This window comes from Nitrospirota bacterium (assembly GCA_026387665.1).
GTDB lineage: Bacteria > Nitrospirota > Nitrospiria > Nitrospirales > Nitrospiraceae > Palsa-1315.
The window spans coordinates 56,409-441,141 of record JAPLLG010000013.1 but is presented as its reverse complement, the minus strand read 5'-3'; the positions used below and the strand labels follow the sequence as shown (position 1 = coordinate 441,141).

The window sequence follows — 384,733 nt, the reverse complement described above, 5'->3', positions numbered from 1 at the left end:
TATGGCCACATGAGCACATTCTAGGCCACGCATGAAAACGAGCGATTCCGCGTTGTTAGGCTGTGAGGTGGGTTGCGAAAGAGGCTGTTCCAGACTCTTAATCAGCGGGCCGTAGGTTCAACCCCTACACGGCCCACCAAAACTCCTCTCTACATCCCCTATTCCCCCTCATCCTTCCTTGTGCAGTCCTGGACGGGCTACGACACAAGTCTATTTAGCCTGGCTAGAATCGGTATTGAACGCCAAGTGACGTGTTCGTATTAAAAAAGTCACGTGCTCCGACATTCGATGAGCGCTGACTCCGCTGAAATCCCAGGGTCATCGCCGCTGCCTGATTCACCTCATAGCGCAGCTCCGCAGACCCCTGATGCGTCGTATCAACCACCCCACGATTCGAATCCCCGGCAATCTCACTGGTGAACATTTTCCGCCTATAGGCATAACCAACGGTCAACGACAGGGACGGATTCATCCAGGCCGTGGCCCCCAGTGACGCAAAATGCTGGCGGTAGGAGACATCGTCCTTGAATTGGACCTCCTGCCGCCCGTCCGCTAATCCCCGCTCATAAAGATAGGCCGTCGTCAACCTGAGCCAGGAGTTAAGGGCCCATTCCAGCTGCGGCCCCGACGTCCAGAACGTCGTATCCCGCTCGGCAAACGATTCGTTGAACTGACGGAGGCCGTAGCGGCCCACCAGGGTGGCGGTGAAAAACTCGGTCAGATGGCGCTCCAGTTGCAGCCGCCAGATATGGGACGTCACCCGCTCTTCCTCTTCCAACCGTCGGCCGGTGCGCCGTTCATTGTTCGGACCCAAAAAGAGATTCGGCACATAGCGATAACGGAGCAACAGGGACGTCTCGGAATCAAGCGCCTGCTTCAATTGAATCCGGTAGTTTCCGTGATTGAAAATGGGATTGTCGGTGAAGATAAAACCGTGCGCTTTGAATGAGACTTCGGTCTGACCGAGATTTGTGGGGGTGGAGGTATGGCGAACATCAAGGGAAGGCTCCCAGACGACGTCACTGGGCTTCGTCACCGGCACGATAGCCGGCTGACTGGGGTCTTCACTCAGGCTCAACCGCCTGGCCGACGAATGCTCGAACACGTTGTCAGTGTAGAGGACCTTGGTCTCCACTGTGGCAGACCAGTCCGCCATCGCCTCGCAGGGCGAGAAGAGCTGCGCACTGAATAATAGAAAGAAAAAGCCTCGGAGGATCAACCTGGCGTGAGCCCCTGCCATGGTTCACAGACGACCAAAAGACCTAACGTACAGCAGGACCTGCCAGGCTTCTTCTTCTGTCAGCACAAGCGGAATAAAAGAAGCCATGGCCGTGCCCTTGCTGCCATTCTTCAAAATCCAAAACAATTCCCCGTCGGTTCGAGTGGCTTGCCAGGCCTTATCCGTGAAATTTCTCGGCAGGGGCCCCTTCAAACTCCCCGGTGCAATATCACCTCCCAGCCCTTTCCCATCGGCTCCATGACATGCCTTGCAGAAGGCTTTCCCTTCAAACAACGCTTTCCCCTTCGCAATCATCTCGTCGCTGGGAGGGAACGGATTGGTCACGGCACGGGCCGCTTCGATCTGATCGCGCGGCACACGCGGGCGGAGGATTTCCTGACTTGCGCCCCACGAGAGGGGCACAACTTGGAGGAGCAGCGCGCCAGCCACCACAATAGTCCGAAACAAACTATTCACGCGTCATACCTCCCATAATAGGAGTCCAGAGAAGAGCAGGGAGGATTCCCTCCCTGCTCAGAATGTTCCTCTCCGAAAACTCGCTACTTGTCCGTCTTCTCCGCCTTCCGGTGCTTGTGGCCGACAGACTGCGGATGGCCGACCGTTCCGTTTGGCGCCTTGGCTCCATCCGGCCAGAGGTGGAAGATGATCCCGTCCGTCTGAGCCGCAATCGCGGCCACTTCCTTGGCCTGCGCCTCCGGCATATCGAGAATCTGGACGCGGCCCGTGGCGATCTCGATCTCGTGGTCATGGTAATACTTGTTCCAGGTCTTCAACGGCACATGGGCGCGCGAGACTGATTTAGACACGAAATACTCGACATCCGTGAGCCGCGCATTGGGCTCGGTCGATTCAAATAGCAGACACTGAAAAACCTCTGGTGAGATTCCCTTACAGTAATGGTGATAGGGGCCATGCACCGTGCCGTCTTCAAATTTGTGCGGAGCCATCACATGGATATTGAAACCATCGGCCGGGCCAGGCTTCTTCTCTGCTGCAGGAGCAGCAGCGCTGCCCTGGGCGAAGGCCGTTCCCATTGCGAAGACGAAAACACTTAGCACAGATGCGATACTCAGAGCTCGGATCATGACGACCTCCTAGATTGGGAATGGGACATGCGACTGACTATGGGAGACACAGGATTTCCAAAAGGATTCACCTAATCTTTAGGAATTTTGGGGAGCTGAAACGGAATCGGCTCCCCGGTCAGGGCCTTCAGAAAGGCTAGGAGGTCGGCCTTCTCATCAGCAGTCAGATTGAGCGGCTTGACGAGCGGACTCAGATTCTGATTGGCTCCGCCCCCACCATTGTAAAAGCCCACCACGTCTTCGGGAGTCTTCAATGCCCCGTCGTGCATATAGGGAGCCGTCTCACTCATGCTCCGCAGCGTCGGCGTCTTGAAGGCGCCCTTGTCCTTCTCCGCCTTGGTAACATAGTAACGGCCCAGGTCTTCCTTCAGCGGCCCCACTTGCGGCACGCCAAGATTATGGAACTGATTGTCGGTGAAGTTCGGTCCGTTGTGGCAAAGAATGCAGCGGGCCTTGCCCTTGAACAGAGCCATCCCTCGCACCGCGCGTTCATCCATGGCGCTGGCATCACCGGCCACGTACTTATCGAAGGAAGAATTCGTTGAAATGACGGTACGCTCATAGGCGGCAATCGCCTCGGCAATCCCTTGCAGATTCACCTCAGTCCCGAAGACGGCCCGGAACTGCTGCTGATAGCCCTTGATCTTGCTGAGCTTCCTCACGACGTGCTCGTGCGTCTCTCCCATCTCAATCGGATTCTGGATCGGCCCGATGGCCTGCTCTTCCAGTGAGCGCGCGCGGCCATCCCAGAATTGCACGTGATTGAAGGCCGCGTTGTAGACCGTAGGAGCCTGACGCCCGCCCACGCCACCGTCGATCCCGATGGATGTTTGGCGCGGGTCGGCAAATCCAGTCGCAGGGTTATGACAAAAGGCACAGGAGATCGCGCCACTCTTCGACAAACGGCCGTCAAAGTAGAGCTGCTTGCCGAGCTCGATTTTCGCTTTGTAGCTCAGATTGGTGGAAGGGATCGGAACCGAAGTCGGCAGTGGGCCGATATCCGGAACCGTGACCCCATCGATCGTCACCGTTCCGTGAGGCGCATGGCTGGAGGATGACGCCTGCGCCGACTTCAGATTGTCGAAAATCGACAGGCCTGATGCAGAGACCATCAGCCCGATCAGGCTAGCGAACAACAGACGATTATGTGTCATGACCATTCCTCCAGGACTCACATCAAGCACAATTTCCCTGACTGCGCCGTGCCGAGGATAACATGAGCTGATTCGTTTGGACAGCGAATGACCGGGCCACAGTTGATTGCATCAATCTGTTCACATGACTCGTGAATGGTCACACCAGCACTCGTTATTCCCCTAGCTGTTCTTGGCCCCCGCAAGCTTCAACACCACAGCCCATTCCTCCTCCGTCACAGGCTGAACCGAGAGGCGGGAACCCTTTCGCAACAAAACCATATCTTTCAGTCGCGGCTCCTGCCTCAGCCGATCGAGCGGCAAACTGGCCTTGAAGGTCTGACGATACCGGATATCCACCATGTCCCAGCGTGGAGCGGAGCGTGGACTGGCCGGATCATAGTGATGGTGAGTCTTGTCGAACTGGGTCTCGTCAGGATAGGCAGTCCGCACGACCTCTGCCATGCCCACCACCGCCGGTGGCTCGGCATTACTATGGTAAAACAGCACCTGGTCTCCGACGGCCATCGCACGCATGAAATTGCGGGCCTGATAGTTCCGCACCCCATCCCAACACGTCGTCTGTCCTGAAGCCTGCGCAAGATCCTCGATCGAAAATACGCGCGGCTCCGATTTCATCAGCCAATAATGGCGTCCTTGTGCCATCACGTCACCTCTTCCTGCTTGGTCATTCGGCTCGTTCCCTGTATGCTGCGAGCGATAATTCGTTTCTAACTGAGGTCTGCCAATGGAACTCACTCCATTCTTCTTCGGTCTCTATAAGTTCGTCAAGTATGGACTCTACCCCCTGACCTGGGTCCTGCTGCTCCTCAGCGCAGCCACGGTCCTAGCCCTCCGCCCCTTCTCGCCAACAAACCTGAAGTGGCTGCGCCGACTCGTCATCTCCTCCCTTCTGCTCCTCGTAATGTTGTCCAGTCCATTGGTCGCGACCCTGCTGATCGGCTCGCTTGAATCCTGGCACCGACCGCCACAGCTGACGCCATCCGACCGCTTCGATGCCATCGTGGTCTTGGGGGGAGGCGTCCATGAGAAGGGGGCGCTTCGACCGACCACTGAACTATCTTCCCATTCCAGGGAGCGAGTCACATGTGCCATGGATCTCTACCAACAGGGCTATGCCTCGATATTGGTGCTGACGGGTGGAGATGCGCGCATCTTCGGAAAAGGCCCGGAGGAAGCAGTAGAAATGAAACGATGGGCGCTCCGCCTCGGTCTTCCCGAGTCTGCCGCGATGATCGACTCGGGTTCGAGAAACACCTATGAGAATGCGACTGGGACCAAACGGCTGATCGGACCAGCCTCGATTCTCCTCGTGAGCTCCGCCAGCCATCTGCCACGTGCCGTCCCAGTATTTGCCAAGCAAGGCTTCCAGGTCACGCCGGCCCCCTGCGATTATGTCTCACAGAACCTGCCACGAGAAATCTTGGACGACATCGATCTATTCGACTTCCTGCCGGACGATGATGCGCTGAAACATTCAACCGAAGCGGTCTCAGAAATGGCAGGCCTCGTGATCTATTGGCTGGCAGGGAAACTCTAGCCGGTTGTGCGGTTGACCAGCCAATCAACGCTTCTCTATGATGCCGACAAGAAAACGGCACGAGGCGAAGGGATTGCATGGTCGAACGATTTGAAGTCGCGCTCAACACTCCAGCCGGACGGCTGACCACGGCCATTGATGTGCCGACGGGACTCATCCCCATCACGGCAATTGTCCCGGTCGCTCGCCGCCTGGGTGAGGAAGCCGCACAGCTGGAAGCTCATCAGGCCATCGAGGCAGGCCAGACCATCTCCTGCCGGATGGGTTGCGCCGCCTGCTGCCGCATGCTGGTTCCCCTCTCTCCCCCGGAAGCCTTCTCGCTGCGTGAGTATGTGGAGCAGTTGCCGACCGATCGACGCAGCCTCCTCCTAAACCGCCTCAGCGACACGAAGAACCGGCTGACACAAGCGGGCCTCTGGGATCAGCTCAACGCCGTGGCAGAGGCCTCCAATCCGATACCGGACGAAGCACTCGACCCGATCAACCGGTCGTACTATGCATTGAGAATCCCTTGTCCCTATTTGGAGGACGAGATGTGCTCGATTTACGAGGCGCGCCCCGCCGCCTGCCGTGAGCTCCTCGTCACATCCCCGGCGGAACTCTGCCAGGATCTGGTGCAGAATCCGGTCACGCCCCTGCCGGTCTCGATGAGAATCGGTTCCATCCTGGGACTGGTCTGGGGAACCTTGGCCAACTCTCCCCCTCGACTCATCCCGCTCCCAATGGCCTTAGAATGGGCCGAGCGGCATAAAGAGGAATCCAGACAGACCTGGCCAGGCTCATCCCTCTTGGACCAGGTCCTCGACAATATGTGGCGGTTTCTCAGCCAGGAGTTTACGAACAGGCGCAACACCAGCAGCAAGGGGCGATAGACTCGTCCCTCGTTAATTGTCTACTTGAGAAGGAGAAGCGACGACATGAAGAGCCCCGTCATCGTCTGTTTAGATTTAGAAGGAGTCTTGGTGCCGGAGATCTGGATCAACGTCGCGCTCAAGACCGGCATTGAGGAATTGAAGATCACCACCCGCGAGATGCCGGATTACAATGCCCTGATGAAACGGCGCCTGGCTATTCTGGATGAGCACAAGCTCACCATTCACGATATCCAACAGGTCATCGACAAAATGGGCCCGCTGGAAGGAGCCATCGACTTTGTCTCCTGGATTCGCGAGCGCTGCCAGGTCATCATCCTATCCGACACCTTCTATCAGTTCGCCTATCCCTTGATGCGCCAACTGGGATTCCCGGCGCTCTTCTGCAATCAACTCGAGATCGATCCAGCAGGCCGCATCGTCAACTTCCACATGCGGATGCAGAACCAGAAGAAACATTCAGTGGCGGCCTTCAAGTCTCTCAACTTTCACGTCCTGGCAGCAGGCGATGCCTACAACGACACGGCCATGTTAGGAGAGGCCCACGCGGGGTTCTTCTTCTGTCCGCCGGATCACCTGCCCAAGGAGTTCCCGCAGTTTCCTGTGACAAAGACGTACGGGGAGCTGCAAGCGCGATTCGCAGAGGCGGGGAATCTACCGTAACGGAGAGCTATCTCTCCCCATTCACCACTGCCAGCACCCGCCTGCCATACCGTTCCGCCTTCAGCTCACCGATCCCTGGAACTTCCAACAGGGCAGCAGGCGTCGCAGGCATGTGGCTGGCGATGGCCTTCAAGGTCTTGTCGTGAAAAATCACAAACGGCGCGACATCCTCTTCCTCTGCCAGCTCCGTACGAAGTTTCCGGAGCCGGTCAAACAGTTGTTGGTCCACCGGCGATGCTGGAAGAGCCGCCGTGGCCGCAGCCTTCTCGCGGGATAGCTTCTTCACCGGCGCCTCTCTCTGGCGCTCCTCCACAACGTTCAGCGTGACGGCACCGGCCCCCTGCAAGACCTCCTGCCCTTTGCTTGTCACATCGATCGTGGGATACTCCGCCCCTTCGACCTGAAGATAGCCTGACTCGATCAGCCCCTTCACTAGGCTGGTCACGGATGGCTTCGACAGCGCACGACACATTCCGTACGTAGGACAGCTTTCCCCGCCAAAGGCCAACAACGCTTTCGAGCGGCTGCCCCGGAGAACCTCGACGATACGGCTCACACCGAACCGCCCCCCGCACCAGGACACGGTCGCCAAGACCGCCTTCGCGGAAGCCGCGTCATCGCAGGAAGCCTCCCGCCTCACCTGTTGCACCGGAGCCACACAGCGATCGCAAAGACCGCAGGGGCCCAAGGCCTTCTCTGCTTCATCGCTGAAATAATCGAGAATCGCCAGTTGCCGGCAGGTCGATATGGACACATACCCCAGCATCTCTTGGAGTAGCGTCCTCATCCGCACTGCTCGGTCTGAGCCTTCCGGGTCCTTTGCCGCCAGTTGAATGAAATATTCCTGCGTGGCCAGATCCCGCTCATGGAACAACAAGACGCAGGCCGCCGGCTGTCCATCGCGGCCGGCCCGCCCGACCTCTTGATAATAGGCCTCCACACTTCCAGGAATATCGAAATGGACGACCAGCCGGACATCCGACTTATCGATCCCCATGCCGAAGGCATTGGTCGCAGCTAAAATCCTCACAGTCCCACGGCGGAAGTCGTGATGCACGAGCTGCCGTTCCTCATCCGAGAGACCTGCATGGTAGTAGCCGACCGATTGATGAGACTGTCCCAGCCAATCCGCGACCTCTTCGGTCGCCCGACGCGTGGCGCAATAGACCAGGATCGTGCCCTTCTCCCTCTCGCGAACCAACCGCTCCAACGTCGCCAGCTTCTCCTGGCGGGACTGACAGAGACGGACGGACAGGGCAAGATTGGGCCGGCGGAAGCCTGTGACCAACCGGAGCGGATCGCGGAGGGACAGACGCTTGCAAAGATCGATTTGCACGCGGGTCGTGGCAGTGGCGGTCAGGGCAAGACAGGGAGGATTGGTCAATTCCTGGCGGAGGCGGCCGATCTTGAGATAATCAGGCCTGAAATCGTGCCCCCATTGGGAGATGCAATGGGCTTCATCGACCACCAGCAAGGAGACCCAGAGACTGCGCAGGAGCTGGAGAAATTCATCATGCTGCATCCGTTCAGGCGCCAGATAGAGCAACTGAAGCCGCTTCTGATGGAGATCCTGAATTACCCGGTGCTTCTCAGAGCCTGTGAGGCCAGAGTGAAACGCCGCCGCTTTGATCCCTCGCTGTTTTAGGCTAGCCACCTGATCTTGCATCAGGGCAATGAGGGGAGAAATCACCAGGGTCAACCCCGGCAAGATGGTCGCAGGCAGCTGATAACACAGGGATTTCCCCTGTCCTGTGGGCATGACCGTCATGGCGTCACGCCCGGCCAGCACGGCGCGAATGACCTCTTCTTGGCCAGGCCGAAACGTCGCAAAGCCGAACCGTTCGCTAAGTTGTTTAGTTAAATCGTCCACTGGAAGTTGATTGGAAAAGCGATGGTGATGGATCGTAGGACCGGTTTGAGTATAGACGACTAACGGAGCATCGGCAACCAACGACAAGGCAAAAAGAAGCCCCGCCGGGGGTCTCCCGGCGGGGCTTTCTTTTTTGAGCAGGGCCGGGAGATCCTCCCGGCCCTGCTTATACTGTTCGAGTTCTTCTTAGAAATTCACCCAGAGCTGCGCATAGGCCCAATCCTGGCCTCTGCTCGTGCCCAGGTTCTCCGCGATATAGCCGCCAGCAAAGAGGTGGCCATAGGCAGCCTGGAAGGCCAGCTTGCCATCCATGAACATGTGCGTGTAGGCCACGTCCAATTCGTCACCGATGTGCGTCTTGGTGTTCCCCACCTTCGAATAGACATAGGCGCCCTGGCTGCCACGGTACCAGTTGTCTTCCTTGTTGGCCAGGTTCAGGCTGGTCGCCCAAATCTCGATATGGTCATCCTTGGTCGGCCTTGCTTGGAAGTTGATCGAAGGGCTCATCATGTTCTTCCAGGCTTGGACGTCCATGTAACCCATGTGGATGTGGTTCGTCGGGAACAAGTTCTCAAACGTATTTGCACTCTTACAAGTCCCTTGTAAGCCGGCGCCGCACTGCGCACGTCCATCGCCCGAGGCATAGTCGAAGTTGAAAGCCAACCGTGGCTTCCAGGATGACTGGTAATGGGTATAGCCGATCCAGTTTCTGGTGGCCCAGGCGTTAATATGCAGGTTCCGCTTACCGTCGGTGTTCTGGTCGGCAACTGCATTCATCTGATCACCCATTGAACCAAACTGGTAGACCAATTCGTTGGTCGCATCGAAATTGCCCTTGCGCATTTCGATCCTGTTACCAACCGTATGGCGGATCTGATTGGAATGCTTCGCCGTTCCAATGCCCGCCCCAGCATTGACCTGGGTTCCTGCATTATTGTTGAAGACTGCACTATTAGCATACAAAATGTAATAGGGCTCGATCAGGAATCCGGGGACAGACTTGATCTGATTGTAGAAAATGAACATATTGGCATCGCCACTCGAACCGCCGCCATTGGCGGCGCCAACCGTGTTCGTCTGGACCGAACCAGTCGGTGCCCCCTGATTCATGTCCCCTTCCGAGGTACGGAACCAGCCGAGGTAGGTGTCAAAGGACTTGGTGCTGTAATTCAACATGATACCGTCATGGGAGAATCCCGTATTGGCCCAATCGAAGTGGCCAAACAGGGAGTGGTTGCCGAACACGATGTATTGGCGACCAGCCTTCACGCTCAAACCCTGCACGCCCGCAAAATTGCGGACCAGCATGTAGGCTGCCCGCACGCCCACGGTGCCGTGGTTCAAGGAGGGATCAGCCGCGCCCCCGTTTGCTCCGGCAGCGGTGCCGTTGCCGGTAGCACTGTTGGTGCCCCAGGTGGACGAATTGATGAGCTCCATGTAGAAGTTCACATCCGGCGACACATCGTAGCCGATACCCAACCGGGTCATCTGCTGCGTGAACTGATCGTTTTGCTGTCCTTTGGTTCCATTCGCAGTCGTGTTCGTGTTTCTGGCGTTACAGGCACCGGCTGTACCGCTCATGTTGCTGCCGAAGCAGGTGTTGTTCCGCATTTCCGGCCTCACGCGCAGATCGGCGCGGAGCCAGAAGTTCTTGAGGTCGAAATTCTTGCCGATCTTGGGATCGTAGAGTTCGTAGGCTTCCTTCTGCGGGATCGCGCGAGGAATGGCCGGCACGTTGGTGATCTTCTCACCTTCCGGCAATTCAAACGCGGCTTGGGCCGGGGCCGTCACGAATGACATGCCCGTGGCCATGACGGCCGCACTGAAGAAGGTGGCCATACCGGCCCACCCCATCCGTCCCTGGATACTTCTCATAGCGTTCCTCCTGTTGATTGGATAACAGCCGCCACCGGTGCACGTTCCGGCGCTGCGCTGCCGACTTGACATCCAACTGCCTGCACGGTCATTGACTCACTCTCTTTCATCACTGCTCTGGCCTGAAAAACCGTTGTGCCCACGGCTCCCCATCCTTCCTCAACCTGCATTAACCTACTCTAACTTTGCCTAATCTGCCCTAACCCGATGATTATGACAAGTATTTTTTTAATTTTGACTCAGTCTCTTAGCCGTCCACCCATCACTGATCACTTCTCACTCATCACTTCTTCTAAGATTGGCCCGACTGGTTCGTCAGCCCCGTGCCCTGTTCGGCTTTTTGTCCGGCAGAATTGATCTGCTCCTCTGCGTCTTTAATCGAGGATTGAAAGTCCTGCTCGACCATCTTCACTTCCTGCTGGATCATGTTCAGTTCCGGCTCCACCGACTTACGCAGGTCTTCCGCCGTTTCCTTGAAGCCCTTCACCGCTTTCCCGACCTGGCGACCGACTTCAGGCAGCTGCTTGGGGCCGAACAGCAAGAATGCAATCACCAGAATAATGAGAATTTCGCCGGCGCCCAATCCGAACATGTTGCAATCCCGTGATGGGTAAGAGGTGAGGGGTGATCAGTGGCCGCTGTTGAGATTCTACCCTCACACGCATCACGGTTCACTGCGGCTCTAGCCCTGCTTGATCTGCTGCGCTGCTTCAACCGGGGCCGCCGTCTGCTGGGCCGCTTGTGCGATCTGAGTCGGCTGCGCCTCCGGCGCATCGGACGGAGGAGGCGTCACGTCGATGGCATCAGCCTCGTGGATGCTCTTCTTGAATCCTTTAATCGCCTTCCCGAGCCCTTCACCCAACTGCGGAATCTTGCCGGCGCCAAAAATGATCAACACAATGACCAGAATCAGCACTAATTCCATCCATCCGAATGATCCAAACATCAGTGCCTCGTAATACGTGTTGCGTGATTAGGTAATGCGCGAGACCGACGGACAGCGCTCGCTGCTCGCCCTTCCAGACCGTCTCGCTGCATTGAGATTACTTCCACTCGTTTTTCCGGCCAAAGAGAGGAGCCACTCCCCGAACGGGGGGAAGGCTATAGAAGAACAAATGATTAGTCAAGTAGAAACTCAGAGAGAACGCAGTCTTCCACACAAGGATCAGCGAGGGCTGACGAAAGCGTGAAAGTAATCGACCGGACTCGGCGGCGCGGTGAGGGCAATCATGAACGACTGGGGATCGTAGCCGATGTCTTCGAGATCCTTCGAGGCCAGCGTCAACTCTTCTTCTGTCAGATAGGCGACGGTGTCAGGAATACCGGTCGGCTTTAGCGCCGACACGAGCGCCTGAAGCACGTCGCGCTCCTCCGGCGGCATCTCCAGCGGAATCGGAAAATCCAGACGGCGCGCATAGGGACTGCTGTAGGTCTCGGTCAAGGCACGGAGCGTCTTGAGCATCAGACGGTCCTGCTCCCAGGGCGCCATTCTCGTGCCGGCGGAGGGATGGGTGGCGATGAGATCCATGAGGGTCAAGACATTGGTCCCTAAACTGCGCCCCACGAACTCCCGCTGGCTTTCGATGGTCATCGGGCCTGCTTCCAATTGTTTGGCCACCGCTTCCGCCAACGCGAAGTTGACCATGAAACTCTGCTGGCCGCCGAATTGGCCGTAGCAGGGCTTCTCCGGATCGTTCAGCACGTCCATGTCCGCCGTGCCCGCGTCGAAACTGCTGAAGCCGATCGCATCACGCGCCAACAGGCGCTTGGCTTCCTTGATCGTGGCATAGGCCCCCATATTCACGGGAACCACCACTTGCTCATCGATACGCTTGAGAAACTCCGTGATCGTCTTCCGGTAGGGGACCTCTTTCCATTCGACCGTCCGATATTCCCGCTCCCACACCAAATCGTCGAGAAACGGAGGGAACCCCTTGAGCGTCTCTACATCCATGGAGTCGAACGCGCGAACAAAGGTCGCCCAATCGGAAATTTTCGCGTGCAGGGCTTCGCTCAAATTCGGCCGCAGAAACTCTTCTTCAATCTCGTTCGCCTGGCGCGACATGAGCTTCGTCGGGAGATCGTTCCACAGTTCGTTGCAGATGATACGATCCACGCTCCCATCCGCCACACCTTCGAGCCGATCCACGGTCCCTCGATGGGTCGAGACCTGGCCCCGGTGGGGCGCGAGCAATGGATGGGCCAATGCTGCATCGAGCACCGACTGCTCCCAATCGACCAACACATAGCGGACGCGGGGATAGATCGTTCCGTCTGTATCGAGAACTTTCAGATGGCTCAAAAAACAAGCGGCAAGGTTGCCGTTGCCGGGGCCCCATTCCATAACCGTCAGAGATGGAAGCGAACTCCCCTCGCCTGACGTTTGACGTTTGACGTTTGACGCTTTGTCGCGCTTCACAACTTTTTCGAAGTAGTCTGCCGCAAGGGCATGGGCGAGCCGATAGTCGGCCGAGGCAAAGGTTTGGTAGAAACTACGGATCTGATCGCCCCGGAAGCGATAGAAGAGCGTATTGATATGGACTTGCCATTGATCGACCGGCTTATAGTCGCCGATGAGCTGCGGTAAGGCGTCTGCGTCTTGCAACATAATAGAATCCTGGTTGGAGCCCATGAGCTGGGCGAGAAGCGCGGATTCTAGCAGATGGCGGGAAACAGCCGCAACGGGCGCTCCTTGACCACAACGGCCTCCCCTTCTCCTTGACAGCTCCCATCGACCGGTGTACGAAAACAACCATGCCTGTCTTTTTCATCGCGCTCTGTATAGTCTTCTGTAACCTAGCGGGAACCGCCGCCCAGGCGGCGGAGCTGCCGATCACCAAGAATCCTCCCATTCCTGATTTCCAGAACCGCCCCCAAGACGCCATTCCCTACGACTTCGATGCCCCTCCGCAGGGTCTCTTCCTCTCCATTACAATGGCGGAAGGATTCGACGAGGAGCTCGGCTTTCGCCGTACGCACGAAATCGTGCCGGTCAAACCGACTGACCGGTTCCGCCCCGACACTCCAACCATCTTCATCGTCTTTCACCTCCACCAGCATTATCAGGGGTTCCAGGTGTTCGGACGGCTCTTCCCGGAAACGGTGGCAGGCCTCGACCCGGCCTTGATGATCGGACAAGATGCCATGCACATCGCGCTGGAAGACGAAAGCGGCTACCTCACCCTCTCCCCTCCGCAAACCAGATGGCAGCCCGGCCGATACAGAGTGGAAATTCACGTGGGAGAAGAGATCAACGAGATGAGCTTGATGGGCACGATGCGGTTTACGATTCTGGCGGAACAACCGTAGGGCGCCACAGCGTTTGACGCTCCCTCCATCATTCTGTAGAATGCCCGCGTGATTCTGTGGCTCCCCTTCTGCGTCAGGAATATCGACCCCTCATGACCGTGCCATCCCATCCATGGGCTTCCGTCATCGTCCCCATCAAGGATGAGCGAGACAATCTCGCTCCCTTGACGGAGCAATTGCTCAAGGCCCTGGAGGCCTGCGATGAATCACGCTCGGCGCCCTTTGAAATCCTTTTCATCGACGACGGCAGCACAGACGGCAGTTCGGACCTGCTCGATCGGCTCGCCGCGGACCATCCATCGGTACGGGTCTTTCATTTCGATCGCAATTATGGACAATCGTCGGCCTTCGACGCGGGATTCAAACGCTCGACCGGCGATCTGGTTATCACGATCGACGGCGACCTCCAGAACGACCCGGCCGACATCGGCACCTTGCTGCCCTACACAAAGACCTTCGACCTCGTGTGCGGGTGGCGAACCAACCGGCATGACAGCCTCGTCAGAACTCTGTCGTCGAAAATTGCCAACGCGGTGCGTAGCGCGGTCACGGGCGACCAGGTTCACGACACCGGCTGCTCGCTGAAGATCTTCCGCCGTGCCGTCGTGGACAGGCTCCAGCTCTTCAACGGCATGCATCGCTTTTTCCCGGCCCTGGCGCTGATGCATGGGTTTACGGTCACCGAAGTGCCGGTGCGCCATTACGCTCGCAAGCACGGCCAGTCGAAATACGGTCTCGGCAACCGCCTCTTCAAAAGCCTCTACGACCTCATCGCCGTGCGCTGGATGCAGGGACGGGTCCTGAAGTACCGCATCGCAACAGGCAAGGGATCTGATCGCCCATGAGCATCGAACATATCTGGCTCGCCATCGGGTTCCTCGGACAAGGGCTCTTCTTCGGCCGCTGGGTCATCCAATGGATTGCCTCCGAACGAAAAGCGGAGAGCCAGGTCCCGATCGCCTTTTGGTATATGAGCTTGATCGGAGGACTCATCACCCTGGCCTATGCGATCTATCGAAAAGATCCGGTCTTCATTGCAGGCCAGAGCGTCGGAGCCGTGGTCTATATTCGCAACCTGGTTCTCATCGCTCGTGCCAGCCAGGCGAAACCTCCCGCAGGCCAGTCCTCTCCACAATCATGACCGCCCGAGACTAACGACCCTATGACCACGACCAGCCGCTCTCACCATGCCCTGCTGCTCCTCGCACTCCTGGCCCTGTCGGGGCTGCTGTTCTTCCTGGGACTCGGCGCCATGGGCTTGACCGACCGTGACGAAGGCCGGAACGCTGAGGCAGGACGGGAAATGTTCGAGTCGGGGGATCGCCTGACACCGACCTTCAACGGCGATCTGCGCGTGGCGAAACCGGTCTTTCTCTATTGGTTAATGGATCGGTCCTATCACCTGTTCGGCGTCAACGAGTTCGCTGCACGATTCCCCTCCGCCCTCTTCGGTGTCGGCTTGATCCTCCTCCACTACCTGTTTCTTGCGCACCAGCGCGATCGAACCGTCGCGCTCTTCGGCGCCCTGATGCTCTTGCTCAACCTGGAAATCCTCGGACTCGGGCGCATGGCGCTGACCGACAGTGTCCTGATTTTTTTCATCACAGCCGCTCTGTATGGATTCTGGCTCGGCCTGCATGGTGAAGGAGCCGTCCGCCGATGGATCTGGGCCTTCTATGTCGGCATGGCCCTCGCCACCCTGACGAAGGGACCGGTCGGGTTCGCCGTGCCCCTCATCGTGGCGGCGCTCTACCTGACCTGGACGCGCCGGTGGCGAGACTATTGGCAACAGGGCATTCCCCTGGCCGGCATAGCGCTGTTCATCCTGCTAGCCGCGCCCTGGTATGCCGCCATGTTTTACATCCATGGCGACGCCTATGCCTCTGGCGCCAAGGCCAATACGATCGGGCGATTCCTCAGCCCGATGGAAGGGCACCACGGGACTGTCTTCTTCTATCTCCCGGTCCTGCTCATCGGCTTCTTCCCCTGGAGCGCGCTCCTTCCCGTCCCGCTCTATCGCACGCTCAAAGACTGGTATCAGCTCCGTCGCGCCGGCACGCAGTCAGACTCCACGAGAGCGTCAGAGCTTGAACTCTTTGCAGCCCTCTGGGTCGTAGGCGTCTTTGTCTTTTTCACCGCCTCTTCGACCCGCCTGCCCCACTATATCGGGCCCTTGTTTCCTGCCGCGGCTCTCTTGACCGCCTCCTACTGGTCGCGCTGCCTGCAAGATCCGACCACGAAAGGGATTCGCGGTTCCATTCACCTTATGATGGGACTGGGTTATCTCCTGGCCATCGGCTTTGCCTGCCTCCCCACGCTTTACGCCAACTACGCCACCAAAATGGTGCGTGAATTTCCCTTGGCAGGACAGGTGGGGCTCGGCAGTGGTCCCTATCTGGCGACAGCCATTCTGTTACTCGGAATCACGTTAGTGGGCTATCTTGGATTGAACGAGGAGAGGCGCGGAGGAACGTTCTGGGCCGCGGGGGCGACCTTGGCCGGACTGGTCCTGATCGTCATCGTAATTACAACGCCTCACATCAACCGCTTTGTGATCGCGCCCCCACAAGAACTCGCCTACGCAGCAGGACTGAACCTGGAACCCCAGGATCAATTCATCGCCTATGGAGTGACAAGACCCTCGTCCGTCTTTTACGCGAAGCGCAAGACGCTCTTCGTGCCATTCGGGGAAGAGGACAAGATCAGGGCGGCGCTGAAGGAGCCGAGGCGAGTGATGATCCTACTACCGGAAAGCGCACAGGCGAAGTTGCCGGAAGAAGCAACCGGACTGGTTCCTCTGCTCAAACGCTACGGCTATGTATTGCTGGCCAACCAACCGATGGTGACGATTCCTGAAAATGCCCCGCAGCCGCCAACCATTTTCGGCCATTGAGCGGCCTGCTAGACCGTCACGAGACCCTTCAAAAGATAGCTCGCCACCAACACTAGCAGCACCGCCGCGACGAACAGACTCTCCCCCATGGCAGCCCGCAACCCCACTGGACTATCCTCCATAGGCTCGGCCTGAACATGGAGCCCCTCCAACCAATGGGCAGCACAGACAAACAGCGCCACGGTTGCAACAAACAGAGAACCGGTCGTCATCCCTAATCCCAAGCCCACAAGCGCGCGGGCCAGAGACCCGGACAGCCAAGCTGGACGCCATGACGATCGCACCCTCCACGCAACATGGCCTGCGAGTCCCGCCAGGGTAAGCACCCCGCCACCGCACACAAGCGATTGCGTGATCCAGCCCTTCGACGGAAGCTGCGTGACCGTCCAGACGAACGCGAACGTCACCACGAAAAATGGCGCGATCCGACACACAGCGGTTCTGACCGCTGTTCGCCATTCACGCCAGGGATGCACGGCGATCATCCCCATCACACAACCGAGAGCTGCCCCTCCTGCCACATCGGTCGGATAGTGAGACCCGCGGACGACCCGGCTCGCGGCAATAGCCACTGCCACAGCGAACAGGGGCCATCTCACCCGCGGAAACTTTGCGGCGAGCACGGTCGCGACCGCGAATGCTGCCGACGCATGGCCTGACGGAAACGAGTCCCACCCGCTCCCGCCAGCGGGAGAAAACTCAAAGTGGCCTGTATCGATGAACTTGGGCCTGGGTCGGCCAATGGTATGTTTTAACATCGTAGCAACCACCGCCACGAAACCATGCGCGATGAGACTCTGCCTGCCCGCGTCTTTCCACTGCTGGTGTTTGAATCCGTACCCGACCGCCAACAACACAAGACTCAGGAGCACCAGCGACTCCCCTTTGCCGAGGCGGTCGCCGAGATCGCTGAACAGAACCAGCCAGGGGTTAGGAACAGAAACGACTGGTGGATAGAACGAGTGGACGAACCGGGCGAGAGGCACATCCCTCTCAAACAGCCCCACAAACACGAGGAAGAGTGAACAGACGGAGAGAAACACGGCTGCAGCAGACGTAAATCGTGAGTCGTGAGTCGTCAATCGCGGGAGATCCATAAGAATTGGTCTGCACGTTGAACGATAATCGGCGTCAACAGGATGATCAAAAAGGCCGTCCAGCAAGGCCGCAGCCGACGAAAGCACCGGAGGCGTAGTCTCTGGGCTACGTTGAGGATGCTTTCGAGGCGAGAACGATGCTGGCGGACTTTTTCAGCATCCTGTTACGGCACCCAGTCGGCGAGGAAAACATTGAACTCACCAGGCGTCTTGGCCCCGCGATCCGACACCCAAACCAGGCTGGCGCCATTCGGCGAGAACATGGGGAAACTGTTGAACTGTCCGTCGAACGTGAGTCGCTCAAGAGTCTGGCCGTCCTCACCGATCGCGTAGAGATGCACACTTGCCTTGCTTCCTTCGGCTTTCGTTTCAATATTCGAGGAGAAGATGATCCTCTTGCCATCGTGGAAATAGGAGGGCGAGAAGTTCGAAGCCCCGTTCTTCGTGACCTGCCTTTTCCCGCTTCCATCCGCATTCATCACGAAAAGCTCTAGCTGCAGAGGCTCCACCATATTTTGCTTAAGCAGAGCCTGGTACATCTCAATCTCCGCCTGCTCGGTCGGATGCGACGCCCGGTAGACGATGCGTTTACTGTCCGGCGAAAAAAAGGCGCCGCCGTCGTAGCCGACCTCGTTCGTCAGCCTCCGAGCCCTCGACCCGTCGAGATTCATGGCATAGATATCCAGATCCCCGTCCTTGACGGAGGTCCAGACGATCGTCTTGCCGTCCGGCGAGACCGTTGCTTCCGCATCGTAGCCTGACGAAGAGGTCAGCCGCTGCATCTCCTGGCCGTCGAGGCGCACGGCATAGAGATCATAGTCGTCCAGGGCCCAGCGGTAGGCCCCCTTCGGCTTCAGCGGACAGTTCGGCCCGGTGGCATAGGTCGACGAATAGAGCACGCGGCGATCGCCAGGGAAGAAGAATCCGTCGGTCGTGGCGCCCGTGCCGGTGCTCACCAAGCGCACGGTGTCGCTTTCCAGGTCCATCACATACATTTGATAACAACTCAGCCCGGCATCGGCCGGCTTGAGCATGGCCGCATAGGTATCTTTCATCCAATTGTTCGTGGATTGAAAAATCAATTTGTTCCCGCTGAAAGAAAAGTAGGCTTCGGCATTCTGCCGGCCCACCGTCAACTGGCGAACGTTCTTCAGATGTCGCTCGGCCTGGTGAGCAGGAACCGGCCGCGCCTTTTGCGCAAGGCCCTCCGCTTGCCCCTGCTGCTCACAGAGCAGCAGACCGATCAGTCCGATCATGCACCACTTACCGAATGGGATTACTGACATCGAGACGCACCTCCGTACGATCGCTTGCGAGCGGCCACTCTCCACGAGTCGCGGCCGCTCCATCGTGAAACACAAGAACACTATTCCATCCGTAAAAAAAGAGCATCCGCGCCACTTTCGTCACGGCCTGTGGCGTGGCGCCATACAACACCGTCACGACGCTGCCGGGACGGTCGACCCGATGGCAACTGACCAGCAGGGCCAGCCCGGGCCCTTCGTGCGCCGCGCCCATCACGGTCACGCCCTTCTCATCCAGGGTCACGCGCGCGCCGCAATGTTTGACCAGGATCGGTTGAATCTTCGAACGGAACTCGGGGCCGCCCAATACTAACACCGAACCTTCCAGAGGCAACAGCCCATCGTGAGCCAGCGAAGCAATCGTGGTTCTCTCACCGAGCGGTTTCTGCTCTTCCTGAGCCTCGATGCGCAAGACTAGGTCTCCTAGCGGCGAGGGATGGCCCGGCTCATCCATGAAGGCCATCAACACCGATCGCCGCCGGTCTGTGACATAGTGATTGAGCACCGGCGGCAACGATTGCCGAGCAATCCGTCTGAAGGCCATGAAGTCAGGATCGAGCTCCAGCGAGACCGGTCGCGCTGGCACGGTCAGGGAAATCCTCTCGCTCAGCTCACGGAGCGGCACAATCATGACCTGCTCCCGGTCTCCCTCCAAGCGAATCAACAACGGAAGGGAAAGGCGAAAGGGCTTGCCCGATTGAACAATCGTGACCTCAAGCTGAAAGATCTGGCCTGGTGCCCCAGCCACAGGACGGGCGACGGCCTCCGACAACGATAATGCCGGCGCCCCTGCCTGCTCCACCCATTGCGTGAAAAACCACCGGAGATCCTGACGGCTCTCTTCTGCAAAGACCCGTTCGAGATCGCGCCACTCCGCATGGATGCCGCGATACTGCGCCACCAGAGTCTTCAGGGCCCGCCAGAATGGCTCTTCTCCCACCTCCTGACGCAGCGCATGAAACAGCATGGCAGATTTTTGATAGCCGATGGCATTGTCCTGCTCATCCTGTTTCTGCATAAACTGCCCGACCGGATAGTCCCGCTCAGGCGGCACATGGAGATTGTAGCCCTGCACCATGAGCCGGCGTTGCTCCCGCGCCTGCGCCCGATCTCCCGTCAGTTCGTGCCAGTAATAATTGGCCAGGTAGGTCGTCAGGCCCTCCACCCAATTCCCGCGATCGATGCGATTAAACACGCCGTTGCCGATCCAGGAATGCACGATCTCGTGGCCGAGTGCATAGGGCTGCACATAATGGCGCTTGATGACGCCGCTCCCCAGCAGGGTGAACGACGGCATGCCGAGTCCGCTCGCAAAAAAATTCTCCACCACGGCGAACTTCTCGAAGGGATAGGGACCCAATAGCGGAATGTAGGCCTCCAGATAGCGAGCGGTCGCATCGAGATATTCCTCTGCCAGATCCGCATCGTCGGGAAAGAGATAGGTCACAAGCTGAACCTTCTGACCGGTCAGGGCTGTCCAGTCTCGAACCGTGGCGACAAATCTATTCGCGACCAGCGTGACTGCCTCGCTCGGCTGTGCCACGGTCCATTCCGTCAGCACCATCTGATCGTTGAGACAGAGTCCGCTGGGGCAGGCGCGCGACTCGCCGGCCTTCCCCTGCGTCACAACGGTCCAGCCGGATGGCACGGCCACCAACAGGGTGTAGGTGCTGAGCGATTCCGGGACATCCGGATACCAACGGCTCTCGCTGCTCACATAGACGCCTTCCGGCCCGATATGTCCGGCCGTCTCGCTGGGCGTCACAAAGCGCAGATGGCGTGGATCGCGCGGTGGATCGTTGATGAGGCCATGGTACTGCACCTCCAGCGTCACCAGTCCGGCAGGCAGGACCCCAGCGGGAATGGCGATCTGCTGCGCCGACTCAGACGTGGAACCATGCTCGAGTTCAAACGGCAGATCGTATAGTGGAGCTTCCGTCACGACCGATTCCTCCACGAGTGTCATGTGGTCGATCTGAAGCGTAGAGGCGAGAGAGAAACGAATCGGAAACTGCGGCGATGGCACCTCAAGGGTCAAGCGGTCCTTGGCAATGAGCAGATGTTGCTCAGGGACGATCTGGACGAACAGATCATGATGTTTGATCACAACGTGCGGGGTGACCTGAGCTGCAGCGCTGGCTAGACCGAGAGCACTGTGACTGAAGAGTACGAGAAGAAAAAAGCAGGAAAAAGAGATAGACCTACTTCTAGTTGGCATTGAAAGGGTTTTAGCATTCGCGGCAGACGAGCACAAGCTGGATGGATATCTGGAGTAAAAACAGGAGACTCCCGCGGGATGCTCAAAAAGGCCGTCCAGCAAGGCCGCAGCGAGTGAAGGCCTGAGGCGTACCTGGAAGGTACGTTGAGGGTCTGAACGATGCGAGAACGATGCTGGCGGACTTTTTGAGCATCCCGCTAGACGGAGGAAGAGACCGCCGAGGTTCCGATCAGCGCATCCACAAAAGTTTCGCTCTGGAAATCCTGAAGATCCTCGACGGACTCCCCGACTCCGATCAGCCGCACCGGCAACTTGAGCTCCTCGGCGATCGCGACGACAATCCCTCCGCGAGCGGTGCCGTCGAGCTTCGTCAGGACTAAGCCGGTGACGCCGACCGTCTGATGGAATTGACGGGCTTGCGCCAACGCGTTCTGCCCGACTGTTGCGTCCAACACGAGGAGCACTTCGTGCGGCGCGCCGGGACATTCCTGCGCGATGACGCGCGTGATCTTGCGGAGTTCTTCCATGAGGTTCGATTTCGTATGGAGCCGGCCAGCCGTATCGATGAGGACCACGTCCACCTGCCTGGCCTTTGCGGCAGCGATTCCGTCGAACGCAACCGCAGCTGGGTCAGAGCCATGGCGGTGGCGAATCACGTCGACGCCGACCCGGTCGGCCCAGACTTGCAGTTGATCAATAGCAGCCGCGCGAAAGGTATCAGCTGCCACCAGCAAGGGCACCTTCCCTGCCTGCACGAGCCGTTGCGCAATCTTGGCAATCGTCGTGGTCTTGCCCACCCCGTTCACCCCCACAGCCAGGATGACGAAGGGTTTGGGCCCCTTCGCGAGCAGAGCCTCCAACGACAAGCCCTGCACCGGCGTCAGCACATCCAGCAACGTGTCGCGCAACGTGTGCTGGACCAGGCCTGTTTGCGAGGCATCGGTCCCTTGCAACTGTTTCTTAAGACGCTCCATCACGCGCTCCACAACGCGGGCGCCGAGATCGGAGGCGATGAGGGCTTCTTCGAACTCTTCCAGGAGGGCAGGATCTGCCGCACGGCCCAGCAGACGATCCAAGGACCCGCGCACGACATCGCGCGTTTTGGTCAGTCCCTCGCTCAATCGCTGCAGCCATCCCATAGATCTACTCGTGCTGCTTTCGATTTACTCGTTTCGGCATCGACCCGATCGACCGGAGAACCATCCGTTCACGACGCTGCATCCGGCGCGCTTCCTGCTCGCTCCGCTCATGGTCGTAACCACAGAGATGCAGAATGCCATGGACCAATAACACGGTGAGTTCTTCATCCAGCGATCGCCCTCCCTCTTTTGCTTGGCGAACTGCCGTCGGCACGGCAATCACCACGTCGCCCAGCAGTCCGGCTGAAGCATGGGGCGCCTCCCTCATCGCAAAGGCCAGCACGTCGGTCGTGCGAGCTTTCCCCCGATACCGATGATTGAGGCTCTTCATCCGCCGATCGCCCACGAACAGGATGCCCAATTCAGCCGACGACTCCCCGACAGATGAAAGAATCGCCCGCGCCTGTCGATCCAGGCGAGCCTGGTCGAACGTCACACGTCGAATCTGAATCTGCATATGGACTGGCATTAATGAGACTGGCCCCAGGAGTCCGTGAGCGGTGAAGAAGGAGTGGCAGGCTTCGGCGGTTTGCCGTGAGACGACATACGCCGTCCCGACGCGTTGGAAGACTGAGCGGAACCCTGATGCTGATCGTAGGCCTTGATGATGTCCTGTACCAATTTATGGCGGACGACGTCGCGCTCGTCGAAATAGACGAATTCGATCCCCTCGACGTCGCGCAAAATCTCCCGCACCTCGATCAGGCCGGAAACCCGCTCGGGCGGCAGATCCACCTGAGTGATATCGCCGGTAACGACAACCTTGGAATGGAACCCGAGCCTCGTGAGGAACATCTTCATTTGTTCTGCGGTCGCATTTTGCGCTTCGTCGAGGATAACGAACGAATCGTTCAACGTACGGCCTCGCATAAACCCGAGCGGCGCAATCTCGATGTCGCCCCGCTCGATTGCGCGCGTCGCCCGCTCCATGTCCATCATATCGAACAGCGCGTCGTACAGAGGGCGGAGATAGGGATTCACCTTGGCATACATATCTCCAGGCAAAAATCCGAGCTTCTCGCCCGCTTCAACCGCCGGTCGCGCCAGAATAATGCGACTCACTTCTTTCTTCATCAAGGCGCTCACCGCCATCGCCATCGCCAGATAGGTCTTGCCTGTGCCGGCCGGACCGATGCCGATCACGATGTCGTGCGTCTCGATCGCTTCAATATAGGCTTTTTGCGTCGGCGTTTTCGGCGCGACGAATCGTTTCTTGGTGACAATCGCGGCGGAACTGGACAGGAGTTCTTTGATCGGGGTCTCGGGACTATGCCGGAGCGCGCTCAAGGCGTGGGTAATGTCCTCAGGCTGAAGCACCATGCCCTCGTTGGCCAGAGAGGCCAATTCTGTGAGGATACGTTCGGCATGGCGGGTCGCGTCTGGCGTACCGTCGAGGGTGAGTTCTTCGCCGCGCGCCGAGAGGCGCACGCCAAGGTCATCCTCGATCAGCTTGAGGTGCCGGTCGTGGTGACCGAAAAGGACGGCGGTGTTGGTGCCTTCTCGTAGTTTAAGTTTGCGCACGCGTAATGAGCGGGGCCTCTCCTTAATAAGAATGTGCCCATTCTAACAAACCGGGAAAAGCCGTGACAAGGGAAAGGAATAAGGCAGGCAAGCAAGGGAATCTTAGCCCCCCTGATTTCGACGAAATCTATCTCGCAAGCGTCACGTCAAACTCTTGGAAGGCCGTCCCTCCCTGACTATCTTCGGCCACCACCCGAACTTTGTAGGTGCCGGTGAGTTCTGGCGCGACGAGCCACACAATACGGCCCGTATCCGCCTCGATCGTCATCCCGGGAGGAGCCGTCTCAAGCCGATAGCGAATACGGTCCCCTTCCGGATCGATGGCTTTGACGGCATACTCATAACGCTCCCTGCCGACCGGAGCGGAAGGAGTCGACAGGATCGCCGGGGGACTGTTGCCCAGCACGAGCGGTTTCGATTTTATCGGTTTCCCAACGGCCGCCCGGTCTCGCGGCGTCACCTCAACCGTCACAATATCCATTCGAGCGAAACCCGTGGTATCGAGAACGGCTCCTTCCCCCTCCTGGGCAACCGTGGCGTTGCGCCACCAACGAAAGGACAGTTCAATGTTATCGCGGTCCGGATCCGCTACCTCTACGAACGCTTCGAGCCTGTCCCCTGGCTTAGCCGGCTGAGGCCGCACTGAGAGAGATGAGATGATCGGAGGGGTGTTGATGACCGCGACCTCGGCGGTGCGATAGATCGCGCCGCGCTCCTTACCATCATCTGGAACAAGCTCCACACTGACCCGGTCTCCTTTTTTGAGAAGATCGGGCGGCAGGGTCGAATCAGTCTGCCCTTGCAAAGGATTGCCATTCACCACCCACTGATGGTGAAAGGTCAATGCATCACGGTCCTGATCCTCAGCATGGATCTGTACGAAAATCGGCGCAGCCAGCACGAGGGGGGACGGAGCAACGGTGGCCTCATGAATCACCGGAAGGTGATTCCCTGACAGGCCTGAACCGCTGCCTCCCTCGGAGGATGATTCAGCGGTGCAGGCGGCGGTTATCACGCCCAGGGCAAAAAGGAACAGATATGCAGATTGACGCCTCTTCACATTATTCTCGCTGGTTAATCCAGGCGATATAGCGGCTGCGCACTGAGTTCGCCAAGTTTGTGCAGGGCTGGACGATCGTGCTGGAACTCGTATTAATAAAGCCCATCGCCCCGCCTTGGCAGCCGCTGCCGTTGCCGCTACCGCCGCTGCCGCTGCCCTGGCCGCCAAGCTGGATGGCCATCTGGGCGGCCAATCCACTGCCGAGACTCATGGATCGATTGACGGTCTGGTTACTGCCAGATGCCGTCGTGCCGATAATCGACTCCGTATAGGCGCTCCCCGTCAAATAGAACAGCGCGTACAGATTACTCGTCCCCGAAGAGCTACAGATATCGTCGTTCGGAATAAACGTGGGGAAGAAGACGATTCCTCCCACGAGCGTAGGATTCACCAAAACACGCTCACGGGCCGCAGGGAGCATGGTATACCACCCGTCCTTACTCTGCACTAACCCGATCAACGAGGTGGTCCCCGTGCCGGTAAAAGTGGTCACACCGGTCACACCAGTCACCTGGCTGGTTGCCCCGCCACACGTTCCGACGCTCAGGACGCAGACCTGCGCGCTTGAGACGTTCACCAGATCATTGTCGAGACAATTCGTGGTGGTACTCTGGGTGCAGGTTGCACCGGCCACAGAGTCCTTCACTCCGAAAAAGGACTGGGTGTCTGAGTTGGTCTTGTCGACTGTACTGTAGTAGCGGCCCGTGCCGAAGAAGACCCAGACCTTCCCTGTATCATCGAGCGTCGACGTCGGCGAGGACACGATCGGACCCATATTGCGGATCGTGCCGCTGGGCGGGAAGGTATCGAGCACTTCCGTCGGGACGCGGTTGGCGCCAGACGCAATTCCCCATGTGGCAGTCGAACAAGGCGCCGCAGCACAGGCCCCCATCGTCAGCCGGTACATCTTGCCCGACCAGGATCCACGACCGCTGTCGGTCGGATCGATCGTGCGCCCCACATAGACCGTATCGGATCGATAGTCTAAATTCTTATCCACGGTAATGAGATCCGCCATAAACGAATTCCATGTGCCGGCCGCCATCGTCGTCACCAGACTGTTGCCAGCCCCCGGCCCTGCCACAAGATCGACCGAGTAGAGCTTGGCGCCTTGCCCGGCCTCTCCTCCGTAGCCTGTGGCGCCGGAGCCGAACACGACAGACCATTTGGCGTTGGTATTGTCCGTCTTCGTATCGGCGGCGGGACTGGTCCGCACAATCGAAGGATAACTGGTAGAGAGCCCGAGGGCTGATGAACTGAAGGACCACAGCAGTTTTGGCGCAACTTCCGGGTCTGTGATGTCCAGCACGAAATAGGCCGTATAGAAGTTACGATTCGTCCCGCTGATGTTCACGGTCATCGTCGGTGCGCCGGTCGAGGCCGCGCAGGCTCCGCAACTTCCGCCCATGCGAAATCCACCGATCAGGATCGTGCCCCAGCCATTGGGATGGGACGACGACTGCCCGTTGATACAGCCTGTCGTAACCCCGGTCGTGGAGTCGCAGAAGATCTTCACGTCGGTCACCTTCGGCTTGAGGTCGACGTAATAGACATGGGTATAGTCGGCCTGAGTCAGCCACTTCAGCTGGGGAAGCAACTGATAGGGAATGAAACCCCAGAGCTCGTCACCCAATGTTTGGCCGCTTGTATTGTCCGTCGGGTTTTTGGTGAACCAGCCATGCTCGACGGCTGAGCCAGTGGAGGGGTCGTCCCCTCGATGATAGAACCCGCCGTTGAAGGCATGCATCATCCCGTCGTTCGAACCCAGGTAGGCCACCAGGCGGCGGTTCTTGTACTGTTGAAAGAACGCCGTGTAGGTGGAATCGCCGTACAATAAGTCAAACCGTTCTTTCGGCGGCCCGATCACCGTCGGCGTGGAATGGATCGGATCTCCGTATTTCCACACGGCAAGCGTGGCTCCCACAGTCAATTGCCGGTCGCGCAGACCGCTGACCTGGGTGCCGCGAATGAAGTTGATGATATTGTCGGCCGTATAGGGAGCTGCGCCGGCCCTGAGGTAAGGACTCAAGGTGGCGGAATTAGCTGTGGTGAACGGGAGCTGCTCCCCCGCATCGACCAAGCCGTTATTATTGAGATCCACCCAGGTGAGTACCGTTCGATTCGCCGGATCGGTCAAGGCCAGACGTTTGCCTGCCTCCCAGACCGGCTTCATATCGCGCAACCCGATCGATTCATAAGCGGTTGCGCTGTCGGCCTTCCCGTCGCCGTTGTTGTCGTGATAGCGATCGACGAACACGGTATTGGTCGCCACGTCGAATCTGGTCCGCACGATCTTATCGTCGGTGTAGACCAGCCGCCCGTCGGCGTTGGTGTCCTCACGAAGATTCCCGTAGGTGTCCAGGAAGAGGCCCTGGGTATAGCCAGTCCATTTAACATCCCTGATCCCTTCGTAGGTGAGGGGATAGAAAAACGATTGGTACAGCGACCCGTCGCCGGTCGATGAAGTCGCGAGCACCGAGACGGCTGTTCCGGAGGCGCTGCGCTGGAGAATGCTGGTGATGGCGGAAAGGAGTTTGTCCCGGAGGTCGTCGGCATCGGCCGATTCGAAATAAGTGTCAGGAAGGCCGTCTGCGCCCTGCGCGCCGGTATAATTGTTCACCTTGTCATATTCTTCGACTAAGTCCGGCTGATTGTTCCCGTTTCGGTCTTCAAATCCCCCGGTCTTGGCCGTTGTTTGTAAGATCTCCCGCCCGATCGCCTCACCGAACGCATAAAACGTATAGACCGTCACATTCTGGAACCCGGCCAAATCCTTTCCTGCCTCATTGAGCACCGGCAAAGTCGTCTGGCGAAGATCCGTCGTATGGGCGTAATAGGCCACGTCATCCAGATAATGTTTGCCGCTGGAGGCATAATCGGTCTTATGCCCAGCGCAGGTGGTCGTCGTCGTGCTGGTACAGTGCGCGGCGTGATAGGAATGGGCATAGTCCTGCAAGCTCGCAGGAACGTTCGTGTCCTGCGTCGGCTCACCATCGGTAAAGATCATGACGAAGCTTTTACAGCAAGTCACATAGTTGCCTGGCGGAGTAGAGCTCCAATCGGGAGACTTGAAATAATAGGGATCGCGGCTGGTGACATTGTAGGAATAGTCCGAGTTGGTATAGGCCGGAGCAAGCTGCGCGAAATAACGCGTAGCCTCATAGAGTGATTCAGCCAGGGGCGTGTAGGTTGAAGCAGTGGTAGATTCGATGGCATTGACCAGGGAAGTAATATTGCCGCCGATATCCGCTAAAACCTTTCCACCGTCACCGGCGCCCTTGAACTCCATCAGGCCAAACCGGGCCTTACTTCCCACCGCCTGAATGATCCCATCAGGCTCCGCCGCAATCTCAGCCTTGAGTGTGTAAGAGGTAGACGAGCCCCCGCAACCGGAAGCTCGCACAAGCAGGTTACTGCCAGACCGGCTGTAACACTTGTTCCCCGTATAGGGACTGACGCCAGTCGAGGAAACAGTGTCGATGGAATTTGACGGGCTTGACTCGAGAACCAACGTCCCCCCCGGATAACAGGTACCGTTCACCGCTCGAGGTGCGCATTTGCCACCCATCATGACCCACTTCGTGATCTCGATCCTGGTCATCGTCAGATAGTTCAAGAAACTACCCAGCCAGGGAGCCCCGGCGCTGCAAGGGTCTCCACTTGCAGCCTTATCGGCTCCAGGAGTGAATTTATTGGATCCGTAGCTGTAGCACTTCGTGGGTGCGAAATAACCGTTGTAGTCTTTGCTCGAATTGTACGCTTCGGCGTTGTCATGATAGGCTGAGCTGTCCATACTGCCGGAGTTGTCCATCAGTAATAAAACGTTCGGAGGCACCGCGTCGGCGATGAACGGTGGAGTGGACGTGTAATCCGCCATCGCCTGCGCCTTGACTTCCAATGGGAAACAAAGCGGCATCATCCCCAGCACACAGAGTCCTGGCCAAATAATTGTCGCACCAAAATTGGTGTATCGTGTTTTCATAATTGTACTTTCACCTCCTATCGGTCATGCACCCAACCGGCTCTTCCACCTAGTTGAGGCTGACAGGCACGGCTCACGTAGCTTTCTTACCTCGGTATGATCACGATGATCTTATAAAGGGCCCCTTCTTTGAGCTGGTACTGAACAATCAGCCCCGGCCTGAGCTGGCTCCATTCCATCGGCTTACCTTCATCATCCAAAAGGGTCATTTTCTGGTGCAGACGATAGGTCGTGCCCTGCACATCGAGAGTGGCCTGACCGACTCCTGTGATTTCACCTTCCTCTAAAGAACCACGGGACTCGGCATTCGACGATTCAGCCCAAGCAATCGGCGCGAAAAGTTTCGGCGCCGCTCCTTCCTGCAGAGCCAGCATGATGGCGAGCGCACAGATTGCGCTCCTCAGCCGGACCGCGGATGGCTCAATTTCAGTTGAATCCATCGTGTCATGACCTTCCATGTCTTGCCTCATTTCTGACAGGTCTCTCCGGTAAGCGTACAGGCATAGACCGCTGTGACTCGCGCGGAGGTTCCCGTCGCCGTATTCTCCGCAATACAATCGACCCGGTAATACACATCGGATGACCCGACGGCGGAGTTTCCCGTGCCCTCATAGCCTGCGAACTGCTGCATGCCGGACCCTGCCTTGCCTTTCAGATAGAGCCGATCGATGTCGCCTCTCACCCGATAGGCCCCGACCGTCTGATCTAAATTGGGTGCTGCGCCTGTACCGACCGGTACATCGAGGTTGTTGTCGAGCTGGCCCATGATTTCCTGACCCAACACCGTTGCATTCGCTTGGGGGACAGGCCCGGCAGGAGTGGCATTGCTCAAAAAAGCTGCCGGCACGGTCCCGCCACCCACATAGGGATCAATCGTCTGCTGGAGCACATTGACGGCAGTCCCGGTACAGGCCTCTGCCGCAGTCGTGGCGGATTCCGTCGAGGTCACGAAGCCGGCCATCCGGCTTTCGAATCCGGTCACCGTGAGAGCGGCGACACCCAGCACCGTCATCATCAGCATGATGAGCAGAACGGTCAGCATGGCAACGCCTTGCTCATTCACCGCCCGGTTTCCGCTATTACACAACAAACTCCTGCCCCTCATGTCGTGACTCCTTCACATCCGCTGATTGCGCGTTTCAACCGTTCGGGTCAGCACGCGCCGACGATAGTCCGAATAGGGAGGATTCAGCCCGGCGAAATCGCCCGCAGCAAAGAGGCCCTGCGCATGGTTATGGTCGCTCACCTGCAAGCCGGTCGGCGAAAGGGAGGCGGCGCCTCGTCCTTCGCCCAATCCTTGGTCTGAGTCCGTTTGCCGCGCGACGATACTCACCTGCACCAAGCGGATCTTGTCCGGTGTCATGGGCGCAACGTTCCACGTATTATCGGTGATGAAGTCCGCCTGATCGAAACCGGCGGCGCCCCCTTGGTTGTCGATGATTCGGTCAGCAGCCCCCCCGTTGACCGCGTTATTACACCCGTCGCAGGCATAGGCGAATTGAATGTCCTCGACTCCGTCGGCGACGGACACGCCATTTCTAAGCAGGCAGGGCGCATCCCCGCTGCAGATTGCGACCGTGGTCCCGATCGAGTAGGTCACGCATTGCAGCAGATACACCGGCATGCCGGCAGGAAAGGCTGTCGGCGCAGGGATCGACGCAAAGTTCAGGCTGTTGCCGGTAACGGAGGTGACGGAAACCGTAGCGACGCCTCCGATCGTCACAACCGCGCCGGTCAAACTTCCGCCTGCCTCCGTCGCCATATCTGCCACGGCGCCGGTCGGAAGCGTAACCTGGTTGAAGCTGGCTGTGCCCCCGATCCCGCTCATAAGGCTCCAGGCGGGAGTACTCGACTTTCCGATCGGCACTAACAGACGAATAGAGTCGGGCCCCCGATCAACGCCAGCAGGCGTCTGGTCCATCGGAACGATGGCCGTCGCACAAGCTCCGACCGGCCCCGTCATGCCGAATCCTGCCAGTTTGATATCGCGGGACAGCAGGTCCATCGCAATGCGCACATTTTGCTGCGTCTCAACCACTTGATCGTTGGCTTTCGTGGCCTTTTGAGTCGTAATCAGCATTGTGAAGGCCGCGGCGGTCACCACCATGGCCACCACCAGCCCTACCATCAATTCGATCAGCGTCATCCCCTGTTCCAGCGCCAGGGGTGAGTCCGCAGCCCGTCCGTTTTTGCTTTCCATCATCACATTCATCATATCCCTACATTCAGAGTCATTCAGGAGCGACTACGGTCGTGGTCACGACCTGCCGTTGCCGGGCGATCTTGCCGACCCCGGCAGCTCCGCTCCATGTCACGGTCACGATGACGCTACTCATATTCAATGAAGGATTCGTCGGCCCTGTCGGCGTCACCGCAACCTGGCCGCGGAGCCCTCCCACCCCTGAGGCAAAGCTCCCGGTGAGCAGAGCGCTCCATTGATCACAATCTCCCCGCGCCGTCGGCTGCGCCACAGAATCGATCGCACAGGCCACGGACGTATCAATCCCGTTATAGGCTGTAACATTGCGCCGATTGGATTGGATCCGCTCCATCATGTCGGCGGCGAAATTCGTCACGCGTGTCATTTCATTCGCATCAACGTTACGACCCAGCGAGAACATCTGCATAGTCGATAAAGCCAGCACGCCGATGGCCAGAATCACGCTTGCCACCATGCCCTCGATCAGGGAAAACCCGCCCTCGTTCTGTTCCCTCGTTGTCTGTGCGTCCTGAACCATACAGCCTCAATCGTAAAATTTATGGACAAGTTGAATCGGGGCACCAGGTGACTTTCCCTCGCGGAGTGATCCGAACCGCATAGGAGAGCCCGCGGTTATTCGAGAGGACAATCTGCTGATTGCCAACTCCGCCTCCCGATCTGATTCCAAGCGGAGAAAACGCCACGGCCGCCGGGGCGGGATTCAGCCCCGTCACGCTCCCCATCATTTTGGTCGAACCAATGACCGAGCCCGAGCCATCGCTTGCTGAAAGTTCGACGAGCCCGCCGCTCAACGTCAGATTCACATTGACCACGGCATTTCGATTCATCGCAGCGATGCGAGACATGTTCAACTGACTTTGAATTTCCGTTACCGCCTGCTTCAATTGATACTGCGCGTGCCAGACTGAAAAGTTCGTCACCGCTAGCGCCGAACTAATGCCGATGATCGCGCTCACGATCATCATTTCGATAAGCGTAAAGCCTGCCTCGGGGCTTGCTTTGGATCGCGCGATCGTCTCTGAAATTGAAAAATTACACATGGCGAGTCTGTAATGGTGAGCAAGGGGCATGCCGTCTAAAACACAGCATCCCTCGCCCTAACCGTTTGATTTAGCAGGCCGCTCTATCGATGGGCGGAAAGAGATTCGGCCATTTTTCTGTCCACCGCCGGACGGTTTCTGTCCACCGCGAACGATCGCCGTCCAACGGGATGGGCGGTTGCTCGCGGTTCTAGCGTGATCCGCATGGTTATTGAGTAGTGGCGCTCGACACAGGCCGTTCGTGCGCCCGCCTGCGAACGGTGGAGAGAGACAGCTGATAGGCTGGCGATCTGGAATGAGTTGAGCTGGAATGACGCGTAAGTGGGACTGCTTATTTCATAGCGGTAGCACGGACCTGCCGATAGGTCGTCAGGCCCTGGAGCGCCTTCCGAATACCATCCTGAACCAAAGTGGTCATGCCTTCCTGCATCGCCAGGCTCAGTATTTCGGCGGAACGGGCCTTGGACTGAATACGGCTCCTCATCTCGTCCGAGCCGATCAAGAGTTCGTGGATCGGCACACGGCCCTTGAAACCGGTTCGGTTGCAGGATTCGCAACCTCGGCCACGGTACAGACTCCAGTCAGATCGATACTCGATGTCGAGCATGGGCCAGGCCGACGCTCCATACCCCTGCGCCAGATCGTCATACTCCTGCCGACTCGGATGATAGGCCTCCTTGCACTGGCTGCAAATCCTTTTGCAGAGGCGCTGGGCGAGCACTCCCAACATCACGTCGGCAAAGTTGAACGGGTCGCAGCCGAGATCCAGCAACCGGATCACCGTCTCAACGGCGCTGTTCGTATGGAGCGTGCTCAGCACCAAGTGGCCCGTGAGGGAAGCCTCGATGGCGATATCAGCCGTTTCTTTATCACGCATCTCGCCGATCATGATGACGTCGGGATCAGCGCGCAGAAACGCGCGCATCGCGGTCGCGAACGTCAGATCGATCTTCGGGTGGACCTGAACCTGGCGAAGCCCGTCCTGGGTGATCTCGATGGGATCTTCAGCCGTCCAAATTTTCCGTTCGTCGGTATTGATATGTTTGAGGATGGCATGCAGGGTCGTCGTCTTGCCGGATCCGGTCGGCCCGACGCAGAGGATGATCCCGTGCGGCTTCTCCGCTAAGGTTCGAAGGGCCTGCATGGCGGCTGGAGCGAACTCCATCATCTCAAGCGACATCGGCTGCCTGGCTGTGAGGAGGCGCAACACGACATCTTCGTCTTGTCCAGACGTAGGCAGGGTGGCGACGCGGAGCTCAATCTCTCGATCCTTCGGCAGCCGATACCGGATCTTGCCGTCTTGGGGTTTGCGCCGCTCCGCAATGTCGAGATGGGCCATGACCTTGATGCGCGACACAACCGCCCTCCGGTAGGCTGCGGGAATCCTCATATAGGTGAAGCAGGTGCCATCGACGCGCAAACGCACCGCCACGTCTTTCCGATCCGCGTAGGGTTCGATGTGAATGTCCGATGCGCCGAGACGGTCAGCTTCGACGATCACTTGATTCGTCAACCTCACAATGGCTGAGTCGTTCTCGTCGATCCCGCCAGAGAGGGGCTCGACGGCGGACTCATGAGGGATCTCATGGGTCAACTCACCGAGGATGGCGCCGATGGACCCACTCATCCCCTGCCCTGTCGCCAGCAGAAGAAACTGTTCGATGTCCCGGCGCAACCCCACAACATAACGAATGGTCATGCCGGGAAAGGTACGCCGCACATCCCAGCCCTTGTCGAGATCGTGCGGATCGCTGGTCAGCACATCAATGAGCGAGCCTCGGCGCGCAATCGGCAGCCAGAGATTATTTTTGAGATAGTCGAGGTTGAGTGTTTTCAGCAGGTCGGCATCGATGACCGTTCGTTCGTCATAGGGCAAATAGGGACATTGGTAGAAATCACTCAGCGCCGCGCCCAATGCCTCCTTCGGCACGCGATATCGGTCGAGCAGCAGCGTTTCGAGATCGAGACTGCCGTCTTTCGCATCATCGAGCGCCGCCAGCACATCGTCTTGGCTGATGATCCCGCGATAGACCAGCGAGTCCAGGACATTCTGCTCGATCGTGCGAGAGGGTTTTATCCCGCGGCTCCCCTCCGCCTTGCTACCCCTTCTGCCGCTCAGAATATCGGTTTCGCCGATCATGTCCAATCCCTCATACTCCCTCCCAGCATGTAGCAGGCTATGGGGCAACTATGTTGAACCACTAGCCACCCGAAGAGTGGTCCCGCAGGATGCTCAAAAAGTCCGTCCAGCAAGGCCACAGCGAGTGAAGGACCTCAACGTGCCCTTTAGGCACGTTGAGGACCTGAACGATGTGAGAACGAAGCTGGCGGGCTTTTTCAGCATCCTGCTAGTATTTTGCCAGCCAAGTTCCCGGCGCTCGGTACACGACCGGAAGTCCTTTGAAAAGCCCCTGCGCAAGATCGGCGTTGTACCAGACCTCCGCCACCGCTCCAGCTGCCGTCACCGTCTCTCCTGCGATCAGTGCGCCATACAGGCGGGTGGACCGTTCGAGCATGATAGTGCCGGCGGCACAGAGCACTCCGTTCACGTGAATGCCTGACAGTTGCACCGGCACTCGCGCGCCCAGCGAGTTCGTCCCTTCCGGTGCTGGACTCAAAGCCGGGACAGATTTCCCCGTCCCGCGGGGTCTGAGCACCACATGACCCTGCACGACGAGAAGCCCTTCGAAATAGTCCGTATCCAACACCAGCGTACCCAGATTATCTGGGCGTGGCGCTTCCCCGTCGAGGGTATCGATGAACACCAGCCCCTGATGGCTGCCGACCGATAGAGACTCGAGTACCTCCGCCGAGGCCATTCCTTGATCCGACTCCAGCGCCCCGAGCGGATGGAGTCGCCCGAAATAGTCGAGTCGATAGTAGCGGCCGATCTGACGCGCAAGCTTCTTCAGTGGCTCATAGTCCCATTGATCGAGCCGGACACCGGGCGTTGGGTCTTGATGCGTATGAACATTCGACGGGAGAGGAGCGCTCACTTCCTGACCGGGCGGTGGAGATGTGACGAAGACCGTACCGCCGATCCAATAGTCGCTCCATCGATCCTGCACAGACCGCATCTCGCCATAGGATTGGCCAGTGACCGGAGCCGCACTGCTCTTCACCACCAGGTCCTCAACTCGCTTCACCGAAAGATCCCCCATGACTCTCAGGTCTCCCCAATGCAGCAGGACCGGAGATTCAGCACCGGCCTGCATGGCTCCAAGGGCCCGTCCAACCTGCAGCGCCGCACGAACTGCGGAAATCGTCACAGCCCCGAACTGAAGCTGGACCGTTCGCGCAACCGGTCTACGATCAGCCGTCGTAGCCGTCACCTCGACCGTACTCAACAGGCCAGGCTGCAAAGGACCATACATTTTCATCTTCAGAATACGGCCGAGTCCTCTCATGGCATGGGAGAAGCCGCCGGGTGAATCGTTGAGCGCCTGATTGTCCGCTTGATTCACCGCATCGAAGAGGATATCGGGGCGGTCAATCGTCCCGGCAAACTGAGAGCGCCCGGCTCCATCGAAGAACGACGGCCCGCTAGCGAGGTCTCCCTGGCGCTTCACAAGCAATCCGGCAACCGATGCCGGCGCGGCAACCGGATCGTGGAACCAGCTCATCACAAAATCCGCTCCCGCATCGGCCATCTGCTGCGCGACCTTGTCTTCTTTCATGGCGCTGACGCCAGCCCCATCCTGACTCGCCAAATACAAAGCCGTCATGCCCGCGATACCCAGCAAGACGATCAACATGAGTGATGCGAGAAGCACGTGACCTTTCTCACACCGGCTCATACATGCTCCCCCACCCCACAGCCACCCCATTGATGGAAATGCCTCCGTTACGTCCGGAGGCTCATGGCTCGAATCGCACGAGGCCCTTGCCCGGACAGACTCACTTCGACGACGACCAGCTTGACGAGCGCTGGCTCCGTTGCAGCTTGCCCCTGCTCATCCCAATAGGAGAACCGCGCCTCCGTGATATCTCCCACCAGCACGCTCGCGCCACCATCCAGCTGCCGCATCAGCCTCAGAATACCGTGGTCGTCGCGGCGGCTGTAATAGCGGATACGATTCTGAAGGGAGACAAAGGCACCGGATGGAATCGCCAGGGCCAGGGGCTGCGTCACCGTGAGCAAGCGCCGTTGACCATCGCGAGCCAGGGTGAGCCTCTCACAACGGTCCATCCAGCAGACAGCCACAGTTTTCCTGTTATCCCACCCTCGCCCATCTTCGACCGGCAACACTGTTTGGCCAATCCCGACCGCTGCTGTGACCGTCGTCGAGAGACCTTGCAGGTTCGCAAAAAACTCTACTGAGTCCGGAGCCGTCGTGATAACAGAACTGGGGCCTGCAAGCCTCAATTCCTGCTCAAGCACTTCCAGCCCGAGGCGAAGATCTTGCTGCTGTGCAACCCCACGCTGTTGCATCACAAACTGTTGCTGGAAATAGGACAAACTTTGAAGCGTGACGCCGAGGATGACCAGCCCTGCCGCCATGGCAAACATCAATTCGTTCAGGCTCGCCCCTGCTTCTGGCCCCACTCGATACCAACCTCTTACCTGCCGTCCTGGCCACATCCTATCTGCTCCGAGTGACAACCTATTATTGACGTCCGACGAACGACGGATTGGCCCGCAGAGTGCCGATACGCACTTCACGCTGACCTACACCCTCTGGATAAACCGCGCGAGCTTCAAGAAAAACATGGCCTGAATCCAACAACGAACCGGAACGGCTCGGCGTTACGGTCCAGACCAGATGGATACTATCCTGGTCCCAACTACCGGAATACACTCCATCACCAGCCAGCACATCACCCTCTGCCCCATCGTCACGCATGACAAGATCCGTAACGCCATCGTGATTCAAATCGTCCAGCAAGAGGCGATCCCATCGCACCGATCGCTTGGCCTCGATCCGTGCTTCCGCCATTGCCAGGGCCCGTGTCGCCCATGTCCCGTTTCGAAGGCTCCGTTCTGCTGCCTGGAACGATCCCATCGCCCCGACCAACCCGATCAACGTCAGCGTCATGGCCACAAGCACTTCGGCAAAACTGGCCCCGCCCTCTGCCTGAATACACCAACCCCTCGTCATGAGACAGACACTCTTCCTGTGATGCTGACAGTGAATATCGTTTCACGCCCCTGACTGTCTCGCACGCGAATGGTGGTGGGGGTCGCAGCCCGACCGCTGGGATGAAACAAGAGCTCAGGCCCGGCGGTCGGCTCCTCCACGGCAACTCCCTTGTTGCCATACTGATAGAGATGCAGGAAGCCATCGGTGTCCGCACGTCGAAGCGTAATGGTGCGGCTCTCACAATCGAACACGACCCGCATACGTTCTCTCCTGGCTATCGCCAGTTGTCTGGCCAGCCTGAGCTCCGAAGCAATTTCGACTGTGACATTCCGCGCCTGAACCCTTGCCGTCATGGCCCGATAACTCGGCCCAGCCAGGGCAGCCATCATGCCCGTGATCGCCAGTACGATGAGGAGCTCCGTCAAACTCCAACCCTGCGCCCCGATCTGTAATTCCCTCGGCATGGTCCCTCGCACAGAAAAATTCCACTCAAGAGAATGGCCAGGACTCCAAAACCCATGCCACGCCGACCGACATCCAAACGCGCTACTGCTCGTCCGGAATGAACGCGGAACGTGCCGCAAGTCCACACGATTTCTCGCAGTCGCGAAAAATCGTGCGGAAATGGGACAGCGGACCCATGAAAAAGGACTCTGCTGTTTAGATACAGGGATTCCCCTGAAGGGATACGGGGAGCAGTATTAGTTAATAACCGGACCGAGGAGGAGTTGATACCAATCGAAGAGCGGCTGGGCAAAAAACATGGAGAGGAGGGCCCCCAATACGAGAAATGGGCCGAAGGGGATATAGTCGTCACGCTTCATGATGCGTAGCGCTATCAAACTGATACCGATAACGGATCCGACGAACGAACCGATCATGATCGTCAGCAAGGCGGGCTTCCAGCCGAGAAACGCACCGATCATAGCCAGGAGCTTAATGTCGCCACCTCCCATTCCCTCCTTACCGAAGAAATAGGGGCTCACCCAGGCCAGGAGCCAGAGGATCCCGCCTCCGATCGCCAGGCCCAGCACCCCATTGATCAAACCCACCGGCAAAACCGTGGCTGCCCCAAGAAGTCCGATCACCATTCCAGGCACAGTAATGACATTGGGAATAATTTTATGGGAGAGGTCGGTCCCCGTCACCACGACCAGCGATGAAAACAACAGAGCATAGAAAGCAGCCGTCCAGCCGGGGCCGAAGAACCAGACGATGGTGAGATAGCCCAGCACATTGGCCGCCTCGACGAGAGGATACCGCGCTGAAATTGGCGCGCGGCAAGATCGACAGCAGCCCCCAAGCCACAGGTAGCTAACCAGAGGGATATTATCGTAGAACTCAATGGCATGAGCGCAGGAAGGACAATGGGAGCCGGGCCAGGCGATCGATTCGCCTCGCGGCAGCCTGAAGATACAGACATTCAAGAAGCTGCCGATTAGCGCACCCAAGATCCCAACCACAAGATAGAGAATCCATTCATGCATAATCGGCTCGACTACCAGCAGCAACTTCAAATGACCAGTTTGCTTCGCATCACGGACAAACACTACTAGGTAGTAGCACTAGGGCCAATATCCTGCGATTTACTTCCAGCGCAAACGTCCCTTATAATCTTTATGTGTTCAGCAAGGGTTTGTCCTTGCGAGTTATTCCGGCACGTTTATTATACGGCAACATTTCGCGCGTCAAAGGAGAATACGATAATGGCACGGACCGCACCGACGACAAAAGCAAAGACGAAAGCAAAGACGAAAGCCAGCCCTTCCTGGACCAATGTCGCCCCGCCACCCCGCAAAAAGCGGCCCGAGTCGCTGACGAGCCGGGAGCAGGAGATCCTTGAACTGATCTGGGCCGGGTTTAAGAATAAGGAAGTCGGGCAGCGGCTCAAGATCAGCGTCAAGACCGTCGAAGCACATCGGGCCAACATGATGAAAAAGATGCGGGTGTCGAATACCGCTCAGCTGCTGAAGACGGCGATCCAGGACGGAACGATCAAGATTCGGTAGGCTTCACCGCTGGCGCCGCGTTTCTGCGGCGCTGGCGGACCGCTTCGAACAGGGTGACGGCTGCGGCAGCCGAGACATTGAGCGACTGCACCTTCCCCAGCATCGGAATTCTGATCCGGTCGTCACAGGCCCCCAGCACACCGGGACGAATCCCTTCTCCCTCTCCTCCCAACACCAGCGCAATCGGCCCGGTCATGTCGATGTCGGTGTGGAGTTTCTCCGCCTGCGGATCGACGCCATAAACCCAGAGGCCTTCCTCTTTCAGATCCTGAATCAAACGAATCAGATTGGCCACGCAGCCGACGGGAATGTGATCGATCGCCCCGGCTGAGACCTTCGCCACCACCGGCGTCAGACCGACGGCGCGACGTTCCGGAATAAAGACCCCATGAACACCGGCCGCTTCAGCTGTCCGCAAGACCGCGCCTAAATTATGAGGATCTTCGACCCCGTCGAGAAGCACCAGGAAAGGCTTCTCGCCTCGCGTCTTTGCCCGGCCGAGAATCGCTTCCGTCGTGCTGAATGATTTGGCCGCGATATACGCGATGACGCCTTGATGATTCCCGGTCGGCACCAATCGCGCAAAAGCCGGAGGGGGTTCGATATGAACGGGGACTCGCTTGACCTTCGCCAGCTGCACGAGATCGGCAAATTGCCGATCGGTTCGCATCAAAATCAGCCGCTGCAACGGACGCGTGCCGGCACGCAAGGCCTCGCGCACCGCATGCAGCCCGTAGATCAGATCCGGAGGACTATCGCTTCCAGCGACTGGTGCCGTCGGGCTTATCTTCGATGACGATACCGCGGGAGGCGAGGAACTGACGAATCTCGTCGGCCTTCTTGAAATCTTTCTGTTTCCTGGCTTCATTGCGTTCAACCAACTTACTTTCTATCTCATGGTCCGCCAGAACGGTCTGCGAACCCTCCCTCTCTGATGGAGCACCTGCTGTAAGTTTAAACTGCCATGCCTCCAATTGAAACAGGCCGAGCACAGCTCCCAACGATCGGAAAGCCGCATCGGCCAACCTCCGCCCCTCGGCCGAAAGGCCCTGCTCCAGAAATTTATTTACGTCGCTGCGGAGCTTCTGGAGCGACGCCATCGCCATTGGCGTATTGAAATCGTCGTCCATCGCCTGCCGAAAGGCCTCCTGCGCCCGATCGATCGCAGGAACCAGCTCCGGCTCGCCCGTGGCGCGACCTCCCGCCTCGTGCAGGCGCTGAAAGAGATCGTAGAATCCGTCCAAGGCCTGCTTGGCTTCCTTGATCGCGTGATCGGAAAAATCGAGCGGGCCTCGATATTGGGTCGCAAGTAGAAAATACCGCAACATCTCTCCGGTAATATCTTCCGGCCACTCAGACTTTTCAAAAATCTCACGGATCGTGAAGAAATTCCCCAGAGACTTGGACATCTTCTCCTGATTGATCTGCACGAACCCGTTGTGGATCCAGTAGCGCGCAAATTCTTTCCCGGTCGCGCCACAGGACTGGGCGATTTCATTCTCGTGATGGGGAAAAATGAGATCCATCCCCCCGCCGTGAATGTCGAAGGTCTCACCCAGATGCCGCATCGCCATAGCGGAACATTCGATATGCCAACCGGGACGCCCTGGCCCCCAGGGACTCTCCCATGACGGCTCGCCCGGCTTGCTGCCTTTCCACAACGCGAAGTCCATCGGATGACGCTTCCGCTCATCCACATCCACTCGTGCGCCGGCCTGCAAATCTTCAAGCTTACGCTTCGAAAGGCGCCCATAGTCCCGATACTTCTCGACTTGGAAATAGACATCGCCTGCTACTGGATAGGCCAGACCCTTCTGAATCAGCGTATCGACCAGCTGAATGATCTCGGCCATATGTTCGGTGGCTTTCGGCTCATTCGTCGCTCGCCGAACCCCGAGCTTTCCCATGTCCTGATAATAGGCTTCGATGAACTCTGCCGTGATCTTGTCGCAGGAGACGCCCCGTTCATTCGCCCGCTTGATGATCTTGTCATCCACGTCGGTGAAGTTCTTGACGAATTCGACCTGGTAACCGCTGAACTCGAGATACCGCCGGATCATATCGAACACGAGCGCGCTCCGCGCATGGCCGATATGGCAATAGTCGTAGACGGTCACGCCGCAGACATACATCTTGACGTGCTTCGGCTGGAGCGAGTGGAACGGCTCTTTTTTTCCGGTCAGCGTGTTGTAGAGCGAGAGCATGGGCGGTTACAGCTCCGGATTCACGCGGCGCTTCGGCCAATGGGACCAGAGAAAATAGCCCAAGCCAAGCGCCAAGCTCAAGCCGATCACGACGTCGAACTGATGGAAATAGTCGCGCAGGTGCTCCCACTCTTCTCCCATTTTCACGCCGATATAGGCCAGGAGATAACACCAGGGCAAAGCGCCGAGGAAGGTGAAGAGGATGAACCGATAGATATTCATGCCGGCAATGCCCGCCGGCAACGAAATGAAGGTCCGGACAACAGGAAGCATTCGGCCGAAAAATACCGCCGCCTCTCCATACTTGGCAAACCAGCGATCCGCCGTCGCGATATCCGTTCGCGACACCAGCATGTAGGGACCGTATCGCTCGACGAAAGGCCGACCACCCCAGACACCGGCATAATAGGCCACAATCGAACCAGCGACGTTTCCAATTGCGCCGGCCAAGGTCACGCCCAGCATCGTGAACTGGCCCGATGATACGAGATAGCCGGCGAAGGGCATGATGATCTCGCTAGGCAAGGGAATGCAGGCGCTTTCAATGGCCATGGTCACGAAAATGCCGGTGTAGCCGAACGTCGAAATCATCGACACGATAAACCGGCTCAGTTCCGTAATGATCGCTTCGATCAGATTCCCCACAGACCCTAGCTCCTCTTCTTACCTTTTGGCTTCGGCGCCGCAGCAGGACGGCGCCCCATTTCCCATTTACGGAATCGCTCCAACGCCCGGTGGTTCGTCGTATCGAGATGCACAGGCGTAAGCGAGACGGCCCCCTGCTCCAACGCCTCGTGGTCCGCATCCTTGCTCCGGCTCCAGGACACTCTGGTTCCGGCAATCCAATAGTAGGTCCTGCCTCGTGGATCGACCTTCTCGATAATCGGATTATCGAACCGCCTGCGGCTGAGACAGGTCACGCGCACGCCCGTAATGGCCGAGAAGGGCCGATCAGGAATATTCAAATTGACCAATGTTTCGTCCGGCAAACCATCTTTGAGAATCAATCGAGCGATGCGAACGGCATAGCGAGCTCCCGCAGTGAAATGAAACCGCTCCTGCCCCTCCTGCGAGACAGCCATGGAGGGAATACCGAGGATCGTCCCTTCCATCGCGGCCGACACAGTGCCGGAATATAAGACGTCGTCGCCAAGGTTCACGCCTTTGTTGATACCGGACACAAGGAGATCGGGCGGTGCAGGGAGAAGCTTCAGCACGGCCAAATTCACACAATCGACCGGCGTGCCGCTGACGGCATAGATCCGCTTCCCCAACTCCTGCACGCGCAGCGGTTTATGGAGCGTCACCGCATGGGCCGCGGCGGTCCGCTCACGATCCGGCGCCACGACCCAGACCTCGCCGACTTTGGCTAAGGCCTTGGCCAGCGCCGTCAAACCTGGCGAAAGAACCCCGTCATCGTTGGTCACTAAAATTCGCATCGGTCTTTCAGAAACAAAAAGAGCTGCCGGCGGCAGCTCTCTGTTTCAGTGCTGAGTGCTGGGAACCGAGTCCGCGGCTATCCTGTTCGTCTCAGTCCTCAGCACTCTTTATTTTGGTCGGGGCGAGCCGATTTGAACGGCCGACCACTCGCACCCCAAGCGAGTACGCTACCGGGCTGCGCCACGCCCCGACACGCTCTATTCAATTTCACCGTCTCCTGCATTGTCTCTCTGGAGGCGCCCAGAATGCAACCGGCCAGGGGACAACGAATCAGGACCGTCGTGGGGCTTAATACGATTCCAGGATTTTGAGAATCGCCTGGAGATTCCCCCGCAGTTTCTGCGCCAGTTCTTTGGGGCGGATCCGTTGACTTGCTACCCGACCTCGCCTGGCCCAATAACGCTTGACGCCTGCGAGGGTATGGCCCTCTTCGTACAGCATCCGTTTGATTTCCAACACCGTTTCGATTTCACGCCTGACATAGAGCCGCTGATTCCCACGACTTTTCTTGGGCTTGAGAAACGGGAATTCCGATTCCCAGAATCGCAGCACATAGGCTGGCAACTTGGCGATCTGGCTGACTTCGCCGATCTTATAAAAAACCTTGCTGCCCAGCCTGGGCTCGTTCCCCATGACCGGTCCTCGTGGTGGGATGAGTTAAGGTGAGTGAACGTCTTATGAATTGACGTATTTTTTAAATACTTGACTGGGGCGAAAGGTCACGACTCGACGGGGCGTGATCCCGATTTCTTCGCCAGTCCTGGGATTCCGGCCCTTCCGTGCCCCTTTACTCCGCACCACAAAATTTCCAAATCCGGCAATCTTGACCGACTCGCCCTTATGCAGCACTTCTTTCAGCATGTTCAGCACAAGTTCGACGATATCTGCGGCTTCGTTCTTCGAAATACCAACCTGCTTGTAGATTTCGTTCGCGATATCCGCCTTCCTCATGCTTCCCCCTCCGATGCCGCTGCAAACCTTTCGAACGGTCGTCTCTCAAGCCGACTCGCCCAATGGGCAGTTTCGCCATAAGTTACGTGAGGTTAGAGGGACTGTCAAGGGCAAATATGCAAGATTCGCTCACGCTCAGTGGTCTTTGGCGAGCAATTTGTACTCGATGCTGTCTGCCAGCGCTTGCCAGCTCGCCTCCATGATGTTCTCGGAGACGCCGACGGTGCCCCATTTATCCTTGTGATCGCCCGATTCAATCAAGACCCGAACCTTCGATTCAGTTCCGCGATCGGCCGACAAGACCCGCACTTTATAATCGAGCAGTTTGACTTCTTTGAGCTGGGGATAGAACTTTTCCAGGGCTTTCCGCAAGGCATGGTCGAGCGCATTGACCGGGCCAGCTCCTGCCGCTGCCGCATGCTCCACCACATCACCGACCTTCACCATGACCGTGGCCTCCGACAACATGGCGCCCTGGTCCTGTTTTTTCTCGACGATCACCCGGAACCCCAGAAGTTGAAAGGAAGGCTTATGGGTCCCCATGGCTTTCCGCATGAGCAACTCGAAGGAGCCTTCCGCCGCCTCAAATTGGTAGCCCTGGCTTTCACGCTCCTTCAGTACATCGATCAACTCTTGTAACTTGGCGTGATCCTTGTCTAATTTGATCCCGTAAGCCTCGACCTTTTCCATCAACCCGCTCCGGCCTGCCGCATCCGAGAGTAACATCCGCTGGCGGTTCCCGACTAACGACGGAATCACATGTTCATAGGTCGCGGGGTTCTTCAGCACCGCATGGATATGGACCCCGCCCTTATGGGCGAAGGCCGAATCTCCCACGTAGGGCTGATGCGTGTTGGGCATGAGGTTCGCGATTTCGGTCACGAATCCGGACACCCGCTTGAGATGGCTCAAGCGATCTCCCAGCACCGGACGTTTCATCTTCAGTTCAAGATTGGGAATGATGGAACAGAGATTGGCGTTGCCGCACCGCTCGCCGATCCCGTTGATCGTCCCCTGTACTTGCAGGATGCCGGTTTCGATCGCCATCAACGAGTTCGCGACGGCCATTTCACAATCGTTGTGGGCATGAATCCCCAGGGGCACCGCGCATTCACGCCGTACGACCTCGCAAATCTCTTTGATTTCCCACGGCATCGTCCCGCCATTGGTGTCGCAAAGAATTACCCGTTCGGCGCCGGCTGCCACCGCCTGGCGAATGGTTTCCAGCGCATAGTCCGGATTCGTCTTATAGCCGTCGAAAAAATGTTCCGCATCGTAGAACAGTCTCCGGCCCTTCGAGCGGAGATGGGCCACAGAATCGCTGATGAGTTCGAGATTCTTCGCGAGAGAAATATTGAGCGCGTCAGTGACGTGCAGCGACCAGCTCTTCCCGAAGAGCGTGATCACTGAGGTCTCGGCATCCAGCAGCGATTTAATATTCTGATCGTTCTGTACCGCGTTGCTGGCTTTTCTCGTCGAGCCGAAGGCCACGACCGTCGCCGTCTGCAACGGGACCGTCTTGATCATCCGGAAGAACTCGATATCTTTGGGATTTGCGCCGGGCCACCCGCCCTCGATGAACTGCACGCCCAGCCCGTCTAGCTGTTGCGCAACCCGCACCTTGTCTTCCACCGAGAAACTGACGTCCTCGGCCTGGGCACCATCGCGCAGCGTCGTGTCGTAGATTTCCAATGCCGGCTTCACGGCAGGAGCAGTCGTGCCAGGCGCTGACGCCGTGGCCTGCTTGCCTTTCGAAGATCCTGATTGAGGTGTTTTTCGAGCCATAGAAAACTCTACCGTGAGTAGACAATGTTGCCGAAACTCACATCGTCAATAGTCGTTACTTTGCTGGTCGGCTCCCGGCCGGCGCTTGATCCAGTCCGAACGCGGTATGGAGCGAACGCATCGCGAGCTCCACATACTTTTCATCGATGACGCAGGAGATCTTGATCTCCGACGTGCTGATCATGAGGATGTTTACGCCTTCCCGCGCCAGAACCTCGAACATTTTGGCCGCAACCCCAGAATGGGAACGCATCCCGACGCCGACCAACGAGACCTTAGCGATCGCCTCGGTCACGGCCACCGATTTCGCCTCGATCCCCTTCGCCACATCCTGGATGATCGGCATGGCCTTCGAGATGTCCACCCGTGGAATCGTAAAGGACATATCCGTCAGGCCGGACTGGCTCATATTCTGAATGATCATATCAACATTGATATTGGCTTTGGCCACCGGCCCGAAAATTTTCGATGCAATGCCCGGCTTGTCCGGCACGCCCACGATCGTGATTTTGGCCTGATTCCGATCCCCGGTGACTCCCGACACCGCGACCGCCTCCATATCCTCATCTTCACGCGTCACGAGCGTCCCCTTTCCTTCTTTGAAACTGGAGTTCACCTCCACCGGCACATTGAACTTCGCCGCAAATTCAACCGAGCGGCTCTGCAGCACTTTGGCGCCCAGACTGGCCATCTCCAGCATTTCCTCATAGGAAATCTTGTCGATGCGGCGCGCCGCCGGCACAATGTTCGGGTCTGAGGTATAGACCCCATCGACGTCGGTAAAGATGATGCAGCGATCGGCCTTCAAGGCCGCCGCCAGCGCCACCGCCGTCAGATCGGAGCCTCCGCGCCCCAGCGTCGTGACATCCGACTGTTCGTTGATCCCTTGAAACCCGGCCACCACCGGGATCACCCCTTTGGACAGGGCTTCACGGATGCGCTCAGCCGCCACCTTGGTAATCCGCGCTTTCGTATGGGCGCTGTCGGTCATGATCCCAACTTGACGGCCCGTGAACGATTTGGCATCGAGCCCGCGGGCCCGCAAGGCCATCGCCAGCAAGGCAATGGTCACCCGCTCTCCCGTCGACAGGAGCATGTCCAGCTCGCGATCGTCCGGCAGCGATGTCACCTCGTGGGCCAGCTTGAGCAACCGATCCGTTTCGCCGCTCATCGCAGACAGAACAACGACGACCCGATGACCCTCCTTGTGAGCCTTCTCGACTCGTTCGGCCACGCAACGGATCCGCTCGATCGTGCCGACGGATGTCCCCCCGTATTTCTGAACAATCAGCGCCACGACCGTCAGGATCCTTTTGCGAACAATCGCACGACGAACTTCGTCGCATCACGCGGAGGCACAGTCGACGCCTGGGCATCGGCTTCGGTGAATTTTCGTCCGCTTCCGGCTGAGGGATCGACGGCACTGTCACGATAGGCGAAGAAGCCCGGCCCCTCCGCCGCCTGACCCTGATGCACGTTGCCCGCATCACAGAAAGCCGCAAGGCGGTAGGGACCGGATTTGGCCAGCCCTTCAAGCAACGGCCCGACCAGTTCGCGATCGACCGCTTCAATCGCCTTCACCTTGGCCGCGACGTCCGATCCATAGGCAACCTCGTCCGGCAACTCCACATGCACATAGGCAAAATCTTTTTTCTTGAGGTCCTCCAGCGCCACCGCCGCTTGGGTGCGCAGATCCCCGCCGGCCAACCTCGCACCATCCACCGCTTCGAGCCCTGCCATCATGCCGAGCCCCCGATGGACATCGCTCTGCGACACCACCGTACCGGTCATCTTAAAACGCTCCGCCAGGCTGGGCCAGAACACGGCCCGGCCCTGGCCCCAGAGCCAGAGACCATTGGCCGGCTTCTGCCCCGCCTTACTGCGCTCCTCATTAAGGGGATGATCGCGCAAGATCTGAAATGACGCGTCCATGAGCTTCCACAAATGGTCCGCCCCCTCGCCCGTCGGCAAGGCCTCGGCGATCGGCCGACCGACCAGCGACTGCGGATCCTGACAGACCGCGCGCGACTTCCCGTTGACCCACACCATGAGATGGCGGTGACCTAAGCCTGGATAGAACTGAATCATCTCCGACCCGAGCTGTTCATTGATCGCCTCGATCAATTCACGAGCCTCTTCCGTCGAAATCAGGCCAGCCGTCGCATCGTCCATGACCACATGCGGCCCCAGCTTCTTAATCTCATCCAATCCACCTTTGCCCGCGGTCGCGTCTGCCCGCAACGTAACCATCGTGCAACGATAGACCACGTCATGCTCGCCGACGGCGACGCCCAGGCTAGCTGCTTCGAATGGACCGGGACCCTGATATTGTTTCTTCGGGTCGTATCCGAGGAGGGCCGTCCCCATCAACCCGCTCCCCCGCCGCACGCCCTCGGGCGCCGCAGCCAAGAGTCCCAGCTCTCCCTCTTTCGCGAGACGATCGAGATGAGGAGTCGAGGCCGCCTGAAGAGGAGTCTGTCCGCCCAATTCCTGCCGGGGAAGGTCTGCCATCCCGTCGGCATGGAGAATCACATATTTCATCGAAGCCCTGCGCTCATTGTATCTACACCCTTAAAAGACGAGCGACATCCTCCCGCGTCGCTCTAACGGTTTTCGGTTGAGCCGATACACTAATCGCCGTATCGGCATCTTTCAACCCATGGCCTGTCAAGGTACAGACCACCGTCTCGCCTTCGCGAAGCCCGCCCTGCTTGCTCAACTTCATCACGCCGGCCACCGATGCAGCGGAGGCTGGTTCGCAGAAAACGCCTTCCGTCGCCGCCACCATCCGATAGGCCTGCAAAATTTCCTCATCTGTGACCGAATCGATCGCCCCGGATGATTCCTTCACGACATTCAACGCGGCTTGCCAACTGGCCGGATTGCCGATCCTAATCGCCGTGGCCACGGTCTGCGGATTCTCCACGATGTGGCCCAGCACGATCGGCGCCGCGCCGGAGGCCTGAAACCCGATCATGCGCGGGAGTTTCGTGGATTGATTGGCCGCACGATATTCCTGATAGCCCTTCCAATAGGCCGTAATGTTGCCGGCATTCCCGACCGGCAGGACATGGATGGTCGGCGCATCGCCGAGCTGATCACAGACTTCCATCGCGGCGGTCTTCTGTCCCTCGATCCGATAGGGATTCAGTGAGTTGACCAGCTCGATGTGATGGCTCACCGACAATTCCTTCACGATGGTCAGGGCCTGATCGAAGTTGCCTTCGATCTGAATGACCGTGGCCTGGTGCATCATGGCCTGGGACAGTTTGCCCATTGCAATTTTCCCGGCAGGGATCAACACATAGACCGCCAGCCCGGCCCGCGCCCCATAGGCTGCGGCAGAGGCAGAGGTATTCCCCGTGGACGCGCAGATGACCGCTTTGGCGCCGGCCTCGACAGCCTTCGAGATCGCCATCGTCATGCCACGGTCCTTGAACGATCCCGTGGGATTCGCGCCTTCGATTTTGAGATAGAGATCGATGCCCGGCGCGATCTGCTGAGCCAGCCTCGTCGCCCTGATGAGCGGCGTATTGCCTTCCCCCAACGTCACCACGGGGGTACGGTCGGTCACAGGGAGAAACTTGCGATATTCTTCGATCAGGCCACGCCAACGAATCATGACATCACTCGTCCTTGCCCTCGACGCGAATCAGCGTCGTCGGCTCGGAAATAAAGGCCATCTGGTTGATCGCGCGCAATGCCGCCTGGACATCGCGCTCCATGGCCGTATGGGTCTTGATCACGACCGGCACCGTCTGCCCGTCACGTCGCCCCTGTTGGAGGACGGACGAAATACTGATGCCGCACCGGCCCAGCTCCCCTGCGATCTGCGACAAAACACCGGGGCGGTCTAACACCATGAAGCGCAGGTAATAGAGCGAGCTGATCTCTTCCATCGGCCTCATACGAAGCGGACGACGCTGATCCTGCTGGAACGAAGCGGGCGGCACTCGCCCCACCGCGCCCTTCAGCAGATTGCGCGAAATGGCAATGAGGTCGCTGACCACCGCGCTGCCGGTCGGCATGGACCCGGCGCCCCTGCCATAGAGCACCACATCGCCCACGGCATCGCCGACAAATTGAATTGCGTTGTAGACCCCTTCGACCTGAGCGAGCGGAGACGAGGCCGGCAGCATCGTGGGATGCACGCGGGCTTCGACTTCGTTGCCCACCAGCTTGGCAATGCCCAGCAGCTTGATCGTACAGCCGAACTCTTTGGCATAGGCGATATCGAGCGGCGTAATGTGGGTGATCCCCTCGGTATACACCTCTTTAAAATTGACCGGCGTGCCATAGGCCAGCGCCACCAGGATCGCCAGTTTGTGCGCCGAATCGATCCCGGCCACATCGAAGGTCGGGTCCGCTTCGGCATACCCTGCCTGCTTCGCGTCGCCGAGCACCGAGTCAAAACTCTGGCCTTCACTGGTCATGCGCGAGAGGATGTAATTGGCCGTCCCGTTGATGATCCCGTAAATGGATTGGATGGTGTTGGCCGCCAGTCCTTCCCGCAGCGCCTGGATGACGGGAATTCCTCCTCCCACGCTCGCTTCGAAACCGATGTCGACGCCCTTGCGGGAGGCCGCGGCAAAGATTTCTTCTCCATGTAATGCGAGCAGGGCCTTATTCGCGGTGACGACCTGTTTGCCTGCCGCAATGGCTTCCAGAATGATGCGTTTGGCGAAATCGCAGCCCCCGACCAACTCGACCACGATGTCGATCGACGGATCGTTGAGAATCTGCTTCGCATCGGTCGTGAGGACACCGGGCGGCAAGGCCAGACCCCGATCCTTCGTCACATCCAGGTCCGCAATTCGGACGATCTCGATCGGCACACCGACACGGCGGCTGATCACGGCCGCATTCTCCAAGAGAATCTTCGCGACCCCCGTTCCGACCGTGCCGAGCCCGATGATGCCGACGCCCACGCGCGAGATCATTCTTCAGACCCCTCCAGCTTCAGGGCCTTGCGAATGCCGCGTACGGCTTGCCTCGTGCGATGTTCGTTTTCAACCAGGCCGAACCGCACATACTCGTCCCCGCCTTCACCGAATCCGATCCCGGGAGACACAGCGACTTTGGCCTCGCGGAGCAGGAGCTTGGAAAACTCCAACGAGCCCATCGACCGGTAGGGCAAGGGAATCCTGGCCCAGACGAACATGGTCGCCACAGGCTTCGTCACCTGCCACCCGATACGATTCAGACCGCCCACCAACACGTCGCGCCGCTTCTGATAACGCAGCACTGTCTCCTTGACGCATTCTTGCGGCCCATTGAGGGCAATGACACTCGCGATCTGCAAGGGCTGAAAAATTCCGTAGTCGAGATAACTCTTGATCTTGGCCAAGGCGCCGACAACTTCGCGATTGCCGCAACAGAAGCCCACGCGCCAGCCCGGCATATTGTAGGCCTTGGACAGCGTATAGAACTCCACGCCAACATCCTTGGCGCCGGGAGCCTGCAAGAAGCTCGGCGCCTTGTAGCCATCGAACACCAAGTCCGCATAGGCCAGGTCGTGAATGACGATCACGTTGTGCTCTTTGGCAAAGGCAACGATCTTCTTGAAAAATTCGAGGTCCACCACGGCGGTGGTGGGATTGTGCGGAAAATTGATCACCAAGATCTTCGGTCGTGGGAAAGTCTGGCGATAGACCTTCTGTAGCTCTTCGAAGAAGTCGCTGTCCGGGCGCAACTCGATTCCGCGAACTTCGCCTCCCGCAATAATAAAACTGTACATATGGATGGGATAGGTCGGCGTCGGCGTCAAGACGACGTCGCCTGGGCCAATCAAGGCCAAGGCCAGATGCGCCAACCCTTCCTTGGAGCCGATTGTGACGATCGTCTCGGTCTCAGGATCCAGATCGACGTCGTAATTTCGTTTATACCAGCCGGCGATCGCATGCCGCAGCTTGGTAATGCCGCGCGAGGCCGAGTAGCGATGATTTTTTCCCTTCCGCGCCGCCTCGATCATCTTCTCGACGATATGGCTCGGCGTCGGCTGGTCAGGATTGCCCATTCCGAAATCGATAATGTCTTCACCCTGTTGGCGAGCCTCAAGCTTGAGACTCTGCACCTGGGCAAAGACATAAGGTGGTAGCCGTTTGATGCGATAAAATCCGTCGCCTAATCCCATGTATCCCCTGTCGACAGTTCCCCTGCGTAGGAGGCGTGGAGAAACCACCCGCCTCCCTATCAGGGGGCCTATTCTAATGGCGTGGAGCTCGTCGAGTCAAATTATCCCGTGATTCTGTGGGGTTCGACATTCAGCCCTCCAGAGAGACTGAGCCAGCCAGCCAGCGCCGCCCCCTCCCAGTCCTTGCCCATCCCGGCCAATTTCTGTTACAATTAAAACGCCTTTCGACTCATCACGCAACTCAGCTTCTCCTTGCTTCACATAGCCAGAACGGAGGATCCGTGCCACGACTTGGGGTGAATATCGACCATGTGGCCACGTTGCGGCAAGCCCGCGGTGGAACCGACCCGGACCCTCTGACTGCCTCCGTACTGGTGGAACTGGCCGGCGCCGACGGCATTGTCGTCCACCTCAGGGAAGATCGCCGGCACATTCAAGACCGCGATCTCCGCCTCTTACGGGAACTCATCCGCACCAAACTCGATCTGGAGATGGCCGCCGATGAGACCATGGCCAAAATTGCCCTGACCATCAAACCGGACATGGTCACCCTTGTCCCGGAACATCGTCAGGAACTCACGACTGAAGGCGGTTTGGACGTGGCAGGCCACAGAGACCGTATCCAGCAGATCGTGGCCATGCTCCACGATGGCGGCATTCCCGTCAGTCTCTTCATCGAACCGGATTTGGCGCAGGTCAAAGCGGCACACAGAGTGTCCGCCGATTTCGTCGAACTCCATACGGGCCGCTATGCAAATGCCAAACGCTCGAAAGAAGCCGATGCGGAAGTCGAAGCCATTACGCAGGCCGCCAAGCTCTCATACAAGCTGGGCATGGGCGTCAACGCCGGACATGGATTGGACTATCGCAACATCGCACGGTTGCTGAACATTCCTGAAATCGTCGAATACAACATCGGCCACAGCATCATTGCCCGAGCAGTCCTGGTGGGCCTCGACCAAGCTGTCAGGGAAATGAAAGCGTTGCTAGGTAACCGTCTCCTCTAAGGACAACGTGACTCCCCCTTGCCATGACATTGCGACCTAGGCCACAGATTTTCTTCCTTCCCCCACTCACCAGATTCTTCATGGGGGACCGATCCCATATACTACAAGGCCATCGATGAACATCGTGACCGGAGCCGAGATGCAGCTGCTCGATCGCCGCACGATCACTGAGGCGAAGATCCCTAGCGCCACCTTGATGGAGCGGGCTGGCGAGGGAATCGTCAGGCAACTGGAAGAACAATACGGACCAATGCGCGGCAAGACCGTAACCATCCTCTGCGGAAAAGGGAACAACGGAGGAGATGGATTGGTGGTGGCCCGCCTGCTGCACCGCCAACGAGCCAAGGTCCAAGTGCTACTCCTGACGCCGGTTGCCGATCTGAGCCGTGATGCCGCAGCCATGTATCGTCGGTTCGCAAAGGTCGCAGGGAGTGCCAAGATCCTTCGATTCCGGCCTGCCGAGCAGGTTCGTCCCCTGCTCGCCTCCAGTGATATCCTCGTCGATGCCCTCCTGGGCACAGGCTTATCCGCTGAAGTCACCGGAACCTATCGCGAGGCCATCGAACTCATCAATGGTGCAGGAAAGCCGGTCATCGCAGTCGATCTGCCATCCGGCATTCATGCTGATACAGGCGCCATTCTAGGGCAAGCGGTCCGCGCCTCGCTCACCGTCACGCTCGGCCTCCCGAAACTCGGCCTCTACGTCGGAGCAGGAATCGACCAGGCAGGAATCATCCGCATCGTCGATATCGGCATTCCCCCGGCCTATGTGGACAAGCTCGAAAGCAGAACGCGGCTCCTGACCAGCGATGACATCGTCAACATGCTGCCGGAACGGCGGCCCTCCTCCCATAAAGGCACGTTCGGCCATGCGGGGATTATTGCCGGGTCCGTGGGGAAAACCGGCGCAGCAGCGTTAGCGGCTCAGGCTGCGCTGCGGATCGGAGCCGGCCTCGTCACCGTGGCCACCCCCAGCAGCGTCAACGATGTGCTGGAGTCCAAACTACTGGAAGCGATGACGATGCCGTTCCCGGAAACCAAGGCGCGAACCTTGGCCCGCTCGGGACTCGATCGCATCCTCGCCTTTGTCCAGGCTCGCACGGCCATTGCCATCGGCCCAGGCCTCTCGACCCATCACGAAACCGTCGAACTGGTGCAGGCGCTCATGAAGCACCTGGATCGGCCCTCCGTCCTCGATGCCGATGCGCTCAATGCCTTAGCAGGACGAGCCTCGCTGCTGACCGAATGTCCCACTCCACCCATCCTGACCCCTCATCCCGGTGAGATGGCCCGGCTGGAAGTCGATGCCACAGCGCAGAGCATCAACGCAGACCGCATCGGCACGGCCAGACGGTTTGCCAGAGAACGAGGCGTGTTCGTTGTCCTAAAAGGCGCACGCACCGTCATCGCCCGCCCCGACGGACTGGTCGCCATCTGCCCGACCGGGAATCCCGGCATGGCCACGGCTGGAACCGGCGATGTCTTAACCGGCATGATCGTCGGCCTACTGGCGCAAGGGGTCCCGTCATGGGAGGCTGTTTGCGCCGCAACCTATCTTCACGGATTAGCCGGCGACTTGGCAGCCCGGCAGCTCGGACAGGCCGGAATGATCGCCAGCGACCTAATCGCTCAGATTCCTTATGCGCTCCAACAAATCGCCACAACCTAACGGCACGAAGCCAGCCAAGGCACAACCGCCTGTTGCCAGGCGCAGCGCCGCAGCGATCCTGCCGTGGAAACTCCTGTCTTCATCGAGCCAACAGACCGACCGGTTAGGCCAAGCGCTCGGCCGGACGCTACGCGGAGGAGAAACGATCGCGCTCTACGGGCCGCTCGGCGCCGGCAAGACCGCGCTCGTGCGCGGCATCGCGCAGGGGCTGGGCGCAGCGCCTGAAGCCGTGACCAGTCCGACCTTCGTCGTCATTCATGAATACCAGGGACGCCTACCTCTGGCCCACATGGATTGGTATCGCATCACCTCACTCCGCGAGCTTGAATCGACCGGCGTAATCGAGTATTTCTCTGGCCAGACGGTCACGGCTATCGAATGGGCCGACAAGGGCCTGGCCCTGTTGCCGCAGGACCGGATCGAAATTACCCTGAGCCATCGGGCCGAGCAGAGCCGGACGATTCAATTAAGGGCGACGGGGCCGGCGTCCGGCAAAGTCCTCGCACTCACGCGCCAAGCCCATCGAACGGCGCCGAACCGAGTTTCGAACAAGAAGGGGACAACGAAGTCATGATTCGATTGATTTTAGTCGGAGTCCTGCTGCTCCTCTCTCTGGCATTCTTTCTTCAAAACCAGGAACAGGAAGTCACGCTCCGCTACTTCTTCGGTCTGCTCGAATCCTCGACGCCAATCTATAAGCCCATCCTGGCAGGATTTGCCGTGGGACTGCTGGTCTCAGGCATTCTGCTATTCCCCCCCTGGGTGCGGGGCCGGATCGAACTCCGCCGAAAGACCAAAGCCCTGCAGGATGCCGAAGTGGACTTGGAGCGATTGCGCCACTCACTTGAAAAGGTCACAGGCCGGATTTCCCATACCGTCACCGACGAGCCCCATCGAGACCGCCACGATGAGTGACGCAGACGCCTCACCCTTAATGCGGCAATACCGCGAGGTCAAGCGCGGCTACCCCGACGCCGTGCTCTTGTTCCGCGTCGGCGACTTCTATGAGATGTTTTACGAGGATGCGCAGATCGCAGCCAAGCTGCTCTCTATCGCCCTGACCTCTCGCGACAAATCCAGCGCCAACCCTATTCCCTTATGTGGCGTGCCCTACCATGCAGCCCAGGGCTATATCGCCAAGTTGCTCAAAGCCGGTCGGACCGTGGCCCTCTGCGAACAGGTGGAAGACCCGAAACTTGCAAAGGGTCTGGTGCGCCGGGAAGTCGTCCGTCTCTATACGCCCGGCACATTGGTCGACACAGAATTTCTCTCGCCAGGCGAATCGCATTTCCTAGTCGCCGTGGCCTTTTCCGATGCTACAGCCCCCTCTGCCAAGGGCCAATCAATCATTGGGCTGGCCTGCCTAGATGTCTCCACCGGAGATTTCTGGATTACGGAATTCCAGGGAGCACAGGCCAACACCCAGCTCATGGATGAATTGGCCAGGCTGGAGCCGCGGGAAGTCCTGCACCAGGATGCCAATGCGAAGGCCTTGTCCTGCCTGGCGGACCTGCGAGGGCCCCGTCTCTGCGCCCAACCATCTGCCTCCTTCGATCCCAAAGATGCGGCGCAATTGCTCCAGACACAGTTTGCCGTACATTCCCTCGACGGATTCGGTTGCCGCGGCCTGACCGCCGGAATCGGAGCAGCCGGAGCGGTCCTGCGATATGTTCGCGAAACCCAACCGACCGCCTCCCTGGCACACCTCCGCCGCCTGCACACACGCTGGAGCGGCGACTCCATGCATCTGGATAGCGCGACGATTCGCAATCTCGAACTCGTGCGGCCATTTGGCGCAGGCGATCGATCGGGGCAGGACCAGCCGACAGTCTTGTCTGTGCTGGACCGGACTGCAACCGCGATGGGTAGCCGCCTGTTGCGCGATTGGCTCGTCAGACCGCTGCTCAATCGTGACGCCATTCACGCCAGACTCGAATCGGTCGGCGAATTAAAAGACTTGATTCAACAACGGGTCTCGCTCAGAGCCACGCTCCGCGATATCCAGGACATCGCCCGGTTGAGCAGCCGCGTGACGCTCGGTGTCGCAGGACCGCGCGAACTGCTTGCATTGAAACAATCCGTGAGCGCTCTGCCTGAACTCCGGTCCCATCTCCAGCCATTCACCGCCTCGTTGCTGGCCGATCTCCGCGCATCGTGGGACGACTGCCGCGACGTGCATGACGCCATCGAGCAGGCCATCAAGCAGGATGCGCCGATGGCTCTCCGTGACGGAGGCGTCATTCGGGAAGGGTACCAGGCGGGAGTCGATGAACTACGCAAGGCGAGCACGGAGGGCAAGGGCTGGATCGCCTCGCTGGAAGCCAAGGAGCGGGAGCGAACGGGAATCGAATCGCTCAAAGTACGCTACAACCAGATCTTCGGCTACTACATCGAAATCACCAAAACCAATCTGTCACGCGTCCCGCCCGATTACATTCGCAAACAGACCTTGGTCAATGCCGAACGATTCATGACGGCGGAGTTGAAAGAACTGGAAGAGAGGGTCACGGGAGCGGAAGCGAAGCTGCTGGCCCTGGAGCAGGAACTGTTCGATCAATTGCGCAGTCGTTTAGCCAACGAGGTGCCGCGCCTTCAGACGATGGCCAGGACCGTTGCGTTGCTCGACGTCCTCGCCGGTCTGGCAGAAACCGCGGCATTGCAGCGCTACGTCAAACCCCTCGTCGACGAGAGCAGGACGATCCTCATTCGGGACGGCCGGCACCCCGTGGTCGAGCAACTCAGCAGTGATCTCACCTTCGTGCCCAACGACACATCTCTCGACTGTGAAGGCCAGCGGCTGGTGATCCTCACGGGCCCCAACATGGCGGGCAAAAGCACCTATCTCCGCCAGGTCGCGCTAATCGTGCTGCTGGCACAGATCGGGAGCTTCGTGCCTGCAGCCGAAGCCCACATCGGACTGGTCGATCGGATTTTCACCCGCGTCGGCGCCTCGGACAACCTGGCAGCAGGCCAGAGCACCTTCATGGTGGAGATGATCGAGTCCGCTCATATCTTGAACAGTGCGACATCTCGGAGCCTGATTCTCCTGGATGAGATCGGCCGTGGCACCAGCACCTACGATGGACTGAGCATCGCCTGGGCCATCGCTGAACATATCCAGGACCGCCAGCACGTCGGAGCCAGAACCCTGTTCGCGACACACTATCACGAGATGACACAGCTGGAAGGATTACGGGAGGGGATTAAAAACTATTGCGTGGCGGTCCAGGAGCGGGATGGAGATGTGGTCTTCTTACGCAAGATCATTCCTGGCGGCGCAGACCGCAGCTACGGGATCCATGTGGCCAAACTGGCAGGGCTGCCCCCAACAGTCATCGAGCGAGCGAAACAAGTCTTGGCCCAGTTGGAACAGCCGGATCACACCATCGAGGGCACGCCCGTATCTTTGGAGCAAGAGGCCCCCAAGACGTCGCTCCCCAAGCCCCATCCGCTCATCGATGAAGTCAGACAGATCGACCTCTTCTCCATGACCCCGCTCGATGCGCTCAATCGGCTGGCCGAGCTCCAGCGTCGAATCGGCCCAGCTGGCCAAACTGATCGCGACACATAAGAAAGGCGGCATCCCCTTTCGGAGATGCCGCCTTTACACAGAGAGACCGACTCAGTTCAATGAGCAGCAGTGCCCAAGTTGTACTTCGCGGTCCAGGGGATGAGCCCTGCAACGGGCTGACCACCAGGGATCAACACATCATACTGCATCGGGATAAGGGCTCCATCAGGAGACTTCGGCGAAGTGTTGAGCTGTTGCTTCGCTGCTGCGCAACCTGCTTCAACTTCGCTCTTTCCCGCACATTCCTTCAAACGCAAACCGGAGATACTGAGCGGCTTCCCCATGGAGCCGGCCACTTCCGGAAGCTTCTTAACCGAGGAGATGACCCGGTGATTCTGCTCCGGCTCCGTCACGGTAAACTCGATCAGATCGGTCGTGCTGGAGGGCGGCACTTCCTTCGCGGCAGCCGGTCCTGCATGGGGACGGCCCATTTTCTTTAGATCATCCCAAGCGCCTCTGTCCGCGTAGAACTTCAAGGTCTTGCCCGGGTGAATCTTCTGCCAGAAGAAACCGCTCTCAGCGGCTCCACCGAAGACAGACACGTTGATCCAGACCGCTTCATCGTAGTGATCGAGCACAATCACGCGACCCTGCAGGGTCGTGGGCTTGCTCAAATCTCCCCACTCGAAACGCTCCTGAAATGACTCGATAGCCAACGCGGTGGAGGCAATGGAAACCCCCAGCGCGACAGCGGCCACCACGGCCCAACCTTTCCCATGAAACTTCATAATCGCGTCCTCCTTGCTGAACGTAAAAGAATTAAAGCTGGTCGAGGTCGATTACTTAATAACCTTAAACCCGGTGATCGTCCGACCGTCCAGGCTCACTTCCATGGCCACGAGCTCCTGGGAGGCCTTGATGATCTGGTCCATCAACGCTTTGTCCTTCACTGCCAGGCGAACGGTCGTGGCAGCATGGTACCAACCGGAATAGGGGTTGTTCTTATCGGTCCCGCCCACAAAGCCCCAGCCGCAGCAGCTGAACAATGGGTCCGGCGGCTTCACATCGAGATCGGAAGACGAACGGCCGTTCGGGGTGCCTGAGGCCGGCTCGCCGGTGTTCCAATATTGAATTCCGAACAGCAACTCGCCATCTGGATTGTCGGCCCACTGCGACCAAACGCGACCCTTGAGGGTCTTGGTGACTTCACCCTTCATCGGCTTGCCGCCGACGATGTTGTCAACCGGACCTGCCCCAGGCGCATCGGCCGCCACGGCAAATTCCGCCGTCAACATACCGAACACGGACAACATGGCCACGGAGGCTAAAACTGCGACCCTTTTCATACCTAGTCCCTCCTTACATAAAAAGTAACAACCACAATAACCGATGAACACTAGTTAAGAACGATGACACCGTAAAAACTATTTCAGAGATTCTTTAATCAACCACGAGTAATGGGCTCTGCTATCTCGTTGAATCTCTCGACTGAGAATCGTTGTCAAAAAGCTCGGTCATGGTACTGAAATCACGAAAACCTGTCAAGGAAATGTTTTCCCTGTTGATAACTTTGAATTTTTAGCTTAATTCATTTTCGAATCAATTAGTTGTGATTATTATACGGCTCTAACTTTTCCGTAATTTTCAGCGCCGCACACTCGTCTATTAGAAAATTCTCATCTGTAGGACTGAAGTGTGCGGGGCGCGAGAGGCCCTAATCCGGTGATTGCGAGCGAGTCCAGTTTGAAAAATTGACGACCGACATTGAACATCTGCTCTTCGCTCACGCGATCGATATGGGCCAGCATGTCGTCCAGCGATGTATGCTTCCCATAGATGAGTTCGTCCTTCGCTAATTTGCTCATGCGGCTATGCGAACTCTCCAAACTCAACATCAGGCTCCCCTTCATCTGAGTCTTCGCCTGCTCAAGTTCTTTTCCGCCGATGCCCTTGCTCCCGATCCGTCTAATTTCACGGCAGACGAGATCCACCACACGATCTACCTCTTTGGGTCTGGTCGCCGCATAGACGGTGATCATGCCGCCGTCCGAATAGCCGGCCAGATAGGAATAGATCGAATAGACGAGTCCCCGCTTTTCTCGGACTTCCTGGAATAATCGCGAACTCACACTGCCGCCCAGCACGCTGTTGAGCGCGTAGAGGGCATACCGATCCTTATGTCCGGCCGGCACGCCCTTGAGCCCGAGGCAGAGATGAACCTGCTCCAACTTCTTCTTCTTCAGCACGACACCGCCATGCACTTCAGGAGGACGACGGCCATTGGCGTGGATTGCCTTTGCGGCTCGGCCCTTGCCGAAATACTTCGCGACCATGCCATCCAGCTCGGTCTGCTTAAAGTTTCCGGCAATCGACAGCACGGTCTGGCCTGGCTCGTAGTAAGTCTCTCGATAGTCCAGCAGATCCTGGCGGCGCAGCCCCCGGATCGTCTTCTCGCGACCGAGAATCGACCGGCCGAGCGGATGACGCCCCAGCACTTGGCCCATATGGAGCTCTTGCACGAGATCTTCGGGATCGTCCTGGACCATGCGGATCTCTTCCAGAACGACCTGCTTTTCTTTTTCGATATCTTTGGGGGCGAAACGGGAATGGTGGAACAGATCGGAGAGGAGTTCGAGCGCACGGTGCAGTTGCTGGTCCAGCACCTTCACGTAATAGGTCGTCGTCTCCCGCGACGTGAAGGCATTCATCTCTCCGCCGAGCGCGTCGATTTCACGCGAGATCTCGGCGGAGGAACGTGTGCGCGTTCCCTTAAAGAGCATGTGCTCGATAAAGTGGGAATAGCCTGCTTGGGAAGGCTGCTCGTCCCGCGACCCGGTGTTGACCCATACACCGACGGTGACCGACTTCAATGTCGGCATCCGTTCAGTGACGACCCGCACCCCGTTGTCCAGGACGAGCTTGCGATACAAGACGGTTACCCGGCAGACGGACCAGAGGTTGCGCCCTCGGCCGGAGCCGGCATGGCTTCCTTGCGGCTGAGGCGGATCTTCCCTTGACGGTCCACTTCCATGACCTTCACCAGGATTTGATCCCCTTCCTTCACCTCGTCGGATACCGCTTGGACCCGATGATGCGCCAGCTGCGAGATATGCACTAATCCGTCGGTCCCGGGAAGGACCTCGACAAAGGCGCCGAAGTCCATGATCTTCCGGACCGTGCCCATGTAGATCTTCCCGATCTCGACTTCTTCGGTAATCCGGTTGATCATGCCCTTGGCCTTTTCGGCCGAAGCGCCGTCGACCGACGCGATCGTCACGGTGCCGCTGTCATCGACGTTAATTTTGACTCCGCAATCGGCAATGATGCCGCGAATCGTTTTGCCGCCCGGCCCGATGATCTCGCGGATCTTGTCCTGCTTCACCTTCATCGTGAAAATCCGTGGCGCATAGGCCGATAGAGTCGTCCTCGGCGCTTGAAGCGCTTTCTCCATACAACCCAGAATATGCAAACGACCGGCCCTCGCCTGTTCCAAAGCCTTCTGCATCAAGGCCGACGTAATGCCGCCGATTTTGATATCCATCTGCAAGGCTGTCACGCCCTGCCTGGTGCCGCAGACCTTGAAGTCCATGTCGCCCAGGTGGTCTTCCAGTCCGAGAATATCGGAGAGGATCATGACCCGGTCGCCTTCCTTGATCAATCCCATCGCGATCCCGGCCACGGCTTTGCTGACCGGCACGCCGGCATCCATCAACGCGAGACTCCCGCCACAGACGGTCGCCATCGACGAGGACCCGTTGGATTCGAGAATGTCGGACACGATGCGAAGCGTATAGGGGAAGGCTTCCTTGCTCGGAATCACCGGGGCCAATGCCCGTTCCGCCAAGGCTCCATGGCCCACTTCCCGGCGTCCCGGTGAGCGAAGCGGCCGCGCCTCGCCGACGCTGAACGGCGGGAAGTTGTAATGGAGCATGAACGTCCTCATGTACTCCCCTTCCAACGCATCGATCCGCTGCTCGTCGTCCGCAGTTCCCAATGTGACCACGGCCAAACTCTGAGTCTCGCCTCTGGTGAAGATCGCAGAGCCATGCGTCCGCGGCAACGCGCTGACTTCGCAGGTGATCTGGCGAATATCAGCCGGGCCCCGTCCATCCGCTCGCGAACCCTTCTCCAGGATCATGTTCCGGACTTCCGTATATTCCAGTTCATGGAACACCAGCTTGACATGCCGTTCCCGATTGGGATCTTCCGCATTCTTCAGTTTCTGAACGGCGTTGCCCTTGACCTCGTCCAACTTCTCCTGCCGGGCCGCTTTGTTCGGAATCATGATGGCATCGCGGATCCCCTGCGCGACCAAGGCCTTCACTTGAGCGGCCAACGCCTCGTCGATCTGCTCCTTCGCCACCTTCCGCTTAGGCTTGCCGGCGAGGGCTTGCAGCTCGCGAATCTTGGCCACAATCTTCTTGATCTCGGCATGGGCGAGTTCGATCGCCGCTAGCATGATGGCTTCGGACAATTCGTTCGCCCCTGCTTCAACCATCATGACCGCATCGGCCGTTCCCGCCACGACGAGGTGCAACTCGCTCTTCGCGACCGTCTCAAGATCTGGATTGACCACGAACTTGCCATCCAACCGACCAATCCTCACGCCAGCGATCGGATTATCGAAGGGGATGTTCGAAACGGTCAGGGCCGCAGAAGACGCGATGATGGCGAGGATGTCGGACGAGCCGGTCTGATCGGCTGAAAGGACTGACGCGATGACTTGGGTCTCGAAGTAATAGCCTTCAGGGAATAGCGGACGGAGCCCCCGATCGATCTGCCGGCTGGTCAGCACGGCCTTTTCAGAGGGGCGCGCTTCCCGCTTGAAATATCCGCCGGGGATCTTTCCTGCTGCGAAGGATTTTTCCTGATAATCGACCGTGAGGGGCAGGAAGTCGATGCCGGGCTTGGCGACCTGTGAGGCAACGGCTGTCGCCAACACAACGGTATCGCCGTACGTGGCCCAAATCGAACCGTCTGCCTGTCGTGCGACACGACCGGTCTCAAGTCGCAGGATGCGACCGGCAACCTCTATTTCAACTGTGTGTACCATCTGTCTCTCCTCTGGTTAGGCCCCACAGATGCCCACAGAGATGGGCTTACGCCAAGTTCAAATTCAAAATGTAAAATTAAAAATGAATGAAAACTCACCCTTTCACCTTTAACTTTGCACTTGGCGTAAGCCTATATCCGTGTTCACCTGTGCGACTGACAACTACTGCCCGCTGTGGCGCCCCCTGGCGCGACAGCGAGACGGGATACTACTTTCTGATGCCCAATCGCTCGATCACAGCACGGTACCGGGCATCGCTGACACCACGAAGATAATCGAGCAAACGACGACGGCGGCCGACCAAAAGCAGGAGGCCACGTCGCGAATGGTGATCTTTCTTGTGGAGCTTGAAATGCTCCGTCAAATACGTGATCCGGGTGGTGAGCACCGCGATCTGGACTTCCGGAGAACCGGAATCCGTCTCATGCTGCCGATACTGCTTGATCAACTCGGTCTTTGCTTCTTTAAGTAATGCCATGGGTTCCTTCCTTCCTATTCCTTTCCTTCATCCGTAACGGAGGATCGTACTATTGATCGCTGAACACCTTCTCAACCTTGAGTGCATCTCCCGAAACTTCCGGACATTTCCCGATTGCGACCAACCGGCCGGCGCTATCGTGGATACGGACCGGCTCGTGCGAGCGACGCTCGCCAGCGGCCGCCCCTTCCCACCGAAGGATCTTCGCAAGAGGCACCGGAGCGCCATGCCCGACGCGATCGGCGGTCTGCTCGTCCACCACCGCAACCGGCAACTGGCTCAACGCCAGATCCATCGACAACAAATCGTCTCCCAACCGGCCGAGGGCATGACGCGTGACCACCTCATCCACCGTCAGGGCCCGCTCGATCGTCAAGGGGCCGACTCGCCTTCGCTCCAGCGCCAGCATGTGGCCGCCGACACCTAACACGGCGCCGATGTCCGCACAGAGCGTCCGGATATAGGTTCCTTTGGAGCAGACGACACGCAACGTCACATCCCGCCCCTCGATCGCCAACACCTCAAGGGTATGGATGACGATGGTTCGCGCGTCCCGTGCAATCGTTTTGCCCGCGCGAGCGGACTTGTATAGAGGAACCCCGGCGATTTTCACCGCGGAATACATCGGAGGCATTTGCTCGATCGGCCCACGGAACCGGCCGACCGCCTCATGGATCGCCGCCTCCGTCACCTGATCGGTCGCCTGACTCGCCAGAACCGTTCCCGTCGCATCCTGCGTGTCGGTGGTGTCACCGAGGCGCAGCACGGCGCGATATTCTTTGTCCCACTCCACCAGATATTCAGCAATACGGGTTCCCTTGCCGATGAGCACGGGCAACACGCCCGTTGCGGCAGGATCGAGCGTCCCGGCATGACCGACCTTCACACCACCGAGAAGATGCCGCACCTTTGCCACGACATCGTGGGAGGTCCAGCCCGCTTCCTTCTTGATGATCAGCACGCCATCGGCAACGGCGCAGCTCTGTGCGAGATCCATCATCACGTCCCCGACGCTACGAACTCGGCTGCTCGTCGGACGAGCCGCCCTCGGCCTCCGTATTCACGTGGAGTTCGTCCAACAGTTTCAACACGCGATCGCCCCTTGGCCCGCTGACATCCATTGCAAACACGATTTCCGGAAGATACCGGAGCGAAAGCCGCCGACCGAGCTCGCCGCGAATAAACCCGCTGGCCTGCTCCAGCCCGACGAGGACCTGCTTCTCTTCCTCTTTCGTGCCCATGGTCGTCACATACACGCGGGCGATCCGCAGATCGCTGGTCAACGTGACGTCGGTCACGGTCACAGCCTGCACGCGCGGATCCTTGATCTTCCGCATGAGGATGTCGGCCACTTCCATGCGAACTTGATCCGCGACACGATCGGCCCGATTATATCCCGTCTTGGCCACCGTGCACTCCACCGGGCATGCCGCCGTCACAACAGTTCCACTCTCGACTGGACGATTTTCACCGTCGGGACGCTCCGAATCAGATTCAGCGCCTGATCACAAACCTGGTTGACGTATCGGCCGTCGTTGGCCACGCAGGCCAGCCCTAACACAGCCTTCTGCCACAGGTCCTGCCCATCCACCTCGGCAACGGACAGGTTGAACTTCTCCCGCAAGCGATCTTTCAAACTCAACAGCACCTGCCGCTTGTCCTTCAGCGACTGACTTTCTGGAAAGAACAATTCGACCGTACAGAGCCCGACGATCATACCCACAGGGCAGACTCACGCCTTACAGCTTTGCGGCGATCTTATCGACCGCGTAAGCTTCGATGATGTCCCCGGTCTTGATATCGTTGAAATTCTCGACGCTGATTCCGCATTCGTAGCCCTGCTGCACTTCGCGGACATCGTCCTTGAAGCGGCGCAACGACCCGAGCTTGCCTTCGTAGACCACCACATTGTCGCGAAGCACCCGGACCCCGACCGCCGCGCGGCTGATCGTGCCGTCCACCACATAGGCTCCGGCAATGACGCCGGCCTTGGACACCGTGAAGACCTGCCGCACCTCGGCCCGTCCCAGAATCCGCTCCTTGAGCGTCGGCTCAAGCAGCCCTTCCATCGCGGCCTTAATCTCGGTCATCGCGTCGTAAATAATGGTGTACTGGCGGATGTCGACGCCTTGCTGTTCGGCCAGGGCGGACGCCTTCGGCTCCGGCCTGACATTGAACCCGATCACGATGGCGTTCGACGCGGAAGCCAGCAACACGTCGGATTCCGTGATCCCGCCCACACCGCTGTGAATGACGCGCAGCTTGACTGCGGGGGTCGCCAGCTTTTCGACGCTGGCGGTCAAGGCTTCAGCCGACCCCTGAACGTCGGACTTGATCACCAATGCCAGCTCCTTCACGGAGCCTTCTTTGATCTTGGCAAACAAATCGTCGAGGGTGACTTTCGCCGACCCGGACAAATCAGTCGTTCGCTGTTTATGGGCGCGATCTTCCGCGATCTCTCGCGCAACCCGCTCATCCTTCACAACTTGGAAGACATCGCCCGCAGAAGGCACACCGGGAAGCCCGGCCACTTCGACGGGGATGGAAGGACCAGCCGCCATCACCTTGGCTCCCGTATGCGTAATGAGCGCGCGCACTTTCCCGCTAAATACTCCAACGACGAACACATCGCCGACGCGCAAGGTCCCGCTCTGAACCAGCACCGTCGCTACCGGACCACGGCCTCGCTCCAGCTTGGCTTCCACCACAACGCCCTTGGCCATCCGGTGCGGGTCCGCCTTGAGTTCCAACACTTCGGACTGCAAAAGAATCATTTCCAGCAACGTATCCAGGCCGGTCTTTTCCTTGGCCGACACTTCAACCATGATCGTGTCGCCGCCCCAGGACTCGGAAATGAGTCCATGTTCGGACAGGGCGTTCTTGACACGATCGACGTTCGCGCCGGGCTTATCGATCTTATTGATGGCCACAATAATCGGAACGGATGCGGCCTTGGCATGATTGATCGCCTCAATCGTTTGCGGCATCACGCCATCGTCCGCTGCCACGACCAGGATGACGATATCGGTAATCTTGGCGCCGCGACCGCGCATGGCGGTAAAGGCTTCGTGACCCGGCGTGTCCAGGAACGTGACCTGCTTTCCGCGGACCGTCACCGTGTACGCGCCGATATGCTGCGTAATTCCGCCGGCCTCGCCTTCCGCCACCTTCGTTTGCCTGATGGCATCGAGCAGCGAGGTCTTGCCGTGGTCGACGTGGCCCATGATCGTCACGACCGGCGGCCGCGACTCAAGCTGGGCATCTTCCTCCGTCTGCACGACGGACTCCAACAACTCTTCCCCGACCTTCTCCGTCGAGAGATCGAGCTTGATCCCGTTCTCTTCTGCAATCATCACGGCCGCGTCCACATTCATCGTCTGATTGAACGTGAGCATCTGGCCCATATCCATCAACTTGCGCATAATGTCGGCCGGACGTTGGCCGATCAGCTCGGCAAACTCCTTCACCGTCATGCCGGGTGCAAACTTGAAGCCCTTCCGGCGCGGCTTCGTGACTTCCCCTGGCATGGCGTGATGCACGTGCTTGCTGCGATCGTCACGTCGTTGCTGTAATGGAATCGCGCGAAGGTCCTGCCAGCGAGCGGCATCCTCGCGAAGACGAAGCTCTTCCTCTTCCCGCGTACGGCCTGGCTTGCGAGCCTTCTTCGCCTTCTCCTTCAAACCCTCGGCTTGAATCTCTTCAAGGGAGAGCGCTTTCTTTTTTCCGGCGGTCAGATCGATGCTGGGCGCGATGGCGGGCTTGGCGGCAGTCAGTGGGGGCGGAACGGTCGCAGTCCCGACGAAAGGCACCGGCTCCGACATAACCGTCAGTTCAGGATGCGGCGCGCGCTGGGCCTCAACTTCCGGATGCGCGGAAGGCGGGCTGACGTGAAGGGCATCGACAACCGCTCCACTCGTCTCGGCCGTTTCCGCTGCGGGCAGGGATGCAGGCTCTTCGGCTGGAGCCTCATCGTCACGCTTGCGCTTGATCAGAATGCGGCGCTTATCGGCCTTGGCATCCTCAACCACCGGAGCGGCATGGGTCGCCCCAGCCTTGCCTCCCGCCGTGGCCTTACCCGTCGCTTTCGCGGGAGCCTTCGCTTTCGAGCTGAGCTTCGCCAGCGCCTTTTGCACCACGTCGTCATCCAACGCACTGCTGTGCGATGTGACGGCGACACCCATCCGCTTCAATTCCGGAATGAGTTCGCGATTTTCCATCCCGAGCTGCTTAGCCAATTCGTAAACGCGCATGAGGATTTGACACCTGTTCTTCTTTACCCGGCATCCGACTCCGACTCTGCCCGGGCCTGTAATTCCTGTTCCCGGGCTTCTTGTTGCTGGTGCAGCGCCTCGGCTTCCTCTGCAAACGCCGCCTTGATATCTTTATCCCGCTCGGCTTTTTCTTTTTCGTATTCCGTCGCGCTGATGATGTCGATCTTCCAACCGGTCAGACGGGCTGCCAACCGCACGTTCTGGCCGTTCTTCCCGATCGCGAGCGACAGCTGGGAATCCGCCACCACGACCAACGCCGATTTCTTCTCTTCATCGACGCCGACCTTCTCAATACTCGCAGGGTTCAAAGCTTCCGCGATGAAGACGCGCGGGTCGGAGGTCCAGGTAATGATGTCGATTTTCTCTCCGCGCAGCTCACGAACGACCGCCTGAACCCGTGACCCCTTGATTCCCACGCAGGCCCCGACCGGATCGACCGCTTTCTCGCGCGACGTCACGGCAATCTTCGTCCGATCGCCAGGCTCCCGCACAATGGACTTGATCTCGACGATCTTTTCGAGCACTTCCGGCACTTCCAGCTCAAACAGCTTCGCGACAAATTGCGGATGGCTCCGCGTCAAAATAACCTGCACATCCTTCGGGGTCCGGCGTACTTCCAGGAGCATGGCCTTGACCCGGTCGCCGCGACGATAGGTTTCCCGCGGGATCTGCTCCTGAACCGGCAGGACCGCCTCAGTCTTACCCAGATCCACCAGGTAGTTCCGGCGCTCCATTCCGAGAATGATGCCGTTGACCAGATCGCCCTGCCTCGTCGAATATTCTTTTTGAACCGCTTCCCACTCGGCCTCACGGACCTTCTGGAAAATCACCTGCTTGGCAGTTTGGGCGGCAATCCGACCCAAGTCGTTCATCTCGATCAGCGACCCGATTTCATCCCCGACCTCCGCCTCGCTGTCGAACTGGCGCGCTTCCTGAAGGGACACCTCGGTTTTGGGATTAGTGACCGTATCGACGATGGTCTTCTTCGAGACGACAGAAATCTCACCGGTCTTGGAGTCAATCTCGACCTGAATATTCTCAGCCTGCCCGAAACGCTTCTTGGCAGCCATGAGAAGGGCGGCTTCGATCGCGCCGATCACGCGGCTTTTCTCGATGCCCTTTGACCGGCCAAGTTCGTCGATGACGGAAATTAATTCACGATTCATAGTTCACTCTCCGGCGACTGCCCCTGCAGCCACCCTCCAATGCGGCGGTAGGCTGCTACCGCGGTGATCGACTTCGGTACGGCCTAAAACGTGACGACGCGACGCGCTTCAGCGATCGAGTCGAACCCCAGGATAACCGTCCGCTCAGGGCGCGGATCGCTCACCACGACCGTCACTCCCTGCTCATTCACTTCCGTCAACAGCCCGACCACACGCCACTGCCCGTCAATCGGCTGCCGGAGCTTCACGCTCACTTGCTTCCCCACGGCCCGGCGATAATCCTGAATTCGTCTGAAGGCCCGATCCAGACCAGGCGAAGAGACTTCCAGCGTATAGGCATGGGGAAAGGGATCAGCCACATCCAAGGCCGGACTGATCGCGAGATGGGCACGCCCGCAATCTTCTACCGTCACGCCGTCCGGCTTATCGATATACACGCGCACGACTGACCGTGGACCTTGCCCCACACAGACAACGTCGACCAATTCCAAGCCCAAGGCCCACAGGATAGGCGATACTACCTCGCTGATGCGGTCGACGACCGGTCGGGACTCCTTCACCGGCACTCCTAGCCCTGCTTCTTTGGATAACACATTCAAGTGATCAAACAAAAAAGTGGGCCTGAGCCCACTTCCAATAGCGGAACCATAGCATGCCCCCTATGCCAAAGCAAGGGGAGGGCTAGCCAACCAAGCCCGTAAAGCCTGCGGCAAGTCGTTGGGTAATCGGTCCGGGACGCCCATCCTTAATGACCTTTCCGTCCACCCGAACGACGGCTAACACCTCGACGGTAGTCCCGGTGAGGAACACCTCGTCCGCGCTATAGAGGTCCGCCTGAGCGATGCAACGTTCCTGAACCGGTAGCCCTGCCTTCCGGGCCAGCCCTAACACGACGGCCCTCGTGACCCCGGACAAAATCCGCGGCCCCTCAGGAGCGGTCATCACCGTGCCTCCACGGACCACCATCACGTTGCTGACGGCCCCCTCAGTGACCGAGCCCTCTTTGAGTAAAATAGCTTCGAAGACCTGGGCCCGCTTGGCCTGCTGACGCGCGAGCACATTGCCCAACAGATTCACGCTCTTAATGTCGCAACGGCCCCACCGGATGTCCTCGATCGTCATCGCCTCGACGCCGGCCTCCTGCACCGATCGACTGAGCGGATGAAGCTCGCGAACCGTCATGACGACCGTGGGCGCCATGTCAGCCGAGTAGGCATGGTCACGGGGCGCGACCCCCCTGGTGACTTGAAGATAAATTTTGGCCTCAGGATAGGCCGCCCGCCTGATCCCTTCCAGGATATGATTGGTCCACTCGGTGCGGGAATAGGGCTGAATCAGATCGAGCGCCGCAGCGCTACGGTCAAGACGAGCCAGGTGGGCTTCGAGTTCGAAGGGCTGCCCCCCATACGTGCGGATCACTTCATAGATACCGTCGCCGAACTGAAAGCCTCGATCGTCGATCGAAACCTTGGCGTCGGCCGGCGGCACAAACGCTCCATTGACGAACGCCACATCCGGCACGGTTACGCACTCCCGCAGGACGAGGAATCGGAAACCGTCACCTCGAAGACGCGCCGATCTTCGGCGGTGAATTTCCACCCCATGCGTTTTTCAAACAACACCCGATAGGTTCCCGGCTTGATCGCCTGAAACTCAAAGGTTCGCCGTCCATTGTCCACGGCATTATTCCCGGCAATGCGCAGGTAATCGTCTGCCAACATCGACAGCCCCGCCGGATCGTAGGTTGGAACCCAGAGCTCCCCTCTCGTCCGATCTTCCCAGAGGTGAATCTGGATGGGCTGCTCAAGAGTCGCCTGAATCACCTTGACCCCGTCTGATAACTTGAGGCCGTCATGGTCGTGGCTGGACGTCATGCTCATCGTGAATTACGCGGCAATCCGCTCCCTCTCTGCCTTATCATCTTCTATGTTTTCTTCCGGGGCCCGACGAAAATCTCCGCGCCCTCCACCCGCACATCATAACTGCCCACACAATACCCGCCCCCGTCCGTTCCTTGCCCGTTTCGAATATCGAAGGCCAGATCGTGCCAGGGACAGGCCACGACAAACCCCTTCACGCGCCCTTCGCTCAAAGGACCGCCCTCGTGGGGGCAGAGGTTATGAATCGCAAAATAGGTCCCCTGGATATTAAACAGGGCGAGCTCGCGATTCTGTACCGTCACGACTTTTGATTGCCCGGGCTGTAGCTCTTCAACGCGGGCGACGGATTGAAATCCCTCTAACATGCTGCACCGACTCCTCTTTCCTGACCTTCTCCAAGCCGCAGACCTTACATCCGCAGCGTATATTTCAACTCCAGCCCGACCGTGATCCCTTCCCGCTCGATGAAGCCGGCTTCCGTTTGAATCGCGTAACGGACCGCATCCGGAGCGGAACTATATTGAGGACAAACATCTTCCACGCAGGGCGCGACATGCTCTTTCAGCCCCACGATATGATGACTTTCATCGATCCATATCATGTCCACCGGGAACCGATATCCCCTCGTCCAGACATGGTTCTGGCCGGTCGACTCAAAGATATAAAGCATTCCACTGTTCGCCGGCAACGTCTCTCGAAAGGCGAGACCGAAGAGCAGCTTCTCCGGCGTATCCGCCACCTCCGTCTCGAGCGTACGGCCGTTTGGAAAGGACACGACGATGATGGTCTCGTCTTTGCGATCGATCAGAAAAAACGAGGCGCTCATCAGAAAAATCGCCATAAGGACGAGCGTAATAATGCGCTTCTTCTTCTGCTCCCGATCGCTGACCGATGGAATGGCCATAGATATTCTCTCTCACGACTCGTAATGGTTCACTGGGCCCAAAGGCCCATAAAACGGCCCATAATACAGGTCGTCTAGGCCTTCTGAGCAAGGGCCGTTCTGTTGACTTAGAAAAGAGCGACGGACTAGAATGGGCCTCACGTCGCGTCACGCACTATGTCGTGGCAAGACGGGCTTGTCAACCATCTGTGTCTCATTGTGGTGAGAAGGAGGCGAGGGTCATGGCGCTGCTGATTACCGATGAATGTATCTCTTGTGGAGCTTGCCTGCCCGAATGTCCGAACGAGGCGATTTTTGAAACTCGCAGCGACGCGGAAGCGAAGGGCAACCATGTCGGCGACGGCCAGGGAGTCGGCGATAGTATTTATATCATTACGCACGACCGCTGCACCGAGTGCGTCGGACACTTCGACGAACCGCAGTGCGCCGCCGTGTGCCCGGTCGATAATTGCTGCATTGCCGATCCGCTCTATCCGGAAACGACGGAAGTCCTGCTGGAGAAGGTGAAGGCACTGAATCCTGACAAGACGATCGATCCGACGAAAATCTGGAGCGGCGTGCGCAACTAATCATCGCTCATCGTTCAATCGCAAGGGCCCTGCTTTTCTCCTGAGAAGCAGGGCCCTTCTATTGTGATAGATCCCGCCCGAAACCGCCGTGAGCCAGCCTCGCAAAACAGAATCCACCGTAAACCATTTCTTGCTATTGATCGTGGCAGGAGAAATCAGGGGAATTCAGAATATTCCACTCGAACCGGGCGCCGGCTGCCGCGCTGAAGAAGACGTCTAAGTGCCGCAAAAAGCCATCGCCCGCTCCGCGTTGTCGCGGAGCGGGCGATGCTCATGAATCAGCTACCAGAAACTACTACTTAAGCATGAGAAGCTTGCCGCCGACATGCCCTGCATGCAGGTGACAGCGATAGATCAGGGTATTCCCTTGCGTGGCATAGAACATGTCGCTCGTCGGAATACCGATGTACTTCGTTTCGCCAGGTTTGAGCACCACTTCGGCCTTCATCACAAACGGCGAACCGGCGTTCGGGGCATCGGTCATCTGAAATCCATGGTCAGCGGTGGAATTGTTCGTCACCTTGAGCAGGACCGGACGACCAGGCCGAACTTTGAAATCGATAATCGTGACGGGCGGGTACCACGTCTTCAAGTTTCCGATCTCGATTGCGAACAGCTGGGCATCGACGTCCAGCTCCTTGAACGACTGACCGACAACGGAGCCAGTCTCCAGATCCCCGACCTCGACTCCACCCGCCTGGAGCGCAAACGCTGTGGATGCCCCAGCCGCAACCATCACGAGGCCGAAGAAGACCCCTAACATCGTCTTGCCCATGACCTACCTCCTTAAGAAAGAAGAAGAGAGTGATTAGGCTTGGTAAATACCTACCGCCAAGCCCACGTAGCCTTGACCTTGCTGACAACGACTTATCTGCATTTACGAATCATTCTCGTACCCGCTTCTGCGCTCGTCGAGAGGCAACCTTATAGCACAGCGACGAAAACGGAAGCAAGAAGGTTAATCTGGCTATTTCTGAAAGGCCTCTCCTCAACAGAAACGCTCGAATAAGTAAATATTTTGCGCCATTTCAACAGCTTAGTTCACAGCCCCTACTTCAGGAAGCGCTTCTTGAACTGCGGACCCCATCAAGAGATCGTACGGCGCATAGTTGTCAGTGAGCACGATGCCCGCCCCCCAGGGCTGCGCGCGATGACCACTCAACAAAGCAAGAGCCTCGAACGGAAGCCGCTGCTGCTCAACCAATCGGTTCACCTGATCCGCAATGGTGGTGAGGTTGTGCGGTTCGAGTGCTGCACCGGCAAAAAAAATCAGATTCTCGGATTTCGTCTGAGCAGACTTCCAGGGCCCCTTGACGGCAAAAGACTCGATATGGGGAAACGACCGTCTCATCGTCTGCACGACTGCATTGGCCCGCAAGAGATCTCCCCCCTCACCGGATGACGCCAGATTCACCGCCAGAATTCCGTTCGGCGTCAGATGGGCGCGCAGCTCAGCGAAGAACTCCACGGTGGTCAGATGGAAGGGAATCATGTGGCGCGCGAAGGCATCGACCCAAATAAAATCGTAGGTCCTCGCCGTGGAATTCAGGAAGACCCTGGCGTCCCGGACATGCACGTGGTGCTGTGGAGGGGGCTGATAGGAAAAATACTCTTCGGCCATGCGGACGACCACGGGGTCGAATTCGACCACATCCATTTCCAGTTCAGGCCACCGTTGGGCAAGCCACTTGGCCAACGATCCGCCTCCATGGCCCAGGATCAAGCCCTGCTTCGGCTCCGGCACCAAGGCCAGCGACGCGACCATCAACTGGCTGTAGGGGAGAAACAACGTGACCGAATCCGCCTTCCACATGACCGCATGGAACGTCCGATCCAGGACGAGATAGCGGAACAGATCGTCCTCGCGGATTCTGACTTGCTGATAGGGACTGTCTTCCTGATAGACCGGCTGCTTCAACTTCTGAATCGGCGACAGGGCCCCGGCTCCCAAGCCTCCGACACAGAGGACGAGCAGACCGATCACGATAGGCCGGGTAGTCGTCCCCCGGATCAACCACCAGAGACCGAGCCCCACTTGAATGGCCCCGAGCCATGCAACCAGCGCCTGGCTGCCGATCCAGGACAGAAAGAAAAATGCCGTTCCCCAGGTTCCCAGCAAACTCCCCATCGTCGAGAGCGCGATCATCCGGCCTGTATGCCGGCCAAAATATTCAAGGTCCGACACGGCCAATCGCAACATGGCCGGCAGCACACCGCTCAGGCCGAAGGCCGGCGGCCCCAGCAGCAGAGCCGCAGCCACACAGGGACCCCAACGAGGATCCTCAATGGCCGCCGCCACAGCAAAGAGTACCGGCTGACCGAGCCAGGCGATCAGAAAGGTCCAGGCTCCGGAGAACAACAACAGGGCTGCCAGCACTTGCGCTCCGTGATAGCGATCGGACACCCAGCCGCCAAAGGCATAGCCGCCGCTCATCGCGGCAAGAATCACTCCGATCAAGGCCCCCCAGACGAACAGTGAATTTCCGAAGACCGGTGCCAAAAGTCGGCTGCCTAAGATTTCGAGCGCCATGACGACGGCGCCGGTCACCAATGCCGTGGTCAGCAGAAGCCAACGAGGAATGTGCGTGGATCGATTCATAGGCCTCACATAGAACGAACAGATGAGAAAAGAACATACTCCGGCGCGGTCACAGACCGCCCCAGTTCTTAAAATACCGCAACAGATCGCGGATCGAGATGATCCCGACGATCTGCCCCTCGTCGGAAACTGCCAGATGCCGAATCCCCTGCTCCGCCATGATTTCACTCGCCTCATGGGCCGAACTGGCACTATCGATCGACAGCAGCGGGCGGCTCATCACGGCACGAACCAGCGTCTGCTCTGCCGACTGTGCCTCGGCCATCCCCTTGCGAACCAAGTCAGACTCACTGACCAGACCACTGTACCGGCCTGCCTCGTACACCAACAAGGCGCCAACCTTCGCCTCACGCATCGCCCGAGCCGCCTCCAGCAGGGTCGCATCAGGACCGATCGTGCGCAATGTCCTGCACATCATCACGGCAAGAGGTCGCTGCAACGGTCCGTTCTGATTCGCCATACGATTGGTCCATCCGGTTGAGGGGGCAAATAGTACTCAGCCCCCGAACAGCTGTCAACGAACGGTTCCTCCCGATGGGCGGAACTGGCAATAACGTCGTTGCTCGGCCCCGATCCCATTGCTATACTCGCCCCGACCGTTCGTGGTTACAGGAGGACCGCACCCCATGCATATCAGTGTCATTGGAACCGGCTATGTCGGGCTGGTCACAGGAGCCTGTTTTTCGGAGTTCGGCGTCACCGTAACCTGCATGGACACAGATGCCAAACGGATCGCCCGGCTGGAGAAGGGCGATGTGCCCTTCTATGAACCGGGGATCTCGGAACTCGTCGCCAAAGGCATCAGAGAGAACCGGATCAGCTTCACCACCGACGTCGCCAAGGCCGTCGACAAGGCCCTCGTCATCTTCATTGCGGTCGGCACCCCGCCGCGAACAGACGGATCAGCCGATCTCTCCTACGTCGAAGAAGTGGGCCGCGGCATCGCCCGAACCATGACCGGCTACAAAGTCATCGTCACGAAGTCGACCGTCCCGGTGGGAACAGGGGAAAAGCTGCGCGAGGTGATCAACGCCAACCAATCGGGCAAGTTCCGCTTCGACATCGTCTCCAACCCGGAGTTCCTTCGCGAAGGGTCCGCCATCGAAGACTTCATGAGGCCGAACCGGGTCGTCATCGGCGCAGACAGCGAACAGGCCATTGCGATCATGAAAGATCTCTATCGTCCGCTCTACCTCATCGAAACGCCCTTCGTCGTGACCGATATCCCGACGGCCGAAATGATCAAGTACGCCTCCAACGCCTTCCTCGCCACCAAAATTTCCTTCATCAACGAAATCGCCACCGTCTGTGAACGGGTGGGCGCCGACGTGCAGATGGTGGCGAAGGGGATGGGACTCGACAACCGGATCGGGTCGAAGTTTCTCCATGCGGGACCGGGATTCGGTGGATCCTGTTTTCCAAAAGATCTAGCCGCGCTCGTCCAGACGGGCGAGCGAGTCGGCTATCCTATGCAGATCGCAGGAGCCGCAGCCCTCGTCAACGAGCAACAGCGGACCCGGATGATTGAAAAGATTACGAAGGAAGCGGGGGGACTCAAGGGCAAAACCTTCGCGATGTTGGGCCTCTCCTTCAAGCCCAACACCAACGATCTACGGGATGCGCCGGCCTTGGCCATTGCGCAGGAACTCATCAAGCAGGGCGCCACGGTTCGCGCCTACGATCCTGCCGCGCTGGAGGAAGCCTGTCAGATCGTGCCAGGACTCGTTCCTTGCAAAGACGCCTACGAGACAGCAGAGGGAGCGGATGCCCTGATTCTCATGACCGAATGGAATCAGTTCCGAACCCTCGATTTCGACAGACTAAAGACCCTCTTGCGGCAGCCTCTCTTCTTCGACCTGCGCAATGTCTACGATCCCGACCGAATCGCAGGCTTCGGCTTCCGGCATATTTCGGTCGGGAGACCCAGCAAGGCGCCTTCGCAGGCCAAGTAACAATTGCGTTAGGTCAGTCGCGGCGCTTCGGCTGCCCTGGCTTCCTCTTTCGTTTTCGGCTTGTAGCCCATCCGGTCCAAGACCTTCATCACCCGCGTCTTCAAGCGATCGTCTGCATCGGCCAGCGCGGTGGCCAGCGGCTCGACGGCAGGCTTGCCGATCTTCCGGATGATTTCCGTCACGGATTGCCGAAGCTCATCTTCCTCCGACACCAGCAGGGGCACGAGCGAGGATACAGCCGGCCCGCCGATCTTGATCAACGAATCATAGGCGCGCTGCCGGACATCGCCGACTTCATCCGCCAAGGCATCGACCAAGGGCCGCACGGCGCGCACCTCTTTCAGTTCACCCAACACTTCCGCCGCATACTTCCGATTGAGCCAATGGCTGTCTTTCAGGTCCAGGAGCATCGCGTCAGCACGCGCCGCATTGGGGTCCTTCGCGCGAATCCGGAAACTCTTGGCGACCCGCTTCCCGCCTTCTTCGACGACGCGGATCGTGGCGCCATCCCCGACCTTGAGCTTCTTCAGCTCTTCAAGCGCCTCGTCGTCCACATCCAGCACAACCGTCTTGCCGTCGTAGGCCAACAGTTCAACTTCGATCTGTTTCGTCTCAGGGTTCACCGCGACGACCCGTTCCGTCACGAGGTTAAACCCGTCCTTCTTTGCGCCGCCCTTCGGACCGATCTGAATCAACTTTGGAGGAGCTTCATCCGCCATGATGTATATCCTTTACCTCGAAATAAAAATTACGGCTTTGCTTTCCACCCGAAACTCGCCAAGACCCCCTCGACCGTTTCCTGCACCATTGTGTTCTCATCTTCGAGCAGCGGGAGCAACGGATCGATCGCTTCCTTCGCCCCGAGCCGCGCAAGCGACTCCGCCGCATTCCGCCGCACGAGCCAATCTTCATCCTTGAGCGATTCGATCAAGGGGCCGACTCCGCGCGCATCGCCGATCTTGCCCAGGGCTTCGGCCGCATGGCGCCGCACCATCCAATTATTGCCCAAGAGTCCCTCGATCAAGGCATCCACGGCCCGCGCATCGCCGATCTTTTTCAGCACCCGCGCCACGTCCTCGCGCACCGTGTTGTCGGTCAGCGCTTCGACCAGCCCCGGCACCGCACGCGGATCGCCGATGCGCTCCAACGCCCACACGGCGGCAGTCCGTACCGCGCCATCTTTGTCCTTGAGCGCCTTCACAAGGGGATCGATGCCCCGCTGGTCCTTGAGCTTCCCCAACCCAGCCGCCGCCTGTTCGCGAATCGCCCATTCATCGTCCGTCAGCGCCTCGATCAAGGGATCGACGACGGTGGGACCGATCCGCACAATGGCGCTGGTCGCCGCTTCCCTGATCAACACATCTTCGTCCGCCATGAGCGCGATCAGCGGCCCCACCGCATCCTCGCCCACCTGACTCAAACTGGCAATCGCATGGTCGCGGAGCGCTTCATTGTCGTCCCGCAGAGCTCCGATCAGTTGCTCGATCCGTTCCGCCTGCACATTGTCACTCATCGTCGTCCTGCCCTCCCTGACTCCCGACAGGCGTCCCGTCGAGCGCTTCCAGTTTATCGGCAATCAAGCCTGAATTGTACGCGACAAGGCCATCCCGGTCTGTCCTCAACCGGTCGAACAATTCTTTGTACGGACGCAACACTTCCACATCCTTCACTTTGGCCAAGGCTTCCATGGCAAAGACCCGCAGGGGGCGAATGGGAATGGCTTCGATATAGAGCTGCGCTGGCCTGGCATCGCCGATCAACCCCAGCGACTTCATCGCCAGTTCCTTCACGCCCGTATCCTTATCGATCCGTAGCCGCTCCATCAAGGGCTCCACCGCGCGCACATCGCCGATCTTGCCCAGCAAGTCGGCCGCAGCTTCACGGATGACCCAATCATCGTCCTCAAGATACTCGATTAAGATCTCCACGCTCGGACGGCCGATAGCCAGCAGATTGATCACGGTGCTCATGCGAGCCTCTTCCCGTTCGCTCAATTCTTCAATCTCGCGAAGATTGTCGAACACTTCGTTGATCCGCTCACGAATGGCGGTCAACTTCTTGAGCGTCCGCACGGCAATGTCGCGAATAGCCGGCTGCCCCATGGCCGTGATAAAGGCATCCGACGACCGGGGGTCGAGCAAACGCTCCAACATCGTCGCGGCCATAATCTGCGCTTCCGGGTCGGGGTGGATCAACATCTCGCTCAACGGGGCGATGGCGTTGGGGATGACCCCCAACAACTGCGAGGCCACCAGGCGAGTCTCTTCGTCTTTCGATTCATAGAGCAGCGAGGTCAACGCCGCGGCGGTCGTCTCGTCCAGCACCCCGGCCATATGTTCCAAGGCTGACGCACCGGCCTTGCGGACCGCTGCATCCTCATCGCGGAGCAAACCGACCAGGGGCACACCGGCTTGCGGATCGTTCACGCGAGCCAACATGGCAGCCGCCTCGGCTTTCAGCGCCGGAGCACCGGTCGCCAGCACCTCGACCAATGCCTGCACTGCGCGGGGCCCGCCGGAGAGGCAGGCCGCCGTCGCTCTCATCCGTCGCCAATCCTCTTCATGGACGAGCTCGGATACCAGCGTTTCAATCGTTTCTTTCGCCATAATGTTTCTGCGGCCCGCTACACCCGCCCGGCCCGCCAGCCTACTCTGGCCAGGGTATCTTTGACATGGTACAGAATATTGTCATCCGACTCGCGCGCCAGCACCGCCAACAACGGCGCAATCACGGCGCCTCCAAATCGGGTCAGCGCCTCAGCTGCTTCCGCCCGCGTCACCGTATAGCGAAGCGCCTTCATGAGCGACGGGATGGCCGCTTCGTCCTGGATCGCGCCCAAAGCCCTGACTGCCGCGCCCATCGTCAGTATCTCTTCATCCCACTGATCGCCACAGCCATCGATCGGGCGCGCGGCCTCCGGTTGGTCCACTCGCTCGATGACCGCAATCAACATGGGCACCGCAGAACGATCACCGATCTTGCCCAACGCCTCAACCGCCAGAGGCCGCAGCCCAGTTGTTTTCATCGCCGTCACGAGGAACTCGATAGCTCGCACATCCCCGATCTGACCCAATGCGCGGACTGCATCCTCGCGAACTGCCCGGTCCCGATCGTTGAAGAGCACCGATAGCAGAGGGTCCACCGCCTCCGGCGACCTGGTTTTCCCCAAAGCCTCGACCGCATGCAGCCGCACCAGCCATTCCGTATGAGTCAGCGCGTCGAGCAACGACGAGAGGGCCGCCTCCCCGATCGCCGCAAGGGCCGTCGAGGTTTCCTCGCGCACGGCCTTCACCTTGTCCTGTAACAACGGCACCAGCGGCGCCACCGATCCAGGATCTTGAATCCGACCCAACGCCTTGGCCGCATGCATCCGCACGATCCAGTCGGGACTCTTCAGCGCCTTGATGAGTGGCGCGAGCACCCGCACATCGGCAATGGCGGCCAACACCGACGAGGCCAACTCCTGAACCGTGAGCACCGGATCGGAGAGGCAAGCCCCCAACGTCGTCACGGCCGGCTCTCCGATAGCCAAGAGGGCGCCGGTCGCCGCATCGCGCACCGCGCGATCACCGTCACGCAACACAGAGACCAGCGGCGCCACCGCCCTCGGATCCCGAAGCGTGCCCAGGATCGTGGCGGCCTCTTCACGAATCGCCCAATCTTCGTCCTTGAGCGCCGCGATCTGTTCGGCTACTGCGTCTGCCATGCCCGACCTCAATTCAACGGATGCTGAAAAAGTCCGCCAGCTTCGTTCTCAGCTCATCGAAATCCTCAACGTACCCCAGAGGGTACGCCTCCTGTTTCGACTCGCCTGCGGCCTTGCTGAACGGCCTTTTTTGAGCATCCTGCGTGGCACGCCATAGCTTCCCAGAAGCCTACTAACCTCTTTGGGCAAAATCACCAGAGGGGCCGAATCGGCCCGTATCGCCGAGGGGCATGTCCACCCGGGCATTGTCGACCACGCTCGAATTGACAGTGATGTCTTCCGGCGCCGGCATCCAGCCCAATTTCTCAAGCGTCTCCAGCGTCAATTGCCGCAGGGCATCTTTCGCCGTGAGTCGGACCGACGCGTAAGAGAGCACCCGCTCTCCTTCTTTAATCACTTCAGAAGCTTTCGGGTCATACAAAAAGGCAATCAGCGGCTCGATGGCCGTATCGCCGATGGTCGCCAAAGCGGCGCTGGCCTTTTCACGCAAGACGCCGTCCTTCAGCAGCATGATCAAATCGGGAATGACGCGCGGATCGCGGAACTGGCCCAGCGCCGTCGCCGCCGCTTCCTTGATGAAGGCGTCTTCGCTGACGATGCAACCGGGAGTCGGGGTTCCGTCCTGGCGAATGCCCTTCCCCTTCAACGCATCCAGCACCGGAGGCAGGGCGCGAGGATCGCCGATCATGCCGAGCGACGCAATGGCATGCCGCTTCACGACCCCGTCCTTCATCGCTTCAATCAACGCATCGATGGCCCGTGGATCGCCGATCTGGCCCAGGGCGATCGTGGCATCTTCGCGAACGGCCCGGTCCGGATCTTTCAACGTGGCAATCAGAATGTCGACAACCTTGGAGTCCCGCACCCAGGTCCGGCCGATTTGATAGTCGGTGGTCATCCCGCCGAGTGCGCGGGCTGCGTGGCACCGGACGATAAAATCTTTATCCGTGAGACATTCCATCAGCGGATCGACGGAAGGCTGGCCGATCGAGATGAGAGCAGTCCCGGCCGTTTCTCGCACGGTTTTCGAGGGGTCGCGGAATAGTTTGGTCAGGGCCGGGATTGCTTTGGGATCGCGGATCTTGCCCAGCGCCTCTGCTGCCGCGCTCTTCACGGCGCCATCGCGATCGCGACAGACGAGCATGAGAGCCTCGACCGCTTTCGGGTCTTTGATTTCGCCACAGGTTTTCGCGGCATGTTCGCGAACGCGCCACCGCTCGTCCTTCAATGCAGCGATCAGGCGATCGACCGTCACGGCTCCCATCGAGGCCATAGCCTCGACGGCATCGTTCCGCACATCCATGGTGGAGTCGTTGAACAGAACGATGAGCGCTTCCACGGCTTTCGGCCCGCCGATCTTGGCCACGCCACGGCCCGCATGGGCTCGCACGGTCCAATACTCGTCCCCGCAGGCGCCAACCAGCGCGTCCAAGGTGGTGGGATCGGCGAGTTCGGCGAGGGCCTTGGCCGCATCTTCGCGGGTGGCATCGTCGGCATCCTCGAGTGCTTCTAAGAGATCATCAAGCGCATGGGCCATGGGTGCCGCTCCTCTACGGATAGTAGTTATCGCGCTGGCCGCCGTGCGGATAGGTCCGGCTGCAACGGATGGTTAAGGTCTGAGTCCCTCGCCCCTCCACACATTGGTCGAGGGACTGGGCAATTTCCAACTTTCCCTCCAGATTTACCGTGAAGGGAAAATCGAAGGTGAAGCTGATGAACTTATACTTGCCCGGCTTCAGTTTGAGCGCGCGGGACTCGGTCGTCCTATAGGCATCCATGGACTCAGGGTCCGAGGCCTGGATGGGCGGAGTGACGCCTGGCACGTACCACCAGGTCTGAGGATTAATCTTCGTGGCGTCGACGGTGATGATATGTTCCTGCGTATAGGCAGCAGGAGGACCGGCCGCGATTGCCGACAGGACCGTCGCGGAGCCCAGCAACCCTCCCACCAGACAACCCATCATGTACCGTTTCACATTCTGCATTCTGTGACCTATTCCAGGGATACTTTTGGGGCGGCGACAAAGTCAGCCTGGAAGATTTCTTCCACGGCATGGCTTTCCCATTCTGTATGGGTCTGCAACCCCAGCGTCCGCATCACAGTTGCGCCCGTATCTAAAATTGAGACAGGCTGGTGGATCACATAACCATGTTTGATCCCCACCCCCGAGGCAATCCAAGGCACCATCGGCACCGCTGCGTCAGCCTGGTCCTGGCCCGGATCTCGGCCTTCAGCGCTGAGCGAGGTCACGAACAGGGTCGTCCCTTTGATCAGCCCCTTTTCTTTATAGAGATCCAATACGGAGTTGATCGCCTTATCCACCGAGCGCAGGGCGTCGCGATACTCCTTCGAGGTCCAGCCATGAGCCGCACCGGCGCGACCAGCCTCAGGAAGATGCACGACCAGGAAATGCGGCAAGGCAGGGATGGCATGGCCGTAACCATGCCCGCTGGTCGCTTTCTTGAAATATTGACGGATGTAGGACACGATGCGGTCCGTGCTGCATTCAGGCTTCAGAGGCCCGCACATCTGATAGTCGGTGTAGGGCTCCGGTCTCGCCAGCTGATAGAGAGATTCGTCCATGAGGAAAATCGCGCTGTCGCGTCCCCCGCTCAAGTCGAGATAGTCGAACACGCTCGGGGCGCGTGGATAGCCACGGCTGAATTCAAAGACGTTCCAGGTAATGCCGTGCTTTTCGACCGGCATCCCCGTAATCAACGACGCCATCGTCGGGAGCCGCAAGGCCGGCTTCACCGCCGTGGCAGACCAGGTGACAGACCCGTCCTTCACCAACCGGCTGAGGGTCGGCATCGTGCCGCCCTTCAGGGAGCCCTGGCTAAACCCTTCCAGGACGAAAAGAATCACATGCTCAGTCTGAACCGTTGAAGCAGGAGCGGCCGCCACCGATGGAGCAGCCACCGCCGCGCCATGCTGAAGCAACAAACCAAGAGAAAAACACGATGTGGCAAGTATTCGAAACGACCATCCGCGATTGAGGCGACGTAACATATCCACAGACCAGTCCTTTCTATTCCAAGGGGACGCTTAAGCTATCATGGCGTTTTCCGCCAAGGCAAGGGAGGCAGGGGCCCCGCAGGCATGATTCACCAGGGTTCATGCGGCCGGGGATGCCTCCCGGCAGAATGGTCAAGAGTCGATGTCGGTGCTATGCTTATAATGGCCTCGCGGCTGGCAAAGAGCCGGCCCCTGAGGCCTCAGTCCCAATCTAGGAAGGTGAGGGAAATGCCGGATATCTGTGCTCCGCAGGCGCCAGCTCGCTGGGCGCTGCCTCACATTGCACCACCCTCCCTGAGCCTCTTCGCCCTCTTACTCATCCTGTTCCTCTGGCCGCCCGTAACGAGGGCGGAGATCCGGGTTGTGACTGCGCAGGGTGAGCACCGGATGGGAGACCGCGACACCAGAGAAGACGCCATCCGCCTGGCTACCGAAGCGGCCAAACAGCAGGCCCTGGAAGAAGTCGCCGTCTATCTCGAAAGCGTCACCGTCGTGAACAACATGGATGTGACGAAAGACGAAATTCGCACCTATACAGCCGGCTTGGTCCTGGTCCTGGAGCAAAACACGGATCTACAGCTCGATGGCGACGCCATCGTGGTTAAAACCTATCTGGTCGCCCAAATCGATACGGACGAAGTGAGCCATGCCATCAAGGCCTTGCGGGAGAACGAGGACGCCAAACACCAACTCCTCGCCCTGCGGCAGGAAAACGATCAACTCCAGCAAAACCTCGACGCGGCGAATCAGGCCCTGGCCAAGGCCTCGACCGCAGAGCAGACACAACAAGCAGCCCAGCAACGCCAGGACATCTTGAATCAGACTCAGTCGAACGCCATGGTCTCGCAGGCCTGGACCGATTGGGCCCTCGCTGCGCCGCCCGTTTCTCCCGGAACAGGGCTGGCCCAGACCCAGGCGCTCCTGAACCTGGCGCGGAGTCTCTATCCCGCGAGCCGGCATGTCCAGGCAGCCCAGCAAGTCATGACCGCGAAACAGCCATCGTCGCCGCCACAACCGCCCGCTCCCCCGGCGCCGGGCATGAGGCCATCGACCATGCCAAGCTACCAGCTCGTGCCCCATCAGGCTGGATCGCAACGGGGCCTGTTACGGTTGAACGAAATTACCTATAAAGCTGCGCCGGCACATCAGCAATCGATGCAACGCCAGTCGCAAGCAGGACAGCCTCCAATCACCAGGCGGCTTCCCCCGACTGGCAACCACGCCTATCCGCCGGCGCTGCACCAGATCCCGCGGGCCCCGCATCAGATGGCGCCTCGCACGAGGGACAGCAGCGGGCAGAACAGTGGCAGAGGGAGCGGTCCTAGAAATGGCAGAGGAAGGGAACGATAGCGCATGAATAATCGAGTGGCTTTCAAATCCGTCTGTTGTGGCCTGGTTGCCCTAATCTGTTCCTGGACAGGACTGGCCACATCGGCTGAGCCGGGCCTTGCGCCTCCGGTCAGCCAACAGGCTGAGCGGTCATTCCAACAGCTGCAGCAGATTGAGCAAGGCGGCAAGACACACGAGCAGGCAGGCGCCAGGGCTACTGTCACAGAAAGCGCTGGCCGCTATGACGCGGACCAGTACCTCATCGGGAAAGGCCAGGGAGATCTGAATAAAGGCAGAATGGTTTGCCAGCGGGTCTCGGAACTCTCAGCCAGAACAGATCTCGCGAAACAAATCCGTGTGATGGTCAAGGAACATATGATCGACCGGATTCGCGAGAGGACCGGCCGAGAAGCGGAACAGGACATCGAACTCACCAGGGAAGAAATCGTCCAGGAATATCTTCAAGGTGTGAAAATCGTGGACCGCCAGATGGACGAAGAGAAAAAAATCTGCACGGCCACCGCCGTCATGCTCAAGAGCCAGATCCAGCCCAAACCAGCCGCAGACCATCAGGAATCCACCCCGACAGCCGTTCGATAAACAAGCTCTCCTCTAACGGCGCAACTCGCACGAACGCTGCAGCAACAATGCGGTAAACCGTTTAGCGCCTACGCACTCTGCAACCGAGACCATCACCGTCACCCGTCGCACCTTCCACGCAAAGCCCAGCGCGCGAACATTTTCGTCTTGAAAAAAGCGACAAATCAAGCGACAGTCGCCCTACCGTAATCAGTCCAGGAGGTCGTTCCGATGACTCGATTTATCCTAATCACTCTGTGTGTATTATTGATGACTAGCGACGCATGGGCAGAATGGACGCAGAGCGGGGGAAATGCGGACGGCATCCTCACCCACTATGTGGACCGTGGCACAATACGACGCGCAGGACATGTGGCAAAGATGTGGGTATTACAGAACTTTGCGGCTTCACAGGCTTCGGCAAACAATGGAAGGCCGTTTCGATCAAAGAAGGTGCGACTTGAGTTTGACTGTCGTGATGAGAAGCACCGACTAGTAGCATCCTTTTGGTACGCAGGACTGATGGGTAAGGGCGACATCGTCGTCTCAAGCACAGACCCCGGCAAGTGGGCACCTATTATCCCTGACAGCGTGCAGGAAACCTGGTGGAGGATTGCGTGCAAGAAGAAATGATCGACGCAGGTACTTGTTGCTCGCCTTAAATGGCAGGAGACACAAGAACCGAAGCCTGCCCAGCCCCACTGCCGGTCAATAAGCAATCTCCTCTCATAAGCCGTCCCTCGCAGGATGCTCAAAAAACCCGTCAGCAAGGCCGCAGCGAGCGAAGAGGCGAGGCGTACCCTTGCGGTACGTTGAGCCTCTGAGCGAAGCGAGAACGATGCTGGCGGGCTTTTTCAGCATCCTGCTTATCTTACGTTGCAGTCCACGACCAACATCGGGTATGTAACTCTCCATGCCGATCGAAAATAATTTCCAACATGACGAGATGTCCCGGAAAAATCCCGGCGAACGACTCACCATTCGTGAGGCTACCCTGGCAACCCTGCAAGAATCGCCGTCCGGACAGGAGGCCATGGCCGCAGCCGGCAAGCGCCTGTCGCAAGCGGGCGTCCGCCTAATCCTCCTGCTGCATGGCTCCATCATGGGAACCGACCTCTTCGGGGCTCAGCGACTGGATGACCTGGGAGGGCTCAAACGAGGCTACTCACGCGGCGTGGCGGGACTCGATGCCCTCCTGGCTCTGCTGCGCGACGGCAGCAATGGCATCTCCTCTCTGCCGGGAGGCCTAAAGCCACCGCTCCCGAACGATGACGCCACGAAGCGGCTACTCGATGAGCAGATCGGGGATGCAGGCAATTTCACCAATGCTTACGTGGAGCAGATGAAACAGTCCCTCAACAAGGGCCTGGACCGTCCGATCCATTGCCTCCGCGAACTCTGGTCCTGCGAACACCATCATCTGGGCCGTGCTCTTGCTGCCATCTCACTGCTCGGACGGCTACGCGACTGGACCGAAACCCACAAGTTGGGCCAGGGAGACCGAATCCTCGTACAGGCCCATGGACAAGCAGGCCTCGTCCTCGCCCTCGTCTCGAACCTCTTATGTGCATCCGCATCCAGCAGCAGGGCGAGACTGTTCGATCTCCTTTCGGCTTTCACTGCTCAAACCAATCGACCGGACATCGCCGCGACCATCCAACGGATCGCTCCCTTCCTGTCGGAGGGCACCCTCCTGAATGGAGCGACGCTGGACGTCGTCACCTTCGGCATGCCAGTCCGTTACGGGTGGGACCTGTCAGGATTGGGCAAGCTGCTGCATATCGTCAACCATCGAAATCTTAGGACCGATGGCAAGACCTGGCTCGCGAAGATGGAATTGCCACAGATCACGATGGAAATGCCGATTGCCTGGGGCGGAGACTATGTCCAGGAGATGGCCGTGGCAGGCAGCGATGCCGTGCCGGAGACCGAAGCGGCGAAAACCGCCAATAAAGCCGTGTGGGAAATCGTCGAACCCTTCGACGGATTCGAACGCTGGCTCGAATGTGCCCGCCGCGCCGTCCGCATCCCGAGCGAGGGGCTGGGCATGCTCGTAGACTACAAAGACTCCACCGGGTCAACCAACGTGCGCGACCACTACTTCGGCCACGCAGCCTATACCCGCCTCAACACCATGCTCTTCAACACGACAGAAATCACGCGGGCGTTCTACCCAGCTCCGTAACATTCGCGCCCCCACACTCCCCGTCATTCTTCACGCAATTGCACTAAAACTGCACAACAATTCAAACAATGCGGGAGACGCTAAATCAGCCAGATCCCTCTACACCTGCCTGAATGCCAACCGATTGATACAGTAGAGGCTGAGAATAAGCAGCTCTAACGTAAAGAGGCATCAAGCACAACAGACTTTACTCTGATTGAATCCTGTGAAAGGTCCGCGGCGGAAGCGGTTAACTTATGTCTTGTGTCATCAATATTAGGGCAGAGCCTAAAAGCCTGATTTTTCCGCCCATCCTGACCAGACCACTTCGCACAATTAAACCAGCCCACTAAGTAGAGACCATGTTGGCAACGGTTATCTTTAAGATATCTGCCGACCAACTGATCTCGCATCGCATCGTGCACTCCAGGGTTCCAACAGCCTTTGCATTCAATAATTACAGTGATCGAATCATACGACTCTGTTGAGGCGGCATGAATGATAGCATTCACATGGATATCAGTTCGTTCTCCCCGATGAATGCGGACTTCTCTGTTCAGCACAATACCTTTTTGGTTTAAATCCTTCTCCAGATAGATCTTTACATAATCAGAGAAAGTGTCCTCATCTTTGGGCCTGGCGTCAGACCTTGAAACATTGTCCCAGAGAAATTGAGCCTCTGGTGTCTCTCCCTGCAACTGAGCTTGAAGCCGTCCTAATGACTCAACCAGCACCTGAATCAAGTGATCCCCGCTCTGGACTAAACGCGACTCACGGTTAGTGGCGAGCTTCACAATGTCCAGTGGTCGAGCTGGAACCCACGTAGCCCTACGAGTCTGTGCTTGCGCATCCACAAGCACCCACTTGAGCCAGTCTAGCTCTGGAAGTTCTCGCTGAAGTCGTTTAATTGCCTCACATGCGCGAATGCTTCCTCGATGTGTCAATAGTTGAATGATAGCGTTTCGCCACAGGTCTACATATTCAAGAGGCCCAACCCAATGAGCTTTCCCATCTGAGTGCTTAGGAGATTCAAAATGACGTGTGAGCCACACGTAAAGATCCGCAAGTTGATCTTCGTTCAATCTAAGCCCAATAGATCCATAATCATCTACGCAAACTCCGAGAATGACTTGCTCGCCAAAGTCTTCATCCGCCTGCATTGCGGGCCACACTATCGACCAGCCGACATCTTTGGTGTCGAGCATTAAGGTTTGCGCAGCGGCAACTGCCCTCGCTCTCTCTGGATCGCCCGAAGGTGGTGGCGTCGGAATCAAAGCAGAAGCAAATGACTGTGCCTCCAAGTCGTCATGAGCAAATAATACACTGAGCAAAGAGCTCATGGATTTCGGGGTAGTCGCGCTGGCCTTGGCATAGCCCAAGAGCAACTTGGCGATTTCCTCATTCCAGATTCCATTCAGTTCTGTTGCAGTGCTTATCCTCTCTCCCTTTTCAATTTCCTTTTCTATCAAGACCTTTGCTGTATCAAGCACGGCGAGTGGAGATTTGCGGTAGGCGAGCTTGAGCAATTCTTTCTTAACGGATCGATCGCTGTCGTTATTCAGAAATGGGAAGGCAAGAATAATTGGGCACCATCTTCCAATCTGATCGGCCGACAAGCTTTGCATGACCATGGGCCTAACCTTTTGGAGTAAAGCTACGGCGCTCCACTGCGACATTACCGACCGACTCCATTGCCCCGTCCCAAGCCAATTGGATGCAGCGGGAATATCAGATTGAACATACTTCTCTGCCACGCGAACGATTCTTTCTCGGGTTGCTTCATCGGCCGACAGCCAGCCCGGCAGTTTCATCACGTCCCATTCAAAACCCGAATCGTAGCCAGTGCTGGTTGGTTCTAGAGTCAGCTCGCGAGTAACGCTCCACCACGCCGTGGGATTACGATCCTCACACTCCTGAAGGGCTCTAGCCAGTCTTTCATCGGGAGACGGGTTGAGTGGAGGCTTATTTATTCGTCGTTTCCATGACTCTTCTTCCTCATATCGGGTCTTGAGTTGTTGAGCTTGCGCGGAATCTAAACTTATCGGTTCCCAAACCCATTTGAACCTGTCCGCAACCAGTGGATGTCTCTTGCAAGCCTCATGAATTGCATCCAAGTATTCTGGAGATCTGTGTTCAGGAAAACTATTGAACAGTCTCACAAGGAGATCGACCACAACGTTCTGAATGTCTTGCTTCTGATTTTGGTCAAGGTATGAAATGAGCCAAGCGAAATCCCCTGACCGCACGATTAGTGTGTGAGTGAATAAGAGCCATGAGCCTTCACTATCAGGACCCTCCGCAACGGCTGAAAGGACTGCCTTAAGCAACCGACGCCTTTTATCTTCATCTTGCAAAAAGGTGAGATGGTCGGTTTTGTCGAGTCCGCCTTTTATTAATTCATCGTGATGCCTCAACCGCGACGCCACAAATTTGGCGAGTGCATCAGTCACTCCTGGCACATCCATGTTTTCCCATGCCTTCATTACAACCCCATCCATGAGAGATTCCATAGATAAGCCCATCTTGTGGCGTGGTTGTGGCAAACTGGTCACGAATTCGAGAGCTGGGATTAAGTCCTGTGGGGCCAGATCTTTAACGAGCTCCGATGAAAGGAAAATCCGGTAAACACCAATGAATCCATCACTTTTTGGCTGCTTTAGAAGAGGGAATAATTCTATTGCCGTGATATGAGAAGGCCACAAGGCCCTGAGAACACTGCCCTTGAGTTCATCGCGGAGGTCATCGGCATCATCTGAAAAAGCTAGAGGTTTGAGCCTTTTCTTTGTTTGATCGTCGCCTATTCTCCAGATTGCAGAAGCAGCTTGTATTCGTGACGCCAGGTTGTCTGACGTATCAAGAGCCACTTTCACTAAGACATCGTTCAGATCTTGGATGTTGCAAGATTCTGTTATGTCGATCGCCACACGCCGTACTATTACCCCCTTTGTCTTATCAGTAATATAAGGACGAAGTTGGTCTCCTAGACCAGGGTGTGCCAGATTCTTGTAGTGCTGACGGTCGCGATCATAGGCGTGTTCATCCTCGTAGAGCTGCAACAACGCCTCGACCAAGGCAGCCCGCCGTGGAGAATCTCCTGTAGCTACCTCACTTCTCAACAGCAGATCCGGCTCAGCCCGTACAATAGACTGAAATATCTCTGGAATCATTCCAGCCAGCCATGCAGCAGTCTCACCCAATTGTGGAATGATCTTCTTGTTTGGATCATCTGGATGAGTGATTAGGCTCTTGATTTTAGAAATCGAAACATCATGCTTCTTCAGATACCATGCAGCCAGAAATTCAGCATAGGTCTGATGCCCCCAACCGATCCGATTCGGACCGCGAGTTGAAAAAAGACCGGTGCCAAGAGCTTCCCCAATCTCTTTTTCTCCTACGTTAAACCGATCTTTGTTGTCTGACTCGGTCCCCCCTGATAATTCACGAATTGTGACGTCTTCATCGGAAGCCTCAGATGGATTTGTGCCTGAATAGACAGCATTTCGATTCCCAAATATCATGCTAGCTGCAATTCGAGCTGCCACCGCCAGCCGTTGCTCTGCGGTAAGCTCTCCTCTGTATCCAGCTGTACCCCGACTTTCGCTTGTCTCGGCAGCAAGCAATTGACATCCTTCCAGATAGAGGGCTGACTGGGAACTGGGCAGACCTCCCTGCTTCCGATACACCGATAGCAGAAATTTCAAGGTGATGGGCTTGATGGCAAATGGGACGACGGCTGAAGATTCGACTTGTCCAAGAAAAAGCTTTGCATCCAAACCGGAAACGCGGGCCGCTTCTTCGACATCTTTTTTTCTCAGAGGTGCGAGCACATAATGTTGGACGACTTCTTTGCCAAACCAATCTGCGAGGCCCTTCTCAAGAAGATCCGGCCACTCTACCGTTCTACAAGCAATTCTGAGGTAAAGGCGTTCAAACGGTAGTTTCTTGAACTCATCTACCAGGCAAGCGGCTAGAACTCTGATCGATAACAAGCCTTCGTCCAAGCTGTCCAAGAAAAGATGCAAAGCATGCGTGCCCGCTAACCACTCCTTAAAAATAGGGCTTTCAAAAAGATGAGCCGCTAGTCGGCTCTCTGATTGATAGGAGCGGAGATTTACAAAGAGAGACTTCCCACTTGAATCATGTTGCCTTTCTCCCCAAACAGACTCCTGCTCCGACAGAATTGTGGATTTCCCCATGCCAGGATCGCCGAGCAAAACAAGTGCTCTCACACCGGATATTTCTTCGAAAGATACGACGTCCTTGTTCCAGAATTGGCTTGATTGGGAATCAGGATCAGGAAGGTACCCAGCATCTGCCAGGTTGAGACTAGAGCCTCTTGGATACCAAAAACGTTTCCACTGAAAATGAGCATCGCTCATGTGATTAGCCTGCTACAGGGTATATCGATAATGGGCATGCCCATTTCCCTCAGGATGGCCTTGACCTGGGAGCCAGACCGCTTGGAGTTTCATCCCTAAAGGGTGGCCCGTTTAGCCTCCAACTGCGCGCGTCCAACGAGGTCCTTCTGAGGGCGCGCGTTGCGCGAGCAAGGGAGACTAACGGGCCACCCCCTCTTCTCCTACACCGGGCGGGGTGCGAGGACGGTCGGGCTGGTTGACGACAGGACCCGCTCTTCGCTCATGGATGCGCCACTCGCCAGTTATGGCCCGTACCCATATCCACTTTCAGCGGCACCGACAGCCCCAGCTTCTTCCCCGTCCCTTCCATCTCCTGCTTCACGAGCTGCTTCACCTCTTCCAAGTCTTTTTCCGGCACCTCGAAGATCAACTCGTCATGGACCTGGAGGATCATCTTGGTATGGGGCAGCTCATGATGCAGCAACCGGCTCACGTTGATCATCGCCACCTTGATGAGGTCTGCCGCTGAGCCCTGAATCGGACTGTTCACCGCCATCCGTTCGCCGAAGCCACGCTGCGCGGGATCGCCGCTTTGCAACTCGGGAATCGGACGCCGCCTCCCGAGGATCGTGGTCGTGTAACCCTTCGTTTTGCCTTCTTCGATATTCCGGTCCATCAAGGCGCGCACGGCCGAAAACTTCTCGAAGAAGGTCTCGATGTACTTCTTCGCCTCTGCCTGCGTCACGCCAATGTTTGAAGCCAGGCCGAAGGGACTGATCCCATACACAATCCCGAAGACGACCGTCTTGGCCACGCGCCGCATGTCTCGCGTGATCTGGCTAGAGGGCAAGCCGAAAATCTCCATGGCCGTCGCCATGTGGATGTCCTCCCCCTTCGCAAAGACGGCGAGCAAGCGAGGATCTTGCGACAGGTGCGCGAGGATGCGAGGCTCGATCTGGCTATAGTCGGCGCAGAGCAGGGTATGGCCGGGAGGCGCAATGAAGGCTTCTCTGATTCGTAGTCCGTACTCGCCCTTCACCGGAATATTTTGCAAGTTCGGCTCGGTGGAGGAAAGCCGTCCGGTGGCCGCGACGGTCTGATTAAGCGAGGTATGGAGCCGCTTGGTCTCAGGATTCACCATTTCAGGCAAGGCGTCCACATAGGTGGACTTGAGCTTACTGAGGCTCCGGTAGTTCACGATCTGCGCGGGCAATTCATGTTGTGCGGCAAGCTGCGCCAGCGTGTCTTCATCGGTCGAGTAGCCGGTCTTGGTTTTCCGGATCGGTTTGAGCCCAAGCTTCTCGAAGAGCACTGTGGCGAGCTGCTTGGGCGAATTGATGTTGAACTCGCCGCCTGCCATGCCCTGGATCGTTTCGATCATCTTATCGAGATCATGCTCCAGTTCTTTGCTGAGCTTGTGCAGACCTTCGACATCCAATAAGAATCCGTTCCGCTCGATCTCGGCCAATACTGGGATGAGCGGCATCTCCACATCGTTGAAGAGCGTAAGGCTGCCCTGCTCCGCCAGCCGTTCCGTCAAGGGCTGGGCGAGCCTGGCCAGCACAGATGCAGCCTCCGTCGCTTCCTCTCGTGACCCTGTATCCTCCTCATCGAAGAGGGATTTCGGCGCGGCCTTCTCCTTCTTCCCTGTCCCCAGCCGATGGTCCAGCAGTTCCAGCGCAATCGTCTCAAGCTGGTGATCGCGGCGGTTGGGATTGAGGAGATAGTCCGCCACCATCGTGTCCAGATAGGGACCTGCGAGGGTCACGCCGATCCGGTGAAAGACCAATAGGGTCGCTTTCAGATCATGAACCACCTTGGTTCTCGTGGAGTCATGCAGCAGCGCGATGATCGGCCGCATGTAGGCATGGACGTCGAGCGGAATGAACGCAGTCCTCTCTCCCGTGGAGAGCGCGATCCCCTGCACATCTGACGCGGCGCCGGTTCCAGAGGACAGCAGACATTGCAGGCCAAGCACGCCTCCCTGCGGCAAGCCCTCCACAAATCGCTGCGCGGTGGATTCATCCTGCACGAACTCCGTCTCCACCACTTCTTTCTCAGCTTGTGTGAACGAGGACTGAAAGGATTTGAGCAATGAGGTAAATCCCAGCTCTCGCAACAAATCGGTGAGCTGGTCCTGATGCGGCGGCTTGATGTGATAGGTCTCTGGCTCGAAGGGGATGGGGCTATCCAGCTGGATGGTCACCAGCCTCCGGCTGAGACGAGCGTTCTCGGCCTGGTCGATCAGGAGGGCCTTGATCCTGGGCGGCGTGACTTCTTCGACGCGGCGCAAGAGTTCTTCGATCGTGCCGAACTGAGCGATCAGCTTCATCGCCGTCTTCTCACCGATGCCCTTCACACCGGGAATATTGTCCGACGCATCGCCCATGAGCCCCATGATCTCCACGACGCGCGCCGGCTCCACGCCGAAACGCTCAACACATTCCGCTTCACCAAGCCATTTGTCTTTTACCGGATCGTAGATGCGCACGTGGGGAGTCAGGAGCTGGAACATATCCTTGTCGCCAGTGACGATGACGACATCGTACCCATGCTGCTCCGCCTGGTGCGCGAGGGTACCGATCAAATCGTCCGCCTCATGACCGGACTGCCGGACTGCGGGAATGTTGAGGGCATCCACGATGCGATGGATATAGGGAATCTGGGCGCTCATCCCGTCCGGCATCGGCGGCCGCTGCGCTTTATAGTCCTTGAACTCCGCGTGGCGCAGGGTCGGCCCCTTTTCGTCGAACGCCACGACGATCCCATCCGGCTTCTTCTCGCGAATAATCTTCAGCAACATCGTCGTGAAGCCGAGGATGGCGTTGGTCTGAAGACCTTTGGAATTATTCATCGCCGGCAGGGCGAAGAAGGCACGATAGATGTAGGCGCTCCCATCGATCAGATAGAGCGTCTTGCGGCTGGAATCGGTGCTTGGCATGGGGTTTAGGGGTCTGGAGCCAGGGTCAGCGGTGGTTTATGAAACTTCTGGCGCATCGTATTGATGACGCCCAACAGGGTCGGCTGGCCGACCATTTTGGCCTCCAGCTCGCGCTTTCTGGGGAAGTCCATGAGCGACACCCCGATCAACATCGTCAGCAGGCCCTGCCCCGGCAAAAAGAGCATGGCAAACCCGGCCAAAAAAAACACCGCGCCCACGATATTCTTCACGACCAGCCCCAGCAGGCGCAGCAAAGGATGATGGTCTTTCATCCAATGGCGGGGCGTGCGCGTATCGAAATAGTCGGCAGGCAGACGGACCAGAATCAGCGGGATGGCAATCAGCGATCCGATAAAACCAATGACCGAGGCCACGGTGAGACCGATGAGCACATCGACCGGAATCCATTGCTGAATTGTTGCGAGTAGGCTATCCATGGGACGCGCATCCTAGCATGCGACCTGGGAGCACTCAAGCCAACAACCAAGCGGCCGCGAGGGTTTGCGGCAGGTTTCTGAGCGGGCTATAATCGCGATATTATGTCGAGCCGGTCTCTCTGCATAGGTCGAATCAGCGTCTGGATCTTGATTGCGGTCCTGGGCCTGGGTCTTTTGACGATGCCCTCCTCCGTCGGCGCATCCGAGGATCTTCATATCGAGATTACGAAAAAAGGCCTGGGCAAAGAGGTCGTCATCACGCAGGGGGTGCGCGAATGGTTCATGCTGATCGAGGTGACACCGGAGAATTCGGTGGTCCTGCGGCAGGAAAAAGACCAGGACAAGTACCTTGTCGACGAGAGTGAAACGCATGACCGCCCCATGACCACGGGCGAAGTCGATGCGGCCATCACTGATTACATCAATAGCGTCAAAGCACGCGCCACCAAGAAGTAGCCGCCGCCTATGCCGCCTCAACCCAAGTTCGTCATCTTCGCCCACCACGCCACCTACGATACCCTGCACCAGGTTGCGACCCTGGGCCTCACGGCTGCCGCGATGGGGAAAGACGTGATCGTGATCCTCTTATTCTGGACGATCAAGAAGCTGGCCGAGGGAAAGATCGACGTGATCGACTTTCCACCGGAATATGCTTCATCGGCGGAGGAAGTGACTCGACTGCTGAAAGAAAAGAAAGTCCCGAAGATTTCAGAAATGTTTCAGGATGCGAAGCTGGTCGGCCGATTCCGGCTCATTGCCTGTAGCGCGGGACTGGAATACATGGGCGTTGACCCTGCTGTCGTAACAAAGAACGTGGACGAAGTCATGGGACTCCCCGCCATTATTGCGCTCACCTCGGACGCAGAAACCAAACTCTTCATCTAGCGAAACGCTAGCGCAAGACTCGCGTGAAAAGCGAGACAAGCGCGACGAGCAAACCCTGATTCTGCTTGTCCCGCTTTTCGCACCCGTCCTGCGCGTCTCGCTCGCGCTCGCTCAGCGCGAGCGCGTTACTCCAACTCGATCGCAATATTCAGTAAGTTTGCACTGGCTACAAAAGGGCGAGACCGGCTGGCAGAGATGTTGGCCGTAGGGGACGAGCAGATCGTTGAACGTGATCCAGTGAGGCTTCGGCAACTTCCGTCGTAGGGCTTCTTCCGTTTCCTCCGGCGTCTTCGTCTTTACATAGCCCCAGCGATTGCTGATGCGATGCACGTGGATATCCACGCAGATACCGGGCTTGCCGAATGCGACCGTCACCACCAAATTCGCCGTTTTCCTGCCGACCCCGGACAGCGTAACCAATTCCTCGATGGAATCGGGCACTGCGCCGCCATAGTCGCTCAGCAGGCGGCGGCAAATCGCATGGATCGATTTGGCTTTGGTCCGGTAGAAACAGACGGGATAGATGGCTTGTTCGATCTTCTGAAGCGGAAGAGCCAGCATCGAGGCAGGCTGATGCGCCAGGGCGAAGAGTCTGCCACTGGCTTCACCGGTTGTTTTATCTTTAGTCCTGAGGCTGAGGAGACAGGCAATGAGGATGCGGAAGGGGTCGCGGTTCGACTCGCGTGACACCACGCCGAGGACCGGTTCCTCCCACTGCCGAATCTCGCGCTTCACGACTCGAAGCGCAGCCGTGATCTGATCCTGGCGCATGGACTAGAAGTGAGTACGGAGGCCTTGGGAGGAATGCGATCAACCGAACGGGCAAGCCCGCGAACAGACGCTTACTCTGGCTTACGCTTCGCCAACCACTTTTGACGACGACGCTGCGCTTCGCGTTCCTTGGCTTTCTTCCTGACGCTCGGCTTCTCATAAAACCGCCGACGCTTCAGTTCTCGGAAGAGGCCTTCCCCCGCGAGTTTCTTTTTGGCAACTTTGAGGGCTTTTTCAACGTTATTATTGAAGACTTTGATTTCCATTCTTCCCGTCTATTTACTTTCCCAGGCGATGCCTGTACAGGTTTTTTCCTCGTGCGAACCCGTCCCTGACTAAGAGGCGCAGTGTAGCATAGCCCCCTCAGTTCCTCAAGACGCTTTGTCATTTCTTGCATTCGGCCAAGAAGAGACAGTTTAAGCCGTTGATTGTGTTGTATTTTTATGTTTCCTGCGACTGTGTGGCGCCCCGCATCCGCTGCGGCAATCGCAAGCAGTAATCCAACCGTCAGGTCAGACTGGACGCGGGGCTTCACCCCTGCCGAACAGGCATGGAGCAGAGCCCCCGCCTCCGTCGCCTGTTCAGCGATTTCGAGCGGGATCTCCGTCGCAAGATGGAGCGCCGCAGACAAGGTGGAAGGACGAGTCTTGTCTGTCTTCGCAAGCTTCGTGGCCTGGACAAATCGCTGATAGGCCTCGCCATCCGCTTGCATCAGCTCGCGCAGCCGCAGGCTAATCTCACTCAGCCGACGTTCGACTGTCCGTTGCTTGCTGAGCCTCGCCCCCATGACTCCCAGCGAAGCCGCGAGGGCTCCTACCAAAGCCGCAACCGTGCCGCCGGCCGGAATCGGAGTCGCCGCTGCCACAGACTCCAGGAAATCCGCGAGCGATTGCTCCGGCACATCGACCGGCTCCTGTTTGCGCAACGAGGCCTGCTCTGCCGGCTTACCAAACAGCCGAGCCTCTACCCTTGCCTCCAACACCTGCGTGGCATCAAACTGTTCGAGCGCCACACTATGAGCGGCGACCTGAACCAGCGCCGCTTGCGGCACCAGTCCGATCACTTCGCTTCCCGCGACCGCCACGCCTTGCTCGGCTGCGCGGGACCGGACCGCTTCGAATGCGACATGGATCGGCGTGATGACGTGATCGGTGAGATTCATCGCCACCTGCACCATGCGACGGCTGGCCAACTCCACCCCGATCGCCTTGAGATGGGGCAAACCGCCGTTCGATTGGCGAATGTCCTTCGCGATGGAGCGGGCCAAAGCCAGATCCGTTGAGCGGAGATTGACATTGAAGGCAATCAAGGGAGGTCGCGCGCCGATCACCATGGCTCCGGCCGTCTTGTGGAGGTGCGGAGGCCCAAAATCCGGTGTCCAGTCCGGATCGGAAGCCATACGGAAGGCCAGACCCTGCAACCCTCCGCGGCGGACCGATTCCAGCGGAGCATGATCGCGGTGCGTGGCTGCTTGCTCGTACAGGAACACCGGAATCTCCAGCTCAGTCCCCACCCGTTTCCCCAACCGCTTCGCCAGACGGATACAGTCCTGCATCGCCACACCATGCACCGGCACGAAGGGCACGACATCCGTCGCCCCCACCCGTGGATGAACGCCCTCATGCTTTCGAAGATCGATAAGATCGGTCGCGACGCGAATGGCGCGAAAGGCCGCTTCCGCGACGGCATCCGGCTCGCCGGCAAAGCTCAAGACGGAGCGATGGTGATCCCGATCCATCGTCTGGTCCAACAGCCAGACCCCCGGCACGGATTCCACCGCGTCCACCAGCGCGCGGACTGTCGTCCGGCTTCGCCCCTCACTGAAGTTCGGCACACATTCGACGATGCGATCCACGCCCGACCCCACCCGGCATTGAAACAACAAAGCCGGAGGTCTGATCATCATCCCTCCGGCTTCTCTCTCACTCAGTCCCCGCCTATGCGATTACTTCGTCTTTTTCACAAAGGCTTTATAGATCATGCCCGAGTTCGCCTGTTCTTCTTCGAGCCCGACCATCTGATGACCGGTCGTGTCGCACCAGGCCGGCATATCTTTCTTGATGCCTTCGTCGTCTGACACGACTTCCAGGACCTGACCCACCGTCAGCTCCTTGATCTTCTTCAAGGTCATGATAATCGGCATCGGGCAAAAGTACCCCAGCGTATCGAGTTTCACATCGGCTTGAATCATGCGTTCCTCTCCATGTCAGCACTCGCGTCTAGCAGGATGCTGAAAAAGTCCGCCAGCGGCGTTCTCGCGTCGCTCAGAGGCTCAACGTACCGAAGAGTACGCCTCGCCTCTTCGCTTGCTGCGGCCTTGCTGGACAGCCGTTTTGAGCATCCTGAGGTTATTCTGGCCCCAACACCGTATGGAATATTTTGGCTATACTTTCCGTATCAACCGAGTTTTTCCGCAGCCTGCTAGATAAACAAATTCACGCTGCCCTGCTTGGCTTCCGCGAGATAGGTCGTCACCCCCGCGAACTGATCGATGCCCTCGATGAGGGTATCTTTCGTAATGCCCATCAACCCCATGGTCGTCGTGCAGGCAATGAAGCGAACCCCCAGCTCCAACGCCGTCTCCATGAGCTCAGGCACACCGGGCATCCGGTTCTGCTTCATAACTTTTTTCATCATCGTCGTGCCCAGCCCTCCAAAATGGAACCGCGAGAGGGGCAGGCTATCCGCGCCCCCTTTGTTCAGCAGGCCGAACATCCGACGGAGCCAATCCTTCGCAGAGCTGGCCGCGCCTTTCCGGCGAATGGCATTGAGACCCCAGAAGGTGAAAAAGACCGTGACCTGCATCCCCATGGCTGCGGCCCCTGTAGCGATGATGAACGCCGCCATCGCTCGATCCATGTCGCCGCTCAGCAGCACGATCGTCACCCTCTCAGGCTTGGAAGCTTGTAGATCTGCCAAGGCCACGGATGGATCCATCTGCGCAATTGTCATAACGCCCTCTTTTTCAGTCAGACTCGCGTGAATACAGCGGTTTCAATGATGTTTTGACTATAGTCTCCGCTTCTTTTTCTTGTCAAGGAAGGGAAGGGAGCGGGGTAGCCTGCTGGTCTCCTGTGCTCGCGCAACGCGCGGCCTCAGAAGGCCCTCGTTGGACGCGCGCAATGGGAGACCAGCAGGCCACCCCGCCAAAAGACGCAAAGGATCGCGCAAGATGGAAAGCAAAAATGCAGTCCTGCGAGGCGCACAGTTGAGACCACCCAGGCAACCTGGCCTAAAAAATGGAGTGGAGGATGGGGTTGGGACGCGCGTAATGGAAGACTGGGCAGACGACCGCTCGCCAGCTGGCTTGACGTTCTATGACCTGCTCGCTATATTCACAGCCAGGCTGGTCCTCTCACGTGCGTCCCTCCTTTTTCCATGAATAGCGATCTCATTACAGAAATTAAGCACTCCAAGAACGCGCCACTATTCGGCTTCTGGTATCCCGCTTGCCTCAGCAGCGACCTCGCTCCCGACAGTCTGAAAGGGACCGTCCTGCTGGGCCTCCCGATCCTTGTCTGCAAAACCTCAAAGGGGGCCGTCGCAGCCATGCGAGATATTTGCCCCCATCGCGCGATGCCGTTATCGTTTGGCAAAATGAAAGGCGACTGCGTCGAATGCGCCTACCATGGGTGGCGGTTCGATCAGGCCGGCCGTTGCCAGGGAATTCCTGCGCTGGTCGCAGACTCCCCCATTCAAGCCGGCAAAATCGGCATCACGACCTACGCCTGCCACGAGCGAGACGGCTACGTGTGGGTGTTCATTCCCGACCCTCAACAACCGAACCAGGTCGTGCCGGAGGTGCCGCCGCTGCCGCTCCCCTCGGCTCCCTATCGGATGATTCATATCTCGACGCTCTTGGATTGCACCATCGACGACGGCATCGTCGGCTTGATGGACCCGGCCCATGGCCCCTTCGTCCATCAAAGCTCCTGGTGGCGCACCCAAGCAAGCATGCACGAAAAGGCCAAGGCCTTCGAACCGATTCCCAACGGCTTCCGCATGTCGCCGCACGCCCCGTCCAAAAACAGCGGACCCTATAAGCTCTTTAATATGCTGTACGGCGCGCCGCTCACGACGACCATCGACTTTGTGTTGCCCAACCAGCGGTTCGAGTTCGTCCAATGTGGATCGCTCTTCGTCTCCACCCGCGCCACGGTCACGCCGATCACGGACCAGCAATGCCGCATCGACTTCACCGCAGCCTGGAACTGCCTCGGCTGGCTGCCGTTTTCCAAAACCATCTTTCGCTATTTCGCCAACGTGTTCATGAGGCAGGATCGGGAGGCGATGGAGCGCCAAACGGTGGGCTTACGCTACAAGCCGTCCTTGATGCTCATCGACGATGCCGATAAGCCGGCCAAGTGGTACTACAAGTTGAAAGCGGCGCATCTCGCGTCGGTGCAGACAGGACAGCCCCTCGACCATCCGCTCAAGGAGCGGGTCACGCTTCGCTGGAAGAGTTAACCGGCGGCGGCTTACTCCGCGCCCATCCGCACGAGCAGCCCCATCGCCTGCCTGATCTGCGCGCGCGACCCGAGCAACACCACGATATCCCCCGCCAGCAACCGGGTCTTCTCCGACGGATTCGACTGCGTCACACCGGCTCGCGTCCAGGCTATCACCGACGCGCCCGTGCGTGGACGGAGAGAAATCTCGGTCAGCGTCTTTCCCTGCGCGGGCGAATCGTCGTCGATGCGACAGGTTTCGACTTCCGTATCGGTCAAGGTCCCGCCACGAAGATGATGCGCCAGTTCCGGCAATTCACTCCGTCGAAGCAAGGCATAGCCCTCACGGCGAACCTGCTCGGCCTTTTGCGTCACAAATTCCTGCGGCAATTTGTAGGTGCGGAGCACCAGGGCGAAAATCTCGATGGAGGTTTCGAATTCTTCCGGCACCACATCATCCGCGCCGAGCTGGTGCAGCTCCTCCAATTCGCGCAGATAGCGGGTCCGCACGACGACGTGCAGCTTTGGATTAAGCCCCTTGGCCACCTGCACGGCCCGCCTGGTGATGAACGGATCGGAAATGGCGACCACCATCACTTTCGCATCCTCGATCTTCATGTGCCGCAACACGTTCGGATTCGTAGCATCGCCATAGTAGACCGGCACTCCGTGACTCGCTTCACGGCTGACAATATCGCCGTCGAGATCCAGGGCCAGGTACGGGATCTCCGTATCGCCGAGGACACGGGCAAGATTTCTCCCGTTCAATCCGTACCCCACGATAATGACGTGGTCCTTCATCCGGATCTGCTTGCCCTCGGCATGCAGAACGTGGGCGGTGGTGCGACTGGGCAGCCAATGACGAAGCCGCTGCCAGGCCTCCGCGCGGCGGGCCAAGTTCGGCGACCACTGCATGAGAAAGGGGGTGGCGATCATCGAGAGCACCGAGACCGCAAGAAAGATCTGATAGGGATCACGCTGCAAAAAGCCGCTCTCTTGCCCCTGCTGCGCCAGCAGGAAACTGAACTCGCCGACCTGGGCCAGGGCGATGCCCACCATGATCGCCGAACGGGGAGGAACCTCCGCCAACAAAACTGCGCCGGCCCCTGCGACAAACTTCACCAACAACACCGTCATCAGCAAACCCGCCACCGGCAACGGATGCTCGAATAGCACCCGCCAATCCATGAGGATGCCGACCGACACGAAGAAGAGACTGTTGAAACTGTCGCGGAACGGCAACACTTCGGCCATGGCCTGGTGGCTGTATTCGGACTCGGAAATGACCAGCCCGGCGATGAACGCGCCCAAGGCCAACGACAGGCCTCCGAGCGACGTAAGCCAGGCGATGCCGAGACAGAGAACGATGATCGTCAACAGAAACAATTCGCGGCTACGGCTACGCACGATATGTTCCAACAGCTTGGGGACCAGATACCAGGCAGCGGCGATGACCAGCACGATGACAAGGATCGACTTCCCCAAGGTGAGCAGAATCGCCAGCCCTCCTCCATCCGATTGGCTGGCAAGAATCGGCGTCAACAGCATCATGGGGACAACGGCCAAATCCTGAAACACGAGAATGCCGATCGTGGCCCGGCCATGGATCGAGTCGCTGTCTCCCCGTTCGGCCAAGGTCTTGAGGACAATCGCCGTGCTGCTCAAGGAGAACAGAAAGCCCCAGAACAGCCCCTGCCGCCAGGACAGTCCGACGAGCGTCGCCCCCAGCCAGGCGATCAACAGCACGCCGCCGACTTGGAGCGGTGCGGCCAGAAACATGAGGCGGCGCATGGAAGCCAATTGCGCCAGCGAAAACTCGATACCGATGGTGAAGAGGAGCAGGACGACCCCGATCTCCGCCAGCACTTGGACCGTGCCCATGTCCGAGATGAGGTTCAACCCGTGGGGACCAATGAGCGCGCCGGCGACCAGGAAGCCCGCGATTGAAGGAAGCCGGAATTTGTGAAACACGAAAACGACGGCAATCGACACCGTAAAAATCACGAGCAGATTTGCCAGCACGCCGTAGTCAGTCATACGAAAAATGTTCCGGATATCAGAAGTGGGGGAACCGGGGGAGGCTCTTCGAACGTTTCACGTTTCCCGCTCACGTTTCACCAACTCAAAAGGGAGAATACCTTAGTAGTGGGCAGGGAACAAGGCAAAGCTGCTTGTCCCACGCAAGCCATTTCGCTACAGTGGCGCCACGAGACGACCCAGCGAGGCCCAACGATGATTCGCGCCATCATTTTCGATTTCAACGGTGTCATTGCCGACGACGAAACGCCCCACCTCCATTGCTTCCAGCAAGCATTGACCGAGCGTGGCCTCTCGCTGACGAAGGAAGACTACTACGACACCTACCTGGGCATGGATGAGCGCACCTGCGCCGCAGCGCTCCTCACTGCGCGACATGGCGCCTGTGACCGGGATCTGCTACGGACCATCATGGATCGGAAAGCGACGCTCTTCCGGAACCACACAGCCCTCCACAAGCCATCCCTCTTCCCCGGCGTCGTCGAGTTTGTGCAACGCGCCACATCTCAGTATCGATTGGCCATTGCCACGGGAGGCAGCCGGGAACAAATCGACCAGGCACTGCGCGAGACGGCCATCGAGCGGGACTTCTTAGTCATTGTGTCGGCGGACGACGTGGCCACTGGCAAGCCGGACCCGGCGATCTACCAGGCGGCCCTGAAACGGCTGAATGCAGCAGAGCCCCGCCCCCCGCTGATCACCGCCGCCCAATGTCTCGTGATCGAAGATTCCCTGGCCGGCATCCGCTCCGCCAAGGCCGCCGGCATGAAGGTCCTCGCCCTCGCCACCACCTATCCTCCAGGACAACTGACCGAAGCCGATCTCGTCCTACCGAACCTCGAAGGACTCCTGCCCGAATCGCTTGCATCGCGACTCCCGGAAAATCGGCCATCTGAGCCGTCTCGCCCCCTCCCCCATCGGTAGCAGACTCCCCCTCGAAAGGTGAATAGACGGCCTTGCGTCCGCTGGAATAGCCTGTGAACACTCTTGGTGTGTACAGAAAGAAAGGCGAACGACCATGCAAACTCCGGCAGCCCAACCACTTCACGCAACCGGCGCGCAACGACTCATCCCTCAGCTCGCCATCGCGGCGACGCTCCTGCTCCTCTCTGCGACCGCGGCATTCTCCGACACCACGATTGCCTCGGATCCCTCGCAGATGCGCGAATGCCCTCCAACGGACGGGGTCCCGTTGTACACCAATAAGAAGCTGCCAGGCTGTACCCTGATGACCCTCAAGCCTCTGTCGGTTGTGCCGTCGCTGAGCGGCATGCCGATCTATCGCCCCAGCATGATGACGGCGCCGCGCTACGACGCTCCTTCATCCTCTGATCGTCATCAACGGGGCATGGCAAGCAGGGGGCAGGCCGTGCCCCATTGAGCAGGAGCGGCATCCTATCATCAGGATTTTTTCACGCTGAGGTCGCTCTGGCAGGAGGTGAAAGAGACTTGGCGCCTCTTATACCTTATAGAACTCCCGATACCACTGCACGAAACGGGGAATCCCCACCTCGATAGGTGTGGCTGGCTTGAATCCGACATCCCGCGACAAGTCTTCGATATCGGCGTACGTCGCGGGCACATCACCGGGCTGAATCGGCAACAGTTTCTTCTTCGCCTTTTTCCCGATCGTCTGCTCCAACACCTCGATAAAGCGCAGCAGCTCAACCGGCTGGTGATTGCCGATATTGTAGATCCTAGCCGGCGCTGAACTGGTTCCCGGATCGGGCTTATCGCCGGACCAGGCAGGGTTCGGCTTGGCCGGATGGTCGAGGGTCCTGATCACCCCCTCGACAATGTCATCGACATAGGTAAAGTCGCGGCGCATCTTTCCGTGGTTGTAGACCTCGATTGTCTTCCCTTCCAGAATCGCCTTCGTGAAAATGAAGAGAGCCATATCGGGCCGACCCCAGGGTCCATAGACCGTAAAGAACCGCAAGCCCGTGCAGGGGATCCGATAGAGATGCGCGTAGCAATGGGCCATGAGTTCATTGGCCTTCTTGCTGGCCGCATAGAGCGAGACCGGATGATCCACATTGTCATGAATGGAAAAGGGCATCTGGGTATTGCCGCCGTAGACGGAACTCGACGAGGCATAGACAAGGTGCTGCACCTTCGCGTGACGGCAGCCTTCCAGAACATTCAAAAACCCTTCGATGTTGCTGTCCGTATAGGCATGGGGGTTCACCAACGAATAACGCACGCCGGCTTGCGCCGCCAGATGGACCACCTTCGCAATCGGCTGTTCGGCAAAGAGCTTCCGCATCTTCACCCGGTTCGCCAGATCCGTCTTGGTGAAGGTGAACTGTTTGAAGGGCTTCAGCTTCGTCAGCCGCGCCTTCTTCAGTCTCACGTCATAGTAGTCATTGACGTTGTCGAGCCCGATCACCTTCTCGCCTCGCTCCAACAATCTGATCGCCGTATGAAAACCGATAAATCCTGCAACGCCGGTCACGAGGATCGGAGCTTGTTCTGTCTTGCGTATGGCCATAATCAATCCTTATCGATCTAACAGGATGCTGAAAAAGTCCGCCAGCGTCGTTCTCGCCTCGAAAGCATCCTCAACGTAGCCAGGGGCTACGCCTCCGGTGCTTTCATCGACTGCGGCCTTGCTGGACGGCCATTTTGAGCATCCTGTGGTTATTCTGGCTTCAACGCCAAATGAAATATTTCTACCCAGCCTTTTGCGTATACCGAGTCTCCCTCAGCCTGCTAGCGATATGGGCTGCCGGCCTTCATGAAGGGAGGGTCGCCATGGTCGAGCCGGTAGAGGGACAGAGGCGTCAAAGCCTCCCCGGTCTTCATCGGCATCACCAGCCCGTCGGCCGTGCCGCGAAACAGATCCAGAGCCTGACCGCAATGATACCCGCATCCCTTGGGAGCAAGAAGATCCTTGAGCGCTTCCGGCCGTTCCCAGTGGGCCGTCAACAAGGCCGTGCGGGCGGGATTTCGTTTACTGAACATGAACGAGAGATGATCTGGATACCAGTCTGCGCCGCCTGTGGCATAGGACACGAAGAGTGTGGCCTTCGCCGCAGCACAGACCTCGGCCAGGTACGAGTTCGTGAGATAGCCGTTTTCTCCCACGTCGAGCCATTTGCCTGGATGGGACAGAGGCGCGTGAGCCGCATGGCCACGGACTTCGAGCAACTGTTGTTGCGAGGCAAGCACCAGAGAAATCGGCCCATGTTTCTGCACGAGCGCCTGGATCACTCCGTCCTTGAGCGCGGACTTGCCGCTGTTCGTTGGGCCGCTGTCCGCATGCACGAGCACGTTGTAGCCCCGGTCGGCAATGAGATAACAGTTGCGCGGCATTTCCAGGTCGCAGGGGTCTTCGCCGTAGAAGGGCACGGAGTAGACCGCCCCTCCCTCGAAGGCCCAACTCTCCCCATGCGCCAATTCAATCACATTGCCGAATCCCAACTCTCGCAAGAGCGACAGATAATCATAGGACAGAATGCGGCGATTCCTTCGGCTCGGCACGATGATGGGCGTCTCTTTAGGCAGGTGTAAGAGCGTGCGAGGGTCCACGTGGTCGTCGTGATCATGGGTCAAAAATACGGCAGCTGGCTTGGGCAGCAGCGATCCCCAGAGCGAGGGGATGGAAGACTCTGCAAACCAGGGAAGCAGCCAGGGATCGAACAGCAAGGCTTGGTCCCGTTGCCGATACAGCAATGCGGCATGCCCAAGATGGAGCATATCTTTATCTTGCAGGGTCTCGAACCAGCGGGACCGGACGGAAGAGGTGTCCGCGCTGACCAAACATTCATGCTGGTGCAGCGCTTCCATCAGTCGCGTGAGGACTCGTTCTCCATCCCGCCCCGAAGTCGCCACCACTGTTCGAATTTCGTCGGTCTGATGCGTGCCGTCCAGCAACCCCAACACCTTTCCCACCAACGGCCCCAACTGGCGCTGATCGAACCCGATCGGAATGGCCTGCCGCTTGACGGAATGGAAAATCCTGAGCCCGCCGTTGGTGACCGTGGCGGATTTGGTGGGGTCGGTCGGAAACTCCCATTGAAAGGTACCGTCAGGCTTTCGCCCGCAGCGAATATGCTGTTGCAGATAGGGGCGAGTGCTGATCACTTCCGCATAGGCATCTTCCAATCGTCTCTGGCGATCCGGATCGTCCACCGGAGCCCGTTTGGAAAAGACATCGCTAATGGCCGTATCAATCGAGCTGGAGAGAAGGCTGTGGGCTTCCTGGAGACTGGCAACGACTTCCGGCGCCACCCCTGCGACAAAGGGAAAGGGCCCAGGAGCCTCGGCGCTCTCCAATTGCACCCAGGACCAGGGCGCCAGACTGAGATACTGATGTTTCGGCAGGCTGTCCCAGATTTTCATGATCGCGAAATGTGAAGCGTGAGACGTGAAAGGTGTGCGGCTGAATTACATTTCACGTTTTACCCTTTACCCATTCCAGCTTGCTGATGTTCGGTTCATACAGGGCCTGGATAACGTTCCCGTCCGGGTCGGAAAAATAAAACGAATAGCTGCCGTCTCGATGCTGCTTCGGCTGCTTCACGACCAGTCCGCCCAGCTGCGGCAGGCGCGGTTCAATCTCCCGATACATCCGATCGACTGCCTCGGGACTTTCAAGAATGACGCCAACATGATCCAGCAATTGCCCCTTCAGCGGTTGATAGGCCGCCAGCTCTGATGGTGGAATCTGGTGTAAGGCGAAATTGTCCGAGCCGGAGCTGAAATAGACATTGTCCTGGTCCGGCTCCCACACCACCTGCATCTCCAACAACTGTTCGTAGAACGTGCGGGAACGAGCAAGATTCGTGACGCGTAGCGCCACATGTCGTAATCCTCGATGAAGCGGAACAGCCATGGCTAACCCCTATTGTAATCGTGCCCGTATAGTAGGGAGCCACCTCGGCTCCGTCAATTAAAAACCCAAGGGGGACGAGGAGGACCATTGGACTCTCTGCACCGTCTAGCAGGCTGCGGAAAAACTCGGTGTGCGCGGGGAATATAGCGAAAATATTTCGCGCAGTGCTGGAACCGCAATCGCCACAGGATGCTCAAAAAGGCCGTCCAGCAAGGCCGCAGCGAGCGAAGGGCCGAATCGTACCCGGAGGGTACGTTGAGGGTCTGAGCGAAGCGAGAACGAAGCTGGCGGTCTTTTTCAGCATCCTGCTAGGCTGCTGCGCTTCCGCTTCCCGCTATGGTACGATGAGGCCGCTTTCGATCTTGAACAAGGAGTTCACCGCCATGTCTTTTCGATTGATTCTTGTTGCGACCCTGCTCTGCCTCTCGATGAACCAATCCCCGCTCTTCGCCGCCGACCAACCGACCAAGACCCCGACGGGTAAAGACGGCGCGCCGATGGTCGAGGTCCAGGCCGGCTCCTTTCCCATGGGGGTCCCGCATGGGGACCGGGATGGCGGGCGCGATGAGTATCCGCGCCATGACGTGTTTGTGGACACCTTCTTTATCGATAAATTCGAAGTGACCAACGGCCGCTATCTGGGGTTCGTCAAAGCCACAGGCCATCGCGGCCCGCAGAACCCTAAAAATCCGACGAGAAATCTCTGGCAGGGCGAGGCCATCACCGACACGATGACCGACCGGCCCGTCATCAATGTGGATTGGTTCGACGCGGAAGCCTACTGCAAGTGGGCGGGCAAACGCCTCCCGACCGAAGCGGAATGGGAAAAGGCGGCCAAGGGCATAGCCGACCGGCGATTCCCCTGGGGCAATGTCGAGCCCACGAACAAACATCTGAACTTCAATCAGCAATGGACCGGCGAAAAAACCTTGATGCCGGTCGGCAGCTATGAATTGGGCAAGAGCCCCTTCGGCGCCTACGACATGGCCGGCAACGTCTGGGAATGGGTCAACGACTGGTACGACGCCCGATACTACGAGAAGAGCCCGGCAAAGAACCCCCAAGGGCCGGACAGCGGAATCAAGAAAGTCATTCGGGGAGCAGGCTGGCAGAACGAGACCCCGACAGTCCGCATCTTCACCCGCGTGGACAGCGATCCGACGATCCGCAACGAGTCCACGGGATTCCGCTGCGCGCTGGATGCCACAATGCAAAAGTAACAATGCAAAATGAAAAAGTAGGGGGCCGAGCGGACATCGTCGAACGCACGTTCTCGTTCGCCCTACAAATCGTCAAACTGTGCAGAGGCCTCGAGCGAACTTCTGGCGCATCAAGGAGTCTGTCTCTCCAACTCCTGCGATCCGGAACCTCGATCGGGGCTAACGTTGAAGAAGCTCAAGCCGGTCAGAGTAAAGCCGACTTCGTGAGTAAAATGGCCATCGCGCTCAAGAAAGCGCGCGAAACGGGCTACTGGCTTAGATTGATTCGCGAATCCGGCATTGCGACAACCGATTCATTAGAGCTTCTGGAGCAAGAAGCTTCGGAACTCGCCAAGATCCTTGGAGCGATCATCTCAAAAGTAAAGAAGACATCCAGAGCCTAGTTCTTTTCACTTTTTGCATTTTTAATTTTGCATTTCTAATTCGCAGCTATGACCAAAGAAACAGGCTTTGCTGGAATTAGCGTCGCATCATTCGAAAGCCGTATGGCCAAGGAGATGGCCCGGCTGATCGAACATTGTGGCGGACGGCCTCTCGTGGCTCCTGCCCTCCAGGAAATTCCGATTCAGGATAATCCCGCCGCCTTGCGCTTGGGCGACGAATTGATCGGCGGACAGATCGATCTCCTGATCCTCATGACGGGAGTCGGCGCCACCGCCCTCCTCGACATTCTCCAATCGCGCCATCCCCTGCCGTCGATCCTGGATGGGCTCAAGCGGACGATAACCGTCGCTCGCGGCCCCAAGCCTGCTGCGGCACTCAAGGCCCATGGCATCACCCCGACACTCACCGTGCCGGAACCGAATACCTGGGTGGAAGTGCTCGCTACGCTGGACTCCTACCGGCCCCTCAAGGGCCTGCGCGTCGCGGTGCAAGAATATGGCATATCCAACCCTGAGCTCGTGGAATCCCTGAAGCAGCGTGGAGCAGACGTCTTTCCCGTGCCCATTTACCGTTGGACGCTCCCGGAAGACAGGGGCCCGTTAAGGCAGGTGCTCGGCGAGATTCTTGCGGGACAGGTTCACGTGATGTTGATCACCAACGCCGCGCAGATCGATCATGTGATGCAGTTACTCGAACAGGACGGCGCCATCGCACAGTTCACAGAAGCCTGCAGAAAAATGGTCGTGGCGTCCATTGGCCCCACCGCCAGCGAACGCCTCCGCCATTACCATCTCCCCGTCGACTTCGAACCCTCCCACTCGAAAATGGGCATCCTGGTCAAAGAAGCCAGCGAGCAGGCCCAGGCTCTTCTTCAGCAAAAGCAATCAGCCTAGACCTGCGCGTCGCTATTCCTTTACGTCTTTCGCGCAGCGAAAACCCATCCAGTTCATTTTGGTATTGGGTTCCGTTCCGTTCCGTTGCGCGCCCCGCACGCTGGGCGTGCTGTCGATCCAGCCTCCGCCACGGAAGCTCTTCTGGGTGCCCTTCTCAGGCCCCTTGGGATTTCGATCCGGCGCGGTCTTGTAATATTCCTTGTCGTACCAGTCCGCCACCCACTCGGCCACGTTCCCCGCCATCTGGAACGTGCCATAGGGACCGACGGCATTGTCGTATTTGTCCACGGAAATGATCGGCGGATAGAGCAGCAGCCGCTCAGGACGATCGCGCACCGGACCGGACAAACCGGTTCGACCGAAGTTCGCACGGGATAAGCCGGCCGGCTGATTGCCCCAAGGGTAAATGCGCCCGTCTTCGCCGCGCGCCGCCTTTTCCCATTCCGCCTCCGTCGGGAGGCGTTTGCCCGCCCACTTGCAGTAAGTATCGGCATCGGCCCAGGACACATGCATCACAGGATGGCTGGCCATCGTCTCCTGGAAATTGCCACCGTCGTACTGCCAATCGATAAGCGGAGGCAGATCCTTGGCCAGGATGTACTTCAAATATTGCAACGTGGTCACTTCAAACTTGTCGATCTCGTATGCGTCGAGATGGATTGTCCGCTGAGGGAGCTCTGCCGAGTAGGCATTGCGGTCTACCTTCCTGTCGCTCCCCATCAGAAAGGGCCCGGCGGGAATCCGGACCATCTCGTCATGAGCCGGCAACTTCGCCCGCTCGATCGCGAGCTTCTTGCCCTCGGGAGTCCATTCCCGAACGACATCGGACACATCCAACGCATGGGCCGATCCGCTGATTCCGATTACTCCTGCAATCACAACACTGACGATGATTCCTAATGCTCGCACGATCCAGCCTCCTTGCTACGTTACATGCCGGGCCCGACAGGCTCCGGCGTTTCTTGCTTCTTAAAATCTTCCAACGGATGAAAATTGAGCGGAAGGTTGAAAAGATAGTCCGACACGGACCGCAGCTTCACATGCTGATACTCCACGATCCAGCTCCCGTCTTTCCTTGCCAGCTTCATCGGGAAATGAATGTCCGTGGCCACCCACTGATAGTACGCCTCGACCAACTCCCCCTGCTTCGTCGTCACTTCATACAGAATCGTCGGATGCCCCTCGCGCACTTCCGTGCCGATCTCCTGCCGCGAGACTTCTCCCTCCAGCTGTTCACTGACTCTGAGGTCCTGCTCAGGACTATAGGGCAGCGTCTTGAAATGTTTCATCCGCGAGAGCAGCAGCCAGACGACCTGCTTGTCCTTCCGCACGATACTGACGTTCACCGGCCCCATCGTATGGTGCTCGATCCGCCACATCTGATCGCGGTAATAGATGATAGCCTTATGCGTTCGGCCATCGATCTTGGTGACCTGATCGGCAGTAAACTCCAACGCCCAGGCCGGCAGGCCGGCGAGCAACAGGCTACAGGCAATTAAGAAAGTGAGACAGGTCTGACGCATGGCGGGAAATCCTATCATAGACCTCTTCTTACTTTCTGCTGGATTGGTTACGAGAGGATGAGCACGCCGGCTCCCGAATAACGTCCGGCCTTCAACTCTTGCAAGGCGCGGTTGGCCTCGGCGAGGGGAAAGGACAGGGTCCTGGGTTTGATCGGAATCGCCGCAGCCTCACGCAGGAGATCGAGCCCGTCCTGCCTCGTATTGGCCGTGACGCTTCGAATAACCTTCTCTCCAAAGACCTCGCGGTCGTAATCCAACGAGGGAATCGGCGTCATGTGAATGCCAGCGAGGGCGAGCGTACCGCCTCGTTCCAGTGATCGCAACGCAGGCGGAACCAATTCGCCGGCTGGCGCAAAGATGATCGAACCGTGGAGCTTGTCCGGCGGCCTGTCGGTCACCCCGCCTACCCAGGCGGCACCCAGCTCACGGGCGAGCCGTTGATGCTCCGGCTTCACCGAGCTGACATAGACCTGACAGTCCCAATGACGAGCAATCTGAATGGCAATGTGAGCGGAGGCTCCAAACCCATAGAGGCCGAGCCGTTGTCCCGGCTGAATGCCGCTCAGGCGCAAGGCACGGTAGCCAATGATCCCGGCACAGAGGAGCGGAGCCGCCTCTTCATCACTGAAGACCGGTGGAATCGGGTAGACAAATGCCGCCGGGGCGAGCGCATACTCTGCGTAGCCTCCATCGACCTGATAGCCGGTAAACCTGGCGCGTTCGCAGAGGTTCTCACGCCCGCTCGTGCAAAATTCACAGGTGCCGCATGTCTGCTGGAGCCAGGCGATGCCGACCCGCTCCCCGACCCTCCGTTCACTCACGCCGGCGCCAACCTGGCTCACGATCCCGACTGCTTGATGGCCGGGAACGAGCGGAAGCCTGGGGTTGGCCAACTCGCCTTCGATGACGTGAAGATCCGTCCGGCAGACCCCGCAAACAGTGAGACGAACCAAAACCTCCCCAGGGCCAGGCTCAGGCATGGGAAGCTCGCGAAGCTGCAGCGGGGCAGTTTCCACCTCCGCTGTGCGCGCCAAGACCATCGCCTTCATGATTGATCGCCCTCGGAAAGATGAACCACCGACCAACAACAACGTGCGAGCAGGCCAAAGCCCTGCAGGACGCTCAAAAAGGCCGTCCAGCAAGGCCGCAGCCGACGGAAGCACCGGAGGCGTAGCCCCTGGCTACGTTGAGGATGCTTTCGAGGCGAGAACGACGCTGGCGGACTTTTTCAGCGTCCTGCTATGGCTTCGCCTTGATACATTCTATATCGAGCCGGACCTGGACCTCGTCGCCGACGACGAGCCCGCCGCTATCTAACGTCTTATTCCAGACCATGCCGAAGTCTTTGCGATTGAGCTTTCCCTCTGCGCTGAACCCGGCCCTGGTATTGCCCCAAGGATCTTTAGTCGCCCCATTATAATGGCCGGCAAGTGTAATCTCTTTCGTCACCCCATGCAGCGTGAGGTCTCCCTGCGCCGTGTAACCCTCTTCAGTTTTCTTGTAACTCTTCATCTTGAAGGTCATCGTCGGATACCGTTCCACATCGAAAAAGTCGGCATTCCGCAAATGCGCATCCCGCTTTTCATGATTCGTGTTCACCGACGACGTCTTGATCGTGGCTTCGATCGCTTTCACGGTCCCGGCTTCGGCATCCATATCAATAAACCCGGCATAATCCATGAACCGGCCGGTCGTCTTGGAGACGACCATATGGGCCACACGAAACTCCACCGTCGAATGGTCAGGATCTACGTTCCAACGGGCGGGCTCTGCCTGAACTGTGAGTGGAAAACAGACCATCGCTCCGAACCACAGGAACAGGAACCAACTCTCTTTTCTCTTCTGCCGCATGGATCTCCTCCTTGGGAAAATATATGGCTACGAGCCTGAACTGGTTATGGTTTATTTCTTCAACGGCTGTCCCGGCCCATCGGACTTGCCCTGCAACGGGCTCCCGACCGACTCCACTTCAAGGGGCCCGACCCGACGGCCGGTTCGCATCCGGACATGCACATCGACTGGCCCATCCCCCAGCTCGGCAGAAAATGAGGGAAACGGTTGAGCATGGACCACCGCATGAATTCCGGCTTCATCGATCTCACGCGCGCCGGAACCCTTCTCAACCTCGATCAACTGCGCCCGACCGTTGGGATACAATTTGAAACGGACCTTTACCGTTTCGCCGCTAGGGGCATGCCGGACTCCCCGGACATGGCGGGCCCAACTCCGGTTGATGAGTTGACTTACCTGCTGCCAATAAGCCTTCTTCTCTCCCGATAAGGCGCGCGAGCCTAGATCTTCCTCGAACAAGGCGTGGGCCACAACCGGCGTCACAGCCTGCTGCACTTCCTCCACAATGACACCCTCGCCCGGCAATGCCTCGCCCTGAACAGGAAGCGACTCACGCTTCTCACTCATCGGCTCCGTCTGATCCAGCGTGACATAGACCACCCGCCGGAGAAATCGTTCCGCTTTGTCTGAACGGGATCGCGAGAAGGTCACTTGGACTCGCGCCGCCTTGGGTGACACGGAAGTCCGGCTCATCGGAATCGGCTCAAGCGTGACCGCCCCCTTCCACACCAGCGACGCGGCATCCGGCTCAAGCGTGACCGTTTGCGTATAAAACACCTTCGATTCACAGGTCGCGACCACCGGAGCCCTCCCAATGGCCAACCCACGAAGAAATATCGTCAGCGTGACTGGCTTGCCGGCCTGTTGGTCCCCCATCGACTCCGGTTGGTTCAACTCGAACTGCACCCACCGTTTCATAGAGCTGGACGAAGAAACAGGCTGCGGCAAGGAGGCTGAAAAAACTGGTGAGAGGAGGAGGGAGCTGGCCACACAACACAGCCCTGCCAACAACACAAGGATTCGGTGGTGCAGCGCCTTCATAGGTCGCATCCTACCGATCTCGCGAACCCTGGCGCAACCTCGTCGTCCCTCCAACCCTGGCAGACGACGAAAACGTATTGCAACATGGCAGAACTTCAAAGACCTACGCGTCTTGGAGAGAAATTGCTCACCTCCGCAGTATGCTCAAAAAGGCCGTCAGCAAGGCCGCAGCCGATGGAAGCACCGGAGGCGTACCCCTGAGGGTACGTTGAGGATTTCGATGAGCCGAGAACGAAGCTGGCGGACTTTTTCAGCATCCTGGCGGGGTAGGCGGAATCGAGCAGCTAGTATACAATGGGGGCATGCGTGCGCTCGTCAAGACATCCGCACAACCGGGATTGACCGCCACTGACAGGCCGGACCCGAAACCGGGCCGCACCGATGCCATTATCCGCGTCAAAGCTACCTCCCTCTGCGGGACCGATGCCCACATTTACAATTGGGACCCCTGGGCCCATAGCCGCATCCACCCGCCCAGGATCATCGGTCACGAAATGTGCGGCGAAGTGGTGGAGGTCGGGTCCGAGGTCACCTTAGTCAAAGTGGGGGACTATGTCGCGGCCGAATCGCACTTAACCTGTGGCCACTGTTTCCAATGCCGCACCGGACAGGCGCATGTCTGCAAAAATTACCGCATCCTGGGAGTCGATTTGGACGGGTCCTTCGCGGAATACGTGGTCTTGCCGGAAGCCGTGCTCTGGAAAACTTCTCTCTCTATTCCACCGGAACTGGCCTGTGCCCAAGAGCCGCTCGGGAACGCCGTCGATGCCGCCCTCGTGGAAGATCTCACGGGGCAGACCGTCCTGATCACCGGCTGTGGCCCGACCGGATTGTTTGCTGCCGCTGTCGCACGAACAGCCGGCGCCTCCCTGATCATCGCCACGGATGTCAGCGCCTACCGTCTCAACCTGGCCACGCAAGTCGGGGTTGATCACGTGCTCAATGCCAAGACCGAAACCCCGGAACAAATCGCCGCCGCCATTCGCGAGATCACAGCCGGCGAAGGGGTCGATGCCTCCCTCGAAATGTCCGGCAACCCGACCGCGTTGCACCAAGCCTTCAGCGCCGTGAAGAACGGAGGCCGCGTGACGCTCTTCGGCATTCCCACCGGGTCCGTGTCCTTCGATCTGCCGAATGAAATTATCTTCAAGGGCATCCGCGTATACGGCGTGACAGGCCGCCGACTCTTTAAAACCTGGTATCGCCTGGCCGGTCTCTTCCAGGCCGGACTCAACATCAAACCGATCATCACCCATACCTTTCCCATGAAAGACTTCGCGCAGGGGTTTGAGTTGATCAACTCAGGACAGTGCGGCAAGGTGGTCCTCTTTCCGTAGCCTTCAGCTGTCAGCCATCAGTGATCAGCTTGAGGCCCAACGGAATGGAACGTTTTCGTTTTTCGACTAACGCTGACAGCTGATCGCTGATGGCTGTATGCTCTAAGAAAATGGCCTACGACTCACTCAAAAAAACTCTTGCGGAACGGCTCGTGGACATCCGTTCAGCCGGCCTCTACAAGTCCGAGCGGCAGATCCTCGGTCCGCAGGGAGCCGAGATCCGTGTCGCGCAAGGCGAGGTCCTCAATCTCTGCGCCAACAATTATCTAGGCCTCGCCAACCACCCGGATATCCGGGAGGCCGCCATCGAAGGACTGCACGAGCATGGCTACGGCATGGCCTCCGTCCGGTTCATCTGCGGCACGCAGGACCTCCATAAGCAACTCGAACAGACGATCAGTTCCTTCCTCGGCACCGAGGACACCATCCTCTATAGTTCCTGCTTTGACGCGAACGGCGGACTGTTCGAAGTGCTGCTCGGCGAGCAAGACACCGTCATCAGCGACGCCTTGAACCACGCCAGCCTGATCGACGGCATCCGGCTCTGCAAGGCAACCAGGCTCCGCTACGCCCATTCCGACATGGCAGACCTGGAATCCAAACTGCGCGAGGCGGCCACCAGCCGGCTTCGCCTCATCGCGACGGACGGGGTATTTTCCATGGATGGGGATCTCGCAAAACTCGATCGCATCGTCGAACTGGCGGAGCGATACGATGCAGCGGTGATCGTGGACGACAGCCACGCGACCGGGGTGCTCGGACGCAACGGGCGAGGCACACCAGACCATTTCGGCGTCGCGGACAAGATCGAGATGGTCACCAGCACGCTGGGGAAAACATTGGGCGGCGCGACGGGCGGGTTTACGTCAGGACGAAAAGAAATCGTCGAGCTCTTGCGGCAACGATCACGGCCCTACCTCTTTTCCAATTCACTCCCTCCGGTGATCGCCGCGGCGGCGCAACGGGCCGTGACTCTCGTGGCCAAAGGAGACCAGTTACGGGCCAGGCTGTGCGAAAACGCAACCTTCTTCCGCGCGCAACTCGCCGCGCTCGGATTCCGGCTCATTCCCGGCGAGCATCCCATTATCCCGGTCATGTTCGGTGACGCGTCGCTTGCCAACAAGATGGCAGAACGGCTGCTAGAAGAAGGGATCTATGTCGTGGGGTTCAGTTACCCGGTGGTACCGGAAGGACAAGCCAGGATTCGTGTGCAGATGTCAGCAGCCCATACGAGAGAACAGCTCGAGCGAGCCATCACCGCCTTCAAGAAGGTCGGCAAAGAACTCGGCGTGATCCGATAAAAACGTCTATCTGGTCTGTCCGGTCTATTCAGTCTATCTCGTTGCTCCAGATAGACCGGATAGACCAAACAGACCTCCTTTGCGCTATTCCCGGATCGCCTTCGCCCGCTTCTGCAAATAGGCGTTGCGGACGGCGGTATAAAGATCGAGCGTGGCTTCCTCGACTCCCTGAAATTTCTCAAGGTTCATCGAGCGCTCGTTCACCATTTCCTCGATTCGGACACCGAGTTGGAGCGACGTGGATGTCATCCGATTCTTGTGGGCAATGATTGAAGGAACGTGTTTGACCTCGACGATCGGAGCGACCAGCCAGTTGATCGGGTTCAAGGCAATGTCGCCAAGAAAGCCGACGAAGTCCCTGACGGTAAAGGGAGGAAGCAGCGGCAATACCAGATAGGGACCAGGCTTGACGCCGTACCGTCCGAGCGTCTGGCCCACATCTTCTTCCGGCGTCTCCAGCCCCATGTCCTTGGCCACGTCGACGATCCCCGCTCCGCCTAACGTGCTGTTCACGAGGAACCGACCCACCTCGATACTGGCTCCCTTGAACTTCCCTTGAAATACATTGTTCAAAAGGCGGGGCGGAAACCGCAGGTTATAATAGATATTCTTGATGCTGACCTGCACCCAGTCCGGCATAAGGAAGTCATATCCCTTCGCGACCGGCTTGAGCACAAATCGATCGAGCTGACGGTTGAATTCGAAGATGTGGGTGTTTACCGGCTCCCAGGGATCATAGTCCTCACCGGCTTCCTCATCGGCCCTGGCAAAAGGATCAAGCGCTTCGTCTGGAGTCGCATCTTGCGGCACCGAGGAGGTCGACGCAGGAATCACCACAGAAGTCGACGCAAAGGTCAGCATGGAAGCCGATAGAGGAATCTGCTCTTCCGCTTCCAGAGGATAGTATTCATTCGCCCTGGCGAAAGGATCGACGGCCCTGACGAAAGGATCAAGCCGGGGATCGTTATCATCGGATCTCACGAAACTGTAAGGTAGTTTGTCCGAAGCAATATCTTCTTGTGGCGCCGAGGGGGTTGGTGCAAGGGCCTGCTCCACGACCGGACTCGCGTCGCTCCGCTCCTGTGACTGCACTATGGCGGCTCTCCCCGCACAGCCTGGCGCAAGCAACATCACGAAACCCAGCAGACTGAACGTCAGCAGACGAGAAGAAATCACCACCCCGGCCTCCTTAGCCATTATTCACACCCAACCGCCATCAGGCCGCTCTGAGCAACCACTCGATCTTACCGAAGCGGACTGTATCAAATATCGAAGCGATCTCCAATCAATTTCACTCATTCTGAAATTATGGAGTGGCGGGCGCCATACGCAAGAGTCCGAAGTTCGAGGTTTTCCAGACTTCACACTTCTAATCGCGCTTCGCTCGCCCGTCGCGCCCATCTCACTTGAGCGTAGGCTAAGACCGGATGACGGTGTGGACGAACTCGATCCATCGCTGGAAATAGGCGGCGCCGCCAATCTGGTACGTGTTGTTATGATCGGCGCCCTCAATGAGGTAGAAGGACTTTGGCGGTTTCGCCGCCTCAAAAATCTGCCGGCCTAGTTCAAGCGGAATGATGTCGTCTTTGTCTCCGTGAATAATCAGTTTTGGCAGAGAGAGCTGCGGCAGGCGATCGATCAATGAAAAGTCCGCCCCGAGCAGCCGATGGACCGGCAGCCCGCCGTAATGAAACTTGGCCACCGCTTCGATCGACGGGAATGCCGATTCGAGGATCAAACCTGCGGCAGGCTTCTGAGAGGCAAGCTCTCCCGCCACAGCCGCTCCGAGCGAACGCCCGAACAGCACAAGCCGTTCAGGGCGAATCATTCTGGTTCGCGTGAGGTAATCGTAGGCGCCCAGCGCATCCTGGTAAAGTCCCTCTTCCGACGGCTTTCCCTGACTCCGCCCATAGCCGCGATAGTCGAACAGGAACACCGATAGGCCTAGCTGGGAGAGGAGCTTCAAATTCTCCAGCCGGTTGATGATGTTGCCCGCGTTCCCATGGCACCACAGGATCACACCGTTCGTCGCGAGGTTCTCCACATACCAGCCGAACAGCTTCGTCCCATCCCCCGATGTAAACCAAACCTCTTCCAGAGGCAAACCGCTCAGGGCTTTCCAATCCCGATCCTTCCAGGGGTCTGGATGGAACACGAAAATTTGATCGAGGATGCTCACGTGATCTCCCGCTGCACCTAGAAGAACGCCTGAACCGACAGCACCACATCGTTGTCGTGATCGCGGTGATTGTACTCCAGCCTCATAGCCCAATTCTGGGTCAGGGTATAGCGCGATCCGACAAACCACCGGATATCGTCGGACTTCTCCCCCAACGCATATTTCAGATAGGTGCCGGTGGCCATCATTTTCCAACGGTCGGTGAGATCGGCCAACAACCCGGCCGTGCCGCCGCCGCCGATGCGATGCCGCTCCTCATAGGCGCGACTATAATTCGCCTCCCCTTCTGCAAAGGCAAAATAGACCTCGCGCTTCAGCCAATGGCTTTCGACCGCCGCGCCGACCCCCCCATTGATCGCCCCATTGCTACACAAGCGGCAGGCATTGTGACGAATCGTCTGCATGCCGACATTGATCTTCCAGGAGGGGGCATGAGAGAGAGCGTCCATCGGCGACAACGACAGGACATTGGCAAGCGTCGCGCGTTCCAACCGGAACTGATCGGCCCGGTTGTAATGCCGCAGCGCCACGGATGCCAGCTCCAGTTGCGAGTTCGGGGTATAACCGATCTCCGGATCCAGGAGATCATGGTGCCCCGCACGGACGGTGACTTCCTCGAAGGTATCATTGTTGCGCCATCCACCACCTACACTCGCCCTCGACGTGCTGTGCCCCGCATCCGGATGATCCGCAAAGGGCAGAATCTTCATGTCATCAGACGGTATTCTGAGCGCGCTTCGTTCAACCAACACCTTCCGGTGACGCTCCTTGTAATCAGCAGCGTGCTTTCTATCCGTCTCACTCTGATATCGAAGATAGTCCGATGCCGCATCCAGAAGAAACGTCTGTTGTTTAGGCGAAAGAGCTTTGGACTCCGCCATGGTACTGAGCGGATGACCGCTTGCGAGCTCCATCATCATCCATCGTTCACCCGTTGAAAGCCGTTCCCATTTTCGTCGGACCGTCGTCCGTCTTGAAGGGCGAAAAACCGTCTCGCTTACCAGCTGTGGGCCTGTCGCGATCAAACGCACCGTGTCAGACGGAACAGTCCACACATGGAATTGGTTCGTCAAATGAAGAGTCGGATCCGCATATTCAAGAAGTGAGAGAATGTGGTACGAGCAATTCTCCTTGAAGAAAAAATAGTCGAAATACGTGGTGCCTAATTCCCAGACGTGTTCAAGCAACCGCCGCACTTGATGCTCCGAGAAATTCAAGCGATATTCCCAAATGTCCCGATTCTCAATGTCCCGATACTCCTGCACCTTGAGGTAATAGGGCGGCGTCATGAAGTAGCCCCTGAAGCCTCCAAAGATTCCTTTGATGGGATACAGGGCGCCTTCATCGGGAGGGACCTCTGCCGCATAGTTGATGGTGTACGCCAGCAACCGCGTCTGTTCGGTCTGTCCTTTTTGATCGACCCGAAGAAACGTGTGACCGAACATCGAGGCCGGGTTATCGAGGAAGGCTGAAGCAAAAATCAGCGTGACCGACTCAGCATTGAGTTCATGGACCCATAGGTCAAATCGTTCACAACGAGTCACTGGCAGCTTAGCCTCATTGATCGCAAGACGGTCTTTCAGCCAATGATAGCGGGCAATAAACGAGCACTGAGCCGGCTCTTTCGAGCTTCCGACTGGTTCTCCAGAAAATAGTGAACGAATCGTGCCTTCCAGCTCAGCCTGCGGGTCGGTTCTGCCGATGGGGGAGAGAAAGAATTGCGGATCGTCCGCTTCGCTCGTATAGCCGCCAAGGAGATTCTCCCGATAATGCAGCAGGAGATGCCACTCCCGCTCATCTGCGAGGCGGAATTTCATGGCCGACCCAAGAAGCTCGACGAGATAGGGAGGATCGGAGAGCCCGGCGGCACTAACAAGAGACGTGTGTGGGAAAAAGAGCAGCGTGAGATGGAGAACGAGAAGCCAAAAAGGGCTCCGACTATGAAGCCGGAGCCCTCGTGAGGTTTTAGCGGACAACAACCTGGGAAAGAACGGGATGAGTCGCGATCGCATCATTAAGCGCCGCCACCAATGTCACAGGGGAATCCTCGCCAGCCTTCACAAGGTTAGCATGGCGCTCCTGAGTCAGGGCGAAAAAATCACCCTGATGTTCAACCGGCACACCCATGAGAGTCGCCAGCGAGGCTAGATGCTCACCTTGGCCCTGCGCCATCTCTTGCGCCAGACTCTCAAAGTTCACCTTCGCGAACATCGTGGCCTTTTGCTCCGTCCATAGCTTCCCGTTGTTCTTGCACCCCCATGTACCTGAGGTGATGCCACCCGCCTGCAAAGGAATTATTGGGTTATTGGTCGTGGAGATGAACAACTGTTTCCCGATGGTGTCCGTGTTCGACTCATTCTTCCATATCTCTTTTCCTAATCCGCATCCTGGGCCAGTGTCGCCAATCCCTGTAGCCAGCGCCACGCCGGCCTGTGATCCAATGAGTGCCACGACAACCGATGCAGCAAAAAGTCCCTTGCGCATATAAATCCCCCTTTACACGTGGATATGAGAAAGGCCCCATCATCCAAACATTTATTGCGTTATATACAATAAAAAAACAGGCAAGACCAGGAGAAGTAGGTTCCGCACACTACCCGACAATGCAAAACACGGCCTAATTGGCTGAGTAGCGCGGACTAGCGACTACTTACTCTCTGCGAGGACAGGACGAACCACTATCGCCTCTCGCAGCGCCTGCTGGACCATAATTGGATCGTCTTCTCCCGGCAGAGCCAACGAAGCATAACGTTCTTGGGCCATCGCGAAAAACTCAGGTTGCTCTTCCAATGGCACGTGCATGAGAGTGGCCAGCGACGCGAGGTGCTCGCCACCCCCACGAGCCATATCCTCTGAAAGGCTCGCGTAATTGATTCCAATGAATAGACTCGCCCTCTCGCTATCCCAGATTCTGCCGTCATTACTGCAGCCCGATGTACCAGAAGCAACGGCAAACGAATGACTACCGGTCACATTAGTGGTAGCCATGAACATCTGTGGTGCGATTTGCTTTTGCCCCTTCCAATCCTCCCACAACTTCTTGCCAAGCCCACAGCCAGGGCCAGTATCCGGATTGGATGCAGCCAATGTGAAGTTCACGGGTAAGCAGATGAAAAACACAACGAACAATACGAAAATCTGTTTCTTCATTGCTGAACCTTCCGTTATCTCCCTTGTTTCCGAGAAGTTCCCCGGAATCCAAAACATGCTCGAAGTATAACATGCCCCATCGCAACTGTTGAGGCCGTCTAATTTAAATAAAAAGAAGCGGGCCGTGGCTAACGACAGCCACGGCCCGCTGAAAAACAACTCGCGCGTGCGCTTAGTGTCGATAGGAAGCAGTTTGAGCAATCGTGCCGGTTATCTCCATGCATTGCTGCCCAAAAATATAGGGAATCACCCAGCCCTTAGCTGTTAGCACGACGTCAACCATCACATCCCCCTTCCCTCGCTCCAAGGCCTGATCCATTGCATTTTTCCAGTTTACTTCGCCCATTGGGATCATGCCAAAAAGCATATTGACGCAATCCTCTCCTGACTGACGATCGCCCAGCTTTACGCCAGAAACATCCACATTCTTAGTGCTTAAAATCGTAAAGTCTCCCAGGCGGGTGGTGCACCCAGTCATTATGAACATGCCTGCACAAAGTACCGCCGCTAACATTGTGCGGCTTCTCAACATTTCCATGGCTCCCCCTTTTGCATGCGAATAGGCTTCAGGTTGTGGATTAATTCGACGTGCTCGCATCATTATTTCTTCCCAAGCTCAGCCCGAGCAACTCTCCCCTCAACCTTAAAACAATGTTGGTTGAAGATCATGGTAACGATATCGCTTTGCCACAAAACTACGTCTGCCAGCACGTCACCCTTAGCTCGCTCTAGCGCCTTGTCGACGGCGGTCTTAAAACTAGGCACCGTAGGACCAGAAATCGGAAACATGAAAAAACTGGTAGAGCAATCTTCCCCTTCAACCTTCTCTCCCTTCTGAGAGAACTGGCCAATGTTCTTTGAGCTACCCACCGTAAAGTCGCCAAGCCTCATCGAGCAGCCCCCCAGCAAACACCCTATAAACAAAACCACAACAGAGCGCTTCACCCCTCTACCTAGCTGCATAGCTCCTCCTTACGTTGAAAATGGTGCACGGTCCTGCTCGACCGAACTACCGCCCGACTACCGTCACATGGATTTTCCCCCTCTTGCCAATTTGCTCAAGCGAAGGCTGCAGGAGGGGAGTTTGATCTCGATTGAGTTCTTCTGATGCGACCGACGCGACCCCGTTCCGCACATATTGAAATAATTCATCGACTTCCACCGTGCCATTTTTATCGCTATCCGCCTCCCCCCGTAGCCCCTTTAGCAGATAATACGTAAAGAGGCCATGCTGCTCCTTGTCGTAATCGGAACTGACCTGCGTACCTGTTGCAGCGGAGAGAATGGCAAGCTTGCCAGATACCAGCACTGGGTTTTCAATCGCAATCACCATCGGTCGTGTGCCTGCAGGAAGCACGGATCTGCCCGAAGCCCCGGAGAAACAGGAGTCAAGCATCACAACCACTTCCTTGGCGGACAACCGTTCGAGATGCTCATAAAGCCTGTCGAGAGGATAAAGTTTGCTTTGAAAGTCAGGGTGGCCATCATAGGGAAGAAGGAACGCTTTGCCCGTAGCCGGATTGGGAGTTCCATGCCCTGCGTAATAGACAAACACGGTTGTGTCTTTTGATACTTGACGAGGCAGCCATTCCTCAATATATGCCGAAAGATCACTACTTGTCGCGCCCTCATCTGTGAGGACCTTTATTTTCGACCGTGAAATACCGCCGACTGCCGCCAGATACGCAGCCACGATTTCGGCGTCATGTTTCGCATATCGCACTTGCGGGATTGCCTCGTCCCGATACTTTGAGATCCCGATAACAAGCGCAACGGCATCTCGCCCCTTGTCCAACTTCCTCAATTCCGGAATCCCATCTACCTCGCTAATCTTCCTAGAGGGCTCCCGCGCCCCTTGCTTCGCTTCACCGCGGCGTGAAGTAACAATCGTTTCTTTTTCTTCTGGAAGCTGCGCGAGGGTATAAAAATACACGGGGTCCAATCGATACGTCATTCGCATAGAATCCCACTGCCGTGGAATAACCCTGATCACCGGTTCATACCCTTCCCGCCTTAGTTCAATGGTAAAGGTCTTTTGCTCACCGGAAGGATCATGAAAGGTGACAGGGCTGAGCCCTAATTCACGGCCATCCAAAAGAACCTTCGCGCCTGACGGTTCGGTCTTCACCACGACTTGTACGGAGGGATCGCCATGGAACAACGACATTGGTCTCTGCCCTACCCCTGATCCACAGCCACCAATCGAGAAAGCCATGATACCGATAAGCAACCAGCCCGCCGTCAGGCTCCGTATGGTTAGGCCTAAGCACATATTAATATTCCCCTCAATATCGAACAGCTTGCAATCCATCCAGAGGATGGAAGTTGCGGCTGAAGTGCGGCAAGAAGCCGATAAATTAAAAACAATCGCGCGGGATCCTTCTAGATAGACTCATCACTTAGGGCGCAATCTTACAATTCCCACTAACTAGCGGGCGATGCTGCGTTAAGACATCATTTTTGTCAAGGCTGATAAGGTCTCGTCTAATTTGCAACACATGCCCTCCCAACAGGACTCTCGCCCCTCAGCTATATTAACGGTGGGAAAGGTGAACAGCTTCGGCCCTAATAATCCTAGATTGAAGCGCAGCATCTTCCCAAGCCATTCCTCTTAGACGATACGTCGACCAACGATGCAGATAACGGAGATGGATGGCTCGCCGCTCATTCACGGAGCAACGACCGGCTGGGAGCCGAGCGACGCCTGCACCTGTTTCCAATCGAAGGTAAAGGGCTCCGGGGACTTTTTCGGCAGAGCGGCCAGCTCCGCTTTCAATCGTTCGGCCCTGGCCGTGCTCATCGGATGGGTCGAGAGCCATTCCATCCGGCCCTCGTCTTTCTCCGAGAGCCGCTCGAAGAACTTGATCATGCCGGAGGGATCGATCTTCGCCCGCTGAAGCAGTTGTAATCCCGTCACGTCGGCCTCGGTCTCCTGCTCCCGCCCGAACTTCAACGTGAGCAATTCGACGCTGAGCTGCTTCATCATCCCCACGAGGCCCTGTTGATCGCCCAGCACAATAGTCACCACCGTCAGCACCCCGAGGCTTTTCACGATCCGCTCAAGCCCATGCCGCCGCAGCACATGATTGAGCTCGTGGCTCATCACGCCCGCCACCTCTTCGCCGCTGTCCGCTTTTTTCATGAGCCCGGTGAACACCACCACATGCCCGCCTGGCAGCGCGAAAGCATTGATGACATCGCTCTTCACCACCGTCACTTCAAACTTGTAGGGATTGTTCGGAATCTGCTCGGTCAGCCGTTGCGTCATCTCACCCAACGCGGCCACCGCCGGCCCCTCTTTGATCACTTCCTGCTGAGCCAGAAAGTCCCGATAGGCCGACTCCCCCAGTTTTTGTTCCCACTCCACCGGAATCCGACTCACGGCAATCTCAACCAGCAAATCTGAGCCGAACCAGAGACCCAGCACCGTCGAGAGGAGCATCCCCAGGGCCAGGCCCCACACGAGCCGGCGACGCTGACGCACCTGCCGCACCAACTCGGCAGCCTGAGCAAAAGGAAGACTCAGATGGTCGGGAGCCGCTTGGCGAAAGGCTCGAATCGCGTCCGGATCTTTGAGATACAAAGTCCGCTCCCCCTGCGCACCAATCCACTTCACCGCCAGATGGTCATGATCGAGTCCGCCTGCCGACACGTTGAGCGCAGCAAACGGCACGGCCTCTCGTGCTCCATCGCCCCCTTCGGATTCGAACGCGATCGCCAACCCTGTCTCATCAACCTGTACGAAACAAGGCGCCCCGCTGGCGGGATAATCGTGACCGAAACAGAGGGCATTGGGAGTCATAGCGGGGCAACCGGGGTATAGTGATAACGGGGTAACGCTGTCTGTACTTTCTCACTCATGCATCCATTCCTTTATCCCCATGCCCCACTATCCCGCTATCCTCGTTCATTTCCAAATTACGGCTGCTCAAAATGGCCGCGAACGAGGCCGCAGACGAGCAGAAACCGGAGGCGCACCCTTGCGGTACGTTGAGGATTTCCTGCGAGATGAGAACGAAGTTGGCGGCCATTTTCAGCAGCCGTTACTCGCTGACGGGGATGAATTGCCTGATCCACGCCCCAAAACTTCCCGGGTTTCTGCTTTGGATGTACACGAGACCAGGCCCGCGGAACCGGCAGACAAATCCTTCGCCAGAAGTCACGCTGGCAATCCAGCCGGAGGTGGCCTTTTCGATGTTGTACGAAGTCGTGGAGGACCAGGCCACCAGGTGGCTATTGTCCACGATGTATTCCTGATCCGGCTTCAACTCGATTTTATGAATGGCCCCGAAGCTGTTCAGGACGAGCGTCCCCTTGCCGCTGATCTTCAGGATGAAGAACCCCTCGCCACCCAGTAATCCACGGCTCAGGCTCTGCATTTTGCTTTCGATGACGATCCCGTCAGCACCAGCGAGGAAACCATCTTTTTGAACCATGTACTCGTTCACCCCATCGAGTTCCAGGATGACGATTTCGCCCGGCACCGTCGGGGCCAGTAACGCTTCGCCAGGTCCCCGGCTGGCGCGCAGGGTCTGAAAGAAAAATTTCTCGCCCGTCAGGAACTTTCGCGACAGGGCTCCGAGAAAGCCGCCTTCCATCTTGCTCTCGATGTCGATGGTCGGGGAACAGGCCACCATCGCGCCGGACTCGGCCTTGATATGCTCGCCCGCCGTCAATTCCACTCGCACCATCGGAAAGGCCCCTGGATATAAAATCTCGCTTTTCATCTTTTCAGCTCTCCCTAACTTGTAAAGTCTTTGGATTGGTGTCCGTTCACGGCGCAGAGGATTCTGTGGAATAGTACCGGCCCTGTCAAGCAGCCGCCAGAGCGGACTTGGCAGAACAGTGGCGTTGCGCTCGGCACCCGGATAGAAACAATCAAGTCCTGACAGCCGCGCCCTCACAACAACACATTATGGGCATGAGGTCTCCAGCACCCGCGAGCCTCCGAAATGATGTCACTTCCGCAGACGAAACTTGCCTTGCAACTTCTCAGAATCGGGAGTCAAGCTGGGGGTCTGCGCCACATTCAGAAGCTTGGCTTCGTCCTCGACCAGCGGCTTAATTACGCTATAAATTTCAGAAAGATCTTTCTTCCCGTCCTTGATAGCCTTCAAAAAATAGTAGGTCAGCACGCCATGCCTCTTCTCTGAGGACGACGTGCTGATCTGCGCTCCCTGCGTAGCGGCCAACACTGCCATGTTGGGCGCAAGAGCTGGGCCTTCTTTCATAAAGACCAAAGGTCTTGCACCCTTGGCCAGCACGCTCCGCCCGCCCGCGCCGGAAAAGCAGGAATCCAACACCACCACGACTTCTGCTGCCTGCAACGTACCCAGCTTCTCGTACATGCCCTTGAGCGGATAGCCTGTGGTCGGCAGATAATTCGCATCGCCGTCATACGGCACGAGATACGCCTCGCCGCTGCCGGGATCGGGCGCGCCATGACCGGAATAATAGACGAATACCTTACTGTCCTTCTTCACTCGATTGGGGAGCCACGATTCGAGCGATTTCCTGATACTTGACTGCGTCGCCCGCTCGTTCAGCAACAGCTCGATATTCCGCTCTCGAATGCCCAGCGACACCAGATACTCTTTGACCAGCTTAGCATCGAGAGAAGAGAAATCCGATGCTGGCAGATCCTGATATTTCTCGACACCAATCACCACCGCAACATCATTCTCGCCCATAAGCTTTGTCGTCGCCTCAAAGAATGGAGCATCAATGTCGGAAGGAATCACCCGCGCGGTCGGCGCAATGCCAGTCGGCAGTGTTTGCGGTTTAACGGCGACAGCCGTGCCTGAATCATGACTCTGTTTACTGAACTCAACTAATTTCGCCGAACCGTTGATCGCCGACTCTAGCTTCCTGATAACGTCACGGGATGCTTTCTCGACCGTGATCGCTGGAGTAGAGAATGGAGAAACAACACCGGCGGCACTGCCCTCAGCGCGGATCATGTCAATTTGCTTGTTATCTGTCGTCAGGAAAAGCACGCTGACATCAATTTTGGCATCTTCGAAGTTGGAATTGGGAAGCTGCGTGTACACATCCAAAATTGCTACCACATCGGCGTTGATTCTTTGGGCATCCGCCGCCGTTTCAATCTTGATAAAGGTCTTAAAGTTCCTCCTGAACAGCGCGGCAATATTCTCAAATACTTTCTGGCCCGCAGATCCTTCGCCAAATCCAGGATTCAAAGTACTTCTCATGCGATCAAGCTGCTGTGCATATCGAGAGGCGCTTTTCGTGTTCTGTGACAAGACCAGGCCTAACGTTAAATCTTTATAGGGTGACGTCGCTGAGGTTAAATCTGCAAAAGGGTCGACTCGTTCAGGAGGCGTCATACACCCTGACAGCAGCAGTAACACCATGACCACCGGAAAAAAAGAAAAGCGATTCATCGCAGCTCCATCAACCGACCGCCACCATTTTCGAGCATCACGGGACTGCCCATCAACTGTGGCGGCTGCTCGTTGTTGCATTGCTTGCAGTCCTCTGCACGTTCGATCTCACTTAACTCGGTGCCGTTGAAACCGGCAGCAGCCCACCCACCCTCCTTATCGCTCATTATGATGACGCGCGTCGCACCTGAAATATCCGTACGCTAACTCTCTATGCTGCAGACATGTCAAAAACAGAAAAGTCCGCATCAGGCTCATAGCCCGAGTTTAGCGCTGATGTATCGTAAAGGCCTGTGCATCCTCGATCCATTCGATGTCGCTGCGGTGCAACTTGTGCAACAGATTCAGAAACGAGCCGGTGCCTTCTATTTCCGTCACAGCACGGTCCGTAGCTCGCTCGCGCTGCTGCATCTGCGGATCGTAGAGATCGCGAGGAAGCGGAACCTTGGAAACAATAACCCGTATCATTTCGGCTGAGACCTTGGCGCCGGACGGCAGGCGGGCCAAGACCTTTTGCCCCTTCCTCCTGAGTTCTTCCGAGGGAAAGGTCAAGGTCTCACCGGCCTTGAGGTGGTTATCGCCCGCATAGTCGTTAGGGAACAGCAAGCCGGCGTTCCAATCCAGCTCCACGCTGTAGATATAAACATACGCGTCTTTGGTGACGGTCACCTGCATTACACCTTCGTCCCCGTCCACAAAAGTCGCACGATTGAGGGTCAGATTGGTCTGAAAGTTTTTATCGCCGGTATCCGACAGAGGCACGATACAGGTCTGAATGTGGGCGGTGAACTGACAACCGGCACAGTCCCCCACGTCCTGAGGGCCGGACCGCAATACTTTCTCCTTGAGGATCCGTCCCAGTTGGGTTACGCGGAGCAGGCTCTCCGTCAGCTGAACTTGTCCCTTGAGGGAGCTTTCCTGCTGGAAATTCATAAAACGATCCTGCACCTTGACGCCAAGAAACCCCTCGATCGCTTTAGCCCTGGCATCCGAAACGGCTTGGGCCTTGGCCTGATGCCTAGTATCGTTCTGTCCGAAAGATGCGGTCCCGACCGCTTCGACCCAGGTACAGCCGGCGGGATCACGCTGGAGCACCTTGATGCCCTCCTGGCTGGATGAGCTTCCGATTGATCCGGCGGAGGCCGCACGTTGCGGTGAACGCTCTGGAGCTTTCTGCCAAGACATTGGCGGTTGCAGCAGTGGAGCCACAGGCCCCGGGCTTGGCGGCGGCCCCTCAAGCGATGCGGTCCCTGTCGTCCCGCGCAACTCAGCGTTCAGCTCACGCTGCGCCACAGCCATCCCCTCTTTTGGCGAGGAACTGGGCTCATCGTTCTTCGCCTGAGGCCCAGGCACTGCCTGGCAGGCGCTTACGATGAGGAGACACGCCCATAAGAGGGACGACAACCCACCCCGACTACCTCCGTTTCGTCTCCACGCCCGCATACCTTCACCACCTTCTTCGAGAACAAATTATGACGACAGCACGATCTTCAATGACCGAATGCCTGCCTTCGTGCGCCGCGTGGAGACAGGGCTCTCTTACTGGGCCGACGACTGGCCCTTCTTGCCGAGTTCCGCGTTCAGTTCGTCATGCGCCTTCTCCGCGTTCTTCCGAACGTACTCACGCACCTTAGCATCCAACTCTTTGCCATTGCCCACCGCGGATTGATAGCTCTTCATCACATCAAGAAACTGCTCCAAATCCAGCCGCGCCAGGGCATAGGATTCGTTGCGTAGCGGATTCTCCCAGTACTCGACGATCTGCGACCCCACGAGCGTGGCTTCCGTCACCTGCTTCATGGTGTCGGTGATATGCTGTTCGACGCTCTGCTTGCTCATGTCGCCTGCGGTAGTTTCAGCCAAGTACTGTTTCTGTAACGCTGCCACATATGTTTGCATGGTCTGCGCGATGTCACGCCGCGCTTGCCCTTCCGCCGACTTGCGCCGCAAGCTCGGATTCTGTAGGCCTGACGCGTTGCCAGCGCCGTAGAACACGCGCTTTTCGCCGCTGAAGGCCGCGCCCCTTTGGGCAACCCATTTAGGCAAGGTCTTCACATCCTGAATCGGCGTGTCAGTCCGGGCCAGCCCGCCGGCCTCTTGCCCCATTGGCTTTTGTTCGGTACAGCCAGCACTAACGGCCAGCAAGACCAGCACGCTAAGGATAATGACCTGTCGTTGCTTTCGCATAAAGACCTCCTTGGGTAAGTGAACCACTCGTTTTCCTGTTGCTCATTTTTTCTGCAACCCATTATTCTCAACCCGTTTCCGACATCCGAGAAACGCCTCTACGCATGAGGAGGAGAGCCTGCGCCCCTGGCGCACCAACATGTCCACCGAGGAACAGACCTGGCTGGCTTCAGCGTATGTTGATCGGTTCAAGCTGCCCAATGCGCCCAGCTAGTCTATTGATGGATTCGTCGAGGACACTCGCCTGCGTGGCGCTATCCGACGCGGACGGCTTCTTGCGTCCCACCAACTCGTCCAATTCACTGGAAGACTCCTTGGCGCGATTGCGCGTGGCCTCATAGAGCTTACTCTCGACTTCTTGCGCCTCTTTATAAATCCCCTCCATCTGGGTTAGGCGCTGCCCATACTCGCTTTTGGTAACGAGTCCGGCGTTATACCGTTCGCACAGTTCGACGTAGCGCACGATGAACGATTGCACGGTGCGGTCCCAGGCCACACCTTGCTGGGCGCTATAGCTGACCTCCGGGCCGGCTTTAAATAAAAATCCGCCAACCATGAAGCCCAGCCCAACCTTGCTGATTTTCTTGTCGTAGACGCGGCAGTCGAGTTTCTCGGCTGGCGCGTCACCGGCGCTCGCCCAGGCCGGAAGGAGACCGACGCACAGGCTCACCGCCAAAAATGCTATGAGCATTCGGTTTATAGTGTGTCGCCTCGATCTCGTTCTTCCTGGTGACTTGCTGGTAGACATGGTTTTCTCCTATCGCCGTTTCTTAATTTCTGCTTCCATTTGTTCCATTTGCTGCTCTAAATCTTGTTCGACGTGCGCCAGCCCCTTCACTAGCTGATCCATATTGAAGGGACGAGGGGGCGGCAGGGACTCCACTTTTGCCTTCGGCGTCGGAACCGCCGGAGGCGCCGCCGGAGCTACGACTGTTTCCGCCTGCTTAGCCACGGACGGCGCTGGTCGCGCCATCGGTGCCGCGACGGCCACCTGCACGCCCTGCTGCGCCAGCCATGCTCGCGCGACGCCAGATTTCACGGAAAAATTTACGCTGGTGATCGCCAGCCCGTCTTTGGCCTTGCGCGCGATGGCCGTGTTGATGCCCACTTGCTGCCCATCAGCGTTCACCAGAGGCCCGCCGGAATTGCCGCGATTGAGACTCGCCTCAGTCTGAAACATGTGCTTGCCGGCGACATTATTGTAATCGTCGAAGGACGCGCTGATCACGCCGGTGGTGAGACTCCACAGTCCACCCTGTTCCGGATGCCCGATCGCCGCCACACGATCGCCGATTTGCACGCGGTCGGAATCGCCAAACGGCATGACCGACATCGGCTGGGGAAGTTGCTCTAATTTCAAAACCGCCAGATCCAGCTCCCGGTCGGCGGCCACGAGCTGCGCCTTCACGCGACGTGTCAGATCTTTCTGATTATTACCGGTCAGGCGCTCCGGCTTGAGAAACACCCAGAGCCGCTCGTACGGCTCACCGGTTTCTTTGTTGATCACCACATGGGCATTAGTCAGCACGAGCCCATCACGATGAATGATAGAACCCGTTCCGGACATAGCCATCTCGCCCGAGGCCCCCATCACAAGCACCACCGATTGGGACGAATTGGCGTAAATAACTTGCGGGTCGAACTCGGTCGCCCCACTCTCCTGCGCCGCGCTGCCCCATTCGCGTCCGACCAACAGGCCGAACAACAAGAGGGTCACGCTCAACCATCGGGTCCGTCGTGTCGTTGTCATGTATCTCTCCCCTCCTGTCTTAGGTCTCAAATCCCGCGGCTCCGTTGATGCCCCGCTCATAACACTTCCAGCCATAATTCTTTAATGCTAACTCCCCCCGCCTTATCCGAGACGGTAATCCGCACCCGGTGTTTGCCGGAGGGAATGTTGGCCTCTTTGAGCTGAATGCCCTCGGCCGTCGCATAGGGCCTGATCCGATCCGTGATATCGATCGTAATAAACTTCACAATACTGACCTTCAAACTGGCTAGATCCACCGCACCTAATCGGGGGATGAATCGAACAGCGACTTCCACCGGACTCGGCACGCGCCCTCCATCGGCCGGCTTGAGGATCTCGATCTCCGGGCCAGCGTTGATGTCCTCACGCCCGATATCAGTAAGACCGCCCCCTGAGATTCCATTGGCGTCAACAGCCGGCGCCATCGCCGCTTCTTCCGGCGTAATGAGCCAGGTCTCTGACGACTTGGCGCTCCCTGCGAGCGGGCACAGAGGCACGCTCAGCGCCAACATCCACGCACACCACAGATTTTTGTGCCACTTGGAGACAGACATCGACCGATCTCCTTTCGTGCGCCCGTGACCATCCTGCCCTGACTTATCGCACCAGCGGCATGCAGACCAGGGTATAGATCGTCCCTCGAGACCCATACCGGGGATCGCCCCCAGAATGGACCCATTGCTCTCGAATCTGGGCCTGCTTGAGCACCACCTCGCTCGCAAACCCGGCAACCTCCTGCATGACCGTCTCGGACCCTCGACTGTCGCCCTGGGATCGCATCGTCATGTCCGCGGTCACTTTCACTTCGAGCGTGCGAGCCAGCTCCGTCATAGCCAAGGTTTTACTGTTGGCCCTAGCGTCCTCGTTGTAATACGTCGGTCCGCTGACTCCCACGGCACAGAGCTCATCCTTCGTGCCAGGCATCCGATGAACCCATTCCGGAGGATTCACAGCGCCCTCGCCTGGTCCCGCTCCGCTCGCACAGCCAAGAACAAATATGCCCCCGAACAATCCGATCAGAGCTATACCTTCCATACCCTTGAAGACCATGAACCTGCTCCATCCATCATCCCGCTGAACGCTGCTGACTGCTGCGCATGACAGTGGTCCTGCTCTTTCGTCATCGATCACAGGCTGTCAGATTATCCCCTCACAGCACCAGCACCACATCCGCTGCACCGGTGGAGCCGCCTCGGCCCCCCGCGACCTAAGTCCTCTTTTAAGTTTTTCAGATACTCGCCCACGCTCTTTTTCGCTTTATCCACCCATACGTAACTGGAGGCTCCCCCACTCTTAGCCGATGCCGAGGCCCCTCCGCTCTTCAGCGAAGAACCCTTCGCGACATCTATGACCACACTGCCAGCCTGTAAGGTCTCCGCGTTGGCTAACCCCACTAAGTCCTCATAGGCGATCTCCACCAGGTCCCGAGCGCCAATCTCTACCGATTCGCCGGCCAGTTGGGCCAGATCCTGCCCGCCCGCGATCGCCACCAGATCCTCATAGGCAATCTCCACCAGGGCCCCAGCTTCGAGCGCTCCTGCCTCGACTACGCTACTAGCCTGAATTTCTCCATTGGCGATGGGCATCAACTCCCCCGCCTGCAAATAGGCCCGCCCGCGTGGCTTCTGGCTGGCTGATTGCTGCATGGAAGGTTGCGTCAACCCACTCCCCTGGCCCTTCTTAACCAACTCCTGATTCAGCTCATCATAGGCCTTTTCCGCGTTCTTCCGAACATACTCGCGCACCTTGGCATCCAACTCTTTGGCATTGCCCACGGCGGATTGATAACTCTTCATCACATCCAAAAACTGCTCCAGATCCAGCCGCGCCAAGGCATAGGCTTCGTTGCGCAACGGATGCTCCCAATACTCCACGATCTGCGACCCTACAAGCGTGGCTTCCGTCACCTGCTTCATGGTGTCGGTGATATGCTGCTCGACGCTCTGCTTGCTCATGTCGCCTGCCGTCGTCTCCGCCAGGAACTGTTTCTGTAACGCCGCCACATAGGTCTGCATGGTCTGGGCAATATCGCGCCGCGCCTGCCCTTCCGCCGCCCGCCGCCGCAGACTTGGATTTTGCAGTCCTGCCGCGTTGCCGACACCGTAGAACACGCGCTTCTCGCCACTGAAGGCCGCGCCTCGTTGCGTGACCCACTTCGGCAGATTCTTCACGTCCTGAATCGGCGTATCGGTCCTGGCCATCCCGTTGGCCTCCTGGCCCATCGGCTTTTGATCGGCACAGCCTGCAACTAACAAACTCAGGGTCGTAAGCAGCAAGCCGAGAACTCGATAGGGTGATTGTCTTTTCATCTAGGTTCCTCCTTGGTGTAAGAATCGCTATGAAACTAGGAATATCTACTCATGTTCGTCTGACGGCCACCAGAGTCGGCCTTCGTTGCCTGATAACCTAAGCAAGCGTCGTTCCATGCGCATTGTCCGTGCGAGAGTTACGTCAGATCAACACCTTAGGCCTGCACAGGGCCCGCTCCAATTCCAAGAAGCTCATATCTCTCCCTGCAGGGCGTGAGGAAACAAATGGGAATCCCACAGTCGTCCTGCACCACGAGCTAACAGGACAGGAAATGTGCACCAGCATGCACCTGCATATATGAATAATAATGTGACGATAAGGGAAGCACGGTGCGGCTAGCGAGAAACCACAACCTGAAAAGGTACCGGACAACGGAATTGTAACCTGCTTGAGGCGTCTTCTTGCGGATTCAGGTGAGCGACTATGCAAGTCGTTCACCGTGGCGTGGTACATGCGACCTCCCTGCCCCTGAGGACCCTGCGCAACCAGGGCGCACTATAGCAAAACGATTTCATCACGCCTAGGGGACAGGATCATTCCGGCCGGGGAACCCAAGACTCAACAAGCAATAAAACGACAAGGCCGGTTAGGGGAACAGGGCGCGGGGGCTTTCGGACATGGAGGACTGACTGCCAGGAATCGTCGCCACGATATCGCGCTTGGAATCGCCGTCTTGATCTTGGCCGTCTGGCCCGACGCTATACAGCACGCCCCTCTGCTGATTCACCAACATGGGAAGACCGGTAAAGGGATCGTAATAGTCCTGCCCTGCTTGGGCAAGCCGCGTGAGCACGTTGCCCTCTTGCGTGCCCCGTCTGATCCAGGCTTGCAAGCTGGCCAAGCGAAGCCTCACATCGGTCTCGACCATACGACCGACATAGGGATCCCATGAGGGAAGCGGCTCGATGCCGATGAGATGCTCGACCGGATTCGCTAGGTAGTCCAACATCCCGGCAGCAGGAGTCCTGACGAAGCCGGATAATTTCGGCAGATTGGTATAACGATGTTCCGCGACGGCCTTGCCCGCCGTCTCGTAATAGTCCGCATAGGCATTGGATCGCCTCTGCACAGGAAGAGGCATCGTTGCAGCCAGGGACACATACAGAGGACGCTCGTTCGTCTTGTCGTGCTTCAGACTGCTCGTCGCGTCCGTCGTCGCCCAGAGGAAATGGCTCTGCATCGGCCATCGGATAGACAGTTCGGCCTGATCGAGAGGACGCACGATCTTGCCGAGCCGACCGATGGAGGTCCAGTCGAGGTCCTGCCGGAGCAAGAGGCCGGACGCAACCGCCACGTCCTCCTGTATCGCCGTGGCAGCCAACATCTTCACCATCAAAGTCTTCGACTGTCCCAACGCCATGCGCCAGGCCCCCATGTCTGTCTCCAGGCGGTCGAGCCCGACGCTCAGATCCTGCGTGAACCCTTCGGCCAGATATAACCGATGGACTAAGAGAATATGCCCACAGTTCGGACTCGCAAGTTGCCCGTATCCCCCATCCTCGAACGGCATCGAGAGCCATCGTTGATAGCGTTTAAGGGCCAGCGATTCTTGGGTCGCCCATGATCGTACCGTTTCGGCCTTCCCCTTCAATTGCGCCACAGGATCGGCGACGACGAACCAGCCCCGGACCACAGTGGCGGAAGCCCCGACCGCCGTGCCCCTGAGTCTCTCATCGCCGGCCATGCAGGACTGCGCCGCCTGACGATCAGGCTCTTCCATCTTACGTTCCTGCCCGACTTGCATGGGATCCCGTTCCGGGGAAGCTTCGAACCCCAACAATAAAAAATATCCGTTCCTCGCTGGATCTATATGGACCTGAGGCGCGCTCGCCATCAGACTTTGATAGCCCTGCGTCGGCGGTTCTTCCATAACCAGCCAGACTAACCCCACCAGTCCGATACCGATCGCCACCAGTGCGGCGCAGGAAACTACGAACCCTGCGCACAACAGGGCCATGGCTTGCGTCCTTGAGGCGCAATGGCCGAGAAGCGACGGGAGACCGATATGGCGCGTCACAACCAGAGGGAGCAGGCTTGGCTGGACCATTAAATCCTGCGCGCGAACCTGGCTGTTTGCTGCCGTTGAATCGACGAGAGCCTCCACCGCCGGTGCTGCGGTCAAGGAGGCCGGCTCCGGATTCGTGTGGAACGATTTGATCACGGAAACTGGCTCCGCCACCTGGGACGGCTGGCTCACCGTTGCAAACGTGATCGAGTCACTCGCCTGAGCCCACTCAGGCCTCGGATCGACCAAAGGCACAACCTCTTCTACGACGGGGGCCACCACCTCAGCGACGGGAGCGACCGTCTCTGAAGGGGCCGATTCCCATCCGCCGCTACGAGACCGCTCGGTGACCGATTCAGAAGATTCTTCCACCAGCGGCAACGGGGTCGGCGGAATGACTGCCCCCTCTCCCTTTTCCTTATCCCAGTTCTGCTTCTTGATAGAGGGACGGTGTGTCTGCACCGCAACTTCGCCGGTGCTCCACTGCGAGGGCGCGTCGGGCGCGGGCTGGAGAGAAAAGGAGGAACTGTCGAATTGCTCTGTGCAAACCGGTTCAGGCTCGGATGGCGCTTCCGGCGCAATCGCGAAAATGGGACGCTCCGCTGCGGTGGTGGCCGAACTTATTTCCTCCGGCTGCTGCATCGCAAAGGAGGGAGGAGAAACTGATTCCACTTCACCGGCCAGCTCAACCGGCTCCGACACAAGCGGCGCTGGAGAGGCTGCTGCGTCAACCCTGATAGCGAAATCCTCTGTCGGTTCCTGCAGCAGGGAAGCAGGCGCTTCAAGCGATTCAGCGGCAGATGGGATGGCGATCCCTGCATCAGCAATGTCTGTCTCGGTGATCGCGAGTGTTTCGCCAGGAGGCGGCAGCATCGTGCCTTCTACAGACGATGCGGAAGAAGGCGCAATCGGATGAGGCGCAAGCAACTCGCCTGTTTGGATGTCGAACAGAGAAGCGAACTGAAGGGCCACAGGACTGGCCGACTCCAACGCGCGAACCTTGGCATAGAGCTCCGCTGGCTTCTGAGGATTCTCAGGAATCGGATCCTCAATGAGAATACCGATCGCCTTGCCCAACTCTGCCACCGCCCCCATGGTATCGCCCTTTCCCTCATACACATGGGCTAAAAGCTCAAGGAAGGGAACGCAGCGAGGCCCGGCGGCCAAATATTCGCGCAACAGCGATTCAGCCAGCCAGAAATCTTGCCGTCCGATCGCTTCAGTGGCGAGAGACTCGAAGGCTTGCCGCGCCGTAACCAGACTGCCAAGTCGTAGATGCAGCGTGGCAAAGAGCCGGCGGGCTTCCGTGTTGTGCGAATCGAGCGCGAGCAGCTCCTTCACCGCAACAACCGCCTTGCCATACTTGCCGGCGTTCATCTGAGCGATGGCATCCTCAAGCAACGCGCTTTTCGCACCATAGCCGACACAATCCCCTTTCACCACCCGTGAAGGAGTCTTTTTGTCAGCTTGTTGAGAGGCTTTTTTGTCTATCTGCACAATACAACCTTAGCAGACCACTATAGGCCGTCAGATGGCTCTCCTCGCCACTTTTCACCAAACTTCACATCCCTGTGATTTTTCATGATCTTCGAGGGGTGAACCAGGCATAGAAATGCAATCCTAGTGCCACCAGAGCTTTCACGCGTGGTTTGAGCCGCCCTATGTTATTAAGGAGTTAGTCGAAGCCCTTCCCTGCTTTTCCTGCCCATTCGTCAAAAATGAACAAGATGGCCAAAAGCTCGCACGGGATTCGTTGAGCATGCAGGAGCAGCGGATCGACCAGCCAACAGAAGGATTTGATTCCTGGTCAGGTTCGATAGCAGGCGCGGCGCGGGCGTTTCATGAGGTCGCTACGATGCAAGGTTGTCTTGACTCGAATCGTATGATGATATTATGATCGATCATGAATTGGTAGGGAGGTGCATTATGGCTGTGACGACGATTTCACCAAAGTTCCAAATCGTGATCCCCAAGGAAGTGCGGGAAAAACTCCATCTAGCTCCAAGCCAGCGTTTGCAGATTGTAGAGAAGGGCGGAGTCATCACCCTGGTGCCAGAAGTCCCTCTGAAATCGTTGAAGGGTGCGCTCAAGGGCATGTCTAAGACGGATCTTCGGGAGAAGAAGGACCGATTGTGAAGGTCTTGCTGGATTCTAGCGGCTGGATCGATTTTTTCACGGGCGGACCACTCGCCGAGCAGTATGCGCCCTATCTCACTTCTCGGTATCAGCTCATCACGCCGGCCATCGTGTTGTATGAGGTCTACAAGAAGATCAAACGGGAGCGAGGGGAGGAAACGGCGATATTGTTCGCAGGACGGCTCAGCGCAACCCAGGTCGTTCAACTAACAGAATCGATCGCCCTGCTAGCCGCGGATGTGAGCTTGTTGCACGGCTTGGCCATGGCCGATGCGATCGTGTACGCGACAGCCCAAGACCAGGGGGCCGAACTAGTCACGGGTGACGCAGATCTGAAGGATTTGCCGGGAGTGGTGTATATCAAGTAGGTGTCCGAGGCAGTCCTCTGTTCCTGAGTCAACTGAGACTCACGGTCCGTTTAGACTCTTCCTGTTCTATCTCGGCTTTAGTGGGAGACCAGACCTTTGCTCATCAACTTACGCGGAGAAGGTATGGGGTGAGTGCACGGCCGAATTCAGAACGTTTTTAGAAGCGAGGCCTGACTTTACTTTCAATCAATGAAGTATTCGCGGCATTCGCCCCACAATAAATACCGCTGGGAACGTAGCGACCCCATGTCTTCGCTGGACGCTCTTGGCCTACTGCGGGTTCAATTAACACAACGCAACGATAGCAGAGGCAGGTTACTGGAGATGAAAGCTAGAGAGGGAGGCGAGTCCGATTTACCTCCCTCTCGGGCTATGACGTCTCCCCGGAAAACGATGCTAGGACAAAACTGGAATATACTGAACTGTGAGTCACGCATTATATTCGAGCTGGACTACCATGGGATGATCCGTTCGAGATACAGGCCGGATTCACGCACGCTGGTGTCAACCAAACCGGCAGCAGCCCAGGATGTCGCCTTCGTCCATCAATCATCTGGTTTATGGACACCGGAGGGCTAGTTTTGATGTTGGAATTTCGAGGGTTTGAGGGCCGGAGTTCTTACATGTTTTGGGGACACAGCCTATTGGCAACTTCCCATCTATCGCTATCGGCTATTTGCGCTTCCGTCACTCCACGGAGGCACCGGCAGGAGATCAGCCCACAAGCCTTTCTTCGTTTCCCGTGTATCCCTCTCTAACCCTTCCAGCGCCGTATCCCTCGGCGCATACTTCCTCTACCACCAGCACCAGCCCTCTTTGACCAGTGCATGATTGACGTTGGTCCCATCGGGGAGGATCACATCGCCAATGGTGCGCTGGTACTTGTCGTGACCGTAAGTCGGATGGTGACTTCCTTCCCGAAGGCAAGGTCAGAGGCGGCTTGCTTCGCTCGCCGGCCGCAAATTTGACCCTTCTCATGGCAGTCGATGCCGTTACCCGACCTCGCTTATGGGGGGGGCAGATCACGGCTAAGCCTCCTTGGTCGTGCTGGACTTAATCGTCCTCAAATGACGCGTGCCGGCAGCTTCGGATTCAGTACCTTGCGGGCACTTTCAACACCACTGACTGGCAACCGTGTTGGATTGAGCAACCCCACCTGCATTAGGACACCGGCCTGATCCCAATAAATGTGCTCGTGAGAAATCTTTCCATTCTTGAACCCCACAATCACAGCTACGGCCATCTCCACTTTCTTGCCCGTTGGCGGCACACCTGGCAGCAACCAGTCTATAGCCGTGGTGTGCGTAAAGCCGATGACCAATTCTTCCACGATCTGGTCGATCCCAACGGTACGGGAGACGTTGACCATCGTGACATCTGGAGGGAAAAACTTGCCAACAAGGTGGTCGCGGTAAAACTCGCGAACTCCTGTACTGCCCACTCCCCCGGTCATTACCGGCACATGGTTAAGATGGGGATTATCGGTCATGGTGGCCATCGTGGTTTCGAGGTCACCTGCCATCTCTGCCTGCACATGGCGCTCGAACAGTTCGACCATCGCCTTTTGAGCTCCAGATAAATGAACGCTCATGGTGCACATCCTTTCTAGTACGGGGGACTATAGGAATAGTCTCTAGTCGCATGGTTGCCGTCAAGGAAATCCTTCTTTTCCATATTTTTCTTCCAAAAACAAAACTGTTCATGCTTAAGTGACTTTAATCTTTAAAGATGGGAGAAAAACTGGCATGAAAGCGTTCATTACTCAGGATACGCCTGTAACAGATGAGGTGTTGAATACTATTGCCCACCTTCCAACCAAAAGCTTGCCGCAGATAGTCGAGGAAGGTTTTCTCACGAAGCTGACAGACAAGGACTTCATGCGTGTCGCGGTTCTGTTGGCGCAGAAGGGATATGATGAAGGCGGCTGTCCGATTGGTGGCGTGGTTATCAGCAATCAAACCCGTCAGATTTTAGGCAAAGGGCATAACACGCTTGTACAGGAGAACCACCCTTACAATCATGGCGAAACATCCGCGATACGAGATGCAGGGCGCCGCGATTTCAGTCTGACGACAATTTTTACGACATTAAGCCCGTGTGATGTGTGTGCAACATTGATTTATATGCGCCAGTTCAACAGGGTCGTCGTGGGTGATGTGACAAGTGCTTCAGGCAACGAAGAAATGCTCCGCCAAAATGGTGTTCAAGTTGATATTCTAGAAGATCCCGAAGGTATTGCGCTCTATGCGAAATATCGGGCAGAAAAACCGGATCAAGACATGGAAGACTGGAAAGGTCTGGCTGCTGTCCGACAAACGGCTGCGCCTAAATCGTTATAATAAATTCAGACAATAGTTTACTGTTTGGCTGCAAAGCCAATCATTCCAGATCCCTTCGGGGTTCAGCATTCTCTCCGTGGTCAGTATTACCGGATGGTTTTACTCCCGGCAAAATCAGAGACAACCCCGTAGATCAAACAGTTATCGTGAGAAGGTATGGGGTGAGTGACGGGTTTCGAACCCGCGACCTCCGGATCCACAATCCGGCGCTCTAACCAACTGAGCTACACCCACCATACGAAGGAAACAGAGGAGCCGATCTCGATGGCAGAAGGGGGATTCTAGCAAAGGGAGCAGGAGACCCGCAACTCGCTGTCTGGCCCTTCAGCCCCGCGCGTCAAAGGCCGCCTGCATTTCTGCAAGAATGGCGGCAGCGGCGGCGGCAGGATCCGAGGCGTCTCTGATGGGCCGGCCGATCACCAAATAGTCGGCCCCCGCCGAAATCGCCTGGGTCGGCGTGGTCGCCCGGGCATGGTCATCGACCCCCTTGCCGGCCGGGCGCACGCCTGGCGTCACGATGAGAAAACGAGGACCGACCTTGGGACGGAGGACCCCCGGTTCTTCGCCTGAGGCCACGACCCCGTCGCAGCCCACTTCTGATGCCAAGAGGGCTCGAGCCGCAACCAAGTCCTGCACGCTCCGCTGGATGCCCATCTCACGGAGGTCGTGGCTGTCGAAATTAGTCAAGACCGTGACCGCCAACAGTTTCAGCGAGGACGTGCCACGGCCTTGAACGGCTGCGGCCAGCGCTTTCCGATTCGCATGAATCGTCAAAAACTCCACGCCCATCGACGCAACCAGCGCCGTAGCCCGGCGAACCGTTTCTTCAATATCGAGGAACTTCAGATCCAGGAACACCCGCTTCCCTCGCGCAATCAACCGTTGGACCATCTCCGGCCCGGCGGCGGTATAGAGTTCGAGTCCGACCTTCACAAACACAATCTGATCCCCTGCCCGATCGAGCAGCCGGTCGGCTTCGTCGCTGGTGGGCACGTCCAAGGCCAGGATTAGACGGTCACGGGCAATGATGGTTGACACAGGCTTGTCCTTTTCAAGAATGGCGGCACAATGGCTTACCTTGACGCTTCATGGAGCCGCATGGTACAAATGCGCTTCTTTTCTACCAGAGGAGTTTACTATGCCGGTTGTACATAAATCGACGATTCGCCGAGCCCGCCAGTCCGTGAAGCGGCACGACCGTAACCGTGCGACGCTGGGCGCCCTCAAGACCCTCGTCAAGAAAGTCCAGGCGGCCGTGGCCGAGAAGAAGGTCGAGGATGCGACGGTGTCCTTGCGTCTCGCCACATCGGCCCTCAGCAAAGCAGTGACGAAGGGTGTGATGAAACCCAACACGGCCTCGCGCCGGGTGGCTCGCCTCACGCTCCACGTCAATTCCTTGTCTGCCTCCCGCTAATCGTTCGCACGTTCGAAATGGTTCTCGCTCTCACCGGTTGCGGCGCCTCGGCGCCTCGACTTGGTGAGAGTGGACGCGCCTTAGCCTGTGCGCGATCGCACAACCGCAGCAACAGCCCCTCAAGAATACGCGCGGGGCGTCCACCGCTTCCACCCTTCAGTTTGGCATCAGCGTCCAAGAGCAACCCCAGCGCCTCCTGCAGATGGGCATCGGGAAACTGATCGAGGAACGAACGCACCTTGGCCGGGTCCATCCGCAACGTCCTGGCTGCTTCCCCCTCGCGGCCTCCCTGCCTGGCGATTTCCTTGACCTTCCACAGTCTCCGATATTGCCAGGCCAGTGAGCCGAGAATTCGTAACGGAGCCTCCCCCGCTTCCAGATTCCTGGCCAGGATCGCCAGCACCCGTCCTCGGTTTTTTGCCCCGATCGCCAAGGTCAAATCAAACACCGAGGCGCCAGGCTCTGTTCCGCGCAACGTCGCCACATCGGCGGCGGTCACAGCCAAACCAGGCGAGACATAGGCCGCCAACTTTTCCAATTCACGCCGGACCGAATAGAGCGAGCCTCCGCAAGCCTCTTTAAGCAACTCAATGGCTTCGTCATTGAGCCGGATCCCGACCCGCTCCGCATCCTGCTTGAGCCAAGGAAGCCATTGCACCTCTCTGAGGGGCGCACAATCGACCGTCACCGAGGACTTCGCGAGCGCCTGGGTGAACTTCAGCCGCCCATCGAGTTTCGATGCGATAAAGATCACGGTCGTGGAATCACTCGGCTCTTTCAAATAGGGAAGAATCGCCTCACATTCCTTGGCCGGCAGCTTATCTGCCGCTTTCACCACCACCACTCGTCTGGGCGCGAACACGGCCACTTCCGAGGCGCAAGTGACAATCTCAGACCCGCTCACGTCATCGCCATAAAACAAATCGCAATTGAAGTCGCTCTCGCCCTCGCCCAATAACGAAGTTTTTAGCGCAGCCAAAACCATGTCGCGCAGCAAATCTTCCTCGCCGGCAACCAGGTACAGAGGCGCGACCGTGCCTTGCGCGAGTTGTGCGGTGAGTTGTGCGGGAGAGATGGCTGAAGCCATGGTAGAGATCCGATTTATTTGACGGTTGTGTCCGCATTGCTCGACGCCGGCTTGGCGACCGGCTTTTCCAACTGCCCCGACTCTAGCTGGAGCAGAAAACGGGAGGCCAGATCTTCCGCAATGAACCGGCCTGCTTGCTCCACGGCCCGGTTCTGCAGGACGCGGTTGAACTGCAAATCCGGCGTGACATAGAACTCCGAGGAGCCCTTGGCCGTTTGCATCCACACGACACGTTTCGTCCTGGTCTCCTCCACCTTGACCGACACCGTCACCTCGGCGCGGCTTTCGAGGGTGGTGGTCATGCTGAAACTGAGCGTCGGAATGCCGACCGAAATAATTTGCCCGGTCAACACAAGATCGGCCGCCTCAGTATCCGGCACGACCTGCGCCCCACTGCCGGAGGAAAACTCGTGGCGCAGATAGTTAGTGAAACGAGCCTCCAGGTTGGGCTCGAAACTCTTATTCTCCAAAGTCCTCACCACCAGCCTCGGCGGCGGAACCGTGGAAGCGGATGCCGCCGCTGCGCTCCCGATGGTGGGCCCGGCTCCCTCCACACGAAACTGATAGCCGCACCCGGCGAGCGCCGCGAGCAATGCAAGACTGGCAGGGAAAGCGAAACAGGCACGCGCGCCTCTAGTTTTCAGTGTGTCTCGCATATCTCGCCTTTCTCGCCAACCACGGCGACATTCATACGACGAAGTTCATCAACTTTTTTTCGACATACACAATCTTCTTCGGCTCCTGCCCCTGCAGCCACTCGGCGACCTGCACACGAGCCAGCCCCTCGACCTGCTCGCGAGTGGCGTCGGTTCCCACCTCAAGCTTGGCGCGCAACTTTCCGTTCACCTGGATCGGAATGGTCAACCGGTCGCTCACGGTCATGGCCGGATCGAAGATCGGCCAGGGCTGCTGAGACACGCTCGGCTTGTGGCCCAGCACGACCCACAATTCTTCAGCCAGATGAGGCGCGAAGGGAGCCAGCAGCAGCACAAATGGTTCGAGCAAAGCCCGTGAACGAAGCTCCGTCTTCGTCATCTCGTTCGTAAAGACCATCATCTGGGCGATCGCGGTATTGAACCGCAACCCTTCGATATCCTCCGTCACTTTCTTGATCGTCTGGTGGAGCAACCGCTGCTGTTCGAGAGTCGGGACAATCCCCGCCACGGCATTCGACAGATGGCCTTCGTCGTTCGCCATGAGCCGCCAGGACCGTTCGAGAAACCGCGTGACCCCTTCCACGCCCCTCGTGCTCCAAGGCTTCACGGCCTCCAGCGGGCCCATGAACATCTCATAGAGCCGCACCGCATCGGCCCCGAACTGGTCCATGATCTCGTCGGGATTGACGACATTGCCGCGGGACTTCGACATCTTCTGATTGTCTTCCCCCAGCACAATCCCCTGATGCACCAGCTTCTTGAACGGCTCCGGCGTACTGACCACTCCGATATCGTACAGAACCTTGTGCCAAAACCGCGCATAGAGCAAATGCAGCACGGCATGTTCGCTGCCGCCGATGTAGAGATCCACCGGCATCCAGTAACGCTCCAATTCCGGATCGACGAGCTGCTGCTGATTCTTCGGATCGATAAACCGCAGATAATACCAGCAGGAACCGGCCCACTGAGGCATCGTGTTGGTTTCACGGCGCGCCGGCGCGCCGCTGACCGGATCGGTGGTCGTCAGCCAGTCCGTGAGATTCGCGAGCGGACTTTCGCCGCTCCCGGACGGCTTGAAATTATCGGTCTCCGGCAACAACAGCGGCAGCTGCTCTTCCGGAATCGGAAGGGCCTGGCCATCCACCCAGACAATCGGAAAGGGCTCACCCCAATAGCGCTGACGGGCAAACAACCAGTCCCGCAATTTATAGTTCACCGCCTTGCGGCCCTTGCCCTGCGATTCTAAATGGGCCGTGATTTTCGGGATCGCATCGCCCGGCGTCAGCCCATCGATCGAAAAACTTTTATCCGGCGTGGTGGAATTGACGACGGTCCCCTTGTCGGACGACACGAAAGCCTCCTGCTCAACCTGGCCTCCTGCGATCACTTCGCGGATCGGCAAATCGTAGGTCTTGGCAAAGGCCCAATCGCGCTCGTCATGCGCCGGCACAGCCATGATGGCCCCGGTCCCATAACCCATCAAGACGTAGTCGGCAATCCAAATGGGCAGCCGCTCACCGTTCACCGGATTCACCGCATAGCCCCCGGTGAAGCCCCCGGTCTTGTCCTTATCCAGCTCCTGCCGTTGAAGGTCGCTTTTTCTGGCAGCAGCATCGCGATAGGCCGTAACATCTGCGCGGCGGTCGGCAGTTGTGACGACGTCCACGAGCGGATGCTCCGGAGACAGCACCATGTAAGTCGCGCCAAACAGGGTATCGGGCCTCGTCGTAAAGATCCGAACTGCGCCGGGGCAGCCGGCCAAATCGAATTCGACTTCCGCTCCGACCGATCGGCCGATCCAATTCTTCTGCATCTCCAAGGTGCTGGGGGGCCATTCGACCAGCTTCAAATCTTCGAGGAGCCGATCGGCATAGGCCGTAATCTTCAAGACCCATTGGCGCATCGGCTTACGCACCACATCGAAGCCGCCGACCTCGCTCTTCCCATCGATAATTTCCTCGTTGGCCAGCACCGTCCCCAGCGCAGGGCACCAATTCACCGGCACCTCCGCCACGTAGGCCAACCCCCGCTCGAACAGTTTCAAGAAGATCCACTGCGTCCAGCGATAATAGCCGGGATCGATCGTGCTGACCTCGCGTTCCCAGTCGTAGGACAGACCGACGCGTTTCATTTGGCGCTTGAAGGTGGCAATGTTCTGGGCCGTCGTGACGACCGGATGAATGCCGGTCTTCACCGCATATTGCTCAGCCGGAAGCCCGAATGCGTCCCACCCCATCGGGTGCAATACATTGAAGCCCCTCATCCGCTTGTAGCGGGACACAATATCCGTCGCGGTATAGCCTTCGAGGTGGCCGACGTGGAGGCCCGATCCGGAGGGATAGGGAAACATGTCGAGGCAGTAGAATTTTGGCTTGGTCCGGTCGTCAGCCACCCGGAAGGTCCGGTGCTCCTCCCAATAGGCCTGCCACTTCACTTCAAGGGCGTGATGATCGTAGGTTTTGCTCATACCGTAGTAAACCGCAGCTGTGTGGAAAAAGAGGAAGGACTCTAACATAGACTTGCGGGAGCAACAAGAATCGACGCAGGGCCGAGCGGACAGAATACGAGCGATCACCCCATGCCGATGACGTTGTCATTTAGTAGTACAATGGCGCTGAATCCGTACCGCCATGCTACGGCGAACAGCCGACGAAAAAACTATGGGACTCTACGTTACACAGATTTTCCCCCGTCTGATGGACTGGGTCATGGGCGGCGACGAGTTCCAGCAACTCCGGCGGCTGCTGTTGCAGGACGCTCACGGTGAAGTCTTGGAAATCGGTCTTGGCACAGGGCTCAACCTGCCCCACTACCCAGGGACATTGTCGCGGTTGCATGCCGTGGACCCGGCCCCGCTCCTGCCAGACCGGGTGGCACAACGATGTACATCCGTTGCCTTTCCCGTTCAGATCACGCAGGTCAGCGCGGAAACGCTCCCTTTCGATAATCAAACCTTCGACTGCGTCGTGAGCACCTGGACCCTCTGCACCATTCCCGATCCGGTGACGGCGCTCCGGGAAGTCCGTCGAGTCCTGAAGCCAAATGGAGTGTTTCTCTTTCTGGAGCATGGCAGGAGCGAGGAGGCAAGGATTGCGGCCTGGCAGGATCGCCTGAACCCGCTCCAGCGAGTAATCGGCTGTGGCTGCAATCTGAACCGGAAGATCGACCAGCTCATCGAACAGGCGGGACTCACGATCAGGCAGCTGGATCGGTTCCAGATGCAGGGCGTCCCGCGATTGGGCGGAGAAATGTATCGGGGGTCGGCTGTGCCGACTCCTGCATCATCCTTGCGACAGCGGCCTCTTCATGAGGGTCGATAAATTCTCGACCGAGGCAAAGGATGCGGAGGGGACCGGCGGCAGCTGAGAGCTGGACTTCGCGCTATGGACCAAATGCGCGATACCGAACTGCTTGGCGGCAGCCAGACAACCTTCATCGTCGTCGATAAACAACGCTCGCTCAGGATTGAAACCCACCAACCGCTGGCAGGCAGGCCAATAGGCCGGCCGCATTTTCAAGTAGCCCACCTCGGAGGCCGTCACGATGCGGTCCACATGCCGGTCGAGGCCGGTCTTGGCGATCTTCACGTCCACGCCCGCTTGATGGGCGTTCGTCAGGATCGTGACCCGCCGCCCCAGAATCTTGAGATCACGGAGAAACGTTTCCGTGCTCGGCAGAAACCCCACCAGATGGTCCAGCTCCTTATGCAAGGCCACCACATCGATCCCCACCCGCTCGGTCCAATAGTCTAGATCGGTCCAAGCCAGCTCCCCTTCAACCGACCGATACATGGCCATCAATCGATCGCGTGACCCCTCGTGGGTCAGCCCATGCAGCAAGGCATAGCGCCGCGGCAGCTCCTCTTCGAAAAAGAAGTTGTCGAAATGGCGGTCCAGCAAGGTGCCATCCATGTCGAGCAGGACATCGTCGATGTCGTCCCAATTCAAGTGAAATGGCGTCATTTCAGGTGAGTGTACCTGACGATGGTTGTGTTTGCCAAAAATCTTATGTTACGGTCGGACTATACTTTTCTATGCCACGCACGAAAAAACCTAAAAACATCCCCATAGAAGAGGCCGTACCGGAAGAAACGGTACCGGCACCGACACTGCTGCACACGACGACGGCTCACCCGCCTATTGTGGCCATTATCGGTCGCCCCAACGTCGGCAAGTCGACGCTCTTCAATCGCATGCTCGGCAAACGCACGGCCATCGTGGACGACGTCCCCGGTGTCACGCGGGATCGCAACTACGCCGACGCCACCTATCGGAATCGTCCCTACCGCCTGGTCGATACGGGGGGCCTGGACCCGACCGCCTCGGAAAGCATGTTGATCCTCATCAAGCGTCAGTCGGAGCTCGCCATTGCCGAAGCGGACATTTTGATCCTGCTGATGGACGGCCGGACTGGGCTCACGACCCCGGACCATGCCGTCGTCCGTCTCTTGCGCGGCACGACGAAGCCCTTGTTCGTGGTGATCAATAAGATCGACACGCCCAAGGTTGAACCGCTCGTGGCGGATTTCTATCAATTGGGCACAGAGACGCTCTATCCGATCTCTGCAGAACATGGGATCGGCGTCTCCGACCTCCTGGATGCAATCTATCCGCTCCTCCCGGTCCCGGATGAGAACCCTGAAAAATCGACGATCCCCCGCATCGCCGTTGTGGGACGACCGAATGTCGGCAAGTCCACGCTGGTCAATGCCGTGCTCGGAGAAGACCGGGTGGTGGTCAGCGATGTGCCTGGCACCACCAGGGATTCCATCGATTCGATCGCCATCCATAAGGGGCGGACCTATCTCTTCACGGATACAGCCGGCATCAGGCGGCGCGGAAAGATCGACCGGGGAATTGAAGGCTATAGCGTCGTCCGATCGCACCTGGCCATCGGCCGGTCCGATCTTGGAATCTTATTGCTCGACGCCACGGAAGGCGTGACCGAGCAGGACACCAAAATCGCCGGCGTCATCATCAAGCAAGGCCGGGCCTGCTTCCTCATCGTCAATAAATGGGACCTCCGTGAAGGCGATCACGAGGCTCGCCAGGAAGTCGAACTGGAACTCAAACGGCGCTTTCCCTTCCTGACCTGGGCGCCGGTCCTCTTCGCATCAGCCGCGCACCCCGATTCGCTGGGCCAGCTCTTTCCGACTATCGATCGGGTCTACGCGGCCTTTTCCAAACGAATCCCGACCGGTGCGTTGAACAAGTTCCTGCAGGAAATTCTCACCACCCATCCCCTCCCGGTGCGGAAGGGCAAACCGACGAAGATTACCAAATCCGCCTTCATGACCCAGGTCGCGATACAACCACCGGTCTTTGCGTTGTTTGTCGGTCACCCGGACAATATCACCCCCAGTTACCTCCGCTTTCTCGAAAATCAGATCCGCGAGGAATATGGGTTCGAGGGCACCCCGATTCGCTTACTCGTTCGCAAGAAATAACTGGCCAATTTCCGCCACCATCACACCCTCTTTGTGCGCCATCTAGTTTAAGACGGCACGTTGTGATCGGTCCTCGCAGGATGGTCGCGCTTCCTGTCCCCCGCCAGGGGTGTAACTCTTGCACCGTGTAGAAGCATTTCCAGAAAGGATGCGCGTGCCACGATCATCTTCGCAGAGCCACGACGACTCCCCGCAAAATGGCGCCTCAGGGCCGGAAGAGACGGCTCCCCACGGAGTCTCTGCGTCCCAACCAGTTCTGCCATTACCTGACTCGGGCATGATCGTATTCTCCTCCTCCGCGCGCATGCTGCATATGAATGGACCAGCGCGGAAATTGATCGCGCTGTTCGGTGAGTACCATGGGCTCGCATCCGAACCCATCCCGCCCATCCTCACAGAGTTTTGCCACGACGTGCTGGCGCAGCTTCAACCTCGCGTCGAAACCCAGAGCTGGGAAGAATTCGAGATGCGCCGCACCTGCCATATGGTGACGCCACCTCTTCTGCTCAGAGGATTCGGTGTGATGAACTCCACCAACCAGGAGTTTCGAGTCATCCTGACCCTCGCCCCCCTGCGCCCTTCGCCCCTCGCAGCCGGCAGCCCCGCACCGCCAGAATCGCCGGATCAACCGCCCGCCGACATCACGCAAGCCAATTCATAAACGCCGCACGATCCGGCATCTACGGTCAGGGCTTTCACCTTGACTCCCCTGAGACATCATGTTATTCGCACAAGGTGATTATTCGCGCTACAGTCCTCGCGTTCCTCCTCGTGAGCCCCGTTTCGGCGGCGGAGTTGCCGTTCACGGCCAAGGTGCCAGCCCCCCCGGTCATCGAAAGCCCTGCGGCCCTCGACCAGGATCAGGCTGCCCCCTCCATCCGATTACGGGGATCGGTCTGGCGAACCAAAACCGGGATCGTCTTCCTCAGGACCCCGATCGGACTATTGTCCCTCAGCTCCAAAACGACATTGAAAGATATCAAAGCCTCGCACGAGGTGCGCCTGTGGGTACATGGACGTCATACGATCGTCGAGATCCGCAAGAGGACCGACGGATCGCTGGTCCATCGCTACCTCAGCGGGCCCCTGACGTCCGGGACCGATGAACCCAATACGTTACTGTGGTGGGGGCCCGATGGCGACCAGACCGTCCATATCGGCACAGCGGAAGAGCGCCTCACGGACTACGAGGAAGGGGATCCGCTGACCGTCGAAGTCGATGACACGAATACCATCCGCGGGGTGCACGATCTGCAATTCGACCTGCAAGTCAGCCAGATCCCGCCGGCCGGCGCCGACGTGCAGCTCTTCCTGTCGGGAACCGTCACCAAGCTCAAATCCAATTTCGTCCTGCTCCGCACCCCCATCGGCCTGGTGATGCTCAATTCAAAGATTGGAATTCCTCCGGTGAAGGTGGGCCAGCCGTTGACTGTACGCATCGACCATGAGCAGGTCACCATCACGCTCCCAGCAACGAAAGCGCCGATTTCACGAGCCGGCGCCTCGCCAGTCCGCTGACCCTCAGCCTTTACGCAGAGCGGCCCTGCCGATCCTGAGTCACCGCTTTGCAGGGTGGCTAAGCGAGGCAGGCGAAGGTTCGAGGTCCGAAGTTCGAGATTTTCGAAACTTCGAACCACGAACTTTGAACTTCGGATCGCGCCTTTCGCGCATCTCTCGCGCGTCGCACGCATGCTGGCGGCCTTTTTCAGCATCCTGCCAAGTTGGCTTGACAGGCCTCAATCAAGCCCCTAGACTTCGCGCCACCCATGGCCACGGCTCTCAAAAATCGCTCTCAACCCCTCCCTGCGCAAGGGCCTGACGAATTTGATACGCTGTATCGAGACCACGTCGATCTGATTTACCGTTACGCCCATCGCCTGTGCGGAGAAACGGAGGCGGCAAAAGATCTCGTACAGGAGACCTTTCTCAATGCCTACCGGGGACTCAAAAATTTTCGCGGGGAAGCGCGGATCTCGACCTGGCTCTACACCATTGCGTCACGCGCCTGCATGCGGATGCGGCGCAAACGAAAAGGAGAGCCCGAACACGAACTCTCGCTCGATGAATTTGTGCCCACATCGGAAGGAGAGTTTCGCCTCCAGATCCCGACGGAAGGACTCAGTCCCGAAGAGGCGCTGCAGAACAAGGAGCTCCGGCAGGCCCTCGACCAGGCGATCGACAAACTGCCGAAAAAATATCGCATGGTCCTGATCCTCCGCGACATGGAAGGGGTAAGCGCCAAGGAAGTCGGCACGATCATGGGCCTCAACGAGCGCGCGGTGAAATCACGACTGCATCGCGCGCGCCTCTTTGTCCGGCGGGAACTCAGCGCCCGCGGCATCATCGATGAGAATGACCACAAGTCGGGAGGCTTGCGCTCATGACCAAGAAAAAGGCCGCGACGCCAAAAAAGAAACAGGCCACGCCATCCTCTCCCCGCCATAAGCCAGGGCAAGGCCATTGCCTGAAGCTTCTCCGGCAACTCTCTGCCTATATCGACAACGAACTCCCCTCCGACATTTGCCGGGAAATACGCAGCCATCTCGGCGCCTGTCCGAATTGCGAGGTCTTCATCCTCTCCCTCCGGCAAACCGTCATCCTCTGCCGACACCGCCCGGTCCCCCCCTTGAAGTCGACCGACCGGATTGCCCTGCGCCGCGCCATCCTCAAGAAGGCCACCGCCAAGTGAGAGGAATAGTCTGGCTCATAGGCCTGGCCTGGCTGCTGGCTGTTCCTACCTCTGCGCTTTCCGGCGACCTCGACGTGGAATCGATCACCGTCGAGATTCATGGACGGACGTTCATCCCGGACCGCGTTGTCCTCCATGCCGGACGCAAGACAGCGCTGCGATTCCGCAATCACGATACGGAGCTGCATGCCGTGGTGGCCAAGGAACTCTTCCTCGGCATCAACCTGAACGTGGGCGGCAACGGAGCCCCGGAATTCGGCCCCGACGGGCTCATCCGGGTCATCATCCCGCCTGACGGACTGGCGGAGATTCAGTTCACGCCAGCCGGCGTAGGAACGTTCCCCTACCGATGCGACATGCCAGGCCATGACATGCGCGCGGTAATTGTCGTCGAATAACCGGGAAATCGGTGCCCTGCTCGATCCGCCCTTCGCGGCCCGCCTCCGCCTGCCTCTTTCAGATCCTCAAAGCAGCATGGTACAGTACCGACCTCTTCTCGTCCTTCATAGTTAGGAGCCTGTACGATATGAGACGCCTGCAGATTCTCCACCGAGGCTGGTTCACCACCCTGTTTCTTTCCGGAACCCTGTCGATGGTCGCCGCGATGACCCTGATCGAAGCTTCGCCGACATTCGCCGCTCAGAAAAAATCCAAACATGTTGTCACCTCCGCCGAAACGATGGCTCAACGATATGCCGAAGCGATGGGAGCAGGAGATAAAGCAGGCGTCGGCCGGCTCGACTTCGCCTGCCAATATCCCCTCGTGGCCGCCAGCGGCAGCAAGAGTAACAGTGCCGACCTTGATAGCCACTACGACTCTTGCTGGCAGCGTGTGCAAGAGGCTCATGCCTCCACCCTCGTCAGGAGCGATGTGGGGATGGAGGTCTTGTGGCCTAGTAACGGCGCCCTGGTCTTTTTCAGTGAAGAGCTGAACCGCTACCCCGCCTCGGCCTTCGTGGCCGACTCACTGGGTCAGACGCCTCCGGGAACCGGATTCCATATTCACATGGCCGGAAGCACGCCACTTCCCTCCGCCTCGTTTCGTCTCAAACCGAACGGCCCGATCGTGGCGGTGCCGACCACCCTGGTCAAATTGACCGTCCGCTACCAGGATCCCCTGACCGCGCCCTTGACCTACGCAGCCGGCTCCGTCAAGTGGACCAATACGATTAAGCGGACCAGACGGGCGCTCAAAGAAGTCACCCTCCAGTGGGTCGTCCTCTCCGGGCTGAAGAAACAGGGCTTCGCCAACGATACGGCAGTCGTAAACCTTCCCGTCACCAGCGGAGCCATCGCCGGTAGCGGCATCAGGGAGAAGATTCCCTTCGTCACGGAAGCGAGCCGCGTCCTCCCCGACTCGCTGGTCTGGTGGGGACCGACGGATGTCCCGGGTCTCCTGACCGCCGCAGCAGCCCGCGCCGCTACCTTTCCGGAGCTGCGTGACCGCGTCGCCATGTTGAATCGCGTGCTCATCATCGACCCCAATCAGACCGAAGCCCTCATGGTGTTGAGCCGGCACCTCTATGCCGTCGTCCTGCGCGAAGCCATCCCCTTCCACAAACTCATCGTGAAGGATCCGGCGCTGGCCCTGGTGGTGAACGAGCATTTCTGGAACATCTACGCCCAATCGACGCGCATCGATCTGTCGCTGGGGATGGAGATGGGCGGATTCGACAAACCGACGACCGCCGACTACCTCTACCGCATGATCTCGGCTATGCGAGCCTTGGCTGCGATCCATCCGGAGCAACTGGATAACCAATTCCGGTTAGGCGTGGCCTTGCGCTGGAACAACGATCAAGAAGCTTCGATCGAAACGGGCCAGGCCCTGGTCAAAGCTATCTCGCCTGATCGCAGAGCAGGCAGAGCCGAAGCCCTGCTCCAACTGGCCTGGTCCCGCATCAACAAAGTCGCCTGGAACCGGATCTTCGACGATGCAGACATTCGGATCGCCTATCAGGATGCCGACGAAGCCCTCGCGGTGGCCGACCTGCCGCTCGACAAATTCATGGCCGAATACACCAAAGCCTACAGTTTGCTCTTCACCCCGAACCGGAACAATCGGGAGCTCTTGGAACGGCTGACGGAAGCCAAGAAATGGTTCGCCGAAATTCCTGGTCAGAATCCTGACATCTGGAATTTCTTCATCGGAGCGGAATCGTTGAAAGCAGTCCTGGATGCGGATCCGATATTTCAGCCGTTGCTCGCCGCCACGGAGCCAACGAAAGGCTAGCGAGCCGGTTCCCTCGCCTGTGGCCTTTTCTCCCGGCTTGGCCTACTCTTTAGATGTATGTTCAGGCTGAGCCGCAACCCCCGCGAATTATGCTTTCCTCCAGTTGAGCAGGCCTCGCCGGAAGGCCTGCTCGCCGTCGGAGGCGACCTGCGACCGGAACGGCTGCTCGAAGCCTACCCCCACGGCATCTTTCCCTGGTACGAAGAAGATCAGCCTATCCTCTGGTGGTCGCCCGACCCGCGAGCCGTGCTCTTCCCGGACAAACTCCACGTCCCGCGCAGCTTAGACAAGACGATTCGCCGCGGTCATTTCACCGTCACCCTCGATACCTGCTTCCGCGACGTGATGATGGAGTGTGCCGGGCCGCGCACGCAATATCCGGAAGGAGGGACTTGGATCACGCCAGCAATGATCGAGGCCTACACGAAGCTGCATGAGCTCGGCCATGCCCATTCAATTGAAACCTGGCAGGAAGAAAAGCTGGTCGGCGGGCTCTACGGAGTGGCAATCGGCGGAGCCTTCTTCGGCGAGTCGATGTTCTCCAGAGCGACCGACGCCTCGAAAGTGGCGCTCGTCTCTCTCATCCGCCAACTCCGCGCCTGGAGATTCCAAATCTTCGACTGCCAGCAAGCCTCGCCCCATGTCATGCGCTTAGGAGCAGTAGAAATTCCCCGGCCCGTTTTCCTCGATCACCTCAATGCAGCGCTGAGACTTCCAGATCGACGCGGGCGCTGGCAGTTTGACGTTCCGTGAGTCAAGTCCGTCGCAGTCCCGTCTTTCCCACAACCCCCGCGCCACGTTGGCAGAAGCCATGCCGCAGACTCTTCGCAATCATCCGTAGCGACCAGTCCAGCCCCACAAGGTGCCGCGAAACCGCTCCAAGTTTTATTTGAACTCCCCCATAAACAGGAGCAAACTGCCGAAGCTTCACTAGAAAGTAGCTTGGTCAAAAGTCTCTTTTCGTTCCAGGGAAGGAATCACTCAATGGCTGTTCCAGATTTTCAAAGCTTCTTCAAGCCTTTGCTTGATCTTGCCGCAGACGGGAAGGAACACTCAATCCAGGAAGCTCGTGAGGTGATCGCCAAAGTTATGGCGTTGCCAGAAGCAGACTTGAAAGAACTTCTTCCAAGCGGGCTTCAGACGAAGTTTGAAAATCGAGTCGCCTGGGCGAAGAGTTTTTTGATCCAAGCAAAAGTCTTGGAGTCTCCACGGCGCAGTATGTTTCGCGTTACTCAACGAGGCATGGACCTTCACAAGGTAGGTCACAAGCGAATAGACGTTAGAATCCTCAATCAGTACCCTGAGTTTCTTGAGTTCCATAAAGCAAAATCAACCAAGGGTGAAGAGCCAGATCCAGAGCCCGCGAAGGAGACGCCAGAGGAAACGCTTCAGAAATCTTATGACAGCATTAGAGGCGATCTTGCTGGTCAGATCGTTCAGCGCATTGCGAGCAATACGCCCCAGTTCTTTGAACGGCTTGTCGTGGATCTGATGGTTGCAATGGGGTATGGAGGGTCGCGCGCTGATGCAGGGAGATCTATTGGTGGCTCAGGGGATGAAGGAATCGACGGCATTATCAAAGAAGATCGCCTCGGGCTCGATCTGGTGTATCTTCAAGCGAAGCGTTGGGAAGGGACTGTTGGACGACCTGAAGTCCAAAAATTTGTCGGGGCACTTCATGGCAAACGAGCAAAGAAAGGTGTGTTCATAACCACGAGCAGGTTCTCCGATGACGCCAAAAATTATGTTGAGACCATCGACCCCAAGGTCATTCTGATTGATGGACGGATGCTTGCTGAATTGATGATCGATTACGGATTGGGGACGACCACGACAGCAACTTTCGATGTAAAGCGGATCGACTCAGATTATTTCACTGAAGATTAAGTCGGAATGATTCTTTGTTCCTGTGCCAAGTAGTGATCGCACAGTCAACTCTGCACGTCTGCCAGTCTAATTCTCAAGGCCATGACTATTGTGAACGTTGTTCAGCGCGGAGGAGTTACGGATCTGCCTACGTAACGACGAAGGGTCGGGTTGTCATTCCAGCTCAGCTTCGATCCCTACCGCGCGCATCCACCTCCTGACTCGCTTCATGAGGAGTGGCCGGGCCGGCCTTCACTCCGCGCATTGAGGGGCACATTCCTGAACCCTTTCCCCCTGTTGATCGTGTCTCTCTTCACAGGGTAGCCTGATTGATCCTCGAGTGCGCGCATCGAGCGAAATAAATGCTCCCTCCAAGCTCGCTCGTTATCTCTCAGGGATGGGGGCTGATTGATCTTCCACTGCGCGCGTCCAACGAGGGGAGTCCGCGACCGCGCGTTGCGCGAGCACAGAAGATCATCAGGCTCCATCCCCTCCTCTGTTCCGCGAGCAGGAGGACGACCAGGCTGCTCTACCCCTTCCCCATCTTCGCCAATTCCTCAAAGTAATGCGCGAAGGCCTTCATCCCGCTGGAGGCCTGGCCCCAGTCGAAGTATTCGTTGGGAGCATGGTACCCATGCTCCGGCAGACTCAAGCCCATAAACAGGATCGGCACCTTCCAGGCCTTCTGCATCGTGACCACTGCGCCGATCGAACCTCCCTCGCGGATGAAAGCCGGTTCTTTTCCAAAGCCCGCCTTTGCCGCCCGCTTCACACAATCGACATAGGGCCCGTCGAAACTGCCCTTGAAGGGGTGCAACATGCCCTCCTTCTCCACCTTTACATCCGGATTGATCTTGGCCACATATTTCTTGAGCAAGGCAAAGGCCTTCTCAGGAGTTTGATTCGGCACCAATCGCATACTGACTTTGAGTTCACCATGGCCCGGCACGACTGTCTTCACGCCAGGCCCGTGATAGCCGCCGGTCAAACCATGCACCTCGAATGTCGGTGCGGCCCAGATCCGGCGCATGATCTCGGCGGGATCGTTGGTGCGCAACGTCTGAAATCCATAGGCCTGCTTGAAGCTCTTCACTTGAAAACCTGACGCGAGGAAACTCTTAATCTCCGCTTTGGTCGGCTCAATCACATCGTGATAGAAACCGGGGATCTTTACCTTGCCACTCTTGGCATCGACACAGGCATGCGCCATTTCCATCAGCTCCGCCAGTGGATTCCGCGCGGCGCCTCCGGTCACGCCGGAATGGGCGTCTTTTGTTCCCGTGCGTAGCGTGAGCCTCGCGCCTAGCAGACCCCGCAGTCCATAGGGCATGGCTGGCTTGCCTTTGGCGAGCCAGATCGTGTCCGACACCACGACTGAGTCCGGTCGAGGAATCGCCGCCCGGCTCTTCAATCCGGCCGCAAAATTCGGACTGCCGATTTCCTCTTCTAACTCCCAGAGAAACCGGATGTTGATCGGCACTCCCTGCTCAAGCGCGTACCGAGCGCCGAACAGAGCCGACAGCGCCGGCCCCTTGTCGTCCGTCGCGCCACGGCCGTGGTAGAGCCCGTTCTCGTTCTTGAAGGCAAAGGGCGCCTGCTTCCATTCAGGCTCCTGCGCCGGCTGCACGTCCATGTGGTTATAGATGGTGACCGTCGGATGCTGGGCTCCAGTCATCCAGCCACCGGACACGATCGGCGCGCCGCCGGTCTCCACGATCTGGGCTTCGGCCCCCAAGTCCGTGAGGACCTGCCGCGCGACATCCGCCATGCTCCTCATATCCGGAGCCTTGGCCGGATCCATGCTAATTGAAGGAATCTCCACCATCTGACCCAGCAGATCTTCATACCGCCGACGAATCTCTGTTACGTAAGTACCGAGTCTTCGTTCGTTCACGCTCATAGTCAGTCCTCCTGGCAGGATGCTGAAAAAGTCCGTCAGCTTCGTTCTCGCATCGTTCAGACCCTCAACGTACCGCTACGGGTACGACTCGGGCCTTCACTCGCTGCGGCCTTGCTGAACGAACTTTTTGATCATCCTGCGCAATAAGTTCCCGTTGTCCAAGATCTGCCGACCCTTGAATCATCCGTGTACAATAAATTTTTCACAACTCCCTGAAAGTAGCCGCAGATTATACTGGCTGTGCCGCCGAGGCGAAAGAGACCGTCTTCCGCTTCGCACATTGCTCACGAAAGCAGGAATGGTAGAATGCCAGCCTATGACCATCGAAAGGTTCGCCAGATACAGAAAACCAGTTTCCCTCTTCATCGCGCTCTGCCTTGGCTGGGCCGTTTCGCCTGTCCTTGCCTTGGCAGCCGATCCTATTCCTATTCGCGAGATCCTGGACGAACCAAGCCGCTTCCACCTCCGGCAGGTGACGCTGCAAGGAACCGTGCGGGACGTACAGCCCCTTGATCCCTATACCTTGCCGGCCGGCTCCACCTGTTACGGCGCCTACCTGTTTTACCTGGAAGATGAGACCGCCTCGATCAATGTCGCCTCGTTTGGCCGCTGCGGCATCCCGACGGTCAAAGATCCAGACGTGGAAGAAGGCACGCGTATCGAACTCCAGGCGACCATCCAAGCGCCAAGCCACGGCGGCTACTACTTGAGTTTCCGAGGGCTTAAAGTGGCAGGGGAACGAGAGGGTGTGGTGCAGGCTGTGGCAGACAAAATCACGCCCCTCCTCGATGAAGTAAAGCCCTAGCAGGATGCTGAAAAAGTCCGCCAGCGTCGTTCTCGCATCGTTCAGACCCTCAACGTACCGCTACGGGTACGCCTCGGGCCTTCACTCGCTGCGGCCTTGCTGGAACGGCCTTTTTGAGCATCCTGAGGTGATTCTGGCCCCAGCACCGTGCGGAATATTTTGACCATATTCCGTATCAACCGAGTTTTCTCACAGCCTGCTAGCAGAACCATTACGCTGAGGCCTTCACGCAAAGGGCTCTGCAAAATCTACGGAAGGATGTTACCGACATGAGGCTCCACCCCTATATTTTGCTCGCGCTGTTTATCCTCCCAACCGGTTGCGCAAGCAATCGGACGCAGCCCATTGATTCGCTCCAGCAGATACTGAAGGACGAAGAGGCTCAGCTTGTCGGTGCTCCACTATCAGAACAGACGGCGGCCCCCTCCCTCAGGCAAGGACCGCCGAAGTTGGGGCTCTATGTCATGCCGACCGGATTCCTTCACCATAAATTCGAATGGACTGATGCCGATCGGGAATCCCTCCTGTCCTGGACCAACGGATTGCAACGAGAGGGCCTCATCAGCGGCACATCCTTCCTCCATCTCTCTTCAATCAAGGGAAACCAATGGGCGCAGCTACGGGAATCAGCCCTGCGGTACGGTGTCGATCTCCTGCTCATCGTGAACGGCGCCGCAGCCGTCGATCGCTACAACAACTACAAGGGGACATTGCTCTATTGGACGATGCTCGGGTCCTACTACGCAGACGGCACCCACAGCGACGCGCTCTGTCTCGTGCGAAGTACTGTATGGGATGTCCGGCGAGGAACCAAACTGGCGGAGGAAGAGGCGCAGGGAACATCGAAGGTCGTCGGTCCCAGCGCACGGATCGAAGATCAAGACCAGGTCACCGAAGCGCGACGACAGGCGCTAACCCAACTGATGAAGAAGCTGCGCGACGATGTCGCAAGAATCGGCAGAGAACGCTGACCGTCTCGTTACTCGCCCGACGAACCCAGGAGGCACCAAAGACGCCTGGTTCCGGATTTCTGGTCTGTCACAGGCTCGCCGCTAAAAAAACTAATCTGCCAGGCCACCATATCGTCGGTCGGGTGGGGCGTCGCCGTCCAATAGATCTCCGACTTGATGTTGGAGAAGGGATGGCCTGCCGGCAAAGCCGGATCATGTTGGGATCCATCGATCAAGGTCTTGAGTTCATCCACCGAGGGTGCGCGCCAGCCCTTCTTCCCTCCCACCTCTTTTGTCGCACAACGGGCCACGGATGAACCCCACACATCGTGCTCCCGATCCGGCTCCTGTTCCCAGATCAAACCGGTGCTGTTGTCTTTGACTGCTGCTCCGTTCAGCAGCAGGGTAAATCGAGAGGAGGCGCTGGAGTCGGCTGCAAGGGCCTGGCTAGTCACGGCCATGCCGACCATGATGAGACAAATACGAATTACCAATAGGCTTCGCATGAGGAGCCTCCTGAGCCAGTGAAAGTCTATCGTAAGAGAGTTTCTAGGGTCGCGCAAGCAGGTTACGGCGAGAGCCGGCAATATTGCTTCCAGAGCAACAGTCCACCCCAGGCGAACGAAGCCAGCATCAGGACAATACCAATATTGTAGGTGAGGTGGGCCAGGCGATGGTCATACTCCAGCCATCCCATCATGGTCAGAATATTGTTCCAATCGTGCCCGTCCGTTTCTTTTCCTGTCACTCCGCCCAGCAGCATCAAATCCAGCGCCCTCGCATCGTTGATATAGGGGGCGAGATCCATGAGACTTTCCGCCGTCCACCAGAGGGCCACAGACGCGCCGAAGGGATCGCGTGTCTTCACGAGAAAGGTCGCCAGACAGACGAGCGGCATCAGGACCTGACTAAGGCTCCCGCCCAGAATCATCATGAATCGTCCCAACGGCATAAAGAGAAGATGGCCCGCCTCGTGAAACGGCAGATTGATCAGGTGAAAAAATGATTCCCCCGTGTAATTGATTTCAAGCGGCGTGAAGATGAACGTTTTGCCCCACCAGAGCAGCAGTAAAAACAGGACAGCCCGGACGGCGAAGGTCATCGAATCGGCAGACTGATCCGCATCCACCAACCACTCTTTGGCAAAGGCCATCCAACGAGAACGATCCCGATGCATCGGCTGCAGCGGAGCAAGCGGCCGATACTTCGCAAAGATGATCCCGCACCTCAGGCACTCGGTCGCACTGTCCAACCGCTCGGCCTGACACTTGGGGCAAAGGATCGTGGGAATGGTGGTGGATGCCATGACACATGGTAGGACCATGCGCGCAATCGGACAAGAAATTATCCGGATTGCTCAACGCTATTGAATGCCATCTGTGTGAAGGCTGCTCAAACAGACCGTCAGCAAGGCCGCAGCGAGTGAGGACCCGAGGCGTACCCGTAGCGGTACGTTGAGGGTCTGAACGATGCGAGAACGAAGCTGGCGCGTCTGTTTCAGCAGCCGCTAGTGGAAGGAGAAGGGGACAGGCGCAAACGTAAGAACAAACACCGCCAGCGCAATCCATCCAACCAAAACCCGCCCCCGGCCCAGCGGCACATGGGGGTCGCACACAGGCGGATGTCCGAAGCCCCAGAGTCCCGCCATGAAGGCCCAGAGGAGCCAGCCATGCCAGCCCGCGAGTCCCAGCACAATCAACAGCGGCACCATGGCAAAGGCCAACGTCCGTTGGCGTGAGCCCCACAGGGCATAGGCCACATGGCCTCCGTCGAGTTGGCCGATGGGAATGAGATTCAGCGACGTCACAAACAGGCCGAACCAGGCGGCGAACCCAATAGGATGTAAGACGATGTCTGCTTGAAGCGGAAGGGAACCGACGACCAGCCAGGAGATGAACTGTAACAGCAGAGGTTCGCCCAACTGCAATCCAACAGTCGCGGTCCGATCGACGACCGTCGAGAGATTCAGCCCTATGACCAGCGCCACCACCGCCACGACAAACCCTGCCAGCGGACCGGCCACGCCGATATCGAAGAGGGCGCGCCGGTTCAAGATTGGTCCTCGCAGCCGAATGATCGCGCCGAACGTGCCGATGAAATAGGGAGGACCTGGGATGAACAGGGGGAGAGAGGCCGGCACGCGATGGATGCGGGAGAGCACATAATGCCCGCACTCATGGGTCATTAAAATCAGCAGCAGCGTGGCGGCGAAGGGAATCCCGCGACCGAGCAGCTCGGGATGCTCCAGCAAAAAGTCCACCGGTCCGCTGATCGGTCCGTTGTAGGCCTGATAGGCCCCGGCCCACAGGGTGGTGAAGACCGTCGCCACAAAGAGGCAGATAGGGAGGGTCCATTTCGAAAAGGGCGTCTCCTCGAACTCGTCCTCTTCCGGAAAATCGCCCAGCTCCTCGGGCGGTCCCTCCACAATAATCGGCAGTTCTCCGTTGCGGATTGGCTGCTCGTCGTGGCGTTGATCGAAACTCATACCGCTTGTCTCAGTGATCTAAGGCGAAAGGATTATGGTCGAGCTCTTCGCGCACCGTCGTGGCCGGCCCATGACCTGGCAAAAGGATACAATCGTGCGGCAGTTTCAACAGGCGCTGTCTCACGGAATCCAGATGGGTCGGGAAAAGGCTATGCGGGACAGATTTTCCGATCGATCCGGCAAAGAGGGTGTCGCCGACAAAACAGACAGGCCGTGGCCCGCAATCCATCCGATAACAGATGCCGCCCTGCGTATGGCCTGGCGTAGTAAGACAATGGACCGTGAGACGTCCGACCGGAATGGCGCGGCCATCCTGTGGCGCAACGAGGCCCTCTGAGGGCTTCCAGCGCAGGAGATCGACATCCTCAGCCCCCAGATAGACCGACACAGGCCATCGCGCCAGAAGCTGCTGAATCCCTTCCGCATGGTCCGCATGGCCGTGCGTCAGACAGATGCCGGTCAGCCTGACTCGATGGGATTCAAGCCAAGCGATCATGACAGACGCGTTGTAGGCCGTATCGACGAGGAGCGCCTCGCCTGAATCATGCACAATATAGCCGTTGACCCCATAGCCGTTGATGTCGCCCCGGATGGTTTCGATCTCCGGGATCGAGGGAGTCAGTTGGGGAACCCACTGCGCAAAAACGATCTGTTCCAAGGGAGCAAGACGAAGCTTTAACGTAGCAGCGAGGGCGCGCACTTCTGCCTTGTCACGAGGCTGATCGCCCCGTTCAAGCGCAGTGACAGAGGCCCCCGAAAGGCCGGTGAAGCGAGCCACCTTCTCCACGGACCAAGCCTGCCCAATGCGGGCTTTCTTAATGATGTCGCAGAAATCGTCTTCAAGGGGCATAGGTTAGCTTTCAGCAGTCAGCTCTCAGCCATCAGCTCCGAAGGCTTTCATTCCCTAGGGAGGGTGGTCCGCTGATCTCCCACTGCGCGCGTCCAACGAGGGCCTTCTCAGGCCGCGCGTTGCGCGAGCAAAGGAGACTAATGGGCTACCCCTCCCCTCCTACACCGGGCGGGGTGCGAGGACGGTCAGGCTGATCGCACCACTCGTCCCCTCTTATTAGCGCTACGGAGCCACCTTCACTTCTTGGACCTCCCCGAATCCCCCCAGCAACTTCGGCAAGGCCTCCCCCGCCCCGACTGCCACGATGGTCAATCGCTCAGGATTGAAATGCTTCTTCGCCGCCGCCAGAATTTCTTCCTTCGTCAAAGCCACGACCCGCGTCCGCAATTGCTGGAGAAAGTCATGGGGAAGCCCGTCATATTCCAGCTCAACCAGCCGCCCCACGATCGCCGACGAACTGGCAAAGGAGAAGACAAACGAATTCACATAGGCCTCTTTCGCTTCTGCCAACTCGCTGTCCGTCACCAGCTCGGTTCTCATCCGTTCCATGTTCGCAATGAACCGGGCAATGACCTCTTGCGTCGAGGGGAGCTTCGTCTCTGCCCTCATCAGCCAGACCCCTTGATCATGCACCCCGGTATTCAAACGGCTGCCGACCGAATAGGCCAGGCCCCGCTTGGTCCGCACATCGTTGAAGAGGCGGCTGCGAAAGGAGCTGCCCCCCAGGATATCGTTTGCAATCGCAAGGGACACATAGTCCGGATCGCTTTCCTTGATCGACAGATGCCCGACGCGGAGATGCGTTTGCGAGGTATCCTTGTTCACGAACCGGACAACTGGCTTCCCCGTCTGATTCTGGGGCGCATCGGCAATCGTCAAGGCCAGAACCTCGCCCGGCTTCCAATCGCCGAATGTTTCGCGCAAGAGGGCCACCATCGCGGACTTGTCGAAGTCTCCCGTCACTCCCAACATCATACCGTTCGGATGGATGGTCTTCCGATGGAAGGCGATCAGATCCTCTCTGGTAATGCGGGTGATGGACTCGACGCTGCTTTCACGCGCCGTCGGGTGCTCCGCTCCATAGAGGAGCTTCACGAACTCACGGCTGACGATTGAACTGGGATTATCCTGCCTGCGGCGAATTCCTTCGATGGACTGAAGCTTGGCCAATTCAACCCGCGCTGACTCAAACGCCGGCGTCCGGATCAGTCCCGCAAAAATCTGAAGCCCCCGCTTCAGATCTTTACTAAGGACATCGAGCGAGGCGGAACCAGATTGGCGGCCGATCGAAATGCCGACATCCCCGGCGAACTGTTCGAGTTCTTCATCCACTCGCTCCGCCGACAAACCGCCTCCTCCGCCGGTCCTCATGAGGGAACCGGTCAACGACGCCAGGCCGACCTTATCGGCAGGATCGAGCCAGCCTCCCGTTTTCATGGTCGCGGTAATGCTGATCAAAGGCAGCTCATGGTCCTCCAGAAGATAGACAACCATCCCGTTCTCAAGCACCACACGATCCGGTTCAGGCGGAGTAAACTCAACCGGCTTGAAGGTCATTTGTCTGGGATCGCCCAACGCCAGGTTTCCGGCACAAGCACTCAGCACCGGAACCGTGAGGGCCATGACCATCGCGACCAGAATCAAGCATCTCCGTTTCACGTTGAACGTTTCACCTTTCACGTTTGTCATCGCGCCACCTCATGCTTCGGCGCCGTCGCAACTTTCTTTTCGCCAACCTTCTTCACCAATGTCGCCACCGTTCGGTTCGTCTTCGTGAAATATTCAGCCGCCACCCGCTGAATATCCCCCGGCGTCACCGCGGCAATTTTGTCCCGGGCCTTCAGCGCATAGCGCCAATCTTCCGCCACCGTCTGATAGAGGGCCAACTGAGAGGCGAGACCCCCATTGGACCGGAGCGCTCGTACCAAATCCGCGTCGAGATTGTTCAGCACCTTTTCTAATTCCTTGGCGGAGACCGGTTCCGTCTTGAGCCGTTCGAGCTCGGCATAGATGGCCGCTTCAACTTCCGCCGTCGTATGGGGTGCGAGCGGCGTGGCGCTAAACACGAACAGATTCGGGGAGCGGACCCCGGGATAGTTCGAATCGGAATTGATCGAGGCGGCGATCCGCTGGTCGCGGACCAGATTCGCATAGAGCCGGGAGGTAAGGCCCTCCGTCAGCACCGCGTCGATCACGTCAAACACATAGTCGTCTGGATGGCCCAAGGCCGGCTTGTGGAACCCGATGGCCACTGAGGGTTCAGCATCGAATTCCACTTCCACGCGGCGCTCTCCCCGTTGCGGCGGCTCGACCGTCACAATCTGAGGCTGCGGGGGCGCAGCCGGGATCTTGCCGAACGTCTGCTCGATCAGGGCCATGACCTCCTTCGGATTGATATCGCCCACGATGGCGATCGTCGCATTGTCGGGACCGTAATGGGCTTTGAAGAAGGCTTCTGTGTCGGCCGGCGTGAGCGACAAAATATCCGACTCCCAGCCGATCGTCGGGATGCCATATTGATGGGCGCGGAAGGCGGCTGAGGTGAAGGTTTCGAACAACAGGCCGTTCGCGCTGTCGTCGTTCCGCAACCGCCGCTCCTCCATCACCACACCTCGCTCTTTATAGAATTCGCGAAGGACCGGATGCGCCATGCGATCGGCTTCCAGCGAAGCCCACAGGGGCAGGCGATTCGCCGGGAGACTGATCATGTAGCGAGTCAGGTCCTTGCCGGTCGAAGCATTGAGTCCGACTCCCCCGTGCCGTTGGTAGAGCAAGGCCATCTCATTGCCCGCCACGAACTGTCCCGCTTGTTCTTGTAACTCCGTGAATCGTTTCTGGAGGCGCTCGACGGCGGCGCGCGCTTCGGAGCTGGCCGGTTTCTCCTGATTCCTCTTGGCCAGGTCCCGTTGCCGCTGCTCCAACTCAGTTCCCACGCGAAACAACTCTTCGAGGATCGGCCGTTCTTTCTCGTAACTCTTCGTCCCCACCGTCCTCGTGCCCTTGAAGGCCATATGTTCATAGAGGTGCGCCAGACCTGTCTGGCCGATCTGCTCGTTCACTCCTCCGACCCGGAAGGTCATGTTGAGGGAGACCACCGGCGTCTGATGCCGCTCGACCATAAGCACGGTCAGGCCGTTCGCCAGCTTCTGTTCCACCACACGATCCGCCAGGCTGGGCGACCCGGCATGGAGCAAATCGAGGTTGAAACTCAGACTGAGCACGACGAGCAACACTATGAAGCGTGGGATGTGAATCCTCATATAAAGAGCTCCATTAATTCTTCCGGCCGTTCGATAAACCAGTCCGGTTGACAGGCCGCCATCTTGGTGCGATTCCCCATGCCATAGCCGACCGCACAGACACGAATCCCGGCGTTATGCCCGCCGTTGATGTCGTTGGTGCTGTCCCCAATGAGCACGGTGCGTTCGGGCGAGACATTCAATTCTTTCATCACATGCAACAGCATGCCAGGCTCCGGCTTTAATCCGAATCCATGATCGCCTCCGACGACATACTCAAAATGATCTGCCCCCAACCCTTGGAGAATCACATTCGTGTACTCGATCGCCTTATTGGTGGCCACGGCCTTCCGTTTGGCGGCAAAATGCGTCAGCATTTCTCCGATACCTGGGTAGAACGTGGTGCGATCGAGGCAATGGGCCAGGTATTGGCCCCGGAATACCCGCAAGACCTCGTCGTAGGTGACCCGAGTGCTCTCGCCGACTGACAGGCGCAACAGTTGCTTCACTCCGTCGCCCACAAACCCGAAGATTTCTTCAAGTGGCCGCTCCGGCAGTCCCAGCTCAGCTAACGTGAGGTTCACCGACGCGGCAATATCCCACTTGGACTCGATCAGCGTCCCGTCCAGATCGAAAATCAACAGCTCGACTGACGTCTTTCCCATCATTTGGCCTTTCGTAACTCATCCCGCAACGAATCGAGCAGGTCTCGCTTCGCCTGGTCGGTTTCCTTCATCCACGCTTCACGCACGACATTCACCATCCGCTTCTGCCCCACGTGAGGCGGCAGCATCGGCTCAATAATTCTCCATCGATTGTTGACGGCTTTCACGCGAACCCGCACCTCTTCCATCCGCACCTCCTGGGTGAAGCTGGCGGTTTCCAGATTCACCGAACCGAGAATCTGAAAGGTGACCGGGATGATCAGTTCGAATCGATCGATCACCTCCCATTGACGGTAATGCTCCGCCACCGTAAAGCTCCGAATCACGACGACCTGCCCCCACGTCGGCTCGTCATGCCAATTCCTGTAGGTCGCAACCGTATCGACCGACATGGCATCGAGCCGGGCTCCCTTGTAGTCGAGCGTCAGATACCGTTTCACCACCTCGGCTGGAGAATGGTCGATGGAACCGCTCTGCGCCGAGACGATACTCGCGGCGGAGAGCCAGCCGATCAGAGCCAGGAACGCGGCCAACCGACCGAACATGCGGCGGCTCATGACACAATCCTATGGAGCTTCATGGCATTCGTGCCTCCCAATTGTCCCGTCACAGTCCCGGATAACAGAACGACGCAATCACCCGTTTTTGCCAACGTTTCCTCCAGTAATCGTTGCTCGACCGCGCGGACGCGATCGTCTGGATCCTGGACTCTGGCCATCAGCCTGGGCAGCACGCCCCAGTAGAGCGCCATCCGCCGACGCACGGGCTCGTGCGGCGTGAAGGCTACAATGGGGGCGGCAGGCCGTTGTTTCGAGAGCAGCCGGGCCGTTGTGCCGGACTCGCTGAACGTGGCGATCACAGCCGCCTCTGTCGCGGCTGCCGCCGATGCGGCTGCTTCGCACATCGCCTCAGGAATCGCGCGATGCTCATGGCCGGACGGCCGTTTGCCCGGGCCGAGGTTCAGAAACAGGGTCTCGCCTTCCGCCACACGCACAATCCGGTCCATCACCTGCACCGATTCGACCGGATATTGCCCGCGGGCTGTTTCCGCCGAGAGCATGACCGCATCGGTGCCATCGAAAATTGCGTTGGCCACATCGGAAGCTTCCGCCCTGGTCGGGCTGGGATGCTGCGTCATCGACTCGAGCATTTGCGTCGCCGTAATGACCAACCGGCGATGCTGATTCGCCTTTATAATAATCCGCTTCTGGAGGATCGGCACGACTTCCGGCCCCATCTCCACGCCCAGATCGCCCCGCGCAATCATGACCCCGTCCGCTTCCTCCAACAAGGAATCGAGCGACGCAATGGCTTCAGCTCGCTCGATCTTGGCGATAATCGGCTGGTCGCCGCCGCACTCCGCCACCAGACGCCGCGCCGCCTGCACATCTTCCGACCCCCGCACGAACGAGAGGGCCATATAGTCCACGCCTTCCGCGACGCCAAAACGAATATCCTTCCGGTCCTTCTCCGTCAGCGTGGGCGCGCTGATCGTGGTGCCTGGCAAGTTGATTCCCTTGTGGGACCTGATCCGCCCGCCGGTCTTGACCTGACACTCGACTGCCCCGCCAGTCACCGATGTCACGAGCAATTCGATCAGTCCGTCGTCGATCAAGATTCTGGCCCCAGTCCGCACGTCGCGCGCCAGCTGCGGATAGACGACCAGGATCTCCGTGAGATTCGAAGGAGCCACGATCTGGCTGCCGATCTGGCCGCCCGACCGCAACATGCCTCCGACGAGCCTGATCCTCTGTGCTGCCAGCACGTCGACTCCATCTCCGTCGAGCGCGCCCACCCTGATTCGAGGCCCCTGCAAATCCTGCAAGATCGCAACCGGCAGCTGCAGGCGCTCCGCAACAGCGCGGATCGATGCAATCGCCGTTCGGTGCGACTCGTGCGTGCCATGGGAGAAGTTGAGCCGGGCCACATTCATCCCGCTCGTAATCAGCTGTTCGAGGATGGAGGGCTCGGCGCTGGCCGGACCAATCGTGCATACAATTTTTGCTTTTCGCATGGAAGAAGAGATCACCAATGGACAGGCTGCGGACTGCACATGCTCTCATGGAACTCACGGTTCGTGCGCCTGATAACGATCGCGTGCCTCATTCTAGCAAACGGGTTCCGGCGCCGCAAAGCCTCTCTGCCTGTCTGCTCGTCGCACGTTGACCCACTTCAAAACCCCGTGCTACGGTCGTTCACTCTAATTCGACTCGGATGTTGCCCGGTAAAGGATCGCACCATGAATCGACGGTGGATCGTCAGCCTCCTGATCCTCTGGAGCCTGCTGGCCTCGCCCACCTGGCTCATCGAACGGGCGGAGGCAGCGGAGTCGGCAGCTCCCACGACAACCGCGCCTCAGAAGGCGCAGGACCTCCTGGCGCAACTCCAGGCCAGGCATGGCGACCCCCTGCCAGGCTATATTGGAGGGCGTGAGTTTCACAATCGCGAGCATCGCCTTCCACCGGGCCACTATCACGAGTACGATGTGAATCCGAAAATACGAGGCCGCTCGCGGGATGCGGAACGGATCGTCGTCGAACAAGATACGGGCAGGGCCTACTACAGCGGCGATCACTATCGAACATTCACTCCGTTGGATACAACACCATGACCCCCAAACTCACCTTGCCTGCTTATCTACAGTCAACTAAAGCGCCTTGGTCTTCGCTGCTGATCGTGAAGGCCGGACAGCGGGCTGAGTCGCTCATACATGTGCCGGACGGTTATAAGTTGAAAATTATCAAGGGAGCCAAGTGTCAAACCACCGCCGGCCTCTTGACCGAATTTGCCCGCGCCTTGGATTTCCCTGACTACTTCGGCCACAACTGGGATGCCCTGGAAGAATGCCTGGCCGACCTGGAGTGGCTACCGGCCAAGGGCTACATCTTGCTCCTCACCGATGCAGCGCAGGTGTTGCCGGACGACGAAGACGAGTATGAAACCTTTCTGGAGGTCTTGAGCGACGCGGGAGAGGCCTGGGGAAGCGGGCAGGCGGGCATGGGTGCGCGACGTGCGACACCCTTCCACGTACTGTTCGCCATATCGGAGCGGGAAAAATCCAAACGCGCCCGCTGGGAGCTGAGCGAGATCAGCACAGAGCCTAGCGCACCACGTAAAGCCTCCTCAAGGCGAGCTTAGCAAGATGCTCAAAAAATCCACCAGCAAGGCCGCAGCCGATGAATACACCGGAGGCGTAGCCCCTGGCTACGTTGAGGATGCGTTCGAGGCGAGAACGACAGTGGTGGATTTTTTGAGCAGCCTGCCGCTATGGTTTCTTGACCGACAACCCTCTGCATGGTACTGTGCGCCCCCATTATGAAAACGACTCGTTCCGCTAAATTATTCGCCGACGCGCAGCAGCTGATCCCTGGTGGCGTAAATAGTCCGGTCCGCGCCTTCCGGTCCGTCGGAGGCCAGCCCCGGTTTATCAAACGAGCCAAAGGCGCCCGCCTCTACGACGTCGACGGAAACAGCTACATCGACTATATCCTGTCATGGGGCCCGATGATTTTGGGCCATGCAGCCCCGGCCATCATCCGCGCCATCAAGAAGGCCGCAGCGAACGGCACGAGTTACGGCGCGCCGACCGAACTGGAAGTCACGCTCGCCCGCATGATCAACCAGGCCTTCCCCTCGATGGAAAAGGTCCGGCTGGTCAGTTCCGGCACCGAAGCGGTCATGAGCGCGATTCGCGTGGCCCGCGGTTTTACGAAGCGCGACAACATCCTCAAATTCGACGGGTGCTACCACGGTCACAGCGATTACTTGCTGGCGAAAGCCGGCTCCGGCCTGGCCACTTTGGGAATCCCCGATTCGCTGGGAGTCCCGGCCGACTTTGCGAAGCACACCTTGACCGTCCCCTACAACGACATCCGGGCGGTCCAGCAGATCATCAAAGAACAGCGAAACACGTTGGCCTGCATCATTATCGAGCCGATCGCAGGAAACATGGGCGTCGTGCCGCCGGCTCAGGACTTTCTCCGGACACTCCGGAGGCTCACGGCGGAAAACGGCATCCTCCTCATTTTCGACGAAGTGATCTCCGGCTTCCGCGTCACCTACGGCGGCGCGCAAACGCTCTACGGCATTACGCCGGACCTGACAGTGCTGGGGAAAATCATCGGCGGAGGTTTGCCGGTCGGCGCCTACGGAGGACGGAAAGAGATCATGGACCTGATCGCGCCTTCCGGGCCGGTCTACCAGGCGGGAACTCTGTCGGGCAATCCGCTGGCCGTCTCCGCCGGCATTGAAACCCTCAAGCAGCTCAAGGTCCGCGGGGTCTACAAGAAGCTGGAAGAAAAGTCGGCAGCCCTGGCCGAAGGGATCGGGGAAGCGGCCAAGAAAGCCGGCATCCCGCTCACGCAAACCAGAGTCGGCTCGATGCTGGGCGCCTTCTTTACCTCAGGCGCAGTGGTGGATTGGAATACCGCGAAACTCTCCGACACGAAGCGCTACGGGCAGTTCTTCCACAAGATGCTGGAACAGGGAATCTACCTGGCCCCCTCACAATTCGAAGCAGCCTTCCTCTCGACCGCTCACTCAACCAGCGACATCGAAAAAACGATCAAAGCCGCGCACACCGCATTCAAGAGCCTCTAACATAGAGCCGGCGCCAAAGAGCTAATGGCTAATAGCATATGGCATATAGCCAGATGACTTGCAGGCTCACTCTCTCCTCAACTCCTGCTATAAGCCATGCGCTATACGCTCTGTCCTGCTATGTCGAGGAAGATACTCGGCGGATCGGTCTCGATACAGATGCTGAGCCCCGCAGGATGCTCGAAATGGGTTCCCTGCGAGGCGCAACCCAGGAAGTTGTTCAAAACGACCGTCCAGCAAGGCCGCAGCCGATGAACGCACCGGAGGCGTAGCCCCTGGCTACGTTGAGGATGCTTTCAAGGCGAGAACGAAGCTGGCGGGCGTTTTCAACAGCTTCCCTATTCGTCGTCCTCGTCCTCCATATCCAGCACTTCCTGCCGCTTCTGCTCTTCCATCGCGTTATGCAAAAGCATGCGGACGAACATCGAATAGAGCGAACCCTTTTCCAGCGTCCCGCCCGGAGGAATGGCAATCTTGCCTTCCTTAATCATCCGATCCATCCAGACCTTTTGATCCGGCGCGATCAAAATCGGCACCTCGATCAGCCCCACACGTCCCATCATATCCATAGAAGCCTCCGTAAATCGTAAACCATTGAAGAGCAAATAGCTTATGGCTAATAGCAAGAGATCCGAAACCTCTTCCTGACCACATCGCTCCCGCTATACGCCATAGGCCATATGCTCTTGTTGTCTATAACAGCATGCGAATTTCTTCATTGTCAATAAATCTGGCACGAACCCTGCTGCTCGGTCCATTGTATGGAATGCTTACGACAAATATCCAGCATCCTTGGCGGAATCTCGAAAAGATATCTGCTCGTCACCCTCTGGACCCTGTCGTGCGTATTGGCGCTGCCTTCTGAAGGGCTGACTCAGTCAACCACAGCACAGCCCTCCTCCCTACCCACTGCTCCGTTATCGCCCGATGCCCTTCCTGCCCGCTCCTCCTGCGGTCTCTGCTGGAAGCCAGCCCCGCAAGAAGGAAGCGCCATCCGTCCCCACCGGCCTCACCGCGAAAAAGGACTCCACCCTCACAAGAGGCGCAACGGATTGCGCCGATCCAACAGCCGAAGCTTCCAATCGCTGCTCCGGCGGCAAACCTTCGCGCGACTCGGCGGAACAGAGCGCACGGTCGACGGGCGACAAATCTACGTGGTTGATGGCGACACCTTTCACTATGGGGCCGAGCGAATCAGGCTCAAGGGCATCGACACACCCGAAATGAGCGAGCCGGGCGGACCGGCCGCCAAGCTGCGACTGCAAGAGTTGCTGCGCAACGGGCTGGTTCACATCGTCCCGCAAGGCCGAGATGTCTACAATCGCCTCGTGGCCGAGGTCTTTGTGGATGGGCAGAATGTCGCGGAGAGACTCCGGATGGATGGCTTCGCGAAGCCCCATTCTTAATCGTCTCACCAGCACCAAAACACCTTGGACTTCGATGGCCAATCCTGGCAGGATACCGCAAGAATATTATCCCGCGTCTTACGACTCGTAACATCGTATTCGCGACCCACTAGCAAAGGAGCGCCTTATGGCTACATTCATTCCCGGCCAGCCTATTAGCACCCAAGCCCCTACAGTTGAAGTCACGGTCACCCCAACCGCCCCCTTACCTCCTGGGCGCCACAGATTTCAGCTCATCGTCGTCGACGACGCCGGCAACCAGTCTGTGCCCAACGTTGCGGAGGTCATCGTGATCGACGATCAGCGACCAACGGCAGTGCTTGACGCCCCTCGAACCGTACCCGTTGGCAGTTCATTCACGCTGTCCGGCACGCGATCCTTCGACCTTCCTCCGGGAAAGATCGTCACCTACAATTGGGTGCGCCTCCCTTAGCAGGATGCTGAAAAAGTCCGCCAGCGACGTTCTCGCTTCACGAAGAGGCTCAACGTACCAACCCGTACGCCTCGCCTCTTCGCTCGCTGCGGCCTTGCTGAACGGCCTTTTTGAGCATCCTGTGGTTGTTCAGGCCACGGTGCCACTCGGAGTATTTTAGCCATGCTGTTCGCATACACCGAGTTTTTCCGCAGCCTGCTAGAGGCTTTGCAGTAGCGTGACGCCTAACCGCTTGTTCTTGTCAGGCACTCCAAAATGGATTCAGACATGAGTATTGATGACCAAGGGTTGACGATGACGGTCTACACGGTCACGCTGGACGCTTTGGCCGACGATGTGGCCACCCTCATGGTAACGCAAGGGGTGGGCGATGTGATCGTGGTGGAAGAGGGGAAACCGGTCGGGATCTTGACGGACCGTGATCTTGTCGCCCGGATCATGGCGGCAGGATTGGATGGCAAGACCGTGCTGGTACGGGACATCATGTCGGCCCCGCCTGTGACGGTGTCTCAAAACGAGGAAGTCGGCATTGCCATCGCGCTCATGAGCCATCATGGCATCCGTCGTTTGCCGATCGTCGACGAAGCGGGCAAGCTGGTGTCGATCCTGACGCTGGATGACCTCCTCATGCTCGGTCTTGATGGGCAACCGGAACTCAGCAACATCGTCCGACGACAATTGCGGCTCGGGAAGGAACCGTTACCGTCACCCACGGGGCTGCAACGTGCTGAAACGGAGGGCTCATCCAGACCGGCGACGCTGCCATTGTCCAGTACGGTCGAGCGCATCGCTCGTTCGTCGGTGGTGGTCCCGATCAAGCGAGGCCAGTACCGGCACATTCACCATACTCCGAGAACCTGGTTCTCCCGCAATCGATTTTGGCTGATATTCATCCTAGCACTCTCACTCATAAGTACAGCGGCTCTACTATTACTCCCATACCTATGGAAAATTATTCTAGTGCTCTGGTTTGCTCCCATACGCGTACCCTAACAAACAGATTGCCACGAATCTAAAGACGACGGCGGCAGGGGCACTGCTGGAGGAAGAAATCAGGGAATAAGACGAGAGGAGCGGAAACACGAGCCAGTGAGCTCAATTCCGTGGAGGCAGGACGGACCGCGTGCAGATAAATTAGGGCCTTTTCTTGTTCTTGTCAGACGGGTTGTCTGAAAACAGCAGCCAGCCGAGGACCATGAAGCCGATCGCGACGCCGGTGATGGCGAGCCAAGTTCCGAGCTTATCCATTTAGTGACTCCTTGTGGGCCCAGACTGTAGCGCGGCGACCATCTCCTTGTCGAGGCGCTTTACCTTGCCATTGCCATCCGTTGTCGCCAGCCTTGCCGCCCCTTCGACAACCACCCGCTGACTTTCCCGCTCTCTAATCACATGCGAAAACGTGAACGAAGCTGCCGTCACATCGGAAACGACCGTCTCGATCACCAACGTCTCGCCGTAGCGGGCGGGAGATCGGTAATCGACTTCCGCATGCACCACCACGAACACCGTGCCATCCTTTATAAGCCCGGCTACCGACAACCCCCGCTCTTCAAGATACTGCGTCCGCGCGCGCTCAAAATATTTGAGGTAGTTGGCGTAATACACCACCCCGCCGCAGTCGGTGTCTTCGTAGTAGATCCTAATTTCCATAAGAGCTGATGGCCGAATAAAAGCTTATGGCGTATGGCTAATGGTACGGACAAGAATCAAAGCCAAAACAAGAAGCCGGGCGTCAAGATATCGACAGCGTATTCCTGAATGCATTAATGCTTTTCGCAAGTCGCTGACCATCCTCATATAAGGCACTGCGCTCAACCTCTGAGATGTACGCTCGATCCTTAGCAAGAAACGCCCCAGCCACCACTTCGAAGGTCGATCCCAACGCAATCTCCAGGTGGTAGTCGAACGCTTTATTGCTGTTCTTGGCTGTGCCCTCCGCGATATTGAGTGCGATCGAGTTTACTGCCCGATTCAGCTGGGACTTCAATCCATAGTCTTCATGTCTCGGAAACTTCGCGGTAGCGGCATAGACCCTTGTTGCATACTCCTTGGCCATCTGCCAAATCTCCAACGTTTCAAATCGGAACGCCATCTTAGTTTGTCTTTGCTCCTGCTATACGCTATCGGCCATACGCCATAAGCTCTTCAGAGGTTCAGCACCGGAAACTTTGGCAACGAGGTTTCACTCACCCCGGCTAGCCTGACAACAACATCGTACAACTGCTGCACTCGCTCGGATTTGACCGGCTCGAAGCCATGACCGAGGATGGCCTGGTTGGCTGCGTCGAGCAACGGTTTCATCGTTGGCCACTCTCGGAGAAAGGCTTGGCCCATCTGATCGCCTAGCCCGGCCAGCGTGCGGAACTGCGCCTGCATAGGCAGCTTGTACTTGCCGTCGAGGTCTTCCAACCAACAGGACCGACAGGTTTCTTGCAGCGCCTGCGGCAATTGCTCCGGCTGCACGTCCCAGGTTTTGATTGTGTATTGTTTGAACAGTTGCCGTTGGGCGAAGGCTTCGAGCGCGCGAATCAACGAAACCATGGCGGCCTCCGAATCGTGCGTGCCATGCAGTCGCCGACCAGCATAGGCCAGCAGATCCAGCGCCTGCAGATCTTTCACGGGAGCAGGATCGAGGACGAGTCTTTCCAAAAATCCCGCATTCGCTTTAACCAACGGCAGAACCGCTTTAAGCCCTTGCGGTCCACCCCAGACCAACGCCATGTCAAACGCCTTCACGGCAGTCTTCAGCTTCTCCCAAGCCTGACGGTAGTGAAACCGCTCCCACAGATCGTAGCCATCAGCCAGGTCAGCAAAGGCCCGGTAGAGGGGCTTCTGCCCGCCGCTCACCCTGGCTTCGACCTCGCGGAACAGTTTCGCCGCAGCGGCAAATAGTCCCCGATTGAACAGGTCGCAACCCTCGCGGCGCGAGACAGAGGCCGCTTTGTCCCAGGGATTCCCCTGCGTCCAGAGGAACGGCTTCCCCGCGATATCGATCCGATCATCTTCCTGCCCCTCTCGTGCCGGCACGAGCGAGACGATCCGCGAACTATGAGACAGAGTGGCCAAGGTCAGAGCGCCGGCCATGGCAGGAGTGGCCCCGGTTATATCGACGACCAACTCGCCCGGCTGCACGTCCCAGGTCCGCAACATCTCCGGAAGCGCTTGCGCCAGCGCCCGATAACAGCCGACGAACTCGCCCGTCTCCTCCAGCACGATCCAATCCCATCGCCTGGGCATCTGTGCGATCTTCGGCTGGACGTCAGACTCCACCAGCGCTTTCGCCCAGGCCGGCAATACGAAGCAGAGGGAATCGGGCTGCAGACGATTAATCGAATAAATCGCCGCCGCCGCATCGTCGGTGAGCGCGATCACGAGAGCTTTGACTGGTTGGTCTTGCGCCATTTCGCGCGGACTATACCATAGGGCGGCGCAAAAGCCTTCGGCAGCCAGGTTTGACAGGTGACGGCTGGTTGCCTAGAATCGCCTCATGAAAGATATTGTCCTCAGCGCCTTTGCCGAAAGCGCCACCGTCAAGCAACAGTTCGCGCGCGACCATGCCGATCGCATCGTGCAGGTCGCAACACTGATGGTCACGGCCTTTCGTGAGGGACGCAAAGTGTTATTGTTCGGCAACGGAGGCAGCGCCACGGATGCGGCCCATCTCGCCGCCGAATTCGTCGGGCGCTATAAGCGCGAGCGGGCGCCGCTCCCAGCCATCGCCCTGGCCACCGACATTGCCGCCATCACCTGCATCGCCAACGATTACGGGTACGACGAACTTTTTGCCCGGCAGGTCCGCGCCCATGGCCAGAAGGGCGACGTCGCCATCGCCATCAGCACCAGCGGCAACTCCCCCAACATCTTGAAAGGCGTGGAAGCGGCGAAGGCTTGCGGCCTCATCACTGTCGGCTGGACCGGCGGGACCGGCGGAAAGCTGGCCGGCATGGTGGACCATCCCTTTGTCGTGCCCTCGGCGGTCACAGCCCGCATTCAGGAAAGTCACATCACGCTCGGCCACGTTCTCTGTGAACTCATCGAGGAGCAACTCCTTGGCAAAGTCTCCTGACCGGCAGCGGCCCCCTGTCACAGCCCCTCGCCTGATCGCCCCGATCAACGTGACGGACCTCACGACCTATCCGCTTAGAAAACGGCATAGCAAAGTCCGCATCTCCGATTTTGCCAAACCCTGGAAGCGAGAGGGCAGCTTCAGCCAATTCTATCGCTCGCTGCCGGATATCCTCGGCGTCAAAACCTTGCGCGCCGTCGCCAAAGCCGTCGCGAAGGCCCATCGCAGAGGCAAGCCGGTCATCGTCGGCATCGGCGCCCACGTCATCAAAGTCGGATTGAGTCCGATCCTCGTGGACCTCATGCAGCAAGGCATCGTCTCGGCTGTAGCCATGAACGGCGCCGGGATCATTCATGATTTCGAACTGGCGCTCATGGGCCATACGTCCGAAGAAGTCGATGCGGAAATCGACGAGGGCCGTTTCGGGATGGCGGAAGAAACCGGCCGCATGCTGAACGAGGCGATCGTCCGCGGGGCTCACGATCGCGAGGGACTCGGCGAATCCGTCGGCCACTACATCAATCGGCGCCAGGGGCAATTCCCCCATCGCGAGACGAGCATCCTGGCGACCGGCGCGAAACTCGGCATTCCCGTGACTGTGCATGTCGCCATCGGCACCGACATCATCCATATGCATCCTGCCGCGGACGGAGCCTCCATCGGCGCAACGTCGTTACTGGACTTTCGGCGGCTGGCGGCTGTCGTGTCCGGGATGGAGGGAGGCGTCTATCTCAACCTCGGCTCCGCCGTCATTTTACCGGAGGTCTTTCTCAAGGCCGTGTCGCTGGGACGGAACCTCGGGCATGAGCTGACCAACATTACGACCGTGAACATGGACTTCATGGCCCACTACCGCCCCCTCACCAACGTGGTGCGGCGGCCGACCCAGAAGGGCGGAAAGGGCTATTCCCTGATCGGCCACCACGAAATCATGGTGCCCTTGCTAGCCGCGGCCATCCACGAAGAATTGGGGTAACCCCCTCCTATGGCTCCACGCCAAGCCCCTCCCGTCACCACTCAGCATCTCACTCAAATGTGGAACGAGCTGAATGGCCGCTACTTCGCAGACCTGCTGCCTCCGATCGATCTCGTTTGGAGCCGCCGCCTGACCTCCTCCGTCGGCATGTTCATCAGCCGTCGAGGACCAAGACCCCGGCTGGATCAGGAGGGTCTTCGCCCGCCGACCACACGCGAGATTCGCCTCTCCCTCCCCTTGCTCCACCAAGCCACCCACGCGAGCGAATATGGCGAACAGGAAATCGTAAATACCCTGGCGCATGAAATGATTCATCAGTGGCAATACGACAGTCTGAAACGGCGGCCGAATCACGGGCCTGATTTTCTCCGCAAGATGACCGAGATGAATCGGGATGGAACCCTGGCGATCACCATCTACCATTCGTTGCAGAAGGAAGTGCTCGCGCTCACGCGATTTGCCTGGCGCTGCCGGCAATGCGGCCAACTGTACCGGCGTCAACGACGGACGATTCAGCCGCGCCGGCACCATTGCGGCATCTGTCGGGGCTCCCTGCAGGAATTGGAGTCAGTAGGCCAGCTCCAGCACGAACCGTCTCCGACATCCTTGCCACCCGGCCAATTATCCTTTCCGGTATAAGCGCTGACTGGAGGAGCCATCGATGCGCTGGTCTCGCCAGATCCTGTTCGGAGACATCGATGCCATGTTCGCCTCCGCGGCGGTCCTGGCAGATCCCAGCCTTGCGGACAAACCGGTGGCAGTCGGAGGATCCTCCCCGCGAGGCATTATCGCGGCGGCGAGTTACGAAGCCCGTTCGTTCGGCATCCGCTCCGCCATGCCGACCGGCGAAGCCAAACGGCTCTGCCCCCAGCTCATCCTCGTTCCTCCGGACCGACCTCTCTATCAACGACTTCATGAACAGATGCAGGCCGTCATCGACCGTCTACTCCCTGTCGTCGAATGGACCAGCATCGACGAGTTCTACGCAGAGACCACGGACATGCAATCTCTCTATCCCGACCCCTCACGTCTGGGCCGATGCGTGAAGGACGCGATCTTCGACGCCACGGGACTCCATTGCACGGTCGCGCTCGCCAGCGGAAAAACTGTGGCGAAGGTCGCAGCGGATGTCCACAAGCCGGACGGGCTGGCGGTGATCGAGCCGGGCACCGAAGCAGCCTTTCTGGCGATTCGTCCGGTGCGCGACTTGCCTGGTATCGGACCGAAATCCGCGGCCATGTTGCAGGGGCTCGGTATCCATTGCGTTGGCGACCTGCTCGATCCGCAGCATGAGCCATTTCTTCGGCAGCAATGGGGCAACCGTCTGATCGCCTGGCAGGAGGTGGCGCGGGGCATCGATCACGATCCGGTCGTGGTCGATCGGGAATCCAAAAGTCTCGGTCGTGAAACGACGTTCGAGCGGGACAGCCGCGACTTGGCAGTCCTGGAGCAGACGATCAAAAGTTTTCTTGGCACCTTGACGCATGATCTGCGCGTGCAGGGTCTGGCGGCTGGGTCCTTCACCGTCAAACTTAAAGATACAACGTTCCGGGTCACCACTCGACAGCAGCAGTTCCAGCAACCGCTCAATTACGATCCTGCGATGTGGCCAGCCATCCGAGCGGCGCTCCACCGCCTGGCCATTCCTCACACAGACTACCGGCTGGTGGGCCTGTCACTGTCAGGCCTCCTACCTGCGACCGAATCCCTCTTTGCACAGCGCCAGACTCAGGCTGTCGCAGCCTTGGATGGATTGATCGAACGATATGGCAGTCGAATGGTCCGGCTCGGGGGGATTCCGGAAGAGTAGACAGGCTCAGCTAGGGCCTGAACTGTCGGGCGGGCGAACCGAATTCAAAAACGCCTCCACTTCCTGGATGACGACGCCCTGCTCCTCAGCAGATAACTTCTCCCAATGTTGCCGGAGCGGTTCGAAATAGCGCCTGATGGACGTATAGAGACTGTAGGCTCTCCCGTTTCGCTCATCCGGACTGTCGGCCATGGTTCAACCCTCTGAGTAGGCCAGCAGTCTAGTCAATTCTCCATCGGCAGACAAGGGCTCAACTGGCCATTTTCCTGGCCAATGACGGATGGGCCGCCTGCTGTGGTGCAGGTTCAATATTTTTAAGCAGTCGCGTGAGTATGCTGGCGAGATCCTGGGATTTGACCGGTTTCGAAATATACTCATCCATTCCGGCTTCCAGGCACCGCTCCCGATCGCCCTTCATCGAGTTGGCGGTCATGGCGATAATCGGCACATGCTGCGTGGGCTGTTGTCCGTTGATCGGCTCGTCACTCTTCGCGAGTGCCGCCTCCCGTTGGCGGATCACACTCGTCGCGTCAAAGCCATCCATCTCAGGCATCTGACAGTCCATCAACACTGCTGAATAGGCGATACGGTTTGTCGCTTCGATCGCCTCCGCACCATTGGCGACCACGTCCACATGGTAGCCCATCTTTTCCAGCATGTGGACAGCCACTTTCTGGTTGATGATGTTGTCTTCGGCCAACAGCAACCGAATGCCGGTTTTCCTTTTCGCTTCGGCCAAGCTGTGGCGCGTCACCAACCCATGGCCTAGTGGCGCGGCTGATCGTTCGCCGTCGGCTCCCTGCTGGCGCCGAGGCCTCCCCGTGACGGCGGTTAAACAATCATAGAGGTGAGCCTCCCGCACCGGCTTCGTTAAATACCCCGCCACGCCGGCCGCCACCGCCGCCTTCGCGTCGCCTCGCCGCCCGGTGGCACTTAACAACACCGTATGAGTGCCTTTCAGGATCCGGTCTTTATTGATCGCCTGGGCGAGGTGAAGTCCGTCCATCGCCACCATGTCCAAATCTAAAATCACCACGTCATAGGGCTTGCCGCGCGCGACACTCTTGCGCAACAGCTGTAACGCGAACTCCCCACTCTCGGCGAACGTGCCCTGAAGCTCCCATTTCTTGAGATACAGTTCGAGCACACGCCGGTTAATCTCCTTATCATTCACTACCAACGCATGGAGGCCTCGCAGATCGGTGCGCTCAACCTGTGGCGCCCGATGTGCCATGGGCTGTTGCTCCAGAGAGACCGCAAACCAGAAGCGGCTCCCCTCGCCCGGCTTGCTCTCCACCCCGATCGTGCCCTCCATCATCTCGACGAGGCGCCTCGAAATAGCTAAACCCAGCCCGGTGCCTCCATACTTGCGTGCCATGGATGCATCCGCTTGGCTGAACGACTGGAACAGATTCGCGCAGGTGTCAGGCGCGATGCCGATACCCGAATCGGCAACCTCGAATCGAACCTGGACCTGCTCACCCCGCTCCTCGACCAGGCTCACATGCAGCACGACATCGCCTTGCTTGGTGAACTTGATCGCGTTGCCGATCAGATTCGTGACGATCTGGCGGATCCGGCCAGGATCTCCGCGCAAGGCCGTCGGCACCTCGGCGTGAAACAAACAGACCAGGTTGATCCCCTTGGCTGAAGCCTGTTCGCTGAACAGGTCGAGGCATTCCTCCATGGCGTGGCGGAGATCGAAGTCGATGATCTCCAAGGTGAGTTTGCCAGCTTCGATTTTCGAGAAATCGAGAATGTCGTTAATGATCGTCAGGAGATGTTCCCCGCTGGTGCGGACTGTTTCCGCGTACCCCTGCTGCTCCTGGGTGAGGCCGGTCTCGAGCAACAAGCCGGTCATGCCGATCACGCCGTTCATCGGCGTCCTGATTTCATGGCTCATGGTCGCAAGAAACGTAGACTTGGCTTCCGTGGCAGCCTTGGCCTGCGCAAGTGCGATATCGAGATCCTGATTGGTCTTCTCGAGCTCCTGCGCATAAGCCGTCAGGGATTTCTCGGCTTGTTTGCGCGCGGAGATGTCGCGGAGAAACGCGCTGAAGGTGAGTCCTCCTTCGAGCCGGAGGGGAGCGATCGCAACTTCCACTGGAAACACGCGACCGTCACGATGCACTGCGGTCACCTCCAGTAGTTTATTCAAGACGGCGTCCTGACCCATCTCGACATACTGTTTGAGTCCTTCCTCGTGCGCGGCTCGATAGGCTTCAGGAATGATCGTGGTCGCCAGGTTTCGACCCACGGCCTCCTGGCGAGACCAGCCGAACAGCACCTCCGCCTGCCTATTCCATTCCACGATCAGCCCTTCGGCATTCATCGTAATAACCGCGTCCAGCGCCGTGTCGATCATCTGCCTAGTCCGCGCCTCATTCTCGCGGAGCGCCGATTCTGCCTCAATCCGCTCGATAAAGAGCCCGATCTGACTACCCACCTCGGCTAGCATGGGGAAGAGATCCGATTCCTGCGGCTGCGACTCACGGCTGAAGAACTCCAGCACGCCGTAGACACTTCCTCGGAGCCTGATCGGAAACGCGTAGGAACCGCACAGTCCATCTTGCTCCGCTGCGGCATGGCGCCGGAACGTCGTTTCCGTGGAGATATCGGAAATCCACCACACTTCCCCGGTCGCCCAGACACGCCCAGGAAGTTCGACCTCGGACGCAAAGGTCGCTCGTTGGCTGGCCGACACGATATTGGGGAACAGATTTTGAGACTTCCTCCAGAGATGGCTAAACTGCAGCACCTCTCGCTGGCAATCAACCTTCCACAAAATGCCCAGGTCCCAATTTAAACTGCCGCAAATCACCTGCATCACGCCCAGCATGGCCTGCTCGACCGTCAAGGCACCGGCCAACGCCCGCGTTACGGCATACTGAGTCGCCCTCCGCTGCTGTGCCCGGCACTGCTCCGTAATATCCAACACGATGGCCACAAAGGTCGGACGGCCGTGAAACAAGCTACATTGCAAGTGCACTCGAATCGGGTATGTCGACGCGTCCTTACGCCGGTGCACGGTATTGAACTGGAGGGATTGCCGTTCGCCGCGGTGTAAAAATTGGATGAGGGTGGCGAAGGATTGGCTGGTGAACTCCGGCATGAGATCCAACGGTGTGAGCCTGAGCAACTCGTCCGCGCTATACCCGAGGTTGGCCTGCGCCCCCCGATTCACATGCAGAAAACAGAGGGTCCCGGCGTCAAACAGATAAATCTCGTTCAGCATGTCGTCGAGGATATGCCCGAAGCCCGCCTCCTGCTCCTGGGTCCGCTTGCGACGCACGAACGCGCCAATCTGGATGCCGAACGCGCCCATCGCACTCAGCGTGCCGTTGTCAGAATGCCGGACCGTGGAGCTGAAGAACTCCATCACACCCAGAATCTCGCCATCGAGCAGAATCGGGAACGCCACTGCCGCACACAGACTATTGCGAACCGCCAGGGCCGACCGAGGGAAATTTACGTCGTCCCTCACATCTGCAATCCACAGAACCTCGCCGCTTGTCCAGACCCGCCCGGGAAGACCGACGCCTGGTGCCAAACTCACCTCGCGGCTTTTATCGAGAAAATCCGACAGGGTCTCAGACGTGCATTGCCACGTTTCCGTACATCGGAGCGCGCCGACCTTGGGATCCATCTCCCACAGCGCACCGACCGACCAATCGAGACCGGTCCCGATCGCACGAAGGAGTCCGGGCGCCGCCTCGCACAGTGAGTCGGATTCGGCAAGGACAAGCGTCACCTCATGCTGGCCCAAAATCCGCCATTCGGCTCGCTTGTGCTCGGTGATATCACGCAGAACATACAAGGCCTCCTGCACAGCTCCTCGACCGTCGCGAAGACAGGAGGCTGTGACCTCCACCCAGCGTTGCACGTTCGGCAGCGGAGACACCTGACATTGCAGGACCCCTGGCTCGCCGTTCCAGACACTCTGATGCATCACCTGGAACGCGGGACGGTCCTCGCGATAGATGAACGGGGAAATCGGCTTGCCGATCAGCTCAGTCCTGTCCCGCACATCAAATAAGACGCACGCCGCGTGATTCGCGTCGCGCACCACTCCTTCCCGGCTCACCAGCAGCACACACTCAGGAATCGTCGTGACAATGGCTTGCAGATGCTGTTCATGCGCGAGGGCCTGTTCCTTCTCCTGTTGCGCATGGCCCCACTCCCGCTGTACGCGCCGGGCCGTCCAGAGGAGCATCGCGACGAGCGGCAAGACGACGAGTCCTCCCGTCAGCCCGACTTTCCAGAGCAGGCCATGGATCGGATCGACGACTTCGCTCCGGTCGACACGAATCAGAACGGTCCAGCCAAGCCCGGCAAACTCGCCATGTCCCTTCGTCCGCGCATACCCCGTCAGCACCGGCACATGCCGCCGCCGATGGTCTTCCTCGATATAACCTGATTGCCCTGCGACGCCCAGCTCCGCGGACGGCAGCCCCATCTGCTTGAGATTGACATCGCCCTTATGCGAGAGATCTGAATCGATGAATGCGTGGCCGTCGTTCCGCAACACTTGATATTCCACCGTCCGCCAAACCTTCCGCCCTTCTTCAAAGGTCTGGATCGTTCTCGTCGTAATTTCCTCCAACGCCGGAATCCCAATCCGCGTCGTGACGACGCCGAGGAACGCACCCGGTTGGCCATGAACGGACCGTGCGAATAACGGCTTGCTGAACGAAATCGCGTCATTTCCCCCGGTGAGGAGGTCTCGACGCACGTCGCCAACGTAAATCGATCCAGTCCTTTTGGCTTCCTGAAACCAGCCCTCGCCTCTCATCTCCATGTTCACGGTCGACGGATCTGACGCGTCAACAATCCGCCCTTCCGCATTGGCCACGCCGACCCAGAGGTAGAGGGGATAGGCGCGCTTGAACATCGTAAAGAGCCCGGCATCTCCGTCCTCCCTTTTGGCCTTAGAAGGCACGATGTCCGCGAGAACCTGAATATCGCCGTACCGTTCCAGCAAGAGCAGATCGATGCTATCGGCGATGTCGGCGGCAACCACCGCGACGGCTTCTCCGGTCGTCGAGATGAACCGCTGTTCGAGAAACGCTAATCCAAATCCGCCCACGAATAGCGGGACCACCGTGACGAGCACGATCAGTAAGAATTGTCCTCGATAGGGCCTCCGGCCCATCAGGAACCTCTTTGACTTGTCAAATGGGAAGGGAAGAAACACAAGTATCCACTATCCCTGCATAGGTTCCGTACATCGACGTCAACTATGCTGTTGGCAGGCCGGCGAGACGGTCTTCCCCCGAATGGTTTCCACTCGGACAGATCCCGTACCTCCTAGAACCTCATATCTCAATCGGCTTGTTTTTGAAGGAACTTTAGCCCACGTGGCTCCTGAGAATGACGTAGGTCTCCGCCCTCAGGATACGTCGTCAGGTCGCGGAGGCAGCATCGTCTCGCATTCGTGGGTGCTGCGGTCAGGCCCCTGACCGGGGAGGGCCAGATACACAGCCGGAAACGAGGGAGGGGCCTGGAGAGAGGCGGTCGGGCATTGATTCAGCCGCTGCATCCCCCTATGATGCCTCTCTCAAATGAGGAGAGGCATCTGATGCTTTCCAAGGTTAAACAACGACAGGAACTCGCCTCGCTGCTGCAGTCTCACCGGCAGGCCGGCAACCGCATTGTGTTCACGAACGGCTGCTTCGATCTCATGCATGTGGGCCATACACGCTACCTCCAAGCCGCGAAAGACCTGGGCGACCTGCTGGTCGTGGCCGTCAACAGCGACGAATCTGTCAAAAGTTTGAATAAGGCGCCGGATAGGCCGATCGTCCCGGACACTCAGCGGGCTGAAGTCGTCGCGGCGCTCGGCTCAGTCGATTATGTTATCCTGTTCAATGAACCGGACCCCCAGGACCTGATCGCCGCCCTGCAGCCGGATATTCTTGTCAAAGGCGGAGATTGGGCGGTGGAACAGATCGTCGGGCGCGAGATCGTCGAAGCGCGCGGCGGAGTCGTCCGTACTATTCCCTTGGTCCCCGGCATGTCCACTACATCATTAATCCAACGTATTCGCGCAACCACCACATAAGCCGTATCAGTGTCCGACATTATCCATCCTCCTACAGCATCCCAGTGGTTCGTGCCTGTCGCTGCATCATTGGCAGACAAGGCGGGCCGTCCCTCTGTCACCGGCTTGCACGGCTCCACTTCCGGCCTCGCCCTCACCACACTCATGCAGCCTCAGTCAGGCAAACTGGGCAACCGGTCCTGGCTCATTGTCACAGGATCGGATGAGGCAGCCGAACGGCTCTTCGACGATCTGCATTTTTCCCATGACCTCGTCGGCCTGTCGACGGCGCCCCTCGCCCTCTTCCCGAGATGGGAAACCCTGCCTTACGAAGGCAGCGCCCCCCATGTCAGTCTGATCGCGCGCCGGATGAATACCCTGCATCACATCCGCACCGCTCCCCAGACCTGCCTGGTCACCTCCATCGCGGCCCTGATGCAACGGCTGTTGCCCGTCGCGGCTTTCACCGGCACCACCCTGCAATTTAAACGAGGCGGCACGATCGAGCGGGAGGTCCTCACCAGCAGGCTCTTGCGCCTCGGCTACCGCCGGGTCTCGGTGGTGGAAATCCCCGGCGAGTTCAGCATTCGAGGCGGCATTGTGGATATTTTCTCAACCGCCTATGCCGAGCCGATGCGTGTCGAATTTCTCGGTGAAACGATCGACTCGCTCCGCCTCTTCGATCCCGCCACACAAAAATCTACCGCGAAACTGGATCGCGCGGTGGTCCTGCCAGCCCGGGAATATCTGCGGGCAGAGGATTCGCCGGATGCCCTCGCCCCCATTCCGGCTGATGCAGAATGGCGCGCGCCGAATCTCTACCCTGCCATGGAGACCCTCTTCGATTATTTTACCGAACAACCAGTATTGGTCCTGGATCAGCCTGCTGCCTTGAGCGGGGCCTGCGCAGACCTCTGGAGCAAAATCGACGACGGCTACCTCCGCCATGCCGATCGGGAGACCGTCGTCCCCTACCCGTCACCGGAACGGCTGTTTCTCGCCTGGCCGGAACTGATGGAGCACACGCAGGGCTGGCCCACCCTCGCGCTGGAACCGCTCACCGAAAGCGATGCCTCCTGGAATCCGGTGCAGGCCTTTCCGGCCCAGGCCCCGGCCAGCGCCGGCCTCGGCGCCCGCGGGATGCCCTTCAGCCAGACCCTCGCCATCATGGATCGCCTGCGTGAGAACTGCCGCGTGGTCCTCGTCGCGAGAAGTCAGGGCCAAGTGGCTCGCTTGCTGGCGCTCTTGCGCGAACACGATGTCCCGGCGATGGAATGGGCCACGGGAACCTGGACCGCCTCGAGTAAAACGAAAGCCCCGTTTTACGTCTTACATGGCGATCTGTCTGCGGGATTCCTTGCCCCGGACTTACGCCTGGCGGTGCTGACGGAAGAAGAGCTCTTCGCCAAAGGCGCGCGCCACAAGCCACAGGCCAAGAGCAAAGCCGCCACGTTCCTTTCCTCCCTGGAAGATCTCAACGTGGGCGACTATGTCGTCCATGTCCAACATGGCATCGCCCGCTATCAAGGGCTGAAACGCCTCTCCGTGCAGGATTTCGACAGCGATTACTTGATCCTGGAATTCGCCGGCGGCGATAAGCTCTACGTCCCGCTGGAGAAGCTCAGCCATGTGCAGCGCTATAGCGGAGCGGAGGGCCATGGGCCTCGCCTGGAACGGCTGGGCGGCACCAATTGGGCCAAAACGACCGCGCGGGTGAAGAAAGACATTGAGGAGATGGCCCACGAGCTGGTCGATCTCTACGCCAACCGAGAACTCGTGACGCGCAATGCCTACGGGTTCGACAGCACCATGTACCACGAGTTCGAGGCCGCCTTTGAATACGAAGAAACGGCGGATCAACTCAAGGCGATCGAAGACATTACCCGCGACATGGAGTCCAACAAACCGATGGACCGCCTCGTCTGCGGCGACGTGGGATATGGCAAAACGGAAGTGGCCATGCGGGCCGCTTTCAAGGCGGTGGAAGCCAATCGCCAGGTGGCCGTGCTCGTCCCCACGACTCTCTTGGCTCACCAACATTACGACAACTTCTCAGAACGGTTCGCGCCCTTCCCGGCTCGCGTGGCCCTCCTCTCCCGCTTCCAATCGCCGAAAGAGGCCAAAGCCATTCTCAAAGATGTGGCCAGCGGCGACGTGGATGTAGTGATCGGCACCCACCGGCTCATCCAGAAGGATGTGGTCTTCCGGGACCTGGGGCTCGTGATCATCGATGAGGAACAGTGGTTCGGCGTCAAACATAAGGAACGATTAAAACAACTCCGCACCCACATCGATGTCTTGACCCTCACCGCCACTCCCATTCCGCGCACCTTGCAGATGGCCATGGCCAGCGTGCGCGACCTCTCGATCATCGAGACGCCTCCGGCCGGCCGCCTGGCCATTCGCACCCAGGTCGTCCGATCCAGCGACAAACTCGTCAGGGAAGCGATCTTGCGTGAGCTCGGGCGGGGCGGGCAGATCTACTTCGTCCATAACCGGGTCGAAACCATGGAGAAGACGGGCGCCTGGCTCCACCAACTGGTGCCGGATGCGCGCATCGTGATGGCCCATGGGCAGATGAACGCCAAACCGCTCGAAGCGGTCATGCTGAAATTCTTTCGCCGGGAGGCGGATATTCTGATCGCCTCGGCCATTATCCAATCGGGCATCGATGTCCCCACAGCCAACACGATCATCATCAATCGCGCCGACATGTTCGGCCTCGCGCAGTTGTACCAGCTGCGCGGGCGCGTGGGCCGGAGCGGCGATCAAGCCTACGCCTACTTCCTGGTGCCGGACGAGGGACAACTGAGCGAAGATGCCCAGAAGCGCCTCACCGCCATTCAGCAATTTACCGAACTGGGGGCCGGCTTCCGCATCGCCGCGGCGGACATGGAAATCCGCGGCGCCGGCAACCTCCTGGGGAAACAACAATCGGGACATATCGCCGCGATCGGACTCGATCTCTACATGCAGATGGTGGAGCAGGCCGTCCAGCGCCTCAAGGGCCAGGTGGTGGAAGAAGAACCGGAACCGGTGCTCCGGCTCAATATCTCCGCCTTCATCCCGGATGAATATATTGCCGATCCCCACCAGCGCCTCTCGTTTTATAAACGCCTCTCCTCCTGCGCCCAGGTCGGAGACCTCGCCTTGCTGCATGGCGAAATGCAAGACCGGTACGGGATGGCCCCGGACTCCGTCGAACGGCTGTTCGAAGTCATGCAGGTGCGGCTCCAGGCCAAGGCCTTGCGCCTGGCTGCCATCGAACTCAAAACTCACTCCGTCGTCGTCACGCTCGACGCCAAGAGCCGGGTCGCCAGCCAGGCGATTCACAAGCTGATGGACCGGTACAAGAAACGGATTTGCTTCCTCTCGCCCCTCGCATTTGAACTCCAAATGCCGCATCAGGACTGGCCTTCCATCTTTCAAGAACTCACCGCAACCTTGCAAAGCCTGGGAGTCTGTGATACCAACACAACGATGTCTCCGCAATCATCTCGCTAACAAGGTTTCATAGACTTATGACTCGACCATCCAACGTTTCCAGAAACTTCGCCACCCTCCGTTTTCTCGCTGTGCTGTCTTGCGCCATCGGAGGGAGCCTCCTATCGCTTACCGGCTGCACACCGCCGCCGGAAGAAGGCGTGGTCGCCCTCGTCAACGGCCGGCAGATCACGCAGAACGAATTCGAAGCCCGCTGGGAAGAACTGTCCGACGCCACCAGGTCCCGGTATGAGAAAGAAGGGGGAAAGCGCCGTTTTCTCGACGAGCTCATCACCCGCGAACTGCTGATGCAGGAAGCGCGCAAGCAAGGGATTGATCAAAACGACGTCGTCCGGGATCGGACCCAGCGCTATCGGGAACAACTGATTCTCGACGAGCTCCTCAGAAGCCTGGTCAAAACCAAGATCGAACTCTCGGACGAAGAATTGGACGCCTTTTACGCGAAGCATGCCCACGAACTCCTGACCGCCTTGAAGGTGCAAGTGTCCCAAATGCTGCTCCCCAGCCTCCCCGCCGCGAAGGATGTCGAAGCGCAGATCAACCGGGGCGGAGACTTTGCCAAATTTGCGCAGCGCTATTCCCTCGACAACAAAACGAAATCCAAAGGAGGCGATCTCGGCCCCTACCACAAGAATTTAGTCCTCCCAGAGGTCGACGCGGTCTTGCAAACCCTCAAGCCAGGAACGGTCAGTGCGCCGATCAAGGCGGAGGCCGGCTATTACCTCGTCATGGTCACGGCCCTCGACAAAGAAATGATCCAGGCGGACTTAGCCATTCGGGAACGCCTCCGGCAGGAACTGCTCAACGAAAAACGCCGAAAACGGTTTGACGACGCGCTCGTGGACATCCGTGCGAAAGCGATCGTCCGCCTGGCCGATGCCTCACGCTATGTCGCCGACGACGTCGGCACCCGCTGATCCGGCAGCGGACACTCCCCTGACTCACACTCCTCAAGCCATCCACAATTCGTGTACAATCCCTCGAACCCTCATCGGCAGCCTGGCGCAAAACTCAGAGCCATGATCATGCACCGTCCCTTCATCACGATGCCCCCGTCCCGACTACACTGCGCGGTCCTCTGCGCGCTGTCGCTGCTCGCACCAATCTCCCTGCTTTCAGCCGCGCAGGTACAAGACCGGATCGTCGCGATCGTCAACTCGGACCTCATCATGCAGTCCGATATGAAGCGTGAACTGGCCCCGGAACGGGAACGGATTCAGAAGGAATATCGCGGCGAAGCCCTCGCACACCGGCTCAGGACGGTGGAATATATGGCGCTGACCTCGATGATCGAGCGCAAACTCCAGCTCCAGGAAGCCAAGGCCAAAGGGGTCGAGGTCTCCGACCAGGAGGTCCGGCAGGCGCTTCAGCAGATGAAGCAGCAGGGGGAAACGATCGACGAGACGAATCCGGCCAACCTGAAAAATGTCCGGGAACAGCTGATCCTGCTCAAGGTCGTCGACCGGGAAGTGCGGAGCGGGGTGATGGTCGCGGACTCCGACATGAAACGCTACTTCCAGGAACACCATGACCGGTTCGCGCTCCCGGAGGAGTACACCCTCAGCCAGATTCTCCTCAAGCCCCGGTCGCCTGACGATACGGCCGACGCCAAAGCCAAAGCGGCCGAGATCACGGCCCTGCTCAAACGGGGGGAGCCCTTCGAAGATCTGGCGTTGCGTTTTTCAGACGGGCCGAACGCCTCGCGCGGAGGGCGCCTGGGCTTGGTGCGGCAGGGAGAACTCTTGCCGGGCATCGAACGAGCCATCGCGAAGCTCGTGCCAGGCGGCATCTCGGATACGATCGAAACCTCCGAGGGGCTCCATATCGTTCGCCTGGAAGACAAACAACCCAAACAGTTTCGGCCGTACGAGGAAGTCCGCGTTGAAATCCAGGGACTCGTTTTTCAGCAGAAAAGCGAAGACGTCTTTCAATCGTGGCTGGCAGAGCTCAAGAACAAAGCCTATATCGAGATCAAGTTCGAATCCGCTCCTTCAGGGCCGCCCACAACCGGTCCCGCCCCTCGCCCGTCGTCGACGAGTAAGGAATAGCCTCCTCGGTCAATCCCAGCCCTTCGTGCAGTCGGCGCAGCGCCTTAACTCGCTCGCTCATTTTCAGCTTATCGACTTTCGTCGCCACCACGATGGGCGGACGTCCGACGGACAACAACCAGGCAATCGTCTCCCGATCCTGCTCGCTCACCACCCGGCTTTCCACCAGGACCACCACCGCGCACAACTGTTCGCTGCCGTCGAGATACTGTTCAATCAGCGGCGCCCATTCCGCCCGCAGCGATTTCGAGACCCTCGCATAGCCATAACCCGGCAAATCCACCAACACGAATCGCGCCAATCCTGGATCGTCACTGGTAATGCGAAAAAGATTAACCAGGCGGGTCTTGCCCGGCGTGCGGCTCACCTTGGCCAGCCCCCTGCGCTGCAAGAGCGAATTGATGAGCGAGGACTTGCCGACGTTCGACCGCCCGATGAAGGCGACTTCCGGAAGATCGCCCTGCAGAAACTGTTCTGGCCCCGCACAACTTCTGATAAACTCTGCCGTGAGAATTTTCATGCCCTACCCATTCACCGATCAGACACCATGTTATTGACACAGCCACACATCATCTCTGTGATACGCAGCCTCTAATGCGGAAGTCAACCACCCACTCCCGCTCCCGCGTGAAGGCCTTCCTGATCATCGGCCTCGGCCTCCCGATCGGCACGCTCCTCTTCGTGTGGCTGCTCACCATGCCCGATGTCTCGTCCTTGCGCGCGACGAATCCGCCCGTGACGGCCCTGATGACCGCGCGCCAGGCCCAGGCCGAGGCGCAAGGTCTCACGATCGGACGCCATTGGGTCTGGGTGCCCCTCGCGCAGATCTCCCCGCACCTCCGGCAGGCGGTCGTGGCGGCGGAAGATGCCTCGTTCTTCACGCATGAAGGATTCGACTGGGAGGGCATCAAGGAGGCCGCCAAGTACAACCTCGAAGCGGGCGAACTGAAGCGGGGCGGAAGCACCATTACCCAACAGCTGGCCAAAAATCTCTATCTCTCGTCCGAACGGTCCCTGTTTCGAAAAGCGCGGGAAGCCCTCATCACACGTTCACTCGAACATCAACTCACGAAGGCGCGGATCCTCGAGCTCTATCTCAACGTCGCCGAATGGGGACAGGGCGTCTACGGCGCTGAAGCGGCAGCCCGCCATCACTTCCAGAAGTCCTCGCAGGACCTGACGGCCGATGAGGCAGCCTGGCTGGCCGCTATCCTGCCCTCGCCGCGCCGATACGATCCGATCAGAAAAACCATGGCCCTGACTCGCAGGCACGATCGCATCCTGAGCCTGATCACTCGGAAGCACGCCCATCCAGTTCCGTAACGGCCACGACGGTCTACCTGCTGCAACCGCACAGGAGCAGCTCGGTTGGCGCGAATATTTTATGGAAATTGTCCTCGAACTTTCGGCGAGCCAATCCCGTTCCACCAGCCTGCTGCCATATGGGGCGTCACATGCCTGATGGCAAATCGCCCGTCCGGCGAGAGGACTAAAGCTCCGGCAGACCCCTTGATCCGAGACGCCAACAGGCGCAGCACCTGTCGGACAGCAACCGTTGGGCTGGCCCCCGTCGCCAAACGATCGCAGATGGTTTTGGCGAGCACAAGGCGGATGATGCCTTCGCCGATGCCGGTCATCGACACAGCGCCGCTCTGATTGTCGGCATAGACGCCGCAGCCAATGAGCGGACTGTCACCGACCCGCCCTGGCAACATCGAATCGACGCCCCCGGTCGAGGCTCCTGCCGCCACCGTCCCGGCCCGATCCAACGCAACCGCGCCCACGGTTCCATGCTGGTCCTTCTCTGTCCGCTGCGATTTCACCATTGCGCGATAGAGTTCCATCGTCTGCGCGGCAGCCGGTGAAGCAGGGGCCCGACCGGCACTCCGGCGAAGCGAGCGCCCCTTCGACAGGGGTTCAAGTTTACAATGATGTGCGAACGCCGTGGCCGGTGGGCCTACGAGCAAGACATGGTTCGTGTCTTCCATGACCAGGCGGGCTGCCGTAATCGGATGCAGGATCCCTTCGATCGACGCGACGGCTCCGGCTTTGAGGCGGGCGCCCTCCATGATCGAGGCGTCCATCCGTTGCACTCCGTCCAGCTGGCGATGCGCGCCCTGCCCCGCATTGAATAGACCAGATTGTTCCAGGAGACCGATCGTGCATTCGACGGCAATGGCGGCAGGACCTCCCTGCTCAAGAATGGCATAGCCGATGACGAGGGCATCGGCCAAACAGCTGGCCTGCGCCGGCGTCATCCGTTTGCGGCCGGCGCCTCCGTGGGCAAGAATGAGAGGAGAGGGCTTGGTCAATTGAGGAGAATATCCCGAACCTGACGGTACGCCGGATCTCTCATCCGGTCCAGATCGGACCGCACGAACCCCAGCCCGGTGACGCAGAGCTCGAAGTTATCGGAGAGTGTCCGGAACAGAGGCGTTTCTTCCCCTGACGGGCTGTCCGCCATTTGCGCGACAATCCCGTAGGAGCGCTTGCCCGTCTTCATGTAGTCCACGAGAAAATCCTTATGGTAGATCAGCCCGCTCGTCTTGAGGCGGCGCAGATATTCCGGGAACAGCCCCGCCATGAAGAGCGTGAAATCGCCGATATGCTGATGCACGTCCCGCTCACGCTCCATCGACTGGGCCCCTAGCAAGACTTCCGATTCAAACAAGAGGTCCACCACCGTATCGACCGGTCGGTCTTCCTGGTTTCTGATTTTATAAAGCTGGTCAGTATGGGTAAAATCGACGAGCAGGTTGGAGACGTAGCTGGTGACGTTGGGGTCGGGCCACCCGAGATGCTCCGTAAAGCTCTTCTCGGTCAGGGCGCCGAACAACTGACGAAGCGGATGCCGTGGCGAAACTTGCGTTCCCATTTCCACCTCTCGCATCTTCGAAAACGTTTCACCTCAATATAGCAGATGTTGGTCTATCTGACGATATCTGCCCTCTGATCCTTCTATCGGTCTTCGCGAGACAGACTTGAGCGTCGATCAGTTTTTGCCGGTCTCAGCTGCGCCAGGGTTCCTTCGAGGGTGAGCAATTTTCGTTTCGTGGACAAGCCTCCCGAGAATCCTCCGAGCGACTGATCCTGCGCCACGATTCGATGGCAAGGAACCAGGATCGGCATCGGATTCGCCCCCACGGCATTGCCGACGGCGCGGGCATACTGTCTGCCCCCTACGCGAAGGGCCACCCATTGATAGGACCGCAGCTGGCCGCAAGAGATACGCTGGAGAACTCGCCAGACCTTCCGTTGAAAAGTCGTCCCTCGTGAAAGGTCCAGCGGCAGATCGAACGATGTTCGTGTTCCCGCCAGATAATCGGTCAGTTGCGTCCGCGCCTCACGCAATCGCGGCGAGGCCTGGCCGGCCGGCAGTTCGATCGAGCCAGACTGCAACTCGGACAGCGCGGCCAGGCGCGAGGCCTTCGGCAACACCAGGGAATCGATCCCCTTTGCCGTTTCGGACAAAGCCATCCAACCCCATCGTGATTTAAAGATGATCGCCCGGCTCATATGCAACCTCAGCGGCCGATGACTCGACCCATTTTTTTTCGCACCATGCCCCAGACCAAACCAAGTTCTTCAGACCGCAGCAAGGCATGGACGACCAGATAGCCGCTCACGCTCAATCCGATGGCAACAAAGAGCATCGCCGACTTCGCCGACCATTCACCTGGCTGCGTCCAGATCTGCGCCGCTGCCACCCAGGCACAGATCAGGACCAAGGGCACGGATGCGAAGAGTACGCGCAATGACGATCGTCCCACGGAGCCCCACTCGATGCCGCCCAACCGGCGGTGCAACACCGCGACCAGGATGCCTCCATTCACCATCGCCGCCAAGGCTGTGGCCAGGGCCAGGCCTGCCGCGCCAAGAGAGGACATCAGCAGCAACGAGAAGATGAGGTTGGAGACCACGGCGATCGCCGCGGAGATGGCCGGCGTGCGCGTATCTTGTAGGGAGTAGAAGGCCGAAACGATGATGCGAACGCTGCCGAAGGCCCAGAGGCCGACTGCATAACAAAGCACCGCCAAGGATGTCTCGGCCGTATCGTGCGAGGTAAAGGTCCCATGCTCGAAGAACAGATGGACGATCGGCTGACGCAGGAGGATCAGGCCCAACATCGCCGGCAGGATGATAAAGAGGATCATACGCAGGCCAAAGCCCACCGTCGTCCGCAATTCATCCAGGGCCCCGCGCGCCGCCTGCGCCGAGAGGGTCGGCAAAATCGCCGTGGCCAATGCCACGCCAAAAATTCCGAGCGGAAACTGAATCAACCGCATGCCGTAAAACAGATAGGTCGGCCCGCCGGCAAAGAAGGAGGCGAGGATCGTGCTCACGGTAATATTAATCTGCGTCACGGAAAGACCGAGGAGCGACGGCACCATCAGCCGGCCGATCCGTCGCACGCCCGGATGGCCTGGCGCGAACCGGAATCCGAACAACATGCCGCGCCGCCTCAAGCCAGGCAGCTGCATGGCAAACTGCGCCATTCCTCCCGCCACGACCCCGATGGCCACGCCAAGGATCGGCTCCGACATCACTGGCGACAGAAAAAATGCGCAGCCGATGATCACAATGTTGAAAAACACCGGCGAGAAAGCCGGCGCCGCGAAGGCGCGCATGGAATTCAAAATACCCATCGCCAGCGCTGCCAGACTGATAAAGATCAGATAGGGGAACATGATCTGCGTGAGCAACGTCGTCATGCCCAGCTTCGCCGGATCGCCGTGAAATCCCGGCGCTAGGAGCCAGACAATTCCGGACGCAGCGACAATGCCCACAATCGTGATGCCGGTCACGATCGTGAGCAATGTGGTAAAGACGGCACTCGCCAGTTCCCAGGCGTCTCGTTTCGATTTGAGCGTTTGATATTCCGTGAAGACCGGAATGAAGGCGGAGGACATCGACCCTTCCGCAAATAACTCGCGCAGCAAGTTGGGAACGCGATAGGCGACAAAGAAGGCATCGGCCGCGGGCGTCGCGCCGAACAGCCCTGCCAGCACCATGTCGCGGATGAACCCGAGGATGCGGCTGGAAAACGTGGCCAGGCCGATCAAGCCAGCCGCCTTAACCACCGAGCGAGTCTCGTCCTGCACGTTCGCGGAAGCTGGAGCAACAACAGTAGGATCGGCCATGGGTCGGGATTCTAGCGGAACCACGTCAGGCAGTCTATCGAACCGAACATTATGGCTCCTGAATCAAGGAGTCGGACAGTTCGTTGGGATTGTCGCCGGAGCCGGCAGGACTGACCTGCGCAAGGAGCACTCCGCACTTGGCAATCGCCACACAGATGGCGTCGGTCGCTTGTCCGGTTTTGATGCCCTCGGTGATGCCGCTAACCAGGCCATCCCATGTGCCGGCAGGAACGTGATCGTTGATGCCCTTGTCCGCCAAGACCTGCACCCGTCGTTCCAACAACGACACGAAAATCAACACGCCCGTCCGGCCTTGCGTGTGATGCAGCCCATGTTTGTAGAAAGCCTGCTCGGCACGCAGAGCCACTTTATGTGCCAATCGCTCGCGTGACGTGACAAGACGGATGACCCTCGGAACTCTGCCAAGCCATTGCCCGAGTCCATAGGATGCAACGACCGCCAGCAACAGCCAGCCAGCATTGCCTGCAGGCCAACCCCAAGGCAGCCAGTAGACCTCAATCGTCAGGAGCAGGGCCAGAGAGAGCAGGGCAAGCATGAGCCCCGTCCGATAGCCTGCTTCGCGATATCGGGCCGAGGCCGGGACGATCATCGGCACAATCTCGCCCTTCGTGACCAACTCGGCCTGTCGAACTGCTTGCCTGATCCGTTCCTGCTCTGCGTCTGTAAAAATTTTCATCACCAATCTCCCGAGGCGCCGCCGCCACCGAAGCCCCCGCCCCCTCCACTGAATCCGCCGCCACCGAATGAGTCGCCGAACCCACCGCCCGGTCCCATCATGATCCCCTCTCCCCATCCTCCGCCCTGACCGCGGCCCGCTTGCAGGATGAGCCACAGTAAGAAGGCCGTCACTCCAGCTGCCGCGAGCCCCAACCCCACGCTCGCAGCCTGGGCAATGAGGAAGGCGAGCAGGCCTCCGAGCAGCGCGCGTGACCGTGGCAGTCCATGACTCAATACGAGGCCGGCCAAGGTCCCGACCACGACCCCGATGAGCATATACTCGAACGAGGTCGACTCCTGGCCAGGCGCGTGACCCGGCAGCACCTCTTCCGCCTTATAGGTGCCCTCAATCGTGCCGAGGATGGCCTGGACTCCGGCAACAATGCCGCCCGGCAGATCGCCTGCGCGAAAATGGGGCACGATCTCCTGGCGAATGATGTGTGCAGAACGAAGGTCCGTCAAGGTGCCTTCGAGGCCATAACCCACTTCGATACGGACCTTGCGCTCGCGCAGGGCAATGAGCAGTAGCACGCCGTTATCGGTCCCCTTCTGCCCGAGCTTCCAGGTAGTGCTGACGAGATGAGAAAATGATTCGATCGGTTCCCCTTCAAGGGAAGGCAGAATCAGAACGACAACTTGATTGCTGGTCTTCGTTTCGTGGGCTTCAAGATCATTGGTAAGCGAGGCTGCGACTTCAGCCGGCAATACCTGCGCAAGATCCACAACGCGGCCCGTGAGCGTCGGCACATCGAGCGCGAAGGACGGAGAGGTGAGGGCCGAGACTAGAGATAAAACACCGACGAGAATAAAACGAACCATCAGCTGTCGAAGATTGTCCCTCACATTAAACCTCAGCTCAGCGGATGCGAAAAGCTCTGCGCAGGATGCTCAAAAAGCCTGTCCAGCAAGGCCGCAGGCGAGTCGAAACCGGAGGCGTACCCTCAGGGGTACGTTGAGGATTTCGATGAGCCGAGAACGACGCTGGCAGGATTTTTCAGCATCCTGCTAAAATTTCACCTCTGGCGGCTTCGCCACCGCCTTCTCATCCGCCACGGTGAAATTCGGCTTCTCTTCCAGGTGGAGCAAGAACTTGGCCGTCAGGTTTGTGGGGAAATAACGAACGCCCTTGTTGTACTCCGCCACTTTCTCGATATAACGCTTGCGCGCGACGGCGATACGATTCTCCGTCCCTTCGAGTTGGCTCTGGAGATCGCGGAAGTTCTGGTCTGCTTTCAAATTCGGATAATTCTCTGCGATAGCAATCAGACGGCCTAACGACGAGGTAAGATTGGCTTGCGCCTTCTGGAATTGCTCGAAGGCGGCCGGATCTTTCAACGTGTCAGGCGTCACTTGAATCCCGGTCGCCTGCGCGCGCGCCTGCACCACTCCCTCGAGTGTATCCTTTTCATGTTCTGCATAGCCTTTGACGGTGGCCACCAGGTTCGGGATCAGATCGGCCCGCCGCTGGTACTGATTGACCACTTCGCTCCAGGCGGCCTTCGTGTCTTCGTCTAATCCCTGAAGGTCGTTGTAGCCGCAGCCCGTGAGGCCTGTGAACAGAACTGCAATGGCGATGGTGGCGAATACCGAGGTGCGACGGCTCATAGTGGTCCTCCTTCGACGTGCCTGCGCGGTCTTTAGCGCAGGATGATGCTCATGCTATCATGAGAATCACCATTATGATACGAAGGTAGAACGTCCAATGTCGCTTGAGCCTTCTTCACATTTGCCCGGCGGATTTCAGATCCGGCACCGCACCCTCGGCATCTACCAGGGGAGCGCGATTGAGCTGGCCTTTTGGCACCCCTCATCCGGAATGCCGGAGTATGGACTCTGCCGGTTCGCCACGAAGGAAAAGGCTGAATCCTACTGTGCCTATCTCTGCTCCCCCACCTGCCCGGAACCGCTCGATGAGCAGGACCTCGTCATTGAACCCTATGACCTCGCCGCACACGAGGAGCTGATCAACGAGCATCCGCTCCACTCTGCCTGGGAAACTCCGCTCTAACAGGCTGCTGAAAACGCAGGACGGCCGAGCGCCCTTCCTCGGAAGCCTTTCACGTTTCACGATTTACGAGTCACTGGCCGGCCTGTTCAGGCTGCGACACCGGCGTTGAGCGAGGATTTCTCAGGAGAACCCGGCGCCTGGGCCTGAACGAAGGCCAGCAGACGCTTGTCCTCTTGAGCGGCTCGAAGGAACTTGAATGCGATGCCGCGGGCGCTCACTGAACGGACCATCGCGGCCACTTCAAGCGGTGCTTCACGTTCGCCAAGCGACAATTGCAAATAAAAGATATCGTCCGTATGGACATGGGTTTCACTCTTGATGATACAGCCGCCCATCGAAAGATCGAGTACCGTTCCCTCCGCGCGGACCTTGCCCCCGGAGAACGAGAGATAGAGTCGTACCGGAATCCGGAGGTGTTCGCGGCGATCGATCGGATGCGTGGGATGGTCTAGCCAAAGACGGGACGCCAGAAAGCGGTGACTACACGATGGACAGCGAAATGGCGCCACGAAGAGAAGGGAGGCCAGGTGCTCCCGTAGCGATTGCGGCTGCGATCGCAAGATGCTGTCATTCTTGCACCGCGGACAGCTCAGGATGCGGCCCATATCATCTGCTCCTTCCGGTTCCCCTGCTCGGACATGCCGCCACCTTGTCCACGGATAGATGATCGCCTCCTCTCTGTCAAGAAAACACCGATTCTGCGCCTACACCTCGTCGGGAGACATGGGCTGTTCATCGGCGAGTCTTGCCATCAATGTCTGCACTTACGGAAACAGCCTTGCCCGCGAGCCATCCCGTGGCCCAGGCCCATTGAAAATTGAACCCCCCGATCCGACCGTCGCAATCGAGGATTTCGCCCACCAGATAGAGGCCCGGCACGAGTTTCGATTCCATCGTGCGGAAACTGATTTCTTCGAGGGGCACTCCGCCCGCCGTGACTTCCGCATAGTTCCACCCCCGATCCTGCTGCACGGGAAGCCGGAACTTTGTGAGCGCCGCCAGCAGACGATCCCGATCCTTCCGCGGCAGTTGGGCAATGGCCGTCTGTCCGCTGATCCCCAGATATCGGCAGAGGGATTCGGCGAATCGTTCCGTAACCAGATGCGCCAGGGTCTTGGTCAACGAACGACGAGGCGACCCCGCTGCTTGCTCCATGAACCACTGACGGGCTGCCTCCTGGGTCAGGGCCGGCAGGAAGTTCACGCACAGCTCAACTGCCTCGCCCTTTTCATGAGCGCCCGTCCAGAAACGGCTGGCATCCATGACGACCGGGCCGCTGACCCCGAAGTGGGTCCAGAGCAAACTGCCGGTCCGTCGATCCACGATCTGGCCCTTCACCGTCGTCGTCAGCTCCACCTCCTGTGAGATGCCTGAGAGATCCTTGTGAAACAAAGCTTCGTCCAACACTAACGGGGTGAGGGCCGGAGCGGTGGCGTGCACTTGATGTCCCAGGCGACGCGCTAACTCATAGCCGAACCCGTCACTCCCCGTTTTCGGAAGCGAGCGGCCGCCGGTGGCCAAAATGACCTTCTTCGCGTACAGGGTTCCATGGGTATGGTGAATGAGGAAGCCGCCCTCTGAGCCGGCGAGACAGGCAACCTCTGTCACTCGATGGTCCGGACGAATGACCACACCCAGCTCATGACAGCGATTGATCAATGCGGTCAAAACCGTCCGCGCCTTGTCGGTCACAGGAAAAAGCTTGCCGGTCTCTTCGCACTTGAGGTCCACGCCCAACGAGGCGAACCAGTCGATCGTGGCCTGAACCGGAAAAGCAGCCAAGACATTTTTGATAATATGGCGATTGCCGAAGAAGTCGGTGGCGGTCACGACATCATGCGTGACATTACAGCGTCCGCCGCCGGAGACGAGGATCTTGGCACCGAGGGTCTTGGCCCCATCGAGCAGCAGGATCCTCAGCGAAAGACCATCCTTCGCGGCGGCCTCTGCTGTAAAAATCGAGGCAGCGAGCCCTGCGGCACCTGCACCGATCACCGCAATATCGTGTCTGTCGTCACCCATGGACATTAGAGAGTTTTAACTGCCAGTTAACACCCTATTAATCTTGGAATGCTACTGTGCCCTCGTACAAAGACAACCTCTCGACGCGGCAATACATGACAGCAGGAGGAACGCAGCGTGACCTGTCAAAAATGCAACGGGCTGATGGTGAAGGAGTCGCGACCGGATTTCTCGCAGGACGTGGCCGTGCTCCGCTGTATTAACTGCGGCCTGGTCCTCGATCCCTTGATCGCACAGAATCGCGTGACCCCATTGCGCGCGAAACAGCCGACGCTGAACGCAGCTTGATGATTCGTGTGAGATCATGAACCAGTTCGGTCGGGGCGGGCAGCTTGCCGAACCGATCGAACGGGGGCAGGTGTGGACGTTGCGCTCGTGGTTAGATCGAAAACTCCGCCCATAAGAATGTATGATCCGAGGGGTCTTTCGCTCGCCGCGGCTCGACGTCCACCTCTACCCTGACACAACGCTCGACTAGCGGGGCCGTCGCCAGAATATGGTCGATGCGCCAGCCTCGATTCGCTTCCAGCGAACCGGGCGCCCGGTAATCCCAAAACGTATATTGCTGCCGGTCCGGATAGAGCTTCACGAACACATCCTGAAATCCCCAGGCCAACGTCTTTTCATAGGCCTGCCGCGCATCCTCGTGATAACAGACATGTTTGAGATGCTTCTCGGGACTATGCACGTCCATCGGCCGCGGCGCCACGTTCATATCACCGCACCAGATGGCCGGCTTGTCCGGCGACAAATGTTTTTCGAAATACTTGCGGAGCCGATCGTACCAGCCAAGCTTGTATTGATACTTGGGTGAATCGATCTCGAAACCCTGCGGCACATAGGTATTGACGATGGGAATCCCCTTGATCACCACGCGCAAGAGCCGCGCATCCTCCGAATCGCCTCCGTCATCGAATCCGTATGCCACTGCCTCCGGCTTCTCCCGACTCAAGATCGCCACGCCGTTGTACGACTTCATTCCCCGGTAGGTGATTTCGTACCCTGACTCAGCCAAGGCCAGCAGCGGAAACTCGCTGTCCTGGACTTTGGTTTCCTGAAGACAGAGCACATCAGGCTTCTGCTGAGCCAGCCAGTCAAGCACAATGGGCAAACGTTTGCGGAGCGAATTGACGTTAAACGTCGCGATTTTCATACAGCGTCCTACAGACATTCAGGCCGCGCATCCTAGCAAAAGGCCTGCGGGGGAACAAGGCGGAGAGGGAGCAGCTCAACATAAAACGGCCCTCGGAAGGAACAACCTCCCGAGGGCCATGCGCACAACTGCTCGAACTTAGTGTCCTGCTGCAGGAGCCGGAGCTGCGGCCGGGGCAACGGCAGGAGCCGGAACCGATGAGGTGGCGGCCGGCGCTTCCTCTTTCTGCGCCTTCGTCTTGCTCTTCGCCGCGTGGCGCTTGGCCTTCATCTGCTTTTTATGGCCCTTCTTCTTGCCCTTCGAATCGGATTTCCCCGGCTCTTTTTCGGCTGCGACATCGGATTTCATCGTACCCGCTTCGCCTTTGATGGCCTCATCAGCCATGGCCAACGAGCCAGCTCCGAACATGCACAATGCGGTAAAGGCGGCAACGATCAACTTCTGCATGGGATACCTCCTGGGAAATAATAATGGGTGCAGTTTGTTTCCTGCAAAAGAAGCAAACAGCCTGCACTCCTTTTTCAACCCTGTCAAGAACCGGTTCGGAACACCAACACGCAACACCGCCCTGATTGGGCCTAATCCAAAGATCGGCCACCCCTGCTCAGCTTTCCCCTCAACCAACCGATAACGGACGTCAGGGCATAGAAGGACCTGTGAGGAAGGCAGAATGACGCAAGCCGGTACGTCGACCATCAACTCTGACGTCATTAACGAGATCCACGAGCAACTCCGCCCGCTCTTCGGTCCACAGGCCAATTCGATCCCCGTATTACGGGCGACCTGTCAGAAAGTCCTCAATATCAGCGGAGACACCTCGAGCCCCGATGCCCTCGCCGAGGTCATCCGCCGCGACCCTGGATTGACCTGCAAGGTGCTGCAGATCGCCAACGGGATCGCCTATAGTCCGCAACATACTATTGCATCCGTGACCCACGCAGTGGCCTGGCTTGGCCTGGACACCGTCCGCACGCTCGTCGCCACCGTCCAATTGATGGAGCAGCTGGAGAATCAGCCGGATCGTCGGCCGCTCTTAGGCCGCTTGATCGCCAAAGCACTCTTTGCCGCAGCCCACGCCTCCGAACTCGGCGTGGCGATGAACTATCCTCAACCGGGACAGCTGTTCAGCGCCGCCCTCCTGTACTCGTTCGCCGACCTGGTGATCGCGTACCAAACGCCCGATCTGTTCCAGGAACTCGCCGCTGCAAAGACACAAGACGACGAAGTGAGAATTCTCGGTGTGTCGAGGGTTCGTTTTGCCACAGCCCTGGCCAAGACCTGGGTCCTGCCAGCCGGCCTGATGGATCTCATCGGCAGCCCGGCACCCACAGCGAAAACCAAGTGGCAGACCGATCAGCAGCTGTTCATGGGACTGGTGACCGGCTCCAACCATCTCGTCGCCGCCATGGCTGACTCACCGAATCCCGGCGCCGCTGACCCCATTCGTCGCACCGTCCAACGGGGCACCGCCCTGCCGGAACGCACCCTGCAGGACGCCTTAACCCGCGCCTTCGACAAGGGCCAGCAACTGTCCCGTTCCGTCGGTATCACAGAGACCGTGATCTCCCAAGCGTCAGCCCCAGCACCCATCGCCATGACGTTACCCTCAACGGTCAACCTAGAATTGCCCAAGGCTCGACCGGATGAACCCGCAACAACTCCTCCGATCCAAACCCACCCGCTAGAAACCCTCCAGCAATTCCAGACTGCCTTGCTGGCGGCGAAAGACCTCAACAATCTTCTCTCCGTCCTGGTCAATACGCTGCATGACGGCGGCGGCTTCACGCGGGTGGCCCTGGCACTGTTGAATCCAGGCGATACCGACCAACTGCTCGGCCGAGTGGTGGTGGGCGTCGACGTGCCGGAGCAGTACCTGGCCAGTTTCACGGGATCGCTCAGCGCGGAACACCCGCTGTTCTTGCATGCATTGAAACAACAGGATCCCTTCTTGCTGTCGCAGGCCTCGACCGACGGACCTCGCGCCCTCGGCTCAAGGTTCCTCACGACCTGGCAAACCTCATCCGCCATCCTCGCCCCCATCCGCATCGGCATCCGGCCGATCGGACTCCTGTACAGCGACCATGGACCCCTTCCAGGTCAGGTAACCTCCCAAGATCTGCAATCGTTCCAGCTGTTCTTTGGTCAAGCGATTCTCAGCCTCAACCGTCTCGCCGGCGTGCTCTAACCGATCTGATGCGTGAAACGTTAGGCGTAAAACGTGAGACGAGGGTCAGCCGAGAGGATGCGGCCCCGCTTGCGAAACGGCATATCTTAAAAAGGAAGAACACGCTCCCGCAGGCTGCTCAAACGGCCCGGCAGCAAGGCCGCAGCCGCTGAACGCACCGGAGGCGTAGCCCCTGGCTACGTTGAGGATGCGTTCGAGGCGAGAACGAAGCTGGCGAGCCGTTTCAGCAGCCTGCTAATTGGATGCGGTGAGATAGCGGCGCAAAATGGCCTGTTCGATCCGCGAGCGGCCACGGTCCGGCGCCGGGAATCGCAGCACCAACTGGATCTGCCCTGCTTCGGATAGTTGGATGGTCACGCGCGGCTCCGGCGACGGAGCTTCGAGGAGATTCGTCTGTTCCAGCAACTTCATGTGCCGGCCGGCCTCTTCCATAAACGAAGAACATTCCGCTTTCGCAGCGTCCAGCAGATGCCCCTCTGCCTTCCGCCAGTCATGCTTGTCCCCGAGCGGAACCACGAGGAGATAGAGCCCATATTCCTGGCCGGGATTCTCTTTGATCAAGGTATTCGTGAACAACAGGCTGTTCGGAAAAACCGCAATGCGGCCGGTATAGAGGTGCGAGGCTTGGCCCGGCCCAATCTCAAGGAGCTTGGTCGCAAAGATGTCGTGATCCAAAACGACGCCACGGTACCCGGCGATTTGAATGCGATCCCCCACCTCGTAGACTTTTCCGCCCACGCGCAGCGCCGCCCCGCTCCAGCAAAGGAGGAGTTCCTTCGTCGCCAACACAAGCGCCGCCGCGAGCGCCACGAGAGACACGGCGAAGGCCTGGAGCTCGTGCGCCCAGATAACAACCAGTCCCACCAGCAACGCAAACAAGATGGTATTGCGGACCGAGACGACCCCTCGCCGCTTCGCTTCCATCGAGAGGGCGGGATTCTTCGCGATCGCACGAACGATCAAGGTCCGCAAAATCAGGAGGGAGAGCAATAGGAGGAGAGACTTGAGACTGTCGAGGACGACGGAACTATCGATATGCGGCAACCAAGCAGGCATATGGGGCAAGACCTCGCTGGCTAGTTTGCATTCAGCGTGTCGCGGGTTCCCGGCACACACTCTTCCCGTTTCCACTGCTTCAGAATCTTCTGTTCATTGAAGGTCAAGATATAACGATAGCAATACAACATGGCCTTGGGCCCTTCGGCGCCACTCTTTCCGATCAATGAGGCCGCTTGCTGCACCGCTTCGCCCAAGTGGAACAGTTGCACCGTGGCCAACTCCTTGTCGCCGATCGGCACGCGATAGGTCCAGACGGAATCTCCTCCGAGCGCCGGTGTCTTCGCCGTATGGGGCGGCCCGAACCGCGCCAACACCTCGTCCTGCGTGAGCCGATCCACACCCTTTTTGAAATAGCCGTCGCGCCAGGGGCCGCCGCAGGCCAACATCGTCCCAGCAAGGAGAAGCAGGCAAACCGCAAACAGGTGTTGAGACGCTCGTTTCATCGCCTGGGCTGATCCTTGATCTCTTGCATACGCTTCACGGAACAATAGAGGGCGTAACCTTGCGCCAACATGCCGGTGGCCAGCAAGCCCAACGCCGTCTGCAGCCACCGCGCTCCTGTCTCTTCCAAACCATAGATCCCGACGACGAACCCCAGCGCAATCGCCACGATCCCCACGAATCGCGCAACCATTCCGTTCATACGCCAATTGATAGAAACCGGATCGCGCTGCCTCGCCATGAGGGTACGCTACACTGGATCACGCAACCGGTTCAACTCCGCGTCGCGCGAATGTGTTTGGCGCGCAGCTCCAGCGACGCCGCCTCGTCCACTCGCCCGACTTTTCGCAGGACATTGGCCAGGTCCTCCAGCGTCTTCGCCACCTCCGGATGGGATGATCCCAGCACCCGCTCCCGAATCGCCAAGGCTCGGCGATAAAGCGGCTCCGCTTTCTCCGGCTGCCCTTGCACCACATGCAACTGGGCCAGATTCACGAGGCTCAACGCCACGTCCGGATGGTCGAGGCCCAGGAGTTTTTCTTTGATGGCGAGGGCCCGCGTCAACAGAGGCTCGGCCTGGGCATACTGGCCGTACATGCGATGGAGGACGCCGAGGTTGTTGAGCGTGGCTGCGACATCGGCGTGCAACTCCCCATGCACGGCCTGGTAAATTTTCAGCGCCTGCAGATAGACCGGTTCCGCCTCCACATACTTCCCTTGGCCTGCATAGACCTGCGCCAGCTGTGACAGGCTGACCGCCACACGCCGGTCTTCCAGTCCGAACTCCTCCGCTTTGCGCGTCGCCACAAGGAACAGCCGTTCCGCATCGGCGTAATTGCCTTGCTGCACGGCCTGCTGTCCCGCCGTCATCGCCGACTCCCAGGTCTGTTGCTGGCACGCAGGCTCTACGAGAAGGAGGAGGCTGAGCGCGAACATAGAGAATCTGTTCATCATGTCCCCAACTGTTCGACGATGGACTCCGCCGGATAGGTCACGATTTCCGCCAGCGTGGGATGGTAGTGCGGCATACGCACAAGGTCCGCCGCAGTCCCATGGTAATACATGACCGCGATCAGTTCATGGATCAGTTCACCCGCCTCCGGGCCGACAATCTGCGCGCCCAGAAGTTCGCCCGTCTGTGGCGCACAGAGCAGTTTTACAAAGCCGTGGGTGGCACCGAGACAGAGGGACTTCCCGTGGTCGGCAAAGGGATAGGAGGCCGTCAGGTACGGAATGCCTTGGGCGCGACATGCGGATTCGTTCAGTCCCACGACGGCGACTTGAGGGTCCGTAAAAACCACCTCGGCATCGAGACGATGGTCGAGTTCTTTTGCCGGCCCGTTCGGATGCATCGCGTTATAGGCCGCAGTCTCGCCCTGCTGAATGGCGAGATGCACGATGGGCGAGATCTCGTTCGCGTCACCCACGGCATAGATATGGGCTTGCGACGTGCGCAGGGTCTCATCGACCACAATCCGCCCGCCTTCGACTGCCACCTCCGCCAGGTCGAGCTGCAGCCCTTCGATGTTGGGCCGGCGGCCCAGGGCCTGGAGAATCTCTTCGCCGACGAAGGATCGCTCGCCACCGTCTTTCGTCACCCGCACAGTCTTCCCTGTTGCATCGTGGGTCACCCGCAGCAACTGCGCATCCGTAACGACGTCGATCCCCTCGTCGAGCAAGGCCGCTTCTAGCGCGCGGCCGACAGCTTCATCCATTCCAGAAAGGAGCGTCCGGCTCCGTTGAAGAATCGTCACCCTCGTCCCGAGCCGAGCGAAGAACTGCCCAAGCTCGAGCGCAACCGCCCCGCCGCCCAAGACGATCAGCGAATCCGGTTGGGTGCGAAGATCCAGAATCGTATCGCTGGTGAAATAACCTGCTTGGGCCAAACCGGGAATCGAAACGTCGCTAGGCCGCGACCCCGTCGCAATGATGAACGAGCTGGCCGACAAGACGGTATCTCCGGCGGTGATTTCGCTGGGTGAGCGAAAGGCTGCCCGCGATGGATAGAGCGTAAATTTCGGATCATGAAGCTGCTGAATACGGTAATCCGCAAATTCGCGGACCAGCCGATCCTTCCGATCCACGATCGCCGACAGGTCGGCCTGGACCGACACCGGGGAGAGCCCGAACTCCTTCGCCCGCCTCAAGAGGGCCGCCACTTCTGCGGAGCGCAAGATGGCCTTCGTCGGCATACAGCCGCGCAGAATACAGAGGCCCCCCAGCGGCCCCTGATCCACAATGGCTACGTCGGCGCCGGCATCACGAGCGGTCCGTGCCGCGGCATAGCCAGCCGAGCCTCCCCCGATGACGATCATGTCATGTCTCTTTTTCATCGAATCCTGACCCTGTAATGGCACCCTTCATTCCCCTGACAACACAAGAACGGGCAGGATACACGATGGGGCCGCCTGGCTGCTATCGGCCGCAAAAGGCCTCCAGCCTGGACCCTTCCGGCCCTGCCTCTCTCCCAATCCTGGCCTCTTGTCCAGAATAATCGCGTAATAAACCCTTCGAGCTTAAGTATTTACCGTAACCTCCGATACAGACGTTACGAGGTCAGCTATGTCCCTGATACGTGCCGTCAATGCCATCGTCGAAACGCAGCCTGCGCGACCTGTGTCGCAGCGGGCACCTGCGTCACAAACCAACGCAGACCATCGACGGGATCACTCGAAAGAACAGGAACAACAGGAGGCCAACCCGGCCGCGCTCCTCGCTCAACAGGCCTACCAGCAACAGGTGCACCAAGACCCCGCGCCGAAACAGGGCCTCCTGGCGCAGGACCTCATGACCGCACCCGTCACCTGGCTGCCGTCAGACAGTACGCTGCAGGAAGCCTGGACGGTGATGAAATGCAAAGGAATCCACCACCTCCCCGTCACGTCACTGCACGGAGCCCTGGTCGGACTGATATCGGACCGCGATCTGTTGCCCTACACGCAGGAATTGGAATCCTCCAGCCAGCCCGGGCCCTCCGCCAAGCATACGCTCGCCCAGGTGATGAGCCTTCGGGTTTTGTCCGCCAGCCCCACCACAGAGCTCCGCGAGATCGCCCGCGCCATGCTCGATGAATATGTAAGCGCCATTCCCATCGTCGACAACGCCCGTCACCCGATCGGCATTCTGACGACCAGCGATATTCTCCATGCCATTGTCCATCGAGGCCCCCTCGAGCTCTGGACGTAACCAACGTTTCACGCCCTGATTCCCGCACATTGGCTCTTGAGTCTCCGCACCCCCACAGTTACAGGCCCGACAAATAGGGCGCCCGTCCGCTTCACGGCCCATTCCGGCCAACGAATTCAGCGAAACGGCCAGACCCTGCTGCCCTGTAATTCCATCGTCTGTTCTCGTATAGTACGGAATAGAAACGGAGACGGGATGGTCCAGCCTGGTCGCTATCGACATTACAAGAAGGGCCACGAGTACGAAGTGCTCGGGGTGGCGCGGCATTCGGAAACGGAAGAAGAGCTGGTCGTCTATCGCGCCCTCTACGGAGAGCGGGGACTGTGGGTCCGGCCTCTGGCGATGTTTCTGGAAACCGTGACAATCGAAGGTCTTCCGCGCCCACGATTCGAACGGCTCCCGGACGAATCAGCGAACTAAGCACCCTCTCCCTCAAAGCACAACGCAAGATGCGCGTTTACGTTATTTCATGATGGACCGGAGAGGCCCCCGCTGCGCGCGTCCAACGAGGGCCTTCTGAGGCCGCGCGTTGCGCGAGCACAAGGGACTCACCGGTCCATCCCCCCTGCTGGCGGACTTTTTCAGCATCTTGCAGGCTGATCAGTTCAGCCAGGTCCATTGTGAAAAACTCGCCGCCTGTCCCACCCTCTGCCCCTGTGCGTCCACGACATTCCAGATCCTGGCGTTATCGACGAGAAAGCGGCGACCCGTTGAGGTAATTCTCACCCCTCGATAAGTGTCGAGGTAGCCACGGACTTTGGCCTGCTCCAACATCCATTCCCGTTCGGCTCGATTGATCGGTTCGGCGGTGAGCCGGGAGGGCGTTTGCACGAATTGATCCCAAGGCAACTCCCACAGGTCCAAGGCCATCTGGTTCCCGTAGTTGAGCAGGGGATCCTCTTCCGCCCCATGCGACACAACGACGAATGGGGAGAGAAAGAGGGCATGGGCCTGGTACGCGGGGTCGCCCACTCGTTCGAGCAGTTCACGCCCGGTCCAGCGACGAAAACTGTTGAGGAGCAGTTGCGACCACTCAATGACGGGGGGGTCGGTCCAGGCCTGAGATGTCACAGGGAATCCTCTGGTGTAGCCGAGGGGACAGGACCCCTTACCAGCTGACCAGGCGGTGGTACCATGTCCATCTGCTCAACGCAAGAATTATAGCAAGCGCTCTTGTACAGACCGGGGGAGGACTCTGTATAATATGGATCCTCCCGGAGGTGCCATCCGAGAGAGACCGATCATTGAGGAGTCACCATGGCCGCTCAGACCCTATTTGACAAAATCTGGGAATCTCACGTCGTCCGCGCAGAGCCGGACGGGACTACCCTGCTCTATATCGATCGCCAGCTGGTCCACGAAGTCACGTCGCCGCAGGCGTTCGAAGGACTCAGACTCTCAGGCCGCAAGCCGCGCCGTCCCGGCGCCACCTTGGCGGTGCCGGACCACAACGTTCCGACCACCGACCGGTCCGTGGGCATCGCCGACCCCCTCAGTGCGATACAGATCCGGACGCTGGAGGAAAATTGCCGCGACTTCGGCATCACCCTCTTCGGCATGAACGATATCCGCCAAGGCGTGGTGCATGTGATCGGGCCGGAACAGGGCTTTACCCTGCCGGGGACGACCATTGTGTGCGGCGACTCCCATACCTCGACGCATGGCGCGTTCGGCGCCTTGGCCTTCGGCATCGGCACCAGCGAAGTGGAACATGTGCTGGCCACCCAATGCCTGGTCCAGAAACGACCCAAAACCATGGAGGTTCGCGTCGACGGAGTCCTGTCGAACCTTTGTTCGGCGAAGGACGTCACGCTCGCGATCATCGGAAAGATCGGCACAGCCGGCGGAACCGGCTATGTCATCGAATACACTGGCTCGGCGATCCGCGCCCTCAGCATGGAAGGGCGCATGACGCTCTGCAATATGTCGATCGAGGCAGGCGCGCGAGCCGGCATGGTCGCGCCGGACGAAAAGACCATCGCCTATGTGAAGGACCGTCCCCTGGCTCCGAAAGGGAAACTGTTCGAACAGGCCGTGCAAGCCTGGCAACATCTGAAGACCGATACGAACGCCTCCTACGATATGACCGTCACGATGAAGGCCGAGGACATCGCGCCGCAAGTCAGCTGGGGCACCAGTCCCGGCATGGTGACCGGCATCGATCAACGAGTGCCGGACCCCCGAACGATCACCGACGTGAATCAACGCCAAGCTACGGAGCGGGCATTGGAATATATGGGCCTCATCCCGAATATGCCCATCACCGATATCAAGATCGATACGGTGTTCATCGGATCCTGCACCAACTCACGCATCGAAGACCTCCGCCTGGCGGCCAACTTGGCCAGGGGCAAGAGCGTCGCCACTGGTGTGCGGGCGATGGTGGTGCCAGGCTCCGGTCTGGTGAAGCAACAGGCCGAACAGGAAGGGCTCGACCGCCTCTTCAAGGACGCGGGATTCGAGTGGCGGGAAGCCGGCTGCAGTATGTGCCTGGCCATGAATGCCGACGTACTTCAACCAGGCGAGCGCTGCGCCTCGACCAGCAATCGAAATTTCGAAGGACGCCAGGGGGCTGGCGGCCGCACCCATCTCGTCTCTCCGGCCATGGCTGTCGCAGCCGCCGTCGAGGGGCACTTCGTCGATATCCGAACCTGGAAATAGAGGACCTATGCAAGCATTTACCATCCTGACAGGTCTGGTCGCGCCGCTGGACCGCGTCAATGTCGATACCGATCAGATCATCCCGAAGCAGTTTTTGAAAACGATCAAACGGACCGGACTCCGCGAAGGGCTGTTCTACGATTGGCGCAAACAGAAGGACGGGTCGCAGGACCCGATGTTCTTTTTGAATCAACCCCGCTTCCAGAGCGCGACGATTCTCCTCACGCGCGATAACTTCGGGTGCGGCTCGTCGCGCGAACATGCCCCCTGGGCGCTCCTCGATCAGGGCTTCCGCTGCGTCATCGCCTCGAGCTTTGCCGATATCTTCTACAACAACTGCTTCCAGAACGGCATTCTGCCCATCGTCCTGAAGGCCGACGAGGTGCTGGCGACGATGAAAGACGTGCTCGCGACGCCCGGCTACCAGCTGACAGTGGACCTGGAAAAGCAGACGGTGACGACCCCGAGCGGCGCCAGCTATCGCTTCGAGATCGATCCCTTCCGGAAAGATTGCCTCTATCGGGGCCTCGATTCCATCGGCTTGACGTTGCAGCACGAGGCCAGCATCGTGTCCTACGAAACCCGACGGAAGACCGAGGCGCCCTGGCTCTTCACGGACCTTCGCCCGCAACCGGGACGCGCATGATGACGTGGCTCTGGCGCCCGAAGCTGTTTCTGTTGCTCCTATTCTTGGGCGCGGCCTATCTGCTCATCGCCTTCAACTACAGCTACTCCGACGGCAGTCGAGCTGGCTATATTCAGAAATTTTCCCACAAGGGGTGGGTCTGCAAGACCCACGAGGGCGAATTGGCGATGACTACCGTGCCAGGACTCGCGCCAGTGCTCTGGGAGTTCACCGTCTGGGATGACAAAGTCGCATCACAACTCTCGCAGGTGATGGGGAAACGGCTGGTGCTGCACTATAAAGAGCACCGGTACCTACCGACGAGCTGCTTCGGAGAGACCGCCTACTTCGTCGACCGTGTCGAGGTCCAGGAGTAACGTTTCTCCCGCCCCTCACAACCATCGTTTTTTTCTGAAGACAAGCAACATTCCCGCTCCTACCAAGGCCATCACGCCCAAGACGGCGGGATAGCCCCACTCCCATTGTAATTCCGGCATATGCTCGAAATTCATCCCGTAGATACCGACGATGAAGGTCAGCGGCATGAAAATTGTCGTAATGATCGTCAACACCTTCATTACGGCGTTCAGCCGATAACTGATGCTCGACAGATAGATGTCGAGACTGGCTGAGACCATTTCGCGAAGCGTCTCGATGGTATCCACAATCTGCACCACATGATCGTACACATCGCGGAAGAATACCTTGGTCGACTCCTGCAAGAAGGGGGACTCCGATCGGGAGAGATTGTTTGTCGCTTCACGAAGTGGCCACACCGCCCTCCGCAGAAAGAGCAACTGCCGTTTGAGGGCGTGAATCTGGCGCAGCGTCTCTGGCTTAGGATCGCTGACCACCAGATCTTGCAGCGCTTCGATCTTCTCGCCTAGAGCCTCCAGCACGGCAAAGTATTGATCCACGATCGCGTCGACCAATGCATACAGCAGATAATCGGCCCTGGATTGCCGCAAGCGTCCCTTGCCCCCACGAAGACGATCCCGCACCGGCTTAAAGACATCGGTGCCGTTCTCCTGGAAGGACAGCACAAAATTCCGTCCGAGGACCAGACTCACCTGTTCGACGATGATCTCCTGTCGATCGGTGACGGAAAGCATCTTCATCACAAGGAACAAGCAGGTCTCATACTCGTCGAGTTTCGGCCGCTGATCGGTGTTGGCAATGTCTTCGAGGAGAAGAGGATGGAGCTGGAACTGCTTCCCGAACGATTCCAGAATCTCCATCTTATGGACGCCCCCGACATTCACCCAGGCGACGGACTCATCGGTCGGGGGCGCAAGCGCAGCAAGCGATACATCTTGACGTTCGTCGCAGCGGGTGCCGACGTAGTTGAAGACCGTGATCGCGACCTTGTCCGTTTTTTTCTCGCCGATATGGACCAGGGTGCCAGGAGGGAGCCCCGTTTTTTCAGAGCGTTTCTGAACCAATTTCATCGGTAGAGACCTCGCAAGATCCTCTGCTTGTACGATGGTTCGCTCCGATGGTCAAGGGGCATCCCAGCACCGTCTTTCCGCTTTGCTGATCCGGTAAGACCTGCTACTCTTCCCGGTCAACTTTGCGAGGCGCATAACATGGAACAAGAATTAGCCGTGCTGGTCAAAGCCGTTAGGTCGGCCGGCGCGAAGGTGCGTGAATTGGTCAGGGATGGATTCGAGGTGCGGACGAAGCCTGACCATTCGCCCGTCACCACCGTAGACCTCGAGGTCAACCGCATCCTGCATGAGATGCAGTGCCGGGATTTTCCCTTAGATGGATGGCTCTCGGAGGAGTCCCCCGATGATCCGGCTCGACTCGACAACGAGCGAGTCTGGATTGTGGACCCTATCGACGGCACCAAGGCTTTGGTCAACCGGATGCCGGAGTTCTGCATCTCTGCCGCATTAATTGAACGCGGCGCGCCCGTCGTCGCCGCGATCCTCAACCCCTCCACCGATGAACTCTTCACGGCGGTGCGCGGCGAAGGGCTCTTCTTGAACGGCTCGCGCGTCACTCTCTCGGCTCGTCACGACCTTGATCCCGTCATCATGGTCGGCGCCAGGGAATTCCGGATCGACCGCTGGTCGACGCTCGCTGAAACCAGTCGGTGCCGCCCCATGTATTCCATCGCCCATGCCCTGGCCCTGGTCGCAGCAGGCCGCGTCCAGGCCGCCTTTACCATCGATCCGGAACATGAATGGGATGTGGCGGCTGGAGTCCTGCTCATTGAAGAAAGTGGCGGCACGATCAGCGACGGAGCAGGGAAACCCTTCGTCTTCAATCAGCCCCTCCCGAAATTTTCAGGCGTCATCTCCGTGGCTGCCACGGCTGACAAGGACCTGCGCGCCAAACTTCAAATTCATGCCGAACAGGCCCGCTTGCAACCAGAAAGAAAGTGAGAGACTCCATGACCATCGCTTTGTTGGGAACCGGTCTCTTGGGTCGAGCGATCGCCGAACGGCTCCAGTCGGTCGGCCACTGCGTCACGGTCTACAATCGAACCACGGCCAAGGCGCTTCCTCTCCAGGCCTGCGGCATTACCGTCGTCACGAGGCCGGAGCAGGCCATGGCTCAAGCAGACTGTGTCGTCCTGATGCTGGCCGACGCGGCGGCCATCCGTGCCGTCCTGCTGACGCCAGCCTCGCTGGAGGTCCTGCGCGGTAAAACCGTGATCCAGATGGGCACCATCGCGCAGGAAGAAAGCCAGGCCATCCAAGCCGAGGTCGAGCGAGCCGGCGGATCCTATTGCGAAGCGCCGGTGCTGGGCAGCATTGCAGAAGCAAAAGCCGGAACCCTCTTGGTGATGGTCGGAGGAACAGAAGAGCAATTCACCCAATGGGGCCCGCTGTTCCGTTCTCTGGGTCGGGAGCCGCGCCTGATCGGTCCTGTCGGGAAGGCCGCATCCCTGAAGCTCGCGCTCAATCAATTGATCGCGGCGGAAATATCGGCCTTTGCCCTGAGCCTTGGCCTGGTGCAACGGGCCGGCGTTCCCGTGGAAACCTTCATGGCCATCTTGCGGGAGAGCGCCCTGTTCGCCCCGGCCTTCGACAAGAAACTGCCGAGACTCCTGACGAGGGACTATCACCATCCGAACTTTTCCACCCGCCATCTCTTGAAGGACGTGGAGCTCTTCCTGAAAGAAGCCTCCGGCTATGAACTAACGACGAGCAGTCTGGAGGGAATCAAGCCAGTGCTGGAGCGGACCATTGCGAAGGGATTAGGCGAGGACGATTACGCCGCGCTCTATGAAACGGTCAATCCGAAAGTCTAGCAGGATGCTGAAAAAATCCGTCAGCCGAGCTGTGCCAGTCGCCTGCAGGCATCATCCACATCGGCATCGACTTTCGCATAACTGAATCGGACGAACCGCGACCCTTCCGGTCCGGAGAAGAAGGCCTCGCCTGGCACGGAGGCCAAGCCGATCCGTTCGAGCAAAAACATCGCCCGCTCTTTTCCCGTTGTGCCGGGCAGGCGCGACGTATCCGCTAACACATAGTAGGCGCCCCGTGGAATCGACGGAGTCAACCCGGCCTTCGTGAGGGCAGCGCAGAACCGGTCGCGTTTCCGCTGAAAATCTCGGGCCATGTCCCGGTAGAACGAGCTTGGGAGTTCCTGGATGCCCACTGCCACCCCGGCCTGCAACGGCGTCGGGGCACAGACATAGAGCAAATCATTCATGGCGCCGATCGCCTGCGCCCATTTCGCCGACGCGACGCTGTAGCCGATGCGCCAGCCGGTAATGCTGAACGTTTTTGAGTAACCGCCAATGGTGATCGTCCGCTCCGCCATACCAGGCAGAGTGGCTATACTCACATGGGTCCGGCCGTCATAGAGGAAATATTCGTAGATTTCGTCGGTGAAGACGAATAGATCATGCTGCTGCGCGAGCGTGGCAATCGTTTCCAACTCCTGCCGACTGAACACTTTCCCGGAGGGATTGCCTGGGGAGTTCACGATGATCGCCTTAGTGCGGGGCGTGATCGCGCGCGCGAGTTCGGCTGCGGAAAAACTCCAGTCGGGAGCCTGCATCTTCACCCTGACCGGAACAGCTTCCACCGCCTGCAGCGCGTTGATGTGGTACTGGTAATAAGGCTCGAAGAGGATTACCTCGTCACCGGGATTGAGCAAGGCCATACAGGCACAATGGAAGGAACCGGTGGCGCCGGCGCTGACCGTAATGTCGGTCTCCGGATCCGCGGTGATCCCATTGTCCCGTAACAACTTGGCGGCAAGGGCCTGCCTGAGCTCCAGTAATCCGTCGAATCGCGAGTAGACGTTCTTCCCCTGCTCCATCGCCTGTTCCGCAGCTCGCAGCACCACAGGAGGAACCGGTGTATCGCAGACTCCCTGCGCCATGTTGAGGCCCTTCGCATTCACACAAGCCTGAGTCATGGCTCGAATTTCCGAATGGGCCAAGTCCGCCATTCGCTGGTTAATGTGCCGCGTCATCGTTGTCTTCCTCCCAGATCGAAGAGTCTCTCTTTTCGCAGAGCGATTCCCGACAGGTCAAGCCCTCTTTCCACACAGAGCAGAAAAATAATTGTGACGCGAAAGTCTTGAAGACAACAAGGCGGTGATGGAACAAGAGGGGAACGTCCCGGCAGGATGCTCAAAAAGTCCGTCAGCAAGGCCGCAGCCGATGGAAGCACCGGAGGCGTAGCCCCCGGCTACGTTGAGGATGCTTTCGAGGCGAGAACGACGCTGACGGGCTTTTTCAGCATCCTGCTAGAGCAGATCGCCGATCAATTTCACCGCTTCTTCCGGCGAGGCGGCGGCATGGACGAGCTGCGGTGCGAGTTTTGTGAACAACCTCACTCCTGCCTTATCGGCGCCCAGCAGAATCACGATCTTCTTGGCCTTCAGCGCCAGGGCCACTTCTGAGACGGTCCCGGTGCCACCGAGCCCGCAGGCGACGATGATGTCGCTGGACATGACATTCACATTGTTGCGCGCCTGGCCCAGGTCCGTGAGGATCGCCACGTCCACATACCGGGACACGGAGGCCTTACTATCCGGCAAAACCCCGATCGTCAAACTGCCCGGCACAGACTTCGCCCCCTCGCTGGCCGCATCCATCACGCCGCTCGCCCGCCCGCCCGTCAACAGCACCCAGCCCTGACGGGCGATGAGCTCTCCCAGAGTTTTGGCGTCGGCCAGTTCTTTGGCTCCCGCCTTGGCAGGACCCATGACGCCTATTACCGGTTTTCTGGTCGATCGTCTGGTCGGACGTTTCACGGGCAGACCTCACTGAAAAACAGACTGATGCAATTGTCGCTCTCTGAAATATACACCGGGGGCGAGGGCTTGTCCCGCGATTCTTGTGAAGGGACACAGTTCCGGTTATGGTTTCCCCCATAACTCTTCCAACCGCTGAGCCCTGCCGCAATTATATTTATAGAATTTGTACCGGACGGGATTCTTCTTGTAGAAGTCCTGGTGGTACTCCTCGGCCGGATAAAACTGAGCGGACGGCACGATCTGCGTGACGATCGGACCGTTCAATCGTTTCGATTGCTCAATCGCCTGCTTGGAACTGTCCGCGACGCGTTTTTCTTCGTCGGTCTGAAAGAAAATCGCAGAGCGATATTGGCTGCCATGGTCGCAGAACTGGGCATTCGGCGTGACCGGATCAACATTGCGCCAGAAGGCCTCTAATAGCGTCTGATAGCTCACCTTGGCCTGGTCATAGACCACTTCGACCGACTCCGCATGGCCTGTCCGGCCCGCCGAGACCTCTTCGTATCTCGGATTGGCGGCCGTGCCCCCCATATAGCCGGAGGTCACGGACAGGACGCCCTCGACCTTCTCGAAAACTTCTTCCATGCACCAGAAACAGCCTCCCGCAAAGTAGGCCTTGCCGGAAGTCGCGGCAGTCGCCGGGCCGGTCGAGTAAAGAATCCAGGCTCCGAAGACCAGCACGATCCAGACAATGAAAAAAATCGGCGTGTGTCTTTTCCTCAAAGCAGCCTCCTCGCCGGTTCGCTAAAATCTGGTGACGCTGGAAAAGTTGAAATCGCGCAGCCTCATCGCCGGCACCAGAAGCTTGCCGGTCTCCGATGTGATCGCTTCAGCCGGGCCAGTGAAGGCCTCGATCCGGTTGAAGGCCTGCAGCGGGCTCTCGTGAAACCGGAAATTCTTCACCGCCGATACGATCGCGCCCTTCTCCACGAGAAACGTGCCGTCTCTCGTCATACCGGTCAGGGTGAGATCAGTCGGGGTAACCGTCCTGATATACCAGAAGTTCGTCACGAGGATGGCGCGCTCCGTCTGCTTGATCAATTCTTGTAAGTTCGGCAAAGACGCTCCTGCCCCTGACAGGCAGGGAGCGTCGAGCGTGGGGATTTTGTCGATCCCCCGTTCTTTCGCCGTGAAGCGATCGTACGACAATTGGGTGAGCGCTCCCTCCGTAATCCAGCTTGACTCCACGGTCGGTAATCCCTCGGTAGTGAATCCGACGCCCAGGAGATCCTCGTGCGCAGGCAGATTGCGGAGCGTCAGCCGTGGATCGACAATCGGCTTGCCCAATTTGCCGGACAAGGCGCTCGTGCCTTTCTCATAGGACTTCGCATCGAGCGCCCAGAGCAGCTGGGACCAGAGCCCCGCGACGGCAGCCGGCTCAAGGATCACGGTGTAGCGTCCGGGCGGCAGCTCCCGCGCCTCCCCGCCGCGCTTCGCTTTCGTAATCGCGGTGATGGTCCGCTCATGGATCTTCAGATGGTCAATGGACCGATGGGCCGACGCGCCCCAGCCGGTGGTCTCGCCTGCCTGAACTGTGAGGCTGAATCGCGCATCGGTCCGCTCTTCGTGGGCGAAGAGCCCGGTGCTGGCAGCCACACCGACCGTGACCATCGACGACGATACGATTCCGGCCGCGGCAAGATTTTCCATCCGGCATTGCCCGATCGCTTCATTCGCATATTCCAGCCGGCGGGCCGGCCCCGCCGCAGCCGTTTCGGTCCGCATGGTCGGAGGCGTTATATAGCTCTGCGGCGCCACCGGAGCGAGATATTCCGGATCCTCCGGCGAAAGGCGCGCGAGCTGCGCGGCTCTGGTCACAGCCTCCTGCACCGACCCAGCGGTAAAGTCCGTCGTGTCAGCTGTACCCTGCCGCTTCCCGAAGGCCACCGTCACGCTCAGCGAGCCCCGCCTCGTATCGACGTTCTGGACGATTTGATTGTTGGCAAAGCGCGTCGTCCCTCCATGCCGATCCTCCAGCGAAACTAGCGTGTGATCGCCGGTCGACCGTTTCATGACCAGCTCCGCGAGAAACCGGAATTCCTCCCGGCTCGTCAGCTTCGGCCAAGTCTTGTGGCTGGTCATGCTCATGATCCGGCCTGCCCTCCGATGACATTCACGTTGCGGAACCGCGCATGGGAAGCCGGGTGGGTCATCCAGCCTGATTGGCCAGGCTGGCCCTTACCGCACGTAATGAATCCGTACCGGCGGCGATGTGACCGGTCCGCAACTCCATCGCAACTGCTCCAGAACTCCGGTGTGATCCCGTGATAGACGACGTCGCGGATCATGTGCGTCCGCTTCCCGTTCTCGATCAGCCAGAAGGCGTCGCCGCCGAACTGAAAGTTGTAGCGGCGTTGATCGATGCTGTAGGACCCGTGGCCTTCGATATAAATGCCCCGCTTCACATCGGTCAGCAACTCGTCGAACGTGGCCTTGCCAGGCTCAAGACCGATGTTGGCGATGCGCACGATCGGCACGCTGCCCCAGCTGTCCGCCCTGTTGGAGCCGCGCGAACGGGTCTCGCCGATATTCGGCGCCACCTCGCGGCTCGTGCAATAGCCGACGAAGATCCCTTCGCGCACAATGTCCCATTTCTGGCAGGCCACACCATCGTCATCGTAGCCGGTCGCGGCGAGGGTTTCCGGCTCGCAGTTGTCGGCCACGAGATTCACATGTGGAGAACCATAGCGAAAGGTTCCCCGTTTGTCGGTCGTAAGAAAACTGGTGCCGGCATAGTTGGCCTCGTACCCGAGCGCCCGGTCCAGCTCGCTTGGATGGCCGCAGGATTCATGCATGGTGAGAGACAGATGTTCCGGGTCGAGCACCAGATCGTATCGGCCTGGCGCAATGGTAGGCGCCTGCACCTTCTCGACCGCCTGCGCGGCGAGGCGCGGAGCCTCGGCCAGAAAATTAGCCTCCTCGATCATTTCGTAGCCCATCCGAAGATACGGCGTATTGAACGTCCGCGACGCGAACCGCCCCTCATGAACCGCCGTCGCATCGAAATCGCCGCCCACGGCCAGGAGATCGAACTCCAGACGTGACCCTTCGGTCGAGACGAACAGTTTCTGGTCCCGGCGGGCCCAGAGACTCGCGCTACTCCGCACGACTCCGGCTTGCCGATGGACAGACTCCATCGTCTCAAGCAGTAGCGCTGTTTTCTGTTCGAGAGGAACTGATAATGGATCGATCCGCCGCGGCGTGACGATCCGGTCGCGATGGACCGGCTCATCAACGAGTTTGACCTTTTCGATCGCCAGGGAGGCAGAGCCCTTCGCAATCTCGATCGCCAAATCTGCCACACGAGGGGCTTCTTCCAGCGACACCACCGAACTGGCCGCAAAACCCCAGGCCCCGTGATAGAGCACGCGAATCCCGAACCCTCTATCCTGTTGATCTCGAATGGAATCGATGCGGCGATCTTCACCGTTGATGGTCTGAGTTGTACTGTCGAGGAAGCGGATATCGCCATACTCAGCGCCGGAAGCGGTGATGCGCTTCAGGACCAATTCGGCCAATTCGTCTTTATTAGGATTGGGCATGCACGTCATCCTGCCAGAGGCAGGGATTCCGTTCAACTGACCAGCCAGGGACTTGGCTTTACCGGCCTCATCGCCTACGATGGGCCGCCATGTTGCCGCGCGAGCGAACGCCCCGCCAACGCATCATCGATCTGCTGACCGGCGCCAGACTGTCGTCGTTTCAGCTGGCCCAGATGCTGGGGATCCCGGAGCGTCAGGTCGAAGATCATCTGCCCCATGTCGTGAAAACTATTGCACGGGACAAGACAAGAAAGTTTATCCTGGACCCGGCACGTTGTCAGGATTGCGACTTCGTCTTTCGTGACAGAACGAAACTGACGAGACCGAGCCGCTGCCCCCTTTGCCGCAGCGAAGACATCACCGCGCCACGCTATGGAGTCGATCAGGCTGCGCACAAACCGTGAGACCGATCGGAGGAACCATGAGATCATGGATTTATACGGGGTCCGTTATTTTATGTGTAGTCTTAATTTCCTGCAGCGGGGATCAGCCGAAGGAGCTGCTTGAAACAGCCCAGTTTGAAGAAAAGCAGATGAACCTGCCCCATGCCAGGCAGCTCTACGAAGATGTGATCCGGCTCTATCCAACTAGCACAGAAGCGAAAATGGCGAGGGCGCGGCTTGCCGCTCTTACCCCAACTCAATAGGCCAGCGTTTCGGCCACCAGGGAATGAACCGGTTCGTCGTCCGCTGATAGATCCGATATTCCTCGCCACGGCTTCGCAACGCCTGCGCTTCTGCCAGCGGAACCCCCGTCACTTTCAACAAGGCCCAGCCCATCGCCACTGGACCGATCCAGGTGAGCAGCCAGCCGGACGTACCAACCGCCATGACGACATAGGCCCACCAGTGCAGCCATTCGAAGAAATAATTGGGATGGCGTGAATAGAACCAGAGTCCCTCGCGGCAGACCCGGTCTCGATTCCAGGACTTGGATCGAAATTGCGCAAGCTGCCAATCGGCAAATCCTTCACCAACAATGGCAACGAGCCAGACCAGGAACCCCGCCAGCTCCCAGAGGCTGAAGGGAGGAACAATGTTCTGCATGAGCACGAGAAATGGCAGCGAGAAAAGCGCCACCGCCGCAGCCTGCAGTTGAAAATAGGCGAACAGCCTGACCGATTCTGACGAGCCCCACTCACAGCGGAGCTGCCGATAGCGCGCATCCTCTTCCTTGCCGATCACGCGATTCAGCAGGATGTAGAGTCCCAACCTCACACCATAGAGAGAGGCCATCGAAAGGAGCAGGATCTTCCGTTCAAGATCGCCCGTCGTGCTCCAGCCATACCAGGCCACCGCGCCCACCAGACCGACGCACCAGCCCACATCCGCGATCGAAGCATTGTGTATCCGACGATCCGCCAACCACAGGGCCACCATCACGCAAGCCATCACCCCATACACAACCACCAGCACCGTGAGGGGATCGAGGGTGGTCATGGAGATTCGTAATCCCATAGGTCGACACCGATGCTAGTCCGTTCAGCCAACCATGTGCGAAATCCCGACAGGGGGAACGACAGAAGAGCCTGGAGCTTGTCGCAACGCATCGACAGGTCGGGAGGCCGCGGCGCACCGGTGTAGGACTTCACGGAACCAGGCTCCATCTGCCCCGCCAGTTCCTGGTACCAGGGAATCAGAACTTGTCCGATCTCCCAACGCGAAAGCCGTTCCGCTCCTCCAAGATGGTAGAGACCGGGCCGGTCCAACTCGATCAGTTCCCAGATGGCTCGCGCCGTCATACCGGCAGGCAGGGGACAACGAAACTCATCTGTGAACAAAGTGAGCGGCTTTCCGCCCTTCACCGAGTTCCTCATATCTTCGACGAAGCTGCGATCGCCGGTCGGAGAAGTACCGGCATTCAGACCGACTCGAATCACACTGTGTCGTGGGTTCTGCAGCACGAGATGTTCAGCTTCCGCCTTGGTCTCGCCGTACACGTTCAGAGGATTCACCGGGTCGGTTTCAACGTACCAACCCTTGGCCCCGTCGAAGACCTGGTCGCTGGAAAAGAAGAAAAAGGGAATGTCCGACGAGAGTTCTGCAAGGAGAGCCGTGGCCTCCACATTGATGCGGCGCGCCAGAATCGGGTCCTGCTGGCAAGGCCCAGGCCGACTCTGCGCGGCACAGTGGATGACGACCTGAGGATGCAGATCGCGCCAGAGACGGCGGACCGCCTCTGCATCGGTCAGGTCCACATCCTGCCTGGTGAGGCCCCGCACCTCCCAACGAGGCGCCCAGCGGGGCGCCGTCTTGACGAGGTAATGGCCGATGAGCCCTGCCGCACCGGTGATGAGGGCGAGTGGTGCCATAAGAAAGGTGCGGGCTAGCGCGTCAGCTTGCGATAGCGAATGCGGTGCGGTTGATCGGCTGCCTTGCCCAACCGCTTCTTCCGATCCGCGTCATATTCGCTATAGTTGCCTTCGAACCAGACCACTTTGCTGTCGCCCTCGAAGGCCATGATGTGAGTCGCGACCCGGTCAAGAAACCAGCGATCGTGACTGCTGATGACGGCGCAGCCGGCAAAATTTTCCAATCCTTCTTCCAGCGCGCGCAACGTGTTGATATCGAGGTCGTTGGTCGGCTCGTCGAGGATGATGAGGTTCGCCCCCTCTTTCAACATACGGGCCAGATGCACCCGGTTCCGTTCGCCGCCGGAGATGTCCTTCACCTTCTTCTGTTGATCGGTGCCGGCGAAGTTGAACCGGGCACAATAGGCCCTGGCGTTCACTTCGGCCTTGCCGAGCATGATGGTATCCTGGCCCTCGGAGATGACATCGTAGACGGATTTTTCCGGATCGAGACTGCGATCCTGGTCCACATAGCCCAGCTTGACCGTCTCGCCGATCTTGATCGTGCCAGTATCAGGTTTCTCGCTCCCGGTGATCATGCGGAACATCGTCGTCTTGCCGGCTCCGTTCGGACCGATCACGCCGACGATGCCGCCCTTGGGGAGACTGAAGTTCACATTCTCGTAAAGGACCTTGTCCCCATAGGCTTTGCTGAGGCCATTGGCTTCGACGACCACATCGCCCAGCCGCGGACCTGGCGGAATGTAGATTTCCAGATCGGCTGCCTGCTCTTCCTGTTTCTGATTGACCAACTCTTCATAGCGGTTGAGCCGCGCTTTGCCCTTCGACTGCCGGCCTTTCGGCGACATGCGGATCCATTCCAACTCATGTTCCAGCGACTTGCGGCGTTTCGATTCGGCTTTTTCTTCTTTTTCCAGCCGCACCTGCTTCTGCTCTAACCAGGAGGTGTAGTTCCCTTGGAAGGGAATGCCGTGGCCGCGATCAAGCTCAAGAATCCAGCCTGCCACGTTGTCGAGGAAGTAGCGGTCGTGCGTGACGGCGATGACCGTGCCTTTGTATTGCTGCAGATGCTGTTCGAGCCATTGCACGGACTCGGCATCCAGATGGTTCGTCGGCTCGTCGAGCAAGAGGATATCCGGCTCCTGGATCATCAGGCGGCAGAGGGCCACCCGGCGCTTCTCGCCTCCGGAGAGCACCCCGATCTTGGCGTCAGCCGGAGGACAGCGGAGGGCATCCATGGCCAGTTCGAGCACGTTGTCCAATTCCCATCCATTTTCCGCTTCGATCTTTTCTTGCAGTTGGGCCTGTTTCTCGAGCAGTTTTTCCATGTCATCGGGCGTGGCCTCGCCCATCTTATTGCTGACCTCGTCATATTCCCGCAGCATGGCCACCAGTTCTTTTTTTCCCTCTTCGACGACTTCCTTCACCGTCTTGTTCGGATCAAGCTGTGGCTCCTGTTCCAGCAAACCGACGCTGTAGCCCTTCGAGCGGGTGATCTCTCCCGTGTAATTTGGATCGGTCCCGGCAATGATCCGGAGCAGCGAGCTCTTACCCGATCCGTTGAGGCCCAAGACGCCGATCTTCGCGCCGTAATAAAACCCCAGATAGATCTCGCGCAGCACCTGCTTTTTCGGCGGATAGATCTTGCCGACATTGACGAGAGAGAAAATGACTTGTTTATCGTTCGTAGTCGCCATGTATGCCTCTGATTATTGGAATGGGCCTTATCGGGATGCTGAAAAAGTCCGCCTGTCTGGAAACGCTGAGTGGTGCGCGATGAACCATGAAGAAGGAAGCGATTGTCGCTTCAGCATTCTGCGTTCGTCGTTCAATGTTCAGTTGGTCATTCGCTGCGGCCTTACTGACGGCCTATTTGAGCATCCTACAGGAATGTTCTCCCGTTGTGCCACACGTACAGACCATCGACGTTCTCGCCTGCCAACATCCTGTTCCCGCCACCTGCCGGACTGGATGCGGTTAGATGCCGAGTTCTTGCGACAGCCGGACTTCCGATTCGTCGTCGATTTCCTCGAGGCAACTAAAACAATTAAAGGGAAACCGGTCGATGGGGATGGCGCAGGCTTCGCCGATGGACGAATCGTCAATCGCTGGTCCGCCGCATTCTTTGTGAATTAACACCAGCATGTCGCTCTCCTACCTGTTCGTTGAATCCACTGTGAGACGCTGAAATGTATCCAGATGCTCAGGACTGCTCAGTCGATGGTCGCCCGGAACCAGATGGAGCTCGATCGGAAAAGAGGGGGCAAGGGATCGCACCTGCTCGACGAACTGGCTGCTGCCATGCGGCAGAATCACTGTGTCTTGCTGACCGTGGAGGATGGCCGTGTTGACCGACCGCAGCCGCGCGAAATTCGTTTTCCAATAGGCCTCGCTCTCCTCGACCCACTTCCAGGCAATGGGAAAATCACGATGGGCCGGCTCGTCGTCCCACGGCATCCAGCCGGCCTTGTGCCAGACCTGCCGCCGTTCAGGCTCAATCGATTTTGCCCGCACTCCCATCATATTGAAAGCCGGCGCGATGAGGACGAGCTTCTCGACCAGAGGATAGTCTTGCGCCAGGAGCCAGGCGATCCAGCCACCGAGCGAGTTGCCCACAATGGTGATCGGCGGACCGTCTTGTATCAGATCAACAACAAGCCTCGCATCGACGATCCAATCTGACAGGGTGTAGTCCGTAAACGTGCCCTCTGAGTCGCCGAAGCCCCGCACATCGTAACAGCAGAACCCCCAACCCTTTTCCTCACACCATTGCGCGAGCGCTTTGCTCTTATTGCCCCAGCGTTTCGAGAGGAAACCGGTGATGAAGAGGATCTGTCGATCCTGGCCGATCGAGCGATCGCCGCGGATCAATGTGCCGTCGGCTGCCGCGAGTTCAAACTGCTGCAGACCGCTCATGTCTGCGTGACCGATTTGGTGATGAAGAGCCCCAGCCGCTGCAGCACCGCTCGTGGAATCTCATGGCCGCCACGAAAACTGTGCCACTCAACCGAAAGCCCCGCGTGAGTCAACTGGTCTCGCAACCCTTCCGCCCCCGCGTAAGGCAGGATCTCATCCTGCATCCCGTGGCTTTGAAAGACCGGCAGCCCCTTGCGTTTCGGGAGCAGCGGCGCCCATTCCTGTTTAGCCAGGAGCGTGCCGGACAGTTGGACCAATCCCGCATAGGGCTGCGCCGTTCTGAGCATCACATCGCACGACAGCATCGCGCCCTGGGAAAATCCTCCGAGGATCGTCTTGCGCGGGTCCGCGTTGAACACCCGTTCGACTTCTTTGAGGAAGGCCAGCATGGCCTCCCGCGCCGGCGCGAGGCCTTTGGGAATGTCTTGCGAGAGATCGCGCGGCTTGCCGGCCGCTCGATCCGCGGCAATGCGGGCCATGTCGATGATCCACCAGGCCCGCGCATTGCCCGGTCCAAAACTCAATGTGAGCGGGCCCTCAGGAAAGACAAACCTCGTACCGGGCGGCACATTCAAAACGTCGGCCAGCGACACCAGATCATCGCCTGGCGCGCCGAAGCCGTGCAGGAGCAGAACGAGAGGACCGCGCCCTCCGCCCTTGCCGTCTGTGCCGCCCGTGACCCGTATCCGCAGCCCGCCTACTGATTCTTCGCGCATAAATGGCCCGTTATCTCATATACAAATATTGCAGCAACGCGACCACGCCGTAGAGCGAGGATTCGACCACTGGTTGTTGATAGAACGGCACGAAGGCCCCCTGCCGGTTGGCTTCGACCTCGTCGATGATGTACTGAACTTGCTTCGCGCGAACTTCGTGGTCCTTGCCGAGCCCGAGGGCTTGGATCATTTGCTTACTCAATCCGGCCAAGACCGCCTGCTTCGCCCGGTCGGCAGCTTGATAGAGCAACAACGCCCCGCTCATCGCCAGAACGACGTTCAGCCCCCAGGACAGCAACAACAGAAGCGGGTAATTCCAAATATCGAAGTAGTCATTGCGCGCCGCAATCATGATCAGCAAGGCGATGAATGGGTATCGGATGAGGCGATTGACCGCTTCCGTTCGTCGGCTGATCAGGTCGATGCCGGCTAAGTACTTGAGCTTTTCAAACTCGGCCTTGTGGCTCTGGCTCAATCCATATTCACGCAAATACTCCTGCTGCACCTGCTCCGACCAGCCCCCGCTCGAGCTGTTCACCCAACCGATCCACCGACGGCACAACATGACCGCATCGAACACCGTCAGATTCAGCAGCACCACCAGGCTCACGCTGAGCAGCGTCATGACCACGTCCACTCGACAGCTCAGCCATCCCCGACAAGGATGGATCATCTCTTCGTCAACGACCCAGTAGCCCAGGGACATCATCACTGCGCCATACAGCAGGACCAGAGCCAGGACGCGTGCCGTCCGCTGCAGCGGACCTGCCGCCTCGAGGTACCAGGCCCAGGCTTGATCGACCGTGGTGGCCGTTCTGGTGGCAGCCGGATGATAGACCCGTTGCACATTGGTCCAAAATGTCCTCAGGGTGAATCGGGAGCGATGGCCCTCGGTGCGGAAGAAGAAATCCTCGGTCAGGCGGTCGCTGTTGTTCGTCAGATCGCGCGACCCCTTGACCAGAAAGACGAGACACAGCAGCACCGCGAGAAGCCGGAGCCACTCCCCGGGCCAGATGCTCACGCCTGCGGTCCAGGAAAACGGTTCGCCTTCATCGTGATAGGCCATGAGGGCTGTCCCGCCACCCATGGTCCACAAGACCGCTGTCCCGACCAGAAGGACGAGGCCAACCACGGATAGCAGGCGCCAGGAGCGCGAGACCCAGAGCCAGAGTCGCTGATTGGTCCAGGCGAGCAGCGTCCCGACGAACAGTCCGATCGCGACCAGCGCCGTCATGGTGGTGCTGCTGGGAGTGAGACCTTGCTTCAGCTGGCCCTGATCGGCCGTATGCTCAAGGTCTGCGCGCAAGGGATGGATGGTTCTCACCCCTTCGACATCCACGACGCTTAAATCCACCGCGCCCTCTCGCCCCACTTCGAAGATCCGGGGATGGTCAGCCGCATCGTAGACCCGGTCTTCCGGCGTCAGGGCGACGTGATACCCGGCCTGGCAGGGCGCCGCCGATGGCGGCCGATCGCCCGCTGCGCGGCAGACCACGTGATGTACCGCCCGGAGCACGGCAAAGTAGGTGGCCGTTTGATAGCTGCTCCGAAACGGCGGGACATCGCGTTGCAGACCGCTGTCCAACTGCAGGCCGAACGGCGACGCGACGACCATGTTCCTGGTCCACTTGTACTCGCTGGCGTGAAGATGGCGCGCGTCGAGATCGACGGTGAAGAAGACAGCGTAGGGGAAAGCCGGCCGGAGCGCTTTGATAATGAGCAGCGCATCATAGGGGTCCGTACCCAGGATGCCGATCGCTTTGGCGCCTTCTCCTTCATCTTGAATCCGCGCGGCCAGGGCGCGCACATAATCAAGCTGGCCAGTGCCTTCAGGACGTTCCTGCTGCGCGCCGGTCTGCGCATCCTTCGCCGTCTCAGTGGTTTTGGGATGCTCTCCGCGCCCGGCTTTTACACTTTCGTCGCCCGGCACTTCGCCATCGAGACCGCTGAGATAGCTATACCGGAAGACGTTCAAGGTCAGGGACTCATAGTCCGCCGGGCGCTGAATCTGCAAATCGACCGCGCGCGGGACCGTGGGACACCAGGACTTGATCGTCGCCGGAACCTGAATCTGCATCAGCTCGGCCTCCGTGAGGGTCGCCACCTTGGCGCAGGCTGCCGCGCGGAACTCGATGGGCAGCGCTCGCCCATAAAACGAATCCCATTCCCCGATAAGGATCACCGAATCCCAGCCGAGGCGCACCTGGCGCCGTTCCAGTTCTTCGATGAGCGTATCGAACAACCGTTCATCTGATCCGATCTCGTAGACGAGCCGAATGTGCGCCAGAGTCAACCGATGGGAAAACTCCTGCTCGCAGGCTTCATACGTCTGGCACGCGAGACCCTGCCCCCCTTCCTTCTTCAGCCCATAGGCCAGGAGCCCTTTCATCGCGCTAGCCCAGGGCGAATAGAGCTCGATGGTCCCGTCTTCATTCGGCCAGATCCCGCCCCCCTCTTGGGGCTCCGCATACAAGTCTCCAGCCTCATCCAGCAGACTACGCAAGGCGGAGGAACTGCGGGGCCCCACGAGCTTAAACGTGACGGCCTGCTGCAACGTCGGATTCAGACGGATCAACTTGCGCCGGTCGTCAGTCAGGAGGCATCCGCTTTTCTGTGTCGACTCTTGGCACACTAAGGCCCGCGACAGCGAGGTTAGGGTGGCCAAGAACCCTCGGCTGAGGGCGTCGTCGGGAATCCAGACCACGAGGGTGCTCCGGGCTCGATCCAGCCCTTCGCCACAGACCCTGGTCTTCCGAAGCCGAAACCACTCGTACGGCACGGCCTGACCGACTCCCTGCTTCTCCCCCTCGATGAACGAGAGATGCCCCTCGTCCTCCGGGACATAGCAGGCCACCCCCAGCGCGGTGCCGACCGCATAGCGATCTCGAATGCGGGACTCCGTATTCTCCGCATAGGGATCGCCGCTCATGGTCACCAGGAGAACCGTGATCTGCTCATCCTTCTTGACCCGGTTGATAATCGCCTGCCGCAAGGGTCTCAGGCGCTGGGTGAGGAGCGACTCAGCCGACTGGTCGGACGCGGACGTGAACAACCCGCTCGACGGTGGCCGAGTTTCTCGCATACCCCGCTGCACCGCTGCCAGCGGATCTTCCCACAGCCGCGCACGGACCGATTGCTCACCGGTGGTCTGTTTCACTTCCAATCCGGTCCCTACCGGCCGCGAACTGCGCAGAGGCTCTTTCACCAACAGCACGCCGACAAGCGCGACTGCGAGGGTGACCACCCCCGCCAAGGCGAGCTTCGATTCCGCACTTCCTTTTGCCATAGAGGATTCCGTTTCTCTAATTAGTGCCGCGCGGTCCGCGAACACGAGGATGACCAGGCTGCCCCGACCACTCTACAACAGACGGTGAGGGACTACGACGAGCAACTGACCGAGAGATGTTTGCCCCAGTTGGGAGGTGGAGCCGCATAGGCCTCCATGCCTGGCTGATCGCTGTAGGGATCGCGCAGCAGGGTGAGCAGCCGATCGATTTCCGAAAAGTCCTTCTGCTGCGCCTTCTCGATGGCGGTCTGCGCCAGATAGTTGCGGAGCACATACTTGGGATTGACGCGGTTCATGCGGACCGAACGGTCCTCGTCCCGGCTCCCTTCTTCGCGCAGACGGGCCTCATACCGGACGGCCCACTGGTCGAAGGCTCCACGGTCCACAAAGAAGTCGCGAAGTGGCTCGTTCTGCGCTACAGCTCCAGTCTGAAAGGCACTCAAGGTCCGAAAGAAAATGGTGTAATCCACATGGTGCTGGTGCATGAGCACCAGAAGATCCTGGATCAGCGACGCGTCCTCTTCCTTCGTCTCGGTCAGCCCGCACTTGGCCCTCATCAGTTCCATGTAGCGACCTTCGCACATGGGCGTGTAGCGATCGAGGGATGATTTGAGATCGTCCTTCTCTGCCAGAGGAAGCAGCGCCTGAGCCAGACAACTGAGATTCCACAGCCCGATGTAGGGCTGTTGATTAAAGGCGTAGCGGCCACTGTGGTCCGAGTGGTTGCAGATGAAGCCGGGATCGTAATCGTCCATGAAGCCGAAGGGACCGTAGTCGAGCGTGATGCCAAGGATCGACATATTGTCGGTGTTCATCACTCCATGGGACCAGCCGACAGCCTGCCATTGCGCGATGAGCCTCGCCGTGCGTTCGACCACCTCAGAGAAAAATCGCGCGTACTTGTCCGAGGTATCGATCAGATGGAGATAATGCTGCGCGATCACGTAGTCGGCCAGCACTTTGAGCTGCTCATGTTGTTTTCGATAATAGAAAATTTCGAACGAGCCGAACCGCACGTGCGAGGGCGCCATGCGCAGCACGATCGCGCCGGTCTCGACCTGTTCACGATACACTTGATGGTCGCTCCCGACGATGCAGAGCGCCCTCGTCGTCGGAATCCCCAAGCCGTGCATCGCTTCGCTGCAGAGATATTCCCGAATGGTCGAACGCAACACCGCGCGGCCGTCACCCTCCCGCGAAAAGGGCGTGAGACCGGCTCCCTTGAGTTGCAGGTCCCATTTCTCGCCCCGCTCATTCCGCACTTCTCCCAGGAGGATGGCGCGGCCGTCGCCGAGCTGCGGCACATAGACCCCGAACTGATGGCCTGAGTAAAGCATGGCCAGCGGCTCCATCCCCGGCGCAAGCATGCTGCCGCCAAACACACCGGCAAATTCAGGCCGCTTCGCTTGTTCCGGATCGAGGTCGATCAATTCAGCTGCTGCGGGATTGAAACTGATGAGATAGGGAGGCGACGAGAACGGAGTGGGTTGCAACTTGGAGTAGAAGGCCTCGGGCAAGCGGGCATAGGTGTTGTCGAACGACAATTCTTCAAGCTTACACAAGGATCGCATACCTTCTTATTTAGCATGGCATGAACAAGAATCGCCATCGCCGGATCAGCGAATGGCTTCGCCGCAAGCCGGCACAGTGGTTATTGGGCAGGCTCAGCCAGGGAGACGAACGCGTCCTTGTTTTCGTCATAGGCCCAGATATCGCCGGTGCGGATGGAGTAGACCCAGCCATGAAGGGTCAGCGTCCCGCGTCTCAGCCGCACGGCAACCGCCGGATGGGTCTTGAGGTGGTCCAGTTGAATCCGCACGTTCTCCTGGATGGTCGTCACCAGCAAGTCCTCTCCTTTAAGGTCGGCGTAATTTTCCCGCACGATGCGCCGCGTCGTTTCGGCCTGGATCATCCAGCTCTTCACGGCGGGCAGATCCTCAACCGATTCCGGGTGAAGGAGCGCTCTCATGACACCGCAATCCGTATGGCCACAGACGACGATATGCTTCACCCCCAGCACGGCGACAGCATATTCGATCGTGGCCGTGCTGCCTCCCATGGTCTCCCCATAGGAGGGAACGATATTGCCGGCATTCCGCAGAATGAAGAGTTCGCCGGGCTCAGCCTGTGTCAGCAAGGTGGGGTCGATGCGTGAGTCCGAGCAGGTAATGAACAGCGCGCGAGGGGTTTGGCCTTCGGACAGGCGGCTGAACAATTCGCGCTTGGCTCCAAAGATCTCCGCCTGAAACTTTTTAAACCCTTCAACTAATTTTTCCATCGCCTCTCTCCCTTATGTGGTCGACCCCACGGATTTCTCTTTCGAAACAGTCCATTCCACCAGAGAGCCTGACCGGAACTGTTCGATGTCTTTCCGATAGCAGGGCTCCGCGTCATGGAGCGGTTCTTTTGAGAGCCTCGCGACGGCGCACTGACAGCGACTCACGAACTACTGGCGGAAGATTCACTCGTTTCAAGGTCGTGATCGAGCGTAAACACCATGACCCGCTCACCGACCTGCGTGTCGATGTCTGTGAATAAACCGGTGACCTTCACGCCGGTAATGCCGGCGATCTCGCCGCACAGATTGTCCTTGCCTTGCGCCATCAAATTCTGGCGCATACGCTTGACCATCTCCACGCCATCCGCGTTCTTCACCAACTGACGTTCGGCTTGAGTCAGGACGCCTTTGAGTCGAACGACCACCATATCCCGGATGATGAAGGCTTTCACATCCGTCGGTCCGCGCCCCATGAAGTCCTGCTCGAATTTGATGACGGCCTGTCTGATCGCGTTGTGCATATCCCCCCGCTCAATGGCCCATTTCACAAGGGCCATACCATTGCGCTACGGCCTCCTCGTGCGAGGCGGATTATAGAGACCTTAGGACAAACAAGGCAATGACAGGAGCCAATTCTCGGCAGAATCCCTGCCGTCACTTTCAGCTGTTTTCCCAAGCAAATGGGACAAAGGACCCATGGGGATGGCCCCGATGTTCCTGTGCCGCTGGACCGAAAGATTCTTTGCGTTTGTCTCCGGAATCCTGCTACATCTTGGAATGGAAGACGGTGCCGCAGGCTTGATTTCCTAGAGAGATCTAGCGGAACCGTAGCGGGGAACTCACATAGGTGTAAACCCAACTCCACTATGGGGCACGTACGGTCGTCGGCTTCCCATTTCGGTTGGCCGATAACAATACAAGCCAGTGTGGTGCACTCTGACGAGTCGCGCCCGCTGGCTTTTTTTATTCCGTATACCGGGCGATATCGATGAGCACTCCAGAAGACATCACGAACTCCGTCATCACCGAGGCCCTGCGCAGGACGCCGTTCGTGTTTCGCAGAGTGAAGGGTACGACATGTCCTTCGTAATTCTCGTGCCGCTGCTCCCGCTGCTCGCAGCGCTCCTCGTCCTAGCGGGTGACGAACCCTCGCGACAGGAACGGGCCAAGATGGCGGCCTATCCCATCGGCGGGGCCTTTCTCGGCGCCATCGCGACGCTCTGGTGGGTGGCCACACAAGGGCCCATCACCCTCCGGTTCTACGATCCCGCGTCCCCGGCCACCCTGGCATTCCCCATCGGGTTCTATGTCGACCGCTTGAGCGCCGTCATGATGGTGCTGATCTCCGGCGTCGGAACGATCATCTACACCTACTCGATCAGCTACATGTACCAGGACCCTCACGATCGGCGATATCTGGCGCTCATCGGCTTCACGACCGCGGTGTTGCTGTGCATGGTGTCCAGCGCCAATTTAATGATGCTGTTTCTCTTCTGGCAGGTCCTGAGCTACATGCTCTATCTCCTGGCCCACAACCATGCCCATGCGGCAACGCTCGACGGCGCGTTCAGGACCTTTACCCTGTTACGGATCGGCGATGTCGCGTTTCTCTCAGGCACCGTGCTCGCCTACCAGTTATATGGGACGCTCGAATTTCAAGCCCTCTTCGCCAGGGCCGCCGACCAGCCGGGCATGCTGTCGCCCTGGCCTGGCGTCGAGATCAGCGGACCGACAGCCGTCACGCTCTTATTGTTCATCGGCGGCATGAGCAAGTCCGCGCAGTTTCCGCTGCATTTCTGGCTGCCCCGGTCGCTTTATGCGCCTACGCCGGTTCATGCGTTGCTCCACGCCGGCATCATCAATGCGGGCGGCTTCCTGATCAACCGCCTGGCGCCACTCTATGGTCTCAGCTCGACCACGCTGCATGTGGCCCTCGTGGTAGGCACGCTCACCGCGGTCCTGGGCGCCACCATGATGCTGGCACAGAACGACATCAAGAAGACGCTGGGATTTTCGACGATCGGACAGATGGGCTACATGATTATGGAATGCGGCCTGGGCGCCTTTTCGCTGGCCGTCTTTCACCTGATCGCGCACGGCCTCTTCAAAGCGACCGTGTTCTTAAATTGCGGGAATGTCATCCACAAGGCCCGCCAAGATCCGGAATCGCCTCATGCGGATCCTCGCGAGGAAGCCAAGGAGTTTTCCTCCCTGACCTGGTCAACGGGGTTCATCACCACGCTGTTGATTCCGCTCCTGATTCTCCTCGTGACGCACGGGGTGCTCCACATCCCCCTGCTGGAGTCTCAAGGGACCGTGATCTTTCTCTTCTTTATCTGGATCACCTCGTCCCAGGCCATCTTGACGCTCACACGGTTACGCGCCATCGCCTCCTGGAAAGTGTCCTCCGCGATGTTGCTGACCCTGCTCTTCGTCGTCTTCGTCTATCTGTTCGCCGTCGAGTCCTTCACCGCCTTCCTCTATCCGAATCCGGACGAGGTCGCATCGTACTTCCAGGCCGCAGACCTGCCGAACTGGCTCTTCGACAGCATGGTCATCATAGCTACGATTCTGACCGTGCTCAGTTGGGGCTATCTATACATGCGAGCCCATGGCCAGACGATGTGGATACCGGGATGGGTCGAAGGGCTACGCATTCGCCTGTATGTCATCATCATGAACCGGCTGTATATGGATGAGCTCTACCAGACGCTGGGGAAAGCCGTCATGCGCCTCGTCCACCGCATCGACAAGCGCAATGCGAGGTGGTCGGAGTGATGGAGCAGATGCTTACTCCCTGGCTCCTAGCCGCGGTTCCCCTGCTAGGCGCGCTGTTGGGCGTCGCGGTCTGGTCTCAGCCGGAGAAATTGAAGGCCTGGTCCGTCACCGTGACCCTGGTGAGTCTGCTCGCCGTCATCGTGAGCTTCTTCAGGCTGACGGGGTCCACCGAGGGGCTCCTCTTCGTCCTGCTCCTTCCGCTGGCCGCCTCTGTCTCGCTCCTGGGACAGCCGGTTCACCGGGACCATCGCCTGGCATGGGTCGTGACCCTGGTGTTTTTGGGAATGGGTTTGGGCATTCTCACGCTCCCGCCCCCTATCGGCTCGATCGCGCTCACGCTGCTCCTAGGCCTCATCACGTTCCTCCTCTATTGGCATCACGATCCCTTCTGGGGCCCCTCCTGGTTGGGCATCGGGACCTACGGGCTGGGAACGTTATGCGCGGGGATCGCGGCCATGACAGGCTCGGCCATCCCCTCGCTGCTGGCCTGCATGATCCTGCTGCCCCTGGTCCCCTTCCACCATGGCTATGTGGCGGCACTCACGCGATTACCCGGCAGCCTCCCCTCGTTCACCGTACTGTTGCTTCCCGCAATCGGGCTGCACAAGCTCGCCGCGCTGATCCCTGCCGTATCGGAATTTGAAACCTTGCCGGTGATCGTCTTGGCTTTGTCGGGCGCCCTCTATGGAGCGATCAAGGCGCTGGCGCAGTCGCGCGTGCGGCTACTCCTCGCCTATGGCAGCCTGTCGTTCTTCTCCCTCCTCTGGTGGTTCGTGGCCACCTCGCGGACTGTCAGTCCACAGGCCGCGGTCTTCCTGGGCAGCCTGGCCCTCGTGACTGCTGGACTCCTCCTCGCCTGGCAGGTGATCCGGACACGCTACGGCGACGATGTGGATCCGCGAGCCATCAGTGGGCTGGCTGCGCAGATGCCGCAGTTTGCCGTGTTGATTTCCCTCCTGGCCTTGGCCGCGATGGGGCTGCCTCCCTTTGGGGTCTTCGCCGGCTTCATGGGGTTACTCTTCGCATCGCCGCTGACCCTCTCGATGGCCCCCTTCGTCGTCGCCATCACCTGGCTCGCGGCATCCTGGTACATCCTCGATCTGGTGCAAGGGCTGCTCTTCGGCCGCAAACGCCCGGATCTCCGTTATGAGGATGTACGTCAGTCCGAATTCACCTCCCTCCTGATCGTGGTGATGATCATGTTCGCCTTGGGTCTCGCGCCAACCAACCTGTTCGAGGGGGCGCCGCGATCGACCGGCACCGGGGCCATCATGGAGCCAGTCTCATGGAATCGCTAGACCCATCCGTCAACATGGAAACCAGACGCATGGAGCTCCGGGGCGTGATCCGCCTCGCGAGCGAGGTCGTCGCCCAATATTGGCCGATGCGGACCTTCGTGCATCACAATCCGCTCCATAGCCTCGAATATCTTCCGTTCGAAGAAACCGTTACACGAGGAAAACAATTCCTCGGAGGAAATGGCTATCTCCCCAGCGAGCTCTATCGCCACTATCTCCGTTCCGGCCGAATTCAATCCCGCCATATGGAAACGGCTGTGGCTCCGCTGGCGCGCGACGAATACGCGACGATCGGCTTGCATCGCGTGTCCCACGGCGAAGTGCTCCGCGCCTGTCTTGCCGAAGGCCTCTGCACACCGGTCGAGGAACCGTTGGATGCGCGATGGGAGCACGATCCCTACCACCAACTGGACGTCTCGATCGCCGACCGCTTGGAAACGGTCTTGCCCAATCCGAATGTGGACGAACGCGTACGGGGCCTGGTCCACTGCAACCAGACATCGCTCGGCCGATGGATGACGCTCTCACATTGGTGCGATCAGGCGCTGGGCACCACCATTGTCGACCGGATCAACCGTGAACTGATCAAGTGGTGTGGGGCGTTCCTGGACGAAGGCCATGCCACCTGGGCCATGCCGGGACGGGAACAGGGCTTGTACCTGGCCTGGAAAGCCCTCGCGGCCCATGAATGGTCGCCCTGCGGCATTTCCGACAGCAAACGGAAGATTGCCAGCCTGCCCGACTATCCCGAAGATACGTTGCTGGAAAGTCTGGACGCGCTCGGCATTCCCGCAGACCTGCGGCAGGATTATCTCTCCCTGCAACTTACGGCGCTGCCGGGATGGGCCGGTTTCATTAAATGGCGTTCGGAAGAGCGCGACTACGAATGGCAGCGGGCCTATCCGGTCGGAGTGGTCAAGTATCTCGCGATCCGTCTCTGGTATGTGCGTGAGCTGGTTCAGCAAACCTGCCGGGAGGAACTCGGCATCGAGGGAACGTATCAGTCTGTGACCGACTATATGCGGCAGCGTTCCAAGGAATATTTCCTGCGTCGGGAACGGGTCGCCGGCCGGCTTCCCGCAATCTATGCGGAGGAAGTCGACCGGCTGCGGCATCAGCGCACGCAAGACTGGGACGAATTGTACGAGCGCTACCGGTCGGATGTCGCGCCCCGCCAGCTCCGCGTCGCCCGCCATGGCGCCGCCAAGCAGTTGCGGTCCCTCGCGCTGGCGCTGCAGCTCGATCCGACCACGCTGATGACCACGGCGCCGGACGAACTCGTCCGCCTCGTCGAGTGGATGAAAACCTTCCCCGAATCGGACCATGGACCGGTCTGGCTCAAGGCCTTCGAAGCCGGCTATCAGGAACGACTCCTCGGAGCGCTCGCCCGATCACCGGTCGCGCAGCCCCCATCCGGCGTCGAATCGGGACTCGAACGGCCCCATTCGCAATCGGTGTTCTGCATCGATGTCCGCTCCGAACCGTTCCGGCGGCATCTCGAATCCAGCGGCGCGAACGACACCTACGGGTTCGCCGGCTTCTTCGCCGCCTTCATCCGCTATCGCGCCTGGGGCAAGGAGCATGACACGGAACAGTTCCCCGTCATCATGCGCGCAAAGAACGAGGTGCGCGAAATCCCCCGCAGCTATCTCGATCATGTCGTCTCGAAACATGAGGCCCGGACCAGAATGGTCCATGCCGGCCATACACTCCTGCACGACCTGAAAGAAAATGTCGTCACGCCCTACGTGATGGTGGAATCGGTGGGCTGGTTCTATGGCCTCCCGATCATCGGGAAAACGTTTCTGCCCTCTCTCTACCGGCGCTGGACCGATTGGCTGCAGCGCCTCTTCGTGCCATCCATCGCCACGACCCTCACCATCGATAAACTGGCGCCGACCGATACCGCCGAAATGTTGATGGCCGAACAACAGGCCACCATCAGGCAGGCGCTCCAAGAACGTACCGGCCTGCGCAGTTCTCAAATCACGCCGGCGCTGATCGAGGCCTTGCGGCAATGGGCCTTGAGCGGTGACGTCGAGCCGGACGCGGCGCTCGTCTCAGCCGCAACCCAGGCCGGACTCTCGACGAAAGCGCTCACAATCTTCGTCACGACGTTGCGCCAGCGCTACGGCATCAATCAGCGCTCGGCCTCCCGGCAGAAGGAGCGGATCACGCGCACCGGCTTTACGCTCGACGAGCAGGTCCTGACAGTGGACACGGCCTTGCGGATGATGGGCCTCACGCATCAGTTTGCGCGCCTCGTCCTGTTCTGCGCGCACGGCAGCACCTCTGAGAATAATCCGTTCGAATCCGCCCTGGACTGCGGCGCCTGCGGAGGCAACGAAGGCAAACCCAACGCGCGCGTGCTCGCCATGATGGCCAACAATCAAAAAGTACGGGAGCGCCTGGCGAAAAACGGCCTCGTGATTCCGTCCGACACGCACTTCCTGGCCGGGCAAGTCGATACCACGACCGATGCCGTCCAACTCTTCGATTTGGAGGATGCGCCGCCGACGCACCGCGCGGATATCGCGCGGCTGACCCAAGACCTTCGCGAAGCCTCCCGCCTCACGAGTCTTGAACGTTGCACCCGCTTTCCCGATCTCGCCGAACCGCTGCCGGCCCCTGAATCGATCGCGCATGTGCGCCGCCGCAGCGTGGATTGGAGCCAGGTGCGCCCGGAATGGGGCCTGTCGAGCAACGCGTCCATCGTGATCGGCCGGCGGGACTTGACCAAAGGAATCGATCTAGGCGGACGCGCCTTTCTGCAATCGTACGACTACCGCGAAGATCCCAGCAGCCGCTTGCTCGAAGTGCTGATGACCGGGCCGCAAGTCGTGGCTCAGTGGATCAACATGGAACATTATTTTTCCACGGTGGATAATGAGGTCTATGGCAGCGGGAGTAAGATCTACCATAATGTCGTAGGACGTTTCGGCATCATGTCCGGCCCCTGGAGCGACCTCCGGCTCGGGCTCGCCCTGCAGACCGTCATGAACGGCGAGGTGCCGTACCATGAGCCGATGCGGCTCCTGTCCGTGATCGAAGCGCCGCGCGAGCGGATCGTGAAGCTGATCGGGCGTCATGAAGTGCTGCAGCAGTTCTATCACAACGAGTGGGTCCACCTGGTCGCGCTGGAGCCGGAGGAGGGAGTCTTCTATCGGTATCGCCCGACCGGCGAGTGGGCCAAAGTCGACTCAGGAGCCGGCTTTTGAATGCGAGCATTCTGAACAGAATTATTCACCAAGGAAGGAGCTGAACCGTGGGCGGGTTGATATTGCATCCGATGAAAGAGATCCGGGTGATCGTGGCGGGAGAACACCGGCCGTTTGTGACGGACCTGCTGGACCGGGTCAACGCGACCGGCTATACGATCATCGGCAATGTGTCAGGCAAAGGGCATCATGGCGTGCGTGAAGCCCACTTCATGTTCAGCGAGCAAGAAAGCCTCGAGATGATCATGACGGTCGTCCCGGAAGAAAAGGTGGAGCCCATCCTGGCAGGACTACGGCCGCTGTTCGATCGGCATTCCGGGGTCATGTTCGTCACAGACGTGGCGGTCAGCCGGCAGGAGTACTTCGGGAAGACCCCCACAAAGTAGCGCAACAGATCCGGCACGAAAGCCGAACAGGTCCGATCCGTCTCCAGAAACCTCCCGGAGATGCAGCGCCCGGTCGGTTCGCTCGCCCTTGTCTTCCAGGATCTGTTTGTCTAAAATGAGCCCGTCGTCAGCTGGCAGGAGGTGGGCATGAAGGGTTTACGCTTCGAGCGCATCGGGAAAGACCGTTACTACAATGTGGTGTTCCACATGGGGAGCAGCTACGTGCCGGTCAGCGACGAGACCGTGGAAGAACTCAAGGCCAAGAGCCTCCTTCCGGTCGAGCGGTTCCTCGACCTCTTAGTCGACCGAGTGGGCTACTCCTCCTACCTCAAAAACCAAATCCGCACCGAGCTCAAATCCTCCGGCGATCCGGTCACGCAGATCACGGTCCTACAGGGCGCAATCCGCGAACTCTAGTCGGCTGCTGAAAATTCCGACTTCTCACCCGCCCAACCCCCAGCGCGCCAAGACGCGCTGTTTTCCCAAGCTTCGTTCTCGTGCGCGTGCCTCCCTGCGACGTACCGCAAGGGTACGCCTCAGTCGTCCCGCTTCCTGCGGCCTCACTGGATGAAATTTTGAACAGCCGCTGAAATCTCTGAAAACCGTTCCCCGTTGAACTCACCCGCACTTTTACTTCGCTCGCACATTCGCCTTCGACAGACCCCCAGGTCTCCCTTTCAGCACCTTGAGTCGTCGATCTGTCACTCGAACACTTTTAGTCGTTCGACGAAGGGCTCGCGCCCGCGCCAGTAAAGTATCGGCATCGACCGGCGCCGCATGCGTCATCTGTTTACGCGCAGGAAAACCTTCCTCTTTCACTAAGCGGACCTGAAGTCGATATCCCAGCGCAGAGGCATAGCGCTTCAATGTTCCGATGGAGGGAGAATGCTTCCCCATTGCCGTTTCCAGACGGGCCACCGCGAATTGCGTGGTTCCGATTCTAGCCGCGAGTTCAGCCTGAGTGAGTCCCGCATCGGCCCTTGCTTTAAATATCTCGTCGAGAATCTCGAACTCCTCTTTGAGCCCTTCATACTCTCGACGCACATCCGGGCGAGCCAGCGCACGAGCTTTAAAAGCTTTCAGAATGTTTCGCATCTTTCATTGCCTACGTCTTCGTTGACCATCTGTTTGAGCAGCCACGGTCGAATACATGAGGGACAGCTAAAAACCCGACTTACTTCGGATTATTGATGTAGCTGTAGCCCAGCCGTTGCATGCAATTCTTTTCGATGATCTGTCCCTTGAAGGGCTCGTCGGTCTTGTTGCGCTGCGAGTCCAAATAGGCCACTTTCTCGCAATGAGCAAGATCGTCCTGGGTTTCCAACTCCGTTCGCCCGGCCTGCTCCCAATGTCCGGAAGGGGTCGTCGCACAGCCAAACAACATTCCAATCAGCACCGTTAAACAGAGTGTTTTCATGATGCCTCCTTTTGTTGCGACCCATGAACCCCCTGGTGAATGACGAGCACTACTCTATCCCCACTAGGGATACATCGCAACTCCATGCACCTGCATGCCTTGATGCCCAGATACGAACAGGGCATGATGCGCGTCGGTGAGTGAACCGGGAACTGATGATGAAACATTTTCTATTTTTGGCGTTGTTTCTGGTGGAATTGCTGGAGCAGTTCACCTCGGCATTCGGCGGCCCACTCCGTGACAGGCTCGAGGAGCGGCTCGAAAGCCGCCGCGCAGCTGCACCATCTGACGATGCCGCAGAGATGGATCCCAGCGATCAGTCAACGACCGGCGTACGCCTCCCGCCTGGCGCGCGACTCGAACGGGACCTATCGTACGGCAACGACCCTCAGCAACGTCTGGATGTCTACATGCCCGCCCAAGCCAAGGCGGCTCCGATCATCTTCATGGTGCACGGGGGTGCCTGGATAATCGGCGACAAGGGGGCCTCGGCCTTCGTCTCGAACAAGGTCGCGCATTGGCTGCCCAAGGGCTACATCCTCGTGTCGTCGAACTACCGCATGTCTCGACAGCCCAACCCGCTTGACCAGGCCGACGACATCGCCCGCGCGCTGGCCTTCGTGCAGACCAAGGCCCCATCCTGGGGAGGCGACCCAGCCAGAGTATTGTTACTGGGACATTCCGCCGGAGCCCATCTGGTTTCCCTGCTGGCTGCCGACCCGCGCATCGTGACCAGCAAAGGCGGCACACCCTGGCTCGGCACCATCGTGCTCGACAGCGCCGCCTACGACCTCGTCGAGATCATGCAACGGAAACACAAAGGTTTTTATGATCGTGTGTTCGGCAAGGACCGCGCATTGTGGACTGCCGCGTCCCCATACCACCGGCTGACAGCCGCGCCGGCACCGATGTTCGTGGTCTGCTCGTTGCGCAGCGACGGTACCTGCCCGCAAGCACGAACCTTTGCGTCCAAGGCCATCGAACTAGGTGGGAAGGTCACCGTGCTGCCGGTAGATATGAAGCACGGGGAACTCAACAAAGAGCTGGGTCTTCCCAGCGACTACACCGCGACGGTCGAAAACTTCATGCGCTCGCTCGGCCTCCCGTAATCGGTTGCTGAAACAGGCGCCCAACTTCGTTCTCAGCTCGAAAAATCCTCAACGTACCCCAGAGGGTACGCCTCCGGTGTTTTCTCGCCTGCGGCCTCGTTGACCACCTGTTTGAGCAACCGCACGCTCTACCGCCTTTTTGTCCTTGCTATAGACAATTTTCAACAGACTCGCCATACACTCTTTAATCGGAGCTATGTGCTTGCAGCACTTCTCAGTCTATCCATCATTTTGTCAGCCTGAATAAAGATAAATTCTTTTCCCAACTTTTCTTTCTTGAGAAAACCTTTTTCTGCTAATTCGAGCAAGTCGTTGCGAGATGTCTGATAGACAATCCCGTGAGCAGTTCGGTGGGTTTCGAATGTGTAAATCTCTTGAGGATGTTGAATGGCATGAGATAGAAGACTTCTCTGACGCAGATTTAAGCCTGGGTATTTCTTCAAGGCATAGCTCAATCCAGCCAGCTCTTTCTGCTTTCTTCCGATATAACTCAGTATCTCTTCGCACGCTAGCTTTGTTGCCCTTAGGTTATAGAGGAGAAAGTACGTTAGATCATTTTCGTCGGTTTCTGTATGAACATACGCATGAACGTACTGTCCGGGCGATCGTTGTATGTATCGTGATATGGCTAAGTATTCAAAAAGCATGTAGTCCCGAGATAGGAGATACCAATACATCAATGCCCTTGCCGTTCTTCCATTTCCGTCAGTGAACGGGTGGTCATAGGCTAACCAGAAATGGAGCATTACAGCTTTTATGACAGGATGCACCCATTTGCTTTGGCTATCTTCATTGGCAAATCTGCAAAATGCCTGTAATCGTTCTGGCAGAATCTTGAAGTCAGGGGGTATGTGGACGGTTTCTCCTTTGTATTCGACCACTATTTCATTGCTAGTCCTGATACGACCTGAATCTTCTGGATGGTCCAACGTGTCTGCGGTAATTCGTTGATGAATTTCGATCACGAGCTCTTTCGAGAGACTGACCTTTCTATTCTCTCTGATGAACTGCATGGTTTCCCAGTTGTTCAGAATCATCTGCTCGCTTCTGTCTTTTGGTTTTCGTCCTGTTTGTAGTAGCTCCTTGGCTTTCTTGGTTGTGGTTGCAGCACCCTCTAACTGACTGGAGGCGATCGCTTCATCCATTAGCGATCTAATGATGTACTGCTCTTTCCCCGGCAATGGACCTGGATGCTCTGACACAATGTTGCCACCAGCCCAGACATCGATGTCGTGGAGATACCTTTGAAGAGCATCCGGTATCCAGTACCAAAACGGCACTCCTTGCTTATCTGTGAACGGAGCCTGTTTGAAATTCGCTCGTCTCCCAAGTTTTAATAGTGTCCATACTTCCTCATGGGTTAATCCATTTGGGATCGGGACATATCTGAAGCGATGCCAGTGTATGTAGCGCTCGTTTGCTCTCTGGATCGTTTGTTGAAACTCTGGCTTAGCTCCCAACTCAAAGAGGGTTCGCAACCGCTCTGGGCTTTTAACAGTCTCAGCGAAATTTGGGGGAGTTAGGACAAGTGCCATATTTACCAAATACTAAAATGTACTAAAGATTTATAAATTAGTATGTGATTAATGTCAACAAGTACTAATTCTCGTAAAAATAGTACAAAGTAGTAGTTCACTGATAAGTCCTTTGTATATCAATTAATTATACGGCTACTAAGAGCCACTGAAAGAGATTCATTAGTAAGAGGCGGGCTTCGATTAACTTACCGCAAAGAAAGTTTCCTAATTTACTGGCGGCATCCTGAGTGAACTCTTGTCGGCTGCTGAAAGTTCCAACATCGCTTCCTTCTCGCGCGCGTACCAACCTGCGACGTACTGCAAGGGTACGCCTCGGTCGTCCCGCTTCCTGCGGCCTCGCTGGCGGAAATTTTGAGCAGCCTCTGGAGTACCCGAAAGAAAACAAAGGGGTCTGACCTCTTTAAATCCCCTAATATATCAATTTTACCGTTGACCAACAACAGTTATTTTGATAAAATAATCAAATAAAAGGAGGGCATCCATGAATACGGCGCAAAAGGTTATCGATAAATTTGGTAGCCAGACGGCTCTGGCTGAGATAATAGGAAAGGGTCAAAGCACCGTTGCTCACTGGGCAAAGACAGGGGTAATACCGGCAAAGTGGCACGGCCCCATTCTCGATGCGGCGAAGTCGCGTGGCATTTCACTAAGCCCGAACGATTTGATATTTCGTCAAACGTCAGAGATTGATAAGGAAGAAAAGGAGCATATAAACAGTGTTGTTATTCTCGCCGAACCCCAGACGCGAACCAACGCTCCGGTTCCAATTGCACGGGAGTCTTTTGATGATGGCCCGGCCACCTCACCATTCTTGTTCTATTCGTCAGCAGACGGAAGCGTAAAAGTATGGGTTTTAGTTGAAGGGGAAACTGTGTGGGCAACGCAACAGGGTCTAGCTGAAATATTTGATACTACAAAGCAAAATATTAGTTATCACCTTTCAAATATTTTCAATGACTTAGAGCTAAGGCAAGCAGCAGTTGTCAAAGAAATCTTGACAACTGCCTCTGATGGGAAAAAGTACGCAACGGCTTTCTATAACCTGGACGCGATAATTTCAATAGGCTATCGGGTCAATTCCTATCGAGCCACACAATTCAGGAAGTGGGCGACAGAAGTTATTAAAGGCTACTTAATCAAAGGCTATGCCCTTAACGATGATCGTCTAAAGCAAGGCGCAAAGCTGTTTGCCAAGGATTACTTTGATGAACTGCTTGAGCGCATTCGGGAAATACGCGCATCAGAAAGGCGCTTCTATCAAAAGATTACCGACATTTATGCGCAGTGCAGTATTGACTACGACAAGGACTCCCCTATCACGCAACAGTTCTACGCGCAGGTGCAAGACAAACTGCATTATGCGATTCACGGCCATACATCCGCTGAACTGATTGCAACCAGGGCCGATGCGACAAAGCCTCACATGGGCGTAATGCATTGGAAAAACGAAGGCAAAAAGGGGAAGGTAACTAAATCCGATGTTCTTGTTGGGAAGAATTACCTAACCAAAGAAGAAATAGAAGACCTTGACAGACTTGTAAGCATGTACCTTGATTTTGCGGAAAGTTTCGCTAGGCGGAACAAAGCCCTAACGATGAAAGACTGGGCAGAAAAGCTAGATGACTTCCTGGAGTTCAACGACTACAAAGTCCTCGATAGCCATGGAAAAGTTAAAAGAGAACATGCAGAGCGTCACGCGATCCATGAATATGAAAAGTTCCGTGTAATCCAAGACATAGAGTATAAGTCAGACTTCGACAATGTTGTCGATGAAATCAAGGTGAAAAAGACGTTGCCCAAATCGGAAAGCGCGGATAGCTAGACGCTTATAAGCTTAGATGATACCGGCTATGATCCTAGCATCTGGGCTTGTTGGTAGACTTTTTCTTTCGTGGCTTCTTAGGCGTGAGCGCCTCCCCTATTAGCCGCTTCGACTACGGAGTAAGCAGGTTTATGCCTGCGGGATTCTTCTTGCCTTTCTTCTTTTTAGCTGTGGGCTTTGGCATGTCGACGTGATGCCAGGGCCCGTAAAAACAAAGGGGTCTGACCCTTTTAAATCCCCCGGACATGTTGTTGCCATCACGAGACGACGGTAACAACGTATTGTATTCAAAATTGCTCCGATTACATTCATTGACTTACCTAGGTTAGTAGGGTAAGTTTCCTGACCTATGAAACTAAAGACTGTGCGAAAACGCCACAAGACATTTCCTCTTGAGATGGAGGATAATCTGCATAAGGCTTTAAAGTATAAAGCGATCGAATCCGATCAGACGCTTCACTCTTACATCATTGAAACACTGACCGCTAAGGTGCAAGAAGAGCCAGCGCATTACATCGCTAGCCGCCAAGCTGCGAACTCTGGTGAGAGAAAAAAATGAGCGCTCCTTATGTTAATGGCTCCTCGGTGTGGCCTCTTCGGTGCTCTGAGAATGAGCCTGTCCAAATAGTTAGTGGGGACGTCCGCGATAAACTGTCATCCCTACCCGATGAAACAGTTCATTGCTGCGTGACATCACCGCCGTATTGGGGAATGCGAGATTATGGTTATCGTGGCCAAATCGGCGCGGAAGAGACGATTGAAGAATACATTTCGAACTTAGTCGCCTGTTTTAGAGAAGTGCGTCGTGTACTGAGATCCGATGGCACGTTTTGGCTGAATATCGCTAACACTTACACCTCTGGTGGCCGCGGCTGGCGCGATAAGGATACCAAGAATCCTGGACGGGCGATGTCGTATCGCCCTGACACGCCCGAAGGATTAAAGCCCAAGGATTTAATCGGTGTAGCCTGGATGCTAGCGATGTCTCTTCAACGTGACGGCTGGTATCTTCGCTCTGACATTATCTGGCATAAGCCGAATTGTCAGCCTGAGTCCGTCAAGGATCGAGTAACGGTTTCGCATGAATATCTGTTTATGTTCTCAAAAAGCGAGAACTACTACTTTGATCAAGAGGCCATTAAAGAGCCCACGGCGGATGGAAAAGGACGTAAGAACAAGCGTACGGTCTGGCAAATCAATACAGAACCGTGCAAGGAAGCTCACTTTGCCGTGTTTCCACGCGCCCTCGTTCGTCCTTGCATCCTTGCAGGATCCCCCAAGGGTGGGTTGGTACTTGATCCGTTTCTTGGAAGTGGAACGGTCGGTATCGTCGCAATCGAAACAGGTCGCCGATGCGTAGGCATTGAAGTGAAAGCAGACTATATCAATATTGCTAAACAGAGATTGCTGGGGGTATCACCAGCTTTGTTCACAGGGCGTCCGTAGGTAGCTCAAACTTCCACGAGGCATGAACGAGACACAAATCTTTTCTCAGCCCTTTAATCTGTAGTTTTCGTTCGCCCCCACCATCAAAGTACAGGCTGTACAGAGCCTTTTCTCCCTTTTCGACATAGCAGTACCCAGGCTTTGGAGATTGCTTGCTACTACTCATCATTTTCAATCGACCAGTAGCGGCTTTCTTAAGAAGCGCTTTGGGAATCTCAACCAACTCATAAAAATATTCGGGTGTCCCCTTCTTTAGTGCTCGAAGAATTAAGATTCGCTGAATTCCCGCCAAGGCCCCAAGAAACTGTGCTCTCAAGCCTATTAAGTCACTAGGATCATCTCCCCACTGACCCCCGCCAAGCTCCATAAACTTTGAAATATGGATCGTGTCAGAGCGAATGGCTTTTGCCGCCTCAGTCTTGAGGGAAAAGTTTTCGTCTCTGATTCGTATGTCGTAGCCCCTCTGTCCGCGCGGCGCAAGAGCTGCGTCAATCTCGTCCGTTTTCAATACACTCTCAAGAGCGTACTCAAACTTGTCCTTTGAAAAAGGCTCACGAGAGAAGCAATGATGGAGACGCAATGCATCGCCAAAGTCTTCCAGTACACGCTCCGAAATGAGTCCCGAAGTTTTAGATTTCCAATAATCTCGCGGGAGAGAGAAAACGCTGACAATGCGATCAATAAGTTGGAGTCTATAATCCGAGAGCGTTGGGATCGCGGTAAGAAGACGCTCTATTCTTTTTGATCGAGTCATTTGATATAAACGCCGTTGGGTTTAAGCGTTACAATTTTATTGTGGTTGTCGAACGACTACACCCTCGCAGGGCGCGGCCCTCATGTTATTCTTCTACTACCCCACAAAGAGGGGTTGAGGCCTTCTTCTTCGACTGCGCGCATCGAGGGACCACTGTCTCATCGTGGGGCCTCTGCGAGCAAGGAAGAAGGAGGCCTCAGACCCTCTTCAATCCGCCATTTGGCCTTCCTGAAACAGCTGATTCAAAATCGCGTTTTTCTTTTCGGGGTCTTTGTAGAATTTGAGCGCCTTGGTGAAGTTGTCCAATGCGCTCTCGCGCTTTCCCTTTTGGGAATAGTATTCGGCGATGCCGTGGTAGGCCCGGGGGTCTTGGTCGTTGGCCTTGAGGGCGCGGTTGAAGGCTTCGTAGGCGGCCTGCATATGCTGTCGGCCCAGCGCCATCCAGCCGATCGCCGCGTGCGCCGGACCGAAGTTCGGATCAGCGACGAGGGCCGCTTCATATTCTTTTTGCGCCAGGTCCAGACGTCCGCGCGTATCGTAGAAATCTCCCAGCGCGAAATGCACCGCTGCGTCCTTGGGATTCAGGCGCAGGGCTTCCTTGTAGGACTGTAAGGCAGGCTCAAACTTGCCCTGCTCGGCGAGGGCGCAGGCGAGGTTGGCGTGGGCCACCGCATCGGTAGGATGCAGCTTGATCACTTCGCGATATTGGGGGATCGCCATCTCCAGCCGGCCCTGCTCTTGATAGGCCACGCCCAGGTTGGTGCGCGCCGGCACATAGGAAGGGTCCAGCCGGACGGCTTCGCGGTATTCCTTGATGGCCATTTCCAGGTGGTCGGCCCGTTCATGGATCTGGGCGAGAAAATAATGAGGATAGGCGGACTGAGGCGCGAGCTTGATCGCTTCCTTGTAGGACGTGATCGACTGTTCGGACTGGCCTGACTGGGCGAGGAACAGGCCCATCACGAGATGGGCGTTGGCCTGCTCCGAGTGGCCCGCGACGAATCCCTCGACCCATTCTTTGACCTTGGCAATGTCGTCCAATTCTTGTAGGCACTTGGGGTGCGTATTCCAGGCGTCGGCAAACTCTCCGCGCAGCAGATAGATGACGTTCAAGGCGAAATGGGGCCGCGGATCGCTGGCCGTGCTCGTGGCGGAATGACGGGCCCAGGCCAGCGCGGCAGGCAAGGCCTGATCCCATTGGCCGGCCAAGAGAGTCGTTTCACATTGTGCTTGGTAATCGGTCATCGGGGTCGGTCCGGTCTATCTGGTGAGAGTGTCTTCGATGTCCGGCGAGGTGGCCTGCATGCGATCCCCGAGCATGGGATAGCGCGCCGCGATTTTTTGTTTCATCAGCCAGGCGATGGTCCGGTAGGACCAATGGCCTTTTACGCCGGAACGGATTCGCGCGATATATTCGGCTTCGGCATAGTCCATCTTGAAGAGGCAGCGGACCTTGAAGCCGAACGGCGTAGCGTAGAGCGATCCCTCCGCGCTGGTTTTCTTGAGCTGCTCGATATCTGAACGGACCGCATCCATCGCCTGCCGATATTCCTGGTCCAGCCCAGCCTGTACCAACGGCGGCGGCACGTCATAGCCATGCAATGTCGTAAAGTTCTGTTGGATCTGCTGGCAGCGCCGGTGCCGGTGCATGTCGCGCCAGCCTCCGATATCCATCAGCACGTCAAAGGTGAAGGCGTAGCCGCTGCGGAACTCTTTGATGAGTTCGTCGTAAGGGCCGCGCGCGCTCATCGCCACGTCGATGGTGTCCTGTTTCTGTCTCTCCGTCCAGGTGCGGACGACCGCCAGAATGTTCCGGTAGGGCGCGTGAGAGACACGGTACAACAGGGTCGTGACGATTTCGTCGATGGGATCGTGGGGCTCGATGAGGTCCACCGGTTCCGGCTCGCCCCAGGAGGCCGGCTGATCCAATCCTGTTCCCCTGAGCGCGTTCTTCGCATATTTGGCCAGGTCCAGGTAGACCGAGGCCTGATAGTCGTTCGCCTTGGCATGGCGCGCCAACGTCGGGGCGAGGGGTTCCTGTTCACCGGGCTGACCGCAGAGTTCGCCCCAGAGGTTCTGGGGTGGCCGTTGGCAGGCATCTTTGAGATCGGCTCCGATCGCATGCAGTTCCGGCAATTGCGACGATAAGAGTCTGGTGATTTGTTTCTCCAGCGTCCTGATGCTGACGACTTGCCCGACGTTCGTCTTGGCCGCGAGGGGCAGGAGATAGCGTGTCACGTCGAAAGCCCGCGCGGCGATCGTCCGTTGATAGTCGGCCGGCTTCATCGACTCGGGGCGCGGTTCACGCTCCGAAATAAATTGGATCAGGGGCTGGTGCAACAGCTTATAGATTTCGCCGAGGCTGCGGAGAATGCCCTGGTAGGTGCCTTCCGTCTCCGTCCCGCGAATGGAATCGGGCACGAACCAGGCGCCAGAGGCGAAGTTCTGATACCGGCTGGACTTCGCCTGGCCGTCCCACAGTTGCTCGTCTTCAAGCCGGATCGCGGCGAGTTCGGAGATCTCTTCGAAACAGATAATGACGTGGCCCAGATCGGCGATGGAGGCATGGCCGTAGTCGAAGTAGAACTGGTCCCAGAACTTTTCAGACGAATGGCCATGGACCCAGCGGAGGCTGCTCTCGATCGAATCGGGCGAGCGGCTGTAGCGGGCCAGGGCATAGGCGGATTTCTCGGGCGGCATCGGTGCCAGCGCGATGACGCGGCGGGTCGGCTGATCGATACTCATGAAACATCCCCGGACAACAGATAGGCCGCGAACTATACCCCCGCGCGGCGGTCGGCGCAAGGATCTCGGACGTCATTCGCAAAAACTGTAGAAGCGGCCGACGAATGCCGATTCGGAACTAATTGACGCATGGCGAGTGACGTTTGACCGGCTTCTCTGCGTTGACTTGCCCGCAACCCGTCGCTATAGTCCCACTTCTTTCTAGAGGTCCGCGGATAAACTGTTGATGGCAACAGGGAAATACTGCGCAGGATGCTCAAAATGGCCATCAGCAAGGCCGCAGCCGCTGGAAGCACCGGAGGCGTAGCCCCTGGCTACGTTGAGGATGCTTTCGAGGTGAGAACGAAGCTGGCGGGCTTTTTCAGCATCCTGCTCGACGGTCGCTAACTATGGACATTATTAAAGGGATCAAGGGCGTTAAGGACATCCTGCCAGAGGAGACGCCCCGGTGGCGTTTCATCGAGGATGCGGCCAGGCGCTGGGCTCTCTGCTATGGCTATCAGGAGATCCGGATCCCCATCTTCGAGCTGACCGCGCTCTTTGCCAGGAGTATCGGGGCTGCGACGGATATCGTCGAGAAGGAGATGTATACCTTTCCCGACCGAGACGGGACCTCGCTGACCCTGCGCCCGGAAGGCACAGCCGGCACGGTCCGCGCCTTCATCGAGCATAATCGGGCGGCCGATCCTCTTCCGCAGAAATATTTCTACATCGGACCGATGTTCCGCCATGAACGGCCTCAGGCGGGAAGGCTTAGGCAGTTCCATCAATTCGGCGTTGAGTCGTTCGGCACGTCGGACCCGCGCGTCGACGTCGAGGCTATCGCCCTCCTGTGGCGCCTGCTCTCAGATCTGGGTTTGCCGGACCTAACGCTTGAGATCAATAGTTTGGGCAGCGCCGGCGATCGAGCAGCCTACAAGCCGATCCTCCTGACATTCCTCGCACAACAGGAAGCCAGTCTCTGCGCCAACTGCCGGCGCCGGATGGAAACGAATCCTCTGCGAGTATTGGACTGCAAGATACCGGAATGCCGGACTGCGACCGAGTCTGCTCCCAAGCTGACCGACCATCTCGCGCCGGAAGCCCGCGCCCATTTCGACCAGGTCCTGGCCGGCCTCCAGGCCATTGGGGTTCCCTACAAGTTGAATCCTCGTTTAGTGCGGGGGCTCGACTACTATTGTTTGACAAGTTTTGAAATTACCTCGACCCATTTGGGCGCACAGAACGCAGTTGGCGCCGGCGGACGGTATGACGGTTTAGTGGAAACGCTCGGCGGCCCCTCTGTTCCGGCTGTCGGATTCGCCGTCGGACTTGAACGGGTATCCCTGATGCTCCCGGAGACAATGTCGTCCTCGCTTCACGAATGTCTCTATTATGTCGCGGCCTTCGGAGAGAACGGCACAAAGCTCGGACTCGTGCTGCTCGACGAGCTTCGCAGATTAGGCCTCTCGGCCCAATGTGACTATCGCGCCGCCACGCTCAAGGCCCACCTGCGCCAAGCCGATCGATCGAAGTGCCGGTACGCCATTCTTTTGGGTGATGATGAAGCAGGTCGTGGCTCCGTCATCCTTCGCAATCTGGAGTCTAAAGCCCAGGAAGAACTTCCTCTGGTTGGTCTTGCCTCCCTCCTAAAATCTCGCACTATCCCCTCGTAAGACCTCATATTTTTGATATTGACTTTGTGTGGAAAACCCCGTACGCTCGTTCGCGTTACACTTCATAAGTAATTGATTGTATTGACGTCTTTAGTTAATTACTATGGCAGCTCGCAAGCTCGGTCTCTTGTTATCCACAGCCCCTTCTCATCCCAGCGTTGAGACTGTTGTTCAACTGGCTCACGCTGCTCTGCGTCGTGGCGTTGAGGTCTATCTCTATCTCATTGATGAGGGAGTCAAGATGGTCACAGACTCGCGCTATCTTGGCTTAATTGATGCGGGAGTAAAGCTGTCTGTCTGTGCTTATGGTTGCCAGCAACATGGTGTCCCAACTGCCACGGTGGATTCGAGGGTTTCATTATCCGGGTTGGTCGTGTTGTCTGGAATTATTGATGGGTGTGATCGCTTTTTGGCGTTTACATAAGACGTTGTTCTTATTGTTTTCAGTTTTTTATGTCGAAACGTATTGCGGTGGTGATTTCAGAAGATCCTTATGTCACCGCTCGTCCGGTTGAGGCTCTTCGTATTGCACTGGGGCTTTGTGCTGGGGACCATGAAACGACCGTCGTTCTCTTAGGCCATGCTTCCCGTCTTTTAATGACGGATACGGAAGAGATTCTGGATGTTGATATCCTTGAAAAATATCTTCCTTCGTTTAAACATCTCTCTGTTCCCTTTATTGTCGAACCGGGAACAGTCATGGATGATTGGTCTGATAGTTTTTCTGTGACGATTCGCACAGCTGATGACATTAGACAGTTAATTCGCACTGTTGATAGAAGTCTCGTGTTTTAAGGATGTTATGAGTATGACGCTCTATCTTCTTCGACAACAGCCAGATCAGATCTCGCACTCGCTTTTTGATGCGACTGATTCAGATATAGAAGTTGTTTCTATTGAGCCGATCCTATCGATGATTCCTTCTTCGTATGACGACTTGATTGATAAAATCTTCTCATCGGAAAAGGTCATTGTTCTATAGGTTTGTTAGTGGCTCTTCTTCTAATTTATTATGTATAAGAAAGAATTAGTCGTCGTAGTAGGAGTAAGAGTAGGTTCTGTGGATATTGTGAATGGGAATTAACATATTGAATTTATGGGCAGGCTCACACGCTGTCTATGTGGAGATAGTTGGGGATTGACTCTGGGTAACCCCTGCATGCAGAGTCAGTAACCTGTGTTAATCGGAGTAGTAGACCGTGGATGAATTCTCCTTTGAGATGAAAAAGTTGAGATCGAAGACCTAAAGACAATCTGAAGAACCAGGTTATCCACAGGTGTGAATAAGCCTGTGTATGAAGAATGATACAGAAATAATGACTAGCGCAACTATCTGGCAGGACGCCTTGGCTCATATCCAAGGGAAAGTGCCAAAACAAGTTTATGATACGTGGTTTACGCCGATTCACCTTGAAAGAATTGAGGATTCTACAGCTCAACTGGGGGTCCCGAATAAGTTCTTCGGGGACTGGCTAAGCCAGCATTATGGGCCTCTCCTGATGGAAGCGATCTCAGCGGCCAGGGGTGGTGAGGAAACGTCGATTACGTTTGCCATCTCTCATAAGCAACCGACGAGCCAATCCGAGAGTGGTGGGAGTTCTGCTGTAACGAGCCGTCAGACTACCGGGGCGCGGCCGAAACGGGGCATCCAGCTCAATCCCAAATACACATTTAAGAATTTCGTGGTGGGCGCAGGGAACCAGTTTGCCCATGCGGCCTGTATGGCGGTCGCGGAGCAGCCGGCGAAAGCCTATAACCCGCTCTTTATCTATGGGGAAACGGGGCTGGGGAAGACCCACCTCCTGAACGCCATTGGCAACTATGTGGCGGAACGGACCGACCTCCGCATTGCCTATTTGACGACCGAGCAGTTTACGAACGAGGTCATCAACTCCATTCGCTACGACAAGATGATGGATCTGCGGAAGCGATACCGTCATATCGATATGTTGATGATCGACGATATTCAGTTCCTGGCGGGCAAGGAGCGGACGCAGGAAGAATTCTTCCACACGTTCAACGCCCTTTATGAAGCGCATAAGCAGCTGGTCCTCTCGAGCGATCGCTTTCCCAAGGACATGCCTGATATCGAGGAGCGTTTGCGGTCGCGGTTTGAATGGGGCCTGATTGCGGATCTCCAGCCACCGGACGTGGAAACGCGCATTGCCATCTTGCGGAAAAAGTCCGAGGATGAAGGCGTTACGTTGCCGGAAGATGTGGTCCAGTTTCTCGCCACCACGATGAAGAGCAATATCCGCGAGCTTGAAGGTTCGCTGGTGCGTCTTGGCGCCTATGCCTCCCTCACCGGTCAAACGATTACGCTGGAGATGGCGAAGAATGTGCTCCGGGATCTGATCGGCACTAAGAAGAAGATCGTGTCCATGGACGATATTCAGGAAACAGTGGGCGCACGCTTCCATGTGAAAATTTCCGACCTGAAATCCCGTCGCCGGAGCAAAACGCTGGTGCATCCGAGACAGATCGCCATGTATCTCTGCCGGGAACTCACGGATTCCTCGTATCCCGAGATCGGGCGGCAGTTCGGGGGCAAAGACCACACGACCATCATCCATGCCTGCAAACAGGTCATCAAAGCAAAAGATAGCGACAGTGCATTGAGTGCCACGTTGGACAGCTTAAAGGAGCAGATCCTGCGAGCGTGAGCCACGCGCTAAGGGGAAAGATATTATGAAACTGCGTATGGGACGAGTCGAGCTCTTGACGGGCCTCCAGCGGGTTCAAGGTGTCGTGGAGAAGCGCAACACGATGCCGATCCTCTCGAACATCTTGATCGAGGCGAAGCAGGAGGGGGTGGAAATTGTCGCCACCGACCTCGAAATCGGCATGCGCGGCCTCTACAAGGCAACCGTGGAAAAACCCGGAGGGGTGACGGTCTCGGCCCGAAAGCTCTATGAAATCATCAAGGAGCTGACGGTCAATGATATCGAAATCACGTCCGGCGAGAATAATTGGACGACGATTCAAGCCGGCAAGAGCCAATTTAAGATCGTGGGTCTCCCCAGCACCGACTATCCTGCCTTGCCGACGATCGAACGGGAAGGGCTCATTCCCCTCGCCGGGGCCGGATTTTTAGAGCTGATTCGTAAGACGCTCTTCGCGGCCGGGGACAATGACGCGCGCTATATCCTCAATGGGTTGCTGGTGACCCTCATTACGTCGGAGAAGAAAACGATCTTGCGGCTGGTCGGCACTGATGGACATCGGTTGGCGGTAGCCGAGCAGGAGGTTGGAAATGCCGGAGTCAAAGGGGCTCCGCAAGAAATCAAGGCCATCATTCCCAAGAAGGCGGCGCATGAGATGCAGCGTCTCTTGGAAGAGGGTGGCGAGGGCGAGCCTCTGATCGGGTTTACCAAAAATCTCATGATCTTCCGGAAGAGCGGGCTGTTGCTGACCTCGCGGTTGATGGAGGGGAACTATCCGAACTATCAGCAAGTGGTTCCGAAAGAAACCGGCAGAAAGATCGGGGTCAATCGCAATGAGCTGGAAAGCGCGCTCCGGCGTGTCTCCGTTCTGTCCCGTGACAAGGCGAATGCGGTGAAGGTGTCGTTTGTCACAGGACAGATGACCCTGTTCTCCAGCAATCCTGATTTCGGGGAAGCGACCGAAGAGCTGGCGGCGCAGTACGAAGGAGAGGCCCTGAACACGGGGTTCAATGCCCGCTATCTGCTGGACGTCCTGGGCGTGATGGATGGAGAGACGATCTCTCTGCAGATGGACAATCCGTTGAGCCCCTGTTTGATCCAGGAGTCGGACAGTCCCGGGTTCAAGTGCGTCGTGATGCCAATTAAAATCTAGCTGAGTTCAGCGACGGGCGGTCAGCCGCTGAAGGCTGAAACTTTAAGGCTGTATTGAAACGGGAGACTGATGGCCAGTAACGACAGCGAGACCACATCGAAATCCGAGAGCTACGGCGCGGATCAAATCAAAGTGTTGGAAGGCCTGGACGCCGTGCGGAAGCGTCCGGCGATGTACATCGGCAGCACCGGTGTGGACGGCCTCCATCACCTCGTCTATGAAGTCGTCGACAACAGTGTCGATGAACATATGGCGGGATTTGGCGAGACCATCGAGGTCACGATCCACATCGACGGCAGTGTCACGGTCGTGGATAACGGCCGCGGTATTCCCACCGGAATGCATTCCACACAAAAGAAATCCGCCGCCGAAGTGGCGCTTACGGTTTTGCACGCGGGCGGCAAGTTCGAGCAGGGGGCCTATACGGTTTCCGGCGGACTTCACGGCGTCGGAATTTCGGTGGTCAACGCCCTGTCCGAATGGCTTGAGCTGGAGATTTGGCAGGACGGCCAGGTGTTCGAGCAGCGCTATGAACGAGGTAAACCGACCGCGCCGCTCAAGATGACGGGCAAGACCAAGCGCCGCGGCACGAAGGTCACCTACAAGTCCGACGGACAGATTTTCGAAGTGCTCGACCTCAGCTTTGATGTGCTGGCGCAGCGGCTGCGCGAGCTCGCCTTCCTGAACAAAGGACTCGAGATCACCCTCAAGGATGAGCGGAAAGAACCGGTCAAGGAACAAATCTTCAAGTACAAGGGCGGGATTGTCTCGTTCGTCGAGCATCTGAACGAAGCCAAGGTGCCGCTGCACAAGCCGATTTACGTGCAGGTTGAAAAACCCGAGATGGTGCTGGAGGTCGCGCTCCAATATAACGACAGCTACGCGGAAAACCTGTTTTCCTTTGCGAACAATATCAACACCAAGGAAGGCGGCACCCACTTGGTGGGCTTCAAGGCTGCGCTCACCCGCACGATCAACAGCTACGCGAACGCCAATGACCTGCTCAAGAAAGATACCGAATCGCTCACCGGCGATGACGTCCGTGAAGGATTGACCGCCGTCGTCAGCGTCAAGGTCCGGAACCCTCAGTTTGAAGGGCAAACGAAGTCCAAGTTGGGCAACAGCGAAGTGAAGGGCATCGTCGAGGCCGCAGTCAACGAAGCGCTCGGGAATTATTTTGAAGAGAATCCGACGGTGGCGCGCAAGGTCATCGGCAAAGCGATCGATGCGGCCCGCGCCCGTGAAGCGGCGCGCAAAGCGAAGGAACTCATCCGGCGCAAAAGCGCGTTGGACGGGGGCTCGCTTCCCGGCAAACTGGCCGACTGTTCTGAAAAAGATCCGGCCTTAAGCGAATTGTATATCGTCGAGGGAGATTCAGCCGGCGGCTCCGCCAAGCAGGGCCGCGACCGCAAGTTTCAGGCGATTTTGCCGCTCAAGGGCAAGATCCTCAACGTCGAGAAAGCGCGCTTCGACAAAATGTTGTCGAGCGATGAAATCCGGACGTTGATCATGGCGCTCGGCACCGGCATCGGCCGCAAGCGCGACGACAGTGAAAAGCCCGACAAAGACTCGTTCGACATCAGTAAGGCCCGGTACCACAAGATCATCCTCATGACTGACGCCGACGTGGACGGGAGCCACATCCGGACCCTGCTCCTCACGTTTTTCTTCCGGCAGATGCCGGAGCTGCTCGAACGGGGCTACATCTATATTGCGCAGCCGCCGCTCTTCAAAGTGAAGAAGGGCAAGACGGAACGGTATCTCAAGGATGAGCTAGCGCTGAACGAGCACTTGGCCGACATCGCGGTCGAGGATGTGGAAGTGTATATGGAGGGGACTCAGGGCTATGTCACGGGACGGCGGCTCCTGCCCATCCTCAAGAAGCTGATCGGCTTCGAGACCCTGCTCAGCCGGCTGAACAAGAAACCGCATGAGGCCAGCATGGTGCGGGCCTTTGTGGATGAGCCGGGACTGGATCGTGACCTGCTCAAGAATCGCGAGACCCTCACGAAGGTTGTGGCCAACGTGAAGAAAACGCTCGCGGTGGTCTATCCGAAGCTCACGCCGACGCTGGAGATCATCGAGGATGAAGAACATCAATCCAACAAAGTCACCTGCCGGTTGCACGTCAACGGTGTGACTCATGGTTTCGACCTGACGCACGAGCTGGTCGGCTCCGCCGAATTCCGCGAATTGCAGAAGCTCGCCCCGTCGGCGATCGGGTTTGGCCGGGCACCGTACAAGGTTAAGTCCGATGACCAGGAGCAGCTCTTGCCCGCGACGGCTGAATTGGTCAAGGCGATTCTCGACAAGGGCAAGCACGGACTCGCGATCCAGCGGTACAAGGGTCTGGGCGAGATGAACCCGAATCAGCTCTGGGAAACGACGATGAATCCGGAAGTCCGGACTCTGTTGAAAGTGAAATTGGAAGACGTGCCTGGCGTCGATGAGATCTTCACGATTCTGATGGGTGATGAGGTCGAGCCCCGGCGAAACTTTATTCAAGCCCACGCACTCGAAGTCAGAAATCTAGACGTGTAAAAAATTGCCAAAGAGCTTATGGCTGATAGCGTATGGCAAATGGCAGATGCGGAGTTTCTTTCTTGCCATCAGCTATAGGCCATAAGCCATTCGCTCTTTTCTCGAGGAGAATTAGATGCCACCTGATGAACGGTTAGGACATATCGCCATCGAAGACGAGATGCGCTCGTCGTACCTGAGTTACGCGATGAGCGTCATCGTGGGCCGGGCGCTTCCCGACGTGCGTGACGGCCTCAAGCCGGTCCATCGCCGGATCCTCCATGGCATGAACGAAATGGGTCTGGCGTCGAACCGGGCCTACCGCAAGTCCGCCAAGATCGTCGGCGAGATCATGGGTAACTACCATCCCCATGGAGACAGCGCGATCTACGATACTCTCGTCCGTATGGCGCAGCCTTTCAACATGCGCTACATGCTCGTGGACGGGCAGGGCAACTTCGGATCGGTCGACGGCGATCCGCCGGCGGCCATGCGCTATACCGAAGCGCGCCTGACCAAGGTCGCCGAGGATATGCTTGCCGACATCGACAAGGATACGGTCGATTTCGGGCCGAACTACGACGAGTCGCTGGTCGAACCGCTGGTGCTCCCCTCGAAAATCCCGAACCTGCTCGTCAACGGCGCCGGCGGCATCGCGGTGGGTTATGCCACCAACATCCCGACCCACAATGTCGGCGAAGTGATCGAGGGGCTTCTCCAGTTCCTGGAAAATCCGGACATCACGATTCCCCAGCTGATGAAGAAGATTCCAGGTCCCGATTTCCCGACGGCCGGCTTCATCTATGGCACGGCCGGGATCAAATCCGCCTACGAGAGCGGCCGGGGTCTGTTGACCTTGCGCGCGAAAGTGAAGGTCGAGACCGATGAACGGACGGATCGCGAGCGGTTGATCGTCACGGAGCTGCCCTATCAGGTCAATAAGTCCAAGCTGATCGAAAAGATCGCCGAGTTGATCCGGGACGAACGGATCAAAGGCATTTCCGATCTGCGCGACGAATCCGATCGGGACGGCATCCGCGTCGTCATCGAGCTCAAGCGCGGAGAAATCCCGCTCATTACCTTGAACAATCTGTACAAGCTCACGCAGCTCCAGACGACCTTCGGGGTCATCATGCTCGCGCTGGTGAACAAGCGTCCGGAAGTACTGAACCTTAAGCAGATCCTGCACCATTTTATCGAGCACCGGCGCGAGGTCGTGGTCCGTCGGACCGCTTTCGAATTGCGCAAGGCGGAAGAGCGGGCTCATATCCTTGAGGGCCTCAAGATCGCGCTCGACAACCTGGATGCCGTCATTGCCTTGATCCGGCGGGCGCAATCGCCCGATGAAGCCCGCGTGGGCCTGATGCGGGAATTTGCGTTGAGCGAAATCCAGTCGAATGCGATTTTGGAGATGCGGCTCCAGCGGCTCACGCAATTGGAACGCAACAAGCTCATCGAAGAATATAAAGAGGTCTTGAAGCAGATTGAGCGGCTCAAGTCGATCCTGAGCAGCGAAGCGCTGGTGCGGACGATCATCAAGGATGAGTTGATCGAGGTGCGCGAAGCCTACAAGGACGAGCGCCGCACGCAGATTGTGAAAGAAGAAGCGGAAATCACCCTGGAAGACATGATCGCGAACGAAGAAGTGGTCGTCACGATCTCGCATGCCGGCTACATCAAGCGTAACCCGGTGACGCTCTATCGGGCGCAGAAGCGCGGCGGCAAGGGCAAAATCGGGATGGGGGTCAAGGAAGAGGATTTCGTCGTGACCCTCTTCACCGCCTCCACGCACGAGTCGCTTCTGTTCTTTACGGATGCCGGGAAGGTCTATTGGCTGAAGGTCCATGAGATTCCTGACGCGGGCCGGGCTGCTAAGGGCAAAGCGCTGGTGAACTTGCTGGCGCTCTCCGGCGATGAGAAGGTCACGGCGACTGTGCCGGTCAAAGAATTCCGCGACGACCGGTTCGTGGTCATGGCGACCAAGCAGGGCATCATCAAGAAGACGGAACTCTCGGCCTATGGTAATCCCCGCCAGGGCGGCATCATCGCGCTGTCGTTGGATAAGGGAGACCGGCTCATCAGCGTGCATGTCACCGACGGCCAGCGGGAAATCCTGTTGGGCACGAAGAAGGGCATCACGATCCGCTTCAAGGAAGACGAAGCCAGGCCGATGGGCCGCACGGCGCACGGGGTGCGCGGCATTGCGCTCGAGGAAGGCAACGAAGTCATCGGGATGGAAACTATCACGCCGGACTCCACCACCCAAATCCTCACGGTCACGGAGGGCGGCTACGGAAAGCGCACGCCGGTGAACGAGTATCGCATCCAGGGACGCGGGGGCAAGGGCATCATCAGCGTGAAGACCAATGAGCGCAACGGACTCGCCGTCGGGTTCCTGCAAGTCCGGGATGGCGACGAGATCATGCTGATGGCCGCGCACGGCAAGGTGCTGCGGTGCAAGGTGGATGAATTCCGCGAGATCGGCCGGAACACCCAGGGGGTTCGGATTCTGGATCTCGACGGCGAGGGCGACCGGGTCGTGGCCGTCGCGCGGTTGGCGGAAGCGGTTGAGGTTATTCCAGAGGAAGGCGGCGCCTAACGGATATGCGCGGCATTCTATGCCTTGTTCGTTGAGCCTTCCATGCATGAGCAGGATTCTTCTCCAACGTCCCCTTCCGGATCCAAGGCGAAAAAGCCGCTGGATACGGTCGTCAAGTTGGCTATCGGCGTCTTGGTCGGGTCCTTCGCTCTGATCTGGGGCGGGATGTATCTTAGCCGTCCCGACCGGTCGATCCCTCCCTATAGCATCGGATCGCAGGAGGAAACCTCCGTCGCGATCCATGTTCCGCCCTGGACGAGCGACGGTGAAATCGAAACGCTCATCGAGCGTTTTCGCAAAGTCGGCCATGAGACGAGAAACTTCGGACCGATGAAGGTGCGGCCGACGACGCCAGACGATCCGACCGAGCGCTATCGCTTCCTTACCATTTATATCTTCTCCCTCGATGCCTGGGCGGAGCCGGCGATGTTGCACAAGTACCTGCTCGGGAAAGAGCGGGATGTGCGGGACGGATTTCGGAAGGCCTTGCGGGGGTTGTACCAGCTGACGGAGTCGGAGGAAGAGGGGCGGATCGGTCCCCTGTTGGATGGTCCGGAGACGGCGGCGACGCAGGTCTATGCCCGGCAACTTTTCAAAGGGCCGCTCAGCGTGCCTTCGGCCCGCGCGGTTGAGCCAGCGACTGCGCCATGAGCTGCGCCAGGTGATTGCGAAGATCCGGATCCTGGATCGCGGTCACATGCTCCGAGATTTCCGCGAGCAACTCGTCGCTCGCAGGCGGAGTGGCCTCGTGAAGGGCCTCGGGTGACGCGGGTGCCCGGTCGGCTTCCGGCAGTTCCCCTATCTTCAATACGATATCGGTGACGACTTCCGAGCCGGCGACCTGGTTGAGTTTCTGGATGAGTGTCGGTTTGAGGAACGTGAGCTGGTGCAGCCAGACACTGTTATGGACCAGGAGATAGAGCTTCTTGTAGCGAATCTGGTCCGGCCAGGTATTGGACGCGATGGGCTCTCCGACGATGGAGACCCAGTCTCGGCGCAAGCGGCTTTCCAGCAGTTTGGATTCGAGACCCAGGCGGCGAGCCAGCCCCTCAAGGATGCTGGAGATCGAATCGATGGGGCCAAGTCCTCGCATGGCGGCATCATAGCAAAAATTGCTGTGGCAATCAGCAGCCGCGTTCCATCATGCCAGGACGGTCGTTTCCTGGTATCCTGAGCAGAGAGTGAACCGCGACCGATCTTTTGACCATGAAAGTCTGACGCCTGATGGGGAAAGAGAGAGCCAGCTTCGAAAAAGCGGTGGTCACGAACCGCAAGGCGTACCACGACTATTTCATCGAAGAGAAGTTCGAGGCGGGCATCATGCTCCAGGGCACGGAGGTCAAATCTCTGCGCGAGGGGCGTGTGAACCTGTCAGATAGCTATGCCAGCGTGAAAGAGGGCCAGATCTTTCTTCACCATTGCCACATCAGTCCCTACAGCCACGGGAACCTTTCGAATCACGAGCCGCTACGTACCAGGAAACTGCTTCTTCATCGCAAGGAGATCAACAAGCTCCTCGTGAAGACGAAGCAGCAAGGGCTCACGATCATCCCGCTCCGCATCTATTTTTCCAATCGGGGCCTGGCTAAGGTCGAACTCGGGTTGGCCAAAGGCAAGAAGCAGCATGACCGCCGGGAATCCGACAAGTCGCGTGAAGCCAGCCGCGAAGTGGAGCGAGCGATGAAGGATCGAAGGTGAGCAACGAAGCGGTCTAGCATTGTCCCGTGCTCCCGGAGCGCGCGCCCTCGGAAGGGCCTCGCTCGACGTCGCGTAGTAGATGATTGGATTAGCCGACTTTTGATAAGAAGACCCCCCTCCCCTAGTTCCGGCTAGAATTCAGTATAATCACACATGAATTGTCGGTGGATCCTGTCATGAGGCAATGGGAGGAATGATGGATCAGGTTCGTCTGTATGAGCCAGGCTCGACCCATGTGGTCGGCGACGGGTTTCATGTGCGGAATCTGTTTCCGAGCAATGAGATCGATCGCGACGTCAGTCCCTTTCTCATGTTGGACTATGCGGGACCGACCTTCTATCCCGCGACGGATCACCCGCGCGGCGTTGGTGAGCATCCTCACCGTGGATTTGAAACCGTCACGATCGTGTATCAAGGCAGAGTGGCGCATCGCGATTCTGCGGGGAACTCCGGCGTGATCGGTCCGGGCGACGTGCAATGGATGACGGCCGCTTCCGGGGTTGTGCACGAGGAGCGGCATGAGCGGGATTGGGCCAAGCAGGGCGGGACATTGCAGGCGGTCCAACTCTGGGTCAACTTGCCCGCCGCCTCTAAAATGACCGAGCCGAGATATCAAGCTCTGGTGAGCGAGGCGATTCCCATTGTGCCGCTGGAGGGAGGGGCCGGATCGGTCCGGGTGATCGCAGGCGAATTCGGCGGAGCCAAGGGACCGGCTAGGACGGTCACGCCCATGCAGCTCCTTGACCTTCGCCTCCTGGCGCAACGGGGCACGGCCCTCACATTCACCGCTGGCTGGAACGTGGCTCTGTTCGTACTCAGCGGGCAGGTAATGGTGAACGGATCGAAACCGGTCACTGAGGCGCAGTTGGCCGTGTTGGCCAGCTCCGGCGAACCGATCCTGCTCGACGCGCAAGAGGATTCGATGCTGCTGGTGATGGCGGGGGAGCCGATCCACGAGCCGATTGCACGGTACGGACCCTTCGTCATGAATCGGCAGGACGAACTGGCGCAAGCCGTCAATGACTACCGTGCAGGAAAGATGGGGCATCTGGACTGAGAGACCGTTTCAGATCAGCAGCGCAAGCTATGAAGATTGAAATCTATTCCGATGTAATCTGTCCCTGGTGTTTCATTGGTAAACGCCGATTAGAACAGGCGCTCGAGCAGGTCGGATCCGCCCAACTGGCTCAGGTTTTGTGGCGACCCTTTGAATTGAATCCGACGATGCCGAAGGAAGGCTTGGATCGACGCACCTATCTCGAAGCGAAATTCGGCGGAGCCGAGGCTTTGCAAACAATGGAAGGTCGGGTGGCCCAAGCTGGCGAAGCAGAGGGGATTGAGTTTGCTTTCGATCGGATCGTCCGGACGCCGAATACCTTCGATGCCCATCGGCTTATTTGGTTTGCGGGACAGCAGGGTTGTCAGGATGAGGTGGTTGAGGCGCTCTTTTTCTCCTACTTCACGGAGGGACGCGATATCGGGAATCTCGATTCGTTGACTGAGGTCGCAGCAGATAGTGGGCTCAATCGCGAAGAGGTTCGGGCGTTTCTGTCCAGTGACCGGGCCGTTCAAGAAGTTCGAGCCGAAGAGGAGGCCGGGCATCGGTTGGGCATTCGCGGGGTTCCCTATTTTCTCCTCAACGGCAGTATTTCGATCTCCGGTGCCCAGCCGCCCGACATCTTTGTGTCTGCCCTTCAGCAGGCAAAGGATACAGTCATGGAAAGAAAGGAAGGGGCCTGATGGCAGTTCAAGTCTACGGATGTAACCACATCGTCATTGAAGTCACCGACGCCAAGAAAGCAGTGAAGTTCTATTCCGATGTCTTTGGCTTGAAGATGCTCCGTGGCGGGGAAGGCGCTGCCTGGTGCAAGCTGGGCGAGCACCAATTCATGGCGATCTTTGAAGTGGACATACTGCAACCGGACCGCACCAAGCATTTCGGTCTCATGGTCCGTGACGAGAAACAAATCAAGGAAGTGCGGAAGAAGCTCATCAACAAATACAAACTCAAACTGGCGCCCGGCTTTCGTTGCGACTTCCGCGATCCCTGGGGGAATCGTATTCAGGTTGGAGATCTCAGCGATGAATCGCTGGTCTGGCTTCTCCCCTACCAGGAAGTCCAAAAGGCTGGTATCACGTTCGGGAGGTGAACTCATGAAGGCTCATTATCTCGGCCACGTGGTGTTCTATGTGAAAAATTTGGAGCAGTCCCTGGCATTCTATCGCGACCTGCTTGGATTTAAGGAAATTGGACGGGTCTTCAACGGTGCGGCGGCGGCCTTGACCTCTGGCCGGACCCATCACGAGCTGTTGCTGATCCAGGTCGGTGATGCGCCGGGACCGTTGCAGGGTCATAGGCGAGGGCTGTACCACATCGGCATTAAAGTGGGGGACAGTCTCGAGGAACTCAGGATGGCGAAACGTGAACTGGAACAGGCCGGAGTTGTGATAGACGGTATGAGCGATCACACCGTAAGCCAAAGCCTTTACTTGCGCGATCCTGACGGCAACGAAGTGGAACTGTATGTGGATGCCGAGGAATCACTGTGGAAACAGGATCCTGGCGCGGTCCTGTCACCGATCAAGCCCCTTTCACTCTGATCGTCCCACCGTAGTAGCGGAGTAGAGATAAAGCATGGCAAAGAGGTAGACTCGTCACCTGTTCAGTTGGTTTAATGGAAAGGTCGTTGTGACGTTTGTACAGAGGCCGCGTCATGTCATCCTGGGGCTCTTGGTGCTGTCATTGGCCCAGGGGGCTGGCTGCAAGCAAGAGGCTGGGTCGGCGCATGCCCCGCAAGTTCCACGGGTCGAGGTCGTGACGGTGACCAGCCAGACGATTCCGGACGAACCGGAATTCATCGGGCAGGCCGAGGCTTCGCGCCCGGTGGAGATTCGTTCGCAAGTGACTGGTCTCTTGAAGGCCTTGTTGTATCAGGAAGGGCGCGACGTCAAGAAGGGCGCCCCCCTCTATCAGATCGATCCCGTCCCGTTCCAAGCCGCCGTAGCGCTGGCGAAAGCCAAGATTGCCGAGGCGGAAGCGCGGTTTGTGCAAGCAAGACAGGACTTGGCCCGTGTGAAACCGCTCCTCGCGCAACAGGCGGTCAGCCAGAAAGATGTCGACGATGCCATGGCCGGAGGCCTTGCCGCCAGAGCGCTGCTGCAAGGCGCGCATGCCGAGCTGACCAAGGCGCAGTTCGATCTCGACAATACGCTCATTACTTCCCCCATCGATGGTTTGATCGAACGGAGCCGTTACTACGAAGGGCGCCTGGTGTCGGCGCAAACGGATTTGTTGACGATCGTCCACCGCGTCGATCCCATGTATGTGGTGGTGAGTGTGCCGGAGACGTTCATTCTCAAGCGGCGGCGGGACATCGAGTCGAAGAAAATTCATCATCCGGGGGTCTACCAGTTGCGAGGCCAGCTCACGCTGATGGATGGCACGGTCTATCCCCATGAAGGGGTGCTCGATCTCCTGGACCCGGGCCTGCGGACGGAAACCGGTTCCCGTCAAACTAGAATCACCTTCCCCAATCCGCAGCGAATTCTTTTGCCGGGCCAGTTTGTGAAGGTGCGTTTCACCGGCGATACAAAGACGGACGCGATCCTCATTCCTCAACGAGCCGTCCTGCAAGGTCCCCAGGGCCCCTTTGTCTATGTGGTGAACCAGGACGAAAAGATCGAAATCCGGGCCGTGGCCGCGTCCGACTGGAAAGGGGACCAGTGGTTCATTGAGCGAGGCCTGAGCCAGGGCGATCGCGTGGTGGTGAACGGATTGATGAAGATCGGTCCCGGCGCGCCGGTGAAGGCCGTTCCCTGGGGCGCAGCCCCTGTGCCGGCCGCGGACTCCGTTCCTTCCAGGCCTCAATAAAGGATCATTTGTGACGTCGCACGTCTTCATCGACCGGCCGATTCTCGCGTCGGTGGTGTCCATCATCATTGTCGTGATGGGGCTCCTCGCGTTGCAGTTCTTGCCGGTCGCCCAGTTCCCGGAGATTACTCCGCCGGTCGTGCAGATTGATGCGGATTATCCCGGCGCCAGCGCGGAAGTGGCAGCCGAGTCGGTCGCCAGGCCGATCGAGGTCACGCTTCCCGGTATCGATAATTTATTGTATTTCGACTCCACCAGCAGCAACGACGGGCATGTGACCATTAAACTGACGTTCGAGATCGGCACCGATCCGGACATCGCCCAGGTCCAAACCCAGAATCGCCAAAAGCTTGCCGAGCCGCAGCTGCCGACGGAAGTCATCCGGCAGGGTGTGACCGTGAAGAAGGTGTCCCCGGACCTCGTCGCGGTGATCGTGCTGAAGTCGACCGATCCCTTGCACGACGCGGTCTTTCTCTCGAACTACGCGACGCTCCGGGTGGTCGATGACTTGAAGCGGGTCAAGGGCATCGGGGATGCGGTGGTGTTCGGGCAACAGAATTACAGCATGAGGATCATCCTCAATCCCCTGCTCATGGCGAAGTTGGGCCTCGTGCCGAGCGATATCGCAGCCGTGATTCGAGAACAGAATCGCGATTACCCATCCGGGACCATCGGGCGGGAGCCGGCGCCTCTGGGCACCGAGTTGACGATTCCCATCATCACGAAGGGCCGGCTGACCGAGGTGAAGGACTTCGAAGAGCTGATCGTTCGCGCATTGCCGGACGGTTCTATGGTTCGGCTCAAGGATGTGGCGCGTATCGAATTGGGCGCCCAGTCCTATGCCCTGGAGGGACGCTGGAACAGCAAACCCACCACCTTCATCCTGACTTTCCTTTCTCCGGGGGCCAATGCCCTCGACACGGTGCGCCGCACACGCGCGCAGATGGACGAACTGACCAAGAATTTTCCGTCCGGCGTGACCTACGACATTCCCTATGACACCACGCGTTTTATCGAAGTCTCGATCAAAGAAGTGGTCAAGACATTGGCGGAGGCGATGGTCCTGGTCGTGCTGGTGGTCTATTTGTTTCTCCAAAGCTGGCGGGCCACCATCATTCCTGCGATCGCTGTGCCGGTTTCGCTGATCGGCACATTTGTCGGACTCTATGCGCTGGGGTTCTCCATCAACACGATCACACTGTTTGGGATGGTCTTGGCCATCGGAATCGTCGTGGACGACGCCATCGTGGTCGTGGAAAATGTCGAGCGCCACATGCGCGAAGATCGTCTGTCCGCCAGAGACGCGGCTAAGCGGGCGATGAGCGAAGTGACGGCTCCGATCATCGCCATCGTGTTGGTGCTGGTGTCCGTGTTCGTCCCGGTCGGGTTTGTCGGCGGGATCACCGGCGCGCTCTATAAGCAATTCGCCGCGACGATTGCGATTTCTGTGACCGTGTCCGGGTTCGTGGCGCTGACGCTGAGTCCCGCGCTCTGCGCGATGGTCCTCGTACCGCAGCAGGAAGGACGGAACTGGTTCTGGGCCTTCTTCGACCGGACCTTCAGCCGGACGCAGCGGGGCTATACGGCAGCGGTGGGAGGATTCACAGCGCGGCCTCTGTTGGTGCTGCTGCTGTTCGGGGTGCTCCTCGTGGTCTCGGTCGGCCTCTTCAAGGCCCTGCCGAAAAGTTTTCTTCCGGAAGAGGACCAGGGCTATTTCATCGTGGTGGCGCAGCTGCCGGACGGAGCGTCGAAGCAGCGGACCGATGCGGTGCTCGAACGGGTTGAGCGGTTTTTCCAGGCGAATCCGGCGGTTCATTCGACCGATGCCATGTCCGGTCAGAACTTTGTGTTCGGTACCAGAGGGCCGAATTCTGCGACGATGTTCGTGCCGCTGACGCTCTGGGACGAACGAACGGATCCGCAGAGCCATGCGAAGGCGCTGGTCGGCGCCGCCTATGCCGAGTTCGCGAAGATTCCTGAAGCGTTGCTGCTGGCATTCAATGCGCCGGCGATCCGTGGCGTGGGGGCCGTCGGGGGATTCTCCGCGCAGTTGCAGGATCCCAGCGGCGGGGACTTCAAACGGTTTGCTTCAGTCGCGCAGCAATTCGTTGAGCGGGCGCAGAAGGAACCGGCGATCGGCCGGGTGGGGACGAACTTTCGCGTCTCCTCGCCGCGACTCTATGTCCATGTGAATCGGGAGCGGGCGAAGGCCCTGGGCATCCCGATCTCGGATATCTTTGATACGTTGCAGGCCTACTTCGGCAATTTCTACATCAACGATTTTGTGAAATTCGGCCGCGTCTATCATGTGCAGACGGAGGCGGAAGCGGAGTACCGGGCCACCCCTCAGGATATTTCGAGAATTTATGTGCGGGCTCACACCGCCCAGGGGACGAACATGATCCCCCTCAATACCGTCGTGACGACGGAGTATCAGAGCGGCCCTGATCCGGTGAATCACTTCAATGGCTATAACACTGCCTTAGTGCTGGGCGCGGCTGCGCCAGGCTATAGTTCCGGCCAGGCCCTCGAAGCGCTCGATCGTGTGGGCAAAGAGGTGCTCGTGCCGCAGGGCTATGCGATCGACTGGAGCAACATTTCGTTTCAGGAGCGCCGGGTGGGCGGCCAGTCCGGTCAGGTCTTTGCGGTGGGCCTCCTCATGGTGTTCCTGGTGTTGGCGGCCCAGTTCGAGAGTTGGGTCGTACCCTTTGCGGTGATCCTGGCTGTGCCCTTTGCGATTTTCGGCGCGCTCACCGCCGTTTGGATGCGCGGGTTCGAAAACGACATGTACTTTCAGATCGGGCTGGTGACCTTGATTGGCCTCTCTGCCAAGAATGCGATCCTGATCGTGGAGTTTGCCAATACCCGCTATGAGGCGGGACGTCCGCTGATCGAGGCGGCGCTGGAAGCGGCCAGGCTGCGGTTTCGCCCGATCATCATGACCTCCATGGCTTTTATCTTCGGCATGGTCCCGCTGGTCGTGGCCACTGGCGCCGGGGCCTCAAGCCGCCAGTCGATCGGAACCGGCGTGATGGGCGGGATGTTGGCTGCCACGTTCCTTGCGATCTTCTTCGTGCCGCTATTTTATGTGGTGATTCGTCGATTGACTCAGCCTCGTGCATCAGTGAAGCCAGTTTCCGAGGAACTCTCGATGCCGCCAGCTTCGGAGGATCATGCCTGATATGCGCAAGCCTGTTGTCATCGGACTCTCCTGTTTGCTGATGTCCTGCGTGATGGGGCCGGACTACGAACGACCTAAGACGGAGGGAGCCGAAACCTTTCGGATGGCGGAATCGCATCAGGACGCTCCCTCGATCGCGAATCTGCCCTGGTGGGAACTCTTGCGGGACGAGCCGTTGCAACAGCTGGTGCGTATCGCGCTGGAGGAGAACAGGGATCTGCAGCGTGCCGCGGCCGTTGTCGACGAGTTTCAAGCCCGCGCGGCCATCGCCAAATCTGATTTTCTGCCGGGGGTTTCTGCCTCGGGCAATGCCCCGGCCCTGGGCCGCAAGACCATTTTTCTCTTTCCAGGATTTGCGAACCCCTTCAACTATTATCTGCAGGGCAATTTGGCCTGGGAGCTGGACCTCTGGGGCCGCGTGAGGCGCTCGAACGAAGCCGCTCGCGCGGACCTTCTCTCGAAGGAAGAGAATCGTCGCGCCGTCGTGTTGCAGTTGGTGAGCGGCGTGGCAGAGAGTTACTTCAACCTGCTCCAGTTCGATGCGCAGCTGGACATCGCGAGGCGGACGCTCCAGTCTTGGGAGGAGTCGGTCCGTATCGCCAGGGCCAGATTGAAGCAGGGCATGACCTCACGTCTCGATACGGATCAGTTCGAAGCGGAACGAGCGAATGCCGCGGCCCGTACCGCGGAGCTTGAACGGCAAATGGTCCAGGCGGAAAATCAATTGAGCATCCTGTTGGGGCGTAAGCCCTTTGCGATTCCAAGGGGCCGCGCACTCACCGACCAGGTGATGCCGCCTGCCGTGCCGGCTGGGCTGCCCTCGGAACTGTTGCAGCGGAGGCCTGATCTGCTTCAGGCGGAACAAGAGTTGGTGGCGGCGACGGCCCGCGTCGGCGTGGCCAAGGCCGAGCGGTTCCCCAAGATTTCACTCACGGGGCTGCTCGGGGTGGCCAGTCCGCAACTGTCGAAACTCTTCACCGACCCCGCTTCCTTCGGGGTGGCAGGGGCGGGAGTCACCGCGCCTTTGTTGAATGGGCCGGCGTTGGGGTTTCAGCAGGAAGCGGCAGAGGCGCAAGCGAGGCAGGCGGTGGCGCAGTACGAACAGACGGTGTTGACCGCGTTCCGTGAAGTCGAGGATTCGCTCGTGGCCGTGCGCACGCTGTTGGTGCAACACGACGCGCAGCAGCAGCAGGTCACAGCCTTGCAGTCGGCGCTCAGGCTGGCGGAGCTTCGCTATAAGGGCGGGCTGGCGAATTATTTGGATGTGCTCGTGGCGCGGCGCAATCTCTTCGAGGCGGAATTGTCTTTGACCGGCACGCGCCGTCTGCATCTGGTCTCGGTGGTGCAACTCTATAAGGCGCTCGGTGGTGGGTGGTCTCCCGACATGGATCACCCGATAGACCGGCGCAAAGGTTCGTAAGGCGATGGACAATCAGACAGATAATCCCTACCCGATTCATGACTTGTTGCGTCAGCGTTGGAGTCCTCGCGCGTTTGACGATCGACCGATCGAGCCGGAGAAACTGCGGAGCCTTTTCGAGGCGGCGCGCTGGGCTCCTTCATTGGATAATGGGCAGCCCTGGCGATTTCTAGTCGCCACGAAAGATGAGACAGCCGAGTACGAACGTCTGTTCCACTGTTTGGTCATGGGCAATCAGAAATCGGCCTACCGGGCGCCGGTGCTGATGTTATCCGTGGCGCAACTGCAGTTCGAGGATGGCTCCCCGAACGCTCATGCGCTCCATGACACGGGTATGGCGGTGGAAAATCTCGTGGTTCAGGCTACGGCGCTCGGGCTGGTTGCGCGCCAGATGGCGGGCTTTCGAATCGATCAGGCGCGGGAAAACTGTCGGATTCCGGACGGCTATGAGCCGGTGGTTATGATTGCGGTCGGGTATCCAGGCGATCCGGCCCTACAGTCGGATCGCCTACGGGCGCAGGAACCTCCATTGCCAGTCCGCAAGCCCCTCACGGAGTTGGTGTACTCGGCAACCTGGAAGTTGCCGTCCTCCCTTTTTCGGCAGGGATGAATCGCATCGAAGTTCAAGGGCAGAGTCGATCACGAAGTGGAAAGGGACAGGACATATTATGGCGTCACTCAGTGGAAAAGTTGCGATCGTCACCGGATCGTCGAGCGGGATTGGCCGAGCGATTGCCGAGCGGTTGGCCGAAGATGGAGCGATTGTGGTGGTGAATTACGGCGCCAGTGAGGAGCAGGCCAAGCAAGTGGTGACGGGCATTCAGGGGAAGGGCGGAAAGGCCATCGCCGTTCAAGCTGACATGAGCCAGGTGGCGGAGACGCGCCGTCTCGTCATTGAAACGGTGAAGCAATTCGGGCGACTGGATATTCTCGTGAACAATGCCGGGAAATTTATGCCCAAGCTTCTCGCGGAAACCACGGAGGCGGACTTTGATCAGATCATCGCCTTGAACGCTAAGGGGCCCTACTTTGCGATGCAGGAGGCGGGCAAGGTGATGAAAGAGGGCGGGCGTATCGTGAACATTTCCACCGATGCTACGCATATGAATCTTCCCGGTGCGACCGCGCATCTCGGGAGCAAGGCGGCACTCGAACAATATACGAAGGGTCTCGCCCAAGAGCTGGCGTCACGCAACATCACGGTCAATACGGTGTCGCCAGGTTTTACCGACACCGGCCGGGTGACGGAGCCGTTGCGGCAGATCGCCATCGAGCTGTCGCCATTCAAGCGGCTTGGCGCACCGAAAGATATTGCCGATGTGGTGGCCTTCATCGTCAGTGAAGAAGCCCGTTGGTTGACGGGTCAGAATATCCACGCCGGCGGCGGCATTGTGATGTAGGAGGAGCAGATGGGGCGGCAGAATATTTCGACTGGTGGTCCTTGGGAAGGCAAGATCGGCTATTCACGGGCGGTGCGAGTCGGAGCCCATATTTCCGTATCCGGTTCGACGGCGATGACGGGATCCGGTCTCGTCGGCAAGGGCGATCCCTATGCCCAGACGATTCAGACCTTTAAGACGATCGAAGCAGCCTTGCAGCAAGCCGGCGCCTCGCTCGCCGATGTGGTGCGGACCAGAATTTATATGGCGAATATCGATCAATGGCAGGAAGTCGGCCGGGCCCATGGCGAAGTCTTCGGTGCGATCAGGCCTGCGACGACGATGGTCGAGGTGAAGCGTTTGATCGATCCGGACATGTTGGTCGAGATCGAAGCAGACGCGATTATGAGTCAGGGATAGAACCAGCGCACAGGCACAGAGGTTGTGTATGGCCGATCAGAAGAAACGACTCGATTCCAATGTCGCAGGCAACTTTTATGTCGATGCGACTTGCATCAATTGCGACACCTGCCGGCAGTTGGCGCCGGCGGCCTTCGAGGAAGTCGGCGATTTCTCCGCGGTCACCAGCCAGCCGATTGGCGAGGGCCCTCTTCATCAAGCCTATCAAGCACTCCTGGCCTGTCCGGTCGGTTCGATCGGGACAGAGCGGAGCGAGCCGGGACGGATGCAGGAGGCCATGGCCAGCTTCCCGCTCTATCTGGAAGACGGGGTCTATTACTGTGGATTTAATTCCGAGAAGTCATTTGGTGCGAATAGTTTCTTTCTCGAACATCCGGACGGAAACTGGCTCATCGATTCACCTCGCTACCTCAAACATCTGGTCGAGGCCTTCGAGCGGAAGGGCGGCCTGTCCTACATCTTTCTGACCCATAAAGATGACGTGGCCGAAGTGGAGAAGTATGCGGCGCACTTCGGCGCGAAGCGGATCATTCATCGCGCGGATCTGGAGGCGGCCCCTGGCGCAGAATGGATTATCGAAGACGTGGATAGTAGCCAGGTCCTGCCACAATTTCAGATCATTCCTGTGCCGGGCCACACGGCCGGCAGTATGGCCCTGCTGTATAAGAATAGATTCTTGTTCACCGGAGATCATCTCTGGTGGGATTCGAAACAGCAGATGTTACGTGCTCCGAGCCAGCTGGTCTGGAGGAAACGCGTGTTGCTGGACTCCCTGCTTAAGCTTCTGAATTACCGGTTTGAATGGGTCTTGGCCGGACATGGGGATCGGGTGTGTTTATCGGCTGAGGCGATGCAATCGCAATTGCAGACGTTGATCGAGCGTCGCCAGCCAGCCAGAATGTCGTCCTAGTATGTTGATGCGCCTTGCCAGTTGGATCGATCGCAATGTGTTCGAGCTGGGCCGTGAGATGCGGTTATCCTATCTGCCTCCTCTCATGGTCTACGTCGCGGCCGGTATCTCCGGATTGACCGGGATTGTCGGCACCTTTTTCGTCAAGGATTATCTCGGACTCTCCGCTTCCTTTCTCGCCGCTCTGGCCTTCTGGGCCGGCATTCCCTGGGCGCTCAAGATGCCGATCGGCCATCTGGTGGATTTGATCTGGCGCTGGAAGGGCTGGCTGGTCTCCCTCGGGGCAGGCTTGATCGCGACGAGTCTCTTGATTATGGTCGGACTGATCGGCAGCCGTGAGGCGATGACCGCCATCTTGCCGGCTGAGGCCTGGTATGTGATCAGCGTGCTGCTCGCGCCGATCGGCTATGTGATTCAAGATACGGTTGCGGATGCAATGACGGTCGAGGCAGTACCGCGAGTGGACGAGCAGGGCCGCCCATTTGATGAGGCCACGCGCAAGCTCATGCATACCACGATGCAGACGCTGGGGCGGGTCGCGGTGGTCGGCGGCAGCATCCTCGTGGCGCTGATCAACCTCTATCTTTTTACCGGAGTAGAAGGCCTGCCTCAGGAATCGATCGCGCAGATTTATCGCAATGTGTATCTCATGGCCTTGGCCATTCCTGCCGTTTCGGTCCTGGGCGTCCTGACCGCGGCATTGATTTCGCTCCGCGACAAACGCCGGCTCCTCCGCCAAGGGATGACCAGGGAGGAGGTCCGGTCATTATTCGACGAGCATGGTGAGCCGACGAAACCGAACTGGTGGATACTTGGCGGGAGCCTCCTGTTCGTCCTCTTTACCCTCACAGTCGGTTTCAGCGACGTTCCCTACAATGAGGAAATTGTTTTTCTCGGGTCGTTCGGTATTGTGTCGTTTCTGGTCCTGCGCTTGACGAGGGAGCTGGCGCCAGATGCCCGCCATGTGTTGCTCGGGACCGCCATCGTGATTTTTGTCTTTCGCGCCGTTCCAGGACCGGGAGAAGGCGTCACCTGGTGGATGATCGATCAACTCAAATTCGATCAGCATTTTATGTCCGTGCTGTCGCTGATCGGTAGCATGCTGACGCTGGCCGGTATGTTCATCTTTCGCCGATTCATGGCGGAACGATCGATCACCTATGTGGTGGGATTTCTCACGGTCACCGGTGTTCTGCTCACGGTACCCATCGTCAGCATGTATTACGGGCTGCACCAATGGACATCTGCGCTGACGGGCGGTCTGGTCGATGCCCGTTTTATTGCGCTGGTTAACACGGCGCTGGAATCACCGCTCGGACAGATCGCGATGATTCCGATGTTGGCCTGGATTGCCAATTCCGCACCGGCCCATCTCAAGGCAACGTATTTTGCCGTGATGGCCTCGTTTACGAACCTGGCTCTGTCTTTGAGCCAGCTTGGCACCAAATATCTCAATCAAATCCATGTCATCACCCGCGAGGTACGTGATCAGACGGGTGCCCTACAAGTGCCGGCCGATTATGGCCATCTGGGTGACCTGCTCATTCTGCAACTTCTGCTAGGTTTCGCTCTCCCCTTCGCCGCGATTTTGTTTGCCCGTGTAAGCCGCTTCAAAAGCGCGTGAGCAGGATGGTGAAAAGCGCCGCCAACTGCGTTCTCGCATCGTTCAGGCCCTCAACGTACCCTCCGGGTACGCATCGGGCCTTCACTCGCTGCGGTCTTGTCGAACGACGCTTTTGACCATCCTGCGTTTCTGTACGGCATTCTCTCAACTGGCCAATAACAATGGGTTCTGGCGTCCCCTTGACCTGTGCTGTATGATGACTACCTAAATGCAGCAAGGGCTCAAGATGGGCCTTTTTCAATATCCGACTGAATGAAAGGGGGCGACCGGAATCGACGGGGATACTAAGGTCAGCGATGCATGTCGAGCTCTCGGGGTCTCGTAAATCCTCCGGGAAAATGTAACTGCAAACCAAGAATTTGCACTCGCAGCTTAAATAACTGCGACGTTCCTCCACCTGAGGCCCGCGGGGGTGGTCGGAGCGCGATACAGCGGGCTGGTCCAAAGCTGGTGCTCAGCGGCTGAGGACGAGACAATACTGGGCTAGTGGCCAGTCTAAGCTAGCCGGTGGGCGTGGGTGGCTGCGAAATTAAAACGATCGGCTAAACATGTAGATTCGTTGTGCTGAAGGTCTTCGGACCCGGGTTCAACTCCCGGCGCCTCCACCAAACCGCACCTGCGCATCCCCGCGCAGGTTGTTCTTCTGTACCGGCGCCTCCTTGACGAGTGATCGTGAAGGAAGGCGCCGGATCAAACCCTCTTCTTTCTTCTCCTACGCTCATTGCTCCATGGCGAAGGCAGGTTATTCGCGCCACAGATCTCCCCTGGATTGTCCTCGCTATTTTCGGTACTCTCATCACATGAGGCGATGGATGCTGGTTCGGATCATGATGTGCGGGATGGTGATTGTCCTATTGGCATCGATAGGGCTCACCGGTGGTCTCTCTCTGGCGAATGAGCCTCTCCCGGTGAAGCCGGAATCGGTGCCGGTTCCAGCTTTATCCAAACCACATGCGTCAGAGGCTGAGTCGAAGCCCATCGGGAAGGTACATCCTCCCTCCGGTGTTGGCGCTGCGCCGAAGCCTGCCGGTGTTCAACCCCCTGCTGAGATCACCGGGAAAGACGGCGTTCCCATGATGTTGGTTCCCGCCGGTGAGTTCACGATGGGGAGCGACAAGGGCGATGACGATGAACAGCCGGTTCATCGAGTCTTTCTCGACAGTTTTTATATGGACAAGTTTGAAGTGACGAATGGCCGGTTTGCGAAGTTTGTCGAAGCGATTCAGAGTGAACCGCCTTGGGGCTTTGCGGACAAGGAAACGCCGGTTGTCCGCTCGGATCGTCCGGTTCGCTGGGTGAATTGGATGGAAGCGTTTGGCTATTGTCTCTGGGCCGGGAAGCGGTTGCCGACCGAAGCGGAGTGGGAGAAAGCCGCTCGTGGAACGGACGGAAGGGTTTATCCCTGGGGGAACGATCAGCCGACTGCGGCCCATGCAGTTTTTGGCTTGAAGGAAGGGGCCGATATGGTTGCGCCTATCGGCAATCGCGATAAAGGGAAAAGCCCTTATGGCGTTCACGATCTGGCTGGCAACCTGTATGAATGGGTGACGGACTGGTATGACGAACAGTTCTACACGAAAAACCCTGCCATCAATCCGCGCGGACCGGTCGAGGGTACGGCGAAGGTGCAGCGGGGCGGCTCCTATATCAATAATTCCTATCGGCTCCGATCCTCCTTTCGGACAAAAGGCGATCCCACGGAACATGATCCCAACGTTGGATTTCGCTGCGCGGAAGATGCCCCTAAACTTCCGTAGTGTTCTTCTTCCACTTTTTCTTGTGGTTGCGTGATGAAGGAAGGGGTCTCGCCGCTCCAAGATTAGAGGGTATGCTTTATGCTGCGAGAATTATTTCAGGAAAATTATTTCTCCCGTTGACAGGATTTTCTAATGGGCGTAAGTAGAACTTACGGCCCATTCATTCACTCGACGAGGGAACCGGACAGATCGCGCGGCTGTTAACGGGTTCCCTGCCAACTTTCTTATGAAAGGAGGGTAGCGATGGATGATTTGACTCCACCGGATCAGGCAGGCCCGCCGACTCGAGGGTAGGTATCTGATCGTTTGCGCTAGCCGGCTCTCCACTGGCTGTGCCGTAAGGCACCATAGACACCAGAACAGCAATTTCAGGATGGAGAACTTGATGCTGGCGCTGGCACAGAGGTGCCGGTAGTGACGTTGTTCTCTTACGATCAGATACTCAGTCTTTTCGTGGTCGCGCGGGTCTTAGTTTTTCATGGGCCGCGACAATTACACAGAAGCCTGGCGTCCTAAGCGCCAGACACGGGCGACCTCCCACCGTAGTGCAGGGTCGCCCGTGCCTTATCTGCCCGGGTAAATTCCATCCCATCTCCTCTATTATTTTTCCCCTGCGATTGTCTTTGGGCTATGGTGCCGGCCCGTGTGATCGACGCCAGAGGATATAGAAAGGGATGCCGCTCAAGACCGTTGCGGCGCCGAAGAGCGATTCAGCCGGCCGTTGGAGCAGGCTATAGATCACGATTGCGAGGGATCCCGCGATCAAGATGGCTGGTAGGAAGGGATAGAGCGGGGCTTGGTAGCGAGGTATGGTGCCGGCTTGGTTGCGGTGAAGGTGAAAAACGGTTGAGAGGGTCAGGGCCATGAAGAGGGACAGTACGAGACTGCTGTAGACGATCAGCTGCTCAAAGGTTCCGCTCAGAATCAGGAGGGAGGCCCAGGTACTTTGGAGCAGGATCGCGCGAACCGGCACGCCGCTCTTTGCATGGAGCTGGGCCAGCCAGGGGCTGATGACCCCGTCATGGGCCATCGCCCAGTAGACGCGGGGCCCGGCCCAGACCATTGCGCTGACGGCTCCGGCGATGGCGAGGCAGAGTAGCGCCGCGACGAACCTCGCGCTTCCAGTTCCCCACAGGGCCGCCGCCGCTTTCTCCGCAACCGGCAGGAGCGGGTCTTGGGCTAAGCTCCCGATTGGCAGAGCATAGAGATAGACGATGTTCAGCAGTAGATAGAGCCCGGCCACAGAGATGGTTCCCCCGACCATAATTTTGGGTAACGATCGTTGCGGGTCGGCAATCTCTCCTGCGATATAGCTCGCCACATTCCAGCCCAGGTAACTGTACATCACGAACAGAAGGGAGATGGCAGCGGCCCCGAGCGAGGGGTGCGATGCAGGGGCTGGAGTTGTGAGATGCATCCACTGCCCTGATCCATACAACAGACCGCCGAGAATGAAGCAACAGATGGCGAGGACCTTGGTGGTCGTGAGTAACCGCTGCATACGTCCGCCTGTTCCGAGTCCTCCGCAATGTACCAATGTGACAACCCAGAGGAGGCTGAGGGCGAGTCCCCTTCCCAACCAACCGCTCTCGTCAGCGAGGGGAACGATACGCAGGGCATAGGAGGCAAAGCTCACGGCTGATGCAGCCAGGGCTGCGCCGAATCCGATGGTGAAGGAGGTCCAGCCACTGAGAAAGGCGACCAGCGGTCCATAGGCCTCCCGTAAGTAGAGGTAATCTCCTCCTGCATGAGGCAGCGCAGCCCCCAGCTCTCCGTAGACCATGGCGCCACCGAGAGCAAAGAGCGCTCCGACGAACCACAAGAACAGAATTAGCGTTGGATCGCCCAAGTCCCGCGCCATGAAGCCCGTCGTGGTGAAGATGCCTCCACCGATGATGTTGCTCACGAGCACACAGGAGGCTGTGAACCAGCCGATCTTCGCTGTGGAGGGTTTCTGTTCCGCTTCGTTGATCATGGATTGCTCATGGCATCGTGTTCCGTCCTTCCCTACCATACTGAGCGATGTCTGGGAAGCGAGGCCAATAGCTTCGTGGTGGCCTTGTTTCCCCACCTTGCCCTTCCTCTCGAAGCCCCTTTAGAATACGGCTTCATATCGGATCGGCCCGCAACGGTGATTCCCCTATCCGGAGGTGGCGCTATGAGCCTTGCTGACAACACATGTATTCCCTGCCGCGGCGGTGTGCCACCAGTCACGGTTGATCGCGCGCAGACGTTGCTGAAGGAATTGGGGCAAGGGTGGTCGCTGAATCAAGCGGGCCATCTTGAGCGTTTGTATACGTTCAAGGATTTTTCTCAGGCCCTGGCCTATGTGAATAAGATTGGCGCTGTGGCAGAAGCGGAAGGCCACCATCCGGATCTCTATCTGGCCTGGGGGAAGTGCAGGGTTGAAATTTGGACCCACAAGATCGATGGCCTGACAGAGAGCGATTTTTATCTCGCGGCGAAAGCCGACCGGGCGTTCGAGCCATTCCGAGCCGCAGCCAGTTAGTCACGAGTCTTCTATGATGTCACGAGACAACAGATGAGTGACCAGGCCCAGGTGGCGCTCGTCAATATGCCGTTCAGCTATTCGAAGTATCCCTCGATTCAACTGGGCACATTATCCGCCCTGCTCAAGTCGAAGGGGATCTCCGTCGATTGCCACCATCTGAATGTGCGCTTTGCCCACAAGATCGGCGTGCCCCTCTACGAAATGATCTGCGAGAAGCGGGCGCTGTTCGGCGAATGGATTTTTTCCTACCTCCTGTTCCGCGACAATCCTAAGCGCGCTGAGTATCCCCGTCTGTTCAAGCCGGTCTTTGAACAAGTGGCCAAGGCCAGCGGCCAGTCGGTTTCTTTCTTCGAAGACATGGCGACGAGGACCGCGCCGCAGTTCTTGACCGGAGCCCTGACCTCCATTGATTGGGGTCAGTATAAAATCGTCGGGTTCACCTCGACCTTTGATCAAAACGTCGCGAGCCTGACGATGGCGAAACTCATCAAGGATCTCTATCCCGAAGTAACGATCGTGTTTGGGGGCGCGAATTACGACGGCGAGATGGGGCTGGAATATTTCCGGGCCTTTCCCTTCATCGATCATGTGGTCGTGGGCGAAGGCGAAGAAGTCTTCCCTGAATTGGTTCGCTATCTCCTCTCGGGAAAGTCCGGGACTGTGCCCAATGGCGTGGCCTATCGAGAGGGAGTGACACCCGCCTTCACTCCGAACCATGCCCTCTTCTCAGATTTTGCGAAGACCGGTCCGCCGGACTATGACGATTACTATCATCTACTAGCTGAATTGGGCGAAGCGGCGCAGGGGCTCGATCGGATTCTCCTCTACGAAGGTTCGCGGGGCTGTTGGTGGGGAGAAAAACATCACTGCACGTTTTGCGGCTTGAATGCGCAGAGCATGAAGTTTCGGGCCAAGTCGTCCGAACAAGTGGCCCGTGAAATGGCTTACCTCTCCAGCCGGTATGATACGGCGCGCTTTCGCCTGGTGGACAATATCATCGATATGAAATATGTGGAGAACCTCTTCGGCCGGTTTGCGGAGGACCATTGCGATCTCGACCTGTTCATCGAAACCAAGAGCAACTTGCAGAAGAGCCAGATTCGCACGCTCGCGGTCGGGGGCGTGAAGTGCATGCAGCCGGGTCTGGAGAGCCTGAGCGCCAATCAGTTGCAGGCGATGGACAAGGGCGTCACCCCGATGCAGAATATTATCTGCCTCAAGTGGAGCTTCTACTACCATGTCACGGTGTCCTGGAATATCCTGCTCGGATTTCCCGGTGAAACGAACGAGGACTACCGCCGGCAGATCGATCTGCTGCCCTCGTTATTCCATCTCCAGCCACCTGAGTCGACCGGGAAGTTCTGGCTGGAGCGGTTCAGCCCCTATTACACCAAGCCCCATGAATATGGTGTTTGCATCACCGGTCCCGGGACTGCGTACGAATATGTCTATGATGCGCGGCAGGTGGATCTGAAAAAGATCGCCTATGATTTCGAATATGAGCTGGATAATTGGAACGTGGATCAAGAAGTCTATCAGGAGTTGGTTGACCTGGTGCAGGAATGGCAGAGACTGGCCGGTTCGAGCGATCGGCCGTTCCTCTACTACTCGAAGGCGATCGACTATGTCACGGTCTACGATGGCCGGAATCCCAGGGCCCCGATCAGGATGCGTTATGATTGGCCTGCAGCGGGGATTATCGAGGTCTGTAGCGAGGCGGCCAAGAGTACGGATCAGATTCGCTCTCTGCTGGCGCAGCGGCCGGACAAGGGCGGGAGCAGCGATGAAGAAATCGATCAGGCGCTCTTTGCTTTAACGGCCGCACGAATTCTCTACGAAGAGCGTGGCAAGTATTTCACGTTGGCTATTCCCGAAAACACCTACCTCTAGCAGCGCACATTCACATCGATAGTTTCTCTGCGACGTTCCTCATCTGGACTCCGTGCGCGAGCGAGGAGCCGCCTCGGATGGCGCAGGCGACATGGACGGCTTCCGTCATTTCTTCGAGGTTCGAGCCCTTTTCAAGGGAGGCCTGGGTGTAGGCATCGATGCAGTAGGGGCATTGGACTGCATGGGCGACGGCGAGGGCGATGAGGGATTTCTCTCGCTCCGTCAGCGCCCCTTCGGCGAAGACGGCGTTGTAGTAGGCCATGAATTTATCCCAGAGGCCTTGGTTCCCCTTGCCCATCTCGGCGAACTTGCCCAGATCGTGCGGATGATAGTAGCTCTCCATAGACAGCTCCTTACTCTCGCCCTCGTCTCTATGCGTTGCTGGGTGGTTCCGGGTCTGCTTGCGCGAGGACCTGAGAAAATTTTGTGCCGACGATCGCGGTCACTTTGGCCATGAGGTCTGTGACCTCTTGCCATTCTTGCGGGAGCAGATCCTGTTTCAGTTGGGGATGAATCGCCCATTGGGCATCGACCTGTGTTCCCTTGCGGCTCACAAGGACCCGCAGCAATTCTACGTCTCTGTTATGCGATTCGGTCCCTGGGGCTGGGGGGGGATTCCCGTTTGATTGTCCCGATGGAGGCGTTGAACGTGCCATGTCGCGAGTCTCCTTCCTCTTGAGCGGGAATCATACCGCATCGTCATTCTGTCTGTATATCTGCCAGTAGGCTCCTGTGGCTGGTCGAGACGGTTGGTTGGCTTGGTGCGGCGGGAGCGTGGGTTATTCGGGAATGACGTCTTCTCGGAGGACGTCGATCATGGCCTGATGGATGGATCCGTTACTCGCGACTAATTCTTGCCCGTAGATGGAGTGAGTGGTGCCTGTGAAGTCCGTGACCTTACCGCCGGCCTCGCGGAGAATGACGACTCCCGCCGCCATGTCCCAGGGGTTCAGTTTCACCTCCCAGAATCCATCGAAGCGGCCGGCTGCGACATAGCAGAGGTCCAGGGCCGCCGTTCCGGTTCGTCGCAATCCCTGCACCTTCAAGGCGAATCGGGCGAAATGATTCAGATTATTGTTTGGGTTCTCGCGAATGTCGTACCCAAATCCTGTGACCAGGAGCGCGTGATCGAGATGATCAGTTGAGGACACGGAAATGGGAGCTCCATTTAAATGGGCGCCATGACCGAGTTGCGCGCTGAAGAGTTCGTCCCTGGTCGGGTCGTAGACCACCCCGATAATCCCTCGTCCGTCACATTCCACGCCGATGGAGACGCAGTAGGCGGGGAATCCGTGGGCGAAGTTCGTCGTGCCGTCGAGCGGGTCGATGATCCATTTGTAGCGGGAGGGAGATTGCTTGGTCAGGCCCCGTTCCTCTGCCAGGACCGGATGGGCCGGGAAGGCCTTATGGATGACGTCAATGATGCGTTGCTCCGCTTGGTGGTCTGCGTCGGTGACCAGGTTGATGAGCTCTTTATGTTCAATGCGAAACCCGCTGCGCGTACAGTCAGCGAGGACGGCTCCGGCCTGGCGGGCCGCGTCAATGGCAACCGCGAGGACTGTTTCGAGGGGGATGTCCTGATCGTAGGGTTGGGGCATGAGAGGCCATCATAGCATGAGGTCGTATTTTGTATTATCGCGCGAAAATATTGTGACGGTCCGCTAAGAACAGCATCGGCGGCAGCTGCAGCCACGAGCGAATAGACTTTCTTCTCACTCTTGAGGTCCAGATCAGAGTGTTATGTGCAAGCATGGATAGGCATTAAAGCTATAATTCTATGCAAGCAGCAATTATAACTTTATCTATTGACTTGCTTTGCAAGCAATGCTATAAAGCAAGCATGCTTCACCTGGGGGCAATTTCGTGGAAGAACTTACCGACATATTGGTCGGTCTTGAACAGCGTATCAGCGCTTACAAGAACCGGCTGCAAGAGCTCGAAAAGAAGCGTCGTCGTTTGGATGACGAAATCGCTACGATCAAAAAATATTTGGAGTTGGCAGAAACGCTCTATCGCGTCGAAGCTGACAAAGCCAAGCTTGCCAGCCTTTCCAGTCAATTCTACTCAGATGAAAAAGGCGGTCGCCAGCGACCGAATACGGATGTCACCGACCAGTCGAGGGAGATCCTCATGGGGCGGAGCAAGTATTCGGGGAAAAGCGTGGCGGAAGCCGCATACGAAATGCTCCGCGAGGCGAATCGCGCGATGCACGCAAAAGAGCTTGTGCAGCGATTGGTCGAGGGGGGCCTCCAGATCAAGGGGAAGACGCCGCTGACATCAGTGGCCACTTCCTTGAAGCGGGATAAGCGGTTTAAGAAAGTCGGTCCGAATACGTTTGAAGCATTGGAAGAAGCATTGATTCACGCAGTGTAGTGTGTCTGAGTCAGTCATACCTCAAAATACTCGAAGGGGGGTGAGAGTCTTGGCGACGAAGAAAGCAGCAAAGAAGAAGAAGAAGTAGTCCCCGCCTCGATTCTAGCGTCGGGAGCAAGGCCACTTGCTCCCGACGTTAAATCATATCTCACGGTTACCCGCACGCCACAAAGCATCCCGCCTCTCAGGCAAGACCCCCAGTAGATTGTGATATCAGCGGTTGAGTATTACGAGGCTTGGAGTGCCACCATCGATGCGGATCGAGGTGCGGTCATGGCTGAACGTGGCTCAGACGCGGCAACGGTTTCGTCGGCGTTGAGCAATACCCAGCTATCGGGGTGGTTGAGAATCTGCTGAACGAGGCGAGTATGGATCGCATGGCCGGAACGCTCGGCGATGATGTGTCCGATAAAGGGCAGGCCGAGCAGCGAAAAGTCTCCGATCAGATCCAGGATCTTGTGCCGGACGAATTCATTGGGGAAGCGAAGGCCTGATTCGTTGAGAATTCCGTCATGAGAAAGGACGATGGTATTGTCCAGGTTGCCGCCCTGGCCGAGCCCGCGCGCCCATAGCGCTTCCACTTCCTGCAAGAAGCCGAAGGTTCTGGCATCCGCAATTTCACGCTCAAACGCCTGAGCCGAGTGTTCGTAGGTGTAGGTCTGAGTCTGGATCAACGGGTGGTTGTAGTGGATGGAATAGGTGACTTTAGTTGTCGCAGAGGGCTCAATGCGGACGCGACGGTTTCCATCGATCACTTCGAGAGGCCGGGTAATTTTCAGATAGGGCTGCCGGCGATTCTGCGCGACAATTCCTGCTGATTGGATCAAGCGAACGAAATGCGCCGAGCTGCCGTCCATGACGGGCGCCTCACCGGCATTAACGTCCACATAGACGTTGTCGATGCCGAGTCCAGCCAAGGCCGCCAGTATATGCTCGATCGTCTTGACCTGAAATCCATTGCCACTGATGGCGGTGCAGAGCTCGGTCGCCACAAGATGCTCGATGGAGGCCGCGAGAGAGGCTCCATTCGCACTCTTTCTGTTGACGAAGACTACGCCGGTATTGACCGGGGCAGGCCTGAGCGTGAGAGTAACCGGCTCTCCGGAATGGAGCCCAGTTCCCGTACAACTCACCGGATTTGCTAACGTTTGCTGAAGCCGCACAGATCACCTCAATAATTCACACAGTGGTATTAGCAATTCATGTGCCAAAATATATCGACTCGAAAAATAACCATAACATGTTGATTATACATAATAATTATGAATCGTCAGCGTGGGGCAGCAGTGTTGTAAAAAAAATACATATGTGTTTTGTAGGTTGAGAGCAACTTACTACTGTGGCTCTTTATCACGATAGCGATGGACAGTCGGGATGGACCATCGATGTGTGGCGTGGGCGATCGCGGAGGTGGCTGCCTGGAAGAGGCGGTGCTCAGTCGGTCCCGAAGGGAGGATGTGCGGCTTGTCCCATAGGAACGTACCAGGGCGCCCCAAAGAACTAGGGCCTGGGATCCAGTTCGATAAGTCCTTTCCGAATTGCCAAAATGGCGGCCTGAGTGCGATCGTAGACTTGGAGCTTATGGAAGATATTCCGCACGTGGTTTTTGACGGTCTTTTCGCTTAAATCCAAGTTATTGGCGATCTCTTTGTTGGTCTTCCCGTCCGCGACCAAACGAAGGACTGTGATCTCCCGTTCCGTCAGGTCGTGCTCGACCCATCCAGGCTTCTTTCCCTTTTTTTGAGACATTAAGGAAAACTCAGCCAGAATCTTGCTCGCCACAGAAGGATGGATCAATGATTCGCCTTTGTAGATTGCCCGAATGGCGGCGACGATCTGAGAAGATTCGGAGTCTTTTAAGAGATAGCCGGTGGCGCCGGCGCGCACCAAGTCGAAGATATATTGCTGCTCGTCATACATGGTCAAAGCTACGATCCCGATGTGGGGGAACTCGCGCTTGATCTGTCTGGTTGCTTCGACCCCGCCCATCCTGGGCATGCTCACGTCCATCAGCACCACGTCGGGGACCAATGTCTTCACTTTTTCAACGGCCTCCATGCCATCCTGGGCTTCGCCCACGATGAGGATGTCGTCTTTCGTCTTGAGGATGGCGGCCAGTCCTTCGCGCACGACGCGATGGTCGTCCGCGATGAGCACCTTAATCTTCTCCATCGAGTATCGTCTCCTTTTTTACGAGCGGGACGTCAACGACGATGGTCGTGCCACGCCCTTTTTTCGATTCGATCTTGCCTTCGCCGCCGACGAGTCGCGCCCGCTCCAGGATGCCGCGAATCCCGAAGTGGTCCCATTTGTCAGGATCGCGCAGGACGGTGTCCATGTCGAACCCCACGCCGTTGTCCCCGATGGTGACCCGGAGGCGTTCAGGGTCGATGTCCAGGCCCACGGTGACCCGGGTCGCCTTCGCGTGCCGCTCCACGTTGCTGAGGGCTTCTTGCACAATGCGAAACAGGAAAATCTTGGTGCGAGGGAAGAGGATCTGCTCATCGCCGGATACGCGGAATTGCGTCTTGATGTGATACTGCGTCTCGTACGAGGTGAGATAGTTCGTGAGGGCCGGGAGCAGCTCCATCTTGTCGTAGTGGAGAGGACGGAGATTGAAAATGACCTGCCGCGCCTCCTGAATAGCCAGTTTGAGCTGGGCTTTGCTTTCGCGCAAAGTGGCCAGGCTGGCTTTCGGATCTTTTCGAATCAATTGCTGGCTCAGGTCCAGCTTGAAGTTCACGCCGGCCAAACTCTGCACGAGGCCGTCGTGCATTTCGCAGGCGATGCGGGTCCGTTCCTCCGTGACTGCCACACTGGTTTCCTTGACGTAGAGTCGATAGAGCGATTGGTATTTATTTAAAGTCTTCTCGATCTCTGCCGTCGCGCGGATGCGGGCTCCGATGAGTTCCCACATGAACTTGGCGCTGGCTCCGCCGATGATTGTGACGCCCATGCGGTGAAAGTCTTGGAGCAGTTGCCAGACCTTGGCATCGCCCGATACGTCGATAATGAGATCCACGCGCTCGAGATCCAGGAGTTTGCGGTAATCGCGGGTCACGGGAATGCCGAGCCGCTTTGCCAGGGCGATGCCAGGGGCATTTTTCTGGACTTCGGCCACGCCTACGATTTGCACGAGCGGGTCTGACGCAAAGATTTCGATCAGCGCCGTACCGCCGCGGCCGGCGCCGATGATCGCCACATGCGTGCCGCTGGGCGCCCGAGCTTTACGTGGTCGTCTGGAAGGTTTGGTCTTGGTTGTCGGCATCGTGACGCCTACTGGCTGAAAGATTGTACCATGTCGTTGACAGGCTGAGCATGGAAGGGTCGAGAGAGGACGAGGGGGGAGAGGGCTGGTCCCGCGGCCTCACCGGTCTCGGCGTTGCTGGGCCAACGTTCTCAGCTCGTCCATGAACTGGTCAATGTCTTTGAATTCGCGGTAGACCGACGCAAAGCGAACATAAGCGACTTGATCCAGCTGATGGAGCTCTTTCATCAGCTCTTCGCCCACGATCCGGCTTTCGATTTCCGTTTCGCCCATTTCCTGAATGCGCTTTTCGATGCGATCCGTTACGGTTTCGATCGTGGCGGTGCTGATGGGGCGTTTTTCGCAGGCTTTTTTGAGACCGGCAAGAATCTTGGAGCGGTCGAAGGATTCCCGGCGTCCGTCCTTTTTCACCACGACGGGGAGGATTTCCTCGACGCGTTCGTAGGTGGTGTAGCGGCGCTTGCAGCCGAGACATTCGCGGCGACGGCGAATGACCTCGCCTTCCTTCGCCATACGCGAGTCGACGACCTTATCTTCGAGTTCATCGCAGAACGGACATTTCACAGGCGGTGATCCTGTCCCATCTGACGCGGGTTAGTAGGTATGAAAGATCGGGAAGCGATTGCAAAGAGCTTTGGCTTGCGCGCGGACCTTCTCGAGCATCGCGGGATCTTGCCGATGCTGCAGGACCTGGTCGAGCAAATCCACAATCTCTTTCATCTCGGCTTCGCGCATGCCACGGGTCGAGACGATGGGCGTTCCCAGTCTGATGCCGCTGGCCACGGCCGGCGGCTTCTCGTCGTAGGGGACGGCATTTTTATTGACGATAATGCCGGCGGCATCCAGGGCTGCGTCCGCTTCTTTGCCTGTGATGCCTTTGTTCGTCAGGTTCACCAGCATGAGATGCGTATCCGTGCCGCCCGACACAATTTTGTAGCCACGGTCGAGGAGTCCCTGGGCCAGCACCTTCGCATTGGCGATGACCTGCTGCTGGTACCGCGTGAAAGACGGTGAGAGGGCTTCCTTGAAGGCCACGGCCTTGGCCGCGATCACATGCATCAAGGGGCCGCCTTGCATGCCCGGGAAGATGAACTTGTCGACGGCTTTGGCATGCTCCGCCTTGCACATGACGACGCCACCGCGCGGGCCGCGCAGGGTTTTGTGCGTGGTCGTGGTGACAAAGTCGGCATAGGGAACAGGATTGGGGTGGAGGCCCGCAGCGATCAGGCCGGCGATGTGGGCGATATCGACCATGAGATAGGCGCCGACTGATTTGGCGATCTGCTGAAACCGCGGGAAGTCGAGGGTGCGGGCATAGGCGCTGGCGCCCACGACGAGCATGCGGGGCCGGCATTCTTCCGCTAGCTTTTGCACGGCGTCATAGTTGATGGTCTCGGTCTCGCGGTCCACGCCGTAGGAGAAGGCGCGAAACAGGATCCCTGAAAAGTTGACCTTGCTGCCGTGCGTGAGATGGCCGCCTTGGGCGAGGTCCATGCCCAAGATGGTATCGCCGGCCTTGAGCACGGAGAAGTAGGCGGCCATGTTGGCTTGCGAGCCCGAGTGCGGCTGCACGTTCACATGATCCGCGCCGAAAATCTGCTTGCACCGCTGGATGGCCAGATCCTCGACTATGTCCACATGCTGACAGCCGCCGTAGTACCGCTTCCCCGGGTACCCTTCGGCGTACTTATTGGTCATGAGGGAGCCTTGCGCGGCCAAGACGGCGGGGCTGGCAAAGTTCTCCGAGGCGATCAGCAGCAGCTTGTCGCGCTGCCGCTCTTCCTCTGCGGCAATCGCGGCATAGACATCCGGGTCTGTGGCCTTGAGTGCGTCTAAAGAACCGACCGCGTCTTTCATCACAGCTCGTTTCCTCTTAGGCCTCGGCGGGGGCCGCTTCAGCTTCTTGCTTCTTCACGACATGGATTGCGACGGTTGCGGTCACGTCCCGGGGTAGCTTGATCGGGACGGTGACGGTGCCGAGCTCTTTGATCGGCTGGTCCAGCTGGATCTTGCGCCGATCGACCGTAAAGCCTTTTTCCGCCAATGCTTCCGCAATGTCCTTGACCGTGACGGCCCCAAACATCTTGTCGTCCTTGCCGACTTGGGCCTGGATGGTGATGGACACGGCTGAGATGCTTTTGGCGTGGGTTTCGATCTCCGACTTTTCCTTCTTTGCCCGTTCGCCGGCGACGCGCTTGATATGCTCAAACGCCTTGATGCTGCGACTGTCGGCCAGAACCGCTTTTTTGCGCGGAAGCAGGAAATTGCGTGCGTATCCGTTTTTTACATCGATGAGATCGCCGAGATGGCCGACCCCTTCCATCGTCTCTTGCAGAATAACTTTCATGCCCCTAACTCCTTCTGTTGGAAAGGGAGTGAGCATACTGGTGGGGATGAAAAAAGTCAATTCGCGAATGTGGAGTCTTCATTTTCGCAGCGATTACGGCTGTTTCAGGAGGCGCGCGCTCCATGGGGGTCATTTGTGAGGGCCAGTGCGAGTTCTGTCGGTTTGTCCCGTTCTTGCCGGTCATTGCGTTGACATGCCGAGGACCCGATGGTACCGTCCTCGCCCATGCTGAACTTCAGATTTGTGTGTGTGGCGATCGCTCTTAGTTACGGTTTGTTGACCGCACCTCTGGTCCTTGCCGCCTCGCCGGCCGAGCCTCTCAATATCGTGGTGACGATTCCCGTCTTGAAGGATCTGACCGAACAGGTCGGGGGCCCCCATGTCCATGTCACGTCCCTTCTAAGCGGCTATGAAAACGAACATACCTATTCGCCGAAACCGAGCGATTTAGTCGCGGTTCGGAAGGCCCGGCTGCTGTTTGAAGTCGGTATCGGCCTCGAGGTCTGGGTCTCTTCGCTGGTCAAGAATGCCGGCAGTGCATCGCTCCTGGTCGTGACGACCTCTAAGGGCATCGCGCTGCTTCAGGACACAGAACATGCCGGTGAAGGGGGCGAACGAGGCAACCCTCACATCTGGATGGATCCTGAGAATGCCATGGTGATGCTGCAGCACATCGCCGACGCGCTCATTGCGGTTGATCCGGCCCATGCGACGGAGTATCGGGCTAACCAGGCTGCCTACATTCGGAAGCTGGACCAACTGCGAGGGGAATTGAGTGAGCGGGTCGCGCGCGTGGCCGACCGGCGCTTTATCGCCCATCATCCGGCCTGGCCGTACTTCGCGAGACGGTTTGGCTTTCAGATCGTCGGCACGATTCAGCCCCAATCAGGCAGTGAGCCATCGGCGCTCCAGCTGCATGGCTTGATCGCCGCCATCAAAAAAGACCGGATCAAGGTCGTGGTGTCTGAAGTGCAGTTGAGTCGAAGGATTCCCGAGCTCTTGGCGAAAGAGACCGGCGCCCGAGTCGTGGTGCTCACCACGCTTCCCGGAGGCCTTCCGCATACGGAGACCTACCTCGACATGCTTCGTTATAATGTGCTCCAATTGGCCCAGGCGCTGGAAGGACTCTAGTCGAACGTCGCACCGTCCCACAGTCATACAGCCGCGGTCTTGAAGCATGAGGAGACGCGAAGACTTTCGAACGCGATGACCCTCAGACCTCTCACTATGTCGACTCCTATCATACATTTCGATCATGCGACCTTCGGATTTCCCGGCGTCATTGCGCTTGAGGATATTTCGCTCGAGATTCAATCGGGCGAGTTCGTGGGGGTGATCGGGCCCAACGGGTCCGGAAAGACGACCCTCTGCCGCGCAGTCCTCGGGTTGATGGCGCCACTGAAGGGCCACCTGAGAATTTTCGATTGCGCCTGCGACGAACTGCGCTGTCACCATCGGGCCAAGATCGGCTACCTCCCTCAGAAGGGCGTGGTCGATCGTAACTTTCCCGTTACCGTTTTGGAAACCGTCATGATGGGACGGTACGGTGCCCTCGGTCTGTTTACGCGGCCATCGGGGAAGGATCGCAAGATCGCGATGGAAGCGTTGGCGCATGTGGGGATGGAGGACCATCGAGACAGCGCGCTCGGCCACCTCTCCGGAGGCCAACAGCAGCGGGTTTTTATCGCGCGAGCCTTGGCTCAGCAGCCCAAAGTGTTACTGCTTGACGAACCGACGACGGGGCTGGATATCACCACGCAGCATAATGTTGTCGAATTGGTGCGGCATCTCCATGAAGAGTTGGGCCTCACGGTCTTGCTCATCACCCATGACATCAATATGATCCGCTTGCATGTGGATCGGCTCGTGCTCCTCAAGACCCGTCTCTATGCAGCTGGGCCTCCTGCTGACGTTCTGAAGCCGGAGATCCTTAGCCAGGTCTATGGAAAAGATCTGGTGATCACGGAGCGGGACACCATTATCGTTGAAGATTATCACCACCATCATCACTGACCATGCTTGACCTGCTCGCCTACGATTTTATTCAACGTTCTCTCCTGGCAGCCGCGCTTGTTGGCGCCTTGTGCTCGACGATCGGGGTCTTTGTCGTGCTGCGAGGGCTGGCCTTTATGGGGGCCGGCACGGCCCATGCAGCATTTGCGGGAGTCGCGCTGGGTTATCTCATGGGCTGGCCGCCGCTGCTCATGGCTATTCTCTTCGGTCTTGCTACGGTTTGGATCACGGGATGGGTGGAAGAAAAAGGCCGGATGAAACTGGATGTCTCCATTGGCATTCTCTATACCGCGACCATGGCCTTGGCGATTCTCTTCATTGGTCTGATGAAGACCTATAATGCCGAGGTCTACGGCTATTTGTTTGGGAATGTGCTGGCCGTCACCAGCGAGGAGCTCCGCACGATTGCCGGATTGAGCATCGTCGTCATCGGTGCGATCGTGCTTTTTTCGAAAGAGCTCTACTTCATCGCCTTCGACCAGGAAATGGCCGAAGCTTCCGGAGTGCCGGCCCGGAGGATATTTTTTCTCTTGCTGACTCTGGTCGCCCTTACGGTGGTGATTTCACTCAAGACTGTCGGTGCGATCCTCGTGTTTGCGATGATCCTGATCCCCGCATCCACCGCCTACCAGCTGACGCATAGTCTCTCGACGTTGACCTGGTATTCGGTCTGCATTGGCATTGCCTGCTCAGTCGGGGGAGTGCTGATCTCTTCGTATTGGGATATCCCATCCGGTCCTGCCATTGTGTTGCTTGCCACGCTGTTCTTTTTTGTCGCGGTGCTTCTGTCCCCCAAGAGGCAACGCCGTACCCTTGCCAGCAGCTAAAGAGCCATTCGGCAAGATTTGCGCGGTTCATTGGCAGAGAAGAGCGAGAGAGCTTAGAAGAGAGGAAGCTATTCCTGGCGGTCCTGTTTGGATCTGGCCCACACCATCCCGGTCTGTTCCTTCGAACTGAAACCGAGCTTTTCGTAAAAACCTGGCATGCGGGTGCAGAGCCAGAAGAGCTCGACTTTCTTGAGGCGGGGGTGGTGAAGGATCCGCTGGACGATATCAGCGCCGACGCCCTGGCCCTGGTAGGCCTTGTCGACGATGACATCCCAGATGGTCGCCCGGTAGACATAGTCCGTTAAGACCCGCCCGAATCCGATCAGCACGTCACCGTCCCAGGCCGTCACGGCCACATCGGTGTGACGCAACATTTCACGTGCGTCTTCAAGGGTCCGTCCTTTGGCCCAAGGGGCTTGCTGGTAGAGGCGGACGAGCTTGGCAGGATCGAGGTCTTTCTTCTCGGCGAAGGTGATGGCGGGCTTGAGGGTTGGGGGCATCTTGTACTAGATTATCTCCTGGCTACAGTAATTTAAAACACGCGGAGTGTACGAGGAACATTATGACAACGCAAGTCCGTAGCTGCCCCAAGTGTTTTCAGCTCATGTGGCTCACCGGGGAGCAGTATGAACTCCTCGACGAGACGACCATTCGAGCCACGTGCCCTCACTGCCGATCAGTCGTTCGCTTCGCGCTTGTTTCGCAGGGGGCCAACGCAGCCGGCCCCAAGATGGGCCACTGACCGCTTTGCGAGTGCTGGGTTCTGAGTTTAGAGTTGAGATCAAACTCAGCACTTCCAGCTCAGCACTCTCATCACATTCCCCGCCCTGCCCCGTCCAGTTCCGGCTTATTACCCGGCAGAATTTTATTCAGCGTCGCTCGATATTCGCCGGTGCGTTTTTCATCGATCCGTCCGATTTCGATTTCCTTGTCTCGCTGCATTCGCTCCAGATGGTCGAGTACTGCGAGGAGAGGCTGGACGGAGCCGAGGAGTCGGCCGACCTCGAAGGCTTCCAACGATTCGACAAATAATCCGTTCAGGCCCTTGTAGGCAGTTCCGGCACTCTGGCTCCGGAACCGGGAGACGATGTCTTCGTACTCCTCGACCGCTTCGAACTTGGGCTTTACCCCGGTCGGCACAGCCGACAGGTGAACGATCGGCGGCAGTTTGGCTGCATACACTTTCAAGTGGGCAACCAAGCCTCCTATGGCGTCGAGTACATCGGCGGTTTGCATAGAGTCATCCTTCGAGGGGGCATTGCTTACGCCAAGTTGAGGGGCCTGTCAAGATTTCTTCGTGCCGGGAGGAGGCGTAAGTCCGTCGAGCGCCTGAAACACCTCTTCCATATCGGAGGGGAGGGCTTTTGTATATTCATGAAATTCACCGGTCGAGGGGTGCTTGAACCCCAGGGTCCTAGCGTGGAGCATCACGCGGGGAATCTCGACTCCTTCGACGTCGCAGACTCTCTTTCCTCCATAGGTCTGATCTCCCAGAATTGGATGGCCCAGAGAGGTCAGGTGGACGCGGAGCTGGTGTGTCCTGCCTGTGCGTGGATACAAGAGCACATGAGCTGCCAGTTTGCCGAAGCGATGGTCGACCTTGTATTCCGTCACGGATTCCTTGGGACGCGCCGTATGGGCGGAGAATTTTTTCCGTTCTTTCTTATCACGGCCGATGGCCAGATCGATCAACCCATGACCTTTTTTCGGCACGCCTAAGATCAGCGCTTCGTAGACCCTGGTGATCGTGTGATGTTTGAATTGAGCGGACAGGGCACGATGGGCCTCATCGGTCTTGGCGATCACCATTACCCCGGAGGTGTCCTTGTCCAGCCGATGGACCAGCCCAGGCCGTTCTTTCCCCCCGATCGTCGACACTGTGCCGCCGGAGGTTTGGAAATGGTGGAGGAGAGCATTGACCAGGGTGCCGGCCCAATGGCCCGGCGCAGGATGGACGACCAAGCCGGATGGTTTGTTCAGGAGCAGCAACACATCGTCCTCGTAGAGGATTTCCAGGGGGATGGCCTCGCCTTTGAGGTCGAGCGGCTCTGCTTTGGGAATGTCGAAGGCAATGCTGTCGCCTGGCTTGATCTTTTGGCTGGGCTTGACGACCTGACCGTTGATCCGCACGCGCCCTTGCCCGATCAGCCGTTGTAGGGCCGACCGCGATAATTTCGGCTCGCGATTGACCAGAAAGACATCCAACCGTTTGGGCTGCTCACCGGCCGTCACGACAAACTCTGTCACCATAGATACATTGCCCTCACCAGTTCGTTGAGGCCACGCTACTGTAGCGAGCGGCGCAATTGCAATTGGAGGCTTGTCGATCCGGCTCCCTCGTCTTTGGCTGGGGCAAAGCTACTGTCCGCAAGGTTGATCCGATGCAGGAGGGAGAAAACTATGTGATGGGTGGACCGCCTCATGAAGGGTCTGCGCGTTCGTTGTTGCTTCCGGATTTTTCTGTCAGGACTCAAGGACGTGTTTTTGGCTTCGTTGGCCTTGTCCGAGGCGGGAGTGGTTGTCCCGCAGATTGCTTGAGTTTAGCGATTTCTCGTTCCTGATCCTCAATCTTTTGCTTCAGTCGATCGACTTCTTTCTGCAAGGTGAGAAGGGGGTCTTTCTGGCTTGGCTCTTTCTTGCTTGTGACTGTATTGGATGGGGAGGCGTTTTCAGACTGAGGCGCTTTGGGCATTGAGGCGGTTGGCTGTGGGGGCGACGCGATAGGCAAACGGAGAAAAGCCAGGAAGGCCTGGTGGTCGAGCACCAACTCACTGGCTGATGCAGCATGGCCGCCGGACCAGTTTGGTTCTGTGCCCATCGTAAATCGCGGTGATTCAAACTGCAGGCTCCCCCTTGTTCCCCTCATGGAGCGGAGGGGGTTGGCTGAGACCATTTTCACGTCAGGATTTTCCGCCGAGCCTGGCTCTTGGTGATTGGCCAGTATGATGTGTAAGCGGCCATTCTTTATGAAGAGACCGCCTGATGTGATCGCGTTGCCAGATGGTTCTGTCAGATGAAAGGATAGCCACTCGTGGGGGCGGGCCGTCCGAAACGCATTTTGGATAGCCGGGGCGAGCCGGTTGATGTCTTCCTGTGAGAACACCGGCCGTGGGGGTTTGGCTGTATCCAGGATCCCTCGTTGCTCTTCGAGGAGGAGCCGGCTGAGAATGGCGGAGAGTTCCTCCGTCGTCCAGGTTGCCGGATGGTCATAGCGATGGTCTGATGAGGGGCTGGTTTCCTGATAGGAATCCAGTCTGACGAACCAGGATGGTTCGGTCTGCACGGGACGGCTTATGATGGGCGGGCCTGCGCAGCCCAGACAGAGCAGCAAGGTCGCGGCGAGAGCGATCTTGCTCCAGGGGAATGATCCCGGCATTCTGTTGCGCTTCTGAGGATGGGTGGTCACGAGTCGAACATAATGGAGGGGCTCTCAGCAGTCAAGATGGCAGAGGTCCGTGACCCTGCATCTTGAACTGAGGCAGGAACTCCGTGGAGTCTGCTGTTGTGCTGTTGGATGATCTGAGAGGGACGTCAGTGGCCGGTCTTGCGGGCTCGGTCGGCGATCTTTTTGCGGAGACGGGCTTTTTCAAGACTGATTTCTGCTTCTTTGACTTCGGAGGGGAGGCCGCCGGCCTTGAGTCGTTCTTCGGCCTTCTCGAAGGCAGCCTGAGCCCGCTCCACGTCGATGTCTTCAGCCTTTTCGGCGATCTCGGCCATGATGGTCACTTTGGTCGGTGTGACTTCTGCGTAACCCCAGAGGACCGCCATATGGTTGGTCTGGTCCCCGACGCGATAGCGAAGCTCGCCGATACGCAACGTAGAAAGGAAATGGCAATGTCCCGGCAAGACGCCGAACTCACCCTCTGAGCCCGGTGCGATGACCTCATCCACCTGCTGGCTCAAGAGCAACTTATCCGGCGTCACCACTTCTAGTAAAATCTTCCCAGCCATCTTCTTCCTATTTCCTTACTTCACTCAGAAAGCGGGAGGAGCGATGCGTCCTCCCCTGCGCGCGTCCAACGAGGGTCTTCCGAGACCGCGCGTTGCGCGAGCAAGGAGGACGCTCGGTTCACCCGCTGCTTATACCTTCACTCCCATTTTCTCCGCCTTGGCAATCACTTCTTCGATCGGGCCGACCATGTAGAAGGCCTGTTCTGGGAGGTGATCGTATTTGCCGGCGAGAATCTCCTTGAAGCTCCGGACCGTGTCCTTGAGCTTCACGTACTTGCCCGGCGAGCCGGTAAAGGCTTCGGCGACATGGAACGGCTGTGACAGGAAGCGCTGAATCTTTCGCGCCCGGGCCACCGCCATCTTGTCGTCTTCCGATAATTCGTCCATGCCGAGAATGGCGATAATGTCCTGGAGGTCCTTGTACCGCTGCAAGACGGATTGCACGCCGCGCGCGACTTTATAATGATCCTCGCCGATGACTTGGGGATCGAGAATACGGGAGGTGGAGTCGAGCGGATCGACAGCTGGATAGATACCCAGCTCAGCTAACTGGCGCGACAACACGGTGGTCGCGTCCAAGTGGGCGAAGGCCGTGGCTGGCGCCGGGTCGGTCAGGTCGTCGGCCGGCACGTAGATGGCCTGGACCGAGGTGATCGATCCGCGCTTGGTCGAGGTGATGCGTTCTTGGAGTTGTCCCATTTCGGTCGAGAGGGTCGGCTGATAACCGACGGCGGATGGCATACGACCGAGCAAGGCAGACACTTCAGAACCGGCTTGGGTAAACCGGAAGATGTTGTCTACGAAGAGCAGCACGTCCTGGTTCTCTTCGTCACGGAAATATTCTGCGACGGAGAGTCCGGTTAAGGCGACGCGCAGACGGGCTCCCGGCGGCTCGTTCATCTGTCCATAGACCAACGAGACTTTGGACTTGCTGAAGTCCTTGGGATCGATGACCTTCGACTCCTGCATTTCGTGCCAGAGGTCGTTACCCTCACGGGTCCGCTCACCGACGCCGGCGAACACGGAGTAGCCACCATGGTGCAAGGCGATGTTGTTGATGAGCTCCATAATGATGACGGTCTTGCCGACACCGGCGCCGCCGAAGAGGCCGACCTTGCCGCCCTTGCTGTAGGGCTCTAGAAGGTCGATGACCTTGATGCCGGTTTCGAGGACTTCGGTCTTGGTGTCCTGATCTTCGAGTCTCGGCGCAGGCCGGTGAATGGGATAGGTCTTTGCCGTTTTGATCGGGCCCATCTCGTCGACCGGCTCGCCCAACACGTTCATCAGTCGGCCCAATGTTTCGCGGCCAACCGGCACAGAGATCGGCGCTCCGGTATCATGCACATCCATCCCGCGTGTGAGACCGTCGGTCGTGGACATCGCGATCCCGCGGACGCGGTTTTCACCGAGATGCAGCGCGACTTCAAGCGTGATGCGGACGGCGGGGGTGCCGGTGGCTTTATTCTCGTCCTGAATTACTTTGATGGCGTTGTAAATGTTTGGTAGTTGTCCGGGAGGAAACTCCACGTCGACGACCGGTCCAATGACCTGAATGACTTTTCCTATGCTCACGGCTCACTCCTTCTTCAACGTGGCGGACTATTTCAGCGCTTCGGCGCCGCCGACGATATCCATCAGTTCTTTAGTAATCGCGGTCTGGCGGGTCTTGTTGTAATGCAAGGTCACTTTCTTGATCAGTTGTCCGGCGTTGCGCGTCGCACCGTCCATGGCCGCCATGCGGGCGCCATGTTCCGCCGCGGCCGATTCCAGCAGAATGCGAAACGTCTGCGTCTGGAAATGTTTCGGAATAAAGACGTTTAAGAGTTCGGCTTCGTCCGGCTCATAGAAGTAGCTGCCTCCGGTCGTGCCTTCCGCCTGCGCGGCTCCGAACTCGGCTGCGGCATCGACGGGGAACAGTTTCTCCACGATCACGCGCTGCTGAATGGCGGATTTGAACTCGTTATAGACGATGTAGAGTTCGTCGAATGTGCCCTTGACGAAGTGGTCGGTCAGGTCGCTGCCGATATCGATGGCATGTTCGAACGTGAGCTTATCGAAGATGCCGGTCCACTCTTGCCTGATCGGCCAGGTGCGGCGACGAAAATAATCGCGCCCCTTACGTCCCACGATGCTCAAGTTGACTTGTAATCCACGGGCTTCGCATTCCCGCACGAACTCCGAACTCTTCCGCACGATATTGCCATTGAATCCGCCGCACAGCCCGCGATCGCTCGTGATGACGAGGACTTCGACTTTTTTGCCTTCGCGTTTTTGCAGCAGAGGGTGGGAGGCCCGGTTTACACGTTGGCTTAAGTTGCTGAGCACGCCACGCATTTTCAGGGCATAGGGCCTGGCAGCCAGAATGCGGTCCTGCGACCGTTTCAGCTTGGCCGCGGCCACCATCTTCATGGCCTTGGTAATCTTCTGCGTATTTTTAAACGCCGCAATTTTACGACGTAGTGATTGAAGGCTCGGCATGGTTTCTTGGCTTTCAGCAATCAGGCTTTCGCGTTCAGCTCAAGGCTGAAGGCGAGGCGCTGCGGCTACTTGGCGCCGTATCCCATCTTCTGTTTAAAGGTCGCGATGATTTCTTTCAGTCTGGCGCCAACCTTGTCGTCGATTTTTCCGATGCTGGCGATTTCTTTTTTCAGTTCGGGATGGTGCTGTTGGACATAGTGCAGCAGGTCGGCTTCAAACTGTTGCACTTTGTCGACGGCGACATCGTCCAGGTATCCGTTGACGCCGGAGTAAATCGACAGCACTTGATCGGCCACCGGCATGGGCTTGTATTGTCCCTGCTTGAGCAATTCCACCATGCGCACGCCGCGCGCGAGCTGCATCTGGGTCGCTTTATCGAGTTCGCTGCCGAACTGCGAGAAGGCCGCCATTTCGCGGTATTGCGCAAGGTCGAGCCGAAGGGTACCGGCCACCTGCTTCATGGTCTTGATCTGGGCCGAACCTCCGACGCGGGAGACGGAGAGACCGACGTTAATCGCGGGGCGGATACCGGAGTAGAACAGATCGCTCCCGAGATAGATCTGTCCATCGGTGATCGAAATGACGTTGGTCGGAATATAGGCGGATACGTCGCCGGCTTGCGTTTCAATGATGGGCAATGCGGTGAGGCTTCCCCCTCCGAGCGCATCACTGAGTTTGGCCGCGCGCTCCAATAACCGGGAGTGCAGATAGAACACGTCGCCAGGATAGGCTTCGCGGCCCGGCGGACGACGGAGCAAGAGAGACAACTGGCGATAGGCCACGGCATGCTTGGAGAGATCATCGTAGACGATCAGGGCATGCTTGCCGTTATCCCGGAAATATTCGCCGATGGCTGCGCCGGAGAAGGGCGCCAGGTACTGCATGGGCGCCGCATCGCTTGCGGTGGCCGCCACCACGATGGTGTATTCCATCGCGTGGTTCTCTTCGAGCGTCTTGACGACGCGAGCCACGGTTGAGCGTTTCTGCCCGATGGCAACATAGATGCAAAATACGTTGAGGCCCTTTTGATTGATGATCGTATCGACGGCGATGGCGGTCTTGCCGGTCTGCCGGTCGCCGATGATCAACTCACGCTGGCCGCGGCCGATAGGGATCATGGCATCAATGGCCTTGATCCCGGTCTGCAGGGGTTCGCGCACGGACTGGCGCGTGTTCACGCCGGGGGCCACGACTTCGATGCGGGATGAGAGGGTTGAATTGATCGGACCCTTGCCGTCGATGGGCTGGCCGATGGCGTTGACCACACGGCCGATTAAGGCTTCGCCGACCGGAACCTCTGCAATGCGTCCCGTGCGCTTGACCGGATCGCCTTCCTTGACCCCGACGTCATCGCCCATGAGGACGGCGCCGACATTGTCTTCTTCCAGGTTGAGCGCGATCCCGTAGAGGCCGCCTGGGAACTCGAGCATTTCGCCGGCCATCGCGCCGTCCAGACCATAGACCTTGGCGATGCCGTCTCCGACCTGGATGACGGAGCCGGTCTCCTTGACGTCGACCTGTTTGTCGAAGCCTTTGATCTTTTCTTTGATAATCGAACTGATTTCTTCTGCCTTGATCTGCATGGCTACTCCTTAGTCAACAAACTCTGCATCGCTTGTAACCGCCCACGGACGGTGCTATCGACCACCGTGCTCCCGAGCTGAATCTGAACGCCGGCGAGATGGCGGGCATCCGTGTGAAAGGTCACGTCAACCTGACGCTTGAGCATCTCGCGTAAACGAGTGCTGATTCGATCTTGTTCCGCTGAGGGCAGGGCCGCCGCGGAGGACACGGTAATTTGCTGGGTGCCTTTCGACGCATCGGCAAGCTTGGCGAAGGCCTCGGCGATTTCCGGGAGAAAGCCGACGCGATTCTTTTTCACCAACTGCGCGAGAAAGGTTTTTCCGACCGGCGGGCATCCCAGGCGTGAACCAAGTTCTGCGAGGACGGCGATCTTTTCTTCGGCGCCGAAGCTCGGCGAGGCCACGACATGGCGTAGCGAAGCGGAGTCCTTGATCGCGTCCCCCAGCCCCGTCAGTGCGGTGCGGGTCGATTCAATCGTGGATGCGTCGAGTAGCTCAAAGAGCGCCTGTGCGTAACGTCGCGCAACTGCTGTCTTTATCACTATGCTGGTCCGTTCGTTCTTCTTTTTGGCAAAAAGGAAACCTTCGTGCGTGTGCACGAAAAGTGGCGCGCCAAGTTAGCATTGGCAACGGAGAACTGTCAATACGATGCTGTGGGCGCGAAAGAAGTTAGAACGACTGGATGATGCCGCCGCCGAGCACGCGATCTTCTCGATAGAAGACTGCGGACTGTCCCGGGCTCAAGGCGCGCTGTGGCTCGTGGAAGAGAATGCGAAGGGCGCCATCTGAAAGGGGCTGGAGGGTGGCAGGGGCTGCAGGCGTGGCATAGCGGACCTTCACCGTTACGTCCGTTGCGCCGGTGAGTAGGGTGGGGTCGAAGAGATTCAGGTCCGCGACATCGCATTGATCGCGGCGCAGCGACTCTTCCGTCCCGAGGACAACCGTATTGGTGGCGGGCTGGACTTGCTGCACGTATAGCCTGCGGCCTGTCGCAATTCCGAGGCCCCGTCGTTGGCCTGGTGTATAGAAGGCGACCCCTTCGTGATCACCTAAATGTCGTCCCTCTTCGTCCACGAAGGCCCCGGACTTTTTGGCCGCAGGGGCTTCTTTCTCGATGAAAGTCCGGTAATCGCCATGGCTCACGAAGCAGATTTCCTGGCTTTCCTTCAATTCGTCGACAGGAAGGCCCAGGGCTTCCGCTTCCTTCCAGACATCGGCTTTTTGCATGGCCCCTACGGGAAAGAGCAAGCGAGAGAGCCAGGGCTGACGGAGGCGATAGAGAAAGTAGCTTTGGTCTTTCTTGGGATCGGTCGCCCGGTGGAGCGTCGGGAGGCCTTGGGATTCGCCAATGCGGACATAGTGGCCGGTGGCGACATAATTGATCCCGCGGGCATCCGCCAGTTCGATGAGACCGCGCAGTTTCACGCGCTCATTGCACCGGACGCAGGGATTGGGTGTGGTGCCATCGAGGTACCCGGCTAGAAAGTCGTCGATGACACCGGTCCGAAAGGTTTGCCTGGTGTCGACGACCTCATGCGGAATTTTCAAGGTTTGCGCTACGTAGCGGGCGATGCCGACTTTGCAGCAGCCGCGCTCCTCCCATTTTTTGGAGGCCGCCACCGTTTCGTCTTCATGTTCCCAGACCTGAAGCGTGACGCCCTGGACATCGTAGCCCTGGCGAACCAGGAGCGCTGCCGCAACGGAGCTGTCCACCCCACCGCTCATGCCGAGAAGAACTGTTGGACGAGTCATGGGGGCTATTGTACTGAGTGGGCAACGAAAGGGCTAGGGGGCTGGCCGTTAATGCGAGGATGCGGCAAGACCGTGGGGCGTGCCGATCGGCACGGCACGGTCGTCATGCAGGTGCTGGATGCCCATATCGCAGGTGCCTTGGAATTGCGAGCCCTCCTCGATGGCGATCACCGGGGTGCGGATCTCGCCGACCAGCAGGCCGGGCTTCAGAATCTGAATTTTCTCCGTGGCGGTGATCGTGCCGTTGATCTTGCCGCTATTGATGAGTGTGCCGGTCGATATGAGGCCCTTGATCACCGCATGCTCGCCGACGATCAGCGTCCCGATGATGTGGAGTTCGCCCTCGACGCGACCATCGATCTGAACGGTGCCGGTGAACGTCATCACGCCTTTGAAGTTCATGCTCTTGGCCATGAGCGTGAAGTTCTCGTCGGCGGATTCGGCGTGCTGGCCCCATTCCTTCATTGCCCACATCATGGCCTCCTGCGGCGCGGGCGGACCGCGCATAAGCCATTACCAGGGCGAAGGCATGAGGGCAATATACCTAGGTATATACGTGATCTAAGCATTCGCACGTTTCAATTCCGGCTGCGCGATGACGCCAACCTCGCGCGCCGGGATTTCCCGGGGAAGCGCGTGCGCTGCGCGAACCATTTCAAGGTCGCCATTGAACAGCACGCCGTCTTCTACGGACAGGACGGGCGTCTTCACGCTTCCGCTCACCACCGCCGGGTCGCGGAGCTTCACGCGCTCTTTGGCCACGATATCGCCGGTGATCTTTCCCTTGCAGATGATCGTTCCGGCCGTGATTTTGGCCTGAATGACGGCATTTTCCCCCACCAGCAGTATGCCGTCCGTGTGAATTTCCCCGTTGAGATAGCCGTCAATTCTGACCGTGCCGCTATAGGTGATGGTGCCGTTGAACTCGACGCCTTTTCCGACGAAGGCAATAATGCCCCCGGCATCTTTGGTCGCTGGGTTGGTTGTGAGATCCGTGATGTCGTCCCGTTCCTGTTCGACCGAATTCTGCACGTCTTGTTTCACGTCCCACATAATGAGTGCGCCTCCTCGAGTTAGTGCCAGTGTTTCACCGTGACCGCGATCCTGTATGCTTATATAGGATAGACGGTACGGACGAGCTGAATCATGAGTAAGAGAGCAATAAATATGCCCTCGCCAGCACGAGTGTTAAGGGCAGGAACGGGTGTGAATTAGCTCAGAAGGGTTTCAAGAATTCCGTCGAGCTCAGGCGGTGAGAAGTAGTGAATGACAATTTTCCCGCCGCGTCTGCCTTTTTGGATCGAGACCTTGGTGCCCAATCGTTTTTGCAGCCGCTCCTCGACGTCGAACCAGGGCGTCCGGCGGAGCTCTTTGGTCTTGCGATTCTTCGCAACTGGCGAGGCTTCTACGAGTTTTTCCGTCTCTCTCACCGATAATGTTTTGGTGACCACGAGCTTGGCGACCCGAAGCTGCTCACTTGGGTTCGAAAGACCAAGAATGACCTTCGCATGGCCCATGGAAAGCTGGTTCAGTTCGATGAGCTGTTGAACCTCTGAGGGCAGATTGATGAGGCGTACGATATTGGCGATGGAGGATCGTTCACACCCGACTCGTTGCGCAATTATGTCCTGCGTAAGCCCAAATTCGTTCATCATCCGATGGTAGGCCCTGGCCATTTCCATGGGGTTCAGGTCTGCCCGTTGAAGATTTTCCACCAGCGCCAGGACGACAGATTCTTCATCGCCGCAATTGCGAATGACCGCTTGAATCGTGTCGAGTCCCGCATCTTTTGTCGCGCGCCAGCGTCGTTCACCGGAAATGAGTTCGTAGATTCCGTCGCCCTTGCGGCGCACCAAAATTGGCTGCAACAATCCGCTTTGCTTCAGTGAGGCCGTGAGTTCCGCCAGTTCCTGCGGGGCAAACGTTTGTCTCGGCTGATACCGGTTGGGCACAATCGCATCGACCCGCAGATGCTGAATATCCGGCATGTCCGGGGTGGATGCAGGTTTGGCCGCAGGCAACAATGCGTCGAGCCCTCTACCGAGCGCTTTCTTCTCCATGACTCACAAACTCCTTGGCTAAAGACAAATAGGCCTGCGCCCCTGCCGACGCGACGTTATACAACATGGCCGGACGGCCGTAACTTGGAGCCTCGGCGAGCGTCACATTGCGGGGGATTACGGTGCTGTAGACGACGTCTTTGAAATGTGCGCGAACCTGCTCAACTACTTGACGCGCCAACGTATTCCTCGCATCAAACATTGTCAAGACGATCCCCTCCAGCTGGAGATCCTGGTTGAATGATTGGCGGACTCGTTCGATGCTGCCGACCAATCGGCTGAGCCCTTCCATCGCATAGTACTCACATTGAACCGGGACTAAAATGGTGCGGGCTGCGACGAGGGCGTTTACCGTCAGGATTCCCAATGTCGGTGGACAGTCGAGGAAGATGACGTCGAACAATGGCTCGATGTTTCGCAGGAATCGCTGAAGCAGTTTTTCTCGGTCTTCAACGTTCACCAGCTCTATTTCTGCCCCGGACAGGTCGGCATTTGCCGGCAAGAGCGACAGACCATTCACTTCGGTGGCGAGTACCGCGTCCTGGAACTTCACTTCATTGACCAGACAGTTATAGATCGTGGCTTGTAAGGACCTTGGGTCAACCCCTAGCCCGCTGGTGGCATTCCCTTGCGGGTCCATATCTATAAGGAGGACTCGTTTCCCCAGCAGCGCGATGCCAGCGGCAAGGTTCACGGCCGTGGTCGTCTTACCAACGCCACCCTTTTGATTCGCGATCGCAATAATTTTTGTCATTATGAGATTAAGTCGATCCTGTTCCACGTGGAACATAGACGTATGCATTTGATTGTATTATGAATTATTATTTTCAAGCACTGCAATAACTCTTTTCCCGGATGCTTGCGGCAAGAGAAAAGTTGTTTCTTTAACGAGATGAAATCCATCGCCAAGTTCATGATTTTGGATTGCTTCTGCTCGGTACAGGACGACTTTCCCTCTTGGGGCCAATAAGCTAGGAGCATGTTTTCTTATGTCTTCAAACTTCAATGCTCGTAGGACAATCATGTCAACAGTCGGATAAAGATGTTTTTTGGCATACTGTTCGATAGTACCATCAAATGTTGATATTCCGCGAAGTTTCAAGAGGCCAATTACCGAATTAAGAAATGAGCATTTTTTTTGAACTGGCTCAATGAGAACCAGCTGAAGGTCTGGCCTCATAATTTTCAGTGGAATGCCGGGAAATCCCCCGCCAGACCCCACATCAAGCACTAGGGCCTGTTCAGGAAAATTTGTCGCAACAAGCGCAGCAAGTGAATCAATGAAGTGTTTGATGATAATTTCGCTAGGTTCGACGATCGCAGTGAGATTAATCGTCTTATTCCACTCAATAAGTTGAGCAAGGTAACGTATGAATTGCTCGACTTGAACGCCCCCTATAGTAGTCAGACCGATTTCTTTTGCGGCGCTAACTATGAGTGCATGTAATTCTTGTTCATGTTCCACGTGGAACAATTACGTGAATCAGCAGATGAGGTCAAGACATTCCGGTGCTGGCCGAAAAATCTCAGTATTTATGGGTTTAAGGCGAGAGCTGTAAAAGATTATTCCGGTTGGATTCCCCCCTGTGTCTTTCGAGTGCTACAAGGAGAAGAGAAATTGCCGCTGGCGTGATTCCTGAAATTCTCGAGGCTTGACCAATGGATGCCGGGCGTACTTTCTTTAACTTTTCGCGAACCTCCCGTGAAAAGCCAGTTGTTTTATCGTAGTCGAAGCCGATGGGAATGGGCTTCGACTCAAGCTTTTTGAACCGCCCTATCTGTTGGAGCTGCCGTTTAATGTACCCGGAGTACTTGATTTGAAGCTCTATTTCTTCATATGTTTCAATGTCTTGCACTGAATCAATCTCAAGCGCTTCCAAAAGAGTCTTATAGCTAACACCCTGCCGCCGTAATAGCTGGGCAGCGGTGCAGGGCCCTGATATCTCTTCGATCTGAGCCTTCAATAAACGTTCACGAACGACTTCCGTGAGCCTAGGCCGAAACTCTTCGAGCCGTACCAACTCTGATTCAATGGCTTCTTGTTTGATCTGAAATTTGGCATAGACCTCATCGGAGATCAGGCCGGCCTTTTGTCCAATATCAGTTAATCGAAGGTCCGCATTCCCATGGCGCAGCAAGAGGCGGTATTCTGCCCGCGAGGTGAACATACGATAGGGCTCACGCGCGTCCTTTGTAATGAGATCGTCAATTAAAACACCAATATAGGCCTGTGATCGATCCAGCACCAAGGGAGGCTCTCCGCGCAGTTTCAAGACTGCATTGATCCCGGCCATGAGACCTTGAGCCGCCGCCTCTTCATAGCCGGATGTCCCGTTGATCTGTCCCGCATGGTAAAGACCGGCCAAGAGCTTGGTCTCCAGAGTCTGGTGCAATTGCCGTGGCGGAAAGTAATCATATTCGATCGCATAGCCAGGCTTGAGCATGGTGGCCTGTTCTAACCCTGGAATCGTTTTGAGCATGGCGGCTTGCACATCTACCGGGAGACTGGTGGATATGCCGTTGGGATAAAATTCCCTGCTTTCCAGTCCTTCCGGTTCGATAAAGATCTGGTGCCGCTCTTTATCGGCGAAACGGACGACCTTATCTTCGATCGAGGGACAATAGCGGGGCCCCACGGACTCAATGATGCCGCTGTAGAGCGGCGACCGGTCCAGGTTGCGTTGGATCAACTCGTGGGTTGCGCGACTGGTGTGAGTCAAATGACAGGGAAGCTGCCGGTTCACAATTCGGTCAGTCCGATACGAGAAGGGCGGCGGCGGATCATCGCCCGGTTGCGGTGCCATGACGGAAAAGTCGATGGTGGCCCCGTCCAAGCGAGGAGGCGTGCCGGTTTTGAGACGGCCCACTTCGAATCCCAGGTCGCGCATACAGTCTGATAGGTGTTCAGCCGAGGCCTCACCGGCCCGTCCGGCAGGGAAGTGGTTCAGGCCGATATGGATAAGTCCCTTAAGGAATGTGCCTGATGTCAGGATGACGGCCTTCGCCGAGATGTGCTCGCCGCGGCCGGTCACGACGCCCGTAATCGTACCGGCATGCGTCAGTAAGCGATCGACCGTGCCCTCGCCTATCGTGAGTCCCGGCTGCAGCCGCAACGTTTGTTGCATGGCCTCCCGGTACAGTTTCTTGTCGCATTGGACGCGGAGGGCTCGCACCGCCGGGCCTTTGCTCGTGTTGATGAAACGGAACTGGATGCCGGCTTGATCCGTATTCCGCGCCATCTCCCCGCCCAGCGCATCGATTTCTTTGACGAGGTGGCCCTTGGCGATGCCCCCGATTGCCGGGTTGCAGGACATCTGCGCGATGCGGTCGTGCTCCATCGTGAGCAGCAGGGTTCGCGCACCCATGCGCGCCGCAGCCAAGGCGGCTTCGCAGCCTGCATGGCCTCCCCCGACGACAATGACGTCAACCGCCTGTTCCACGTTCACACGCTCCTACTTGCCGATACAGAATTCTGAAAAGATCTGCGCCAAAATTTCGTCCGTCGTAATGGCCCCGGTAATTTCTCCGAGCGCGTCGGCTGCGGCTCGCACATCGATCGAGACGAGCTCACCGGCCATTCCGCCTTGCACGGACTCAAGAGCCTGGCTCAAGGATTCACCGGCCCGGTGCAATGCATCGCGATGCCGCACGTTCGTGACCGTGACGCTCTCCGCCGCCTCAAAGCCTCCGGAGACCAGCTGAGCACGAAGAGCCGACTTCACCGTTTCCACTCCCAGACCAGTCTTTGCCGAAATAGGATAGGTCGGGTGGCCCACCAGTGCGGCCTCCGTTGCCAGGGTCTGGGCAAGATCCGCCTTGTTCAGCGCCACGACATGCTTGCGATCGCGGACCGACTGCAAGAGGTTACGATCATCGTTCGTGAGAGGAGCAGTTCCATCCAGTACCACTAACACAAGATCGGCTTCGTCTTGCGCAGTGCGCGTCCGCTTGATCCCTTCCCGTTCGACGAGATCGTCCGTGTCCCGCAGCCCCGCCGTATCAATCAACCGAATCATCACTCCGTGAAGATCGATGGACTCCTCGATCACATCCCTCGTCGTTCCGGCAATGGCCGTCACAATGGCGCGTTCTTCTCGCAACAGACGGTTCAGCAAGCTGGATTTTCCGACATTCGGGCGTCCGAGAATGACGACGCGCGCCCCCTCCCGCAAGATCCGCCCCTCCTGCGCGGTGGCCTCGAGTTTTTGAACCACGGCATGGGCGCCTCGCACGATACGCACCAGCTCATCCCGTTGCAGAAAGGCGATATCTTCATCCACAAAATCGATCCCCGCCTCTACATGGGCCAGCAGGGTGAGGAGCGAGGACCTGGCCTGATCCACTTCGCGGGCGAGTTCACCCCGTAGATGGCGTTGGGCGATGTGGAGTCCGGCAGTCGATGTGGCCCTGATGGTATCGAGGACCGCTTCCGCCTGGGACAGATCCAGCCGTCCGTTGAGGAACGCCCGCTTCGTAAACTCTCCCGGCTCCGCCATCCGTGCGCCTGATTCGACACAGACCCTGCAGATCAGTTCCAGCACCAAAGCTCCGCCATGCGACTGAATTTCGACCACATCTTCTGCGGTAAATGAGCGGGGCGCCTTCATGTAGACCACGAGCGCTTCGTCGAGCAGGCCAGCAGCCTGCGTCCGATCGTGATCGAGCGCATGATCGTTCCGCTTGTCCGCTGCGGGAATCACCAGATCGGCGAGATAGAGCCTGTGCGAGGAGACCGATGTCAGGGGGCGATTGGAACGTAATCGAACGACCTGGGAGGCGACAGTGAGCGATTGGGGGCCGCTCAGACGAACGATCCCGATGCCGCCCTCGCCTGCGGGGGTGGCAATGGCACAGATCGTATCCTCAAGTCCTCCCTGCATGACGACTCTTTCGCTCTGCGCTGTTCCCCCGGCGCAGGCTCTGGATCCTGGGGGCGGTTATGACTTCGCGCTGCTCTGCTCAGGCCCTGCCAAGATGAGGGTTTTGTTGCGAAACAGAAACCGGTCCGTAAACACTTGCTGGGAGATGGTTAGGACATTGTTCGTCAGCCAATACAAGACCAGGCCCGCGGGAAAATTGACGAACAGGAAGGTCATGAACACCGGGAGCACCAACATGATCTTCGCCTGTGTCGGATCCATCGTGGTGGGCGTGATCTTCTGCTGGATCACCATGGTCGCTCCCATGATCACCGGCAACACATAGTAGGGATCCTGCACCGACAAGTCGGTAATCCAGAGCATGAAGGGCGCCTGGCGCAAATCGATCGTCATATAGAGGATGTTGAACAGGGCGACGAACACCGGCATCTGTAGAATCATCGGGAGGCAGCCGCCCACCGGATTTACTTTCTGGTCGCGATAGAGCTTGATCAATTCCTTGTTCAGCCGGTCCCGGTCATCTTTATACTTTTCCTGCACGGCCGCGACCTTGGGCTGGATCAGCTGCATCATCTTCATCGACTTGTAGCTCTTGTACTGCAACGGCACAAACAACAGTTTGATCGCCAACGTCAGGAGGATGATGGTGAGCCCATAGTTGTAGGTATAGTCGTGGATGAATCGCAGGACGTAGAAAATCGGCTTGGCCACCGACTTCACCACGGTCCAGCTGCCGAAGATGAACCAGCCGAAATCGATCGTATCTTCCAGGCCCACGTTCAATGAGCGGAGCGTGTCGTATTCCTTCGGGCCGGCATAAAGCTGGAGCGCGACCGAAGTCCCTGTGAGAGGCGCGGGCATCCGCACGCCGGCCGAGACCACCTTATCGCCTTCTTTTTTGGCCAGCGCGGAGGTCGCCTGTTTCGGCATCAAGACGGAAAGGAAGTACTTGTCCTGCAATGCGACCCACTGAACCGAGCCCTTCCGTTCAAGCTCCGTGTCCGGCGTTTCCTTTTCCGCCTTGTCGTCAACCAGCGAAGCCGATCCGATCAGGCCGATGAATCCTTCGCCCCATTCCACGATACCGAAGTTCGTGCCCAGGCCGACATCGTAGGGTTCGGTCACGCCTTCCAGGGCGACGGCGATATCCACCACATAACTATCGTGATGAAAGGTCAGCCGTTTCTCCACGCCGAGGTGGGTGACGGGATCGTGAAACTGCATCGTGACATGCCCGACGGGATGTGCGGCGTCCAGGATCGTGAAGTCTTGTTCAATACGGTAGAGACCTTCCCGAATCGTCTTTTCGATCTCGGCGTTCGCCACCGTAATCGAGAGGGGGCCTCTGAACTTTCCCCCTGAGTAGACGAGTTGTACCGGTTTCTCTTCAGGGGGCGCCGTATGGTAGCGCTTCAGCTCCCAGCTCTTGATTACTCCGCCACGATTCGAGAACCCGACCCGCACCAGATCCGTTTCAATCGTCACCGTCTGTTCCGTTGTTGCCGAGGGCACAACTGGCGAGGTCGCGTCAGGCTGTTGACCAGATTGGGTGGCGAGGCTCGCGCTGGGCGAACCGCTGCTCTGTCCCGTCGCATCGGCAGGAACCGAGTCCGGCTCAGCGGAGGAGGAGGAGCCACGAGCGGGCGAGTCCTGGACAGGAACTGGCTCAGGAAGCCAGCCCATCTGTTTGAGGAGCAGGTCGTAGCCCAGGATGATGGCTAACGAGAGAACGAGAAAGATGACGACGCGTTTTTCCATGACCACATGTTATCCGAGGTGAATAACCAAGAACCCTGTTACTTCACAGGGTCCATTCCTCCGGGATGAAACGGATGGCACTTCAGCAGGCGGCAGGCCGCAAGCCTCAGCCCGCGGAGCACCCCGTACTGACCGATTGCAGCACTCGCATATTCAGAGCAGGTCGGCTCGAACCGGCAGGCCGGTCCGAGGAACGGCGAGATCCAATAGCGGTAACCGGCAAGCAGAGCGAGACACCAATGGCGCATGCTAGGCCTCAGGGGGACGTAAGAGCCGTTGGCGCTGGAGCGATGACAGCCAGGCTTCTTTCAGGACGGCAAAGGGCTGAAGAATCGACTCCCGCTTGGGGAAGACGACAAGGGCTTGCCCTGGGATCAATTGATCTTGCATCTGCCGCGTGAGCTCCCGAAAAAGACGTTTCACGCGATTCCGGCTGACGGCGCCTCCGAATCGCTTGCCGACGACAATGCCGACACGGGAGCCGCTCACCTCAGTCTCGCAAATCATCATGTTAAAGAAGGCGGTCGAAATGCGGCGTCCGTGCTTCTTGGCATGCTCGATATCACGGCTGCGTTTCAGGAACAGATCCCTGTCAGTTCCACCCTGCGACATGACGATCATCCTGGGTGAGGGCCAGCTCGCACAGGAACTCTCTTCGAGTCCAGATTTCCGGATCTCGATCATGACCACCTGCCGTCATTCTGTGAAGGGAACGTCCTTGTTTGGGATATGTACCGGGGGCAAGATTCCTCGCGAAGCCTGCAGGGGTACCGCTCACTACTAGACGGTCAAGCGGGCCCGACCCTTCGCGCGACGACGAGCCAAGACCTTGCGGCCGTTCTTCGTGCTCATCCGTTTGCGAAATCCATGCTCACGTTTTTTCTTGAGGTTCGAGGGCTGTGCAGATGTAAACGACATAACAATCACTCCTTGCTAAGAATACTCACGGATGAACGGGGCATTATAGGGGCGGGGTTGCACCCTGTCAAATTGTTGTTCCTTCGAGGACGGTGTTTTGTGTCTGGGTTTGTGCGCGAGACACCGGCTGGAGGAGCGCAGCACCATCGAGAGCTCGTCCTTCGATAGGTACTATGATTGAGGCGCTTTTGTCGGTGACGGGCTAGACTGCCCCATCACTTTCGCGATATTTTCAGGGCATTCCAGGATAAAGCGTTGTAATATAAAGGCTTCATGCTGATTGCCATCGTGGATTTACTGGCATCACCCTTGCGAATTAGTTCTCATTCGACGCATCTTGTGCGCCAAGAGCGGGCGAGTCAACGAAGATAAACAGGAGCGCTGACCCTTAGTCGGCTTTTTAACAAGGAGAGAAACGATGAATACACGAGCAGCGATGTTGCCAGTCATGTGCGCCCTTTTGGTGCTTACGGCCTGCGCGAAGGCGCCGACGGAGCAGATCGCGGCGGCAGAGAAAGCCGTGACCGAAGCGCAGCAGAGCGGCGCCGCAACCTACGTCGCGGACGAATATGCCAAAATCGAAGGCACCATGGCCGCGCTCAAGAAAGAAGTGAGCGATCAAGACGGCAAGCTGGCGTTGCTCCGTGACTACGGGAAGGCCGAACAGCTCGCCGCCGCCGCCAAGAGCGATGCTGAACGGGTGAAAGTCGAAGCCGCGACGAAGAAGGAAGAGGCGAAAGCCGCCGCACTCCAGGCTCAACAAGTTGCGCAAGAGGCCGTGGCCTCCACGCTCGCACTCGTCGCCAAAGCGCCTACCGGAAAAGATCGCGCCGCATTAGAGTCGATCAAAGCCGATGCCGACGCGCTCAAGGAATCGCTCAATCAGGTGCAGGCAGCGATCGATGCCGCAGACTACCCAGCCGCACAAACCAAGGCGAAGGCCATTCACGAGAAGAGCCAGGCCGTGTCCCAGGAAATCGAGGCAGCGCTTGCCAAGATCGGAAAGGGAAAACCCTCTGCAGCGAAGAAGAAGTAAGATAGACTGATCCTATGTCTGGTCACTGTCCGCGAATCACATCGATGGTCTTGGGGTGGGGAGCCTTGGCGTTGGCCGGGCTGTTCACCGGCTGCGTCGAGGCCGTGCCTCAAGACGCGATCGAAGCGGTTGAAAACATTGATCGGGACCTCATGGAGTTGCGGGCGGCCGAGTTTTCCCCGGTCGACTATGCTCGGTTCGCCCACCAGTGGATGGCGCTGAAAAGCCGCGTTCAGGCCGACGAAGACCTGATTCGCTGGCCCTGGGAGCCCAACGACTTGGAACTCGCCCTGCGGCGGCTCCAGGAAGAAGGGTCCCAGACAGTTGCCCGCCTCACTAAAGAGCGCGAAGCGTTGCGCCATTCAGCGGAAAGTAAAATTGCCCAGGTCGAGGACCGATTCCGGGTGATGGCGGTGCAAGTCAGCGCCATTGATAGCCGGCTCGTGCTGGGGCAAAAACCAGTTGAGACCGATCTGCTCATGAAGCAGGCCCATGCCTTTTACGAGCAGGGCCAGTACGACCGTTCACTCGACGCGTCGGACCGGGCCGCACAGAATCTGGCCACGCAAGCGGTCTTGTTGGGCAATGAGTTCGGGCGGTACGCGGATCACGGGCGAATCAGCCGCTGGCAACAGATGGCCAAGGACACGATCGCCTGGTCTCGTACCCACCAAGCTTCGGCGATTGTGGTCAACAAGGCCGATCGCGTGCTGACCCTCTACCACAACGGACAGAAGGTCCTCTCCTATTCCGTCCGCCTCGGATTCAACGGCATTCGCGAGAAGCGCTATCAGGGCGATGGCGCCACTCCGGAGGGCCGCTACCGGATCAGCCGCAAACGCGGACAGGGGCAGACGCAGTTTTACCGCGCGCTGGTTCTGGACTATCCCAACGAAGAGGATCGACGGCGCTATCGGCTGGAACGAAAGACCGGGCAGATCCCGGCCTCGCGCGCCATCGGGGGGCAAATCGAAATCCACGGAGTCGAGAATGAGTTGATGGCCCAAACATTAGGGTGCGTCATGCTCGAGAATCCACAGATGACCCAGCTGTTTGATCGAGTCGAGAAGGGCACGCCAGTCACCATCGTTGGCGCGCTGCATGAGCAGAACTCCGTCGCACAGACGTTAGTGCTGCTGGGTGTTCAACGGGAAGAAACCTAACGGAGGACTCATGAAGCGCGTCCTCCTAGTTGTGTGGTCCGGCGTGATGGGCCTCTTCCTGGTCACCCTGGTGCAGAGCAGCGGCCTGCTGATCTCGAATGCGTCAACCGTCCGGCCAGCCACGGTCGACCCCGCGTCGTTGCGCGCGCTCCAAGCGCGCTATAAAACGCTCGCGAAGCAACTCACCCAGTTGATGCCGACGCAGCCCTATATTCTGGTCGATACGGCCCGCAATCATCTCTATATCAAACGGCAGGATCAGATCATGCTGGACGCGCTGGCCTCCACCGGCAGCGGCACGATCCTCGACAAGCCGGGCGATTCGAAGGGGCAGTGGATCTTCGATACCCCTCGGGGCGAATTTACCGTACAATCCCGGTTAACCAATCCTGTCTGGGTCAAGCCGGACTGGGCGTTTATCGAAGAGGGGCTCGCGGTTCCCAAGAGCCAGGCCGACCGTCTTGAGCCGGGCGTGCTCGGGGAGTATGCGCTCGGATTCGGGAAGGGGTACTTTATTCACGGGACGCTCTATACCCGCCTCCTCGGAAAAAATGTGACGCACGGCTGTATCAGACTGAACGACGACGATCTGAAGAGTGTGTATCGGCTTGCCAAGGTCGGCACACCGATCATGATTTTCTAACCTGCCGCATTGGCGCAGTCTCTATGACTTTTCTTTGCGCAACGTTCTCCATTTTCCTGTCACTGATTTCGGTAAGCTGGGCTGCCGAGCCGGAGGTCATCCCCCCAGGGGACTTTGCCGATTCCGCCGTGCTGCAAGAAGCCACCAGAGTGCTGGAAGAAGAGATCAAGCTCGCCGCCAGGCCACAGACCTACGTGCTCATCGATCTAGCGACCAACGTGATCCTGATTAAGGGGCGGGGCGTCGAACTCCACCGCAGTCCGATCGAAAGCTGGTCCGCCTCCGACCTCTCCCGACTTGCGGCTCTGTATCGCCTCCGTGAACGTCCGCAAGTCAATCGTCGTAAAATTGATCCCACGGCCGTGTCGGAGCAAGATCCCATTTCCCTGGTCAACATGCCGACCACGTTTACGCTCAAATTCTCCCCGCCTTTGACGATTCTCGTTCTCTCCAACACGGACGGCAATCCCTGGCAATGGACCTTGCAGCGAGGGCGAGTGTGGTGGCGCCGGCTCACGGCATGGGCACAGATCCTCCGGACAGGAGACACGTCGCCGCCCCCTCCCTCCCTCGATCTCACCGTTTCGCTCGATCATGCGCAGTCGCTCGCCTGGACGGTCACGGAAGGCATGCCCTTTCTCATCCGTCGTCCCACGCCATAGGGAGGCCTTATGTTTGTCTTTCGTTCGTCCGATATCTCTATGTTGAGAAACGATCGATGACCCGGAGCCGTATGAGAGTTGCAGACGGCATAGACGATTCTAGTGGATTGCGCGCCATGAAGCTCAAAACTGCCCAATCATTCTCTTTAGAACTACAAGCGCTGGTCACAGCGGCTCACGCGCGACTCACGGCATCCCATGCGGTTGAGCGGCTGTGGGCCCGCGATCATCGGCTGTGGAAAGAAGACCTGACCGACATCGCCAACCGCCTCGGCTGGCTGACCATCGTCGGGGATATGAAAGAACAAACCGAGGAGTTGCACGTTTTCGCGAATTCCGTGAGGGATCGCGGTATTCGCGATGTGGTCCTTCTTGGTATGGGCGGCAGTAGTTTGGGCCCGGAAGTGTTGCGCGCCTCATTTGGATCGAGCCGCGGCTTTCCGCGCTTATGGGTCCTCGACTCCACGATCCCCGGTTGGGTTCGACAGGTCACGCAGGCCATCGATCCGGCTCGCAGCCTGTTCATCCTCGCCAGCAAGTCCGGCGGGACCATCGAGGTCCTATCTCTCTTCGCTCACTTTTGGGAGCTCGTGCATCAGACTCCGGGCCATCAAGGAGGCGAGCAGTTTATTGCCATTACCGATCCCGGCACCGGGTTGGAAAAACTGGCAGCGGAACATCGGTTCGGTCGCGTTTTTACCAGTCCCGCCGACATTGGTGGACGGTATTCGGTGCTCTCCTATTTTGGATTAGTCCCGGCGGCCTTGCTGGGGATCGATGTGGCGCAGTTGCTGGCACGGGCTGCCATGATGGTTCGCATCTGCCAGGTCCAGACCCCCCTCGCTGACAATCCAGGCGCAGATCTTGGCGCGACGATGGCCTCATTGGCGCAAGCGGGACGCAACAAGGTCACCATTATTGCCTCACCTCAGATCGCAGCCTTTGGCCTCTGGGCAGAGCAACTGCTCGCGGAAAGCACGGGCAAGGAAGGTACCGGCCTGATTCCTGTCGCGAACGAACCGAGCGTGTCATCGAAGGCCTATGGCCAAGACCGGTTGTTCGTGTATCTCCGGCTGAAGAAGGATCAGAATAGACCCCTCGATCGGCAAGTCGCCAAGCTTGCCAGACAAGGTCATCCCGTTCTGACCATCACGCTCCAAGACCGGTATGATCTCGCGGGAGAATTTTTCCGGTGGGAAGTGGCCACGGCCGTGGCCGGTCATCTCCTGGGGATTCAGCCCTTCGATCAACCGAACGTTCAGGAAAGCAAAGACAACACGGCCCGCGTGCTGAAAACCGTTCAGTCCACCGGCAAGTTGCCGAAGCAGACCACCGTCACTCCGGCTCAAGCCGCGGCACAGCTCAAACGGCATTGTCGCCCCGGCATCTATGTCGCCATCCTGGCCTACACGACGCCCTCTCCAAAGATGGAGCAGACCATTCGTGCGCTACGGCGAGCGCTCGTCTCCCATCACCATGTGACCACGACGGCCGGCTATGGACCTCGCTACCTCCATTCGACGGGCCAGCTTCACAAAGGAGGTCCTGACAGCGGACTCTTTTTGCAGCTTATCGATCAGATGAGCCCAGATCTCGCGATCCCGGGAGCAGCATTCACGTTTGCGACGCTCGCGCGAGCCCAGGCAACCGGCGACATTCAGGCCTTGCACGCGCATGGGCGGGAGGCCATCGTGATGCCGCTGGGGAAGAACCCGCTTGCGGCGATTCAGGCCTTGACGAAATCTCTCGCGCCCCGCACAAAGGCCCGGGTTTCAACTAGCACGAGCCGTAAGGGCAGGGGCACCAGTAAAAAGTAAGATGGCCGGCACCTCCGAGATCCGCCTCTCTTCCGATCGTCAGACCTGGGCCGCGACCGCCGCTGAATTCGTGCAGTCGGTGGGCCTGGAGGCCGTCCGCGAGAAGGGGCAGTTCTTCATCGCCCTCTCCGGTGGTGCGACGCCGGCACTCCTCTATGAAGCCCTGACCTCTCCCGCGTTTGCCGGCCGTTTCGATTGGTCGCGCACCACATTTTTTTTCGGCGACGAACGTTGCGTCCCTCCGGATGATCCCCGGAGCAATTACGCCTTGGCGAACAAGGCCCTCTTTATTCCTCTGAACATTGTTCCGTCACAAGTCTGTCGTATGGCGGGGGAATCCCGCGACCAGCAGGCGGCGGCGGCTGAATATGAACAGCACCTGCGCCGCGCCACGAAGACTCCCGCCCCTGCCATGCCCCAGCTCGATCTCATCCTTCTGGGGCTGGGAGAGGATGGCCATATCGCGTCTCTCTTTCCCGGATCGCCAGTCTTGCGGGACCGTCAGAACGTGATCGCGGTGACGCAATCTCCAAAGGATCCCCCAACCAGATTGACCATGACCCTAGGTGTGATCAACCGGGCGAGTGTGGTACTGTTTCTCGTCGCGGGAGCCGGCAAAGCCGGAGTCGTGAGCGCCATTCTCGATCCGAAGACCGAGGCGGACCGGCAGCGCCCGGCATCGTTGGTTGCGCCGGACGAGGGCCGCCTTATCTGGCTGCTCGACCCGGCGGCTGCCGCAGGGCTGTCGAGAGATCGAGTGAGCATGATCGTACGTGAGGACTAGATGATTGTTGCCGGTGATATCGGGGGCACGAAAACTCACTTAGCCCTCTTCGATTGGAAGAAGGACCGCGTCGACCCCATCCGGTTGGAATCGTTCCATAGCGCCGACTACACCTGCCTTGAGGACATGCTCGCGGAGTTTCTTGTTCCGCCGAAACCTCCGACGCCCATCGACGAATACGAAGCTGAAAAAAACACTATTGAGGAACCGGAAGAGGAACGTCCGGCGGAAGAACCGCTGAAGATCGACGCAGCCTGTTTCGGCATCGCCGGCCCAGTCATTCAGAACCATTGCCAGACGACCAACCTTCCCTGGGTGGTGGATGGCGCGGCATTGGCCAAACATTTCGACATCCCGAACGTGCGGCTCCTCAACGATCTCGAAGCCATGGCCCACGGCATTCTGCTGCTGCGATCCGACGAAGTCGAAGTCCTCAATGCCGGCACGCCACCGCCCCATAATCAGGCGCTCGCCCTGATCGCAGCGGGAACGGGGCTGGGTGAGTCCATCCTCTGTTGGAACGGCTCGCGCTATCAGCCCATGCCGTCGGAAGGCGGCCATGCGGACTTCGCGCCGAACAACGACAATGAGATCGAGCTCCTGCGTCATCTGCGTGGCCATTACCTGCACGTCAGTTACGAGCGGGTCCTATCAGGGCCGGGCCTGCATGCGATCTACGACTATGTCCGCGACAGTAAGAAGAACGAGCCGACCTGGCTCTCAGAGCAAATCAAGGCTGGTGACCCGGCGGCGGTCATCGCAGAAGCAGGCCTCAAGGGGCAGGCAGAAATCGCCAAATTGACGCTCGACCTGTTTGCGTCGATCTATGGAGCAGAAGCCGGCAATCTTGCGCTGAAGGCCATGTCGCTCAACGGCGTCTATCTGGGCGGAGGCATGGCGCCCAAGCTGCTCGCCAAACTGAAGGACGGGACATTCATGAAGTCGTTCACCAACAAGGGCCGCTACAAACGGTTGATGAGTTCGATTCCGGTTAAAGTCGTGATGAACCAACAGACTGCCTTGCTCGGCGCCGCATCGTTCGCCGCCCACCTCGCCAGGCAGGCGTCATAATGGCGATGGATCTGGATGAATTGAAACGGGCGGCGGCGTTGAAAGCCGTCGAGTACGTGCGCGATGGCATGGTCGTAGGACTGGGCACCGGCTCCACGGCGAAACATATGGTCATGGCGCTGGGGGAGAAGGTCCGCGCCGGCATGAAGCTCCGCGGAGTGCCCACGTCCAAGGAAACGGCGACGCTTGCCAGGGAGCAGGGCATCACCCTCATCGATGCGGACAATGCCTGGGTGATCGATGTCGCAATCGACGGAGCGGATCAGGTCGATCCAGCCTTCAACCTCATCAAGGGCGGCGGCGGCGCATTGCTAAAAGAAAAAATTGTCGCAGCTTCGACTAAACAGTTCATTGTTCTGGTCGATCATACGAAGCGAGTGCCGGTATTGGGAGGCTCCTTCCCGCTCCCGATCGAAGTGATTCCCTTTGGCTGGGGCAGCACTGCCAGAGAAATTGAAGCGCTCACGAAGAGTCCTGTGGTGCTCCGGGAGCGGAACGGAAAGCCGTTCAATACGGAAGCAGGCCACGTGATTCTGGATGTCCATCTGGCACGGATCGACAACCCGCGCGAATTGGAGATCGCCCTGAACCTGATTCCTGGAGTCGTCGAGACCGGTCTTTTTGTCGGACGAACGGATCTGCTCATTGTCGGCACAGCCAACGGAGTTGAGACCTATCCTGCGACGAGGACATGAACGAGCCGGTCGATCGGCGATAGCCCATACCGTTCTCGCATGAAGAACGTCCGCTTCCTCTTGCCCTCCACTCCCACAGTTTTCGCACAAGAAGCCGTGAACGGCCGAAAGGTAAGGTTATGAACCAGGACTCTTCTTCAGGCCAACTCGATCCCTATAGGCTTCCGAGGCAGGTGGTCCCGACTCGCTATGACCTGCGATTGGAACCTGACCTGACTGCTGCGACGTTTGCCGGACAGGAGACCGTAACCCTGGCCATCTCTCGTCCGACGTCGGATATCTTCCTCAATGCGATTGAGCTCGACATTATTTCGGCCAAGATCGAAGGCATGCCGGGTCATGCGCAACAGGCGACGATTGTGCTGGATGAACCGCTTCAGCGATGCCGTTTTACTTTTGCCCAGCCCCTGTCGGCCGGGACCTGGAGGCTGACGATCCTATTCAGCGGGACACTCAACGACAAGCTGCGCGGCTTTTATCGCAGCACCTACAAAGACGAGCAGGGCGCGACACACAACATGGCCGCGACGCAATTCGAAGCGACCGATGCCAGGCGGGCCTTTCCCTGCTGGGACGAACCGGACTTCAAGGCCATCTTTGCCACCACGCTAGTCATCGATCCGGCCTTGACCGTTGTCTCCAACAGCACGATCACATCGGAAACGGTGGAGGGAGGGAAGAAGGTGGTGCGTTTCGCCGACAGCATGAAGATGTCCACGTATCTGGTAGCCTTCATCGTCGGCAAGATCGAACCGACCGAACCGACGATGGTTGGCCAGACCCCGTTGCGCCTCTGGGCCGTCCCGGGGAAAAAGCATCTCGCCACATTCGGTCAAGATATTGCTGCTGCGTCGCTCTCATTTTTTGAAACCTACTACGGCATCCCCTATCCCGGCGACAAGCTGGACTTGCTCGCCATTCCAGATTTCGCCTCGGGCGCCATGGAAAATCTTGGCGCCATCACCTATCGGGAAACGGCCTTGTTGGTTGATCAGCAGAGCGCCACGCATGGAGAGCTGGAACGAGTGGCCGACGTGGTGGCTCATGAAAATGCGCATATGTGGTTCGGCGATTTAGTCACCATGTCCTGGTGGAACGGACTCTGGCTCAATGAAGCCTTCGCCACCTTCATGGAAATGATGGCCGTGGATGTGTGGAAACCGGAATGGAAGCGGTGGGACAGTTTCGGCGTCTCGCGCGCTGCGGCCTTTTCCGTGGACGGACTCCAGAGCACCAGGCCGATTGAGTATCCGGTGCAGGCCCCCAAGGATGCCGACGCGATGTTCGATGTCCTGACCTATGAAAAGGGCGCGTCGGTCCTGCGCATGTTGGAGCAGCACATCGGTCCGACGGTCTTCCGCGACGGGGTCCGCGACTATTTGCAGGCCCATGCCTATGGGAACGCGGATACGAACGATCTCTGGGTGTCGCTGGGGAAGATCGCCAAACAGCCGGTGCCGGAACTGATGAACGGCTGGATTTTCCAGCCGGGCTTTCCCCTCGTGACGGCCAAGGTGAGTGGGTCATCCGAACTGACCATCACCCAACAACGGTTCAGCTATTTGAGCGAGACCCAGTCGGGTGGATCGCATGACCAGCTGTGGCAGGTTCCGCTCCAGATGCGGGTCATTGCCAATGGCCAGACCAGCACCTCCCGCCTGTTGCTAACGGAGCAGGAGACGACCGTTGCGCTCCCGCAAGGCTGGGAGTCCCTGCTGCTCAATGAAGGGGGCCACGGTTTTTACCGAGTGCGATATGAGTCGGATTTGCTCGGCCGGCTTCTGAACGGAGGTCTCGATCGCCTCGCCGTTACGGAACGGTTCAACCTCGTCAACGATGCCTGGGCCACGACCGTCGCAGGCCTCATGTCCCTCACGGACTATCTCGACCTGACTGGCCGTTTCATGGCTGAGCGGGACAAGAATGTTTGGGCCGTCCTGCTGGATTCCTTTTCGTTCCTTAACAAGATCGTCGCAACGGAGGATCGCCCGGCATTGGAAGCCTTCGTGCGCGCGCGAGTTGGTCCGGCTGTTGCAGAGCTAGGTTGGGCGCCCAAGAGCGACGAGAGCGAAGGGGCGAAACAGTTGCGGGGCGACTTGATCGGGGCCCAGGGAAAACTCGGCAATGATCCGGCCATGCAAGCTCGCGCGGCAGAGCGGTACCAGGCCTATCGAAAGGACGCGACGGCGGTCGATCCCAATATCGTGCCGGCGCTCGTGGCGATCCTTGCCCATCGGGGCGACGAGGCCCGGTACGATGAGTTTGACGCAGGGTTTCGCGCCGCCTCCACACCACAAGAAGAACGGCGGTATCTCTTTTCGCTTGCGACATTCCAACAGAAATCCTTGCTCGAACGGACCCTCGCCCGCACCATTAGTGGAGAGATCCGTACCCAGGATGCGCCGTTCCTCGTCAGTGCGGTCCTGGGCAATGTCTCTGGCAGAGAGCTGGCCTGGGATTTTGTCAAGGCGAACTGGGAGAAGATGGATCAACTATTCCCCAAGCAAGGGCTGCGGCGCATGTGTGGTGGCATCGTCAACCTTGCCACTCCGGCGCTTGAACGGGATGTGCGGGATTTTTTCACGACTCGTCAGATCGACTTGGGCGGGAAAACATTGGAACAGTATTTGGAGCAGCTCAAGATCATGGTGACGGTGCGAGAGCGGGATGGAGCAGCGTTGCGCCGCTATCTTCAGACTGTCCGCTGACGCGCCGCCTATTCATGACGCAGGATGGCCAGAGGCCGTTGGCCAAGGATCCGGTAGGTGCTCGCAAATCCGACGAAGAGCGTGAGCCACATCGTCAGGAGCAGGCCCTTCCCAAGCACCAGTGGGTGCAGGCTCCAGGGCAGATCGAAGACATAGCGCAGCACCACCCAGGATAAGACGGTGCCGAGCATCAAGCCGATCGATCCCGCCACCAGACCCAATAAGAGATATTCGAGCGCAAAGGCTCGGGCAATCAGGCCCCGGGTGGCACCGAGCGCTTTCAGAATGACCGATTCGTAGAGCCGTCTGTAGCGTGTCGCAGCGAGGGCCGCAGCCATGACCAGGCTGCCGGTCAGGAGGCAGAAGAGCGCCATCGCGCTGATCGCCAGTGCGAGGCGGTCCAGCACCCGCGAGAATCCCTCGAGCACATCGCCGATATGGATTGCACTGACGTTCGGGAAGGAGGCGACGACCGCCTGCTGCAACGGCACCTCTTCGTCCGGCGAGACCCGCACCGTTGCCACATAGGTGAAAGGCGCTCCTTCGAGCGAGCCGGGGGACAGGATCATGTAGAAGTTCGTCGAGAAATTTCCCCATTCCACTTTGCGAATACTGCTTACCTCCGCCGAGATCATGGCCCCCTGAATGTCGAGTTCCACGAGCGAGCCGATTGTGAGACCTAAATGGGCGGCCGCCTCTTCCTCGACTGACAGTTGTGGCCTCGAAAAGACCTGCCCCGGTTTCCACCAGGTTCCCTTGACCAGCTGATTGTCTTTCGGCAGCTGATCGAGAAAGGTCAGCACATATTCCCTGGTGAGGTACCATTGCTTGCCCCGCTCCTCTTTTCCTTCGGCGCGCGCATGGTTCTTCTCGCTCCCTTCTTCTGCCGCGACGAGCTGTCCATTGATTGCATGGAGCCGTGAGCGGACCAATGGCGTGAGCTCAGGATCCGGTCGACCGGTCTGCCGATGCACCAAGGACACGAACGCCTGCGCTTGATCCGGTTGAATATCGATGAAGAAGAAGGTCGGGGCATCAGCTGGGCGATTCTCCTGAACATGCCGGAGCAGGGCCTGTTCTACCAGCGAGACAGTGGCGATCAACATGACGCCGATGCCGATGGCGACCATGATCCCGGTTGCCTGGCTTCCGGGCCGCACGACATTGCCCAGGGCGAAGCGCAGGCTCAGGATGCGGGGCTTGGGCAGCCAGGCCAGCAGTCGTATGAACAGCCGTGCGGAGACAAAGAGGATCGCGAGGGCGAGAGACAGGGCCCCGAGAAACAGCAGTCCAATCGACCAGGAGCCCGCTTGCCAGATCGAGAGAGAGCAGAGTCCGAGGATGATCGTGCCGGCCGTGCCGACATTCAATCGATCGGTGAGTCCCCATCGTACCCACCAGCGTGACGGAGCCATCTCCTGCGTGACCGTCTGTTCCGCCTCGCGCCGGAAGATCGCCCCCGGCTGCACTTCGCGAATCTTCAAGAGGGGCCAGAGGGTAAAGAGCAATGTCGAGAGGAGTCCCAGCGTCGCCCCTTTCAGCAAGGGCCAGAGGGAGAATCGTGACAATTCCGAGGAGACGCCTAATTGTTCGAGGAGGTTTGACGCAAAGAGGTCGGCCATGAGGGGTGGCAGTCCCCGCTGGAGCGCAATCCCCAGGAGGATTCCCGCCAGGCTTCCGATGGAGCCCAGAAAGATCGCTTGGACTACATAGGTGGAGACCACGGTGGCCGAATCGGCGCCGACCGCTTTGAGGATCGCGATCGTGTTGAGTTTGTCCCGCAAGAAGGCATGGATCGAGGTGCCGACGCCCAGCCCCCCGATGAAGAGGGCCGTGAGGCCGATCAGGCCGAGATAGCGGGAGAGCTGGTCGAGAAATTGTTTCAACTGCGGCTGGGCCGTGCGATAGCTGGAGAGGCGCGCGGAATCCGATGCCAGCCGGCCTCGCAGTTCTGAGAGGAGTGGCTCTACCGGCATGCCGGGCGGTAGCTTCACGAGATACCGTTCTCGCACCCTGCTGCCCGGTTTGATGAGTTCCGCGGCTCGTAATCCTTCCTGCGCAATCATGACCCGCGGGCCCAAGCTGAAGGCGTTGGCCATGCGATCCGGTTCGGTCCTGACGATCCCGGTAATGAGAAACGTCGCTTGGCCGATCTTCAGCCGATCCCCGACCGAGAGGCCCATTCGAATCAGCAGCGACTCCTGCACTACTGCGCCCAAACAGATGTGGCCTCCACAGTCACGTTCATCGGGATGGAGCAGGGTCTCAAGTGGCTGTGCCGGGTCGAGCGCGATGGCTCCGTACAGGGGATAAGTCGATTCGACGGCCTTGAGTTCGATGATCTGGGTCGCCTGGGGCGTAGCAGATCCCTGAGTGTGACGCGAAGCCATGGCGATGAGCTCGCTCGCATGGGTGAGGGTCAGACCCCGTTCGCCCAGCGACTGTAGCACGGCCTGTCCTTCTGAACTGAGGGAATGGGTCAGGCGAATTTCGAGATCGCCGCCTAACAGACCTCGCGCTTCTTTTGTGACGGCGCGATCTACGTTCGCGCTAAACAGCGAGACCCCGACCAAGGCGCCGACGCCGATGGCGCCGCAGGCGAAGAAGTAGAGGAAATGCCGCCAGGCCCCTCTAGTTTCACGCCAGGCCATCCTGAAGATGAAGAGCTTCACCGGGGCGACTCTGCTGGCAGATGGTCTGAGCCGATGAGGGTATCGGACTCGATGCGTCCGTCACGCAACGTAATGATTCGCTCCATCGAGGAGGCTATGGCGCGATCGTGCGTGACGAGGACCAGGGTAGTGCCGTATTCGCGATGGAGCGAGAGGAGGAGGTTCATGATCTGTTGCCCTGTGGCTGAGTCCAGATTGCCGGTCGGTTCGTCGGCCAGGAGAATCGGCGGGCGGCAGGCGAAGGATCGGGCCACCGCAACCCGCTGCTGCTCGCCCCCCGACAGTTGGACCGGATAATGATGCAGCCGATCTCCCAGGCCGACGGACTTCAAGAGATCTGCCGCGCGATCCTGCGCCCCGCTCGTTCCCGCCAGCTCCAGCGGCACCAGGACGTTTTCCATGGCGGTGAGGGTGGGGATGAGATGAAAGGATTGAAAGATGTAGCCGATGTGATCGCGGCGGTACCGGGCCAAATCGCTCTCGCGCATCCTGGAGATTTCCGTTCCGTCCAGCGTGATGGAGCCGGAGGTCGGACGGTCCAGCCCCGCGATGAGACCCAGCAGAGTGGACTTGCCGCTGCCGGAGGGGCCGACGATGGCCAGGCGCTGCTTGTCGGGGATCTCGAGGGTGACATCATCGAGGATCGTGATCTGATGGCCTCCGCCGGCCAAGCGCATCGTCAGGTGAGAGAGGGCAATCATCTTGTTTGTCAGGCTCCACAGTATCGTCTCGGTGACGCCTATATTATACTGAACACCTATGCGCCGCTCATGGATTCTCGCACAACTCGTTTTCTGTCTTTGCCTGGTCGCCTTCTACGGCTGCGACCGAGGCAGCGCGCCTTCGTCGTCGCCTCCGCCTCGCGACGGGTTCGGGCAACGGCTGGGAACCGATGTCACGGCGCGACCGGGGCGAGCGACGGCGTCGGTCGCAGCCGAACGTCCGCGCATCGTCGCCTTCGGTAACAGTCTGACGGCAGGCCTCGGCGTGGCGCAGGAGGAATCCTACCCGGCTCAATTACAGCGGAAGCTGGAGGAGGCAGGCTATTTGTATCGGGTCGTGAATGCGGGGGTCAGCGGCGAGACGACAGCCGGTGGCGTGCGGCGCGTGGCCTGGGTGCTGAACAGCAAACCCTCGATCGTCATCCTGGAGCTCGGTGGCAACGACGGGTTGCGTGGCCTGAGCCTGCCAGAGACGAAAGCCAATCTTGAAAGGATCATTCAGCAACTCCAACAGGCCTCCGTCACGGTCCTGTTAGCCGGGATGAAGCTCCCGCCTAATTATGGCAAGGACTATACGGCCGGATTTGAGGAACTCTATCGCTCGCTGGCGAAGCAATACCACCTGACGCTGATTCCGTTTTTTCTCGATGGGGTGGCAGGCTCGTCTTCGCTGAACCAGGCAGATGGGATCCATCCGACCGGAGAGGGCTATCGCCTGATCGTTGAGAACCTATTCGTGACGCTGGAGCCGTTGCTGAAGCAAAAGCAATAAGTAAGGCGGTCTGTGGAAAGTGAGCAGGGCAGAGCTAGGCCATGCCCGATAGGGAATGCCCTCGGGCATGGCCAGTCCAACGGTAAATAGAGGGAGCGACCTTAGGACTTCTTGAGGAAGGAGTCGTAAAAGCCGTAGGCCAGAATCAATCCGATCAAGGTGTAATAAATGCCGGTGACGCCGCTATAGTCGGGGGCTCCTTCGCCCTTCGGCTCGTTCGCCAGCACGTAGGACACACCGGTCAGCAGGACCGAAAACGCCACTGTGACAATCCCTGCACCCATCTTCTTCATCATAGAACCCTCCCTTGGTCAGTTGGACAAAACGAGGGCCGCATTATACTGAAATCGCCGGACGGTCCGCAACGGCCCGTAACGTGAAAACGGAGGAGCGATGAAACGCCACCGCGGCATTGCTGAACTCAAGCAGGACGCTCAAAACGTTTGTCCAGCAAGGCCGCAGCGAGTGAAGGCCCGAATCGTACCCGGAGGGTACGTTGAGGGTCTGAACGATGCGAGAACGACGCTGGCGAGCGTTTTCAGCGTCCTGTTAAATTCGCGAGTGGGTCCCATCGCAGTAGGGAGGCCTCTCTGTCCGCTTGCAACCGCAGAGCGCGACCCGTTTCTTTTCTTCGAAATGGACTGCCAGCGGAGAAAAATCCGTCCCAGTATGGGCTCCATCGCAAAAGGGTTGCGTCTTCGAGCGACCGCATTGACACCAATAGATGGTGCCGGGACCGACTTCCACCATGCAGGGAGTACGCTGGGCAATCACCGGTTTCTCAGACATCGGGTTCTCCTTCATCTACTCGTGAGGCAATACGTGCTTCACGATCCACATTGTTATCGGCATCGGCGCGGGAGCCCCTGTTCACTGACCGGAGTCAGCCAGAGGTAATCCGCGACCTTTTCCCGTATTAACTCTTGCAGCTCTTTAATCCGCCCTACCTCGAACGAGGTCAGATAGACGCTGATCTGATGCACCCCATCAGGCAGGCGGCGGACCACTCGCTTGGGAACCGGAAGGTTATACTGAATATGGCCGCCTCCTGTATAGCTGACCAGGGGGCCAGCCATCGGATCGGCGCCCCGGCGGATGAGGGAGAGGCGAGCGACCAGGGTCTTGGCCATCCCTTCATCGCGGACCATGGAAGCCTCATACATCGTCTGGTAGAGGTTGTCGTTGCCGCCACCGTGACAGGCTTGGAGTTGCTGAAGAATGCGCGCGCGATAGACCGGGTCGTCGACGATGGCTTCGTCCTGCATGCCCCACTGTGCCATGACCGGATCGGACTGCGCCTGAGCCAATCCCTGTTTGGCGACGAGCCGGACCAGGGCCTTCGGAGGATTCAGCGCCGCGACCGGCAGGCGCTGTTCTTTCGCGAAGAGGACCAGCGGCTCATAGTCCTCGTAGGCGCCGCCCCAATTCTGTTGCCACCGGACGGCTTCTAGGAACTCCTGGCGGTTCTGGTCGGATCCGGACAGATACCGGTCCAGCGCAGCTTGTCCGTCCCAGCCGAACATTTCCATGGCCAAGACCGGCGTGCGTCCCTTCTCTTGTAGTTTTTTTAGGACCATCAGCGCCGCCTCGACATGAAATCGATTATGATGTTCCTCGCCCAGATAGACGATGTCCTGCTGCAACAGCAGGGCGGTCCATTGGTCGGGAGAGACCGGTTGCCCTGTCGCAGTCTCGATAATCTGCCCTGCCTGGAATGGAGCGGACAGTTCGCCTGGCGAGTCGGACGACCTCGTGGGCGTTTCGCTGGCACAGGCCACCGTCAGCCAGACCAGGCCGAGGACCAGCAGGAGTCTGGAGCTGGCGAGGGCCGTTCGCGTGGTAAAGAATGTCGTTGTCATGGTCTTTCACTAACATAGGTTTCCCGGGACGGCAAGATAACAACCTTGACGCTCCAGTGATCTGGTCGTTATGCTGCAGGGCATCGACTGACAGCGATAGATCGACCATCACAGGCCACGCACCACCCGATTCATGAATTCCAACGCACAGGTTCTTGCAGATTTCCGCTCACAGGTCACGCAGCTGTTACAGGAACGAGACAAGGAGTGGGAGGCTTCCCGTAAACTGGTTGAGGGGACCAGGCTCACGACGACCTTGAAACGGTTGATTGAAGAAGCCGGGCGTGCCGACCTTCCCATCAGCATCCGTGATGCCATTACCCTGGCGCTGGGCAATGCGGAAGCCGTCAAAATTCAGGATCTCCCCGGCCCGCGGCTCAAAGAGCTCACCGGGCTCCCTCCGACAAAGGCCGTGCGGGCGCTCTGCGTATGGCTGGGCGTCGTGGAGGGGCCTGCGTCTCAGTGGCCGCTGACATCTCTACAGAGCGATGCGATTGCAACCTTCGTCCGGTCCCATGTCAATCCCTTCGACTTGCTGCTCGATGCGGACGTGGCGTCGTTGCTCGATCTGGGAGCCGGCGACCTGTCCTTTGCCACGGAGTTGGTCGAGCAATATGTCGCGCCCCTGCACCAGCGTCAGCGCGAGCTGATTCTCCATGCGCTGGACCGGCTGCAGCCAGGCTCGAAGCTGGGCGGCCCGCTCCACCCTGAACGGGAGCGGCTCAACGGTCTGAGGTCCCGGACCGGCCTCTCGTTTCAATTCTACGGAAACCACGACATGTTCGACCTGGGCGACCTCGACCGGGCAGGGAAGCTCGCCCCTCGCTATACCATCGCAACCTGCTGGGCTCCCGCGACCCCCACGTTCGCCTACGAACCGACCAGGCTGTCCGGGCAGATTATCACGCAAGAACTCCAGCGCACCAAAGGCCAGTTCCGGCAGACCAGTTTTTCAGGAGAGCCGGCCTTGGAAGTTCAGCATGGGGACCGCGCCCTTCTGTTTCCCCCCTGGAAGTTCGAGATTCGAGGCCCCCTCGCCTTGCTTGATGTACTGGCGCGGCGAGGCCGCCTCTGTGTTCTCGGAGCCGTCGACACCCAGGTCTTCTGGGAAATCCTCTCCCAACTGCTCGACGAGCCCCGCTATCGGCCAGCGGATCAGCCCTTCACGACGGATAATCTCCCAACAGTGTTTGGCGAAATCTTCGAGCGGCTTTCGCGCCTGGCGATCGGCGAGACGGTGAACCTGGCTGACTGTGCTCCGTTACGAGGGCAGATTCCGCGAGTCCTTCCTCTGCTTTTGGGACAGGAACCCTCCTATCGTTTCCGCTCCGTGCAGATTCGCCGGGGCGCCGTCTTCCCTGGCATGCCTGCCAGCAGTACTGCCAGGCGATTCTCGGACATGGTGGAAGAGACGCCGCCCTGGATGCTCACGTTGATTCCGGAATAGAGCAGACCTCAAGCAGTTTACCCCGCGAACCCTTGCAAATAGCCCTCTTCAGACCGGTCGATGCGAAAACTCACGTGAAAATTGACCGTCCCCAGACCCTTTGCTAGACTTCGAGCGTGTCTGATCACCACCCATTCCTGAACCACCGGGACGACTAATCCCACATGAGTTCCACCCACATTATCCGGGCGATCCAGGACAATATTGCGCTGGTCATCAAGGGGAAATCCCATGTGATCGAAATGGCTGTGGTCTGCCTCCTGGCACGCGGCCATTTGCTGCTGGAGGATGTGCCCGGCGTCGGCAAGACCACGCTGGGCCACAGTTTGGCCCGATCGCTGGACTGTTCATTCAAACGCATTCAATTCACCAGCGACCTCTTACCGTCCGACATCGTCGGCGTTTCCATGTTCAACCGGCAAAAGCAGGGGTTCGAGTTCATTCCCGGTCCGATCTTCGCCAACATCGTGCTGGCCGACGAGATCAATCGCACCACGCCAAAGACCCAGAGCAGTCTGCTGGAAGCGATGAGCGAAGCGCAGATTTCCGTCGATAATCAGACGCATCCGCTAGAGCAGCCCTTCATGGTCATCGCGACTCAGAATCCCGCCGAGTACCATGGGACCTTCCCCCTGCCGGAATCCCAACTCGACCGGTTTCTGATGCGTCTCCGTATCGGGTACCCCACGATTGAAGAAGAGCGGAAGGTGCTCGACCGTCCCCATTCCCTGCATCCAGCCGAGAGTCTGCGCGCCGTCCTCTCGGCGCAGGACGTCGTGGCCTTGCAGGCCACGGTGGACCAGGTCCATATGGAAGAGCATGTGACGGACTATCTGCTCGCCATCGTGCAGGCGACCAGGCAGAGCGAACTGTTATCCCTGGGAGTCAGTACGAGAGGCGCGCTGGCTCTGAGCAAGGCGGCCAAGGCCCTGGCGGTCGTTCGCGGACGGGACTATTGCCTTCCCGACGATATCAAGGAGCTGGCGCCGATCGTGCTGTCCCATCGCGTCATGTTGAACAGGACCCATGGCATGAGGACGCAGAGCTTCGACCAGGCGGAGCGTTTGGTATTGGATATCGTCGAAACCGTTCCCGTCCCCGTGTAGCAGGATGCTGAAAAAAGAGTGGGATGGCCCGGTGAGTCCCCTGTGCTCGCGCAACGCGCGCCCTCGGAAGGGCCTCGTTGGACGCGCGCAGTGGGGGACTCATCCGGTCCATCAGAGAGGTAAACCCGCACGCGCGGAAGAACCATCTCTAGTCACTCGCTGCGGCCTTGCTGGATGGACTGTTTGAGCATCCTGCTATGTGTCAATTGGATGAGGCCCATGCGTGAAGCATCCATTTTCCAATCGCCGCGCTTCCTCGATCTTCTCCTCTATGCGGGGCCTGTCCCGCCGGAGGTCGACGCGCCTCACGTCTGACGGAACCAAGTTCATCCTCTTCACCTTCGCCATCAGCCTCGCCGCCGTGAACACCGGCAACAACCTGTTCTACTTGATCCTCTCGATGATGCTGAGCTGCGTCGTGATCTCCGGATTGTTCTCGGAATATTGTCTTGGACGGCTGGAGTTTCATCGGCATCTGCCGGACCTTATCATGGCCAACGAGCCGGCTACGCTGACCCTTTCGATCGCAAACCGGAACCGGCGACTCTCCAGTTTTTCCCTGCGCCTGTTCGATGTCGTCGGAGGCCAAAGTGTCGACCGGGGCCTTTTCATCCAACAGCTACCTTCGCAGGGTTCTCTGCTCCTGTCCTATCCGTTGCTCGCCATCAGGCGCGGCAGGATCCGGCTCGAAGGCATCAGGGTACAGACGCTCTTTCCCTTTGGACTATTTAGCAAAACAGGGTTCTACCCCACGGACACTGATTTGGTCGTCGCGCCTCCCATCAAGCCGCTCACCCTGCGATTCGTGGATGAGTTGGTGAGCGAAGGGCAGGGGCAGTCTCTCCCGCAACGAGGCAGGGGGACCCAGCTCTACAACCTTCGCCTCTATCAGCCGGGCGACGATTCGCGGGCCATCCATTGGATGACGACGGCCCGCACGTCCCAGCTGATCGTGCGGGAAACCGAAGCGGAGGACCAGCGGCTGGTGACAGTCATCCTGTCGCTCGTGGCCCCCGATGATCGCGAGTCCCTCTTTGAGCGAAGCGTGACGTTCGTGGCCTCGCTCCTTTGGCAACTGACCGAGCGGGCCTATCCGGTGCGGCTCATTGTGGGGCGCGAGGATTCAGGGTTCGGGTCCGGCTCCGCGCATCTCTTCACGATGCTGCGTGTCCTGGCTCTGTGCGAACGGCAGTGGCCGGAAGCCGGAGGATCCGTCCCTGCCGGAGAAGCGCAATCCTGTCTCCAGGAAGCCGAGCAGGGCTACAGCGTCGCAGTCGTTCCCTGGTCTGGCCTGGCTGTATCCGTGCAGGCGATGTCGGCCGACCGGGTCCTCGATGACAGACAACTCGAAGAGCTGACCCATGATTTTTGAACGCGCCTTTGCCCTCAGCTCCGTTCTTCTGGCCGCCGTGGCCTGCAGCGGACTCCTGTTTGCGCAGAGCCTCCCTTTCTGGCTCGCCCTTCTCACGGTGATCATCCTGATCCTGTCGTTGCTTCGGGCAGGAGGAGTGCTAGTCGTCCGGCGGGCAATGGCCCAGGTGACCATCTCGCCGACCTTGTCGAACGTCCTGTCGATCGGCGCCTTTGCCGTATTCCTGGCCGATCTCATCTTCTTCTCACGGGATCTACTTCCGGCCGGGATCCATTTCTTAGTCATGCTGTTGAACATCAAATTACTCACCCTTCAACAGCGCCACGACTATCGGCATCTCTACGCCCTCAGCCTCATGGCCATCCTGGCGTCTGCTTCAGTCACGACCGATGCCTGGTATGTTCCGATCTTTCTGCTCTATCTGCTCGCAGCGGTCTGGACCCTCGTGCTCTATCACATGACCCAGGAAACGGGCCCAGCCATGGTTGCGGGCATGCCTGCACAGTCGGCGATCGGTCCGGCGAGAGGGCCAAGCCAGATCACGGCTCATTTCTGCTGGCTGACGAACGGGGTCGTTGCGATAACGGTGGGCATGACTCTCGCGATCTTTTTCGTGATCCCTCGTGTCGGGGTCGGCGCGCTGCAGAAGACGAGCGGAGAAGCCCTGCGGACGTCCGGATTTTCCGAGCGGGTGGATCTGGGGACGATCGGGTCCGTCAAACAAGATCCCCAGATCGTCATGCGGGTTGAATTGCCGGACCGATCGGCTGTGGACAATGATCGTCTCTACCTGAGAGGCCTGGCCTACGATCAGTACAACGGACGGTCCTGGAGCCACAGCAGAACCAGGCAGCGCTCACTCGGTCTCGTGGCGGAGGGAACCTTTTTCGTCCGTCCGCCCGGCAGCCGTCCTCCTGGCAGCCAGTCCTTTACGATCCGCCAGGATATTCTGCTGGAAACGCTCGATACGGCGGTCCTGTTCGCCGCGCCCTTTGCCGAGCTCGTGAGCGGCGAGTTTCTTGCTGTGCAGGCCGATGCCATGAGCGGGCTCCACTTGCCTGCTCCTCCTTCGTCCCGTCTCCGCTATTCCGTCACCTCGCAAGTCCCGCTGCTCCTCGCGGAAGAACGGACTGCCACGGTGTTGGATTATCCGGACGCGGTCCGTTCCCGCTACCTTCAGATTCCGATTGGGCTGCAGCGGATTGAAGAGCTGGCGCATCGCGTGGTCCAGAGGGCCGCGACTCCGTTCGAACGGACGCTGGCCGTCCAGCAACATCTATTAGACAACTATCGCTACAGCCTCGACGCGGATCAGGCGACACTCAACCATCCGCTCGAAGAGTTTTTGTTCACGCGTAAAACCGGCTACTGCGAACATTACGCGACTGCGATGGTCGTGATGCTGCGGACCCTCGGTATTCCTGCCAGGCTGGTGACGGGGTTCCTGGCCACGGAATGGAACGAGTATGGAGGTTACTTCACTGTGCGCCAGCGGGACGCCCATGCCTGGGTCGAGGTGTATTTCCCCCGCTCCGGCTGGATCACCATGGACCCCACCCCCGCAGTTAACGCGGCGGCTGCGACCTCTCGCTGGGCCTCTCTCGGCCGGTTCGGGGCGTCCCTTCGATTACAGTGGGATCGTTTGTTCGTCAGTTATAGCGCGAAGGATCAATTGGCGGTTGTGCATGGAGTGCGGGAAGGCAGCGACTTTGTGTGGGAGAAAGCGAGCCGTTGGGTTGCCTCGCTGAGCGGTCCGGCAACGAAGGTCCTGAGCAGACTGAGGGATTTGGCCCACAGATTCCGGCCCGGTCTGGCAGGGCTCGTGACGGGGTTGTTCGTTGTCGGGCTGGCTTTTTTTCTGCTCCTGTTGCGGGATCGGATCGGTCTTTGGGCCACCATGCATCTTCCCATCGCACCCTCGCAGGGCGCGATCCTCCAGCTCTATACCCGCATGTTGCGTGCGCTGGAGAAGCAAGGTCTGAGCAAACCTCCTTCCGCCACCGCCCGTGAGTTTGCCGGGTTGGTCGAGCAGGAATGGCACGCAGCCGGTCATCTGGTGACCGGCGTCACAACGTTGTATCAGCAGGGACGGTTCGGCCGAGCCCCGCTGACTCAGAAAGAGCTCTCCTTAGCTGCCGAACAAGTCGGACGGCTGCAATCGCTCAGGCGCGCGCTTGGCAACGGTCCCAGCACCTTAGCCGATCGCTAGGTCTGCGGCGGGGCGTCGAGCAGGCGGGCGATCACGCCCTCTAATTGCTGCAGCACGGTGGGCTTATAGACGATTTCCCTGATGCCGGTGGCGAGGGTGGCGGCCTGGGCGGCGGGGGATAGATACCCCGACACCAGCACGACGGGCAGATCAGCGCGGAGCTGCGCGAGGGCGCTGGCTACTTCCAGGCCGGACATTCCCGGCATATTGTAATCCGTCACCACGATATTGAACCCGGTCGGATCGGCGCGGACCGCGTTAAGCGCCTCTGTCGGCTTGGTATAGCCGGTCACTCGATAGCCGAGCGATTCGAATTTGGCCCGGACCAGTTCCACTAACATCTCCTCGTCGTCCAAGTAGAGCAGATGGCGGTTGCGGCCTTGTTTTGTGGTTGGCGCGGTTTCGATCGATTCGCCTGCCAGGGCCGGCGCCTCTGCCGCGGGAAAGTAGAGATGAAAGGTCGTGCCTTGGCCCGGACGGCTCTCGACGACGATGGCGCCCTCGTGTCCCCGGATGATGCCGTGGACCACGCTCAAGCCGAGGCCTGTGCCCTGCCCCACAGGCTTGGTGGTAAAGAAGGGGTCGAAGATGCGCTCCACCGTTTCTGGCTCCATGCCGCAGCCGGTATCCCGGATAGAGAGGCGCACATAGTGGCCAGGCGGCAGCGTAGCGTGGAAGCTGCGCAGCGCCCGGGGCAGCGTGACCGGCGCCAGCTCTATTGCGATGTGGCCCGGTTGTTCTTTGAGCGCATGCCAGGCGTTGGTGCAGAGGTTCATCACAACTTGATGGATCTGGGTGGCATCGGCTAGCACGGGGGGCGCACCCGTCTCGCAGGCGGCGGTCAGCTTGATGTTAGCCGGGAGGGTGGCCTGCAGTAAGTTGAGGGCTTCGTGTATCACCGTGGTGAGGTTCAGCACGGTGCGTGAAAATTCCTGCTGATGCGTGAAGGTGAGGATTTGCTGCACGAGGTGGGAGGCCCGGGCGCCGGCTTCGAGAATTCTCGTGAGATTGGGTCTGGCCGGGTGGTCGGCGGGGGTTTTCATCGCCGCCATTTCGGCGTTGCCGAGGATCGCGGTGAGGATGTTGTTGAAATCGTGGGCGACGCCGCCTGCCAGCTGTCCGATTGCTTCCATCTTCTGCATCTGGCGAATCTGGTCCTGGAACGACTGCAGGGCCGTTTCCGATTTCTTGCGCTCGGTGATGTCGGTCACGGTTCCGATGTAGCCCAGCAGTTCATCGCGCACACCGCGCGACGTCACGGCTTGCGCGAGCACCCAGTTCACGCTCCCCTCGGCATTCTGGAAACGATACTCCGAGGAAAACATCGTCTGCCTGGCGACGGCCTGCCGCCACTCCTCGACGACGCGCCGGCGATCGTCCGGATGGAGCGATTTCGCCCATTGGTTGTTCAGCGCTTGCTCATGGCTCAGCCCGGCGAGCGCGCACCAGCGGAGGTTCACATAACTGTAGATGCCCTGCCGATCGGTGAGGAAGATGCTGACTGGCGAAATCCGCGCAAGCGCGTACAGCCGCCCTTCCGCGTGCCGGCGGGCATTCCGCTCGCTCCCCTCCCGCAAGGCTTGCTGGATGGCGGGCACCAGCCGGATGAGCCGGTCCTTCATCACATAATTATGCGCGCCTGCTTTCAACGCTTCGACGGCCGTTTCTTCTCCAACCGCGCCCGTCACAATGATGACGGGCAGATCAAATCCGAGACTGGAGATCTGCTCCAAGGCGGCCGGGGCGTTGAACTGCGGCAACGTCCAATCTGCCAGGATCAGATCCCATCCTGGCTCTTGCAGCGCGGCAGCCAAGCCGTCGGCTGTGTCGACGCGACGCGCGTGCGGCTCGTAGCCGCCTGTGCGCAAGGCATGTTGGACCAGCGTGGCGTCGGCTTCGTGATCCTCGATATGGACGTATCGCAGGGGTTGTCGTGCGGGCTGTGTCATTCGATTCGTAGCTCTCTTAAAGAGTCGCTTGTTCTGACGTTTGATTCAAGAGCAGCCAATATAACCCCAGCGGCTTCACGGACTCGCCGCGCCGCGTAAAATCGACAGGCCTCATCATCCAGGACCTGGTAGCACTGGAGGTCCGCCAGACGGGAGGCTTCGTTTTCTGGCAGGGGCGCGATTTTCATCGATCGCTCTCGTTCGGTTCGCCCGGCACAGCGAGCGCCCCGCCTCGATATGACGCCATGAGCGCTGTGTTTTCTTCGGGAGGGAATCGCGCGGGCTGCATGCAGAAATCTCCGGCCAAGGAGGCTACGGGCACTGTCGTATCACGTCATTTACCGCTATTTCTATACGTACGTTTAGGTAGGCGCACACCGAAAATCGCCTTGCTATTTTGCGCAAGAGAGACTCTAGGATTGTCGTTACTGGGCGGAGCGTTTGAGCCTTGTGCGAGAGAAAGGGCCTGGAGGTACATGTGCGACGGACTGTGAGTTGGAGCGGGAAACGAGATTTGAACTCGCGACCCTCGCCTTGGCAAGGCGATGCTCTACCACTGAGCTATTCCCGCTCACTCACAGTCAGCACGAGGGGTGGGATTCTACTGGGCGTGAGCGTGACTGTCAAGCTGTGCAATATTTCTGTAGATGTCCGGCAATCTACGAGACCTTCCCTGCTCTCGGTACCTTTGTTACAACCGCATAAATATGTTACCAAATGGTAGCATTGCAATATTCCAATTAAGTCATTGATTTATTTGCAATTTATAGTGCAATGGCAGTTTTAATTGTTGTCGGTGATACATTAAGTACCCATGAAGGCATAATTGTGACAGTGAGAGCGAGTGCAGCGAGAACATTTTAACCTTATTATTCAATCTATTGCGCATCACACATAGAATCCAATGGCTCTATAGATCCTGGTGCGTATATTGCGAACATAAGGGCCCATGATGCCAGGAATGCAAGATGGACCAATGCGGGTAGCCACGATCAACCAGCTGGTGGCCTGTGCGGTGCTCCTGTTTTCGGGCAGCTTTTTGAAGGAAGGGGGGTGGTCTGAACGTTCCGCTGTGCGTCAGTGAAGTCGCGTGGGCTTATTGAAGCCCTCAACTCTTAGGAGGTGTCACCAATGTTTTTGTCACGTAGGCAGTTCTTAAAAGTCTCCGTGGGGACGGTCGCCGCAGTCGCGGTGGCGGACAAAGTCCTGGCGTTGACCGCGCTTCAGCCGGTCATCGAAGTGGGCAATCCCTTGGGAGATTATCCGGATCGGTCGTGGGAGCGTGTCTATCACGACCAGTATCGTTACGATTCGTCGTTTACCTGGTGCTGTTCCCCGAACGACACGCACGCCTGCCGCATCCGGGCCTTCGTCCGGAACGGTGTGGTCATGCGGGTCGAGCAGAACTACGATCACCAGACGTACGAAGATCTCTACGGCAACCGCGGAACGTTCGCGCACAATCCGCGCATGTGCTTGAAGGGATTTACCTTCCATCGCCGCGTGTATGGCCCCTATCGCTTGAAGGGTCCTTTGATGCGGAAGGGCTGGAAGGAATGGATGGATGCCGGCTCGCCGGAGCTGACGCCAGAAACGAAGCGGAAGTACAAGTTCGATAGCCGCTTTCTGGACGACATGCTGCGCGTGTCCTGGGACACGGCCTTCACCTATGCCGCCAAGGCGATGATCATCATTGCCACGCGGTACAGCGGTGAAGCTGGAGCCCGTCGCCTCCGTGAGCAGGGTTATGCGCCGGAAATGATCGAAATGATGAAGGGCGCGGGTACCCGCACCTTCAAGCATCGCGCTGGTATGCCGGTCCTCGGCATCATCGGCAAGATGGGCAACACCAGAATGAACGGCGGCGTCAACGCGTTGCTGGACACCTGGATTCGCAAAGTCAGCCCGGATCAGGCACAGGGCGGCCGGTATTGGTCGAACTACACCTGGCACGGCGACCAGAACCCCGCCCACCCCTGGTGGTGCGGCGCCCAGGGTTCCGACATCGACTTGTCCGACATGCGCTTCTCCAAGCTGAACACCAGCTGGGGTAAGAACTTCGTCGAAAACAAGATGCCGGAAGCGCACTGGAAGTTGGAATGTATTGAACGGGGCGCCCGGGTCGTGGTCATCACGCCTGAGTACAACCCCACCGCCTATCGCGCCGACTACTGGATGCCGTTGCGACCCGCGTCGGACGGTGCCATTTTCTTGGGCGCCATGAAGATCATCGTCGATGAGAACATGCACGACGTGGACTTCTTGAAGGGGTACACCGATTCGCCGGTGCTCGTCCGCACGGACACCCTACAGTTCCTGGATCCGCGCGACGTGGTGGCGGATTACCAGTTCCCTGACTTCTCGAAGAGCTACTCGGGCCGCGTGCAGTCCTTGAAGCCGGAGCAGGTTGCCCGGCTCGGCGGCATGATGGTCTGGGACTTGAACAAGAAGGCCGCCGTGCCGCTCCATCGTGAGCAGGTCGGTTGGCATTATCAGAACAGTGGCATCGATGCAGCCCTCACCGGGACCTACCGGGTGAAGTTGCTCAATGGCCGGGAAATTGACGCGATGCCGGTCTGGCAGATGTACTTGGTGCACTTCCAGGATTACGACCTGGACACCTGTCATCAGATTTGCCGGACGCCAAAGGACCTCCTGGTTCGTTGGGCGCGTGACTCAGGTTCGATCAAGCCCGCCGCCATCCATAACGGTGAAGGGACGAACCACTATTTCCATCAGACCATCAACTCCCGCGGCGCCGCGATGGTGCTCATCGTCACCGGCAACGTCGGGAAGTTCGGCACCGGGCAGCATACCTGGGCCGGTAACTACAAGGCGGGTACCTGGACGTCGACCCCCTGGTCCGGCGCCGGTATTGCCGTGCACACGGGTGAGGATCCATTCAACATCACGTTGGATCCGAATGCGCACGGCAAGGAAATCAAAACCAAGTCGTACTACTACGGCGAGGAAGTCGGTTACTGGAACCACGGCGACACCGCCCTGATCGTCAGCACCCCGAAGTACGGGCGCAAGGTGTTCACGGGCAAGACGCATATGCCGACGCCGAGCAAGTTCCGTTGGGTTGTCAACGTGAACGTGCTCAACAACGCCAAACACCATTATGACATGGTGCGTAACGTCGATCCGAACATCGAGACCCTGATCACTCAGGACATCGAGATGACCTCGGACGTGAACCACAACGATATCGCCTTCGCGGCGAATTCGTGGATGGAGTTCACCTATCCGGAAATGACCGTCACGGTATCCAATCCGTGGGTGCAGATCTGGAAGGGCGGCATCCGGCCCTTGTACGACACCCGTAACGACCTCGATTCGTTCGCAGGCGTTGCGGCCAAGTTGTCGGACATGACCGGCGACAAGCGCATGCGCGATTACTTCAAGTTCGTCTACGAAAACCGCGTGGACGTCTATGCGCAGCGCATGCTCGATGCTTCCAGCACTTTCTACGGCTACAGCGCAGACGTGATGCTGAAGTCGGAAAAAGGCTGGATGGTCATGGTTCGGACCTATCCGCGTACGCCATTCTGGGAAGAGACCAACGAGTCGAAGCCCATGTGGACGCGGACTGGCCGGTATGAAAATTACCGGACCGAGCCTGAGGCGATCGAATACGGCGAAAACTTCATCTCTCACCGTGAGGGAACGGAAGCGACACCGTATCTGCCGAACGCCATCATGACGAGCAACCCGTACGTCCGTCCGGACGACTACGGTATTCCGATCACGGCGCAGCACCATGACGACAAGACGGTGCGTAACATCAAGTTGCCGTGGCAGGAAATCAAGCGGCACAGCAACCCGTTGTGGGAGAAGGGGTACCAGTTCTACTGCGTTACTCCGAAGACCCGGCATCGGGTGCACAGCCAATGGTCGGTGAACGACTGGGTGCAGATTTACGAGTCGAACTTCGGCGATCCGTACCGCATGGACAAGCGGACGCCTGGTGTCGGCGAGCACCAGTTGCACATCAACCCGCAGGCGGCGAAAGACCGCGGCATCAACGACGGCGACTACGTCTACGTAGACGGTAACCCGGTGGACCGGCCATATCGTGGCTGGAAGCCTTCGGATCCGTACTATAAGGTGGCGCGCCTCATGATCCGCGCGAAGTACAACCCGGCCTATCCGTACCACGTGACGATGTCGAAGCACGCACCGTACGTGGCCACGCCGAAGTCGGTCAAAGGCCACGAGACGCGCCCAGACGGACGCGCCATCGCGGTGGACACCGGTTATCAGTCCAACTTCCGGTACGGGGCCCAACAGTCCTTTACCAGAAACTGGTTGATGCCGATGCACCAGACTGACTCGTTGCCGGGCAAACATGCCATCGCTTGGAAGTTCAAGTGGGGCTATCAGGTCGACCACCATGCGATCAACACGGTGCCGAAGGAATGTCTAATCCGCATCACCAAGGCGGAAGACGGCGGCATCGGAGCTCGTGGTCCATGGGAGCCGGTCCGGACCGGATTTACACCGGGCCAAGAGAACGAGTTCATGATCAAGTGGCTCAAAGGCGAACACATCAAGATCAAGGTGTAAGGGTCGCACAACTTGCACCGTGAGGATGATGTATAGCTGATGAGATTCACGAATTAACTGATCATGACTACAAGGAGGATTGACAATGCCTGAAGTGTATAACTGGCAGCTGGGACGGAAGATGCTGTATCCCTACGAGGAACGGCATCCGAAGTGGCAGTTTGCCTTCGTGTTCAACATCAACCGGTGCTTGGCCTGTCAGACCTGTTCGATGGCAGACAAGTCCACCTGGCTCTTCTCGAAGGGTCAGGAATACATGTGGTGGAACAACGTGGAAACCAAGCCGTACGGCGGGTACCCACAGTTCTACGACGTGAAGATCACCCAGCTCATCGAGCAGGTGAATCCAGGCGGCCAGGTGTGGAACGTCCGTGTCGGACGTAAACACCATGCGCCGTACGGCGTGTTCGAAGGGATGACCATTTTCGACGCGGGCGCCAAAGTGGGCCAGGCGGCGATCGGCTACATCCCGACGGACCAAGAGTGGCGGTTCGTGAACATCTATGAGGATACGGCGACCTCGATGCGCGCCCTTGTGGAAGGCGTCGACAAGACCGGATTCTCACGGGACGAACCGTGGAAGATGACGGGCAGCAGTCTGCCGGAGCATGAAACGTTCTTTTTCTATCTCCAGCGGATTTGCAACCACTGCACGTACCCAGGCTGCTTGGCGGCCTGCCCGCGGAAGGCGATCTACAAGAGACCCGAAGACGGGATCGTGTTGATCGACCAAAACCGGTGCCGAGGGTACAAGAAGTGCGTGGAGCAGTGCCCATTCAAGAAGCCGATGTATCGTGGAACCACACGCGTGTCTGAAAAGTGCATTGCGTGTTATCCGCGCATCGAAGGTAAAGACCCGCTGACGGGCGGCGAGCCGATGGAAACGCGTTGTATGGCAGCCTGCGTCGGAAAGATCCGGATGCAGAGCCTGATGCGCATCGGCGAAGACGGCCTGTGGGCGGAAGACCGGTGGCACCCGCTCTACTACGCGATTCGCGTGGAGCAGGTGGCGCTCCCATTGTATCCACAGTGGGGCACCGAGCCCAACGGCTACTACATCCCACCGCGGCACAGCCCTCGTGGCTATGCGCGGCAGATGTTTGGCCCGGGCGTCGACAACGCCATCGAGAAGTATCTCGTGCCAAGCCGTGAGCTGTTGGCGGTCCTCCAGTTGTGGAGAGCCAGCCAGCAGATCATCTTCCGGTACGATGTCATTCCTGGTCCGAAAGTGTTCGAGACCCAGATCCACGGTAAGCGTTTCGAGATGTACAACGATACCGTGTTGGGCTTCAACAAGTCGGGCAAGGAAGTGGCGCGTATTCAGGTCGAAGAGCCGATCTACATTCGGCCGGCCGAGCGCGTAACCTGGCTGTAAGTTTCAGCTAGGGGTCGCTTCATGGGGGGCGGAGTTCCTTCGGGGACTCCGCCCCTTCTGTTTGACCCACGTCTTCCTGGGCCGCATCGGTCTTTCGGCTCAATCTTCTCTGCTCCTTCTGCGCACTTGACGTTCCTGAGATGGTCCAGTAGAGTTGAAACAGTATAAGAATCCTTCTCTATACCAAGTCTGGGGTATCATCAGCGTGACCTCTCCTCAGCAGCAACCAGTCCCATTTGCTGCCCAAGCCATACCTTTCGACGAGTTTCTGGCCTCGGGGAAACTCCCGGAAGGCTACCTTGCCAGCGAGTACATCGCACAGCAATTCGTCGAGCGTCTCGTGCATTATGTATTGAGTGTCCCGGCTGGCAGTTATACGATGGCTCAATTGAGCCATCTCCTTGAGCAGCTCGATCCCCGCGCGCAGGTGTTCTTCTTCAAGCGTCTCAAGGAGACCAGTCCCGAGAGCCTCAAGGATTTTGCCCCGCTCTATTACGGCTTCATGAACGAGTTTCACTCCCTCCTGTTTACCTAGTCTGATAACTTTTTCCTTGTTGCCAGGGCATTCTCATGTATAATCGACTGGTTAATAACCAGCGCAAAGGAGCGACATGAATCCTACCCTACAGCGAGCCGTGACGAGCTTTTACAATCTCATTTATGAAGCCCAGACCTTTGCCACCACGATGTCACGAATTGACACGGGCGAGCAGGAGCATTATTCAGGACGCATCGAAGGACTCAACTGGGTCCTTGATCGCTGTCAGGAACTTGAGGATATGGACGCCAATCTGACCCCCTCATCCCTCCAGCGGGTCCTTACAGAAGTGAAATCCGATCTCGATCACGAATTGTCCGTGCAGCGCCGTGAAAAAGGGCGTCGGGCAGATGGTCGAGAGGAAGCCCTCAACTTTGTTGCTGATTATTTGTCCAGCCTGATTACAGCAACCGAGATTGAATCAGCCAAGACGCCGGCCGTTTAACGTCCCGTCTCCGTACCAGCTCCACCTGTCGCCTTCCATGACGCCTGGTTTGTTATTACGATGATGCGAGAATGGATCGTGTTCTCGCTGTGCATGGGAGTCGGGGGCCACATCGCCCTCGGCTTCGTCTTGCATGCTCCGGGCCTCTGGCCTTGGAGTAGGGCCTGGCTCTACGGCTTGATTAGCGGGCTGGTTGTCTATGGTCTGGTTCAAGGAGCACGAGGGGTTTGGAAGTTGCTCAGGTCCTCTCCGAAGATTCCACCGAAGAGCGGCTCCACCGATTCATGGTGAGCTGGCACATGTGACGGGGCCCGGTTCTCGCCATTGACCGTCACGCGGCCCACCGCGTACAATTCCTCCATGCAAGGACCTCCGCGTAAACCAACCATCTCTGGCTGGCCGCCAGGCGTAACCCCTAAGATGCCTCGGTCCAGGCCTGGCGCGCCCGAACAGGCAGACCAGTTCAAATCTCTCAACGCCTCCCTGCTCTATTGCCCGCAATGTCGAGTAGCGACTCCGACACGAGAGCGATTGCTCCTTGTGCTTCCGACTGGCAATCTCTACGAATATCGCTGCCAACATTGTGGAACCTCAACCGGTTCCAAGACCGGCAATTAATAAGCGATTGTGCCGGCCGTCGCTGAGCGACGTCGAGAGGATTGCCCATGATTACGCATGGGAAAAATCAGTAGAGGCCCGGTGTGAATGGCGTCTGTGCGGAAGGATCTGCGGGGAAGTCGGCCTGTCAGCTAAGCCTGCAGGGGAATGCCTTCTTCGATGAGCATGACGGGGATGTTTTCGCGAATGGGGTAGAGCATCGTGCGGTCGCTTCGGATCAACCCCCCATCGAGGGGTTCCGTGACCGGCTTGTTGGCTTTATTTTTCAATTGTCCGCGGCTCACTGCTTCATTCAGCGTAGCAATCAAGGCTGCGTCGGCCAAGCTCACGTCCTGCTTGGTATCCGGGCAACAGAGAATGGCCAGGAGATCCTTGTCGATAGTGATCGGACGATGTGCTTCCGCGTGTTCTGCCATAATGCCCCCTCGTGAGCTGGACCGCCAAGACCCGTATAGGATAGATCGCCGATCTCACTGAGATCAAGCCCCTCGATCCCCTCTATTTCGTTTCTGGTTTCTGCTACACTGCCAGTCTCGCCTGATCGTGGAGAAGGAAACAAGCGGCGATGGCAAAGAGTCTGTGGAAATATTCTGTGGCAGGCCTGCTGCTACTCGTGCCGGCCTGGGCGACATTTTTGATCCTGTTTACGCTGCTTCACGCGCTGAACGAGTTGCTCGTCGAGCTTCCCTGGACCATTGAGGCGCGGCAGATTCCCGGGCTCAGTCTCATTCTGTTTTTCATCCTCGTTCTTGCCATCGGCGCCATCGCCACTCATGTAATCGGGCGGCGCATCATCATCCAGACAGAACGATGGATCGAACAGATTCCCCTGGTCCGTAGCGTCTACATGACCCTCAAGGGGATGACCGATCTGTTGAGCTTCCGTTCCCGTTTCGGGCGCAGCACCGTGGTGGCCTTTCCATTTCCTCGCGACGGTCTCTGGGCGATCGGATTTATCATGGGGATCGCCCCTCCATCATTGCAAGTCGCACCGGGAGCAAGTCTGCTCATGGTGTTCGTGCCCACGGCCATCCATCCCTTTACCGGCTTCCTTGCGTTTATTCCACAGTCGCAGGTTCGCCCGATCAATCTGCCGGCGGAAGAGGCCATGAAGATGGAATTTACCGCCGGCCTGTACAAGCCGGCAGCCGGATGGTTGCAAGCTCCAAAGGTCACAGCCTGACTGTCATGTCGATACTCGAACACCTCACGGTCCGACTCGCCAGGCCGGACGATGCAGCTACCATCGCCTCATTCAGCGCAGCCATGGCGCTGGAAACGGAAAATCGCCGCCTCGATCTCGACCGCCTCCAGGCCGGAACTGCCGCCCTCCTGGACTCTCCCGAGCGCGGCTTCTTTATGGTCGCCGAACTGGAGCAGGCAGGCCGGCGATTGCTGCTGGGGCAGTTGATGATCACCTATGAATGGAGTGATTGGCGTAACGGCGTCTTTTGGTGGATTCAGAGCGTATATGTGGACCAAGCCTGGCGTCGCCAGAGCGTTTTTCTCCGGATGCATGAAACGGTGATGACCCGCGCCAAGACCAGTTCGAACGTCTGTGGGGTCCGCCTCTACGTCGAAGAGAGTAACAGTACGGCGCAGGCCGTGTACCGTCGAGTGGGACTTGCGCCGTCATCCTATGCCATCTTTGAAACAGATTTTATTCTGGGTTGCCAGAAGAGCTTAGAGGATCGCCCGAACGAAGCCTAGATGAACGTACGCGCCATATTGCGAATTGCCGGAAGTCTATGTGCCAGCTATAATCGCTCCCATGACTTCTCCTTCTGATTCAGATTCCCCCAAAGCAGACGCACGATCCTCTGCCTATCTTCCTGCCGATCGCGATATAGAGTTTCTCCAGCGGGATGAGCTGCGTTCGGTCCGTGTCGGGCTTGAGCTTCTCAAGCCCGAGCTGATCCAGCGCGAGCATGGCATCCGCTCGACCATAGTTGTATTCGGGAGCGCCAGGCTGCAAGAACCGGCAGTCGCCAGAGAAACTCTGAGGCTGAAGGAGGCTGAAGCGGCTAAATCCCCCTCGGACCCTCTCTGCCGACAAAGCGTAGCCATAGCCAAACGGCAGCTCGACCTGTCCAAATATTATGACGTCGCACGTGAGTTCAGCCGCCTCGTCTCCTCCACCTGTCAAACCGACGGGCAATGTGATTATGTCGTGGTGACCGGCGGTGGTGGCGGCATTATGGAAGCGGCGAATCGCGGGGCTGCCGACGTGCAGGCCAAATCCATTGGCCTCAACATCACCTTGCCCCATGAACAGCATCCCAATCCCTACATCACTCCTGAACTCTGCTTCCAGTTTCGCTATTTTGCTATCCGCAAGATGCATTTCCTGATCAGGGCCAAGGCGCTGGTGGCCTTCCCCGGAGGATTCGGCACCCTCGACGAACTCTTTGAAACGTTGACGCTGGCTCAGACAGGCAAGGCCCAGCACGTGGTCATCGTTCTTGTTGGACGGGCTTTTTGGGAGCGGCTGATCAACTGGAAGATGCTCATCGAGGAGGGGTTGATCGAGGAAGAGGAGCTACGGCTCTTTCACTATGCGGAAACGGCAGAGGAAGCCTGGACCTTGATCGGGCGTCACCATGGAGTGCCTCCGTTATGAAGCTCTCCTTCCATGGCGCAGCACGGTCTGTGACCGGCAGCCGCCACATGGTCGAACTGCCTGGATGCAAGCTGTTGCTGGACTGCGGACTCTTTCAAGGGCGGCGCGAAGAGGCGCTTCGCCAGAATCAGGATTTGGGCTTCGATCCCCATTCGATCAACGCGGTCTTACTGTCCCATGCCCATGTCGACCATTCCGGCGCGTTACCGATGCTCCAGAAACATGGCTTCTCCGGGAAGGTGCACCTCACCAGAGCCACTGCCGATTTGACGGAGCTCATGCTGGAAGATTCGGCTCATGTCCAGGTCAGCGACTGTAGCTACGTCAATAAGAAGGAGCAGCGGAAGGGAAAGGCCTGTGTTCGCCCTTTCTATAATATCGACGACGTCCGCAAAGTGGTCCGACGATTCGAGGGCACGAGATACGGAGACCTGCTCAAGGTTTCCCCACGCGTGACCGCGTCTTTTCACGATGCAGGCCATATCCTGGGGTCTGCGACTATCCGGGTGAAATATACGGCGCGCGGCAATACGACCACGCTACTTTTTAGCGGAGACCTTGGCCGCTCCAACATGCCGATCCTCCGAGACCCTGAGCCGCCGCAACCCTGCGATGTGTTGATCCTGGAGTCGACCTATGGCGATCGTCTGCACGAAGCTGATCGGGCGGTTATGAAACAGCAGGCTCTGGATCTCCTCACCCATGTCAAGACTCACAAGAGCAAGATTATTGTTCCGGCCTTCGCCGTCGGCAGGACGCAGGAATTGGTGATGCGGATCAAGGAACTCGTCGGCGAAGGTCGCCTCGATCCCATTCCAATCTATATCGATTCCCCTCTGGCCTCTCGGGCCACGGAAGTCTTTCGCCGCCATCCGGAATGTTACGATGAAGAAACGACTAAAACCTTTACGGCGTCCGGCGACCTCTTCGCCTCGCGCTATATCCATTTTGTCTCGTCGCCGGAAGAGAGTATGCGCCTGAACAGCATGAAGGGCCCCTGCGTCATCATTTCCGCCTCCGGCATGTGCGAAGGCGGCCGCGTCGTGCACCATCTCAAACATGCGATTCAAGATGAAGCGAACGTGATTGTGTTCGTGGGCTTTCAAGCCGAGCACACGCTCGGGCGCAAACTCGTCGAAGGATGGGATGTCGTGCCGATTTTCGGTGTGCCCACCAGGCGGCGGGCGAAGATCGTGACCTTCAACGGGCTCTCCGCTCATGCGGACCGCCAGGATCTCTTGTCCTATGTGCGGGCCATTACTCCGACGCCCAGTAAGATTTTCCTCGTCCATGGTGAAGAGAAGCAGGCGCTGTCGCTGGCCGCAGCCATTCAGGCGGAACATTCCCAGGTCGAGGTCACGGTCCCCCACTTTGGATCAAGCCATGAGATCTAATCACATCGTTCGCCTGACAGCGTCGCTGCTGAGTCTCGTTATCTGGGTTTGTGTCGCTCCGCTCTGGCCCGCTCAATCCAGCGAGCCGGAAGAGCCCCGTTTGCGGGCTCGCGCCCTTGGCATCGTCGTCGGTTCCTATGCGCCGGGACCGTTCAATGCGATTACCGATGTAGCTGGTGTGACCGTGGGCCAGACTACCCTCATCTCCGGCGATGGGCCCCTCAAGCCGGGGCAGGGCCCTGTGCGAACCGGCGTGACGGTCGTGATCCCTCGCGCAGACATCTGGCACAAGAAAGTGTCGGCCGGCTCGTTCGTCCTCAATGGGACCGGCGAGATGACCGGCCTTGCCTGGGTCGCCGAATCAGGATTCCTGGAATATCCGATCGCCCTCACCAATACGTTGAACGTGCCGCGAGTCGCCAACGGGGTCATGAACTGGATGATTGCACGGTACCCGGAGGTCGGCATTACCGACGATACCCTGACGCCGGTGGTTGCCGAATGCGACGATGGGCGGCTTAACGATATTCAGGGTCGGCATGTGTCCGAGGCGGATGTGGTGAAGGCGCTTAACGGCGCGTCTTCCGGATTTGTGCAGGAAGGATCGGTCGGAGCAGGAACAGGGATGGTGTCCTATGGATTCAAAGGCGGCATCGGGACCTCCTCGCGGCGATTGCCGGAAGATGAAGGAGGCTATACGGTCGGTGTGCTCGTCAATGCGAACCATGGACGCAGGCCTGAGCTCGTCGTGGGCGGAGCGCCGGTCGGTCGGCTCTATGAGGCCGTGCCTCCCGTCGCGCAGGCTCTGTCGCCGGGGCAAAGCGAAGGGTCGATCATCGTCATCATCGCGACTGACGCCCCTCTCGACAGTCGGCAGCTCACGAGGCTGGCGAAGCGAGCGGCGCTGGGACTGGCGCGAACCGGATCGACCGCCAGACACGGCAGTGGCGACTTCATGCTGGCTTTCTCCACCGCGAACGTTATCCCCCATTATCCGAAAGATCGAACCTACCCCTTGATCCAGTTGGCGGATACCCATATCAACCCGCTCATTACCGCGACAGTCGAAGCAACTGAGGAGGCGATTCTCAATGCGCTGACGACGGCCACCACTGTCGTGGGACGAGACGGCCGTCGCGTCGAGGCCATCTCCCTCGCCCGGCTCCGCGCCATCCTCGATCGTCAGGTTAAATAGCCGCGGCTGTTCAGTTTTCTCGCACGGTCAGCTGGTTCTCTCGCTTGCATTTCCCTCTCCCGCCTCGCTATCCTTTCGAAGATCTTTTGCGCCTGGAGGATTGAGATGAGCGAATATCAGCTCGGCGGCGGCTTACGTCTCTTAACCGCGATAGAGAAAACCGAGGCCTTTGGCGAGTTCCTGAAAGCCCGCATGGTTCAAGCCTTGGAGTCGGAAGACCCAGCAGAATTGCACTATCTCCTGGCTCAACTCGATGACTACCATTCCTATCTGTGGCGTTACTATAACAAGCTGGCGAAGGACCGGCCGGAACGAATGGACCCAGGCGTATAGCATCCTGCTCATTTACTGGCAACTGCGGGAAGAAACATTCGCACCATGATGATTCCGTCTACCGTCACGACCACGTCGTCCACGTTTCAATTTGCGACAGCCCTTTCACGCAAGACCGATACGGAGGCTGCCGTTCGCGATCTTGCTGATGCGATTCGGATGCAATTCGGCACAGCTTCTATCGATCTGGCTTGCGTCTTTTTCTCCGCCCACCATGCTGAGAAAGCCTCGATGATTTCGACCATGCTGCAGAGCGAACTGCGGGCGAAGGTCTGCCTGGGCTGTTCAGGCGAGGGCGTGATTGCCGGTTCAGAAGAGATTGAAACCGCGGCAGCTTTAACTGTGTGGGTTGCCTGCCTTCCCCATGTCAAATTGGCTCCGCTCCGGCTTTCCGTCTCTCAGTTGCAGGATCAAATCCTCATGCCGGGATGGCCTGAGCCAGGACTTGAGGATTCGACGTTTCTCCTCCTTGCCGACCCCTTCTCGACTCCGACGCAGGAAGTCCTGGCCCTCATGAACGACCGGTACCCCCAGGGCAAAGTCGTCGGTGGCCTCGCCGGGGGAGGTCAGGATTCAGGAGAGAATCGACTCCTCCTCAACGATCAGGTCTTTGACGGGGGCCTGGTGGGGGTGCAACTCACAGGACCGATTGCGGTGCGAACTGTGACCTCGCAAGGTTGCCGCCCGATCGGTGAACGGTTTGTTGTGACCAGGGCGGAGGGAAATCTCATCTATGAACTGGGCGGGGTCTCCGCCTTGAAACGGCTCCAGGACGTGTTCGAATCCCTGGGCGGGCCCCAGCGCCGCGATGCCCACCGCGCATTGCACTTGGGGATCGTGATCGACGAACACCGGAGTCATTTTGAGCGGGGTGATTTCCTCGTTCGGAACCTTATTGGAGCAGATCAACAGGCCGGGGCCGTCGCGGTCGGAGAGGTCGTGCAGGAGGGCCAGACCGTGCAATTCCACCTTCGCGATGCGAAGTCTGCGAGCGATGACTTGCACTTTCTTCTGGCCACGGATCGCACGAAACACCAAAGCCCTCCGCTCGGAGCTCTGCTGTTCAGCTGTTGCGGGCGCGGCGAGGGACTCTTCGGCCGCCCCCATCACGATAGCGGGGTCGTGCAAGAACGGCTTGGCCCTATCCCGACGGCGGGGTTCTTTGCCCAAGGCGAGATTGGCCCGGTCGGAGGGCGCAACTTCCTGCATGGCTACACGGCGAGTGTGGTGATTTTCGCCGAGCCTGAGCCCCGCAAGGACCATCCGTGAGCGTCATTCAATAAGCGCTCGAACGGAATTGCCTGCCTGGAAGCTGGCAGAAGATTCTGCGAGACGAAATTTTTATTCTCTGGTCATTCAGCATTGTGGCAAGGTGACCGACGATCAAAAAAGGAGCAGTCATGCCGTTTGAAGACGCAGGGGCCGAAGGGAAGGAAGTCACGACGTCATCGGGGTTGCAATATATTGAGCTCACGGTCGGCACAGGCGCGACGGCAGAGGCGGGGCAGACCGTCATCGTGCATTACACTGGCTGGCTGGAAAATGGAAAGAAGTTCGACAGCTCCGTGGACCGGGGCCAGCCGTTCTCTTTTCCTCTGGGTGCCGGGCAAGTCATCAAGGGATGGGATGAGGGCGTCAAGGGCATGAAGGTGGGTGGAAAGCGAAAGCTGACCATTCCCTCCAAGCTCGGCTATGGCGCGCAGGGAGCGGGCGGCGGCCTGATTCCTCCCCACGCGACGTTGATTTTCGACGTCGAGCTGCTGGGCTTGTGAGCCACCCCATGCAACGTACTCCACTGATCACGCACCACCAAGCCTGTGGCGGCAAACTCGTTGATTTTGCCGGATGGGAAATGCCCATTCAATACAGCGGTGTCTTGGACGAGTACCATACAGTCCGTTCTCAGGTCGGCCTCTTTGATGTGAGCCATATGGGACGGCTGTGGGTCTCCGGATCTGGCGCGGTTCCGTTTCTTCAGCGAGTCACGACCAACGATGTCGGAAAGCTCGCCGTCTCTCAGGCCCATTACTCCATGGTCTGTAACGAGAACGGCGGCATCAAGGACGACATCTTTATCTATCGGATCGCGTCGGACGAGTTTCTCCTGTGCGTGAATGCGTCGAACCGCGAGAAGATCCTGTCCTGGCTGCAAGCCCAGCTCGCGCAGGACAAGACGGTTCTCCTCGAAGACCGGTCGGTCGAAATGGCCCAGGTAGCCGTGCAGGGCCCTAAATCACGCGAGCTCCTCATGAGCCTCGGCGGCACATCTCTCGAAGGACTCAAGCTTCACCATGCCTGCGAGGGCACGATTGGAGGCCTCCCCTGTTTGTTGGCTAGAACCGGCTATACCGGTGAATTGGGCTATGAGATTTATATCGACGCAGATAAGGTCGGTCGTCTCTGGGATCTGCTCATCGACAAGGGCCAGGCCTGGGGACTCAAGCCGGCCGGGCTCGGGGCGAGGGATTTGCTCCGTTTGGAAATGGGCTATCTGCTCTATGGTAACGACATGGGCGAAGAGACGACGCCACTTGAAGCGAACGCGGACTGGACCGTCAGTTTCCAGAAGGGCTCGTTCATTGGCAGCCAGGCGCTGTTGGCGCAGAAACAGGCAGGAGTGGCTCGTCGGTTCGTGGCCTTTGAACTTGTCGAGAAAGCCGTGCCGCGCCATGGGTTCAGAATTCTCGACCCCGCAACCTCTCAACCTATCGGCGACGTTACCAGCGGCAATCTCTCTCCGCTCCTCCAGAAGGGGATCGGATTGGGCTATGTGCCGGCACGTTATGCGGAGCCAGGTTCTTCCATCCTGATCGAAATCCGCAGTAAGAGCGTCCTTGCCACCGTCGTCAAGCCGCCGTTTTACAGGAAACGCAAGGCCTAGCCCGTGCAAAGCAAACGCATCTATACCGGTATGATTGTGAACGTGAACGTCGATACTGTCACGTTGCCCAACGGCCTCACGGTCGACTTGGAGGTGGTGCGCCATCCGGGAGCGGCTGCGGTGGTGCCGATGAAAGACGATGGCACGGTTGTCTTGATCAGGCAATTCCGCCATGCGGCGGCAGGGTTTATTTACGAAATTCCTGCGGGGAAGCTGCATCCCGGCGAAGATCCCATCGCCTGCGCAGCGCGCGAACTGGAGGAGGAAATCGGGTACAAGGCAGGCAAGCTTGAGCTCCTCTCCAGTATCTTTACCGCGCCCGGCTTTACCGACGAAGTGATCCATATCTATCTGGCAACCGGCCTGACGGTGGGGCGGCAACAGCTGGATCACGACGAGGTCCTTGAAGTAATCGAGCTACCATTATTGGAAGCGATGAAGATGATCGAGACCGGAGCGATCAGGGATGCGAAGTCGATCGTGGGATTGCAGACAGTCTATCTTAGGAGCAGGAGTCGGTAGCAAGAACGCACAAGGGGCCTCCCGCTCGAAGCAGGAGACCCCTTAGCTGGCTAGATTCGCCGAAGAAAATGGACTACTTGCCCTTCTCGTCTTTCTTCTTCTCATCCTTCTTGTCGCCGAACGTGTCGGCGTGGCCGCCCTTCTTCTCGTCCTTCTTCTCTTTCTTCTCTTCGCCGTACACGAGGACGTGGCCGCCCTTCTTCTCGTCCTTCTTCTCCGCCTTCTTCTCTTCGGCCGCGAAGGAAGGAGCGCTGAACGTCACTGCCACTGCCACTGCCATGATCGCCATCAAGATGCTCTTCATAGTATGTAACCCCTTTTTAGTGGTTGGACTTTGTGCCATTCCTCGGCACTTACTGATGTACTCAGCAAGCTTGGTGCCGGGCTACGCACATCTTATAAAGATAAATAATATCAACTAGTTATGAGCATTATCCGGCATGTTACCGAAGGGCCTTGCCCTCGATTTTCTGTGGCAGAATGGCTAAGAGTTAGCTAAAGCGCCTCAAAGGCCGGAAGCCTGTCGATCATGAAACATTCAGCAACTCGTACGACGGGGGCGATGGTGAGAGGTCCTGCGAAGAGGGCTCTAAAGGCTCTTGTGGCGAAGGGGCTCCAGGATCATATTCGCCCCGGCCTGCTGGTGCTCTTCGTCGGGATCAATCCAGGTCTTCGCTCAGCGGCCATTGGCCATCACTTTGCCGGCCACTCCAACCGTTTCTGGAAACTCCTATTCGAGTCACAACTCGTCTCTGAGCCACTCACCTACCAAGACGATTGGCGCCTGCCCGATTGGGGCCTTGGCCTGACGAACATCGTTCAGCGGCCCAGCGCGGGGATCGATGTACTGAAGCCGAGCGAATATGTAGCAGGACGGAAGAGGCTTGCAGCTAGCGTTCAACGGCATCAGCCTCATGTGGTGGCCTTGTTGGGTGTCACGATCTATCGCAGGTTATTTCCGGAGCACAAGACCGGAGGGATCAGCCTGGGATTGCAGGATAAGGTTTTGGCCGGTCGACCAGTCTTTGTCCTGCCGAATCCCAGCGGCAGAAATGCGCATTATTCCTATTGCGCGATGCTCGCGTCATTCCAGGCGCTCAAATGTCTTGAGCTGGATTAATTTGCAGAACGTGAGCTGGTCGATTCACAGACGCGCCTCAATCGTGCTATCTTCAGGCTCGTGAACTGCCAGGACCACTATTAGGGAGATCGAGACAATGAGCCTACTGACAGGCAAAACAGGACTGATCATCGGGGTTGCCAACAAGCACAGCATCGCTTGGGCCATTGCCCAATCTGCGGCAGGCCAGGGCGCCAAACTGTTTTTCAACTATCAGGGTGAGCGGCTCAGGGAAAACGTCGAAGAATTGATCGTCACCATGCCTGGCGCAAAAGCTTTCCCTTGTGACGTGGGAGATGATGCGCAAATCGCAGCCTTGATGCAGAGCGTGGGGAAGGAAACCCCGAAGATCGACTTCCTTGTCCATTCGGTCGCCTTTGCCCCTCGCGAAGAACTCACGGGCCAGTTCGTCAATACGACGAGGCAGGGATTCGCCACGGCACTCGATGTCAGCGCCTATTCGCTCGTCGCCGTCACCAAAGCCGCCTTGCCCTTGATGACCGACGGAGGTTCCATCGTCACCCTCACCTACCTGGGCGCGGAACGGGTGGTGCCCCACTACAATGTGATGGGAGTCGCCAAGGCCGCCCTCGAAGCCACCGTCCGTTATCTGGCCAACGACCTCGGCCCGAAGAACATCCGGGTGAATGCCATCTCCGCCGGCCCGATCAAGACCCTGGCAGCCCGCGGCGTTTCCGGGATCAGCAAGATGGTGGACCACCATCGTGAGTTTGCGCCTCTTCGCCGCGCCACAGAACAGGGCGAAGTCGGCGACACGGCCCTGTTCCTGGTGAGCTCGCTGGGACGTGGGATTACCGGAGAAGTGATCTACGTGGACGGGGGCTATCATATTCTGGGATCACTGGCGTCCGCCGAGTGATTCGTTAGACGTCAATCGTCATCCGTCAATCGCAGAAAGGCAACAGTCCGGCAAATCCTGGCTTCCTTCTCGTTTGACGAATGACGTGTGACGTCTCTTTTTACTCGACCGTCCGCCTGAGGGTTTTTAATTTCCCTCTCTTCGTCTTACTCTCCAGCCTCCGCTGCTTCGAACCCTTCGTCGGTTTCGTGGCCCTGCGTTTCTTGCGCGGGATCGCCACGCTCTGAATAAGCTCGCATAGCCGCGTGAGCGCATCCTCCCGGTTCTGTTCCTGGCTCCGATGTTGCTGCGCTTTGATCGTAATCACTCCATCAGCTGAAATCCGATTGTCTCTGAGCTTCAGCAGCTCTTCCTTGTAGAAGGGAGGCAAGGAGGAGGCGGCAATATCGAATTGCAAATGGATCGCAGACGAGACTTTGTTCACGTTCTGCCCGCCGGCGCCCTGTGACCGCATCGCATGGATGTCGATCTCGGAATCAGGGATGATGACGTGTGAGGAGATGTGCAGCATTCTTTGTTTAATCGAGAGATGTCAGTCTGTAGTCAGTAGCGCGTGACGTATTCTTACCATGCAGAAGCAGTTTGGAGCTAACTCCGACTGTGCCGGATGGATGCACCTCCGCTAGGCCCGCAGTTTCAGAATCTCTTGAAGCGCCCGTTCGATGTCCTCCGAGGAGGTGAGGAGGCTTGGGGCCAACCTCGCATATTGTGTGGCGTAGGGGGTGACGCTCCCGATGATCTTCTTCTGCTTGAGCCGCTCGATCACTTGGCGCGGCATCATCCCTGCCACGTCGAAACAGACGATCCCCGCCGACAAATCCTGCGACATCGGCGTGTGCAGCGTGATGTGTGGCATCTTCGCCAAGCCCTGTTTCATCTGCTGATTCAGCTCGTAGATCCGTTGGGTTACGCGGACCTTGCCGATCGCCTGATGGAACTTGAAGGCTTCGTCGAGCGCCCACCGGTGTTCGAAGGAATGGAACCCGCCAGGAGTCATGTAGGAGGACTTCGGCAACTCCTTTGGTGGGATGAGCTCCATCCAGATATCGTAGGCTTGGCTGTTGAAGGTGGGGATGATGGGGTTGGCGATAGGCCAGGCCCTCTGATGCCCCCACACCAGGCCGGTCCCTCGCGGACCGAATAGCCATTTGTGCGTTCCTGCAATCAGGAAATCGCAGCCTACATCGGAGAGCTTGAAGTTTTCGATGCCCAGCGCATGGACCCCATCCACGCAGAAGATCACTCGATCCTGCTCCGCGCGTGAATTGTTCAATTCGTGAATGGTCTGAGCCATCTCCTGGATCGGCAGCTTCAGGCCTGTGCTCGAATGGACCCAGGTGACCGCGACGACTCTGGTGTTGGGTTTGATGTTCGCGATCAGGTTGTCGAGTAGTTCCTGGCGTGACACATTCTTGAGGGAATGGTAGAGGGGAATCTGGCGCACCTTGGCGCCGGTCCGTTCTGCGCGAAGCTTTAAGGATATTTCGGTCGAATAATGATCATGCAGGGTCGTGAGGATTTCCTGGCCTTTGCGCAGAGTAAGGCCTCCATAGAGGAGCCCCAGCCCCATCGTGGTGCTGTCAGTCAGGGCAATTTCCGTCGGATCGACCCCCAGATAGTCGGCCGCGGCCCGCAGTACCGTTGCCTCCTGTTGTTCTTCATGCTCGAACCAATAGCCGATGGGGTCGGCATCCAGTCCGCGCCTATGCCGCTCGATGGCTGCTCTGACCGGAGCTGGGTGGGATGCAAGAAAGAACCCGGCCAGCTGGATGAAATCGCGGGAGAGTTGAAACTGTTCACGCACTGCCTGCCAGTTATCGAGCTTCAGCGGCGGTGAGTCAGCAAAGGCTTTGGAAAGAGGAACCTCAGCGGCCAGCAACGATGCGCCGATGGCCAGTCCGCTCCGGATGAGAAAGTCGCGCCGGTCGATCGCACCCATGGCAACCTCCTTCCTGGAAGAAGAACGCTCAGGCAGGCTTCACTTTACTGCGATGAGCGGATGGCGGCAAGCGGGGTTCTGCCGCAGGGGCCTAGGAATAGCTCTCTATCGGCGGGCACGTACAAACAAGATGCCGATCTCCATAGGCTTCGTCGATGCGGCTCACGCTGGGCCAGAATTTATGGTCGCGCACCCAGGGGGCTGGAAAGGCTGCCTCTTCACGGCTGTAGGGTCTGGTCCATTCGGATGCCGTGACCACCTGCGCCGTGTGTGGCGCATTCTTCAACAGATTGTTCGTGCGCGGCTGGCGGCCCTCGATGATGGCTTGTATCTCGGCATGAATCAAGATCAGCGCCTCGCAGAACCGGTCCAGTTCGGCTCTCGATTCGCTCTCCGTCGGTTCGATCATGAGGGTTCCTGCAACAGGGAAGGACACAGTCGGAGCATGGAACCCGTAATCCATCAATCGCTTCGCCACATCCATGGCTTCAACTCCCGCAGTCTCCTTGAATTGACGAAGATCGAGAATGAACTCGTGCGCCACGAACCCGGATGTGCCTCGATAGAGGATGGGGTAATATTTTTCCAGCCGCTTGGCCATGTAGTTGGCATTCAAGATTGCCACCTGCGTTGCCTTGGTCAATCCGTCCCGTCCCATCAGGGCGATGTAGACCCAGGAAATCGTCACGATGCTGGGGCTGCCATAGGGGGCCGCCGAGACTGGGCCGATGGAATCTTGTCCACCCAGGCGCGTGACCGGATGGCCGGGAAGGAATGGCGTCAGATGCCGTGCCACACCGATCGGTCCCATACCGGGACCGCCTCCGCCATGGGGAATGCAAAAGGTCTTGTGCAGATTCAGATGGCAGACATCCGCGCCGATGTCGCCCGGGCGGCAGAGCCCTACCTGGGCATTCATGTTAGCTCCGTCCATGTAGACTTGCCCGCCATGCGTATGGACGATCTGGCAGATGCGCCGCACGTCCGCTTCGAAGACTCCGTGAGTCGAGGGGTAGGTCAGCATGAGCGCCGAGAGGCGATCGCGGTGTTGCGCAGCCTTGGCTTCAAGGTCGGCTAAATTCACATTGCCCTGTTGATCGCAGGCGACCACCACCACCGTCATGCCTGCCATGGCAGCGCTGGCCGGATTCGTGCCGTGCGCAGAGACGGGAATCAAACAGACATCCCGATGCAGGTCACCGCGGCTTCGGTGGTAGGCCCGGATCACCATCAGGCCCGCATATTCGCCCTGAGAGCCGGCATTCGGTTGCAAAGATACGGAAGCGAATCCGGTGATCTCGGCCAGCCAGGCCTCCAGCTGACGGAACAGTTCCTGATAGCCCTTGGTTTGCTCCTGCGGCGCAAAGGGGTGGAGCCGCGAAAACTCCGGCCAGGTGACCGGCAGCATCTCGGAGGTCGCATTCAGCTTCATGGTGCAGGACCCCAGGGGGATCATCGAATGGACGAGCGACAGGTCCTTCGCCTCAAGGCGGTGGATGTACCGCAGCATCTCATGTTCTGAATGGTAGCGATTGAAGACCTCATGGGTCAGGTATGTGCTGGTGCGGGATAGGTTCGCCGGAAAACCGGTGGTGACGCTGTGGCTCAAGTTTTTTATCTGAAAGGGCAGATGATCGTGGCCGGCAAAGATTTCGAGCAGGCATTTGATTTCTTCTTCCGAGCTCACCTCGTCCAGCGCAATTCCGATGGAGTGGTCCTCGTGCGAACGAAGGTTGATGCAGGCTTTATTGGCCCTGGCCAAAATGAGATTGGCCTGCGCCTTCGTCAGACGGACCAGAATCGTATCGAAGTAGGCTTCCGTTGCGACCTCGAACCCGAGCTTCCGCAATCCTTCTGCCAGCACCACCGCCATGCCATGCACGCGCTCGGCAATCCGCCGTAAGCCTTCCGGTCCATGGTAGATCGCATACATGCTCGCCATGATGGCCAAGAGCACCTGGGCCGTGCAGATATTGCTCGTGGCCTTCTCACGCCGGATATGTTGCTCGCGCGTCTGGAGAGACAGGCGGCTGGCCGGCTTCCCCGTGGCATCCTTGGAGACGCCGACGATGCGTCCCGGCATCTGCCGTTTGAACGATTCAGCGGTCGAAAGAAAGGCAGCGTGGGGGCCTCCGAATCCGAGCGGAACGCCGAATCGCTGGGTGGACCCGATGGCGATGTCGGCCCCGAATTCTTCCGGTGAACGCAAGAGGGTCAAGGCTAATAGGTCAGTGGCCACCACCACAAGAACCCCGGCTGCATGGGCCTTCGTCACCAGTTCACTGTAATCCACGACAGAGCCGTCCGTGGCAGGATATTGGAGGAGGATGCCGGCTAACTGCGGATTGGAGAAGTCGAGAGTTTGCGTTTGCCCCACGTGCAGCGTCATGCCCAGCGGTTCCGCTCTCGTTTGCATCACCGCAATGGTCTGGGGATGGCAGTTGTGCGACACGAAAAACTCTTTCCGTTCGCTACCGGCTGAACGGGAAATGGCGAGACACATGGCCATCGCTTCCGCTGCTGCCGTGGCTTCATCCAGGAGCGAGGCGTTGGCGAGGGGCAAGCCGGTGAGGTCGGTCACCAGCGTTTGAAAATTCACGAGGGCTTCCAGGCGGCCCTGGGCAATCTCTGCCTGGTAGGGCGTGTATTGGGTGTACCAGGCGGGGTTTTCGAAAATGTTGCGTTGGATCACGCCGGGCGTGACGCAGTCGTAATAGCCCATGCCGAGTAATGATCGACTGAGGGTGTTTTGCGCGGCGATGGAGCGGATTTCTTGCAGCACGGCCTGTTCGCTGCGGTGGAGTGGCAGAGCCAGGTCCTTGTGCAACCGAATGTCGGATGGCACGGTCGCGACCGTCAAAGCTTCCAGCGACTGCAAGCCGAGCGTCCCCAGCATCTCGCCGACATCCGCGTCGGTGGGACCAAGATGGCGATGGATAAAGGTGTCGGTCGGGCTGAGGAAGTCCGGTGTAGCCATGGCGTTCGTCTTGTCCTTCGGATAGATGTCGTTGGTCGAGAACTCTCTCTCGACTGAGCCGTTTGCGGCCCGCAGAGTACCATGTTCGCCACCTCTTCTCCAGAGGCTGCGAGAGAGTTTCCGGACTTGCCTTCGAGCGGAGAGTCACGTATGAGTGCAGACTGTGAAACAGCACGACATTCTCATTATCGGAGCAGGCCTCGCAGGGATGAGGGCGGCGGTTGCCGCTCCGTCTGATCTGGACGTGGCCGTGATGTCCAAGGTCCATCCGGTTCGGAGCCATTCCGTGGCAGCGCAGGGGGGCATCAACGCGGCGTTGGGAGAAGACGATTCCTGGGAAGCCCATGCCTTCGATACGGCGAAGGGCGGGCTCTATCTCGGCGATCAGGATGCGATCGAGGCCATGTGCCGCGAAGCCCCTGGGGACATTCTCGAGTTAGAACGGCTGGGCGTCATCTTCAGTCGCGACGAACAGGGCCGTATCGCTCAGCGCCCCTTCGGCGGAGCCGGTTTCCCCCGCACCTGCTACGCGGCAGACCGCACCGGCCACGCCATCCTTCACGCCATGTACGAGCAGCTCCTCAAGCGGCGCATCGCCGTCTATGAAGAATGGTATGTCACCTCCTTGCTCGTGGAAGACGGAGCTTGCCGTGGCGTGGTCGCCTGGGACCTGATCCATGGAGGCTTGCAGACGATCCGGGCGAAAGCCGTCATCTTGGCCACGGGAGGCAGCGGGCGCGTCTTCCTGACGAGCACGAACGCCGTGATCAATACCGGTGACGGGATGGCGCTCGCCTATCGAGCCGGGGCTCCTCTGGCGGACATGGAATTTGTGCAGTTCCATCCCACCACCCTCAAGGGCACCGGCATTCTCATTACCGAAGGGGCTCGCGGAGAGGGAGGCTATCTCCTGAATACGCTGGGCGAACGGTTTATGAAGACCTATGCCCCGCAGCAGATGGAGCTGGCTACCCGTTCCACGGTCTCCTTGGCTATCGGGCAGGAAATCCTCGAAGGCCGCGGGGTCGACGGTTGTGTGTTGTTGGACCTGCGGCACCTTGGACGCCAGCGCATTCTTGAACGGCTTCCTCAGATCAGGGAACTGGCCATTGAGTTTGCCGGACTTGATCCAATCGAGACCCCCATTCCTGTCCGGCCTGGTGCGCATTATCAGATGGGCGGCGTCCGGACCAATCAATGGACCGAAACAGGCATCGCAGGACTTTACGCGGCAGGCGAATGTGCCTGCGTCAGTGTGCATGGCGCGAACCGGCTCGGGGGCAATTCGCTCCTGGAAACGATTGTGTTTGGCCGCCGCGCCGGCATTCGAGCCGGAGAATATGTGCGAACCGTTACATCGCAGCCCCTCACGACAGATCAGCTCAGGATCGAACAGGCTCGCGTTCAGCGGCTGCTAGCACAGGAGGGGTCGATGAAATCCTGGCAGATCAGGGAAGAGCTGGGCCAGACGATGAGCCTCAACTTGGGCCTCGTCAGGACTCAGGAGTCCATGTCCGCCGCGCTCTCGGCCATCGCGGCCTTGACCCATCGAGCCGCCTCCGTCACGTTGCAGGACAGGGGCCTGGTGTTCAATACGGATCTCGTGCAGGCCCTCGAGCTTCAGTGCCTGCTCGATGTCGCGGAGACCATCGTCGCCAGCGCTCTCGCGAGGACAGAAAGTCGCGGGGCCCATTACCGGTCGGACTACCCGGCCCGCGACGATCAACGTTGGTTGGCCCACAGCCTTATCCGACGGACTGACGAGGGCAGGGCCCTGACCCATGAGCCTGTGATGATCACACGTTTTTTGCCGACGTGATGGCAGGCGATTAGTCGGCAGAGGTCTGGTATAATCCCGCAGCGAAAACTATGCGCATTCTAGTCATTGAAGACGAAACGAAAGTCGGCTCTTTTATCAAGCGCGCGCTTGAAGAGGAGAGTTACGCCGTTGATCTTTGCGAGGACGGCGCAAAGGGTCTGGAGCTGGCCTTCGCCACCAACTACGACTTGGTGATCGTCGATTTGATGGTGCCGACGTTACCTGGTCTGGAGATCGTCAAGGGGATCCGCCAGGCGAAGATTCAAACTCCCATCCTGATTCTGACCGCTCAGTCGCAAGTCGACCAGCGGGTCAAGGGCCTTGATGCAGGAGCGGACGATTACCTCACCAAGCCCTTCGCGATCGATGAACTGCTCGCCCGCATTCGCGCCTTGCTGCGCCGCGGCGCCACCGAGAGTCCTGGCGTGCTCCAGATCGACGATCTGCTGCTGAACCCGGCCACACGCGAAGTGACCAGGGGCGGTCAGCGGATCGATCTCACCTTGAAGGAATATGCCCTGCTCGAATATCTGATGCGCCACACGGGCCGTGTCCTGACCAGGCCCATGATCTCCGAGCATGTGTGGAATCAGGACTTCGACACCTTTACCAATGTTATCGATGTCTACGTGAACTACCTTCGCAACAAGATTGACCGGGGCCGCGTCAAGAAACTGATCCACACGGTTCGCGGTAGTGGCTATATGTTAAAGGCCGACTGATGACGCTTCGCGTCCGGCTCACCCTCTGGTACGGCACAGCCCTCGCGCTGATCCTCATTATCTTTTCAACGGTTCTGTATGTGATGACCGCGCGCAGCCTCCGCGACGCGGTCGATCAATCGCTGGAGGAAACCGCCGCTGCCGCCGTGCGGGCCCTGGAAGAGCGCGGGTTCCTCCCCCTCGTCGACGAGGGGGAACTGATGTCGCAGTTCCCCGAGCTGGCGCGCATCGATAAGTTCTTCCAGATCTTCAGTCCCTCCGGCACCATCACCATCCGTTCGCCGAACGTCAAACAACATGAGATGCCGCTGAGTCGGCAGGCCCTGGAAGTCGCCTATTCGGGCCATACCCTATTCGAGTCGGCGAAATATCCCAAGGAACCGCCGCTCCGCCTCATTTCCGTTCCCATCGTCTATCGGGGCAGCCTGCTCTATATCATTCAAGTGGGCACCACGATGGATTCCGTTGAACATACCTTGAACCGCCTGCTACTAGTGCTGCTAGTGAGTATGCCGGTTGCGCTGGCCGTGTCGCTCGCCGGAGGCTGGTTCATGGCAGGCCGAGCCCTTCGTCCGGTCGATGCGATCACGCTGGCAGCCCAACGTATTGCCGAGGGCGACCTCACTCAGCGGCTGACAGCTCCTGCCTCAGCCGACGAAATCGGACGACTGACCAATACGTTCAACAACATGATCGATCGGTTGGAAATTTCTTTCAGGCAGATCCGCCAGTTCAGCAGCGATGCCTCGCATGAGCTGCGTACGCCGCTGACGGTCATGAGGGGGGAAACAGAGCTCGCCTTGCGCCGTCCTCGCGAACCCGAGGACTACAAGGCTGTCATGGAGAGCAACCTGGAAGAAATCGATCGGATGACGCGTATCGTGGATGAGTTGCTCTTTCTCTCCCGGGCCGACATGGGCGAGGTGAAGATGGAGCATCTGCCGGTCCCGTTGGACTCGCTCATTGAAGATGTCCAGCGGCAGGCCTCGCTGCTGGGGCAGGAGCGGGACGTTCAGGTTGTGCTCAGAGCCACCGAGCCGGCCGTGGTATCGGGCGATGAACTGCGCTTGCGCGAACTCTTCCTGAATCTCGCCGATAACGCGATTAAATATTCTCGTCCAGGCGGTACAGTTGAGATGGCCTTGACGATCGAGCAGGGGCAAGCCCGTCTGTCGGTGACCGATCATGGCATTGGGATCGCGCAAGAGGACCAGCCTCAGATCTTCGACCGGTTCTACCGCACCGATAATGCGCGAGCCCATACGAAGAAAGGCACAGGCCTGGGCCTGGCGATTTGCTCCTGGATTGCTGAATCCCACCATGGCCATATCGAGGTCCAGAGCAAGGTTGGCGAAGGTTCGACTTTTACTGTGTGGCTCCCCCTGGTCTCTACTGCTTAGCGACTTCTAATCCCTTCCTAATCCTCCTCTCATTGCCGACTGCTAGGGTAGTTGAAGATTTGCACCTCGTCATCGGTCTTCACCTCGGTTGGTCCATCGCAAGGAGGAAACCATGAGACAGCCTGTTCGTCAGACTATCGGACGTGCCATTGCGGTCGCGGCGTTGAGCGCCCTTCTAATCTGGGGCGGTCAATCGCTTGCTCCGTCCCATGCGTCAAGCCCTGCTGCATCGACAGCGACGCCGGTGGCCTTGACGATGAACGCCGCTCCCTCGAATGGATTTACGGAGGTCGCAAAAGCGGTCACGCCGGCCGTGGTCAACATTACGACCGTGACGGTCGAGAAGGTGGCTGATAGCCGGGGCGGACAGGATGAGTTGCGTGAACGGATGGAGGAGTTTTTTGGAGGACCGGGGGGACCCTTTGGCCCTCGCGGGTTTCGTGGGCCGCAGGGCCCTGGTCCCGGTGAGCCACGGGAACATCGGGGCGGCGGACAGGGTTCCGGCGTTATCGTTTCACAAGACGGATACATTCTGACCAATAACCATGTGATCGAAGGAGCGCGCACCGTCACGATCACGTTACCGGACAAGCGTGAGTTTGCCGGCAAGATTGTGGGGGCCGATCCCAAGACGGATCTGGCCGTCGTGAAGATCGATGGACAGAATCTTCCGACTGTCTCCTGGGGCGATGCCACGAAATTGCAAGTCGGGGAATATGTGTTGGCGGTGGGCAATCCCTTCGGCCTGAACTCCACTGTCACCCTCGGCATTGTGAGCGCATTGGGCAGAGGCCGCATGGGCATCACCCAGTACGAAGACTTCATTCAAACAGACGCGGCGATCAATCCGGGAAATTCCGGCGGCGCCTTGGTCAATACCAAAGGCGAACTGGTGGGGATTAATACGGCGATCTTTTCTCAAACCGGCGGCTATCAAGGAGTAGGCTTCGCCGTGCCGACCAGCATGAGCAAGCCGATCTATGAAAGTTTGGTGAAGAGCGGCAAGGTCGTGCGAGGGTTTCTCGGAGTCTCGATTCAGGATCTCAATCAGGATTTAGCGAAATCGTTCGGCCTCAAAGATGCGAAGGGCGCTCTGATCAGCGACGTGAAGGATGACGGCCCTGCGAGTCAGGCAGGCCTGAGGCAAGGCGATATCATCACGGCCTATCAGGGTGTGCCGGTCGAAGACGCGGTCACGCTTCAGCGGCAGGTGACAAAAACAGCGGTGGGCGCGAAGGTGACGATCCGGGTAATCCGTGAGGGCCACGAGAAGGATCTCACTGTGATAGTCGGTGAACAGCCTGACAGCACAAAGATTGCCAAGGCTGAGACTGGCGAGGCGGACTATGCCTTTGCCGGGGTGGCAGTTCAGGATCTGGATCGGAATACAGCGAAGGAACTCGGGGTCAAGGGGAAGGGCGTTGTGGTGACAGCGGTTGAGCCGGATAGCGGCGCGGAGAAGGCCGGGGTGATGAGGGGGGATGTGATCCGTGAAATCAACCGTCAACCGGTCAAGTCGGTGAAGGAGTTTGAGAAGGTTTCGTCCAGATTGAAAAAGGGCGAGAATGCCTTGATCTTGATCGACCGGCGCGGCAACGCGCTGTTCCTCAGCGCAAAAATCTAGGGATTACAGTAGCGATGGGGCAGCAAGTGCTGCCCCATCTTGCATGTTGCAGGATACTCAAAAAGGCCGTCCAGCAAGGCCGCAGCGAGTGAAGGTCCGAGGCGTACTCGGAGGGTACGTTGAGGGTCTGAACGATGCGAGAACGAAGCTGGCGGACTTTTTCAGTATCCTGCTAATCGAAGACGACGGTTTTTCTGCCATACACCAGCACGCGTCGTTCAACGTGGCGGCGCACAGCGCGGGCCAACACAATTTCCTCCAGGTCCCGGCCCTTCCTCACTAAATCATCGACTGTATCCCGGTGGCCCACCCGCATGACGTCCTGCTCGATGATCGGACCCTCGTCCAGATCTTCCGTGGCATAGTGTGCTGTGGCCCCGATGATTTTCACTCCCCGATCATAGGCCTGCCGATAGGGATTGGCTCCCATGAAGGCCGGCAAAAATGAGTGGTGGATATTGATGACAGGACAGCCGACTTGTGAAAGAAAGTTACCGCTGAGGATCTGCATGTACCGGGCCATAACGACCAGCTCGATGCGATGATCTTTCAGCAGGGAGAGCACTTGCTGCTCCTGCTGGGGCTTGGTTTCCTTGGTCACGGGACAGACGGAGAAGGGAATTTTGAACAGCTCGGCCCAGCTTGCGCAGGTGTCGTGATTGGAAATAATCACGGGGACATCGATGTGCAATTCGTCGCGCCTGTGCCGTTGGAGCAAATCTGCCAGACAGTGATCCTGCTTCGAGACCAACATCGCGACTTTCGTGCGGCGACTGGAAGGGCGAACCTCATAGCGCATCTCGAAGGTTTTCGCGACCGGAGCAAAGGCCGTCGCGATCTCATCGGGCGGAATCTGCAACCCCTCCGTGGCAAACTCCATACGCATCAGAAATTCGTTTGTCTCTTCATCCGTATGGTGTTCCGAGTCGAGGATGTTTCCGCCGAAGTCGTGGATGAAGCCGGAGACCTGGGCCACAATGCCCCGGCGATCTTTGCAGTGAATCAGGAGGACGACAGATTCTTTTCGTGGTGCCATCGTGTGCCTATAGTACTTCCGATGAGAGTAGCCTGTTAACACGCAGGGTGGCCAGGAGGAGCCCTCTACTGCGCGCGTCCAACGAGGACTTTCTTAAGCCGCGCGTTGCGCGAGCACAGGGGGGGCTCCTTCTGGCCATCCCGCCCCCTGCTGGCGGTTTTTTTCAGCAGCCCTTTACGTGACGATGTGGCCGACCAGATCGTAGAGCGCTGCATCGGTGATCTCGACCTTGACGATCTCCCCTGCCGAGGCGGATCCGTCATTGATGTAGACGACCCCGTCGATCTCAGGAGCCAGCCCTTCATGGCGCCCTTCCAGCAGCAGCTCCGTTTCCTCTGAAACCCCTTCGACCAAAACCTCCATCACGGAGCCGATCAGGGCCTGGCCCTTGGCTGACGCGATTTCTTCCTGGAGGGCCAGGATTTCATTCCGTCGCTCGTCCATGACCGATCGCTCGACCTTCTCGTCGAGCCCGACGGCCGGGGTATCTTCCTCGTCCGAATATAAAAATACCGCCACCCGATCGAACCCGGCCTCTTCCACGTAGCTTTTCAGTTCTTCGAATTCCTGCTCCGTCTCTCCTGGAAATCCCACGATGAAGGCCGTGCGGAAGGTGACGCCGGGAATGCGCGTCCTGATCCGGTCGACGAGAGACGTAATGGCGGCCCGATCGCCTAACCGGTGCATCCGTTTGAGCATCCGGTCGTTGATGTGCTGCAGGGGCATATCGATATACTTGGTGATCTTTTCTTCTCCGGCATAGAGATCCAGCAGCTCGTCCGAGACCTGTTGCGGATAGAGATAGAAGGGACGGATCCAGTGCAAGTCCTTCACCTTGACCAGCTCGCGAAGCAGTGTGGTGAGGCCTTGGCGCAGGCCAAGATCGACGCCGTAGTTCACCGTATCCTGGGAGATGAGGTTGATTTCTTTCACGCCTTCCGACGCGAGGCGCTTGGCTTCTGCCACGATCGATTCCACCGGGCGGCTTTTCTGTTTGCCCCTCATCAGGGGGATGGCGCAGAAGGCGCAATTGCGATTGCAGCCCTCGGCAATTTTTACATAGGCGCTATGGGACTTCCCGAGACGGAGCCGCGGCGCATCCGCGTCGTAGAGGTAAGGAGGCTCGCTGATCCAGAGCCTCTGTTGCCGTTTCTTCGGTGCCAGGAGGTTTCGGCAGATCTCCGCAATCTTCCCGAACTCGCCGGTTCCTACCACCCCATCCAGTTCCGGTAATTGCTTGAGGAGGTCACCTTGATACCGTTGGGCCAGACAGCCTGCGGCAATCAAGACGCGGCAGGAGCCCGATTCTTTCAACTTACCATGGGCGATGATCGTATCGATCGACTCCTGCTTGGCCTCTTCGATGAAGCCGCAGGTATTGATAATAACGACTTCGGCTTTTTTCGGATCATCGGTCAGGGCAAACCCGCCTGTGACTAAGGTGCCTAACATGATTTCTGAGTCGACCTGGTTCTTCGAACAACCCAGGTTGACGAAACCGATAGTGGTCTTCTTTTTGCTCGGGCGAGCGGGTGTGATTAATCGCGTAGCCATACGAAGCAGTCTACGGGACGGCTGAAAAGCCTGTCAATCAACAGGCCCTTGCAGGTTATCGGCCGATTCCCCTACAGTGGGCAGATGATTCGCACCTTTCAGGGCATCAAACCCACGGTTCCCACTTCCTGCTTTATCGAAGAGACCGGCATCGTCATCGGCGATGTCGTGCTGGGCGATCAATGCAGTGTCTGGTTCCATGCCGTCATTCGCGGGGACGTGCACTATATCCGGATCGGCGACCGGACCAATGTGCAGGACCTCTGCATGTTGCATGTCACCCACGATACCCATCCCCTAATTATCGGCAACGAGGTGACCATTGGCCATGGGGTGATCCTCCACGGCTGCACGATCAAGGATCGCGTGCTGATCGGCATGGGCGCCATCATCATGGACGGAGCGGTGATCGGGGAAGATTCTGTCGTGGGAGCAGGGGCTTTGATCACGGAGGGGGCCGTCGTTCCACCCAAGAGCCTGATCCTTGGCTCGCCGGCGAAGGTCAAGCGATCGGTGACGGCTGAAGAACTCGCCTGGATTAAGGAGTCGGCGGAGAGCTACGTGAAGTACGCAAGCCAGTATATGAACAATACGTCAAAAGCGAAGCCAGGTTTCAAAGTCTAGTACCAGTCAGTCTCCCTCCCCAATGTGAATGAAGCAGATCGGATCTCCCACCAGCGCTGTTTGGTAGTAGCGTTTCCCCACTCGATAGGCCACTCGATGTTGGTGGCACCATTCTGCAATCCAGATGACTTCTTCTGTCGTGGTCGTGACGAGGCCTGGCCTCGCGAGCTTCCCCATGCAGCGCGCCACTAATGCCCGCACAATGCGGCGCTCTTTGTCGAACTTCACGGGATCGAGCGTGAGGGGATTGCCCTGTCCATAGGAGAGAGGCGATAGATTCGGGAATCGCTCAGGATCGTTCAATACGCTGACCATCCAGAGATGATCGAAGCGGCCCTTCGCTTTGGCTGCATCGACCGCATGGAACGTGAGGGGAATTGCGCGGCAGGCACGGTTGAGCGCTATGACCTCGGCTTTCCGGAGATTATGGGGCTCGACCGTCCGGCCCAGTTCCACCGTTTCCACAATCAACGGAGGCAGTTCCGCCACTCCTGCGCCGACATAGAGACTGCGTCCGTTTCGTTTCAGCTTTTTCTTCAACAGGACGGCGACCTTGCTCCCGAGCCGGACGCAGGGGCCCCGCTTCGCTCGCCAGAACTCATCGCCTCCCTCATAGCAGTAGACCGGCCCCAGCGCATCATAGTCGAGCTGGTCGTAGGTCTCGGTCACGAGACGACTGGCTGCAGGGGCCAGTTTCGCGCGGCTCGTGCTCATGGCCGTACTCCCGCAATGCGAATCGCGGTCGCGGTGACCATTGTCGCCACGTTGGAGAGAAATTCGAGATTCAAGGTGTCCATGGTATCGGTCTCACGATGGTAATGAGGATTTCTGAAATTCGCCGTATCGGTCAACATGACGGCTGGATAGTCTGCATCCCAGAAGGAGGCATGGTCGCTGCGTCTGGTATGGGGGATGGCCTCCCCTCTGCCTGGCACGATCAAGGAGAGTGTCTTGAGTCGGGCCTCTTGTTCAAGCTGCGCCACTAAAGACCGTGAGGCTTCGTTGCCTACCATCGCAAGAAAATCTCCCTGAGTCGGCACTGTGATGGGCACGCCTGGCGGCGTCTGCTGTGTGCCCTCCTCGCTCCTGGCGAACCCGACACATTCCAAAATGATCGCGCCGGCCAATTTGCGGCCTTCGCGTTTCAATCGGGCTGCGAAGGCCTGACTTCCCAGCCGATCCTGCTCTTCAAGGCAGAAGGCCACGAGCCAGATGGGTCGCGCGAGGGGCCTCGCTTGTAGACGTGCAGCCACTTCGAGGAGCACCACGAGTCCGCTCGCATTATCATCAGCGCCAGGCGAGCCGGATACGGTGTCGTAGTGGGCTCCGATCAGGAGCGGGGGCAGCTCCGGTCCTTGCCCTGGACGGTCCGGATACTTGGTTGCCACCACATTGCGATAGGTCTTGCCCCAGGCCTGCACGAGCTGGCCGCTGGCGGCCCATCCGCACTTGGCCAACTGCGTCGTCAGATAGTGCGCCGCCTTCCGTAGCGCGCGGGGACTCGTCTCAGGGTGCCGCTCGCCGACGAGGGCGTTGAGATGGCGTTGGATTCTGGGGCGTTGGTTCACCACGACAAGAGACCGATCGGATGAACCGGCTACGAGGTGATCTCGGTCCCGATACCCTTGCGCGTGAACACTTCGAGGAGAATCGCGTGGGGTATGCGGCCGTCGATGATATGGGCCTTGCCGACGCCGCCACCGAGCGCATCCAGGCAGGCATGCACTTTGGGCAACATCCCTTCGCTGATCGTGCCCTTCTTCACCATCCGTTGTGTGTCTTTGCGCGAGACCGTCGAGAGGTGGCGTCCATTCGCATCGCGAATGCCCTTCACGTCGGTCATCATCACCAGTTTTTCCGCTCCCAGCGCCGCGGCCATCGCGCCGGCCACGAGGTCGGCATTGATGTTGTAGGTGTTGCCTTCACGGTCTGTGCCGATCGGCGCGATCACGGGAATGTAATTGTCCTGTTGGAGCTTAAGCACCAGCGTCGGGTCGATGGACTGGACTTCTCCCACCAAGCCGAAATCCACGTCCCCCTCTCCGTCATCCAGATCCTTGTCCAGGCTGGCAGCCCAGGCTTTGGCCGTGAGGGGGCGCGATAGGATGAGCCCGCCGTCTTTGCCGCTCAACCCGACCGCGAGGCCTCCATGGCGATTCAAGAGGTCAACGATTTCCATGTTGATCTTGCCGGCCAAGACCATCTCCACGATTTCCATCGTGGCATCATCCGTGACCCGCACCCCATGGCGAAATTTGGCTTCAATGCCCAAGCGCTGGAGCATCTTGTCGATTTGCGGGCCTCCTCCATGCACGATCACCGGATTGAGGCCCACGTACTTCAAGAGCACGACATCCTGGGCGAAGCGTTCTTTCAGCAGCGTGTCGGTCATGGCGTGGCCGCCATATTTAATCACGATGGTCTTGCCCTTGAACGTGCGAATGTAGGGCAAGGCTTCGATCAGCACGTCCGCTTTCTTGATCAGTTTGTTCATGCGTGGCTCCCGTTGCGAGAAAAGCGCGACCGGCGCGGCGAGCAAGTTCGTGCCGCGTACCCATGTGGCGCATCGATGCCGATGATTCGTTCCCGTCGCATCGCCCCACTATATATCATGGTTTGCCGTCTTTGACGGAACGTAGGGTGGTGGCGCGGCCGGCTCTCGGATGGGTCTTATCGTAGACGGCCAGGAGCTGGTCTGTTGCCAGGTGCGTGTACTTTTGTGTCGTACTCAAGGACACATGCCCCAGCATTTCTTGAATCGATCGCAGATCGGCTCCCTCATCGAGGAGATGGGTGGCAAAGGAATGGCGCAGGGTGTGGGGACTCACGGAGCCTCCTGCCAATCGGTTCGAATAGCTGGCCACGATGCGAGCCACACTCCTGGTCGTCAACCGCCCCCCTCGCAGGTTCAAAAAGACGGGAGCGGACGGCTGCCGATTGATGGCTGATGGCTTTAATGCAGCACGATAGTTGTGGATGGCCGTAAGGGCCACTTCTCCGACCGGTACGATACGTTCCTTCCGGCCTTTCCCTCGCAGATGGACCAGCCCCTCGGACAGACGGAGATCTTCGAGGTTGATCCCCACGAGTTCGCTCACGCGCGCCCCGGTCGAATAGAGCGTTTCCAATAAGGCGCAGTCTCGGAGCGAGGAGTCTGCTTGTCCGGCAGGGAAGTCCATCAGCGCTGCTGCGTCGTCCTTGGTCAAGACACGAGGCAGATGCTTGGGCTGCTTCGGCGTTCTGATGGTTTCGGCCGGGTTCAAGCCTACCTGGCCCGCTCGCTGCAGATAGCGATAGAAGCTGCGAAGGGAGGCGAGCTTCCTGGCGATCGAGGTGCTTTTTTCCTGCTTGCGGTCCAGCCAATACAGGTAGGCTCTGATGGACTCCGTCTTCACCGTAGCGGGATCGAGCTTCGGCAGCCCCGGCTGTTCCGCCTTCATGAAGACATGAAACTGGCGGAGGTCCGAACCGTAGTTGCGCACGGTTTCATGTGACGCATGACGTTCCACTCCCAGGAAGGTCATGAAAGCTCGAATTGCGTCATCCATGCCGTCAGGTCCTCAAGCGCCCGTTGTCCGGTGAGCCGTCGTTTGCTCTCCTTGTCTCTCGTCGGGGTGGCAAGGGGAGGAAAGAGCCCGAAGTTCGTATTCATTGGCTGAAAGTGCCGAGGGTCTGCGGTCGTGATGTACGTTGTGAGACAGCCATGCGCCGTGGTGGGTGGCGGCGTGACCAAGGGCAATCCTGCCAGACCTCGGGCGGCGTTGATGCCGGCCAGCCCTCCCATCGCGGCCGAGTCCGTATAGCCTTCGACGCCGACCAGCTGCCCCGCAAAGAAGAGGGTGCCGCGCGCCTTGAACTGGAGGGTGTTGCGCAGGAGCTGAGGCGAATTGATAAAGGTGTTGCGATGCAGGCTGCCGTAGCGGAGAAACTCCGCCTGCTCCAGGCCGGGAATCATGCGAAACACCCGCTTCTGTTCCCCGTAGGTCAGTTTGGTCTGGAACCCCACGAGGTTGTAGCAGGAGCGATGGGCGTTTTCCGTCCGGAGCTGCACCACCGCATAGGCTCGCTTCCCCGTCTTGGGATTTTCCAGGCCCACCGGCTTCAACGGACCGAACTGCATGGTCTGGCGGCCCCGTTCGGCCATTACCTCAATGGGGATGCAGCCTTCGAAGTAGGCGGCCTTTTCGAATTCTTTGGGCTGCACCTTTTCCGCTGCCAGCAACGCGGCGTAGAAGGCATTGTAGGTCGCTTCATCCATGGGGCAGTTGAGATAATCGTCTCCGCCTTTGCCGTACCGGGAGGCCAGGAATGCGACGTCCATATTGACGGAGTCGGCGTCCACGATCGGAGAGATCGCATCATAAAAATATAAATGTTTCGTATGGGTCAATTGCGCGATGGCCTGAGACAGTTTGTCGGATGTCAGAGGCCCGGTCGCCAGAATGCAGAGACAGTCTGTCGGGATCTCGGCGATCTCCTCGCGCAAAATGCGAATGTTCGGGTGGCTTTCGAGCGCCTGGGTAATCTTGAGTGAGAACAGGTCGCGATCGACGGCCAGGGCCGATCCGGCCGGCACCCGCACTTCGTCTGCCACCTTGATAATGAGCGAGTTGAGCCGGCGCATCTCTTCTTTCAAGATGCCGGGCGCATTCATCGGGTCCGTCGAGCCGAGCGAATTGGAACAGACCAGCTCGGCTAAGCCGCCGGTCTTGTGCGCTTGCGTCGTTTCCTTGGGGCGCATTTCATAGAGCGTGACTTTCGCGCCACGATTGGCGGCCTGCCATGCTGCTTCAGATCCGGCCAGACCGCCGCCGATAATGACAATGTCGTCGCGCATGCGAGTGGAACTCCGTGGGAAAAAGGTGAGCGAAGGGCATTGTAGGAACCGTGTTTTAGCGATGTCAAGGCGACGGCGCGTTGAGAGTGGCCCGGCGGCGCCAGCACGGAAGCGGGTGCGTGCCGATCGGATCGCCCGTGACGCGATCGTTCCCGGTTGATCCGATTTATGACCCCATGCTAGACTTCAAACTCTGTGGGCGATTAGCTCAGGGGTAGAGCGCTTCCTTCACACGGAAGAGGCCACTGGTTCGATACCAGTATCGCCCACCACTTCCCCATCCCCGACCCCCAACTCACGGTTTTCATAAGGGTTGTTGGCGCCGTTCTCATCCTGGACAGAACCAGGGTGGTCGGCTACACTTTATTGTGTTGCGCCATCGTGTGTTGTGAACCCTACCGGACAAGTGAGGTTAACTATGCGGACAACAGCATGCGCCATAGGAATGCTCTTCCTGGTCACTGCGGTCGGCTGCGCCGAAAACCGCCAGCAGCAAGCGTTGGCCGACGCGGAGGGGGGCTATACCGCTCCCGCCAGTATTTACAGTGTCATGGACCCGACATCCTTGGTCTATACCGATGTGGCGGCGGGAGCTGCTCCGAGCGATAACCCCTGGCGTTGGACCGGCTTTGCCTTGCACCCAGCCGGAGTGGCATTGGATTACGCGATCAACAGACCGATTTACTCGCTCACCAGCCGGCTGCCCTATCTCTTCGGGTACACATCCGAAGATGCCATGCTGGATGCGCAGCGTCGATAAGATTTAGAGCAAGACGGTTTTCCGATTCCACGCCCGCTGCTCCTTGGAGAGGCGGGCGTGGTCGTTTGTCGGTTGGTAAAGGCTTTCACGTTTCGTGTATGCTTCCTGGCGTGAGTCGAACACCCTGTGATATGAGAGCGTCTGGTGCCGCGTCCCTTCGGCTGTGGCTGGTCTGTGGGTTGGGGCTAAGCCTCTTGCTGAGCGCCTGCGAAACGGCAGCTCCCAAACCGAACCTCCCACCATCGGAAAGCGATCTATTTCTTCTGAAATCCGCAACTATCTGTGCGGCTAAGTCAGACTTTCTCAAGACCCATCCTGTTTCTGCGCTCAAGACGCAAGCCTGGGGCTCAGGCCAAGAGTTGATGCTGCCTGCCGATCAAAGCCCCTCCCATGGCGATGAATCTTATTTCTTCGATGAAGATGGGCTGTTGGTCGGAGCCCTCTTTACCTTTTCGTCAGGCCTCGACCTGGAGTCTTACCCGGTCCTCCGCCAGACCCTGACGTTGCTGAAGCCTGCATTGGAGTTTTATCTCAACGTGGCGAATCTGTCTTCCAAGACGAGCATGGCGTCGAGTGTCCTCTATGAAACGGGCGATGAGAAATCCACGACGCAATATTTGGTCCTTGGCACGAGCGAGCAGTCGGCATTGCTCCAGGCCTCGATCACGATCGACCCCTACGCGCGATTGTTCTCACCCTATCGACGCGAATTCTTAGAACGGTTGCGCCGTCCAAGCAGTCAGAAGCCTGGGCAACAGCTCGACAGCCAAGGTGCGGAGGACAAGGAACCGTTCCTGTCGCTCCAGCAATTTGCGCGCGGACAAACCGCACAGCTGTCCTACTGCGGGCTCCAGAACTACGATATCGCAGCGAATGCCTATCAGAAAGCGATTGCGAGCGGCTTTACGAGTAAGGTGTGGCAGGCAGAGGTGCATCACAAGCTGGGCCTGGCATGGGAAGGGAAGGGGCAGCACGAGAAGGCCAAGGGGGAGCTGCTGCAGTCGCTGGCCATCAGGCCCAACACTCCGGAAATTTTGAACAACCTCGGCACGGTCTACGGCAAGCTGGGAGAGAAGGCGAACGCGCTGGCCTCCTTCGAGAAGGCCGTCATCCTTCGGCCTAATTACGCCATCGCCCGCTACAACCTGGCCGAAGCCATCGAGTCCACGAACCCCAGGCGCGCCATTCTGGAATACGAGACCTATCTCGCCTTGGTCGAAGGTATCCCAGAGGAAGCCAGTCGGATCGCTCTCGTTAAACAGCGAGTGAAGGCGCTCAAACAGTAATCATTGCGTAAGAGGGTTGCGCTGCACTTCGAATTGGTTCGAGATGGAGCGGCGTAATACGTTTAGCGCCGGCTCTTCTCTTCTTGTTCTTCGAGCGTCTTGCAGTCGATACAGAGGGTGGTGACGGGACGGGCTTTGAGTCGTGGATAGGGAATCTCTTCTTCGCAGCGTTCGCAGATGCCGTAGATGTTCATGTCCATTCGAGCCAGCGCTTCATCGATCTTCTTGACCAACCGTTGCTCGCGCTCGCGAATCCTCATCGAAAAGTGCTGTTCGGCCTCCGCCGACGCCTGATCGCTGACATCAGGGAAGGTCTCCTGACTATTTGAACTGGTCAGGCCCTCGACCACTTCATTCAAAATGGTCCGGCGCTGCTGCTCCAGGTCGCGACGAATCGCGTCGTACTTTCCTTCGACGGCTGCGATTGTGGCGCGGCGTGTGCGAGCGACAGGTTGTGTCGCTGCGGGAGCGGATGCAATGCGTTTGGCGGAAGATATTGCTTTCATCTAGCCACCTGCCTGAGGAGTAAAACCATCCTAAGCGAGCGGACTATAACAGGGGTCTGGAGGGGGGTCAATGGGAGGCGTAAGGCCGTCAACTTCGCTCAACCGGCCCTAGCTGGCCCCAGCACCATTCCAGCCATACTTCCCGCATCAACCGAGCTTTTTGAGCATCCCGCTAAAGGTCGCGACGGCCTTCGATCGACTTGAGCAGCGTCACGTCGTCGGCATATTCGATGTCCATCCCGACCGGAATGCCATAGGCAATACGGGAGACCCGGGTGCCAAGGGGTTTCAGCTGGTTGGTTAAATAGATGGCGGTCGCCTCGCCCTCGATCGTCGGACTCGTCGCGAGGATCACTTCCTGAATCCCCCCGAGCTTCACCCGATCGACCAATTCCTCGGCCCTGATATCGGAAGGCCCGACGCCGTCGAGCGGGGATAAGGCGCCGAGCAACACATGGTATAGGCCGCGGTAGGCGCCGGCCCGCTCTATGGCATAGGTCGTACTCGGTTCCTCCACCACCAGAATTCGCGTCTGGTCCCGTTTGGGGTCGAGGCAAAACTCGCAGAGCTCCCCTTCGGCAATGTTCCGGCATTGGCGGCAAAAAGAAAGCCCGTCCTTCACGGCACGAATGGCGTCGGCCAAGCGGAGCGCCTCTTCGCGCTCGGCTTTCAAGACGTGAAAGGCCAGTCGCTGCGCCGTCTTTTGTCCGATGCCGGGGAGACGAACCAATTCGCGCACCAACCGCGCGAGGAGTCCCTGCTGATCAACTGCCATAATGTAATCGTCCGCTAGAATAATCCGGGGACATTCATCCCGCCGGTCACTGCCTTCATCTCATTCGCCATCATCTCGCGCGCTTTCTGGAGGGCGTCGTTCGATGCCGCCATGACCAGGTCCTGCACCATCTCTACGTCGCCGCTTTTCACGACTTCGGGATCGATCACGATGCCGAGCAGCTGCATCGCCCCATTGGCCGTGACCGTCACGCTGCCACCGCCGGCCGTTCCGGTGACGGTTTTCACCGAAGCCTGTTCCTGCACCTTTGCCATTTGCGCCTGCATCGCCTGCGCCTGCTTCAGAATATTCCCCATATTCGCTAACGGATTTTTCATTCTTCGATCTCCTTCTGGCTCGATACCGGTCTGACCTCTGCGAGCTCTGCGCCGAACATCTCCAGCGCCTGCTTGACGACCGGATGCGCCCGCGCTTGCTCGAAGAGCACCTGTTTTTGTTCTTTTTCTTTTGACACCCTGAGCTCTGCCATCGTGCGCCCCGGGGGGTCCGCCTCGGTCAATTCGACAACCCGCAGCCGAACGGTCTGCCCGCTCAGTCGTTCACACATCGATGTGAGCACCGCGATATTGTCGGGCTTCTCGATCATGCCTCGGGCCACCGTCGCTTGCTTGGAAAAGCCGATCGTCACGACATGGCCGTCCACGCCGACGAGCCGCCCCATTTCCAGGAAGGGGGCGATATTGGAAAAGGCTCCGGCCACTTCCTCTTGAAGCTGCTCCCAATTGAGCGTAAGGGCGGGACGGCCTGCTTCACTCGGTGGAGCAGGGACAGGTCTCGTCGCGGTCCCTTCACTGCTGGCGCTGGGAGGCCGGACAGGTGAAGGAGTCGGGAGGGGGCTCCGTGCGGGCGTCGCAGTTGCGAGAACTGGAGGTCGTGCAGGCACTGGCGCGGCTGGCACGGGAGCCGTCGCTTGTGGAGGCCGCAGCGCCGATGGGGGGGCCGGATTGTCTGAGCGAACGGGCGGCGCTGGTTTTTCTACGCGCGCGGGCGCCTGCAAGGGTGGGCGTGGTGCCTGGGCCGGCGGCATTGCTTGGGCGGGCTTTTCGTTCGCGCGACGCAGTAGCCGCGTGGCACGTACCGCCGCCGTTTCAAGTACGAATCGGGGATGGGCGCTGAGCCGGAGCGAATCCTCTGCCTGTGTGAAAATCGCAAACAGCTCTTGAAGCTGCTCCGGTGAGAATGCTTTGGTATCAGCCGCCATTTGCGCAAGGTCTTCCGCGGCGGCTTCGATCAGGCCCTGCTGTTCTTGCGGCGAAGGCACGACCGACACCACCAGCATGTTGCGCAGATACTCAACGACCTCCGCGCAGTAGGCGCGGAGGTCGTGTCCTTGGTCCAGCAGTTGGGCCAGCACGCGCAGCGCCGCGGCGCTCTCCTGCGTGGTAATAGCTTGAATCATGGCGCGCACCAATTCTTGCGGAACCGCCCCCAGCAGGGCTTCCAGGTCCGTATGCACGATCGTCTTGCCGCCGAAGGCCACTGCCTGGTCGAGCAGGCTGAGCCCGTCGCGCATGCTGCCTTCGCTGGCCCGGGCGAGCGCCATCAGGCTCCGTTCCTCGATGACGATCTGGTCCTGATGGACCACATGGCGTAGCCGCTCGACAATCTCGGTTCGCGCAATGCGCCGGAAGTTGTAATGCTGGCAGCGGGACAGAATCGTCGCCGGAATTTTGTGGATCTCGGTGGTGGCGAAAATAAATACCACGTGCGGGGGCGGCTCCTCCAGGGTCTTCAGCAGCGCGTTGAAGGCCGAGTTCGACAACATGTGGACTTCGTCGATGATGTAGACCCGGTACTTCCCGCGAAACGCGGCGAACTTGACGTTCTCGCGGATCTCGCGCACATCGTCCACGCTCGTGTTGGACGCGCCGTCGATCTCCATGACATCGACGGAGGTGCCTTGCGCAATTTCGAGGCAGTTGGAGCAGGTGCCGCAGGGCGTGCCGGTCTGCCCCTGCTCGCAATTGAGCGCTTTGGCGAGAATCCTCGCAACCGTGGTCTTCCCCACGCCGCGGCTCCCGGAAAAGAGATAGGCTTGGGCGATTCGCTTCGTGGTGATGGAATTGACCAGCGTTTGCACGACGTGCGGCTGGCCGATCACGTCATCAAACGTGCCGGGCCGGTATTTTCTGGCGGAGACTTGGTAATCCATAAGACGTTAGATGTGAAACGGTAGATGTGAAACGTTGAGAGGCATGACGCCGAGAGTCCGTATCGTCTTAGGCCTCACGCCTCACGGAATAAAACTAAGTGGGGCCAGGTGATCCTGCGGCACACAGAACTGACCGCTTACCGTTGCTTCCTTCCGGACCTGGCGGGGTTCACAGGGTTCTGTTGCACAGGGCCCAGCCCCGTACCCGAAGTAAAAAGTAAAAATGAAAAAGTAGAAGGTGCGTAGGGCGGAAACTTCTGCCTTTTAACTTTTTACTTTTGCCGCATCGTATTTTGGCGGAGAGGGTGGGATTTGAACCCACGGTCCCATTGCTGGGACGCATGCTTTCCAAGCATGTCGATTCGACCACTCTCGCACCTCTCCGCACCGATTTTTGCGAAGGGGCATCTTAGCACGCGGTCTGGTGAGCGGCAAGGTGACAACCAGCGCAAATCGCCATGTCATTGACCCTCCCCGGTCCCCTTCCTATACTGCAAGGAATTCACGGGGAGATATGCAGATGAGAATTTTCATCGGGCTGGGTGTCCTGGTTGTCCTTTTGCTGGCCATTCTCCTCGCGTTGCCCTTTCTCGTCGACCTGAACCAGTATCAAGACCGGTACAAGCCGCTGATCGAAGAGGCGCTCAACCGCAAGATGGTCCTTCAGGACGTCCGGTTGACCATCTGGCCACGGCTGGGTGTTCGTGTGGCAGGGGTTACGGTGCAGGAGGATCCCGCATTTGGCGCCGGTCCCTTTGCGTCGTTCACCTCGCTCGACGTGGGCGTGAAACTGCTGCCGCTCCTGAGCCGGAAGGTCGAAGTTGAAGAGGTGACGCTGCGCGACCCGCTCATCGCCGTCATCAAGAACCGCAAGGGCGAGATGAATCTGTCGACAATCGGGACGCGCATCCCCGTAGCCTCCGCCCCTGGGCGACCAGAGGCCCCGTCTCAACCAGCTGCCAACCCGTTGCAAGTGCTGGCCCTGCTGGCGGTGGATCGTTTCTCTATTACAGGGGGCGCCATTACCTATCGCGATGATTCCACGCTTGAACCGATGGAATATAGGGTCAACGACCTTGAGCTGTTGCTCAGATCTGTACATCTGGGCGCGACCCCCACCCTGCATCTTGCCGCGACCCTGCAGCCCTACAATATCCCGGTGAAGTTGGACGGCTCGGCCGGCCCGCTCACCGAGACGTTCGATCTGAGGCAGTTCATGTTCGACCTCGGTCTGGGCAAGATGGCGATGGTCGTGAAGGGCAGCCTGGTTGGCGGGAACCTCGCTGCCACATTGACGGCTCCCTTGATCAAGAGTTCTGACCTGCCGATTGCGCTCCCCCTTACGAAGCCGGTCCAGATCAAGGATTTTCATGCCACGGTGAAAGCCCAATATCCGTTGCCGCCCGGAGGAGCAGCCGAGCAACTCGTCGATATCCATGATCTCGGTTTCGCGGTGGCCATGGGCCAATCCCTGCTGACGGTACAGGGCCACGGAGCCGGTGGTCGTCTGACCATTACGGTCACGGCGCCCTCGATCAATACGGCGGATCTCCCGATCGAGCTGTCCCTGAAGAAGCCCATCGAAATTAAAGCGCTGCAACTCTCCGCTGAGCTCAAGGGGCAAGACGTTCGCGTCAACAACCTGTCGCTGCAGCTTTTCGGTGGCACGATCAAGGCGGTTGGAGGGGTGACGGCGGGAAGTCTTGCTCCCCCCTTCCACGGGAAAGTCACTGTGGAAGGGTTGCAGCTTGGCCCGGCGCTCGATGCGCTCGGTTCCTCGCAGATCTCCGCCAGCGGAACTGCCGGGCTTGAACTTGCTGTCAGCGGCCGGGGGTTTTCAATGTCTGACTTGACGAAGGCCTTGGAGGCGACCGGCCACATTGGCGTGAGTCAGGGAAAGATCGAAGGCGTGAATCTGATTCAGGAAGTAGTGGCGCGCCTCAATGCTCCTGGTCTCACCCTGGACAATCCCAAAGCGACGGTCTTCTCGACGGCCGAAACGGACCTGGCCGTCAAGGACGGCATCGTGAACATCCAGCGGCTTCTGATGGAGAGCCATGACTTTCAAGCTACGGGAGGGGGAACTGTCGGGTTCGACCAATCGCTCAACCTCAAGCTCGCGCTCAATCTCTCGCCGTCGCTGAGCCGGAAAATCGCGGGAGCCCTGCAGGCTACACGGCTGGCCTTTGTCGGAGGTCGTTTGAGTGTGCCTGTAACGATTACCGGCACGACCCAAGCCCCCTCCTATGGCGTGGACC

Annotated in this window: 363 protein-coding genes, 5 tRNA genes, 2 other RNA genes and 2 pseudogenes (1 of these 372 running past the window's edge); 147 read left to right on the top strand and 225 right to left on the bottom strand. The window is 58.3% G+C overall.

Annotated elements, in window-relative coordinates:
* Window positions 1–223: 223 nt before the first annotated feature.
* The 5 genes from NT179_12840 to NT179_12820 form a co-directional block, all read right to left on the bottom strand.
* On the bottom strand, window positions 224–1,240 hold the full coding sequence (locus NT179_12840; GenBank protein ID MCX5722896.1) for a hypothetical protein: 1,017 nt from the start codon (window positions 1,238–1,240) through the stop codon (window positions 224–226).
* A gap of 3 nt (window positions 1,241–1,243) precedes the next feature.
* A complete protein-coding gene (locus NT179_12835; protein MCX5722895.1) occupies window positions 1,244–1,696 on the bottom strand; it encodes a c-type cytochrome in 453 nt (150 codons plus the stop codon).
* A gap of 83 nt (window positions 1,697–1,779) precedes the next feature.
* Window positions 1,780–2,325 (bottom strand): DUF1264 domain-containing protein, encoded by a 546-nt coding sequence (locus NT179_12830; protein MCX5722894.1) that lies wholly within the window; start codon window positions 2,323–2,325, stop codon window positions 1,780–1,782.
* Window positions 2,326–2,396: 71 nt separating this feature from the next.
* Entirely contained in the window at window positions 2,397–3,479 is a 1,083-nt protein-coding gene (locus tag NT179_12825) for a cytochrome-c peroxidase (protein ID MCX5722893.1), read from the bottom strand.
* 162 nt (window positions 3,480–3,641) lie between these two features.
* Window positions 3,642–4,124, bottom strand: coding sequence for an EVE domain-containing protein (locus NT179_12820; protein MCX5722892.1), 483 nt, complete (start codon window positions 4,122–4,124; stop codon window positions 3,642–3,644).
* Between the two features lie 82 nt (window positions 4,125–4,206).
* On the opposite strand from NT179_12820, the gene NT179_12815 reads away from it, so the two are divergent.
* The 3 genes from NT179_12815 to thrH all read left to right on the top strand — a co-directional run bounded on the left by NT179_12815 (window position 4,207) and on the right by thrH (window position 6,554).
* Window positions 4,207–5,019, top strand: coding sequence for a YdcF family protein (locus NT179_12815; protein MCX5722891.1), 813 nt, complete (start codon window positions 4,207–4,209; stop codon window positions 5,017–5,019).
* Window positions 5,020–5,096: 77 nt separating this feature from the next.
* A complete protein-coding gene (locus tag NT179_12810; GenBank protein MCX5722890.1) occupies window positions 5,097–5,891 on the top strand; it encodes a YkgJ family cysteine cluster protein in 795 nt (264 codons plus the stop codon).
* 45 nt (window positions 5,892–5,936) lie between these two features.
* Window positions 5,937–6,554 (top strand): bifunctional phosphoserine phosphatase/homoserine phosphotransferase ThrH, encoded by a 618-nt coding sequence (gene thrH / locus NT179_12805; protein ID MCX5722889.1) that lies wholly within the window; start codon window positions 5,937–5,939, stop codon window positions 6,552–6,554.
* A 7-nt stretch (window positions 6,555–6,561) separates the two neighbouring features.
* Here the strand turns inward: thrH and recQ are convergent, their stop codons facing one another.
* From recQ to NT179_12780, 5 genes are all read right to left on the bottom strand, one after another.
* Window positions 6,562–8,424 carry a DNA helicase RecQ gene (recQ, locus tag NT179_12800; protein MCX5722888.1) on the bottom strand — a complete coding sequence of 621 codons (1,863 nt, stop codon included), beginning with the start codon at window positions 8,422–8,424 and terminating at the stop codon, window positions 6,562–6,564.
* A gap of 186 nt (window positions 8,425–8,610) precedes the next feature.
* On the bottom strand, window positions 8,611–10,299 hold the full coding sequence (locus NT179_12795) for an alginate export family protein (protein ID MCX5722887.1): 1,689 nt from the start codon (window positions 10,297–10,299) through the stop codon (window positions 8,611–8,613).
* Window positions 10,300–10,591: 292 nt separating this feature from the next.
* The gene (locus NT179_12790) at window positions 10,592–10,891 is read right to left on the bottom strand and encodes a twin-arginine translocase TatA/TatE family subunit (protein MCX5722886.1); all 300 of its coding nucleotides are present in this window, start codon (window positions 10,889–10,891) and stop codon (window positions 10,592–10,594) included.
* 90 nt (window positions 10,892–10,981) lie between these two features.
* Window positions 10,982–11,245 carry a twin-arginine translocase TatA/TatE family subunit gene (tatA, locus tag NT179_12785; protein MCX5722885.1) on the bottom strand — a complete coding sequence of 88 codons (264 nt, stop codon included), beginning with the start codon at window positions 11,243–11,245 and terminating at the stop codon, window positions 10,982–10,984.
* Window positions 11,246–11,464: 219 nt separating this feature from the next.
* On the bottom strand, window positions 11,465–12,907 hold the full coding sequence (locus NT179_12780) for an SAM-dependent methyltransferase (protein ID MCX5722884.1): 1,443 nt from the start codon (window positions 12,905–12,907) through the stop codon (window positions 11,465–11,467).
* Window positions 12,908–13,053: 146 nt separating this feature from the next.
* Here NT179_12780 and NT179_12775 point away from each other — a divergent pair, with 146 nt between their 5' ends.
* The 4 genes from NT179_12775 to NT179_12760 all read left to right on the top strand — a co-directional run bounded on the left by NT179_12775 (window position 13,054) and on the right by NT179_12760 (window position 16,501).
* Window positions 13,054–13,608 carry a hypothetical protein gene (locus tag NT179_12775; protein MCX5722883.1) on the top strand — a complete coding sequence of 185 codons (555 nt, stop codon included), beginning with the start codon at window positions 13,054–13,056 and terminating at the stop codon, window positions 13,606–13,608.
* A gap of 92 nt (window positions 13,609–13,700) precedes the next feature.
* Window positions 13,701–14,453, top strand: coding sequence for a glycosyltransferase family 2 protein (locus NT179_12770; GenBank protein MCX5722882.1), 753 nt, complete (start codon window positions 13,701–13,703; stop codon window positions 14,451–14,453).
* On the top strand, window positions 14,450–14,749 hold the full coding sequence (locus NT179_12765; GenBank protein ID MCX5722881.1) for a lipid-A-disaccharide synthase N-terminal domain-containing protein: 300 nt from the start codon (window positions 14,450–14,452) through the stop codon (window positions 14,747–14,749). The genes NT179_12770 and NT179_12765 overlap by 4 nt, the downstream gene beginning before the upstream one ends.
* 21 nt (window positions 14,750–14,770) lie before the next feature.
* Entirely contained in the window at window positions 14,771–16,501 is a 1,731-nt protein-coding gene (locus NT179_12760; protein MCX5722880.1) for a glycosyltransferase family 39 protein, read from the top strand.
* 8 nt (window positions 16,502–16,509) lie between these two features.
* On the opposite strand, the gene NT179_12755 is transcribed toward NT179_12760, so the two are convergent.
* The 19 genes from NT179_12755 to NT179_12665 all read right to left on the bottom strand — a co-directional run bounded on the left by NT179_12755 (window position 16,510) and on the right by NT179_12665 (window position 38,651).
* Window positions 16,510–17,598 carry a phosphatase PAP2 family protein gene (locus NT179_12755; GenBank protein MCX5722879.1) on the bottom strand — a complete coding sequence of 363 codons (1,089 nt, stop codon included), beginning with the start codon at window positions 17,596–17,598 and terminating at the stop codon, window positions 16,510–16,512.
* Between the two features lie 164 nt (window positions 17,599–17,762).
* Window positions 17,763–18,884 (bottom strand): hypothetical protein, encoded by a 1,122-nt coding sequence (locus NT179_12750; GenBank protein MCX5722878.1) that lies wholly within the window; start codon window positions 18,882–18,884, stop codon window positions 17,763–17,765.
* Window positions 18,862–21,009: a M1 family aminopeptidase gene (locus NT179_12745; protein ID MCX5722877.1), complete on the bottom strand. Its 2,148-nt coding sequence runs from the start codon at window positions 21,007–21,009 to the stop codon at window positions 18,862–18,864. The genes NT179_12750 and NT179_12745 overlap by 23 nt, the downstream gene beginning before the upstream one ends.
* Window positions 21,010–21,317: 308 nt before the next feature.
* Entirely contained in the window at window positions 21,318–22,259 is a 942-nt protein-coding gene (gene ftsY / locus NT179_12740; GenBank protein MCX5722876.1) for a signal recognition particle-docking protein FtsY, read from the bottom strand.
* A gap of 4 nt (window positions 22,260–22,263) precedes the next feature.
* A complete protein-coding gene (gene ybeY / locus NT179_12735; GenBank protein ID MCX5722875.1) occupies window positions 22,264–22,716 on the bottom strand; it encodes an rRNA maturation RNase YbeY in 453 nt (150 codons plus the stop codon).
* 11 nt (window positions 22,717–22,727) lie between these two features.
* The gene (locus NT179_12730) at window positions 22,728–23,780 is read right to left on the bottom strand and encodes a PhoH family protein (GenBank protein ID MCX5722874.1); all 1,053 of its coding nucleotides are present in this window, start codon (window positions 23,778–23,780) and stop codon (window positions 22,728–22,730) included.
* Window positions 23,781–23,907: 127 nt separating this feature from the next.
* Window positions 23,908–24,717 (bottom strand): Ig domain-containing protein, encoded by an 810-nt coding sequence (locus NT179_12725; protein MCX5722873.1) that lies wholly within the window; start codon window positions 24,715–24,717, stop codon window positions 23,908–23,910.
* Between the two features lie 124 nt (window positions 24,718–24,841).
* Window positions 24,842–28,822 carry a hypothetical protein gene (locus NT179_12720; GenBank protein MCX5722872.1) on the bottom strand — a complete coding sequence of 1,327 codons (3,981 nt, stop codon included), beginning with the start codon at window positions 28,820–28,822 and terminating at the stop codon, window positions 24,842–24,844.
* 86 nt (window positions 28,823–28,908) lie between these two features.
* A complete protein-coding gene (locus tag NT179_12715) occupies window positions 28,909–29,280 on the bottom strand; it encodes a hypothetical protein (GenBank protein MCX5722871.1) in 372 nt (123 codons plus the stop codon).
* An 8-nt stretch (window positions 29,281–29,288) separates the two neighbouring features.
* The gene (locus NT179_12710) at window positions 29,289–29,927 is read right to left on the bottom strand and encodes a hypothetical protein (GenBank protein MCX5722870.1); all 639 of its coding nucleotides are present in this window, start codon (window positions 29,925–29,927) and stop codon (window positions 29,289–29,291) included.
* Between the two features lie 12 nt (window positions 29,928–29,939).
* Window positions 29,940–31,037, bottom strand: coding sequence for a PilW family protein (locus NT179_12705; protein MCX5722869.1), 1,098 nt, complete (start codon window positions 31,035–31,037; stop codon window positions 29,940–29,942).
* A gap of 16 nt (window positions 31,038–31,053) precedes the next feature.
* Window positions 31,054–31,560 carry a prepilin-type N-terminal cleavage/methylation domain-containing protein gene (locus NT179_12700; GenBank protein ID MCX5722868.1) on the bottom strand — a complete coding sequence of 169 codons (507 nt, stop codon included), beginning with the start codon at window positions 31,558–31,560 and terminating at the stop codon, window positions 31,054–31,056.
* 19 nt (window positions 31,561–31,579) lie between these two features.
* Window positions 31,580–32,083, bottom strand: coding sequence for a prepilin-type N-terminal cleavage/methylation domain-containing protein (locus NT179_12695; GenBank protein MCX5722867.1), 504 nt, complete (start codon window positions 32,081–32,083; stop codon window positions 31,580–31,582).
* Window positions 32,084–32,414: 331 nt separating this feature from the next.
* The gene (locus NT179_12690) at window positions 32,415–34,223 is read right to left on the bottom strand and encodes a GspE/PulE family protein (GenBank protein MCX5722866.1); all 1,809 of its coding nucleotides are present in this window, start codon (window positions 34,221–34,223) and stop codon (window positions 32,415–32,417) included.
* Window positions 34,224–34,431: 208 nt separating this feature from the next.
* A complete protein-coding gene (locus NT179_12685; protein ID MCX5722865.1) occupies window positions 34,432–35,880 on the bottom strand; it encodes a hypothetical protein in 1,449 nt (482 codons plus the stop codon).
* 47 nt (window positions 35,881–35,927) lie between these two features.
* Window positions 35,928–36,629, bottom strand: coding sequence for a hypothetical protein (locus tag NT179_12680; GenBank protein ID MCX5722864.1), 702 nt, complete (start codon window positions 36,627–36,629; stop codon window positions 35,928–35,930).
* A 61-nt stretch (window positions 36,630–36,690) separates the two neighbouring features.
* Entirely contained in the window at window positions 36,691–37,182 is a 492-nt protein-coding gene (locus NT179_12675) for a hypothetical protein (protein MCX5722863.1), read from the bottom strand.
* On the bottom strand, window positions 37,179–37,628 hold the full coding sequence (locus NT179_12670; protein ID MCX5722862.1) for a GspH/FimT family pseudopilin: 450 nt from the start codon (window positions 37,626–37,628) through the stop codon (window positions 37,179–37,181). The genes NT179_12675 and NT179_12670 overlap by 4 nt, the downstream gene beginning before the upstream one ends.
* A gap of 237 nt (window positions 37,629–37,865) precedes the next feature.
* Window positions 37,866–38,651 (bottom strand): prepilin peptidase, encoded by a 786-nt coding sequence (locus NT179_12665; protein MCX5722861.1) that lies wholly within the window; start codon window positions 38,649–38,651, stop codon window positions 37,866–37,868.
* A gap of 219 nt (window positions 38,652–38,870) precedes the next feature.
* Between NT179_12665 and NT179_12660 the strand changes: the two genes are divergently transcribed.
* Window positions 38,871–39,173 (top strand): LuxR C-terminal-related transcriptional regulator, encoded by a 303-nt coding sequence (locus tag NT179_12660; GenBank protein ID MCX5722860.1) that lies wholly within the window; start codon window positions 38,871–38,873, stop codon window positions 39,171–39,173.
* Here NT179_12660 and rlmB read toward each other — a convergent pair.
* The 13 genes and pseudogenes from rlmB to alaC all read right to left on the bottom strand — a co-directional run bounded on the left by rlmB (window position 39,160) and on the right by alaC (window position 51,686).
* A complete protein-coding gene (rlmB, locus tag NT179_12655) occupies window positions 39,160–39,912 on the bottom strand; it encodes a 23S rRNA (guanosine(2251)-2'-O)-methyltransferase RlmB (protein ID MCX5722859.1) in 753 nt (250 codons plus the stop codon). The genes NT179_12660 and rlmB overlap by 14 nt on opposite strands.
* A gap of 13 nt (window positions 39,913–39,925) precedes the next feature.
* Complete coding sequence (cysS, locus tag NT179_12650) at window positions 39,926–41,377, bottom strand: cysteine--tRNA ligase (GenBank protein MCX5722858.1); 1,452 nt, start codon at window positions 41,375–41,377, stop codon at window positions 39,926–39,928.
* Between the two features lie 6 nt (window positions 41,378–41,383).
* The gene (locus tag NT179_12645; GenBank protein ID MCX5722857.1) at window positions 41,384–42,013 is read right to left on the bottom strand and encodes a DedA family protein; all 630 of its coding nucleotides are present in this window, start codon (window positions 42,011–42,013) and stop codon (window positions 41,384–41,386) included.
* Between the two features lie 14 nt (window positions 42,014–42,027).
* The gene (gene surE / locus NT179_12640) at window positions 42,028–42,816 is read right to left on the bottom strand and encodes a 5'/3'-nucleotidase SurE (protein ID MCX5722856.1); all 789 of its coding nucleotides are present in this window, start codon (window positions 42,814–42,816) and stop codon (window positions 42,028–42,030) included.
* A 114-nt stretch (window positions 42,817–42,930) separates the two neighbouring features.
* Window positions 42,931–43,007 (bottom strand) — tRNA-Pro (locus NT179_12635).
* Window positions 43,008–43,105: 98 nt separating this feature from the next.
* Window positions 43,106–43,450: a MerR family transcriptional regulator gene (locus NT179_12630; GenBank protein MCX5722855.1), complete on the bottom strand. Its 345-nt coding sequence runs from the start codon at window positions 43,448–43,450 to the stop codon at window positions 43,106–43,108.
* A gap of 48 nt (window positions 43,451–43,498) precedes the next feature.
* Window positions 43,499–43,768 (bottom strand): annotated as a pseudogene (locus NT179_12625) (integration host factor subunit alpha).
* Between the two features lie 135 nt (window positions 43,769–43,903).
* Window positions 43,904–45,553, bottom strand: a complete 1,650-nt coding sequence (gene cimA, locus NT179_12620) for a citramalate synthase (GenBank protein ID MCX5722854.1) — start codon at window positions 45,551–45,553, stop codon at window positions 43,904–43,906.
* A gap of 55 nt (window positions 45,554–45,608) precedes the next feature.
* Complete coding sequence (locus NT179_12615; protein MCX5722853.1) at window positions 45,609–46,850, bottom strand: aspartate kinase; 1,242 nt, start codon at window positions 46,848–46,850, stop codon at window positions 45,609–45,611.
* Window positions 46,851–46,855: 5 nt separating this feature from the next.
* Window positions 46,856–48,094: a 2,3-bisphosphoglycerate-independent phosphoglycerate mutase gene (gene apgM / locus NT179_12610; GenBank protein ID MCX5722852.1), complete on the bottom strand. Its 1,239-nt coding sequence runs from the start codon at window positions 48,092–48,094 to the stop codon at window positions 46,856–46,858.
* A gap of 22 nt (window positions 48,095–48,116) precedes the next feature.
* Window positions 48,117–49,175: a threonine synthase gene (gene thrC, locus NT179_12605; protein ID MCX5722851.1), complete on the bottom strand. Its 1,059-nt coding sequence runs from the start codon at window positions 49,173–49,175 to the stop codon at window positions 48,117–48,119.
* Window positions 49,176–49,179: 4 nt separating this feature from the next.
* Complete coding sequence (locus NT179_12600) at window positions 49,180–50,493, bottom strand: homoserine dehydrogenase (protein MCX5722850.1); 1,314 nt, start codon at window positions 50,491–50,493, stop codon at window positions 49,180–49,182.
* The gene (alaC, locus tag NT179_12595) at window positions 50,490–51,686 is read right to left on the bottom strand and encodes an alanine transaminase (protein ID MCX5722849.1); all 1,197 of its coding nucleotides are present in this window, start codon (window positions 51,684–51,686) and stop codon (window positions 50,490–50,492) included. The genes NT179_12600 and alaC overlap by 4 nt, the downstream gene beginning before the upstream one ends.
* A 281-nt stretch (window positions 51,687–51,967) precedes the next feature.
* Between alaC and NT179_12590 the strand changes: the two genes are divergently transcribed.
* The 5 genes from NT179_12590 to mutS all read left to right on the top strand — a co-directional run bounded on the left by NT179_12590 (window position 51,968) and on the right by mutS (window position 57,933).
* A complete protein-coding gene (locus NT179_12590) occupies window positions 51,968–52,693 on the top strand; it encodes a pyridoxine 5'-phosphate synthase (GenBank protein ID MCX5722848.1) in 726 nt (241 codons plus the stop codon).
* A gap of 115 nt (window positions 52,694–52,808) precedes the next feature.
* Window positions 52,809–54,362 (top strand): NAD(P)H-hydrate dehydratase, encoded by a 1,554-nt coding sequence (locus NT179_12585; GenBank protein ID MCX5722847.1) that lies wholly within the window; start codon window positions 52,809–52,811, stop codon window positions 54,360–54,362.
* Window positions 54,334–54,936, top strand: a complete 603-nt coding sequence (gene tsaE / locus NT179_12580; protein ID MCX5722846.1) for a tRNA (adenosine(37)-N6)-threonylcarbamoyltransferase complex ATPase subunit type 1 TsaE — start codon at window positions 54,334–54,336, stop codon at window positions 54,934–54,936. The genes NT179_12585 and tsaE overlap by 29 nt, the downstream gene beginning before the upstream one ends.
* Window positions 54,933–55,277, top strand: a complete 345-nt coding sequence (locus NT179_12575) for a LapA family protein (protein ID MCX5722845.1) — start codon at window positions 54,933–54,935, stop codon at window positions 55,275–55,277. Before tsaE ends, NT179_12575 begins: the two co-directional genes overlap by 4 nt.
* The gene (gene mutS / locus NT179_12570) at window positions 55,270–57,933 is read left to right on the top strand and encodes a DNA mismatch repair protein MutS (GenBank protein ID MCX5722844.1); all 2,664 of its coding nucleotides are present in this window, start codon (window positions 55,270–55,272) and stop codon (window positions 57,931–57,933) included. Before NT179_12575 ends, mutS begins: the two co-directional genes overlap by 8 nt.
* A gap of 56 nt (window positions 57,934–57,989) precedes the next feature.
* Here the strand turns inward: mutS and NT179_12565 are convergent, their stop codons facing one another.
* From NT179_12565 to NT179_12495, 15 genes are all read right to left on the bottom strand, one after another.
* Window positions 57,990–58,661: a hypothetical protein gene (locus tag NT179_12565; GenBank protein MCX5722843.1), complete on the bottom strand. Its 672-nt coding sequence runs from the start codon at window positions 58,659–58,661 to the stop codon at window positions 57,990–57,992.
* Window positions 58,662–58,712: 51 nt separating this feature from the next.
* Entirely contained in the window at window positions 58,713–59,219 is a 507-nt protein-coding gene (locus NT179_12560; GenBank protein MCX5722842.1) for a hypothetical protein, read from the bottom strand.
* Window positions 59,220–59,549: 330 nt separating this feature from the next.
* Window positions 59,550–60,803: a pitrilysin family protein gene (locus tag NT179_12555; GenBank protein MCX5722841.1), complete on the bottom strand. Its 1,254-nt coding sequence runs from the start codon at window positions 60,801–60,803 to the stop codon at window positions 59,550–59,552.
* Between the two features lie 5 nt (window positions 60,804–60,808).
* Window positions 60,809–62,926: a polyribonucleotide nucleotidyltransferase gene (gene pnp, locus NT179_12550; protein MCX5722840.1), complete on the bottom strand. Its 2,118-nt coding sequence runs from the start codon at window positions 62,924–62,926 to the stop codon at window positions 60,809–60,811.
* A 208-nt stretch (window positions 62,927–63,134) separates the two neighbouring features.
* Window positions 63,135–63,404: a 30S ribosomal protein S15 gene (gene rpsO, locus NT179_12545; protein MCX5722839.1), complete on the bottom strand. Its 270-nt coding sequence runs from the start codon at window positions 63,402–63,404 to the stop codon at window positions 63,135–63,137.
* 49 nt (window positions 63,405–63,453) lie between these two features.
* A complete protein-coding gene (gene truB / locus NT179_12540) occupies window positions 63,454–64,404 on the bottom strand; it encodes a tRNA pseudouridine(55) synthase TruB (GenBank protein MCX5722838.1) in 951 nt (316 codons plus the stop codon).
* A gap of 13 nt (window positions 64,405–64,417) precedes the next feature.
* Window positions 64,418–64,813: a 30S ribosome-binding factor RbfA gene (rbfA, locus tag NT179_12535; protein MCX5722837.1), complete on the bottom strand. Its 396-nt coding sequence runs from the start codon at window positions 64,811–64,813 to the stop codon at window positions 64,418–64,420.
* A gap of 26 nt (window positions 64,814–64,839) precedes the next feature.
* Complete coding sequence (locus NT179_12530; GenBank protein MCX5722836.1) at window positions 64,840–65,121, bottom strand: DUF503 domain-containing protein; 282 nt, start codon at window positions 65,119–65,121, stop codon at window positions 64,840–64,842.
* 22 nt (window positions 65,122–65,143) lie between these two features.
* On the bottom strand, window positions 65,144–67,654 hold the full coding sequence (gene infB / locus NT179_12525; GenBank protein ID MCX5722835.1) for a translation initiation factor IF-2: 2,511 nt from the start codon (window positions 67,652–67,654) through the stop codon (window positions 65,144–65,146).
* A gap of 23 nt (window positions 67,655–67,677) precedes the next feature.
* Window positions 67,678–68,841, bottom strand: coding sequence for a transcription termination factor NusA (nusA, locus tag NT179_12520; protein MCX5722834.1), 1,164 nt, complete (start codon window positions 68,839–68,841; stop codon window positions 67,678–67,680).
* Between the two features lie 83 nt (window positions 68,842–68,924).
* Window positions 68,925–69,434 carry a ribosome maturation factor RimP gene (locus tag NT179_12515; GenBank protein ID MCX5722833.1) on the bottom strand — a complete coding sequence of 170 codons (510 nt, stop codon included), beginning with the start codon at window positions 69,432–69,434 and terminating at the stop codon, window positions 68,925–68,927.
* Between the two features lie 88 nt (window positions 69,435–69,522).
* Window positions 69,523–70,362, bottom strand: coding sequence for a D-amino-acid transaminase (gene dat / locus NT179_12510; protein MCX5722832.1), 840 nt, complete (start codon window positions 70,360–70,362; stop codon window positions 69,523–69,525).
* 2 nt (window positions 70,363–70,364) lie between these two features.
* A complete protein-coding gene (locus NT179_12505; protein MCX5722831.1) occupies window positions 70,365–70,715 on the bottom strand; it encodes a protease inhibitor I42 family protein in 351 nt (116 codons plus the stop codon).
* A gap of 50 nt (window positions 70,716–70,765) precedes the next feature.
* Window positions 70,766–71,086 (bottom strand): Rieske 2Fe-2S domain-containing protein, encoded by a 321-nt coding sequence (locus tag NT179_12500; protein ID MCX5722830.1) that lies wholly within the window; start codon window positions 71,084–71,086, stop codon window positions 70,766–70,768.
* Between the two features lie 44 nt (window positions 71,087–71,130).
* A complete protein-coding gene (locus tag NT179_12495; protein ID MCX5722829.1) occupies window positions 71,131–71,625 on the bottom strand; it encodes a DUF192 domain-containing protein in 495 nt (164 codons plus the stop codon).
* 221 nt (window positions 71,626–71,846) lie between these two features.
* On the opposite strand from NT179_12495, the gene NT179_12490 reads away from it, so the two are divergent.
* Window positions 71,847–72,194, top strand: a complete 348-nt coding sequence (locus tag NT179_12490) for a 4Fe-4S dicluster domain-containing protein (protein MCX5722828.1) — start codon at window positions 71,847–71,849, stop codon at window positions 72,192–72,194.
* Window positions 72,195–72,489: 295 nt separating this feature from the next.
* Here the strand turns inward: NT179_12490 and NT179_12485 are convergent, their stop codons facing one another.
* The 3 genes from NT179_12485 to NT179_12475 all read right to left on the bottom strand — a co-directional run bounded on the left by NT179_12485 (window position 72,490) and on the right by NT179_12475 (window position 75,253).
* On the bottom strand, window positions 72,490–72,969 hold the full coding sequence (locus NT179_12485) for a hypothetical protein (protein MCX5722827.1): 480 nt from the start codon (window positions 72,967–72,969) through the stop codon (window positions 72,490–72,492).
* 261 nt (window positions 72,970–73,230) lie between these two features.
* Entirely contained in the window at window positions 73,231–74,793 is a 1,563-nt protein-coding gene (locus NT179_12480; GenBank protein ID MCX5722826.1) for a fused MFS/spermidine synthase, read from the bottom strand.
* Between the two features lie 49 nt (window positions 74,794–74,842).
* On the bottom strand, window positions 74,843–75,253 hold the full coding sequence (locus NT179_12475; protein MCX5722825.1) for a CBS domain-containing protein: 411 nt from the start codon (window positions 75,251–75,253) through the stop codon (window positions 74,843–74,845).
* 166 nt (window positions 75,254–75,419) lie between these two features.
* Here NT179_12475 and NT179_12470 point away from each other — a divergent pair, with 166 nt between their 5' ends.
* On the top strand, window positions 75,420–76,745 hold the full coding sequence (locus NT179_12470; GenBank protein ID MCX5722824.1) for a UDP-glucose/GDP-mannose dehydrogenase family protein: 1,326 nt from the start codon (window positions 75,420–75,422) through the stop codon (window positions 76,743–76,745).
* An 8-nt stretch (window positions 76,746–76,753) separates the two neighbouring features.
* Here NT179_12470 and NT179_12465 read toward each other — a convergent pair whose 3' ends face one another.
* The 7 genes from NT179_12465 to NT179_12435 form a co-directional block, all read right to left on the bottom strand.
* A complete protein-coding gene (locus NT179_12465; GenBank protein ID MCX5722823.1) occupies window positions 76,754–77,464 on the bottom strand; it encodes a HEAT repeat domain-containing protein in 711 nt (236 codons plus the stop codon).
* 29 nt (window positions 77,465–77,493) lie between these two features.
* The gene (locus NT179_12460; protein MCX5722822.1) at window positions 77,494–78,258 is read right to left on the bottom strand and encodes a HEAT repeat domain-containing protein; all 765 of its coding nucleotides are present in this window, start codon (window positions 78,256–78,258) and stop codon (window positions 77,494–77,496) included.
* A complete protein-coding gene (locus NT179_12455) occupies window positions 78,251–79,351 on the bottom strand; it encodes a HEAT repeat domain-containing protein (protein MCX5722821.1) in 1,101 nt (366 codons plus the stop codon). The genes NT179_12460 and NT179_12455 overlap by 8 nt, the downstream gene beginning before the upstream one ends.
* Window positions 79,352–79,368: 17 nt before the next feature.
* On the bottom strand, window positions 79,369–80,451 hold the full coding sequence (locus NT179_12450; protein ID MCX5722820.1) for a HEAT repeat domain-containing protein: 1,083 nt from the start codon (window positions 80,449–80,451) through the stop codon (window positions 79,369–79,371).
* A gap of 172 nt (window positions 80,452–80,623) precedes the next feature.
* Window positions 80,624–81,988 (bottom strand): HEAT repeat domain-containing protein, encoded by a 1,365-nt coding sequence (locus NT179_12445; protein ID MCX5722819.1) that lies wholly within the window; start codon window positions 81,986–81,988, stop codon window positions 80,624–80,626.
* A 13-nt stretch (window positions 81,989–82,001) separates the two neighbouring features.
* Entirely contained in the window at window positions 82,002–82,436 is a 435-nt protein-coding gene (locus tag NT179_12440) for a hypothetical protein (protein MCX5722818.1), read from the bottom strand.
* Window positions 82,437–82,444: 8 nt separating this feature from the next.
* The gene (locus NT179_12435) at window positions 82,445–83,461 is read right to left on the bottom strand and encodes an alkaline phosphatase family protein (protein ID MCX5722817.1); all 1,017 of its coding nucleotides are present in this window, start codon (window positions 83,459–83,461) and stop codon (window positions 82,445–82,447) included.
* A gap of 234 nt (window positions 83,462–83,695) precedes the next feature.
* Between NT179_12435 and NT179_12430 the strand changes: the two genes are divergently transcribed.
* From NT179_12430 to NT179_12420, 3 genes are all read left to right on the top strand, one after another.
* Complete coding sequence (locus NT179_12430; protein ID MCX5722816.1) at window positions 83,696–84,817, top strand: hypothetical protein; 1,122 nt, start codon at window positions 83,696–83,698, stop codon at window positions 84,815–84,817.
* A 3-nt stretch (window positions 84,818–84,820) separates the two neighbouring features.
* Window positions 84,821–85,396, top strand: a complete 576-nt coding sequence (locus NT179_12425; GenBank protein MCX5722815.1) for a hypothetical protein — start codon at window positions 84,821–84,823, stop codon at window positions 85,394–85,396.
* Between the two features lie 892 nt (window positions 85,397–86,288).
* A complete protein-coding gene (locus tag NT179_12420) occupies window positions 86,289–87,560 on the top strand; it encodes a hypothetical protein (protein ID MCX5722814.1) in 1,272 nt (423 codons plus the stop codon).
* Window positions 87,561–87,715: 155 nt separating this feature from the next.
* Here NT179_12420 and NT179_12415 read toward each other — a convergent pair whose 3' ends face one another.
* From NT179_12415 to NT179_12405, 3 genes are all read right to left on the bottom strand, one after another.
* Entirely contained in the window at window positions 87,716–91,918 is a 4,203-nt protein-coding gene (locus tag NT179_12415) for a hypothetical protein (GenBank protein ID MCX5722813.1), read from the bottom strand.
* 259 nt (window positions 91,919–92,177) lie between these two features.
* Window positions 92,178–94,838 carry a DNA polymerase I gene (gene polA / locus NT179_12410; GenBank protein MCX5722812.1) on the bottom strand — a complete coding sequence of 887 codons (2,661 nt, stop codon included), beginning with the start codon at window positions 94,836–94,838 and terminating at the stop codon, window positions 92,178–92,180.
* Window positions 94,839–94,843: 5 nt separating this feature from the next.
* The gene (locus NT179_12405; GenBank protein ID MCX5722811.1) at window positions 94,844–95,275 is read right to left on the bottom strand and encodes a hypothetical protein; all 432 of its coding nucleotides are present in this window, start codon (window positions 95,273–95,275) and stop codon (window positions 94,844–94,846) included.
* Window positions 95,276–95,377: 102 nt separating this feature from the next.
* Between NT179_12405 and NT179_12400 the strand changes: the two genes are divergently transcribed.
* The gene (locus tag NT179_12400) at window positions 95,378–95,731 is read left to right on the top strand and encodes a hypothetical protein (protein ID MCX5722810.1); all 354 of its coding nucleotides are present in this window, start codon (window positions 95,378–95,380) and stop codon (window positions 95,729–95,731) included.
* Window positions 95,732–95,740: 9 nt separating this feature from the next.
* Entirely contained in the window at window positions 95,741–96,160 is a 420-nt protein-coding gene (locus tag NT179_12395) for a hypothetical protein (GenBank protein ID MCX5722809.1), read from the top strand.
* A 111-nt stretch (window positions 96,161–96,271) separates the two neighbouring features.
* Here NT179_12395 and NT179_12390 read toward each other — a convergent pair whose 3' ends face one another.
* The 5 genes from NT179_12390 to NT179_12370 all read right to left on the bottom strand — a co-directional run bounded on the left by NT179_12390 (window position 96,272) and on the right by NT179_12370 (window position 99,883).
* Window positions 96,272–96,931 carry an endonuclease III gene (locus tag NT179_12390; GenBank protein ID MCX5722808.1) on the bottom strand — a complete coding sequence of 220 codons (660 nt, stop codon included), beginning with the start codon at window positions 96,929–96,931 and terminating at the stop codon, window positions 96,272–96,274.
* Between the two features lie 71 nt (window positions 96,932–97,002).
* The gene (gene rpsU / locus NT179_12385) at window positions 97,003–97,197 is read right to left on the bottom strand and encodes a 30S ribosomal protein S21 (GenBank protein ID MCX5722807.1); all 195 of its coding nucleotides are present in this window, start codon (window positions 97,195–97,197) and stop codon (window positions 97,003–97,005) included.
* A complete protein-coding gene (gene ftcD, locus NT179_12380) occupies window positions 97,107–98,837 on the bottom strand; it encodes a glutamate formimidoyltransferase (protein ID MCX5722806.1) in 1,731 nt (576 codons plus the stop codon). Before ftcD ends, rpsU begins: the two co-directional genes overlap by 91 nt.
* A gap of 39 nt (window positions 98,838–98,876) precedes the next feature.
* Window positions 98,877–99,122 (bottom strand): sulfurtransferase TusA family protein, encoded by a 246-nt coding sequence (locus tag NT179_12375; protein ID MCX5722805.1) that lies wholly within the window; start codon window positions 99,120–99,122, stop codon window positions 98,877–98,879.
* A gap of 230 nt (window positions 99,123–99,352) precedes the next feature.
* The gene (locus NT179_12370; protein ID MCX5722804.1) at window positions 99,353–99,883 is read right to left on the bottom strand and encodes a DsrE/DsrF/DrsH-like family protein; all 531 of its coding nucleotides are present in this window, start codon (window positions 99,881–99,883) and stop codon (window positions 99,353–99,355) included.
* 426 nt (window positions 99,884–100,309) lie between these two features.
* Between NT179_12370 and NT179_12365 the strand changes: the two genes are divergently transcribed.
* The gene (locus NT179_12365; protein MCX5722803.1) at window positions 100,310–101,398 is read left to right on the top strand and encodes an aromatic ring-hydroxylating dioxygenase subunit alpha; all 1,089 of its coding nucleotides are present in this window, start codon (window positions 100,310–100,312) and stop codon (window positions 101,396–101,398) included.
* Between the two features lie 11 nt (window positions 101,399–101,409).
* Here the strand turns inward: NT179_12365 and NT179_12360 are convergent, their stop codons facing one another.
* Complete coding sequence (locus NT179_12360) at window positions 101,410–103,416, bottom strand: cation:proton antiporter (GenBank protein MCX5722802.1); 2,007 nt, start codon at window positions 103,414–103,416, stop codon at window positions 101,410–101,412.
* Between the two features lie 195 nt (window positions 103,417–103,611).
* On the opposite strand from NT179_12360, the gene NT179_12355 reads away from it, so the two are divergent.
* The gene (locus tag NT179_12355; GenBank protein MCX5722801.1) at window positions 103,612–104,340 is read left to right on the top strand and encodes an HAD family phosphatase; all 729 of its coding nucleotides are present in this window, start codon (window positions 103,612–103,614) and stop codon (window positions 104,338–104,340) included.
* A gap of 94 nt (window positions 104,341–104,434) precedes the next feature.
* On the top strand, window positions 104,435–104,797 hold the full coding sequence (locus NT179_12350; GenBank protein ID MCX5722800.1) for a hypothetical protein: 363 nt from the start codon (window positions 104,435–104,437) through the stop codon (window positions 104,795–104,797).
* A gap of 78 nt (window positions 104,798–104,875) precedes the next feature.
* Here NT179_12350 and NT179_12345 read toward each other — a convergent pair whose 3' ends face one another.
* The 3 genes from NT179_12345 to NT179_12335 form a co-directional block, all read right to left on the bottom strand.
* A complete protein-coding gene (locus NT179_12345; protein MCX5722799.1) occupies window positions 104,876–105,907 on the bottom strand; it encodes an NAD-dependent epimerase in 1,032 nt (343 codons plus the stop codon).
* A gap of 221 nt (window positions 105,908–106,128) precedes the next feature.
* The gene (locus NT179_12340; GenBank protein MCX5722798.1) at window positions 106,129–107,760 is read right to left on the bottom strand and encodes an MBL fold metallo-hydrolase; all 1,632 of its coding nucleotides are present in this window, start codon (window positions 107,758–107,760) and stop codon (window positions 106,129–106,131) included.
* A gap of 52 nt (window positions 107,761–107,812) precedes the next feature.
* Entirely contained in the window at window positions 107,813–108,253 is a 441-nt protein-coding gene (locus NT179_12335) for a VOC family protein (GenBank protein ID MCX5722797.1), read from the bottom strand.
* Between the two features lie 383 nt (window positions 108,254–108,636).
* Here NT179_12335 and NT179_12330 point away from each other — a divergent pair, with 383 nt between their 5' ends.
* The 3 genes from NT179_12330 to NT179_12320 all read left to right on the top strand — a co-directional run bounded on the left by NT179_12330 (window position 108,637) and on the right by NT179_12320 (window position 110,750).
* Window positions 108,637–109,473 (top strand): SUMF1/EgtB/PvdO family nonheme iron enzyme, encoded by an 837-nt coding sequence (locus NT179_12330; GenBank protein MCX5722796.1) that lies wholly within the window; start codon window positions 108,637–108,639, stop codon window positions 109,471–109,473.
* A 2-nt stretch (window positions 109,474–109,475) separates the two neighbouring features.
* Window positions 109,476–109,856, top strand: coding sequence for a four helix bundle protein (locus NT179_12325; protein ID MCX5722795.1), 381 nt, complete (start codon window positions 109,476–109,478; stop codon window positions 109,854–109,856).
* 102 nt (window positions 109,857–109,958) lie between these two features.
* The gene (locus NT179_12320) at window positions 109,959–110,750 is read left to right on the top strand and encodes a uroporphyrinogen-III synthase (protein MCX5722794.1); all 792 of its coding nucleotides are present in this window, start codon (window positions 109,959–109,961) and stop codon (window positions 110,748–110,750) included.
* Window positions 110,751–110,762: 12 nt separating this feature from the next.
* On the opposite strand, the gene NT179_12315 is transcribed toward NT179_12320, so the two are convergent.
* The 5 genes from NT179_12315 to NT179_12295 form a co-directional block, all read right to left on the bottom strand.
* Window positions 110,763–111,659, bottom strand: a complete 897-nt coding sequence (locus tag NT179_12315) for an SUMF1/EgtB/PvdO family nonheme iron enzyme (GenBank protein ID MCX5722793.1) — start codon at window positions 111,657–111,659, stop codon at window positions 110,763–110,765.
* Window positions 111,660–111,679: 20 nt separating this feature from the next.
* The gene (locus tag NT179_12310) at window positions 111,680–112,291 is read right to left on the bottom strand and encodes a hypothetical protein (protein MCX5722792.1); all 612 of its coding nucleotides are present in this window, start codon (window positions 112,289–112,291) and stop codon (window positions 111,680–111,682) included.
* Window positions 112,292–112,320: 29 nt separating this feature from the next.
* Window positions 112,321–113,322, bottom strand: coding sequence for a zinc-dependent alcohol dehydrogenase family protein (locus NT179_12305; GenBank protein ID MCX5722791.1), 1,002 nt, complete (start codon window positions 113,320–113,322; stop codon window positions 112,321–112,323).
* Window positions 113,323–113,512: 190 nt separating this feature from the next.
* Window positions 113,513–114,124: a YceI family protein gene (locus NT179_12300; protein ID MCX5722790.1), complete on the bottom strand. Its 612-nt coding sequence runs from the start codon at window positions 114,122–114,124 to the stop codon at window positions 113,513–113,515.
* A 51-nt stretch (window positions 114,125–114,175) separates the two neighbouring features.
* Complete coding sequence (locus tag NT179_12295) at window positions 114,176–115,042, bottom strand: energy transducer TonB (protein MCX5722789.1); 867 nt, start codon at window positions 115,040–115,042, stop codon at window positions 114,176–114,178.
* Between the two features lie 425 nt (window positions 115,043–115,467).
* On the opposite strand from NT179_12295, the gene tdh reads away from it, so the two are divergent.
* Both tdh and NT179_12285 read left to right on the top strand, forming a co-directional pair.
* Window positions 115,468–116,502: an L-threonine 3-dehydrogenase gene (tdh, locus tag NT179_12290; GenBank protein MCX5722788.1), complete on the top strand. Its 1,035-nt coding sequence runs from the start codon at window positions 115,468–115,470 to the stop codon at window positions 116,500–116,502.
* 110 nt (window positions 116,503–116,612) lie between these two features.
* Window positions 116,613–117,803: a glycine C-acetyltransferase gene (locus NT179_12285; protein ID MCX5722787.1), complete on the top strand. Its 1,191-nt coding sequence runs from the start codon at window positions 116,613–116,615 to the stop codon at window positions 117,801–117,803.
* Window positions 117,804–117,887: 84 nt separating this feature from the next.
* On the opposite strand, the gene NT179_12280 is transcribed toward NT179_12285, so the two are convergent.
* From NT179_12280 to NT179_12190, 19 genes are all read right to left on the bottom strand, one after another.
* The gene (locus NT179_12280; protein ID MCX5722786.1) at window positions 117,888–119,000 is read right to left on the bottom strand and encodes a VacJ family lipoprotein; all 1,113 of its coding nucleotides are present in this window, start codon (window positions 118,998–119,000) and stop codon (window positions 117,888–117,890) included.
* A 220-nt stretch (window positions 119,001–119,220) separates the two neighbouring features.
* A complete protein-coding gene (locus NT179_12275; GenBank protein ID MCX5722785.1) occupies window positions 119,221–119,982 on the bottom strand; it encodes an alpha/beta hydrolase in 762 nt (253 codons plus the stop codon).
* 17 nt (window positions 119,983–119,999) lie between these two features.
* Complete coding sequence (locus NT179_12270; GenBank protein MCX5722784.1) at window positions 120,000–121,799, bottom strand: DUF4105 domain-containing protein; 1,800 nt, start codon at window positions 121,797–121,799, stop codon at window positions 120,000–120,002.
* A 148-nt stretch (window positions 121,800–121,947) separates the two neighbouring features.
* Window positions 121,948–122,466: a DUF3015 family protein gene (locus NT179_12265; protein ID MCX5722783.1), complete on the bottom strand. Its 519-nt coding sequence runs from the start codon at window positions 122,464–122,466 to the stop codon at window positions 121,948–121,950.
* 162 nt (window positions 122,467–122,628) lie between these two features.
* Window positions 122,629–123,132, bottom strand: coding sequence for a DUF3015 family protein (locus tag NT179_12260; GenBank protein ID MCX5722782.1), 504 nt, complete (start codon window positions 123,130–123,132; stop codon window positions 122,629–122,631).
* 172 nt (window positions 123,133–123,304) lie between these two features.
* Entirely contained in the window at window positions 123,305–123,733 is a 429-nt protein-coding gene (locus NT179_12255; protein ID MCX5722781.1) for a hypothetical protein, read from the bottom strand.
* Window positions 123,733–124,095 carry a hypothetical protein gene (locus tag NT179_12250; protein ID MCX5722780.1) on the bottom strand — a complete coding sequence of 121 codons (363 nt, stop codon included), beginning with the start codon at window positions 124,093–124,095 and terminating at the stop codon, window positions 123,733–123,735. Before NT179_12250 ends, NT179_12255 begins: the two co-directional genes overlap by 1 nt.
* A 46-nt stretch (window positions 124,096–124,141) precedes the next feature.
* Entirely contained in the window at window positions 124,142–125,443 is a 1,302-nt protein-coding gene (locus tag NT179_12245; protein ID MCX5722779.1) for a caspase family protein, read from the bottom strand.
* Window positions 125,444–125,800: 357 nt separating this feature from the next.
* Window positions 125,801–126,934, bottom strand: a complete 1,134-nt coding sequence (locus NT179_12240) for a M48 family metallopeptidase (protein MCX5722778.1) — start codon at window positions 126,932–126,934, stop codon at window positions 125,801–125,803.
* Window positions 126,935–127,175: 241 nt separating this feature from the next.
* Window positions 127,176–127,859 carry a TIGR00266 family protein gene (locus tag NT179_12235; protein MCX5722777.1) on the bottom strand — a complete coding sequence of 228 codons (684 nt, stop codon included), beginning with the start codon at window positions 127,857–127,859 and terminating at the stop codon, window positions 127,176–127,178.
* A gap of 231 nt (window positions 127,860–128,090) precedes the next feature.
* Window positions 128,091–129,617 (bottom strand): caspase family protein, encoded by a 1,527-nt coding sequence (locus NT179_12230; GenBank protein MCX5722776.1) that lies wholly within the window; start codon window positions 129,615–129,617, stop codon window positions 128,091–128,093.
* 186 nt (window positions 129,618–129,803) lie between these two features.
* Complete coding sequence (locus NT179_12225) at window positions 129,804–130,721, bottom strand: DUF4384 domain-containing protein (GenBank protein ID MCX5722775.1); 918 nt, start codon at window positions 130,719–130,721, stop codon at window positions 129,804–129,806.
* 354 nt (window positions 130,722–131,075) lie between these two features.
* A complete protein-coding gene (locus NT179_12220) occupies window positions 131,076–131,723 on the bottom strand; it encodes an LPP20 family lipoprotein (protein ID MCX5722774.1) in 648 nt (215 codons plus the stop codon).
* 169 nt (window positions 131,724–131,892) lie between these two features.
* Entirely contained in the window at window positions 131,893–132,414 is a 522-nt protein-coding gene (locus tag NT179_12215; protein MCX5722773.1) for a hypothetical protein, read from the bottom strand.
* A 66-nt stretch (window positions 132,415–132,480) separates the two neighbouring features.
* Window positions 132,481–133,473 carry a serine protease gene (locus NT179_12210; protein ID MCX5722772.1) on the bottom strand — a complete coding sequence of 331 codons (993 nt, stop codon included), beginning with the start codon at window positions 133,471–133,473 and terminating at the stop codon, window positions 132,481–132,483.
* A gap of 56 nt (window positions 133,474–133,529) precedes the next feature.
* On the bottom strand, window positions 133,530–134,027 hold the full coding sequence (locus NT179_12205; protein ID MCX5722771.1) for a hypothetical protein: 498 nt from the start codon (window positions 134,025–134,027) through the stop codon (window positions 133,530–133,532).
* Between the two features lie 43 nt (window positions 134,028–134,070).
* Window positions 134,071–134,523, bottom strand: coding sequence for a hypothetical protein (locus tag NT179_12200; GenBank protein MCX5722770.1), 453 nt, complete (start codon window positions 134,521–134,523; stop codon window positions 134,071–134,073).
* 92 nt (window positions 134,524–134,615) lie between these two features.
* Window positions 134,616–135,782: an LPP20 family lipoprotein gene (locus tag NT179_12195; protein MCX5722769.1), complete on the bottom strand. Its 1,167-nt coding sequence runs from the start codon at window positions 135,780–135,782 to the stop codon at window positions 134,616–134,618.
* A gap of 587 nt (window positions 135,783–136,369) precedes the next feature.
* Window positions 136,370–139,285, bottom strand: a complete 2,916-nt coding sequence (locus NT179_12190; GenBank protein MCX5722768.1) for a hypothetical protein — start codon at window positions 139,283–139,285, stop codon at window positions 136,370–136,372.
* 429 nt (window positions 139,286–139,714) lie between these two features.
* On the opposite strand from NT179_12190, the gene NT179_12185 reads away from it, so the two are divergent.
* Window positions 139,715–139,924, top strand: coding sequence for an AbrB/MazE/SpoVT family DNA-binding domain-containing protein (locus tag NT179_12185; GenBank protein ID MCX5722767.1), 210 nt, complete (start codon window positions 139,715–139,717; stop codon window positions 139,922–139,924).
* Window positions 139,921–140,292 carry a type II toxin-antitoxin system VapC family toxin gene (locus NT179_12180; GenBank protein ID MCX5722766.1) on the top strand — a complete coding sequence of 124 codons (372 nt, stop codon included), beginning with the start codon at window positions 139,921–139,923 and terminating at the stop codon, window positions 140,290–140,292. Before NT179_12185 ends, NT179_12180 begins: the two co-directional genes overlap by 4 nt.
* Window positions 140,293–141,355: 1,063 nt before the next feature.
* On the opposite strand, the gene NT179_12175 is transcribed toward NT179_12180, so the two are convergent.
* Window positions 141,356–141,883, bottom strand: a complete 528-nt coding sequence (locus tag NT179_12175; GenBank protein ID MCX5722765.1) for an ester cyclase — start codon at window positions 141,881–141,883, stop codon at window positions 141,356–141,358.
* Between the two features lie 154 nt (window positions 141,884–142,037).
* Here NT179_12175 and NT179_12170 point away from each other — a divergent pair, with 154 nt between their 5' ends.
* A complete protein-coding gene (locus NT179_12170) occupies window positions 142,038–142,631 on the top strand; it encodes a nucleoside deaminase (protein MCX5722764.1) in 594 nt (197 codons plus the stop codon).
* 157 nt (window positions 142,632–142,788) lie between these two features.
* On the opposite strand, the gene NT179_12165 is transcribed toward NT179_12170, so the two are convergent.
* A tRNA-His gene (locus NT179_12165) sits at window positions 142,789–142,865 on the bottom strand.
* Window positions 142,866–142,955: 90 nt separating this feature from the next.
* Entirely contained in the window at window positions 142,956–143,669 is a 714-nt protein-coding gene (gene pyrF / locus NT179_12160; GenBank protein ID MCX5722763.1) for an orotidine-5'-phosphate decarboxylase, read from the bottom strand.
* A gap of 100 nt (window positions 143,670–143,769) precedes the next feature.
* Between pyrF and rpsT the strand changes: the two genes are divergently transcribed.
* Complete coding sequence (rpsT, locus tag NT179_12155) at window positions 143,770–144,045, top strand: 30S ribosomal protein S20 (protein MCX5722762.1); 276 nt, start codon at window positions 143,770–143,772, stop codon at window positions 144,043–144,045.
* Here the strand turns inward: rpsT and holA are convergent.
* Genes holA through leuS form a run of 3 tightly spaced genes read right to left on the bottom strand, consistent with a single transcriptional unit; the run spans window position 144,020 to window position 148,255 of the window.
* Window positions 144,020–145,132 (bottom strand): DNA polymerase III subunit delta, encoded by a 1,113-nt coding sequence (gene holA, locus NT179_12150; GenBank protein ID MCX5722761.1) that lies wholly within the window; start codon window positions 145,130–145,132, stop codon window positions 144,020–144,022. The genes rpsT and holA overlap by 26 nt on opposite strands.
* Window positions 145,133–145,146: 14 nt before the next feature.
* On the bottom strand, window positions 145,147–145,788 hold the full coding sequence (gene lptE, locus NT179_12145; protein ID MCX5722760.1) for an LPS assembly lipoprotein LptE: 642 nt from the start codon (window positions 145,786–145,788) through the stop codon (window positions 145,147–145,149).
* A 31-nt stretch (window positions 145,789–145,819) separates the two neighbouring features.
* Complete coding sequence (gene leuS / locus NT179_12140; protein ID MCX5722759.1) at window positions 145,820–148,255, bottom strand: leucine--tRNA ligase; 2,436 nt, start codon at window positions 148,253–148,255, stop codon at window positions 145,820–145,822.
* Window positions 148,256–148,448: 193 nt separating this feature from the next.
* Between leuS and NT179_12135 the strand changes: the two genes are divergently transcribed.
* The gene (locus tag NT179_12135; GenBank protein MCX5722758.1) at window positions 148,449–149,108 is read left to right on the top strand and encodes a class I SAM-dependent methyltransferase; all 660 of its coding nucleotides are present in this window, start codon (window positions 148,449–148,451) and stop codon (window positions 149,106–149,108) included.
* Here the strand turns inward: NT179_12135 and NT179_12130 are convergent.
* On the bottom strand, window positions 149,070–149,750 hold the full coding sequence (locus NT179_12130) for an HAD-IA family hydrolase (GenBank protein ID MCX5722757.1): 681 nt from the start codon (window positions 149,748–149,750) through the stop codon (window positions 149,070–149,072). The two genes, NT179_12135 and NT179_12130, sit on opposite strands and share 39 nt — an antisense overlap.
* A gap of 71 nt (window positions 149,751–149,821) precedes the next feature.
* Here NT179_12130 and der point away from each other — a divergent pair, with 71 nt between their 5' ends.
* From der to NT179_12085, 9 genes are all read left to right on the top strand, one after another.
* Entirely contained in the window at window positions 149,822–151,234 is a 1,413-nt protein-coding gene (gene der / locus NT179_12125) for a ribosome biogenesis GTPase Der (protein MCX5722756.1), read from the top strand.
* A gap of 154 nt (window positions 151,235–151,388) precedes the next feature.
* Window positions 151,389–151,895: a hypothetical protein gene (locus NT179_12120; protein MCX5722755.1), complete on the top strand. Its 507-nt coding sequence runs from the start codon at window positions 151,389–151,391 to the stop codon at window positions 151,893–151,895.
* A gap of 74 nt (window positions 151,896–151,969) precedes the next feature.
* Entirely contained in the window at window positions 151,970–152,752 is a 783-nt protein-coding gene (locus NT179_12115; GenBank protein MCX5722754.1) for a hypothetical protein, read from the top strand.
* Between the two features lie 248 nt (window positions 152,753–153,000).
* The gene (locus NT179_12110; GenBank protein ID MCX5722753.1) at window positions 153,001–153,618 is read left to right on the top strand and encodes a sigma-70 family RNA polymerase sigma factor; all 618 of its coding nucleotides are present in this window, start codon (window positions 153,001–153,003) and stop codon (window positions 153,616–153,618) included.
* On the top strand, window positions 153,615–153,923 hold the full coding sequence (locus tag NT179_12105; GenBank protein ID MCX5722752.1) for a zf-HC2 domain-containing protein: 309 nt from the start codon (window positions 153,615–153,617) through the stop codon (window positions 153,921–153,923). Before NT179_12110 ends, NT179_12105 begins: the two co-directional genes overlap by 4 nt.
* Entirely contained in the window at window positions 153,920–154,321 is a 402-nt protein-coding gene (locus NT179_12100) for a cupredoxin domain-containing protein (GenBank protein ID MCX5722751.1), read from the top strand. Before NT179_12105 ends, NT179_12100 begins: the two co-directional genes overlap by 4 nt.
* A 128-nt stretch (window positions 154,322–154,449) precedes the next feature.
* Window positions 154,450–156,156, top strand: a complete 1,707-nt coding sequence (locus tag NT179_12095; GenBank protein MCX5722750.1) for a hypothetical protein — start codon at window positions 154,450–154,452, stop codon at window positions 156,154–156,156.
* 57 nt (window positions 156,157–156,213) lie between these two features.
* Window positions 156,214–156,909: a leucyl/phenylalanyl-tRNA--protein transferase gene (gene aat / locus NT179_12090; protein ID MCX5722749.1), complete on the top strand. Its 696-nt coding sequence runs from the start codon at window positions 156,214–156,216 to the stop codon at window positions 156,907–156,909.
* 231 nt (window positions 156,910–157,140) lie between these two features.
* Entirely contained in the window at window positions 157,141–158,043 is a 903-nt protein-coding gene (locus tag NT179_12085) for a restriction endonuclease (protein ID MCX5722748.1), read from the top strand.
* A 508-nt stretch (window positions 158,044–158,551) separates the two neighbouring features.
* Here NT179_12085 and NT179_12080 read toward each other — a convergent pair.
* Window positions 158,552–159,922, bottom strand: coding sequence for a M20/M25/M40 family metallo-hydrolase (locus NT179_12080; protein MCX5722747.1), 1,371 nt, complete (start codon window positions 159,920–159,922; stop codon window positions 158,552–158,554).
* Between the two features lie 316 nt (window positions 159,923–160,238).
* On the opposite strand from NT179_12080, the gene NT179_12075 reads away from it, so the two are divergent.
* Together NT179_12075 and NT179_12070 are read left to right on the top strand one after the other, a co-directional pair.
* Window positions 160,239–160,727, top strand: coding sequence for a hypothetical protein (locus NT179_12075; GenBank protein MCX5722746.1), 489 nt, complete (start codon window positions 160,239–160,241; stop codon window positions 160,725–160,727).
* A gap of 269 nt (window positions 160,728–160,996) precedes the next feature.
* Window positions 160,997–161,698 (top strand): hypothetical protein, encoded by a 702-nt coding sequence (locus tag NT179_12070; protein MCX5722745.1) that lies wholly within the window; start codon window positions 160,997–160,999, stop codon window positions 161,696–161,698.
* Between the two features lie 8 nt (window positions 161,699–161,706).
* On the opposite strand, the gene NT179_12065 is transcribed toward NT179_12070, so the two are convergent.
* The 9 genes from NT179_12065 to pyk all read right to left on the bottom strand — a co-directional run bounded on the left by NT179_12065 (window position 161,707) and on the right by pyk (window position 170,930).
* Window positions 161,707–162,183: a DUF1566 domain-containing protein gene (locus NT179_12065; GenBank protein ID MCX5722744.1), complete on the bottom strand. Its 477-nt coding sequence runs from the start codon at window positions 162,181–162,183 to the stop codon at window positions 161,707–161,709.
* A gap of 62 nt (window positions 162,184–162,245) precedes the next feature.
* Window positions 162,246–162,983, bottom strand: a complete 738-nt coding sequence (locus NT179_12060; GenBank protein ID MCX5722743.1) for a zinc ribbon domain-containing protein — start codon at window positions 162,981–162,983, stop codon at window positions 162,246–162,248.
* A gap of 201 nt (window positions 162,984–163,184) precedes the next feature.
* Window positions 163,185–164,162 carry a site-2 protease family protein gene (locus NT179_12055; GenBank protein MCX5722742.1) on the bottom strand — a complete coding sequence of 326 codons (978 nt, stop codon included), beginning with the start codon at window positions 164,160–164,162 and terminating at the stop codon, window positions 163,185–163,187.
* Between the two features lie 10 nt (window positions 164,163–164,172).
* Window positions 164,173–165,012, bottom strand: coding sequence for an MBL fold metallo-hydrolase (locus NT179_12050; protein MCX5722741.1), 840 nt, complete (start codon window positions 165,010–165,012; stop codon window positions 164,173–164,175).
* Between the two features lie 222 nt (window positions 165,013–165,234).
* Complete coding sequence (locus NT179_12045; GenBank protein ID MCX5722740.1) at window positions 165,235–166,701, bottom strand: pitrilysin family protein; 1,467 nt, start codon at window positions 166,699–166,701, stop codon at window positions 165,235–165,237.
* Entirely contained in the window at window positions 166,698–168,272 is a 1,575-nt protein-coding gene (locus NT179_12040) for a pitrilysin family protein (protein MCX5722739.1), read from the bottom strand. Before NT179_12040 ends, NT179_12045 begins: the two co-directional genes overlap by 4 nt.
* The gene (locus NT179_12035) at window positions 168,269–168,919 is read right to left on the bottom strand and encodes an HAD-IA family hydrolase (protein ID MCX5722738.1); all 651 of its coding nucleotides are present in this window, start codon (window positions 168,917–168,919) and stop codon (window positions 168,269–168,271) included. Before NT179_12035 ends, NT179_12040 begins: the two co-directional genes overlap by 4 nt.
* Window positions 168,916–169,473: a hypothetical protein gene (locus tag NT179_12030; protein ID MCX5722737.1), complete on the bottom strand. Its 558-nt coding sequence runs from the start codon at window positions 169,471–169,473 to the stop codon at window positions 168,916–168,918. Before NT179_12030 ends, NT179_12035 begins: the two co-directional genes overlap by 4 nt.
* Window positions 169,470–170,930 (bottom strand): pyruvate kinase, encoded by a 1,461-nt coding sequence (gene pyk / locus NT179_12025; protein MCX5722736.1) that lies wholly within the window; start codon window positions 170,928–170,930, stop codon window positions 169,470–169,472. The genes NT179_12030 and pyk overlap by 4 nt, the downstream gene beginning before the upstream one ends.
* A 225-nt stretch (window positions 170,931–171,155) precedes the next feature.
* On the opposite strand from pyk, the gene NT179_12020 reads away from it, so the two are divergent.
* The 3 genes from NT179_12020 to hemL all read left to right on the top strand — a co-directional run bounded on the left by NT179_12020 (window position 171,156) and on the right by hemL (window position 173,515).
* Complete coding sequence (locus tag NT179_12020; protein MCX5722735.1) at window positions 171,156–171,527, top strand: hypothetical protein; 372 nt, start codon at window positions 171,156–171,158, stop codon at window positions 171,525–171,527.
* Window positions 171,524–172,054 carry a barstar family protein gene (locus NT179_12015; protein MCX5722734.1) on the top strand — a complete coding sequence of 177 codons (531 nt, stop codon included), beginning with the start codon at window positions 171,524–171,526 and terminating at the stop codon, window positions 172,052–172,054. The genes NT179_12020 and NT179_12015 overlap by 4 nt, the downstream gene beginning before the upstream one ends.
* Window positions 172,055–172,231: 177 nt before the next feature.
* Window positions 172,232–173,515, top strand: a complete 1,284-nt coding sequence (gene hemL / locus NT179_12010; GenBank protein MCX5722733.1) for a glutamate-1-semialdehyde 2,1-aminomutase — start codon at window positions 172,232–172,234, stop codon at window positions 173,513–173,515.
* Window positions 173,516–173,853: 338 nt separating this feature from the next.
* On the opposite strand, the gene NT179_12005 is transcribed toward hemL, so the two are convergent.
* Complete coding sequence (locus NT179_12005) at window positions 173,854–174,084, bottom strand: hypothetical protein (GenBank protein ID MCX5722732.1); 231 nt, start codon at window positions 174,082–174,084, stop codon at window positions 173,854–173,856.
* Between the two features lie 348 nt (window positions 174,085–174,432).
* Entirely contained in the window at window positions 174,433–174,930 is a 498-nt protein-coding gene (locus NT179_12000; protein MCX5722731.1) for a hypothetical protein, read from the bottom strand.
* 118 nt (window positions 174,931–175,048) lie between these two features.
* On the opposite strand from NT179_12000, the gene NT179_11995 reads away from it, so the two are divergent.
* Together NT179_11995 and NT179_11990 are read left to right on the top strand one after the other, a co-directional pair.
* A complete protein-coding gene (locus NT179_11995; protein MCX5722730.1) occupies window positions 175,049–175,354 on the top strand; it encodes a hypothetical protein in 306 nt (101 codons plus the stop codon).
* 267 nt (window positions 175,355–175,621) lie between these two features.
* Window positions 175,622–176,347, top strand: coding sequence for a CBS domain-containing protein (locus NT179_11990; GenBank protein ID MCX5722729.1), 726 nt, complete (start codon window positions 175,622–175,624; stop codon window positions 176,345–176,347).
* A 255-nt stretch (window positions 176,348–176,602) separates the two neighbouring features.
* Here NT179_11990 and NT179_11985 read toward each other — a convergent pair whose 3' ends face one another.
* The 3 genes from NT179_11985 to NT179_11975 form a co-directional block, all read right to left on the bottom strand.
* Window positions 176,603–177,004 carry a YbgC/FadM family acyl-CoA thioesterase gene (locus NT179_11985; protein MCX5722728.1) on the bottom strand — a complete coding sequence of 134 codons (402 nt, stop codon included), beginning with the start codon at window positions 177,002–177,004 and terminating at the stop codon, window positions 176,603–176,605.
* 82 nt (window positions 177,005–177,086) lie between these two features.
* A complete protein-coding gene (locus NT179_11980; GenBank protein MCX5722727.1) occupies window positions 177,087–177,446 on the bottom strand; it encodes a four helix bundle protein in 360 nt (119 codons plus the stop codon).
* A 53-nt stretch (window positions 177,447–177,499) separates the two neighbouring features.
* Window positions 177,500–178,756, bottom strand: a complete 1,257-nt coding sequence (locus NT179_11975) for a TIGR02710 family CRISPR-associated CARF protein (GenBank protein MCX5722726.1) — start codon at window positions 178,754–178,756, stop codon at window positions 177,500–177,502.
* An 85-nt stretch (window positions 178,757–178,841) separates the two neighbouring features.
* On the opposite strand from NT179_11975, the gene NT179_11970 reads away from it, so the two are divergent.
* Genes NT179_11970 through NT179_11955 form a run of 4 tightly spaced genes read left to right on the top strand, consistent with a single transcriptional unit; the run spans window position 178,842 to window position 182,206 of the window.
* On the top strand, window positions 178,842–179,420 hold the full coding sequence (locus NT179_11970) for a D-sedoheptulose 7-phosphate isomerase (GenBank protein ID MCX5722725.1): 579 nt from the start codon (window positions 178,842–178,844) through the stop codon (window positions 179,418–179,420).
* A complete protein-coding gene (locus NT179_11965) occupies window positions 179,404–180,396 on the top strand; it encodes a hypothetical protein (GenBank protein ID MCX5722724.1) in 993 nt (330 codons plus the stop codon). Before NT179_11970 ends, NT179_11965 begins: the two co-directional genes overlap by 17 nt.
* 9 nt (window positions 180,397–180,405) lie before the next feature.
* The gene (locus NT179_11960) at window positions 180,406–181,035 is read left to right on the top strand and encodes a SprT-like domain-containing protein (GenBank protein ID MCX5722723.1); all 630 of its coding nucleotides are present in this window, start codon (window positions 180,406–180,408) and stop codon (window positions 181,033–181,035) included.
* Window positions 181,036–181,057: 22 nt separating this feature from the next.
* Entirely contained in the window at window positions 181,058–182,206 is a 1,149-nt protein-coding gene (locus NT179_11955) for a DNA polymerase IV (GenBank protein ID MCX5722722.1), read from the top strand.
* A 6-nt stretch (window positions 182,207–182,212) separates the two neighbouring features.
* On the opposite strand, the gene NT179_11950 is transcribed toward NT179_11955, so the two are convergent.
* Window positions 182,213–182,398 carry a hypothetical protein gene (locus NT179_11950; protein MCX5722721.1) on the bottom strand — a complete coding sequence of 62 codons (186 nt, stop codon included), beginning with the start codon at window positions 182,396–182,398 and terminating at the stop codon, window positions 182,213–182,215.
* Window positions 182,399–182,456: 58 nt separating this feature from the next.
* Window positions 182,457–187,358 carry a PAS domain S-box protein gene (locus NT179_11945; GenBank protein ID MCX5722720.1) on the bottom strand — a complete coding sequence of 1,634 codons (4,902 nt, stop codon included), beginning with the start codon at window positions 187,356–187,358 and terminating at the stop codon, window positions 182,457–182,459.
* Window positions 187,359–187,784: 426 nt separating this feature from the next.
* On the opposite strand from NT179_11945, the gene rfaE2 reads away from it, so the two are divergent.
* The 4 genes from rfaE2 (at window position 187,785) to NT179_11925 (ending at window position 193,798) form a co-directional block, all read left to right on the top strand.
* Window positions 187,785–188,267 carry a D-glycero-beta-D-manno-heptose 1-phosphate adenylyltransferase gene (gene rfaE2, locus NT179_11940; protein ID MCX5722719.1) on the top strand — a complete coding sequence of 161 codons (483 nt, stop codon included), beginning with the start codon at window positions 187,785–187,787 and terminating at the stop codon, window positions 188,265–188,267.
* 51 nt (window positions 188,268–188,318) lie between these two features.
* Window positions 188,319–191,750 carry a transcription-repair coupling factor gene (mfd, locus tag NT179_11935; protein ID MCX5722718.1) on the top strand — a complete coding sequence of 1,144 codons (3,432 nt, stop codon included), beginning with the start codon at window positions 188,319–188,321 and terminating at the stop codon, window positions 191,748–191,750.
* 17 nt (window positions 191,751–191,767) lie between these two features.
* The gene (locus NT179_11930; GenBank protein ID MCX5722717.1) at window positions 191,768–192,667 is read left to right on the top strand and encodes a peptidylprolyl isomerase; all 900 of its coding nucleotides are present in this window, start codon (window positions 191,768–191,770) and stop codon (window positions 192,665–192,667) included.
* Between the two features lie 102 nt (window positions 192,668–192,769).
* Entirely contained in the window at window positions 192,770–193,798 is a 1,029-nt protein-coding gene (locus NT179_11925) for a peptidyl-prolyl cis-trans isomerase (protein MCX5722716.1), read from the top strand.
* Here NT179_11925 and yihA read toward each other — a convergent pair.
* Window positions 193,722–194,318 carry a ribosome biogenesis GTP-binding protein YihA/YsxC gene (gene yihA, locus NT179_11920; protein ID MCX5722715.1) on the bottom strand — a complete coding sequence of 199 codons (597 nt, stop codon included), beginning with the start codon at window positions 194,316–194,318 and terminating at the stop codon, window positions 193,722–193,724. The genes NT179_11925 and yihA overlap by 77 nt on opposite strands.
* Window positions 194,319–194,392: 74 nt before the next feature.
* Here yihA and mtgA point away from each other — a divergent pair, with 74 nt between their 5' ends.
* Window positions 194,393–195,121 (top strand): monofunctional biosynthetic peptidoglycan transglycosylase, encoded by a 729-nt coding sequence (mtgA, locus tag NT179_11915; GenBank protein MCX5722714.1) that lies wholly within the window; start codon window positions 194,393–194,395, stop codon window positions 195,119–195,121.
* A gap of 59 nt (window positions 195,122–195,180) precedes the next feature.
* Here the strand turns inward: mtgA and NT179_11910 are convergent, their stop codons facing one another.
* The 7 genes from NT179_11910 to NT179_11880 form a co-directional block, all read right to left on the bottom strand.
* Window positions 195,181–196,110, bottom strand: coding sequence for an isoaspartyl peptidase/L-asparaginase family protein (locus tag NT179_11910; protein ID MCX5722713.1), 930 nt, complete (start codon window positions 196,108–196,110; stop codon window positions 195,181–195,183).
* Complete coding sequence (locus NT179_11905) at window positions 196,107–196,673, bottom strand: hypothetical protein (protein ID MCX5722712.1); 567 nt, start codon at window positions 196,671–196,673, stop codon at window positions 196,107–196,109. Before NT179_11905 ends, NT179_11910 begins: the two co-directional genes overlap by 4 nt.
* 83 nt (window positions 196,674–196,756) lie before the next feature.
* Window positions 196,757–197,275, bottom strand: coding sequence for a methylated-DNA--[protein]-cysteine S-methyltransferase (locus NT179_11900; GenBank protein MCX5722711.1), 519 nt, complete (start codon window positions 197,273–197,275; stop codon window positions 196,757–196,759).
* 47 nt (window positions 197,276–197,322) lie between these two features.
* Window positions 197,323–198,939, bottom strand: coding sequence for a murein biosynthesis integral membrane protein MurJ (gene murJ, locus NT179_11895; GenBank protein ID MCX5722710.1), 1,617 nt, complete (start codon window positions 198,937–198,939; stop codon window positions 197,323–197,325).
* A gap of 49 nt (window positions 198,940–198,988) precedes the next feature.
* A complete protein-coding gene (locus NT179_11890; protein ID MCX5722709.1) occupies window positions 198,989–199,636 on the bottom strand; it encodes a TPM domain-containing protein in 648 nt (215 codons plus the stop codon).
* Complete coding sequence (locus NT179_11885) at window positions 199,636–200,496, bottom strand: TPM domain-containing protein (GenBank protein MCX5722708.1); 861 nt, start codon at window positions 200,494–200,496, stop codon at window positions 199,636–199,638. The genes NT179_11890 and NT179_11885 overlap by 1 nt, the downstream gene beginning before the upstream one ends.
* Window positions 200,497–200,682: 186 nt before the next feature.
* A complete protein-coding gene (locus NT179_11880) occupies window positions 200,683–201,282 on the bottom strand; it encodes a LemA family protein (protein ID MCX5722707.1) in 600 nt (199 codons plus the stop codon).
* Between the two features lie 97 nt (window positions 201,283–201,379).
* Between NT179_11880 and NT179_11875 the strand changes: the two genes are divergently transcribed.
* Window positions 201,380–201,685 carry a hypothetical protein gene (locus NT179_11875; GenBank protein ID MCX5722706.1) on the top strand — a complete coding sequence of 102 codons (306 nt, stop codon included), beginning with the start codon at window positions 201,380–201,382 and terminating at the stop codon, window positions 201,683–201,685.
* 86 nt (window positions 201,686–201,771) lie between these two features.
* On the opposite strand, the gene NT179_11870 is transcribed toward NT179_11875, so the two are convergent.
* Complete coding sequence (locus NT179_11870; protein ID MCX5722705.1) at window positions 201,772–202,290, bottom strand: PilZ domain-containing protein; 519 nt, start codon at window positions 202,288–202,290, stop codon at window positions 201,772–201,774.
* A 127-nt stretch (window positions 202,291–202,417) separates the two neighbouring features.
* Window positions 202,418–203,707: an NAD(P)/FAD-dependent oxidoreductase gene (locus tag NT179_11865; GenBank protein MCX5722704.1), complete on the bottom strand. Its 1,290-nt coding sequence runs from the start codon at window positions 203,705–203,707 to the stop codon at window positions 202,418–202,420.
* A 117-nt stretch (window positions 203,708–203,824) separates the two neighbouring features.
* Between NT179_11865 and NT179_11860 the strand changes: the two genes are divergently transcribed.
* Window positions 203,825–203,995, top strand: coding sequence for a hypothetical protein (locus NT179_11860; GenBank protein MCX5722703.1), 171 nt, complete (start codon window positions 203,825–203,827; stop codon window positions 203,993–203,995).
* A gap of 91 nt (window positions 203,996–204,086) precedes the next feature.
* Here NT179_11860 and xth read toward each other — a convergent pair whose 3' ends face one another.
* The gene (gene xth, locus NT179_11855) at window positions 204,087–204,860 is read right to left on the bottom strand and encodes an exodeoxyribonuclease III (protein MCX5722702.1); all 774 of its coding nucleotides are present in this window, start codon (window positions 204,858–204,860) and stop codon (window positions 204,087–204,089) included.
* A 138-nt stretch (window positions 204,861–204,998) separates the two neighbouring features.
* Window positions 204,999–205,307, bottom strand: a complete 309-nt coding sequence (locus NT179_11850; protein MCX5722701.1) for a hypothetical protein — start codon at window positions 205,305–205,307, stop codon at window positions 204,999–205,001.
* 223 nt (window positions 205,308–205,530) lie between these two features.
* Between NT179_11850 and NT179_11845 the strand changes: the two genes are divergently transcribed.
* Window positions 205,531–207,045 carry an HDOD domain-containing protein gene (locus tag NT179_11845; GenBank protein MCX5722700.1) on the top strand — a complete coding sequence of 505 codons (1,515 nt, stop codon included), beginning with the start codon at window positions 205,531–205,533 and terminating at the stop codon, window positions 207,043–207,045.
* Window positions 207,046–207,279: 234 nt separating this feature from the next.
* Here NT179_11845 and NT179_11840 read toward each other — a convergent pair whose 3' ends face one another.
* Genes NT179_11840 through NT179_11820 form a run of 5 tightly spaced genes read right to left on the bottom strand, consistent with a single transcriptional unit; the run spans window position 207,280 to window position 210,878 of the window.
* Window positions 207,280–208,101 carry a mechanosensitive ion channel gene (locus tag NT179_11840; GenBank protein ID MCX5722699.1) on the bottom strand — a complete coding sequence of 274 codons (822 nt, stop codon included), beginning with the start codon at window positions 208,099–208,101 and terminating at the stop codon, window positions 207,280–207,282.
* Window positions 208,102–208,121: 20 nt separating this feature from the next.
* Complete coding sequence (locus tag NT179_11835) at window positions 208,122–208,547, bottom strand: hypothetical protein (GenBank protein MCX5722698.1); 426 nt, start codon at window positions 208,545–208,547, stop codon at window positions 208,122–208,124.
* Window positions 208,544–208,786, bottom strand: a complete 243-nt coding sequence (locus tag NT179_11830) for a hypothetical protein (GenBank protein ID MCX5722697.1) — start codon at window positions 208,784–208,786, stop codon at window positions 208,544–208,546. The genes NT179_11835 and NT179_11830 overlap by 4 nt, the downstream gene beginning before the upstream one ends.
* Before the next feature lie 32 nt (window positions 208,787–208,818).
* On the bottom strand, window positions 208,819–209,499 hold the full coding sequence (locus NT179_11825; GenBank protein MCX5722696.1) for a tetratricopeptide repeat protein: 681 nt from the start codon (window positions 209,497–209,499) through the stop codon (window positions 208,819–208,821).
* Window positions 209,496–210,878 (bottom strand): dihydrolipoyl dehydrogenase, encoded by a 1,383-nt coding sequence (locus NT179_11820; protein MCX5722695.1) that lies wholly within the window; start codon window positions 210,876–210,878, stop codon window positions 209,496–209,498. Before NT179_11820 ends, NT179_11825 begins: the two co-directional genes overlap by 4 nt.
* 229 nt (window positions 210,879–211,107) lie before the next feature.
* Here NT179_11820 and NT179_11815 point away from each other — a divergent pair, with 229 nt between their 5' ends.
* Complete coding sequence (locus NT179_11815) at window positions 211,108–211,731, top strand: CBS domain-containing protein (protein MCX5722694.1); 624 nt, start codon at window positions 211,108–211,110, stop codon at window positions 211,729–211,731.
* Between the two features lie 195 nt (window positions 211,732–211,926).
* Window positions 211,927–212,151: a DUF1653 domain-containing protein gene (locus NT179_11810; GenBank protein MCX5722693.1), complete on the top strand. Its 225-nt coding sequence runs from the start codon at window positions 211,927–211,929 to the stop codon at window positions 212,149–212,151.
* A 180-nt stretch (window positions 212,152–212,331) separates the two neighbouring features.
* Here the strand turns inward: NT179_11810 and NT179_11805 are convergent, their stop codons facing one another.
* Window positions 212,332–212,802, bottom strand: a complete 471-nt coding sequence (locus NT179_11805; protein ID MCX5722692.1) for an MEKHLA domain-containing protein — start codon at window positions 212,800–212,802, stop codon at window positions 212,332–212,334.
* Between the two features lie 186 nt (window positions 212,803–212,988).
* Here NT179_11805 and leuC point away from each other — a divergent pair, with 186 nt between their 5' ends.
* Genes leuC through NT179_11790 form a run of 3 tightly spaced genes read left to right on the top strand, consistent with a single transcriptional unit; the run spans window position 212,989 to window position 215,394 of the window.
* Window positions 212,989–214,392, top strand: a complete 1,404-nt coding sequence (gene leuC, locus NT179_11800; protein ID MCX5722691.1) for a 3-isopropylmalate dehydratase large subunit — start codon at window positions 212,989–212,991, stop codon at window positions 214,390–214,392.
* Between the two features lie 7 nt (window positions 214,393–214,399).
* The gene (gene leuD, locus NT179_11795; protein MCX5722690.1) at window positions 214,400–215,038 is read left to right on the top strand and encodes a 3-isopropylmalate dehydratase small subunit; all 639 of its coding nucleotides are present in this window, start codon (window positions 214,400–214,402) and stop codon (window positions 215,036–215,038) included.
* Window positions 215,035–215,394, top strand: coding sequence for a hypothetical protein (locus NT179_11790; GenBank protein MCX5722689.1), 360 nt, complete (start codon window positions 215,035–215,037; stop codon window positions 215,392–215,394). Before leuD ends, NT179_11790 begins: the two co-directional genes overlap by 4 nt.
* Window positions 215,395–215,409: 15 nt before the next feature.
* Here NT179_11790 and corA read toward each other — a convergent pair whose 3' ends face one another.
* Entirely contained in the window at window positions 215,410–216,465 is a 1,056-nt protein-coding gene (corA, locus tag NT179_11785; GenBank protein MCX5722688.1) for a magnesium/cobalt transporter CorA, read from the bottom strand.
* A 138-nt stretch (window positions 216,466–216,603) separates the two neighbouring features.
* Between corA and NT179_11780 the strand changes: the two genes are divergently transcribed.
* Entirely contained in the window at window positions 216,604–217,407 is an 804-nt protein-coding gene (locus NT179_11780) for a 3'(2'),5'-bisphosphate nucleotidase CysQ (protein MCX5722687.1), read from the top strand.
* Window positions 217,408–217,415: 8 nt separating this feature from the next.
* The gene (locus NT179_11775) at window positions 217,416–218,279 is read left to right on the top strand and encodes an NAD(P)-dependent oxidoreductase (protein MCX5722686.1); all 864 of its coding nucleotides are present in this window, start codon (window positions 217,416–217,418) and stop codon (window positions 218,277–218,279) included.
* A gap of 20 nt (window positions 218,280–218,299) precedes the next feature.
* Here NT179_11775 and NT179_11770 read toward each other — a convergent pair whose 3' ends face one another.
* The 5 genes from NT179_11770 to NT179_11750 form a co-directional block, all read right to left on the bottom strand.
* Window positions 218,300–219,457 (bottom strand): aminotransferase class I/II-fold pyridoxal phosphate-dependent enzyme, encoded by a 1,158-nt coding sequence (locus tag NT179_11770; protein ID MCX5722685.1) that lies wholly within the window; start codon window positions 219,455–219,457, stop codon window positions 218,300–218,302.
* 276 nt (window positions 219,458–219,733) lie between these two features.
* On the bottom strand, window positions 219,734–220,243 hold the full coding sequence (locus NT179_11765) for a cytochrome (GenBank protein ID MCX5722684.1): 510 nt from the start codon (window positions 220,241–220,243) through the stop codon (window positions 219,734–219,736).
* Window positions 220,244–220,348: 105 nt separating this feature from the next.
* Entirely contained in the window at window positions 220,349–220,906 is a 558-nt protein-coding gene (gene msrA, locus NT179_11760; GenBank protein ID MCX5722683.1) for a peptide-methionine (S)-S-oxide reductase MsrA, read from the bottom strand.
* An 84-nt stretch (window positions 220,907–220,990) separates the two neighbouring features.
* Complete coding sequence (locus tag NT179_11755; protein MCX5722682.1) at window positions 220,991–222,334, bottom strand: TldD/PmbA family protein; 1,344 nt, start codon at window positions 222,332–222,334, stop codon at window positions 220,991–220,993.
* Window positions 222,331–223,788, bottom strand: a complete 1,458-nt coding sequence (locus NT179_11750) for a TldD/PmbA family protein (GenBank protein MCX5722681.1) — start codon at window positions 223,786–223,788, stop codon at window positions 222,331–222,333. Before NT179_11750 ends, NT179_11755 begins: the two co-directional genes overlap by 4 nt.
* An 89-nt stretch (window positions 223,789–223,877) precedes the next feature.
* Here NT179_11750 and NT179_11745 point away from each other — a divergent pair, with 89 nt between their 5' ends.
* Both NT179_11745 and NT179_11740 read left to right on the top strand, forming a co-directional pair.
* Complete coding sequence (locus NT179_11745) at window positions 223,878–224,192, top strand: transcriptional regulator (protein MCX5722680.1); 315 nt, start codon at window positions 223,878–223,880, stop codon at window positions 224,190–224,192.
* 17 nt (window positions 224,193–224,209) lie between these two features.
* Window positions 224,210–224,434: a hypothetical protein gene (locus NT179_11740; GenBank protein MCX5722679.1), complete on the top strand. Its 225-nt coding sequence runs from the start codon at window positions 224,210–224,212 to the stop codon at window positions 224,432–224,434.
* On the opposite strand, the gene NT179_11735 is transcribed toward NT179_11740, so the two are convergent.
* The 10 genes from NT179_11735 to NT179_11690 form a co-directional block, all read right to left on the bottom strand.
* The gene (locus NT179_11735) at window positions 224,418–225,245 is read right to left on the bottom strand and encodes a DUF1295 domain-containing protein (GenBank protein ID MCX5722678.1); all 828 of its coding nucleotides are present in this window, start codon (window positions 225,243–225,245) and stop codon (window positions 224,418–224,420) included. The two genes, NT179_11740 and NT179_11735, sit on opposite strands and share 17 nt — an antisense overlap.
* Window positions 225,224–226,099: an SDR family oxidoreductase gene (locus NT179_11730; GenBank protein ID MCX5722677.1), complete on the bottom strand. Its 876-nt coding sequence runs from the start codon at window positions 226,097–226,099 to the stop codon at window positions 225,224–225,226. The genes NT179_11735 and NT179_11730 overlap by 22 nt, the downstream gene beginning before the upstream one ends.
* Window positions 226,100–226,113: 14 nt before the next feature.
* Window positions 226,114–227,796, bottom strand: coding sequence for an energy-dependent translational throttle protein EttA (gene ettA / locus NT179_11725; GenBank protein ID MCX5722676.1), 1,683 nt, complete (start codon window positions 227,794–227,796; stop codon window positions 226,114–226,116).
* A gap of 280 nt (window positions 227,797–228,076) precedes the next feature.
* On the bottom strand, window positions 228,077–228,244 hold the full coding sequence (locus NT179_11720; GenBank protein MCX5722675.1) for a hypothetical protein: 168 nt from the start codon (window positions 228,242–228,244) through the stop codon (window positions 228,077–228,079).
* A gap of 9 nt (window positions 228,245–228,253) precedes the next feature.
* Entirely contained in the window at window positions 228,254–229,015 is a 762-nt protein-coding gene (locus tag NT179_11715) for an alpha/beta fold hydrolase (GenBank protein ID MCX5722674.1), read from the bottom strand.
* Window positions 229,012–229,731 carry a hypothetical protein gene (locus NT179_11710; GenBank protein MCX5722673.1) on the bottom strand — a complete coding sequence of 240 codons (720 nt, stop codon included), beginning with the start codon at window positions 229,729–229,731 and terminating at the stop codon, window positions 229,012–229,014. Before NT179_11710 ends, NT179_11715 begins: the two co-directional genes overlap by 4 nt.
* A gap of 10 nt (window positions 229,732–229,741) precedes the next feature.
* A complete protein-coding gene (locus NT179_11705) occupies window positions 229,742–233,017 on the bottom strand; it encodes a hypothetical protein (GenBank protein MCX5722672.1) in 3,276 nt (1,091 codons plus the stop codon).
* 92 nt (window positions 233,018–233,109) lie between these two features.
* Window positions 233,110–234,588, bottom strand: a complete 1,479-nt coding sequence (locus NT179_11700; protein MCX5722671.1) for a YdiU family protein — start codon at window positions 234,586–234,588, stop codon at window positions 233,110–233,112.
* A gap of 80 nt (window positions 234,589–234,668) precedes the next feature.
* Window positions 234,669–235,295, bottom strand: a complete 627-nt coding sequence (locus NT179_11695) for a carbonic anhydrase (protein MCX5722670.1) — start codon at window positions 235,293–235,295, stop codon at window positions 234,669–234,671.
* 161 nt (window positions 235,296–235,456) lie between these two features.
* Window positions 235,457–235,852: a DUF2294 domain-containing protein gene (locus tag NT179_11690; GenBank protein MCX5722669.1), complete on the bottom strand. Its 396-nt coding sequence runs from the start codon at window positions 235,850–235,852 to the stop codon at window positions 235,457–235,459.
* Between the two features lie 520 nt (window positions 235,853–236,372).
* Here NT179_11690 and NT179_11685 point away from each other — a divergent pair.
* The 5 genes from NT179_11685 (at window position 236,373) to NT179_11665 (ending at window position 243,392) form a co-directional block, all read left to right on the top strand.
* Window positions 236,373–238,073 carry a proton-conducting transporter membrane subunit gene (locus NT179_11685; protein MCX5722668.1) on the top strand — a complete coding sequence of 567 codons (1,701 nt, stop codon included), beginning with the start codon at window positions 236,373–236,375 and terminating at the stop codon, window positions 238,071–238,073.
* Window positions 238,073–239,371 carry a proton-conducting transporter membrane subunit gene (locus NT179_11680; GenBank protein ID MCX5722667.1) on the top strand — a complete coding sequence of 433 codons (1,299 nt, stop codon included), beginning with the start codon at window positions 238,073–238,075 and terminating at the stop codon, window positions 239,369–239,371. Before NT179_11685 ends, NT179_11680 begins: the two co-directional genes overlap by 1 nt.
* Window positions 239,359–242,589 carry a DUF2309 domain-containing protein gene (locus NT179_11675; protein MCX5722666.1) on the top strand — a complete coding sequence of 1,077 codons (3,231 nt, stop codon included), beginning with the start codon at window positions 239,359–239,361 and terminating at the stop codon, window positions 242,587–242,589. Before NT179_11680 ends, NT179_11675 begins: the two co-directional genes overlap by 13 nt.
* 47 nt (window positions 242,590–242,636) lie before the next feature.
* Window positions 242,637–242,975 carry a P-II family nitrogen regulator gene (locus tag NT179_11670; GenBank protein ID MCX5722665.1) on the top strand — a complete coding sequence of 113 codons (339 nt, stop codon included), beginning with the start codon at window positions 242,637–242,639 and terminating at the stop codon, window positions 242,973–242,975.
* A gap of 147 nt (window positions 242,976–243,122) precedes the next feature.
* Complete coding sequence (locus NT179_11665) at window positions 243,123–243,392, top strand: hypothetical protein (protein ID MCX5722664.1); 270 nt, start codon at window positions 243,123–243,125, stop codon at window positions 243,390–243,392.
* Window positions 243,393–243,791: 399 nt separating this feature from the next.
* Here NT179_11665 and NT179_11660 read toward each other — a convergent pair.
* Window positions 243,792–244,070, bottom strand: a pseudogene (locus NT179_11660) (helix-turn-helix transcriptional regulator).
* A 79-nt stretch (window positions 244,071–244,149) separates the two neighbouring features.
* Complete coding sequence (locus NT179_11655) at window positions 244,150–244,392, bottom strand: hypothetical protein (GenBank protein MCX5722663.1); 243 nt, start codon at window positions 244,390–244,392, stop codon at window positions 244,150–244,152.
* Window positions 244,393–244,547: 155 nt separating this feature from the next.
* On the opposite strand from NT179_11655, the gene NT179_11650 reads away from it, so the two are divergent.
* Window positions 244,548–245,501, top strand: coding sequence for an alpha/beta hydrolase (locus NT179_11650; GenBank protein ID MCX5722662.1), 954 nt, complete (start codon window positions 244,548–244,550; stop codon window positions 245,499–245,501).
* A 194-nt stretch (window positions 245,502–245,695) separates the two neighbouring features.
* Here the strand turns inward: NT179_11650 and NT179_11645 are convergent, their stop codons facing one another.
* Entirely contained in the window at window positions 245,696–247,036 is a 1,341-nt protein-coding gene (locus tag NT179_11645; protein MCX5722661.1) for a Fic family protein, read from the bottom strand.
* Window positions 247,037–247,805: 769 nt separating this feature from the next.
* Here NT179_11645 and NT179_11640 point away from each other — a divergent pair.
* Entirely contained in the window at window positions 247,806–248,861 is a 1,056-nt protein-coding gene (locus NT179_11640) for a virulence RhuM family protein (protein MCX5722660.1), read from the top strand.
* Window positions 248,862–249,416: 555 nt separating this feature from the next.
* On the top strand, window positions 249,417–250,307 hold the full coding sequence (locus tag NT179_11635) for a site-specific DNA-methyltransferase (GenBank protein MCX5722659.1): 891 nt from the start codon (window positions 249,417–249,419) through the stop codon (window positions 250,305–250,307).
* On the opposite strand, the gene NT179_11630 is transcribed toward NT179_11635, so the two are convergent.
* The 3 genes from NT179_11630 to NT179_11620 form a co-directional block, all read right to left on the bottom strand.
* A complete protein-coding gene (locus tag NT179_11630; protein MCX5722658.1) occupies window positions 250,291–251,061 on the bottom strand; it encodes a restriction endonuclease in 771 nt (256 codons plus the stop codon). The genes NT179_11635 and NT179_11630 overlap by 17 nt on opposite strands.
* A 207-nt stretch (window positions 251,062–251,268) precedes the next feature.
* Window positions 251,269–252,306: a tetratricopeptide repeat protein gene (locus NT179_11625; protein ID MCX5722657.1), complete on the bottom strand. Its 1,038-nt coding sequence runs from the start codon at window positions 252,304–252,306 to the stop codon at window positions 251,269–251,271.
* 15 nt (window positions 252,307–252,321) lie between these two features.
* Window positions 252,322–253,806, bottom strand: a complete 1,485-nt coding sequence (locus NT179_11620) for an FAD-dependent thymidylate synthase (protein ID MCX5722656.1) — start codon at window positions 253,804–253,806, stop codon at window positions 252,322–252,324.
* Window positions 253,807–254,067: 261 nt separating this feature from the next.
* On the opposite strand from NT179_11620, the gene NT179_11615 reads away from it, so the two are divergent.
* The 9 genes from NT179_11615 to NT179_11575 all read left to right on the top strand — a co-directional run bounded on the left by NT179_11615 (window position 254,068) and on the right by NT179_11575 (window position 265,047).
* Window positions 254,068–254,193, top strand: a complete 126-nt coding sequence (locus tag NT179_11615; protein MCX5722655.1) for a hypothetical protein — start codon at window positions 254,068–254,070, stop codon at window positions 254,191–254,193.
* A 2-nt stretch (window positions 254,194–254,195) separates the two neighbouring features.
* Window positions 254,196–255,461, top strand: a complete 1,266-nt coding sequence (gene hisS, locus NT179_11610) for a histidine--tRNA ligase (GenBank protein ID MCX5722654.1) — start codon at window positions 254,196–254,198, stop codon at window positions 255,459–255,461.
* A 103-nt stretch (window positions 255,462–255,564) separates the two neighbouring features.
* Window positions 255,565–255,885: a DsrE family protein gene (locus tag NT179_11605; GenBank protein ID MCX5722653.1), complete on the top strand. Its 321-nt coding sequence runs from the start codon at window positions 255,565–255,567 to the stop codon at window positions 255,883–255,885.
* A gap of 29 nt (window positions 255,886–255,914) precedes the next feature.
* Window positions 255,915–256,256, top strand: a complete 342-nt coding sequence (locus NT179_11600) for a hypothetical protein (protein ID MCX5722652.1) — start codon at window positions 255,915–255,917, stop codon at window positions 256,254–256,256.
* Between the two features lie 518 nt (window positions 256,257–256,774).
* Window positions 256,775–258,124 carry a chromosomal replication initiator protein DnaA gene (gene dnaA, locus NT179_11595; protein MCX5722651.1) on the top strand — a complete coding sequence of 450 codons (1,350 nt, stop codon included), beginning with the start codon at window positions 256,775–256,777 and terminating at the stop codon, window positions 258,122–258,124.
* A 25-nt stretch (window positions 258,125–258,149) separates the two neighbouring features.
* Window positions 258,150–259,277, top strand: a complete 1,128-nt coding sequence (gene dnaN, locus NT179_11590) for a DNA polymerase III subunit beta (protein MCX5722650.1) — start codon at window positions 258,150–258,152, stop codon at window positions 259,275–259,277.
* Between the two features lie 69 nt (window positions 259,278–259,346).
* Window positions 259,347–261,818, top strand: a complete 2,472-nt coding sequence (gene gyrB / locus NT179_11585) for a DNA topoisomerase (ATP-hydrolyzing) subunit B (GenBank protein MCX5722649.1) — start codon at window positions 259,347–259,349, stop codon at window positions 261,816–261,818.
* A 115-nt stretch (window positions 261,819–261,933) separates the two neighbouring features.
* Window positions 261,934–264,396: a DNA gyrase subunit A gene (gyrA, locus tag NT179_11580; protein ID MCX5722648.1), complete on the top strand. Its 2,463-nt coding sequence runs from the start codon at window positions 261,934–261,936 to the stop codon at window positions 264,394–264,396.
* 42 nt (window positions 264,397–264,438) lie between these two features.
* Window positions 264,439–265,047: a hypothetical protein gene (locus NT179_11575; protein ID MCX5722647.1), complete on the top strand. Its 609-nt coding sequence runs from the start codon at window positions 264,439–264,441 to the stop codon at window positions 265,045–265,047.
* Here NT179_11575 and NT179_11570 read toward each other — a convergent pair.
* Window positions 265,001–265,489: a DUF721 domain-containing protein gene (locus NT179_11570; protein MCX5722646.1), complete on the bottom strand. Its 489-nt coding sequence runs from the start codon at window positions 265,487–265,489 to the stop codon at window positions 265,001–265,003. The two genes, NT179_11575 and NT179_11570, sit on opposite strands and share 47 nt — an antisense overlap.
* Before the next feature lie 131 nt (window positions 265,490–265,620).
* Here NT179_11570 and smpB point away from each other — a divergent pair, with 131 nt between their 5' ends.
* From smpB to NT179_11495, 15 genes are all read left to right on the top strand, one after another.
* Window positions 265,621–266,094 carry an SsrA-binding protein SmpB gene (smpB, locus tag NT179_11565; protein MCX5722645.1) on the top strand — a complete coding sequence of 158 codons (474 nt, stop codon included), beginning with the start codon at window positions 265,621–265,623 and terminating at the stop codon, window positions 266,092–266,094.
* A 193-nt stretch (window positions 266,095–266,287) separates the two neighbouring features.
* Complete coding sequence (locus NT179_11560) at window positions 266,288–267,151, top strand: pirin family protein (GenBank protein ID MCX5722644.1); 864 nt, start codon at window positions 266,288–266,290, stop codon at window positions 267,149–267,151.
* Window positions 267,152–267,180: 29 nt separating this feature from the next.
* Window positions 267,181–267,834 (top strand): DsbA family oxidoreductase, encoded by a 654-nt coding sequence (locus NT179_11555; GenBank protein MCX5722643.1) that lies wholly within the window; start codon window positions 267,181–267,183, stop codon window positions 267,832–267,834.
* A complete protein-coding gene (locus NT179_11550) occupies window positions 267,834–268,244 on the top strand; it encodes a VOC family protein (GenBank protein MCX5722642.1) in 411 nt (136 codons plus the stop codon). Before NT179_11555 ends, NT179_11550 begins: the two co-directional genes overlap by 1 nt.
* Window positions 268,245–268,248: 4 nt before the next feature.
* On the top strand, window positions 268,249–268,695 hold the full coding sequence (locus NT179_11545) for a VOC family protein (GenBank protein MCX5722641.1): 447 nt from the start codon (window positions 268,249–268,251) through the stop codon (window positions 268,693–268,695).
* Window positions 268,696–268,783: 88 nt separating this feature from the next.
* Window positions 268,784–269,965 carry an efflux RND transporter periplasmic adaptor subunit gene (locus NT179_11540; protein MCX5722640.1) on the top strand — a complete coding sequence of 394 codons (1,182 nt, stop codon included), beginning with the start codon at window positions 268,784–268,786 and terminating at the stop codon, window positions 269,963–269,965.
* Between the two features lie 10 nt (window positions 269,966–269,975).
* Entirely contained in the window at window positions 269,976–273,146 is a 3,171-nt protein-coding gene (locus NT179_11535) for a multidrug efflux RND transporter permease subunit (GenBank protein ID MCX5722639.1), read from the top strand.
* Window position 273,147: 1 nt separating this feature from the next.
* Complete coding sequence (locus tag NT179_11530) at window positions 273,148–274,566, top strand: efflux transporter outer membrane subunit (protein ID MCX5722638.1); 1,419 nt, start codon at window positions 273,148–273,150, stop codon at window positions 274,564–274,566.
* 4 nt (window positions 274,567–274,570) lie between these two features.
* Entirely contained in the window at window positions 274,571–275,176 is a 606-nt protein-coding gene (locus tag NT179_11525) for a nitroreductase family protein (GenBank protein ID MCX5722637.1), read from the top strand.
* Window positions 275,177–275,234: 58 nt separating this feature from the next.
* Window positions 275,235–275,966, top strand: coding sequence for a glucose 1-dehydrogenase (locus NT179_11520; GenBank protein MCX5722636.1), 732 nt, complete (start codon window positions 275,235–275,237; stop codon window positions 275,964–275,966).
* Window positions 275,967–275,975: 9 nt separating this feature from the next.
* Entirely contained in the window at window positions 275,976–276,365 is a 390-nt protein-coding gene (locus NT179_11515; protein ID MCX5722635.1) for a RidA family protein, read from the top strand.
* Window positions 276,366–276,393: 28 nt separating this feature from the next.
* Window positions 276,394–277,275, top strand: coding sequence for an MBL fold metallo-hydrolase (locus NT179_11510; GenBank protein ID MCX5722634.1), 882 nt, complete (start codon window positions 276,394–276,396; stop codon window positions 277,273–277,275).
* A gap of 1 nt (window position 277,276) precedes the next feature.
* On the top strand, window positions 277,277–278,899 hold the full coding sequence (locus NT179_11505; protein MCX5722633.1) for a hypothetical protein: 1,623 nt from the start codon (window positions 277,277–277,279) through the stop codon (window positions 278,897–278,899).
* A gap of 258 nt (window positions 278,900–279,157) precedes the next feature.
* Window positions 279,158–279,507: a transfer-messenger RNA gene (gene ssrA / locus NT179_11500) on the top strand.
* 204 nt (window positions 279,508–279,711) lie between these two features.
* The gene (locus tag NT179_11495; GenBank protein MCX5722632.1) at window positions 279,712–280,656 is read left to right on the top strand and encodes an SUMF1/EgtB/PvdO family nonheme iron enzyme; all 945 of its coding nucleotides are present in this window, start codon (window positions 279,712–279,714) and stop codon (window positions 280,654–280,656) included.
* Window positions 280,657–281,284: 628 nt separating this feature from the next.
* Here NT179_11495 and NT179_11490 read toward each other — a convergent pair.
* Complete coding sequence (locus NT179_11490) at window positions 281,285–282,631, bottom strand: amino acid permease (GenBank protein ID MCX5722631.1); 1,347 nt, start codon at window positions 282,629–282,631, stop codon at window positions 281,285–281,287.
* A gap of 183 nt (window positions 282,632–282,814) precedes the next feature.
* On the opposite strand from NT179_11490, the gene NT179_11485 reads away from it, so the two are divergent.
* Both NT179_11485 and NT179_11480 read left to right on the top strand, forming a co-directional pair.
* Complete coding sequence (locus tag NT179_11485) at window positions 282,815–283,165, top strand: 4a-hydroxytetrahydrobiopterin dehydratase (GenBank protein ID MCX5722630.1); 351 nt, start codon at window positions 282,815–282,817, stop codon at window positions 283,163–283,165.
* Window positions 283,166–283,198: 33 nt separating this feature from the next.
* Window positions 283,199–285,058 carry a RiPP maturation radical SAM C-methyltransferase gene (locus tag NT179_11480; GenBank protein MCX5722629.1) on the top strand — a complete coding sequence of 620 codons (1,860 nt, stop codon included), beginning with the start codon at window positions 283,199–283,201 and terminating at the stop codon, window positions 285,056–285,058.
* Window positions 285,059–285,068: 10 nt separating this feature from the next.
* Here NT179_11480 and NT179_11475 read toward each other — a convergent pair whose 3' ends face one another.
* The 3 genes from NT179_11475 to NT179_11465 form a co-directional block, all read right to left on the bottom strand.
* On the bottom strand, window positions 285,069–285,401 hold the full coding sequence (locus NT179_11475; GenBank protein MCX5722628.1) for an arsenosugar biosynthesis-associated peroxidase-like protein: 333 nt from the start codon (window positions 285,399–285,401) through the stop codon (window positions 285,069–285,071).
* 28 nt (window positions 285,402–285,429) lie between these two features.
* Complete coding sequence (locus NT179_11470; GenBank protein MCX5722627.1) at window positions 285,430–285,714, bottom strand: hypothetical protein; 285 nt, start codon at window positions 285,712–285,714, stop codon at window positions 285,430–285,432.
* A 123-nt stretch (window positions 285,715–285,837) separates the two neighbouring features.
* Window positions 285,838–286,656 (bottom strand): inositol monophosphatase family protein, encoded by an 819-nt coding sequence (locus NT179_11465; GenBank protein ID MCX5722626.1) that lies wholly within the window; start codon window positions 286,654–286,656, stop codon window positions 285,838–285,840.
* 265 nt (window positions 286,657–286,921) lie between these two features.
* Between NT179_11465 and NT179_11460 the strand changes: the two genes are divergently transcribed.
* The gene (locus NT179_11460) at window positions 286,922–287,431 is read left to right on the top strand and encodes a winged helix-turn-helix domain-containing protein (protein ID MCX5722625.1); all 510 of its coding nucleotides are present in this window, start codon (window positions 286,922–286,924) and stop codon (window positions 287,429–287,431) included.
* A gap of 227 nt (window positions 287,432–287,658) precedes the next feature.
* Here NT179_11460 and lpxC read toward each other — a convergent pair whose 3' ends face one another.
* The 6 genes from lpxC to rplI form a co-directional block, all read right to left on the bottom strand.
* Entirely contained in the window at window positions 287,659–288,594 is a 936-nt protein-coding gene (gene lpxC, locus NT179_11455; protein MCX5722624.1) for a UDP-3-O-acyl-N-acetylglucosamine deacetylase, read from the bottom strand.
* Window positions 288,595–288,931: 337 nt separating this feature from the next.
* Window positions 288,932–289,603 (bottom strand): response regulator transcription factor, encoded by a 672-nt coding sequence (locus tag NT179_11450; GenBank protein MCX5722623.1) that lies wholly within the window; start codon window positions 289,601–289,603, stop codon window positions 288,932–288,934.
* Entirely contained in the window at window positions 289,590–290,699 is a 1,110-nt protein-coding gene (locus tag NT179_11445; protein MCX5722622.1) for a sensor histidine kinase, read from the bottom strand. The genes NT179_11450 and NT179_11445 overlap by 14 nt, the downstream gene beginning before the upstream one ends.
* A gap of 99 nt (window positions 290,700–290,798) precedes the next feature.
* The gene (gene nrdR, locus NT179_11440) at window positions 290,799–291,263 is read right to left on the bottom strand and encodes a transcriptional regulator NrdR (GenBank protein MCX5722621.1); all 465 of its coding nucleotides are present in this window, start codon (window positions 291,261–291,263) and stop codon (window positions 290,799–290,801) included.
* Between the two features lie 30 nt (window positions 291,264–291,293).
* A complete protein-coding gene (locus NT179_11435) occupies window positions 291,294–292,556 on the bottom strand; it encodes a serine hydroxymethyltransferase (GenBank protein ID MCX5722620.1) in 1,263 nt (420 codons plus the stop codon).
* A gap of 16 nt (window positions 292,557–292,572) precedes the next feature.
* Window positions 292,573–293,046 carry a 50S ribosomal protein L9 gene (gene rplI / locus NT179_11430; GenBank protein MCX5722619.1) on the bottom strand — a complete coding sequence of 158 codons (474 nt, stop codon included), beginning with the start codon at window positions 293,044–293,046 and terminating at the stop codon, window positions 292,573–292,575.
* A gap of 249 nt (window positions 293,047–293,295) precedes the next feature.
* On the opposite strand from rplI, the gene NT179_11425 reads away from it, so the two are divergent.
* The 3 genes from NT179_11425 to NT179_11415 all read left to right on the top strand — a co-directional run bounded on the left by NT179_11425 (window position 293,296) and on the right by NT179_11415 (window position 295,886).
* Complete coding sequence (locus NT179_11425; protein ID MCX5722618.1) at window positions 293,296–294,177, top strand: metal ABC transporter substrate-binding protein; 882 nt, start codon at window positions 293,296–293,298, stop codon at window positions 294,175–294,177.
* A gap of 96 nt (window positions 294,178–294,273) precedes the next feature.
* On the top strand, window positions 294,274–295,059 hold the full coding sequence (locus NT179_11420; protein MCX5722617.1) for a metal ABC transporter ATP-binding protein: 786 nt from the start codon (window positions 294,274–294,276) through the stop codon (window positions 295,057–295,059).
* Window positions 295,060–295,061: 2 nt separating this feature from the next.
* The gene (locus NT179_11415) at window positions 295,062–295,886 is read left to right on the top strand and encodes a metal ABC transporter permease (GenBank protein MCX5722616.1); all 825 of its coding nucleotides are present in this window, start codon (window positions 295,062–295,064) and stop codon (window positions 295,884–295,886) included.
* A 68-nt stretch (window positions 295,887–295,954) separates the two neighbouring features.
* On the opposite strand, the gene NT179_11410 is transcribed toward NT179_11415, so the two are convergent.
* From NT179_11410 to rpmH, 21 genes are all read right to left on the bottom strand, one after another.
* Window positions 295,955–296,386, bottom strand: a complete 432-nt coding sequence (locus NT179_11410; protein MCX5722615.1) for a GNAT family N-acetyltransferase — start codon at window positions 296,384–296,386, stop codon at window positions 295,955–295,957.
* A gap of 313 nt (window positions 296,387–296,699) precedes the next feature.
* A complete protein-coding gene (locus tag NT179_11405; protein MCX5722614.1) occupies window positions 296,700–297,122 on the bottom strand; it encodes a hypothetical protein in 423 nt (140 codons plus the stop codon).
* A 48-nt stretch (window positions 297,123–297,170) separates the two neighbouring features.
* Window positions 297,171–298,136 carry an RluA family pseudouridine synthase gene (locus tag NT179_11400; protein MCX5722613.1) on the bottom strand — a complete coding sequence of 322 codons (966 nt, stop codon included), beginning with the start codon at window positions 298,134–298,136 and terminating at the stop codon, window positions 297,171–297,173.
* Between the two features lie 220 nt (window positions 298,137–298,356).
* Window positions 298,357–299,262 carry a hypothetical protein gene (locus tag NT179_11395; protein MCX5722612.1) on the bottom strand — a complete coding sequence of 302 codons (906 nt, stop codon included), beginning with the start codon at window positions 299,260–299,262 and terminating at the stop codon, window positions 298,357–298,359.
* 155 nt (window positions 299,263–299,417) lie between these two features.
* Window positions 299,418–299,837, bottom strand: coding sequence for a F0F1 ATP synthase subunit epsilon (locus NT179_11390; protein ID MCX5722611.1), 420 nt, complete (start codon window positions 299,835–299,837; stop codon window positions 299,418–299,420).
* Window positions 299,838–299,966: 129 nt separating this feature from the next.
* On the bottom strand, window positions 299,967–301,409 hold the full coding sequence (gene atpD, locus NT179_11385) for a F0F1 ATP synthase subunit beta (protein MCX5722610.1): 1,443 nt from the start codon (window positions 301,407–301,409) through the stop codon (window positions 299,967–299,969).
* A 27-nt stretch (window positions 301,410–301,436) separates the two neighbouring features.
* On the bottom strand, window positions 301,437–302,315 hold the full coding sequence (atpG, locus tag NT179_11380; GenBank protein MCX5722609.1) for an ATP synthase F1 subunit gamma: 879 nt from the start codon (window positions 302,313–302,315) through the stop codon (window positions 301,437–301,439).
* Between the two features lie 65 nt (window positions 302,316–302,380).
* On the bottom strand, window positions 302,381–303,898 hold the full coding sequence (gene atpA / locus NT179_11375) for a F0F1 ATP synthase subunit alpha (protein MCX5722608.1): 1,518 nt from the start codon (window positions 303,896–303,898) through the stop codon (window positions 302,381–302,383).
* Window positions 303,899–303,900: 2 nt separating this feature from the next.
* Entirely contained in the window at window positions 303,901–304,440 is a 540-nt protein-coding gene (gene atpH, locus NT179_11370; protein ID MCX5722607.1) for an ATP synthase F1 subunit delta, read from the bottom strand.
* A 127-nt stretch (window positions 304,441–304,567) separates the two neighbouring features.
* A complete protein-coding gene (mnmA, locus tag NT179_11365) occupies window positions 304,568–305,650 on the bottom strand; it encodes a tRNA 2-thiouridine(34) synthase MnmA (protein MCX5722606.1) in 1,083 nt (360 codons plus the stop codon).
* Between the two features lie 48 nt (window positions 305,651–305,698).
* Entirely contained in the window at window positions 305,699–306,127 is a 429-nt protein-coding gene (locus NT179_11360) for a polymer-forming cytoskeletal protein (protein MCX5722605.1), read from the bottom strand.
* A gap of 84 nt (window positions 306,128–306,211) precedes the next feature.
* On the bottom strand, window positions 306,212–306,703 hold the full coding sequence (locus tag NT179_11355) for a polymer-forming cytoskeletal protein (protein MCX5722604.1): 492 nt from the start codon (window positions 306,701–306,703) through the stop codon (window positions 306,212–306,214).
* A gap of 158 nt (window positions 306,704–306,861) precedes the next feature.
* On the bottom strand, window positions 306,862–307,710 hold the full coding sequence (locus NT179_11350; protein ID MCX5722603.1) for a ParB/RepB/Spo0J family partition protein: 849 nt from the start codon (window positions 307,708–307,710) through the stop codon (window positions 306,862–306,864).
* On the bottom strand, window positions 307,688–308,464 hold the full coding sequence (locus NT179_11345; GenBank protein ID MCX5722602.1) for a ParA family protein: 777 nt from the start codon (window positions 308,462–308,464) through the stop codon (window positions 307,688–307,690). The genes NT179_11350 and NT179_11345 overlap by 23 nt, the downstream gene beginning before the upstream one ends.
* A 57-nt stretch (window positions 308,465–308,521) precedes the next feature.
* Window positions 308,522–309,175: a 16S rRNA (guanine(527)-N(7))-methyltransferase RsmG gene (gene rsmG, locus NT179_11340; protein MCX5722601.1), complete on the bottom strand. Its 654-nt coding sequence runs from the start codon at window positions 309,173–309,175 to the stop codon at window positions 308,522–308,524.
* 76 nt (window positions 309,176–309,251) lie between these two features.
* Window positions 309,252–311,156 carry a tRNA uridine-5-carboxymethylaminomethyl(34) synthesis enzyme MnmG gene (gene mnmG / locus NT179_11335; protein MCX5722600.1) on the bottom strand — a complete coding sequence of 635 codons (1,905 nt, stop codon included), beginning with the start codon at window positions 311,154–311,156 and terminating at the stop codon, window positions 309,252–309,254.
* Window positions 311,157–311,162: 6 nt separating this feature from the next.
* Window positions 311,163–312,590, bottom strand: coding sequence for a tRNA uridine-5-carboxymethylaminomethyl(34) synthesis GTPase MnmE (mnmE, locus tag NT179_11330; protein MCX5722599.1), 1,428 nt, complete (start codon window positions 312,588–312,590; stop codon window positions 311,163–311,165).
* 57 nt (window positions 312,591–312,647) lie between these two features.
* Window positions 312,648–314,348, bottom strand: coding sequence for a membrane protein insertase YidC (gene yidC, locus NT179_11325; protein MCX5722598.1), 1,701 nt, complete (start codon window positions 314,346–314,348; stop codon window positions 312,648–312,650).
* Between the two features lie 38 nt (window positions 314,349–314,386).
* Complete coding sequence (yidD, locus tag NT179_11320; GenBank protein MCX5722597.1) at window positions 314,387–314,596, bottom strand: membrane protein insertion efficiency factor YidD; 210 nt, start codon at window positions 314,594–314,596, stop codon at window positions 314,387–314,389.
* Window position 314,597: 1 nt separating this feature from the next.
* Entirely contained in the window at window positions 314,598–314,960 is a 363-nt protein-coding gene (gene rnpA, locus NT179_11315; protein ID MCX5722596.1) for a ribonuclease P protein component, read from the bottom strand.
* Between the two features lie 168 nt (window positions 314,961–315,128).
* Window positions 315,129–315,266 carry a 50S ribosomal protein L34 gene (gene rpmH, locus NT179_11310; GenBank protein ID MCX5722595.1) on the bottom strand — a complete coding sequence of 46 codons (138 nt, stop codon included), beginning with the start codon at window positions 315,264–315,266 and terminating at the stop codon, window positions 315,129–315,131.
* A gap of 418 nt (window positions 315,267–315,684) precedes the next feature.
* Here rpmH and NT179_11305 point away from each other — a divergent pair, with 418 nt between their 5' ends.
* The 9 genes from NT179_11305 (at window position 315,685) to NT179_11265 (ending at window position 325,845) form a co-directional block, all read left to right on the top strand.
* Entirely contained in the window at window positions 315,685–316,302 is a 618-nt protein-coding gene (locus NT179_11305; GenBank protein MCX5722594.1) for a hypothetical protein, read from the top strand.
* 14 nt (window positions 316,303–316,316) lie between these two features.
* Window positions 316,317–317,465, top strand: coding sequence for a L,D-transpeptidase family protein (locus NT179_11300; GenBank protein MCX5722593.1), 1,149 nt, complete (start codon window positions 316,317–316,319; stop codon window positions 317,463–317,465).
* 10 nt (window positions 317,466–317,475) lie between these two features.
* Window positions 317,476–318,108 carry a L,D-transpeptidase gene (locus tag NT179_11295; protein MCX5722592.1) on the top strand — a complete coding sequence of 211 codons (633 nt, stop codon included), beginning with the start codon at window positions 317,476–317,478 and terminating at the stop codon, window positions 318,106–318,108.
* 23 nt (window positions 318,109–318,131) lie between these two features.
* On the top strand, window positions 318,132–318,770 hold the full coding sequence (locus NT179_11290) for a hypothetical protein (GenBank protein ID MCX5722591.1): 639 nt from the start codon (window positions 318,132–318,134) through the stop codon (window positions 318,768–318,770).
* A 116-nt stretch (window positions 318,771–318,886) separates the two neighbouring features.
* Window positions 318,887–320,587, top strand: coding sequence for a glucose-6-phosphate isomerase (locus NT179_11285; GenBank protein ID MCX5722590.1), 1,701 nt, complete (start codon window positions 318,887–318,889; stop codon window positions 320,585–320,587).
* 1 nt (window position 320,588) lies between these two features.
* Window positions 320,589–321,371 carry a 6-phosphogluconolactonase gene (gene pgl / locus NT179_11280; protein ID MCX5722589.1) on the top strand — a complete coding sequence of 261 codons (783 nt, stop codon included), beginning with the start codon at window positions 320,589–320,591 and terminating at the stop codon, window positions 321,369–321,371.
* A complete protein-coding gene (gene glk / locus NT179_11275; GenBank protein MCX5722588.1) occupies window positions 321,372–322,442 on the top strand; it encodes a glucokinase in 1,071 nt (356 codons plus the stop codon). It abuts the gene before it with no gap.
* Complete coding sequence (rpiA, locus tag NT179_11270) at window positions 322,442–323,137, top strand: ribose-5-phosphate isomerase RpiA (GenBank protein ID MCX5722587.1); 696 nt, start codon at window positions 322,442–322,444, stop codon at window positions 323,135–323,137. Before glk ends, rpiA begins: the two co-directional genes overlap by 1 nt.
* A 119-nt stretch (window positions 323,138–323,256) precedes the next feature.
* The gene (locus NT179_11265; protein MCX5722586.1) at window positions 323,257–325,845 is read left to right on the top strand and encodes a M1 family metallopeptidase; all 2,589 of its coding nucleotides are present in this window, start codon (window positions 323,257–323,259) and stop codon (window positions 325,843–325,845) included.
* Between the two features lie 8 nt (window positions 325,846–325,853).
* On the opposite strand, the gene NT179_11260 is transcribed toward NT179_11265, so the two are convergent.
* Window positions 325,854–328,517 (bottom strand): FtsX-like permease family protein, encoded by a 2,664-nt coding sequence (locus tag NT179_11260; GenBank protein ID MCX5722585.1) that lies wholly within the window; start codon window positions 328,515–328,517, stop codon window positions 325,854–325,856.
* Window positions 328,514–329,218 (bottom strand): ABC transporter ATP-binding protein, encoded by a 705-nt coding sequence (locus NT179_11255; GenBank protein ID MCX5722584.1) that lies wholly within the window; start codon window positions 329,216–329,218, stop codon window positions 328,514–328,516. Before NT179_11255 ends, NT179_11260 begins: the two co-directional genes overlap by 4 nt.
* Window positions 329,219–329,276: 58 nt before the next feature.
* Here NT179_11255 and NT179_11250 point away from each other — a divergent pair, with 58 nt between their 5' ends.
* Window positions 329,277–330,011, top strand: a complete 735-nt coding sequence (locus NT179_11250) for an arylesterase (protein ID MCX5722583.1) — start codon at window positions 329,277–329,279, stop codon at window positions 330,009–330,011.
* Between the two features lie 101 nt (window positions 330,012–330,112).
* Here the strand turns inward: NT179_11250 and NT179_11245 are convergent, their stop codons facing one another.
* The 3 genes from NT179_11245 to NT179_11235 form a co-directional block, all read right to left on the bottom strand.
* Window positions 330,113–330,307 carry a hypothetical protein gene (locus NT179_11245; GenBank protein MCX5722582.1) on the bottom strand — a complete coding sequence of 65 codons (195 nt, stop codon included), beginning with the start codon at window positions 330,305–330,307 and terminating at the stop codon, window positions 330,113–330,115.
* 253 nt (window positions 330,308–330,560) lie between these two features.
* On the bottom strand, window positions 330,561–330,800 hold the full coding sequence (locus NT179_11240; GenBank protein ID MCX5722581.1) for a CDGSH iron-sulfur domain-containing protein: 240 nt from the start codon (window positions 330,798–330,800) through the stop codon (window positions 330,561–330,563).
* A gap of 53 nt (window positions 330,801–330,853) precedes the next feature.
* A complete protein-coding gene (locus NT179_11235; GenBank protein ID MCX5722580.1) occupies window positions 330,854–331,870 on the bottom strand; it encodes a ChaN family lipoprotein in 1,017 nt (338 codons plus the stop codon).
* Window positions 331,871–332,003: 133 nt separating this feature from the next.
* On the opposite strand from NT179_11235, the gene NT179_11230 reads away from it, so the two are divergent.
* The 4 genes from NT179_11230 (at window position 332,004) to NT179_11215 (ending at window position 338,004) form a co-directional block, all read left to right on the top strand.
* Window positions 332,004–333,317, top strand: coding sequence for a hypothetical protein (locus NT179_11230; protein MCX5722579.1), 1,314 nt, complete (start codon window positions 332,004–332,006; stop codon window positions 333,315–333,317).
* A gap of 164 nt (window positions 333,318–333,481) precedes the next feature.
* On the top strand, window positions 333,482–334,423 hold the full coding sequence (locus NT179_11225; protein ID MCX5722578.1) for a MoxR family ATPase: 942 nt from the start codon (window positions 333,482–333,484) through the stop codon (window positions 334,421–334,423).
* Between the two features lie 223 nt (window positions 334,424–334,646).
* Window positions 334,647–335,795: a DUF58 domain-containing protein gene (locus NT179_11220; GenBank protein ID MCX5722577.1), complete on the top strand. Its 1,149-nt coding sequence runs from the start codon at window positions 334,647–334,649 to the stop codon at window positions 335,793–335,795.
* Window positions 335,785–338,004, top strand: a complete 2,220-nt coding sequence (locus tag NT179_11215; protein ID MCX5722576.1) for a DUF3488 and transglutaminase-like domain-containing protein — start codon at window positions 335,785–335,787, stop codon at window positions 338,002–338,004. The genes NT179_11220 and NT179_11215 overlap by 11 nt, the downstream gene beginning before the upstream one ends.
* Here NT179_11215 and NT179_11210 read toward each other — a convergent pair.
* Window positions 338,001–339,953, bottom strand: a complete 1,953-nt coding sequence (locus NT179_11210; protein MCX5722575.1) for a response regulator — start codon at window positions 339,951–339,953, stop codon at window positions 338,001–338,003. The two genes, NT179_11215 and NT179_11210, sit on opposite strands and share 4 nt — an antisense overlap.
* A 496-nt stretch (window positions 339,954–340,449) precedes the next feature.
* A tRNA-Gly gene (locus tag NT179_11205) sits at window positions 340,450–340,524 on the bottom strand.
* A 560-nt stretch (window positions 340,525–341,084) separates the two neighbouring features.
* Between NT179_11205 and NT179_11200 the strand changes: the two genes are divergently transcribed.
* The 4 genes from NT179_11200 to NT179_11185 all read left to right on the top strand — a co-directional run bounded on the left by NT179_11200 (window position 341,085) and on the right by NT179_11185 (window position 346,880).
* Window positions 341,085–344,522 carry a molybdopterin-dependent oxidoreductase gene (locus NT179_11200; GenBank protein ID MCX5722574.1) on the top strand — a complete coding sequence of 1,146 codons (3,438 nt, stop codon included), beginning with the start codon at window positions 341,085–341,087 and terminating at the stop codon, window positions 344,520–344,522.
* Between the two features lie 85 nt (window positions 344,523–344,607).
* The gene (locus NT179_11195) at window positions 344,608–345,897 is read left to right on the top strand and encodes a nitrate oxidoreductase subunit beta (protein ID MCX5722573.1); all 1,290 of its coding nucleotides are present in this window, start codon (window positions 344,608–344,610) and stop codon (window positions 345,895–345,897) included.
* 205 nt (window positions 345,898–346,102) lie between these two features.
* Window positions 346,103–346,432, top strand: a complete 330-nt coding sequence (locus NT179_11190; GenBank protein MCX5722572.1) for a hypothetical protein — start codon at window positions 346,103–346,105, stop codon at window positions 346,430–346,432.
* Between the two features lie 76 nt (window positions 346,433–346,508).
* Window positions 346,509–346,880, top strand: a complete 372-nt coding sequence (locus NT179_11185; GenBank protein ID MCX5722571.1) for a hypothetical protein — start codon at window positions 346,509–346,511, stop codon at window positions 346,878–346,880.
* A 209-nt stretch (window positions 346,881–347,089) separates the two neighbouring features.
* Here NT179_11185 and NT179_11180 read toward each other — a convergent pair whose 3' ends face one another.
* Window positions 347,090–347,242 carry a hypothetical protein gene (locus NT179_11180; protein ID MCX5722570.1) on the bottom strand — a complete coding sequence of 51 codons (153 nt, stop codon included), beginning with the start codon at window positions 347,240–347,242 and terminating at the stop codon, window positions 347,090–347,092.
* A 387-nt stretch (window positions 347,243–347,629) separates the two neighbouring features.
* On the bottom strand, window positions 347,630–347,914 hold the full coding sequence (locus NT179_11175; GenBank protein ID MCX5722569.1) for a hypothetical protein: 285 nt from the start codon (window positions 347,912–347,914) through the stop codon (window positions 347,630–347,632).
* 149 nt (window positions 347,915–348,063) lie between these two features.
* Here NT179_11175 and NT179_11170 point away from each other — a divergent pair, with 149 nt between their 5' ends.
* From NT179_11170 to NT179_11125, 10 genes are all read left to right on the top strand, one after another.
* Window positions 348,064–348,681, top strand: a complete 618-nt coding sequence (locus tag NT179_11170) for a DUF502 domain-containing protein (GenBank protein MCX5722568.1) — start codon at window positions 348,064–348,066, stop codon at window positions 348,679–348,681.
* A gap of 5 nt (window positions 348,682–348,686) precedes the next feature.
* On the top strand, window positions 348,687–349,208 hold the full coding sequence (locus NT179_11165) for a GNAT family N-acetyltransferase (GenBank protein MCX5722567.1): 522 nt from the start codon (window positions 348,687–348,689) through the stop codon (window positions 349,206–349,208).
* Window positions 349,209–349,269: 61 nt separating this feature from the next.
* On the top strand, window positions 349,270–350,118 hold the full coding sequence (locus NT179_11160; protein ID MCX5722566.1) for a TIGR00730 family Rossman fold protein: 849 nt from the start codon (window positions 349,270–349,272) through the stop codon (window positions 350,116–350,118).
* Window positions 350,115–351,512, top strand: a complete 1,398-nt coding sequence (locus tag NT179_11155) for an MBL fold metallo-hydrolase (GenBank protein MCX5722565.1) — start codon at window positions 350,115–350,117, stop codon at window positions 351,510–351,512. Before NT179_11160 ends, NT179_11155 begins: the two co-directional genes overlap by 4 nt.
* The gene (locus tag NT179_11150) at window positions 351,502–352,707 is read left to right on the top strand and encodes a P1 family peptidase (protein MCX5722564.1); all 1,206 of its coding nucleotides are present in this window, start codon (window positions 351,502–351,504) and stop codon (window positions 352,705–352,707) included. The genes NT179_11155 and NT179_11150 overlap by 11 nt, the downstream gene beginning before the upstream one ends.
* Window positions 352,708–352,812: 105 nt before the next feature.
* The gene (locus NT179_11145; GenBank protein ID MCX5722563.1) at window positions 352,813–353,040 is read left to right on the top strand and encodes a hypothetical protein; all 228 of its coding nucleotides are present in this window, start codon (window positions 352,813–352,815) and stop codon (window positions 353,038–353,040) included.
* A gap of 45 nt (window positions 353,041–353,085) precedes the next feature.
* A complete protein-coding gene (locus tag NT179_11140; GenBank protein MCX5722562.1) occupies window positions 353,086–354,309 on the top strand; it encodes an FIST C-terminal domain-containing protein in 1,224 nt (407 codons plus the stop codon).
* A gap of 131 nt (window positions 354,310–354,440) precedes the next feature.
* A complete protein-coding gene (locus tag NT179_11135) occupies window positions 354,441–354,812 on the top strand; it encodes an FKBP-type peptidyl-prolyl cis-trans isomerase (GenBank protein MCX5722561.1) in 372 nt (123 codons plus the stop codon).
* Window positions 354,813–354,820: 8 nt separating this feature from the next.
* Complete coding sequence (gene gcvT / locus NT179_11130; GenBank protein ID MCX5722560.1) at window positions 354,821–355,921, top strand: glycine cleavage system aminomethyltransferase GcvT; 1,101 nt, start codon at window positions 354,821–354,823, stop codon at window positions 355,919–355,921.
* Between the two features lie 3 nt (window positions 355,922–355,924).
* A complete protein-coding gene (locus NT179_11125) occupies window positions 355,925–356,443 on the top strand; it encodes an NUDIX hydrolase (GenBank protein MCX5722559.1) in 519 nt (172 codons plus the stop codon).
* A gap of 73 nt (window positions 356,444–356,516) precedes the next feature.
* Here the strand turns inward: NT179_11125 and NT179_11120 are convergent, their stop codons facing one another.
* Window positions 356,517–356,747, bottom strand: coding sequence for a hypothetical protein (locus NT179_11120; GenBank protein MCX5722558.1), 231 nt, complete (start codon window positions 356,745–356,747; stop codon window positions 356,517–356,519).
* Window positions 356,748–356,972: 225 nt separating this feature from the next.
* Here NT179_11120 and NT179_11115 point away from each other — a divergent pair, with 225 nt between their 5' ends.
* Together NT179_11115 and NT179_11110 are read left to right on the top strand one after the other, a co-directional pair.
* Window positions 356,973–357,563 (top strand): mismatch-specific DNA-glycosylase, encoded by a 591-nt coding sequence (locus tag NT179_11115; GenBank protein MCX5722557.1) that lies wholly within the window; start codon window positions 356,973–356,975, stop codon window positions 357,561–357,563.
* A gap of 97 nt (window positions 357,564–357,660) precedes the next feature.
* Window positions 357,661–358,443: an enoyl-ACP reductase gene (locus tag NT179_11110; protein MCX5722556.1), complete on the top strand. Its 783-nt coding sequence runs from the start codon at window positions 357,661–357,663 to the stop codon at window positions 358,441–358,443.
* A 100-nt stretch (window positions 358,444–358,543) separates the two neighbouring features.
* Here the strand turns inward: NT179_11110 and arfB are convergent, their stop codons facing one another.
* The 3 genes from arfB to gcvP all read right to left on the bottom strand — a co-directional run bounded on the left by arfB (window position 358,544) and on the right by gcvP (window position 363,359).
* Entirely contained in the window at window positions 358,544–358,954 is a 411-nt protein-coding gene (gene arfB / locus NT179_11105) for an alternative ribosome rescue aminoacyl-tRNA hydrolase ArfB (protein MCX5722555.1), read from the bottom strand.
* A gap of 111 nt (window positions 358,955–359,065) precedes the next feature.
* Complete coding sequence (locus NT179_11100) at window positions 359,066–360,373, bottom strand: aminotransferase class V-fold PLP-dependent enzyme (GenBank protein ID MCX5722554.1); 1,308 nt, start codon at window positions 360,371–360,373, stop codon at window positions 359,066–359,068.
* 100 nt (window positions 360,374–360,473) lie between these two features.
* Entirely contained in the window at window positions 360,474–363,359 is a 2,886-nt protein-coding gene (gcvP, locus tag NT179_11095; GenBank protein ID MCX5722553.1) for an aminomethyl-transferring glycine dehydrogenase, read from the bottom strand.
* 163 nt (window positions 363,360–363,522) lie between these two features.
* Between gcvP and NT179_11090 the strand changes: the two genes are divergently transcribed.
* The 4 genes from NT179_11090 to NT179_11075 all read left to right on the top strand — a co-directional run bounded on the left by NT179_11090 (window position 363,523) and on the right by NT179_11075 (window position 368,924).
* The gene (locus NT179_11090) at window positions 363,523–365,178 is read left to right on the top strand and encodes an FAD-binding protein (protein ID MCX5722552.1); all 1,656 of its coding nucleotides are present in this window, start codon (window positions 363,523–363,525) and stop codon (window positions 365,176–365,178) included.
* A gap of 50 nt (window positions 365,179–365,228) precedes the next feature.
* A complete protein-coding gene (locus tag NT179_11085) occupies window positions 365,229–365,900 on the top strand; it encodes a response regulator transcription factor (protein MCX5722551.1) in 672 nt (223 codons plus the stop codon).
* Window positions 365,900–367,300: a heavy metal sensor histidine kinase gene (locus tag NT179_11080; protein MCX5722550.1), complete on the top strand. Its 1,401-nt coding sequence runs from the start codon at window positions 365,900–365,902 to the stop codon at window positions 367,298–367,300. Before NT179_11085 ends, NT179_11080 begins: the two co-directional genes overlap by 1 nt.
* A 112-nt stretch (window positions 367,301–367,412) precedes the next feature.
* Window positions 367,413–368,924, top strand: coding sequence for a DegQ family serine endoprotease (locus NT179_11075; protein ID MCX5722549.1), 1,512 nt, complete (start codon window positions 367,413–367,415; stop codon window positions 368,922–368,924).
* Window positions 368,925–369,096: 172 nt separating this feature from the next.
* Here NT179_11075 and purU read toward each other — a convergent pair whose 3' ends face one another.
* Entirely contained in the window at window positions 369,097–369,960 is an 864-nt protein-coding gene (purU, locus tag NT179_11070; GenBank protein MCX5722548.1) for a formyltetrahydrofolate deformylase, read from the bottom strand.
* 174 nt (window positions 369,961–370,134) lie between these two features.
* Window positions 370,135–371,514: a 30S ribosomal protein S12 methylthiotransferase RimO gene (rimO, locus tag NT179_11065; GenBank protein ID MCX5722547.1), complete on the bottom strand. Its 1,380-nt coding sequence runs from the start codon at window positions 371,512–371,514 to the stop codon at window positions 370,135–370,137.
* 84 nt (window positions 371,515–371,598) lie between these two features.
* Between rimO and NT179_11060 the strand changes: the two genes are divergently transcribed.
* Window positions 371,599–372,138 (top strand): gamma carbonic anhydrase family protein, encoded by a 540-nt coding sequence (locus tag NT179_11060; protein MCX5722546.1) that lies wholly within the window; start codon window positions 371,599–371,601, stop codon window positions 372,136–372,138.
* A 6-nt stretch (window positions 372,139–372,144) separates the two neighbouring features.
* On the opposite strand, the gene NT179_11055 is transcribed toward NT179_11060, so the two are convergent.
* The 5 genes from NT179_11055 to trmFO form a co-directional block, all read right to left on the bottom strand.
* Complete coding sequence (locus NT179_11055) at window positions 372,145–372,852, bottom strand: hypothetical protein (protein ID MCX5722545.1); 708 nt, start codon at window positions 372,850–372,852, stop codon at window positions 372,145–372,147.
* Window positions 372,849–373,709, bottom strand: a complete 861-nt coding sequence (locus NT179_11050; protein MCX5722544.1) for a M20/M25/M40 family metallo-hydrolase — start codon at window positions 373,707–373,709, stop codon at window positions 372,849–372,851. Before NT179_11050 ends, NT179_11055 begins: the two co-directional genes overlap by 4 nt.
* 26 nt (window positions 373,710–373,735) lie before the next feature.
* The gene (gene argB, locus NT179_11045; GenBank protein MCX5722543.1) at window positions 373,736–374,632 is read right to left on the bottom strand and encodes an acetylglutamate kinase; all 897 of its coding nucleotides are present in this window, start codon (window positions 374,630–374,632) and stop codon (window positions 373,736–373,738) included.
* 115 nt (window positions 374,633–374,747) lie between these two features.
* Window positions 374,748–375,686 carry a tyrosine recombinase XerC gene (locus NT179_11040; GenBank protein MCX5722542.1) on the bottom strand — a complete coding sequence of 313 codons (939 nt, stop codon included), beginning with the start codon at window positions 375,684–375,686 and terminating at the stop codon, window positions 374,748–374,750.
* Entirely contained in the window at window positions 375,659–376,975 is a 1,317-nt protein-coding gene (gene trmFO / locus NT179_11035; protein ID MCX5722541.1) for a methylenetetrahydrofolate--tRNA-(uracil(54)-C(5))-methyltransferase (FADH(2)-oxidizing) TrmFO, read from the bottom strand. Before trmFO ends, NT179_11040 begins: the two co-directional genes overlap by 28 nt.
* A gap of 197 nt (window positions 376,976–377,172) precedes the next feature.
* Here trmFO and NT179_11030 point away from each other — a divergent pair.
* The 3 genes from NT179_11030 (at window position 377,173) to NT179_11020 (ending at window position 379,021) form a co-directional block, all read left to right on the top strand.
* Window positions 377,173–377,247 (top strand) — tRNA-Val (locus NT179_11030).
* A gap of 146 nt (window positions 377,248–377,393) precedes the next feature.
* A complete protein-coding gene (locus tag NT179_11025) occupies window positions 377,394–377,735 on the top strand; it encodes a hypothetical protein (protein ID MCX5722540.1) in 342 nt (113 codons plus the stop codon).
* 131 nt (window positions 377,736–377,866) lie between these two features.
* Complete coding sequence (locus NT179_11020) at window positions 377,867–379,021, top strand: tetratricopeptide repeat protein (protein MCX5722539.1); 1,155 nt, start codon at window positions 377,867–377,869, stop codon at window positions 379,019–379,021.
* Between the two features lie 62 nt (window positions 379,022–379,083).
* On the opposite strand, the gene NT179_11015 is transcribed toward NT179_11020, so the two are convergent.
* From NT179_11015 to NT179_10990, 6 genes are all read right to left on the bottom strand, one after another.
* Window positions 379,084–379,527, bottom strand: coding sequence for a TraR/DksA C4-type zinc finger protein (locus NT179_11015; GenBank protein ID MCX5722538.1), 444 nt, complete (start codon window positions 379,525–379,527; stop codon window positions 379,084–379,086).
* Between the two features lie 172 nt (window positions 379,528–379,699).
* A complete protein-coding gene (gene recR / locus NT179_11010) occupies window positions 379,700–380,302 on the bottom strand; it encodes a recombination mediator RecR (GenBank protein MCX5722537.1) in 603 nt (200 codons plus the stop codon).
* A gap of 14 nt (window positions 380,303–380,316) precedes the next feature.
* Entirely contained in the window at window positions 380,317–380,640 is a 324-nt protein-coding gene (locus NT179_11005; GenBank protein MCX5722536.1) for a YbaB/EbfC family nucleoid-associated protein, read from the bottom strand.
* Complete coding sequence (gene dnaX / locus NT179_11000) at window positions 380,637–382,475, bottom strand: DNA polymerase III subunit gamma/tau (protein ID MCX5722535.1); 1,839 nt, start codon at window positions 382,473–382,475, stop codon at window positions 380,637–380,639. The genes NT179_11005 and dnaX overlap by 4 nt, the downstream gene beginning before the upstream one ends.
* 99 nt (window positions 382,476–382,574) lie before the next feature.
* An RNA gene (gene ffs / locus NT179_10995) (signal recognition particle sRNA small type) lies at window positions 382,575–382,674 on the bottom strand.
* A 95-nt stretch (window positions 382,675–382,769) separates the two neighbouring features.
* Window positions 382,770–382,859, bottom strand: a tRNA-Ser gene (locus NT179_10990).
* 130 nt (window positions 382,860–382,989) lie between these two features.
* Between NT179_10990 and NT179_10985 the strand changes: the two genes are divergently transcribed.
* Window positions 382,990–384,733, top strand: the 5' portion of a protein-coding gene (locus tag NT179_10985; protein MCX5722534.1) for an AsmA family protein. The gene runs 143 nt beyond the window's last position; 1,744 of the gene's 1,887 nt are visible here — the first part of the coding sequence; its start codon is at window positions 382,990–382,992; the stop codon falls past the right edge of the window.

Bases quoted from the DNA above. Each gene is read 5' to 3' on its own strand.
- NT179_12840 (MCX5722896.1), bottom strand. From the start codon at position 1,240: ATGGCAGGGGCTCACGCCAGGTTGATCCTCCGAGGCTTTTTCTTTCTA.
- NT179_12830 (MCX5722894.1), bottom strand. From the start codon at position 2,325: ATGATCCGAGCTCTGAGTATCGCATCTGTGCTAAGTGTTTTCGTCTTC.
- NT179_12825 (MCX5722893.1), bottom strand. From the start codon at position 3,479: ATGACACATAATCGTCTGTTGTTCGCTAGCCTGATCGGGCTGATGGTC.
- NT179_12820 (MCX5722892.1), bottom strand. From the start codon at position 4,124: ATGGCACAAGGACGCCATTATTGGCTGATGAAATCGGAGCCGCGCGTA.
- NT179_12815 (MCX5722891.1), top strand. From the start codon at position 4,207: ATGGAACTCACTCCATTCTTCTTCGGTCTCTATAAGTTCGTCAAGTAT.
- NT179_12810 (MCX5722890.1), top strand. From the start codon at position 5,097: ATGGTCGAACGATTTGAAGTCGCGCTCAACACTCCAGCCGGACGGCTG.
- thrH (MCX5722889.1), top strand. From the start codon at position 5,937: ATGAAGAGCCCCGTCATCGTCTGTTTAGATTTAGAAGGAGTCTTGGTG.
- NT179_12795 (MCX5722887.1), bottom strand. From the start codon at position 10,299: ATGAGAAGTATCCAGGGACGGATGGGGTGGGCCGGTATGGCCACCTTC.
- NT179_12790 (MCX5722886.1), bottom strand. From the start codon at position 10,891: ATGTTCGGATTGGGCGCCGGCGAAATTCTCATTATTCTGGTGATTGCA.
- tatA (MCX5722885.1), bottom strand. From the start codon at position 11,245: ATGTTTGGATCATTCGGATGGATGGAATTAGTGCTGATTCTGGTCATT.
- NT179_12780 (MCX5722884.1), bottom strand. From the start codon at position 12,907: ATGTTGCAAGACGCAGACGCCTTACCGCAGCTCATCGGCGACTATAAG.
- NT179_12775 (MCX5722883.1), top strand. From the start codon at position 13,054: ATGCCTGTCTTTTTCATCGCGCTCTGTATAGTCTTCTGTAACCTAGCG.
- NT179_12770 (MCX5722882.1), top strand. From the start codon at position 13,701: ATGACCGTGCCATCCCATCCATGGGCTTCCGTCATCGTCCCCATCAAG.
- NT179_12765 (MCX5722881.1), top strand. From the start codon at position 14,450: ATGAGCATCGAACATATCTGGCTCGCCATCGGGTTCCTCGGACAAGGG.
- NT179_12760 (MCX5722880.1), top strand. From the start codon at position 14,771: ATGACCACGACCAGCCGCTCTCACCATGCCCTGCTGCTCCTCGCACTC.
- NT179_12755 (MCX5722879.1), bottom strand. From the start codon at position 17,598: ATGGATCTCCCGCGATTGACGACTCACGACTCACGATTTACGTCTGCT.
- NT179_12750 (MCX5722878.1), bottom strand. From the start codon at position 18,884: ATGTCAGTAATCCCATTCGGTAAGTGGTGCATGATCGGACTGATCGGT.
- ftsY (MCX5722876.1), bottom strand. From the start codon at position 22,259: ATGGGATGGCTGCAGCGATTGAGCGAGGGACTGACCAAAACGCGCGAT.
- ybeY (MCX5722875.1), bottom strand. From the start codon at position 22,716: ATGCAGATTCAGATTCGACGTGTGACGTTCGACCAGGCTCGCCTGGAT.
- NT179_12720 (MCX5722872.1), bottom strand. From the start codon at position 28,822: ATGAAAACACGATACACCAATTTTGGTGCGACAATTATTTGGCCAGGA.
- NT179_12715 (MCX5722871.1), bottom strand. From the start codon at position 29,280: ATGGAAGGTCATGACACGATGGATTCAACTGAAATTGAGCCATCCGCG.
- NT179_12710 (MCX5722870.1), bottom strand. From the start codon at position 29,927: ATGAGGGGCAGGAGTTTGTTGTGTAATAGCGGAAACCGGGCGGTGAAT.
- NT179_12705 (MCX5722869.1), bottom strand. From the start codon at position 31,037: ATGATGAATGTGATGATGGAAAGCAAAAACGGACGGGCTGCGGACTCA.
- NT179_12700 (MCX5722868.1), bottom strand. From the start codon at position 31,560: ATGGTTCAGGACGCACAGACAACGAGGGAACAGAACGAGGGCGGGTTT.
- NT179_12695 (MCX5722867.1), bottom strand. From the start codon at position 32,083: ATGTGTAATTTTTCAATTTCAGAGACGATCGCGCGATCCAAAGCAAGC.
- NT179_12690 (MCX5722866.1), bottom strand. From the start codon at position 34,223: ATGATCGGCGAAACCGATATTCTGAGCGGCAGAAGGGGTAGCAAGGCG.
- NT179_12685 (MCX5722865.1), bottom strand. From the start codon at position 35,880: ATGAGCCGGTGTGAGAAAGGTCACGTGCTTCTCGCATCACTCATGTTG.
- NT179_12675 (MCX5722863.1), bottom strand. From the start codon at position 37,182: ATGACGAGGGGTTGGTGTATTCAGGCAGAGGGCGGGGCCAGTTTTGCC.
- NT179_12670 (MCX5722862.1), bottom strand. From the start codon at position 37,628: ATGCCGAGGGAATTACAGATCGGGGCGCAGGGTTGGAGTTTGACGGAG.
- NT179_12665 (MCX5722861.1), bottom strand. From the start codon at position 38,651: ATGCATGAATGGATTCTCTATCTTGTGGTTGGGATCTTGGGTGCGCTA.
- NT179_12660 (MCX5722860.1), top strand. From the start codon at position 38,871: ATGGCACGGACCGCACCGACGACAAAAGCAAAGACGAAAGCAAAGACG.
- cysS (MCX5722858.1), bottom strand. From the start codon at position 41,377: ATGCTCTCGCTCTACAACACGCTGACCGGAAAAAAAGAGCCGTTCCAC.
- surE (MCX5722856.1), bottom strand. From the start codon at position 42,816: ATGCGAATTTTAGTGACCAACGATGACGGGGTTCTTTCGCCAGGTTTG.
- NT179_12630 (MCX5722855.1), bottom strand. From the start codon at position 43,450: ATGGGGAACGAGCCCAGGCTGGGCAGCAAGGTTTTTTATAAGATCGGC.
- cimA (MCX5722854.1), bottom strand. From the start codon at position 45,553: ATGGCTCGAAAAACACCTCAATCAGGATCTTCGAAAGGCAAGCAGGCC.
- apgM (MCX5722852.1), bottom strand. From the start codon at position 48,094: ATGAAATATGTGATTCTCCATGCCGACGGGATGGCAGACCTTCCCCGG.
- thrC (MCX5722851.1), bottom strand. From the start codon at position 49,175: ATGATTCGTTGGCGTGGCCTGATCGAAGAATATCGCAAGTTTCTCCCT.
- NT179_12600 (MCX5722850.1), bottom strand. From the start codon at position 50,493: ATGATCTCGCGCGTGGGCGTCGGCATCATCGGGCTCGGCACGGTCGGA.
- alaC (MCX5722849.1), bottom strand. From the start codon at position 51,686: ATGGGATTAGGCGACGGATTTTATCGCATCAAACGGCTACCACCTTAT.
- NT179_12585 (MCX5722847.1), top strand. From the start codon at position 52,809: ATGAACATCGTGACCGGAGCCGAGATGCAGCTGCTCGATCGCCGCACG.
- tsaE (MCX5722846.1), top strand. From the start codon at position 54,334: ATGCGCTCCAACAAATCGCCACAACCTAACGGCACGAAGCCAGCCAAG.
- NT179_12575 (MCX5722845.1), top strand. From the start codon at position 54,933: ATGATTCGATTGATTTTAGTCGGAGTCCTGCTGCTCCTCTCTCTGGCA.
- mutS (MCX5722844.1), top strand. From the start codon at position 55,270: ATGAGTGACGCAGACGCCTCACCCTTAATGCGGCAATACCGCGAGGTC.
- NT179_12565 (MCX5722843.1), bottom strand. From the start codon at position 58,661: ATGAAGTTTCATGGGAAAGGTTGGGCCGTGGTGGCCGCTGTCGCGCTG.
- NT179_12560 (MCX5722842.1), bottom strand. From the start codon at position 59,219: ATGAAAAGGGTCGCAGTTTTAGCCTCCGTGGCCATGTTGTCCGTGTTC.
- pnp (MCX5722840.1), bottom strand. From the start codon at position 62,926: ATGGTACACACAGTTGAAATAGAGGTTGCCGGTCGCATCCTGCGACTT.
- rpsO (MCX5722839.1), bottom strand. From the start codon at position 63,404: ATGGCATTACTTAAAGAAGCAAAGACCGAGTTGATCAAGCAGTATCGG.
- truB (MCX5722838.1), bottom strand. From the start codon at position 64,404: ATGATGGATCTCGCACAGAGCTGCGCCGTTGCCGATGGCGTGCTGATC.
- NT179_12530 (MCX5722836.1), bottom strand. From the start codon at position 65,121: ATGATCGTCGGGCTCTGTACGGTCGAATTGTTCTTTCCAGAAAGTCAG.
- infB (MCX5722835.1), bottom strand. From the start codon at position 67,654: ATGCGCGTTTACGAATTGGCTAAGCAGCTCGGGATGGAAAATCGCGAA.
- nusA (MCX5722834.1), bottom strand. From the start codon at position 68,841: ATGAATCGTGAATTAATTTCCGTCATCGACGAACTTGGCCGGTCAAAG.
- NT179_12505 (MCX5722831.1), bottom strand. From the start codon at position 70,715: ATGACGTCCAGCCACGACCATGACGGCCTCAAGTTATCAGACGGGGTC.
- NT179_12500 (MCX5722830.1), bottom strand. From the start codon at position 71,086: ATGTTAGAGGGATTTCAATCCGTCGCCCGCGTTGAAGAGCTACAGCCC.
- NT179_12495 (MCX5722829.1), bottom strand. From the start codon at position 71,625: ATGGCCATTCCATCGGTCAGCGATCGGGAGCAGAAGAAGAAGCGCATT.
- NT179_12490 (MCX5722828.1), top strand. From the start codon at position 71,847: ATGGCGCTGCTGATTACCGATGAATGTATCTCTTGTGGAGCTTGCCTG.
- NT179_12485 (MCX5722827.1), bottom strand. From the start codon at position 72,969: ATGGGCAAGACGATGTTAGGGGTCTTCTTCGGCCTCGTGATGGTTGCG.
- NT179_12480 (MCX5722826.1), bottom strand. From the start codon at position 74,793: ATGAATCGATCCACGCACATTCCTCGTTGGCTTCTGCTGACCACGGCA.
- NT179_12475 (MCX5722825.1), bottom strand. From the start codon at position 75,253: ATGGCGAATCAGAACGGACCGTTGCAGCGACCTCTTGCCGTGATGATG.
- NT179_12470 (MCX5722824.1), top strand. From the start codon at position 75,420: ATGCATATCAGTGTCATTGGAACCGGCTATGTCGGGCTGGTCACAGGA.
- NT179_12465 (MCX5722823.1), bottom strand. From the start codon at position 77,464: ATGGCGGATGAAGCTCCTCCAAAGTTGATTCAGATCGGTCCGAAGGGC.
- NT179_12460 (MCX5722822.1), bottom strand. From the start codon at position 78,258: ATGAGTGACAATGTGCAGGCGGAACGGATCGAGCAACTGATCGGAGCT.
- NT179_12455 (MCX5722821.1), bottom strand. From the start codon at position 79,351: ATGGCGAAAGAAACGATTGAAACGCTGGTATCCGAGCTCGTCCATGAA.
- NT179_12450 (MCX5722820.1), bottom strand. From the start codon at position 80,451: ATGGCAGACGCAGTAGCCGAACAGATCGCGGCGCTCAAGGACGAAGAT.
- NT179_12445 (MCX5722819.1), bottom strand. From the start codon at position 81,988: ATGGCCCATGCGCTTGATGATCTCTTAGAAGCACTCGAGGATGCCGAC.
- NT179_12440 (MCX5722818.1), bottom strand. From the start codon at position 82,436: ATGCAGAATGTGAAACGGTACATGATGGGTTGTCTGGTGGGAGGGTTG.
- NT179_12435 (MCX5722817.1), bottom strand. From the start codon at position 83,461: ATGTTACGTCGCCTCAATCGCGGATGGTCGTTTCGAATACTTGCCACA.
- NT179_12430 (MCX5722816.1), top strand. From the start codon at position 83,696: ATGCCGGATATCTGTGCTCCGCAGGCGCCAGCTCGCTGGGCGCTGCCT.
- NT179_12425 (MCX5722815.1), top strand. From the start codon at position 84,821: ATGAATAATCGAGTGGCTTTCAAATCCGTCTGTTGTGGCCTGGTTGCC.
- NT179_12420 (MCX5722814.1), top strand. From the start codon at position 86,289: ATGCCGATCGAAAATAATTTCCAACATGACGAGATGTCCCGGAAAAAT.
- NT179_12415 (MCX5722813.1), bottom strand. From the start codon at position 91,918: ATGAGCGATGCTCATTTTCAGTGGAAACGTTTTTGGTATCCAAGAGGC.
- polA (MCX5722812.1), bottom strand. From the start codon at position 94,838: ATGCCAAGCACCGATTCCAGCCGCAAGACGCTCTATCTGATCGATGGG.
- NT179_12405 (MCX5722811.1), bottom strand. From the start codon at position 95,275: ATGGATAGCCTACTCGCAACAATTCAGCAATGGATTCCGGTCGATGTG.
- NT179_12400 (MCX5722810.1), top strand. From the start codon at position 95,378: ATGTCGAGCCGGTCTCTCTGCATAGGTCGAATCAGCGTCTGGATCTTG.
- NT179_12395 (MCX5722809.1), top strand. From the start codon at position 95,741: ATGCCGCCTCAACCCAAGTTCGTCATCTTCGCCCACCACGCCACCTAC.
- NT179_12390 (MCX5722808.1), bottom strand. From the start codon at position 96,931: ATGCGCCAGGATCAGATCACGGCTGCGCTTCGAGTCGTGAAGCGCGAG.
- rpsU (MCX5722807.1), bottom strand. From the start codon at position 97,197: ATGGAAATCAAAGTCTTCAATAATAACGTTGAAAAAGCCCTCAAAGTT.
- ftcD (MCX5722806.1), bottom strand. From the start codon at position 98,837: ATGATGATCAGACCTCCGGCTTTGTTGTTTCAATGCCGGGTGGGGTCG.
- NT179_12375 (MCX5722805.1), bottom strand. From the start codon at position 99,122: ATGATTCAAGCCGATGTGAAACTCGATACGCTGGGGTACTTTTGCCCG.
- NT179_12370 (MCX5722804.1), bottom strand. From the start codon at position 99,883: ATGACAATTGCGCAGATGGATCCATCCGTGGCCTTGGCAGATCTACAA.
- NT179_12365 (MCX5722803.1), top strand. From the start codon at position 100,310: ATGAATAGCGATCTCATTACAGAAATTAAGCACTCCAAGAACGCGCCA.
- NT179_12360 (MCX5722802.1), bottom strand. From the start codon at position 103,416: ATGACTGACTACGGCGTGCTGGCAAATCTGCTCGTGATTTTTACGGTG.
- NT179_12355 (MCX5722801.1), top strand. From the start codon at position 103,612: ATGATTCGCGCCATCATTTTCGATTTCAACGGTGTCATTGCCGACGAC.
- NT179_12350 (MCX5722800.1), top strand. From the start codon at position 104,435: ATGCAAACTCCGGCAGCCCAACCACTTCACGCAACCGGCGCGCAACGA.
- NT179_12345 (MCX5722799.1), bottom strand. From the start codon at position 105,907: ATGGCCATACGCAAGACAGAACAAGCTCCGATCCTCGTGACCGGCGTT.
- NT179_12340 (MCX5722798.1), bottom strand. From the start codon at position 107,760: ATGAAAATCTGGGACAGCCTGCCGAAACATCAGTATCTCAGTCTGGCG.
- NT179_12335 (MCX5722797.1), bottom strand. From the start codon at position 108,253: ATGGCTGTTCCGCTTCATCGAGGATTACGACATGTGGCGCTACGCGTC.
- NT179_12330 (MCX5722796.1), top strand. From the start codon at position 108,637: ATGTCTTTTCGATTGATTCTTGTTGCGACCCTGCTCTGCCTCTCGATG.
- NT179_12325 (MCX5722795.1), top strand. From the start codon at position 109,476: ATGCAAAATGAAAAAGTAGGGGGCCGAGCGGACATCGTCGAACGCACG.
- NT179_12320 (MCX5722794.1), top strand. From the start codon at position 109,959: ATGGCCAAGGAGATGGCCCGGCTGATCGAACATTGTGGCGGACGGCCT.
- NT179_12310 (MCX5722792.1), bottom strand. From the start codon at position 112,291: ATGATAGGATTTCCCGCCATGCGTCAGACCTGTCTCACTTTCTTAATT.
- NT179_12305 (MCX5722791.1), bottom strand. From the start codon at position 113,322: ATGAAGGCGATGGTCTTGGCGCGCACAGCGGAGGTGGAAACTGCCCCG.
- NT179_12300 (MCX5722790.1), bottom strand. From the start codon at position 114,124: ATGCGGCAGAAGAGAAAAGAGAGTTGGTTCCTGTTCCTGTGGTTCGGA.
- NT179_12295 (MCX5722789.1), bottom strand. From the start codon at position 115,042: ATGAAACGGTGGGTGCAGTTCGAGTTGAACCAACCGGAGTCGATGGGG.
- tdh (MCX5722788.1), top strand. From the start codon at position 115,468: ATGCGTGCGCTCGTCAAGACATCCGCACAACCGGGATTGACCGCCACT.
- NT179_12285 (MCX5722787.1), top strand. From the start codon at position 116,613: ATGGCCTACGACTCACTCAAAAAAACTCTTGCGGAACGGCTCGTGGAC.
- NT179_12280 (MCX5722786.1), bottom strand. From the start codon at position 119,000: ATGGCTAAGGAGGCCGGGGTGGTGATTTCTTCTCGTCTGCTGACGTTC.
- NT179_12270 (MCX5722784.1), bottom strand. From the start codon at position 121,799: ATGAAATTCCGCCTCGCAGATGAGCGGGAGTGGCATCTCCTGCTGCAT.
- NT179_12265 (MCX5722783.1), bottom strand. From the start codon at position 122,466: ATGCGCAAGGGACTTTTTGCTGCATCGGTTGTCGTGGCACTCATTGGA.
- NT179_12260 (MCX5722782.1), bottom strand. From the start codon at position 123,132: ATGAAGAAACAGATTTTCGTATTGTTCGTTGTGTTTTTCATCTGCTTA.
- NT179_12255 (MCX5722781.1), bottom strand. From the start codon at position 123,733: ATGATGCGAGCACGTCGAATTAATCCACAACCTGAAGCCTATTCGCAT.
- NT179_12250 (MCX5722780.1), bottom strand. From the start codon at position 124,095: ATGCAGCTAGGTAGAGGGGTGAAGCGCTCTGTTGTGGTTTTGTTTATA.
- NT179_12245 (MCX5722779.1), bottom strand. From the start codon at position 125,443: ATGGATTGCAAGCTGTTCGATATTGAGGGGAATATTAATATGTGCTTA.
- NT179_12240 (MCX5722778.1), bottom strand. From the start codon at position 126,934: ATGACTCCCAATGCCCTCTGTTTCGGTCACGATTATCCCGCCAGCGGG.
- NT179_12235 (MCX5722777.1), bottom strand. From the start codon at position 127,859: ATGAAAAGCGAGATTTTATATCCAGGGGCCTTTCCGATGGTGCGAGTG.
- NT179_12230 (MCX5722776.1), bottom strand. From the start codon at position 129,617: ATGCAACAACGAGCAGCCGCCACAGTTGATGGGCAGTCCCGTGATGCT.
- NT179_12225 (MCX5722775.1), bottom strand. From the start codon at position 130,721: ATGTCTTGGCAGAAAGCTCCAGAGCGTTCACCGCAACGTGCGGCCTCC.
- NT179_12220 (MCX5722774.1), bottom strand. From the start codon at position 131,723: ATGCGAAAGCAACGACAGGTCATTATCCTTAGCGTGCTGGTCTTGCTG.
- NT179_12215 (MCX5722773.1), bottom strand. From the start codon at position 132,414: ATGCTCATAGCATTTTTGGCGGTGAGCCTGTGCGTCGGTCTCCTTCCG.
- NT179_12210 (MCX5722772.1), bottom strand. From the start codon at position 133,473: ATGACAACGACACGACGGACCCGATGGTTGAGCGTGACCCTCTTGTTG.
- NT179_12205 (MCX5722771.1), bottom strand. From the start codon at position 134,027: ATGTCTGTCTCCAAGTGGCACAAAAATCTGTGGTGTGCGTGGATGTTG.
- NT179_12200 (MCX5722770.1), bottom strand. From the start codon at position 134,523: ATGGTCTTCAAGGGTATGGAAGGTATAGCTCTGATCGGATTGTTCGGG.
- NT179_12195 (MCX5722769.1), bottom strand. From the start codon at position 135,782: ATGAAAAGACAATCACCCTATCGAGTTCTCGGCTTGCTGCTTACGACC.
- NT179_12185 (MCX5722767.1), top strand. From the start codon at position 139,715: ATGGCTGTGACGACGATTTCACCAAAGTTCCAAATCGTGATCCCCAAG.
- NT179_12175 (MCX5722765.1), bottom strand. From the start codon at position 141,883: ATGAGCGTTCATTTATCTGGAGCTCAAAAGGCGATGGTCGAACTGTTC.
- NT179_12170 (MCX5722764.1), top strand. From the start codon at position 142,038: ATGAAAGCGTTCATTACTCAGGATACGCCTGTAACAGATGAGGTGTTG.
- rpsT (MCX5722762.1), top strand. From the start codon at position 143,770: ATGCCGGTTGTACATAAATCGACGATTCGCCGAGCCCGCCAGTCCGTG.
- holA (MCX5722761.1), bottom strand. From the start codon at position 145,132: ATGGCTTCAGCCATCTCTCCCGCACAACTCACCGCACAACTCGCGCAA.
- lptE (MCX5722760.1), bottom strand. From the start codon at position 145,788: ATGCGAGACACACTGAAAACTAGAGGCGCGCGTGCCTGTTTCGCTTTC.
- leuS (MCX5722759.1), bottom strand. From the start codon at position 148,255: ATGAGCAAAACCTACGATCATCACGCCCTTGAAGTGAAGTGGCAGGCC.
- NT179_12135 (MCX5722758.1), top strand. From the start codon at position 148,449: ATGGGACTCTACGTTACACAGATTTTCCCCCGTCTGATGGACTGGGTC.
- NT179_12130 (MCX5722757.1), bottom strand. From the start codon at position 149,750: ATGACGCCATTTCACTTGAATTGGGACGACATCGACGATGTCCTGCTC.
- der (MCX5722756.1), top strand. From the start codon at position 149,822: ATGCCACGCACGAAAAAACCTAAAAACATCCCCATAGAAGAGGCCGTA.
- NT179_12110 (MCX5722753.1), top strand. From the start codon at position 153,001: ATGGCCACGGCTCTCAAAAATCGCTCTCAACCCCTCCCTGCGCAAGGG.
- NT179_12105 (MCX5722752.1), top strand. From the start codon at position 153,615: ATGACCAAGAAAAAGGCCGCGACGCCAAAAAAGAAACAGGCCACGCCA.
- NT179_12095 (MCX5722750.1), top strand. From the start codon at position 154,450: ATGAGACGCCTGCAGATTCTCCACCGAGGCTGGTTCACCACCCTGTTT.
- aat (MCX5722749.1), top strand. From the start codon at position 156,214: ATGTTCAGGCTGAGCCGCAACCCCCGCGAATTATGCTTTCCTCCAGTT.
- NT179_12085 (MCX5722748.1), top strand. From the start codon at position 157,141: ATGGCTGTTCCAGATTTTCAAAGCTTCTTCAAGCCTTTGCTTGATCTT.
- NT179_12080 (MCX5722747.1), bottom strand. From the start codon at position 159,922: ATGAGCGTGAACGAACGAAGACTCGGTACTTACGTAACAGAGATTCGT.
- NT179_12075 (MCX5722746.1), top strand. From the start codon at position 160,239: ATGACCATCGAAAGGTTCGCCAGATACAGAAAACCAGTTTCCCTCTTC.
- NT179_12070 (MCX5722745.1), top strand. From the start codon at position 160,997: ATGAGGCTCCACCCCTATATTTTGCTCGCGCTGTTTATCCTCCCAACC.
- NT179_12065 (MCX5722744.1), bottom strand. From the start codon at position 162,183: ATGCGAAGCCTATTGGTAATTCGTATTTGTCTCATCATGGTCGGCATG.
- NT179_12060 (MCX5722743.1), bottom strand. From the start codon at position 162,983: ATGGCATCCACCACCATTCCCACGATCCTTTGCCCCAAGTGTCAGGCC.
- NT179_12055 (MCX5722742.1), bottom strand. From the start codon at position 164,162: ATGAGTTTCGATCAACGCCACGACGAGCAGCCAATCCGCAACGGAGAA.
- NT179_12050 (MCX5722741.1), bottom strand. From the start codon at position 165,012: ATGCCCCTTGAAGACGATTTCTGCGACATCATTAAGAAAGCCCGCATT.
- NT179_12045 (MCX5722740.1), bottom strand. From the start codon at position 166,701: ATGACAAACGTGAAAGGTGAAACGTTCAACGTGAAACGGAGATGCTTG.
- NT179_12040 (MCX5722739.1), bottom strand. From the start codon at position 168,272: ATGAGGATTCACATCCCACGCTTCATAGTGTTGCTCGTCGTGCTCAGT.
- NT179_12035 (MCX5722738.1), bottom strand. From the start codon at position 168,919: ATGATGGGAAAGACGTCAGTCGAGCTGTTGATTTTCGATCTGGACGGG.
- NT179_12030 (MCX5722737.1), bottom strand. From the start codon at position 169,473: ATGAGCCGCCGCATGTTCGGTCGGTTGGCCGCGTTCCTGGCTCTGATC.
- pyk (MCX5722736.1), bottom strand. From the start codon at position 170,930: ATGCGAAAAGCAAAAATTGTATGCACGATTGGTCCGGCCAGCGCCGAG.
- NT179_12020 (MCX5722735.1), top strand. From the start codon at position 171,156: ATGAATCGACGGTGGATCGTCAGCCTCCTGATCCTCTGGAGCCTGCTG.
- NT179_12015 (MCX5722734.1), top strand. From the start codon at position 171,524: ATGACCCCCAAACTCACCTTGCCTGCTTATCTACAGTCAACTAAAGCG.
- hemL (MCX5722733.1), top strand. From the start codon at position 172,232: ATGAAAACGACTCGTTCCGCTAAATTATTCGCCGACGCGCAGCAGCTG.
- NT179_12005 (MCX5722732.1), bottom strand. From the start codon at position 174,084: ATGGATATGATGGGACGTGTGGGGCTGATCGAGGTGCCGATTTTGATC.
- NT179_11995 (MCX5722730.1), top strand. From the start codon at position 175,049: ATGGCTACATTCATTCCCGGCCAGCCTATTAGCACCCAAGCCCCTACA.
- NT179_11990 (MCX5722729.1), top strand. From the start codon at position 175,622: ATGAGTATTGATGACCAAGGGTTGACGATGACGGTCTACACGGTCACG.
- NT179_11985 (MCX5722728.1), bottom strand. From the start codon at position 177,004: ATGGAAATTAGGATCTACTACGAAGACACCGACTGCGGCGGGGTGGTG.
- NT179_11980 (MCX5722727.1), bottom strand. From the start codon at position 177,446: ATGGCGTTCCGATTTGAAACGTTGGAGATTTGGCAGATGGCCAAGGAG.
- NT179_11975 (MCX5722726.1), bottom strand. From the start codon at position 178,756: ATGGCGCAAGACCAACCAGTCAAAGCTCTCGTGATCGCGCTCACCGAC.
- NT179_11970 (MCX5722725.1), top strand. From the start codon at position 178,842: ATGAAAGATATTGTCCTCAGCGCCTTTGCCGAAAGCGCCACCGTCAAG.
- NT179_11960 (MCX5722723.1), top strand. From the start codon at position 180,406: ATGGCTCCACGCCAAGCCCCTCCCGTCACCACTCAGCATCTCACTCAA.
- NT179_11955 (MCX5722722.1), top strand. From the start codon at position 181,058: ATGCGCTGGTCTCGCCAGATCCTGTTCGGAGACATCGATGCCATGTTC.
- NT179_11950 (MCX5722721.1), bottom strand. From the start codon at position 182,398: ATGGCCGACAGTCCGGATGAGCGAAACGGGAGAGCCTACAGTCTCTAT.
- NT179_11945 (MCX5722720.1), bottom strand. From the start codon at position 187,358: ATGGGCCGGAGGCCCTATCGAGGACAATTCTTACTGATCGTGCTCGTC.
- rfaE2 (MCX5722719.1), top strand. From the start codon at position 187,785: ATGCTTTCCAAGGTTAAACAACGACAGGAACTCGCCTCGCTGCTGCAG.
- NT179_11930 (MCX5722717.1), top strand. From the start codon at position 191,768: ATGACTCGACCATCCAACGTTTCCAGAAACTTCGCCACCCTCCGTTTT.
- NT179_11925 (MCX5722716.1), top strand. From the start codon at position 192,770: ATGATCATGCACCGTCCCTTCATCACGATGCCCCCGTCCCGACTACAC.
- yihA (MCX5722715.1), bottom strand. From the start codon at position 194,318: ATGAAAATTCTCACGGCAGAGTTTATCAGAAGTTGTGCGGGGCCAGAA.
- mtgA (MCX5722714.1), top strand. From the start codon at position 194,393: ATGCGGAAGTCAACCACCCACTCCCGCTCCCGCGTGAAGGCCTTCCTG.
- NT179_11905 (MCX5722712.1), bottom strand. From the start codon at position 196,673: ATGGGAACGCAAGTTTCGCCACGGCATCCGCTTCGTCAGTTGTTCGGC.
- NT179_11900 (MCX5722711.1), bottom strand. From the start codon at position 197,275: ATGGCTTTGTCCGAAACGGCAAAGGGGATCGATTCCCTGGTGTTGCCG.
- murJ (MCX5722710.1), bottom strand. From the start codon at position 198,939: ATGGCCGATCCTACTGTTGTTGCTCCAGCTTCCGCGAACGTGCAGGAC.
- NT179_11890 (MCX5722709.1), bottom strand. From the start codon at position 199,636: ATGAAAATTTTTACAGACGCAGAGCAGGAACGGATCAGGCAAGCAGTT.
- NT179_11885 (MCX5722708.1), bottom strand. From the start codon at position 200,496: ATGGTTCGTTTTATTCTCGTCGGTGTTTTATCTCTAGTCTCGGCCCTC.
- NT179_11880 (MCX5722707.1), bottom strand. From the start codon at position 201,282: ATGAGCCGTCGCACCTCGGTATTCGCCACCATCGCCATTGCAGTTCTG.
- NT179_11875 (MCX5722706.1), top strand. From the start codon at position 201,380: ATGTCGCTTGAGCCTTCTTCACATTTGCCCGGCGGATTTCAGATCCGG.
- NT179_11870 (MCX5722705.1), bottom strand. From the start codon at position 202,290: ATGGGCCGCATCCTGAGCTGTCCGCGGTGCAAGAATGACAGCATCTTG.
- NT179_11865 (MCX5722704.1), bottom strand. From the start codon at position 203,707: ATGGGTGACGACAGACACGATATTGCGGTGATCGGTGCAGGTGCCGCA.
- xth (MCX5722702.1), bottom strand. From the start codon at position 204,860: ATGAAAATCGCGACGTTTAACGTCAATTCGCTCCGCAAACGTTTGCCC.
- NT179_11850 (MCX5722701.1), bottom strand. From the start codon at position 205,307: ATGCAGAAGTTGATCGTTGCCGCCTTTACCGCATTGTGCATGTTCGGA.
- NT179_11845 (MCX5722700.1), top strand. From the start codon at position 205,531: ATGACGCAAGCCGGTACGTCGACCATCAACTCTGACGTCATTAACGAG.
- NT179_11840 (MCX5722699.1), bottom strand. From the start codon at position 208,101: ATGCCTGCTTGGTTGCCGCATATCGATAGTTCCGTCGTCCTCGACAGT.
- NT179_11835 (MCX5722698.1), bottom strand. From the start codon at position 208,547: ATGAAACGAGCGTCTCAACACCTGTTTGCGGTTTGCCTGCTTCTCCTT.
- NT179_11830 (MCX5722697.1), bottom strand. From the start codon at position 208,786: ATGGCGAGGCAGCGCGATCCGGTTTCTATCAATTGGCGTATGAACGGA.
- NT179_11825 (MCX5722696.1), bottom strand. From the start codon at position 209,499: ATGATGAACAGATTCTCTATGTTCGCGCTCAGCCTCCTCCTTCTCGTA.
- NT179_11820 (MCX5722695.1), bottom strand. From the start codon at position 210,878: ATGAAAAAGAGACATGACATGATCGTCATCGGGGGAGGCTCGGCTGGC.
- NT179_11815 (MCX5722694.1), top strand. From the start codon at position 211,108: ATGTCCCTGATACGTGCCGTCAATGCCATCGTCGAAACGCAGCCTGCG.
- NT179_11810 (MCX5722693.1), top strand. From the start codon at position 211,927: ATGGTCCAGCCTGGTCGCTATCGACATTACAAGAAGGGCCACGAGTAC.
- leuC (MCX5722691.1), top strand. From the start codon at position 212,989: ATGGCCGCTCAGACCCTATTTGACAAAATCTGGGAATCTCACGTCGTC.
- leuD (MCX5722690.1), top strand. From the start codon at position 214,400: ATGCAAGCATTTACCATCCTGACAGGTCTGGTCGCGCCGCTGGACCGC.
- NT179_11790 (MCX5722689.1), top strand. From the start codon at position 215,035: ATGATGACGTGGCTCTGGCGCCCGAAGCTGTTTCTGTTGCTCCTATTC.
- corA (MCX5722688.1), bottom strand. From the start codon at position 216,465: ATGAAATTGGTTCAGAAACGCTCTGAAAAAACGGGGCTCCCTCCTGGC.
- NT179_11780 (MCX5722687.1), top strand. From the start codon at position 216,604: ATGGAACAAGAATTAGCCGTGCTGGTCAAAGCCGTTAGGTCGGCCGGC.
- NT179_11775 (MCX5722686.1), top strand. From the start codon at position 217,416: ATGACCATCGCTTTGTTGGGAACCGGTCTCTTGGGTCGAGCGATCGCC.
- NT179_11770 (MCX5722685.1), bottom strand. From the start codon at position 219,457: ATGACGCGGCACATTAACCAGCGAATGGCGGACTTGGCCCATTCGGAA.
- NT179_11755 (MCX5722682.1), bottom strand. From the start codon at position 222,334: ATGAGCATGACCAGCCACAAGACTTGGCCGAAGCTGACGAGCCGGGAG.
- NT179_11750 (MCX5722681.1), bottom strand. From the start codon at position 223,788: ATGCCCAATCCTAATAAAGACGAATTGGCCGAATTGGTCCTGAAGCGC.
- NT179_11745 (MCX5722680.1), top strand. From the start codon at position 223,878: ATGTTGCCGCGCGAGCGAACGCCCCGCCAACGCATCATCGATCTGCTG.
- NT179_11740 (MCX5722679.1), top strand. From the start codon at position 224,210: ATGAGATCATGGATTTATACGGGGTCCGTTATTTTATGTGTAGTCTTA.
- NT179_11735 (MCX5722678.1), bottom strand. From the start codon at position 225,245: ATGGGATTACGAATCTCCATGACCACCCTCGATCCCCTCACGGTGCTG.
- NT179_11730 (MCX5722677.1), bottom strand. From the start codon at position 226,099: ATGGCACCACTCGCCCTCATCACCGGTGCGGCAGGGCTCATCGGCCAT.
- ettA (MCX5722676.1), bottom strand. From the start codon at position 227,796: ATGGCGACTACGAACGATAAACAAGTCATTTTCTCTCTCGTCAATGTC.
- NT179_11720 (MCX5722675.1), bottom strand. From the start codon at position 228,244: ATGCTGGTGTTAATTCACAAAGAATGCGGCGGACCAGCGATTGACGAT.
- NT179_11715 (MCX5722674.1), bottom strand. From the start codon at position 229,015: ATGAGCGGTCTGCAGCAGTTTGAACTCGCGGCAGCCGACGGCACATTG.
- NT179_11710 (MCX5722673.1), bottom strand. From the start codon at position 229,731: ATGCGCGAAGAATCAGTAGGCGGGCTGCGGATACGGGTCACGGGCGGC.
- NT179_11705 (MCX5722672.1), bottom strand. From the start codon at position 233,017: ATGGCAAAAGGAAGTGCGGAATCGAAGCTCGCCTTGGCGGGGGTGGTC.
- NT179_11700 (MCX5722671.1), bottom strand. From the start codon at position 234,588: ATGCGATCCTTGTGTAAGCTTGAAGAATTGTCGTTCGACAACACCTAT.
- NT179_11695 (MCX5722670.1), bottom strand. From the start codon at position 235,295: ATGGAAAAATTAGTTGAAGGGTTTAAAAAGTTTCAGGCGGAGATCTTT.
- NT179_11690 (MCX5722669.1), bottom strand. From the start codon at position 235,852: ATGGCCCTTGTGAAATGGGCCATTGAGCGGGGGGATATGCACAACGCG.
- NT179_11685 (MCX5722668.1), top strand. From the start codon at position 236,373: ATGTCCTTCGTAATTCTCGTGCCGCTGCTCCCGCTGCTCGCAGCGCTC.
- NT179_11680 (MCX5722667.1), top strand. From the start codon at position 238,073: ATGGAGCAGATGCTTACTCCCTGGCTCCTAGCCGCGGTTCCCCTGCTA.
- NT179_11675 (MCX5722666.1), top strand. From the start codon at position 239,359: ATGGAATCGCTAGACCCATCCGTCAACATGGAAACCAGACGCATGGAG.
- NT179_11665 (MCX5722664.1), top strand. From the start codon at position 243,123: ATGAAGGGTTTACGCTTCGAGCGCATCGGGAAAGACCGTTACTACAAT.
- NT179_11655 (MCX5722663.1), bottom strand. From the start codon at position 244,392: ATGAAAACACTCTGTTTAACGGTGCTGATTGGAATGTTGTTTGGCTGT.
- NT179_11650 (MCX5722662.1), top strand. From the start codon at position 244,548: ATGATGAAACATTTTCTATTTTTGGCGTTGTTTCTGGTGGAATTGCTG.
- NT179_11645 (MCX5722661.1), bottom strand. From the start codon at position 247,036: ATGGCACTTGTCCTAACTCCCCCAAATTTCGCTGAGACTGTTAAAAGC.
- NT179_11635 (MCX5722659.1), top strand. From the start codon at position 249,417: ATGAGCGCTCCTTATGTTAATGGCTCCTCGGTGTGGCCTCTTCGGTGC.
- NT179_11630 (MCX5722658.1), bottom strand. From the start codon at position 251,061: ATGACTCGATCAAAAAGAATAGAGCGTCTTCTTACCGCGATCCCAACG.
- NT179_11625 (MCX5722657.1), bottom strand. From the start codon at position 252,306: ATGACCGATTACCAAGCACAATGTGAAACGACTCTCTTGGCCGGCCAA.
- NT179_11620 (MCX5722656.1), bottom strand. From the start codon at position 253,806: ATGAGTATCGATCAGCCGACCCGCCGCGTCATCGCGCTGGCACCGATG.
- NT179_11615 (MCX5722655.1), top strand. From the start codon at position 254,068: ATGGCCATCAGCAAGGCCGCAGCCGCTGGAAGCACCGGAGGCGTAGCC.
- hisS (MCX5722654.1), top strand. From the start codon at position 254,196: ATGGACATTATTAAAGGGATCAAGGGCGTTAAGGACATCCTGCCAGAG.
- NT179_11605 (MCX5722653.1), top strand. From the start codon at position 255,565: ATGGCAGCTCGCAAGCTCGGTCTCTTGTTATCCACAGCCCCTTCTCAT.
- NT179_11600 (MCX5722652.1), top strand. From the start codon at position 255,915: ATGTCGAAACGTATTGCGGTGGTGATTTCAGAAGATCCTTATGTCACC.
- dnaN (MCX5722650.1), top strand. From the start codon at position 258,150: ATGAAACTGCGTATGGGACGAGTCGAGCTCTTGACGGGCCTCCAGCGG.
- gyrB (MCX5722649.1), top strand. From the start codon at position 259,347: ATGGCCAGTAACGACAGCGAGACCACATCGAAATCCGAGAGCTACGGC.
- gyrA (MCX5722648.1), top strand. From the start codon at position 261,934: ATGCCACCTGATGAACGGTTAGGACATATCGCCATCGAAGACGAGATG.
- NT179_11575 (MCX5722647.1), top strand. From the start codon at position 264,439: ATGCATGAGCAGGATTCTTCTCCAACGTCCCCTTCCGGATCCAAGGCG.
- NT179_11570 (MCX5722646.1), bottom strand. From the start codon at position 265,489: ATGCGAGGACTTGGCCCCATCGATTCGATCTCCAGCATCCTTGAGGGG.
- smpB (MCX5722645.1), top strand. From the start codon at position 265,621: ATGGGGAAAGAGAGAGCCAGCTTCGAAAAAGCGGTGGTCACGAACCGC.
- NT179_11560 (MCX5722644.1), top strand. From the start codon at position 266,288: ATGATGGATCAGGTTCGTCTGTATGAGCCAGGCTCGACCCATGTGGTC.
- NT179_11555 (MCX5722643.1), top strand. From the start codon at position 267,181: ATGAAGATTGAAATCTATTCCGATGTAATCTGTCCCTGGTGTTTCATT.
- NT179_11550 (MCX5722642.1), top strand. From the start codon at position 267,834: ATGGCAGTTCAAGTCTACGGATGTAACCACATCGTCATTGAAGTCACC.
- NT179_11545 (MCX5722641.1), top strand. From the start codon at position 268,249: ATGAAGGCTCATTATCTCGGCCACGTGGTGTTCTATGTGAAAAATTTG.
- NT179_11530 (MCX5722638.1), top strand. From the start codon at position 273,148: ATGCGCAAGCCTGTTGTCATCGGACTCTCCTGTTTGCTGATGTCCTGC.
- NT179_11525 (MCX5722637.1), top strand. From the start codon at position 274,571: ATGGACAATCAGACAGATAATCCCTACCCGATTCATGACTTGTTGCGT.
- NT179_11520 (MCX5722636.1), top strand. From the start codon at position 275,235: ATGGCGTCACTCAGTGGAAAAGTTGCGATCGTCACCGGATCGTCGAGC.
- NT179_11515 (MCX5722635.1), top strand. From the start codon at position 275,976: ATGGGGCGGCAGAATATTTCGACTGGTGGTCCTTGGGAAGGCAAGATC.
- NT179_11510 (MCX5722634.1), top strand. From the start codon at position 276,394: ATGGCCGATCAGAAGAAACGACTCGATTCCAATGTCGCAGGCAACTTT.
- NT179_11505 (MCX5722633.1), top strand. From the start codon at position 277,277: ATGTTGATGCGCCTTGCCAGTTGGATCGATCGCAATGTGTTCGAGCTG.
- NT179_11495 (MCX5722632.1), top strand. From the start codon at position 279,712: ATGCTGGTTCGGATCATGATGTGCGGGATGGTGATTGTCCTATTGGCA.
- NT179_11490 (MCX5722631.1), bottom strand. From the start codon at position 282,631: ATGATCAACGAAGCGGAACAGAAACCCTCCACAGCGAAGATCGGCTGG.
- NT179_11485 (MCX5722630.1), top strand. From the start codon at position 282,815: ATGAGCCTTGCTGACAACACATGTATTCCCTGCCGCGGCGGTGTGCCA.
- NT179_11480 (MCX5722629.1), top strand. From the start codon at position 283,199: ATGAGTGACCAGGCCCAGGTGGCGCTCGTCAATATGCCGTTCAGCTAT.
- NT179_11475 (MCX5722628.1), bottom strand. From the start codon at position 285,401: ATGGAGAGCTACTATCATCCGCACGATCTGGGCAAGTTCGCCGAGATG.
- NT179_11470 (MCX5722627.1), bottom strand. From the start codon at position 285,714: ATGGCACGTTCAACGCCTCCATCGGGACAATCAAACGGGAATCCCCCC.
- NT179_11465 (MCX5722626.1), bottom strand. From the start codon at position 286,656: ATGCCCCAACCCTACGATCAGGACATCCCCCTCGAAACAGTCCTCGCG.
- NT179_11450 (MCX5722623.1), bottom strand. From the start codon at position 289,603: ATGGAGAAGATTAAGGTGCTCATCGCGGACGACCATCGCGTCGTGCGC.
- NT179_11445 (MCX5722622.1), bottom strand. From the start codon at position 290,699: ATGCCGACAACCAAGACCAAACCTTCCAGACGACCACGTAAAGCTCGG.
- NT179_11435 (MCX5722620.1), bottom strand. From the start codon at position 292,556: ATGAAAGACGCGGTCGGTTCTTTAGACGCACTCAAGGCCACAGACCCG.
- rplI (MCX5722619.1), bottom strand. From the start codon at position 293,046: ATGAAAGTTATTCTGCAAGAGACGATGGAAGGGGTCGGCCATCTCGGC.
- NT179_11420 (MCX5722617.1), top strand. From the start codon at position 294,274: ATGTCGACTCCTATCATACATTTCGATCATGCGACCTTCGGATTTCCC.
- NT179_11415 (MCX5722616.1), top strand. From the start codon at position 295,062: ATGCTTGACCTGCTCGCCTACGATTTTATTCAACGTTCTCTCCTGGCA.
- NT179_11410 (MCX5722615.1), bottom strand. From the start codon at position 296,386: ATGCCCCCAACCCTCAAGCCCGCCATCACCTTCGCCGAGAAGAAAGAC.
- NT179_11405 (MCX5722614.1), bottom strand. From the start codon at position 297,122: ATGCAAACCGCCGATGTACTCGACGCCATAGGAGGCTTGGTTGCCCAC.
- NT179_11400 (MCX5722613.1), bottom strand. From the start codon at position 298,136: ATGGTGACAGAGTTTGTCGTGACGGCCGGTGAGCAGCCCAAACGGTTG.
- NT179_11395 (MCX5722612.1), bottom strand. From the start codon at position 299,262: ATGCCGGGATCATTCCCCTGGAGCAAGATCGCTCTCGCCGCGACCTTG.
- NT179_11390 (MCX5722611.1), bottom strand. From the start codon at position 299,837: ATGGCTGGGAAGATTTTACTAGAAGTGGTGACGCCGGATAAGTTGCTC.
- atpG (MCX5722609.1), bottom strand. From the start codon at position 302,315: ATGCCGAGCCTTCAATCACTACGTCGTAAAATTGCGGCGTTTAAAAAT.
- atpA (MCX5722608.1), bottom strand. From the start codon at position 303,898: ATGCAGATCAAGGCAGAAGAAATCAGTTCGATTATCAAAGAAAAGATC.
- mnmA (MCX5722606.1), bottom strand. From the start codon at position 305,650: ATGACTCGTCCAACAGTTCTTCTCGGCATGAGCGGTGGGGTGGACAGC.
- NT179_11360 (MCX5722605.1), bottom strand. From the start codon at position 306,127: ATGATGTGGGCAATGAAGGAATGGGGCCAGCACGCCGAATCCGCCGAC.
- NT179_11355 (MCX5722604.1), bottom strand. From the start codon at position 306,703: ATGTGGGACGTGAAACAAGACGTGCAGAATTCGGTCGAACAGGAACGG.
- NT179_11350 (MCX5722603.1), bottom strand. From the start codon at position 307,710: ATGGAGAAGAAAGCGCTCGGTAGAGGGCTCGACGCATTGTTGCCTGCG.
- NT179_11345 (MCX5722602.1), bottom strand. From the start codon at position 308,464: ATGACAAAAATTATTGCGATCGCGAATCAAAAGGGTGGCGTTGGTAAG.
- mnmE (MCX5722599.1), bottom strand. From the start codon at position 312,590: ATGCAGGGAGGACTTGAGGATACGATCTGTGCCATTGCCACCCCCGCA.
- yidC (MCX5722598.1), bottom strand. From the start codon at position 314,348: ATGGAAAAACGCGTCGTCATCTTTCTCGTTCTCTCGTTAGCCATCATC.
- yidD (MCX5722597.1), bottom strand. From the start codon at position 314,596: ATGCGCCATTGGTGTCTCGCTCTGCTTGCCGGTTACCGCTATTGGATC.
- rnpA (MCX5722596.1), bottom strand. From the start codon at position 314,960: ATGTCGCAGGGTGGAACTGACAGGGATCTGTTCCTGAAACGCAGCCGT.
- rpmH (MCX5722595.1), bottom strand. From the start codon at position 315,266: ATGTCGTTTACATCTGCACAGCCCTCGAACCTCAAGAAAAAACGTGAG.
- NT179_11305 (MCX5722594.1), top strand. From the start codon at position 315,685: ATGAATACACGAGCAGCGATGTTGCCAGTCATGTGCGCCCTTTTGGTG.
- NT179_11300 (MCX5722593.1), top strand. From the start codon at position 316,317: ATGTCTGGTCACTGTCCGCGAATCACATCGATGGTCTTGGGGTGGGGA.
- NT179_11295 (MCX5722592.1), top strand. From the start codon at position 317,476: ATGAAGCGCGTCCTCCTAGTTGTGTGGTCCGGCGTGATGGGCCTCTTC.
- NT179_11290 (MCX5722591.1), top strand. From the start codon at position 318,132: ATGACTTTTCTTTGCGCAACGTTCTCCATTTTCCTGTCACTGATTTCG.
- NT179_11285 (MCX5722590.1), top strand. From the start codon at position 318,887: ATGAAGCTCAAAACTGCCCAATCATTCTCTTTAGAACTACAAGCGCTG.
- pgl (MCX5722589.1), top strand. From the start codon at position 320,589: ATGGCCGGCACCTCCGAGATCCGCCTCTCTTCCGATCGTCAGACCTGG.
- glk (MCX5722588.1), top strand. From the start codon at position 321,372: ATGATTGTTGCCGGTGATATCGGGGGCACGAAAACTCACTTAGCCCTC.
- rpiA (MCX5722587.1), top strand. From the start codon at position 322,442: ATGGCGATGGATCTGGATGAATTGAAACGGGCGGCGGCGTTGAAAGCC.
- NT179_11265 (MCX5722586.1), top strand. From the start codon at position 323,257: ATGAACCAGGACTCTTCTTCAGGCCAACTCGATCCCTATAGGCTTCCG.
- NT179_11255 (MCX5722584.1), bottom strand. From the start codon at position 329,218: ATGATTGCCCTCTCTCACCTGACGATGCGCTTGGCCGGCGGAGGCCAT.
- NT179_11250 (MCX5722583.1), top strand. From the start codon at position 329,277: ATGCGCCGCTCATGGATTCTCGCACAACTCGTTTTCTGTCTTTGCCTG.
- NT179_11245 (MCX5722582.1), bottom strand. From the start codon at position 330,307: ATGATGAAGAAGATGGGTGCAGGGATTGTCACAGTGGCGTTTTCGGTC.
- NT179_11240 (MCX5722581.1), bottom strand. From the start codon at position 330,800: ATGTCTGAGAAACCGGTGATTGCCCAGCGTACTCCCTGCATGGTGGAA.
- NT179_11235 (MCX5722580.1), bottom strand. From the start codon at position 331,870: ATGACAACGACATTCTTTACCACGCGAACGGCCCTCGCCAGCTCCAGA.
- NT179_11230 (MCX5722579.1), top strand. From the start codon at position 332,004: ATGAATTCCAACGCACAGGTTCTTGCAGATTTCCGCTCACAGGTCACG.
- NT179_11225 (MCX5722578.1), top strand. From the start codon at position 333,482: ATGAGTTCCACCCACATTATCCGGGCGATCCAGGACAATATTGCGCTG.
- NT179_11215 (MCX5722576.1), top strand. From the start codon at position 335,785: ATGATTTTTGAACGCGCCTTTGCCCTCAGCTCCGTTCTTCTGGCCGCC.
- NT179_11210 (MCX5722575.1), bottom strand. From the start codon at position 339,953: ATGACACAGCCCGCACGACAACCCCTGCGATACGTCCATATCGAGGAT.
- NT179_11200 (MCX5722574.1), top strand. From the start codon at position 341,085: ATGTTTTTGTCACGTAGGCAGTTCTTAAAAGTCTCCGTGGGGACGGTC.
- NT179_11195 (MCX5722573.1), top strand. From the start codon at position 344,608: ATGCCTGAAGTGTATAACTGGCAGCTGGGACGGAAGATGCTGTATCCC.
- NT179_11185 (MCX5722571.1), top strand. From the start codon at position 346,509: ATGAATCCTACCCTACAGCGAGCCGTGACGAGCTTTTACAATCTCATT.
- NT179_11180 (MCX5722570.1), bottom strand. From the start codon at position 347,242: ATGGAGGAATTGTACGCGGTGGGCCGCGTGACGGTCAATGGCGAGAAC.
- NT179_11175 (MCX5722569.1), bottom strand. From the start codon at position 347,914: ATGGCAGAACACGCGGAAGCACATCGTCCGATCACTATCGACAAGGAT.
- NT179_11170 (MCX5722568.1), top strand. From the start codon at position 348,064: ATGGCAAAGAGTCTGTGGAAATATTCTGTGGCAGGCCTGCTGCTACTC.
- NT179_11165 (MCX5722567.1), top strand. From the start codon at position 348,687: ATGTCGATACTCGAACACCTCACGGTCCGACTCGCCAGGCCGGACGAT.
- NT179_11160 (MCX5722566.1), top strand. From the start codon at position 349,270: ATGACTTCTCCTTCTGATTCAGATTCCCCCAAAGCAGACGCACGATCC.
- NT179_11155 (MCX5722565.1), top strand. From the start codon at position 350,115: ATGAAGCTCTCCTTCCATGGCGCAGCACGGTCTGTGACCGGCAGCCGC.
- NT179_11150 (MCX5722564.1), top strand. From the start codon at position 351,502: ATGAGATCTAATCACATCGTTCGCCTGACAGCGTCGCTGCTGAGTCTC.
- NT179_11145 (MCX5722563.1), top strand. From the start codon at position 352,813: ATGAGCGAATATCAGCTCGGCGGCGGCTTACGTCTCTTAACCGCGATA.
- NT179_11140 (MCX5722562.1), top strand. From the start codon at position 353,086: ATGATGATTCCGTCTACCGTCACGACCACGTCGTCCACGTTTCAATTT.
- NT179_11135 (MCX5722561.1), top strand. From the start codon at position 354,441: ATGCCGTTTGAAGACGCAGGGGCCGAAGGGAAGGAAGTCACGACGTCA.
- gcvT (MCX5722560.1), top strand. From the start codon at position 354,821: ATGCAACGTACTCCACTGATCACGCACCACCAAGCCTGTGGCGGCAAA.
- NT179_11120 (MCX5722558.1), bottom strand. From the start codon at position 356,747: ATGAAGAGCATCTTGATGGCGATCATGGCAGTGGCAGTGGCAGTGACG.
- NT179_11115 (MCX5722557.1), top strand. From the start codon at position 356,973: ATGAAACATTCAGCAACTCGTACGACGGGGGCGATGGTGAGAGGTCCT.
- NT179_11110 (MCX5722556.1), top strand. From the start codon at position 357,661: ATGAGCCTACTGACAGGCAAAACAGGACTGATCATCGGGGTTGCCAAC.
- arfB (MCX5722555.1), bottom strand. From the start codon at position 358,954: ATGCTGCACATCTCCTCACACGTCATCATCCCTGATTCCGAGATCGAC.
- gcvP (MCX5722553.1), bottom strand. From the start codon at position 363,359: ATGGCTACACCGGACTTCCTCAGCCCGACCGACACCTTTATCCATCGC.
- NT179_11085 (MCX5722551.1), top strand. From the start codon at position 365,229: ATGCGCATTCTAGTCATTGAAGACGAAACGAAAGTCGGCTCTTTTATC.
- NT179_11080 (MCX5722550.1), top strand. From the start codon at position 365,900: ATGACGCTTCGCGTCCGGCTCACCCTCTGGTACGGCACAGCCCTCGCG.
- NT179_11075 (MCX5722549.1), top strand. From the start codon at position 367,413: ATGAGACAGCCTGTTCGTCAGACTATCGGACGTGCCATTGCGGTCGCG.
- purU (MCX5722548.1), bottom strand. From the start codon at position 369,960: ATGGCACCACGAAAAGAATCTGTCGTCCTCCTGATTCACTGCAAAGAT.
- rimO (MCX5722547.1), bottom strand. From the start codon at position 371,514: ATGGCTACGCGATTAATCACACCCGCTCGCCCGAGCAAAAAGAAGACC.
- NT179_11060 (MCX5722546.1), top strand. From the start codon at position 371,599: ATGATTCGCACCTTTCAGGGCATCAAACCCACGGTTCCCACTTCCTGC.
- NT179_11055 (MCX5722545.1), bottom strand. From the start codon at position 372,852: ATGAGCACGAGCCGCGCGAAACTGGCCCCTGCAGCCAGTCGTCTCGTG.
- argB (MCX5722543.1), bottom strand. From the start codon at position 374,632: ATGAACAAACTGATCAAGAAAGCGGACGTGCTGATCGAAGCCTTGCCC.
- NT179_11040 (MCX5722542.1), bottom strand. From the start codon at position 375,686: ATGGATGACGCAATTCGAGCTTTCATGACCTTCCTGGGAGTGGAACGT.
- trmFO (MCX5722541.1), bottom strand. From the start codon at position 376,975: ATGCGCGACGACATTGTCATTATCGGCGGCGGTCTGGCCGGATCTGAA.
- NT179_11025 (MCX5722540.1), top strand. From the start codon at position 377,394: ATGCGGACAACAGCATGCGCCATAGGAATGCTCTTCCTGGTCACTGCG.
- NT179_11020 (MCX5722539.1), top strand. From the start codon at position 377,867: ATGAGAGCGTCTGGTGCCGCGTCCCTTCGGCTGTGGCTGGTCTGTGGG.
- NT179_11015 (MCX5722538.1), bottom strand. From the start codon at position 379,527: ATGAAAGCAATATCTTCCGCCAAACGCATTGCATCCGCTCCCGCAGCG.
- recR (MCX5722537.1), bottom strand. From the start codon at position 380,302: ATGGCAGTTGATCAGCAGGGACTCCTCGCGCGGTTGGTGCGCGAATTG.
- NT179_11005 (MCX5722536.1), bottom strand. From the start codon at position 380,640: ATGAAAAATCCGTTAGCGAATATGGGGAATATTCTGAAGCAGGCGCAG.
- dnaX (MCX5722535.1), bottom strand. From the start codon at position 382,475: ATGGATTACCAAGTCTCCGCCAGAAAATACCGGCCCGGCACGTTTGAT.